The sequence below is a fragment of the Pseudonocardia aurantiaca genome (genome assembly GCF_039526725.1).
Taxonomy (GTDB): domain Bacteria; phylum Actinomycetota; class Actinomycetes; order Mycobacteriales; family Pseudonocardiaceae; genus Pseudonocardia; species Pseudonocardia aurantiaca.
The window spans coordinates 505,130-957,254 of record NZ_BAAAJG010000008.1 but is presented as its reverse complement, the minus strand read 5'-3'; the positions used below and the strand labels follow the sequence as shown (position 1 = coordinate 957,254).

The 452,125-nt window shown below is 72.6% G+C and carries 439 protein-coding genes, 1 tRNA gene and 5 pseudogenes (1 of these 445 only partly in view); 250 read left to right on the top strand and 195 right to left on the bottom strand.

Annotated features, from left to right (window positions below; translation table 11 throughout):
• Positions 1 to 471, bottom strand: partial view of an acyl-CoA dehydrogenase family protein gene (locus ABD143_RS14500; protein WP_343977083.1) — the beginning only. The gene continues 711 nt to the left of window position 1, outside the view; the window shows 471 of its 1,182 coding nt (coding positions 1–471); it begins with the start codon at positions 469 to 471; its stop codon lies off the left edge, out of view.
• A 36-nt stretch (positions 472 to 507) separates the two neighbouring features.
• Between ABD143_RS14500 and ABD143_RS14495 the strand changes: the two genes are divergently transcribed.
• The gene (locus ABD143_RS14495; protein ID WP_343977080.1) at positions 508 to 1,386 is read left to right on the top strand and encodes a proline dehydrogenase family protein; all 879 of its coding nucleotides are present in this window, start codon (positions 508 to 510) and stop codon (positions 1,384 to 1,386) included.
• On the opposite strand, the gene ABD143_RS14490 is transcribed toward ABD143_RS14495, so the two are convergent.
• The 5 genes from ABD143_RS14490 to ABD143_RS14470 form a co-directional block, all read right to left on the bottom strand.
• Entirely contained in the window at positions 1,347 to 2,762 is a 1,416-nt protein-coding gene (locus ABD143_RS14490) for a dihydrolipoyl dehydrogenase family protein (RefSeq protein WP_343977078.1), read from the bottom strand. The two genes, ABD143_RS14495 and ABD143_RS14490, sit on opposite strands and share 40 nt — an antisense overlap.
• Complete coding sequence (locus ABD143_RS14485; RefSeq protein ID WP_343977076.1) at positions 2,762 to 3,919, bottom strand: dihydrolipoamide acetyltransferase family protein; 1,158 nt, start codon at positions 3,917 to 3,919, stop codon at positions 2,762 to 2,764. Before ABD143_RS14485 ends, ABD143_RS14490 begins: the two co-directional genes overlap by 1 nt.
• Positions 3,920 to 4,003: 84 nt before the next feature.
• Entirely contained in the window at positions 4,004 to 4,975 is a 972-nt protein-coding gene (locus ABD143_RS14480) for an alpha-ketoacid dehydrogenase subunit beta (protein ID WP_343977073.1), read from the bottom strand.
• A 17-nt stretch (positions 4,976 to 4,992) separates the two neighbouring features.
• The gene (locus ABD143_RS14475; protein WP_343977071.1) at positions 4,993 to 6,084 is read right to left on the bottom strand and encodes a thiamine pyrophosphate-dependent enzyme; all 1,092 of its coding nucleotides are present in this window, start codon (positions 6,082 to 6,084) and stop codon (positions 4,993 to 4,995) included.
• Between the two features lie 58 nt (positions 6,085 to 6,142).
• Positions 6,143 to 6,919 (bottom strand): SDR family NAD(P)-dependent oxidoreductase, encoded by a 777-nt coding sequence (locus tag ABD143_RS14470; protein WP_343977068.1) that lies wholly within the window; start codon positions 6,917 to 6,919, stop codon positions 6,143 to 6,145.
• Positions 6,920 to 7,113: 194 nt separating this feature from the next.
• Here ABD143_RS14470 and ABD143_RS14465 point away from each other — a divergent pair, with 194 nt between their 5' ends.
• The gene (locus ABD143_RS14465) at positions 7,114 to 7,650 is read left to right on the top strand and encodes a sigma-70 family RNA polymerase sigma factor (RefSeq protein ID WP_343977065.1); all 537 of its coding nucleotides are present in this window, start codon (positions 7,114 to 7,116) and stop codon (positions 7,648 to 7,650) included.
• Positions 7,647 to 8,321 carry an anti-sigma factor family protein gene (locus tag ABD143_RS14460; RefSeq protein WP_343977062.1) on the top strand — a complete coding sequence of 225 codons (675 nt, stop codon included), beginning with the start codon at positions 7,647 to 7,649 and terminating at the stop codon, positions 8,319 to 8,321. The genes ABD143_RS14465 and ABD143_RS14460 overlap by 4 nt, the downstream gene beginning before the upstream one ends.
• Positions 8,322 to 8,325: 4 nt before the next feature.
• On the opposite strand, the gene ABD143_RS14455 is transcribed toward ABD143_RS14460, so the two are convergent.
• Positions 8,326 to 8,757 carry an STAS domain-containing protein gene (locus tag ABD143_RS14455; RefSeq protein WP_343977059.1) on the bottom strand — a complete coding sequence of 144 codons (432 nt, stop codon included), beginning with the start codon at positions 8,755 to 8,757 and terminating at the stop codon, positions 8,326 to 8,328.
• A 111-nt stretch (positions 8,758 to 8,868) separates the two neighbouring features.
• Between ABD143_RS14455 and ABD143_RS14450 the strand changes: the two genes are divergently transcribed.
• Positions 8,869 to 10,323, top strand: coding sequence for an amidase (locus tag ABD143_RS14450; protein WP_343977055.1), 1,455 nt, complete (start codon positions 8,869 to 8,871; stop codon positions 10,321 to 10,323).
• On the top strand, positions 10,317 to 11,597 hold the full coding sequence (locus ABD143_RS14445; protein WP_343977052.1) for an amidohydrolase family protein: 1,281 nt from the start codon (positions 10,317 to 10,319) through the stop codon (positions 11,595 to 11,597). Before ABD143_RS14450 ends, ABD143_RS14445 begins: the two co-directional genes overlap by 7 nt.
• A gap of 37 nt (positions 11,598 to 11,634) precedes the next feature.
• Here ABD143_RS14445 and ABD143_RS14440 read toward each other — a convergent pair whose 3' ends face one another.
• Together ABD143_RS14440 and ABD143_RS14435 are read right to left on the bottom strand one after the other, a co-directional pair.
• On the bottom strand, positions 11,635 to 12,459 hold the full coding sequence (locus ABD143_RS14440) for an N-acyl homoserine lactonase family protein (protein ID WP_343977049.1): 825 nt from the start codon (positions 12,457 to 12,459) through the stop codon (positions 11,635 to 11,637).
• A gap of 308 nt (positions 12,460 to 12,767) precedes the next feature.
• The gene (locus ABD143_RS14435; RefSeq protein ID WP_343977046.1) at positions 12,768 to 13,259 is read right to left on the bottom strand and encodes a MarR family winged helix-turn-helix transcriptional regulator; all 492 of its coding nucleotides are present in this window, start codon (positions 13,257 to 13,259) and stop codon (positions 12,768 to 12,770) included.
• Positions 13,260 to 13,389: 130 nt separating this feature from the next.
• On the opposite strand from ABD143_RS14435, the gene ABD143_RS14430 reads away from it, so the two are divergent.
• From ABD143_RS14430 to ABD143_RS14385, 10 genes are all read left to right on the top strand, one after another.
• On the top strand, positions 13,390 to 14,511 hold the full coding sequence (locus ABD143_RS14430; RefSeq protein ID WP_343977043.1) for a substrate-binding domain-containing protein: 1,122 nt from the start codon (positions 13,390 to 13,392) through the stop codon (positions 14,509 to 14,511).
• A gap of 495 nt (positions 14,512 to 15,006) precedes the next feature.
• Positions 15,007 to 16,593: an ABC transporter substrate-binding protein gene (locus tag ABD143_RS14425; protein WP_343977040.1), complete on the top strand. Its 1,587-nt coding sequence runs from the start codon at positions 15,007 to 15,009 to the stop codon at positions 16,591 to 16,593.
• On the top strand, positions 16,590 to 17,543 hold the full coding sequence (locus ABD143_RS14420) for an ABC transporter permease (protein ID WP_343977037.1): 954 nt from the start codon (positions 16,590 to 16,592) through the stop codon (positions 17,541 to 17,543). Before ABD143_RS14425 ends, ABD143_RS14420 begins: the two co-directional genes overlap by 4 nt.
• Positions 17,544 to 17,547: 4 nt before the next feature.
• Complete coding sequence (locus tag ABD143_RS14415; protein ID WP_343977034.1) at positions 17,548 to 18,465, top strand: ABC transporter permease; 918 nt, start codon at positions 17,548 to 17,550, stop codon at positions 18,463 to 18,465.
• Positions 18,462 to 19,520 (top strand): ABC transporter ATP-binding protein, encoded by a 1,059-nt coding sequence (locus ABD143_RS14410; protein WP_343977031.1) that lies wholly within the window; start codon positions 18,462 to 18,464, stop codon positions 19,518 to 19,520. Before ABD143_RS14415 ends, ABD143_RS14410 begins: the two co-directional genes overlap by 4 nt.
• Entirely contained in the window at positions 19,507 to 20,310 is an 804-nt protein-coding gene (locus ABD143_RS14405; RefSeq protein WP_343977028.1) for an ATP-binding cassette domain-containing protein, read from the top strand. The genes ABD143_RS14410 and ABD143_RS14405 overlap by 14 nt, the downstream gene beginning before the upstream one ends.
• Positions 20,311 to 20,339: 29 nt before the next feature.
• Positions 20,340 to 20,525 (top strand): hypothetical protein, encoded by a 186-nt coding sequence (locus tag ABD143_RS14400; protein WP_343977025.1) that lies wholly within the window; start codon positions 20,340 to 20,342, stop codon positions 20,523 to 20,525.
• On the top strand, positions 20,522 to 21,970 hold the full coding sequence (locus tag ABD143_RS14395; protein WP_343977022.1) for an amidase: 1,449 nt from the start codon (positions 20,522 to 20,524) through the stop codon (positions 21,968 to 21,970). The genes ABD143_RS14400 and ABD143_RS14395 overlap by 4 nt, the downstream gene beginning before the upstream one ends.
• Positions 21,971 to 21,981: 11 nt before the next feature.
• Positions 21,982 to 22,164 carry a hypothetical protein gene (locus tag ABD143_RS14390; RefSeq protein ID WP_343977020.1) on the top strand — a complete coding sequence of 61 codons (183 nt, stop codon included), beginning with the start codon at positions 21,982 to 21,984 and terminating at the stop codon, positions 22,162 to 22,164.
• Between the two features lie 5 nt (positions 22,165 to 22,169).
• On the top strand, positions 22,170 to 23,561 hold the full coding sequence (locus ABD143_RS14385) for an amidase (protein WP_343977017.1): 1,392 nt from the start codon (positions 22,170 to 22,172) through the stop codon (positions 23,559 to 23,561).
• A gap of 8 nt (positions 23,562 to 23,569) precedes the next feature.
• Here the strand turns inward: ABD143_RS14385 and ABD143_RS14380 are convergent, their stop codons facing one another.
• Together ABD143_RS14380 and ABD143_RS14375 are read right to left on the bottom strand one after the other, a co-directional pair.
• Positions 23,570 to 23,983: a MarR family winged helix-turn-helix transcriptional regulator gene (locus ABD143_RS14380; RefSeq protein ID WP_343977448.1), complete on the bottom strand. Its 414-nt coding sequence runs from the start codon at positions 23,981 to 23,983 to the stop codon at positions 23,570 to 23,572.
• A gap of 54 nt (positions 23,984 to 24,037) precedes the next feature.
• Positions 24,038 to 24,871, bottom strand: a complete 834-nt coding sequence (locus ABD143_RS14375; protein ID WP_343977014.1) for a nitroreductase/quinone reductase family protein — start codon at positions 24,869 to 24,871, stop codon at positions 24,038 to 24,040.
• 125 nt (positions 24,872 to 24,996) lie between these two features.
• Between ABD143_RS14375 and ABD143_RS14370 the strand changes: the two genes are divergently transcribed.
• Complete coding sequence (locus tag ABD143_RS14370) at positions 24,997 to 26,280, top strand: HNH endonuclease signature motif containing protein (protein WP_343977011.1); 1,284 nt, start codon at positions 24,997 to 24,999, stop codon at positions 26,278 to 26,280.
• 13 nt (positions 26,281 to 26,293) lie between these two features.
• On the opposite strand, the gene ABD143_RS14365 is transcribed toward ABD143_RS14370, so the two are convergent.
• Entirely contained in the window at positions 26,294 to 26,497 is a 204-nt protein-coding gene (locus ABD143_RS14365) for a MerR family DNA-binding transcriptional regulator (protein WP_343977008.1), read from the bottom strand.
• 51 nt (positions 26,498 to 26,548) lie between these two features.
• The gene (locus ABD143_RS14360; protein ID WP_343977005.1) at positions 26,549 to 26,752 is read right to left on the bottom strand and encodes a MerR family DNA-binding transcriptional regulator; all 204 of its coding nucleotides are present in this window, start codon (positions 26,750 to 26,752) and stop codon (positions 26,549 to 26,551) included.
• Positions 26,753 to 27,066: 314 nt separating this feature from the next.
• Between ABD143_RS14360 and ABD143_RS14355 the strand changes: the two genes are divergently transcribed.
• Positions 27,067 to 27,270: a hypothetical protein gene (locus tag ABD143_RS14355; protein WP_343977002.1), complete on the top strand. Its 204-nt coding sequence runs from the start codon at positions 27,067 to 27,069 to the stop codon at positions 27,268 to 27,270.
• Between the two features lie 180 nt (positions 27,271 to 27,450).
• On the opposite strand, the gene ABD143_RS14350 is transcribed toward ABD143_RS14355, so the two are convergent.
• Positions 27,451 to 28,074 carry a pyridoxine/pyridoxamine 5'-phosphate oxidase gene (locus ABD143_RS14350; RefSeq protein WP_343976999.1) on the bottom strand — a complete coding sequence of 208 codons (624 nt, stop codon included), beginning with the start codon at positions 28,072 to 28,074 and terminating at the stop codon, positions 27,451 to 27,453.
• A 4-nt stretch (positions 28,075 to 28,078) separates the two neighbouring features.
• On the bottom strand, positions 28,079 to 28,651 hold the full coding sequence (locus ABD143_RS14345) for a helix-turn-helix domain-containing protein (RefSeq protein WP_343977444.1): 573 nt from the start codon (positions 28,649 to 28,651) through the stop codon (positions 28,079 to 28,081).
• A 106-nt stretch (positions 28,652 to 28,757) separates the two neighbouring features.
• On the opposite strand from ABD143_RS14345, the gene ABD143_RS14340 reads away from it, so the two are divergent.
• From ABD143_RS14340 to ABD143_RS14305, 8 genes are all read left to right on the top strand, one after another.
• Positions 28,758 to 30,110, top strand: a complete 1,353-nt coding sequence (locus tag ABD143_RS14340; protein ID WP_343976995.1) for an amidohydrolase family protein — start codon at positions 28,758 to 28,760, stop codon at positions 30,108 to 30,110.
• Positions 30,111 to 30,117: 7 nt separating this feature from the next.
• Positions 30,118 to 30,885 (top strand): ABC transporter ATP-binding protein, encoded by a 768-nt coding sequence (locus tag ABD143_RS14335; protein ID WP_343976992.1) that lies wholly within the window; start codon positions 30,118 to 30,120, stop codon positions 30,883 to 30,885.
• Positions 30,882 to 31,751 (top strand): ABC transporter permease, encoded by an 870-nt coding sequence (locus tag ABD143_RS14330; RefSeq protein ID WP_343976989.1) that lies wholly within the window; start codon positions 30,882 to 30,884, stop codon positions 31,749 to 31,751. Before ABD143_RS14335 ends, ABD143_RS14330 begins: the two co-directional genes overlap by 4 nt.
• Before the next feature lie 24 nt (positions 31,752 to 31,775).
• Entirely contained in the window at positions 31,776 to 32,948 is a 1,173-nt protein-coding gene (locus tag ABD143_RS14325; RefSeq protein WP_343976986.1) for an ABC transporter substrate-binding protein, read from the top strand.
• Between the two features lie 2 nt (positions 32,949 to 32,950).
• Complete coding sequence (locus tag ABD143_RS14320; protein WP_343976983.1) at positions 32,951 to 34,294, top strand: FAD-binding oxidoreductase; 1,344 nt, start codon at positions 32,951 to 32,953, stop codon at positions 34,292 to 34,294.
• A complete protein-coding gene (locus tag ABD143_RS14315) occupies positions 34,294 to 35,076 on the top strand; it encodes a creatininase family protein (RefSeq protein WP_343976980.1) in 783 nt (260 codons plus the stop codon). The genes ABD143_RS14320 and ABD143_RS14315 overlap by 1 nt, the downstream gene beginning before the upstream one ends.
• A 163-nt stretch (positions 35,077 to 35,239) precedes the next feature.
• Positions 35,240 to 35,431 carry a hypothetical protein gene (locus ABD143_RS14310; protein WP_343976977.1) on the top strand — a complete coding sequence of 64 codons (192 nt, stop codon included), beginning with the start codon at positions 35,240 to 35,242 and terminating at the stop codon, positions 35,429 to 35,431.
• Positions 35,432 to 35,684: 253 nt separating this feature from the next.
• Positions 35,685 to 36,134, top strand: coding sequence for a DUF5709 domain-containing protein (locus ABD143_RS14305; protein ID WP_343976974.1), 450 nt, complete (start codon positions 35,685 to 35,687; stop codon positions 36,132 to 36,134).
• Positions 36,135 to 36,209: 75 nt separating this feature from the next.
• Here ABD143_RS14305 and bla read toward each other — a convergent pair whose 3' ends face one another.
• Positions 36,210 to 37,121, bottom strand: a complete 912-nt coding sequence (bla, locus tag ABD143_RS14300; protein ID WP_343976971.1) for a class A beta-lactamase — start codon at positions 37,119 to 37,121, stop codon at positions 36,210 to 36,212.
• A gap of 87 nt (positions 37,122 to 37,208) precedes the next feature.
• Here bla and ABD143_RS14295 point away from each other — a divergent pair, with 87 nt between their 5' ends.
• Together ABD143_RS14295 and ABD143_RS14290 are read left to right on the top strand one after the other, a co-directional pair.
• Positions 37,209 to 37,625, top strand: a complete 417-nt coding sequence (locus tag ABD143_RS14295) for a hypothetical protein (RefSeq protein ID WP_343976968.1) — start codon at positions 37,209 to 37,211, stop codon at positions 37,623 to 37,625.
• A 178-nt stretch (positions 37,626 to 37,803) separates the two neighbouring features.
• On the top strand, positions 37,804 to 37,998 hold the full coding sequence (locus ABD143_RS14290) for a hypothetical protein (protein ID WP_343976965.1): 195 nt from the start codon (positions 37,804 to 37,806) through the stop codon (positions 37,996 to 37,998).
• Here ABD143_RS14290 and ABD143_RS14285 read toward each other — a convergent pair.
• Positions 37,968 to 38,726 (bottom strand): class I SAM-dependent methyltransferase, encoded by a 759-nt coding sequence (locus ABD143_RS14285; protein ID WP_343976962.1) that lies wholly within the window; start codon positions 38,724 to 38,726, stop codon positions 37,968 to 37,970. The two genes, ABD143_RS14290 and ABD143_RS14285, sit on opposite strands and share 31 nt — an antisense overlap.
• A 76-nt stretch (positions 38,727 to 38,802) precedes the next feature.
• On the opposite strand from ABD143_RS14285, the gene ABD143_RS14280 reads away from it, so the two are divergent.
• Entirely contained in the window at positions 38,803 to 39,306 is a 504-nt protein-coding gene (locus tag ABD143_RS14280) for a winged helix-turn-helix transcriptional regulator (protein ID WP_343976959.1), read from the top strand.
• Positions 39,307 to 39,502: 196 nt separating this feature from the next.
• On the opposite strand, the gene ABD143_RS14275 is transcribed toward ABD143_RS14280, so the two are convergent.
• The 4 genes from ABD143_RS14275 to ABD143_RS14260 all read right to left on the bottom strand — a co-directional run bounded on the left by ABD143_RS14275 (position 39,503) and on the right by ABD143_RS14260 (position 41,839).
• Positions 39,503 to 40,345, bottom strand: a complete 843-nt coding sequence (locus ABD143_RS14275; protein ID WP_343976956.1) for an alpha/beta fold hydrolase — start codon at positions 40,343 to 40,345, stop codon at positions 39,503 to 39,505.
• An 85-nt stretch (positions 40,346 to 40,430) separates the two neighbouring features.
• Positions 40,431 to 40,601, bottom strand: coding sequence for a hypothetical protein (locus tag ABD143_RS14270; RefSeq protein WP_343976953.1), 171 nt, complete (start codon positions 40,599 to 40,601; stop codon positions 40,431 to 40,433).
• Positions 40,601 to 40,747: a hypothetical protein gene (locus tag ABD143_RS14265; RefSeq protein ID WP_343976950.1), complete on the bottom strand. Its 147-nt coding sequence runs from the start codon at positions 40,745 to 40,747 to the stop codon at positions 40,601 to 40,603. Before ABD143_RS14265 ends, ABD143_RS14270 begins: the two co-directional genes overlap by 1 nt.
• A gap of 54 nt (positions 40,748 to 40,801) precedes the next feature.
• Positions 40,802 to 41,839, bottom strand: coding sequence for a zinc-dependent alcohol dehydrogenase (locus ABD143_RS14260; RefSeq protein WP_343976947.1), 1,038 nt, complete (start codon positions 41,837 to 41,839; stop codon positions 40,802 to 40,804).
• A 212-nt stretch (positions 41,840 to 42,051) separates the two neighbouring features.
• Here ABD143_RS14260 and ABD143_RS14255 point away from each other — a divergent pair, with 212 nt between their 5' ends.
• Positions 42,052 to 43,569, top strand: coding sequence for an MDR family MFS transporter (locus ABD143_RS14255; RefSeq protein ID WP_343976944.1), 1,518 nt, complete (start codon positions 42,052 to 42,054; stop codon positions 43,567 to 43,569).
• 85 nt (positions 43,570 to 43,654) lie between these two features.
• On the opposite strand, the gene ABD143_RS14250 is transcribed toward ABD143_RS14255, so the two are convergent.
• The 9 genes from ABD143_RS14250 to ABD143_RS14210 form a co-directional block, all read right to left on the bottom strand.
• A complete protein-coding gene (locus ABD143_RS14250; protein ID WP_343976941.1) occupies positions 43,655 to 44,290 on the bottom strand; it encodes a DUF1707 SHOCT-like domain-containing protein in 636 nt (211 codons plus the stop codon).
• Between the two features lie 184 nt (positions 44,291 to 44,474).
• Complete coding sequence (locus ABD143_RS14245) at positions 44,475 to 45,674, bottom strand: M20 family metallopeptidase (protein WP_343976937.1); 1,200 nt, start codon at positions 45,672 to 45,674, stop codon at positions 44,475 to 44,477.
• 15 nt (positions 45,675 to 45,689) lie between these two features.
• Positions 45,690 to 46,562 carry an ATP-binding cassette domain-containing protein gene (locus ABD143_RS14240; protein ID WP_343976934.1) on the bottom strand — a complete coding sequence of 291 codons (873 nt, stop codon included), beginning with the start codon at positions 46,560 to 46,562 and terminating at the stop codon, positions 45,690 to 45,692.
• Positions 46,555 to 47,541, bottom strand: coding sequence for an ABC transporter ATP-binding protein (locus tag ABD143_RS14235; protein WP_343976931.1), 987 nt, complete (start codon positions 47,539 to 47,541; stop codon positions 46,555 to 46,557). Before ABD143_RS14235 ends, ABD143_RS14240 begins: the two co-directional genes overlap by 8 nt.
• On the bottom strand, positions 47,538 to 48,356 hold the full coding sequence (locus ABD143_RS14230; RefSeq protein ID WP_343976927.1) for an ABC transporter permease: 819 nt from the start codon (positions 48,354 to 48,356) through the stop codon (positions 47,538 to 47,540). The genes ABD143_RS14235 and ABD143_RS14230 overlap by 4 nt, the downstream gene beginning before the upstream one ends.
• Entirely contained in the window at positions 48,353 to 49,300 is a 948-nt protein-coding gene (locus ABD143_RS14225) for an ABC transporter permease (RefSeq protein ID WP_343976924.1), read from the bottom strand. Before ABD143_RS14225 ends, ABD143_RS14230 begins: the two co-directional genes overlap by 4 nt.
• A gap of 28 nt (positions 49,301 to 49,328) precedes the next feature.
• Positions 49,329 to 50,861 (bottom strand): ABC transporter substrate-binding protein, encoded by a 1,533-nt coding sequence (locus ABD143_RS14220; RefSeq protein WP_343976921.1) that lies wholly within the window; start codon positions 50,859 to 50,861, stop codon positions 49,329 to 49,331.
• Positions 50,862 to 50,924: 63 nt separating this feature from the next.
• Positions 50,925 to 51,323, bottom strand: coding sequence for a hypothetical protein (locus tag ABD143_RS14215; RefSeq protein WP_343976918.1), 399 nt, complete (start codon positions 51,321 to 51,323; stop codon positions 50,925 to 50,927).
• Between the two features lie 55 nt (positions 51,324 to 51,378).
• Positions 51,379 to 52,098: an SDR family oxidoreductase gene (locus tag ABD143_RS14210; protein ID WP_343976915.1), complete on the bottom strand. Its 720-nt coding sequence runs from the start codon at positions 52,096 to 52,098 to the stop codon at positions 51,379 to 51,381.
• 131 nt (positions 52,099 to 52,229) lie between these two features.
• Here ABD143_RS14210 and ABD143_RS14205 point away from each other — a divergent pair, with 131 nt between their 5' ends.
• Positions 52,230 to 53,126 (top strand): LysR family transcriptional regulator, encoded by an 897-nt coding sequence (locus ABD143_RS14205; RefSeq protein WP_343977442.1) that lies wholly within the window; start codon positions 52,230 to 52,232, stop codon positions 53,124 to 53,126.
• Here the strand turns inward: ABD143_RS14205 and ABD143_RS14200 are convergent.
• From ABD143_RS14200 to ABD143_RS14185, 4 genes and pseudogenes are all read right to left on the bottom strand, one after another.
• The gene (locus ABD143_RS14200; protein ID WP_343976912.1) at positions 53,090 to 54,166 is read right to left on the bottom strand and encodes a class I SAM-dependent methyltransferase; all 1,077 of its coding nucleotides are present in this window, start codon (positions 54,164 to 54,166) and stop codon (positions 53,090 to 53,092) included. The two genes, ABD143_RS14205 and ABD143_RS14200, sit on opposite strands and share 37 nt — an antisense overlap.
• Positions 54,167 to 54,263: 97 nt before the next feature.
• The gene (locus ABD143_RS14195) at positions 54,264 to 55,298 is read right to left on the bottom strand and encodes a metallophosphoesterase (protein WP_343976909.1); all 1,035 of its coding nucleotides are present in this window, start codon (positions 55,296 to 55,298) and stop codon (positions 54,264 to 54,266) included.
• Positions 55,299 to 55,625: 327 nt separating this feature from the next.
• Positions 55,626 to 56,555: a dihydrodipicolinate synthase family protein gene (locus tag ABD143_RS14190; protein WP_343976906.1), complete on the bottom strand. Its 930-nt coding sequence runs from the start codon at positions 56,553 to 56,555 to the stop codon at positions 55,626 to 55,628.
• A pseudogene (locus ABD143_RS14185) lies at positions 56,548 to 57,973 on the bottom strand (sialate:H+ symport family MFS transporter). The gene ABD143_RS14190 and the pseudogene ABD143_RS14185 overlap by 8 nt, the downstream one beginning before the upstream one ends.
• A 121-nt stretch (positions 57,974 to 58,094) precedes the next feature.
• On the opposite strand from ABD143_RS14185, the gene ABD143_RS14180 reads away from it, so the two are divergent.
• The 3 genes from ABD143_RS14180 to ABD143_RS14170 are packed head-to-tail and all read left to right on the top strand — an operon-like array spanning position 58,095 to position 59,317.
• Positions 58,095 to 58,319, top strand: a complete 225-nt coding sequence (locus ABD143_RS14180) for a hypothetical protein (RefSeq protein WP_343976904.1) — start codon at positions 58,095 to 58,097, stop codon at positions 58,317 to 58,319.
• 9 nt (positions 58,320 to 58,328) lie between these two features.
• Complete coding sequence (locus ABD143_RS14175; protein ID WP_343976902.1) at positions 58,329 to 58,598, top strand: hypothetical protein; 270 nt, start codon at positions 58,329 to 58,331, stop codon at positions 58,596 to 58,598.
• An 11-nt stretch (positions 58,599 to 58,609) separates the two neighbouring features.
• Positions 58,610 to 59,317: a FadR/GntR family transcriptional regulator gene (locus ABD143_RS14170; protein WP_343976898.1), complete on the top strand. Its 708-nt coding sequence runs from the start codon at positions 58,610 to 58,612 to the stop codon at positions 59,315 to 59,317.
• A 456-nt stretch (positions 59,318 to 59,773) separates the two neighbouring features.
• On the opposite strand, the gene ABD143_RS14165 is transcribed toward ABD143_RS14170, so the two are convergent.
• Together ABD143_RS14165 and ABD143_RS14160 are read right to left on the bottom strand one after the other, a co-directional pair.
• Complete coding sequence (locus ABD143_RS14165) at positions 59,774 to 60,049, bottom strand: AAA family ATPase (protein WP_379659743.1); 276 nt, start codon at positions 60,047 to 60,049, stop codon at positions 59,774 to 59,776.
• Positions 60,050 to 60,136: 87 nt separating this feature from the next.
• On the bottom strand, positions 60,137 to 60,355 hold the full coding sequence (locus ABD143_RS14160; RefSeq protein WP_343976895.1) for a hypothetical protein: 219 nt from the start codon (positions 60,353 to 60,355) through the stop codon (positions 60,137 to 60,139).
• 208 nt (positions 60,356 to 60,563) lie between these two features.
• Here ABD143_RS14160 and ABD143_RS14155 point away from each other — a divergent pair, with 208 nt between their 5' ends.
• Positions 60,564 to 61,256 (top strand): response regulator transcription factor, encoded by a 693-nt coding sequence (locus ABD143_RS14155; RefSeq protein ID WP_343976893.1) that lies wholly within the window; start codon positions 60,564 to 60,566, stop codon positions 61,254 to 61,256.
• Positions 61,253 to 62,509 carry a sensor histidine kinase gene (locus ABD143_RS14150; RefSeq protein WP_343976890.1) on the top strand — a complete coding sequence of 419 codons (1,257 nt, stop codon included), beginning with the start codon at positions 61,253 to 61,255 and terminating at the stop codon, positions 62,507 to 62,509. Before ABD143_RS14155 ends, ABD143_RS14150 begins: the two co-directional genes overlap by 4 nt.
• Here the strand turns inward: ABD143_RS14150 and ABD143_RS14145 are convergent.
• Positions 62,472 to 63,005, bottom strand: coding sequence for an Lrp/AsnC family transcriptional regulator (locus ABD143_RS14145; protein WP_343976887.1), 534 nt, complete (start codon positions 63,003 to 63,005; stop codon positions 62,472 to 62,474). The genes ABD143_RS14150 and ABD143_RS14145 overlap by 38 nt on opposite strands.
• A gap of 74 nt (positions 63,006 to 63,079) precedes the next feature.
• On the opposite strand from ABD143_RS14145, the gene ABD143_RS14140 reads away from it, so the two are divergent.
• The gene (locus ABD143_RS14140; RefSeq protein ID WP_343976884.1) at positions 63,080 to 63,967 is read left to right on the top strand and encodes an EamA family transporter; all 888 of its coding nucleotides are present in this window, start codon (positions 63,080 to 63,082) and stop codon (positions 63,965 to 63,967) included.
• Between the two features lies 1 nt (position 63,968).
• Here ABD143_RS14140 and ABD143_RS14135 read toward each other — a convergent pair whose 3' ends face one another.
• Positions 63,969 to 64,532 carry a CGNR zinc finger domain-containing protein gene (locus ABD143_RS14135; RefSeq protein WP_343976882.1) on the bottom strand — a complete coding sequence of 188 codons (564 nt, stop codon included), beginning with the start codon at positions 64,530 to 64,532 and terminating at the stop codon, positions 63,969 to 63,971.
• A gap of 30 nt (positions 64,533 to 64,562) precedes the next feature.
• Here ABD143_RS14135 and ABD143_RS14130 point away from each other — a divergent pair, with 30 nt between their 5' ends.
• The gene (locus ABD143_RS14130; protein ID WP_343976880.1) at positions 64,563 to 65,807 is read left to right on the top strand and encodes an MFS transporter; all 1,245 of its coding nucleotides are present in this window, start codon (positions 64,563 to 64,565) and stop codon (positions 65,805 to 65,807) included.
• 38 nt (positions 65,808 to 65,845) lie between these two features.
• On the opposite strand, the gene ABD143_RS14125 is transcribed toward ABD143_RS14130, so the two are convergent.
• Positions 65,846 to 67,012: a uroporphyrinogen decarboxylase/cobalamine-independent methonine synthase family protein gene (locus tag ABD143_RS14125; RefSeq protein WP_343976879.1), complete on the bottom strand. Its 1,167-nt coding sequence runs from the start codon at positions 67,010 to 67,012 to the stop codon at positions 65,846 to 65,848.
• A gap of 306 nt (positions 67,013 to 67,318) precedes the next feature.
• Between ABD143_RS14125 and ABD143_RS14120 the strand changes: the two genes are divergently transcribed.
• From ABD143_RS14120 to hypF, 5 genes are read left to right on the top strand one after another with little or no spacing between them, the layout of a single operon-like run.
• Entirely contained in the window at positions 67,319 to 67,822 is a 504-nt protein-coding gene (locus ABD143_RS14120) for a PadR family transcriptional regulator (protein ID WP_343976877.1), read from the top strand.
• A gap of 31 nt (positions 67,823 to 67,853) precedes the next feature.
• Complete coding sequence (locus ABD143_RS14115; protein ID WP_343976875.1) at positions 67,854 to 68,306, top strand: phosphoheptose isomerase; 453 nt, start codon at positions 67,854 to 67,856, stop codon at positions 68,304 to 68,306.
• Positions 68,303 to 68,518, top strand: coding sequence for a HypC/HybG/HupF family hydrogenase formation chaperone (locus ABD143_RS14110; protein ID WP_343976873.1), 216 nt, complete (start codon positions 68,303 to 68,305; stop codon positions 68,516 to 68,518). Before ABD143_RS14115 ends, ABD143_RS14110 begins: the two co-directional genes overlap by 4 nt.
• Positions 68,515 to 69,168: a D-sedoheptulose-7-phosphate isomerase gene (locus ABD143_RS14105; protein WP_343976871.1), complete on the top strand. Its 654-nt coding sequence runs from the start codon at positions 68,515 to 68,517 to the stop codon at positions 69,166 to 69,168. Before ABD143_RS14110 ends, ABD143_RS14105 begins: the two co-directional genes overlap by 4 nt.
• Positions 69,165 to 71,423 (top strand): carbamoyltransferase HypF, encoded by a 2,259-nt coding sequence (hypF, locus tag ABD143_RS14100; protein WP_343976869.1) that lies wholly within the window; start codon positions 69,165 to 69,167, stop codon positions 71,421 to 71,423. The genes ABD143_RS14105 and hypF overlap by 4 nt, the downstream gene beginning before the upstream one ends.
• Here the strand turns inward: hypF and ABD143_RS14095 are convergent.
• The 18 genes from ABD143_RS14095 to ABD143_RS14010 all read right to left on the bottom strand — a co-directional run bounded on the left by ABD143_RS14095 (position 71,416) and on the right by ABD143_RS14010 (position 85,427).
• Positions 71,416 to 71,820, bottom strand: coding sequence for a type II toxin-antitoxin system VapC family toxin (locus ABD143_RS14095; RefSeq protein ID WP_343976867.1), 405 nt, complete (start codon positions 71,818 to 71,820; stop codon positions 71,416 to 71,418). The genes hypF and ABD143_RS14095 overlap by 8 nt on opposite strands.
• Complete coding sequence (locus tag ABD143_RS14090) at positions 71,817 to 72,116, bottom strand: type II toxin-antitoxin system Phd/YefM family antitoxin (RefSeq protein ID WP_343976864.1); 300 nt, start codon at positions 72,114 to 72,116, stop codon at positions 71,817 to 71,819. Before ABD143_RS14090 ends, ABD143_RS14095 begins: the two co-directional genes overlap by 4 nt.
• Positions 72,117 to 72,189: 73 nt before the next feature.
• Complete coding sequence (locus ABD143_RS14085; RefSeq protein WP_343976861.1) at positions 72,190 to 72,822, bottom strand: SRPBCC family protein; 633 nt, start codon at positions 72,820 to 72,822, stop codon at positions 72,190 to 72,192.
• Positions 72,819 to 73,205, bottom strand: a complete 387-nt coding sequence (locus tag ABD143_RS14080) for an ArsR/SmtB family transcription factor (RefSeq protein ID WP_343976858.1) — start codon at positions 73,203 to 73,205, stop codon at positions 72,819 to 72,821. Before ABD143_RS14080 ends, ABD143_RS14085 begins: the two co-directional genes overlap by 4 nt.
• 32 nt (positions 73,206 to 73,237) lie before the next feature.
• Positions 73,238 to 74,020, bottom strand: a complete 783-nt coding sequence (hypB, locus tag ABD143_RS14075; protein WP_343976855.1) for a hydrogenase nickel incorporation protein HypB — start codon at positions 74,018 to 74,020, stop codon at positions 73,238 to 73,240.
• Complete coding sequence (locus ABD143_RS14070; RefSeq protein WP_343976852.1) at positions 74,021 to 74,350, bottom strand: hydrogenase maturation nickel metallochaperone HypA/HybF; 330 nt, start codon at positions 74,348 to 74,350, stop codon at positions 74,021 to 74,023.
• Positions 74,351 to 74,352: 2 nt separating this feature from the next.
• Positions 74,353 to 75,426 (bottom strand): hydrogenase expression/formation protein HypE, encoded by a 1,074-nt coding sequence (hypE, locus tag ABD143_RS14065; RefSeq protein ID WP_343977440.1) that lies wholly within the window; start codon positions 75,424 to 75,426, stop codon positions 74,353 to 74,355.
• A 116-nt stretch (positions 75,427 to 75,542) separates the two neighbouring features.
• Positions 75,543 to 76,670 (bottom strand): hydrogenase formation protein HypD, encoded by a 1,128-nt coding sequence (gene hypD, locus ABD143_RS14060; RefSeq protein ID WP_343976849.1) that lies wholly within the window; start codon positions 76,668 to 76,670, stop codon positions 75,543 to 75,545.
• On the bottom strand, positions 76,667 to 76,948 hold the full coding sequence (locus ABD143_RS14055) for a HypC/HybG/HupF family hydrogenase formation chaperone (protein WP_343976846.1): 282 nt from the start codon (positions 76,946 to 76,948) through the stop codon (positions 76,667 to 76,669). The genes hypD and ABD143_RS14055 overlap by 4 nt, the downstream gene beginning before the upstream one ends.
• 131 nt (positions 76,949 to 77,079) lie before the next feature.
• Complete coding sequence (locus ABD143_RS14050; RefSeq protein ID WP_343976844.1) at positions 77,080 to 77,622, bottom strand: hydrogenase maturation protease; 543 nt, start codon at positions 77,620 to 77,622, stop codon at positions 77,080 to 77,082.
• Positions 77,619 to 78,965, bottom strand: coding sequence for a hypothetical protein (locus ABD143_RS14045; protein ID WP_343976841.1), 1,347 nt, complete (start codon positions 78,963 to 78,965; stop codon positions 77,619 to 77,621). The genes ABD143_RS14050 and ABD143_RS14045 overlap by 4 nt, the downstream gene beginning before the upstream one ends.
• Positions 78,962 to 79,615 (bottom strand): DUF6084 family protein, encoded by a 654-nt coding sequence (locus tag ABD143_RS14040; protein WP_343976838.1) that lies wholly within the window; start codon positions 79,613 to 79,615, stop codon positions 78,962 to 78,964. The genes ABD143_RS14045 and ABD143_RS14040 overlap by 4 nt, the downstream gene beginning before the upstream one ends.
• A gap of 1 nt (position 79,616) precedes the next feature.
• A complete protein-coding gene (locus tag ABD143_RS14035; protein ID WP_343976835.1) occupies positions 79,617 to 80,270 on the bottom strand; it encodes a DUF5947 family protein in 654 nt (217 codons plus the stop codon).
• The gene (locus tag ABD143_RS14030; protein WP_343976832.1) at positions 80,267 to 80,800 is read right to left on the bottom strand and encodes a NifU family protein; all 534 of its coding nucleotides are present in this window, start codon (positions 80,798 to 80,800) and stop codon (positions 80,267 to 80,269) included. Before ABD143_RS14030 ends, ABD143_RS14035 begins: the two co-directional genes overlap by 4 nt.
• A gap of 1 nt (position 80,801) precedes the next feature.
• A complete protein-coding gene (locus ABD143_RS14025; RefSeq protein ID WP_343976829.1) occupies positions 80,802 to 82,610 on the bottom strand; it encodes a nickel-dependent hydrogenase large subunit in 1,809 nt (602 codons plus the stop codon).
• A gap of 9 nt (positions 82,611 to 82,619) precedes the next feature.
• Positions 82,620 to 83,666, bottom strand: a complete 1,047-nt coding sequence (locus tag ABD143_RS14020; RefSeq protein WP_343976826.1) for an NADH-quinone oxidoreductase subunit B family protein — start codon at positions 83,664 to 83,666, stop codon at positions 82,620 to 82,622.
• 148 nt (positions 83,667 to 83,814) lie between these two features.
• Entirely contained in the window at positions 83,815 to 84,891 is a 1,077-nt protein-coding gene (locus ABD143_RS14015; RefSeq protein WP_343976823.1) for an acyltransferase family protein, read from the bottom strand.
• A gap of 341 nt (positions 84,892 to 85,232) precedes the next feature.
• A complete protein-coding gene (locus ABD143_RS14010) occupies positions 85,233 to 85,427 on the bottom strand; it encodes a hypothetical protein (RefSeq protein WP_343976820.1) in 195 nt (64 codons plus the stop codon).
• Between the two features lie 402 nt (positions 85,428 to 85,829).
• On the opposite strand from ABD143_RS14010, the gene ABD143_RS14005 reads away from it, so the two are divergent.
• From ABD143_RS14005 to pucL, 6 genes are all read left to right on the top strand, one after another.
• Positions 85,830 to 86,219: a MerR family transcriptional regulator gene (locus ABD143_RS14005; protein ID WP_343977437.1), complete on the top strand. Its 390-nt coding sequence runs from the start codon at positions 85,830 to 85,832 to the stop codon at positions 86,217 to 86,219.
• Between the two features lie 26 nt (positions 86,220 to 86,245).
• Complete coding sequence (locus tag ABD143_RS14000; protein ID WP_343976817.1) at positions 86,246 to 87,904, top strand: peptide chain release factor 3; 1,659 nt, start codon at positions 86,246 to 86,248, stop codon at positions 87,902 to 87,904.
• A gap of 139 nt (positions 87,905 to 88,043) precedes the next feature.
• Complete coding sequence (uraD, locus tag ABD143_RS13995; protein WP_343976814.1) at positions 88,044 to 89,957, top strand: 2-oxo-4-hydroxy-4-carboxy-5-ureidoimidazoline decarboxylase; 1,914 nt, start codon at positions 88,044 to 88,046, stop codon at positions 89,955 to 89,957.
• Complete coding sequence (gene uraD / locus ABD143_RS13990) at positions 89,954 to 90,433, top strand: 2-oxo-4-hydroxy-4-carboxy-5-ureidoimidazoline decarboxylase (protein WP_343976811.1); 480 nt, start codon at positions 89,954 to 89,956, stop codon at positions 90,431 to 90,433. The genes uraD (ABD143_RS13995) and uraD (ABD143_RS13990) overlap by 4 nt, the downstream gene beginning before the upstream one ends.
• Entirely contained in the window at positions 90,430 to 90,750 is a 321-nt protein-coding gene (gene uraH / locus ABD143_RS13985) for a hydroxyisourate hydrolase (protein WP_343976808.1), read from the top strand. Before uraD (ABD143_RS13990) ends, uraH begins: the two co-directional genes overlap by 4 nt.
• Positions 90,751 to 90,753: 3 nt before the next feature.
• Positions 90,754 to 91,599, top strand: coding sequence for a factor-independent urate hydroxylase (gene pucL / locus ABD143_RS13980; RefSeq protein ID WP_343976805.1), 846 nt, complete (start codon positions 90,754 to 90,756; stop codon positions 91,597 to 91,599).
• Between the two features lie 238 nt (positions 91,600 to 91,837).
• Here pucL and ABD143_RS13975 read toward each other — a convergent pair whose 3' ends face one another.
• The 3 genes from ABD143_RS13975 to ABD143_RS13965 all read right to left on the bottom strand — a co-directional run bounded on the left by ABD143_RS13975 (position 91,838) and on the right by ABD143_RS13965 (position 94,604).
• Positions 91,838 to 92,356 carry a GNAT family N-acetyltransferase gene (locus ABD143_RS13975; protein WP_343976802.1) on the bottom strand — a complete coding sequence of 173 codons (519 nt, stop codon included), beginning with the start codon at positions 92,354 to 92,356 and terminating at the stop codon, positions 91,838 to 91,840.
• Positions 92,357 to 92,440: 84 nt separating this feature from the next.
• Positions 92,441 to 93,022, bottom strand: coding sequence for a TetR/AcrR family transcriptional regulator (locus ABD143_RS13970; RefSeq protein WP_343976799.1), 582 nt, complete (start codon positions 93,020 to 93,022; stop codon positions 92,441 to 92,443).
• Between the two features lie 40 nt (positions 93,023 to 93,062).
• Complete coding sequence (locus tag ABD143_RS13965; protein ID WP_343976796.1) at positions 93,063 to 94,604, bottom strand: PucR family transcriptional regulator; 1,542 nt, start codon at positions 94,602 to 94,604, stop codon at positions 93,063 to 93,065.
• A gap of 94 nt (positions 94,605 to 94,698) precedes the next feature.
• Between ABD143_RS13965 and ABD143_RS13960 the strand changes: the two genes are divergently transcribed.
• The 10 genes from ABD143_RS13960 (at position 94,699) to gcl (ending at position 106,042) form a co-directional block, all read left to right on the top strand.
• Positions 94,699 to 95,568 (top strand): FAD binding domain-containing protein, encoded by an 870-nt coding sequence (locus tag ABD143_RS13960; RefSeq protein WP_343977434.1) that lies wholly within the window; start codon positions 94,699 to 94,701, stop codon positions 95,566 to 95,568.
• Position 95,569: 1 nt separating this feature from the next.
• A complete protein-coding gene (locus tag ABD143_RS13955; protein ID WP_343976793.1) occupies positions 95,570 to 96,034 on the top strand; it encodes a (2Fe-2S)-binding protein in 465 nt (154 codons plus the stop codon).
• Entirely contained in the window at positions 96,031 to 97,371 is a 1,341-nt protein-coding gene (locus ABD143_RS13950) for an 8-oxoguanine deaminase (protein ID WP_343976791.1), read from the top strand. Before ABD143_RS13955 ends, ABD143_RS13950 begins: the two co-directional genes overlap by 4 nt.
• Before the next feature lies 1 nt (position 97,372).
• Entirely contained in the window at positions 97,373 to 99,661 is a 2,289-nt protein-coding gene (gene pucD, locus ABD143_RS13945; protein ID WP_343976788.1) for a xanthine dehydrogenase subunit D, read from the top strand.
• A gap of 224 nt (positions 99,662 to 99,885) precedes the next feature.
• The gene (locus tag ABD143_RS13940) at positions 99,886 to 100,254 is read left to right on the top strand and encodes an allophanate hydrolase-related protein (RefSeq protein ID WP_343977431.1); all 369 of its coding nucleotides are present in this window, start codon (positions 99,886 to 99,888) and stop codon (positions 100,252 to 100,254) included.
• Positions 100,251 to 101,561, top strand: coding sequence for an allantoinase AllB (allB, locus tag ABD143_RS13935; protein WP_343976785.1), 1,311 nt, complete (start codon positions 100,251 to 100,253; stop codon positions 101,559 to 101,561). The genes ABD143_RS13940 and allB overlap by 4 nt, the downstream gene beginning before the upstream one ends.
• Positions 101,562 to 101,563: 2 nt before the next feature.
• Entirely contained in the window at positions 101,564 to 102,595 is a 1,032-nt protein-coding gene (alc, locus tag ABD143_RS13930; protein ID WP_343977428.1) for an allantoicase, read from the top strand.
• Positions 102,592 to 103,395, top strand: a complete 804-nt coding sequence (locus tag ABD143_RS13925; protein ID WP_343976782.1) for a hydroxypyruvate isomerase family protein — start codon at positions 102,592 to 102,594, stop codon at positions 103,393 to 103,395. Before alc ends, ABD143_RS13925 begins: the two co-directional genes overlap by 4 nt.
• Positions 103,392 to 104,273 carry a 2-hydroxy-3-oxopropionate reductase gene (locus ABD143_RS13920; RefSeq protein ID WP_343976779.1) on the top strand — a complete coding sequence of 294 codons (882 nt, stop codon included), beginning with the start codon at positions 103,392 to 103,394 and terminating at the stop codon, positions 104,271 to 104,273. Before ABD143_RS13925 ends, ABD143_RS13920 begins: the two co-directional genes overlap by 4 nt.
• 2 nt (positions 104,274 to 104,275) lie before the next feature.
• Entirely contained in the window at positions 104,276 to 106,042 is a 1,767-nt protein-coding gene (gcl, locus tag ABD143_RS13915) for a glyoxylate carboligase (protein WP_343976776.1), read from the top strand.
• A 217-nt stretch (positions 106,043 to 106,259) separates the two neighbouring features.
• Here gcl and ABD143_RS13910 read toward each other — a convergent pair whose 3' ends face one another.
• Both ABD143_RS13910 and ABD143_RS13905 read right to left on the bottom strand, forming a co-directional pair.
• The gene (locus tag ABD143_RS13910) at positions 106,260 to 106,922 is read right to left on the bottom strand and encodes a lysyl oxidase family protein (protein WP_343976773.1); all 663 of its coding nucleotides are present in this window, start codon (positions 106,920 to 106,922) and stop codon (positions 106,260 to 106,262) included.
• 493 nt (positions 106,923 to 107,415) lie between these two features.
• Positions 107,416 to 108,669, bottom strand: a complete 1,254-nt coding sequence (locus ABD143_RS13905; protein ID WP_343976770.1) for an ROK family protein — start codon at positions 108,667 to 108,669, stop codon at positions 107,416 to 107,418.
• A 113-nt stretch (positions 108,670 to 108,782) separates the two neighbouring features.
• Between ABD143_RS13905 and ABD143_RS13900 the strand changes: the two genes are divergently transcribed.
• From ABD143_RS13900 to ABD143_RS13850, 11 genes are all read left to right on the top strand, one after another.
• Positions 108,783 to 110,339 carry a sugar ABC transporter ATP-binding protein gene (locus ABD143_RS13900; protein WP_343976767.1) on the top strand — a complete coding sequence of 519 codons (1,557 nt, stop codon included), beginning with the start codon at positions 108,783 to 108,785 and terminating at the stop codon, positions 110,337 to 110,339.
• A gap of 83 nt (positions 110,340 to 110,422) precedes the next feature.
• Positions 110,423 to 111,415: an ABC transporter permease gene (locus tag ABD143_RS13895; protein WP_379659753.1), complete on the top strand. Its 993-nt coding sequence runs from the start codon at positions 110,423 to 110,425 to the stop codon at positions 111,413 to 111,415.
• Positions 111,416 to 111,435: 20 nt separating this feature from the next.
• Positions 111,436 to 112,503 carry a substrate-binding domain-containing protein gene (locus tag ABD143_RS13890; RefSeq protein ID WP_343976764.1) on the top strand — a complete coding sequence of 356 codons (1,068 nt, stop codon included), beginning with the start codon at positions 111,436 to 111,438 and terminating at the stop codon, positions 112,501 to 112,503.
• Positions 112,500 to 113,687 (top strand): Gfo/Idh/MocA family protein, encoded by a 1,188-nt coding sequence (locus ABD143_RS13885; protein ID WP_343976762.1) that lies wholly within the window; start codon positions 112,500 to 112,502, stop codon positions 113,685 to 113,687. The genes ABD143_RS13890 and ABD143_RS13885 overlap by 4 nt, the downstream gene beginning before the upstream one ends.
• The gene (locus ABD143_RS13880) at positions 113,687 to 114,694 is read left to right on the top strand and encodes a sugar phosphate isomerase/epimerase family protein (protein WP_343976759.1); all 1,008 of its coding nucleotides are present in this window, start codon (positions 113,687 to 113,689) and stop codon (positions 114,692 to 114,694) included. The genes ABD143_RS13885 and ABD143_RS13880 overlap by 1 nt, the downstream gene beginning before the upstream one ends.
• Positions 114,695 to 114,842: 148 nt before the next feature.
• Positions 114,843 to 115,928 (top strand): sensor histidine kinase, encoded by a 1,086-nt coding sequence (locus ABD143_RS13875; protein ID WP_343976756.1) that lies wholly within the window; start codon positions 114,843 to 114,845, stop codon positions 115,926 to 115,928.
• Positions 115,925 to 116,734 carry a LytR/AlgR family response regulator transcription factor gene (locus tag ABD143_RS13870; protein ID WP_379659741.1) on the top strand — a complete coding sequence of 270 codons (810 nt, stop codon included), beginning with the start codon at positions 115,925 to 115,927 and terminating at the stop codon, positions 116,732 to 116,734. Before ABD143_RS13875 ends, ABD143_RS13870 begins: the two co-directional genes overlap by 4 nt.
• Positions 116,731 to 117,102 carry a hypothetical protein gene (locus ABD143_RS13865; protein WP_343976750.1) on the top strand — a complete coding sequence of 124 codons (372 nt, stop codon included), beginning with the start codon at positions 116,731 to 116,733 and terminating at the stop codon, positions 117,100 to 117,102. The genes ABD143_RS13870 and ABD143_RS13865 overlap by 4 nt, the downstream gene beginning before the upstream one ends.
• A complete protein-coding gene (locus tag ABD143_RS13860) occupies positions 117,099 to 118,784 on the top strand; it encodes a sodium/solute symporter (RefSeq protein ID WP_343976747.1) in 1,686 nt (561 codons plus the stop codon). Before ABD143_RS13865 ends, ABD143_RS13860 begins: the two co-directional genes overlap by 4 nt.
• A gap of 42 nt (positions 118,785 to 118,826) precedes the next feature.
• Positions 118,827 to 119,819 (top strand): sigma-70 family RNA polymerase sigma factor, encoded by a 993-nt coding sequence (locus ABD143_RS13855; RefSeq protein WP_343976744.1) that lies wholly within the window; start codon positions 118,827 to 118,829, stop codon positions 119,817 to 119,819.
• A 14-nt stretch (positions 119,820 to 119,833) separates the two neighbouring features.
• On the top strand, positions 119,834 to 120,142 hold the full coding sequence (locus ABD143_RS13850; RefSeq protein WP_343976741.1) for a cupin domain-containing protein: 309 nt from the start codon (positions 119,834 to 119,836) through the stop codon (positions 120,140 to 120,142).
• 14 nt (positions 120,143 to 120,156) lie between these two features.
• Here the strand turns inward: ABD143_RS13850 and ABD143_RS13845 are convergent, their stop codons facing one another.
• From ABD143_RS13845 to ABD143_RS13820, 6 genes are all read right to left on the bottom strand, one after another.
• Complete coding sequence (locus ABD143_RS13845; RefSeq protein WP_343976738.1) at positions 120,157 to 121,860, bottom strand: hypothetical protein; 1,704 nt, start codon at positions 121,858 to 121,860, stop codon at positions 120,157 to 120,159.
• Positions 121,861 to 121,997: 137 nt separating this feature from the next.
• Entirely contained in the window at positions 121,998 to 123,437 is a 1,440-nt protein-coding gene (locus ABD143_RS13840) for a GH1 family beta-glucosidase (protein WP_343976735.1), read from the bottom strand.
• Positions 123,438 to 123,617: 180 nt separating this feature from the next.
• Positions 123,618 to 124,643, bottom strand: a complete 1,026-nt coding sequence (locus ABD143_RS13835) for a LacI family DNA-binding transcriptional regulator (protein WP_343976732.1) — start codon at positions 124,641 to 124,643, stop codon at positions 123,618 to 123,620.
• A gap of 41 nt (positions 124,644 to 124,684) precedes the next feature.
• Positions 124,685 to 125,629: a pseudouridine synthase gene (locus tag ABD143_RS13830; protein WP_343976730.1), complete on the bottom strand. Its 945-nt coding sequence runs from the start codon at positions 125,627 to 125,629 to the stop codon at positions 124,685 to 124,687.
• 20 nt (positions 125,630 to 125,649) lie between these two features.
• Positions 125,650 to 126,546: a helix-turn-helix domain-containing protein gene (locus tag ABD143_RS13825; protein ID WP_343976727.1), complete on the bottom strand. Its 897-nt coding sequence runs from the start codon at positions 126,544 to 126,546 to the stop codon at positions 125,650 to 125,652.
• A 216-nt stretch (positions 126,547 to 126,762) separates the two neighbouring features.
• Entirely contained in the window at positions 126,763 to 126,975 is a 213-nt protein-coding gene (locus ABD143_RS13820; RefSeq protein ID WP_343976724.1) for a DUF397 domain-containing protein, read from the bottom strand.
• 113 nt (positions 126,976 to 127,088) lie between these two features.
• Between ABD143_RS13820 and ABD143_RS13815 the strand changes: the two genes are divergently transcribed.
• A complete protein-coding gene (locus ABD143_RS13815) occupies positions 127,089 to 127,439 on the top strand; it encodes a hypothetical protein (RefSeq protein WP_343976721.1) in 351 nt (116 codons plus the stop codon).
• 3 nt (positions 127,440 to 127,442) lie between these two features.
• Here ABD143_RS13815 and ABD143_RS13810 read toward each other — a convergent pair whose 3' ends face one another.
• On the bottom strand, positions 127,443 to 127,961 hold the full coding sequence (locus ABD143_RS13810; protein ID WP_343976718.1) for a hypothetical protein: 519 nt from the start codon (positions 127,959 to 127,961) through the stop codon (positions 127,443 to 127,445).
• Positions 127,962 to 128,036: 75 nt separating this feature from the next.
• On the opposite strand from ABD143_RS13810, the gene ABD143_RS13805 reads away from it, so the two are divergent.
• Positions 128,037 to 128,495 (top strand): MarR family winged helix-turn-helix transcriptional regulator, encoded by a 459-nt coding sequence (locus ABD143_RS13805; RefSeq protein WP_343976715.1) that lies wholly within the window; start codon positions 128,037 to 128,039, stop codon positions 128,493 to 128,495.
• Positions 128,496 to 128,769: 274 nt separating this feature from the next.
• On the opposite strand, the pseudogene ABD143_RS13800 reads toward ABD143_RS13805, so the two are convergent.
• Positions 128,770 to 129,537: pseudogene (locus ABD143_RS13800) on the bottom strand (sugar phosphate nucleotidyltransferase); the annotation flags it as partial.
• A gap of 151 nt (positions 129,538 to 129,688) precedes the next feature.
• Here ABD143_RS13800 and ABD143_RS13795 point away from each other — a divergent pair.
• The 3 genes from ABD143_RS13795 to ABD143_RS13785 all read left to right on the top strand — a co-directional run bounded on the left by ABD143_RS13795 (position 129,689) and on the right by ABD143_RS13785 (position 133,982).
• Positions 129,689 to 129,895 (top strand): hypothetical protein, encoded by a 207-nt coding sequence (locus ABD143_RS13795; protein ID WP_343976713.1) that lies wholly within the window; start codon positions 129,689 to 129,691, stop codon positions 129,893 to 129,895.
• A gap of 90 nt (positions 129,896 to 129,985) precedes the next feature.
• A complete protein-coding gene (locus ABD143_RS13790) occupies positions 129,986 to 131,635 on the top strand; it encodes a peroxidase family protein (protein ID WP_343976711.1) in 1,650 nt (549 codons plus the stop codon).
• Between the two features lie 79 nt (positions 131,636 to 131,714).
• Positions 131,715 to 133,982 (top strand): helix-turn-helix transcriptional regulator, encoded by a 2,268-nt coding sequence (locus tag ABD143_RS13785; RefSeq protein WP_343977422.1) that lies wholly within the window; start codon positions 131,715 to 131,717, stop codon positions 133,980 to 133,982.
• On the opposite strand, the gene ABD143_RS13780 is transcribed toward ABD143_RS13785, so the two are convergent.
• The 12 genes from ABD143_RS13780 to ABD143_RS13725 form a co-directional block, all read right to left on the bottom strand.
• Positions 133,979 to 135,661 carry a substrate-binding domain-containing protein gene (locus ABD143_RS13780; RefSeq protein ID WP_343976708.1) on the bottom strand — a complete coding sequence of 561 codons (1,683 nt, stop codon included), beginning with the start codon at positions 135,659 to 135,661 and terminating at the stop codon, positions 133,979 to 133,981. The two genes, ABD143_RS13785 and ABD143_RS13780, sit on opposite strands and share 4 nt — an antisense overlap.
• 76 nt (positions 135,662 to 135,737) lie before the next feature.
• Positions 135,738 to 135,968, bottom strand: coding sequence for a hypothetical protein (locus ABD143_RS13775; protein ID WP_343976705.1), 231 nt, complete (start codon positions 135,966 to 135,968; stop codon positions 135,738 to 135,740).
• Positions 135,969 to 136,179: 211 nt separating this feature from the next.
• Positions 136,180 to 136,962, bottom strand: coding sequence for a 5-formyltetrahydrofolate cyclo-ligase (locus ABD143_RS13770; protein WP_343976702.1), 783 nt, complete (start codon positions 136,960 to 136,962; stop codon positions 136,180 to 136,182).
• Positions 136,959 to 137,750, bottom strand: a complete 792-nt coding sequence (locus ABD143_RS13765; protein ID WP_343977419.1) for an SDR family oxidoreductase — start codon at positions 137,748 to 137,750, stop codon at positions 136,959 to 136,961. The genes ABD143_RS13770 and ABD143_RS13765 overlap by 4 nt, the downstream gene beginning before the upstream one ends.
• A 46-nt stretch (positions 137,751 to 137,796) precedes the next feature.
• Complete coding sequence (locus ABD143_RS13760) at positions 137,797 to 138,690, bottom strand: phosphotransferase family protein (protein ID WP_343976699.1); 894 nt, start codon at positions 138,688 to 138,690, stop codon at positions 137,797 to 137,799.
• Between the two features lie 53 nt (positions 138,691 to 138,743).
• The gene (locus ABD143_RS13755) at positions 138,744 to 140,327 is read right to left on the bottom strand and encodes an alpha-amylase family protein (protein WP_343976696.1); all 1,584 of its coding nucleotides are present in this window, start codon (positions 140,325 to 140,327) and stop codon (positions 138,744 to 138,746) included.
• Positions 140,324 to 141,304 carry a TIGR03885 family FMN-dependent LLM class oxidoreductase gene (locus tag ABD143_RS13750; RefSeq protein ID WP_343976693.1) on the bottom strand — a complete coding sequence of 327 codons (981 nt, stop codon included), beginning with the start codon at positions 141,302 to 141,304 and terminating at the stop codon, positions 140,324 to 140,326. The genes ABD143_RS13755 and ABD143_RS13750 overlap by 4 nt, the downstream gene beginning before the upstream one ends.
• Positions 141,305 to 141,358: 54 nt before the next feature.
• Complete coding sequence (locus tag ABD143_RS13745) at positions 141,359 to 141,505, bottom strand: hypothetical protein (RefSeq protein WP_343976691.1); 147 nt, start codon at positions 141,503 to 141,505, stop codon at positions 141,359 to 141,361.
• 214 nt (positions 141,506 to 141,719) lie between these two features.
• On the bottom strand, positions 141,720 to 142,163 hold the full coding sequence (locus ABD143_RS13740) for a DUF2795 domain-containing protein (protein ID WP_343976688.1): 444 nt from the start codon (positions 142,161 to 142,163) through the stop codon (positions 141,720 to 141,722).
• A 28-nt stretch (positions 142,164 to 142,191) separates the two neighbouring features.
• Entirely contained in the window at positions 142,192 to 143,484 is a 1,293-nt protein-coding gene (locus ABD143_RS13735; protein WP_343976685.1) for a hemolysin family protein, read from the bottom strand.
• Positions 143,485 to 143,550: 66 nt separating this feature from the next.
• Positions 143,551 to 144,795, bottom strand: coding sequence for a GNAT family N-acetyltransferase (locus tag ABD143_RS13730; protein WP_343976682.1), 1,245 nt, complete (start codon positions 144,793 to 144,795; stop codon positions 143,551 to 143,553).
• Positions 144,796 to 144,836: 41 nt separating this feature from the next.
• A complete protein-coding gene (locus ABD143_RS13725; protein ID WP_343976679.1) occupies positions 144,837 to 145,940 on the bottom strand; it encodes a glycosyltransferase in 1,104 nt (367 codons plus the stop codon).
• Between the two features lie 151 nt (positions 145,941 to 146,091).
• Between ABD143_RS13725 and ABD143_RS13720 the strand changes: the two genes are divergently transcribed.
• Positions 146,092 to 147,243 carry a CaiB/BaiF CoA transferase family protein gene (locus ABD143_RS13720; RefSeq protein WP_343976676.1) on the top strand — a complete coding sequence of 384 codons (1,152 nt, stop codon included), beginning with the start codon at positions 146,092 to 146,094 and terminating at the stop codon, positions 147,241 to 147,243.
• 6 nt (positions 147,244 to 147,249) lie between these two features.
• On the opposite strand, the gene ABD143_RS13715 is transcribed toward ABD143_RS13720, so the two are convergent.
• From ABD143_RS13715 to ABD143_RS13705, 3 genes are read right to left on the bottom strand one after another with little or no spacing between them, the layout of a single operon-like run.
• Entirely contained in the window at positions 147,250 to 148,110 is an 861-nt protein-coding gene (locus ABD143_RS13715) for a metallophosphoesterase (protein ID WP_343976673.1), read from the bottom strand.
• Between the two features lie 15 nt (positions 148,111 to 148,125).
• Positions 148,126 to 149,550 (bottom strand): SDR family NAD(P)-dependent oxidoreductase, encoded by a 1,425-nt coding sequence (locus ABD143_RS13710; RefSeq protein WP_343976670.1) that lies wholly within the window; start codon positions 149,548 to 149,550, stop codon positions 148,126 to 148,128.
• 20 nt (positions 149,551 to 149,570) lie between these two features.
• Positions 149,571 to 150,041: a DUF6319 family protein gene (locus tag ABD143_RS13705; protein ID WP_343976667.1), complete on the bottom strand. Its 471-nt coding sequence runs from the start codon at positions 150,039 to 150,041 to the stop codon at positions 149,571 to 149,573.
• 139 nt (positions 150,042 to 150,180) lie between these two features.
• Between ABD143_RS13705 and ABD143_RS13700 the strand changes: the two genes are divergently transcribed.
• Positions 150,181 to 150,630: a universal stress protein gene (locus tag ABD143_RS13700; RefSeq protein WP_343976664.1), complete on the top strand. Its 450-nt coding sequence runs from the start codon at positions 150,181 to 150,183 to the stop codon at positions 150,628 to 150,630.
• Positions 150,631 to 150,633: 3 nt separating this feature from the next.
• On the opposite strand, the gene ABD143_RS13695 is transcribed toward ABD143_RS13700, so the two are convergent.
• Entirely contained in the window at positions 150,634 to 152,094 is a 1,461-nt protein-coding gene (locus ABD143_RS13695; RefSeq protein WP_343976663.1) for a hypothetical protein, read from the bottom strand.
• A 386-nt stretch (positions 152,095 to 152,480) separates the two neighbouring features.
• Between ABD143_RS13695 and ABD143_RS13690 the strand changes: the two genes are divergently transcribed.
• Together ABD143_RS13690 and ABD143_RS13685 are read left to right on the top strand one after the other, a co-directional pair.
• A complete protein-coding gene (locus tag ABD143_RS13690) occupies positions 152,481 to 152,786 on the top strand; it encodes a hypothetical protein (RefSeq protein WP_343976660.1) in 306 nt (101 codons plus the stop codon).
• 38 nt (positions 152,787 to 152,824) lie between these two features.
• Positions 152,825 to 153,786 (top strand): annotated as a pseudogene (locus ABD143_RS13685) (D-2-hydroxyacid dehydrogenase family protein).
• 83 nt (positions 153,787 to 153,869) lie between these two features.
• Here the strand turns inward: ABD143_RS13685 and ABD143_RS13680 are convergent.
• Both ABD143_RS13680 and ABD143_RS13675 read right to left on the bottom strand, forming a co-directional pair.
• Positions 153,870 to 154,871 carry an arabinan endo-1,5-alpha-L-arabinosidase gene (locus ABD143_RS13680; RefSeq protein WP_343976657.1) on the bottom strand — a complete coding sequence of 334 codons (1,002 nt, stop codon included), beginning with the start codon at positions 154,869 to 154,871 and terminating at the stop codon, positions 153,870 to 153,872.
• 354 nt (positions 154,872 to 155,225) lie between these two features.
• Positions 155,226 to 156,500 (bottom strand): YibE/F family protein, encoded by a 1,275-nt coding sequence (locus ABD143_RS13675; protein WP_343976654.1) that lies wholly within the window; start codon positions 156,498 to 156,500, stop codon positions 155,226 to 155,228.
• Positions 156,501 to 156,765: 265 nt separating this feature from the next.
• Between ABD143_RS13675 and ABD143_RS13670 the strand changes: the two genes are divergently transcribed.
• From ABD143_RS13670 to ABD143_RS13650, 5 genes are all read left to right on the top strand, one after another.
• Entirely contained in the window at positions 156,766 to 157,419 is a 654-nt protein-coding gene (locus ABD143_RS13670) for an RICIN domain-containing protein (RefSeq protein WP_343976651.1), read from the top strand.
• Positions 157,420 to 157,614: 195 nt separating this feature from the next.
• Positions 157,615 to 159,045 (top strand): form I ribulose bisphosphate carboxylase large subunit, encoded by a 1,431-nt coding sequence (locus ABD143_RS13665; RefSeq protein ID WP_343976648.1) that lies wholly within the window; start codon positions 157,615 to 157,617, stop codon positions 159,043 to 159,045.
• Between the two features lie 10 nt (positions 159,046 to 159,055).
• Entirely contained in the window at positions 159,056 to 159,481 is a 426-nt protein-coding gene (locus ABD143_RS13660; RefSeq protein WP_343976645.1) for a ribulose bisphosphate carboxylase small subunit, read from the top strand.
• An 85-nt stretch (positions 159,482 to 159,566) separates the two neighbouring features.
• Complete coding sequence (cbbX, locus tag ABD143_RS13655; protein WP_343976642.1) at positions 159,567 to 160,613, top strand: CbbX protein; 1,047 nt, start codon at positions 159,567 to 159,569, stop codon at positions 160,611 to 160,613.
• Complete coding sequence (locus ABD143_RS13650; RefSeq protein WP_343976639.1) at positions 160,610 to 161,488, top strand: LysR family transcriptional regulator; 879 nt, start codon at positions 160,610 to 160,612, stop codon at positions 161,486 to 161,488. Before cbbX ends, ABD143_RS13650 begins: the two co-directional genes overlap by 4 nt.
• Before the next feature lie 28 nt (positions 161,489 to 161,516).
• Here ABD143_RS13650 and ABD143_RS13645 read toward each other — a convergent pair whose 3' ends face one another.
• Entirely contained in the window at positions 161,517 to 162,719 is a 1,203-nt protein-coding gene (locus ABD143_RS13645) for a GAF domain-containing sensor histidine kinase (protein ID WP_343976636.1), read from the bottom strand.
• Between the two features lie 28 nt (positions 162,720 to 162,747).
• Positions 162,748 to 163,404: a response regulator gene (locus ABD143_RS13640; protein WP_343976633.1), complete on the bottom strand. Its 657-nt coding sequence runs from the start codon at positions 163,402 to 163,404 to the stop codon at positions 162,748 to 162,750.
• Positions 163,405 to 163,525: 121 nt separating this feature from the next.
• Between ABD143_RS13640 and ABD143_RS13635 the strand changes: the two genes are divergently transcribed.
• The 3 genes from ABD143_RS13635 to ABD143_RS13625 all read left to right on the top strand — a co-directional run bounded on the left by ABD143_RS13635 (position 163,526) and on the right by ABD143_RS13625 (position 165,157).
• Complete coding sequence (locus tag ABD143_RS13635) at positions 163,526 to 164,452, top strand: phosphoribulokinase (protein ID WP_343976630.1); 927 nt, start codon at positions 163,526 to 163,528, stop codon at positions 164,450 to 164,452.
• A gap of 38 nt (positions 164,453 to 164,490) precedes the next feature.
• Complete coding sequence (locus tag ABD143_RS13630) at positions 164,491 to 164,643, top strand: hypothetical protein (RefSeq protein ID WP_343976628.1); 153 nt, start codon at positions 164,491 to 164,493, stop codon at positions 164,641 to 164,643.
• 109 nt (positions 164,644 to 164,752) lie between these two features.
• Positions 164,753 to 165,157, top strand: coding sequence for a hypothetical protein (locus tag ABD143_RS13625; RefSeq protein WP_343976625.1), 405 nt, complete (start codon positions 164,753 to 164,755; stop codon positions 165,155 to 165,157).
• Positions 165,158 to 165,194: 37 nt separating this feature from the next.
• Here ABD143_RS13625 and ABD143_RS13620 read toward each other — a convergent pair whose 3' ends face one another.
• From ABD143_RS13620 to ABD143_RS13610, 3 genes are all read right to left on the bottom strand, one after another.
• Positions 165,195 to 165,815 (bottom strand): DUF2231 domain-containing protein, encoded by a 621-nt coding sequence (locus ABD143_RS13620; RefSeq protein WP_343976622.1) that lies wholly within the window; start codon positions 165,813 to 165,815, stop codon positions 165,195 to 165,197.
• A 122-nt stretch (positions 165,816 to 165,937) separates the two neighbouring features.
• Positions 165,938 to 167,176 (bottom strand): sensor histidine kinase, encoded by a 1,239-nt coding sequence (locus ABD143_RS13615; protein WP_343976619.1) that lies wholly within the window; start codon positions 167,174 to 167,176, stop codon positions 165,938 to 165,940.
• Positions 167,173 to 167,919, bottom strand: a complete 747-nt coding sequence (locus ABD143_RS13610) for a response regulator transcription factor (RefSeq protein ID WP_425563741.1) — start codon at positions 167,917 to 167,919, stop codon at positions 167,173 to 167,175. Before ABD143_RS13610 ends, ABD143_RS13615 begins: the two co-directional genes overlap by 4 nt.
• Positions 167,920 to 168,279: 360 nt before the next feature.
• Here ABD143_RS13610 and ABD143_RS13605 point away from each other — a divergent pair, with 360 nt between their 5' ends.
• From ABD143_RS13605 to ABD143_RS13590, 4 genes are read left to right on the top strand one after another with little or no spacing between them, the layout of a single operon-like run.
• Positions 168,280 to 169,215 (top strand): FAD:protein FMN transferase, encoded by a 936-nt coding sequence (locus ABD143_RS13605; RefSeq protein ID WP_343976616.1) that lies wholly within the window; start codon positions 168,280 to 168,282, stop codon positions 169,213 to 169,215.
• A complete protein-coding gene (locus ABD143_RS13600) occupies positions 169,215 to 169,769 on the top strand; it encodes a ferric reductase-like transmembrane domain-containing protein (RefSeq protein ID WP_343976613.1) in 555 nt (184 codons plus the stop codon). The genes ABD143_RS13605 and ABD143_RS13600 overlap by 1 nt, the downstream gene beginning before the upstream one ends.
• Positions 169,766 to 170,962 carry an NADH-ubiquinone oxidoreductase-F iron-sulfur binding region domain-containing protein gene (locus tag ABD143_RS13595; RefSeq protein WP_343976610.1) on the top strand — a complete coding sequence of 399 codons (1,197 nt, stop codon included), beginning with the start codon at positions 169,766 to 169,768 and terminating at the stop codon, positions 170,960 to 170,962. Before ABD143_RS13600 ends, ABD143_RS13595 begins: the two co-directional genes overlap by 4 nt.
• Positions 170,959 to 171,192 carry a ferredoxin gene (locus tag ABD143_RS13590; RefSeq protein WP_343976607.1) on the top strand — a complete coding sequence of 78 codons (234 nt, stop codon included), beginning with the start codon at positions 170,959 to 170,961 and terminating at the stop codon, positions 171,190 to 171,192. The genes ABD143_RS13595 and ABD143_RS13590 overlap by 4 nt, the downstream gene beginning before the upstream one ends.
• A 166-nt stretch (positions 171,193 to 171,358) precedes the next feature.
• On the opposite strand, the gene ABD143_RS13585 is transcribed toward ABD143_RS13590, so the two are convergent.
• The 3 genes from ABD143_RS13585 to ABD143_RS13575 all read right to left on the bottom strand — a co-directional run bounded on the left by ABD143_RS13585 (position 171,359) and on the right by ABD143_RS13575 (position 175,555).
• A complete protein-coding gene (locus ABD143_RS13585; protein WP_343976604.1) occupies positions 171,359 to 172,333 on the bottom strand; it encodes a pirin family protein in 975 nt (324 codons plus the stop codon).
• A gap of 40 nt (positions 172,334 to 172,373) precedes the next feature.
• The gene (gene asnB, locus ABD143_RS13580) at positions 172,374 to 174,296 is read right to left on the bottom strand and encodes an asparagine synthase (glutamine-hydrolyzing) (RefSeq protein ID WP_343976601.1); all 1,923 of its coding nucleotides are present in this window, start codon (positions 174,294 to 174,296) and stop codon (positions 172,374 to 172,376) included.
• 791 nt (positions 174,297 to 175,087) lie between these two features.
• Complete coding sequence (locus tag ABD143_RS13575) at positions 175,088 to 175,555, bottom strand: PAS domain-containing protein (protein ID WP_343976599.1); 468 nt, start codon at positions 175,553 to 175,555, stop codon at positions 175,088 to 175,090.
• A gap of 376 nt (positions 175,556 to 175,931) precedes the next feature.
• On the opposite strand from ABD143_RS13575, the gene ABD143_RS13570 reads away from it, so the two are divergent.
• Entirely contained in the window at positions 175,932 to 177,974 is a 2,043-nt protein-coding gene (locus tag ABD143_RS13570; protein ID WP_343976596.1) for a sensor histidine kinase, read from the top strand.
• Between the two features lie 25 nt (positions 177,975 to 177,999).
• Here ABD143_RS13570 and ABD143_RS13565 read toward each other — a convergent pair whose 3' ends face one another.
• From ABD143_RS13565 to ABD143_RS13530, 8 genes are all read right to left on the bottom strand, one after another.
• Entirely contained in the window at positions 178,000 to 178,686 is a 687-nt protein-coding gene (locus ABD143_RS13565; RefSeq protein WP_343976593.1) for a cyclase family protein, read from the bottom strand.
• A 31-nt stretch (positions 178,687 to 178,717) separates the two neighbouring features.
• On the bottom strand, positions 178,718 to 179,488 hold the full coding sequence (locus ABD143_RS13560; protein WP_343976590.1) for an SDR family NAD(P)-dependent oxidoreductase: 771 nt from the start codon (positions 179,486 to 179,488) through the stop codon (positions 178,718 to 178,720).
• The gene (locus ABD143_RS13555) at positions 179,485 to 181,938 is read right to left on the bottom strand and encodes a xanthine dehydrogenase family protein molybdopterin-binding subunit (RefSeq protein WP_343976587.1); all 2,454 of its coding nucleotides are present in this window, start codon (positions 181,936 to 181,938) and stop codon (positions 179,485 to 179,487) included. The genes ABD143_RS13560 and ABD143_RS13555 overlap by 4 nt, the downstream gene beginning before the upstream one ends.
• Positions 181,935 to 182,435: a (2Fe-2S)-binding protein gene (locus ABD143_RS13550; protein WP_343976585.1), complete on the bottom strand. Its 501-nt coding sequence runs from the start codon at positions 182,433 to 182,435 to the stop codon at positions 181,935 to 181,937. Before ABD143_RS13550 ends, ABD143_RS13555 begins: the two co-directional genes overlap by 4 nt.
• A gap of 8 nt (positions 182,436 to 182,443) precedes the next feature.
• Positions 182,444 to 183,313 (bottom strand): FAD binding domain-containing protein, encoded by an 870-nt coding sequence (locus ABD143_RS13545; protein ID WP_343976582.1) that lies wholly within the window; start codon positions 183,311 to 183,313, stop codon positions 182,444 to 182,446.
• 191 nt (positions 183,314 to 183,504) lie between these two features.
• Positions 183,505 to 185,385 (bottom strand): helix-turn-helix domain-containing protein, encoded by a 1,881-nt coding sequence (locus ABD143_RS13540; protein WP_343976579.1) that lies wholly within the window; start codon positions 185,383 to 185,385, stop codon positions 183,505 to 183,507.
• 50 nt (positions 185,386 to 185,435) lie between these two features.
• Positions 185,436 to 186,662: an FAD binding domain-containing protein gene (locus ABD143_RS13535; RefSeq protein ID WP_343976576.1), complete on the bottom strand. Its 1,227-nt coding sequence runs from the start codon at positions 186,660 to 186,662 to the stop codon at positions 185,436 to 185,438.
• 28 nt (positions 186,663 to 186,690) lie between these two features.
• On the bottom strand, positions 186,691 to 186,882 hold the full coding sequence (locus ABD143_RS13530) for a hypothetical protein (RefSeq protein WP_343976573.1): 192 nt from the start codon (positions 186,880 to 186,882) through the stop codon (positions 186,691 to 186,693).
• Between the two features lie 492 nt (positions 186,883 to 187,374).
• Between ABD143_RS13530 and fdh the strand changes: the two genes are divergently transcribed.
• The 3 genes from fdh (at position 187,375) to nrfD (ending at position 192,676) form a co-directional block, all read left to right on the top strand.
• Positions 187,375 to 190,572, top strand: a complete 3,198-nt coding sequence (gene fdh / locus ABD143_RS13525) for a formate dehydrogenase (protein ID WP_343976570.1) — start codon at positions 187,375 to 187,377, stop codon at positions 190,570 to 190,572.
• Positions 190,573 to 190,682: 110 nt separating this feature from the next.
• Positions 190,683 to 191,591, top strand: coding sequence for a 4Fe-4S dicluster domain-containing protein (locus tag ABD143_RS13520; protein ID WP_343977413.1), 909 nt, complete (start codon positions 190,683 to 190,685; stop codon positions 191,589 to 191,591).
• The gene (gene nrfD, locus ABD143_RS13515) at positions 191,591 to 192,676 is read left to right on the top strand and encodes an NrfD/PsrC family molybdoenzyme membrane anchor subunit (protein WP_343976567.1); all 1,086 of its coding nucleotides are present in this window, start codon (positions 191,591 to 191,593) and stop codon (positions 192,674 to 192,676) included. Before ABD143_RS13520 ends, nrfD begins: the two co-directional genes overlap by 1 nt.
• 48 nt (positions 192,677 to 192,724) lie before the next feature.
• On the opposite strand, the gene ABD143_RS13510 is transcribed toward nrfD, so the two are convergent.
• Positions 192,725 to 193,570, bottom strand: a complete 846-nt coding sequence (locus tag ABD143_RS13510; RefSeq protein ID WP_343976564.1) for a YoaK family protein — start codon at positions 193,568 to 193,570, stop codon at positions 192,725 to 192,727.
• A 657-nt stretch (positions 193,571 to 194,227) separates the two neighbouring features.
• On the opposite strand from ABD143_RS13510, the gene ABD143_RS13505 reads away from it, so the two are divergent.
• The gene (locus ABD143_RS13505) at positions 194,228 to 195,160 is read left to right on the top strand and encodes a LysR family transcriptional regulator (RefSeq protein ID WP_343976561.1); all 933 of its coding nucleotides are present in this window, start codon (positions 194,228 to 194,230) and stop codon (positions 195,158 to 195,160) included.
• Positions 195,161 to 195,192: 32 nt separating this feature from the next.
• Here the strand turns inward: ABD143_RS13505 and ABD143_RS13500 are convergent, their stop codons facing one another.
• Positions 195,193 to 196,785, bottom strand: a complete 1,593-nt coding sequence (locus ABD143_RS13500) for a FadD7 family fatty acid--CoA ligase (RefSeq protein ID WP_343976558.1) — start codon at positions 196,783 to 196,785, stop codon at positions 195,193 to 195,195.
• A 277-nt stretch (positions 196,786 to 197,062) separates the two neighbouring features.
• Between ABD143_RS13500 and oxc the strand changes: the two genes are divergently transcribed.
• Positions 197,063 to 198,811 (top strand): oxalyl-CoA decarboxylase, encoded by a 1,749-nt coding sequence (oxc, locus tag ABD143_RS13495; protein ID WP_343976555.1) that lies wholly within the window; start codon positions 197,063 to 197,065, stop codon positions 198,809 to 198,811.
• Positions 198,812 to 198,869: 58 nt separating this feature from the next.
• Complete coding sequence (gene frc / locus ABD143_RS13490; protein WP_343976552.1) at positions 198,870 to 200,126, top strand: formyl-CoA transferase; 1,257 nt, start codon at positions 198,870 to 198,872, stop codon at positions 200,124 to 200,126.
• Between the two features lie 83 nt (positions 200,127 to 200,209).
• Here frc and ABD143_RS13485 read toward each other — a convergent pair whose 3' ends face one another.
• The 5 genes from ABD143_RS13485 to ABD143_RS13465 all read right to left on the bottom strand — a co-directional run bounded on the left by ABD143_RS13485 (position 200,210) and on the right by ABD143_RS13465 (position 206,999).
• The gene (locus tag ABD143_RS13485) at positions 200,210 to 202,003 is read right to left on the bottom strand and encodes a S53 family peptidase (protein WP_343976549.1); all 1,794 of its coding nucleotides are present in this window, start codon (positions 202,001 to 202,003) and stop codon (positions 200,210 to 200,212) included.
• Positions 202,004 to 202,246: 243 nt separating this feature from the next.
• Positions 202,247 to 204,382, bottom strand: coding sequence for a heavy metal translocating P-type ATPase (locus ABD143_RS13480; RefSeq protein ID WP_343976546.1), 2,136 nt, complete (start codon positions 204,380 to 204,382; stop codon positions 202,247 to 202,249).
• An 88-nt stretch (positions 204,383 to 204,470) separates the two neighbouring features.
• Positions 204,471 to 204,746 carry a DUF1490 family protein gene (locus ABD143_RS13475; protein WP_343976543.1) on the bottom strand — a complete coding sequence of 92 codons (276 nt, stop codon included), beginning with the start codon at positions 204,744 to 204,746 and terminating at the stop codon, positions 204,471 to 204,473.
• Positions 204,747 to 204,862: 116 nt separating this feature from the next.
• Positions 204,863 to 206,785 carry a bifunctional copper resistance protein CopD/cytochrome c oxidase assembly protein gene (locus ABD143_RS13470; RefSeq protein ID WP_343976540.1) on the bottom strand — a complete coding sequence of 641 codons (1,923 nt, stop codon included), beginning with the start codon at positions 206,783 to 206,785 and terminating at the stop codon, positions 204,863 to 204,865.
• A gap of 34 nt (positions 206,786 to 206,819) precedes the next feature.
• On the bottom strand, positions 206,820 to 206,999 hold the full coding sequence (locus tag ABD143_RS13465; RefSeq protein ID WP_343976537.1) for a hypothetical protein: 180 nt from the start codon (positions 206,997 to 206,999) through the stop codon (positions 206,820 to 206,822).
• Positions 207,000 to 207,639: 640 nt separating this feature from the next.
• Between ABD143_RS13465 and ABD143_RS13460 the strand changes: the two genes are divergently transcribed.
• On the top strand, positions 207,640 to 209,103 hold the full coding sequence (locus ABD143_RS13460) for a multicopper oxidase family protein (RefSeq protein WP_343976534.1): 1,464 nt from the start codon (positions 207,640 to 207,642) through the stop codon (positions 209,101 to 209,103).
• A gap of 119 nt (positions 209,104 to 209,222) precedes the next feature.
• Complete coding sequence (locus tag ABD143_RS13455) at positions 209,223 to 209,603, top strand: hypothetical protein (RefSeq protein WP_343976531.1); 381 nt, start codon at positions 209,223 to 209,225, stop codon at positions 209,601 to 209,603.
• Between the two features lie 500 nt (positions 209,604 to 210,103).
• On the opposite strand, the gene couO is transcribed toward ABD143_RS13455, so the two are convergent.
• Genes couO through ABD143_RS13415 form a run of 8 tightly spaced genes read right to left on the bottom strand, consistent with a single transcriptional unit; the run spans position 210,104 to position 220,216 of the window.
• Positions 210,104 to 210,970, bottom strand: coding sequence for a 4-hydroxyphenyl-beta-ketoacyl-CoA hydrolase (gene couO / locus ABD143_RS13450; protein WP_343977410.1), 867 nt, complete (start codon positions 210,968 to 210,970; stop codon positions 210,104 to 210,106).
• Positions 210,971 to 210,984: 14 nt separating this feature from the next.
• Positions 210,985 to 212,934, bottom strand: a complete 1,950-nt coding sequence (locus ABD143_RS13445; RefSeq protein ID WP_343976529.1) for an acetoacetate--CoA ligase — start codon at positions 212,932 to 212,934, stop codon at positions 210,985 to 210,987.
• Positions 212,935 to 212,948: 14 nt separating this feature from the next.
• Complete coding sequence (locus tag ABD143_RS13440; protein ID WP_343976526.1) at positions 212,949 to 213,824, bottom strand: HAD-IIA family hydrolase; 876 nt, start codon at positions 213,822 to 213,824, stop codon at positions 212,949 to 212,951.
• On the bottom strand, positions 213,811 to 215,292 hold the full coding sequence (locus tag ABD143_RS13435) for a biotin carboxyl carrier protein (protein WP_343976523.1): 1,482 nt from the start codon (positions 215,290 to 215,292) through the stop codon (positions 213,811 to 213,813). The genes ABD143_RS13440 and ABD143_RS13435 overlap by 14 nt, the downstream gene beginning before the upstream one ends.
• Positions 215,292 to 216,824, bottom strand: coding sequence for an acetyl-CoA carboxylase biotin carboxylase subunit (locus ABD143_RS13430; protein WP_343976520.1), 1,533 nt, complete (start codon positions 216,822 to 216,824; stop codon positions 215,292 to 215,294). The genes ABD143_RS13435 and ABD143_RS13430 overlap by 1 nt, the downstream gene beginning before the upstream one ends.
• Positions 216,821 to 217,306: an acetyl-CoA carboxylase biotin carboxyl carrier protein gene (locus tag ABD143_RS13425; RefSeq protein ID WP_343976518.1), complete on the bottom strand. Its 486-nt coding sequence runs from the start codon at positions 217,304 to 217,306 to the stop codon at positions 216,821 to 216,823. The genes ABD143_RS13430 and ABD143_RS13425 overlap by 4 nt, the downstream gene beginning before the upstream one ends.
• Position 217,307: 1 nt before the next feature.
• Complete coding sequence (locus tag ABD143_RS13420) at positions 217,308 to 218,399, bottom strand: PEP/pyruvate-binding domain-containing protein (RefSeq protein WP_343976516.1); 1,092 nt, start codon at positions 218,397 to 218,399, stop codon at positions 217,308 to 217,310.
• The gene (locus ABD143_RS13415) at positions 218,396 to 220,216 is read right to left on the bottom strand and encodes a PEP-utilizing enzyme (protein ID WP_343976514.1); all 1,821 of its coding nucleotides are present in this window, start codon (positions 220,214 to 220,216) and stop codon (positions 218,396 to 218,398) included. The genes ABD143_RS13420 and ABD143_RS13415 overlap by 4 nt, the downstream gene beginning before the upstream one ends.
• Positions 220,217 to 220,340: 124 nt before the next feature.
• Here ABD143_RS13415 and ABD143_RS13410 point away from each other — a divergent pair, with 124 nt between their 5' ends.
• Positions 220,341 to 221,159 (top strand): IclR family transcriptional regulator, encoded by an 819-nt coding sequence (locus tag ABD143_RS13410; RefSeq protein ID WP_343976511.1) that lies wholly within the window; start codon positions 220,341 to 220,343, stop codon positions 221,157 to 221,159.
• An 18-nt stretch (positions 221,160 to 221,177) separates the two neighbouring features.
• A complete protein-coding gene (locus ABD143_RS13405) occupies positions 221,178 to 222,158 on the top strand; it encodes an NAD(P)/FAD-dependent oxidoreductase (protein ID WP_343976508.1) in 981 nt (326 codons plus the stop codon).
• On the opposite strand, the gene ABD143_RS13400 is transcribed toward ABD143_RS13405, so the two are convergent.
• Complete coding sequence (locus ABD143_RS13400) at positions 222,155 to 222,466, bottom strand: hypothetical protein (protein WP_343976505.1); 312 nt, start codon at positions 222,464 to 222,466, stop codon at positions 222,155 to 222,157. The genes ABD143_RS13405 and ABD143_RS13400 overlap by 4 nt on opposite strands.
• Positions 222,467 to 222,591: 125 nt before the next feature.
• Here ABD143_RS13400 and ABD143_RS13395 point away from each other — a divergent pair, with 125 nt between their 5' ends.
• Positions 222,592 to 222,831 carry a hypothetical protein gene (locus ABD143_RS13395; protein ID WP_343976502.1) on the top strand — a complete coding sequence of 80 codons (240 nt, stop codon included), beginning with the start codon at positions 222,592 to 222,594 and terminating at the stop codon, positions 222,829 to 222,831.
• Positions 222,832 to 223,696: 865 nt separating this feature from the next.
• Here the strand turns inward: ABD143_RS13395 and ABD143_RS13390 are convergent.
• Positions 223,697 to 225,124: an RNA polymerase sigma factor gene (locus ABD143_RS13390; RefSeq protein ID WP_379659739.1), complete on the bottom strand. Its 1,428-nt coding sequence runs from the start codon at positions 225,122 to 225,124 to the stop codon at positions 223,697 to 223,699.
• A gap of 271 nt (positions 225,125 to 225,395) precedes the next feature.
• Here ABD143_RS13390 and ABD143_RS13385 point away from each other — a divergent pair, with 271 nt between their 5' ends.
• Complete coding sequence (locus ABD143_RS13385; protein ID WP_343976500.1) at positions 225,396 to 226,289, top strand: inositol monophosphatase family protein; 894 nt, start codon at positions 225,396 to 225,398, stop codon at positions 226,287 to 226,289.
• A 9-nt stretch (positions 226,290 to 226,298) separates the two neighbouring features.
• On the opposite strand, the gene cei is transcribed toward ABD143_RS13385, so the two are convergent.
• Complete coding sequence (gene cei, locus ABD143_RS13380) at positions 226,299 to 227,009, bottom strand: envelope integrity protein Cei (RefSeq protein WP_343976498.1); 711 nt, start codon at positions 227,007 to 227,009, stop codon at positions 226,299 to 226,301.
• 3 nt (positions 227,010 to 227,012) lie between these two features.
• Positions 227,013 to 228,140, bottom strand: coding sequence for a phosphotransferase family protein (locus ABD143_RS13375; RefSeq protein WP_343976495.1), 1,128 nt, complete (start codon positions 228,138 to 228,140; stop codon positions 227,013 to 227,015).
• 230 nt (positions 228,141 to 228,370) lie between these two features.
• On the opposite strand from ABD143_RS13375, the gene ABD143_RS13370 reads away from it, so the two are divergent.
• Entirely contained in the window at positions 228,371 to 228,673 is a 303-nt protein-coding gene (locus ABD143_RS13370; protein ID WP_343976492.1) for a DUF4193 domain-containing protein, read from the top strand.
• Positions 228,674 to 228,800: 127 nt separating this feature from the next.
• On the opposite strand, the gene ABD143_RS13365 is transcribed toward ABD143_RS13370, so the two are convergent.
• Complete coding sequence (locus tag ABD143_RS13365) at positions 228,801 to 229,280, bottom strand: DUF3093 domain-containing protein (RefSeq protein ID WP_343976489.1); 480 nt, start codon at positions 229,278 to 229,280, stop codon at positions 228,801 to 228,803.
• A 50-nt stretch (positions 229,281 to 229,330) separates the two neighbouring features.
• On the opposite strand from ABD143_RS13365, the gene dut reads away from it, so the two are divergent.
• A complete protein-coding gene (gene dut, locus ABD143_RS13360; protein WP_379659752.1) occupies positions 229,331 to 229,849 on the top strand; it encodes a dUTP diphosphatase in 519 nt (172 codons plus the stop codon).
• A 160-nt stretch (positions 229,850 to 230,009) separates the two neighbouring features.
• Positions 230,010 to 232,985, top strand: a complete 2,976-nt coding sequence (locus tag ABD143_RS13355) for a DUF3710 domain-containing protein (RefSeq protein WP_343976483.1) — start codon at positions 230,010 to 230,012, stop codon at positions 232,983 to 232,985.
• Here the strand turns inward: ABD143_RS13355 and ABD143_RS13350 are convergent.
• Complete coding sequence (locus ABD143_RS13350; protein ID WP_343976480.1) at positions 232,927 to 233,811, bottom strand: alpha/beta hydrolase; 885 nt, start codon at positions 233,809 to 233,811, stop codon at positions 232,927 to 232,929. The two genes, ABD143_RS13355 and ABD143_RS13350, sit on opposite strands and share 59 nt — an antisense overlap.
• 60 nt (positions 233,812 to 233,871) lie before the next feature.
• On the opposite strand from ABD143_RS13350, the gene ABD143_RS13345 reads away from it, so the two are divergent.
• On the top strand, positions 233,872 to 234,255 hold the full coding sequence (locus ABD143_RS13345) for an OB-fold nucleic acid binding domain-containing protein (protein WP_343976478.1): 384 nt from the start codon (positions 233,872 to 233,874) through the stop codon (positions 234,253 to 234,255).
• A 7-nt stretch (positions 234,256 to 234,262) separates the two neighbouring features.
• Positions 234,263 to 234,937, top strand: coding sequence for a DUF3159 domain-containing protein (locus ABD143_RS13340; protein WP_343976477.1), 675 nt, complete (start codon positions 234,263 to 234,265; stop codon positions 234,935 to 234,937).
• Positions 234,938 to 234,959: 22 nt separating this feature from the next.
• Here ABD143_RS13340 and ABD143_RS13335 read toward each other — a convergent pair whose 3' ends face one another.
• Together ABD143_RS13335 and ABD143_RS13330 are read right to left on the bottom strand one after the other, a co-directional pair.
• Positions 234,960 to 235,619: a potassium channel family protein gene (locus ABD143_RS13335; protein ID WP_343976476.1), complete on the bottom strand. Its 660-nt coding sequence runs from the start codon at positions 235,617 to 235,619 to the stop codon at positions 234,960 to 234,962.
• Positions 235,620 to 235,624: 5 nt separating this feature from the next.
• The gene (locus tag ABD143_RS13330) at positions 235,625 to 236,287 is read right to left on the bottom strand and encodes a potassium channel family protein (protein ID WP_343976474.1); all 663 of its coding nucleotides are present in this window, start codon (positions 236,285 to 236,287) and stop codon (positions 235,625 to 235,627) included.
• A 68-nt stretch (positions 236,288 to 236,355) separates the two neighbouring features.
• Here ABD143_RS13330 and ABD143_RS13325 point away from each other — a divergent pair, with 68 nt between their 5' ends.
• The 3 genes from ABD143_RS13325 (at position 236,356) to ABD143_RS13315 (ending at position 240,753) form a co-directional block, all read left to right on the top strand.
• Positions 236,356 to 238,416 carry an APC family permease gene (locus tag ABD143_RS13325; RefSeq protein ID WP_343976470.1) on the top strand — a complete coding sequence of 687 codons (2,061 nt, stop codon included), beginning with the start codon at positions 236,356 to 236,358 and terminating at the stop codon, positions 238,414 to 238,416.
• A complete protein-coding gene (locus tag ABD143_RS13320) occupies positions 238,413 to 239,648 on the top strand; it encodes a class I SAM-dependent RNA methyltransferase (RefSeq protein WP_343976467.1) in 1,236 nt (411 codons plus the stop codon). The genes ABD143_RS13325 and ABD143_RS13320 overlap by 4 nt, the downstream gene beginning before the upstream one ends.
• A 241-nt stretch (positions 239,649 to 239,889) precedes the next feature.
• Complete coding sequence (locus tag ABD143_RS13315; protein ID WP_343976464.1) at positions 239,890 to 240,753, top strand: HTD2 family dehydratase; 864 nt, start codon at positions 239,890 to 239,892, stop codon at positions 240,751 to 240,753.
• Positions 240,754 to 240,789: 36 nt separating this feature from the next.
• Here ABD143_RS13315 and ABD143_RS13310 read toward each other — a convergent pair whose 3' ends face one another.
• Together ABD143_RS13310 and ABD143_RS13305 are read right to left on the bottom strand one after the other, a co-directional pair.
• Complete coding sequence (locus tag ABD143_RS13310) at positions 240,790 to 242,745, bottom strand: primary-amine oxidase (protein ID WP_343976461.1); 1,956 nt, start codon at positions 242,743 to 242,745, stop codon at positions 240,790 to 240,792.
• Positions 242,742 to 244,310, bottom strand: coding sequence for an APC family permease (locus ABD143_RS13305; protein ID WP_343976458.1), 1,569 nt, complete (start codon positions 244,308 to 244,310; stop codon positions 242,742 to 242,744). The genes ABD143_RS13310 and ABD143_RS13305 overlap by 4 nt, the downstream gene beginning before the upstream one ends.
• Before the next feature lie 243 nt (positions 244,311 to 244,553).
• Between ABD143_RS13305 and ABD143_RS13300 the strand changes: the two genes are divergently transcribed.
• From ABD143_RS13300 to ABD143_RS13275, 6 genes are all read left to right on the top strand, one after another.
• Positions 244,554 to 247,007 carry a Tex family protein gene (locus ABD143_RS13300; RefSeq protein ID WP_343976455.1) on the top strand — a complete coding sequence of 818 codons (2,454 nt, stop codon included), beginning with the start codon at positions 244,554 to 244,556 and terminating at the stop codon, positions 247,005 to 247,007.
• 57 nt (positions 247,008 to 247,064) lie between these two features.
• Positions 247,065 to 247,358: a hypothetical protein gene (locus ABD143_RS13295; RefSeq protein WP_343976452.1), complete on the top strand. Its 294-nt coding sequence runs from the start codon at positions 247,065 to 247,067 to the stop codon at positions 247,356 to 247,358.
• 54 nt (positions 247,359 to 247,412) lie between these two features.
• A complete protein-coding gene (locus ABD143_RS13290; protein WP_343976450.1) occupies positions 247,413 to 248,138 on the top strand; it encodes a hypothetical protein in 726 nt (241 codons plus the stop codon).
• 156 nt (positions 248,139 to 248,294) lie between these two features.
• Entirely contained in the window at positions 248,295 to 248,480 is a 186-nt protein-coding gene (locus ABD143_RS13285; RefSeq protein ID WP_343976448.1) for a hypothetical protein, read from the top strand.
• Positions 248,444 to 248,752 carry a hypothetical protein gene (locus ABD143_RS13280; protein WP_343976445.1) on the top strand — a complete coding sequence of 103 codons (309 nt, stop codon included), beginning with the start codon at positions 248,444 to 248,446 and terminating at the stop codon, positions 248,750 to 248,752. The genes ABD143_RS13285 and ABD143_RS13280 overlap by 37 nt, the downstream gene beginning before the upstream one ends.
• Positions 248,753 to 249,080: 328 nt before the next feature.
• The gene (locus ABD143_RS13275; RefSeq protein WP_343976442.1) at positions 249,081 to 250,844 is read left to right on the top strand and encodes a DEAD/DEAH box helicase; all 1,764 of its coding nucleotides are present in this window, start codon (positions 249,081 to 249,083) and stop codon (positions 250,842 to 250,844) included.
• Between the two features lie 41 nt (positions 250,845 to 250,885).
• Here the strand turns inward: ABD143_RS13275 and ABD143_RS13270 are convergent, their stop codons facing one another.
• On the bottom strand, positions 250,886 to 251,206 hold the full coding sequence (locus ABD143_RS13270) for a hypothetical protein (RefSeq protein WP_343976440.1): 321 nt from the start codon (positions 251,204 to 251,206) through the stop codon (positions 250,886 to 250,888).
• A 97-nt stretch (positions 251,207 to 251,303) separates the two neighbouring features.
• On the opposite strand from ABD143_RS13270, the gene ABD143_RS13265 reads away from it, so the two are divergent.
• Positions 251,304 to 252,674 carry an MFS transporter gene (locus tag ABD143_RS13265; protein WP_343976437.1) on the top strand — a complete coding sequence of 457 codons (1,371 nt, stop codon included), beginning with the start codon at positions 251,304 to 251,306 and terminating at the stop codon, positions 252,672 to 252,674.
• Positions 252,671 to 254,344, top strand: a complete 1,674-nt coding sequence (gene ilvD / locus ABD143_RS13260; protein ID WP_343976434.1) for a dihydroxy-acid dehydratase — start codon at positions 252,671 to 252,673, stop codon at positions 254,342 to 254,344. Before ABD143_RS13265 ends, ilvD begins: the two co-directional genes overlap by 4 nt.
• Positions 254,345 to 254,429: 85 nt before the next feature.
• On the opposite strand, the gene ABD143_RS13255 is transcribed toward ilvD, so the two are convergent.
• The 3 genes from ABD143_RS13255 to ABD143_RS13245 are packed head-to-tail and all read right to left on the bottom strand — an operon-like array spanning position 254,430 to position 257,033.
• Complete coding sequence (locus ABD143_RS13255; protein ID WP_343976431.1) at positions 254,430 to 254,747, bottom strand: putative quinol monooxygenase; 318 nt, start codon at positions 254,745 to 254,747, stop codon at positions 254,430 to 254,432.
• A gap of 34 nt (positions 254,748 to 254,781) precedes the next feature.
• Positions 254,782 to 255,489: a DsbA family oxidoreductase gene (locus ABD143_RS13250; protein ID WP_343976428.1), complete on the bottom strand. Its 708-nt coding sequence runs from the start codon at positions 255,487 to 255,489 to the stop codon at positions 254,782 to 254,784.
• Positions 255,490 to 255,548: 59 nt separating this feature from the next.
• Entirely contained in the window at positions 255,549 to 257,033 is a 1,485-nt protein-coding gene (locus tag ABD143_RS13245) for an ABC transporter substrate-binding protein (protein ID WP_343976425.1), read from the bottom strand.
• A gap of 229 nt (positions 257,034 to 257,262) precedes the next feature.
• Here ABD143_RS13245 and ABD143_RS13240 point away from each other — a divergent pair, with 229 nt between their 5' ends.
• On the top strand, positions 257,263 to 260,136 hold the full coding sequence (locus ABD143_RS13240; RefSeq protein WP_343976422.1) for a GAF domain-containing protein: 2,874 nt from the start codon (positions 257,263 to 257,265) through the stop codon (positions 260,134 to 260,136).
• A 56-nt stretch (positions 260,137 to 260,192) separates the two neighbouring features.
• A complete protein-coding gene (locus ABD143_RS13235) occupies positions 260,193 to 260,780 on the top strand; it encodes a class I SAM-dependent methyltransferase (RefSeq protein WP_343976420.1) in 588 nt (195 codons plus the stop codon).
• A gap of 177 nt (positions 260,781 to 260,957) precedes the next feature.
• Here the strand turns inward: ABD143_RS13235 and ABD143_RS13230 are convergent, their stop codons facing one another.
• Positions 260,958 to 261,779, bottom strand: coding sequence for a shikimate dehydrogenase (locus ABD143_RS13230; protein WP_343976418.1), 822 nt, complete (start codon positions 261,777 to 261,779; stop codon positions 260,958 to 260,960).
• 27 nt (positions 261,780 to 261,806) lie between these two features.
• On the bottom strand, positions 261,807 to 261,950 hold the full coding sequence (locus ABD143_RS13225; protein ID WP_343976415.1) for a hypothetical protein: 144 nt from the start codon (positions 261,948 to 261,950) through the stop codon (positions 261,807 to 261,809).
• 49 nt (positions 261,951 to 261,999) lie between these two features.
• Here ABD143_RS13225 and dprE2 point away from each other — a divergent pair, with 49 nt between their 5' ends.
• The 5 genes from dprE2 to ABD143_RS13200 all read left to right on the top strand — a co-directional run bounded on the left by dprE2 (position 262,000) and on the right by ABD143_RS13200 (position 266,544).
• A complete protein-coding gene (gene dprE2, locus ABD143_RS13220) occupies positions 262,000 to 262,737 on the top strand; it encodes a decaprenylphospho-beta-D-erythro-pentofuranosid-2-ulose 2-reductase (protein WP_343976412.1) in 738 nt (245 codons plus the stop codon).
• A gap of 112 nt (positions 262,738 to 262,849) precedes the next feature.
• Positions 262,850 to 263,719 carry an ABC transporter permease gene (locus ABD143_RS13215; RefSeq protein WP_343976409.1) on the top strand — a complete coding sequence of 290 codons (870 nt, stop codon included), beginning with the start codon at positions 262,850 to 262,852 and terminating at the stop codon, positions 263,717 to 263,719.
• Complete coding sequence (locus ABD143_RS13210) at positions 263,716 to 264,561, top strand: ABC transporter ATP-binding protein (protein WP_343976406.1); 846 nt, start codon at positions 263,716 to 263,718, stop codon at positions 264,559 to 264,561. The genes ABD143_RS13215 and ABD143_RS13210 overlap by 4 nt, the downstream gene beginning before the upstream one ends.
• Entirely contained in the window at positions 264,558 to 265,373 is an 816-nt protein-coding gene (locus tag ABD143_RS13205; RefSeq protein WP_343976403.1) for an ABC transporter permease, read from the top strand. The genes ABD143_RS13210 and ABD143_RS13205 overlap by 4 nt, the downstream gene beginning before the upstream one ends.
• Before the next feature lie 16 nt (positions 265,374 to 265,389).
• Entirely contained in the window at positions 265,390 to 266,544 is a 1,155-nt protein-coding gene (locus ABD143_RS13200) for an ABC transporter substrate-binding protein (protein ID WP_343976401.1), read from the top strand.
• Positions 266,545 to 266,568: 24 nt separating this feature from the next.
• On the opposite strand, the gene ABD143_RS13195 is transcribed toward ABD143_RS13200, so the two are convergent.
• Positions 266,569 to 267,687, bottom strand: a complete 1,119-nt coding sequence (locus ABD143_RS13195) for a GNAT family N-acetyltransferase (protein ID WP_343976398.1) — start codon at positions 267,685 to 267,687, stop codon at positions 266,569 to 266,571.
• Between the two features lie 57 nt (positions 267,688 to 267,744).
• Between ABD143_RS13195 and ABD143_RS13190 the strand changes: the two genes are divergently transcribed.
• A complete protein-coding gene (locus ABD143_RS13190; protein ID WP_343976395.1) occupies positions 267,745 to 268,518 on the top strand; it encodes a crotonase/enoyl-CoA hydratase family protein in 774 nt (257 codons plus the stop codon).
• Positions 268,519 to 268,554: 36 nt separating this feature from the next.
• Here ABD143_RS13190 and ABD143_RS13185 read toward each other — a convergent pair whose 3' ends face one another.
• Positions 268,555 to 269,094, bottom strand: coding sequence for a DUF309 domain-containing protein (locus tag ABD143_RS13185; RefSeq protein WP_343976392.1), 540 nt, complete (start codon positions 269,092 to 269,094; stop codon positions 268,555 to 268,557).
• Positions 269,095 to 269,138: 44 nt separating this feature from the next.
• On the opposite strand from ABD143_RS13185, the gene ABD143_RS13180 reads away from it, so the two are divergent.
• The gene (locus ABD143_RS13180; protein ID WP_343976389.1) at positions 269,139 to 270,275 is read left to right on the top strand and encodes a dipeptidase; all 1,137 of its coding nucleotides are present in this window, start codon (positions 269,139 to 269,141) and stop codon (positions 270,273 to 270,275) included.
• Positions 270,276 to 270,279: 4 nt separating this feature from the next.
• On the opposite strand, the gene ABD143_RS13175 is transcribed toward ABD143_RS13180, so the two are convergent.
• The gene (locus tag ABD143_RS13175) at positions 270,280 to 271,032 is read right to left on the bottom strand and encodes a hypothetical protein (protein ID WP_343976386.1); all 753 of its coding nucleotides are present in this window, start codon (positions 271,030 to 271,032) and stop codon (positions 270,280 to 270,282) included.
• A gap of 44 nt (positions 271,033 to 271,076) precedes the next feature.
• Positions 271,077 to 271,150, bottom strand: a tRNA-Leu gene (locus ABD143_RS13170).
• A gap of 121 nt (positions 271,151 to 271,271) precedes the next feature.
• Here ABD143_RS13170 and ABD143_RS13165 point away from each other — a divergent pair.
• The 6 genes from ABD143_RS13165 (at position 271,272) to ABD143_RS13140 (ending at position 277,856) form a co-directional block, all read left to right on the top strand.
• Positions 271,272 to 271,907: an ANTAR domain-containing response regulator gene (locus tag ABD143_RS13165; RefSeq protein ID WP_379659736.1), complete on the top strand. Its 636-nt coding sequence runs from the start codon at positions 271,272 to 271,274 to the stop codon at positions 271,905 to 271,907.
• Positions 271,908 to 272,122: 215 nt separating this feature from the next.
• Positions 272,123 to 273,361: a branched-chain amino acid ABC transporter substrate-binding protein gene (locus ABD143_RS13160; protein ID WP_343976383.1), complete on the top strand. Its 1,239-nt coding sequence runs from the start codon at positions 272,123 to 272,125 to the stop codon at positions 273,359 to 273,361.
• Positions 273,362 to 273,440: 79 nt separating this feature from the next.
• Positions 273,441 to 274,370, top strand: coding sequence for a branched-chain amino acid ABC transporter permease (locus ABD143_RS13155; protein ID WP_343976380.1), 930 nt, complete (start codon positions 273,441 to 273,443; stop codon positions 274,368 to 274,370).
• Positions 274,367 to 276,142: a branched-chain amino acid ABC transporter permease gene (locus tag ABD143_RS13150; protein ID WP_343976377.1), complete on the top strand. Its 1,776-nt coding sequence runs from the start codon at positions 274,367 to 274,369 to the stop codon at positions 276,140 to 276,142. The genes ABD143_RS13155 and ABD143_RS13150 overlap by 4 nt, the downstream gene beginning before the upstream one ends.
• Entirely contained in the window at positions 276,139 to 277,137 is a 999-nt protein-coding gene (locus tag ABD143_RS13145; RefSeq protein ID WP_343976374.1) for an ABC transporter ATP-binding protein, read from the top strand. Before ABD143_RS13150 ends, ABD143_RS13145 begins: the two co-directional genes overlap by 4 nt.
• The gene (locus ABD143_RS13140; protein WP_343976371.1) at positions 277,134 to 277,856 is read left to right on the top strand and encodes an ABC transporter ATP-binding protein; all 723 of its coding nucleotides are present in this window, start codon (positions 277,134 to 277,136) and stop codon (positions 277,854 to 277,856) included. The genes ABD143_RS13145 and ABD143_RS13140 overlap by 4 nt, the downstream gene beginning before the upstream one ends.
• A 24-nt stretch (positions 277,857 to 277,880) precedes the next feature.
• On the opposite strand, the gene ABD143_RS13135 is transcribed toward ABD143_RS13140, so the two are convergent.
• Both ABD143_RS13135 and ABD143_RS13130 read right to left on the bottom strand, forming a co-directional pair.
• Complete coding sequence (locus ABD143_RS13135) at positions 277,881 to 278,303, bottom strand: PaaI family thioesterase (protein WP_343976368.1); 423 nt, start codon at positions 278,301 to 278,303, stop codon at positions 277,881 to 277,883.
• A 42-nt stretch (positions 278,304 to 278,345) separates the two neighbouring features.
• Positions 278,346 to 278,618, bottom strand: a pseudogene (locus ABD143_RS13130) (DNA glycosylase AlkZ-like family protein); the annotation flags it as partial.
• Between the two features lie 154 nt (positions 278,619 to 278,772).
• On the opposite strand from ABD143_RS13130, the gene ABD143_RS13125 reads away from it, so the two are divergent.
• The gene (locus ABD143_RS13125; protein WP_343976365.1) at positions 278,773 to 279,141 is read left to right on the top strand and encodes a hypothetical protein; all 369 of its coding nucleotides are present in this window, start codon (positions 278,773 to 278,775) and stop codon (positions 279,139 to 279,141) included.
• Between the two features lie 173 nt (positions 279,142 to 279,314).
• Here the strand turns inward: ABD143_RS13125 and ABD143_RS13120 are convergent, their stop codons facing one another.
• The gene (locus ABD143_RS13120) at positions 279,315 to 280,169 is read right to left on the bottom strand and encodes a class I SAM-dependent methyltransferase (RefSeq protein WP_343976362.1); all 855 of its coding nucleotides are present in this window, start codon (positions 280,167 to 280,169) and stop codon (positions 279,315 to 279,317) included.
• A 231-nt stretch (positions 280,170 to 280,400) separates the two neighbouring features.
• Here ABD143_RS13120 and rpsA point away from each other — a divergent pair, with 231 nt between their 5' ends.
• From rpsA to ABD143_RS13095, 5 genes are all read left to right on the top strand, one after another.
• Positions 280,401 to 281,867, top strand: coding sequence for a 30S ribosomal protein S1 (rpsA, locus tag ABD143_RS13115; protein ID WP_343976359.1), 1,467 nt, complete (start codon positions 280,401 to 280,403; stop codon positions 281,865 to 281,867).
• Between the two features lie 149 nt (positions 281,868 to 282,016).
• The gene (locus ABD143_RS13110; RefSeq protein WP_343976356.1) at positions 282,017 to 282,736 is read left to right on the top strand and encodes a hypothetical protein; all 720 of its coding nucleotides are present in this window, start codon (positions 282,017 to 282,019) and stop codon (positions 282,734 to 282,736) included.
• Between the two features lie 54 nt (positions 282,737 to 282,790).
• Entirely contained in the window at positions 282,791 to 283,987 is a 1,197-nt protein-coding gene (gene coaE, locus ABD143_RS13105) for a dephospho-CoA kinase (RefSeq protein WP_343976353.1), read from the top strand.
• Positions 283,988 to 284,093: 106 nt separating this feature from the next.
• Positions 284,094 to 284,984, top strand: a complete 891-nt coding sequence (locus ABD143_RS13100) for an RNA polymerase sigma factor (protein WP_343976350.1) — start codon at positions 284,094 to 284,096, stop codon at positions 284,982 to 284,984.
• On the top strand, positions 284,981 to 285,688 hold the full coding sequence (locus ABD143_RS13095) for a hypothetical protein (RefSeq protein WP_343976347.1): 708 nt from the start codon (positions 284,981 to 284,983) through the stop codon (positions 285,686 to 285,688). Before ABD143_RS13100 ends, ABD143_RS13095 begins: the two co-directional genes overlap by 4 nt.
• 10 nt (positions 285,689 to 285,698) lie before the next feature.
• Here ABD143_RS13095 and ABD143_RS13090 read toward each other — a convergent pair whose 3' ends face one another.
• A complete protein-coding gene (locus ABD143_RS13090; RefSeq protein ID WP_343977403.1) occupies positions 285,699 to 286,229 on the bottom strand; it encodes a ribonuclease FAU-1 family protein in 531 nt (176 codons plus the stop codon).
• A 79-nt stretch (positions 286,230 to 286,308) separates the two neighbouring features.
• Here ABD143_RS13090 and uvrB point away from each other — a divergent pair, with 79 nt between their 5' ends.
• The gene (gene uvrB, locus ABD143_RS13085) at positions 286,309 to 288,492 is read left to right on the top strand and encodes an excinuclease ABC subunit UvrB (protein WP_379659735.1); all 2,184 of its coding nucleotides are present in this window, start codon (positions 286,309 to 286,311) and stop codon (positions 288,490 to 288,492) included.
• 27 nt (positions 288,493 to 288,519) lie between these two features.
• Here uvrB and ABD143_RS13080 read toward each other — a convergent pair whose 3' ends face one another.
• Positions 288,520 to 289,557 (bottom strand): DUF418 domain-containing protein, encoded by a 1,038-nt coding sequence (locus tag ABD143_RS13080; protein WP_343976341.1) that lies wholly within the window; start codon positions 289,555 to 289,557, stop codon positions 288,520 to 288,522.
• Positions 289,558 to 289,731: 174 nt separating this feature from the next.
• On the opposite strand from ABD143_RS13080, the gene ABD143_RS13075 reads away from it, so the two are divergent.
• From ABD143_RS13075 to ABD143_RS13065, 3 genes are read left to right on the top strand one after another with little or no spacing between them, the layout of a single operon-like run.
• Positions 289,732 to 291,021: a glycosyltransferase 87 family protein gene (locus ABD143_RS13075; RefSeq protein WP_343976338.1), complete on the top strand. Its 1,290-nt coding sequence runs from the start codon at positions 289,732 to 289,734 to the stop codon at positions 291,019 to 291,021.
• Positions 290,976 to 291,362, top strand: coding sequence for an MmcQ/YjbR family DNA-binding protein (locus ABD143_RS13070; protein ID WP_343976336.1), 387 nt, complete (start codon positions 290,976 to 290,978; stop codon positions 291,360 to 291,362). Before ABD143_RS13075 ends, ABD143_RS13070 begins: the two co-directional genes overlap by 46 nt.
• 32 nt (positions 291,363 to 291,394) lie before the next feature.
• Positions 291,395 to 291,799, top strand: coding sequence for a VOC family protein (locus ABD143_RS13065; protein ID WP_343976333.1), 405 nt, complete (start codon positions 291,395 to 291,397; stop codon positions 291,797 to 291,799).
• A gap of 11 nt (positions 291,800 to 291,810) precedes the next feature.
• Here ABD143_RS13065 and ABD143_RS13060 read toward each other — a convergent pair whose 3' ends face one another.
• Positions 291,811 to 292,716, bottom strand: a complete 906-nt coding sequence (locus ABD143_RS13060) for a LysR family transcriptional regulator (RefSeq protein WP_343976330.1) — start codon at positions 292,714 to 292,716, stop codon at positions 291,811 to 291,813.
• A 71-nt stretch (positions 292,717 to 292,787) separates the two neighbouring features.
• On the opposite strand from ABD143_RS13060, the gene ABD143_RS13055 reads away from it, so the two are divergent.
• Both ABD143_RS13055 and ABD143_RS13050 read left to right on the top strand, forming a co-directional pair.
• Complete coding sequence (locus tag ABD143_RS13055; protein ID WP_343976328.1) at positions 292,788 to 293,678, top strand: EamA family transporter; 891 nt, start codon at positions 292,788 to 292,790, stop codon at positions 293,676 to 293,678.
• A 40-nt stretch (positions 293,679 to 293,718) separates the two neighbouring features.
• A complete protein-coding gene (locus ABD143_RS13050; RefSeq protein ID WP_343976325.1) occupies positions 293,719 to 293,895 on the top strand; it encodes a hypothetical protein in 177 nt (58 codons plus the stop codon).
• A gap of 1 nt (position 293,896) precedes the next feature.
• On the opposite strand, the gene ABD143_RS13045 is transcribed toward ABD143_RS13050, so the two are convergent.
• From ABD143_RS13045 to ABD143_RS13035, 3 genes are all read right to left on the bottom strand, one after another.
• Positions 293,897 to 294,772: an ABC transporter permease gene (locus tag ABD143_RS13045; RefSeq protein WP_343976322.1), complete on the bottom strand. Its 876-nt coding sequence runs from the start codon at positions 294,770 to 294,772 to the stop codon at positions 293,897 to 293,899.
• Entirely contained in the window at positions 294,769 to 297,558 is a 2,790-nt protein-coding gene (locus ABD143_RS13040; RefSeq protein ID WP_343976319.1) for an alpha/beta fold hydrolase, read from the bottom strand. The genes ABD143_RS13045 and ABD143_RS13040 overlap by 4 nt, the downstream gene beginning before the upstream one ends.
• Positions 297,559 to 297,636: 78 nt before the next feature.
• The gene (locus ABD143_RS13035) at positions 297,637 to 297,948 is read right to left on the bottom strand and encodes an antibiotic biosynthesis monooxygenase family protein (RefSeq protein WP_343976316.1); all 312 of its coding nucleotides are present in this window, start codon (positions 297,946 to 297,948) and stop codon (positions 297,637 to 297,639) included.
• A 27-nt stretch (positions 297,949 to 297,975) separates the two neighbouring features.
• On the opposite strand from ABD143_RS13035, the gene ABD143_RS13030 reads away from it, so the two are divergent.
• The gene (locus ABD143_RS13030) at positions 297,976 to 298,416 is read left to right on the top strand and encodes a cupin domain-containing protein (protein ID WP_343976313.1); all 441 of its coding nucleotides are present in this window, start codon (positions 297,976 to 297,978) and stop codon (positions 298,414 to 298,416) included.
• A gap of 184 nt (positions 298,417 to 298,600) precedes the next feature.
• Here ABD143_RS13030 and ligD read toward each other — a convergent pair whose 3' ends face one another.
• The 3 genes from ligD to ABD143_RS13015 are packed head-to-tail and all read right to left on the bottom strand — an operon-like array spanning position 298,601 to position 300,471.
• On the bottom strand, positions 298,601 to 299,557 hold the full coding sequence (gene ligD / locus ABD143_RS13025) for a non-homologous end-joining DNA ligase (RefSeq protein WP_343976311.1): 957 nt from the start codon (positions 299,555 to 299,557) through the stop codon (positions 298,601 to 298,603).
• 12 nt (positions 299,558 to 299,569) lie between these two features.
• The gene (locus tag ABD143_RS13020; RefSeq protein ID WP_343976308.1) at positions 299,570 to 300,070 is read right to left on the bottom strand and encodes a metallophosphoesterase family protein; all 501 of its coding nucleotides are present in this window, start codon (positions 300,068 to 300,070) and stop codon (positions 299,570 to 299,572) included.
• Positions 300,071 to 300,090: 20 nt separating this feature from the next.
• On the bottom strand, positions 300,091 to 300,471 hold the full coding sequence (locus ABD143_RS13015; RefSeq protein WP_379659734.1) for an FKBP-type peptidyl-prolyl cis-trans isomerase: 381 nt from the start codon (positions 300,469 to 300,471) through the stop codon (positions 300,091 to 300,093).
• A gap of 74 nt (positions 300,472 to 300,545) precedes the next feature.
• Here ABD143_RS13015 and ABD143_RS13010 point away from each other — a divergent pair, with 74 nt between their 5' ends.
• On the top strand, positions 300,546 to 302,051 hold the full coding sequence (locus ABD143_RS13010; protein WP_343976305.1) for an MFS transporter: 1,506 nt from the start codon (positions 300,546 to 300,548) through the stop codon (positions 302,049 to 302,051).
• A gap of 15 nt (positions 302,052 to 302,066) precedes the next feature.
• Here the strand turns inward: ABD143_RS13010 and ABD143_RS13005 are convergent, their stop codons facing one another.
• Complete coding sequence (locus tag ABD143_RS13005) at positions 302,067 to 304,142, bottom strand: S9 family peptidase (RefSeq protein ID WP_343976301.1); 2,076 nt, start codon at positions 304,140 to 304,142, stop codon at positions 302,067 to 302,069.
• A gap of 35 nt (positions 304,143 to 304,177) precedes the next feature.
• Between ABD143_RS13005 and ABD143_RS13000 the strand changes: the two genes are divergently transcribed.
• Positions 304,178 to 305,095 carry a hypothetical protein gene (locus ABD143_RS13000; RefSeq protein ID WP_343976299.1) on the top strand — a complete coding sequence of 306 codons (918 nt, stop codon included), beginning with the start codon at positions 304,178 to 304,180 and terminating at the stop codon, positions 305,093 to 305,095.
• Between the two features lie 55 nt (positions 305,096 to 305,150).
• A complete protein-coding gene (locus ABD143_RS12995) occupies positions 305,151 to 305,693 on the top strand; it encodes an FKBP-type peptidyl-prolyl cis-trans isomerase (protein ID WP_343976297.1) in 543 nt (180 codons plus the stop codon).
• Positions 305,694 to 305,704: 11 nt separating this feature from the next.
• Here the strand turns inward: ABD143_RS12995 and ABD143_RS12990 are convergent, their stop codons facing one another.
• Positions 305,705 to 306,919, bottom strand: a complete 1,215-nt coding sequence (locus tag ABD143_RS12990; RefSeq protein WP_343976296.1) for an LCP family protein — start codon at positions 306,917 to 306,919, stop codon at positions 305,705 to 305,707.
• A 138-nt stretch (positions 306,920 to 307,057) separates the two neighbouring features.
• Between ABD143_RS12990 and ABD143_RS12985 the strand changes: the two genes are divergently transcribed.
• Positions 307,058 to 307,906, top strand: coding sequence for a metalloregulator ArsR/SmtB family transcription factor (locus tag ABD143_RS12985; RefSeq protein WP_343976295.1), 849 nt, complete (start codon positions 307,058 to 307,060; stop codon positions 307,904 to 307,906).
• A gap of 37 nt (positions 307,907 to 307,943) precedes the next feature.
• On the opposite strand, the gene ABD143_RS12980 is transcribed toward ABD143_RS12985, so the two are convergent.
• Complete coding sequence (locus ABD143_RS12980) at positions 307,944 to 308,741, bottom strand: helix-turn-helix domain-containing protein (protein ID WP_343976292.1); 798 nt, start codon at positions 308,739 to 308,741, stop codon at positions 307,944 to 307,946.
• Positions 308,742 to 308,788: 47 nt separating this feature from the next.
• On the opposite strand from ABD143_RS12980, the gene ABD143_RS12975 reads away from it, so the two are divergent.
• Both ABD143_RS12975 and ABD143_RS12970 read left to right on the top strand, forming a co-directional pair.
• Complete coding sequence (locus ABD143_RS12975) at positions 308,789 to 311,209, top strand: SpoIIE family protein phosphatase (protein WP_343976289.1); 2,421 nt, start codon at positions 308,789 to 308,791, stop codon at positions 311,207 to 311,209.
• A complete protein-coding gene (locus ABD143_RS12970; protein ID WP_343976286.1) occupies positions 311,206 to 311,883 on the top strand; it encodes a nucleoside/nucleotide kinase family protein in 678 nt (225 codons plus the stop codon). Before ABD143_RS12975 ends, ABD143_RS12970 begins: the two co-directional genes overlap by 4 nt.
• Here ABD143_RS12970 and ABD143_RS12965 read toward each other — a convergent pair.
• The 6 genes from ABD143_RS12965 to ABD143_RS12940 all read right to left on the bottom strand — a co-directional run bounded on the left by ABD143_RS12965 (position 311,876) and on the right by ABD143_RS12940 (position 319,006).
• Positions 311,876 to 312,616: a MerR family transcriptional regulator gene (locus ABD143_RS12965; protein WP_343976283.1), complete on the bottom strand. Its 741-nt coding sequence runs from the start codon at positions 312,614 to 312,616 to the stop codon at positions 311,876 to 311,878. The genes ABD143_RS12970 and ABD143_RS12965 overlap by 8 nt on opposite strands.
• A gap of 172 nt (positions 312,617 to 312,788) precedes the next feature.
• Entirely contained in the window at positions 312,789 to 313,943 is a 1,155-nt protein-coding gene (locus ABD143_RS12960) for a DUF3500 domain-containing protein (protein WP_343976280.1), read from the bottom strand.
• Between the two features lie 83 nt (positions 313,944 to 314,026).
• Positions 314,027 to 314,266, bottom strand: coding sequence for a hypothetical protein (locus ABD143_RS12955; RefSeq protein ID WP_343976277.1), 240 nt, complete (start codon positions 314,264 to 314,266; stop codon positions 314,027 to 314,029).
• Between the two features lie 61 nt (positions 314,267 to 314,327).
• Positions 314,328 to 316,739: a transglycosylase domain-containing protein gene (locus ABD143_RS12950; protein ID WP_343976274.1), complete on the bottom strand. Its 2,412-nt coding sequence runs from the start codon at positions 316,737 to 316,739 to the stop codon at positions 314,328 to 314,330.
• Positions 316,740 to 316,944: 205 nt separating this feature from the next.
• Positions 316,945 to 318,003 (bottom strand): threonine aldolase family protein, encoded by a 1,059-nt coding sequence (locus ABD143_RS12945; protein ID WP_343976271.1) that lies wholly within the window; start codon positions 318,001 to 318,003, stop codon positions 316,945 to 316,947.
• Positions 318,004 to 318,019: 16 nt separating this feature from the next.
• On the bottom strand, positions 318,020 to 319,006 hold the full coding sequence (locus ABD143_RS12940; protein WP_343976268.1) for an LLM class flavin-dependent oxidoreductase: 987 nt from the start codon (positions 319,004 to 319,006) through the stop codon (positions 318,020 to 318,022).
• Positions 319,007 to 319,133: 127 nt separating this feature from the next.
• Here ABD143_RS12940 and ABD143_RS12935 point away from each other — a divergent pair, with 127 nt between their 5' ends.
• From ABD143_RS12935 to ABD143_RS12910, 6 genes are all read left to right on the top strand, one after another.
• Positions 319,134 to 320,318, top strand: a complete 1,185-nt coding sequence (locus ABD143_RS12935) for a hypothetical protein (RefSeq protein ID WP_343976265.1) — start codon at positions 319,134 to 319,136, stop codon at positions 320,316 to 320,318.
• 150 nt (positions 320,319 to 320,468) lie between these two features.
• Entirely contained in the window at positions 320,469 to 321,122 is a 654-nt protein-coding gene (locus ABD143_RS12930) for a hypothetical protein (protein ID WP_343976262.1), read from the top strand.
• Positions 321,123 to 321,270: 148 nt separating this feature from the next.
• Positions 321,271 to 321,708 (top strand): hypothetical protein, encoded by a 438-nt coding sequence (locus ABD143_RS12925; protein WP_343976259.1) that lies wholly within the window; start codon positions 321,271 to 321,273, stop codon positions 321,706 to 321,708.
• Between the two features lie 27 nt (positions 321,709 to 321,735).
• A complete protein-coding gene (locus ABD143_RS12920) occupies positions 321,736 to 322,680 on the top strand; it encodes a hypothetical protein (RefSeq protein WP_343976257.1) in 945 nt (314 codons plus the stop codon).
• A gap of 61 nt (positions 322,681 to 322,741) precedes the next feature.
• Positions 322,742 to 324,817, top strand: a complete 2,076-nt coding sequence (thrS, locus tag ABD143_RS12915) for a threonine--tRNA ligase (RefSeq protein ID WP_343976255.1) — start codon at positions 322,742 to 322,744, stop codon at positions 324,815 to 324,817.
• Positions 324,818 to 324,849: 32 nt separating this feature from the next.
• The gene (locus ABD143_RS12910) at positions 324,850 to 325,386 is read left to right on the top strand and encodes an HIT family protein (RefSeq protein ID WP_343976252.1); all 537 of its coding nucleotides are present in this window, start codon (positions 324,850 to 324,852) and stop codon (positions 325,384 to 325,386) included.
• Positions 325,387 to 325,405: 19 nt separating this feature from the next.
• Here ABD143_RS12910 and ABD143_RS12905 read toward each other — a convergent pair whose 3' ends face one another.
• Positions 325,406 to 325,687, bottom strand: coding sequence for a VOC family protein (locus ABD143_RS12905; RefSeq protein ID WP_343976249.1), 282 nt, complete (start codon positions 325,685 to 325,687; stop codon positions 325,406 to 325,408).
• Between the two features lie 318 nt (positions 325,688 to 326,005).
• On the opposite strand from ABD143_RS12905, the gene pgsA reads away from it, so the two are divergent.
• The 5 genes from pgsA (at position 326,006) to pdxS (ending at position 330,308) form a co-directional block, all read left to right on the top strand.
• Positions 326,006 to 326,665, top strand: a complete 660-nt coding sequence (gene pgsA / locus ABD143_RS12900) for a phosphatidylinositol phosphate synthase (RefSeq protein ID WP_343977397.1) — start codon at positions 326,006 to 326,008, stop codon at positions 326,663 to 326,665.
• Positions 326,662 to 327,573, top strand: coding sequence for a phosphatidylinositol mannoside acyltransferase (locus tag ABD143_RS12895; protein ID WP_343976246.1), 912 nt, complete (start codon positions 326,662 to 326,664; stop codon positions 327,571 to 327,573). Before pgsA ends, ABD143_RS12895 begins: the two co-directional genes overlap by 4 nt.
• Before the next feature lie 11 nt (positions 327,574 to 327,584).
• Entirely contained in the window at positions 327,585 to 328,715 is a 1,131-nt protein-coding gene (locus ABD143_RS12890; protein ID WP_343977394.1) for a glycosyltransferase family 4 protein, read from the top strand.
• A complete protein-coding gene (locus ABD143_RS12885) occupies positions 328,712 to 329,275 on the top strand; it encodes an NUDIX hydrolase (RefSeq protein ID WP_343976243.1) in 564 nt (187 codons plus the stop codon). Before ABD143_RS12890 ends, ABD143_RS12885 begins: the two co-directional genes overlap by 4 nt.
• A gap of 106 nt (positions 329,276 to 329,381) precedes the next feature.
• Positions 329,382 to 330,308 carry a pyridoxal 5'-phosphate synthase lyase subunit PdxS gene (gene pdxS / locus ABD143_RS12880; protein ID WP_379660050.1) on the top strand — a complete coding sequence of 309 codons (927 nt, stop codon included), beginning with the start codon at positions 329,382 to 329,384 and terminating at the stop codon, positions 330,306 to 330,308.
• 11 nt (positions 330,309 to 330,319) lie between these two features.
• On the opposite strand, the gene ABD143_RS12875 is transcribed toward pdxS, so the two are convergent.
• A complete protein-coding gene (locus ABD143_RS12875; protein ID WP_343976240.1) occupies positions 330,320 to 330,877 on the bottom strand; it encodes a helix-turn-helix domain-containing protein in 558 nt (185 codons plus the stop codon).
• Positions 330,878 to 330,931: 54 nt separating this feature from the next.
• Between ABD143_RS12875 and ABD143_RS12870 the strand changes: the two genes are divergently transcribed.
• From ABD143_RS12870 to ABD143_RS12860, 3 genes are all read left to right on the top strand, one after another.
• The gene (locus tag ABD143_RS12870; protein WP_343976237.1) at positions 330,932 to 331,606 is read left to right on the top strand and encodes an AzlC family ABC transporter permease; all 675 of its coding nucleotides are present in this window, start codon (positions 330,932 to 330,934) and stop codon (positions 331,604 to 331,606) included.
• Positions 331,603 to 331,911, top strand: a complete 309-nt coding sequence (locus tag ABD143_RS12865; protein ID WP_343976234.1) for an AzlD domain-containing protein — start codon at positions 331,603 to 331,605, stop codon at positions 331,909 to 331,911. Before ABD143_RS12870 ends, ABD143_RS12865 begins: the two co-directional genes overlap by 4 nt.
• Before the next feature lie 63 nt (positions 331,912 to 331,974).
• On the top strand, positions 331,975 to 333,366 hold the full coding sequence (locus ABD143_RS12860) for an SDR family oxidoreductase (RefSeq protein ID WP_343976231.1): 1,392 nt from the start codon (positions 331,975 to 331,977) through the stop codon (positions 333,364 to 333,366).
• On the opposite strand, the gene ABD143_RS12855 is transcribed toward ABD143_RS12860, so the two are convergent.
• Entirely contained in the window at positions 333,333 to 335,480 is a 2,148-nt protein-coding gene (locus tag ABD143_RS12855) for an elongation factor G-like protein EF-G2 (RefSeq protein WP_379660049.1), read from the bottom strand. The genes ABD143_RS12860 and ABD143_RS12855 overlap by 34 nt on opposite strands.
• A gap of 249 nt (positions 335,481 to 335,729) precedes the next feature.
• On the opposite strand from ABD143_RS12855, the gene ABD143_RS12850 reads away from it, so the two are divergent.
• From ABD143_RS12850 to ABD143_RS12840, 3 genes are all read left to right on the top strand, one after another.
• Positions 335,730 to 337,124 (top strand): NAD-dependent malic enzyme, encoded by a 1,395-nt coding sequence (locus ABD143_RS12850; protein WP_343976228.1) that lies wholly within the window; start codon positions 335,730 to 335,732, stop codon positions 337,122 to 337,124.
• Between the two features lie 286 nt (positions 337,125 to 337,410).
• Positions 337,411 to 338,049, top strand: coding sequence for a pyridoxal 5'-phosphate synthase glutaminase subunit PdxT (pdxT, locus tag ABD143_RS12845; protein WP_343976225.1), 639 nt, complete (start codon positions 337,411 to 337,413; stop codon positions 338,047 to 338,049).
• Positions 338,050 to 338,226: 177 nt separating this feature from the next.
• Positions 338,227 to 338,979 (top strand): YebC/PmpR family DNA-binding transcriptional regulator, encoded by a 753-nt coding sequence (locus ABD143_RS12840; protein ID WP_343976222.1) that lies wholly within the window; start codon positions 338,227 to 338,229, stop codon positions 338,977 to 338,979.
• Positions 338,980 to 338,982: 3 nt separating this feature from the next.
• On the opposite strand, the gene ABD143_RS12835 is transcribed toward ABD143_RS12840, so the two are convergent.
• Entirely contained in the window at positions 338,983 to 339,744 is a 762-nt protein-coding gene (locus ABD143_RS12835) for a hypothetical protein (RefSeq protein ID WP_343976219.1), read from the bottom strand.
• Positions 339,745 to 339,793: 49 nt separating this feature from the next.
• Between ABD143_RS12835 and ABD143_RS12830 the strand changes: the two genes are divergently transcribed.
• From ABD143_RS12830 to polA, 3 genes are all read left to right on the top strand, one after another.
• Positions 339,794 to 340,135 carry a hypothetical protein gene (locus tag ABD143_RS12830; RefSeq protein ID WP_343976216.1) on the top strand — a complete coding sequence of 114 codons (342 nt, stop codon included), beginning with the start codon at positions 339,794 to 339,796 and terminating at the stop codon, positions 340,133 to 340,135.
• A 28-nt stretch (positions 340,136 to 340,163) separates the two neighbouring features.
• Entirely contained in the window at positions 340,164 to 341,651 is a 1,488-nt protein-coding gene (locus ABD143_RS12825) for an SPFH domain-containing protein (protein ID WP_343976213.1), read from the top strand.
• A 118-nt stretch (positions 341,652 to 341,769) separates the two neighbouring features.
• Positions 341,770 to 344,571 carry a DNA polymerase I gene (polA, locus tag ABD143_RS12820; protein ID WP_343976210.1) on the top strand — a complete coding sequence of 934 codons (2,802 nt, stop codon included), beginning with the start codon at positions 341,770 to 341,772 and terminating at the stop codon, positions 344,569 to 344,571.
• 78 nt (positions 344,572 to 344,649) lie between these two features.
• On the opposite strand, the gene ABD143_RS12815 is transcribed toward polA, so the two are convergent.
• The gene (locus ABD143_RS12815) at positions 344,650 to 345,225 is read right to left on the bottom strand and encodes a class I SAM-dependent methyltransferase (protein ID WP_343976206.1); all 576 of its coding nucleotides are present in this window, start codon (positions 345,223 to 345,225) and stop codon (positions 344,650 to 344,652) included.
• Between the two features lie 102 nt (positions 345,226 to 345,327).
• Between ABD143_RS12815 and ABD143_RS12810 the strand changes: the two genes are divergently transcribed.
• The 11 genes from ABD143_RS12810 to ABD143_RS12760 all read left to right on the top strand — a co-directional run bounded on the left by ABD143_RS12810 (position 345,328) and on the right by ABD143_RS12760 (position 355,058).
• Positions 345,328 to 345,603 (top strand): AraC family transcriptional regulator, encoded by a 276-nt coding sequence (locus tag ABD143_RS12810; protein ID WP_343976203.1) that lies wholly within the window; start codon positions 345,328 to 345,330, stop codon positions 345,601 to 345,603.
• A 32-nt stretch (positions 345,604 to 345,635) separates the two neighbouring features.
• Positions 345,636 to 345,875 (top strand): VOC family protein, encoded by a 240-nt coding sequence (locus ABD143_RS12805; protein ID WP_343976200.1) that lies wholly within the window; start codon positions 345,636 to 345,638, stop codon positions 345,873 to 345,875.
• Positions 345,872 to 346,246 carry a VOC family protein gene (locus ABD143_RS12800; protein ID WP_343976197.1) on the top strand — a complete coding sequence of 125 codons (375 nt, stop codon included), beginning with the start codon at positions 345,872 to 345,874 and terminating at the stop codon, positions 346,244 to 346,246. The genes ABD143_RS12805 and ABD143_RS12800 overlap by 4 nt, the downstream gene beginning before the upstream one ends.
• 167 nt (positions 346,247 to 346,413) lie before the next feature.
• Positions 346,414 to 346,983: a crossover junction endodeoxyribonuclease RuvC gene (ruvC, locus tag ABD143_RS12795; RefSeq protein ID WP_343976194.1), complete on the top strand. Its 570-nt coding sequence runs from the start codon at positions 346,414 to 346,416 to the stop codon at positions 346,981 to 346,983.
• Positions 346,980 to 347,582, top strand: coding sequence for a Holliday junction branch migration protein RuvA (ruvA, locus tag ABD143_RS12790; protein WP_343976191.1), 603 nt, complete (start codon positions 346,980 to 346,982; stop codon positions 347,580 to 347,582). The genes ruvC and ruvA overlap by 4 nt, the downstream gene beginning before the upstream one ends.
• A gap of 40 nt (positions 347,583 to 347,622) precedes the next feature.
• Entirely contained in the window at positions 347,623 to 348,645 is a 1,023-nt protein-coding gene (gene ruvB / locus ABD143_RS12785) for a Holliday junction branch migration DNA helicase RuvB (RefSeq protein WP_343977387.1), read from the top strand.
• A 52-nt stretch (positions 348,646 to 348,697) separates the two neighbouring features.
• The gene (gene yajC / locus ABD143_RS12780) at positions 348,698 to 349,054 is read left to right on the top strand and encodes a preprotein translocase subunit YajC (protein WP_343976187.1); all 357 of its coding nucleotides are present in this window, start codon (positions 348,698 to 348,700) and stop codon (positions 349,052 to 349,054) included.
• A gap of 64 nt (positions 349,055 to 349,118) precedes the next feature.
• A complete protein-coding gene (secD, locus tag ABD143_RS12775; RefSeq protein ID WP_343976184.1) occupies positions 349,119 to 350,945 on the top strand; it encodes a protein translocase subunit SecD in 1,827 nt (608 codons plus the stop codon).
• Position 350,946: 1 nt separating this feature from the next.
• Complete coding sequence (gene secF / locus ABD143_RS12770; protein WP_379660047.1) at positions 350,947 to 352,143, top strand: protein translocase subunit SecF; 1,197 nt, start codon at positions 350,947 to 350,949, stop codon at positions 352,141 to 352,143.
• Positions 352,140 to 352,688: an adenine phosphoribosyltransferase gene (locus ABD143_RS12765; protein ID WP_343976182.1), complete on the top strand. Its 549-nt coding sequence runs from the start codon at positions 352,140 to 352,142 to the stop codon at positions 352,686 to 352,688. The genes secF and ABD143_RS12765 overlap by 4 nt, the downstream gene beginning before the upstream one ends.
• A gap of 36 nt (positions 352,689 to 352,724) precedes the next feature.
• Complete coding sequence (locus ABD143_RS12760; protein ID WP_343976179.1) at positions 352,725 to 355,058, top strand: RelA/SpoT family protein; 2,334 nt, start codon at positions 352,725 to 352,727, stop codon at positions 355,056 to 355,058.
• Between the two features lie 42 nt (positions 355,059 to 355,100).
• On the opposite strand, the gene ABD143_RS12755 is transcribed toward ABD143_RS12760, so the two are convergent.
• Together ABD143_RS12755 and ABD143_RS12750 are read right to left on the bottom strand one after the other, a co-directional pair.
• The gene (locus ABD143_RS12755) at positions 355,101 to 356,747 is read right to left on the bottom strand and encodes a carboxylesterase/lipase family protein (protein ID WP_343976176.1); all 1,647 of its coding nucleotides are present in this window, start codon (positions 356,745 to 356,747) and stop codon (positions 355,101 to 355,103) included.
• A 51-nt stretch (positions 356,748 to 356,798) separates the two neighbouring features.
• Positions 356,799 to 357,641, bottom strand: a complete 843-nt coding sequence (locus tag ABD143_RS12750; protein WP_343976173.1) for a peptidylprolyl isomerase — start codon at positions 357,639 to 357,641, stop codon at positions 356,799 to 356,801.
• Positions 357,642 to 357,846: 205 nt separating this feature from the next.
• Between ABD143_RS12750 and ABD143_RS12745 the strand changes: the two genes are divergently transcribed.
• The 3 genes from ABD143_RS12745 to ABD143_RS12735 are packed head-to-tail and all read left to right on the top strand — an operon-like array spanning position 357,847 to position 360,384.
• A complete protein-coding gene (locus ABD143_RS12745) occupies positions 357,847 to 358,536 on the top strand; it encodes an MBL fold metallo-hydrolase (RefSeq protein ID WP_343976170.1) in 690 nt (229 codons plus the stop codon).
• Positions 358,537 to 358,541: 5 nt separating this feature from the next.
• Positions 358,542 to 359,813: a histidine--tRNA ligase gene (hisS, locus tag ABD143_RS12740; RefSeq protein ID WP_343977383.1), complete on the top strand. Its 1,272-nt coding sequence runs from the start codon at positions 358,542 to 358,544 to the stop codon at positions 359,811 to 359,813.
• A 1-nt stretch (position 359,814) separates the two neighbouring features.
• On the top strand, positions 359,815 to 360,384 hold the full coding sequence (locus ABD143_RS12735) for a class I SAM-dependent methyltransferase (protein ID WP_343976167.1): 570 nt from the start codon (positions 359,815 to 359,817) through the stop codon (positions 360,382 to 360,384).
• Here ABD143_RS12735 and ABD143_RS12730 read toward each other — a convergent pair.
• Together ABD143_RS12730 and ABD143_RS12725 are read right to left on the bottom strand one after the other, a co-directional pair.
• Positions 360,374 to 361,816: a YibE/F family protein gene (locus tag ABD143_RS12730; protein WP_343976162.1), complete on the bottom strand. Its 1,443-nt coding sequence runs from the start codon at positions 361,814 to 361,816 to the stop codon at positions 360,374 to 360,376. The genes ABD143_RS12735 and ABD143_RS12730 overlap by 11 nt on opposite strands.
• A gap of 395 nt (positions 361,817 to 362,211) precedes the next feature.
• Positions 362,212 to 362,736, bottom strand: a complete 525-nt coding sequence (locus ABD143_RS12725; RefSeq protein ID WP_343976159.1) for a gluconokinase — start codon at positions 362,734 to 362,736, stop codon at positions 362,212 to 362,214.
• A 69-nt stretch (positions 362,737 to 362,805) separates the two neighbouring features.
• Between ABD143_RS12725 and ABD143_RS12720 the strand changes: the two genes are divergently transcribed.
• From ABD143_RS12720 to ABD143_RS12700, 5 genes are all read left to right on the top strand, one after another.
• Positions 362,806 to 364,851: an intein-containing Rv2578c family radical SAM protein gene (locus tag ABD143_RS12720; protein ID WP_343976156.1), complete on the top strand. Its 2,046-nt coding sequence runs from the start codon at positions 362,806 to 362,808 to the stop codon at positions 364,849 to 364,851.
• A gap of 100 nt (positions 364,852 to 364,951) precedes the next feature.
• Positions 364,952 to 366,775 carry an aspartate--tRNA ligase gene (gene aspS / locus ABD143_RS12715; RefSeq protein WP_343976153.1) on the top strand — a complete coding sequence of 608 codons (1,824 nt, stop codon included), beginning with the start codon at positions 364,952 to 364,954 and terminating at the stop codon, positions 366,773 to 366,775.
• Between the two features lie 60 nt (positions 366,776 to 366,835).
• Entirely contained in the window at positions 366,836 to 367,777 is a 942-nt protein-coding gene (locus ABD143_RS12710; protein WP_343976151.1) for a DUF389 domain-containing protein, read from the top strand.
• A gap of 11 nt (positions 367,778 to 367,788) precedes the next feature.
• On the top strand, positions 367,789 to 368,982 hold the full coding sequence (locus tag ABD143_RS12705) for a hypothetical protein (protein WP_343976148.1): 1,194 nt from the start codon (positions 367,789 to 367,791) through the stop codon (positions 368,980 to 368,982).
• 114 nt (positions 368,983 to 369,096) lie between these two features.
• Positions 369,097 to 369,945 (top strand): SGNH/GDSL hydrolase family protein, encoded by an 849-nt coding sequence (locus ABD143_RS12700; RefSeq protein ID WP_343976145.1) that lies wholly within the window; start codon positions 369,097 to 369,099, stop codon positions 369,943 to 369,945.
• 416 nt (positions 369,946 to 370,361) lie between these two features.
• Here ABD143_RS12700 and ABD143_RS12695 read toward each other — a convergent pair whose 3' ends face one another.
• From ABD143_RS12695 to ABD143_RS12685, 3 genes are read right to left on the bottom strand one after another with little or no spacing between them, the layout of a single operon-like run.
• Positions 370,362 to 371,516, bottom strand: coding sequence for an aminotransferase class I/II-fold pyridoxal phosphate-dependent enzyme (locus ABD143_RS12695; RefSeq protein WP_343976142.1), 1,155 nt, complete (start codon positions 371,514 to 371,516; stop codon positions 370,362 to 370,364).
• Positions 371,513 to 372,007 (bottom strand): Lrp/AsnC family transcriptional regulator, encoded by a 495-nt coding sequence (locus ABD143_RS12690; protein ID WP_343976139.1) that lies wholly within the window; start codon positions 372,005 to 372,007, stop codon positions 371,513 to 371,515. The genes ABD143_RS12695 and ABD143_RS12690 overlap by 4 nt, the downstream gene beginning before the upstream one ends.
• 6 nt (positions 372,008 to 372,013) lie before the next feature.
• Complete coding sequence (locus tag ABD143_RS12685) at positions 372,014 to 373,249, bottom strand: aminotransferase-like domain-containing protein (RefSeq protein ID WP_343976136.1); 1,236 nt, start codon at positions 373,247 to 373,249, stop codon at positions 372,014 to 372,016.
• A gap of 297 nt (positions 373,250 to 373,546) precedes the next feature.
• Between ABD143_RS12685 and ABD143_RS12680 the strand changes: the two genes are divergently transcribed.
• The gene (locus tag ABD143_RS12680; RefSeq protein WP_343976132.1) at positions 373,547 to 373,933 is read left to right on the top strand and encodes an SCO5389 family protein; all 387 of its coding nucleotides are present in this window, start codon (positions 373,547 to 373,549) and stop codon (positions 373,931 to 373,933) included.
• Positions 373,934 to 374,121: 188 nt separating this feature from the next.
• Positions 374,122 to 374,739, top strand: a complete 618-nt coding sequence (locus ABD143_RS12675; protein ID WP_343976129.1) for an AAA family ATPase — start codon at positions 374,122 to 374,124, stop codon at positions 374,737 to 374,739.
• 328 nt (positions 374,740 to 375,067) lie between these two features.
• Here ABD143_RS12675 and ABD143_RS38470 read toward each other — a convergent pair.
• A pseudogene (locus tag ABD143_RS38470) lies at positions 375,068 to 375,256 on the bottom strand (hypothetical protein); the annotation flags it as partial.
• 174 nt (positions 375,257 to 375,430) lie between these two features.
• Here ABD143_RS38470 and ABD143_RS12665 point away from each other — a divergent pair.
• Positions 375,431 to 376,807 (top strand): replication-associated recombination protein A, encoded by a 1,377-nt coding sequence (locus ABD143_RS12665; RefSeq protein ID WP_343976123.1) that lies wholly within the window; start codon positions 375,431 to 375,433, stop codon positions 376,805 to 376,807.
• 4 nt (positions 376,808 to 376,811) lie between these two features.
• On the opposite strand, the gene ABD143_RS12660 is transcribed toward ABD143_RS12665, so the two are convergent.
• Entirely contained in the window at positions 376,812 to 377,429 is a 618-nt protein-coding gene (locus ABD143_RS12660) for a TIGR03086 family metal-binding protein (RefSeq protein WP_343976120.1), read from the bottom strand.
• Positions 377,430 to 377,482: 53 nt separating this feature from the next.
• Here ABD143_RS12660 and ABD143_RS12655 point away from each other — a divergent pair, with 53 nt between their 5' ends.
• The 6 genes from ABD143_RS12655 to ABD143_RS12630 all read left to right on the top strand — a co-directional run bounded on the left by ABD143_RS12655 (position 377,483) and on the right by ABD143_RS12630 (position 383,725).
• Positions 377,483 to 377,938 (top strand): MarR family winged helix-turn-helix transcriptional regulator, encoded by a 456-nt coding sequence (locus ABD143_RS12655; protein ID WP_343976117.1) that lies wholly within the window; start codon positions 377,483 to 377,485, stop codon positions 377,936 to 377,938.
• Between the two features lie 8 nt (positions 377,939 to 377,946).
• On the top strand, positions 377,947 to 378,099 hold the full coding sequence (locus ABD143_RS12650; protein WP_343976114.1) for a hypothetical protein: 153 nt from the start codon (positions 377,947 to 377,949) through the stop codon (positions 378,097 to 378,099).
• 174 nt (positions 378,100 to 378,273) lie between these two features.
• Complete coding sequence (locus ABD143_RS12645; RefSeq protein ID WP_343976111.1) at positions 378,274 to 380,466, top strand: alpha-galactosidase; 2,193 nt, start codon at positions 378,274 to 378,276, stop codon at positions 380,464 to 380,466.
• On the top strand, positions 380,463 to 381,389 hold the full coding sequence (locus ABD143_RS12640) for a carbohydrate ABC transporter permease (protein ID WP_343976108.1): 927 nt from the start codon (positions 380,463 to 380,465) through the stop codon (positions 381,387 to 381,389). Before ABD143_RS12645 ends, ABD143_RS12640 begins: the two co-directional genes overlap by 4 nt.
• 18 nt (positions 381,390 to 381,407) lie before the next feature.
• Positions 381,408 to 382,358 carry a carbohydrate ABC transporter permease gene (locus tag ABD143_RS12635; RefSeq protein WP_343976104.1) on the top strand — a complete coding sequence of 317 codons (951 nt, stop codon included), beginning with the start codon at positions 381,408 to 381,410 and terminating at the stop codon, positions 382,356 to 382,358.
• 11 nt (positions 382,359 to 382,369) lie between these two features.
• Positions 382,370 to 383,725 (top strand): ABC transporter substrate-binding protein, encoded by a 1,356-nt coding sequence (locus tag ABD143_RS12630; protein WP_343976101.1) that lies wholly within the window; start codon positions 382,370 to 382,372, stop codon positions 383,723 to 383,725.
• Positions 383,726 to 383,731: 6 nt separating this feature from the next.
• On the opposite strand, the gene ABD143_RS12625 is transcribed toward ABD143_RS12630, so the two are convergent.
• From ABD143_RS12625 to ABD143_RS12615, 3 genes are all read right to left on the bottom strand, one after another.
• The gene (locus ABD143_RS12625) at positions 383,732 to 384,910 is read right to left on the bottom strand and encodes an ROK family protein (protein WP_343976098.1); all 1,179 of its coding nucleotides are present in this window, start codon (positions 384,908 to 384,910) and stop codon (positions 383,732 to 383,734) included.
• A 61-nt stretch (positions 384,911 to 384,971) separates the two neighbouring features.
• Positions 384,972 to 386,192, bottom strand: coding sequence for an arginine deiminase (locus ABD143_RS12620; RefSeq protein WP_343976095.1), 1,221 nt, complete (start codon positions 386,190 to 386,192; stop codon positions 384,972 to 384,974).
• A gap of 485 nt (positions 386,193 to 386,677) precedes the next feature.
• Positions 386,678 to 387,370, bottom strand: a complete 693-nt coding sequence (locus ABD143_RS12615; RefSeq protein WP_343976092.1) for a TetR/AcrR family transcriptional regulator — start codon at positions 387,368 to 387,370, stop codon at positions 386,678 to 386,680.
• 342 nt (positions 387,371 to 387,712) lie between these two features.
• On the opposite strand from ABD143_RS12615, the gene shbA reads away from it, so the two are divergent.
• The 6 genes from shbA (at position 387,713) to ABD143_RS12585 (ending at position 394,096) form a co-directional block, all read left to right on the top strand.
• Positions 387,713 to 388,441: an RNA polymerase sigma factor ShbA gene (shbA, locus tag ABD143_RS12610; RefSeq protein ID WP_343976089.1), complete on the top strand. Its 729-nt coding sequence runs from the start codon at positions 387,713 to 387,715 to the stop codon at positions 388,439 to 388,441.
• A 140-nt stretch (positions 388,442 to 388,581) separates the two neighbouring features.
• Positions 388,582 to 388,998 (top strand): DUF948 domain-containing protein, encoded by a 417-nt coding sequence (locus ABD143_RS12605; RefSeq protein ID WP_343976086.1) that lies wholly within the window; start codon positions 388,582 to 388,584, stop codon positions 388,996 to 388,998.
• Positions 388,995 to 389,324 carry a hypothetical protein gene (locus ABD143_RS12600; RefSeq protein ID WP_343976083.1) on the top strand — a complete coding sequence of 110 codons (330 nt, stop codon included), beginning with the start codon at positions 388,995 to 388,997 and terminating at the stop codon, positions 389,322 to 389,324. Before ABD143_RS12605 ends, ABD143_RS12600 begins: the two co-directional genes overlap by 4 nt.
• 123 nt (positions 389,325 to 389,447) lie before the next feature.
• On the top strand, positions 389,448 to 392,111 hold the full coding sequence (gene alaS, locus ABD143_RS12595; RefSeq protein ID WP_343976080.1) for an alanine--tRNA ligase: 2,664 nt from the start codon (positions 389,448 to 389,450) through the stop codon (positions 392,109 to 392,111).
• Positions 392,108 to 392,551 carry a Holliday junction resolvase RuvX gene (gene ruvX / locus ABD143_RS12590; protein WP_343976077.1) on the top strand — a complete coding sequence of 148 codons (444 nt, stop codon included), beginning with the start codon at positions 392,108 to 392,110 and terminating at the stop codon, positions 392,549 to 392,551. The genes alaS and ruvX overlap by 4 nt, the downstream gene beginning before the upstream one ends.
• 324 nt (positions 392,552 to 392,875) lie before the next feature.
• Positions 392,876 to 394,096, top strand: a complete 1,221-nt coding sequence (locus ABD143_RS12585) for an endolytic transglycosylase MltG (protein WP_343976074.1) — start codon at positions 392,876 to 392,878, stop codon at positions 394,094 to 394,096.
• A 48-nt stretch (positions 394,097 to 394,144) separates the two neighbouring features.
• Here ABD143_RS12585 and ABD143_RS12580 read toward each other — a convergent pair whose 3' ends face one another.
• On the bottom strand, positions 394,145 to 395,029 hold the full coding sequence (locus tag ABD143_RS12580; RefSeq protein WP_343976071.1) for a spermidine synthase: 885 nt from the start codon (positions 395,027 to 395,029) through the stop codon (positions 394,145 to 394,147).
• Positions 395,030 to 395,075: 46 nt separating this feature from the next.
• Entirely contained in the window at positions 395,076 to 395,522 is a 447-nt protein-coding gene (locus ABD143_RS12575) for a PPOX class F420-dependent oxidoreductase (protein ID WP_343976068.1), read from the bottom strand.
• Positions 395,523 to 395,779: 257 nt separating this feature from the next.
• Here ABD143_RS12575 and ABD143_RS12570 point away from each other — a divergent pair, with 257 nt between their 5' ends.
• Together ABD143_RS12570 and aroC are read left to right on the top strand one after the other, a co-directional pair.
• Entirely contained in the window at positions 395,780 to 396,475 is a 696-nt protein-coding gene (locus tag ABD143_RS12570; protein WP_343976066.1) for a prepilin peptidase, read from the top strand.
• Positions 396,476 to 396,488: 13 nt separating this feature from the next.
• The gene (gene aroC / locus ABD143_RS12565; protein ID WP_343977379.1) at positions 396,489 to 397,661 is read left to right on the top strand and encodes a chorismate synthase; all 1,173 of its coding nucleotides are present in this window, start codon (positions 396,489 to 396,491) and stop codon (positions 397,659 to 397,661) included.
• A 104-nt stretch (positions 397,662 to 397,765) separates the two neighbouring features.
• Here aroC and ABD143_RS12560 read toward each other — a convergent pair whose 3' ends face one another.
• Positions 397,766 to 398,143 carry a hypothetical protein gene (locus ABD143_RS12560; protein ID WP_343976063.1) on the bottom strand — a complete coding sequence of 126 codons (378 nt, stop codon included), beginning with the start codon at positions 398,141 to 398,143 and terminating at the stop codon, positions 397,766 to 397,768.
• Positions 398,144 to 398,392: 249 nt separating this feature from the next.
• Between ABD143_RS12560 and ABD143_RS12555 the strand changes: the two genes are divergently transcribed.
• From ABD143_RS12555 to aroQ, 3 genes are read left to right on the top strand one after another with little or no spacing between them, the layout of a single operon-like run.
• On the top strand, positions 398,393 to 399,013 hold the full coding sequence (locus ABD143_RS12555) for a shikimate kinase (protein ID WP_343976060.1): 621 nt from the start codon (positions 398,393 to 398,395) through the stop codon (positions 399,011 to 399,013).
• Positions 399,014 to 399,060: 47 nt separating this feature from the next.
• Entirely contained in the window at positions 399,061 to 400,143 is a 1,083-nt protein-coding gene (gene aroB, locus ABD143_RS12550; RefSeq protein ID WP_343976057.1) for a 3-dehydroquinate synthase, read from the top strand.
• Between the two features lie 20 nt (positions 400,144 to 400,163).
• Complete coding sequence (gene aroQ, locus ABD143_RS12545) at positions 400,164 to 400,601, top strand: type II 3-dehydroquinate dehydratase (protein ID WP_343977376.1); 438 nt, start codon at positions 400,164 to 400,166, stop codon at positions 400,599 to 400,601.
• Here the strand turns inward: aroQ and ABD143_RS12540 are convergent.
• Positions 400,595 to 400,822, bottom strand: a complete 228-nt coding sequence (locus tag ABD143_RS12540; RefSeq protein WP_343976054.1) for a DUF6458 family protein — start codon at positions 400,820 to 400,822, stop codon at positions 400,595 to 400,597. The two genes, aroQ and ABD143_RS12540, sit on opposite strands and share 7 nt — an antisense overlap.
• 56 nt (positions 400,823 to 400,878) lie before the next feature.
• Here ABD143_RS12540 and ABD143_RS12535 point away from each other — a divergent pair, with 56 nt between their 5' ends.
• The 4 genes from ABD143_RS12535 to ABD143_RS12520 all read left to right on the top strand — a co-directional run bounded on the left by ABD143_RS12535 (position 400,879) and on the right by ABD143_RS12520 (position 404,011).
• Entirely contained in the window at positions 400,879 to 401,988 is a 1,110-nt protein-coding gene (locus ABD143_RS12535) for a M24 family metallopeptidase (protein WP_343976051.1), read from the top strand.
• A 113-nt stretch (positions 401,989 to 402,101) separates the two neighbouring features.
• Positions 402,102 to 402,665, top strand: coding sequence for an elongation factor P (gene efp, locus ABD143_RS12530; protein WP_343976048.1), 564 nt, complete (start codon positions 402,102 to 402,104; stop codon positions 402,663 to 402,665).
• The gene (gene nusB / locus ABD143_RS12525) at positions 402,665 to 403,099 is read left to right on the top strand and encodes a transcription antitermination factor NusB (protein ID WP_343976045.1); all 435 of its coding nucleotides are present in this window, start codon (positions 402,665 to 402,667) and stop codon (positions 403,097 to 403,099) included. The genes efp and nusB overlap by 1 nt, the downstream gene beginning before the upstream one ends.
• A 660-nt stretch (positions 403,100 to 403,759) precedes the next feature.
• Positions 403,760 to 404,011, top strand: a complete 252-nt coding sequence (locus tag ABD143_RS12520; protein ID WP_343976042.1) for a hemerythrin domain-containing protein — start codon at positions 403,760 to 403,762, stop codon at positions 404,009 to 404,011.
• Positions 404,012 to 404,115: 104 nt separating this feature from the next.
• On the opposite strand, the gene bldD is transcribed toward ABD143_RS12520, so the two are convergent.
• Positions 404,116 to 404,598, bottom strand: a complete 483-nt coding sequence (gene bldD, locus ABD143_RS12515) for a transcriptional regulator BldD (protein ID WP_075940047.1) — start codon at positions 404,596 to 404,598, stop codon at positions 404,116 to 404,118.
• Positions 404,599 to 405,078: 480 nt separating this feature from the next.
• On the opposite strand from bldD, the gene pyrR reads away from it, so the two are divergent.
• The 11 genes from pyrR to coaBC all read left to right on the top strand — a co-directional run bounded on the left by pyrR (position 405,079) and on the right by coaBC (position 416,726).
• Positions 405,079 to 405,702 carry a bifunctional pyr operon transcriptional regulator/uracil phosphoribosyltransferase PyrR gene (pyrR, locus tag ABD143_RS12510; protein WP_379659723.1) on the top strand — a complete coding sequence of 208 codons (624 nt, stop codon included), beginning with the start codon at positions 405,079 to 405,081 and terminating at the stop codon, positions 405,700 to 405,702.
• The gene (locus ABD143_RS12505; protein WP_343976034.1) at positions 405,699 to 406,643 is read left to right on the top strand and encodes an aspartate carbamoyltransferase catalytic subunit; all 945 of its coding nucleotides are present in this window, start codon (positions 405,699 to 405,701) and stop codon (positions 406,641 to 406,643) included. Before pyrR ends, ABD143_RS12505 begins: the two co-directional genes overlap by 4 nt.
• A gap of 11 nt (positions 406,644 to 406,654) precedes the next feature.
• The gene (locus ABD143_RS12500; protein WP_343976031.1) at positions 406,655 to 407,989 is read left to right on the top strand and encodes a dihydroorotase; all 1,335 of its coding nucleotides are present in this window, start codon (positions 406,655 to 406,657) and stop codon (positions 407,987 to 407,989) included.
• Positions 407,986 to 409,158 carry a glutamine-hydrolyzing carbamoyl-phosphate synthase small subunit gene (carA, locus tag ABD143_RS12495; protein ID WP_343976028.1) on the top strand — a complete coding sequence of 391 codons (1,173 nt, stop codon included), beginning with the start codon at positions 407,986 to 407,988 and terminating at the stop codon, positions 409,156 to 409,158. The genes ABD143_RS12500 and carA overlap by 4 nt, the downstream gene beginning before the upstream one ends.
• Complete coding sequence (gene carB / locus ABD143_RS12490) at positions 409,158 to 412,445, top strand: carbamoyl-phosphate synthase large subunit (protein WP_343976026.1); 3,288 nt, start codon at positions 409,158 to 409,160, stop codon at positions 412,443 to 412,445. Before carA ends, carB begins: the two co-directional genes overlap by 1 nt.
• 73 nt (positions 412,446 to 412,518) lie before the next feature.
• On the top strand, positions 412,519 to 413,352 hold the full coding sequence (pyrF, locus tag ABD143_RS12485) for an orotidine-5'-phosphate decarboxylase (RefSeq protein WP_343976023.1): 834 nt from the start codon (positions 412,519 to 412,521) through the stop codon (positions 413,350 to 413,352).
• Positions 413,353 to 413,554: 202 nt separating this feature from the next.
• Entirely contained in the window at positions 413,555 to 413,935 is a 381-nt protein-coding gene (locus tag ABD143_RS12480; RefSeq protein WP_343976020.1) for a response regulator transcription factor, read from the top strand.
• Between the two features lie 361 nt (positions 413,936 to 414,296).
• The gene (gene mihF, locus ABD143_RS12475) at positions 414,297 to 414,611 is read left to right on the top strand and encodes an integration host factor, actinobacterial type (RefSeq protein WP_343977370.1); all 315 of its coding nucleotides are present in this window, start codon (positions 414,297 to 414,299) and stop codon (positions 414,609 to 414,611) included.
• Entirely contained in the window at positions 414,608 to 415,231 is a 624-nt protein-coding gene (gene gmk / locus ABD143_RS12470) for a guanylate kinase (protein ID WP_343976018.1), read from the top strand. Before mihF ends, gmk begins: the two co-directional genes overlap by 4 nt.
• Positions 415,232 to 415,233: 2 nt before the next feature.
• Complete coding sequence (gene rpoZ / locus ABD143_RS12465; RefSeq protein WP_343977367.1) at positions 415,234 to 415,509, top strand: DNA-directed RNA polymerase subunit omega; 276 nt, start codon at positions 415,234 to 415,236, stop codon at positions 415,507 to 415,509.
• Positions 415,510 to 415,511: 2 nt separating this feature from the next.
• The gene (coaBC, locus tag ABD143_RS12460) at positions 415,512 to 416,726 is read left to right on the top strand and encodes a bifunctional phosphopantothenoylcysteine decarboxylase/phosphopantothenate--cysteine ligase CoaBC (protein WP_343976016.1); all 1,215 of its coding nucleotides are present in this window, start codon (positions 415,512 to 415,514) and stop codon (positions 416,724 to 416,726) included.
• A 117-nt stretch (positions 416,727 to 416,843) separates the two neighbouring features.
• Here coaBC and ABD143_RS12455 read toward each other — a convergent pair whose 3' ends face one another.
• On the bottom strand, positions 416,844 to 417,338 hold the full coding sequence (locus tag ABD143_RS12455) for an SH3 domain-containing protein (RefSeq protein ID WP_343976013.1): 495 nt from the start codon (positions 417,336 to 417,338) through the stop codon (positions 416,844 to 416,846).
• A 252-nt stretch (positions 417,339 to 417,590) separates the two neighbouring features.
• Between ABD143_RS12455 and metK the strand changes: the two genes are divergently transcribed.
• The 6 genes from metK (at position 417,591) to ABD143_RS12425 (ending at position 424,580) form a co-directional block, all read left to right on the top strand.
• A complete protein-coding gene (metK, locus tag ABD143_RS12450) occupies positions 417,591 to 418,793 on the top strand; it encodes a methionine adenosyltransferase (protein ID WP_343977364.1) in 1,203 nt (400 codons plus the stop codon).
• Between the two features lie 10 nt (positions 418,794 to 418,803).
• On the top strand, positions 418,804 to 419,262 hold the full coding sequence (locus ABD143_RS12445; RefSeq protein WP_343976010.1) for a cupin domain-containing protein: 459 nt from the start codon (positions 418,804 to 418,806) through the stop codon (positions 419,260 to 419,262).
• 52 nt (positions 419,263 to 419,314) lie between these two features.
• Positions 419,315 to 421,396: a primosomal protein N' gene (locus ABD143_RS12440; protein ID WP_343976007.1), complete on the top strand. Its 2,082-nt coding sequence runs from the start codon at positions 419,315 to 419,317 to the stop codon at positions 421,394 to 421,396.
• Between the two features lie 159 nt (positions 421,397 to 421,555).
• Complete coding sequence (gene def, locus ABD143_RS12435; RefSeq protein ID WP_343976004.1) at positions 421,556 to 422,104, top strand: peptide deformylase; 549 nt, start codon at positions 421,556 to 421,558, stop codon at positions 422,102 to 422,104.
• Positions 422,105 to 422,116: 12 nt separating this feature from the next.
• Positions 422,117 to 423,055, top strand: a complete 939-nt coding sequence (gene fmt, locus ABD143_RS12430; protein WP_343976001.1) for a methionyl-tRNA formyltransferase — start codon at positions 422,117 to 422,119, stop codon at positions 423,053 to 423,055.
• Between the two features lie 55 nt (positions 423,056 to 423,110).
• Entirely contained in the window at positions 423,111 to 424,580 is a 1,470-nt protein-coding gene (locus ABD143_RS12425; protein WP_343977361.1) for an RsmB/NOP family class I SAM-dependent RNA methyltransferase, read from the top strand.
• Positions 424,581 to 424,629: 49 nt separating this feature from the next.
• On the opposite strand, the gene ABD143_RS12420 is transcribed toward ABD143_RS12425, so the two are convergent.
• Entirely contained in the window at positions 424,630 to 425,055 is a 426-nt protein-coding gene (locus ABD143_RS12420) for a DUF1801 domain-containing protein (RefSeq protein ID WP_343975998.1), read from the bottom strand.
• Positions 425,056 to 425,150: 95 nt separating this feature from the next.
• Between ABD143_RS12420 and rpe the strand changes: the two genes are divergently transcribed.
• The 7 genes from rpe (at position 425,151) to ABD143_RS12385 (ending at position 430,895) form a co-directional block, all read left to right on the top strand.
• Positions 425,151 to 425,837, top strand: a complete 687-nt coding sequence (gene rpe, locus ABD143_RS12415) for a ribulose-phosphate 3-epimerase (RefSeq protein WP_343975995.1) — start codon at positions 425,151 to 425,153, stop codon at positions 425,835 to 425,837.
• A gap of 94 nt (positions 425,838 to 425,931) precedes the next feature.
• Entirely contained in the window at positions 425,932 to 426,570 is a 639-nt protein-coding gene (locus ABD143_RS12410) for a riboflavin synthase (RefSeq protein WP_343975992.1), read from the top strand.
• Between the two features lie 11 nt (positions 426,571 to 426,581).
• Positions 426,582 to 427,940, top strand: a complete 1,359-nt coding sequence (locus ABD143_RS12405; protein ID WP_343975989.1) for a bifunctional 3,4-dihydroxy-2-butanone-4-phosphate synthase/GTP cyclohydrolase II — start codon at positions 426,582 to 426,584, stop codon at positions 427,938 to 427,940.
• A gap of 76 nt (positions 427,941 to 428,016) precedes the next feature.
• The gene (gene ribH / locus ABD143_RS12400) at positions 428,017 to 428,496 is read left to right on the top strand and encodes a 6,7-dimethyl-8-ribityllumazine synthase (protein ID WP_343975986.1); all 480 of its coding nucleotides are present in this window, start codon (positions 428,017 to 428,019) and stop codon (positions 428,494 to 428,496) included.
• Positions 428,493 to 428,957, top strand: a complete 465-nt coding sequence (locus tag ABD143_RS12395; RefSeq protein ID WP_343975983.1) for a PH domain-containing protein — start codon at positions 428,493 to 428,495, stop codon at positions 428,955 to 428,957. The genes ribH and ABD143_RS12395 overlap by 4 nt, the downstream gene beginning before the upstream one ends.
• 114 nt (positions 428,958 to 429,071) lie before the next feature.
• Positions 429,072 to 430,103, top strand: coding sequence for a beta/alpha barrel domain-containing protein (locus ABD143_RS12390; RefSeq protein WP_343975980.1), 1,032 nt, complete (start codon positions 429,072 to 429,074; stop codon positions 430,101 to 430,103).
• Between the two features lie 69 nt (positions 430,104 to 430,172).
• Positions 430,173 to 430,895 (top strand): HAD-IA family hydrolase, encoded by a 723-nt coding sequence (locus ABD143_RS12385; protein ID WP_343975977.1) that lies wholly within the window; start codon positions 430,173 to 430,175, stop codon positions 430,893 to 430,895.
• Between the two features lie 82 nt (positions 430,896 to 430,977).
• On the opposite strand, the gene ABD143_RS12380 is transcribed toward ABD143_RS12385, so the two are convergent.
• Positions 430,978 to 431,724, bottom strand: a complete 747-nt coding sequence (locus tag ABD143_RS12380) for a DUF2786 domain-containing protein (RefSeq protein WP_343975974.1) — start codon at positions 431,722 to 431,724, stop codon at positions 430,978 to 430,980.
• A 369-nt stretch (positions 431,725 to 432,093) separates the two neighbouring features.
• Here ABD143_RS12380 and uvrC point away from each other — a divergent pair, with 369 nt between their 5' ends.
• From uvrC to ABD143_RS12335, 9 genes are all read left to right on the top strand, one after another.
• Positions 432,094 to 434,208 (top strand): excinuclease ABC subunit UvrC, encoded by a 2,115-nt coding sequence (uvrC, locus tag ABD143_RS12375; RefSeq protein WP_343975971.1) that lies wholly within the window; start codon positions 432,094 to 432,096, stop codon positions 434,206 to 434,208.
• On the top strand, positions 434,205 to 435,110 hold the full coding sequence (rapZ, locus tag ABD143_RS12370; RefSeq protein ID WP_343975968.1) for an RNase adapter RapZ: 906 nt from the start codon (positions 434,205 to 434,207) through the stop codon (positions 435,108 to 435,110). The genes uvrC and rapZ overlap by 4 nt, the downstream gene beginning before the upstream one ends.
• On the top strand, positions 435,107 to 436,219 hold the full coding sequence (locus tag ABD143_RS12365) for a gluconeogenesis factor YvcK family protein (protein WP_343975966.1): 1,113 nt from the start codon (positions 435,107 to 435,109) through the stop codon (positions 436,217 to 436,219). The genes rapZ and ABD143_RS12365 overlap by 4 nt, the downstream gene beginning before the upstream one ends.
• Positions 436,210 to 437,193 carry a DNA-binding protein WhiA gene (gene whiA / locus ABD143_RS12360; RefSeq protein ID WP_343975963.1) on the top strand — a complete coding sequence of 328 codons (984 nt, stop codon included), beginning with the start codon at positions 436,210 to 436,212 and terminating at the stop codon, positions 437,191 to 437,193. The genes ABD143_RS12365 and whiA overlap by 10 nt, the downstream gene beginning before the upstream one ends.
• 204 nt (positions 437,194 to 437,397) lie before the next feature.
• Complete coding sequence (gene gap, locus ABD143_RS12355) at positions 437,398 to 438,414, top strand: type I glyceraldehyde-3-phosphate dehydrogenase (protein ID WP_343975961.1); 1,017 nt, start codon at positions 437,398 to 437,400, stop codon at positions 438,412 to 438,414.
• Between the two features lie 7 nt (positions 438,415 to 438,421).
• Positions 438,422 to 439,609, top strand: coding sequence for a phosphoglycerate kinase (locus tag ABD143_RS12350; protein ID WP_343975958.1), 1,188 nt, complete (start codon positions 438,422 to 438,424; stop codon positions 439,607 to 439,609).
• Positions 439,609 to 440,397, top strand: coding sequence for a triose-phosphate isomerase (gene tpiA, locus ABD143_RS12345; RefSeq protein WP_343975955.1), 789 nt, complete (start codon positions 439,609 to 439,611; stop codon positions 440,395 to 440,397). Before ABD143_RS12350 ends, tpiA begins: the two co-directional genes overlap by 1 nt.
• 227 nt (positions 440,398 to 440,624) lie before the next feature.
• A complete protein-coding gene (secG, locus tag ABD143_RS12340) occupies positions 440,625 to 440,861 on the top strand; it encodes a preprotein translocase subunit SecG (protein ID WP_343977358.1) in 237 nt (78 codons plus the stop codon).
• Between the two features lie 13 nt (positions 440,862 to 440,874).
• Positions 440,875 to 441,216 carry an RNA polymerase-binding protein RbpA gene (locus ABD143_RS12335; RefSeq protein ID WP_343975953.1) on the top strand — a complete coding sequence of 114 codons (342 nt, stop codon included), beginning with the start codon at positions 440,875 to 440,877 and terminating at the stop codon, positions 441,214 to 441,216.
• An 84-nt stretch (positions 441,217 to 441,300) separates the two neighbouring features.
• Here ABD143_RS12335 and ABD143_RS12330 read toward each other — a convergent pair whose 3' ends face one another.
• From ABD143_RS12330 to ABD143_RS12320, 3 genes are read right to left on the bottom strand one after another with little or no spacing between them, the layout of a single operon-like run.
• Complete coding sequence (locus ABD143_RS12330) at positions 441,301 to 441,813, bottom strand: hypothetical protein (protein WP_343975950.1); 513 nt, start codon at positions 441,811 to 441,813, stop codon at positions 441,301 to 441,303.
• Positions 441,810 to 442,277, bottom strand: a complete 468-nt coding sequence (locus ABD143_RS12325; RefSeq protein WP_343977355.1) for a glutathione peroxidase — start codon at positions 442,275 to 442,277, stop codon at positions 441,810 to 441,812. Before ABD143_RS12325 ends, ABD143_RS12330 begins: the two co-directional genes overlap by 4 nt.
• 59 nt (positions 442,278 to 442,336) lie before the next feature.
• Positions 442,337 to 442,750, bottom strand: coding sequence for a rhodanese-like domain-containing protein (locus tag ABD143_RS12320; protein ID WP_343975947.1), 414 nt, complete (start codon positions 442,748 to 442,750; stop codon positions 442,337 to 442,339).
• Positions 442,751 to 442,812: 62 nt separating this feature from the next.
• On the opposite strand from ABD143_RS12320, the gene ABD143_RS12315 reads away from it, so the two are divergent.
• Complete coding sequence (locus ABD143_RS12315) at positions 442,813 to 443,313, top strand: Lrp/AsnC family transcriptional regulator (RefSeq protein ID WP_343975944.1); 501 nt, start codon at positions 442,813 to 442,815, stop codon at positions 443,311 to 443,313.
• Between the two features lie 29 nt (positions 443,314 to 443,342).
• Here the strand turns inward: ABD143_RS12315 and ABD143_RS12310 are convergent, their stop codons facing one another.
• The 7 genes from ABD143_RS12310 to tkt all read right to left on the bottom strand — a co-directional run bounded on the left by ABD143_RS12310 (position 443,343) and on the right by tkt (position 452,018).
• Positions 443,343 to 443,786, bottom strand: a complete 444-nt coding sequence (locus ABD143_RS12310; protein ID WP_343975941.1) for a hypothetical protein — start codon at positions 443,784 to 443,786, stop codon at positions 443,343 to 443,345.
• A 68-nt stretch (positions 443,787 to 443,854) separates the two neighbouring features.
• On the bottom strand, positions 443,855 to 444,637 hold the full coding sequence (pgl, locus tag ABD143_RS12305) for a 6-phosphogluconolactonase (protein ID WP_343977352.1): 783 nt from the start codon (positions 444,635 to 444,637) through the stop codon (positions 443,855 to 443,857).
• A 2-nt stretch (positions 444,638 to 444,639) separates the two neighbouring features.
• The gene (gene opcA, locus ABD143_RS12300) at positions 444,640 to 445,605 is read right to left on the bottom strand and encodes a glucose-6-phosphate dehydrogenase assembly protein OpcA (protein WP_343975938.1); all 966 of its coding nucleotides are present in this window, start codon (positions 445,603 to 445,605) and stop codon (positions 444,640 to 444,642) included.
• 61 nt (positions 445,606 to 445,666) lie between these two features.
• Complete coding sequence (gene zwf, locus ABD143_RS12295) at positions 445,667 to 447,217, bottom strand: glucose-6-phosphate dehydrogenase (RefSeq protein WP_343975935.1); 1,551 nt, start codon at positions 447,215 to 447,217, stop codon at positions 445,667 to 445,669.
• A gap of 58 nt (positions 447,218 to 447,275) precedes the next feature.
• A complete protein-coding gene (locus tag ABD143_RS12290) occupies positions 447,276 to 448,796 on the bottom strand; it encodes a glucose-6-phosphate isomerase (protein ID WP_343975932.1) in 1,521 nt (506 codons plus the stop codon).
• A 16-nt stretch (positions 448,797 to 448,812) separates the two neighbouring features.
• Positions 448,813 to 449,922 (bottom strand): transaldolase, encoded by a 1,110-nt coding sequence (gene tal, locus ABD143_RS12285; protein ID WP_343975930.1) that lies wholly within the window; start codon positions 449,920 to 449,922, stop codon positions 448,813 to 448,815.
• An 8-nt stretch (positions 449,923 to 449,930) separates the two neighbouring features.
• Positions 449,931 to 452,018 carry a transketolase gene (tkt, locus tag ABD143_RS12280; RefSeq protein WP_343975928.1) on the bottom strand — a complete coding sequence of 696 codons (2,088 nt, stop codon included), beginning with the start codon at positions 452,016 to 452,018 and terminating at the stop codon, positions 449,931 to 449,933.
• Positions 452,019 to 452,125 lie beyond the last annotated feature (107 nt).

Sequence of the window (452,125 nt, the reverse complement as noted above, 5' to 3'; positions counted from 1 at the left end):
GAAGATCTTCCGGCCGTTGATGACGAACCCGCCGTCGACGCGCGTCGCGGTGGTGCGGGAGTCGGTCATCGTGTTGCGGACGCCCGCCTCGGCCGTGAGCGCTGCCCACACCAGTGAGCCGTCGGCCGCGCGGCGGAGCATCTCGGCGAGGCGCTCGTCGCCGGTGCGCCGCCACACCGCCGCCCACTGCCCGACGGGCGAGATGTGCATCGTCACGGCCAGGGTGGTGGCACCGTCGCCGCTCGCGAGCCGCTCCAGCACGGCGAGCACGTCGCCCAGACCGGCGCCGAGCCCACCCAGCTCCTCGGGCACGGTGAGGCCCAGGAGCCCGGCCTCGCGGAGGTCGGCGTAGTTGTCGTAGGGGAACGTGGAGTCCCGGTCGTGGTCGGCTGCGCGGTCGGCGAAGCGCCGCGCCAGCCCGGTGGCGATCTCGACGAGCTCGTCCCTACTGCTGCGCTGAGCGGTGGCCATGTCCCGATCCTGCACGGCGTGCGTGAGGATGGGGCGGTGAATCTCGATCGGGCGGTCCTGTTCCGGCTGGCGACGAGCGCGAGGTTCGAACGCACGCTCCGCGCGGTGCCCGGCGGGGAGCAGTCTGCGTGGCGGGCCGCCTCCCGGTACGTCGCCGGTACCGGCGCGACCGACGCGGTCCGGGTGGCGCAGGGCCTGGCCGCGCGTGGTGTGGGCACCAGCCTCGATCAGTTCGGCGAGATGGTGCGCGACCGCGCCACCGCCGACGCCGTCGCGGCCGACTACGTCCGGCTGGGGGAGGGCCTCGCCGGGCAGCCCGAGTCGGTGTGGCTCTCGGCGGACCTATCGCACCTCGGCCTCGACGTCGACGCGGCCCGGTGCGCCGACCACCTCGCGGCGATCGCCGCGGCACTCCCGCTCGGACGGCGGATCCAGGTCGGTGCCGAGGACCACACCCGCACCGACGCCGTGCTCGGGTGCGTGCTCGCCGCCGCCGGTCGCGGGCACGCCGACCGGCTGGGGGCCACCGTGCAGGCCAACCTCCACCGCTCGCCCGCCGATGCCGACCGCCTCGTCGCGGCCGGGGTGCAGGTGCGGCTGGTCAAGGGCGCCTACCTCGAGCCCGCCGGCCTTGCGCATCCGCACGGTGAGCCCACCGACGTCGCCTACCTCCGGCTCGCGCACCGTCTCGCCGCGGCAGGCGCGGACTTCTCGCTCGCCACCCACGACGGGGTGCTGCGGGAGGCGTTGCTCGCGGCGCTGGGCCCGCGGCCGGTGGAGCAGCTGCTGGGGGTGCGGCCCGACGTCCCCGGCGAGCTGGTGGAGCGCGGGGTGCCGGTGCGGGTGTACGTGCCGTTCGGGGCGAACTGGTTCCGCTACTGGATGCGGCGGGTGGCGGAGTCGCGCGGCGCCTGAGCCCGGCGCACGGCGACCTTCGCCGCCTCCTGCACCTGCTCCGACACCGTGGGGTGGACGTGGATCGTGTCGGCGAGGTCGAGGGCGGTGGCGCCCATCTCGATCGCCACCGTGCCCGCCGCGACCAGCTCGGACGCATGCGGCCCCGCGACGTGCAGCCCGAGCACCACCCCGGTGCCGGCCTCGGTCACGAGCTGCACGGTGCCGTGCGGCGCACCGAGGGTGAGCGCCCGGCCGTTCGCCGCCATCGGGACTGTCGTGACCACCGGGTCGAGCCCCTCGGCGCGAGCGGCTGCAGCGGTGAGGCCGACCGTCGCGATCTCGGGGTCCCCGAACACCACCGCGGGAACCGCGGCAGGCTGGAACGCCACGCGCTCCCCGCACAGCGCGTCGACCGCCACCGGTGCCTCGGCGTAGCCCTTATGCGCCAGGGCCGGGCCAGGGCTGACGTCGCCGATCGCGGCGACGTGCGGTCGCACCGTCCGATCGGGCGCCACCGGGATGCGACCGTCGGGTCCGGGGGTGACGCCGAGCCGGTCCAGGCCCAGCTGGTCGGTATTCGGAACCCGTCCGGCGGCGACGATCACCACGTCGGCTTTCACCGCGGTCTCCTGCTCGCCCTGCCGGACGTGCAGCAGCCCGTCGCGGTGCTCGCCCGCCGCCGCCCCCGTCAGGACCGCAACCCCGAGCTGGGCGAGCCGGCGCGCCACGGGCCGGACGAGCGCGGCGTCGATCTCGGGCAGCACCCGCCCGGCCGCCTCCACCAGCGTGACGGCCGCGCCGAGCTTGGCCAGCGCCGTGCCCAGCTCGACACCGATGTACCCGGCACCCACCACGGCGACGGCGGCTGGCAACTCGGCGAGGTCGAGCGCGCCCGTGCTGTCGAGCACCCGCTGCCCGTCGGGGACGAGGCCCGGCAGGACCGTCGGCCGCGACCCGGTGGCGAGCACGACGTCCCGGAACTCGACGAACGCCGCGCGCCCGTCCGGCGTGCGGACGACGGCCTGATCGGGCCGCGTGAACCGCAGCTCCCCGCCGAGCACCCGCACGTCCGCGCCGCCGAGCATCGACCGGATCCCGTCGGTCAGCTCGGCGACGATCGCCCGCTTGCGGGCCTGGAACGCGCCGAGATCGGGGGCGGCGAGGCCCAGGCCTGCGGCGGCCGCCCGCGCGCCGAGGTCGGCCAGCTCGATCAACGCCTTCGACGGGATGCAGCCCACCCGCAGGCACACCCCGCCCACCCCGTCGGTGCCGTCACGGTCGACGAGTGTGACGTCGCGGCCGCGGCGCGCGGCGTGCAGCGCCGCCGTGTAGCCGGCCGGGCCCGCGCCGACCACCAGCAGGTCGACGGCCTCGGCGATCTCCCCGACGACCATCAGCCGTCCTCGCCGAGCAGCAGTAGTGGCTGGGTGACCAACCGCTCCAGCGTGGCGACGAACGCGCCGAGGTCGGCGCCGTCCAGCACCCGGTGGTCGGCGGCGACCGCGAGCGGCAGCACCCGGCGCACGGCCGGAGCCCCGTCGACGGGCACCACCGCGTCCCGGACGCGGCCGAACCCGGCGATCGCCACCTGCGGCGGGCTGATCAGCGGCGTACCGAGCCAGGTGCCGTAGCTGCCGAAGTTGCTCACCGTGAACGTGGCGCCGGTGGTGTCCCGCGGCGTCAGGGTGCGCTCGCGGGCCGCTTCCACCAGGCGGGCGATCTCGCGGCCGAGGCCGGGCACCCCGCGAGGGCCGGCGTCGCGCAGCACGGGCACGACGAGCCCGTCCCGGGTGGCGGTGGCGATCCCGACGTGCAGGCGGCGGTGGACCGTCAGCTCCGCGCGGTCCGGGTCGAAGGTGGCGTTCAGCTCGGGATGGCGGCGCAGCGCGGCCACGAGCACCCGGACCAGCAGCGGGAGCAGGGTGAGCCGCGCGCCGCGCGCCGCGGCGTCCCCGCGCAGCAGGGCGTGGGCCCGTTCCAGCTCGGTGGCGTCGACCTCGCGGAACTCGGTGATGTGCGGGACGGCCAGCGCCGCGGTCATCGCCTTCGCGGTCTGGCGGCGCAGCCCACGCAGCGGGCGCACCTCAGTGTCGGGTGTGTCCACGGGCGCCTGCTGGACCACCGGTTCGGGTTCGGGTTCTGGTTCTGGCTTGAGCGGTGCCGCCACCGCGGCCATGACGTCGTCCGGCACGATCCGGCCGTTCGGGCCGCTGCCGGTGAGCGTGGTGAGGTCGACGCCGTGCTCGACGGCCAGCCGGCGGGTGCTCGGTGCGGCCAGCACCCGGTTGCGGGTCGCAGGCACGGTGGCGGCCGCTGTCTCCAGCACGAAGAGTGGCTCCCCGACCGGCACCATGTCACCGACGGCTCGGGCCAGCTCCCGGATCGTCCCGTCGGCCGGGGCCGGCAGCTCCACCTGCGCCTTCGCCGTCTCGACGGTCACAACGGGCTGGTCGGCGCGTACGGCGGCGCCGGGGGAGACGAGCCACTCGACGACCTCCGCCTCGGCGAGCCCCTCTCCGACATCCGGAAGCCGGAAGACGATCTCAGCCACGGCAAGCCCCCGACACGTCAGGAAGGTGACATTGCAGACGTTCAACGTCAGCGGGGCCACCCCGCTGACGTCCGGGCGGTGCAGTCATGCCGCCTTCACCGTCTCGCGTGCCGCCGCCACCACCCGCTCCACACCCGGCACGAACAAGTCCTCCACCCGCCCCGGCGGGTAGGGCGTATCCGGCGCCCCGACCCGCGCGATCGGGGCCTCCAGCGAGTAGAACGCCCCCTGCGCCACCGTCGCCACGACCTCGGCGCCGAACCCGGCCGACAGCGGCGCCTCGTGCACCACGACACACCGCCCGGTCGACGCCACGGCGTCCACCAGGCCGGCCTCGTCGAGCGGCACGAGCGTGCGCAGGTCGAGCACCGTCGCCGCGATGCCTTCCTCGGCCAGCAGGTCCGCCGCCTTCTCCGCCACCTGCACCGCGGCGCTCCAGGCCACGATCGTGACGTCGGCGCCCGCACGCGCCACCCGCAGCTTCCCGAACGGCACAGGTGCGTCCCCGTCCGGCACCTCGCCGCTGACCAGCCGGTACCCGCGCAGCGGTTCGCAGAACAGCACCGGGTCCGGCGACCGGACGGCGGTCTGGAGCAGCCCCTTCGCGTCGGCCGCGGTCGCGGGCATCACCACGTCGAGCCCGGGCGACTGCACGAACTGCGCCTCGAGCGCCTCGGAGTGCAGCTCCGGGGTGCGCACCCCGCCCCCGAACGGTGCCCGCACCACTACCGGCATCGGGAACCGTCCCTGCGACCGGTAGCGCATCCGCGCGAGCTGCGCGCCGACCTGGTGGAAGGCCTGGTGGGCGAACCCGAGGAACTGCAGCTCCGCGATCGGCACCAGGCCGGCGGCCGCGAGCCCGATCGACGCCCCCACGATCGACGCCTCGGCGAGCGGCATGTCGACCACCCGCTCCGGCCCGAACTCGTCGAGCAGCCCGTCGGTGGCGCGGAAGACACCCCCGAGCCGCCCCACGTCCTGGCCGAGCACCATCGTGCGCTCGTCGCGGGCGAGCTCGCCGCGCAGCGTCGTGTTGATCGCCTCGAGCATGGTCATCCGGGTCATCCGCCGGGTCATCGGGCGCCGCCGTGCGCCTGCAGCTCGGCGAGCTGGGCCTGCAGTCGTGGTGAGGGCGTCTCGGTGACGTGCGCGAACACGTGCTCGACGCCGGGCGGGGCGACCGCCTCGACGGTGCGCACGGCCTCCTCGATGCGCTGCGCGATGCGTTCGCGCACCGCGGCGTCGTGCGGGTCGTCCCACAGCCCGCGCGACCGCAGGTACGTGTGCACGCGGTCGAGCGGATCTCGCGGCTCCCACGCCGCGAGGTCGTCGGTGGGGCGGTAGCGGGTCGCGTCGTCGGCGGTGTTGTGGTCGCCGAGCCGGTAGGTGAGCGTCTCGACGAGCGTCGGCCCGCCTCCTGAGCGGGCCCGCTCCACGGCGTTGCTCGCCACCTCGTGCACGGCGAGGAGGTCGTTGCCGTCCACGAGCGCGCCCGCCATCCCGTACCCCGGCGCCCGGGCGGCGAGGCTGGCGGCGGCCGACTGCCGGGCTCGCGGCGTGGAGATGGCCCAGCCGTTGTTCTGCACGAGGAACACCACGGGAGCCCGGACGACCCCGGCGAGGTTGCAGGCCTCGTGGAAGTCGCCCTCGGAGGTGGCGCCGTCCCCACAGAACACCATCACGACGGCGTCGCGCCGCTGCCGCGCCAGGCCCCACGCCAGCCCGACGGCCTGCGGGAGCTGCGCGGCCAGCCCGATCTGGATAGGCAGCACGTTCACCTCGTCGGGGGCGCGGCCGCCGCGCGGGTCGCCGAGGAAGGTCAGCATGAACTGCTCCAGCGGCAGCCCCTGGTTCAGCAGCGCGGGCAGCTCCCGGTACTGCGGCACCACCCAGTCGCGCGCCGGGTCGAGCGCGAACGCCGCCCCCACCACCGACGCCTCCTGTCCGCGGACCGGCGAGAACGTGCCGAACCGGCCCTGGCGCTGGAGGCTGAACGCCTTCTCGTCGAACGCGCGGGAGAAGAGCATGAGCTCGTACGCCGCGCGCAGCCGCTCGCCGTCCAGGGTGGGCGAGCGGCCGGGTTCGAGGTCGCCGCCCGGACGCAGCACGGTCCACGGCGTCGCGGCGCCGTGCTCGGGACGGAACTGGGGGACGAATCCGGACACGGGTTCCTCTCCGTTGGTTACCACGCTCAGTCGATTACCACGCTGCTGGTTCCCACGCTCACCAGCCGCCGTAGGCGAGCCAGCCGCCGTCGATGGGCACCTGCGCCCCGGTGACGTAGGAGGCGGCGGGCGAGACGAGGAAGGCGACGACCTCGGCCACCTCCGCCGGGTCGGCGAGCCGGCCCAGCGGGGTGCGGCGCTCGATGTCGGCCGCGGAGAAGCGGCCCGACCTCATCGTGTGCTCGACGAACGGAGTGGCCACGTATCCGGGGTTCACCGACACCACCCGGACGCCCCGGTCGGCCCACTCCACGGCGAGTGACTTCGTCAGCCCGTCGAGCCCGTGTTTGGCGGTGGCGTACGCGGTGCGACCCGGGATCGCGACGGCGCCGAGCACCGATGAGATGTTGAGGATCGTGCCGCCGCCGCCCGCCAGCATCACCCGCGCGGCGGCCTGCGCGCAGAGGAACGGCCCGGTGAGGTTGGTGGCGATCACGCGTGTCCACTCGTCGGCCGTGATCTCCTCGGCCGGGCGTACCAGCGGGATGCCCGCGTTGTTGACCAGCACGTCCAGCGTCCCGAAGCCCTCGACCGCGGCGTCGACGAGCGCCTGCGCGCCCGCCGCGTCGCTCACGTCCGCGGCCACAGGAACGGCGCCGTGGCCGATCGCGGCCGCCGCCTCCGCGGCGCGGCCCGCGTCCCGCGAGTTCACGACGACACGCGCCCCGCCTTCCGCGAGCCGCTGTGCGATGGCCCGGCCGATGCCGGAGCTGGAGCCCGTGACGACGGCGGCGAGCCCGTCGACGGACCGGGTGGGGGTCTCTGGTGGGGGCACGGGTCGCCTTCCTGCTCGACGCCCGCGACCGCCGGCGTCACCGTTGCCGGCCGACGTCCTCAGCTTCGATCCGCCGCACCAACCGGTCAAGGGTGTCTTCCGGCCCCGGCATCATCCGGAATCCGGATGATGCCGGGGCCGGAGTTGAACCGGGCGGCCCTGCCATGCGTTGTCGGGGTGTGAGAGTGGGGCCTGTGGCAGGTGGGACCCAGCCGCCCGGACCGGACGACGCCGAGACGTTCGTCCGTGCGCTGTACGAGGACGCGGCCGGACCGCTGTTCGGGTACGTGCTGCGCCTGACCGGCGACCGAGCGCGGGCCGAGGAGGTCGTGCAGGAGACGCTGGTCCGAGCGTGGCGCCGCGCCGAGCACCTCGACGCCACCTCCGACACGCTCCGGGCGTGGCTGTTCACGACCGCGCGCCATCTGGTGACCGACCTCTGGCGCCGCGACGCCGCCCGCCCGTCCACTGTGGCCGACGAGCGCGCCCTCGCGGCCGCACCCGCCGCGGACGAGCTGGACCGGGCCGTGGAGCGCTGGACGGTGGCTGACGCGCTCGCGCGGCTCACCCCCGAGCACCGTGCGGTGCTGGTGGAGACCTACTACGAGGGGCGGTCGGTGGCACAGGCGGCGCAGCGGCTCGGGGTGCCGCCGGGCACGGTCAAGAGCCGCACCTACTACGCGCTGCGGGCGCTGCGGCTGGTGCTGGAAGAGATGGGGGTGGCGCAATGACCGATGGGTCTCGCGCGCCCGAGCACGCCGCTCGGATCGACCTCGGCGCCTACCTGATCGGGAGCCTCGCTCCCGCCGAACGGGCTGTAGTGGAACGGCATCTCGCGACGTGCGAGCGGTGCCGCGCCGAACTGGCGGACCTGGCGCCCCTGCCAGGGCTCCTCGGCCGGCTCGACGCCGACGAGGCCCGCAACCAGACGCTGACCCCGAGCCCCGACCTCCTGCCCCGCGCCCTCGAGGCCGTGCGCCGCGAGCGGGCCGCCGACCGGCACACGCTGCGCCGCTGGCGGATCGGAACTGCCGTGGCAGCGGCCGCCGCCGTGGTCGCGGTCGCGATAGCGATGGCGCCCGCGGTTCTTCCCGGCCCGACCGCCGCCCCCGCGGTCCCGTTCACCGTGGCGGCGGGGGTGACGGCGGCGGGCAGCGGCAGCATGGAGTCCCGCGGCTGGGGCACCGCGCTGCAGCTCGACCTGACCGGGCTCCCGCCCGCATCGGGGTATCAGGCCTACGTCACCGCCCGCGACGGGCACGGCGAGGTGGCCGCGAGCTGGGGACCCACACCGAGCGGGCGGGCCGTCGTCAGCGGGGCCACCGCCATCCCGCGCGCGGACCTCACCTCGATCCAGGTGCGCACGATGGACGGCCGGGAGCTGCTCAACCTCCCCTGCTAGGCGCTTAGAGCGACTCCAGCGCGCCCCCGACGTCGGGGTGCAGCGGGAGGATCTGCTGCAGGTTCATGGTCTCCCACGGCCGGATCACCGCCCGGTTGTCCGCCGGCGCCACCACCCGCAGGGGCACCGGCCGGGCCCCGGGTTCGTCGTAGGGTGCCGACCCGGCCGGTGTGGTGGTGCGCGTGGCCAGCTCGGCGAAGGTGCCCAGGCCGGAGGAGCCGAGGAAGCTCACGGCGGTCAGGTCGACCACGACGCCGCTGAGGTCCGGCCACTTCAGGGTGTCGTCCACCACCGCCATCAGCTCTCGGGCGGTCTGCAGGTCAAGTTCTCCCGCCACCGTCACCACGGCCGCCGATCCCACGCGGGCGGTGGTCAGCGTCATGACGTCGGCTGGCGCTCCGGGGGCGTCCCAGGCGCTGCGGTCGCTGTCGCTCACCCCGGAACCGTATCGTCCCCGGCTCCGCCGTCCTCCGACCTGTCCGATCACGCGCCCTGAAGGCGGCCACCTGGTGCCGGCCTCACACCCCGCCGGGTGATGATGACCGGTATGACGTCGACGGCAACGGGATCCGATCTGGTCGAGCGGGACGCACGGGAGCTTTCGGGCCTGGTCGAGCGCCGCGAGGTGTCGTGCGTCGAGGTCGTGACGGCGCACCTCGAGCAGATCGAGCGGCTCAACCCGCAGGTCAACGCGATCATCGCCCGGCGCGACCCGGACGTGGTGCTCGCCGAGGCCGCCGAGCGGGACGCGCAGCTCGCGCGGGGCGAGCGGGCCGGGTGGCTGCACGGGCTCCCGGTGGCGGTGAAGGACCTGGCCGAGGTGGCCGGGCTGCCCTGGACGGCAGGCTCACTCGTGCACCGCGACCGGATCGGCGCCGTCGACGAGCTGTTCGTGCGTCGCATGAAGGACGCAGGCGCCGTCGTCGTGGGGAAGACGAACACACCTGAGCTGGGTTTCGGCTCGCAGACCTACAACCCGGTCTCGGGTGCGACGCGCAACCCGTACGACCTCTCGCGCACCCCCGGCGGCAGCAGCGGCGGGGCCGCGGCGGCGCTCGCGCTGCGGATGCTGCCCGTGGCCGACGGCAGCGACTACATGGGCTCGCTGCGCAACCCGGCCGCGTTCTGCAACGTGTGGGGCATGCGCCCGTCGACGGGCCGGGTGCCGAAGCCGGGGTTCGTCGCGCAACTCGGCGAGGCCGGGCCGATGGGCCGCAGCGTCACCGACGTCGCCGCGCTGCTGTCCGTGCTCGCCGGCCCCGACCCGGACCACCTGCTGGGCCGGGGGGAGGACCCGGCCGTGTTCGCGGGCCCGCTTGACGGCGACGTGGCCGGTGCCCGGGTGGCGTGGGTCGGCGACCTCGCCGGCCGCCTCGCCTTCGAGCCCGGCGTCCTGGACCTGGGCCGGGCCGCCGCGGAGGTGCTCGCGTCGCTGGGCTGCGTGGTCGAGGAGGCGCTCCCCGACCAGGACTTCGACGAGCTCTGGTCGACGGCGCTGGTCTGGCGCTGGTGGAACGCGCTGGAGCTGGAGCCGCTGCACGCCGACCCGGCAACGCGCGCGCTGCTCAAGCCGGAGATCGTCTACGAGATCGAAGGTGGCCTGCGGCTCTCCGCGCTCGACGTCACCCGCGCGCTCGAGGGCCGCCGGCGGTGGCTCGACGCGCTGGCAGGCTTCTTCACCCGCTACGACTTCGTGCTCGCCCCGAGCGCGCAGGTCTTCCCGTTCGACGTCGGCACGCCGTGGCCCGCGGAGGTCGGCGGGCGGCCGATGGACACCTATCACCGCTGGATGGAGACCGTCGCGCCGTGGTCGCTCGCCGGCACGCCGGTGCTCGGGATGCCGGCGGGCTTCGACCCGCGCGGGCTCCCCACCGGTGTGCAACTGATCGGCAGGCCGGGCGCCGACCTGGACGTCCTGCGCCTCGGCCGGGCCTACGAGAAGGCGACCCGGTGGGTGAGCCGGGTCCGTCCCGCGCTACTCGACGCGAACCGCCCGTGCTGACCGTCCGCGGCGCCGACCTCGTCTGGACCGGGTCCGCGGAGGTGCCAGGCGGCTCGGTCGCCGTCGGCCCGGACGGGCTGGTCGCGGCGGCGCCGGTCGGCGGGGAGGTGCTCGACGCGTCCGGGTGCGTCGTGACACCGGGCCTGGTCAACGCCCACCACCACCTCCTGCAGACCGCGTTCCGCACCCTGCCCGCCACCCGGGGCGTGCCGATGCGGGACTGGTTGCCGCGGATGTCGGCCGCCTACGACGCCGTCGGCCTCGACGACGAGGTGGCGCACGCGGCGGCGGCCGCCGGCCTGGCCGAGGCCCTGCTGTGCGGCGTGACGACGGTGGCCGACCACCACCTCACCTGGCCCGCCGCCACGGGCGACGGAACGGGGATCGCCCGGGCGGTGGCCACAGCGGCGGGGGAGCTGGGCGCCCGGCTGGTGTTCGTGCGGGGGAGCGCGCGCGACGACCCGCAGACCGCCGCCGCCTCGGCGGACGCGATCGCCGGGATGCTCGCAGGCGACCCGACCGGGATGGTGCAGGTCGCCGTGGGACCGGCTGGTGTGCACAGCGACGCGCCGGAGACGTTCGCGCTGCTCGGCGAGGTGGCCGCCAAGCACGGGCTGCGGCGGCGGACCCAGTCGAACGAGCAGGTCGACGTCGAGGTGGCGGCGGAGCGCTTCGGGCGCAGGCCGCTCGACCTGCTGGACGAGTGGGGCTGGCTCGCCCCCGACGTCACTCTCGCCCACCTGTGCGGGGTGACCGCGGCCGAGATCGAGCGGGTGGCCGCGGCAGGTGTGAGCGCCACGCACGCCCCCGGCTGCGACCTCCCGATGGGCTGGGGTGTTGCGCCGATGGCCGCCCTCGCCGACGCGGGGGTCGCCGTCGGTCTCGGCACGAGCGGCGGTGGCAGCAACGACGCCGGGCACCTACTCGCGGACGCGCGGCTCGCGCTGCAGGTGGCGCCGCTGGCCGGACGACCGGTCTCCGCCCGCGAGGTGCTGAGCTGGGCGACCGCGGGTTCGGCGGCCGGGCTGGGCCGCCCCGAGCTTGGGCGGCTGCTCCCCGGCTGTGCCGCCGACCTAGCCTGCTGGGACGTCACCGGCGTCGCGGACGCCGGCGTGGCTGACCCCTTGGCGGGGCTGCTGTGGGCCGCGCCGGGACGACGGCCACGCCACGTCGTCGTGGCGGGCCGGGTGGTGGTGCGCGACGGCGAGCTGGTGGGCCGTCCGGAGCGGGAGGTGGCCGGTGACCTGAGGGCGCTGCTGAACCGCCGGGCCTAGGAGCCCCGGACGGCGTGCGCCGCTGACGGGAGCCCGGTCAGCGGGCCGGCGTGCGCCCGAACCGCTCGGCCAGCTCCCCGGTCAGCGCCGGCCAGACGACGGGGTCGTGCCCCGGCACCAGCGGGTAGCCGCGTTCGGCCGCGATCGCCTTGAGCCTGCGCACCTGCTCGATGCACTCCTCCGGGGTGGCGTCGACGCGGCCACCGACCGAGACCTCCTGCTCGATGTTCTCGGTGAGGTCGGCGGCGTCGAAGGCGAAGACGAACCCGCCGCCCCCGACGCTCTCGTCGAGGTCCACGACGAAGCTCTGGTGGCCGGGCGTGTGCCCAGGCGTCGAGACCGCGGTGACGCCGGGGGCGATCTCGGCGTCGCCGTCGGCGAGCCGCCAGTCGTGGGCCGGGTCGTCGAAGTCGATCCGGAAGATGCCGTCCTGCTCGGCCTCGGGCGTGAGGCCGTACTCGAGCTCGCGGCGCTGGCAGTGCACGGGAACCCCGGTGAAGTGGCGCAGCCCGCCCGCATGGTCCAGGTGCAGGTGGCTGAGCCCGACGGCGTGCACGTCCGACATCTCGATCCCGGCGTGGGCGAGCGCCTCCTCCAGAGGCTCGCCCGGGCCGGGGAGGATCGCCCGGTGCATCGGGTTGCCGTGGAACCGGGCCCGCAACGCGGTGTCGTGCAGGAGTGCGGAGTTGAAGCCCGTGTCGAGCAGCAGCCAGCCGCCGTCGGCGTGCAGCAGGATGCCCGGGACGGGCTCGCGCATGCGCTCCTCGCGGGACGCTCCCTCGATCGAGACGGACCGGGGCAGGTCCTCCCACCCGAGAGTGAGCAGGACGATCTCGCGGATCCCTGATCCACGTCGTGACATGAAGGCGCTCCCGTGCTGCTCAGCGGAAGGGTCGGCGGCGCACCCGCCACCCGACCCCCGGATGAGGTGTCAGGCTGACAGGTGGGCGATGCGCAGCGTCGTCGGGGCCGCGACCTAGGGAGCGCCCTGAACAACTCTGCCCTACTGCGCGCCGCCCAGGCGGGCACCTCGCGGCGTTGGACGATCGGGCCGATACACAGCGGCGGTATCGGCCCTCTCGCGTCAGGTGACCCGATGCGATGCACCCACCTGGACGCCGCTCGCAACGGGCGGAGTTGTTCAGGCCCCTCCCAGTGCGACTCCTCGTCTCAGCGGCGGGCCGTGGGCAGCAGGCGCGGGTCGGCCGGGCCGTCCGCCGGCCCCGGCAGCGCTGCGCCGCGGTCCAGGGCGTGGTCGAGTCGGCGCAGCAGGTCCTGGAGGAGCTGGGCCTCCTCGGACGAGGTGAACAGCTCGGCCTGGCTCCGCTCGACGAGTACGGTGAGGCGGCGGTGGACGCTCTTGCCCCGCGGAGTGAGGAAGAGCCGCACGCGCCTGCGGTCCTCCGGATCGATCCTGCGGTACACGAGGTTGTTGGCCACCAGCCGGTCTACCAGGCGGGTCAGCGCAGCCGGGCGCACCCCGACGCAGTCGGCGACCTCGGTCATCGGGTACCCGGAACCCTCCGAGAGGATGTTCAGCACCCGCCACTGGTCCACGTCGCAGCCCTCAGGCCCGAGGGCCGATCGCAGCCGTTCGGTGACCCGCCGCTCCACGTGACTGATCAGGTGGGAGAATTCACGGGACGAGTTCTGGGGAAACATTGCCTGCCCGTCCTCCCGGCGCCTACGGTGCTTCCCACCGTAGACGATCTCGGGGGGGATCGGCCCCAGTACGGCAGCGTCGCCGCTCCCCGCTCAGCGGGGATCCGAGACGCCTCCGTGGGAGATGCCCGTGCTCCAGTCGCCGGTTGCCCCTGAACGGTTCGGCGGTGATCTGCGCGGGGGGCGGGACGACTCGGCCCTCACCGTCGCGCTCGTCGTTCCCCACCAGGGCCCGCTCGGCCTCATCGGCCCCTCCAGCGAGCTGTGCGCCGAGCTGGCCGCCGAGGAGATCAACGAGGCGGGTGGCGTCCTCGGCCGGGAGCTGCGGCTGCTGCCCGTCGACGGTGGAGCCGCTCCACACGTCGTCGCGAACGAGGTCGGCGCGCTCGTGTCACACGGCGTGGTCGACGCCGTGATCGGCACGCACACCTCCGCCGTGCGGCACGAGCTCGCGCCGCGGGTCGCGCACGGCGTGCCCTACGTCTACACGTCGATCTACGAGGGCGGCGAGCGCAACCCGGGCGTTTTCCTGATCGGCGAGACGCCGGGCAACCAGCTGCGGCCGGGTATGCGGCTGCTCGCCGACGAGTTCCGGGTGCGGCGGTGGTGCGTGGTGGGCAACGACTACGTCTGGCCGAGGAAGTCCGCGGCTGCGGCCCGGCACTTCGCGCGGGAGTCGGGCGGGCGGATTTACGAGGAGATGTACGTCCCCCAGGGCACGATCGAGTTCTCGGACGTGGTCGAACGCGTGGAACGGGCCGACGTCGACGCCGTGCTCGTGCTGCTCGTGGGGCAGGACGCGGTGCAGTTCCACCAGGCGTTCGCCAGGCGCGAGCTGCACCGCCGGTGCCTGCGGCTCACCACCCTCATGGACGAGAACATGCTGCTGGCCGCCGGGCCGGAGGCGACGGTCGGTCTGTACGCGGCCGCTGGGTACTTCGAGTCGCTGACCACACCCGAACGCCTCGACTTCGCCGCCCGCTACGCCCGCCGGTTCGGCGTCGACGCGCCGCACGTCGGCAACCTGGGCCAGTCCTGCTACGAGGGCGTCCGCCTGCTGCACGCGCTGCTCGATCAGGCACGGTCCCTCGACGTCCAGGCCATCAGCGCCGTCGCGGACACCGTCTCCTATGCGGGCGCGCGTGGACGGCGGCAGTTGCGCGACCGCCACGCCGCACAGCGCGTCTACCTGGCCGAGGCCGACGCGATGGAGTTCTCCGTGGTGGCGGAGCTGGCCGAACCGGAGCGCTGAGCCGACCGGAGGCGCCGAGTGGCCGGGAGCGCTGGCTGGATCGCATTCGCGGTCCCCGTCGGCGCCCTTTCCGGTTGGCCTCGGAATGCGAATGCGGTGACCATCCGGGATACCACGGGATTGGCCCTTCGCCAGTGGTGAGCGGCTCCGTCCGGTGGTTTCGGGCGGCTCCGGGAATTCGTTCTCCGGCTTAGCGGGCCAGATCGGGGAAACGACCCGGGCGGCCGATCGTGGAGGAAGGTCTTGGACGGGAAAGTTACGTTCACCAGAAAGTCGCAGGTCAGCCGAGCATCGGCAACACCTGCGTAACATGATCTCCGCAGATGTAACAGAAATCGTCCTTGTGGTGCACCATCCGCAACATCGCGTCCTTAGGGTACCGGCCAATCAGTGGTCGGTACGGAGGAACGGCGGTCGAGGGTGGAGATGTCGGGCAGGAGTTCCAGACGGCCCACGGTGTTCCGGCGTTCCCGGGTCCGGGCTCTGGTCGCCGTTGTGGCGTTGTCCGTGCTCGCGGGATGTGGCGGGCCCGGAAATGCGGCGTCGGGCGCGGTCGGCGCACCCAAGAGCGGCGGCACGCTCGCGATCGGGATCGAGTCGGAGGTCGACGTCCTCGACCCGCAGCGGGCAGGCGGCTGGGTGTCGTGGCGGGTGAACCGGCAGATCTTCGAGCCGCTGGTCGACGAGGACCTGTCCAAGCCGTCGTCGGAGGCGGCGGTCCCGCCGCTCCGGCCGGGCCTTGCCACGTCCTGGGAGATCTCCCCGGACGGGACGGTCTACACCTTCCACCTCCGGCCGAACGTCACGTTCCACGACGGCACCCCGTTCGACGCCGCCGCGGTCGAGTTCAACATCCGGCGGATGTGGGACAAGAGCTTCGAGTTCTACGACGCCAAGGCCGCCGGTCAGACGACGTTCGTCTGGCAGAAGCTGGCTTCCGTCACCACCCCGGACCCGATGACCGTCCAGCTGACGATGTCGCAGCCCTTCGAGCCGTTCCTGCGGCTGCTGCCCCAGGGCGGCAGCGGGTCGAGCGCCATCATCAGCCCCACCGCGGTCCGGACCTACGGCAACGACAACGTGGCCGAGCACCCGGTCGGCACCGGGCCCTTCAAGTTCGCCGATCGCGTTCGGGGGCAGCGGATCACGCTGGAGCGCAACGACGCCTACTGGGGCGAGAAGCCCTACCTGGACAAGGTCGTGTTCCGGCCCCTCCCCGACCCCTCCGCCCGGGTGGCCGCGCTGCGGGCCAACGAGGTGGACATGATCGCGGTGCCGCCGCCGGACAGCGTGCAGGGCCTCGCGGACTCCGGCTTCCAGATCTCGGACGGCGCCCCGCCGCACGTCTGGTACCTGTCGTTCAACATGAACGACCCCATCACGAGCAACAAGCTCGTGCGTCAGGCGATCAACCTCGCGATCGACCGGCAGGGTCTCGCCACCACGCTGCTGCGCGACACGGTCAAGCCGGCCTACGACGTACAGGCCCCGGCCAACGCCGCGTACGTCGAGAACACCGCCGCGTACGGGTACGACCCGGACAAGGCCAAGCAGCTGCTGGCCGAGGCCGGCTACCCCGACGGGTTCGAGACCACGATGATGACCTCGGTCGACGGCTCAGGGCAGATCATCCCCGTCCCGATGGCGGAGTACATCCAGCAGGACCTGGCGAAGGTCGGCATCAAGATCAAGCTCGATACCACGGAATGGATCTCCTACCTCACCAAGTGGGCGCAGGGCACGTCGCCAGGCGTCGGCTGGGCACAGCAGTCCTGGGGCATGACCACGCCGTACTGGCTCTACATCGCGACGTCGTCGAGCCTGCGCGCCCCGAACGGCCCGAACGTCGGCGGGTACTCCAACCCCGAGCTGGACCGGGTGATGGGCGAGGCGATCAGCGCGACGTCCGAGGACCAGGCGGTCGAGCTCTGGAAGCAGGCGAACCGGATCGTCACCGATGACGCGGCGATCGCTCCGATCGTGAACGACAAGGCCCCGTACGTGCTGAGCCGGAACGTCCAGGGGTTCGTGTCGCCCAGCGAGGAGTGGTACGACCTCAACCGGGTCTGGCTGTCGTCGTGATCGGGTTCGTGCTCCGGCGCCTGGCCTGGACGGTGCTGATCCTGCTCGGCGTCTCGGTGCTGGTGTTCCTCCTCATGCAGCTCGTCCCCGGTGATCCGGTCCGGACGATGCTGGGGATGAGCGCCACGGCCGAGCACGTCGAGGAGGTCCGCCACGAGCTCGGCCTGGACCGCTCGCTTCCCGTGCAGTACCTGAGCTACCTGTCGGGTGTGCTGCACGGGGAGCTGGGGCAGTCGCTGATCCTGAGCCAGCCGGTCTCGGCGATCCTGTTCCCGAAACTGCTCAACACGGTGATCCTCTCGGTCGGCAGCCTGCTGATCTGCCTGCTGGTCGGGATCCCGCTCGGCGTCATCGCCGGGGCGCGGCAGTACTCGTTGTTCGACCGCGGCTCGATGTTCCTGTCCCTCGCCGGTGCCAGCGTCCCCGTCTACTGGGCGGCGCTGGTCGTGATCAGCATCTTCGCCCTGCAGCTTGGCTGGTTCCCGACCTCGGGCATGTACGACACCCGTGATCCGGGTGGGTTCGGCGACGTGCTGTACCACCTGGTGCTGCCGGCCACCGCGGCGGCGCTGGTGCCCACAGCGGTGATCGCCCGGATGGCGCGCGGCTCGATGGTCGAGGCGCTGCACGGCGACCACGTGCGGATGCTGCGGGCCAGCGGCGTCCCGGAGCGCCTGGTGATCTGGCGGCACGCGCTGCGGGGCGTGATGCCGCCGGTGGTCAACATCGTCGGGCTGCAGATCGGCTACCTGCTCGGCGGGATCATCTTCGTCGAGGTCGTCTTCAACTGGCCCGGGCTCGGGGGCCAGCTCTACACGTCGATCACCGCGGGCGACATGCCCATGATCCAGTCCGGCGTGCTGTTCATCGCACTGGTCTTCGTCCTGGTCAACCTGATCACCGATATCGCGGTCGCGCTGCTCGACCCGCGCACCCGGAAGGCGGCGTAGAGGCGTGAGCTCGGACACCATCACCGCGACCGGGACGGCGGGCCCGCCCGTCCTGGCGACCACCTGGCAGCGCCGCTCCCAGTTCAAACTGGCGATGCGCGCGCTGCGGCGGGACAGGGTCGCGGTCGGGGCACTCGTCGTCCTCGTTCTCGTCACTCTCGCCGCGGTTCTGGCTCCGTGGATCAGCCCGTACGACCCGCTGGCGGGCGACCCACAGCTGCGGCTGCTGCCGCCGTTCAGCGAGGGGCACCTGCTCGGGCTGGACGGTCAGGGGCGCGACATCCTGTCCCGGCTCATCTGGGGCGGGCGGTACTCGCTGTCCGTCGCCGTCGTCCCCGTGCTCTGCGCGGGCCTGGTCTCGTTGGTGATCGGGATGGTCGGCGGCTACCTCGGCGGGCGCTGGGGCGACTCCGTCATGCGGCTGCTGGACATCGTGTTCGCCTTCCCGATCGTGCTGTTCGCCATCGCGCTGGCCGCCGTGCTCGGGGCCGGGCTGGTGAACACCATGGTGGCGGTCGGCGTCACGCTGGTGCCCTACATGTCGAGGGTGGTCTACACCGCGACCGTCCAGGAATCGGCCAAGGAGTACGTCGAGGCGGCGCGGGCGGCCGGGGCCGGTCACCTGGAGATCCTGCGCAAGCAGTTGCTGCCGAACGTGCTGTCCCCGCTGGTCGTCTACGGCACCACGCTCGCAGGCCTGGTGATCGTGCTGGCGGCGGGCCTGAGCTTCCTCGGCGTCGGCATCACGCCCCCGGCGCCCGACTGGGGCGTCATGACCTCGGACGGGCGGCAGGTGCTGCTCGAGGGCTACGCACACGTGGCCACCGTGCCCGGCCTGGTGATCCTGGTCGTCGCGCTGGCGTTCAACCTGCTCGGCGACGGCATCCGCGACGCCCTCGACCCGCACAAGCAGACCGCATGAGTTCCCGGACGGGGGAGGACGGCAGCGTGACCCAGCCACCACGGGCAGAGCAACCACTGCTGCAGGTCGAAGGACTGCGCACCCACTTCTCGACCGAGCACGGCGTGGTAAAGGCCGTGGACGGCGTCGACTTCACCATCGAGCGCGGCGGGATCCTCGGGATGGTCGGCGAGTCCGGGTCCGGCAAGAGCGTGACGGGGCTGTCCATCCTCCGGCTGCTCGACCCGCGCAACTCCACGATCGCGGGCGACCGGGTGCTGTTCGACGGCGAGGACCTGCTGACGAAGTCCGACAAGGAGATGCGCGCCATCCGTGGGCGGCGCATCAGCATGGTCTTCCAGAACGCGATGACGGCGCTGGACCCGTTCTTCCGGGTCGGCGACCAGCTCGTGGAGATCATCCAGTTGCACCAGCGCCTGGGCAGGCGGGAGGCGCGCGCCAAGGCGCTGGAGGCACTGGAGCTCGTGCGCATCCCGGAGGCGGGGCGGCGGCTGTCGAGCTACCCGCACCAGCTGTCGGGCGGGCAGCGGCAGCGCGTGATGATCGCGCTGGCGCTGGCCTGCGGTCCCGACCTCCTCATCGCCGACGAGCCGACGACCGCTCTCGACGCCACCGTGCAGAAGCAGATCATCGACCTGCTGCTCGACGTCAACCGCGAGCTGGGCACCGCGATCCTGATGGTGACGCACGACTTCGGCGTCGTGGCGCGGATGTGCCGCACGGTCGCCGTGATGTACGCGGGGCGCATCGTCGAGGCGGGCGACGTCCGCACGGTCCTGGAGCGGCCGGAGCACCCCTACACGCTCGGGCTGATGCGCGCGGTGCCACGGGTCCGCAGTGGCGTGCGGCGCAAGTCCGACCGGCTGTACCAGATCATGGGCGCCCCGCCAGTGCGCGCGGCGGACGCCGAGGGATGCGCGTTCGCCCCGCGCTGCCCCGAGGCGGCGCCGCACTGCTCGACGGAGGAGCCGCCACGGGTCGAGTTCGGCAACGGCCACGCCGTGCTGTGCCACGAGCGGGTGGCGAGCGAGGAGGCCGGCCGTGTCAGCGCGTGACGTGATCCTGGATGTGCGGGACCTGCGCAAGGTGTACCGCACGCCCTCCCTGTTGGGCCGCGGCACGGAGTTCGTGGCCGTGGAGGGCGCGAGCTTCCAGGTCGAGCGGGGCGAGACGTTCGGGCTGATCGGTGAGTCCGGCTCGGGCAAGACCACGGTCGGCCGGATGCTGCTGCGCCTGCTCGAGGCGACGAGCGGCTACGTCGAGTTCGACGGGTACGAGGTGCTGGGGCTTTCCGGACCGCGGCTGCGCGAGCTGCGGCAGCGGATGCAGATCGTGTTCCAGGACTCCGGCTCGGCGTTCAACCCCCGGCTGCCGGTCGGCGAGCAGGTCGCCTTCCCGATGCGGAAGTTCCGGCTCCACCCCGAGAAGGAGATCCGGGGCAGGGTCGTGGAGCTGCTGGAGCACGTCGGGCTGCAGGGAGACCAGGCCCAACGCTATCCGCACGAGTTCTCCGGCGGGCAGCGCCAGCGGCTCGGGATCGCCCGGGCACTCGCGGTGCAGCCGGACTTCGTGGTCCTGGACGAACCGACGTCCGCGCTCGACGTGTCCGTGCAGGGCCAGATCCTCAACCTGCTCTGCGACCTGCAGGAGGAGCGCGGCCTCACCCTGATCCTGATCAGCCACAACCTGGCCGTCATCCAGCACATGTGCGACCACGCCGCGGTGATGCACCAGGGCCACGTCGTGGAGAGCGGCGCCGTCGACGAGCTCTTCGGCGCGCCCCGGTCCGACATCACCCGCCAGCTGCTCGAGGCCGTGCTGGAGCCGACGGCGCCGCAGGCCTGACCGTCCCCCGACGAACGGAGATCCAAGAAGTGACTGACCCCGACGTGCAACAGGCCGTGCGGCGGCTCGCCGCGGCCGGGCTCGACGTCGACGAGCAGCAGGCCCGCGAGGCGCTGTCGGTCTCCCGGGAGCCGGACGCGTCCAAGCTGTACCGGACCCTGCCGATCGACGGCATCGAGCCGATGATCGCCTTCGACCCCAGGTGGCGGGCGTGACCGCTCTGCAGGAGACCCGCCTGCAGGAAGCGTCGGTGCTCGCCGCCGGCCTGCCGACCGTCACCGAGGCGATCGAGGCGATCGGCGCCGGGGCGCTGTCGCCGGTGGAGCTCACCGAGCATGTGCTCGCACGCATCGAGCGCCTGGACCCGCTGCTCGACTCCTACGTCGACGTGTTCACCGAGTCCGCGCTCGCGAAGGCGCGGTCGGTGCAGGACGCGATCGCGCGGGGCGAGTCGCTGGGGCCGCTGCAGGGGATCCCGGTGGGGCTGAAGGACCTCTACGACGTGGCCGGCACCCCGACGCTGGCGGGGTCGGCGGTCCGCGCGGGTCACGTCGCCGACACCGACTCGACCGTCACCCGCAAGCTGCGCGCCGCCGGCGCGGTGATCACGGGCAAGACCGTGACCCACGAGTTCGCCTACGGTGTCGTCTCTGCGCCTGCCCGCAACCCGTGGGACCGCGAGACCATCCCCGGCGGGTCCAGCGGCGGGTCCGCGTCGGCCGTTGCCGCCCAGCTCTGCCTCGCGGCGATGGGCAGCGACACCGGCGGCAGCATCCGCATCCCCGCGGGGCTGTGCGGGCTGGTCGGGCTCAAGCCGACGTTCGGACGGGTGAGCAAGCGAGGCGTGGCGGAGCTGTCCTGGTCGCTCGACCACGCCGGGCCGATCACCCGCACGGTTGCCGACGCGGCGGTGCTGCTCCAGGCCATCGCGGGCCACGACCCCGGCGACCGGTGCTCGATCGACGAACCGGTGCCGGACTACCTGACGGGCCTCGGCGCGGGGATCGAGGGCCTGCGGGTCGGGGTGCCCACGAACTTCTTCTTCGACGCGGTGGACCCCGAGGTCGCCGACGCCGTGCACGCCGCGCTCGCGGTGCTCGTGGAGGCCGGTGCGGTGCTCGTCGACGTCACGGTGCCGCACGTGGAGCTGACCGCCGACCTCGTGTCGACGATCGTCGGGGTGGAGGCCGCAGCCATCCACCAGGAGCACATCCGGACCGTCCCCGAGGCCTACACCGCGGACACCCGGATGCGGCTGCTGGCAGGCGAGCTGATCAGCGGGACGTCCTACGTCAACGCCCAGCGGGCCCGCCGGCTCGTCGTGGACGGGTTCCGGTCCGTCCTGTCCGGCCTGTCCGGCGTGGACGTCATCGCGACGCCCACCCTGCCGGTCACCGCGCCCGCGTTCGGCGCGAAGACGGCGCAGCTCGGCGGGGCCGACGTGCCGGTGATGGCGGCGCTCAACCCGCTGACCGCCCCGGCGAACGCCGCCGGGCTGCCCGCACTGGCCGTCCCGTGCGGGTTCTCGGCCGCGGGCCTGCCGCTGAGCCTGCAGCTGATGGGCAGGCCGTTCGACGAGGCGACGCTGCTGGTGGCCGGGCACGCCTACCAGCGCCGCACCGACTGGCACACCCGGCGACCCCCGCTGGGTGAGAACTGATGGGAGACCTCGTGGCTCGATCCTTCCCCCCGCTGGACGTGGCGGCGCTGACCGCGCGGCTGGAGATCCCCGAGGACCGGGCCGAGGTGGTGCTCGGTTCGCTGACGTCGGCCTACGAGGTGATCGACGTGCTGGACTCGCTCCCCCTGGGGGAGACCCCGCCCGCCACCGCCTTCGACGCCCGCTGGGAGTGAGCACCGTGGACGCCTACGAACTGACGATCGCGGACGCCGCCGCGATGATCCGCGCGAAGGAGCTCTCCCCGGTCGAGCTGACCGAGTCGGTGCTGTCGCGCATCGACGCGGTGGAGGGCAAGATCACCGCGTTTGCAACCGTCACCGCGGACGTCGCCCGCGCGGCGGCCGCCGCTGCCGAGGCGGAGATCGCCGCGGGGGCCTACCGCGGTCCGCTGCACGGTATCCCCGTGGGGATCAAGGACCTCTACGAGACCGCCGGGATCCCCACGACGTCCAGCTCCGCGGTCCGCGCCGACTACGTGCCCGAGCAGGACTGCGCGGTCGTCGAGAAGCTGACCGCCGCCGGCACGGTGATGGTCGGCAAGACCCACACGCACGAGTTCGCGTTCGGCGCCGTCACCCCGACCACGCGCAACCCGTGGGACCTGGAGAAGATCCCCGGCGGGTCCAGCGGCGGCTCCGGCGCGGCGGTGGCGGCGGGGGAGTGCATGGTCGGGATGGGCAGCGACACCGGAGGGTCGATCCGGATCCCCGCTTCGGTCTGCGGCACCGTCGGGCTCAAACCCACCTACGGGCGGGTGTCCCGGCGTGGGGTGGCGTCGCTGTCCTGGTCACTGGACCACGTCGGCCCGCTCACCCGCACGGTGCGCGACACCGCGCTGGTGATGAACGCGATCGCCGGCTACGACCGGTCCGACCCGGCCTGCGTCGACGTGCCCGTGCCGGACTTCGCCGCCGGGCTGTTGGCGGGCGTGGCGGGGCTGACCATCGGGGTGCCGACCAACTTCTTCACCGAGCGGGTGGACCCCGAGGTGGCGGCGGCGGTCGCGGCCGCGGTCGGCGTGCTGGTCGGCCTGGGCGCCGAGGTCCGCGAGGTGGCGATCCCGCTGCCCGAGTACATCCTGCCCACCGAGTGGGGCCTGATGCTGCCCGAGGCGAGTGCGTATCACCAGGAGATGCTGCGGGAGAAGGGCGACCTCTACACGGCCGACGTGCGGCTGTTCCTGGAGGTCGGTGAGTTCGTGCTCGCCACCGACTACATCAAGGCCCTGCGCGCGCGGACCCTGCTGCAGCACGCGTGGCGGGAGTTGTTCGAGGGCATCGACGTGCTCGTCGCGCCGACCCTCGCCGCGCCGGCGGTGAGCGCCGACGACCTGACGCTGCACTGGCCGGACGGGACCACGGAGGCCGCCACCGACGCCTACGTGCGGTTCTCCGCCCCGGCGAACGTCACGGGCCTGCCGTCGCTGTCGGTGCCGTGTGGGTTCACCGAGGGCGGGCTGCCGATCGGCATGCAGATCGTGGGCAAGCCCTTCGCGGAGACGACGCTGCTCGCCGTGGGGCAGGTGTACGAGTCGGCCACCACGTGGCTCGACCGAAGGCCTGCCCTGTAGCGCTGCTCCTAGGCGCCTGAGGACTCTTCGTACGTCCGGATCGTGCGGACGAACGTGGCCCGCTCCTCCCCCGAGAGCGGTTCGAACGCGTCCCGCCACGCTGTGGCGCCGTTCGCGAGCCAGCCCTCGATCGCCGCGCGGGTCTCCGCGTCGTCGGTGATGGCGACGATCGTGCGCCTGCGGTCGTCCGGGTCGTCGTGGCGCTGCAGCACGCCCTGGCGCGTGAGGTCGGAGACCATCAGGCTCACGGTGGTGGGGGCGACCTCGAGCCGCGCGGCGAGCTGGTTGACCGGCATCGGCCCGTCGAACAGGAGGTAGGCGAGCAGCGAGAGGTGCCGCGGAGCGAGTGAGAGCGACTGGAGCTGCTCCGGGATGGGGATCTGCTTGATCCGCGCGGCCACCCGCGGCATCAGCAGCAGCATGGCGCGGATCGCCTCGTCCGTGCTGAGCCCCACGGCACCGAACGCTACCGGAGGTCACCCCCGCAGAGCGGGAAGCAGGTGCTCCTCCTCGTAGGCGAAATGCTCCTCAAGCCCCGTGACCACCCGCTCGACCTCGGCGCGCACCTCGGCCGCGTCCCGTGACCGTCCCGGTTGCAACAGCGCCTCCAGTTCGGCGAGGCCGCGCTCGACCACGCGGTGCTCGGCGCGCAGCCGCTCCACGACGGGAGCGAGCTCGGGGAACTGCGCTTCGAGCGCGGTGAACGCCCCGTCCTCGCGGGTGTGGTGGAGCTGGAGCCCGTAGCAGTACGTCAGGCAGCGAGTGCGCAGCTGTTCCCCGAGATCCGCCGTGCCTCCCAGCCCGTCCCGGACCCGCTCCAGCTGGGCGCGCAGGTCGGCGTGGTGGCGCAGCAGCTGCTCGCCGACCGCGCGCCTGCGCTCCGTTGCGCTCAGCTCCAACGGGATCAGCGCGACGACCGGGATGACCCGTCCGGTCTGCTCCTCGTAGGCGCGGAAGGCCGGGTCGATGGCGCACTGCTGCTCCCAGTACTTGTCGCGCTCGGCGCCCTCCAGCGGCACGGCCAGCGTCGCCAGGATGCGAACGGTCCCGTCCGCGCCGGCGACCTCCATCGTCACCTGCGGACTCGCCAGGATGTTCCGGTACCAGGACGGGTGCTCCGGCCCACCGGCGTTAGAGGCGAAGACGAGGTAGCGGTCGCCGTCGCGCAGGTACACGGCAGGGGTGGTGTGCGGGCGGCCGGTCCGCCGCCCCGCGGTGGTGAGCAGCACCAGCGGGGCGCCGGTGAGCCACCCGCCGACCTGCCCGCCGTTCGCCCGGAACTCCTCGATCACGTCCGCGTTGCCCGCCATGCCGCACCTCCGATTGTATTTGCTTTGCAACCAAAGATAACACGGCCGGTCGCGTCTGCGCTCAATGGCTCTGACCTGCGGTAAATGGCTCATGCTCGAACATATGTTCGAGTAGAATCGAGGTCGTGTCCACCGACCGGGTTGCTGCCGCGCACCGCCTCCTCCTCGAGGCGGTGGACGCGCTGGTCGCGGCTGCGGGGCCGGGCGCAGGCGACGGTGAGCTGCTGTCGGTGCTGACCGTCTCCGAGGGTGTGGCCCGGCGGTTGGACCGGGTGGTCGTGGGTGTGGTGGCCGATTTGGAGCGGCGGGGCACGTTCGCCGAACGCGGCTACAAGTCGGCGACGGGGGCGTTGGGGGATCTGCTGGGGTGGGAGCGGTTCGAGGCCCGCCGCCGGGTCGTGGCCGCCGATCAGGTGTGCTCGAGGACCGGTCTGGACGGCACACCTCTGCCGGCGCGGTTGCCCGCGACGGCGGCCGAGTTCGCGGCCGGTCGGGCGAGCGTGCGGCATGTCGAGGTGGTCGCGCGGGTGCTGGGCACCGCGGCGGCCGAGCGGCTCGCGCCGCAGGTGTGGGCGGGGGCGGAGTTGCAGCTCGCGGCGAAGGCCGGTGAGTACACGCCCTCGGAGCTGCACGCCTGGGGCACCGCGCTGGTGGAGGCGCTGGATCAGGACGGGGCCGAGCCGGATGACCGGCCGCCCCCGCAGATCAACGAGCTGCACCTGACCCGGCACCGCGGCCGCCCGGGCGGGACGCTCAAGGGCCGGTTCGATGACGCGGCGATGTTCGATGCGGTCGCGGCGGTGGTGGATGCGAAGGCCAAGCCGCTGACCGGTGAGGACGAGCGGAGTGCGGCGCAGCGGCAGGCCGAAGCCCTGGCCGAGGTGTGCGGGTTCGTCCTCGACCACGGCGACCTGCCGCACGCCGGTGGTGGCCGCCCGCACCTCAACGTGCTGGTGCGGTTGGAGGACCTGGAGAACCGCTGCAGGGCCGCGGTGCTCGACTTCGGCGGTACCGTCACCCCGGAGTCCTTGCGGATGCTCGCCTGCGACGCCGCGGTCGTCCCGATCGTGATGGGCGGGAAGGGCCAGCCACTCGATGTGGGCCGGTTGACCCGCACGATCCCGGACGGGCTGCGGCGGGCGGTGGTCGCGCGGGGCGGGGGGTGTGAGTTCCCGGGTTGCGGGCGGCCGCCGTCGTGGTGCGAGGTGCACCACGTCGTCGGGTGGCAGGAGGGCGGGCCGACGGCGCTGCACAACTTGGCGATGTTGTGCCGGGTGCATCACCGGTTGCTGCACCACTCGGACTGGATCGTGCGCATCCGAGACGGGCTCCCGGAGTTCATCCCACCCGCGTGGATCGACCCGCAGCGAAGACCCCGCGCCGCACCGCGACCTCACGCCGTCGCCTAGACATCGGGCGTCGCTACCCGTCCACGTCGTCCCGCGCGCGCTGCTCACGGAGCTGGGCCGTGACCTCGGACCATCGGAACCGGTAGCGCCCGCCCGGTGTGGTCACGGCCGGGGTGAGCATCCCGCGTGCCACCCACCGGCCGACCGCGCGAGGCGTCACGCCCAGACGACGCGCCACCTCACCGGAGGTGATCAGTTGCTCCTCGTCATCCGGCATACGGCGACGTTAGAGAGGTGCCATGCGTGCCGGCCTGCCAGCCTGTGCCTGCTACTCGTCCACATCGTCCCGCGCGCGCTGCTCACGTAGCTGGGCCGTGACCTCCGACCATCGGAACCGGTAGCGCCCGCCCGGTGTGGTCACGGCCGGGGTGAGCATCCCGCGCGCCACCCACCGGCCGACCGCGTGTGTCGTCACGCCCAACCGGCGCGCCACCTCCCCGGACGGGATCAGCGGGTCCTCGGCATCGGACATGCAACGACGTTAGAGCGTGCGCGCGGCACATCGGGCGCTTAAACAGCATCGATAGCAACCGTAGGATCAACAGCATAAGTAGCATCTGTAGCATTGGTGGCGTTTGAGCCTGCTTGCAACGCAGACGGCCCCGACCAGGTGCGGTAACACCCGGCCGGGGCCTTGATCCACACTGACTAGGAGTGCGGACCCGTGGCACACCCTCTCACCCCCCTACCTCAGCGCGCCTTCGTGAGCTTCACCGAGGTGGCTGCTCTCGGCAGCACCTGCGCGATCGCCGGCAAGCGCGGTCCCCGGTGAACCACGCCCATCCGGTGACCCCGTTCGAGAGCCTGGCGGGCGCACTCGCCGAATGGCCATCGCTCACCCGCAGCCTGCTCATGCACCACCCCGCCACCGGCGGGGTCTGTCCCGCGTGCAGCACCCCTGGCGGGCGGATCGTCGTCGTGGCGCCCTGCTCCCCGCGGGCGCTCGCGGAGACGGCGCAGAAGATCCGCGCCCAGCGCGGCGGGCGATGAATCGGATGCCCAGCCGCCGGACCCGCGGCCGTCACCGGCTCCTGTGGCCGATGACCACGCGGGTCTGCTCGGTGCGCGGGTGTGCCCGCTGTGCGGCGCGCTGATCGTCACGGACGGCGCCGAGCAGCATGAAGCGGTCCACCGTGCCGGCCTCCGGAGCCCGGACCTGCCCTGCGGTCGTTAGGGGAGCACCGGGAAGCTCCGCCAGCCGTCGGCGTCGCGGGTGAAGCGGGTCTTCGCCGGGGGTGTGGTCGTGGTGCCGGCCTGCCAGAAGTCGACGCGGTGCGGCACCAGGCGGACGGTCGTCCAGCTCGGCGGGGCCGTCGCCGAACGCGGGTCGTCGTCGGCGGCGGCGAACTCGCGCTCGACGGCCCCTGACGGCACCTCGAAGTCTGGGGCGGTGAGCCCAGGAGCGAGGGCCTCGTACGCCCAGGCCACGAGCTGGAGCTGGCGCGGCCGAGTCGGGTAGGCCGCGCGGGACGTGGTGCGGTCCAGCTCGGCGGCCTCGCCCTGCAGCACCACCTGCCGCCCGAGCGCCGGCCAATGAAAGACCGCCGAGACCCGCGCGTTGGCCGCGAGGTCGCGGGTCTTCGTCGTGGGGGTGGAGGATTGGAAGCGCAACGATTCCGCATCCACCGCCGTGACCAGCACGGTCCGCGCGTGCGGCACCCCGTCCGCGTCGGCGGTGGCGAGGGTCATCGTGCTCGGCAGGGGCAGGTCCGCCGTCTGCGCCTCGGCGACCCACCGCCCGACGATGTCGAGCGGGTTGCCGCGCAGTTCGTCCCGCATCAGTTCGTCCCGCATCGGCTCATCCCGCATCAGAAGCCCCGGAGTGGACGAGGAGAACCACGCACGTCACCGGTCCGACCTGCCGGAACCGGTGTTCCACGGCGCCCGGGTAGTTGATCGTCCCGCGGGCCTCGAGAGTGGTGAGCGTGCTGATCCCCTGCTCGCGGACCTCGACCTCGATCGCCCCGCGCACCACGTAGAGCAGCTCGTGGCGGTCGTGGCGGAAGAAGTCGTGGAACTCGCCCGGCGCACCCACGAACTCGGTGACGTCAGCGCGGTCGGGATCGTGCATCAGGAGCCGGGCGTGGCCGGTGTCGGCGGCGACCGCGAGATCCACGCCCTCGTCGTTCGCGGCCGCGAGGAGGGCCTGCTGGGTGGTGCCGAGCGCCCCGGCGATCCGGAAGAGCGAGCGCATCGACGGGCGTGTGCGACCGAGCTCGAGCTGTGAGAGGAACGGCTGCGAGAGCTCCGCGGCCCCGGCCACCTGCGCCAGCGTCAGGCCGCGCTCGCGCCGAACGGCCCGGATGGCGCGGCCGAGACGTGCGTCTGCGGCCCGCTCCGGGTTCTGCCCACGTCCGGCCCGCCCGTCCATGATCGGCACGGTTCACACGTCCGGGAATGATCGTTCACACGGCGGAAACATGCGGTCCCTAGCGTTCGTCGATGTTGCTCACATCAATAACGTGCAGGTAGGAGCCGTGGCAATAGGTCAGCTCACGATCGGGTCCCCGGATGCGCCCCCGCATCTCACGGGTTCCGTGCTGCGCTCGGTGCGCCGGGTGCGGCTGCTCGACGGCACCGTGGCCGACCTGCACGTCGCCGACGGCCGGATCGTGCCGGCCGGGCACGAGGGGCCCGGCGCCGACCTCGACGGCTCCGGTTGGAGGGTGCTCCCCGCCGCGAGCGAGCCACACGCTCACCTCGACAAGGCGCTCACCGCGCCCCGCACCGACCCCGGCGCCGGCAACGACCTCGTGGCCGCGATCGAGCAGTGGCGCGCCATCCTCCCCACGATCGACGCGGCCGACATCGCGGTTCGGGCGCTCGCGGCCGTCCGCCGTTACGTGGCGCGCGGCATCACCACCATCCGCACGCACGTGGACGTCCCGCTCACCGGCGACCCGATGCGCGGGGTCGACGCGCTGGTCGCCCTGCGCGAGCAACTGCGCGGCCGCGTGACATTGCAGGTCTGCGTGCTCGCGGGCAGCGAGGCGCCGGACTCCGCGGTGGCCGAGGCCGTCGCCCGCGGCGTCGACGTGATCGGCGGGTGCCCGCACCTGGCGCCCGACCCGCGCCGCGAGGTCACCCGCATGCTCGACGTCGCCGAGCGGCACGGGCTTCCCGTGGACCTGCACGCCGACGAGCAGACCGACGTGTCGCTGCCGGACGGCTCGCTGGACATCGTGGAGATCGCCGAGCAGGTGATCGCCCGCGGGCTCCCGCAGCGGGTCACCGCGAGCCACAGCGTGCGGCTCGGCTCGCTCCCACCCGAGCGGCTGGAGCCGGTGCTGGAGCTGGTGGCCAGGGCCGGGCTCGGGATCGTGACGCTCCCGATCACGAACCTCTACCTGCAGGGCCGCGGCGACACGCATTCCGCGCCGCGCGGGCTGACGGCGGTGCGCCGGATCCTCGACCACGGGATCCCGCTCGCCGCAGGCGCGGACAACCTGCGCGATCCGTTCAACCCCGCGGGGCGCGCCGACCCGTTCGAGACGACGTCGCTGCTCATGACGGCCGGGCACCTGCGGCCGCTGGAGGCCCTGGCTGCCGTCACGACCGGGGCCCGCGCGGTGCTCGGCATCTCGCCGGCAGGCACGGTGCCCGGCGACGCCGCCGACCTCGTGCTCGTGCCCGACGGTGACCTCGGTGACGTGCTCGCGGGCGCGGAGGACGCGCGGATCGTCGTCTCGGGCGGCCGGGTGCTCGCCGACACGCGGGTGGCGCACCTGATCGACCTGCCGGCCGACGCACCACCGCTGCTCCCGGCGCCCAATTCCCCAACGCCCAGCTCCCCGGCTTTCAGCTCCCTGGCGGGAGACCGACTCACGTGAGAACGAGGTGAGCACCCTGACGAGCACCCAGACCGCGGGCCCCCGGACCCGCACCCTGGCCATGGACCGGGTGACCAAGCGCTTCCCCACCGGCACGGTCGCGCTCACGGACGTGAGCCTGACGGTCGGGGCGGGCGACTTCGTCTCGGTCGTCGGTCCGTCCGGCTGCGGCAAGTCGACACTCCTGCGGCTCGCATCCGGGCTGGAGGAGGTCACGGGTGGTGCCATCGAGGTGTCCGCGGCCGCGACCAGCTACGTCTTCCAGGACGCCACGCTCCTGGAGTGGCGCAGCGCCCTGCGCAACGTCGAGCTGGTGGGCGAGCTGCGAGGCGTGCCCCGCGAGGAGCGGCGCGCGCGGGCGAAGGACACACTCGACCTGGTCGGGCTCACCGGGTTCGAGCAGCAGCACCCGCGCGAGCTCTCGGGCGGCATGCGGATGCGGGTGTCGCTGGCCAGGGCGCTCGTGGCCGAGCCCGATCTCGCCCTGTTCGACGAGCCGTTCGGCGCGCTCGACGAGATCACCCGGCTGCAGATGCAGACGGAGCTGCAGAAGCTCTTCCGGCTGAAGCAGTTCGCGGGCCTGTTCATCACCCACTCGGTGTCGGAGGCGGTGTACCTGTCCACGCGGGTGCTGGTGATGAGCGGGCGACCGGGCCGGATCGTCGCCGAGATCCCGATCCCGTGGGAGTACCCGCGGCCACCTGAGCTGCGATACGCACCGGAGTTCGCCGCGATCACCGGACGCGTCTCCGCGGCGCTCGGGGAGCACTCATGAGCCGAGCAGTGGACGTCGAGACGCTCCCGGTGACCGACACCCCGGAGCCTGCCGCGAGCCCGGCTGAACGTCCATCCCCGATCCGGACGGCCCTGTGGCGCTCCGCGCCGATCGTCGGGGCGCTCGTCGGCATCGCGGTGGTCTGGTACGGGGTGTCGTACCTGGTGCTGCCGGCTCGCCAGCGGTTCCTGCTGCCGCCGCCGCACGAGGTGTACGGCGGGGCGCTCTCCAACCCCCAGCTGATGGGCCCGATGCTGGACGCGCTCAGCCGCAGCTTCGCGGTCGCCCTCGTCGGGCTCGCGATCGCGGTGGTGCTCGGCATCTCCTACGCCGTGGTGATGTCGCAGTGGTCGTGGGCGGAGAAGATCTTCTACCCGTACGCCGTGATCCTGCAGACGATCCCGATCCTCGCGCTGGTGCCGCTGATCGGGATCTGGCTCGGGTACGCCTTCCCGGCCCGCGTCGCCGTCTGCGTGATCATCGCGCTGTTCCCGATGATCGCCAACACGTTGTTCGGGCTCCAGTCGGCGAGCGCCGCAGCACACGACCTCTTCACCCTGAACAGAGCCACGAGATGGCAGCGGCTGGTGAAGCTGCAGTTCCCGGCAGCGGTGCCGGCGATCTTCACCGGGCTGCGCAACGCGGCAGGCCTCTCGGTGATCGGCGCGATCGTCGGTGACTACTTCTTCCAGCAGGGCGCTCCCGGCATCGGCGGCCTGCTGCGGGTCTACACCCAGCGGCTCCAGATGGAGGCGCTGCTCACCGCCGTGACGCTCACCGCGCTGTTCGGCGTCGCCGTCTTCACCGTGTTCGCCGTGCTCGACCGAGCCGTCGTCGGCCGCTGGTTCGGCCGCACCTCCCGCTGACCCCGTGCACCCCAGGAGCTCCCCATGATCCGCAGATCCGGCCCACTCGTCGCGACGGCCGTCGCCGCGGCGCTCGTCCTGTCCGCGTGCGGCGGCGCAGCACAGGACGCCTCCGATGCCGCGGCCGCGCCCGCCGCCCCCGCCGCTCCGGCCGGCGGCCCGCTCGACCTGAGCGGCGTGTGCCCCGAGACCGTCGTCCTGCAGCAGGACTGGCAGCCCGAGGCCGAGCACGGCGCCATGTACTCGCTGGTCGGCTCGGACTACACGGTGGACGCCGGTGCGAAGTCGGTGACCGGTTCGCTCGTGGCCCAGGGCGTCGACACCGGCGTGAAGGTGGAGGTGCGCCCCGGCGGCCCGAACGTCGGTTTCCAGCCGGTGCCCGCCCTCATGTACCTGGACGACTCGATCACGCTGGGCGCGGTCAACACGGACGCGGCCATCGTCGCGTCGGCCGACCAGCCGACCGTGGCGGTCGCCTCCCAGATGACGGTGAGCCCGCAGATCCTCATGTGGGACCCCGCGAGCCACCCCGGCATGACGACCATCCGGCAGGTCGCCGCGAGCGGTTCGCCCGTGGTGACCGCCGGCGACGTCATCCCGGCGCTGCTGGAGAGCCAGGGCATCATCAAGAAGGCTCAGTCCGACACCAGCTACGAGGGCACGCCCGCGCGGTTCGTGTCCGACCCGGCGATCATGCAGCAGGGCTTCGCCACGGCCGAGCCGTACGTCTACCAGAACGAGATCGCGGAGTGGAGCCGCCCAGTGGGCTCCGAACCGCTGGCGAACTACGGCTACTCGATCTACCCCGAGCCGCTCGCCGTGCGCGCCGACAAGCTGGAGCAGCTGCGGCCGTGCCTGGAGAAGCTGGTACCGATCATGCAGCAGGCGCAGATCGACTACCTCGCCGAACCCGGCCCGACCAACCGCCTGATCGTCCAGCTGGTGGACGCCTACCAGACCGGGTGGACCTACTCCGAGGGCGTCGCGAACTTCTCGGCGCAGGCCCAGGTGTCGGAAGGCTTCGTGAAGAACGACCCCGCCTCGGGTGTGTTCGGGCAGTTCGACCCGGCGCGGATGCAGCAGATCGTCTCGACGTTCGGGCCGATCCTGCAGTCCCAGGGCACGATCACCGCGGTCCCGGACCCGGCGAGCCTCTACACCAACGAGTTCATCGACCCCGACATCAAGATGGGCTGACGGTGAGGACGACGATCGCCGAACGGACGGCCCGCGCCGCGGCCGAGATCACCCGCATCGGCGCGGGGACGGTGTCCACCGACCCCGCGCTGATCATGAAGGTCTCATCGGACTGGTCACGGATGTCGCCGGTGCTGCAGGAGAAGGTGCCGCCAGGGCGCTACCTCGCCGACGCGGTAGTGCGGCCGACGGAGCCCGGGCAGGTCCCGGCGCTGCTACAGGTGGCGTTCGACCACGACGTCCCCGTCACGCCCCGCGGGGCGGGCACCGGCAACTACGGGCAGGCCACCCCGTTCGACGGCGGGATCCTGCTCGACCTGCGCGGGCTCGACTCGGTCACGGTGAACGACGGCGGCACGATCACCGCGGGCGCGGGCGCCCGGATCACCGCGATCGACCGGGTCGCCCGCGCGGCGGGCCGTGACATCTGGATCTACCCGTCCACCAAGAGCTCGACGATCGGCGGGTTCGTCGGCGGCGGCAGCGCGGGGACGGGGTCGATCGAGCGGGGCACCACGAGCGACGGCTACGTCGTCTCCGCCCTCGTCGCGCCGATGGACGGCAGCGGCACCATGCGGCGCGTCACCGGCGACGAGCTGACGCCCTACGTCCACACCTACGGGGTGACGGGCATCCTCGTCGACGTCGAGTTCCGCACCGACCCCGCGCGCGAGTGGGTGGCCGTCTACGGCGCTTTCACGTCCTACGCGGACGTGGTCGCTGTGCACCGCTCGCTGCTCGACCTGCCGCAGCTGCCCCGGCTGGCGTCGGCCGACGAGCCGGCGCTGGTCCCGACGCTGCCCGCGCCGGTCGCGCTGGACCCGGAGCGGCACAGCCTCCGGGTGATCGCCGAGGCGTCGACGGCCGACGAGGTCGCGGCGCGGATGGCTTCCGGTGGCGAGCATGTCGCCACGCTGGCCGACTACACCGAGACCGACCGGCTCTCGGGCATGTCCTACAACCACCCCGTCTGGTTCCTCCAGCGCGGCAACCCGCACCGCTCCTGGTTCCACATGGAGTCCGGGGGGACACCGCTGTGGGACGCACCCGATGCCGTTCGCGACGTGTACGACGGCCCGGTGCACATCCACCTGGAGCTGTTCCGACACGGGCCGGGCGCGATGATCGTTGCCGGGTACCAGGGCGAGGCGGCCATGCTCGCCGGCATCCCACGGCTGGAGGCGCTCGGCGTCGGGATCCACTCGCCACACCAGTGGTACGTCGACCGCAACGTGGGGCTGGCCATCGAGACCGCGCGGCTGACCGACCCGAAAGGCCTGCTCAACCCGGGCAAGCTGACGGCCGCCCCGCCGGTCGACACCCGCGTCAACATCGGGGTGCGCTGATGACGACGGTGCCGCGGTTCATCGATCTCACCGCGCCGCAGGTCGCGGCGCTGCCAGCCGACACCCTGGCCGTGCTCCCGCTCGGGGCGATCGAGCAGCACGGCCCGCACCTTCCGGTCTCCACCGACTTCGTCACGGCGAGCGATGCGGCCGAGGCCGCGGTGCGGGCGGTGGCGCACGCCGGCACGGCGTCGGTGGTGCTGCTCCCGGGCCTGGCCTACACGAAGTCCGACGAGCACCACTGGTCGCCGGGGACGATCTGGCTCTCCTGGGACACCCTCATGCGCACGCTCGTCGACATCGGCCGGTCGCTGCAGACCTCGGGGATCACGCGGCTGCTGTTCGTCAACGGGCACGGCGGCAACTCCGCGCTCGGGCAGGTGGCGTGCCGGGAGATCAGGATCCGGTTCGGGCTGCGGACGTTCTTCGCTCACCTCTCTGTCCCCGCCGACCAGGGCGGACGGACGTCGGCCGCCGCCGAGCTCGGGATGGGTGTGCACGGCGGGCACGGCGAGACGTCGTTGATGCTGCACCTGCGACCCGACCTGGTGCACATGGAGCACGCGCAGCGCCGGGTGCCGGAGGGGCTGCTGAACTACGAGCACATCGGGTTCGGCAAGCCCGTCTCGTTCGGCTGGACGAGCGACGACTTCGGGCCGGACGGCTACATCGGTGACCCCACCGGCGCGACCGCCGAGCACGGCAAGGCGATCTTCGACGCCGCCGTGGGGCGGCTGGCCGAGGTGATCGTCGAGGCGTCCCGCTTCGTGACACCGAAGTAGGGGCGCATGGCGTTCACGGTCGTCAACGCGCTGCCGGGCTCCGTCCCGCGTTCACCGACGCTCCGTGAACGGGCCGCGACGCCCCGGACCGCCGGTTCGCCCAACCGGGCGGCGTATCCAGGATTCCGTGTGCTGCGCCCGGCGGGTCGGGTAGCCGACGAACGTGTGGATCGCACTCCTCGTCCCGCCCGCGCTGCTGCTGCTCGCAGTGCTGCTGCAGCGGCTGGAGGACGCAGTACTGGCCGGCAGGTCCGCTCCGCCGCATCTCGACGCGGTCGACGTCCCCAGCGCCACGGTTCTCAATCCGACCGGCGACGAGCCGTCTGCTGGGGCCGCGACGGCGGCGCTGGGCTGAGGGAGTGCTGAGGGAGTGCTCAGGGAGTTCAGCCCCGTTCCCCCCGGAGCTTCAGATGGCGGGCCCGAGCGCGCCCGTGGGGCAGCGACCGATACCACGCGACGATCAGGCGCAGCTCGTTCAACAGACCGGCCATGCCGGGGAGCGTCCCACCCGGTCGGTCCTGAACGTGGCGCCGACACCCATCTGCGCTGGAAAACCGCCCGCAGGAGCGGTTCGGGCGCGGCGCCGCGGCGCGTGCGAGGCTGACTGCATGGATCCGGAGAACAGAATCGACGAGGACGACTCCGGGCTGCTGGAGCCCGAGGACAGCCTCGACGACCGCGGGGTGGGCGACGTCCTCGACGAGGGCTACTCCCCGCGGGAGCGGCCGCTGGCCGTGGACGACTGGGGCACCACAGCGGACGAGGAGGCCGCGGGCGAGCCCCTCGACGCCCGGCTCGCCCGCGAGCAGCGTGAGGACGGCGACTACGACGGCGACTACGACGGCCTCGGCGACTCCTCCGACACCGATGGCGAGCTGTTCGACGACGAGGTGGGCGACGTGCGCGCCGGCCGGCTCGTGGCGAGTGACCAGGGCGGCACGTTCGACACTGACGGCGAGCTCTACGCGACCGACGTCGGGATCGACGGGGCGGCCTCCTCGGCCGAGGAGGCGGCTGTGCACCTGGTGGCGGAGGAGTCGCCGCTCGAGGACGACTGAGCCGCCGCGCCGGCGGCACCGGCCGGCTCCAGCACATTCGGTGAGCGAAAGATGCTGGGGCGGACTGTGGTTCCACTAACGCGGCCTGGTCAGCTCCTCGACCACCACGGCCGCCGCCTGCGCGATGGCGGCGTTGGGGTAGGGCGCGTCGGGCCCTGCGGTGGGACGGGTGGTGAGTACGGCGATGACCACCGGGGCGGCACCGGGCGGCCAGGCGACGGCGACGTCGTTGGCGGTGCCGTAGGAGCCCGAGCCGGTCTTGTCCCCGACCCGCCAGTCCGGTGGGAGGCCGGCGCGGATGCGGGCGGCGCCGGTGGTGTTGGCGAGGAGCCAGCCGGTGAGCACGTCCCTGGCCTGCGGGGTGAGCCGCTCGCCGAGGACGAGCTCGCGGTAGAGGCCTGCGATGGCGCGCGGGCTCGTGGTGTCACGCTCATCGCCCGGCACGGCACTGTTCAGCTCGGTCTCCCGCCGGTCGAGCCGGGTCACGTCGTCGCCGAGCGACCTGGCGAGCCGCGTGACCGCCTGCGGGCCGCCGAGGTCGTCCAGCAGCAGGTTGCCTGCCGTGTTGTCGCTGTAGCGGATGGCGGCGTCGCACAGCTCGCGGATCGTCAGACCGGTGCCGACGTGCTGCTCCGTGATCGGCGAGTTCTCGACCAGGTCCGCCTGGCCGTACCGGACGCGGACGTCGAGGTGCTCGAGCGGGTTCGTGTCGAGCACGGCGCCGGCGGCGAGCGTCTTGAACGTCGAGCACATCGCGAAGCGGTCGTCGGCGCGGTGCGCGAGCGCGCGGCCGGTGCCGGTATCGAGGGCGTGGACGCCGATGCGGGTGTCGAACTGCTGTTCCAGCGCGGCGAACCGGTCCGTGGCGGCGTCCTCGGGGACCGCGGGCGCCGTGGTCGGCGGGGGAGTGGCCGGCGCCTGCCGGCCGCAGGCGGCCAGTGGCAGGAGTAGCGCCGCTCCCAGCATCGCTCGTCGGCTCGCTCGCATCGTGTCGTCCCCCCGCATGTGCGTCCCTTGCTGTCACGCCGGCCGCGGCTGCCCCGTCCGAGGGGTAGGCGACGATGAGGAGCATCGATGATCGGGGAGAACGTGCGGGCACCGGGGCGGCGGCAGGGTGGGGTGGTGGCTGCCGTCCTCGTGGTGGCGCTGGTGATGCTGGTGACGGGGGCGTGGTGCTGGCTGGACCCCGCGTCGTTCGCGGCCGCCACGAACTGGCCGGAGCACGAGCACTTCCTGCACGACGCAGGCGCGTTCCAGATGGGAATCGGGATCACGCTGGTGGGTGCGCTGTGGTGGCGGGACGTGCTCGCCGTCGTGCTGGCGGGCGCGGTGTTCACGAACGCGCTGCACGCGGTGAACCACGTCGTGGACAGTGGCCTGGGCGGCCGTCCGACCGACCCGTGGGCGATCGGCCTGGTTGCGCTCATCGCGCTCGCGGGGCTCGTCGTGCGCGTCCGCGCGCTGCGGCGGATCGCGGCGGAGAGGTCGTGACACCTGTGCTTGTGACGGGCGGCACGGGCGGGCTCGGCCCGGCGCTCGTCGACCGGCTCGTGGGCAGCGGCCGCCCGGTGCGTGTGGTGGCAGGCGCCCCGGGCCGCCGCGGCCCGGGGTCGAGTACGCGCAGGCCGACCTGCGCGCCCGCGGGGGTGCGGACGCCGCCGTCGCGGGTGTGGAGGTCGTCGTGCATTGCGCCACGACCTACGGCCTGCGCCGGGCGGTGTTGCCGGTGCCGCTGCCCAGGGCGGCCGCCCGCGGCTACCGCGACGGCGGGAACCTGGCGCCGGAGCAGGCGGACGGGCCCACCACCTTCGCCGAGTACCTCCTGGCGCGGGGCTACTCCGGCTTGCGGGCCGAGCCGAGATAAGTGACGACCGGCCGGTGGCCCGGGTCGAGCACGAACTCCACGGCCGAGGGGAGGTCGTCGTCGCCGATCCGGCCGCCGCGGCGGGCGAGCACGGCGCCGACGAGGGCGCCGATGCTGCGGGGCTTGAACCCGGTGACGTCCTCGCTGCGCAGCCCGGCCCGGGAGAGGGCGGCCGCGACCTCCGCGGGCGGGCGAAGGCGCTCGGCGCGGTAACGGCCAGGCGGCATGATCCGCGTGGCCGGGAACGCCTGGAAGGCGCCGAGGTAGATGAGCCGGGAGACCGGCGTGCGGGCCACGGTGTCGTAGACGAGTACGCCGCCGGGGCGCAGCACCCGGGCCGCGTGGGCGAGTACGGCGTCGAGGTCGGCGGTGATCTCGAAGGTGTCGGCGTAGTAAGCGAGGTCGAAGGCCGCGGCCGGGAGCTCGTCCAGGCTCTCCGCGGCGGCCGTCCCGTACTCGACGGACGCCCCGCCGTTGCGGTTCCTGGCCAGCTCCGTGGCCGCGGGCGACGGGTCGAGCGCGGTGACGTCCATGCCGAGGTCGGCCAGCCCGCAAGCGAGGTCGCCGCGGACGCTGCCGACCACCAGTGCCTGTGCACCGGCGGCGGAGCGGCCGCTCCTCTCCAGCGTCCGGCGCACGTACTCCAGCCGGATTCGTTGGAACGTGACGGCGCGGATGTGCCGGCCGTCGATCGCGTCGGGCGAGTCGAGCTGGATGCGCGCGGTCACGGCCACTCCTCGGTCAGGTTCCTTCAAGGAACCTAGCGTGATTGGTTCCCTGAGGGAACCCGATTATGCTGCTTCCGTGACAAGGACCCCGCTCACGGGCGTCGCCTGCTCGATCGCCCGCGCGACGGATCTCTTCGGCGACGCCTGGACCGCGCTGATCATGCGCGACGTCCTGCTCGGCGTGACGCGGTTCGACGACATCGCCGAAGACCTCGGGATCTCCCGCAAGGTGCTGGCCGCCCGGCTCGCCCGCCTCGTGGCGGAGGGGGTGCTCACCCGCGAGCGGTACCAGGACCGGCCGCCCCGCGAGCACTACCGCGCCACGGAGAAGGGTGCGGAGCTCTACCCCGTGCTACTGGCCCTCATGGACTGGGGCGACCGGTGGTGCGCCGGTGAGTCCGGTCCACCCGCGCTCGTGCACCACCACGACTGCGGCCGGGACACCGCGCCCGTGACGGTGTGCGCGCATTGCCGCGAGCCGCTGACCGTGGAGAACACGACCCAGATCCCCGGCCCGGGCGGCCGGGCGGGGCCTGGCACCCGGGTGCTGGCGCCGCTCCTGGTCGCGCGGGGGCGTTGAGCCGAAACCCGGCCGGGAACGGGTGGACGCCGCTAGGGCGTGTCCGGCGGATCTTCGTCCGCGATAGCCGCGCCCAGGCGGCCCCTGTCGACACCGCCGGATCGCCCGGATACGCCCGGTATGAGGGCGATCCGGCGGCGCCGCCAGGAACCACCTGCATCACGGCTCTCATCGAACAAGATCCACCGGACACGCCCTAGTCCGCGCCGGCCGTGTGCTGCATGATCGCCGGCACGACGACGTCCCACAGCTCCGGCGGCGGGATCTGGTGCCCCATCCCGTCGAGCTTCACCAGCTTCGCCCCGGGGATCTCCGCCGCGAGCGCCTCGCCGTGCGCGAACGGGAAGAGCGGGTCCTCGGTGCCGTGCAACACCAGCGCCGGGACGCGGATGTCGGCGAGCGCGAACTCGAACGCCGAGTTCCCGGCCGCCCCGTGGTTGGCCGCCGCGGCGACGTCGCGGCTGCGGCCGGCCACGGCACGGGCGACCGCGCGCATCCGGTCCTCGTCGAACCCGAGCGCACCTGCGTAGAGGCGCTCGGCATCGACGAGGTACTCGACGACGGCGGCGCGGTCGCCCCACGCGGGCTCGGGAGCGGGCGCCTCGAACGTCGCGGCGACCCGCGGCTCCGGCGGGGGCAGCTTCGATGTGCCAGTGCGGGTGCCCGCCGCGGTGGTCGAGATCAACGTGATCGAGAGCAGCCGATCAGGATGCCGCGCCGCGAGCAGTTGGGCGATCCCGCCGCCCATGGAGATGCCGGCCAGGTGCGCGCGGGCGACCCCGAGCGAGTCGAGCACGCGCAGCGCGTCGGTCGCCAGGTCGTCGCCGGTGTAGGACGGCTCGCCCACCGGCGAGGTCTCTGACCGGCCCGTGTCGCGGTGGTCATACCTGATCACGTACCTGCCCGGGGCGGCGAGCCGCTCGCACAGGTCGACGTCCCACCAGTCCATCGACGCGGACATTCCGCTGACCAGCAGCAGCGCGGGGTGCTCCCGGTCGCCGAACGTCTCCAGGCACAGTTGGACGCCGTCGGTCGTCACGATTCGTTCCGCCATGTACGTGAGACGGGTCCGCGGCGCGGAACTCATCGCTCAGGCCAATGCTCGAGGCCGCCGGTCGCCACCGTCACGCTGCCGCGACGGGCGCCGGGCCGGACATAGCGGGCGGGCGCGGGTCGTGCCCGGAGACCCGCATCCGGTACTGCGCGAGCGGCTGCGCCGGCACCGCGCCGTCCGCGGCCAGCTCTCCCAGCAGGCCGGGGAAGACCCGCTCCAGCATCCGGGCGCCGCCGGGCATCAACGCGTGCGGACAGGGTCGGCGGGGGCGAGCAGCGCGGAGCGGAACACCTCGACCTCACCGGTGCGGCCAACGAGCTGCTGCCGTCGCGCCCCACGCAGCCGCTCGCCGAGGGACGACGGGTGGTTCCCCGGGGCGCAGGTCACGGCCTCGACGGTAGCGGTCCCCGGCGTGTCCGGAAGATCGCGGGACGACCCTGGTCAGTCCTGCGTGACCATGACCTTCACCGAACTGGCGGCGTCGGCCTGGAGACGGAACGCTTGCTCGACCTCCGCCAGCGGCAGCCGATGGGTGATCAGCGGCGGCATCCGCACCCGGCGCTGGTCGAGGAGCGTGATGGCCTCGCGGAAGTCCGGGGGCGTGACGTTCACGCTGCCGCGGAGGGTGACCTCGCGCTGCACGGCCGCCATCGCGTCGAACTCCGAGAGGCGGCGGTAGAGCGCGACGAGCACAACGGTGCCACGGGGCCGGACCAGCTCGATCGCCTGCGGCACCAGCCGCGCGTCCCCGCTGGCCTCGATGACGACCGCGACCTCGCGCTCGCCGATGGCGGCGTGCAGCCCGGCTCGGATGCCGTCGAGACCGCCTGCGCCGTCGATGGTGATCATGCCGAGCCGGGCGCCGGCCTCGCGGCGCAGCGGGGAGAGGTCAACCCCGATCACGGGTCCGGCGCCCGCGGCCAGCAGCACCTGCCCCGCCTGGATCCCGATCGGGCCGAGGCCGAGCACCACGGCGGGCTCGCCGACCGGCGGCTGCGCCTGGGCGACGGCGTGCACGGCCACGGCGGTGGGCTCGACCATGGCGCCGTCGGTGAACGCGGCATGGTCGGGCAGGCGGTGGACGTTGCCGCCGAGCACGGCGTCCGGGATGCGCAGGCGCTCGGCGAACGCGCCGGGCAGGCCGAAGGCGATGCTGCGGGTCGCCCAGACCTCGCACAGGTGCACCGCCCCGCCGAGGCAGCGGCGGCACCGGCCGCACGGCTGGATCGGGAGCCCGGTGAGCCGGTCGCCGACGGCGATCCCGTCCACCTCGCGTCCGACGTACAGCGCGGCGCCGGAGAACTCGTGGCCCATGATCTGACCCAGCAGTGTGTCGTCACCGGCGTTGAAGGCGTGCAGGTCCACTCCGCACACCCCGCAGGCGCGCACGTCGAGGATGATGTCGCGGGGACCCGCTACCGGCTCGGGCACCTCTTCTACCGGCATCCGCCCGGCGCCCCTGTACACCCCCGCACGCATCCCGTCCCCCCTCCTGCGCCCGCGATCATGGTGGACGCTACCTGCGGTGGAGCGCGCACGCTCGACTACTTGGACGAATCGACTCGAACCTCTGCACGTGCACCCGAACGATCATCCGGCCCCCGCGCAGGAATAGGGGGAACGCCGGAGCGTAGGTTCGTAGCGTTGCGAAGTAGTCGGGGGCCACCCGGCCGGTTGCGAGGAGTTGCGCTGTGACTGGAGCGGCCACGACCGCAGTTGGGCTGCGCTCCGAACGCGGGCCCGTGCTCGGTGCGGTGATGCTGAGCACCGGGCTCGTCGCCTTGGACAGCACGATCATCGCCACCGCCGTGCCGTCCATCGTCAGCGACCTCGGCGGGTTCTCGCAGTTCCCGTGGCTGTTCTCGGTGTACCTGCTCACGCAGGCCGTCACCGTGCCGCTGTACGGCAAGCTCGCCGACGTCCTCGGCCGCAAGCCGGTGATGTTCTTCGGAATCGCGGTGTTCCTGCTCGGCTCGGTGTTGTGCGGCGCCGCGTGGAGCATGCCGGTGCTGATCGCGGCCAGGGCGATCCAGGGCATCGGGGCCGGAGCCGTGCAGCCGATCAGCCTGACGATGGTCGGCGACATGTACACCGTTGCCGAACGGGCGCGGGTGCAGGGCTACCTGGCCAGCGTCTGGGCGATCGCCTCGGTCGTGGGCCCGACCCTCGGCGGCGTGTTCGCGGAGTACCTGTCGTGGCGCTGGATCTTCTTCGTCAACCTGCCCCTTGGCGCGATCGCCGCGCTGATGCTGGCGCGCGGGTTCCGTGAGCAGGTGGTGCGCCGGCGCCACCACATCGACTACTGGGGCGCCGCCCTACTCACCCTCGGCTGCTCCCTGGTGATCCTCGGGCTCCTCGAGGGCGGGGTGGCGTGGGCGTGGTCCTCGCCGATCGGCGTGCTGATCTTCGTTGCCGGCGCAGCGTCGCTCCTGGCGTTCGTCCTCGTCGAGCGCCGCGCCACGGAACCCGTGCTGCCGCTGTGGGTGTTCCGCCGCCGCACGCTCGTGGGCGGGAACCTCGTCTCGCTGATCGTCGGCACGGTGCTGATCGGGCTGACCTCGTTCCTGCCTACCTTCGTGGAGGGTGTGATCGGCACCGGAGCGCTCGTCGCGGGCTTCGCGCTGGCCGCCCTGACCATCGGGTGGCCGATCGCGGCGTCGATGGCCGGACGCATCTACATGCGGATCGGATTCCGTGACACCGCGCTGATCGGCAGCGTCTTCGCGATCGTCGGCGCGGTGCTGACCACCCTGCTCACCGTCGACGCGAGCGTCTGGCAGGCGGCCGCGGCGGCGTTCGTGCTCGGTATCGGTCTCGGGTTCGCCGCGAGCCCCACGATGGTGGCCGTGCAGGCCAGCGTCGGCTGGGAGCAGCGCGGGATGGCGACCGGCTCCAACATGTTCAGCCGCTCCCTGGGGAGCGCGGTCGGCGCGGCCGTCTTCGGCGCCATCGCCAACGGCACGCTGGCCGAGCACTTCGCCCACCCGCCCGCCGGGCTGGCCGGGCAACTGCCCGCGAACGCCGACGCCACCACACTCGTGCTCGGCGGGCACAGCGACCCGGCCTCGCCGGTGTCGGCGTTCGTCCGCGCGGCACTGTTCGACGCCACGCACAACGTGTTCCTCGGGATGGTGGTGATGGCGGTTCTGACCGTCGGCGCCATCCTGCTCATGCCGCGCCGGACGCCGGAGCTCACGCAGGCGGACTGACCGCCCCTCGCCACGCCCCACGATGCGCTGGAGCGCGCGCAGTTGCGGCGGTAAGACCGGCAGGCCGGCCGCCGGGCGCCTGCGCTCAGCCCCGCTGCCACCAGCGCTGGCGCTTCGGGGGCTTGATCTCTACCGAGCCCGCGCGAACGGCACCGGTCAGCCGGAACAGCACCCCCGCCGGGCCGGGGCGGCTTTTGTCCTCGATGCTGCCGAGCGTCACCTGCAGGCCGCTCCGGTCGATGCGCGCCCCGTCGGGCACCCGCATCTCCACCGAGCCGGCGACGACGTCCATCTCGATCTCGACGACGTCGTGCGGGATCCGGGCGGAGGTGAAGTCCAGCTCGGTCGACCCGAGCGCAGTCCGCACGACGAGATGGGCGGGCACATCCCACTCGCCCGTGCGGCTGACCGAGCCGAGCATGCTGCGCACCTCGGATCCGCTGCCTGTGTCGGCGACGGCGCGCGGTGCGACCGGTCGCGAGGGCGCGCGGTGCGCCGGGACCTGCGCGGGGCGCTCCGGATGGGTCATCCCCGGCAGGTCGAGGAGCACCACGTTGAGCTCGGCGCGCGTGCGGGCGGCGAGCGCGGTGTCGACCCGCTGGGTGAACTCGTCGAGGTCCAGCAGCCCCGCCCCGGTGGCCCTCTGAAGCAGGCCGACCACGTGCTCGCGCTCGGCGTCGGACACTCGCAGGTTGCGGGCACTGCCGGGATCTTCGGGCACGAGGCGAACAGTACCGCTGGTCAACCGGCCGATGGCTCGTAGCGTCCGTCGACGGCGGTCCAGCCGCCGCCACTCCAGATGCGACTCGCGCACTCTTTTCCAGCGACTCGCGGGGGAGTGGCGCGCCTGGCCCCGCGAGTCGCTGGATTCGGGTGCGCGAGTCGCTGGATTCGTGCGTCCTACCTCACCGCTGGCCCCGCAGGAACCGGTGCGCCGCCTCCGCGTAGACGTGGGCGCATCGCACGATGTCGGCCACCTCGACGAACTCGTCGGCCTGGTGGGCGATCCACTTCCCACCAGGCCCGTAGACGACCGTGGGGATCCCCGCGTCCCGGGTGAGGATCGTGCCGTCGGTGGCGCCCGGCACGCCGCCGTAGCAGGCGGGCTCCCCGAGCACGGACTCGTGCGCGCCCGCGAGCGCGACGACGACCGGGTGGTCCCGCGCCACCTCGACGCACGGGCGGTCGTCGACGACGGTCACCTGGGCCGACACCCCGCCCGGCGCGCCCGCCTCGGTGGCCAGCGCGCTGACCTCGGCGATCACCGCGGCGTGGTCGACGCCGGGGATCGTGCGCACGTCCACGCACACCGTCGCCCGCGCCGGGATCACGTTGATCTGGTCCACCGAGCCCGCGGCCGTGACGGTCGGCGTCAGGTACACCTCGCCGAGGTGCTCGTGCGCCGGGTGCTCGGCCTGCAGCCGGTCCTGCAGCCCGGCGAGCGCCACGAGCAGCAGCCCCAACGGCGCCACCGGATTGCGCCCGTGCTGGGGCATGGCCCCGTGGGCCATCACGCCGAGTAGGTCCACCCGGATCCGCACGGCGCCCTTCGCCGACGTGCAGATCTCGCCCTCCTCGGGTTCGCAGATGATCGCCCCGTCCACCGCCGCCGCGAGCCCGGTGCCTGCGAAGTGCTTCGCGCCGAGCATCAGCCCTTCCTCGTCGACGAGCGCGCACACGAGTACCCGGCCGGGGAACGGACCCGCGAGCTGCAGCGCCCGCACGGCGTGCAGCATCGCCGCCACTCCGGCCTTCATGTCCGCGGAGCCGCGCCCGTAGAGCCGCCCGTCGCGGATCTCGCCGCCGTAAGGATCGACGCTCCAGCGGTCGAGTTCCCCCTCGGTGACGACGTCCGTGTGGCCCTCGAACGCGAGCGTCGGCCCCGGTCCGCCGCGGCCCTCCACCACCGCGACGACGTTCGGGCGGCCCGGCGCCACCTCCGTGACCTGCGGCTCCCAGCCGAACCCGCGCATCGTGGCGGCCACCAGCTCGGCCGCGGCGGCCTCGCCGCTGCCGGGTTCGTGCACGGTGCGCAGCCGCACCAGGTCGCGGGTCAGTGCGACCACGGCGGCCTCGTCGACCGGGAACGTGCTCGTGCTGGTCATTTGGCCTCCTCGACGTCACCGGCCGCGGGCGAGGTCGGCGGCCGTCCGGCCGGCCAGCGCACCGCGGATCGTGGGGACCGCGGCGACGAGCCGTTTCGTGTACGGGTGCTCGGGGGAGTCGGCGACCTGCTCGGCCGGCCCCAGCTCCACGAGCTCGCCGTCGTGCAGCACGGCGATCGTGTCGCACACGTGCCGCACCACCGAGAGGTCGTGCGAGACGAATACGAGGGTCAGCGCGAACGACTCCACCAGGTCGGAGAGGAGGTTCAGGATCTGCGCCCGCACCGAGACGTCGAGCGCGCTCACCGGCTCGTCCGCCACGAGCACGGACGGGCGCGGTGCAAGCGCGCGGGCGATGGAGATGCGCTGGCGCTGGCCGCCGGAGAACTGATGGGGGTAGCGCTGCGCGGCGTCCGGCGGGAGCCCGACGGCGTCGAGCAGCTCGCGCACCCGGGCGGGTGCGTCCACGTCCCGCTTTCCGGCGAGCGGCTCGGCGACGATGTCCCGCACCCGCATCCGGGGGTCGAGCGAGCCCATCGGGTCCTGGAACACGACCTGCAGCTCGTCGCGCAGGAAGCGCAGCTTCCGTTCCGGCTGCCCGCCGACGTCCCGCCCGGCGAACGTGACCGTGCCCGACGTGGGGGAGTCGAGCCCGGCGAGCAGCCGGATGAGCGTCGACTTGCCCGAGCCCGACTCGCCGACCAGCCCGAACCGCTGCCCGGCCGCCACGTCGAAGGAGACGCCGCGCAGCGCGTGCACAACCGGCGCGGGCCGCAGCAGCGACGTGCGTGGCCTGCGGTGGACGCGGTGGACGTCCCGCACCCGGATGAGCGGATCAGGCCCCCTCGGATCAGGCCCCCTCGGATCAAGCCCCCTCGGATCAAGCATGGGCACCGACCGGGTGCCAGCAGGCGTAGCCGCCGCCCGCGCGTTCCATCCAGCGCGGGCGCTCGTCGCACTCGTCGCTCGCGCTGGGGCAGCGGTTGCGGAACACGCACCCCGCGGGGAAGCGGCCGGCCGCCGGCACGGTGCCGGGGATCGTCCGGAGCCGCCCATCGGCGCTCGCGAGGTCCGACGCGTCGAGAAGACCCCGGGTGTAAGGGTGCTGGGGCCGCGTGAACACCTCGTGCACCGGGCCCGCCTCCACCACCCGCCCGCCATACATCACCATCACCCGCTCGCACACCGTTGCCACAACCGCGAGGTCGTGGGTGATGAAGAGCAGTGCCGAGCCGCGCTCGGCCACCCCGGTGAGGATCAGCTCCAGCACCTGCGCCTGCACGGTGACGTCCAGGGCCGTCGTGGGCTCGTCCGCGAGCAGCACCGACGGGCCGTTCGCCAGGGCGATCGCGATCATCACGCGCTGTCGCTGCCCGCCGGAGAGCTGGTGGGGGTAGGCACGGGCGAGCTGCCCCGGGTCGGGCAGGCGCACCTGCGCGAGCAGCTCGACGCCGGCGGCACGGGCGGCGCGGCGGTCGGGCCGGGCGCCGTGCAGGAGCATCACCTCAGCGACCTGGTCGCCCACCCGCATCGCCGGGTTGAGCGCCGTCATCGGCTCCTGGAACACCATTGTCATCGCCGCCCCGTGCACCGCCGCGAGCTGCCGCACCGACGCACCGACGAGGTCGTGCCCCACACCCGCCAGGCGCACGGAGCCGCTCGCGTGCACGCCCTCGGGCAGCAGCCCCATGATCGCCGCCGCCGTGAGCGACTTGCCCGAGCCCGACTCCCCGATGAGCCCGACCCGCTCGCCCGCCGAGAGCGTGAACGACACATCGGAGACGAGTCGCAGATTCTGGGTTCCCACGTGCAGGCCGTCCACGCGGAGCACCTCGTCGCGCGCCGTCACCGGATCCACGAGGGTCATCGGTGGTCCACCAGCCGCGGGTCGAAGCGGTCGCGCAGTCCGTCGCCGAGCAGGTTGAAACCCAGCACGGCGAGCGCGATCGCCAGGCCGGGCCAGAGCGCCAGCTCGGGTGTGGAGTAGATGAGCTGCTGGGCCTCCTGCAGCATCCGCCCCCACGACGGCGTCGGCGGGCGGGTGCCGAAGCCGAGGAACGACAGTGCGGCCTCGGCCAGCACCGCGATCGCGAACGACACCGACGCCTGCACGAGCAGCAGCCCGGCGATGTTCGGCAGCACGTGCCGTGTCGCGATGGCGGTACGGGTGCGGCCGGCGGCGCGGGCGGCGAGAACGTACTCGGTGGCGAGGACCTGCATCGTGCCGCTGCGGGCGAGCCGGGCGAACGACGGGATCGTGGCGATCCCGATCGCGACCATCGCCGTGAGCGTGCTGGGCCCGAAGACGGCCCCGAACATCACCGCGAGCAGCAGCGCGGGGAACGCCAGGACCAGGTCGTTGGTGCGCATCACGAGCTCGCCGAGCCACTGCGGCCCCATGGCGGCGAGCACCCCGATCGGCGTGCCGGCGACGGCCGCGACCCCGACGGCGACCACCCCGACGAAGAGCGTGGTCCGAGCCCCGACGAGCAGCATGCTCACGACGTCGCGGCCGAACGTGTCGGTGCCCAGCCAGTGCGCGGCGCTCGGCGGGGCGATCCGCGTGGCCGGGTCGACCTGCACGGCGTCGTAGGGCGTCCAGACGAACGACAGCAACGCGGACGCCACGACCAGCCCGACGAGCACCCCGCCGACCACCAGGCTCACGTTCACGCGGCTCATCCGGCTCTCCGCAGCCGCGGGTCGAGCACCGTGTAGGCCACGTCCACGAGGAAGTTGACCACCAGCACCGCGAGCACCAGCACGATCACCACACCCTGCACGAGCAGCAGGTCGCGGTTGGCCACCCCGTCGAGCAGCAGGCTGCCCAGCCCCGGGATCACGAACACCCGCTCGACGACCACGGCGCCGATCAGCAGGGTCGCGAGCTGCAGCCCCAGCACCGTGACCACCGGGATCGCCGCGTTGCGCAGTCCGTGACGCACCAGCGCGCGCGTCGGCGTGAGGCCCTTGGCGCGTGCGGTGCGCAGGAAGTCCTCGCGCAGCACGTCGAGCACCGCCGAGCGCACGTAACGGGTGAGCACGGCGCCCTGCACGAGCCCGAGCGCGAGCGCCGGGAGCGCGAGCTGGCGCAGGAACTGCACGGGATCCTGCGCGGGCGGCGTCCACCCACCGGACGGGAGCCAGCCCAGCCGCACCGCGAACACCGTGACGAGCAGGATGCCCGCGATGAAGCTCGGCACGGCTACCCCGACCTGGCTGAGCCCCGAGATCAGCGCCCCGCTCGGCGTGCGGTGCCGCACGGCCGCCGCGATCCCCAGCGGGAGGGCCACAATGAGCGCGACGACCATCCCGGAGAGCACCAGCCACGTCGTGACGAGCAGGCGGTCGACGATCTGCGGGCCGATGTCGGCGTCGGTGACGTAGGACCGGCCGAACTCGCCGCGCGGCAGGCCCGACACCCAGTCCGCGTACTGCACGACGAGCGGGCGGTCGGTGCCGAACTCCGCTCTCGTCGCCGCCACCGCCTCCTCCGTGGCGTTGACGCCGAGCGCGACGCGGGCCGGGTCGCCGGGCAGCACCGTCATGAACGCGAACACCGCGACGGAGGCGACGACCAGGCTCACGACGAACACGGTCGTCCGGCGGAGCAGGTGCAGGACCATGTCGGTCGCCTCGCGCCGCGCGGACCGGTCAGGCCCGCGAGATCGTGGTCAGGTCGAGCGACTCGCCGATGCGGTTCTGCGGCAGCCCCTGCACGTCGGCGTCCACGACCATGAGGTTGGGGATCAGGAAGAGCCAGTCGGCGGCGGCGTCCTCGGCGATGATCCGCCCGACCTGCTTCAGGTCGGCCACCTGCTGGTCGGCCGAGCCGGAGTCGGCTTCCGCGAGCAGCCGCGCCACATCCGGGTTGTCGTAGCGCCAGTAGTACTGGGGGCTGCCGAAGGTGGCGATGTCGCGCGGCTCGACGTGGGCGACGATCGACAGGTCGTAGTCCGCGTTCGTGAAGGCCTGCTCGAGCCAGCGGGCCGGGAACTCCAGCGGCTCGATCTGCGCGTCGATCCCGACGGCGGCGAGCTGGCTCTGCACCACCTGTGCCGCCGCCACGGCGTAGGGCAGGTTCGCGATGCGGAAGCGCAGCGTGAGGTTGGGCGTGCCGGCCTCGGCGAGCAGGGCCCGCGCGGCGGCCGGGTCGTACGGCGTCACGTCGGGCAGCGGCTCGTACCAGGGGTCGGTGGGCGGCACCATCGTGTCGATCAATGCGCCGCGGCCCGCCCAGGCCGTGTCGAGCACGGCCTTGTGGTCGATCGCCATGGCGATCGCGCGGCGCACCCGGACATCGCCGGTGGGCCCGCTCGCGTTGTTCATCGCGAGCGTGACCTCGCCGTTCGTGGTGCCTTCGATCACGCGGAAGCGGCTGTCGCCCTCGAACTGGGCGAGCGACTCCGGCGCCTGCACGGTTGCGACGACGTCGATCCCGTCGGTGAGCAGCGCGTTCGTCATCGCTGTCGGGTCCTTGAAGTACCGGAGCGTGACCTCACGGATCGGGGGCCGCTGCCCCCAGTAGCCGTCGCGTTCACGCAGAACGAGCGCGTCCCCGCGGCGGAACTCGGCCACGCTGTAGGGGCCCGTACCCACCGGCGTGTTCGCGAGGTCCCCCACCCCGGACGGGTCGAACATCGCGCCGATCCGGGTCGTCATGCGGAAGAGCCAGCTGTTGCTCGGCTCCGAGAGCACCACCCGCGCCTGCGTCGGCGAGACCACCTCGACCGACTGCACGACGTTCATCCCGCTCTTGAGCGAGACCGTCCAGTCGGCGGACTTGACCCGCTCGATGCTGAACTTCACGTCGTCGGCGGTGAACGCCTCGCCGCTCGAGAAGGTCACGCCCTTCCGCAGCGTGAAGTCGTACGTGCGCCCGTCCGGGCTGACCGTCCAGGACTCCGCGAGCAGCGGCTCGATCTCACCCGTCTCCTGGTTCACCTTCACCAGGCCCTCGTAGACGTTGACGAGGAGCGCCTCGGGGATCGCGGCGCCGTCGGTTCGGGTGAAGTCGAGGTTGGCCGGCTCCGCGGCGAGGCCGACCCGCAGTGTCGTGGCCCCGCCACCCTGGCCGGCGGAGCCACCCGGCGATGCGGTGGAGCCCGCCGAGCAACCGGCCGCCAGCAGGAGGGCACCGGCCAGGAGCAACGCGGCGCGGCGGGGACGGAGGAACGATCGCGTCACGTGGAAGATCCTCTCGCAGCCGGAACACGCCGGACAGCGACACGCCGGATAGGGAAACGCCAATCAGGTCGGACGAGCCGTTCGAGCTGTACGCGTACTACGCGGAACACGTGCCAGAACCCGAACGTCCCCTCCTGAAGGCCCTTCTGGACTGATCCCACCCATCGCGAGGTCGGGGTTCAGGAGTGGAGGAGCTCGGAGCTCTACCACCGGTTCGAAGGCCTCCTGGTACGGCTCGTGCACCGTGATGGACGTGAAGCCGTACCGCTCGCGGCGCTCCCGCAGCTGCTCGGCCATCTGCGCCGCCGTGCAGATCAGCAGGTAGGGCGTCTCCAGCGCCTCCTCCGCCGACATCTGGTCGGGGTAGCGCGTCACCAGGTCCTCCGCGGCCGCGCGCCGGTCCGGCGTCGGCACCACGGCCTGCACCAAGACGTTCGTGGAGAACCGGAAGTCGCGGGCCACCCGGACACCTTCGCCAGCGGTCCGCTGGTGCGCAACACTGTTTGCCCCGGGCGGATCAGGCGACGAGCGCGCCGCCGTCGAGGGTGAGGATCGTGCCGGTGGCGAACGGCTGCGTGATCAGCGACAGGTAGCCCTCGGCGACCTCCTCGACCTCGCCGACCCGGCCGGCGGGCAGCGACGCTCCCATCTCCCGGAACATCCGCTCGCGGTCGTCGTCGGACATACCGGCCCACAGCGGCGAGCGGACGAAGCCGGGCTGCACCGCGTTGACCCGGATCGGGGCCAGCTCCACAGCCAACGTGCGGGTCAAGGCCTCCACCGCCCCGCAGATGCTCGCAGCAACCGCCCAGCCCGGTCCGGGGCGCTGCGATGCCGTTCCCGTGGTCAGCGTGATCGACCCGCCCTCGCGGATGTGCGGAGCCGCCGCGCGGACGGCAGCGAGCGCGCTGAAGTAGCGCAGGCCGAAGAAGGCCCGCGCGCGGTCGACGTCCAGGTCGGCGATCGGTATGAGCGCGAGCGGCTCACCGGCGGTGTACACGAGGTGGTCGAGCTCGCCGAGCTCGTCGAAGAGGGCCCGGATACGGGCCGGATCGCTCAGGTCGACGGCCTGCCCGCGCGCCCCGTCGGGCAATGTGGAAAGTGCCCGCTCCACGCTCGCTGGGTTGCTCGACACGACGGTCACGTCGGCGCCGCGACCGGCCGCCGCCGCAGCCGTCGCGAAGCCGATGCCGGAGGTGCCGCCGAGCAGCACGACATGCGCGCCCTTGAGGTCCATCGTGGACGCTCCTTTCCGTTCGTACGGGGATGCGTCCACGGTGCGCGCGCTCCGGGCAACGGTCCAAGACCTACTGCTCGCGCTGTCATACCCTGGAGGTCTCACGGCTGGTGGGAGGCCACGTGCGGGACATGGACCTGCGGAAACTGCGCTACTTCGTGGCGGTCGCGGAGCACCTGCACTTCGGCCGGGCGGCCGCCGCGCTGCACATCGCGCAGCCGGTGCTCTCGCGCCAGATCCGGGCGCTCGAGGGCGAGCTCAAGGCCACGCTGTTCGAGCGCGACCGGCGCTCCACGTCTCTCACCCCGGCAGGGGAGCAGCTCCTCGCCGACGCCCGGCCCCTCCTGGCCGGTGCCGAGGCGCTCCGCCGGCGGGTGGCCGAGGCGGAGCGCGGCAGCCGAACGTTCACCGTCGGCTTCATGCCCGGGCTGATCGTCACCGGGGCGGTGCGGGCCCTGCGTGCCCGCCACCCGCAGCTCGACGTGACGGTGCTGCGCACCAGCTGGGACGACCAGACCGCCGTGCTCCACGACGGGCGCGCCGACGTCAGCTACCTGCGGCTGCCCGCCGATCAGCGCGGGCTGGCGGTGCGGCCGCTGCTCACCGAACCGCGGGTCGTGGTGATGCCGGCCGATCACCGGCTGGCGGGCAAGGAGGCCGTCACGCTGGCCGACCTCGCCGACGAGCACCTGCTGCAGGATCCCGAGGCCGTGCCGGAGTGGCGCGACATCGCCACCGAGCTGCGCACGGGCGCGCGCGAGCCGGAGCCGCTCGTCCGCACGGTCGAGGAGAAGCTGGAGCACGTCGCTGCGGGGCGCGGGGTGGTGGTGCTGCCGCTCTCCACGGCCACCTTCTACACGCGGCCGGACGTCGTGGCCGTGCCGGTGCGCGACCTCGGCCCCAACCACGTGTGCCTGGCCTGGGACGCGGCGCGCCGCAGCCGGCTGGTGCAGGAGTTCGTCGCCATCGCCGAGGAGCACGCGGCGACCGCTCAGCCCGGTGCGTCCGCGGGGTTGGCGCACACGTAGATGCAGTTCTGGGGCCGCGGCGAGTCCAGCACCGCCTCGACGGTGAACCCGGCGTCGGTGAGCATCGCGGTCGCCCGCTCCTGCCCCCACATCGCGCCGAGCCCGGCACCGCCGCCGGCGAGCGAGGTGGGCACACAGAACAGCAGGCTGATCCCGTAGCACATCGGGGCGTACGGGTTGGCGATGTTCTCTTCGAGATTGCTGGAGAACTTCGCGTCCACCATCACGAACACGCCGCCCGGAGCCAGCGCGTCGCGCACGCGACGCAGGACGGTCTCCGGGTCCGCCTGGTCGTGGATCGCGTCGAACGCCGTGATCACGTCGAAGGTCGGCTCCGGAGCGAGCCGGGCCGCGTCGGCCACAAGGAACTTCGCGTTCAGCGCCCCCATCGCGGCACGTTCCGTCTCGGCCTGCGCGATGGCGTCGGCCGCGACGTCGAGTCCGGTGAACGTCGATCGTGGGAACGCGCGCGCCATGAGGTTGATCGCGTGCCCGGTGCCGCAGCCCAGGTCGAGCACGTGCGCTCCGGCGCGCAGCCGGTCGAGGAGTCCTGGCACGCGGCCGAGGAAGCCGTCGACCAGGTGCTCGTCGTAGACGTGCCGCCAGGACTCGCCGAGCCCGTCGCCCGCCGCGGCGGCGAACTCCGCGATCGGGACGCCGCCGCCGTCGACGAAGCAGCGCTCCACCTGCGGGAGCACGGCGGCGAGCGTTCGCATGCTCCCGGTGGCCGGCCCGATGTTGCTCGCGGTGGCGCCGGTGAGCAGCGGCGCGTGCTCGGGTGGCAGCTCGTACCGCTCGCTCGTCGGGTCGTATTCCATGATCCCGCCCGTGACCATGGCGCCGAGCCACTCACGGACGTAGCGCTCCGCCAGCCCCGCGCGCACGGCCAGTTCCCCGCTGGTGACTGGGCCGCGGGCGGCGGCCTCGAACAGGCCGGTGCGGTGGCCGATGCCGATCAGCATCGTCAGCACATTGCCCGTGAGAAGCTCCAGCAACCGCGCCCCGAAGGCGCGAGTCCGGTCGGCATCGGCGATCTCCACCGGCGTGAGTCTGGCAGCCGCCCACGATCTCGAACCGAAGCGGCGCCTTCGTCCGGATCGGCTGGACGAAGGCGCCGCTCGTTCGGTTCCGGCGGGCTTACGAGGAGGCGGTCGCCGTCGCGAACGGCACCCTCTCCCACGTCAGCACCCGCGGGTCCTGCGGCTTGACGGTGACGCGCAGGTAGTCGTTCACGCCGTTGGAACCGTCGACCGTGACCCTGGTGAGGTTCGGCGCCGGCGTCGTGACCCCGTAGAAGCTCAGCCAGGACGACCCCGCCGCGAGGGGGGTGTCGGAGTTGAAGACGTGGCTGTCGCCGTTGAAGAGGTACACCGGGCCGTCGAAGGCGGCGGAGCGGCGGGCGATCGTCCGGACGATCTCCTGGAAGGCGGAGTAGTTCGCGAGGCTCGGGTTGAGCACGGTCGGGTCGAACATGTCAGCCTGCGTGAGCAGGACGACGGCGCGCTGGCCGTTGGCGCGGTCGAACGCCCCGTTGATCATGTCGAGCGCCGCGGTCGTGCGCTTCTGGACCTCGGCGGTCTGCTCCGGGGTCGGCGCCGTCTTGCCCGTCCACGGGGCGAGGCTGTTGTTGCTGCCGACGATGTGCACTGCGGCGAACGAGACCCCGGAACGCTGGTAGCTGACGTTCTCCGGGATCCCCCGGTCCGCCTGGCTCTGCACGGCGACGCTGTGCTGGCCGAGGGTCTTACCGGGGTTCGGGAAGAACTCGTCACGGACGGCCTGCAGCCGCTCGAGGGGGTTGTAGGCGCCGTTGTTGGTGCGGTGGCAGTCGGTCCACTCGTTGTCGCCGGGCGTGTAGACCAGCGGGTCGACGAATCGGTCGAACTGGGTCCGGACCATCGCGAAGTAGTCGTCGCTGCAGACCGACGAGCCGTCCTTGATGTCGCCGACGTGGTCGACGAACTGGACGGCGGGGTCGGCGTTGATCTGGTCGACCACACTCGGGAAACGGGCGATCTGGGCGGCGCCGTAGGGGATGTCGCCGATGACGGCGAACCCGAAGCCGGCCTGGTCGGGGGGCGCGGCCTGCGCCGTGCCGGCGGTGACGGCGGCCGCGGCGAGGGCGGCTGCAGCGAGGGGGGCTGCGGCCGTGAGGGCGAACCTGAAACGCACGGGGTCTCTTCTCATGCGGGGCGCGGCTTCCCGTATCGGGGGAGCGGAAGCCGCGGTCGAGGAAATGCGGTAGGTGGAAACGGAGGGCAGTCGTGGAACGGGTGTGCCCGCCGCGCCGCCTCCAGCGGCTCAGCAGATCGTGGTGCTGGTCGGCCGCGGTTGCGCACAACGTGATCGCACGAATCGGGACCGTATCCACGTGAGTTGAACGGAGGATGACGGCAAGTCAATCTATTTCACGCTTCCGGGTGGCGTCCCGATATGCCAGAAAGCCACATTCAGGCCGTTAACGGTCCTGAATGTGGCTTTCCCGGCAATTGGGGATCGCTACCGGCTGATCTCGCCGAGGCCTGCCTCCTCCAGAATCGCCGCGATCGCCTTCGTCTCGGTGTCGTCGAGCGGGAGCAGCGGGGGGTTGGTGGCCGGGTTCGCGATGATCCCGCGCAGCGCCATCGCTGCCTTGAACGCGCCGAGCGCCCCGGCCGTGAAGCCGATGCGGCCAGGGTCGGCCACCGAGACGATCGTGAACAGCCGCGCGAGCCGGTCCTGCTCGCCCGCCGCCGCGGCGTCGTCGCCTGCCACGGCCGCCCGGTACAGCCGCACGTAGCCGTGCGGGTCGACGTTGCCCAGCCCCGGCACGATCCCGGAGGCGCCGAGCTGCATCGCCGTGTCGGCCAGCAGTTCGGAACCCGTGAGCAGCGGGAAGTCGGCAGGCACCCGGCGGCGGATCTCGCGGAAGGAGGCGAGGTCGCCGCTCGAGTCCTTGAGCGCGACGGCCACCCGCTCCGCGGCCAGCCCGGTGACCACCTCCGGGGTGAGCCGGGTGCCCACCGCACTCGGGATGTCGTAGGCCACCACCGGCACATCGACGGCCGCGTGCACGGCCCGGAAGTGCGCGACCACCTCGTCGGGGTGGGGCTGCACGTAGAACGGCGCGGTGACGACCACCGCGTCGGCGCCCAGTTCGGCGGCCTGGCGGGCGTGCTCGATCACCCGCCGCGTACCCGTGTCGACCGCGCCGACCAGCACGGGAACCGCGCCGGCGGCCGCGCCGACCGCAATCTCGGTGATCGCCCGCCGCTGCGCGGTGTCGAGGAGCGCCACCTCGCCGGAGGAGCCGCCGAGGAAGAGTCCGTCGACGCCCGCGTCGAGCAGGAACGCGATCAGCCGTTCCAGCGAGGCCCGATCGACCTCGCCGCTCTCGTCGAGGGGTGTGACCAGCGGGGGGACGACTCCATGGAGGCGGAGGTCAGGCACGTGCTGTCCGATCGTCGGCGGGGTCGGTGGGCAGGCCGGCGCCGAGCGCGCGGCCGATGCGGGCGGGCACGTCGAACCCGATGATCAGGGCGACGACCACGGTGAGGCTGACGGCGAGGGTGGTGAGGGCCGGGCCGAGGCCCATGCTCTCGGCGATCACGGCGCCCGCCAGCGGCGCGACCGCGCCGCCCAGCGCGCCCACGTTGTAGCTGAACCCGAGGCCCGCTGCGCGCAGCCGGGTGGGGAAGTGGTCGCCGATGTACTTGGGGAGCAGCCCGGAGATGCCCTGGCTGGTGGCCTGCATCGCGAACAGCAGCACCCACAGGGCGACGACGTTGCCAGCCGGCAGCGCGAACACCGGGAACACGAACGCGAGCGAGATGAACAGCCCCAGAACGTAGGTGCGCCGCGTCCCCAGCCGGTCGGCGACGATTCCGGCGACGCACGAACCGGCCGCGTAGCCCAGGCCCGCCCAGGTCAGCGCGGTGGACACGCGCAGGGTCGTAGCCCAGCTCGCCCCGCAGGTAGGTGGGAAGCAGGGACTGGATCGGCCACGAGTAGAGGAACGCACAGAAGACGGTGACCATGATCGCGATCATCACGGGCCACAGCCGCCCGGCGAGCTGCACCGCGTACGCGACGAACCCGGCGACGACCACGGCGACGAGGAGGATGCCGAAACCGCCCGCGTTCTGGCTGAAGATCAGCACCAGCGCCGCGGCGAGCACGACGGCGAGCACCGTGTTGGGCACCCGCCTGCCGGGGCCGAAGAGCATCGACGACGTCGTGACGTCCTGCCTGCCGCCCACCTCGGCCTGCCACTCGGCGGCCTCCGGGAGCGAACGGCGCAGGTAGAGGGCGAGTGCGATCGGCACGATCCCGACGTAGAACAGCCACCGCCAGCCCCCGAGCGGGACGATCACCTGGTAGCTCAGGGCGGCGAGCACGGTGCCGATCGGGTAGGCCGAGAGCAGGAAGCCGGTGGCGCGGTTGCGCATCGACTTCGGCCACGACTCCATCACGTACGTGGCGCTGGAGCCGTACTCGCCCGCCATGCCGATGCCGACGATCGCCCGGAAGGCGAACAGCGACCAGTAGCTCCACGCGAAGCCGCAGAGCGCGCTGCCGACCGAGAACGCGAGGATCGCCAGGATCATCGCGGGCTTGCGCCCGTAGCGGTCGCCGATCGCGCCGAGGACGAGCCCGCCGAGCCAGCGCGAGACGAACGCGGCGGAAACGAGGGTGGCCGCCTGGGGGAGTGTCAGCTCGAACTCGTGGGCGATCTCGGTGAGGACCAGTGTGATCAGGATGAAGTCGAAGCCGTCGAGAAGGTAGCCCAGCCAGGCGGCGAAGAACGCCTTGCGCTGGGGCCGGCTCAGCTGCCGGAACGACTGGGGAACGGCGGGCGGCGTCGCCATGCCTGAACCTCCGGGTACGGGATGGACATAGGATGTCCTATGTCTGCGAGAACGGTAGAGAACGGAGTGCGCCGATGCAACCGATGACTGCCGCAGAGCTGCGTGGGGTGTGGGCCACGGTGTGGCGCCCGAGCTCTTCGGTCGCCTCGCCGCCGAGGTGCCTGCGCTCATCGGCGTGAAGGTGCCCGGTGGGGACGACAGCTGGTACGCGCGCATGGCCGCGGCCGTCGGCGGCCGGCTCGCCGTGTTCGTCGCGGGCCACACGCTCGCCACGGGCCGGGCCCGCGGAGCCGCGGGCGCCTACTCGAACATCGCCTGCCTGCGCCCGGAAGGTGCAGTTCGCTGATACGACCAGATGCACGCCGACCCCGCCGCGGCGCTCGCGTTCGAGGCCAGGCTGCGCGCCTTCCTCGACGCGCACGTCGCCCCGCTCGGCCGCGCGGGCTACGCCGACCCCGCGCTGGACAAGACATTGGCCGCGATCGGGGGCTGGGCGCCGGTCGGCACCCGGGTCCGCTGGCCGCACCGGTCCGTGCCCGAGGAGGCCGTGCCCGCACTGCGTGCCGCGGCGGAGGCCGCCGTGCCGGAGCTGTTCGCGGCGGGGTCTGTGTCGGGCCCGGCATAGACTCGACCGTCGTGACGACCTCGGCACGCGGCAGGCGCACCGGCGCCCGCGCCAACCAGCGGGCCCTGCAGGAGGCCATCACCCAGCTGATCGTCGAGCGCGGCCTCGGGCCGGGAGCGCCGCTGCCCACCGAGCTGGAGCTCATGCAGGAGCTCGACGTGAGCCGCCACCCGCTCCGGGAGGCGATGAAGGCGCTCGAGGCGCTCGGGATCGTCGACATCCGCCACGGTTACGGCACCTACGTCGGGTCCGCCGTGCTCTCGGGGTTGGAGACGGGGCTCGCGTTCCGCGGGGCGTTGTCCGTGCAGGGCGACTACACCGACATCCGCAACCTCCTGGAGCTGCGGGAGGTCCTCGAAGCGGGGCTCGTCGGGCGGGTGCTGGCCGCGGCGGGCGAGATCGACCTCGACGCGCTCGAGTCGGCCGTCGCGGAGATGGAGCGTGCGGCAGCGGACGGCCGGTACGCGCCGGCCGCCGACTGGGCGTTCCACGAGACCCTTTACCGCCCGCTCGGCAACGCGCTGGTGCTCGACCTGCTGAAGGTGTTCTGGCGGGTCTTCAACGCCCTCGACGCGCAGCTTCCGCGCGCGGGCGACACCCCGGCCGTCACGGCCGGCTGGCACCGGCGCATTCTCGACGCCCTCCGCGCGGGCGACGCGGACGCCATGCGGGCCGCGGTCGTCGAGCACTTCCAGGGGATCCGGGCGCGGGTGAGCTAGGACCCACTGGGCGGGCGCCCCCCGAAGGCTCCGGCGTGCGTCTTGGCCTACTCGGCGAACGTCCGCGGCCCGGGGCGGCGCCGTTCCCTGTGCAGCCGGTCGATCCCGGCGGGCAGGTCGGTTGCGGCGCTCGGCCCCGGGGCGGTCCGGGGAGCGGAGAGTAGGGCCCGCAGCAGCAGGCGGGCGGCCTGGCGGCGGGGGGCGGCGGGAATGTCCGGGGCGCGGGGCCGAGTAGTCGGCCGCCTAGCCGGTTGCACGGCCGGTCGGTGAGCGCGTGCACGGCCGCGACGACCGCCAGCGCGAGGTCGCGCTTCTCGATCACGGTCGTGCCGAAGTGGCTGTCGTCCTCGCCGGACCGGTAGGTCAGTACCCCGTCCAGCCTGCGCCGCACCGAGAGGTCCAGTACGCGCAGTGCCCGATCTGCCGCGGTGAGCCCGGGTAGCGGGCCGGGCGCCGTCACGCGGCGTCCGCGTGCGTGTCGCCCGGCGCCTCCTCGGCGGGCCCGGCGGGGGCGAACACCGGCCCGATATCGACGTCGAACGTCTCGGACGGCCGCCAGACCAGGGTGCCGACGGTGTCGCCGGGCATGAGGTTGGGGGTGAGCTGGAGCCGGGCGAACGAGCTTCCGGTCACAGTGGCGAGCGTGCGTACCGCGAGGGTCTTGGTGTTCTTGGTGACGTCCGGCACCCCTTCGGGGAGGCAGTGCCCGCGCGCGAGCAGCGCGACGAACATCCGCTCGATGCCCCACGACCACCCGCTTCACCTCGAACAGGGCCCGTTCGAGTAGCGCAGTGGCGTCCGCCTCCGGGTCGCCCGCGGTCACAGCTGCGTTGGCGTGGCTTCGGGCGTCTGGCCACCCTCCCACGGGCAGCCGGGCTCGGAGCCACGCTGGGCGTGGATGACCCCGGATCCGCCGCAGGCGCCGCCCTGGTCGACGACCACGGCGTCGACCAGGACGACACCGCCAAGCGCGGCCGCCCGCACGCTGCGGGAGCGGCCGCCACCCGGCGTGGTCGATACCTCCACCGGTGCGTCCATGGTTGCGCCTCTCACTGTGAGGGGGCCGACCCGCCCGCCGCGGGGGGGCGCCGGCGGGCAGACCGGCCCTGTCGCCGGCGACGGAAGGGGGTACGTCGCCGACCGGAGCCCCAGCACAGCAGCCGGGTGCGAAAACCCCGGGAAGCCGGACCGAAAGCGAACCGAAAGACTGCGCCGGGCCGCACGCGGTCCTCGCTACCTTCGATGTATGCGGCTGCTGGTGATCGAGGACGCGCATGACCTAGCGAGCGCCCTGCGTGCAGGGCTGGGCCGGGCGGGCTACGCGGTCGACATCGCGCTCACGGGCGCCGATGCCACGGCGAAGCTCGGGGTACACACCTACGACCTGCTCGTGCTCGACCTGAACCTCCCCGACATCGACGGGTTCACGCTCTGCCGGGGCGTGCGTGACGGCAGCATCGCCTGCCCCAACGGCCAGGATCTGCGCATCCTCATGCTCACGGCCCGGGGTGAGCTGGCCGACCGAGTGCGCGGCCTCGACGAGGGCGCCGACGACTACCTCGTGAAACCGTTCGCCCTGGCCGAGCTCCTGGCCAGGGCTCGGGCCCTGCTGCGGCGCGACAACAGCGGCGGCACCGCCGTGCTGACTGTCGGCGAGCTGTGCCTCGACGACGGGCGGAACACCGCGAGCCGCGGTGAGCGGGAGCTGCCGCTCACCCGCAAGGAGTTCGCCGTGCTCCGCTACCTCATGCACCGGCCGGGGCACGTGGTCTCCGCCGAGGAGTTGCTCGACCACGTCTGGGACGAGCACACGGACCCGTTCACCCAGACCGTGCGGGTGACGGTCGGCACGCTGCGCCGCAAGCTCAGCCAGGACGGCGAGGCGCCGGTGATCGAGACCGTGATCGGGCGCGGCTACCGGTTACGGGAGTCGGTGTGAGCGGCGTGCTTCTCCACCGGCCCGCCTGGACGCAGACGATCCGCTTCCGCCTCGCCGCCACCTACTCGCTGGTGATGTTCGGCCTTGTCTCGCTCGTGATGGTGGCGGTGTACCTGGTGGTGTCGCAGAGCGTGGACGCCGCGCCGATGAACCCGATCACCGTCGCGAAGGTCAATGAGGTGGGCGGCGAGATGGTGTTGCGGGAGGGCGAGCAGTTCGAGAGCGCCGACCTCGCAAGCGTGCAGAAGGCGGTCAACTTCAAGACGCTGAAGATCCTGCGCGACGCGTCGGCGATGATGCTCGGCGGGCTGCTCGTTGCGAGCTTCGGGGTGGGGTGGTGGCTCGCGGGCCGGGTGCTACGCCCGATCAAGCAGGTGACTGCCGCGGCGCGTGAGATCGGCGCCACCGACCTGTCCCGTCGCATCGGTCTCGACGGCCCGCGCGACGAGCTGCGAGACCTCGCCGACACCGTCGACGACATGCTCGGGAGGCTGGACCGGGCCTTCGTCGCGCAGCGGCAGATGATCGACGACGCCTCGCACGAGCTGCGCAACCCGCTCGCGATCATCCAGATCAACCTGGACGCGGTGCTCTCACGTGACGACGTGGACGCGGCCGAGCGCGCGCGGGCGAGCGTCGTGACGGGGCGGGCCACCCAGCGCATGGGAAGCCTGATCGAGGACCTGCTCGCCGCCGCCCGGCGGGCCGCGCCCGCGTTCACCGACACCGACCTGGACCTCACTCAGGTGGCGACCGAGGCGGCCGATGGGTACGCGCTGCTGCTCGACAGCGACGGGCACCGGCTGGTGCGCCGGCTGGAGCCGGGCCTCGGCCTGATCGGCGACGCAGAGTCGCTGCGCCGCGCGGTGGACAACCTCCTGTCCAACGCGCGGCGCGTCTCCCCGCCCGGCGGTGAGATCACGATCGCGACGGGGAACAGGCTCGGTTGGGCGTGGCTGGCGATCCGCGACCAGGGTCCGGGCATCACGCCGGAGCATCAGGAGCGGGTGTTCGACCGGTTCTGGCGCGGCGCCGACGGGGGTCACGGGCGCGACCGGGGCACCGGTCTCGGGCTCGCGATCGTCCGGCAGGTGGTGGAGAGCCACGGCGGCACGGTCGCGCTGCACAGCGTGCCGGGCGCTGGTGCGACCTTCGTGCTGTGGCTTCCACTAAGGGCGCGGGCGCACGGGCAGCGTGAGCCCCGCCCGCCCGAGCTCAACCCGCTGGAGCCGAGGGCTGTCCTGGGGTCCTGAGCAGCAGGTCAGCGGGTCCGCCCGGCGCCGGGATCCGCGGCGGCACGGGCGTCGACACCACGAACGAGGTGGTGGTCTGCCCGTGCAGCAGCAACCGGTCGAGGACGGGTGCGAGGTCCTCGACGGCCGGGACATGCACCTTGAGCAGGAAGCAGTCCTCACCGGAGATCCGGTGGCACTCGCTCACCTCGGGCACCCGGACGGCCAACTCGACGAGCTTCGGCAGCTGTCCGGGGCCGGGCCGCAGGCGCACCCACGCCGTGACGGGGAGCCCGAGCGCGGCAGGATCGACGTCCAGCCGGTAGCCGCGGATGACCCCGGTCTCCTCGAGCCGCGTCACGCGCTCGCGCACGGCGGGGGCGGACATCCCGACCCGCCTGGCCAGCTCGGCCGTGCTCTGCCGCGGGTCCTCGGCGAGCAGCGCGAGGAGCCGCCGGTTGACCTCGTCGAGGGTGGGTCTGCTGTCCGGAAGGCCGGTAGGGCCTTTCGCTGTCATCTTCGCAGGCAAGTCGCCACCTCCGCCGTCGAACGCGCATGGCCACAGGAGCTGTGTCCTACGACCATATGGCCATGGACGGAACCCGGCTCCCGCCGCACGCCTACTTCCTGGTGAGCGCGGTGTTCCATTACCTCGGACCGGCGTTCGCCGTGCTGCTCTTCGCGCGGGTCGATGTGCTCGGCGTGGCCTGGCTGCGGATCGCCGCGGCGGGCCTGGTGTTCGCGCTCTGGCGCCGGCCGTGGCGGGTCTGGTCGCGGCTCGACGCGCGCGGCCGGCGGCTCGTCGTCGGCTGGGGCGCGGTGCTGGCGCTGATGAACAGCGCCTTCTACCTCGCGATCGACCGGCTGCCGCTGGGGACGGTCGCCGCGATCGAGTTCCTCCCGGTGATCGTGCTGGCCGCTGTCGCCGCCCGGACGGCCCGCAACGCGGCGGCGCTCGCCCTCGCGGTGGTGGGCGTCTGGCTGCTCACCGACGTGCGGTTGGTCGCCGAGCCGTGGGGGTTCGCGTTCGCTGGAGCGAACGCCGTGCTGTTCGCGCTCTACATCGTGCTGGGCCACCGGGTGGCGCGGAACCCGGCGGTGAGCGGCGTGGACGGCCTGGCCCTGGCGATGCTCGTGGCCTGCGCCGTGGCGGCGCCGATCGGGCTGCTCGACGCCGTGCCGGCCTTCACCGACCCGGTGGGGATCGCGGCGGGGATCGGCGTGGGGATCTCGTCGTCGGTGATCCCTTACGTCTGCGACCAGCTCGCGATGGCCCGGTTGCCCCGCGCCACCTACGCCCTGATGGTGTCGCTGCTCCCGGCCACCGCGACCGTGATCGGGATCCTCGTGCTGGCCCAGATGCCCGCCGCGGCGGAGGTGGCGGGTGTGGTGCTCGTGGTGGCGGCGGTGGCGGTGCACCGGGAGCGGCGACGAGTCGAGCTGGATGTCGCGCCTGGCTCCGGGCGTGGTGCCTCCTAGGTCACGAGGCCGCCCGGCGCCGGGCCCGGTGGTTCGCCACGTTGACGCGGTTGCCGCAGACCTCGGGCACGCAGTAGCGGCGCTTCCCGGAGCGGCTGGTGTCGACGAACATCCCGGCACAGGCCGGGGAGGCGCAGTGGCGGAACCGGCCTGGTCCGAGTGTGCGGAGGACGGACAGCAGCGCCGTGGCGGTGAGCAGCGCGAGCGCGTCCGCGGGGCCCGTTCCCGGTCGGGGGCGGACGGTCCACAGCCATCGCCCGTCGTCGTCCTGCTCCAGGGTCGGGCCCGTGCCCGTGGCCATCGCGAGTGCACCTGCCCGCTCCGCCGTCACGGCCGCGTCCGGCTCCGCGAACAGCTCACGCAGTGTGCGGCGCAGTTCGTGCACGGCCCGCACGTCGTGCGTCGTCGGGTCCCCGGGCGGCAGGTGCCGTGCGGCCAGGAACCTCCGTAGCGCCGCCGGGTCGGGCAGCGCCTCCCCGGTGCTGGTCATGACCTCGGGACCGGTGTTGACCAGGTCGGTGGCCACGGCCGCGCCTGCGGCGTAGGCGTCCAGCCGGATTTGCACGCGGGTTACCCCCAACCTATCGTGTAATGGGTGAATCGAGGCTACACCTCTGTACAGCCAGTCGGGCCACTGGTGGTTCTGGTGGGCCTTCTCGCGCTCTCGCTCAACCTCAGGGCGGCGCTGGCGGGCTACCCGCCCCTGCTGGAGACCGTCCGTGACGACCTGGGGCTCTCCGCAGGGGCGGCCGGGTTCGTCCAGACCGGGGCCGTGCTGATGATGGCGGCAGGCTCGTTCGCCGGGCCGGCCGCAGGCGGCCGGGCCGGGCCGGAGCGGGCGCTCGTCGCGGCGGTCGGGCTCGTCGCGGCCGGTAGCCTCCTGCGCGGTATCGCGGCGCCGGTGCCGCTGGTCGCGGGCAGCCTGCTGGTCGGGTTCGGGATCGGTGTGGCCGGGGTGCTGCTCACCGGCGTGGTCAAGGAGCATCTCGCGGACCGGGCGGGCGCGGTCACAGGCGGATACGTCGTCGCGATGACGGCCGGGGCCTCCGTGGCGAGCGCGGTGGCCGTGCCGATGGCGGTCGCACTCGGCGGCTGGTCGCTCGCGCTGGCCGCATGGGCCGTCCCTGCTGTGCTCGCGGCCGGGACGTGGGCCGTGGTGGCGCGCCGGGTGCCGCGCCCCGCGGCGTCGGCGGGACGGCCGCGTCTCCCGTGGCGCGACGGGTTCTCCCGGCTCGCGGCCGCCCACCAGGCGGCGGCGTCGCTGCTGGTCTACGGCTGGATGACCTGGCTCGCCCCCTACGTCACGAGCTACGGGTGGAGCCCGGCGCGCGCGGGGCTGCTGCTCGCGGTCTGGGCGCTCGCGCAGGTGCCGGGAGCGCTGGTGCTTCCCGCGCTGGCCGAGCGCACGGGCCGGTGGCGCATGTGCTCCTGGGTCGGGCTGGGCTGCATCGCCGCGGGCACGCTCGGCATGGTGCTGGCGCCGGTGCCGCCGGTGGTGGGGCCGTGGCCGTGGGTCGTGCTCATCGGCATCGGGTCGGGGGCCGGGTTCCCGCTCGGGCTCACCGTGGTCGCGTGGCGGACCCGCAACGCCGCGGCCAGCGCCGCCACCAGCGGGATGGCACTCGGGGTCGGCTACACCGTCGCGGGGATCGGCCCGTTCCTGATGGGTGTGCTCGTCGACGTCACCGGCGGTTTCGCCGCGGCCATCGCCGTGCTGCTGGCCGCCACGGCCGTGCAGGCGGCGGTGATCACCGGGATCGGGGACGCACCTGCGAGGGATACCCCCGATGTCCCGTCGCCCCGAGCCACGGCAGGGCGAGGTGACGGCGACGAGCGGTAGCGGCGTGAGCAGCTGTGGACCGAGGCCGCCGCGGCCTCTCAGAGGCCGAGTTTCTCCGCCGCGAGGCGGCTGCCTTCGACCCGTGACCTGATCTTCTGGAATGCGACGTCGCGGGCGTAGTCCGGCGAACCGTGGTTGGGCTTCTCGTCAATTGAGAAGGGGGAGAAGCCGCAATCGTCGGTGGACCCGATCCGCTCCTTCGGGATGAAGTTGGCCGCGCGGATGAGCTGGTCGGCGATCTCCTGCGGGGACTCGACCCGCGGGCTCTGCGTGACAGTGGTGCCGATGTAGGCCATCTGCGCCACGCCGTCGGCGTCGTCGCGCAGGTTCTTGCCGATCGTCTCGTACACCGGGTCCCGGTCGCGTTCCGACGCCAGCTGGATGAGGAAGTAACCGGCGTTGATGTCGAACATCGAGCCGAGCAGATTGTTGTACGGGACGTCGGCGGAGTGCACGGAGTCGCGGTCGCCGCCGGGGCAGGTGTGCAGCCCGATGTTCTTGCGCTCGTCGGCGGTGAAGCGGGCCATCACGCGGTTGTTCAGCTCGATGAAATGCGGTAGCAGCCCGGCGCCCGTCCACGGGTTGCGTGGGTCCGCCCGCGTCGCGAGCCTGCCCTCGGTGAAGTCGACCGACACCCGGTCGGCGCCCGCGGCGAAGGCCTCCCGGATGTCCTTCTCGCACTCGTCGATCAGCGTGGCCTCGAAGTCCTCGCGGGAGTAGCCCTCCACCGGGTCCTTGAGCGGGTACAGCAGGGCGAGCATCGACGGCGCGATCACGGCTTGCTTCATCGGCTTGCTCGCGTACGGCTTGGACTTCTTCAGGGAGTCGGCGGCGTGCTGGTTGTAGCGGAACGGCCCGGAGACGAGTTTGGGCAGCTGACGCCCGTGGCCGTCGGCGAAGATCGCGAAGAACTGCCCGCCGGGGGCAAGCCCCGGGGCGAGCCCGGTGCCGCCGAGGGTGTCTGTGATCGGGTAGGTCGCAAAGGATGACCAGCGCTGCTCGCCGTCGGAGATGATCGGTGAACCAGTGGCCTCGAAGCGTTCGATCGAGTCCTTGACACTGGCGTCCTGCAACTTCTCCAGGTCCGACTTGTCGATCTCGCCTGCGTCGTACTTGGCGTAGGCGTCCTGGAGCTTGGCCGGCCGGGGGAGTGATCCAACCGGTTCGGTCGGGACACCGGTGGCCGTGCGCGGGTCGTAACCCATGGGACGATCTCCTCCTCGAGATTCCCGGGCAGGCGGACGTCGATGCGATTCTCGTCCGCAGTGCGTAATGGATGATGCGGAACGGATCGATCACGGCGGAGAGAGACAGTTCTGTCGCAGGGGAGAAACGCTAGACCCGTCCCTCTCGGGGGTCAACGCGCACTTCACGGGCATTTTTCGGGCGGCGTGGCAGCAACTGCACCCGGTGGTGTCCGGCAGTGCGACCGAGTTGTCTTGTGGTTTCTGTCACATGCTGGCAACCTCAGCTCCGAGGCGTCCACCACCGCCGACGGAGGGCCCGCCCCCATGGCCGAGCTCGAGCCGCGCAACTTCCTGCAGCCGTGCCTGTTGCTGCTCCTGCGAGAGCGGCCCGACCACGGCTACGAGCTGGCTGCGCGGCTGCGGCCGATGCACGACGGGGAGGGCGACGCCGGCGGGGTGTACCGGGCGCTGCGCGGGATGGAGCGCCAGGGGCTCGTCCGTTCCGAATGGCACACCTCCGACGTCGGGCCGGCCAAGCGCACCTACTTCGTCACTCCCGACGGCGTGTCGTTCCTCGACGAGCTGGCCGTCACCTTGTCCCGCACCCACGAGGCGCTGCACGTGTTCCTCGACCGCTACGCCCGGGTGGTCGCCGCCGCGACGCGCGGCACCGCTGAGGGGAGCAACAATGGCCACCGAACCGATCAACGGCCCGAGCAACGGGTCGACACCAACGGCAACAACGGCAGCAACAACAACGCTGACCGCTGCGGACGCAACGGAGGCGTTCAGCCGGCGCGCCGGCCCGATCGAACTGCTGGCCGCTGACGCCCCGGCGCTCGCCGCGGCGTGCCACGCGATGGCACACCGGTTCCACCGCGGTGGAAGGCTGCTCGTGTTCGGCACCGGGTTGTCGGCGGCCGACGCGGCCCACGTCGTCGTCGAGTTCGTGCATCCGGTGATCATCGGCAAGCGCGCGCTGCCGGCGCTCGCGCTGCCCGGAGCCGCCGCCGGGTTCGCCGCCGAGCTCGAGCTCTTCGGCGGGCACCGCGACATCGCGCTCGCGATCGCGGCCGACGGCGGTGACGACGGGCTCGCCGACGCACTCACCGTCGCCCGCGACCGCGGGATGCTCACCGTCGCGCTGCTCGGCCAGACCGACGGGCCGGTGTCCCGCCTGAGCGGCCTCGACCACGTGCTCACGGTCCGCTCGCCCGACCCGCGGGTGGTCCGCGAGGGCCACGTCACCACCTACCACGTGCTCTGGGAGTTGGTGCACGTGTTCCTGGACGCCCCGGAGGTTTTCCAGTGATACCGGACGAGAACCCGGGCGAGGTCTGCATCACGTGCTCCGATGCCGCTGTCCGCGTGACCGTCACCGCGCTGCTCGCGGACGGGCTCGCGATGGTCGACACCGGCGCCGGTACCGAGGAGGAGGTCAGCGTGGCGCTCGTCGATGCCACGGTCGGGGACACCGTGCTCGTGCACGCAGGCGAGGCGATCGCGAAGGTGGCGCCGGCATGAGTACCGAGTCCCTCTACCCGTTCCTGCACACCGGAGCGGCCGACCGCGACGTCCTGCTGCGGGACGTCGCCCGTTCCACCGCGGAGAAGGTCGCCGAGATCGGACGGCTGCGTGCGCAGGTCGTCGAGGCCGACGGCGACCGGATCGCCGCCTGCGCCTCGGCGATGGCCGCGCGGTTCGCCCGCGGCGGCCGGCTCCTCGTGTTCGGCAACGGCGGCTCCAGCACGGACGCCGCCGCGATGGCCGCGCTCTGCGTCGGCGGCGGGGCCGGTGCGCGGCGGCTCCCGGCGTTCGCGCTCGCCAGCGATGTCGCCACCCTCACTGCGCTCGCCAACGACGTCGGGTTCGAGAACGTGTTCGCCCGTCCCGTGGCCGCCGCAGGCCGGCCCGACGACATCGCGATGGGCCTGTCCACGAGCGGCGGGTCGGCCAACGTGCTGCGTGGGCTCGCAGCCGCCCACGAGCGCGGGCTGCTCACCGTCGGGCTCGCCGGGTACGCGGGCGGTGCGATGGCCGAGGCGGCGGCGCGCGGGGAGATCGACCACCTGTTCGTGATGCCGTCGTCGTCGGTCCACCGCATCCAGGAGGCCCAGACCACCACCTACCACGTGCTCTGGGAGCTGGTGCAGCGAGCGCTGGGCCCGGCGTGACCGTCCGTTCGCGGATCCGGGTCACGGGGATCGTGCAGGGCGTGGGGTTCCGCCCGTTCGTGCACGGGGTTGCCGCCGAGCTGGGGCTCGCGGGGTTCGTCGGCAACGACGAGTCAGGGGTGGTCATCGAGGCCGAAGGCCCGGCCCCGGCGGTCGAGGCGCTGGTCACGGCGTTGCGTGAGCGCCCACCGCCGCTGGCGTGCGTCACCGGCGTGACGGCCGCGGGTGTGCCGGTGCAGGGCGGCACAGGGTTCGGGATCGTGCCGAGCACCGCAAACGGGCACCGGGTCGCACTAGTCGCCGCCGACACCGCCACCTGCGCCGACTGCCTCGCCGAGCTGCGCGACCCGGCCGACCGTCGCTACCGCCACCCGTTCATCACGTGCACGAACTGCGGGCCCCGGTTCACCATCGTGACCGGGGTCCCCTACGACCGCGCGGCCACCACGATGGCAGGTTTCCCGATGTGCGCGGCGTGCGCCGCCGAGTACCACGACCCCGCGGACCGGCGGTTCCACGCGCAGCCCGTCTGCTGCCCCGACTGCGGCCCCACCCTGCGGTTCACCGGAGGACCGGGGGACCCCGTCGTGGCCGCGGCCGACGCCCTGCGCGCCGGAGCCGTGATCGCCGTGAAGGGGATCGGCGGCTACCACCTCGCGGCGCTCGCCGGCGACGAGTCGGCCGTCGCGGCGCTGCGGGCTCGCAAGCACCGGGAGGACAAGCCGTTCGCCGTGCTCGCGACGGGGCTCGACGGGGCGCGGGAGCTGGGCGAGGTGAGCGCGGCCGAGGCCGTCGAGCTGACGTCCCGCCGGGCGCCGATCGTGCTGCTACGCAGGCGGCCGGACGCCCCGCTGGCCGTTGCCGTCGCTCCCGGCAACGACCGCGTCGGGGTGCTGCTGCCCTACACGCCGATCCACCACCTGCTCCTGGACGAGCTGGCCGCTCCCATCGTGCTGACCAGCGGGAACGTCTCCGACGAGCCGATCGCCCACCACGACGACGACGCTTCGCAGCGGCTCGGCGGCGTCGCGGACGCGTTCCTGACGCACGACCGGCCCATCCGCACCCGCGCGGACGACTCGGTGCTGCGGGTCGTACGCGGGCGGGTGTACCCGGTGCGCCGGTCGCGCGGGTACGCGCCGGAACCGCTGGCGCTCGCCGTCGCCGCCGCCGGGCCGGTGCTCGGCTGCGGCGCCGAGCTCAAGAACACCTTCTGCGTGCTGCGGGGATCGGAGGCGTTCCCGTCGCACCACGTGGGCGACCTGGAGAACGCCGAGACGCTCGCCGCCTACACCGACGGGATCTCCCACCTCCAGCGGCTCCTCGACGTCGAGCCGCGGGTGCTCGCGCACGACCTGCACCCGGAGTACCTCTCCACGAAGTACGCGCTCGCGAGGGCCGAGGCCGACCCGGAGCTGGAAGTGGTCGGCGTGCAGCACCACCACGCGCACCTGGCGGCGTGTCTCGCGGAGAACGGCGAGGCGGGGCCGGTGATCGGGATCGCGTGCGACGGGCTCGGCTACGGCAGCGACGGTGTGCTCTGGGGCGGCGAGGTGCTCGACGTCTCGCTCAGCGGGTTCCGCAGGCTCGCCCACCTGGAACCGGTTCCGCTCCCAGGCGGGGCCACTGCCATCCGCCAGCCGTGGCGGATGGCGGTGCCCTGGCTGCGGGCCGCCGGCGCCGAAGCGGACGGGCTCGCCGTCGCCACCGGCAACGCCGAGCGGTGGCGGCAGGTGGAACGGCTCTTGGACTCCGGGGTCGACGTCCCCGTCACCACCAGCGCCGGACGGCTCTTCGACGCGGTCGCGGCGCTCGTCGGCTTGCGCGACGCGGTGAACTACGAGGGCCAGGCGGCGATCGAGCTGGAGCAGTGCGCGGCGGCGGTCGGGGAGTGCGACGGCTACCCCGCCCGGCTCGACGCCGGTGTGATCCGGGCAGGCGACCTGGTCAGCGCGGTGGTAGCCGACGTGCGCCGGGGCGTCGCCGCGCCGGTGGTGGCGGCGCGGTTCCACGAGGGCCTCGCCGACGTCCTGGCCTGCGCGGCGGTGGACGCCGCGGCCACGGCGGGGCGGGACGCGGTGGCCCTGTCCGGCGGGGTCTTCCAGAACCTCCGCCTGCTCGACGGGCTGACCCGGCGGCTGGAAGCCGCCGGGCTGCGCGTGCTCGTGCACTCCCGGGTGCCGTGCAACGACGGCGGCATCAGCCTCGGGCAGGTGGCGGTCGCCGCGGCGGGCTCCGCGGCCGCCGTCAGCTGACCCCGATTACGTGTAGCACTCGATCGAGCAGTCGGAAGTCATCAACGTTGCGGGTGGCGAGGCTAAGCCCGTGCCACTCGGCGGTGGCCGCGATCAGCAGATCCAGCCTGCGCGGCCGAGGATCGCGGCCACCTGCCCTGATCACGTTGGCGAGCATCCCGTACGACTCGGCCACGGCGGCGTCGAAGGGGATCACCTCCATCGTTCCCGTGACGATCTGCAGCCGGCGGCGTCGCCGCTGCCGTTCGACCGGATCTTTCGCCGCGCCAACCCCGTATTCGAGTTCCGCGACGGACACCGCGCTGACGGCGACCTCGTCGGCGATCGAAGCGAACCCGGCCGGCGGCGGACTGATGATCACCGACGTGTCGAGCAGAACCTGACGTGCGCCAGTCACCGCTGCTCGCCGCGCTCCCATGGGTCCGCCGGACTGTCGTCGTCGAAGACAGCGTCCGATTCGGCCATGTCCTCGGCCCACGACTCCGGATCCGGACCCTGCCCTGCGCCGGCGAAGATCTGGTCCAGATCTTCCGCCGGAACCAGCCGCCTTCGCGGGGGTGTTCGCTGGTGCGGCACCAGATCAGCCACCGGCCGGCCGTGCACCGTCACGGTGAAAGACTCGCCGTCGGCGACCCGGCGCATGATCTCGGCGTTGTTGTTCCGGAGTTCGGACTGGCGGATCGGCTCGGCCATGGCGCAAGGATAGCTTCCGATAGCGGAATCGCTATCGGGTGCGCGCCTGAAAGCGCGGCCTCTGCCGCTCAGCTCAGCCCTCGCCACCTGCGGTGCCCGGCGCGAACTGCGCCATCGACACCTCGAGCGCCGCGGCGATCTCGTCCGGCGTGGCCGTGCCCGACTCCTCCACGACGACCCGCCACGCCAGCACCGACTGCCGCGCCAGCTCGATCCCCTCCGGCGAGTTGCCGGCCTCCACCGGGTTGTCGGCCACAACGCCGACGCAGTACTGGCCGATGGCGAAGAGCGCCAGGTCCCACCCGGGCCCCACGTACAGCGCGCCCGCGCCGCTCCTGGCCATCTCGATCGGCACCGTGTGCTCCAGCTCAAGGGCGGTCCGCTCGTCGTCCAGTGGCGTGAGCCGCACCTCGACGACGCTCGTCTCGTCGCCGAACGTCACGCGCAGCAGCCGCGGCGCCTGGCACGCGAGGATCTCCCCGCCCGCGTTGCCCTCCAGCTGGAACTGGCCTCCGACCTGCAGGTCCCCGCTGACCGGTAGGAACCAGCGCCGGAGGCGCTCAGGGTCGGTGATCGCGTCCCAGACGTCGGCGACGCCGGCCTCGCACGTGCGTTCCACCAGGACGGAGACGGTCTCCCCGCTCGTGGTGGTGCTGCGCCCGACCTTGCGGCCGATCGCCTTGAGCTGGTCTGCGATGTCGATCATGGTTCGTCCTCTCCCCGGTGTTCCCGGGTGGTGTCGGTGGGCTCGTGCTGTTCACGTGCACGGCGGTCCCGCTTGCCGCGGGCCAGCTCGGTGGCGAGGGCGTCGAGGTGCTGGTTCCAGAATCGCCGGAAGCGTTCCAGCCACATGTCGACCTCCTCCAGCGGTCGCGCGTCGACCGAGTAGAGGCGGCGGGTGCCTTCGGCCCGCACGGTCGCGAAGCCGTTCTCCCGCAGCACCCGCAGGTGCTGCGACACGGCGGGCTGCGAGATCCCGAACTCGCGCTGGATCACCGTGACGACGGCACCCGAGGTCAGCTCGCCCTCGGCGAGCAGCTCGAGGATCCGGCGGCGCACCGGGTCGCCCAGGACGTCGAACGCGTGCACGGGCGAACTATGTCAGTGAGAGATTATATAAGTCAAGCCTGGTGCTTGAGCCAGGTGTACCAGTCGGCCAGCCCGTCGCCGCGGGTGGCGGAGACCTCGAGCACCTCCACCTGCGGGTTGGCCCGCCGGGCGGAGGCGACGCAGTCGGCGACGTCGAAGTCGACGTAGGGGAGCAGGTCGACCTTGTTCACGAGCATCAGGTCGGCAGTGCGGAACATGTGCGGGTACTTGAGTGGCTTGTCGGCCCCCTCCGTCACCGACATGATCACGACCCGCGCGGACTCGCCGAGGTCGAACAGCGCAGGGCACACGAGGTTGCCCACGTTCTCGACGAAGAGCAGCGTCCCCCGTGGCGGGTCGAGCCGTTCCAGGCCCGCCGCCACCATGTCGGCGTCGAGGTGGCAACCCGCGCCGGTGTTGATCTGGAGGACCCGAGCCCCCGCCGCGCTGATCCGGGCCGCGTCGAGCTGGGTCTCCTGGTCGCCCTCCAGCACCGCGCACGGCAGGTCGGCACCGAGGTCGCGGATCGTGCGTTCGAGCAGGGTGGTCTTGCCCGAGCCCGGGCTGCTCATGAGGTTGAGCGCCATGATCCCGCGCTCGGCGAGCACGCGACGGTTGCGGGCGGCGAGGTCGTCGTTCTTCGCGAGCAGGTCCACCTCCAGCGCCACCGTCCGCCCGGGCTGGTGGTCGTGGGGGTGCTCATGGCCGTGGGGGTGCTCATGGGCGTATCCGTGGTCGTGGGTGTGTCCCGGGTCGAGGCACGGTTCGACGATCCGGATGCCGGCGTCGTCGGAGCAGCCGCAGGTCGCGCACATCTAGACCACCTCCACCTCTCGGATGCGCAGCTCCTGCCCGCCGCGCACCTCCACGTCCGCGCTGCCGCACTCGCACAGGGGCAACACCTCGCCGGTCTCGAAGTCTGCGCCGCAGGTCCGGCACCGGGCGAGCCCCGGCGGCTCGTCGATCTCCAGGGCGGCGCCTTCGCACGTCGTGCCGGTCGCCACCATCTCGAAGCAGAACCGCACGGCGTCAGGCACCAGCCCGGAGAGCTGTCCGACCTCCAGGCGGATGCGCCGGACCTGGGCGTCGTGCAGCCGCTGCGTCACCGCTGTGACGACGCTCTGCGTGATCGACAGCTCGTGCACGGTCAGCAGATCCGGGGGAGCGGATCGCCCACCAGCAGGTCCACGATCCGCGTGCCGCCGAACGCGGTACGCAGCAGCACCAGCCCCGGCGGGTCGTCCGCGACGGTGCCGATCACGGCGGCGCCGTCGCCGAGCGGGTGGGAGCGCAGCGCGGCCAGCGCGGCGTCCGCATGCTCGGCCGCGACCAGCGCGACGAGCCTGCCCTCGCACGCCACGTACAGCGGGTCGATCCCCAGCAGCTCGGCGGCGCCGTTGACGACCGGGCGCACCGGCAGCGCGGCCTCGTCGAGCACCACGGCCACCTGCGACGCGACGGCAACCTCGTTGCAGATCGTCGCCACACCGCCGCGGGTGGCGTCGCGCAGCAGCCGCACGCCGTCACCGGTCGCGTCGAGCAGGGCGGCGGTGATCTCGTGCAGCGGGGCGGTGTCGGAGACGATGTCGGCCTCGATGTCCAGCTCGCCGCGGGCCAGCATCACGGTGATGCCGTGGTCGCCGATCGGCCCCGACACGAGCACCTTGTCCCCGGGCCGGGCCGCTGCGGCCGAGAGCACGACCTCACGTTCCAGCAGGCCGACTCCCGCCGTGTTCACGTAGCAGCCGTCGGCCTTGCCGCGCTCCACCACCTTGGTGTCGCCGGTGACGATCTGCACGCCCGCCCGCTGCGCGGCCGCCGCCATCGAGGCCACGATCCGCTGCAGGTCGGCGACGGGGAACCCCTCTTCGAGGATGAAGCCGCAGGACAGGTAGAGCGGCCGGGCCCCGCACATCGCGAGGTCGTTGACCGTGCCGTTGACGGCCAGGTCGCCGATGTCGCCGCCGGGGAAGAACAGCGGCGAGACCACGTAGGAGTCGGTGGTGAACGCCAGCCGGCCGGCCGCGGTGGCGAGCTGCGCCCCGTCCTCCAGCAGCTCCAGCACCGGGTTGCGGAAGGCGTCGAGGAACACCGCCTCGATGAGTGTCTGGGACGCCTTGCCGCCCGCGCCGTGGGAGAGCGTGATCCGCTCCTCCTTGATCCGCGCCTTGCGGGCGCGGGCCTTCGCGATGCGGGCCAGCACCTGCTCCTCGCGGGTCAGGTGTTCGGCTCCGGCGTGGGCGGCGACCGCCTCCTCGGCCCAGTTCGCCTGGGTCGGGCTTGGTTCGATGGCGGCCTCGCGAGCTCGGCCGACGTCCGAACCGAGGTCGTGCGTGGTCATGCGCGGGTCGCCTCCCTGACGCGTTCCCGGCTGAACCGGCCGAAGTTGTAGTACGCGGCGCAGGCGCCTTCGGACGAGACCATGCACGTGCCGATCGGCGTCTCGGGTGTGCACGCGGTCCCGAAGACCTTGCACTCCCATGGCTTGAGCACGCCCTTGAGCACCTCGCCGCACTGGCACGCCTTCGGGTCGGCCACGCGCACCCCGGGTACCTTGAAGATCCGCTCGGCGTCGAAGGCCGCGTACTTGTCCCGTACCTGCAGGGCGGAGTGCGAGATGAACCCGAGCCCGCGCCACTCGAAGTGCGGCCGCAGCTGCATCACCTCACCGATCACCTGCAGCGCCTTGGTGTTGCCGTCCCACGGCACCACGCGCGCGTACTGGTTCTCGATCTCGCAGCGGCCCTCCTTGAGCTGCAGCAGCAGCTGGTAGACCGACTGCAGGATGTCGAGCGGCTCGAACCCGGCGCACACCAGCGGCTTCCCGGCATCCCGGGCGATCCATTCGTACGGACGGCAGCCGATCACCGTGGAGACGTGACCGGGGCCGATGAATCCGTCGAGGCGCAGGTCCGGCGAGTCGAGGATGGCCTTGATCGCCGGGATGATCGTGACGTGGTTGCAGAAGATCGAGAAGTTGTCCAGCTTCTCGGCGGCGGCCCGCAGCACCGTCATCGCCGTGGACGGGGCCGTGGTCTCGAACCCGATCGCCATGAACACCACGCGCTTGTCCGGGTTCTTCCGGGCGATCTTGAGCGCGTCCAGCGGGGAGTAGACCATCCGGATGTCGGCGCCCGCGGCCTTCGAGTCGAAGAACGAGCCCCGCCCGCCGGGGACCCGCATCATGTCGCCGAACGAGGTGAGGATGACGTCCTCGCGCTCGGCGATCGCGATGGCGTCGTCGACCCGGCCCATCGGGATCACGCACACGGGGCAGCCGGGGCCGTGCACGAGCGAGACGGTCTCGGGCAGGTAGTCCTCGAGGCCGTGCTTGTAGATCGTGTGCGTGTGCCCGCCGCAGACCTCCATGAACTTGTACCGGCGGCCCGGCTCGCACAGCTCGGCGATCTTCGCGGCCAGCACGCGGGCCAGCTCGGCGTCACGGAACTCGTCGACGAACCTCATGTGATATCACTCGCCGCGAGCGCCTCCAGCTCGTCGGTGTAGGCATCACCGAGGCCGGTCAGGAAGTCCAGCGACGCTTTGGCCTCCTGTTCGTCGATCTTCGACAGCGCGAATCCGACGTGAATGAGGATCCACTCACCGGGTTCCAGGTCCAGGTGGCCGTCCTCGCGCAGCAGCCCGATGTTCACCGCGCGCTTGACGCCCTCCACGCTGACCATCGCGAGGTCCTCGTGATCGGCCATCAGCTCGATCACCTCCCCCGGGATGCCGAGGCACATGGCGCTCTCCTCTCCGCCGGACTACATCCGGCGCATGTCGCGGTAGCGGGCGATCTCCCCGCGGGACTGCACAGCGAGCACCGCGGCGACCACTGCGAGCGTCATCAGGACGACGAGCAGCAACGTGCGGATCATGGTCTGGCTCCTTCGACTTTCGTGACCTCGGCGAGCAGCGCGACGACCGCGTCGGCGGCAGGCTCCACCGCCGCGGCCACCGGCTCGCTCAACCCGATCCCCTCGACCAGCTGCGCGGGCTCGCAGCCGACGACGAGCACTCTCCCGACCGGGCGGGCGATGCCCATGGACGCGGCGAGTGTGTCCAGCTGGGCCAGCACCGCCGCGGGGTCCATCCCGTGCGGGTCCCACGCGGCAGGCCCAGAGCCCGACGCCGAGTCCGGCGCCGGGTCCGGCGCGTCGAGGTCGTGCTCCAGCCTGTAGAGGGTGCCGGGCGGGTCCCCGCGCTGCACGGTGTCGACCAGCACGAGGGCCGCGTAGCCGTCGAGGAGCTGGTAGGCCAGGTGCATCCCGCGGATGCCCGTGTCCATCAGCTCCACACCGGGCGGCAGCTCGCGCTCCCGCAGCGCGCGCACAACCTCCACCCCGAACCCGTCGTCGGAGAGGAGCAGGTTGCCGATCCCCGCCACGAGCACCCGACGGTCCGCAGGCGCGGTCATGTGACCGCCTCCAGCTCGTCGGGCCGGAAATAGCGGAACCGGCCGTGCGCTAGCTGCATCTCCGCGGCCGGGTCACCGTCCACCGACACGGCGACGTGCACGCCGCCGTCGACGTCGTGGACGACGGCCTGGACGGTGGCGCGCATGCCGGTGAGGAACAGGTCCTGCACGTCCCCGCCGCTCCCGGGCCGCAGCACGACGTGGCTGCCCTTCGCCACGGGGACGCCGCCGACCAGCACCGAGTCGGTGTCGGGATCGACGGAGGCGTCCGCGCCGGGGTTCCACCACGGCACCTGGTCGGGTGGCTGCTCGACCGGGCTGTCGGCGCCCGCGGTGCGCATCGAGCGGATCGCGCCGTGCAGCCGTTCGAGGATCTCCGGCGGCATGGCGTCGACCGCGTCGATGATCCCGGCGGCTCGCGGGTCGGTGGCGCGGGCCTCGGCCTTCTCGTCGTCGGTGAGCACCAGCGTCCGCAGGGTGAGGATCTCGTCGTTCTCCAGCCCGTCGAAGAGGTTCACGGTGCTCTCGGGGGCGAGCTGCGGGTGGTCGGCCAGGATGATCGGGGAGGAGAGCACGAGGTCGTCGCGGTCGGCCGGGCCGGCGAGTACCGGCCAGGTGTGCTCGTTGACGCAGTCCGCCGCGAAGGGCGTGGCCCACTGCGGTGGTTCGGTGAGCGAGAGGAACGCGCCGGGCCGGGCCGCGAGCAGCGTGTGGGCGGCGATGAGCGAGGTCCGCAGCACATCCTCGCGTGGTGCGCCAGGTTCGCAGACCCCGTCGTTGACGACGTCGAGGCGCAGCCGGTACACGAGGTACGGACCGGGCAGGTCGGTGACCGACACGACGATGCGCCCGGTCACCGTCCAGGACTTGCGCACGACGAGGCCCGCGAGCGTGCCCGCGCTGTCGCGCACCTCCTCGACCTCGCGGCCCCCCGGCAGGTGCACCGGCACCGTGACCTCGCCGTCGAGCAGGTCGGCCATGGCGATCGCGGCGTCGACCTGGCGTGGCACGCCCTCCTCGAACCGCAGATGCCGGTGGCCGTCGACGACCAGCCCGTCGACGGGGTCGCCGTCCACTGTGTGCGGCAACCTGGCCTGGAGCTGGAGGCAGCGCAGCCGGACGTGCAGTATCCCGCCGTCCCGGCCCGGCTCCAGCAGGGTCTCCGTGCGGTTGCGCGTCGGCTCGGTGCCGTCGGCTTCGGGGGTGAGCACGCCGAACTGCCAGCGCAGCCGGTTCTTCTGCGCGGACGCCCGGTACGGGTAGAGCAGGTAACCCTCGAACAGCACGGCGTCGGCGACGGCGCCCACCTCGTCGAGCACGGTGCCGAGCTCCGGCGCAGTCACGACCCCGCCTCCTTCAGCAGCCGCTCGAACGTCTCGTCCCAGCTGGGGATGACCCGCTCGGAGCGGTACGCGGCCAGTGCGTCGAGCGTCTCGCGGCGCACCCGCACCCAGGCCCCGCCGGGGAAGTGCTCGTTCATCGCGGCCCGCCAGACCGAGACGGGCAGCCGCAGGGTGGCCTCCTCGTGCCACGCGACGGGCCCGACCTGCACGCCCGTCGGACCGGCGTAGAACACCGAGCCGGAGAACAACAGCAGCAACGGGATCCCGCGGTCCGCGGCAGAGTCGTCAGCAGCGGCGTCGGAGAGGCCGTGGAAGTACTTGGTGGCGGCGATGTCGAGGTCGTAGGTCAGCGGCACGGGCAGCGCCACGGTCGTCGATCCGGTGAAGCCCTGGACGGTGCTTGCGACCATCGTGAGCTGGAGCGGGTTGAGCGTCTCCCCCCACCGGGACGGCTCGCCGAACAGGTCGGTGAGCTTGGCCTCCTCCTCCGGTGTGTAGGTGCGGCCGCGCGGTTCGATCCGGATCTGCGTGCGCAGGGCGACGGCGTGCACCCGCTGCCCGCTGTCCTCGTCGATGCGCAGGTCGAGCAGCAGCGACGGCCCGGCCGCGTACGGTTCCGGACGGGCGCCGGTGCAGGTGAACCGCAGCACGTCAGCCCCCCTGCGGCAGGGGGCGGGCCAGCTCGTGCAGCTCGGCGAAGAAGGCGTCGATCTCCCGCCACGCGACCGCACCGCCGTCGAAGCCCTTCCAGTGCAGCCGCACCAGCCCCACCAGCCGGTAGCAGGCGTCGATCGGCACGAGCAGGCACCCGCCCGGCCCGCTGCGCTCGTCCGTGCCGCCCTTCTCCTGGCGCCGCACGAGCAGCGCCTCGACGTCGGGGGCCAGTTCGGCGGCGAGCCTGCCCGCCCCGACCCCGGAGGCCCACGCCGTGAGGCTCAGCTCGCTCTCCGTCGCACCCGCCGGGCCGGGATAACACGCGACGATCTCGTCCCGCGCGGAGTTGCGCAGGAAGAACGCGAGGCCGACCGGGATCTGCAGCGCCTCCCACTGCGCCGCCGTGAGATCGAACCCGGGGTCGGACAGGTAGCGGTCCGGCACCCGGCGGTACTCGCCCCCGCCCGCGCCCGGGTTGTCGAACAGGAACGCGCACGGCCCGCACGCGCACAGCATCCGGCGGTCGACCACCTGCACCAGGTGCGGATGCTGTTCCGGGACGGGCGTGGCGCACAGCTCGCACACCTCCGGGGCCGGCGCCCGCGCCTCGGGCTCGGCCAGCAACCGGCGGAGCGACCCGAGTCCCGTCACGAGCGGACGCCCTCTGGTGGGCGCAACCCGATCTGCAGAAGCGCGGGCCCGGCGGGGACGGCGTCGAAGACGACGCCGGCCACCTCCGGGGCCAGCTCCTCGATCGCGGAGGCCACCACGTCCTTCATCGTGTCGGTCCCACAGCCCCCGCCGCTGATCTCGACGTGGACCTGTCCCGCGGCGTCGAGCCCGGCGAGCCGCAGGCCCGTGCCGTGCGACCCGAGCCGGCGCCGCGCCGCGTCGAGGGCGTGACCCAGCCGCTGCTCCACCGGCACCGGGTGCAGGTCGTGCAGCGCGAGCAGGGCTGCGACCAGCGGGTCCGCCGCCATCCGGTGCACGATCGTCTCGCCCGCCCCGGCGCGGACGATCGAGACCATCTGCTCGAGGCCGGTGCCGTAGAACCGCATGAGTACACGCACCAGCTCCTCGGCGGCGTGCCCGACGCGGGGCCCGCCGTCCGCGGTGATGCCCTCCAACAGCTCCTCGACGCGCGTCGCGAGCCCTTGCGGGTCCAGGTCCGACGACGCCATCTCAGATGTTGTTGAGCATCGACGGCGACGTCATGCGGTGCAGCGGCTTCCCGTCGCCCTTGTACATGTGCACACCACAGGGCAGGCACGGGTCGAAGCTGCGGACCGCCCGCATGATGTCGATGCCCTTGAAGTCCGCCCCCCGGCTCTCCTCGAAGATCGGCGTGTTCTGGACGGCGTCCTCGTACGGGCCCGGTGTGCCGAAGGAGTCGCGGACGCTGCCGTTCCACGGGGTCGGCGGGTACGGATGGTAGTTCGCGATCTTCCCGCCGCGGATCACCATGTGGTGGCTGAGCACGCCGCGCACGGCCTCGGTGAAGCCGACCGACAGCGCCTCGTCCGGCACGGTGAACTTCTCCCACGTCTTCGTGTTGCCCGCCCGGACCTCCGCCAGTGCCTTCTCGACGAAGTGGATGGCGCACGCGGCCGCGTAGGCCTGGAAGTAGGTGCGGGCGCGGTTACGCTCGATCGCATTGGACAGGGGCTGGCCCTCCCGGTCGTGCGGGATCTTCCACTCGAAGCTGACCTCGGGCTTCAGGGCGGTGCGCGGCAGGTTGATCTGCACGCTGTGCCCGGTGGCCTTCACGAGCTCGATGTCCACGAGGCCGGCCAGCGCCGTGGCCCACAGGCGGGCCAGCGGGCCGCCGCCGGTGTCGAGGGCGAGGTGGTCCTTGCCGTCGAACCAGCGCGGCGACATCGTCCAGCTGTACTTGTCGTCGAAGTCGCGCTTCTGCGGCGCCGGGATCGTGTGCTGGTTCCAGGGGTGGCGCCGGTCCACCGGGTTGCCCAGCGGGTCGTGCGTCGCGAACATCTCCTGGTCTTCCCAGTCCCGGTAGAACGAGCTGCCGAGCAGGATGCGGATGCCGAGCCCGATCTCGACCAGGTCGTTCGTCACGAGCCGCCCGTCGACGACGATGCCGGGCGTCACGAACATATTCCGGCCCCAGTTGGTCATCGTCCGGTAGCGGAAGTCGCAGTGGTCGGGGTCGTTGAACGCCCCCCAGCAGCCCAGCAGCACCCGCCGGCGTCCGACGTCCTCATAGCCGGGGAGGGCCTCGTACATGAAGTCGAAGAGGTCGTCGTGCATCGGCACGACCCGCTTCATGAACTCCACGTACCGCATGAGGCGGGTGTAGTAGTCGGTGAACAGCTGGACCGTCGCCACCGTGCCGACGCCGCCCGGATACAGCGTGGAGGGGTGCACGTGGCGGCCCTCCATCAGGCAGAACATCTCCCGCGTGTAGCGGCTGACCTGCAGCGCCTCCCGGTAGAAGTCGCCGGTGAACGGGTTGAGGGCCCGCATGATGTCGCCGATGGTGCGGTAGCCGTGTACCGCCGCGTTGGGCGAGTCGGTGCGGTTGGCCAGCTCGAGGACGCCGGGGTTGGTCTCCGCGACCATCTTCTCGCAGTAGTCCACCCCGACCAGGTTCTCCTGGAAGATGTTGTGGTCGAACATGAACTCGGCGGCCTCGCCGAGGTTGATGATCCACTCACCGAGGTGTGGCGGGCGCACCCCGTAGGCCATGTTCTGGTTGTAGACCGAGCAGGTGGCGTGGTTGTCGCCGCAGATCCCGCAGATCCGGCTCGTGATGAAATGCGCGTCCCGCGGGTCCTTGCCCTTCATGAAGATCGAGTAGCCGCGGAAGATCGACGACGTCGAGTGGCACTCGGCAACGCGCTGCTGCGAGAAGTCGATCTTCGTGTAGATCCCGAGGCTCCCGACGATGCGGGTGATCGGGTCCCACGCCATCTCCGTGAGGCCCTGCTTCTCGGTGTCGACGCTCGCAGGCTTCGGCTGTGTGGTGGTCATGGTCGCCCCTCACCAGGACTTTCGGAAGCCAGTGGTCAGCTCGCGGCCGCTGTGCCGCCAGACCGGTTCCTTGTCGAGCTTGCGTTCGGTGATCGCGCGCAGCCGGCGGATGATGCCGCCGTAGATGCCGCTCGCGGTGCCGGAGACCTTGCTGCCGGGCGGGGCGTCCATGAACGGCATGAACTTGTCCGGGAAACCGGGCATCGTGCATCCGATGCAGATCCCGCCGACGTTCGGGCAGCCGCCCACGCCGTTGATCCAGCCGCGCTTGGGCACGTTGCACTTGACGACAGGGCCCCAGCAGCCCAGCTTCACAAGGCACTGGGGCTGGCCGTACTCGGTGGCGAAGAGGCCTTCCTCGTAGTAGCCGCCGCGGTCGCAGCCCTCGTGCACCGTCTTGCCGAAGAGCCACGTGGGCCGCCCGGCGTTGTCCAGCGGGATCATCGGAGCCGCGCCCGTGGCCTGGTACAGCAGGTAGAGAATCGTCTCCGACAGGTTGTCGGGTTGCACGGGGCAGCCGGGCACGTTGACGATCGGGATGCCGGCGGGGGTCTTGAAGTCCCAGCCGAGGTAGTCCGCCACGCCCATCGCGCCGGTCGGGTTGCCGGCCATCGCATGGATGCCGCCGTAGGTTGCGCACGTGCCGACGGCGAGGACGACCAGGGCCTTGGGCGCGAGCCGGTCGAGCCACTCGCTCGTTGTCATCGGCTGCCCGGTCTCCGGGTTGTTGCCGAACCCGCACCAGTAGCCCTCTGGCTTGATCTTCTCGTTCGGGATGGATCCTTCCACCACGAGCACGAAGGGCTCCAGCTCACCCCGGTCGGCCTTGAAGAACCACTCGATGAAGTCGTTGTTGCTGCCCACCGGCCCGTTGTCGAAGTCGATCAGCGGCCAGTGCACGGCGATCTTCGGAAGGCCCGGGAGTGCGCCCAGCGCGATCTCCTCGATGCTGGGCTGGGTCGCGGCGGTGAGGGCGACTGAGTCTCCGTCACAGCTCAGCCCCGCGTTGATCCAGAGAATGTGGACGGTTGGTGCCTCGACCTCGGTGGTGGACATCGGCGTCCCCTCGGGGGGCGCCCGTCCGCGCAGAGGCGCCCGTCGGTGTGGTGGTGGGACCGTTGTAACGGGGGCGACCGGGCGGGGTAAGTGGACGCGCGCACTAGGTGCGCTGCCCACTCACCGTCGAGTGCCGGATCGGTGGGCGTCAGCGCCCGCCGGCCCACGCCGGAGTCAGCCGGCGGGCGATCCGGTCGGGCAGCTCGCTGTGCTTGCGGCTCAGGGCGGGCTTCTCGACGAGGTACCAGGAGAGCGCAGCGGGCAGGAGCGTGATCGCGAGGCCCGCGGGAAGGAACACGGCGGTGGGCAGGTCGCCCAGTGCGGTCAGGGCGAGCAGTTGCAGCATCGGCCAGTGGTAGATGTAGAGGCCGTAGGAGAGGTCGGCGCGCATCGACCAGGGCCACGGGAACACCACGCCGAACCAGAGGAACAGGTAGGCGAGCGGCACGGCCCCGAGCACGCGGTAGTCGTCGAAGAGCGCCACGCTCACGAGGAAGATCGCGGCACAGGCAGCGGCGATGCCACCGTGCACGGGGATGCGGTGGGCGTAGAGGTACGCCGCGGCGCCGAGCAGGAACACGAGCACCAGCCGCAGCAGCCGGTCGTTGACCAGCACGGGAAGCCCGGCCTCCTGCATCGCCGTGAGTAGGAGCAGCACGGCCAGCGCCGCAGGCACGAGCACCGGCCTGCGGCGCAGCAGCCCCGCCACGCCGAGCGCGGCGACCAGCGCGTAGCAGAGCGCCTCGAACGCGAGCGTCCAGAGCGCGCCGTTGAAGCTGTACTCCCGCGGACGGTCGACGAGGATCCCCGCGATGTCGTACTGGACGATCAGGAGCCCGGCGTTGCCGAGCACGTACTGCAGCGCGGACGGTTCGCCGGTGAACGCCGCCGCGGGGGACATGCCTCGGAGGGCGGCCACGATCGGCGCGACGACCAGGGCGACGAGGGCCAGACACACCCAGAACCCCGGCATGATCCGCAGGAACCGGTGCCAGGCGAAGCGGGGGAACGACTCCAGCGTGAACCAGCTGCGGGTGATCAGGAAGCCACTCAGGATGAAGAACCCGTCGAGCCCGAAGTCACCGAGCGTGGAGTTCCCGAAGCGGGGCTGGCTGCCGGTGTGGATGGCGAGGCCGTGCGAGCACGCGACGAGCAGGGCGAACGACAGGCGCAGCACGTCGAAGCTGTTGCGCCGAGGGTCGAAGGTGTCCAGGAGCGTCGGCATGAGTCCTTCCCGGTCGTGACGTACCCCCACTCGATCGGGATCTACTATGCGTCGGCGCACCTGTGCGCGCGCTGAGATGAACTCTTCCGCATGTGCAGAGTGCAGCCGCCACGGCTCGCGGTTCTGCGTGCCGCTTATGCCCGCAGAGCCCGCGCCTCGTCCCTCACATAGGCGTAGGGTTCCTCCCGCCGCGCCGACCACGCGTGCCGGCCCGTCAGGACAGCCGGGTGGAGTGCTCCTGCATCTGCAGCGCGTCCCGGACGGCCTCCCGCAGGCCGGTCGGCGGCCTGCCGAGCATGTTCTCGACCGTGACGACGATCATGATCTGGTTCTCGCGTGTTCTAGTCCTCGGGCCGCAGCTCGGGCCGCGGGGGTCCGTCCAGCCCCAGCTCCTCGATCTCGTCGTCCTGAGGGAGCTCCGGTTCGCGCCACAGCTCGGCGCGCGTGGGCCCCACGCCTCGCAGCTCGTTCTCGATCTCGCGCTGGAGCTCCTCGTCCTTGGCGGCGCCGTGCTTCGCACTTCCGCGTTCGACCACCGTGTCCTCCAAGGCTGGGCGGCGGATGGCGGGGTAGGGGTTCCCAGGATGGGATCGGTCGAACCACCTCGCCACCTCGGATGGATCCGGACGGGCCGGGTACCGGACCGAGGTGAACCGTCGCCCGCCACGTCCGTTCCGCGAGCCGCGCCCGCCCGGGAGGCGCCGCGGCCGGTTCGGCATGTGGGGCCCGATCCCGTACTACTCGACGCGCACCCGGCGCGGGTCGGAGGTGTCCGTCGGCGGGTGCGGGTGCTGCCTGCCGATACCGCTGCTCGCCGCGCTCGGCCTGTGCGCGTTCGTGTCGCTGGTGGCCCGGGTGGTGCGCCGGCGTCCACGTGTGAGACACAGCCGCAACACCCGGTGCGGCCTTCGGGCGGCAGGTGGGAGGATCAGGCGGTGATGCAGATCGGCGAGGTCGCCGCTCGGGTCGGGCTCTCGCTGCGGACCATCCGGCACTGGGACGAGGTGGGTCTCGTCGTGCCGTCCGAGCGATCGGCGGGCGGCTTCCGCCTCTACAACGAGGCAGACATCGAACGGCTCGCCCTGGTGAAGACCCTCAAGCCCCTCGACTTCAGCGTGGAGCAGATGCGCGACCTGCTCGACACGATCGACGGTGTCGAAGCCGACACCGGCGAGGACGCCGAGCACACGGCCGAACTGATGCGCCGCCTCGCGGTGTACCGCGCGGTGGCCGACGGCCGGGTGGAGGCGCTGCGCGCACAGGTGCAAGGCCTGGAGACGCTGTCGAAGAAGCTCCGCCGCCTGACCAAGGCCACAACCCGCGGCTGACGGCACCACGTAGAGTTAGTGGCCTGATGTCAGAAGCAAGGTCGCAGCTCCCCACCTCAGGGGGCCCCACGTCGAACGGCCCCACCTCGAACGGTACAGCGGAGGCCCGGATCACGGCCGAGGCCGCGAGGCGCCGCACGTTCGCCGTGATCAGCCACCCGGACGCGGGCAAGTCCACGCTCACCGAGGCGCTCGCGCTCTACGCGGAGGTCATCGACGAGGCGGGTGCCGTGCACGGCAAATCCGGGCGGCGGGGCGTCACGTCCGACTGGATGGAGATGGAGCGCAAGCGCGGCATCTCGATCACGTCGGCGGTGCTGCAGTTCGCCTACCGCGACTGCGTGATCAACCTGCTCGACACCCCGGGCCACGGTGACTTCTCCGAGGACACCTACCGGGTACTCGCGGCCGTCGACGCCGCGGTGATGCTGCTCGACGCCGCGAAGGGCCTCGAGCCGCAGACGCTCAAGCTCTTCGACGTCTGCCGCACCCGCGGCATCCCGGTGCTCACGTTCGTGAACAAGTGGGACCGGCCGGGCCGCGAGGCCCTGGAGCTGCTCGACGAGGTGGAGCAGACGATCGGGCTGCGGCCGATGCCGCTCACCTGGCCGGTCGGCGTCGCAGGCGAGCTGCGTGGGCTCGTCGAGGTGGAGACCGGCGAGTTCCGCCGCTACACGCGCACGGCCGGGGGCGCCACGCGGGCCACCGCGGAGCTGGTGCCCGCGGACGTGATCGGGGCGGAGGAACCGCAGTACTGGGAGGCGGCACAGGACGAGCTCGCTCTGCTGCAGGAGATCGGCGCCGCGTACGACGAGAAGGACTTCCTGACCGGCGCCGCCACCCCCGTCCTCTTCGGCGCCGCGCTGAACGGGGTGGGTGTGGCGCGGCTGCTCGACGCGCTTGTCGAGCTGGCCCCGGCGCCGGAGCCCCGCGAGGACGCCGGCGGCGACCCGCGCCCGCTGGAGGCGTCCACGTCCGGACTGGTGTTCAAGGTGCAGGCCGGGATGGACCGGGCGCACCGCGACCGCATGGCGTTCGTGCGGATCTGCTCGGGCCGGTTCGAGCGCGGGATGGTGCTCACGCACGCGGCCACCGGGCGCCCGTTCGCCACGAAGTACGCGCAGGCGGTGTTCGGCCAGCAGCGCACCACGGTGGAGGAGGCGTTCCCCGGCGACATCGTGGGCCTGGTCAACGCCGGCGCCCTGCGTCCCGGCGACACCCTGTACTCGACCGACCTGGTCGAGTTCCCGTCGATCCCGAGCTTCGCGCCGGAGCACTTCGCGGTGGTCCGCGGCGCGGACGCCGGCACGTACAAGCAGTTCCGGCGGGGCATCGAGCAGCTCGACAGCGAGGGCGTGATCCAGGTGCTCACGTCCGACCTGCGTGGCGACCAGGCGCCGGTGCTCGCCGCCGTCGGCCCGCTGCAGTTCGAAGTGGTCACCGCGCGGCTGGAGTCGGAGTTCCGCGCGCCCGTCACGCTGGAGCACCTGGGCTACTCGATCACCCGCCGCACCGACGCCGCGGGCGCGCAACTGCTTTCGGGGCAGAGCGAGGTGGAGGTGCTCACCCGCCGCGCCGACGGCGCGCTGCTCGCGGTGTTCAGCAACAAGTGGCGGATGGAGACGGTGCGCCGCAAGTTCGAGGACCTGGTGCTGGAGCCGCTGCCGGCGGGCAGCGAACGCTAGCGCTGCCGGCGTCGGTTGGCGGATCCTCCTAAGCCTGCCCGCGTGCGCGTCCACCGGTTCGTCGGGTCCGTGGGTGTCCGCCGCCACAACCGCGCGCGATCGTTGAGCCGTCCCGCCGCCCAGCTCAGCGAGGTGCTCAGTGCGCGCGAAACGACGTCCCCATCCCGTCGACGAGATGCTGCCGGTCGGCAAGCTGGCCGTGTACGGGTTCCAGCACGTGCTCGCCTTCTACGCGGGCGCGGTGATCGTGCCGATCCTGCTGGCCGGTGCGATCGGGCTGTCCGAGCGCGAGCTGATCCACCTGATCAACGCCGACCTGTTCACCTGCGGGATCGCCTCGATCATCCAGGCCGCCGGGTTCTGGAAGGTCGGCGTGCGGCTGCCGCTCCTGCAGGGGGTGACGTTCACGGCGGTGTCGCCGATGATCGCGATCGGGCTGGCGGCCGGCGGGGGCACGGACGGCCTCCTGGTGATCTACGGGGCGGTGATCGTCGCCGGGCTGGCCACGTTCCTCGTCGCCCCGTTCTTCGGCAGGCTGATCCGCTTCTTCCCGCCGGTCGTCACGGGGTCGGTGATCCTGATCATCGGGCTCGCGCTGCTCCCGGTGGCCGCCCTCGACGCGGTCGGGGGCGGCTCCGACCCGCAACCCGGCAACCCACGCCACCTGGCCTACGCGCTCGGCACGCTCGCCGTCATCGTGCTCATCCAGCGGCTCTTCCGCGGGTTCATGGCGACGGTCGCGGTGCTCGTCGGGCTCGTGCTGGGCACGCTCGTGGCGTGGCTGCTCGGCGATGCGCATTTCGACGCCGTCGGCGACTCCGCCTGGCTCGGCGTCACCACGCCGTTCCATTTCGGGTGGCCGCAGTTCAGCATCGCCGCGATCGTGTCCATGATCGTGGTCATGCTCATCACCGCCGTCGAGACCACGGGGGACGTCTTCGCGACCGGCGAGATCGTGGACAAGCGGGTCGGGCGCGAGGACGTGGCCCGTGCGCTCCGCGCCGACGGGCTCGCCACCACCATCGGCGGCGTGTTCAACTCCTTCCCCTACACGTGCTTCGCCGAGAACGTCGGGCTCGTGCGGCTGACCCAGGTCAAGAGCCGGTGGGTGGTCGTCGCGGCGGGCGCGATCATGATCCTCATCGGGCTGGTGCCGAAGGCGGGCGCGATCGTCGCCGGCATCCCGCACCCGGTGCTGGGCGGCGCTGCGCTCGCCATGTTCGCCACGGTCGCCGTCGTCGGCATCCAGACGCTCGCGCGCGTGGACTTCCACGACCACCGCAACATCGTGATCGTCGGGTCGAGCGTCGGGCTGGCGATGTTCGTGACGGCCCAGCCGGACATCGCGACGGCCGTGCCCGGCTGGGCGCAGATCATCCTGGGTTCGGGCATCACGCTGGGCAGCATCACCGCGATCGGGCTGAACGTCGTGTTCCACGACGTCGGCAGGGGTCGCGGTCCCGCTGTCGCGGGCACGCCGAGCGCCGGGAGCGTGCGGCTGGAGCAGGTGAACGGGATGAGCCGCGAGGAGTTCGTGGCGACGTTCCGACGCCTCTTCCAGGGCCCCACCGACGTCGTGGGCCGGGCTCACGACCGCAGGCCCTTCGCCGACACCGCGAACCTGCGCGCGGCGTTCCAGGAGGCTCTGTTCTCCGCGCCGGCCGACGAGCAGCGCGCGCTGATGGCCGCGTACCCCGACCTCGGCGCCGACCGCGTCGCTGACGGCGAGGAGGGCGAGGACTCCGTGCGCGACCAGTCCGCCGCCGGCCTGACCCGCCTCGCCGACGAGGACCGGGAGGAGTTCGCGGCGCTGGCCGCGGCGTACCGGGAGAAGTTCGGTGTGCCGCTGATCATCTGCGTGCGCGACGCCGCATCGCGGGACCGGATACTGGTCGAGGGGCGGCAGCGGCTCGACAACTCCCCCGCACAGGAGCACGCCGCCGCGCTGATCGAGATCGCCAAGGTCGCCAACCACCGCCTCGCCGACCTCGTGGCCGGCGCGAACCCCATCGCCTCCGCCCGGGCGAGGGCGTTCGGGAGAGGAGTCGAGTGAACATCGCCGAGTTCGACGGCCTGCAGGCCGCCGAGGCCGAACGGGAGCTGCTCACCGTGTGCAGGTCCCCCCGCTGGGCGCGGGACGTGGCCGCCCGGCGCCCCTACGGATCGGCCGACGCTCTGCAGGCCGCCGCCGCGGCCGCCCTCGTCGATGACGACCTCGACGACGCCATGGCCGGCCACCCCCGCATCGGCGACCGCAGCGCGGGCGGGCAGTCCCGCCGCGAGCAGAGCGCCGTCGCCACGGCCGAGGCGGACGTGCTCACCGCGCTCGCGGAGGGCAACCGCGAGTACGAGAAGCGGTTCGGGCACGTCTACCTGGTCTCCGCCACCGGCCGCAGCGCCGACGAGCTGCTCGCCACGCTGCGGGCCCGGTTGGGCAACGACCCGGCCACCGAGCGCACGGTCGCGCTCGCGGAGCTGGCGGCGATCAACCGCCTCCGCCTGAACCGGCTCGTCAGGGAGGGGGCGTGAGCCTCTCGACGCACGTGCTCGACGCGGCGCACGGGCGCCCGGCCCCTGGAGTGTCCGTCCGGCTCACCACCATGGGCGGGGACCACCTCGTCACCGCCGTCACCGACGACGACGGGCGCATCCGGGAGCTCGCCGCCGAGCTCGCCGCCGGGAACTACCGGATCACGTTCGACACGGCCGCCTACTTCGCGGCCACCGGCCAGCAGGGGTTCTACCCCGAGGTGGCCGTCACCTTCACCGTCACCGATGCGGGGCAGCACCACCACGTACCGCTGCTGCTGTCCCCGTTCGCCTACTCGACCTATCGCGGGAGCTGACAGATGGGGATCACCCTCGGCGCAGACCAGTACGGCAAGGCGGAGAACCGCCTCGTCCGCATCTACCGGGACACCCCGCGCCACGAGATCCGGGACGTCACCGTGTCGACGGCGCTGCGCGGCGACTTCGCCGCCGCCTACCTGCACGGCGACCAGGCGCAGGTGCTGCCGACCGATACGCAGAAGAACACCGCCTACGCGTTCGCGAAGGAACACGGGCTGCACGCGATCGAGGAGTACGCCCTGACGCTCGCCCGGCACTTCGTCGACGACGTCGAGCCGGTGCACGGCGCCCGGATCGCCGTGGACGAGTTCGCGTGGGACCGCGTGCCGGTCGGCCCGGAGGGCCACGACCACACCTGGGTGCGCCGCGGCCAGGACGTCCGGACGACGGTGGTGGACGTGTCCGACACCGGGACCGAGGTGGTGTCCGGGCTGCGGGACCTGGTGCTGCTCAAGTCGACCGGCTCGGAGTTCGCGGGCTTCCTGAAGGACGGCTACACCACCCTCGCCGAGACGAACGACCGGATCATGTCGACCGCCCTCGTCGCGCAATGGCGTTACACCCAGACGGACGTGGACTGGGACAAGGTGTGGGCCGACGTCCGGCGCATCATGCTGGAGCAGTTCGCGACCGTGCACTCCCTCGCCCTGCAGCAGACGCTGTGGGAGATGGGGAAGGCGGTGCTGGAGGCGCACCCGGAGATCGGTGAGATCAACCTGCAGGCCCCGAACAAGCACCACTTCGTCGTGGACCTCTCCCCGTTCGGGCTGGAGAACCCCAACGAGGTCTTCTACGCCGCCGACCGCCCATACGGCCTGATCGAGGCGACGGTAACCCGCACCTAATCCCGCGAGTCGGGCCCTGAGTGCGCGCGAGTCGGGCCTGAGTGCACGCGAGTCGCCGTAAAAGTGCGAGCGAGTCGCGGTGAAAGTGAGCGCGAGTTGCTATGAAAGTGAGCGCGAGTTGCGGTGTGCGGGCGCGCTCACCCTGCGACTCGCACGCACTTTCCCAGCGACTCGCGCGCCTGAATTCAGCGACTCGCGCTCTCTTTTTCGGCGACTCGCGGGCTTTGGCGCGTTCGTGTCAATGGCCCAGGAGGTCTGCCACCAGGTCCTCGTGCGTCAGGGTCCACGCCCTCTCGCCCAGCGGGACCGTGAGCTGCACGACCTCGCCGTCGTAGTGCGCCCGCAGCCACGGGGCCACCTTCTTCGCCAGCCCCTGCATCGCCACGTTCTCCGGCAGCACCGCGCCGCGCAGCTCGGGGTAGCCGAGCCGCTCGGCCAGGGACGTCAAGGCGGTCAGGAGGCGGGTCCCGACGCCGCGACGCTGCCAGGCGTCGATGACGGACACCGCGAGCTCGGCGCCCGCTCCCGGATCGCCGCTGCCGATCACCCGCGCGATCCCGACGGGCACGCCGCACGCCCGCGCAACCACGGCGGCGTGACGCCGGCCGTCGATGTCCGCGAGGCGGGCGCGGACCGGCGGCGGGAGCCGCGGGACGGGGGAGTGGAACCGCAGGTAGCGGCTGTGTGGCGATAGCCCGGCGAACACGGCATCGATCGCAGGTCCGGCGTTCGCCCGGTCCAGGGGCTCCACGACCACGGTCGAGCATTCAGTAAGAGCACGAACGATCGTGCTATTTTGTGCCGACAGAACCATGGTGCTCCTCCGTGAGGGGGCGAAAGATCAGGCGGCGGCTGCGGCCAGGAGCCTGTCGAGGGTGGTGCGCGCCCTTGCGCCCGCCTCCGGGTCCGACAGCAGCCGGCTGGTGAGGTGGAAGGCCAGCATCACGCCCTCCAGGTCCTGGGCGAACTGGCGCGGATCGGCGTCGGGCCGGAACTGGCCCTCGGTGATGCCGCCGGTGAAGATCATCGCGATGGTGTCGGTCCAGTCCCGCTGGTTGCTCACCAGTCGGTCCCGCAGCGGGCCGGGCTGGTCGTCCAGTTCGAAGGCGGCGGCGACGAGGGGGCATCCGCCCTCGGCGGAATCCCACTCGAGCCAGTTCGCGAACAACGCGCGCACCCGCGGCTCCCCACGCGGTGCCTTGAGCGCAGGGCGGATGACCTCGAGGGTGAACCGCTCGGTGTTGTGCTCCACCACCTGCAGTTGCAGGGATTCCTTGGAACCGAAGTGGGCGAAGAGGCCGCTCTTGGACATTCCCGTCTGGGTGGCGAGCGAGCCGATCGTCAGCCCGCCGAGCCCGACGCGACGCATCAGCCGTCCGGCCTCGTCCAGGATGACCCCGCGGGTCGCCTCACCTTTGGCCATGTGTCCGTTCTAGCACGATCGTTCGTATCGGAGCAACGGTCTACAGGGAACGTAGTGCGAGGAACACGTCCACGCGGTCCGCGAGCTCGCCGAGGTCGCGCCCGGTGAGCTCCTCCACCCGCCCGATCCGGTACCGGACGGTGTTGACGTGCAGGTGCAGCTGGGCGGCCGTGCGGCTCCAGGAGCCGGAGCAGTCGAGGAACGCCTCCAGGGTCTCGCGCAGCCCGGCGCCGGTGCGGGCGTCGTAGTCGAGCACCGGGTCGAGTACGCGTGCGGCGAAGGCGCGGCGCACGTCGTCGGGCACGGTGGCGAGCAGCGCGACGTGCGAGACGACCTCGGCGCCGGTGACGACGTGCAGCGGGCCCGGCCGCAGCGCGGCGACGTCCCGGGCGTGCCTGGCCTCCTGCAGCGCACCGGAGAGCGCATCCGGCCCGGACGGCCTGCTGACGCCGACGACGAGCCGGTCGGTCCCCAGCCCGGGCGTCAGCCGCCCGAGCGCCCGGCCGAGCACCGCGCCCGCCGGCTCGCCGGCGGGGTCGTGCGCGGGCAGCAGCGCCACCGCAGCGCCCTCGTGCACTCCGACCGCGGGCGGGCCGAGGTGCGCCGCGGCGTCGGCGAGCACGGCGCGCGCGGTCTCGACCCGCTCGCCGTACCCGGCGACGGCGACGACCAGCGGGCCCGCCGGGTCCAGCCCCGCCTGCTTGAGCCGAACCGCCGTCTCGGGCCGGTTCCCGGCGCCACCCGCGATGAGGGCGATGGCGTCGTCGGCGATGTCGCGGGCCACCCGCAGGCCCTCCTCGCGCCGCGCGCGATCGAGGGCGGCGATGGCCACCAGCTCACCGATCGTGTCGGTTGTCTCGGTGTCCCGGTCGGCGAGGTCGCCCTCGGCGGCGACGAACCACGAGGTCAGCCGCTGCTCCGCGGATGGCCCGACCGGGAAGACCGATTGCGCGCCGCCTGCGACGGCCGCGGGGAGCCGCCCGGCCGTCAGGAACGTGGCGACGACCCTGTCCAGCTCCTCGCCGTCGAGCGGGCGCGGCCCGGGGACGACGGCGCGCCCGGTGGCGCTGAGCACCCGGCACACCGTGCCGGTGGCAGCGGAGACCTGGCCGGCCAGCTCGTCCAGCCCGAGCCCGCCCGCCACCGCGGACAGCAACTGCCGCTGGCGGCCGAGCTTGTGCGCGAGCCGGTTGCCCCTGGCCGCGGTCAGTGAACCGATCACGATCTCGGTGACCGTGGCGAAGGACACCTCCTCCGGCACCTCGAGCAGCGGGAGGTCGTAACGGCGGCAGGCTTCGACGACGTCGTCGGGCACGCCGTGGAAGACCGCGGCCCCGGCCGCGAGCGCCGCGGCGCCCGCGCGAGCGACGGCGCCGACGAACCGCTCGCTGTCAGCCGGTTTCCCACGCCACACGAGCCCGCTGATGACGAGCTCACCACCCGAGAGGTAGCGGGCCGGGTCGATCAGGTCGGTCGTGTACACCCAGCGCACCGGCCGCTCCAGCGCCACCGACGCGCTCCCGCCGTCGTGCAGCAGCCGGAGCCCGAGCCCGGGGTGGGCGACCAGGTCACGCAGCAGCATTGGAGGAACGTACAACCCGTTCGTGTCGCTGAAGCTACTGTTTCGTCACGGCGGCGACTTCTTCGTGGGCGCCGGCCGCGTTCTACTGGCTCCCATGGACTTCCTCGCGCCGTCGACGTGGGCCGAGGCCCTCGCGGCCAAGGCGGAGCATCCGGACGCGCTGCCCGTAGCGGGCGGCACGGACGTGATGGTCGAGATCAACTTCGATCACCGGCGGCCGGGCGCGCTGCTCGACCTCACGCGTGTGCCCGAGCTGCGGGAATGGCACGCCGACGGCGGAACCGTCCGGCTCGGCGCCGGCGTCACGTACGCCCGGGTCATCGACGAGCTGGGGGCGACGCTGCCCGGCCTCGCGATGGCCGCCCGCACGGTCGGCTCGCCCCAGATCCGCAACCGCGGCACGGTCGGCGGCAACCTCGGCGCGGCGTCGCCCGCAGGCGACAGCCACCCGCCCCTGCTCGCCGCGGACGCGGTGGTGGAGGTCGAGTCGGTGCGCGGAGTGCGGCGGATCCCGGCGGGCGAGTTCTACACCGGTGTGAAGCGCAACGCCCTGGAGCCGGACGAGCTGATCGCCGCGGTGCTGATCGCCCCGCCGAGCGGGCCGCAGCAGTTCTGCAAGATCGGAACGCGCAACGCGATGGTGATCGCGGTGTCGGCGTTCGGGCTGGCGCTGCACCCGGACCGGCGCGCCGTCGGCACCGGGATCGGTTCGGCCGCGCCCACCCCGCGCCGGGCCGCCGCCGCCGCCGAGTTCCTCGCCGGGGAGCTGGACGCGGCCGGGCTGTGGGAGTCGCGAGGCGAGCTGCCCGAGGGCCTGGCCCGCGAGTTCGGCCACCGGGTGCGCGACGCCGCGGCCCCCATTGACGACGTGCGCGGCAGCGCCGCGTACCGCCTGCACTCGCTCTCGGTGATGGCGCGCCGCGCCGCGACCTGGGCATGGGACGACTACCGGAGGGCCTCCTGACATGCGGATCGAGCTGACCGTGAACGGCACCCGCCGCGAGGTCGACGACGTGTGGGAGGGCGAGAGCCTCCTGTACGCGCTGCGCGAGCGGATGGGCCTCCCTGGCTCCAAGAACGCCTGCGAGCAGGGCGAGTGCGGCTCCTGCACCGTGTACCTCGACGGGCTGCCCGTCTGCTCCTGCCTCGTGGCGGCGGGTCAGGCACAGGGGCGCGAGGTGACGACGGTCGAGGGCCTCGCCGACGGGGAGGAACTGCATCCGGTGCAGCAGGCGTTCATCGAGCGGGGGGCCGTGCAGTGCGGGTTCTGCACACCCGGCCTCATCGTCTCCACGCACGACCTGCTCGAACGCAACCCGCACCCGTCCGACCCGGAGATCCGGGAGGCGCTGGCCGGCAACCTCTGCCGGTGCACGGGCTACGAGAAGATCCTGGACGCCGTCCGGAGCGCTGCGGAGAGCAAGCGATGATCATCGAGGGTGCGCACGTCGTCACCGTCACCGGAGAGGAGTACGCCGGCGGGCACGTGGTCGTCGACGGCAACCGCATCACGGCGGTCGGCCCGGGACCCGCGCCGGACCGGGAGGGCCACCAGGTGGTCGACGCCCGCGGCTGCCTGCTCACGCCCGGCTTCGTCAACGCGCACAACCACCTCTACCAATGGGTGACCCGCGGCCTCGCGGTCGACTCGACGCTCTTCGAGTGGCTCACGACGCTCTACCCGGTGTGGGCCGGGATCGACGAGCACGCGGTGCACGTCGGCGCGCGGGGCGCTCTGGCCCAGCTCGCCCGCACCGGCTGCACCACCAGCACCGACCACCACTACGTCTTCCCGCGGGAGGGCGGGGACGTGCTCGGTGCGGAGATCCGCGCGGCGCAGGAGGTGGGCCTGCGGTTCCATCCGACCCGCGGTTCCATGGACCTCGGGCAGCGCGACGGTGGCCTCCCGCCCGACCACGTCGTCGAGGACCGGGACGAGATCCTGGTCGCGTCGGAGGCCGCGATCGACCGCTGGCACGACCCGGCGCCCGGGGCGATGCTGCGGATCGGCCTTGCGCCCTGCTCGCCGTTCTCCGTGACGGGCGAGCTGATGCGCGAGTCGGCCGAGCTGGCCCGCCGCCGCGGCGTCCGGTTGCACACCCACCTCTCCGAGACCGTGGACGAGGACGACTACTGCCGGGAGCGGTTCGGCTGCTCCCCGCTGGAGTACGTCGGGAGCCTGGGCTGGACCGGCGAGGACGTCTGGTTCGCCCACGCGATCCACCTCGACGACTCCGCGGTCAAGAAGATCGGCGACACCGGCACCGGCGTGGCGCACTGCCCGTCGTCCAACGGGCGGCTCGGCGCGGGGATCGCCCGGACCCGGGACCTGCTGGACGCCGGGGCGCGCGTCGGCCTCGGCGTGGACGGCGCGGCCAGCAACGAGGCCGGGAGCCTGCTGGAGGAGGTGCGGCACGCGCTGCTGTTCGCCCGCGCAGTCGGCGGCCCCACCGCACTCGGCGTGCGGGACGCGCTGGCGCTGGCCACGATCGGCGGCGCCGCGGTGCTGGGCCGGGCCGACGAGATCGGCTCCGTGGAGGCCGGCAAGCTCGCCGACCTCGCGCTCTGGCGGCTCGACGGCTTCGCCCACGCCGACGTCGCCGACCCGGTGGCCGCGCTCGTGCTGGGCGCCCCGCCGCCCCTCGAACTGCTGCTCGTGAACGGGCGCCCGGTGGTCGAACGCGACCGGGTGCTCACCGTCGACGAGGACGCGCTGGCCCATGAGGCCACCGCCGTCCATCGGGCCCTGCTGCGGAAAGCCGGATGAGATGACCACCACCACCGAGGCCACAACCGCCAGCCACGGCCGCGTCGGCGACAGCCCGCTGCGCCCGGACGGGACGCTCAAGGTCACCGGCGAGTTCGCCTACGCGAGCGACCTCTGGCACGACGACATGGTGTGGGGCGTGACGCTGCGCAGCCCGCACCCGCACGCGCGGATCGTCGGGATCGACATCGCGGCGGCGCTGGCCGTGCCGGGCGTCTCGGCGGTGCTGACCGCCGCGGACGTGCCGGGTGCGAACGCCGTGGGGCTGGAGCACCTCGACCAGCCCGCGCTCGCCGACGGCGTGGTGCGCTACCAGGGCGAGCCGGTGGCGCTCGTCGCGGCCGACCATCCCGAGACGGCCCGGCGCGCCGCGAAGCGGATCGTCGTCGAGTACGAGGAGCTGCCCGCGGTCACCGACCCACGCCACGCGCTGGACGAGGACGCGCCGCTGGTGCACGCGAACGGCAACCTCGTGCGCAAGATGCAGATCCGCCGCGGCGACGCGGACCCGACGGCCCCGGTCGTGGTGGCGCTCGACTTCGAGGTCGGGATGCAGGACCAGGCCTTCCTCGGCCCCGAGTCCGGCCTCGCGGTGCCGGCCGAGGACGGCGGCATCGACCTCTACGTCGCCACGCAGTGGCTCCACGTGGACCAGACGCAGGTCTGCCGCGTGCTCGGCATGCCGCCGGAGCGGGTGCGGTTGCACCTGGCGGGCGTGGGCGGGGCGTTCGGCGGGCGCGAGGACCTCTCGATGCACGTCCACGCCTGCCTGCTCGCGATGCGCACCGGCAAGCCCGTGAAGATGAGCTACTCCCGTGAGGAGTCGTTCTTCGGGCACGTGCACCGGCACCCGGCGTGGCTGCGCTACGAGTTCGGCGCCGAGGAGGACGGCACGCTCGTCTACGCGAAGGCCGACATCCTGTTCGACGGCGGCGCCTACGCCTCCTCGACGGGCGCGGTGGTCGGCAACGGCGGCACCCTCGGGCTCGGCCCGTACCGGATCCCGAACGTGCACGTCGACGCGCGCGGCGTCTACTCGAACAACCCGCCGTGCGGCGCGATGCGCGGGTTCGGGTGCGTGCAGGCCGCGTTCGCGCACGAGGCGCTGATGGACGAGTTGGCCGACCAGGTCGGGATCGACCGCGTCGAGATCCGCGCGCTCAACGGGATGCGTGAGGGCGATGAGAACATCACCGGGCAGCTCATCGACTCGGCCGCACCGGTCGCGGAGCTGATCCGGATCGTCCGGGACATGCCGCTCCCGGCGGAGCGGCCTGCCGACCCGGACATCCGGGAGCTGCCCGGCGGGGTCTCGAACACCACCCACGGCGAGGGCGTCGTGCGTGGTGTCGGCTACGCGGTGACCTACAAGAACGTCGGCTTCTCCGAGGGCTTCGACGACTACTCGACCGCGCGGGTGCGGCTCGACGTCACAGGCGGCGAGCCGGTGGCGACGGTCCACACCGCGGCCGCGGAGGTCGGCCAGGGCCTGATCACCGTCGAGCAGCAGATCGCCCGCACCGAGCTGGGCGTCGAGGCGGTCGTGGTGCACCCCAAGGACACCAGCGTCGGCTCCGGTGGCTCCACCTCCGCGTCGCGGCAGACGTACGTGACGGGCGGCGCGGTCAAGGCGGCCTGCGAGGCCGTGCGGGACGCCGTGGTGGCGCGGGCGGCCGGGATGCTCCAGCGCGACGCCGCGGACCTTCACCTGTCCGGCGGCAAGATCGTCGACGCCACCGGCGAGGTGCTCGCAGGCCTCGCGGACGTGGTGGGTGACGAGGGGGTGGAGGAGACCGTCGAGTGGCGCCACCGCCCCACCGAGGCCATCGACCCCGTGACCGGCCAGGGCAACGCCCACGTCCAGTACGCCTTCTCCGCCCATCGGGCCGTCGTGGACGTCGACGTGGAGCTGGGCCTGGTCAAGGTCGTCGCGCTCGACACGGCGCAGGACGTCGGAAAGGCGATCAACCCGGACGCCGTGGTCGGCCAGATCCAGGGTGGCAGCGCGCAGGGCATGGGCCTGGCGCTGATGGAGGAGATCGTCGTGACCGACGGGAAGATCCGCAACCCGTCGTTCACCGACTACCTCATCCCGACGATCCTCGACATGCCGCCGATGAAGATCGAGGTTCTCGAGTACGCCGACCCGCACGCCCCGTACGGGGTGCGCGGGGTGGGAGAGCCCCCGACGATCAGCTCGGGCCCCGCGGTGGCCGCGGCGATCCGCGCCGCCACCGGACGCGCGCTGCGGCGCGTCCCGGTCAGACCGGAGCACATCACAGGAGTCTGACGCTCCCGTGAGCCCGACTCGCGCGCACCCAGACCCCGACTCGCGCGCACCCAGACCCCGACTCGCGGGGGGTTGCGCGCCACACCCGCGAGTCGGGGTGCGAGTGCGCACGAGTCGGGGTGTGAGTGCACGTGAGTCGCAGAACTCAGGGCGGGCGGCGCGCACGGGATGGTGCCAACCGGCCGCAGGGTGTATACCGTATGCAAGGAGGACGTGTGCCGCTGATGTTTCTGAACGGGACGGCAATGGCCGGAGGGGCTGATCACCACCTCGTCGGTGGTGCGCCCCTCGTTGCCCGTACGACGACCGCGCCGCGGTACCGCTTCCACGCCGTCGACGGCCGTTACCCCGCCCTGGAGGACGTGGGTGAGGGCGGCGCGGCGGTCGAGGGCGAGGTCTACGACCTGTCCTACGAGCAGCTGCGCGAGGTGCTGCTCCCCGGTGAGCCCGAGGGGCTGGAGCTGGGGGTCGTCGAGCTGGCCGACGGCACGGGGTCGCTCGCGATGATCCTCCGTCGCGAACATTCCAAGGTCCCGCCGCTCACAGACATCTCCGAGCTGGCGAGCTGGCGCGCGTACCGGGAGCAGTCGTGATCGCGGTGCGCGCGCAGCGCGCTGTGGTCGACGGGGCCGAGCGCCCCGCCACCGTGCTGGTGGACGGCGAGCGGATCGGGGCGGTCCTGCCCCTCGACGCGGCCGTCGACGTGCGCGAGGTCGTGCTGGCCGCCGACGAGGTGCTGCTCCCCGGCCTTGTCGACACCCACGTGCACGTCAACGAGCCGGGCCGCACCGAGTGGGAGGGCTTCGCCTCGGCGACGAGAGCGGCCGCCGCGGGCGGCGTCACGACGATCGTGGACATGCCGCTCAACTCACTCCCGCCGACGGTCGACGTGGCCGCGCTCGACGTCAAACGCAAGGCCGCCGACGGGCAGGTCAGCGTCGACGTCGGGTTCTGGGGCGGCGCGGTCCCGGGCAACGCGGGCGAGCTGGCGGCGCTGCACGAGGCCGGCGTGTTCGGCGTGAAGTGCTTCCTGCTCGACAGCGGCGTGGAGGAGTTCCCGCCGCTGGTGGGGGAGGACCTGGCCGCGGCCCTGCGCGCCGTGGCCGCCCACGACGGGCTGATGATCGTCCACGCCGAGGACGGCGACCTGATCGGCCAGGTCGCCGGGCGCCGCTACGCCGACTTCGTGGCATCCCGCCCGCGGGCGGCCGAGGACCGCGCGATCGCCACGCTCCTTGCGCTCGCGCGGGAGACCGGGGCGCGGGTGCACGTCGTGCACCTGTCGTCGTCGGACGCGCTGCCGCTGCTCGCGCAGGCCAGGGCCGACGGCGTGCGCGTCACGGTGGAGACCTGCCCGCACTACCTCGCGCTCACCGCCGAGGAGGTGCCCGACGGTGACACCCGGTTCAAGTGCTGCCCACCCGTGCGAGAGGCGGGCAACCGTGACGCGCTCTGGCAGGGCCTCGCCGACGGCACGATCGACATGGTCGTCAGCGACCACTCGCCGTGTACTGCCGACCTCAAGCGCCTCGAGACGGGCGACTTCGGGCAGGCATGGGGCGGGATCGCGTCGCTGCAGCTCGGGCTGCCCATCGTCTGGTCGCAGGCGCGGGAGCGCGGGCACGGGCTCCCCGACGTCGTCCGGTGGATGGCGGAGCGCCCGGCCGGGCTCGTCGGGCTGGAGCGCAAGGGCCGGATCGCCCCCGGAGCCGACGCCGACCTCACGGTGTTCGCGCCCGACGCCACGTTCACCGTCGGGGAGCTGCACCACCGCAACCCGGTCACCCCCTACGCCGGGCGGGAGCTCTCCGGCGTGGTCCGCGCGACCTGGCTGCGTGGCCGGCCGGTGGACCTCGACGGCCCGCCGCGAGGCCGCCTGCTCGTGCGGGGGGCGGCGTGACGATGGACTTCCGGCAGCTTCCCGACCTCGCCGCGCGCAACGTCGGCGGGGCCGTGGTGTACGCCAACGACGAGGCGTTCGCGGCAAAGGAGAACCTGGTCACGCCGCGTCCGGCGGTCTTCGACGCCGCCGACTTCGGCCACAAGGGCAAGGTCTACGACGGCTGGGAGACCCGCCGCCGCCGCGAGCAGGGGCACGATGAAGCGATCGTGCGGCTCGGCGCCCCGGGCGTCGTCCGCGGCGTGGTGGTGGACACCGCGTTCTTCACCGGCAACTTCCCGCCCGAGGTCTCGGTCGAGGGTCTCGCCGCCGACGGCCACCCGTCCATCGCGGAGCTGCTTGCCGCCGACGGCTGGACCGAGCTGGTGCCGCGGAGCCCGGTGAAGGGCGACACCGAGAACGCCTTCACCGTCGCAGTCGACCGGCGCGTCACGCACGTGCGGCTGCGCATCCACCCTGACGGCGGCGTGGCCCGGCTGCGCGTGCACGGGGAGGCGCTGCCCGACCCCGCGCTGCTCGACGCGCTCGGCACCGTCGACCTCGCCGCGATCGAGAACGGCGGCCGGGTGGTCGCGTGCTCGAACATCTTCTACAGCTCGCCGAACAACCTGCTGCTGCCCGGGCCGCCGCGCAACATGGGCGAGGGCTGGGAGACCGCCCGCCGCCGCGACGACGGCAACGACTGGGTCGAGGTTGCGCTCGGCGGGGAGTCGGTGATCGCGGTCGCCGAGATCGACACCACCTACTTCCTGCACAACGCGCCGGGCTGGGCCACTCTGCGCGGCCGTAAAACTGATGGGGGATGGGTCGAGCTGCTGCCCCGCACGGCGCTGCTCCCCGACACCCGCCATCGCTTCCCGCTGGGCGCGGCCCCGCCCACCACACACGTCCGGCTGGACATCCATCCGGACGGCGGCACGGCACGGCTCCGAATGCACGGCCGCCTGACCGACAGGGGACGGGCGGAATTGGGCCAACGCTGGCGTGCCGGGGTTACCCCGACCACCCGCGACCATGGCGAGGACTCTCCATGACCCGCTACACCGTCAACTGTTCGATCCTCTTCACCGAGCAACCGCTGCTCGAGCGGCCGGCTGCGGCGAAGGCCGCGGGCTTCGACGCCGTCGAGTTCTGGTGGCCGTTCCCCACCGCCACCCCGTCCGAGGCCGAGGTGGACGCGTTCGTGCGTTCCATCGAGGACGCGGGCGTGCGGCTGACCGGGCTGAACTTCGCTGCGGGCGACATGCCCGGCGGCGACCGCGGCCTGGTGTCCTGGGTCGGGCGCGAGGGCGAGTTCCGCGCGAGCGTCGACATCGCCGTCAAGATCGGCGAGCGGCTGGGCACCGAGGTCTTCAACGCCCTCTACGGGAACCGTCTCGACGGCGTCGACCCGGCCGAGCAGGACGCGCTGGCACTCGAGAACCTCGCCTATGCGGCGGGCCGCACGAGCGCCGCGGTGCTGCTGGAGCCGGTCAGCGGCGCCGAGCGCTACCCGCTGCTCACCGCCGCCGACGCGATCGCGGTGATCGACAAGGTGGGCGCGCCGAACGTGCGGCTGCTCGCCGACCTGTACCACCTCACCGTCAACGGTGACGACGTCGACGCCGTGCTCGCCGAGCACATCGACCGGATCTCGCACGTCCAGATCGCCGACGCGCCCGGCCGCAACGAGCCCGGCACCGGCGAGATCGACTTCCCGCGGCACTTCGCGGCCCTCGAGCGCGGCGGCTACACCGGCTGGATCGGGCTGGAGTACAAGGCCTCCACCACCAGCGACCGGGCGTTCGACTGGATCAGCGCCGACTCGGCAGGCAGTGGGAGTGGTGGTTCATGACGACCATCGCCTTCATCGGGCTCGGGATCATGGGCGCGCCGATGGCGGGCCACCTGATCGACGCCGGGCACGACGTGGTGGGCTTCAACCGCTCCCGGCCGGCCGTCGACGCGCTCGTGGAGCGCGGCGGGCGCGCCGCGTCGTGTGTGGCTGACGCCGTGCACGAGGCCGAGGTCGTCATCACGATGGTGCCCGACAGCCCCGACGTCGAGGAGGTCGTGCTCTCCCCGGAGGGCGTCTACGCCTCCGCGAAACCGGGTGCGCTGCACATCGACTGCTCCACGATCCGCCCCGACGTCGCCCGCAAGGTGGCCGCGGCCGGCGTCAAGCTCGGCGTCCGGGTCGTCGACGCCCCCGTCAGCGGCGGCGAGGCGGGCGCCAAGGAAGCCACGCTCTCGATCATGGTGGGCGGCGAGGCCGAGGACGTCGAGGCGGCCCGGCCCTACCTGGACGTCGTCGGCGCCACCGTCGTGCACGTCGGCCCTGCCGGGGCGGGGCAGACGGTCAAGGCGGCCAACCAGTTGGTCGTCGCCGGCAACATCCAGCTGCTCGCCGAGGCGCTGGTGTTCCTGGAGGCGCACGGCGTCGACACCGAAGCCGCCCTCGCCGTGCTCGGCGGCGGGCTCGCGGGCAGCACCGTGCTGAACCGCAAGGCCGCCGCGATGCGGGCCCGGGAGTTCACACCGGGCTTCCGCGTCGATCTGCACCACAAGGACCTCGGCATCGCGACGGACGCCGCACGCGAGGCGGGCGTCGCGATCCCGATCGGCGCGCACGTCGCGCAGCTGATGGAGGCGCTGCGGGCCACGGGCCACGGCGAGCTCGACCACAGCGCATTGCTCCTGCTCGTCGAACAGCTCTCCGGAAGGGATCTCTGACCATGGCCCGTATGCGCACTGTCGATGCCGCCGTCGCGATCCTGCACAAGGAGGGCATCTCGCAGCTGTTCGGCCTCCCCGGGGCCGCGATCAACCCGTTCTACGACGCCGTCCGCGCCGACGGCGGCCTGAAGCACGTGCTCGCCAGGCACGTCGAGGGCGCCTCGCACATGGCCGAGGGCTACACCCGCACCGAGCCCGGCAACATCGGCGTCTGTGTGGGCACCTCCGGCCCCGCGGGCACCGACATGATCACCGGGCTCTACTCGGCGTCGGCCGACTCGATCCCGATCCTGGCGATCACCGGGCAGGCGCCCGTCGCGCGGCTGCACAAGGAGGACTTCCAGGCCGTCGACATCGCCGCGATCGCCGCGCCGGTCACGAAGTGGGCGGCGACGATCCTGGAGCCCGGCCAGGTGCCGGGCGCCTTCCAGAAGGCGTTCCAGCTGATGCGGTCGGGCCGGCCGGGCCCGGTGCTGATCGACCTGCCCATCGACGTCCAGCTGGCCGAGATCGAGTTCGACGTCGAGACCTACGAGCCGCTGCCGGTGACCCCGCCCGCGGCCACGCGGGCGCAGGCGGAGAAGGTGCTCGACATGCTCGCCGCCGCCGAGCGGCCGCTGATCGTGGCAGGCGGCGGGATCATCAACGCCGACGCCTCCGACGAGTTGGTGGAGCTCGCCGAGCTGCTGAACGTGCCCGTCGTGCCGACCCTGATGGGCTGGGGCACCATCCCCGACGCCCACCCGCTGATGGCGGGCATGGCGGGACTGCAGACCTCGCACCGCTACGGCAACGCCACGATGCTCGCGTCGGACTTCGTGCTCGGCATCGGCAACCGCTGGGCCAACCGGCACACCGGCGGGCTGGAGGTCTATCGGGCCGGCCGCAAGTTCGTGCACGTCGACATCGAGCCCACGCAGATCGGTCGGGTCTTCGCGCCCGACTTCGGCATCACCTCAGATGCAGGCGAGTTCCTGCGGGTGATGCTGGAGGCGGCGCGCGAGCGGACGCTGCCCGACCGCAGCGAGTGGGTGGCCGACTGTGCCCACCGCAAGGGCACGATGCACCGCAAGACCCACTTCGACGACATCCCGATCAAGCCGCAGCGGGTGTACGAGGAGATGAACAAGGCGTTCGGGCCCGACACCCGCTACGTCTCGACGATCGGGCTCTCGCAGATCGCCGGCGCGCAGTTCCTGCACGTCCAGAAGCCGCGGCACTGGATCAACTGCGGGCAGGCCGGCCCGCTGGGCTGGACGGTCCCGGCCGCCATCGGCGTGGCCGTCGCCGACCCGGACGCGCTCGTCGTGGCGCTGTCGGGCGACTACGACTTCCAGTTCATGATCGAGGAGCTGGCGGTCGGGGCGCAGTTCAACATCCCGTACCTGCACGTGGTGGTGAACAACTCCTACCTGGGCCTCATCCGGCAGGCGCAGCGGGCGTTCGACATGGACTTCTGCGTGCAGCTCGGCTTTGACAACGTCAACTCGCCGGAGCTGGGCAAGTACGGCGTCGACCACGTCAAGGTGTCCGAGGGCCTCGGCTGCAAGGCGCTGCGGGTGACCGACCCGCGGGAGCTGGAGTCCACCTTCGCCGCAGCCCAGAAGCTCATGGCCGTGCACCGGGTTCCGGTTGTGGTCGAGGTGGTGCTGGAGCGCGTCACGAACATCTCCATGGGCCTGGAGATCAACGCGGTCAACGAGTTCGAGGAGCTGGCGCAGACCGGGGCGGACGCCCCGACGGAGACGATCCCGTTGCCCAGCTGAGCGTGTGCTCCCTGAGCGCGTGGTGAAGCGATCATGCGCTCAGGGAGCCTGCTTACGGCTCCTGCGGGCTGCCGTCCAGGGCCGATGTGCAATCCCGAGCCAGCTTCTCCTCGGCGCTATCGCCGATATCGTCGGCGGCATCCTTACAGCGTCCTGGACCCCGGGCAGATGAGAAGCTATGGAATTGACCTTCATTGGCGGTTCCAAGCAGTCCCCGTCAGCAGCCTTTCTTGATCACGTCTACGCCCATCTTCGAGATTCGGACCGAAGCCGACGTAGTATTGTTGTCCCGCGTCTTCTCCGTGAAAAAGCTCCTCGGATCGGCGGTTGCGGAGACGCAGAATTCGCCCGGAAGAGTCAGGTCGTCGAGGTAGATGAATTGACGATCCAGATTCCACGCGTAGCGATCCACCCAGCCGACTGAGAGGCCCTGTTGTACGGTCAGGAGCTCCGGATGATCCTCCCCGCAGTCGCCGTAGGCCTTCGGCACCTGCCCGTCCTGCCGGAGATCCTCCTCGATGCAGAAGCCTTCCTTGTTTCCGCGACCCGCATCGGCAGTACTGACCGGGGCGAGCCAGTACTCCTCGAAGTCCTGGACGTGGAAGTGATCGTGTTTGTCGAAGGCGGAGAAGCGCATCACCGCATCCGTGGGGATGGTCTTCTTTCCTCCGTCGGCGTGATGCACCGTCTGGATGACGTCCATGTCAGCCGTACCGGTGCCGGGGCGGGAACCCGTCAACTCGAACGGACCTGCACCTATGTTCTTGGCAAGCGCGGAGAACCTGAGTATCGGCCGGCCATTGTACCGATGGAGGTGGAATTCGGTGAGCGGCAGCATCACAAGGTCGGGAAGCAGGGCGTTCGCCGCGACCGTGTTCACGGCAGGATCTACCGGTACCGCAGCCGACCAGCCCGGCGTCGGATCTGTGGGACTCGTTCCGCCCGCACAAGCCGTTGTCGCGGCAAGCACGACCCCGGACATCATCGAGAGAGCAAGATAGTCCAGTCGGACTCGATGGATTCCCATCCGATCACCTTCATCAACCGTGGGGCACGACCGAGTGGCAAGGTACGCCGGACCGCGTTACTTCGCAGGGTTGGAGGTGCCTGCCGTTTCCCCTGGGCACTGGATATCTACAGCGCTCCTCTCGGAGCGTGTTGAGAATCGTCGCCCTGGCCTTCTCCTGGTAGTCATGGAACATCGAGCCCAGCTGCGGCCCGCTGTTCTCCAACAGTGTGCTGACGTCCCTGGCCACCTGGGACTCGACGTACTGGCCCAACGGCGCAGGCGCTGCATGAGCCGTGCTCCGGCCGGGCGCAGCCGGTGCGCCCGGGGAGATGCCGCCGGGCGGTGATCCACCCGAAGGGCGCCCTCAGCGCCGGGCCGGCGCCGGGCGTTCGCTCAGCAGGGCGCCGATCGAGTCGGGGGACAGCACCCGTTCGATGCCCAGCACGATCGCGCCCGCCAGGCCGGCGTGCTCGCCGAGCACGCTGTTGGTGAGCACCAGGTTGCGGGTGGCCAGGGGCAGCGCTCGCTGGTAGACGACGCTGCGCACCCCGGCGAGCAGCTCGTCGCTCGCGGCGGTGAGCGCGCCGCCGATGGTCACGCGGGCGGGGTTGTAGAAGTGGACGAGCGTGGCCACGAGCTCGCCGATCAGGTTCGCCGCCTCGCGCACCGCCCCGACCGCTACCGGGTCCCCGCGGGCGACCAGGGTGCCGACGTCGGCGATCGTCACCGAGCCGGTCCCGCCGGGGCCGCGCGCTCCCAGCCGGCGCGCTATCGCGCCGCCGGACGCCACCGCCTCGATGCAGCCGACGTTGCCGCACACGCAGGTGTCGTCGGGGGCGCCGCGCACGCGGACGTGCCCGATGTCGCCCGCCGCGCCGTCCGCGCCATGGTGCAGCACGCCGTCGCGGCTGATCAGCCCGCCGCCGATACCGGTGCCGACCTTGACGAACAGCAGTGGCACCTGGTCGGCCGGGAGGGCCCGCGCCTCGCCGAGCGCGCGCAGGTTCACGTCGTTCTCCAGCACCGCCGGGCACTGAAAGGTCTGCTGGAGCCGTGCGGACACGGGGTAGGCGTGCCAGCCCGGCATGATCGGCGGCCGGACCGGGATGCCGAGGCTGCCGTCCACCGGGCCCGGCAGCCCGATGACGACGGCGCGCACCGGCACGCCGGAGGTCTGTCCACGCAGGGCGGCGAGCTGGGTCTCGACCGTCCGGAGCACCACCTCCGGCCCGTCGCGCACGTCCACGTCCACGTGGGTGTGGGCGAGCACCTGCTGGCTGAGGTCGGCGACGGCGAGATGGGCGTTGGTGGCGCCGACGTCCGCGAGCAGCACGTGCCCGCCGCGCGGCGACAGGGCGAGCCGGTCGGCGGGGCGGCCGCGTCCGGCCGTCGGCCGCGTGCCGTCGAGCCGGAGAACGCCCCTGGCCAGCAGCTCGTCCACGGCCGTGCTGACGGTCGTGCGGGCGAGCCCGGCGGCGGGCACCAGGTCGGCCTTGCTCACTGCGGCGCCGGAGGCAACCAGCCGGGCGACCGTGCTGAGTGTGACGGCGGGCTCGACGCGGCCGGACAGCGGCGGCGCGGTCAGTCGCAGCGGCGGGAGCGGGGAGGAGGGGAGCATCACGGTCCGATATCGACGGAAATATGACGGGAAGACGCATTATTCCGTCGTTGTACGGCACTGGTCAATTCTCCTACGGTTCCCCCCGCCGGTCCCGGCCACAGCGAGGTGAGATGACAACAGAGCCACTGCTCGCGATGCGCGGCATCGTCAAGCAGTTCCCCGGCGTCCGGGCGCTCGACGGGGTCGACCTCGACGTCGCCGCGGGTGAGGTGCACTGCCTGCTCGGTCAGAACGGCGCAGGCAAGTCGACGCTGATCAAGGTGCTGGCCGGCGCGCACACGCCGGACGCAGGCGAGATCACGTGGGCCGGCCGGCCGGTGGCGTTCCCGTCGCCGCAGGCCGCCGACGCCGCCGGGATCGCCACGATCTACCAGGAGCTCGACCTCGTGCCCGGCCTGACGGTCGCCGAGAACGTCGTGCTCGGCCACGAGCCGTCGCGCCTGGGCTTCAGCCGGCTGCGCGAGGCCGACGAGATCGCCCGGAAGCTGCTGCAACGGCTGGGCCACCCCGAGATCCCGGCGCGCCGCGAGCTGGGCCGGCTGTCGGCGGCCGGGCAGCAGATCGTGAGCATGGCGCGGGCGCTGGCCAAGGACGCGCGCCTGATCGTCATGGACGAGCCGTCGGCCGTGCTCGACCCCGAAGAGGTGCACAACCTGTTCCGGGTGATCCGCGAGCTCACGGCCGAGGGAGTCGCGGTCGTCTACATCTCCCACCGGCTGGAGGAGATCCGCGAGATCGGCGACCGCGTCACGGTGCTCAAGGACGGCCGCACCGTCGCCCGCAACCTGCCTGCCCGCACCACCCCGACCGCCGATGTCATCCGCCTGATGACCGGCCGGGCGATCGAGTACGTCTTCCCGGAGCGCACCGCGCCGATCTCGGACGAGGTGGTGTTGGAGGTCGAGGGGCTGTCGCGGACCGGGGAGTTCCGCGACGTCTCCTTCGCGGTGCGCGCCGGGGAGGTCGTGGGTCTCGCCGGGCTGGTCGGCTCGGGCCGCTCCGAGATCGTCGAGACGGTCTACGGTGCGCGGAAGGCCGCCGGGGGCACGGTGCGGGTCCGGGGCAAGGCGCTGCGCGCCGGCTCGGTGCCGGCCGCGGTGCGGGCGGGTATGGGCCTCGCTCCCGAGGAGCGCAAGAGCCAGGGCCTGCTGCTGGCCGAGCCCGTCTTCCGCAACGTGTCGCTGCCCTCGATGGGCCGGTTCGCCCGCGGCGGGTTCCTCGGCCCGGACGCCGACCTCGCCGCCGCCTCGGAGATCACGAACCAGCTGGACGTCCGCCCGGCCGACGCGACCCGCGCGGTGCGCACGCTCTCCGGCGGGAACCAGCAGAAGGTCGTGCTGGCCCGCTGGCTGCTGCAGGGCTGCTCGGTGCTGCTGCTCGACGAGCCCACCCGTGGCGTGGACGTCGGCGCGCGCAGCGAGATCTACGCACTGATCCGGCAGCTCGCCGCACAGGGCGCGGCGATCGTGATGGTGTCCAGCGAGGTTCCTGAGGTGCTGGGCCTCGCCGACCGGGTGCTGGTCGTGCGCGAGGGCCGCGTGGTGCACGAGGCACCCAGCGGCGAACTGGACGAGGGCCGGGTTCTGGACCTGGTGATGGAGGCGGCCGCGCCGGTCGGAGGCGCGCCCGTCCCGACCGGCGTGGCGAGCGAGGGGAGAGCGACGTGACGGAGCAGGGCGCACCGCCGGCGGACCCCGCCGTGCAGACCAGCGAGACCAGCGCGGCACCTGCCGCCGACGAGCGGGGCCGCGTGGAACGCGCGGCACGGGAGGCGGAGCCCCGCCCGTCCTCCTTCTCCCGGGTGCTCGACAGCGGCGCCGGGCGCAACTTCGGCCTCGTCGCCGTACTGGTGCTCCTCGGGGTCGTGGGCGTGGTAACCACCGACACCTTCCTGACCACGGCGAACCTGCTGACGATCCTGACCTCGGCGTCGATCATCGGCGTCCTGACGGTCGGCGTGACGTTCGTGATCATCGGCGGCGGCATCGACCTGTCGGTCGGCAAGGTGATGGCGTTGGCGTCGGTGTGGAGCACGACCGTCGCGACGCAGTCTTTCGGGCCGGCAGTGATGATCTTCTGTGCCGTCGCGGTCGGCGTCGGCGCGGGCCTGGTGAACGGGCTGCTGATCACCTACGGGCGCATCGTCCCGTTCATCGTCACGCTCGCCATGCTGATCTCGGCGCAGGGCCTCGCCGAGCAGATCTCCGGGCGGCGCAGCCAGATCGTCACGGACTCGGTGATCGCGGGCATCGCCAACACCCGGCTGCTCGGGATCCCGCTGCTGGTCTACATCTTCGCGGCCGTGGTGGCCGTCGGCTGGGTGGTGCTCAACCGAACGACGTTCGGCAGGCGGACTTTCGCCATCGGCGGCAACCCCGAAGCAGCCCGCCTGGCCGGCCTCGACGTGCGGCGGCACACGATCCTGCTCTACGTCGTGTCCGGCCTGTGCTGCGGCATCGCGGCGGTCATGATCACGTCGCTCACCACGACCGGGTCGAGCACCCACGGCACGCTCTATGAGCTGGACGCCATCGCCGCGGTGATCATCGGCGGCACGCTCCTGACGGGCGGGCGGGGCACACTCATCGGCTCGATCCTCGGCGTGCTCGTGTTCACGACGATCACGAACCTCTTCATCCTCAACAACCTGGCGACCGAGGTCCAGAACATCGCCAAGGGCGTGATCATCGTCGTCGCGGTGCTGATCCAGACCCGGGCGCAGCGGTCGCCCGCATCAGGCTGACCCCAACGAAGGAGTCCACCATGTCCGAACCCCTTCTCCCGGCCCGCCTGCGGCGGCGGGGCTTCCTAGCCGGTGCCCTCGGCGTCGGCGCCACCGCGGCGCTGACGGCCTGCACCAGCAACGAGGCCCCGTCGTCCGGTGCGAACGTGGCCGCCGCCCCCGCGGCGGGCAACAACGCGGAGTCCGGCACCCCGGTGACCATCGGCTTCTCGGCGCCGGCCGCCGACCACGGCTGGATCGCCGCGATCGCGAACAACGCCAAGGCGCAGGCCGACCAGTACCCGGACGTGACGTTCAAGCCGGTCAACCCGACCAACGACGTCACGCAGCAGATCGCGGCGGTGCAGACGCTGATCAACGACCGCGTGAACGCGCTCGTGATCCTGCCGAACGACGGCAGCCAGCTCACCTCGGTGGGCCGCCAGGCGATGGACGCCGGCATCCCGGTGATCAACCTCGACCGGATCTTCGACTCGCCGCTCGCCTACCGGGCCTGGATCGGCGGCGACAACTACGGCATGGGCGCGAGCGCCGGGCACTACATCGGCGAGCGCCTGCGCACGGCTGGGGTGGCGAACCCGATCATCGCGGAGGTCGCGGGCATCGACAACCTGCCGCTCACCGAGCAGCGCAGCGCCGGGTTCCGCGACGCCCTGCAGACCTACGGGTTCGCCGTCGGGCCGCGCCAGGCCGCTGACTTCACCGCGCAGGGCGGTCAGCGCGTCACGGCCAACCTGCTGCAGGCGGCGCCGCGCCTCGACGCCATGTGGAACCACGACGACGACCAGGGCATCGGCGTGCTCGCCGCGATCAACCAGGCCGGGCGAAACGAGTTCTTCATGGTCGGCGGCGCGGGCTCGGCCAACGCGATGCGGGAGATCCAGGCCGACTCCAGCGTGCTCAAGGCCACCGTCACCTACAGTCCCTCGATGGCCTCCTCCGCCATCGCGCTCGCGCGGCTCGTCGCGCAGGGCCGGGGCATGAACGATCTCGCGGAGCGGGAGGTGCCGGCCTCGATCACGCTGGCCTCGGCGACGATCACCCGCGAGAACGTAGCGGACTACCTGCCCCTCGGTTTCGAGTCATGACAGCAGGCACGGCGGAAAGACTCGGCGTAGGCCTCGTCGGCTACGCGTTCATGGGCGCCGCGCACTCCCAGGCCTGGCGCACGGCGGGGCGCTTCTTCGACCTCCCGCTGACGCCGGACATGGCGGTGCTGTGCGGCCGGGACGCCGCCGCCACCGCGGCGGCGGCCGAGAAGATGGGCTGGCGGACCACCGAGACCGACTGGAAGGCGCTGCTGCGCCGCGACGACGTGCAGCTGGTCGACATCTGCACGCCGGGCGACACGCATGCCGAGATCGCGGTGGCCGCGCTCGAGGCGGGCAAGCACGTGCTCTGTGAGAAGCCGCTCGCCAACACTGTCGACGAGGCCAGGGCGATGGTCGCCGCGGCGGAGAAGGCGCAGACCAAGGGCGTGCGCAGCATGGTCGGCTTCAACTACCGGCGAGTGCCCGCGGTGGCGCTGGCCAGGCGGCTGGTCGAGCAGGGCCGTATCGGACAGGTGCGGCACGTGCGGGCGGTCTACCTGCAGGACTGGATCGTCGACCCGGAGTTCCCGCTGGTCTGGCGGCTGCAGGCGGAACGGGCCGGATCGGGCGCGCTCGGGGACATCGGCGCCCACATCGTCGACATGGCGCAGTTCGTGACCGGCGACCGGCTGACCGGCGTCTCCGCGCTCTCCGAGACGTTCGTCAAGGAGCGGCCGCTGCCCCAGGCCTCCAGCGGGCTGTCGGCGTCCGGGTCGAGCGAGCGCGGGCCCGTCACCGTGGACGATGCCGCGCTCTTCATCGGGCGGTTCGGTGGCGGGGCGGTGGCGAGCTTCGAGGCCACCCGGTTCGCGACCGGACGCAAGAACGCGCTGCGGCTGGAGGTCAACGGCAGCGCGGGCTCACTAGCGTTCGACTTCGAGTCCATGAACGAGCTGTCCTTCTACGACGGCACGGAGGACCCGGACACGGCCGGGTTCCGGCGCATCCTCACCACCGAGCCGACACACCCGTACGCGGGCGCGTGGTGGCCGCCGGGGCACCTGCTGGGCTACGAGCACTCATTCACCCACGAGGTCGTGGACCTGGTGCGCGACCTGGCGGCGGGCACCGACCCCACGCCGTCGTTCGCGGACGGGCTGCAGGTCCAGGAGGTACTCGACGCCGTGGTGCGGTCCGCTGCGGCGGGCAGCGGGTGGCAGACGATTTCCGAGGAGAGCTGATGGCACGACCGATCACGCTGTTCACGGGCCAGTGGGCCGACCTCCCATTCGAGGAGGTCGCGCGGCTGGCGGGGGAGTGGGGCTACGACGGACTCGAGATCGCCTGCTGGGGCGACCACTTCGACCCGTGGGCCGCCGTGGAGGACGACGGGTACGTCGAGGGCCGCCGCGAGATCCTCGCCAAGCACGGGCTGGAGGTCTACGCGATCTCCAACCACCTCACCGGCCAGGCCGTCTGCGACGACCCGATCGACGAACGTCACCAGGGGATCGTGCCCGCACGGGTGTGGGGCGACGGCGAGCCCGAGGGCGTGCGGCAGCGTGCCGCCGAGGCGATGAAGGTGACTGCGCGTGCCGCCGCCAAGCTCGGCGTGAACACCGTCATCGGGTTCACCGGGTCGAAGATCTGGAAGACCGTGGCGATGTTCCCGCCGGTGCCGCAGTCGATGGTGGACGACGGCTACCGCGACTTCGCCGAGCGCTGGAACCCGATCCTCGACGTGTTCGACGAGGTCGGCGTGCGGTTCGCGCACGAGGTGCACCCGTCCGAGATCGCCTACGACTACTGGACGACCGTGGCGGCACTCGAGGCCGTCGGGCACCGGGAGGCGTTCGGGCTCAACTGGGACCCGAGCCACTTCGTGTGGCAGGACCTCGACCCGGTCGGGTTCCTGTGGGACTTCAAGGACCGCATCTACCACGTGGACTGCAAGGACGCGAAGCGTCAGGTGGGCAACGGCCGCAACGGCCGGATGGGCTCGCACCTGGCGTGGGCGGACCCGCGGCGCGGGTGGGACTTCGTCTCCACCGGCCACGGCGACGTCCCGTGGGAGGCGTGCTTCCGGATGCTCAACACGATCGGCTACGACGGGCCGATCTCCGTGGAGTGGGAGGACGCCGGCATGGACCGCCTCGTCGGTGCGCCGGACGCGCTCGCCTTCGTGAAGCGGACCGCGTTCGACCCGCCGTCGGCGGCGTTCGACTCGGCGTTCAGCAGCAGCGACTGACGGGAGCGGGCGGCGCCCCCGTCCGAAGTTCAGGAAAGCCACATTCAGACCCCGAGGGTTCCTGAATGTGGCTTTCCTGAACACTAGGGAGTGTGGCCTGGTTCGGCACCGTGGCTTAACGTCACATCGTCCGGACGGAGGGCCAGCGATGGACGTCGACGCGGTTCCTGCGCCCGAGCGTGCCCGGCGCCGCTGGCGGCGGGCGCAGCGGGGACTTGGGGGCGCCGAGGCGATGGCCTCGCTCGCCGCGGGCAGGCGCGTCGCGGCCCAGCTCCGCGGCGGCGCCGGCGGAACGGGCGCGGCCGTTCGAGGGCTGCGCAGGCTGCTCGACGCCGAGGCCGTGGCGTTCGGCGGGCTTCACGGCGAGCTCGTGTGGGCGGGGCACCCCGCCGACGATCCACGGGCCGAGCGGCTCGCGGGCACCGTGCTCGCCACCGACTCGAAGGCCACGGCTGACGGCATGGTGGCCCTGCCCGTGCACGTCCGCGAGGAGCTGGCCGGGGTGCTGGTCGTGACCGGGCCAGTCGCGCCGGCCGCGGTCCGGGAGGCCGCGCTCTGGGTGGGTGAGGCCCTCGAACGCGCCCGGCTGGAGGAGTCGGCCGCCGTCGCCGAGCAGGCGGAGCTGCGGGCGCTGCGCGCGGAGATCTCGCCGCACTTCGTCTACAACAGCCTCACGACGATCGCGTCGTTCGTGAAGTCCGACCCGGAACGGGCCCGCGACCTCATGCTCGACTTCGCCGAGTACACCCGCCACAGCCTCGCCCGCCACGGCGACTACACCACGGTGGCGGGGGAGTTCCGGGCGATCGAGGCGTACTTGGCGCTCGCGAGGGCCGTGCTCGGCGAGCGGCTGCGCGTGCAGATCCGGATCGCGCCGGAGATCCTGCCCGTCGCGCTGCCCTACCTCGCATTGCAGCCGGTGGTGGAGAACGCGGTGCGGCACGGCGTGGAGCTGCCGGGCGGCAGCGGGTTCGTGCAGGTCAGCGGCGAGGCTGACGGCACGGAGTGCGTGATCACCGTGGAGGACGACGGGCCGGGTATGGATCCGGAGTACGCTGCTGCGGTCTTGGCGGGGCGCGGGACACCCGGCAGTCTGGGGCTGGTCAACGTCGACCGCAGGCTGCGCACCGTCTTCGGGGCCGGCTACGGCCTGGTCGTCGAGACCGCCGTCGGCGCGGGCACCCGGGTGGTGCTGCGCCTGCCGCGTTTCCAGCCGGGGGTGGTTGTCTCGTGACGTTGAACGCGCCGGATCCTGTGGCGGGACGCGGACTACGGATCCTCGCGGTGGACGACGTCGCGCCGGCCCTTGAGGAGCTGCGGAGGCTGCTGCTGGAGTCGCCCGGTGTCGCGGACGTCGCGGTAGCGGGCGACCCGATCACCGCGCTGCGGCTGATCCAGGCCGGCCCGCTCGATGCCGTGTTCCTCGACATCTCGATGCCCGGCATGAACGGGCTGGAGCTGGCCGCGCTGCTGGCCCGCATGACCGACCCGCCGGTGGTCGTGTTCGTCACCGCCTACGAGGAGCACGCCGCGTCGGCGTACGGCATCGGCGCGCTGGACTACCTGCTCAAACCGGTCAGCGCGGAACGGCTCGCCGCGTCGCTGGTGCGCGTGCGCCGCTTCGCAGGGGCGACCGGCTCCACCCCGGCGCCCAGCCCCGTCGACGCGCTCGCCGCCGTGCCCGTCGAGCTCGCCGGGCGCACCCGCTATGTCCGCCGCGACGACGTACGGTTCGTCGAGGCGCACGGCGACTACGTCCGGCTGCACACCCCCACCGGCGCGCACCTCGTGCGGATCCCGATCTCGCGGTTGGAGGAGCACTGGCAGCACGCCGGGTTCAGCCGCGTGCACCGCAGCTACCTGCTCGCCGTGCCGGCCGTCCGCGAGCTGCGCAGCGACCTGTCCGGCGGGCTGCTCGCCCACACCGACGTCGGTGACGTCCCGGTGAGCCGCCGCCACGCCCGCGAGCTGCGGGAGCACCTGCTGGAGGCGGCCACCCGCGGCGCGTTCGAGCCGACGGACCGCGGACAGTCGAGGTGAGCAGGCCGAGGCGGGTGGCGGTGACGAGCCCGCAGACCCGGCTCGCGCTCGCCGGTAGGCGCTCGGGCGCCGCGGTGGCGCATCCGCACCTGGCGCCCGCCGACGCCGAACGGGCAAGGCGAATCCATCGGCGGCAGCTGCGGTACGCGGTCGTCGTGCTCGCGCTGCTGGCTACGCTGCTGTTCGGGCTGCCGCTGTTGCTCGCGGCCGCTCCGGTTCTCGATCAGTCGCGGTTCCTCGGTGTCCCGGTCTCGTGGCTCGCGGTGGCGGTGCTCCCGTACCCGGTGCTCGCGCTGCTCGCCCGCTGGCAGCTGCGCCGGGCCGAGCGGGTCGAGCAGATGGGGCGCTCCGGGCGGGAGGACGTTTGATCCTCGCGATCGTCCCGGTGCTGCTGATCACCTTGCTCATCGGCGCGCGCGGGGTCGCCGCGATGCGTACCACGTCGGACTTCCTCGTCGCATCGCGCCGGATCTCCCCGACCGTCAACGCGGCCGCCGTCTCGGGCGAATACCTGTCGGCGGCCTCTTTTCTGGGGATCGCCGGTCTAGTCGTGAAGGACGGCGTCGGCTCGCTCTGGTACGCGGTGGGCTTCGCGGCCGGGTACGTCGCGATGCTCGCGCTCGTGGCGGCGCCGATGCGCCGGACGGGTGCGCTCACCGTGCCCGACTTCGCGGAGGCCCGCCTGGGCTCGCCAGGGCTGCGGCGGCTCTCGGCGGTGGTCGTGCTCGTAATCGGGGTCCTCTACCTCGTGCCACAGTTCACCGCGGCCGGGCAGGTGCTCGGGGTGGTCAGCGGCAGCCCTTACTGGGTGGGCGTGGTGATCGCGGGGGCGGCCGTGAGCATCACACTCGCCCTCGGCGGGATGCGCGCTGCCACGTACGTGCAGGCGTTCCAGTTCGTGCTCAAGCTGGTGCTGTTCATCGTGCCGGCGATCTGGCTGCTGCTGCAGGTCAGCCCGGAGGTCCGGCGCGACGCGCTCACCCCGGTGGAGTTCACCCAGTTCGCCGCGACCACGCCAGTGCAGTTCCGCCTGGACACCGTGCTCACGATCACCGCGCCCACCCGCGTCGTCGTGGAGGGCGGGGCGGAGCAGGAGCTCGCCCCGGGCCGGCACGCGGCGGACGCCGGGAGCACCTGGGTCTTCCCGGCGGGGGCTGCCGTGCCGCAGGTCGGCGTGGGTCCACCGGGTGGTGGGGACTGGGCCCGCCCGCTGCTCGACCCCGGCGGGTACCCGCTGCTCGCCACGTGGTCGGTGCTCGTGGCCACCGTGCTCGGCACGATGGGGCTCCCACACATCCTGATCCGCTTCCACACCAGCGCGGACGGCCGCGGCGCCCGGCGCACCGCCGCGATCACCGTCGGGATGTTGGGGGTGTTCTACCTCTTCCCGGCGGTTTACGGGCTGCTCGGCGCGGTGCTCCTGCCCGAGCTGTACCTCGCCGGGGGCACCGACACCGTGGTGGTGGCACTGCCGGCCCGCGTCGACGGGGGCTGGGCGGGTGTGCTGTTCACAGCCCTGCTCACGGCCGGCGCCTTCGCGGCGTTCCTCGCGACCTCGCTCGGGCTGCTGCTCGCGGTCTCCGGCGCCCTGTCCCACGACCTGGTGCCCGGCACCCTGCGCCGGCTGCGCTTCACGCCGATCGTCGCGGCGATCGTCGTGGTGGTGCTCGCGCTCCCTGCGGCGCGGCTGGACGTGGGTGTGCTGGTGACGTCGGCGTTCGCGGTGGCGGCGTCGACGTTCTGCCCGCTGCTGGTGCTCGGCATCTGGTGGCCGCGGCTCACCGCGCAGGGGGCGATCGTGGGCATGGTCGTCGGGCTGCTCGCCTCGGCCGGGGTGATCGGCGTCGATCTGGTGCTCGGCGCCCCGCCGGGGCTCGCGGCGATCCTGCTGGGGCAGCCGGCGCTGTGGTCGGTGCCGCTCGCGTTCGCGACGATGGTGCTGGTCTCGTTGCAGGGACGGCCGCCGTCGTGGGCGTCGGCGGCGATGCTGCGGCTGCACCTGAACGAGGCAGAACTTCCCGGACGGGATGAAAGCCGCAGCGGCCGATGAGTTCCGGGACCCGCCGGCGTCATAACTGTCATGGAAGGTTTCATGGACGGTGCCACGGTCAGAGTGGTCGCAGCGGCGCAGGCGGGGGACGAGGCAGCCTTCGTGTCGCTCGTGGAGCGGCACCGCCGTGAGCTGCAGGTGCATTGCTATCGGATGCTCGGCTCGTTCGACGAGGCCGAGGACATGGTGCAGGAGGCGTTCCTGCGGGCGTGGCGGCGCCGCGAGACCTACGCGGGGCGCTCGACGTTCCGCGCCTGGCTCTACCGCATCGCGACCAACGCCTGCCTCGACCACCTCGAACGCAACCCGCGGCGCCCGATGCCGGTGGCCGGGGCCCCCGGCCACAGCGAGGTGCCGTGGCTGCAGCCCTTCCCGGACCAGATGCTCGACCAGGTCGCGCCCGTGGCCGACGAACCCGACGCCGTGGTCGTCGCACGCGAGACGATCGAACTCGCGTTCCTCGTCGCCGTGCAGCACCTGCCGCCGCGGCAGCGGGCGGTGCTGATGCTGCGCGACGTGCTCGGCTGGCGAGCGGCGGAGACGGCCGAACTGCTGGAGTCGAGCGTTGCGTCGGTCAACAGCGCGCTGCAGCGGGCGAGGGCCACGCTGCGCGACCACCTGCCCGAGCGGCGGGCCGAGTGGACGTCGGCGGACCCGACCGAGGCGGAGCGCTCGGTCCTGCAGCGGTTCGTCGAGGCCTCCGAGAAGGCCGACATGGCGGCGCTCGGTGCACTGCTGCGTGAGGACGCGATCTTCTCGATGCCGCCCGAGCCCGGGTGGTTCCAGGGCCGCGACGTGCTCATGGCGGCCTGGGGCCCCGCCATGGTAGGGCCGACATCGCTCGGCGAGTTCCGGCTCGTGCCCACGGCGGCGAACCGGCAGCCCGCGGCCGCCAGCTACATCCGCAAACCGGGCGGGCAGCAGTTCGAGGCGCTGTCGCTCGACGTGCTGCGGATCGAGGACGGCGAGATCGCGGAGGTCACGACCTTCGGGGCGGACAAGTTCCCGTTCTTCGGCCTGCCGGCCACCCTCTGAGGGCGGCGACTTCCGTGGACGCCGAGCCGATCACGTTCCTCGGCCGGCCGCTGGGCCCGTCGTTCCGGGCCAAGGTGGTGACGATCGCGCCGGGTGCCGAGCTGCCCTACGTCGAGGCCGACTGGCGGGACGCGCTGGTCGTCGTCGAGCAGGGGGAGGTCGAACTGGAGTGCCGGGCGGGCTCGAGGCGCCGGTTCGCGACCGGGGACGTGCTGTGGATGACGGGGCTGGGGCTGCGGACGCTGCGCAACCAGGGTGAGGCGACCGCCGTTCTGGTGGCGGTGTCGCGGCAGACGGAGACCGTCGAGTCCGAGCCTGGGTAAGGGGCCGGAGAGGGTCAGTCCTTCTTGGTGAGCGAGCCCACGAGGTCCTTCACCGAGGAGATCAGCGACTTGGCGCCGCCGCCGTCCTTGGAGGAGCTGCTGTTGTCGTTGTTGGAGCTGCCGCGGTCCTTGGAGGAGCTGCTGTTGTCGTCGTTGGAGCTGCCGCGGTCCTTGGAGGAGCTGCTGTTGTCGTTGTTGGAGCCGCCGCGGTCCTTGGACGAACTGCCGCTGTCGTCATTGGAGCTGCCACTGCCGGAGCTGCGGCCGGAGTCGGAGCCGCTGCCCGTGCCGCTGCCGCCGTTGTCGGTGCTCCCGGCGCCGGCCGGTTGGTCGTTGGTGCTCTCGGCGGGGCCGCCCGGGTCGCCGTTGGCTGGGGGCTGGTTCGCGGGCTCGTCGGGGAGGAAGTTCTGGGAGTCGGCGGCGGGTGGGCTCTGGTCCTGCTGTTGCTGCTCCGGGCGGCCGCCCGTGCTGGGCGTGCTGGGTTCGTTCGCGGCGGCGGGAGGCGGGGAACCCTCAGCGGGCGGCTGTTCCTGCGGCTCCGACTGGGTCTCACTCGGCGGGTTGTCGGGGGACTGCTGTGAGTTGGGCTCCCCGCTCGGCGGCGGCTGGCTCGAGTCGGGGCTCGCCGGGTCCGACGCGCCTGGCTGATCCGGCTCGGTCTGGCCGCCGGGCGTCTGCCCGTCCGATGTACCGCTGGGGGACTCGCTGCTGGGTGTGTCGCTGCGTGTGCTGGGGGTCCCGCTGCTGGGTGTGTCGTCGGTGGGCGACGAAACGGGAGCTTCGGTGCTCGGTGCGCCGCCCGTGGACGGCTGGTCGGCCGGGGCGCCGCTGGACTCGGCCGCGGCCGGCGCGCTCGGCGCGAGATGATCGGCCGACCCAGGTGCCGCCGGCTGCGCTGCGGTCGCACTGCCTGTCTCGGGCGAGGCGTACACCGACTCGTCGGGGGTGCGTGCGCCCTCGCCGGGGCTGTGGATCCCGCCAGGGACGACCAGGTCAGGGACGTGAGCTTCGGGGGACGTCGGTGTGCCTGTGCCCGGTGCGGGGTCGCCAGTCACGTTGTCGGGGGTGCCCAGTGCGTCGAGGAGGAGTTGCTGCGCGCGGGCCAGCTCGGCGTGGCCCTCGGCGGGACGCACCTGAGGGAGGTGGGCGGCGGCGTTGGCGATGGCTTGCGCGGCGTCGGCCGAGCGGCCCTCGCGCAGCGCGGTGCGGGCGTGCTCCAGGTTGGAGTTGACCTCGTGCGCGGCCTCCACGGACCGCGCGCGCTCGGCGTAGAAGACGCGTGACACCGGCCAGAGGACCTCACCCGGCTGAGCGTTGGACGCCCCGATCGCGAGGCCGGAGGTGCCGAGCACCACGAGCGCCGCGGCGACGGCGAGTCTGCGTCCGTACGGATATGGATTAGGAGCGCGGTGCTTGGGTACACCGCGAGGCGTGACTGAGGCAGGTGCCGGCTCGCGGTGCTCCGTGCTGGGGAGGACGGCACCCGGGGAAGCGGGGGCGTCGGGCAGGGGATGCGCAGCCGCCGCAGGCCGGACGTCGGCGACCCAGGCGGCGAGCATCGCGACGAGCTCGTCCTCGGTGCCGCGCGCGGGAGCCCCGACGCGTGCCATACGCCCCGCGGCGAGCTCCTCGACCAGCGCGTCATCGGCCCGGAGTGCCGCGAGATCGACGGGCCGTTCGGTGTCGCTGAGCAGGGGCTCGCGGACCTTGGGACCCACTCCCTCAGGGAGATCGTCCTCGTCTCCGAGCCGCAACCCGACCTCCGTTCGATGTGGGTAGTGCCGGCCGGCGGGCAACCGGGTACAAGATTACCCCGGCCGCTGATCCGGCCGGGGCGTCCCGTAAGAAAGTCGTTCTAGACGCGCACGGTGTTTCGCCGGATCACGTCCGCGTAGAACAGAGCACTGTTCTTGAGAGTACGAACCTGAGTGTCGTAGTCGACGTGGACGATCCCGAAGCGCTTCCCGTAGCCCCATGCCCATTCGAAGTTGTCGAGTAGCGACCAGACGTAGTAGCCGCTCACGGGCGCGCCCGCCGCGACCGCCCTGTGCACCGCGGCGAGGTGCATCCGCAGGTACTCGACGCGGTCCGGGTCGGCCACCCGCCCGTCAGCACCGACGACGTCCGGAAAGGCGGCACCGCTCTCGGTGACCATGATCTCGAGCCCCGGCGCCTCCCGCGCCACGCGCAGCAGCACCTCGGTCATGCCGCGCGCGTCGATGCTCCAGCCCATGTCGGTCTTCGGGCCGTGCTGGATCGGGAACTCGACGTCGTCGCACGCGATCCACGGGCTCGCCCGGGTATCGCCGTGGCCGTCGGCATTCTCCTTGGGCCGCTCGCGCGTCCAGTGCCGCACCTGTGTGGGGGTGTAGTAGTTGACGCCCAGGACATCCAGCGGTGCGCGGATGATCTCCAGGTCGCCCGCTTCCACGAACGACCAGTCGGTGACGTGGGCGGTGTCGGCGAGCACGTCGGCGGGGTAGTGGCCGTGCAGGACGGGGTCGAGGAACACGCGGTTCTGCAGCCCGTCGACGCGCCACGCGGCGTCGGCGTCCAGCGCGGAGTCGGTCTCCGGCACCACCCACGCCAGGTTCAGCGTCAATGCGACGCGCGCGGCGGGCGCGGCCCGGCGGACCGCGGCAGTGGCGAGGCCGTGCGCGAGGTTGAGGTGGTGCACGGCGGACAGCGCGGCGGCGTCGTCCGTGCGGCCCGGGGCGTGGACGCCGCTGGCGTAGCCGAGGTAGGCGCTGCACCACGGCTCGTTCAGCGTGATGAAGAGCGGCACGCGGTCGCCCAGCGCCGCCGCCACGATCTCCGCGTACTCGCCGAAGAGCTCGGCCGTGCGCCGCGAGGTCCAGCCGCCTGCGTCCTCGAGCGCCTGGGGGAGGTCCCAGTGGTACAGCGTGACCGACGGCGTGATGCCCGCGGCGATCAGCTCGTCGACCAGCGCTGAGTAGAACGCGAGGCCCTCCGGGTTCACAGGTCCGAGCCCGTCCGCCGTGACCTGGGGGGTGATCCGCGGCCAGGACACCGAGAACCGGTAGGACGTGAGGCCGAGCCGGGCCATGAGCGCGACGTCGTCGCGGTACCGGTGGTAGTGGTCGTCGGCGACGTCGCCGGTGTCCCCGTTCACGATCTTGCCGGGGGTGTGCGAGAAGGTGTCCCAGATCGACGGGGTGCGCCCGCCCTCGGCGGCCGCACCCTCGACCTGGTACGCCGCGGTGGCGGAGCCCCACAGGAACCCCCGCGGGAAGCTCAGCTCGGCGGTGGCCGCACTTGCCTGTGTGGTGGTCAAGTCGTCCTCTCACGTCGGGATGCACGCCCCGCGCACCTCTGCCGGCATCGATCATTCTCAGCGGAGAGCGCTCTCACGGCGTTCCTGGAGCGTCTCGGCCGGGTGGCAATATGTCAAGCGAGCCTGGGTGCGCGCGAGTCGCTGGATTTGTGTGTGCGAGTTGCGGGACGCGGCGCGGGATCACGCCGTGCCGCGCAGCACCAGTTCCGTCGGCATGATCAGCGGGACGGGGTCGCCCGGACCCTCCCCGAACACCGTCATCAGCCGGGCGGCCATCGCCGCACCCATCGCGACGACGGGCTGCCGCACGGTGGTGAGTGCGGGATGCACGGACGCGGCCAGCGGGGAGTCGTCGAACCCGACGAGCGCGACGTCGTCGGGCACGCGGCGGCCGTGTTCGGCGAGCACCTGCATCGCGCCGAACGCCATCAGGTCGTTGGCGGCGAACACCGCGTCGATCCCCGGATCGGCCGCGATCAGCTCCTCCATCGCGCGCCTGCCTCCTGCCACCGAGAAGTCGCCGTCCGCGGTGCCGTGCGGGCGCATGCCGCTCGCGTCGAGCCCGGCGTGGAAGCCGTCGCGCCGGTCGAGGGCCGCGGGCATGTCGAGCGGCCCGGTGATCGTCGCGATCCGCTTCCGGCCGCGGTCCAGGAGCAGTTCGACGGCCGAACGGGCGCCGCCGGCGTTGTCGGCGTCGACGTACGCGAGCCCGTCGACCGGCCGGTATGGGCGCCCGGACAGGACGACGGGCACCGCGGCGTCCAACAGCCGCCGGGGGAGCGGGTCGTCGCCGTGCAGCGACACCAGGATGACGCCGTCGAGGTGGCCGCCGCGAGCGAAGTGCTCGAAGCGCTGCCGCTCGGCGTCGCCCGCCAGGATGCTGAACACGAGCTGCACGTCCTGGCCGGCGAGGGCGGCGTGCGCGCCGCGCAGCAACAGCGCGAAATGCGGGTCGGCGAGGAACCGCTCCTCTGACTCGCCGACGACGAACGCGACGGAGTCGCTGCGCCGCGTCATGAGCGAGCGCGCGGCCCGGTTCGTGACGTAGGACAGCTCCGTGGCCGCGCGCAGCACCGCCTCCCGCGACTGTTCGCCGACGGTGGTGGAGCCCGCGAGCACCCGGCCGGCGGTCGCCCGGGAGACCCCGGCGAGTGCGGCCACCGACTCCAGGGTGGGGGCGGGCCGCCCCGCGGGTCTCGCCGTCACGGGAGAAGCATCGCAGGACCCACCCGCAGGCCGGGAGACGGTCAGGCGGCCCACGCGGCGTGGTCGCTCCACGCCTGCAATGTGGTGCGGGAGTGGAAGTGGCGCTCCTCGCCCGTCACGGGGTCGCGGAACTCGAGGGTCTTCGCGAGCAGCTGCAGGGGGCGGCTGTAGTCGTCGAGGGGCTTCTCGGTGAGCACGGGGTAGAGGTCGTCGCCGAGGATCGGCACGCCGAGCCGGGCCATGTGCACGCGGAGCTGGTGGGTGCGGCCGGTCTCGGGGGTGAGGCGGTAGCGCGCCAGCGCGCCGGTCCCCGGCTCGTCGCGGTGCTCCAGCACCTCCACGCGCGTCTCGGCGTTGACCGGGCCGGGCACCTCGGCCGCGCAGATCACACCGCGTTCCTTGACGATCCGGCTGCGTACCGTGCGCGGCAGTTCCAGCTCCGGGTCGTGCCGCGCGATCGCCTCGTAGGTCTTGCGAACCCGTCGGTCACGGAAGAGCGTCTGGTAGGCGCCGCGCATCTCGGGCCGGACGACGAACATGAGCACCCCGGCCGTCGCGCGGTCGAGCCGGTGCGCCGGGCTCAGGGCGGGCAGGTCGAGCACCCGGCGCAACCGCACGAGCGCGGTCTCGACGATGTGCCTGCCCCGCGGGATCGTGGCGAGGAAATGCGGCTTGTCGACCACGAGCAGGGTGTCGTCGCGGTGTATGACGGTGATCCCGAACGGCACCGGCGCCTCGTCGGGCAGGTCCCGGTGGAACCACAGGAACGACTCCGGGACGTACGGGGCGTCGTGGGCGATAGGCCCGTCGAGGCCGACGATCCGCTCTTCGCGCAGCATCGCGTCGATGCGGGCCGGGTCGACACGGGGGAGCCGCTCGACGAGGTGGTCGCGCATGGTCGCCCATGACGCCTCCGCGGGCGTGCGGAGGCGCACAGCGTCGAGCCCGTGCCGGGGTGGCAGAGGTGACCGGAGCTTGCGCCTCACGGCCCAAGCCTATGCCGCTCCTAGACCTCGTCCCTGATCGCCATGAGGATTCCGGCGGTGCGGTCGGGCGGGTCGATCTGGGCGCACAGGCGGTCCATGACGGCGGCGTAGTGGTCGACGTCGGATCGCTTGTCGAGGTACAGCGAGCTGGTGAGCTGCTCCAGGTACACGATGTCGGGCAGGTCCGGCTCGGCGAACCGGAGGATCGCGAACGGGCCGCCCGCCGCCGCGTGACCGCCGTAGGTGAACGGGGCGATCTGCAGCGAGACGTTGGGCCGCTCGTTCATCTCGATCAGGTGGGTGAGCTGCTCGCGGGTCTGCTCGGGCCCGACCAGCGGGCGACGCAGCGCCGCCTCGTCGATCACCGCCCACAGCGTGGGCGCCTCCGGCGAGGTGAGCAGCTCCTGCCGGCGCATCCGCAGCTCGACGCGCCGCTCGACCTGCACGGCGTCGGTGTGGCCGAGGCGGGTGACCGCCCGTGCGTAGTCGCGCGTCTGCAGCAGGCCGGGGATGAACTGCAGCTCGTAGGTCCGGATCACCGACGCGGCCTGCTCCAGGCCGATGTAGGTCTCGAACCAGGTGGGCAGCAGGTCGGCGTAGCGGTGCCACCAGCCCGGGGCGTTGGCCTGCCGGGCGAGCCCGAGGAACTGCTCCCGCTCGACAGGGTCGACGATCCCGTAGAGCGTGAGCAGGTCGGCGACGTCACGCTCCTTGAACCCGACGCGGCCGAGCTCGAGCCGGCTGATCTTGGCGGGCGAGGCGCGGATCGCGTCGCCCGCGCGTTCCCGGCTCACGTGGGCGGCTTCACGCCTGCGGCGGAGCTCGCCACCGAGGCCGATGCGCAGCACAGTGGGGCCGGTTGCCGTCGTCGCTCGGGCACGTGCGTCCTGGTCGACGTCGTCGGGCACGGCGCTCACAGCCGGACCCAGGATGTGGCGGCCCCGGATCGGGCACGGTGTCCGGTTCGCGGACGTGCGCTGCACGTCGTCGTGCCGCTCATGGTTGCACCGTGTTCATGGCTGCACCGCTCTCCCCCAGAGGTGTTGTGACCATGGAGTGTTGCATGCGAACCGTAGTGAGTAGCGTCACTCGTCCGGGGATCGCCCAGGTGGGTCAACCGCGGCCCAGGCCTTCTAGCAGCCGAGATCGTCGAACTCGCCGCTCCGGATGCTCCGGATGAAGGCGGCGATCTCCTCGCGGGTGCTGACGAGGACGGGTCCGGCGGGATGGCGGGAGTTCCGCAGACCGATGGCCCCGCCGCCGAGTTCGGCCAGCTCAACGCAGTTGCCGCTCGGGTTGCTCGCGCTGCTCTTGCGCCAACGTATCTCGACAGGCGGTGATTGCACGTGCAGATGCTCATGCACTGGCACTTGCGAGTGCAAGACCGGCACGACACGATCGGGGTGCGAGAAAGGCCACCCAACTGGGTGAGCACGCAAGCACTGGACGGGGGAGAGCGATGAGTTACTCCTGGGGGGCGAGCCGCAACCCGGCACGGCCTGACGGTGCCCGATCGGGCGGGCTGGCGCTCGACGCGTCCCCGGTGGTGCTGAACGCCCGGGACGGGGCCGGGCAGTCCCGCACCGACGTCGACGGGCCTGGCCCGGTCACCGAGCAGCACCGGGTGGCGGCCGAGCTCGCTCCGATGGTCGAGGTCTGGCAGCGCCTGCTGGCGCAGCACGTGCCCGACCGGGCGGGTCGCTGTCGCACCTGCACCAAGGGCGGCACCGGTCTCCCGTCCACGCCGTGGCCGTGCGTGATCCACGGCATCGCCGACCTGGCCCGCCGCCAGTACGCCGAGCGCCGCTGAGCGTCAGCGAGCGGGCGACGCCGCCTCGGGATCCGGGGCGAGCAGGGCCTGGCGAACCGCGCCGATCAGCCAGATCATCGTGAACGGGATGACGGTCAGGTTCTTCACTGCGAGCAGCGTCGCCCAGTAGAGCGGGCCGACCGGGGTCAGCGCGGGCACCAGCCGTTCCGGCACCAGGTCCGCGAGCACGAACAGCCCGACGAGCAACGTGGTCTGCAGGGCGATCGCGCGCCCGTGCCGCTGTGTGAACTGCTGCAGCCGCCCGCCGGCCGTTGTGCCCTGGAGTCTCCCGATCAAGGGCTCCTGGATGATCGCGATCCGGACGACGAACGCCACGAGCAGTAGTCGGACTGCCAGCGTCGTCACCTCGAAGGCGATACCAAGCGCAGGGCCCCGCTCTGTCAACTGGCCCGTGAACCGTTCGAGGGCCGGCACCAGTGAGAGCCCGAACACCATCACCGGATGGCGCCGGACGAACCCGAGTGCCCAGCGGGGCGGGCCGAGGGCGGTGCTGAGCGTCATCTGCTGCCTCCAATGCTTCAGTTGGCTGAACTGTACAGCGAACTAAAGTAATCTGGCGGAGTGGAGGATGGCGGCGTGAGTGCGGGAGAGCGCGAGGGGTCGGCGGCCGACTGGGGCCGCAGGCTCAGTACCGCCGTGGTCCTCTTCCACGAGGCCGTGGGCGCCCGGATGGGGCTCAGCGCGGTGGACCAGCGGGCGCTGGCGCTCATCACACGGGAAGCGCCCGTGACCGCGAGCAGGCTCGCCCGGCTGACCGGCCTCACGCCGGGTGCGATCACCGGCCTGGTCGACCGGCTGGAGCGGGCGGGCCACGTGCGGCGGTCCCCCGACCCCGGCGACCGTCGCCGCGTCCTGATCTCCCCGGCACCCCGCCCGCCGTCAGCCACCCGGGACGCCTTCGAGGCGCTGGGCAGAGACATGGCCGCCGTCATGGCGCGCTACGACGAGCGCGAGCTCGCGGTGATCGCCGACTACGTGCGCAACACGGTGGAGGTGCTGGAGCGTCAGACGCGGCGCCTCAACGATCAACCCTGATGCGGCCAGGCTCCGTCCCTCGCCGCGCTCCGCACGAAGTTGGTGAAGTCGCGGGGCCGAGGCGTGTGCCACGCCGTCGCGTACCGCGCCGCGCGGGACCGGCAGGCCAGGAGCGCTCCCCGGCCTGCCGGTCGGGTGGTTCAGCCGGCGGCCATGCGGTCGCGCCCGCTGCGGGCCTCCCGCCTCGCGCGCACGGTCGGGAGCGGGCCGGTGGGCACGTCGAACTGGCGATGGTCGCCTGCAGCGGGTCGCGGTCCCGCTCGCCGCCGGGCTGGCGCTCCCAGAGCATCCACGGCCGGGTGCCGCCCTGGTAGGCGGCCTCCAGCGCCGTGCGCTCCTTGACCGTGTCGGCCGGCTGCCAGAACCCCCGGTGCCGGAACGCCAGCATCCGGCCTTCCTTGGCCAAGAGCTGACACGCGTCCGCGATGAGGTCCCCGTTCACCGGCAGGTAGTCGAAGATCTCGGGACGCAGCGCGAAGTAGCCGCCGTTCTCCCACAACGGCATCCCCTGCAACGTCGTGATCGACGCGATCCGCCCGTCGTCGCCCACGTCCACGCAGTGGAACGCCGACTGCGGCGGCACTGCCAGCAACTGCCCCACCGAGTCCGAGTCCCGGAACCGCGCCACCATCCGATCCAGCGGTGCATCGGTCAGCACGTCGGCGTAGTTCGCGAGGAACATCTCCTCGCCCTCCACGTGCCCGCGCACCCGCCGCAACCGCTCCCCGATCGACGAGTCCAGCCCGGTATGGACGAACGTGATCGTCCAGTCCTGGATGTCGGACCCCAACAGCTGCACGTCGCCGCCGTGCAGCACGAAGTCGTTCGAGGCCGTCTCCGAGTAGTTCAGGAAGAAGTCCTTGATGTGGTGCGCCCCGTACCCCAGACACAACACGAAGTCGCGGTGCCCGAAATGCGCGTAATAGCGCATCACGTGCCAGATCAACGGCCGCGGCCCCACCGGGTGCATCGGCTTCGGCAGGTCGGACACGCCATCACGCATCCGCATCCCATAACCGCCGCAGAACAGTACAACCTTCACGAATCGTCCCCTTGTCGGCGTCGCACTTTCCGCAGGCCCCCTAGCCCGCCCGTTCATTGGATCATTCTGCGCTCTTGGCGTAGTGCTTTGCGGCTTGTCTTCGCCGGGCCCTCATCGAGCGCATCGGGGGCGAAAGTGACACATTGGACGTATGAGCGACGAGGAGTGGTACTACTGCCTCAGACACGGCACGGTCGAGCCGCCGGAGGGCTGCCGGGCCGCCGAAAGGTTGGGGCCGTACCCGGACCGGGAGACTGCCGCCCGCGCGCTGGAGATCGCACGCGAGCGCACGGAGGCCGCCGACCGCGCCGACCGTGAGTGGGCGGACAAGGGCTCGGACCGTGATCCGGACGGCTGAGCTCCGCCCGGCGCTGATGTAGGGAGTTCCCGGAAGCCGCGCACCGCCGCGTGGCGGGACGCTCATCCCCTCACGACCGAGGGGACGGCGATGAGCGAGACCCGGAAGCTGCGGCGAGTGATCACGAACCTGAGGCACGGCGGCCACGCCCTGTCCCAGGACGTCTACAAGGCCGATCCACACGCGAACGCGATCGAGACGCTGACCACGGTGGAGGCGGTGATCGACGACGCGCAGCCTGCTGACCTGACACTGATCTCGACGCCGTTCGGCTACCTGTTCGACGACCTCGAGGACCACTACCCCGGCGCGCACCTGCCGGTCGAACCGGCCGCCGCCGTCGCAGCCGGGCTGAAGGCGCTCGGCTCCGCGATGGTCGAGCAGGACCTGGGCGACGCCGACACGAACTCGACAGTGCCCCCCGTCTACACCTACTGGGGCCAGTTCGTCGACCACGACCTCACGGCCAACACCGACCGCGAGGACGACATCGGCATCACCGCCGCCACGCTCGAACCACTCCCGCCGGAGCGGGTACGCCGGGACCTGCGGAATCTGCGCGACCCCGCCCTCAACCTCGACTCCCTCTACGGGAACGGTCCGGCGGCCTCCGGCGGGGACGGTGAGGTGCCCTACGACGGCGACCGGTTCGTGATCGGGAAGCTGAGCGAGATCAACGCCGGGCCGGTGCCCGGCGCCGACCTGCCCCGCAAGCCGGACCGCAAGGCGCTCGTCGGGGACGCGCGCAACGACGAGAACCTGATCGTCGCGCAGCTGCACCTCGCGTTCCTGAAGTTCCACAACGCCGTCGTCGACCAGATCGGCGAAGGCGACTTCGAGCGCGCCCGCGGGCTCGTCCGCCGGCACTACCAGTGGCTCTGCGTGCACGACTTCCTGAAGACCATCGCCGATCCCGCCGTGGTGGACGGCCTGCTCGACGGCACGATCACCCCGCTCTACGAGCCGCGGGACGGCAAGGCGTACATGCCGTTGGAGTTCTCGGTGGCCGCGTTCCGGTTCGGGCACAGCATGGTGCGCGGCGCCTACGACTGGAACCGGAACTTCGGCGCTCCCGGCACGTTCGAGCAGGTCGCGACGTTCGAGCAGCTCTTCCTGTTCACCGGAGGCGGCGGCCTGGCCGGGTTGCCGACTCTTCCCGACAACTGGCCGTGTGAGTACGAGCGCCTGACCGATTTCGAGGCTGAGGTGCCCGGTTTCCCCGCGCGGGCAGCGCGCAAGATCGACACGCTGCTGTCGCCACCGCTGGCCGACCTGGCCAACGACGGCAACGGCGACCTGCCCCCGCGCATCGCGCGGCTGCTCAAGCGGCTCGCGGTGCGCAACCTGATCCGCGGCTACCGGCTCGCCATCCCCACCGGGCAGTCGGTCGCGGGCGCGCTCGGCATACCGCCGCTGACCAGCGCGGAGCTACTGGGCAGAGACCAGCGCGTGTCGGACGCCCTCATCGACGGCGGGTTCGTCAAGGAGACCCCGCTGTGGTTCTACGTGCTGCGGGAGGCCGAGGTCGGCGGGGGCAACCGGCTCGGCGCCGTCGGCAGCCGCATCGTCTGCGAGACGATCATCGGGCAGTTGCGGGCCGACCCGGACTCCTACCTCAACGAGGAGGGGGGTGTCTGGTCGCCGGCCGACGGGGTGCGGCTCGACCTGAACGGGGAGCAGGTGGAGATCGACTCGATCGTCCGGTTCCTGCAGTTCGCCGGGGTGCACCGACTCGTCTGATCGGCGTCCGACACACCCCGATCGGTACTGCCTGCGCGTATCACGGGCGCAGTGCCCCGCTCGTCCATGTGTGGCGCACATGCTGGCGGGGGACGGCGTCCTGGTCGGGCGGGGCGCGGAGCTGCACCGGCTGGCGCCGCTCGTGGACGCCGCGTCGAGTGGGGGGAGAGGTCCGGCCGTCGCGGTCGTCCGCGGCGAGCCGGGCATCGGGCGCACGGCGTTGCTGGCGGGCGTCGCGGCGGAGGCCGAGGCGGCCGGGATGCGCGTACTGCCCCTCAGCGGGGCGGTGGCCGAGCACGGGCTGGAGCACGCCGCACTCGCCGACCTGCTCCTGCCGCTGCGGCCTTTCGTCGACGACCTGGCGCCGGTGCAGCGGTCGATGCTGCTCGCCTGCCTCGCGCTGCGCCCGCCGCTGCGGCCGGGGCCTGCCGACGAGCTGATGGTCTGCAGGTCGGCGCACACGGTGCTCGCCGCCGCCGGGGCGCACACGCCCCTGCTCGTGCTGGTCGACGACCTCCAGTGGGTGGATCCCGCGTCCCGCCGCGTGCTGCTGTACGTGGCGCGGCGGCTCGCGGGAGAGCGGGTGGCGGTGCTGCTCGCACACCGCGACGCCCCCGGTGGCGCCGGTCCGGCTACCGGGCTCGACGGCATCCCCGAGCTGTCGCTCGGCGGTCTCGACGACGACGCCTGCCGCGAGCTGGTTCGGCGCGCGGGCGGGCACGTGCCGGACGGGCTCGACCCTGCCAAGGTCACCGGGGGCAACCCGCAGGCGCTGCACGACGGGCTGGCCGCCGGGCGCTGGGATCCGCTGGAGCTGGGGCCGGCGCTGCGCCGCCCGTGGACGGCGGCGTTGCGCGCGCTCCCGTCACGGACGCGCACGGCGCTGGCCGCGCTGACCGCTACCCCGTCGGCCACGGCGGCGGAGCTGGCCCCGGCGCTCGGGGCGCTCGGGCTGCGGGACGGCGATCTCGAACCGGCCCGGCGCGCCGGACTGCTGCGGCGCGGCCCGGCGGCGCGCGGGGCGGCGGACGTCGCGCACCCGCTTCTCGGTGCCGCCGTGCGGGCGGCCGTTCCGGTCGCCGTGAGGGCGCGGGTGCTGCGGGTGCTCACCGCGCACGCCGACGGCGATCTGCACACCGCACCGGCCACCGGGGACGGGCTGCGTGCCACCGCCGTCCGGGTCGCCGCTCTGGTGCTCGCGGGCCGGGAGCGCGAGGCACGGGCGGCGATCCCGGCCACGGTGCCGACGGGGCAGGCCGATCCCTGGGCGCTGCTGGCCGCGGTGCTCCTCGCGCAGAGCCTGGTGTGGATCGAGGACGCCGACGCGGCGCGGCGGGTGCTCGGCCCGGTGCTGGAGGGCGCCAGGGCCGCGGCGGGCCCCGTGCTCGCCCACGCCCTCGTCGTGCGGGCGGAGCTGGACTGGCAGCGGGGCGCCTGGCCGTCCGCGCACGCGGCGGCGGCCGAGGCGATGCTGCGGGCCGGGGCTGACGGGGCTGCAGTCGGCCCGGCGCTGGCCGCGCTGGCGCGAGTGGACGCGGCCCGCGGCGACTTCGAGCGGTGCCGGGAGCGGCTGGAACGGGCCGTCCGGGCGGCGCGGCCGGGCCCTGTGCTGCCGATCCGGGTACCTGCTGTGCACGGCCTCGCCGCGCTCGGGGCGGGCGAGGTCGACAGCGCGGTGGCGCACCTCGAGCAGGCGTGGGGGCGCGCAGGGCAGGACGGGCTGCGCGGTGCCGACGCCGTCGCGGTGGCGGCGGACCTCGCCGAAGCCCTCGTGCGCTCCGGTCGTCCGGACCGGGCGGCGCCGGTCGTCGCGTGGCTCCGAGCGCGGGCCGAGGGGTCGGGGCTGGTCGGCCCGGCCGCGGCCGCTGCTCGTTGTGAGGGTCTGCTGGCAGCCGACCCGGAGAGCGCAGCCGGGTGCTTCGCAGCCGCGCACCGGGCGCTCGGGCGCGCGGACCTGCCGTTCGAGCAGGCCCGCACCCTGCTGCTGGAGGGCGAGACGCTGCGCCGGCTGCGCCGGCCAACGCTCGCCAGGGTGCCGCTGCGTGCGGCCGCCGCCCGGTTCACCGGCCTCGGGGCGCACCCGTGGAGGGAGCGAGCGGAGCGGGAGCTGGGGGCCACCGGGGCTCGTGCGCCGTCCGCAGCGGACCCCGAGCCGGTGGCCGCGGACGTGACGAGCCTCAGCCCTCAGGAGCTGCGGATCGCTCGCACGGTGGCCGAGGGGCTGAACAACGCCGAGGCGGCCGCGGCGCTCTACCTCTCCCGGAAGACGGTGGAGGCGCACCTGACGCGCATATACCGGAAGCTGGGTGTGCGCTCGCGCACCGACCTCGTCCGGCTGCTCGGTTAGCCGGGGCAGGTGGGACGGCAGGCGCGCTGGGAGAGCGCGTCGAGGAACACACCGCGGATGTCCTGCGGGTCCTGGGCATGGTAAGACCGGCCGCCGGTCGCCTCGGCGAGCTGGCGCAGGGCCTCGGTGTCGACGTCTGGCCCGAGCCCGATGGCGATCAAGGGGGCCGGTCGCGTCGGGTCGGCCTCGGCCCGGAGCGTCTGCACAGCGGTGGGCAGGTCGGTGCCGCCCGGCACCTCGTTGCGGCCGTCGGTGATGAGCACGACGGAGTTCGAGGCTGCCGGCTCGAACCCGGCGCGGACGGCCCTGGTCGCCGCCACCGCGGTGTCGTAGAGGGCCGTTCTGCCGCCGAGATGCTCCCGCAGTCCTGCGACCTGCGCGGCGAGCGCCTCCCGGCGGGTCGACGCCCCGAGAGCGGGTTCGGTGAGCGGACCGACCGGCACCAACTCCTGCCATGGTGGGTCCGGCGGCGGCTGGGAGGAGAACGCCCACAGCCCCACCGAAGACGTGTCCGGGAACAGCCCGAGCCCCGCCTGCGCGGCGCCCGCGGCCAGCCCGATGCGGTCGCTGTCGCCTGCCTGCGCTGCCATCGAGCCGGACACGTCGATCACGGCGAGCATCCGGCTGTGGAGAGTCAGCGAGCTCCAGATCCGCAATGTGTCGAGCGCGAACGGGCGGGGCGGCGGCGCGGCGGACGGCACCTGCTCGCCGAGCCAGCCCGGCGGCGATCCGGTTGCGTCGGCCGGTGCGCCCGGCAGCCGGACGCCGTCGGGGGCACGCAGGCCGGCGGCCCCGAACGCCGCCCGGCCGACCGGCCCGCGCAGCAACGCTTCCAGCGCGTCGGCGGCCCGGTCGAGCCCGCGCGGCTGGTTCGCGTGGACCCGGACGAACGGGAAGTCGAGCGCGGCGGTCGCGTCCCGCAGCGCGACGGCCGTGACCGGGACGCCTGCCCCGCCCGCTGCCTCCCCGTTGTGCCGCACGGCGGTCTGCTCCGACGCGAGGAGGGCGCGCCCGGCGGCCCCCTCGCGCGCCACCGCGGCGTAGCCGTCGGCGGGGGAGGCCAGCACGGCCCGCGACAGCGTGAGCACCGCGGCGACGAACGCCGGCCGGGGGCGCCCGGCCTCGTCGCCGATCGCGGTGTGCAGGGCCGAGAGCGCGGCGAGCCCGGCGCGGTCGACGGCCGGGTCGGGCAGGGCGGGTGGCTGCGGGTGCGTCAGCAGCGCGTCCCATGTCACCGGCTGGGCCGGGTCGCCGTACCGGGCCGCGTCGGCCTGCGGGACGACGAGCACCACCGGAGACGAGGCCAGCGACGGGCGCTGGTCGACGAGCACTCCGGATGTCGTGTCGAGCGAACCGAGGGCCAGCGACGAGTCGGGGATCCAGACCGCCGGCAGCCCTTCCGCGCGGTCGCGGATGTCTGTCGCCAGCGTGGCTGCAGCGTCCACGACCTGGTAGCGAGCGCATCCGCCGGCCACGTCCGGCTGGTCGTCCAGCGCCTGGCGGACCGGCGCCACCACCGCGGGGTCGGCCGCGACGAGCAGGTCCACCGGCTCGCATGCGGTGAGCGCCCGGTAGCCGAGGTACCCACCGGCCCCGAGTGCAGCGAGCAGAACGGTGAGGACGACGAACGGCCCGCGTGCCCGGCGGCGGATCCCGTTCCGGCGATGCCGTCCGGTCACGCGCCCTCCCATCGGCTCGTTGTGACGCGGGGTAGCTTTCCTTGATCACGGTGAGGGGGGCTACGGCCATCCGGGGCTACTGCGCCTCGACCCCATTCGGCAACGGCATAGCCATGGCGATCAGCGTCGTCGTCGAGGGGTCCGCCGTCCGGCCTGGCGAGCGATCCACCAGCACCACCGCCGGCTGCTCGTCGCGGGCGGGTGGCTCTCGCTGCTGGCCGGAACACTGCGCGTCGACCTGAAGCACCAGAGCGCGGGGCTCGCCCGGATCAGCACGGCGGCTGCGCTCGCCCGCGAGTGTGGTCACGACGAGATCAGGGCGTGGGCGCTGGAGACCGAGGCGTGGCAGCACCTGACCGTCGGCGACTACCGGCAGGCGGTCCGGCTCTCGCAGGCCGCCCAGGTGATGTGGCGCGCCCATGAGGTCGTCAGGGCCGCGGAGGCCACCGGGACGCGGGTCGGCGCGGTCACTGCGCGAGGCGTACGAGGAGCTGCTCGTCCCCCGGTGACCGGCCGCGTCAGCCGTCCGGAGCGCTCCGCATCGCCTGGAGCAGTGGGATGGCGGCGATCTTCTGCGCGGTCAGCTCGCTCCAGCGGATGCCGCCGTCCGGGCGGGGGCCGCGGCGGGCCCGGCAGTCGATCACGCGCTCCGGGGTGACCACCAGGTCGACCGGGGCGTCGTGCTCGGCCGTCGGCACGTCCCCGGCCGGGCGCACCTGCAGTTCGTGCACGGTCGTGACGACGAGCGTGTCCGAGCCGATCAGGCCGGCGGCGGTGGCGAGCGCGAACTCCAGGTCGGCGAACCCGCCGCCCTTGCCGAGCCGCGCCCCGTCCTCGCCGACCGCGACGCAGCCGCTCACCACGAGGTCGACGGGGCAGAGGTCGGCCACCGCGACCCGCCGGGCGGAGCGGGTGGCGCCCGCGATCGACGCGGCCTTGCGGGGCGGGTCGGCCAGGTGCGCGGGGTCGAGGAGGAAGAACGGTTCCGGCTCGGCGAGGCGCGGCACCGCCATGAAGACCGTCTTGCCGTCCTCCAGCGCGCGCTGGCGCACCGGGAGCTGCGCCGAGTCCGGGTTGGCCTTCACCGCCTCGGCGGACCGCCACACGTCGGTGTCGCGCAGCCGCTGCGCCGCGGCCTCCGCTCCGGTGAAGTTGGAGATCCGGTTGCGGGCTCCCGGGAAGCGCGCCACGCGGGCCTCGGTGAGCGCCGACCACACCTCGTCCCGCAGCGCCGCCTTGGCCGCCAGCAGCTCCGGGTCGCCGCCCGCGTCGTGGTCGTGGCGGCGGGACCGGGGAGTCACCGTCCAGCCGTGCGGCGCCGGTCGCCACGCGCCCGCATCATCGCGAGCACGGGCAGGGCGAGGCGGGGGAGCAGCGCGCCCGTCCGCATGAGCCCGGCGCGGTGGGTGGGCAGCGACCGCACGACCCGCCGTCCGTCGAGCAGCGCGACGGCGGCGTCGGCCACCGAGTCCGGTGTGAGCAGCGTGCGCTGGGAGAACAGCAGGGCGGTGTCGGGGCTCTCCTGCTCGTCGCGGACCAGCGCCGTGTCGGCCGCGTCGGGGCAGAGGGCGTGCGCGCGGATCGGCAGCCGGGCGAGGTCGAGCTCCCCCTGCAGGCTCGTGGTGAAGGCCAGCACCGCCGCCTTGGACGCCGCGTACACGGCGAGCCCCGGCACCGGCCCGTGCGCCGAGATCGAGGCGATGTTGAGCAGGTGCCCGCCCCGCTCCCGCATCACGTCCACGGCTGCGCGCGAACCGTGGACGACGCCCAGGAAGTTCGCCTCCACCATCAGCGCGATGTCCGCCTCCGGCTGCTCCCACACCCGGCCGGCGCGCAGCACCCCCGCGTTGTTGACCCACACAGTCACCGGGCCCAGCTCCGCGGCGGCCGTCGCGACCCGCCGGTGCTCCGTGGCCTGCCGGGCATCGGCGACGATCGCGGTGGCACCCAGCTCCTCGGCCGCCACGGTGACCGCGTCGGCATTCACGTCGGTGATGACCACCCGGTGCCCTCTTGCGACGAGACGGCGCGCGATCTCGCGCCCGAACCCGCGGGCGGCGCCCGTCACGACCGCAACCCCGTTGTTCATCGCGTTCACGGCCGCCACCTTGTCATGACCGTTCCGCGGATGCCCGTCAGCCCAGCCGCGTCGCCGCGACCGTGAGCCATCGGTCGACGTCGTCGGGGCCGTGGTGGCGGATCGACCAGTCCACGAGCCGCAGGCTCATGTGCGCCCAGTACGCGCGAAGCAGCGCGGGCTCGAGTACGTCGTCGAGCCGCGCGTCCAGCCACTGGGCCGCCGCCCGCCGCGCGGACCGTTCCCTCTGGTCGGTGCCCGGGAGCGCCATGTCGAAGCGGAGCGTCACCAGGTCGAAGCGGCGGTCGCCGCGCCCCACGCCGTCCCAGTCGACCACGCCCGTGATCGCGCCCGTCCGATCGACGAGGACGTTGCCCGGGTGGAAGTCGGTGTGCACCAGGTCGTCGCCGGCGAGCGTGGTCGGGTGCTCGGTGCCGATCCGGCGGACGAGGTCGAGCAGCATCCGCGTGCGCCCGTCGTACTGCGCGAGCGGCTGGTGCAGGCAGAAGCCGGGGCCGCTGCGCAGCAGGTAGAGCGGGACGGCCGGGACGTCCGGGCAAGCGGAGAGGAGCCCGGCGGCGCGTTCGGTCAGGCCGGTCATCTCCTCGACCAGCGGCACCTCGACCTGCGCGGGCGGGGCCCCGGGCAGGAGCTCCTGGACCACGGCTATCCGGTCGGGCAGGCGGGCGACGAGCGCGTACTCCGGTGCGGGGATGCCTCGCCCCCTCGCCAGAGCGAGCAACCCGGCCGTGCGCTCGACCTGTTGCCATGCCTCGGGCGAGGCGCCGCCCGCCTTCAGCACGCCTCGCCGCCCGTCGGGCCACGCCACGAGCGCCGCCCCCACCTGCCCGCCGGGCAGCGGCCCGAGCAGTTGGAGGTCGGCGCCGAGGTGTTCGCGTAGCTGCGCGAGCACCTCGGCGGGTTCGAGCCGGGGGACGGGAGCGAGATCCACACCCAGGACGTTAGCGGCCCGACGCGGAGGCCACCCCAGGTAGTTGGGGAGGGTCAGCCGACGCGGAGCCAGCGGCAGCCGTAGGGCGGGAGCACCACCTCCGCCGTGCCGTCGTCGGCCACCCCGACCGGCTCGGCGCGCGGGTCGAGCACGTCCGTCAGCTGCGCCCCCGAGAGCCCCTGGAGTACGGGCGCCGCGCGGACCTCGGCGTCGGCGAAGTTGTGCAGCGCCACCACCGTCGCCCCGTCGGCGTCGCAGCGGTGGCCGAGCACCGGGCTTGCGTGCGGGCCGGGGTCGAGCACCGTGTACGTCCCCCAGGCCAGCTCGGGGCAGGCCCGGTAGCGCTCGGCGAGCAGCCGCATCCACGACAGCAGCGAGTCGGGGTCGGGGTACTGCTCGCGCACGGCGGCCCAGTCCATGTCCGAGCGCACGGCGAACCGGCCGGGGAGGCTCAGGTCCTCGGCCATCCCGATCTCCTCGCCGTAGTACAGCACCGGCGTGCCGGGCAGGGAGAACAGCAGGCTGTAGACCATGCGGATGCGCCGCTGGTCGCCGCCGAGCATCGGGGGCAGCCGCCTGCGCAGGCCGCGCCCGTAGAGCTGCATGTCCTCGTCCGGCCCGAAGGCGTCGAAGACCTCCTTGCGCTGGGAGTCGGTGAGCTTGTCGAGTGTCAGCTCGTCGTGGTTGCGTACGAACGTTGCCCAGTGCCCGTCCTCGGGCGGGTCGGGTCGCTGCCGAAGGGTCTCGGCGAACGGCTCGGCGTCGCCGCGGGCGAGCGACAGGTACATCTGCTGCATGCCGATGAAGTCGAAGCACATCGTCAGCTCGTCGGTGGAGCCGCCGCCGTCCTTCGCCCCGAAGAACGGCATGGTGTCCGGGTAGGGGAGGTTCACCTCGCCGAGCAGTACTGCTTCGCCGTTTCGCCTCCGCAGGAACGCGCTCAGGTCGGCCAGGTAGTCGTGCGGGTCCGGCAGCTCCATGGCGTCGTCCTGGCCCGCCGTCTCGATGAGGAACGGCACGGCGTCCACGCGGAAGCCCGAGAGCCCCATCTGCATCCAGAACCCCATGATCCGCGCGATCTCGTCGCGGACCTCCGGGTTGGCGACGTTGAGGTCCGGCTGGTGCTTGTAGAACCGGTGCAGGTAGTACTGGCCGGCCTCCTCGTCGTACTCCCAGAGGCTCGTCTCCTGGTCGGGGAACACCACGCCCTGCGGGCCGTCGGCAGGGGGTTCGTCCTGCCACACGTACCAGTCGCGGTAGTGCGAGTCCCGGCTGCGGCGCGCCTCCTGGAACCAGGGGTGCTGCGCCGACGTGTGGTTGACGACGAGGTCGGCGATCACCCGCATCCCGCGGTCGCGGGCGGTGCGGACCAGCTCGACCAGGTCACCGAGCGAGCCGAGGCGGGAGTCGACGCCGTAGAAGTCGACGATGTCGTAGCCGTCGTCGCGGTCGGGCGTAGGGAAGAACGGCATCAGCCACAGGCACGTGACGCCGAGCCGGTCGAGGTGGTCGATCTGCTGGATGAGCCCGCGGATGTCGCCGCACCCGTCTCCGTCGCCGTCGGCGAAGGTCTCGATGTCGAGGCAGTAGATGACTGCGGTCTTCCACCAGAGGTCGGAGGTCTTGGTGAGCCTCACGCCGCCACGTCCGCCCGCAGCTGCGGGAGCACCTTCGCACCGAACGCGTCGACGAACGACTCCAGGTCGGCGAGCTCGTTCCCGACGTGGTGCAGGGCGATCTCGTCGAACCCGAGTGCGGCGTACTCGGCGAGCCGCGCGGTGTGGCGGCCGAGGTCGCTGGAGATCACCACGGACCTGCGCACGGCGTCGAGGGGGACGTGCTCGGACACGGCGTCGAAGGTGGCGGCCGAGTCGATGTCCCAGCACGCGGGCGGCGGGAAGACGTTGCTGCGCCACTGGTCGTGGGCGATCGCCTCGGCCCGCTGCTCGTCGGGGTCGTAGGACAGGTGCACCTGCAGGTGCAGGCGCCCGCGCCCGCCGGCGTCCCGGTAGGCGCCGACGATCTCCCGCAGGGTCTCCACGCGCTGGTTGATCGTGATCAGCCCGTCGGCCCACTCGGCGCACCAGGCGGCCGTCTCCGGGCTCACCGCCGCGCCGACCAGCGGGGGTGGCTCGGCGGGCAGGGTCCAGACCTTCGCCCGGTCGACGCGCACGAGGCCGTCGTGGCTCACTTCCTCACCGCGCAGGAGTGCCCTGATCACGTCGACGCACTCGCGCAGCCGCGCCTTGCGGACGTCCTTGCGCGGCCACGGGTCGCCGGTGATGTGCTCGTTGCCGGCCTCGCCGGTGCCCAGCGCCGCCCAGAACCGGCCCGGGTACATCGCCGCGAGCGTGCCGATCGCCTGCGCGACGACCGCCGGGTGGTAGCGCTGGCCGGGGGCGTTGACCACCCCGAACGGGAGCGAGGTGGCCTGCAGGGCAGCGCCGAGCCACGACCACGCGAACGCCGACTGGCCCTGTCGGGCGCTCCACGGCGAGATGTGGTCCGACGACATGGCGGCATCGAACCCCGCGTCCTCGGCGCGGCGCACCGCCGCCAGCAGCGCGCTCGGATGGACTTGCTCATGGGAAGCGTGGAAGCCGAAGAGCGTCATAACGGACTTCTACCCACACGGGCATGATCGGAAATCCAGGTTCCGACCCGCTTCTCACCGCCTCCGGTTCGCCGCGGCGGCCACCGGGCTCGCCATGAGCTTCTCCAGCAGCCCGGTGAGCTGGTCGACCTCAGGGTCCGACAGGGCGGACGCCCAGGTCCGTTCGCGGCTGTTGTGCTCGGTGAACGCCTCCGCGAACACGTCGGCCCCCGCCTCGGTGAGCGACAGCTCAACGGCCCGCCGGTCCTCGGACCCGCCGCACGTCCAGCGCGGGGGAAGGGTGCCTAGTACGGTTCCGAGGATGATCGCGCTGTACTCCCGACGGCTGGGCTGCCTCGGGTCGATCGTGCTCTCCGTGGTGCTGACGGGCCTGCTGATCCTGCTGTTCGTGCTGATCTGAGCGCCGCCCGCGGTCTCAGCCCGGCGGCCCGCCGAGGTGGGCCTTGAGTTGCTTCATCACTGCGTTCGGGCCGTCGACCTTTGGGAGGTTCTTCAGGGCGTCCACGAGGTCGTCGCCTGCGCCGTTCTTCTTGGCCAGCTCGGCGAGGGCCTTGCCGTCCATGGGGTAGTCGGCGCCCTTGAGGTACCGCTGCACCTCGTTGACCTGGAACGCCGGCCGTTCGACCTCCTTGTAGTGCCGTTCCTTCGACGGCGCCCCGCCCGGAGTCGGACCGCCCAGCTCGCCCTTGAGGTACTTCATCACGGCGTTCGGGCCGTCGACCTCTGGGAGGTTCTTCAGGGCCTCGACGAGGTCGTCGCCTGCGCCGTTCTTCTTGGCCAGCTCGGCGAGGGCCTTGCCGTCCATCGGGTAGTCCGCGCCCTTCAGGAAGCGCTGCACCTCGGTCACCTGGAATGCCATGCGGGGTGTTTACCCCGAGGCCGATCGGTTATGCCGTTCCGCTCTGCGGGGCGGTCTCGTCGACCCGTACCCGCGCCACCCGCATCCCGTCCATCTCCGTGACCGTGAACCGGTTTCCGCCGTAGCGCACCGCGTCGCCGGGCTGGGGGATGCGCCCGAGCCGGGTCTGGACGAAGCCGCCCAGCGTCTCGTACGGGCCTGACGGGAGCTGGATGCCGGAGCGCTCGGCCAGCTCCTCCCGGTGCATCAGCCCGTCGTACTCCGCGTCGTCGGACGCCGGCCGCGCCTGCGGGTCGTACTCGTCCTCGATGTCGCCGACGAGCTCCTCGAGGATGTCCTCCATCGTGACGATGCCGTCGGTGCCGCCGTACTCATCGACGACGACCGCCAGATGGGCCCGCTCCGCCCGCATCTCCGACAGCGCGTCCAGCAGGGGCTTGCCGCTGGGCAGCAGCGGAACGGGCCGCGCGATCCGGCGCACCGGTTGCTTCTCGCTCTCCGGGTCGGTCAGAAGGGCGGTGAGCAGGTCGCGGACGTGGACCACGCCGATCACGTCGTCGACGTCGCTGGCGATCACCGGGTAGCGCGAGTGCGCGCGCTGCATCACGTACCGGGCGGCGTCGCCGATGGTCATGTCGGCGTCGAGGAAGCCGACCTCGGTGCGGGGGACCATCGCCGAGCTGACCGACCGGTCCGCGGCACCGAACACGTCGCCGAGCAACCGCCGCTGCTCCGTGCCGAGCCCCCGGTGTGTGCGGACCATGTCGCGCAGCTCCTCGGGACTGACGTCGTCGTCACTCGCCCGCGGGTCCAGCCCCAGCAGCCGCACGACGGCGTTGGTGGAGCGGCCCAGCAGCCAGATGAGCGGCCGGAAGAGCACAACGACCCGGTCGAGCATCGGCGCGGCGGCCTGCGCCACGGCCTCCGGGCGTTGCAGCGCGAGGCGCTTGGGCACCAGCTCACCCAGCACGAGCGAGAGATAGGAGATCGCGATCGTGACCAGCACGAACGCCAGCGTCGTCGCGACCCCCGGCGGGAGCCCCCAGCTGGTGAGCACGGCGGCGAGCGGCTCCGACAGTGTCGCCCCGCCGTACGCGGCCGAGAAGAACCCCGAGAGGGTCACGCCGATCTGCACGGCCGACAGGAACCGGTTCGAGTCCGCCCGCAGCCGCGCCACCCGCTGACCGCGCTTGCCGGTCTCGGCCATGCGGCGGACCTGCGCGTCGCGCAGCGACACCAGGGCCAGCTCGGCCGCCGAGAACACTCCCCCGATCAGCACGAACAGGAGCACGAGCCCGAGGCTGAGCAGGACGTCGTTCACGGCACGATTCTCCCAGGCGGTGGGATCCGCGCTGGATGAGCGGGGGGTCGGGTTCGGAGCGCCTGCTCAGAACTGCGTGCCGTGCTGGGGGCCCCGTTCGGAGCGGAAGGCGGTGTCGAGGCGGCGGACGGCGGCCGGGTCGGCTTCGACGAGCCCGGCCATGGCGAACGACTCGGCGCGGCCGCCTCCGAAGACCAGCGATCCGAGCGCGGCGACTCCTAGTGACACCACCCCGAACGACCCGGCCGGGCCGGCGCCCGCGGTCACCGGCGCGCACTCGGCGCCGTCCGGGCCGCCGCGCAGCCGGAACCGCCCGCCGCGGTCCAGGAAGGGGTCGTGCACGTCGAGCACGACGTCGATCTCCGTCGCGTAGCGCCGCGTGGACAGGACCGCCGGGACGTCGAGGACGCGGGCCCACATCCCGTCGTCGAGCTCTGTGGTGCGCACCTGGCGGCGGTCGGCGAGCAGGTGCTGCAGCGGCTCGTCCGTGGCGGCGTTCCACCACGAGACCGTCTCCACGAGGTCGAGCGCCAGCAGCGTGCGCCAGAGCGCGATGTACGCCGTGGCCGTGGCCGCGGTGAAGTCGGTGACCCGGCAGGTCTGCGACGAGCTGTCGATCCGATAGGAGACGTACCCGTCCGCGTGCAGGAAGTGGAAGAGCGCGGTCGCGCCGCCGCGCCTGTGCTCCCGGTCGAGCAGCAGGCTGTCCCACCACGCGGCGCTGCGCGAGAGCGCCCCCGGTGTGCGCGCCGCCCACCGGCGGTGCAGCTCCGGGCCGACCTCGCGCAGCTCGGCTGTCTCGACCTGGCGGACCCCTCCCGGGTCGGGCACCCCCGGCCGGAACGTCGCCCGGCGCCTGGTGATCTCGATCGAGCGGTGCTCGGTGGCGACGCCGTAGCCGAAGCGGCCGTAGATGCCACCCTCGCTCGCCGTCAGCAGGGACACCGGCACGCCGTCGGCGACGAACGCGCGGTGCTGTTCGGCCAGTAGTGCCCGGAGGATCCCCCGCCGCCGGTGCGTCACCGCCACCGACACCCACGTGACGCCCGTCGCCGGAAGCCGCCCGCCGCCGGGCAGCGTCACATCGAACGGGAAGTCGCCCGTGATGCCGAGGATGGTGCCGTCGTCGTCGCACGCGAGCAGGAACCGGTCCGGGTCGAAGAGCGGCCGGAAGTCCTGAAGGTCGTCGTCGGAGTAGTTGATTCCGAACGCGCGCCCGTCGGCGAGGCCGATCGCCGGCAGGTCGGCCGCGGTCGCCCGGCGCAGGCCGACCGTCGAGGACCTGACGCGAAGTGGGTCGCTGTGCAGCACGATGATGAAGTGTGGCGGCCCCGGCAGCCACCGTCGACCGGTTAACCCAGCAGATCCTCGTACACCGCGCGCAGCCGCCGCGCCCATCCGACGGCCTCGAACTCCGCGAGGAAGCGGGCGCGCGCCGCGGTGCCGAGCCGCTCGCGGCGGGCGCCGTCCTCGGTGAGGGCGACGATCGCGTCGGCGATCGGCTGCGCCCCGAGCGGGACCAGCACGCCTGTGGCCGCGGTGACGATCTCCGGCACGTTCCCGACCCTGGTGGCCACGATCGGCAGCCCGGCGGCCATGGCGCGCAGCAGCGTTGTCGGCGCCGCGCCGGCGCGGCCGGTGTGCAGCACGAGGTCGGCTGCCCCGAGCAGGGTGCTGGGCTCCTGGTGGCGGTGGACGAACCGGACGCGGTCGACCAGGTCGGGGCTCGTGTCGACGCGCGACTCCAGCCACGGCCGCAGCGGTCCGTCGCCCGCCAGCGCGACCGCGAGCGGCAGCCCGTCGGGCAGGGCCTCCAGCGCGTCGAGAAGCAGCTCGTGGCCCTGGTCGCGGCGCATCGGGGCGATCATGACCGCGAGCACCTCCCGCGGACCCACCTCCAGCGCGGAACGCCGGTCGGCGCGCACGTCCGGGTCGGCGGGCCCGGGGTCGACCACACCGTTCGGGATGATCACCACATCGCTTCCCGCGCCGAGCCCGCGGTACCACTCCCGCTGCACCTGCGAGATCGCGATCGTCCTGGCGGTGAAGCGCTGCCGGGCCACGATCTTCGCGCTGCGCTTGAGCCGGTTGCCGCGGTCGGCGGGCTGGTCGTGGATGCGGTGGAGCGTCGAGACCACCGGGATCCGCAGGCGCGCCGCGGCCGCCGAGCCGACGACGTCCGCGGCGGGCAGGTGGGTGTGCAGGAGCTGCACGCGGCGCCCGCGCAGCAGCGCGGCCGTGCGCGGCGCTGCCCGTGGGTCCCAGCGGGCGAGCCCCAGCTCGGTGACCGGCACGCCGAGCCGCTGGAGCGCGCTCACCTGGCTCGTCTCGGACGTGGCCGCGAGCGCGATCACCTCCAGCTCCAGCCCTGCCTCGCGCGCCGCGCCCGCCAGGTCGACCAGCCCGGTCTCGGTACCGCCGGGGTGAAGCGTGGGGACGAGGTGCGCGATCTTCACGGGCCCTCCGAGAGGTGCGGGTTACCCGGCGGGCCGGGCTCCTGACGGCGGCCGACCCTACCGGCGGCCGGATCCGCCCCGAGTCGGGTCAGGCCTCGCGCGAGGATCCAGGCAGTCTGGAGGGCGGCAGCCGGGGAGGCATGATGCCTGTGTGCAGCCGCTGCCCCTGGACGGGATCGTCGTCGTCTCCTGCGAGCAGGCGGTCGCCGCCCCGTTCGCCACCCGCCAGCTCGCCGAGCTGGGGGCGCGGGTGATCAAGATCGAGCGCCCGGGCGACGGCGACTTCGCCAGGGCGTACGACTCCACCGTCAACGGCCTGTCGAGCCACTTCGTCTGGCTCAACCGATCGAAGGAGAGCCTCGCGCTCGACCTCAAGGCCGACGCGGGCGCCGGCGCGGACGCCGTGATGCCCCGCCTGCTCGCCCGCGCCGACGTTTTCGTCCAGAACTTCGCGCCGGGGGCGGCGGAACGGCTGGGGCTGGGTCACGAAGCCCTGCGGGCACAGTTCCCGCGGCTGATCACGTGCTCGGTCTCCGGCTACGGCCCGTCCGGCCCCTACCGTGACGCGAAGGCCTACGACCTGCTGATCCAGTCCGAGGCCGGGCTCGTGTCCGTCACGGGGACGGCCGACGAGCCCGCCAAGAGTGGCATCCCGGCCGCGGACATCGGCGCCGGGATGTACGCCTTCTCCGGCATCCTGGCGGCGCTCTACGACCGCGAGCGGACCGGCGCGGGGACACACCTGGAGATCAGCCTTTTCGACGCGCTGGTCGAGTGGATGGGCTTCCCGCTGCAGTACACGGCGGGCAGCGGCAGCCCACCCCGGCGCACCGGCACCAGCCACGCGGCGATCGCGCCCTATGGCACGTTCGCGGCGGGAGACGGCACCGAGGTCGTGCTGGGCGTCCAGAACGAGCGGGAGTGGGAGGCGTTCTGCGCCACGGTGCTCGGGCGCCCGGAGCTCGCCGGCGACGAGCGGTTCCGGACCGGGGCGCTGCGGGTGGAGCATCGCCCGGATCTGCATGCGGAGATCGACGCCGTGTTCGGCGAGCTGACCGGCGAGCAGGTGAGCGCCCGGCTCGCCGCGGCCCGGATCGCCCACGCGCGCCGCCGTGAGGTGGCCGAGGTGCTCGAGCACCCGCAGCTCGCGGCGCGCGAGCGCTGGACCGAGGTCGGGTCTCCCGCAGGCCCGCTGCGCACGCTGCTCCCGCCGATCACCCTGGAGGGCCGCCCGCCGCGCATCGACCCGATCCCGGCCGTCGGCGAGCACACGGACGCGATCCTGCGCTGGCTGTCGGAGTGACCACGCTCAGGCGAAACTGGCGGCCACGCGGAAGCGGGCGAGGGCGGGCTCCATCCGGTCCTCCGGCACCTCGCCCATGACCGCCGCCCCCACAGGCACGGACGTCGTGATCAGATCCTCGGCGAACAGGTCGATGCGGCTCACCGACGGCGCGGCGAGGGTGCGGAGCACCGAACCTCGGGCCAGCGCGTCGACGGTGGTGGCCAGCGGGCCGCTCGTCCAGACCGGGATGCCGCCGAGCGTGCCCGCGCTTGCCACGTGCGTGTGCCCGGCGAGCACGAGCCGGACGTCGGAGCCGGCGAGAGCCGCCGCCAGCTCGGGCCGGTTCACGAGCGGGATCGAGGCGGCGAGCGGCACCGCGCTCGGGAGCGGCGGGTGGTGCAGTGCGAGCACGGTGCCGGCCGGGGCCGGTTCGGACAGCTCGGTACGCAGCCACGCCAGCTGCTCCGGCTCCAGGGTGCCGTGCGGATGGCCGGGCACGGTGCTGTCGAGCACGATGATCCGCAGGTCGCCGACCCGGACGGTGTGGTCTAGCGGCGCCGCCGACCCGGGCAACCCGAGCAGGTGCTCCCGCAGCGCCGCCCGGTCGTCGTGGTTGCCTGCGGCGTAGACCAGGGGCGCGCCGAGCCGCACCGCCGCGGGCTCGACGATCGCGCGCAGGCGCCGGTACTCCTCGGGCCGCCCGTGCTCGGTGAGGTCGCCGGTGAGCACGAGGGCGGCCGGGACGATCCCGGCCCCGGCGATCGTCTGCAGCGCGCTTTCGAGCACGGCCGCGGTGTCGACGCCGCCGGGAAGGTCGTCGCCTTCCGCGACGAGGTGCAGGTCGGTGAGCTGGACGAGGGTGTGCGCGGGCGTTGGAATCGTCACCCCGCCATCATCGGCTCACCAGTTCGTGGGCGCGTAGTCCTTGAGGAAGCAGCCGTGGAGGTCCTCGCCTGCCTCGCCGCGCACGATCGGGTCGTAAACCCGGGCCGCGCCGTCGACCAGGTCGAGCGGGGCGTGGAAGCCCTCGTCAGCCAGCCGAAGCTTGGTGGGGTGCGGCCGCTCGTCGGTGATCCAGCCGGTGTCGACGGCCGTCATCAGGATCCGGTCGGTCTCGAGCATCTCGCCCGCGCTGGTACGGGTGAGCATGTTCAGTGCGGCCTTCGCCATGTTCGTGTGCGGGTGGCCGGGGCCCTTGTAGGCGCGGCTGAACTGGCCCTCCATCGCACTGACGTTCACCACGTACTTCCGCCGGGCAGGCGAGGCCGCCATCGCCGCGCGCAGGGAGCTCACCAGGATGAACGGCGCGGTCTGGTTGCACAGCTGCACTTCCAGCAGCTCCAGCGGGTCGACCTGGTCGACGTGCTGCGTCCAGCTGTTCACCGGCGCCGTGTCCGGCAGCAGGCCACCCGCGTCGATCGCGGTGCCGGCGCTCATGCGCTCGGGCGAGGCGCTGCGCGCCGTCATCGCGAGCGCGGTGAGGGCCGGCGCGTCGAGCGCGGGCACCGTGGCGCCGGCGATCGCGGCGGGCTGCGCGTCGCGCACGTGACCGAACGTGATCACCTCCACCGGCGATCCCGACGGCAGCGGCTCCCGCTCGGCCGCCACGAGGGGTGCGTAGGCGCCAGGGGAGCGGCGGACCGTCTGCGCGGCGTTGTTGATCAGGATGTCCAGCGGGCCCTGTGCCGCCACCGACTCGGCGAGCGCGACGACCTGGGCCGGGTCACGCAGGTCGACGCCGACCACCCGCAGCCGGTGCAGCCAGTCGGCGCTGTCGGGGAGCGCCGAGAAGCGGCGGACGGCGTCGTTCGGGAACCGGGTGGTGATCGTGGTGTTGGCGCCGTCGCGCAGCAGCCGCAGCGCGATGTACATCCCGATCTTCGCGCGGCCCCCGGTCAGGAGCGCGCGGCGGCCGGCGAGGTCGGTGCGGGCGTCGCGCTTGCTGCGGTTGAGCGCCGCACACGGCGGGCAGAGCTGATGGTAGAAGGCGTCGACGACGTGGAAGCGGTTCTTGCACGTGTAGCACGCTCGTGAGCGCAGCAGGGTGCCGGCCGTGGCCCCGGAGACGGTGGAGACCAGCGGCAGGCCCTGCGTCTCGTCGTCGATCCGGCCGGGTGCGCCGGTGGCCGTGGCCGCCGTGACGGCATCGTCGTTCGCCGCCACCGCGGCCTGCTTCTCCGCCCGGCGGCGCAGCTTCACCGACTTGTAGATCCCGGCCGTGGCCCGGCGGATGCGCACGGCGTCCGGGTGCTCGGGAGGCAGCTCGTCGACCTCGGCGAGCACCCGGAGGCACGTCTGCAGGTCGTCGGGGTCGATACCGGACACTCGGGCAGCGTACGTGCGAGCTACGCGCCGATCTCCGCCAGCGCCTTGCGCGCCTGCTCCAGCTCGGCCTCGAGCGCAGCCACGCGGGCCGCGCGCTGCTCTCTCGCCGCGTCGATCACGGCGTCGATGGGCTCGGCGAGCTCGGCGTGCAGCTCCTGCGCCGCCCGCGAGACGGCGGCCGCCGACACCGGCAGCCCCCTGCTCAGCCAGGTGCTGCCCTGCTTGAGCTCCGCCTCCCACTCGCCGTCGGCCGTGCCGGTGACGGTGAGCGTCAGCTCGATGGTGCGGGTGGTGCGCGCGGCGGAGCCCTTGGGGCGGCCGCGGCGGCGCTTGCCCGACTCCGGGGTCGCGGCGCTCGCGGCGCCGTCCTCGATGCTCTCCGCGGCGCTCTCCTCGGTGCTCTCCGCGGCGCTGCCCGTGGTGGCGACGCTGACCGGGGCCTCGGTGTCCGCAGGGGCCTCGGCGGGGTTCGGGTCCTTCGGCGGGGTCATGGTGTGGGTGCTCCTCGTGCTGGGGGCGGATGCGGGCGATCATAGAACACATGTTCGACGTGCGCGTTTCGGGATCGCCGCGAATCGCTTAGCAAAGCTATATACTTGGCGGCAGCGCAATGCGGCGGGAGGAACGGCCATGGCGACGTTCGAGATGGGGGACGACGGGCCGTCGGCCCTGGTGGTCGGCGTGGACGGCTCGGACACCGGTTGGCGGGCGTTCCACTACGCGGTCGGTCAGGCCCGCCGGCAGGGCTCGCGGGTGGTGGCGGTGTACGCGGAGACCCTTCCCGCGGCGGCCTACGCAGGCAGCGGGGCGCTCGCGCTCCCGCTGATCGACACGTCGGCGGAGGAGCTCCGCGAAGAGCTGCGCAGCGCTGTCGAGACGCTCGGCGCCGAGCACGGCGTGAACACGCAGCTCGTCGTGTGCGCGGCCGACCCCGTGCTGGCTCTGACGCGGGTGGCCGAGCAGGTGCGGGCCGACGCGATCCTCGTGGGCGCCAGCACCCAGGCCGCGCACCGGCTCTTCGGGTCGGTCGCCGTGCGTGCGGTGCGGGCCGGCCGGTGGCCGGTCACTGTGGTCCCGTGACGGTCAGTCCTGGTCGAGCGCGGCGGCGGCCGCCTCGCCCAGCGAACGGACGGTCGAGGTGATGCTCTCCGTCGTCTCGCGCACCGTCTCGTCCACTGTCTCGACGGTTTCCTCCACGGCGTCGTCCGTTTCCTCCGCGGTGTCGTCCGTCTCCTCCGCAGTCTCGTCTGTGGCCTCGTCCGTCTCCTCGGCGGTCTCGCCCGTGTCGGCTCCGGAGTGGTCCCCGCCGAGGCGCACTGCGGGCACCTCGACGTCGGGCAGCTTCACGTCGGGCAGCTTTACCTTGACGTCGCCGAGCTCCACGTCCGGCGTGGCGAGCTCGGCGCCCGAGACCTTCACACTTGGAAGGGCGACCTCCGGCGGGGAGCCGGCCGATGCCGTGACCCGTGCGGCGGACACCTCCACATCGGGCACGGCCACCTCGGCGCGCGAAACCCTCAGGGGGCCGGCCTCGGCCTCTGATAGCCGCAGGTCCGGGGTTCCCACCGCCGCAGGGGAGCTCGCCACCTCGGCCTTGCCCGCGCCCGCGGTGAGCGCCACCTGAGGTGGCGCCACCCGCGCCTCGGAGATCGTGGCGACGGGCGTGCGCACCCGGCCGACGACCGGGACGTCGGCCGTGCCGCCCGGGATCTCGACGGGGGGCGTCGAGACCTCCGGCAGCGGGAGCACGACGGTGGGCGCCCGGGCTGGGGTGTCGGGACCGCCGCCCCCCGGACCACCTGCTTCGCCGCCGGGAGTCCCGCCGCTTGGAGGGGTGCCGCCGGGCGGTGTTCCGTCCGCTGGAGCAACGGGTCCCGCCGAGTCTGGCGGCTTGCCGATCGGGAACACGTTCGCGCGGTACGTCGGCCCCGCCCCTGTGCCCTGCCCGTCTGCCCACACGACCCGGTGCCGGTCGATCGCCCCGCCGAACGGGTCCGCGCCCTCCAGCGCCCCCGTCGCCGAGCCCGGGATCGCATCGGCGAAGAGGAGGGTGGCGAGCGTGCCTCCGCTGACCAGCGTGCCTGCGTCGGGCTCGGCGATGAACGCCCGCAGCGCTTCCCCGGCCCCGCCCTGCTCGCCGGCGGGCGTGTTCGTCACGCTGTCGGGAGGGTGAGTGGGCCGGCGCAGCGTGTTGTCGACGAGGGCAGTGCCGAAGACGGCGCCGGCGGCGAACAGCACCCCGGCGGCTGCGGTCACCGTCCCCAGGTTCCGCCGGGACCGTCCGGGGGGCGGCGTGACCGGACGGGAGTGGCCCCTGGGCAGCAGCGGCCGGTCGGCCGTGTGCGGCCCGCACCCCTCGCGGCGCAGCAGGGCCGCCACCGAGATGGGCTCTGTCGGGACGTCGTCGGCGTCGAGCGGGTCGCCCTCCGGTGCACCGACGGCTTCCGGTCCCGTCCCGGCGTCCTGGCGGGCGAGGAGCTCGGCGACGGTAACCGTGGCCGGAGTTCGGGGACTGCTGGGGTGCGCGCGGACAAAAGGGGCCACGGTCGGGCCTTCCTAAGGAGGATCGGCGTTTGTTCCCAGGTGTTGTTGCAGGTGGGAGCTCGTTTCGTACTCCTGGTCCGTATCGGCTGGCCAGATATTCTTTGCCCGCTCGTCGAGTATCACCTGAACAGCCCCGATCGCCGTCCGGCGTGGCTGAAGCACCGCTTGCCGAACGGGTGGAGCGGACGTTCCGCCGTTCGTCGGATTGGATCGCGGCGAACGGACTAGCAGACCCTGGGGATCGGGCCCATGACGGTCGGGGAAGGTGGCAGCCGGAAAAAGCCGCAAATCACGGTCCGTGAACTGTGTGTTGGGCCGTCTGGGGCCACGTTCAGGCGAGGTAGCGTTCACTGCTCGTATACCGGCTTATGGGCACCATCCCCTTCATGGCACGCGAGCAAGCACGCTGGGACGGTGGCCGGCGCTCGTCCCGGCGCGAGTTCGGCTGGGACGGGGTGGGGCTGGAGCTCGCCCGCTGGCATCCAGGCCCCGACTCCGACGGTCTGGTCTGCGTCGACGAGCACATGGTGTTCGTGACGCTTGCTGGGAGGACCCTGCGTACCGAGACGGAGATCGACGGGGGCGACCGCTACCGCGGGGCGGTTCGGGCAGGCGTTCAAGAAGGTGACCACCCTGTTCCGCACCATGCGCGGCACCACCCCGAACGCCTACCGCCGCGCGCACGCACCTGAGCCCCCACATGGCAGGGTGATCTCGTGAAGGACACGTGATGCGCAGGTGCGCGGTGCTCGACGACTACCAGGGGGTGGCGCTGACCGCCGCCGACTGGTCGCCAGTGTGGGACGTCGTCGAGGTCGACGTGTTCCGCGAGCACATCGACGACGAGGACGCGCTCGTCGCGGCTCTGCACGAACACGAGATCGTCGTGATCATGCGCGAACGCACGCCGTTCCCGCGGGCGGTGCTGGAACGGCTGCCGAACCTCCGGCTGCTGGTCACCACGGGTATGCGCAACGCCTCGGTGGACGTCGCCGCGGCCGCAGAGCGCGGTGTCGTCGTGTGCGGCACAGGCTCACTCGTCACCCCGACCGTGGAGCTCACGTGGGCGCTGATCCTCGGCCTGGTGCGCGCGGTCACCCCCGAGAACACCGGGCTGCGTACCGGAGCCGGGCCGTGGCAGCGCACGGTCGGCACCGACCTCGCAGGCTCCGTCCTCGGCGTCGTCGGGCTCGGCCGGATCGGCTCGCAGGTGGCGCAGATCGGGCGGGCGTTCGGGATGGACGTCGTGGCCTGGAGCCAGAACCTGACGACCGAGGCCGCGGAGGCGGGCGGGGTGCGCCTCGCCGGGTCCAAGGGGGAACTGCTCGCGGCGGCCGACGTCGTGACGATCCACCTGGTGCTTTCGGACGCACACGTGGCCTCATCGGCGCTGACGACCTGGAGCGGATGCGGCCGGACGCGTACTTGGTGAACACCTCAAGGGCGCCGATCGTCGACCAGGACGCGCTGGTGGAGGCGCTGCGGGCCGGCCGGATCGCCGGTTCAGGCCTCGACGTGTACGACGTGGAGCCGCTGCCGTCCGACCACCCGTTCCGCACGCTGCCGAACGTGCTCGCGACCCCGCACCTCGGATACGTCACGAAGCGGAACTACGCGGTCTTCCACCGCGAGGTGGTCGAGGACATCGCGGCGTACCTCCAGGGCGCCCCGGTCCGCACCATCACGCCCTGATACCGCGACTCGCGCACCCGAATCCAGCGACTCGCGGCGTTTCCCGCGAGTCGCTGCAGAAATGCGCGCGAGTCGCTAACCCGTCAGACCTCGGGGACGAGCTCGGGCCAGCCGTCGGTGTTGCTCCAGGACAGCTGCTGCAGGCCGAGTCGTGGCGCTCCGCCCGCGCTCGCGTCGTAGTAGTGGTAGGCGAGCACCCCGTCGGAGACGGACTGGCCGCCCGGGCCGACGCGGTCGCCCGACGTCGAGAGAAGGGTCGTCCCGCCGCCCTTCAGGAGGCTGCGCCCGTCCCGGTCCAGGTAGGGCCCGGTGACCGCGCGGGAGCGCCCGACGACGATCCGGTAGTCGCTGTCCACACCCTTGCAGCATTGGCCCCACGACGTGAAGAGGTAGTACCAGCCGTCGTGGAGCGAGATGAAGGGCGCCTCGATGGCGTTCGGCGACTCCTGTCGGTCCGCGAGGTGCAGCAGCTCATCCCCGGAGGACGCGGTGAGGCCGGACGGCCACTGCAGCTGCACCATCCTGATCCCGCTCAAGTACGACCCGAACGCCATCCACGGGATGCCCCGGGCGTCCTCGATGATCGCCGGGTCGATCGAGTTGTAGTCGCTGCCGGGCGACGAGCGCAGCACCTCGCCGCGGTCCACCCAGTTGTAGCGCGGGTCTTTGAGGTCGAGGGTGGTGTTGGTGGCCAGGGCGATCACCGAGTTGTTGGTGCCGAACACCGAGGCGACGTAGTAGAGGTAGTAGGTGTCGCCGTAGCGGTGGAGCTCGGGGGCCCACAGGTTGTTCGCGCCCGGCACGGCCGCCGTGACCCACGCCGGCATCGCGTCCCACACCGTGCCTGCGAACCTCCAGTTCTGCCCGTCCGGCGACGTGCGGATCTGGATCGTGCCCCCGCCGATCGCGGGGTCACCGGTCGAGAAGACGTACCAGTCCTGCCCAACGCCCCCTCTGACCAGCGCGGGGTCGTGCGCGGCGAGGTCACCCGTGAGCCGCGCAGGCGCAGCCGAGGCGGGGGTGGGTACCAGCAGTGTCACGGCGGTGAATAGCGCGGCGAGTGCCACGCACGGGGCGAGTCGCACCTCGTCCTCCATCATCGGATCCGGCCGGATGGAGATGCCACGGTAGGACGGCGGTGCTCCACGGGCAGTCCGACGCTCGCGCCGCGCCCCGCACAACCACCCGAAGGGAGGCGCGTGCGGGAGCCTCAGGCCTCAGGCGCTGGGCCGAGTGGCCGCTCTCTCTAGCCCATCGAGGATCAGATCCAGCCCGAACTCGAACTCGTCGCCGTAGTCGTGACCGGGGCTGAGCGTGCCCTTGGCCTGCTCCATGTACCGGGCGTACTCGGGCCGTGCGCCGGTGCGTCCAGCGGGGAGCTGGGCCGTCGAGATATGTGGCGGACTTGCGGCGCGGGGACACTAGCGCTCGGGAACCGCTCACCGGCTGTAGTGGGAGCGACCGTGGCGTACGACCGCCACGGCGAGCGCGGTCGTGAGGGGAACGGCGGCGACGAGGCCGATGCTGCCGACGAGAGTGCGCACGACCTCCGTGGCGATCACCTGGACGCTCAGAGTGTCGAGCAGTCCGCGCTCGGCCACGGAGAACAGCAGCAGCAGCGGCAGGGTGGTGCCGGCGTAGGCGAGCACGAGGGTGTTGACGGCGGAGGCGACGTGGTCGCGGCCGATCCGCATCGCGGAGGAGAACAGTGCGCGGGGCCGTGACCCGCGATCGGCGGCGTCCAGTTCCCACACGGCGCTGGTCTGGGTGACGGTGACGTCGTCCAGGGCGCCGAGTGCGCCGATCACCAGCCCGGCGAGCACGAGTCCGCGCCCGTCGACCGGTGAGCCAAGCGTTGCGGCGAGGGCCGCGGTGTCCTCGGTGACGCCGGTCAGGCGGGCCAGGGCGGCGAAGGCGACCCCGAGCGCGCCGATGAGCAGCAGGCTCGCCATCGTGCCGATCAGGGCAACGGACGTGCGGGCGGACACGCCGTGGGTGATGTACAGGGCGCCGAACATGATGACACCGCTACCGACCACTGCGACGGCGAGCGGGTTCTGGCCGGCGAGGATCGCAGGCAGGACGAACAGCACCAGCACCGCTCCGGTCAGGCCCAGCGCGCCGAGGGCGGCCACGCCGCGCCACCGGCCGAGGGCGACGACGGCCGCGGCGAAGAGGACGGTGAGCGCGAGCAGCGGAGTGCCGCGCTGGAAGTCGCTCACCTGGTAGGTCCCCGGGTCGGACGTGCTGCCTCCCGCCGAGACGAGCACGACGTCGTCGCCGGGCCCGAACGGGGCGACGCCGTGGGGTGCGGACTCGACGACCACGATCGCGGTGCCGGCCAGCGGACCGTCGGACACCTCGACGGTGAGCGCAACACAGCCCGTGTCGGTGGGGTCCTCGCTGCAGGGAGCTTCCGTGGCGGTGGTGACATGACCGTCGAACCGTGCCGCTGCGTCAGCGGCTGGGGGCGCCGACCCGGCGGCCGGGTGCAGCAGGATCAGCCCGGCCAGGGTCGCGACTGCCAGGGGAACGAGCAGCGCCGTGATCAGGATCCGGACCCGCCGGTCGGCCGGCCTCGGTGGGCCGTGATCATGCCCGTGGCCGTGCCCGTCCGAGCCCTCGGGTAGGTGCGGGTCGGGGCCAGGCCTGCGGTGCCGCGCTCCGGTCCGGTGGGGCGCGGGCTGAGGCGGCGAGGTGTTCGGCGGGCGCACGCGGGAGATCCTGCCGTCCCGGAGTTCGATCAGCTCGCTGGCCTTTCCGTCACCGCTGGCGGCCTCGTCGCGCTTCCCCGCATCAAGAGTTGCCGGACGACCCTCAACCGGCGGGCTGATCTCCGCGCACACCACCCCGAAATGCCTCGACAGTCACATAATGGGTGGGCACAACCGACATGACCCGACGTCGGCCGACTGGCGGGTGTCAGCGTCGCCCGCGCTCGTCTTCCCGGTGACGTCCACGTCACAGTGAGGAGACACTGTGCGCAGCGAACACCCCGGCCGGCCCCGGGCACTGCGCCTCAGTGGCCTGGCAGCGCTCATCGCGGCCCTGGCCATGGCGTTGAGCGCGGCATCGGCCCGGCCCGAGCACTACCACATCGTCAACCCCCGGACCGGGATGATGGTCGAGATCCAGGCGAACAGCCGCGCTCCCGGGGCGCCGGCGATCCTCTGGCCGCACAACGGCGGCGCGAGCCAGCAGTTCACCGTCGAGCGCATCATGATCGGCACCCTTCCCGACCCGCGCCCGGCGTGGTTCCTGCTGCGGGCCGTGCACTCCGGGCTGTGCCTGCGGACCGACGGTTACCGCTCGGGTGCCGCAGTGCGGCAGGCCGAGTGCAGCGCCGACGCCCGGCAGATGTGGCGCGTCCGCAGGATCCCGAAGACCCCTTCGGAGTGCTCGAACCGGAGCCAGTGTCTCCCGGGGACCCGCACCGTGATGGAGAACTACTTCAACCGCGGCACGCGGTGCCTGGATGCGGGGAACGCCAACTTTCCCGCGCCGCCGAGGCAGGGCACGGGGCTGATGGCGTGGGACTGCATCACCAGGTTCAGCGCGCCCAACGCGGTCAACCAGGAATGGGAACTGGTGCGGACGCAGGACTGGGGGCGGCCCGGACCGGTCGTCAACTGAGATCGGGCGGCCCGCTCGGTGGCGGCCCGCCACCCCAGCCACGTCACGGGATCAGCGTGCCGCCACGCGACGGCCGCGACCCGCGCCATGTGCCGACAATCAAGCAAAAGGTGAAGTGTTTGCCCCGAAGACTTGATTGATTGTCCATACGTCCGGCTGTCAAACTCGGGCGTCGCCAACAGGACGGAGCGGCCGGTGACCGATCGGTGGAGCGCAGGCGTCATCCCGTACGCGGAGATGGGCTATTGGCAGCCGGACTACGTGCCGAAGGACAGGGACATCCTGTGTGCCTTCCGGATCACGCCGCAGGACGGGGTGCCCCCCGAGGAGGCGGGCGCCGCGGTGGCGGGGGAGTCCAGCACCGCCACCTGGACCGTCGTGTGGACCGACCGGCTCACCGCGCACGAGCACTACCAGGCCAAGTGCTACGACGTGCAGGCCGTGCCCGGCGCACCGGGCCAGTACATCGCGTGGATCGCCTACGACCTCGACCTGTTCGAGGAGGGCTCGATCGCCAACCTCACCAGCTCGATCATCGGCAACGTCTTCGGCTTCAAGGCGCTCAAGGCGCTGCGCCTGGAGGACATGCGGATCCCGGTGCACTACGTGAAGACGTTTCCGGGGGCCCCGCACGGGATCGTGATGGAGCGCGAGTACCTGGGGAAGTACGGGCGCCCGCTGCTCGGTGCCACCACCAAACCGAAGCTCGGGCTCTCGGCCCGCAACTACGGGCGGGTCGTGTACGAGGCGCTGCGCGGCGGGCTCGACTTCACCAAGGACGACGAGAACATCAACTCCCAGCCGTTCATGCGCTGGCGCGATCGGTACCTCTTCTGCATGGAGGCGGTCAACCGGGCCCAGGCCTCAACCGGTGAGATCAAGGGCCACTATCTCAACGTCACCGCCGCGACGATGGAGCAGATGTACGAGCGCGCGGAGTTCGCCCGCGAGCTCGGGACCGTCATCGTCATGATCGACCTGACGGTCGGCTACACGGCGATCCAGTCGATGAGCAACTGGGCGCGCGCGAGCGGGGTGCTGCTGCACCTGCACCGGGCCGGGCACGGCACATACACCCGGCAGAAGACCCACGGCGTGAGCTTCCGGGTGATCGCCAAGTGGATGCGCCTCGCCGGGGTTGACCACATCCACGCCGGCACGGTCGTCGGCAAGCTCGAGGGCGACCCCAACATCGTCTCGGGCTTCTACGACACCCTGCGGCTCGACCACGTGCCGGCCGACCCGGTGAAGGGCCTGTACTTCGACCAGGACTGGGCGTCGCTGCCGGGCGTGATGCCGGTGGCGTCCGGCGGGATCCACGCCGGACAGATGCACCAGCTGCTGCACCACCTCGGAGAGGACGCCGTGCTGCAGTTCGGCGGCGGCACCATCGGGCACCCGATGGGCATCGCCGCTGGCGCCACCGCCAACCGTGTGGCCGTCGAGGCGATGATCAAGGCGCGCAACGAGGGGCGGGACTTCCTCGCCGAGGGCGAGGAGATCCTGAAGACGGCCGCGCAACGCTGCCGCGAGCTCGACGTCGCACTCGCCACCTGGGGCGACATCACGTTCGACTACGCCTCCACCGACACCCCGGACGTGGTCGCCACGCCCACCGGGAACTGAAGGAGCAGCCGTGCGCATCACGCAGGGAACCTTCTCCCACCTCCCCGACCTCACCGACCACGAGATCACGGCTCAGATCCGGTACTGCCTCGACCACGGCTGGCCGCTCTCGGTGGAGTTCACCGACGACCCGCACCCCCGCAACACCTACTGGGAGATGTGGGGCCTGCCGATGTTCGACCTCGCCGATCCGGCCGGCGTGATGCTGGAGGTCGACGCCTGCCGCACGGCCCACCCCGACTGCTACGTGAAGGTCAACGCGTACGACGCCCGGCTCGGCAGGCAGACCACCGCGCTGTCCTTCGTCGTGCAGCGCCCGACCCCGGAGCCCGGGTTCCGGATCGACCGCCACGAGGGCGCCGACCGGCGGATCACCTACACCACGACGTCCTACGCGACGGGCCGCCCCCAGGGCGACCGGTACTCGGCGACGTGAGCAGCCCCAGCCCCCGTGGCAGCAACGTCACTTGCACGCCACGTGGCTGCCGGAAAGTGGCATCGCTGCAACCGGGCAGCGCGTCGTGAGCGCCACGCGTGACGGGGCCCGTCCGGGGTTCGCCATGTCGGGCGCCGGGGTGGGCCCGCCACCCGAACCCGAACCCGTCGCTGCCGCGGTGGCGGCGTCGTTGCCCCCGGGCGCGGTCGTCGACCTCGCGGCCGAGCGCCGTGCCGCCGGCGTCGACGACGTGCTGGCCGCGCTCGACGCCGATTTGGTCGGGCTGGCTCCGGTCAAGGCCAGGATCGCCGAGATCGCCGCGCTCCTGCTCGTCGACCGGACCAGGGCCCAGTTCGGGATCACCACGGCCCCGCCGAACCTGCACATGTGCTTCACCGGCGAGCCCGGCACCGGCAAGACCACGGTGGCGATGCGGATGGCAGGGTTGCTGCACCGCCTGGGCTACCTGCGGCGCGGCCACCTGGTCACCGCCACCCGCGACGACCTCGTCGGGCAGTACGTCGGCCACACCGCCCCCAAGACCCGGGACGTGCTCAAGCGCGCGATGGGCGGGGTGCTGTTCATCGACGAGGCCTACTACCTGCACAAGGCGGAGAACGAGCGGGACTACGGGAGCGAGTCGATCGAGATCCTCCTGCAGGTGATGGAGAACAACCGCGACGACGTCGTCGTCATCCTGGCCGGGTATGCGGCCGAGATGGACACCTTCTTCCGCAGCAACCCAGGGATGAGCTCGCGGATCGCCCACCACATCTCGTTCCCCGACTACACCGCTGACGAGCTGGAGGGGATCGCCCACCGGATGGCGGACCAGCTCGGGTACACCTTCGCCCCGGACGCGGTGCCCACGCTGCGTGAGTACCTGCGCCGCCGCATGGCCCGACCCCGGTTCGCCAACGCGCGCAGCGTCCGCAACGCGGTGGAACGGGCCCGGCTGCGCCAGGCGCGGCGGCTCGTCGACGGGCCGGACCCGCGGGTGGACCGCAGTGCGGTCACCACGATCGAGGCCGCCGACCTCCTGGCCAGCCGGGTCTTCGACGCCGATCCCCCGGCGGAGGAGGGTGGCGGGACTACCGCGACCCCCGCCGGGTCCGCGACCATGCAGGGGTGACCACCAACGCCCGCCTGCGGGCCTTCGTCGAGCTGGCCGATACCGGCTCGGTGCGGGCCGCCGCGCAGCGCCTGGTGGTCACCGAGTCCTCCGTCTCGGCCGCGATCAGCGCCCTCGCGGCCGACGTCGGGGTGCCCCTGCTCCAGCGCAACGGACGCGGCGTGCTGCTCACCCCTGCGGGCGAGCGCTACGCGGGGTACGCGCGGCGCATCCTCGGCCTGCACGACGAGGCCGTCGCCGCGGCGCGCGGCGAGGCCGACCCCGAGCGTGGGCTGCTCCGGCTGGCCGCGGTGATGGCGGCGGGGGAGCACGTCGTTCCCAGTCTGCTCGCGTCGTTCCGCGCGCAGCACCCGCACGTGACGCTGCGGCTCGAGGTGGTGCACCGGGCCAAGGTGTGGGCCCTGCTCACCCACCACGACGTCGACCTCGTGCTCGCCGGGCGTCCGCCCGACGAGCTGGTGGCCGGGATCCGCGCGGTCAGTCCCAACACCCTCGTGGTCGTCGGGCAGCCGGACCTTGCGCCGGACTTCGCGCCCGCCCGGGCCACGTGGTTGATGCGCGAGGCGGGCTCGGGAACGCGTGACACGTGCCAGGCGCTGCTCGCGGCCCTCGACGCGGAGCCACGGTGGCTCACCCTCGGGTCCCAGGGAGCGGTGATCGCCGCGGCCGAGGCGGGGCTCGGGGTCACACTCGTGTCGCGTCAGGCCGTCGCCAGGCAGCTCGCTGACGGCCGGCTGGCGGAGCTGCCGGTCCCCGGCACGCCGCTTCGCCGCCCGTGGCACGCGGTGAGCAACCCGCACGCCACGGCGGGCACTCACCTGTTCGTCGCGCACCTGCTGGGATGCCCGGAGCTGGACTGGCACCTGCCCCGATGAAGCTCTGCTTCTGAGTCAAGCTGCTGGGTCAACCGGTAGGCACGCTCACGCTGATCCGGGTTCCCGACCCCATCTTCGAACGCACGGTGAACGTGCCGCCTACCAGTTCGGCCCGCTCGGCCATGCTGCGTATGCCGTAGCCGATGCGGTCCCCGACAGGCAGCTCGCCTGCGCTCGCGAGATCGAAGCCGCCGCCGTCATCGGTGATGTCGAGCCGGGCGCTGCCCGCCCGCGTCGCGAACCGTACGTGGACGCTGGTGGCCCGGGCATGCTTCTGCACGTTCTGCAGGGCCTCCTGGGCGATCCGGTAGAGCGCGATCTCGACGTGCTCGGGGAGCCGGTCCTCGCCGAGGTCCAGCTCGCAATGCAGGTCGGGCACCGTGCGGCAGAGGCTGGCGAGGCCACCGGCGAGCCCGAGGTCGTCCAGGACGGGCGGCCGGAGCCCGCCGATCGCGATCCGGGCCTCGTCGACGGTGATGTCGGCCAGCTCACGGGCGAGCGCGAGCTGCTGCGCGGCGTACGCCGGGTCGTTGTGCAGGGTGCGCGCCGCGGCGTCCAGGTGGTACCCGAGGCTGACGAGCCGTTGCGAGATGCCGTCGTGGATGTCGCCCGCGAGCCGCCGACGCTCGGTCTCCTGAGCGGCGATCACCTGCTCGGTGAACTGCTCGTGGGCGCGCTCGCGGGCCACCAGCCTCCGGTGCAGCCGCGCGGAGTGCAGTGCGCCGGCCACGAGCCTGCCGATCGTCGTGAGCAGCCTGATGTCGTGCGCGGTGAACTCGCGCCGGGCCACGGTGTGCACGTTGAGCACGCCGACCAGACCGGCACCGTGGCTCGTCATCGGTACCGAGGCCATCGAGGTGTAGTCGGTGCCGCGCAGCGCCGGGATCGGCACGTACCGGTCGTCGGCCTGCTTGTCGTCGACGATCACGACGGGCTGTCCGTGCTCGGCGACCCACCCGGTGACTCCCGTCCCGATCGGCAGCCGGACCAGACCGACCTCGCTGTCGAACGGGGGCGTGGCACCGGCGAGGGTGAGCGCGCTGCCCTCGTCGTCGAGCAGGTGCACGAAGCAGACGTCGGTGGCGGTGGCCTCGACGATCAACCCGGCGACCGCTGCCGACAGCGGTCCCACGTCCGGCCCGGACGACGTTGCCTCCACGATGGCCAGCAGCAGGGCGTTCTCCCGCTCCAGGTCGGCGAACCCGTCGAGTCCGGCCCGCCACAGCCTCATGGCTGGGCCTTCATCATGACCGGCGGCCTCATTGGAAGATGCCTTCGCGCAGTGCGGCGGCCACGGCGCCGGCCCGGTCGTTCACGGCCAGCTTGCGGTACACCGAGCGCAGGTGGCTCTTGACGGTCTCATCGCCCACGACGAGGCGGGCTGCGATCGCCCGGTTGGACAGGCCGCTGACGATCAGCGAGAGCACCTCGCTCTCGCGATGCGTGAGCCCGTGACGCGCGCCGGGCCAGAACTCGCCGCTCTGCAGCCGTGCGGCGGAGGCGACGGCGCGACCCGCCATGGTGGGGTCGATGACGGTCTCGCCCGCGTGCACCAGTTCGAGGTGGCGCACGAGGTCCTCGCCGGTGATGCGCTTGAGCAGGTAGCCGGCCGCGCCCGCCCGCATCGCCTGGAACAGGTACTGCTCGTCGTCGTACACGCTGAGCAGCACGACGCGGCTCGCGGCCGCGGAGTCGCGCAGCCGCCTGCACAGGTCGAGGCCGCTCGCTCCGTGCAGGCGGACGTCGGAGAGCACGATGTCCGGCTTGAGGCCGTCGACGAGCGGCAGCGCGTCCTCCACGCCGTCGGCCTCGCCGACCACCCGGACCCGCTGCCGGAACGGCGCCAGCATCGCCTTCAGGCCGTGGCGCACCATCTCGTGATCGTCGACGAGGACGATCCGAACTGGGCCAGGCATGTCACGAACGATAGGACGGGCGTGACAGCGCGCCCAGGATTATCCCCCACGAGACCCCCGTAGCGGGGGACTCCGCCGCGGCGCGACCGCCCTACTGTCGGGAGCGGCGAAGGGCGGTGTGATGGCGGACAAGGCGGTACGGATGGTGCGGGCAGGGGCAGGGGAACGCCCGGTGATGCTGGCTATCGCGGGAGACAGCGCGGCGGGAAAGACCACCTTGACAAGTGGGCTGGTGGAGGCGCTGGGTCCGGAGGACTGCGTCTCGCTCTGCGTGGACGACTACCACCGCTTCGACCGGGCCGAGCGGCGCGGGCTGCCTTTCACCGCGCTGCACCCCGACTGCAACTACATCGACATCATGGAGCAGCACCTCCAGCTGCTCGCGAGTGGCCAGCCCATACTCAAGCCCGTCTACGACCACTCGACGGGCGAGCTGACCCGGCCGGTGCGCGTCGAGCCCAACCGGTTCGTGATCGTCGAGGGGCTGCTCCCGCTGCACAGCAAGCTCGCCCGCGCCTGCTTCGACGTCACGGTGTACCTCGACCCGCCGGAGGACATCCGCCGCGGGTGGAAGCTCTCCCGCGACACCACAGCCCGGGGCTACTCGCCCGCGCAGGTGCTCGCGGAGCTCGACCGGCGGGCCCCCGAGTCGGAGGCGTTCATCCGCCCACAGCGCAGCCACGCCGACATCGTTGTCCGATTCGGGCCGATCGCCGTCCGTGACGACCCGCCGGGCACACCGCTCTCTGCGGAGCTCCTCCTGCGCCCGACGATCCGCCACCCCGACCTGGGCGCCGTGCTCGGCACCGGCCGCACGATGCACCTGAAGCTCTGCCGCGACGACGACCGCAGGCCGGTCGAGACCCTGCACGTGCACGGGTACGTCCCGGTTGAGGAGAGCCGCACCCTCCAGAAGGCGATCTGGGGGTTGCTCAACCAGCCGGGTGACGTGCCGGCGAGCCTGGGGGTGCTCGGCTCGGGACAGCGGAGCGAGCCCCTGGCGATCACCCAGCTCCTCCTGCTGTACCAGCTCCTGGAGGGTTCCTGAATCGCTCCGGGAGGACATCCAGAGCCGACGGAGGCGCAATGACCAGCACTGACCACGCCACCCACGCTGAGCACACCCACACCCACGGCGAGGGCTGCGGTCACGTCGCGGTGCCGCACGACGACCACGTCGACTACGTCCACGACGGGCACCGGCACGCGGCGCACGACGACCACTACGACGAGCACTGATGCGGCGCTGCCTGATCGACTGGTCGGGCCCGGCCGATGAACCGTTCGGCCGCGGAATGCGTCTCGCCGGGTAGCGCTGCGGGCGGGCCGCGCAGGGGGGAGACATGAGATGGCGACGCAACCTCGGACGGGCTCAGTCGAGTTAACGCTCGGGCGGGTGCTGAGCGCCCTGTTTCTCCTGGCGATGGGCGCGATCCACCTCTATCTCGTCTTCCAGGGCGCCGGCGGCTTGATCGGCGTCCTGTTCGTGCTCAACGCTATCGGCGGGCTCGTACTGGCGATCGCGATGGTCACGGCGCCACGGCGGTTCCTCCCCACGGCGAGCGTCCTGAGCCTGCTGTGCCTGGCGGGCACCCTGCTCGCGCTGGTGCTTGCGCTCACCGTCGGGCTATTCGGGATACGCCAGCAGATCGGCGGCGAGCTGGTGGTGACGACGCTCGTCGTCGAGTCCATCGGCACCCTCGTGCTCGCGGTGACCACCGCCCTCGTGCTCCGGACGCGGCGCGGCGCCTGAGCGCAACGCCCGATCCGCCGAACGGGCCGCGGGCCGGTCAGCCGGCGCCCGTACCGGGCGCCTGATGCTGCACGTACTGGGTGTCGCTCCAGGCCGCGCGGGCGCCGGAGTCGCCGATGCGCACGACCTGGGCCGCGGTGACGACACCGAGGACGACGGTGAGCACGGAGAGCACCAGCGCGACGGGCCGCACCCACGTCCGGTCGGGCACGACCGCCGTGGCCGTGCCCATTCTCTCCGGTGTTCCCTGCCGGTCCGGTGTTCCCTGCCAGTCCGGTGTGGTCTGCCTCTCCGGTGTGCTGTGTCTCCCCGCCGTGCCGGACCCGGTCGGTGTCGCCACTCGGTCCACGGCCACCAGCCCGGCCACGACCAGGAGCAGCGCGGCGGCGAACGGGAGCAGTTGGTCGCCGAGTTGGGTGTGGGCCGAGATGAGCGCCGACCTGGGGAGGCTGTGCTCCAGCCCGTCGCCGGTCTCCGTCGCGACCGGGACGAAGATCGTCCCGACGGCGGTGAGCCCGAGCACCGGCCAGCGGTACCGGTGCCGGGCGGCGGGCCAGACCGCGATGACGACGGCGCCGAGCACCGCGAGCGGGATGAGGACGACAACCGCGTGCACGACGAGCACGTGGACGGGGAGTCCGGATACGAACGTGGGCACGGTGCGCCTTTCGCGGGAATCAGAATCCGCGTAATCGTGTCGGTGCCACCTCAGAGAATCCTTGGACCGGGTCCTAGAGGAACACCGCGCGCCCGCGCAGGCACTGCGTTGACGCAGGAGGCTCAGACGATCTTCGGACCCTCGGCGGATGCGGGGAGCCGGAGCCGCAACGCGGCGCCCGGCCCCTCCTGATCGAGCAACTCGACACGCCCGTGGTGCCCGGCCGCGATCTCGCTCACGAGCGCGAGGCCCAGGCCGTAGCGGCGGCGGCGTTCGCTGGGCCGGGACTGCCCGCTCGCGAACCGCTCGAACAGCCGCGGAGCCACCTCAGGATCGATGCCGGGCCCGTCGTCGGAGACGTCGAGCAGTATCTCTCTGTCTCGCGTCTCGGCGCTGATCGTGACCGACCGCGTGGCGTGCCGCACTGCGTTGTCGACCAGCGCCATGACTGCCCGGCGCAGCGCCACCGGCGAGCCGTGGACGTACTGGGGAGCGGCGGCCGGGTCCGGGCCCGTCAGCCGGACCCCCCGATCCGTCGCCTCCGGACCCACCGCGGTCAGGACGTCGCGAGCGATCGCCGCGACGTCGACCCGCTCCCGGGGCCGTTCGGCGACGGGATCAGACACGATCAGGAGGTCCTCCAGGATCTCGCCGAGCCGTGCGGTGTCCGCGATGATCCGATCGAGATCGTCGACAGCCGGATCGGTGCCGGTCCCGGCGCACATCCGCCGGCGCAGCAGTTGCGCCCGGGTGTTGAGCAAAGTCACGGGGGTGCGCAGCTCGTGGCCGGCGTCGGTGACGAACCGGCGTTGCAGCGTCAGGGCCGCGGAGAGCGGGCGCAGCGCGCGGTGCCCGAGCCAGGTCCCGGCGACGGCGGCGAGCAGCAGCCCGATCGCTCCGGCGCCGAGCAGTACGGCGAGGAGCATGTTCCGCGCGGCGTGGTTCGCGGTGAGGTCGAGCACGCCCTGCACGACGGTGCCGTCCGGTTGGCGAATGGTGTCGATCCGGTACTCGACGCCCGCGGCCCGGTAGTCCTGCGACTCCCCCATCCCACTGGTGGCCGCGCGCTCGATGGCCGCCATGTCGGGCAGGCCGACCGGCATGCCGGGGGTGACAAGGATCCCGCCCGCGTTCTGCCGCGCGAGCCAGATCTCGGCCGGCGGGTCGTTGACGTCGTCGGCGTGTGTCAACGCGGAGTCGAGCAGCGTGGCCACGGCCTCATGCTGGCTGCTGATCACCACCGTGACCGCCGCAGCCGAGAGCAGCACGACGATCGCCGAGGCGAGCCCGGCGGCCTGTAGCCCGAGCCGCCGCGCGGCACGCTGGGCGAGCACCGACTCGCCGGTCTCCCGTCGGATCACCGCCCGGCCTCCTGGCCGCCGAGCCGGTAGCCGCGCCCGCGGACCGTCCGGACGACGTCCCGGCCGAGCTTCCGGCGCAGGTAGTGCACGTACGTGTCCACGACGATAGGGCTCTCGGCCTCGGTGAAGACGGTCAGGAGGAGGTCCTCGCGGCTGAACACCCGCCCGGGGCGGGCGGCGAGCGTCGCGAGCAGCTCGCACTCGCGCTCGGAGAGCGGGACCGGTGACCCTGCGGCGGCGCCCGGCCGGAACTCCCGTGCGTCGAGGTCGAGCCGGCCGCTCCCGACGGGGAGCTGCCGGGCCGTGTCCAGGTGCCGCCTGCGCAGCGCGCGCAGCCGGGCCAGCAGCTCGTCGACGTCGAAGGGCTTGGTGAGGTAGTCCTCCGCGCCCGCGTCGAGGCCGGCGACGCGCTCTGTCGGGGTGCCGAGTGCCGACAGCACCAGGACGGGAGCGGTGCGGCCGCTCCGCCGCCAGCGGCCCACCACGTCCAGCCCCTCGATGCCCGGCAACATCCGGTCCAGAAGGATCACGTCGTAGAGGCGCACGAGCCCGAGATGCAGCGCGCGCTGCCCGTCGGCCGCGCAGTCGACCTGGTAGCCCTCCTCCACCAGCAACATCTCCAGCATCTCCCTGAGCTCGGGCGCGTCCTCGACGAGCAGGAGCCGAGCCTCGACGGCGGGCTGGGGCGCGATGGACTGCATGTCGTCATAGTCGTCGACCTGCGTGCCTCGCGGCCGCCACACACCGAGCACCTACGAAGGTCACAGGAAACTCCAAGGAGCAGGGGGGAGGTTCGCGGTGGTGGATCACATCGGGACGAACCGGCTGAGCGCGCGCGACAGCGGGCTGCGGCAGGTGGGGCAGCTCACGCGCTTGGCCGCCGTCGGCAGCAGCGCCGCAGTGGTGGCGGTCGCGGCGGTACTGGCCGGGGGACAAGCCGCCGCGGCCCCGGATGCGCATGTCGCCGCGGGGCCGGCTACGACCGGGACACTGGCGCCGAGCACTGCGCCCGGCACTGCGCCGAGCACCCGGGGCCTGCAACCCCCTGCCACAGCGCCGCAGCCGAGCCACGGCCGCAGCTCGCACACCTCGTCCGGATCGTCATGACGATCGCCGAGAGCCGGGTCGGCGTGGCCCGGTTCCGGGCCATCGGGACCACCGCGGTGGTACTGGTGACGGAGCCGGCGGCGGCGGAGGCGGCCGCGGCGCTGCTGCAGAGCGACCTCGCCGCGCTCGACCTGGCCTGCAGCCGCTTCCGGCCCGACTCCGAGATCCGCGAGGTGGAGCTCCGCGCGGGATCCCCGGTTCAGGTCGGGCCGGTCCTCGCCCGGGTGCTCGACGCGGCGCTGCGGGCCGCGGCCCTCACCGACGGTCTCGTCGACCCGACGGTCGGCCGGGCGATGGCCGCCATCGGCTACGACCGGGATCTCGCCGACGTGGCCCCGGACGGGCCGGCAGTGGCGCCCGAACCCGCGTCAGGCTGGTGGCGGATCACGTGGGATCCGGCCACCCGGCAGGTGCTGCTGCCGCGCGGCACCGCACTCGACGTCGGCGCCACCGCGAAGGCGCTCGCCGCCGACCGTGCCGCCGCCCGGATCGCGGCCGCGCTGGCCTGCGGGGTGCTGGTCAGCATCGGAGGCGACCTCGCCGTCGCCGGGCAGCTACCTCCCGATGGCTGGCGTGTGCTCGTCACCGACGACCACACCGACACCGACCCGGCGACGGGGCAGGGCGTCGTCGTCAGCTCCGGTGGGCTCGCGACCTCCGGGACGGCCCGGCGCCGGTGGCGCCGCGGCGGCCGCCTCGTGCACCACATCGTGGATCCGCGCACCGGCGTCCCCGCCACCGGCTGGCGGACGGTGAGCGTCGCCGCCGGCACCTGTGTGGACGCCAACACGGCGAGCACCGCGGCCGTCGTGCTCGGACCTGCGGCGCCGGCGTGGCTGGCCGAACGCGGGCTGCCCGCCCGGCTCGTCGCCGACGACGGCACGGTCCACGCGGTCGCGGGCTGGCCCGCTGAGGGCGGGGGTGCGGGATGATGGCGTTCTGGTTCGCGAGCCGCGCCGCGGGCGTCCTGGCGCTGGTGCTCCTGACCGGGACGGTGGTGATCGGCGTCAGCGGTGCGGTGCGGTACGCGTCACCGCGCTGGCCGCGGTTCGTGCTGGCCCTCCTGCACCGCAACCTCGCGCTGCTCACGGTCGCGTTCCTGGTGCTGCACGTGTCGACGGCGGTGCTGGACGGTTATGCGGGCATCCGGTGGATCGACACCGTGGTGCCGTTCGTCTCGGGCTACGAGCCGTTCTGGCTGGGGCTGGGCGTCGTCGCCGCGGAGCTGTTCCTGGCCATGGTCGTCACCAGCCTGCTGCGGCCGTGGGTCGGGCTGCGCACGTGGCGGGCGGTGCACTGGGCCGCGTACGTGAGCTGGCCGGTCGCCGTGATCCACGGGCTGGGCATCGGCGGGCAGGACACCCGGACCCCGTGGATCCTGGCGCTGACCCTGGGGTGTGTCGCGCTCCTCCTCGGCGCAGCCGGATGGCGCCTGCGTGCCGTGATGCACCCGCGTGCCGTGAACCGTGCGGGTGCGGTCCGATGACGACTGCGCTCGGGGTGCCGCGGCTGCTCGCCGGGTGGCGCGAGACCGGTGCCCCCGCCGACCTCAGGGCGCACCTGCGCCGGTACGGCCCGAACCCGGCGATGCGGGGAGCCGACCTGATCGACGCGGTCACCCGAGCCGGCCTGCTCGGCCGCGGCGGCGGGGGCTTCCCGACGGGCCGCAAGCTGGCCGCCGTGAGGTCGGGCGGCCGCCGTCCGGTGGTCGTCGTCAACGCGTGCGAGGGCGAACCGGCGAGTGCGAAGGACGCGGCCCTGCTGGACCTCGCCCCGCACCTCGTGCTCGACGGTGCCGTGCTCGCCGCCACCGCCCTCGGCGCCGTGCAGGTGGTCGTCGCGGTACACGAGGGATCCGTGGGCGAGATGCACGTCGGCACGGCGATCGCCGAACGCGACGATCCGGTGCGGGTGACCATCGTGACGGTGCCTGCCCGGTACGTCGCCAGCGAGGAGTCGGCGCTCGTCCATTTCGTCGACGCCGAGGACCCCCGCCCGACCACCGGACCCCGTCCGTTCCAGCGCGGCGTGGACGGTCGGCCGACGCTCGTCGACAACGCGGAGACTCTCGCCCACCTGGCGCTCATCGCACGCTTCGGAGCCGACTGGTTCCGGGAGGTGGGAACGCCTGACCGGCCCGGGACCTACCTCGTGACGGTGGGCGGCGCCGTTCGCGACCCCGGGGTGTACGAGGTGGCGGGCGGAGCACCCGCCGACGCGGTCCTGAACACGGCGGGCGGACCGGCGTGGCCACTGCAGGCGGTGCTCGTCGGGGGCTACGGCGGTGTCTGGGCGGTCCCGGGCAGCGCCCCCGCGGCGGGTGTCGCGCTCCTGCTGGCGCTCCCGGTCGGAAATTGCGGGCTCGCCCAGACCGCGCACCTGCTGCGTTACCTGGCCGGCCAGTCCGCCCGGCAGTGCGGGCCCTGCACCTTCGGCCTGCCTGCAATCGCGGCGGACGTCGCCGACCTGGTCCGTGGCCGCGGCGGCGCGGCGCTCGACCGGCTGCGGCGCCGGCTCGACGTGATCCCCGGGCGCGGGGCCTGCGCGCACCCGGACGGGGCCGTCCGGCTGGCGTCGAGCGCCCTGGAGGTCTTCGCGGGCGACGTCGCCGCGCACGTACGAGGCCGGCCCTGTCGGGACGCGGGCGCCCCGCCCTTCTTCCCGGTGGGGCGGACGTGACCGGCGACCGCCCCAATCTCGAGGGCCCCAGGCTCACCGTCGATCCGATCGCCTGCGACGGGCACGGGTTGTGCGCCGACCTGCTCCCTGAGGCCGTCACGCTCGACGAGTGGGGCTACCCGCTGATCGATCCCGGTCCGCTGCCTGCCGAGCTGCTGGCGCACGCAAAGCGTGCGGTGGCGGCCTGCCCGACCCTCGCGCTGCGGCTGGGGCCGGCCGGGGCTGGGTGACCTCAGGGATGGAAGTGCACCGAATCTTAATGGGCAATCACACCATCGCCGAACGGATGTTCCGGCACGACCCCGTCAGTAATGCTCTACGCGCCGTTGCGGGTCGTGATTCACGCCGACTGCGACCGAACCTCGCCGGGCCTTGTGCAGGGTTGTGCAGGTTGGTTCAGGACCGCGGCTTCAGGTGCGCGTTCGGCATTTCCGGAGCCGGTAGAACTGTGTTCCATTCCTCGGGGAACCGGCCGTACGGCCCTTCTTCGCGGTGGTCGGCGAGTGCCTGCGCCTGCCAGTCCGATCGGAACTTGACGATCTCGTCGTGGCTTCGGCCGATGAAGTTCCACCACATGACAATGCGTTCGTCGAGTGGCTCCCCGCCCAGCAGCACCGCGCGAACCGGCCGATCGCCCGCCCCGATCGTCAAAGCTCTCGACCCGGCCGGGATGTAGAGCAGTTCCCCGTCGGTCCCCGGCACACCCTCGACCCGCACGTCGCCGGTATCGAGCAGGATCCCGTGCTCGAACGTGGGATCGACGTCCAGACCCAGCGTGGAACCGGGCACGAGGTTCAGCTCGGCGCCCAGTAGCGGCGTGCTCGTCCGAACGGGTGAAGACGAACCCATCAGGGAGCCGAGGAAGACGCTGATGCGAGCGTCGCCGACAGTGAACGGTGGTGGGACGTAGTGCTCGAACCGTGGCTCGATGAACCTGTCGCGCTCCGGCAGGGCGACCCAGAGCTGCACGCCGTGCAGGACGCTGGTGTTCGGAGTCGCGAACTCGGAGTGGGCAATGCCCCGGCCACCGGTCATGAGATTCAGCTCGCCTGCGCGGACCAGTGATCTCGTGCCGATCGTGTCCATGTGCTCGAGCTCACCGGCGAACAGCCACGAGACTGTCTGCAGCCCCGTGTGCGGGTGCCCCGGCAGGTTCATGGTGTCGCTCGCGGAGGTGTCGGTGGGGCCGTAGTGGTCGGCGAAGCACCACGCGCCGATCAGCGACCGGGATCGCTGCGGCAGCGTGCGCCGCACCGGCGCGGCGCGGGGGCCGCCGAGCGGGACCATCCGGGGCCGCAGGACCTCGGGCGCCGACGTGGACGCCGTGGGTTGACAGGCGACGACGTCCGGCCGTGCCTCAGTGTTGCTCACAGTCTCGCCCCTGCCTTCCCGTGATGGGTCGCGGAGCCCCTCACGTGCGGACAGGGTACGAGGGCTGCGGGATCTCCGGCCGGATGCGGTTCTCGACGAAGATGCCGTGCCAGATCAGGAACACCAGCAGGGTCCAGATGCGGCGGCTGTGGTCGACGGGGCCGTCGCGGTGGGCGTCGAGCATGCGTTGCACGGCGGCGAGGTCGACGAGGTGGTCGGCCTGGGAGTCGCGGATGACGGCGCGGGCCCACTGGTAGATCTCGTCGCGCAGCCAGTGCCGGATGGGGACCGGGAAGCCGAGTTTGGGCCGGTGCAGCACGTGGTCGGGGACGACGCCGCGCAACGCCTGGCGGAGGGCGTACTTGGTGGTGTGGTCGGTGAGCTTCTGTTCGAGCGGGAGCCGGGAGGCCACGGCGAACACCTCGGGGTCGAGGAACGGCACCCGCAGTTCGAGGGAGTTGGCCATGGTCATCTTGTCGGCCTTGACGAGGATGTCGCCGCGCAGCCAGGTGAACAGGTCGACGTGCTGCATGCGGGACACCGGGTCCCAGCCGGCCGACTGCGCGTAGAAGGGGGCGGTGACGTCGGTGTGGGACTGCTGCGGGCAGTGTGCGCGCAGGACGCGGGCGAGCTGGTCGTCGCGGAAGATGCGGGCGTTGCCGTAGTAGCGCTGTTCGAGGGGGAGTGCGCCGCGGCGCAGCAGGTCCTTGCCGCGCAGGCCTTCCGGCAGGTGGGTCGAGGCGCGTCCGAGCAGGCCGCGCAGGGCGCCCGGGACCCGTTCGAACGGGGCGAGCGAGAGGGGTTCGCGGTAGATGGTGTAGCCGCCGAACAGCTCGTCGGCGCCTTCGCCGGAGAGCACGACCTTGACGTGCTTGCGGGCCTCGCGGGCGATGAACCAGAGCGGCACGAGGGCGGGGTCGGCGACGGGGTCGTCGAGGTACCAGACGATGAGCGGCAGCGCGGCGGTCATCTCGTCGGGGGTGACGGTGCGCACGACGTGGTGGACGCCGATGGCTTCGGCTGTCGCGGCGGCGACGTCCGCCTCGCTGTAGCCCTCGCGTTCGAAGGCGGCTGTGAAGGTGACCAGCCCGGGGTTGTGTTGCTTGGCGATCGCGGCGATCGCGGTGGAGTCGATGCCACCGGACAGGAACGCCCCGACAGGGACGTCGGCGCGCATGTGTACGGCGACGGAGTCGTGCAGCACCTCGCAGATCCGGCGGTGGATCTGCGGCGGGGATTCGGGGGACGCGCGGAAGCGCGGCTTGAAGTACCGCTCCTGCTCGATCCCCTTGCCGGGGCGTGCGGTGAACCTCGTCCCCGACTCCACCCGCTCGATGGTCCGATGCAGCGTGATCGGTTCCGGGACGTACTGGAGTTGCAGGTAGTGCTGCAGCGCCACCGGATCGACCGGCCGGTGCGGGTTCGGCAGTCCGAGGGCGGTGGCGAGCCGCAGCAGGCTCTTCTTCTCGCTGGCGAACGCCATCCCGGCCGGGCCGGTCGCGACGTAGAGCGGTTTGATCCCGAACGGGTCCCGAGCGCCGAACAGCACCCGCTCCTGGGCATCCCAGATCAGGAACGCGAACATTCCCCGGAGCCGCTCGACGGCTTTGGGGCCCCACTGGTGGTACGCGGCGACCACCGCCTCGGTGTCGCCCGCCGTGGCGAATCGGGCGCCGTGCCGGTGCGCGAGCTCGTGGCGTAGTTCGAGGTAGTTGTAGATCTCGCCGTTGAAGACGATCGTGTAGCGGTCCTCGTGGCCCGCCGGCCCGTACCGCATCGGTTGGTGGGACCCCTCCAGGTCGATGATCGACAGGCGGTTGAAGCCGAAGGCGACGTCGTCGTCGTGCCAGGTGGCGCTCTCGTCGGGGCCGCGGTGGCGGCTACAGCGCAGCGCAGCCGCGAGCGGCCCGGTCCGGGACCCTGCGTCCGCCCCCGAACTCAGTAGCCCGAGAAGCCCGCACATGATCTCTCCTCTGGTGCAGGTAGCCGCCTTCGGCCGCCGTCGACATCCGTCGGAATCCGGCTCGACCTGAGCAAAATACTCGCGAGCTGCCCAGATCGTCAGGACTTGTTTCTGTTGGGAGAATTTGGAGCATACCCGCGGCTCCTTTAGGCGCAAATGATCGTACGCCAGACTGACGAGCGCTCGGGTGAATGATCGCTACTTTACGTCGCTGCGGGTGACGCGCAGCAACTTTCGGGTTACGTGATTCCGGCCGGCGAGGTCGGTCAATCGGTAGCCGGCGGAGATCGGCATAATTCCGGTGAGCGGCGAGAAACCGATCATCAACTGGGGCCGGACGTTTGCGATCAATCAGGAGACACGGTTCGAACGCGGGATGATCGCTCCCGCGAGCCGGGCGAGGGACGCGCCGGGGGAGGAGGAGCCCTGGCGTAGCCCGGCGCTCGCGGCAGGCCCAGAGGATGGCGACGGGCCCGGCTCTCGTGCCGGGAGCGTGCGTGTCCGGGGTGCGGCTCTGCGGTGATCGGCCACGGCGGGGGTGGGGCGGGCCTGGCGCACCAGACAGCTCAGCGGCGGCACCCGGTGGTCCGGTCGGTCATCAACGATCCGGACTCCAGTAGCGGGACCCGGCGCGCCGAGTTCCTCGCCTGTCGGGGCGATGTGGCCGGCGCGCCGCTCGTGGCCCTCGTCTGGGCGACGGAGGCGAATACACGATCGAGCGGCCGGGTGCGAGAAGCTCGCCCGGCCGCCGTCAACGGCACGGGGTGGAAGGGGCAGGGACTGCCCCGGCATCAGGTGGCGGGCGTCTGCTCCAGTTCACGGAGCCGCCGGCGCAGACCCTTCAGCTCCTCGAACCGTGCGGTGACGTCCCGCATGATGGCAGCCATGCCCACGATGCTGCCGTCGGCGCCGTTGAGCATGACGATGGTGAAGTCGAGGGAGATGCGCTCGCCGTCGCGCCGGATGCCCGGCACACTCAGCACCTCTCCCGTGCCATAGCGGCTCTCGCCGGTGCGGATCACATCGGAGAAACCCTTCCAATGCGCCGCGCGCAGCCGCTCCGGAATGATGATGTCCAGCGACTGTCCGACCGCTTCGGCGGCCGGGTGCCCGAAGATTCGTTCCGCTCCCGGGTTCCAGAACGTGATCAGGCCGTCCTGGTCGGTCGCAATTATGGCCTCGGAGGGGGTCTCCATAATTGCGCGGGCGAGTTCTGCGGAAGCACCGTTGGAACCAAACTGCATCGCGTTCGACACCATTCTTCATCGAGGGTGTGGTGCGGACTCGGTGAGCGACACACGGCCCGCATGCTGATCGTGGTCGACATCAGCGAGAACGCACTCCGTCCTGTGAGCAACAACTCACCAATTGTCGCGCCCGCCGATGAGTGTAGCTGGCCTTACGATCCACTTGTCGGTCCACCAGCAGCTGTCAGGGCGTCCGGCGCCCACAGCGGCCGCTGCCCGGTGCAGCCGGGCCCTACCATGTTGTGGTCGGCGACATGGTCCCGCCGCGCGCCCGGCCGTCGCAGTCGGTCGGCCCAGCCGCCGATGGGACCGGGCTCGGCGTAACCGCCACCCGCCCGACGGGAAGGGCGACCTCGACGTGCATACAACGCCATCCAGGAAGCCCGCCGTGACTCGACGGCTGCCGGCCATGAGCCCGGTGCTGTCCCCGCGGCGTCGGTTCGCCGGTGCGCTGACCGCGCTGGTTGTTCTTCCCCTGCTGACCCTGGGTCTGGCCCAGCTTCGCGACATCTTGAACCTGCCTAGCCAAATGCTCCTCTACCTCATCGCCGTAGGGGTCGTGGCGCTGGTCGGTGGGCTGCTCCCGGCGCTGGCCGCCGCAGTCGCGGCAGCGGGGCTGCTGTCCTACTACTTCATCCCGCCACTGCACAACCTCGCCATTTCCGACCCCAACAATCAGGTGGCTTTGGTCGCGTTCCTCCTCGTTGCCTGCGCGGCCAGCTCGGTTGTCGGATTGGCCGCCCGCCGCCGTGCCATCGCGCGCGCGAACGCGCAGAGCCGCGAGGAGCTGCGCAGGCTTGCCGAAGAGCAGGCCGCGCTGCGCCGGGTCGCCACGCTGGTCGCGCGCGGCGCGCAACCGGCGGAGGTATTCGCGGCCGTCGCGGAGGAGGTCGGCAGCGTCCTGGGGGCCGACGGCACGAACATCGTTCGACTCGATCCCGACGGCGCGGCGACCGTCGTGGCCCGCGTCGGTGCGTACCCCGCCGAGTTCCCGATGGGGAGCCGCTGGAGGCCCGAGCCGCCGTTGGCCTTGGCGGCCGTCTTGGATACGGGCCGCCCGGCTCGCATCGACGATTTCAGCGACACTACCGACGCGTACGCCGACGCAATCCGCCGGCTTGGACTCCGGTCGGGGGTCGCGGCTCCGATCGTCGTCGAGGGGCGGCTGTGGGGCGCGGTCGCGGTCGGGACGCGGCGCGAGCGTTTTCCGGCCGACACCGAAGAGCGCATGGCCGGTTTCACCGAGCTGATCGGCACCGCGATCGCGAACGCCGAGGGGCGTGCCCAGCTCGAGGCGAGCCGCGACCAACTGCGCAGGCTCGCCGAGGAACAGGCGGCGCTGCGCCGGGTCGCGACACTGGTGGCCCGCGGGGCGTCACCGGCCGAGGTGCTCGCGGCCGTCGCGGAGCAGGTCGGGAGCGTCCTCGACGCCGACTCCACGACCATCCTCCGCCTCGATCCCGACGGCGCGGCGACCATCCTCACCCGCGTCGGCGACCGGCCCGACGTGTTCCCGGTGGGGAGCCGCTGGAATCCTGAGCCGCCGCTGCCTTTGGCGGTCGCTCTGCGCACGGGCCGCGTGGCCCGCGTCGACGACTTGAGCGAGGCCTCCGACGATTACGGCGACAACCTCCGTCGGATGGGAATCCGGTCGGGGGTCGCGGCGCCCATCATCGTCGAGGGACGGTTGTGGGGCGCGATCGGCACCGGGACGAGGCGCGAGCACCTCCCGGCCGACGCCGAACAGCGCGTTGCGGACTTCACGGAGCTCATCGGCACCGCGATCGCGAACGCCGACAGTCGCGCGCAGCTCGACGCCTCCCGCGCCCGGATCATCACGGCCACCGACGATGCCCGGCGCCGGATCGAGCGCGACCTGCACGACGGCACCCAGCAGCGACTGGTCTCGCTCAGCCTCGGGCTGCGCCTGGCCCGGTCCACCGAGCCGTCGGACCGCTCCACCCTTCAGGCGGAGCTCGGTCGAGCCGCCGACGAGCTCGACGAGGTGCTCGACGAACTGCGCGAGCTCGCCCGCGGCATCCACCCGGCGATCCTCGCCGAGGGCGGGCTCAGCTCGGCCCTGCGTACGCTCGCCCGCCGCACCGCGATTCCGGTGGAACTCGACGTCCGGACCGAAACCCGCGTCGAGGACCGGATCGAGGTAGCGGCCTACTACATCGTGTCCGAGGCACTGACCAACACCACCAAACACGCCCGCGCCTCCTGCATGCGCGTCGCGGTCGACCAGACTGATACCTGTCTGCGCCTCTCGATCCGCGACGACGGCATCGGCGGCGCCGATCCCGCGCGCGGCTCCGGCCTGATCGGGCTGCGCGACCGGGTGCATGCCCTGGGCGGATCGATCGAGGTCAGCAGCCCGTCCGGGGACGGGACGGCGATCCTCGTCGAGCTCCCCCTGAACCCCGCCTGAACGCGGAAGTCCGCGCGCCCAGGGATCAGCCGACCAGGGCCACGGCCCGCGTGGGGCCGCCGTGCGCCCCCTGCAGCTTGAGCGGGAACCCGACGAACGTGAAACGGGAGTTCACCACGCGGTCGAGGTTGGCGAGGTTCTCGTAGTGGGTGATGTGCTCCCTGCGGCACATCATGTGACACGGGTAGCGGGTGCTCACCGGGTTGTCCGGGGTCGGGCTGTCCACGCCGAAGGTCTTGACCCCGCGGCGCACGATCCACTCGCTCGCCGACTCACCGAGGCCGGCGAAGTCGGTGAGGTAGCGCTTGTCGCCCGCGTACCTGTTCCAGGTGCCGGTGTGGAACAGCACGATGTCGCCAGGGCGGACGTCGACGGGGGAGTCCGACTCGACCCGGTCCAGGTCCTCTGCGGTGATGTCGGTCTGCGGCTTGAACTCGGTGACGTCCAGACAGACCGCGCTGCCGTAGAAGAGCTCCAGCGGCATCCTGTCGATCGTGTCCGCGGTCGGGTCGGGGTCGAGGTGGGAGAACGAGTCGACGTGCGTCGGGCCGTTGTCGTTGAGCATGATGCCGGTGGTCTGGAACGAGAACCCGCCCTCGAATCGGGGCGCGGTCTCCTCGTGGGTGGTGTGCTCGAACTGCACGGTCTTGAGATGGCCCGGATAGACCTTCATGCCCTCGTAGATGTCCTGCGACAGGTCGATGATCTCCACGGCGGATCCTCCTGGTACATGACGACGCCGGCTAATACATGACCACGCCGGCGGTGACGTTCAGGTCCTCGCCCGTCACGGCCGCCGCGCCGGCGGAGGCGAGATAGGCACAGGCGCGGGCGACCTCCCCGGCCTCCACGAGCCGCCCGAGCGGCGATGATCCCGTGAAGGCGGCGAGCGCCTCGTCCTCGCTGATGCCGCGGGCCGCGGCCTGCGCGCGGACCACGTCCTCGATCCGCGGGCCGGCGACCGCTCCCGGGCAGACGGCGTTCACCCGGACCCCGTGCGGGCCCAGTTCCAGCGCGAGGGTGCGCACGAGGCCGATCACGCCCATCTTCGCCGCGGCGTAGGGCGTGCGCCCGTGCAGCGGGCGTTTGCCCGTCATCGAGGAGATCGCGATGAGGCAGCCCTCTCCGGCCTGGATCAACGCAGGCACGAACGCGCGGAAGGTGAGGAAAACCCCGTCGAGATCGGTGACCAGGCAGTCGCGCCATTGGGCGAGGGTCAGCTCGTGCAGCGGTGCCGTCGGGCCGGCTACTCCCGCGTTCGCGACGACGGTGTGTACCGGCCCGAGCCCGGCCGCCGCCGCGGCCATCGCCGCGACCGACTCCTCGTCGCGGACGTCGCAGGCCAGCGGCAGCGCCATGGCACCGGCCTTCTCGACGTCCACGACGGTGTTGGCGAGCGTCGCCGGGTCGCGCGCGGTGATGGCGACGTCGAAGCCGTCGGCGGCCAGGGCAGCGGCGACAGCCCGCCCGATCCCCCGGTTGGCCCCCGTGACGACGGCCACGCGAGGCGTCACAGCGCGCGACCCGGCGACGCCCGCAGAGCGGTCAGGATGCGCTCCGGGGTCATCGGCAGCTCGGTCAGGCGGACGCCCAGCGGCGCGAGCGCGTCGTTGACGGCCGCGTTGACCGCCGCCGGCGCCATCATCCGGCCGCCCTCGCCGCCGCCCTTGATGCCGTGCGGGGTGTAGGGCGACGGTGTCTCGGCGTGCCCGATCGCCAGTGCGGGCACCTCCATCGCGGTCGGGATCTGGTAGTCCAGGAAGCTGGACGAAAGCAACTGCCCGTCCGCGTCGTAGACGAACTCCTCGTGCAACGCCGTGCCGATGCCCTGCGCCGTGCCCCCGACGATGTGGCCGGCGAGCGATCGCGGATTGACGAGCGTGCCGCAGTCGTGCACGGCGGCGTAGGCGAGGAAGGTGACCGCCCCGGTCTCGACGTCCACCTCCACGACGGGAACGTGGCAGGCGTGCCCCATGAACGGGTAGAAGACGCCGAGGTCCTTGCGGTCGGACGAGGGCATCGTCGTGTACGGGTGGTCGTAGACCTTGCACTCCTCCAGCCCCGACTCCACGTCCTCGGGGAGGCTGTGCTTGAACAGGTGCAGCACCACCGCGATGTCGGCCAGGCTCTTGCGCTGCTCAGGCACCCCCTTGACCTGGAACCCGCCGTCGACCCACTTGAGGTCGTCCGGGTCGGCCTCCAGCAGGTGCGCGGCCGTGCGCAACGCCTTGGCCTTGATCTTGGCCGTGGCCCCCTCGACGGCCCCGGCGAGCATCACGGTGGTGCGCGAGCCGCCCGGGCCGGTCGCGGGGAGGCCGTTCTTGCTGCCCTGGTAGACCACCGACACAGCGTGCGGGTCGCAGTCGAACTCCTCGGCCACGAGCTGGGCGACCATGGTCTCGGGGCTGTTGCCCCAGAAGGCGCAGGAGTACAGCGTGGCGGTGATGCCGCCGGTCGCGTCGACCTTGAGCGTGACGCTCTCCGGCATGCTCGTGACCGGCGCGCCCGGCTCGTCGAACCAGAACCAGAACTCGGTCGCGGAGAACACGCTGCGCTCCTGGGCGCTGATCAGCCCGACGCCGATGTAGCGGCCCTCGTCGCGGGCCTTCGCCTGCTCGGCGCGCCACCGGTCGTAGTCCGCGAGCTTGAGCGCCTCGTCGAGCACAGCGCCGTAGTTGCCCGAGTCGTAGACGTTGCCGGTGGGGACGAAATACGGGAAGTCCGACGGCTGGATGAAGTTCCGGCGCCGGATCTGCACCGGGTCCATTCCCAGCTCGCGCGCGGCCTTGTCGACCATCTGCTCGAGCATCCAGTTGTTCACCTCGGAACCGAACCCGCGGTAGGCGCCCTGCTGGTTCTTGTTCGTCAGCACCGCCCGGACGCGATAGCGCACGCTGCCGATCTTGTACGGGCCGGTGACCTGCGCCAGCGCATTACCGTGATGGCCGACGCCGAACTGGATGTAGGCGCCGTAGTCGTCGATGGTGTCGATCTTGATGCCGCGCAGCGTGCCGTCGCGCATCACCGCGAGCTCGACCTCGTAGATCCGGTCGGAGCCGTGGTGGTCGCAGTTCGACATGTTGTCGATCCGGTCCTCCAGGTACACGACCGGCCGGCCGGCCACGCGGGAACACATCGCCGCGATCACGGCAGGCTTCGTCGCGAAGAGCTTCGAGCCGAAGCTCCCGCCCGCGGGGACGGGGCGGATGTCGAGTTTGTTCGCCGGGATCCTCAGCGTGCCGGCCACCATGAACAGGTAGCTGGTGAAGCTGAGCGAGTTGGTGTCGATCGTGACCTGGCCGGTGGCGTGGTCGAAGTCGGCGATCGCGCCGACGGTCTCCAGCGGCTGCCCGCCAGAACGGTGCCAGCGCAGCCTGTCGCGGACCACCAGGTCCGCCTCGGCGAAGTCCCGGTCGACCTCGCCGAAGTCGAACGTGCGCTCGTAGGCGCAGTTCGACCCCAACGTCTCGTGCACCAGCGCGGACCCGTCGGCCAACGCGGCCTCCGGGTCGACGACCGCCGGGAGCGGCTCGTACTCGACCTCGATGAGGCCCAGCGCGTCCTCGGCGAGGTAGCGGCTGTCGGCGACCGCGATCGCGACGCCCTCGCCGACGTAGCGCACCTTGTCCACAGCGAGGCAGCGCCACGTGTGGTTGGCGGGGTCCGGCCCGAAGTCGGGCATGGGATCGGTCAATTCGGCCGCCTGCGCGCCGGTGATCACCGCGTGCACCCCGTCGAGCGCCTCGGCCGCGGTCGTGTCGATCGCGACGATCCGCGCGTGCGCGTACGGACTGCGCAGTACCGCGGCGTGCAGCGTCCAGGGGGTGACGAGATCGGCGATGTAGCCGCCGCGCCCGCGCAGGAACTTCGGGTCCTCCACGCGACGGATGGACTTGCCGACCCAGTTCCGCTCCTCCTTGTGGGTGCGGACCGGTGGGGCTCCGGAACGGTCGCGGCCGGTCATGCCTGCGCCCCCGTCTGCTCGCCTGCGCGCATCCGCGCCGCCGCGGCCAGGACGGCCTCGGTGATGAACTGGTAGCCGGTGCAGCGGCACAGGTTGCCGGAGACGGCCTCGCGGACCTGCGCGGGCGTCGGGTCCGGGTTCCTCTCGAGCAGCTCGCTCGCGGTCAGCAACATCGCCGGGGTGCAGAAGCCGCACTGCAAGGCCTGCTTGTCCCAGAACTCGTCCTGCAGCGGGTGCAGGTCCGGGCCGTCGGCAAGACCCTCGACCGTGCCCACGTGCGCACCCTCGGCCTGCACGGCGAACGTCGTGCAGGATCGGATCGTGCGCCCGTCGAGCAGCACCGTGCAGGCCCCGCAGACGCCGTGCTCGCAGCCGATGTGCGTGCCCTTGAGGCCCAGTTCGTCCCGGAGGAAGTCGACGAGCAGCGTGCGCGGCTCCACCTCGGCGGTGTGCCTCCGGCCGTTGACCACCAGTTCGATGCGGTGCTTCTCGGTCATATCGGGGCTCACCTCTCGTCCTGAGCGCGGGACAGGCTGAGCTCGAGCGCGCGCCGGACGTGCACACGCGCGAGATCGGTACGGATCACCGCACTGGCGTGCACGTCGCCGGCCGGGGTGAGACCGGCCACGGCGGCCTCGGCGACGGCCGCGATGTCGACCGCGGCGACGGCCGCGCCGGTCAGTAGCTCCTCGGCGGCCGTCGCCCGCACCGCAGTGGGGCCGACGCCCCCGAGCGTGATCGACGCGCTGGCGACCCGGCCGTCGGCGACCTCTACGACCGCGGCGACGGCGACGATCGCGAAGTTGCCGTACCCGCGCGCGAACTCGACGAACGCGTGTCCGCCGCCGCGGCGCCGCAGCCGGACCTCCGTGAGGATCTCGTCGGGCTGGAGCGAGGTGGTGAAGGGGCCGAGGAAGAACTCGGCGGCGGGGATCCGGTGGGTCCCGCCCGGGCCGGCCGCGACCATCTGGGCGTCGAGGGCGAGCGCGACGACTGGCAGCTCGGCGGCAGGGTCGGCGTGCGCGATGTTGCCGCCGACGGTGCCGCTGTTGCGGATCGGCCGGTGCGCCACGAGCCCGATCGCCTCGGCCAGCAGCGGCGCGGCCACGGCGACCTCCGGCGAGTCCTCCACCGCGGCCTGCCGCGTCATCGCCCCCAGCACGACCGCGTCGTCCTCGACGCGGATCCCGGCCAGCTCGCCGACCCGGCGCAGGTCGACCAGGTGGCCGGGTTGGGCGAGCCGGAGGTTCATCAGCGGGACCAGGCTCTGCCCGCCGGCGAGCAGGCGGGGCTCGTCGTCGGCGTGCTCGACGAGCAGCCCGACGGCCTCGGCCACAGTGATCGGTGCGCTGTAGCGGAACGGCGGGGGCTTCACGACGACATCCCGGGCACGGAGGCCTCCTCGATGCGGCTCGGCGGCAGAACGCGATGCTTGCTTGTGACCGCCGTCACGCGCACTCACCGATCCTGGCCGGGCCGTCGCGGGGCGGCCATGTGTGCGGCCCCAGGAACTCGGGCCGTTTGCTGGCAACCACCACAGGAACTTCCCCGCCGAAGAAGCGCTCCTTAGGACTCGTCCAGCCGCACGATGTCACGCACGGTCAGCGCGAGCTGCAGTTCCAGGCGCGCGTCGATGCCGCGCAGGCTGCGACCAGTCAGCTGCTCGATGCGGCCCAGCCGGTAGCCGACCGTGTTGGGGTGCACCACAAGCTCCGCGGCAGTGGCGGACGTGGAGCACCCCGTGCGCAGCCACACGCGCAGCGTCGAGACGAGGTCGCCGCCGCGCCGCTCGTCGTGCAGCACGAGCGGGCGCAGCCCCGAGCTCGCGAAGCGCCGCAGCGCGTCCGGGGCGCCGGTCTCCAGCAGCAGCGCCGACAACCCGAGCTGTCGCGCGTCCACGAAGCCCCCCGGCCGGGCTGCGCGCCGCAGCCGGGCTGCCCCGCGGGCCACCCGGTAGGCAGGTGCGTACTCCTCAGGCGTGCGCGCCGTCGGACCCGCGACGAGTGTGACCGGACAACTGGGCCCCGCCAGCTGCGCGACCTGAGCCCGCACCCGGCGCAGGACGTCCACTGGCTCCGGCTCGTCCGGTACGAGCAAGACGTAGCCGTCCTCGTGGGCGCCGACCAGCGGAGTGGCGTCCGGACCCGCCGCCGCCCTGGCCACTTCGGCAACCCGCACACCCGCCGGAAGTTGCCCGTCGACCGCCAGCACCGCGACCGTCCGCGGCACCGCCAGGTCGTGGCCGAGCGCCGCGGCCCGGTCCAGCAGCGACTGCGGGTGCAGCGGCCCCTCCTGGCGCAGGAGGTCGGCGACCAAGTCCCCGGAGAGCCGCCCTTCCACGGCCACGAGGTGGCGTGCCTTCAGCAACTCCAGCGCGACCACGAGCGCGAACCGCTCGATCACGCGCAGCTGCACGGGCGCCGGGACGGCGGGCGGCGCGGTGACCCAGAGGCGTCCCACCAGCTCGTGGCCGAGCACGACCGGGGCGACCCAGGCCTTCTCCCGGCGCGCGTCGTTCGGGGCGCCCGGCAGCACCGGGCCCGCAGGCGCCACAACCGGGATCCGCACGACCTCGTAGCGGCGGGCCAGGTCCTCCAGCGCCTGCCGGGCGGGTGCGCGCCGCCGCGCCGCCGCGTCCGGCGGGGGCCGGTAGCCCTCGTCCGGGGCCCGGGCCAGCAGCCTGCCGTCGGCGTCCTCGACCGTCACCGATGCGCCGAGCGTCCGCGCGAGCGCGGCGACGAGGCCCGCGAGCCCCACCTCGTCGAGCACCAGCTGCATCAGCTCGCGGTGCCGTTGTTCGGCCCATTCCAGCTCGGCCCGTCCGCGGCGCAGCTCGTCGTTGGTGCGGGAGAGCTCCCCGATCACCTCCTGCTGACCGGCGCGCAGCCGCGAGGTCTCCAGCGCCAGCGCGGCCTGCCCGGCGAGTAGCTCGACCAGCTCGATCTCCGCCGGCGCGAAGTCGCGGGCGGTGACCGAGTACCCGACGAGCACACCCGTCGCCGCCGCCGGGCCGCCGTCGTCCTCCGCTGCCGGGAGCGGCACCGCCACCAGACCGCGGTAACCCTGCGCCGAGGCGAGGTCGGGCAGCCTGCCGTAGTCCGTGGCCACCCGGACATCCGGCACGGCCACCGTGCGGCCTTCCCGGAAGGCCCGGGCGGCGGGGGTGTCGAGCGGCGGCCCCGACGGGTGCACGAGGAGCGAGCCGCCGTCGCCGAGCAGGGCGATGTAGTCCGGGGTCAGGCCGCGCCATCCTTCGACGTGCAGGTGCTCCCCGGTGGCGTCGGCCAGCATCACGGCGCAGAACTCGAAGCCGATCAGGTCGCAGGCCAGCTCCGCGACCCTGGCCAGCACCGCGTCGAGCGACTCGGCGGCGTTCACGGCACGGGCGATCTCGCTGACGGCGGACATCCACGACCGCAGCGATGCCGGCACCCCGGGCGCCACCATCCCTGCACTGTCGCGGGCAGGTCCCGCGGTCGCAAGACCCCGCGCCGAGCTCAGGAATCCCGCATGTCGGCGGAGTCACCGGGGCGGCGTAGCCCGAAGGCGACGGACGGGTCTCCGGGCACCCAGTCCCCGCGGAACTGCACGCCGTCGCCCAGCTCACGCGTGCGCTCCAGCAGCGCCCGGCCGAGCTGCAGCTGTGCCGGTTCCCACGCACGCAGGGCGGCCCTGACGTCGCCCTCGCACTGGGTGAGGGCGGCTGCCAGCGACCACACGTCGTCCGCGCCCTTCGCCGTCGCGGCCCCGGCGTGCGGGCGCACGGAGAAGGCGGCGTCGCCCACCAGACAGACCCGGCCGAACGCCATGCGCGGCACTCCCACGTCCACCATCACCTGGAGGAACGGTTCGGCGACGCGCCGGGCGACCTCCGCGAGCGGCCGCGGAAGCACGGCCGCGGCGGTGGCCCGCAGCTCGGCCACCTGCTCGTCGCGCACCGACCCGGGCGGCAGCGACACGTCCCGGCGCGTCCCCCACCGGTCGGTCAGCAGGTCGGCGAGCGGCCGGCCCGCCGCCACGTTGCGGTACCAGACCAGGTTCATCAGCCGCCTGCCCGGCTCCGCCTTGCCGTCGTAGTTCGGGATCGGGTAGGTGAGTGCGAGCATCCCCGGCCCCAGGTGGTAGGTCAGGGCGTCGTCGAGCGCAGCCGCCGTCCCCGGCTCCAGCTCGCGCTCGTCGACGAGACCTCGCCAGGCGACGTAGCCGGCGTAGAGCTGCTGCACGTCGGGAAGCACGGTCCGCCGCACGAAGGACGACACACCATCGGCGGCCACGACCAGGTCGCACCGGGCCGTGTTGCCGTCGCTGAACGCCAGCTCGACGCCATCCGCGTCCTGTGCCAGCCCCGTCACGTCGTGCCCGATGTGGTAGCGCTCGCGACCGAAGGCCCGCAGGAGAGGGCCGTAGAGCGCGTTGTAGCTCGTGAACCGATACCGGCGGACGGACTCGTCCAGCACGGTGCCGTCGGCCGCGAGGTAGCGGTGGAACGTCGCCGACGTGCTCACGGTGCGCAGGTCGAGCAGCGTGTTCTCGCGCAGGTACCGGACGGTCACCGGATGGAGCACGATGCCTCCGCCGCGGCCGTCGAGCGGCGCGGCCGAGCGCTCGTGCACGTCGACCTGGCAGCCGAGGTCCCGCAGGACGAGCGCAGCCGTCAGGCCGGTGAGCGAGCCGCCGACGACGGCGACCCGCGGCAGGCAGGCAACACACCCCGACCAGGACATCCTCGTCATGCTCCAGGTGAGGACCCGCTCACCGGTGGGCGCGCCATTCGGTGAACACGACGATCACCGGAAGCGTGAGCCCGAAGTAGACGAAGATGATGTGCCAGCCCAGCGACACCGCCATCTGCATTCGGGCGGGCAGGAGGTTTTCGGCCGCATCGGCGAGCACGAGCTCGATCTGATCCACATCGGCCTCCGAATCCCTGCCGGGGCGCGTCATGATGCCGGGAGTTCTCCGAGGAAGGCAGCGTATCCCGCGCTGAATCGGCCCTTTGCCACCATCGTGGGGGCCGGCCCGAGCGCCTTTTACCCGCTGCCCCCACCGGGCTAGATGCTGTGTGTCTCCACCGGATGGCGTATCGCGCCCGGGACGTTCGAATCGGCGCCCCGGACCGCCGACCTGCGGATGCCGTCCGCGAGCCGCCCGTGCACCGGGCGCTACGTGGCACCCGCCTCGCGGGCCCCGGTGCGAGGGACGCGGTCGGGCCGCTCGATATGCCGATGGCGGCTCGCGGTCCGAACGCCCCTGGTCACCGGCGCGTTTCCGGTCTAGCCTCGAAGGCCGGGAGGCGCCTGGGGTCCCTGATCGATATCGGGATCTTCAAACCGAATAGCCGAGTACTTCGGCCAGGCGGGCTTCGTTGCCGTCCGCCATTTCCACCTGATTTGCGCCTACGCCGGATTGTGCATCCGCGCTGAGGAGGGACGGCCAGTGGGAGTGCGGCAGTGGATCGAGAGTTGGCCGGCGGTACGGCAGGTCACAGGAGCGGACCGGACCGCGCGCGGCGATGCTGCCCGGTCCTCGCGCAGCGACCATCTCCGACCTCGGACCGCGGAGGCCGACCGCGTCGTCCAGTCGGTCTGCCCGTACTGCGCGGTGGGCTGCGGGCAGCGGGTCTTCGTGAAGGACGAGCAGGTCATCCAAATCGAGGGTGATCCGGACTCGCCGATCTCGCGGGGGAAGCTCTGCCCGAAAGGCGGCGCCAGCCTCCAGCTCGTGACGCTCCCCCAACGCGTCACCACGGTCCGCTACCGGCGCCCCGGCGGTACCGAATGGGAGGACCTCGACCTCGACACGGCGATGCACATGATCGCCGACCGCGTGCTCGACACCCGGCACCGGACGTGGGAGGACACCGACGCGGACGGGCACCCGCTGCGCCGCACGATGGGCATCGCCCACCTCGGCGGGGCCACACTGGACGACGAGGAGAACTACCTGATCAAAAAGCTGTACACGGCGCTCGGCGCGATACAGGTGGAGAACCAGGCCCGCCTTTGACACTCCTCCACGGTCCCCGGTCTGGGGGTCTCGTTCGGTCGCGGCGGCGCCACGTCGTTCATGCAGGACCTCTCGAAGAGCGACTGCATCGTGATCCAGGGGTCGAACTTCGCCGAGTGCCATCCCGTCGGCTACCAGTTCGTGACGGACGCCAAGCTGCGCGGGGCGAAGGTCATCCACATCGACCCGCGATTCACGCGCACCAGCGCCGTCGCCGACCTGCACGTCCCGATCCGGGCGGGCACGGATATCGCGCTACTGGGCGGGTTGATCAACTACGTGCTGAGCGAGGGGAAGGAGTTCCGCGAGTACGTCGTCGCGTACACCAACGCCCCGGCGATCATCAACGAGGACTTCCGCGACACCGAGGACCTGGACGGGCTCTTCAGCGGCTGGGACCCGGAACAGGCCTGCTACGACGTCTCCACCTGGGCGTACGAGAACGCCGACGCGCCGAGCAGATCGGTCCAGCAGCAAGGCGGTCACCAGCACAAGCTGTTCGCGGGCGGCGACAAGTACGGGAGCCGCGGCGTTGCCGTGAGCAAGAAGCCGCCGCGCGACGAGACGCTGCAGCACCCGCGCTGCGTGTTCCAGATCCTCAAGCGCCACTACGCCCGCTACACGCCGGAGTTCGTCGAGGAGGTCTGCGGCATCCCGCAGGACTCGTTCCGCGCGGTGGCTGAGGCGATCACCGAGAACGGCGGGCGTGAGCGCACCACGAACTGGTCCTATGCCGTGGGCTGGACCCAGCACAGCGTCGGGGTGCAGTACATCCGGGCCGCGTCGATCCTGCAGTCACTGCTGGGCAACATGGGCCGTCCCGGCGGCGGGATCCTCGCGCTGCGCGGCCACGCCAGCATCCAGGGCTCCACCGACATCCCCACGCTGTTCAACATCCTTCCCGGCTACCTGCCGATGCCGGCGGGATCCATCGGCGATTCCCTGGCGAGCTACGTCGCCCCCGACGTCGGAGTCGCCGGCTACTGGGGCGACATGTCCCACTACATCGTGAGCCTGCTCAAGGCCTGGTTCGGGGACGCCGCCACCGCGGAGAACGACTTCGGGTTCGACTGGCTGCCACGCCTTACCGGCGACCACAACAACTACCGGACCGTGCTCGAGATGGTCGACGGGAAGGTGCCCGGCTACATCGTCGCCGGGGAGAACCCGGCCGTCGGCAGCGCCAACGCCAGAATGCAGCGGCTGGGCCTGGCCAAGACGGAATGGCTGGTCGTGCGCGACTTCGTCGCCGTCGAGACCGCGACGTTCTGGAAGAACTCCCCGGAGATCGAGTCCGGGGAGCTGCGTACCGAGGACATCGGCACCGAGGTGTTCCTCATGCCGGCGGCCAACCACGTGGAGAAGGAAGGCACGTTCACGAACACCCAGCGGCTGTTGCAGTGGCGGCACAAGGCCGTCGAGCCGCCGGACGACGCCCGCAGCGAGCTGTGGTTCTTCTACCACCTCGGGCGGATCATCAAGGAGAAGCTGGCCGATTCCGACGATCCCAAGGACGCCCCGATCCAGGCCCTGACCTGGGATTACCCCGTGCACGGCCCCATGGCCGACCCGAGTGCCGAGGCCGTGCTGCAGGAGATCAACGGCTACGGCCCCGCCGGCGAGCTGCTCGACGCCTACACCCAGCTCCGCGACGACGGCTCCACGCGCTGCGGCTGCTGGATCTACACCGGGGTGTACGCCGACGGCGTGAACCAGGCCGCGCGGCGCAAGCCGGCCCGCGAGCAGGACTGGGTGGCGGCGGAGTGGGGCTGGGCGTGGCCCGCGAACCGGCGCCAGCTGTACAACCGCGCTTCGGCCGACCCGGCAGGGAAGCCGTGGAGCGAGCAGAAGGCTCTGGTCTGGTGGGACGGGGAGAAATGGACGGGCCACGACGTGCCGGACTTCCCCGTCCGGACGCCGCCGGACTACGTCCCGCCGCCCGGCGCCACGGCCGTGGCCGCGCTGGCAGGCGACGATCCGTTCATCATGCAGACGGACGGCAAGGCGTGGCTCTTCGCGCCCGCGGGGCTGGTCGACGGACCGATGCCCACGCACTACGAGCCGGCTGAGACGCCATACGTCAACATGCTGCACCCCGCGCAGCCGCGCAATCCGGCGGCGATGCTGTACGACCAGCCGGGCAACCGCCACCACCCGGTGGGGTCCGAGGTCTTCCCGTACGTGCTCACCACCTACCGCCTCACCGAGCATCAGACCGCGGGTGGCATGAGCCGCCACCTTCCCTACCTCGCCGAGCTGCAGCCCGAGGCGTTCTGCGAGATCTCGCCCGAGCTGGCCCAGGAGCGGGGGATCGCCCACCTCGGGTGGGCGACCGTCGTCACGGCTCGCAACGCGATCGAGCTGAGGGTGCTCGTGACGAGGCGGATGACACCGCTGCGCATCGAGGGCCGCGCGACCCACCAGATCGGCATCCCGTGGCACTTCGGCCACAACGGCCTCGCGACGGGCGACAGCGCCAACGACCTGCTGTCGATTACGCTCGATCCCAACGTCCACATCCAGGAGTCCAAGGTGCTGACCTGTGATATCCGCCCGGGACGGCGCCCGCACGGACCTGAGCTGCTGGCATTCGTCGACGACTACCGGCGAAGGGCGGGACTCGCATGAGTGATTACCCCGGCAGCCCGGTCGAGCGGGCCGGCAGCAGGCCGGCAGGCGGTACCACCGACCCGACGGCCGCGTTCGGCAGCAACGTCGGTACCGCCTACACCACACCGATGACGGGGCAGACCGAGCGGGCGTCCTATCTGGGCATGCCCGGCGAGCGGCCGCCGCGGCTGGGCTTCTTCACCGACACCTCGGTCTGTATCGGGTGCAAGGCCTGCGAGGTGGCGTGCAAGGAGTGGAACGCCGTCCCGCCCGACGTCGACCCGACGGGCGACACGCCGTCGGACCTCGAGGGGCTGCGGGACATGGACCTGCTCGGCATGTCCTACGACAACACCGGCGCGCTTGGAGCCTCCACCTGGCGGCACGTGGCGTTCATCGAGAGCCACCGCGACCATGCCCACGCCGGGGAGTCCCCATCCCAGCCAGGGGACGACGTCCGGTGGCTCATGTCCTCGGACGTGTGCAAGCACTGCACGCACGCGGCCTGCCTGGACGTCTGCCCGACCGGGGCGCTGATCCGCACCGAGTTCGACACCGTCTTCGTGCAGCCCGACGTCTGCAACGGCTGTGGGTACTGCGTGTCGGCCTGCCCGTACGGGGTGATCGACGTCCGGCCCGGCGACGGGCGGGCCTTCAAGTGCACGCTCTGCTACGACCGCACCAGGGACGGGCTGACGCCGGCATGCGCTCAGGCGTGCCCGACCGAGTCGATCCAGTTCGGCCCGCTGGACGAGCTGCGGGAACGGGCCGACCGGCGGCTGGAGCAGCTGCACGCCGGCGGGGTGGCCGAAGCGCGGCTCTACGGCCGCGACCCCGACGACGGCGTCGGTGGTGACGGGGCGTTCTTCCTGCTGCTCGACGAGCCCGAGGTCTACGGGCTGCCGCCGGACCCGGTGGTGACCACGCGGGACCTCCCGCAGATGTGGAAGCGGGCCGCGCTCGCCGCGGTCGGCCTGACGGCCGCGATCGTGGGCTCGTTCTTCGGTGGGCAGTCCCGGTCGAAGGAGGCGCGCTGATGCCAGGAGGCGGCGACAACCCGGTCGATGTGCTGGGCGACGGCCACGCGGGTCGGCGGGAGCGGCGGGGTCACCAGCGCGTCAAGGGCTCGATGGTGCCGGAGGCGGAGTTCGCCTCCTACTACGGGCGGCCGATCCTCAAGAAGCCGACGTGGAAGAACCCCGACGTGCCGCTGTACCTGTGGGGCGGCGGTATGGCGGGGACGTCCGCGGTGGCCGCGGCGCTCGGCGACGTGACCGGCAGGCCGATGCTGCGGCGCGGGGGCAGGCTCGTCGCCATCGGCGGCGCGGTGGCGGGCACGGTGGCCCTCATCCACGACCTCGGCCGCCCCACCCGCTTCGTCAACATGCTGCGGGTGATCAAGCCGACCTCGCCGCTGTCGATCGGCTCGTGGATCCTCAGCCCGTTCGCCGGGCTGGCCGCGGCCTCCGCAGCTTCGGAGCTCACCGGCATCGCCCCGCGGCTGGGGCGGCTGGCCGGCTTCGGTGCCGCGCTCCTCGGCCCGCCCCTGGCCAGCTACACGGGGGTCCTGCTGGCTGACACCGCCGTACCGGCCTGGCACGAGGCCCGCAACGAGCTGCCGCTGCTGTTCGCGGCCAGCGGCGCGGCCGCCGGCGCGGGGGCGCAGCTGGTCGTCACCGGGCTCACCCGCGCCGAACGGCGGGAGCGCATGCCGATGGTGCGACTCGCCGTTGCCGGGGCCGCAGCCGAGATCGCCGTGGGTGAGGTGCTGGAGCGGCGGCTCGAGCGCCTTCCGGGCGACATCGCGGGGGCGTACCGCACAGGGAAGGCGGGGCGATGGAACCGGGCCGCCCGGATTCTCACGGCCGCCGGCGGGCTGGGGGCCCTTCTCGCTGGGCCGGCCGACCGGCGCGGCCGGATCGCCGTTGTCGCCTCCGGTGTCGCCCTCGCTGCGGGCTCGATGGCCACCCGGTTCGGCGCGTTCGAGGCGGGCGTGGCGTCGGCCGCGGACCCGCAGCACGTGGTCGTCCCGCAGCGGGCCCGGCTCACCGCGCAGGACGGGCCGTCGCGATCCGAGGGCTCGTGGCTCGCCGATGCGACATCCCCGGTCCCGCACAACTGAACCGCGGTCGGCACGCTGGCCCGGCGGGCCGACCGCGGACCACACGGGCTATCGCGCCGGGGGCTCGTTCGCGGGCTGCGGGGTGACGGGCTGCGCGGCGGGGCGATTCTGACCATCGGTGTCCTGCTCGCCAAGAAGGAAGGCCGAGATGACGGGCTGCGCGGGGGCGGGCTCCTGCTTCAGGACTATCCAGGCGACCACGATCACGAACGCGATCACGACAACCGGCACGAGCGGGGCGTAGGGGTGCGCGTGGCTGAGCATCCAGTCTGCGACGAGGGCACCGACGACCATGCTCACGAGGACCCCGGCCATGCGGCGCGCCGCGGGCCCCGTGTGCGTCCAGGGAGCGAGACCGCTCGCGAAGCTGATGAAGGTGGCGGTCGCCGCCGTGGTGGAGATGGCCGGCACGTGGAGCGACCGGATGGTGTTCATCTGCAGACCCATCCCGAACGCGTTCAGGCCGAGCATGATGTAGGTCACCACGTTGGACGGCGAGGTCGTCACCCACACGGCGAAGAAGGCCACCTGGATGAGGAGCACAACCCCGAGCGCGACGGACACGCGGCGCGGCCACACCAGGAAGACATTGTCATCGTCCACCTCCTCGTCGCCGTCGAACGCCTTCAGGATCTGCACCGCGAGCACGGCACCCGCCGCGAACGTGACGAGAGAGACGACCACGGAGATCGGGTCCGGTCCGGCGGGCGGGCGAGTGCCGGCGGCGCCGACTCCGAGGAACACGATGTTCCCGGTCTGGAATGCCGTGAAGACCTTCCCGAACGAGAGGAAACAGATCGCCTCGTACATTCCGGACGAGAACGCCAGCAGCACGAGTAGTCGGTCGCGAACGGCCAGGAGCGCAGGTGTCGCGTGCGTGGCAGCCGGGTCCACGGTGCGCACCATATTTACTCTGTCTGGCATTTGCTCCTCCTGATGCATCTCGATCCACCAGGGGGATACGTACCGGTTCGTTCGCGCTCGGATACCGCCGGCGGACCAGCCATGACCCATCACCTCGTCGGAGGTCGCTGGTGAAGTCGTTACGTTCAGCGTGCGCCGATTTGGCTGTGCGTTCAATAGCTGCTGGCGAACAGCTAGTAGTGCGGGGTTATGATTACCCTCACCCGGCCAGACATTTTACCGGTTGGCCGGGTACGCCATCCAGATGGCCCGCCGTGCGCTTTGTCGCATTGCAGCCAGGCGGGCCACCGGTCAACCGGAAGCGAAGATGGCTGCTGGCCTTGATGGCGCAGGTCAGAGTTGGCCCGACACAGAACACACACCAGGCGAGTCGCCGCGACCGGCAGGCCGGCTGCTGCCCGGTCCCGGAGGGGAGGCGCACGAGAATTCGGTCTCCGGTCCGCTCCGGGCCACCGCCCGTCGGCTGGGCTGCGCGCGGGCCGTTGGCCCGAGATCGCCGCTGCGGCGTATCTTGTATGCGGTCCCCTCGCGGATCTCAGTGGCCGGTGAGCGCACACCTGACACGGCCGTGAGCCTGGGCGCTGCTCGGCGCGGTGGGGCCGACCATGATCTCAAAGAGGAGTTCCTGTGCAGTTCCGTCAGCTGGAGTACTTCGTGGCGGTGGCAAGGGAGAGACACTTCGCGCGCGCGGCGGAAGCCTGCTACGTGTCGCAGCCCGCGCTCTCCGCCTCGATCGCCAAGCTCGAGCGGGAACTGAACGTCACATTGATCAACCGTGGGCACAACTTCGAGGGCCTCACCCCGGCAGGCGAACGGCTCGTCGTGTGGGCCAAGCGGATCCTCGCCGAGCAGGACGCGTTCAAGGCCGAGGTGGCCGCCGTGCAGTCCGGTATCACCGGCACGCTGCGTCTCGGCACGGAACCGACGGCGTCGACGATCCTGGCGCTTCCCGTGGCCGCGTTCTGCGCGGCCCACCCGCTGGCCAAGGTGCAGGTGGCCTCGCGGTCGTCGGCCACGGAGCTGCACCGCCAGCTGCGCGAGTTCGAACTGGACGCTGCGATCGCTCATTTCGCCCCGGCGGACCGGGAGAGCTTGCAGGTGGTGCCGCTGTACGAGGAGCGGTACATGGTGCTGGCGTCCGGCGACCAGCTGATGCCCCACGGTGACACCATGACGTGGAACGAGGCGGCCCACCTGCCGCTCGCGCTGCTGACCCCGGACATGAGGATCCGCCAGGTCATCGACAAGGCGTTCGCGGACAACGGGGTGGTGGTGACCCCGCAGATGGAGACGGACTCGGTCGCGTCCCTGTACGCGCTCGTGGGCCTCGGATCGTGGGCGAGCATCGTGCCGCACACGTGGTTGCGCGCGATGCCGGTGATCGGCAAGACGCGCGCCGTCGCCTTGGTCGACCCGATCGTGCGGACGCAGGTCTCGGTGGCGACCCACGCGGCCACCCCTGGCTCCGTGGCGGCCAGGGCCTTCGTGGCGGCGGCAAAGAGCCTGCCGCTGGCAGAGGCCTTCGACCAGCCGATGCCGACCGAGCACCACGTCCGGTGAACCGGGACCCGTCGCGTGGCGGACCGGCGCGGTCAGCGTGCGTACAGGGCTTCCACCGCTCGCCGGTCGAGCGCGCCCTTGGCGGTGTGCGGCAGCGAAGCGACGACGTCGAGCCGGTCGGGCACCTCGAAGGCGGACAGCCTGCTCCGGGAGTACTCCAGGATCTGCTCGGACCCGACGCTCTCGCCGTCGCCCAGCACCACGGCGGCGCCGACTCGTTGCCCGTAGGTCGGGTCGGGGATGGCGAACACGGCTGCCTCAGCGACACCGGGGCACCCGGCGATGATGTCCTCGACGTGCTCGGGCGAGATCTTCTCGCCTCCGCGGTTGATGAGGCTCTTGATGCGCCCGGTGAGGAACAGGTACCCGTCGTCGTCCAGCGAGCCCAGGTCGCCCGTGCGGAACCACCCGTCGGCGAAGCTGCGCTCCGTCTCGGCCGGGTCGCCGAGGTAGCCGCGGGTGACGATCGGACCGCGCACCCACACCTCGCCCGCAGAGCCGACCGGGCAGGTGTGCCCGTTCTGGTCGACGACACGAACGTCCACCGCGGTCGGCCGGCCGACCGACCCGTGCTTCAGCGGCCCGTGCTGCGGCAGTGGTTCACTGGCGGCCTGGTGCGCGGACTCCGTCATCCCGTACGCGCACAGCAGCGGCGCGCCGAGCGTGCGCTCGAGCGCCCGTTGCGTGGCGGCGTTGAGGGGAGCACTGCAGCTTCGCATGAACCTCAAGGGCACGACCTGGGGCCCCGGGTACTCGCTCGCCGACCGTTCCAGGAGGATCTCGTGGATGGTCGGGACAGCGGTGAACCACGTGGCGGACACGGCCCGCACGTCGTCCCAGAACGTGTGCGCCGAGAACCGTCCCCGCTCCGGCAGCAGCACGGATCCGCCGCTGGCCAGGGAGGCCAGGAGTGCGGCGAACAGGCCGTGACCGTGGAAGAGCGGCATCGCCGCGACCGTCGCGTCGTCCGGTCCCAGTTCGTAGCCGGCGCAGATGCTCTGCACGGAGGCGGCCACGTTGGCGTGCGTCAGCGGGACCATCTTGGCCCGGTCGGTGGTGCCCGCGGTGAACAGGACGAGGGCGTCCTCGCTCGTGAGGTCATGTGCCGCGCCCCGCGTGTGTCGCAGCGGAGGTGTGCCGGTCTCGAGCGTGGCCGTTGCCGTGCCGGCGCGGGTGACGTCCACGCGCAGGCTCCAGGTCGGGACGTTCACCTGCGCGATCGGTGTGGTGCCTGCCGCGAGCGGGCCGAGGAGCACGGCTTTCGCCCCCAGCGCTTCGAGCCGGGCGCGCATCTGTGGCTCGGGCAGCGCGGGGTCCATCGGAGCGACCACCAGCCCGGCCCGTGCCGCACCGAGGAGCGCGACGACGAACTCGGCGGTGTTGGCGGAGACGAGGGCGACCGGGTCTCGGCGGCGCAGCCCCGTGCTGCGGAGCCGGGCGGCCACGTCATCGACGACGGCGGCGAGGGCGCCGTAGGACAGGGTCATCCGGTCCCCGGTGACGACGAGCGCTCTGGCCCCGGGACGTTCGCGCACCTGCCCGTCGAGGAGATCGGCGAGCCCCGTGATCGCCGGGGACGGGTGCCGATTCGCGTCGCGCACGGACTCCGCGGTCGGAACGGTCATGACCAACACCTCCTCGCCGTGCTCTGACAATTGCTCAGCTGACACTCTGCGCCAATTCCGTGGCTCCGTCTAATACGCGCTGCCGAACATTCGATAGCGGGCATCTATTAACGCGGCCGTGGGGCCGTGGGACGGGCCTGACAGGCGTTGATAGACACTGCTTATCAGCTGGTCATCGGAAGGTCTTGAACGCAACGATGCGCACTGCGGACAATGGTCAAGAGAAAGCCAACAGGCATAAAACCGGGCAGGACCACACAGCAGGGACCTTGAGACGATGACCATCGCTTCCACAGGGGAAACCACGGCGTCCGCCGCCGATACTACGGCCGAACTCACCGACGGCTACCACTTGGTCGTCGACGCGCTCAAGCTGAACGACGTCGAGACGATCTACGGTCTGGTCGGTATCCCGATCACCGACCTTGCCCGCCTCGCGCAGGCCCGGGGCATCCGCTACATCGGCTTCCGCCACGAGAGCAACGCGGGACACGCCGCGGCAGCGGCCGGGTACCTCACGAAGAAGCCCGGCGTGTGTCTGACGGTGTCCGCCCCGGGCTTCCTCAACGGGCTGGTCGCGCTGGCCAACGCCACCACGAACTGCTTCCCGATGGTGCAGATCTCCGGCTCCAGCGAGCGCCACATCGTCGACCTCCAGCAGGGCGACTACGAGGAGATGGACCAGCTCGCCGCCGCGAAGCCGTTCGTCAAGGCCGCGTACCGCGTGAGCCGGGTGGAGGACATCGGCCGTGGTATCGCCCGCGCGCTGCGCACCGCGATCTCCGGCCGTCCGGGCGGTGTCTACCTCGACATCCCGGCCGCGGTGCTCGGCTCCATCATGGACGCCGAGGAGGGCGCCAAGACTCTGAGCCGGCTCGTCGACCCGGCGCCGCGCCAGCTGCCGGCGCCCGAGGCGGTGGACCGCGCGATCGACCTCCTCGCGGGTGCCGAGCGGCCGCTGGTGGTGCTCGGCAAGGGCGCCGCGTACGCGCAGGCCGACGACCGGATCCGCGAGTTCATCGAGACCACCGGCATCCCGTATGTGCCGATGTCGATGGCGAAGGGCCTGCTGCCCGACGACCACCCCCAGTCGGCGGCCACCGCCCGTTCGCTCGCGCTGAAGAAGGCCGACGTCGTGATGCTCGTCGGCGCCCGCCTCAACTGGCTGCTCAACCACGGCGAGGCTCCGCAGTGGAACCCCGACGCGAAGTTCATCCAGGTGGACATCGAGCCGAAGGAGATGGACAGCAACCAGCCCATCGCCGCACCGCTCGTCGGAGACATCGATTCGGTGCTCGAGGTGCTCGCCGAGCGCACCAAGCCCGGCCAGATCGCCGTCCCCGCCACCTGGCGCGAGGAGCTGGCTGCCCGCTCGGCGCAGAACGTCGCCAAGATGGCGGAGCGCCTCAAGGCCAACCCGCACCCGATGCAGTTCATGGGTGCCCTGAAGGCCGTCCGTGACGTCGTGCACGAGCGCCCCGAGACCTACATCGTCAACGAGGGTGCCAACGCGCTCGACATCGCGCGCAACGTGATCGACATGCAGGTGCCGCGCCACCGCCTCGACAGCGGTACGTGGGGCGTCATGGGCATCGGCATGGGCTACGCGATCGCCGCCGCCGTCGAGACGGGCGACCCGGTCGTGGCGATCGAGGGCGACAGCGCCTTCGGGTTCAGCGGCATGGAGCTGGAGACGATCTGCCGCTACAAACTGCCCGTCATCACCGTCATCATGAACAACGGTGGTGTCTACCGCGGCGACGACGTCAACCCCCTCGACGACGCCCCGTCGCCGACGACGCTGATGCTCGAGGCGCGCCACGACCAGATGATCGAGGCGTTCGGTGGCAAGGGCTACCGTGCTACGACGCCCGCGGAGGTCAGCGCCGCCCTCACCGAGGCGCTCGCCTCGGGCGGCCCGGCCCTCATCGACTGTGTGATCGACCCGTCGGCCGGCACCGAGAGCGGGCACATCGCCCACCTCAACCCGAAGGGCATCACCGTCGGCAACATCACAGTGAAGTAGTCAGCGCCTCGCGCTCGAACACCCACCGCGAACGACAGTTCAAGAGAAGGAATCCGTAATGAGTGAAAAGCCGCTCGCCGGAATCAAGGTGATTGACTTCACCGGGGTCCAGGCCGGTCCCGCATGCACGCAGATGCTCGCCTGGTTCGGCGCCGACGTCATCAAGGTGGAGCGCCCCAACGGCGGCGACGTGACGCGAGGTCAGCTCCGCGACATCCCCGACCTCGACGCGCTCTACTTCACCATGCTCAACAGCAACAAGCGCTCCCTGGCCATCAACACCAAGACCGCCGAGGGCAAGGAGGTCATGGAGAAGCTGATCCGCGAGGCCGACATCCTCGTGGAGAACTTCGCGCCGGGCGCGATGGACCGCATGGGCCTCGGGTGGGACCACATCCACGAGCTCAACCCGCGCCTGATCTTCGGTTCGGTCAAGGGCTTCAACGACGACTCGTCGTGGAACGACCTGAAGGTGTACGAGAACGTCGCTCAGGCCGCCGGCGGCGCCGCGTCGACCACGGGCTTCTGGGACGGACCGCCCACCATCAGCGGCTCGGCCCTCGGCGACAGCAACACCGGCATGCACCTGCTGATCGGCCTCCTCACCGCGATCATTCAGCGCAACGCGACCGGACTGGGCCAGAAGGTGTCGGTGTCGATGCAGGACGCCGTGCTCAACCTGACCCGGGTGAAGCTGCGTGACCAGCAGCGCCTGGAGAAGATCGGCTACCTGGAGGAGTACCCGCAGTACCCGAACGGCGAGTTCGGCGACGCGGTGCCGCGTGGCGGCAACGCCGGCGGCGGTGGCCAGCCGGGCTGGATCCTGAAGTGCAAGGGCTGGGAGACCGACCCGAACGCCTACATCTACTTCACGATCCAGGAGCAGAACTGGAAGCGCACCGCCGAGGCCATCGGCCGGCCGGAGTGGGTCGAGGACCCGGAGTACACCACCGCCCGGGCGCGCCAGTCGCACATCTTCGAGATCTTCGCCGAGATCGAGAAGTGGCTGGCCGACAAGACCAAGTACGAGGCGGTCGACATCCTGCGCAAGTGGGAGGTGCCCTGCGCGCCGGTGCTCAGCATGAAGGAGCTCGCTGCGGACCCCGACATGCGCAAGAGCGGCACCATCGTCGAGGTCGAGCAGAAGGAGCGCGGCACGTTCCTGACCGTGGGCAGCCCCATCAAGTTCTCCTCCTTCAAGCCGGAGATCATCGGTGCGCCGCTGCTCGGCGAGCACACCGACGAGGTCCTCGCCGACCTCGGCTACGACGCGGACGACATCCGCAAGCTGCACGAGGGCCAGGTCGTCGCCTGACCTGATCGCTCCCGAAGCCCTGCGCGCGAACCCTGCGCGCAGGGCTTCGGCCTGTTTGCGGGTATTTCACCGAACCGAGTGCATCAGCCGGGTCCGGTGAGGGTGGCCGGTAAGGCGGCCCAGTTGGGCACCCCCAGCCCGCTCGCGGGGTCGTAGCCGGCGGTGGCGGCGCAGCAGCCGACCGCGGCGAGGTCATTGTTGCCTTCCGTGACGTCGAAGAACGCCGCGGAGTTCGGCGACGGGTTCGACGCCGACTTCGACCCCGCCGCCGCGTAGAACCACCCGTTGACCAGGCCGAGCGGGGGTCGCCCGGCCTGGCGCTCGGAGGCGGCGACGAGAGCGGTGCTCGCGGCGGTCAATGGTGTGGAGCCACTGGTGCCACCCACGGTCTGCAGCGTCGAGTTTATGACGACCGGCCAGCCGGGCACGATGTCGGCGACCGCGCTGACGTCGGGAACGGCGCGGAACTGCGCGCTGGTCGCGCCGCTCTGGTACGCCGGGCGAGGTGTCATGCCCCCCACGGCGCCACCGCCTGCCGCCTTCTCTCCGTACGCCGAGTCGTTCCACACCGTTTCGGATGTCCGGGTGTTGGCCGGGCTGAGCGCGAGCCGGGTACCACCGACTGCTGTGACGAACGGCGACACCGCGGGATAGGACAGCGAGGTCCCGGGGGATTTGGCGCAGGTGGTGGATCCGGTGTCGCCGGCGGCGACGAAGGCGGACACACCCGTCAGCGCCGTCATGGCCAGTACGGCGTCCGTGGTGGCGAGAAAGGCGGGAGCGACCTCGTTCTCGGCCACCAGACACCGACCGTAGGACAGGGTGACGACGTCCGGAGGCCCTGCGGTGTCGCCGAGCGCGCGGCTGAAGGCGTCCAGCATGCCGCCGTTGTCTGCCGTGGTCTGCACCAGGCGCAGGTGTGCGCCGGGAGCGACCGCCGCGACGGTCTGCACGTCGAGAGAGGTCTCTGCGGAGGCCTTCGCTATCGCCTCCGCGACGCCGTCGCCCTGAGCCTGCACAACCGTCGGCGCGGTGTATCCGAAGCACTGGGCCGCCCGGTCCAGGTCACCTTGTAGCCAGCCCCCGCCCATGTCGAGCACGGTGATCACCGGAGTGCCGGACGCCGCGGCGCGGAGCCGGTCGATGCCGTAGGCGGTCTGGATCTGCTGCGGTGCGTAGACCCGGCGTTGCTGCACGAGCGGGGCCTGACAGGTGGTGGCGGGCGGAGTGCCGGTGTTGCGCGGCCACGGCGATCCCCCCGGCGTCGGGCTGGGTGTGCGGGGTGCCTGGCTTCCATGGGCGATGGGGTCGTACACCTGCGCGTTCGACAGCAGCAGCGCGGTACCCGGGGGTTGGAGTGCGGCTGGCACCTGGGTGGGAAGGCTGTAGGTGATGAACGGACTCGATGCATCCCCCGGGCGCTGGGCAAGTGGAGCTCCCAACGCCGTATTCCATTGCGCGATCGATCCGCTCACGCGGGCGAACAGTTTCGTGGGATCTGCCGCAAAGTTCAGGCCGAGGCCATGCACCGCGTCGGCCGCTGCGCTTATCTGCGCGTCGGCGGCCCCGAACTGACCGGCCGCGGCATCCAGAGAGAGGAAGCGCCGATAGGTGGGGGAGCCGGGTGTCGACACGTTGACCGCGGCGGCGGCGAGCGCGGCCGGTGAGCTGGGCAGCGACAGGTAGAAGGTGACATCGCCGCTCCTGGCGGCCGGAATGAAGACGCCGGCGCTCGGCGGCACCTGCGGGGAGGACGCGCACGCGGAGGCGAACAGGACCGACGTGAGGAGAGCAGCGAGAACGGACCTCCTGGCCGGGCGCATCCGCGGCCGGGCATCGCCACCGCGGCGGATGCGCGGGCCTCCGATCGTGGTCACCGACGATCCTCAGGATCTCGCGCGCGACGTCGGCCATCGGTGGGAATCCGTGATCGTCATATTCGCGGCCTCGTCTCGGAACTCGGGCGGAAACTCCTGGGGGCCGATCTCGTATTGATCAATATCTGCTCCGGATCGGATTTTCGGGTATCAGGAGCGGGCCTATCGTACGAGCGCCGAGCCGGATGTGCAGCACGATCGCTAGGGATCCTGAACAACGCCGCTCGCTACGGGCGGAGTCGTTCAGGACCCTCCTGGGCGGTAGCGGATGAGCCGGGAACTGTTGGCGACGACGGCGACCGAGGAGGCGTTGTGCAGGATTGCCGCGGCCACGGGGCTCAGCGCGCCGCCCGCCGAGACCAGTAGCCCGGCCGCGTTGACCGCGATGGACATCCCGTAGTTCTGTCGGATCAGCCCGATCGCGCGCCTGCCCAGGTCGCGCAGCTCCAGCAGCCGGCTCAGGTCGTCGCCCGCCAGCGCCACGTCGGCGGTCTCCACCGCGACGTCGGTACCGCCGACGCCCATCGCGATGCCGATGTCGGCCAGCGCGAGCGCGGGCGCGTCGTTCGTGCCGTCGCCGACCATCGCCACCGTGTATCCGGCGGCCTGCAGGCCCCGGACCAGGTCCTGCTTGTCCTCCGGCGTGACCTGCGCCCGGAACTCGTCGATGCCCAGCTCGACCGCGACCGCGGCCGCGGTCTCCGGGTGGTCACCGGTGAGCAGCACGATGCGCCGGACCCCGTCGGCACGCAGCGTGTCGAGCACCGCCCGCGACCCCGGACGCACCGTGTCGCGCAGCGACACCAGCCCGACCAGGGTGTTGTCGACCGCGAGCAGCAATGGGGTCTCGGCTGCCTTCTGCAGCCGGCGCACCCACGTCTGTGCATTGCGGCTGACGGAGACCCCCTCCCGGCGCAGCAGCTCACGGCTGCCGATGAGCAGGATCCGCCCGTCGGACTGCACCCGCATCCCTTGTCCGAGCAGCACCTCGCACTCCTCGTGCGGGGGGATGGCGATGTGCCGCTCCTCGGTCGAGCGGATCACCGCCTGCGCCAGCGGATGCCGCGAGTGGATCTCCGAGCTGGCTGCGTAGGCGAGCACCTGCTCGGGCGCCCAGTCGTCGTGGAACGACACGACGTTGGTGACCACCGGTCGCCCCAGCGTCAGCGTGCCGGTCTTGTCGAACACGATCGCGTCGACCCGGCCCGCCGCCTCCAAGTGCGCACCGCCCTTGATGAGGATGCCGCGGCGCGCGCCGTTGCCGATGGCCGCGCTGATCGCCGTCGGCGTCGACAGTCCCACCGCGCACGGGCACGCGACGAGCAACATGGTCATCGCCCGCCGCAGGTCGCGGGTGGCGAGCAGCGTCAGCGCCGACAGCGCGAACGACGCCGGGACGAACCGGCGCGAGAACGTTTCGCCCACCGTCTGGATCGGTGCCCGGTCGTGCTGGGCCTGCTCGACCCGGGAGATGATCCGTCCGATCGCGGTGTCCTGCCCGACGGCCGAGGCCCGCACCACGATCCGGCCGCGCAGCAGCACCGACCCCGCGGGCAGCACCCTCCCGATCGACACCGACACCGGGAGCTGCTCACCGGTGATCGCCGCCAGGTCCGCCACACCCTCGCCCTCGACGACGACGCCATCGACCGGGAGGACCACCCGCTCGTGCACCACCACCTCGTCGCCGATGCCGAGCTGGCTGATGTCGACCTCGATCTCGGTCCCGTCCGCCAGCCGCGTCCAGGCCCGCGTGCGGGAGCCGGCGAGCAGCTCGGAGATGGCACGACGGCTCCTGCGCAGGGTCAGGTCTTGCATGTACTCGCCGATGTTGAGCAGCCACAGCACGGTCAGTGCGACCACGTTCTCGCGGAGAACAAGGCTCGCCACCGTCGCCGCCGACACCAGGGCGTCGGTTCCCGCCCCGCGCCCGCCAACCAGCGCACGCAGCGCACCGCGCAGGAACGGGTAGCCGGTGAAGATCGTCACGGCGGTGGCGGCGGTCCGGCTGGTCGGCCCGAGCACCGGGGGCCGGCGCAGTCCGTAGCGGCGCATCCCGAGTGCCGCGAGCGCGACGCCGCCGACTACGAGCCGAACCAGGTCGCCGTTGCGCACGTCGGCCGAGCGGGGCGTGCGCTCCGCGGTCGCCTCAGGGTCCGCGCCGAGGCCCTTGCCGATCGCCTCGACCAGCTCGACGCGATCGCAGCGTTGCGGGTCGAACCAGACCACCACGCTCCCCGTGCGCGGGTACGCATGCACCTGACGCACGTACTCCACGTCGTCGACGGCGTCCTCGACAGCGACCGCCAGGGCCCGGCAGCCGATGAGCCCGGGCACCGTGAACCGGACCCGGCCTGCGGCGTCGGATACCACCGCCACCGCTGCTTCGGTCGCGACCGTTGTTTCGCGCGCTACTGCTGTTTCGGTCGGAACTACGGTGCCGGCCAGGGCGGCGGGGCGCACCCGCTCAGTGCTCGTGGCCGGGGGCGCCGGCGCCCGGGGGTGGCGTCTGCTCGCCGATCCGCTCCCGGGCCTCGCTCACGATGTCGGCTGTCGCCAGCCGCGCCCGCTCCGCACCCGTCTCGGCGGCACGCGCGCCGCGCAGCCCCCACGACGTGACCGTCACCGCCGCGCCGTGCAACGCGTCGCTGCGCACGACCCGCTTGACGCTGTCGTAGGCCGCCGCGCCCACGAGCCCGCTGGCCACCAGTCCTGCAGCCTTGCCCACGAACCCGCCGAGCATGTGCCCACCTCCGTCCGTCCGAAGGCTCAAGGGTAAACGCGGCCGCGCTCGAGGGTCGAATTCACGTGTTCGATTCAATACGACCTGCCGCCAGGCGGCGACTCGTCCACATTTCCTCACGAGCTCGTATCCATGCCGGCCGTACTCGGGGCGTCCATGATCGCCCCGGCGTTAGAGACGTCGGATCTGCGGGTTGAAGGCAGCGTCGGGTCGGCGCGGAGCCAGCTGATCAATGGCACAATCAGGGCGAGCTGCCCGAGAAGCCAGATGATGGCGGCGAGGCGTTGCTCGGCGAGCAGGTCGGGCACCCAGGGCAGCGCGAGCCGCCGGTAGAAATCCTCCCCGACCGGTGTACTACGGACCAACAGGGCCGCACCGATCCCGGTCTGCGCGCCAAGCAGCAGAGCCGTGAGACCCAATCTCGTTCCTCGCGACGGTAGGCGCTGGGGAAGCCGCGTGAGCAGCACACCGGCAAGCATCCATCCCGTGATGAGCCGAAACAGATCGAGAGCGAGCCGGCCTGTCTGCGACTGCAGCAGCACCGCGAACAGCCCTGAGCTGTACAACAGGACCTGGCTACCGACGAACAGCCCGATGCCGGTAACCGGCTCGGCCAGCCGCCGTACGAGCGGGCGGCGCAGGACCCACAGGACACTGCCTCGTGGGCTCGGGGCGCCGCCCACGCCTCGCGCCGGCAATGCCCGACGGGCCAGCTCTAGCGGCGCCCCGAGCACCAGCAGGAACGGCGCGACGAGCGACAGCAGGACCTGCGATGCGACGCCGATGCTGAGCATCGCCGCCCCGTATCGCCCGACTCCCCACGACGTCGCGAGCAGGATGATGATGCACCCGGAGCTCCACGCGGCGATCCTGAGTGGCGACCACAGGTCGGCGCGGTGCAGCACGCGGCGGACGCCGGCCAGATATGTGACGAACAGGATCGTGACCAGCACAGTGAACACGAGGTCGAGCCGAGAACCGAGCAGGAGACGAATGGCATCGGGCGCCTTGGTCAACTCGTAGCCCAGCAGCTCAGCCGTTGGCGAACGGGAAGCCGGCGCGCTGCGAGGTGGCGGGGTACGACCCAGCCCGACCGCCAGCCCGAACGTGGCGAACATGACCAGCACTTCAACCCCACCCAGCCGCAACAATGCGGTGCGGTCGCCGCGGGCGGCCAGCGGCAAGGACCGGCGCCGGTGCGCGTAGCCCAGCCCGCCGAGCAGCAGCAGCGCGGCGACCTTGCCGACTGCGAGCCACCCGTACCTGGAGGCCAGCAACTGCTCGGCCCCAGGGGCTCGAACGATCAGGTTGACGACCCCGGACACGGCCACCAGCGCCCAGCACCACCCCGCGACCATGGAGTACCGGGGCAGGGCAATCGCCACGCGGCCGTCCGACGAGACGGCCAGCGCCAAGACAGCGACAAGTCCGCCTACCCATAGCGCTGCAGCGACCACGTGCAGCATCAGGCTGTCGGTTGCGATGTCGTGGGAACCACCGACCGCGGAATGCCCGGTTGCGGCGACGGGCAGCAGAGCGAGCACGGCTACACCGAGCAGCACGCTCGTCCAACCCCAGCTCAGCGTCGTGCAGCATCCGATGAGCACGACCACGGCCAGCGCGGCGGTCAGCAACCACCCCATCGCGGTCGGCAGCAGCGGTACGACGGCCATCAGCGTCGCCGGGTCGAGCACGTCCTGCAGCGGACGTCCTAGCGACTCCGCCGCTGTCAGCGCCATCATGAGTAGCGCGGCCACCGCCCAGATTGCCGCCGACGCCGTCGCAGCGCGAACAGACCGGTAACCACTGACGTCGAGGTACCCCGAGAGCTGGGGCGGCACGATGGCCGTGGCGAGCAGCAGGGCTCCGACGGTGAGCGCACCTGCGATCTCTGCCACGACACGCACCACGGGTAGGCCGTAGATGGCGGCTACCCCGGCGTCCGGAAGCCCGAGGCCCACGCCCGGGAACGTCCCAGACCCAGGGGTGACCGCCACCACGACGACGATCGCCAGCGCGGCACCGATCCACAGCACCACCAGCAGCGCACCACGATCCGCGCGGGCCCTTCGGCTAACCCTCACCCGGGGTCTCAGCCTCAAGAGACACCTCCGCAGCCACCGCGGTGGCCCCCTCGCGGCGCCACCGCGGTGCGTTGATGGCCAGGAGCCGGACGTTCGCGCGCGTCCGCTCTTCCATCTTCGCGACCATGATCGTCCCACCACCGCGGGCGAACGCCGGCCGGGTCGCCATCAAGTCGAATGTAAGCGACCACTCATCAGGACACGTCCTGTCGGGATCGTATCATCGGGATTCGCGGCGCCACGCCCACCGACGTGCAAGCAGGTACTCCACCGAATGGCCGCAGTCCGACTCTCCGCGTCCGGTCGCGCGCGACACGACTAACCTAAACGGCGGGGCGTGCTCGGACGAGGGTCGCAATCAGATGCGGCCGAATAGAATACGCCCGCCCCTGCACCCGCACAGTCGAGCCGGGCACCGCTGCGCGGTAGGCCGACGATTTCTGGCGCATGCGACGGCAGTTCGGTAGCATCATCGCCGATCATTGTAGATCAATAGTGGCAGTTGGTAATCCGACAGCGGATTGTGCAGATCGTTGATTAGATCGCACACACTGCCGAACGGCAAGCGTTCTTGGATGTGGCGAGGGCGCGGGTGGCGGGTCGGTTCGCTCGGGTCGAGCCCGGTAGCAGGCCCGGGCGTTCATGATGGGGTTGCCGGCTGGATTGCCGCGCGTGGACTGCCGGAACCTCGCCCAGCGGAGGTGATCAGAATCGGATCGAATGCAGCGGTTGAACACCGATCGCGAAGACCGGCCCCGGAATCTCCAGAGCGCGGCGCCTGACGTACGGCACCCACATCTGGAGACCTGATGCGTTCTCAACTCAAGCTCAATCTGCTGAAACTGTCCTACCTCGCTGCCGCCACGATCCTTGTCACCGCCACCACGGCCACCGTCGCCACCGTCGCCACCGTCGCCTTCGACGGTGACCCGTCGTCGTCAGCGTCCGCGCAAGAGGGGCCCCCGCTGCGGGACCCACCGGAGCTGGTGAGCAACGACGGGCTCTTACGGGTGCAGCTGGTCGTGGAGAGGCGGCAGGTGGACCTGGCCGGCCGCAAGCTGTGGGCCCTCACCTACAACGGCCAGTACATGCCACCCACGCTGCGGTTCCGGCCGGGAGACAGGCTGGAGATGGCGTTGGTGAACCGGTTGGGCATGGACACCAAGCTGCACATGAGCACCAACATGCACACACACGGGCTCCACGTGTCACCGAGCGGCAATTCCGACAACGTCTTCCTCGACATTCGCCCGGGCGAGACATTTGACTACGTTTATCAATTCCCGGAAAATGAGCCGTCCGGCACCTACTGGTACCACCCGCACCATGATCCGATAGATGGAGATCAGGTCGCCGGGGGAATGTCGGGCATCATCGTCGTCGACGGGCTGAAGCAGTATCTGCCGCCCGACCTGCGCAACATCACTGAGCACGTCATCGCCCTCAAGGACTTCCAGATCGAGGGCGACGCGATCAAGACCCACAACGTTTCGATCAGCGCCCCGACCAACCGCACGGTCAACGGCCAGCTCAACCCGACCATCCGGATCCGGCCGGGCGAGGTCCAACTGTGGCGGCTGGCCAACATCAGTACCAACATCTACTACGACGTCCAGCTGCAGGGCCAGCAGCTCACGGTGATCGGGCACGACGGCAATCCCGTTGGCACGACCTTCGCGGCGGACCACCTCCTCCTCGCGGCCGCCAACCGGTTCGACGTGCTAGTGCGAGGCGGCCCGCCCGGCACCACGCAGTTGCAGACCCTCGCGTACAACACCGGGCCGGTCGGCAACCAGTTCCCGCAGGTCAACCTGGCCACCGTCGTCTCAGAAGGGCCGCCGATGCCCCCGGTGGCGCTGCCCAGAACTGTCAGGCCATTCGAGGACCTGAGCGACGCCACCCTCGCCGCGCAGCGCACCATCGTGTTCTCCGAGAACGCAACCCAGACCGTGTACTACGTCGACGGCAAAGTGTTCGATCCGAACCGGGTGGACATTCAAGTCAAACTGAACACAGTGGAGGAGTGGACCATCCTCAACACCAGCGACGAGGAACACTCATTCCATGTCCATACCAACCATTACCAGCTGATGAGCATCAACGGTCAACCTCACGACTACCACGGCTGGCAGGACACCGCGACCTTGCCCGCCAAGGGGCAGATCGTCCTCCGGACCTATTTCATCAACTACACCGGCAAGACCGTCCTGCACTGCCACATCCTCAAGCACCAGGATCTGGGCATGATGGCGGTAGTGGAGATCTTCCCGTGAGCAATGGTTCAACCACCGCTGGTGGCTGGGTCCATGGCTGATGACCGACGCGCCGGCGCCACCGGCACTGCGCGTAACATCTTCCAGCGATCAGGACTAAGCACGTAGGAGTGTGCCAGATGACCAGGCTCACCTTCACCATCGGCGGGATCCTCACTGTGTTGGGAATCGTCGCCTACGTCGCGACTGGTGCTGTCAGCGTCACGGCGCTCATTCCGGCGTTCGTCGGCGTGCTCCTGCTCGTCTGTGCCGCCCTTGCACGCAGGCCTGCGCTGCACCGCTACAGCATCCACGGCGCACTGGTAATCGCCCTGCTCGGCGCAGCCGGCTCGCTGATGAACGTGGTCAAGCTCGGCGATCTATTCGCCGGCACCGCGCAGCGACCGTCGGCGATTGTCCTCAGCACGATCATGTTCGTGCTGCTGGTGTTCTACATCGCCATGGGAGTGCGGTCAATCATCGTGGCACGCCGCTCTCCGGCGCCCACACAGCGCTTCTGATCTGACGCAGGTCGGTCTGGAGCTGCACTCGGACAAGACAGTGTCGTCTACTGCAAGGACGCCGACCGACGTGACGATCATCAGTGCACGTCGTTCACGTTCCTGGGGTACGAGTTCCGTCCGCGGCGGGCCACAAGTTCGGTAAACACGTCGTGTCGTTCTTGCCCGCCGTCAGTTCGGACGCGATGAAGGCGATGGGCCGGGAGATCCGTTCCTGGCACCTGGCCGGCGTAGTGACAAGTCCGTTGATGAGCTTGCGCGCATTTTCAACACAGTCCTGCGACGCCTAGCGATTCCGTGTCGCGGCAGCACTACGTGAATGGGGTAGCACTTTGTCCGTGCCCTGTGGGGGAACTCCATGGCAATGACCTCGCCGACGCGCATGCCGGCTTCTGCCATCACAGCCTGTCGATTCAGCTCGGGACTTTAGCAACCCGCGGATGATGACGCAGCAGGCCACCTCGAACGCGCGTCCCCAGACGCCTGTGGGCGGTTGTCGATCAGGCGAGGCCGAGCACCCGGGCGGCGTTGTCCTTGAGGATCAGTGGCCGGACGTCGTCTTTGATCTCCAGCTTCGCGAAGTCGGCGAGCCACCGGTCAGGGGTGATCACGGGGAAGTCCGAGCCGAACAGCACCTTGCGCTTGAGCAGGCCGTTCGCGGCGCGGACCAGCTGCGGCGGGAAGTACTTCGGTGACCAGCCGGACAGGTCGACGTAGACGTTCGCCTTGTGGGTGGCGATGGAGATGGCCTCGTCCTGCCACGGCACCGAGGGGTGGGCCATGACGATCGTCAGGTTGGGGAAGTCGGCGGCGACGTCGTCGAGCAGCATCGGGGCGGAGTAGCGCAGCTTGATGCCACGTCCGCCTGGCAGGCCGGCGCCGATACCGGTCTGCCCGGTGTGGAACAGGGCGGGCACGCCGAGCTCCTGCAGCGCTGCGTACAGCGGGTAGAACCGCGCGTCGTTCGGCTCGAACGCCTGCAGGCTGGGATGGAACTTGAACCCGCGGACGCCGTGGTCGGTCACGAGCCGGCGGGCGCGGGCGACAGCGGCCTTGCCCGCGTGCGGGTCGACCGAGCCGAACGGGATGAGGACGTCGGTGTGCTCGGCGGCCTGGTCGGCGATCTCCTCGCTGGACAGCGGCGGGTGCCCGGTGCCGGCGGGGGCGTCGATGGTGAACACCACGGCCGCGGTGCGACGGGCGCGGTAGTGCTCGGCGATGCTCGCCAGGGTGGGGGTGCGGTCCTGGTCGGCACGGAAGTACTTCGCCGAGGCGTCGAGGAGCTCCTGATCGAGGGCGTAGCAGCCGTGGCCGTCCTGCTCGACGTGGACGTGGACGTCGATCGCGTCCAGCGTGGTGAGATCCATGCGTTGCCTTCCGGTCATCGGGATCCTCGCAGGGCGACGAAGGCGTCCAGCGCGGTCGGGTCGGTCAGCACGTCGCGGCTGGAGACCTCGTCCGGCGCGGCGCCGAGCAGGATCCGTTTCACCGGGAGTTCCAGCTTCTTGCCCGCCCGGTTGCGGGGAACCACCGGGACCGCGGTGATCGCGTCGGGGACGTGCCGTGGCGACAGCTCGGTGCGCAGCGCGGTCGAGATTCGTCGCTGTAGGGCGTCGTCGAGCTCCACCTCGTCGCGCAGGTGGACGTAGAGCAGCAATTGGCCGTTTCCGCCCGCAGGGTCTTCCAGGTGCACCACGAGACTGTCGAGGACCTCGGGCAGCTCCTCGACCACCCGGTAGAACTCGGCGGTGCCCAGCCGGACTCCGCCGCGGTTCAGGGTGGCGTCTGAGCGGCCGGCGATGATCGCGCTGCCGGTCTCGGAGAACCGCACCCAGTCACCGTGCCGCCACACCCCGGGCCATATGTCGAAGTAGGTGTCGCGGTAGCGGGTGCCGTCGGGGTCACCCCAGAAGCCGACCGGCATGGACGGCATCGGCGCGGTGATCACCAGCTCGCCCAGCTCGCCGACGACCTCCTTCCCGTCCGCGTCGAACGCCTTGGCGTCCACGCCCAGGCACGCCCCGGAGATCTCCCCCGTCCACAGCGGCTGCAGCGGGCTGCCCTGCACGATCCCGGAGCAGACGTCGGTGCCCCCGCTGCCCACGTTGAGCAGCACATGAGGGCCGAACTGCTCGGCCACCCACCGGTAGCCCTCGGGCGGCAACGGGCTGCCCGCGGCGCCGATCTGCCGCAGCCGCGACAGGTCGAACTCCCGAGTCGGTTCCAGACCGCCCCTCCGGCAGGCCATGAGGTAACCAGGGCTGGCTCCCATCAGCGTCGTCCTGGTCTCGGCGGCCAGCTCCCATTGCCAGCGCAGGTCGGGGTGCACCGGATTCCCGTCGATCATGACGATCGACGCCCGCACCAGCAGTGCCGACACCAGCGCGTTCCACATCATCCAGGCGGTGGTCGAGAACCACAGGATTCGGTCACCCGGCCCCAGGTCCCAGCTCAGTGCATGGTTCTTGTAGTGCTCCAGCAGGATCCCGCCGTGCCCGTGGACGATCGCCTTCGGCTTGCCGGTGGTCCCGGAGGAGAACAACACGCACAATGGGTGCGCGAACGGGACAGGGTCGAACGCGAGCTCTCCTGGCTCGGCGAGCAGGTCCGCCCACGCCACCGCGTCGGGCACCGCGTCGCCGCCGTACGGGACGTGGACGACGTAACGCACGGTCGGCAGGCCGGCGCGGATCTCCGCGACCTGCTCACGGCGGTCGACGTCCTTCGTGCCGTAGCCGTACCCGGCGACCGCGAGCAGGACCGTCGGCTCCACCTGGCCGAACCGGTCGACCACGCTGCGTGCACCGAACTCCGGCGCGCAGCTCGCCCAGATCGCGCCGAGGCTGGCGGTGGCGAGGAAGGCGACGAGAGTCTCGGGGATGTTCGGCAGGTAGGCCACCACCCGGTCGCCCCGGCCGACCCCGAGCCGCACCAGGCCGGCGCGCGCCCGCGCGACCTGCTCGCGCAGTCGCCCCCACGTCAGCTCCACCCGGTCCCGTGTCTGCGAGTAGGCGAGCACCGCGACCTCGTCACCGTCCTCGGGCCGCCCGACGGCGTGCTCCGCGTAGTTCAGGGTCGCGCCCGGGAACCACTCCGCGCCGGGCATCTCCCGGTTGCCCAGCACCCTCGTGTGCAGCGTGTGCGCTCGCACCCCGAAGTGCTCCCAGACCGCCGACCAGAACCCGTCCGGATCGTCGACCGACCACCGGTGCAGCTCGTCGTAGCCGACGAACCGCAGCCCGCGCTCGCGCTCCAGCCGGTCGAGGAACTGTCCGATCTGCGTGGTGCCCCGCACGTCGGGGGCGACGGGCCGCAGCAGCTCGGGCTGCACTGATCCAGGCTGGGTCACCGCCGTACCGTTCCCGTGTTGCGCCGCAGGAGCTCGGCGAGGACACCGACGTCCGGGAGGTCGAGGTGCGGGCGTACCTCTTCGGGCAGCTCGACGAACGACCGGGCGTGTCCGATCCCCGTGTGGACGGCGACGGCCAGCGCGCCGTCCGTGTGTGCCATCGGTACTTCGAGCTCGGGATCATCGCCGACCACGGCGATGTCCGCCGCGGGCATGCCGAGGTGATGGGCCGCGGTGCGCAGCGCGTGCCGCGACGGCTTGCCGACGATGGTCGCCTCGCGGCCGGTGATGTCGCGGACGACGGCCGAGATGGCCCGCGAGGTGCCGAGCTGGCGGCCTTCGGCGGTGGGGAAGAACAGGGACTGGGAGGCGCTGTAGAACGACGCTCCGGCGAAGACGGCGTCGCAGGCGGCCTCCAGCGCGTCGAAGGTCAGCTCCTGACGGAACCAGCCCACGAAGACGGCGTCGGCCTGGGTTCCGCGCTGCGGAGGAAGGGCTTTGAGCCCGGCGGCCTCGAGCGGTTCGGTGATGCCTGTGCCGCCGAGCACCATCACGCCGTGGTGCCCGTGACGTTGGAAGACGTCCAGGGCCGAGGATGTCGGGGTGAGCACTCCGTCGTCGGGGACAGGGAAGCCGATGGCCTGCAGCGCGCGGGCGTACTGCTGAGGGGTTCGGGTGGTGCCGTTGGTGAAAACGCGGAAGGGCAGGCCGAGCTCGGTCAGCGCGGCGAACAGCGGTTCGGCGCCGGGCAGCGGGCGCAGGCCCCTGTTGTTGCGGTCGCCGAGCACGAGCGTGCCGTCCATGTCCAGCACGAACCCGCGTACCCGACGCAGTCGTTCGAGGACGGCGGGGTCGACGTCAAGCACGGTCACCGTCTCCTCCGTGGCGGTGCGCGGACAGGCGTAGGTCGGGCTTGGCCACGGCCAGGTCGTGCACGGTCTTCCGTTCTCCCAGCTCGCGGAGCAGATCGAGCACCGGGGCGAGGTCGGGGTTGTAGTGGTCACGGGCCGGTCCGGCGGCGAGCATGGCGTCGACCTGCTCGGCGGGCATGTGAGCGCGCAGCAGCAGCTCCTCGTCGCCGATCCCGCGACCGAACTGGCGGCGCAGCTCCGCGGGCGTCGGCGGCTCCGGCTCCGCGGCGAGCTCCCGGGCACGCGGCCGGTCGAGGATGCGGTCGTGCACGTCGGGATCGATCGGCGCGGTGGGTCGGCCGAAGCCGCCGAGCACGTAGCGGATGACCTGGTCGGGCACGTTGAGGTAGCGCTCGCCGATCACGTTGAACAACGCCTGCGAGACGATCATCTGCGGGAACGGCGTGACCATGATCGGGTGGCCCAGATCGGCCCGGACGCGGCCGACCTCGTCGACGACGCTGTCGAACCGGTCCTCCATGCCGATCTCCCGCAGCTGCCGGCGGGTCGTGGTCATCACGCCGCCGGCGATCTGGTGGTGGAGGAACGCGACGTCGAAGTCCTGCGGCCTACCCCGCGGGAGCTCCTCGGCGTCGGTCAGCCGGTCTATGAAGTCGCAGGCCAGACCGAGCACTCGATCGTCGACGTCGACGCGGTGCCCCATCCCACGCAGGTTGGCCACTGTCCGCCGCACCTCGGGCAGCGACGTGCCGTTGCCGAGCGCGCCGCAGCCGGTCTGCACCACCTCGACGCCGAGTTCTGGCGCGATCGCGTAGGTCTGCGGCGACAGCCCGATCGTGGCGTGCGAGTGCAGCTCGAGCGGTGTGCTGCTGAGCGCGGCCTTGATTGCCGGGAGGAGCGTGCGGGCGCGCTCGGCGGAGAGGATGCCCGACGGGTCCTTGACGTAGACCCGGTCGAAGTCGGGGCACTCGCGCATCTGCCGGGCGAGGTCGGCGTAGAAGATGTCGTCGTGCACTGCGCTGATCGTGTAGGTCAGGGCGCCGATCACCTCGTCGACGCCCGCCTGCTTGAGCCGCCGAGCGGTGGCGCGGGCGGCGTCCATGTCGTGCATCGGGTCGAGCACGACGACCCGGTCGATACCGTTGGCTACCAGGCGGTCGTAGACCAGCTGCATGGTCTCCGGGTGCGAGTTCTGCCAGGAGATGAATCGGAAGCCGGTGCCGATGAACTGCAGCTTCGTCGTCGGCACCAGTCGGCGGGTGTGCCGGATCAGGGCCCACGGGTCCTCCCGATGGGTGCGGACGAGCATGCCCATCGCCGTACTCGAGGTGAAGTCCAGCGCGCGGAAGCCAACTCGCTCCAGCAGTGGCGCGACCTGCAGCACGTGCGCGGTCCGCAGCCCGGTGGCCCCCCACAGGCTCTGGTTGCCGTCGCGCAGGGACACGTCGACCAACCCGACGTCGGCCATCAGGACACCTCCACGAGGCTCGGCCGGTGGCTGGTCAGGAACCGCTCGAAGAACGCGGTGTCCACACCGCCAGCGGCGAACTCGGGATCTGCCAGCAGCAGCTGATGCACCGGCACGGTCGTCGTCACGCCCTCGATGCGCAGCAGTTGCAGCGCGGCCCGGGCGCGGGCGAGGGCGTCGTCGCGGTCCCGTCCGTGCACGACGAGCTTGGCCAGCAGGGAGTCGTAGTACGGCGGGACGACCGACCCGCCCTGCACGTGCGTGTCGACGCGGATGCCGTCGCCGACGGGCAGGACCACGCGGTCGATGCGGCCCGGTGACGGCCGGAAGTCGTGCGCCCAGTCCTCGGCGTTGATCCGGCACTCCACGGCGTGCCCGGACAGGACGATCTCCTCCTGGCGCAGCCGCAGCGGCATTCCTTCGGCGACGGCGAGCTGCTCGGCCACCAGGTCCAGCCCGGTGACCATCTCCGTGACCGGGTGCTCGACCTGGATGCGGGCGTTCATCTCGAGGAAGTAGAAGCTGTCGCGCTCGCGGTCGTGGAGCAGTTCGACGGTGCCTAGTCCCCGGTATCGCAGGTGCTCGGCGAGCGCGAGCGCGGCCTGCGCCATCCCCGCGCGGGCTCCTTCGGACAGCTGCGGCGCCGGCGCCTCCTCGAACAGCTTCTGGTAGCGGCGCTGCACCGAGCAGTCGCGGTCGCCCAGCGCCACGGCTCGCGTGCCGTCGCCCAGCACCTGCACCTCGACGTGCCGGCCGGACTCCACGAACCGCTCCAGGTACACCCGGGGGTCGCCGAACGCGGCGGCCGCCTCGGACATGGCGAGGTCGAGGGTGTGCGACAGCTCGTCGGGGGACGCGACGAGCTTCATCCCGCGGCCGCCTCCGCCGCTGACCGCCTTGACCAGCAGCGGGTAGCCGACCTCGGCGGCCACGGCGCGCGCCCCGGCGAGATCAGCTGCCTCACCACCCGGCACCACGGGCAGGCCCGCGGCCACGGCGTGCGCACGGGCGCGCAGCTTGTCGCCCACCGCCTCCAGCGACTCGGCGGACGGCCCGACGAAGACGATCTCCGCGTCGGCGCAGGCCCGCGCCAGCACGGGGTTCTCGGAGAGGAATCCGTAGCCGGGATGCACTGCGTCGGCGGCGATCGCCTGCGCCGCCCGCACCACCGCGGTCGCGTCCAGGTAGGACGCCGTCGCCGGGGCCGGACCGAGCCGCACGACCCGGTCGGCGAGCCGGGCCGGGAGCGCGTCGAGGTCCGCGTCCGAGGCGGCGAGGACGGACTCGATGCCGAGCCGGGCGCAGGTGCGGATCACGCGGGCCGCGATCTCGCCCCGGTTGGCGATCAGCAGGCGGCGGATCCTGGGCGCGCCGACCCGCACTGCGCCGGTCTGCACTGCGCCGGTCTGCACTGCGCCGGTCTGCACTGCGCCGGTCTGCACTGCGCCGGTCTGCACTGCGCCGGTCTGCACTGCGCCGGTCTGCACTGCGCCGGTCTGCACTGCGCCGGTCTGCACAGCGCCGGGCGTCACCGCGTCCCCCCGCCCGGCGTCGGTTCCACCAGGAGCAGGATCGCGCCGGTGTCGGCGAACTCGCCGTTCGCGACGCGGAACTCGACCACCGTCCCCCGGACGCCAGCCTGGATTGGGGTCATCATCTTCATCGTCTCGACGATGCCGACGACGGACTCCTCGTCCACCAGGTCGCCGACGTCCACGAACGGTGGCGCGCCCGGCTTCGGCGCCCGGTAGAACGCGCCGGGCAGCGGCGGGTGCACCGCGGCCAGCCCCTCCGCGACGTCGGCACGCGGCGCCTCGGGCTCGGCGGTGGCGACGGTCTCGGCGTCGCCCTCCACCTGTGGCCGCCGGAGCACCCGCTGCTCGGCCGTCCAGCCGGCCGCGCCCTCGCGGCGCACGGTCAGGGTGAGGTCCGTCAGCTCCAAGTGCAGCTCGTCGAGGCCGCTTGAGTCGAGCACCCGCACCACGTCGCGGACGTCGGCGGGCGTCAGCTCCACCTCAACCCCCCGACGGCCGCCGGCCGCCCAGCATCGAGAAGACGTGGTCGAACGGGCGGGCCGCGGGCGCGGTCTGGTGGCGTGCGGCGTCCTTCTCCGCCCACACGGTCTCCGGTCGGCTCTGCAGCAGGAACACGTTCTCCCCCCTGGGTGCGGTCCGCGACACGGCCCACTCGATGTCCTGCGGACAGCCGTAGTGGGCCTCGACCCTGCGCGCGATCGCCACCAGTTCGGCGATCTCCTCGTCGTCGACCGACGGGACGTCGCGCAGCTGCGTCGGTACCTCGGCCTCGACGATGCCGTGTCCGCTCGGGTCGGGCTGGTGCCAGCAGGTCTTCGTCGCCACCGTGCGCCGGACGATCTCGCCGGTGACCTTGTTGACGACGAAGGAGTCCGGGGTCACGTCGCCGCCGACCACGGCCGAGCCGAGGCCCCAGCTCGCGTCGAGGGCGATCACCGAGCGGTCGCCGGTCTGCGGGCTGCGGGTGAACATAACCCCGGAGCTGCGCGCACCGACCATCTGCTGGACGACGACCGCCATGGCCAGATCGGTCTCCGGGATGCCACGGCGCAGGCGGTAGGTCACCGACTCGACGCTGTAGAGGCTGGCCCAGCAGCGGCGGACGTGGTCGAGCACGGACTGCCCGCCGTGCACCCACAGATAGGTGTCCTGCAGGCCGGCGAAGCTCGCCTCGGCGCTGTCCTCGCTGGTGGCACTTGACCGCACGGCGACCGGGAGGTCCGGCTGGCCGGCCTCGGCGGACAGCCGCGCGTACCCGGCCAGGACGGCGTCGGCCACCGGGGTCGGTGGCGGGGCCGACTCGACTAGCTGCCGGATCTCGGCGGTCTCGGCCGCGAGCCGGTCGGCGTCACCCGGGTCCAAACCGGCCACGCGGCGGCCGACCTCGTCGGCGAGGACGCCCATCGCGTCGCGGAACGCCGCGGTCGTCACCACGAACCCGTCGGGCACCCGGACACCGGCCCGCAGGAGCTCGCCGAGGCTGGCGCCCTTGCCGCCTGCGGACGGGACGTCGTCGCGGCCGATGCGGGCGAACTCGAGCACGGGCTGCACACTGGTCACGGGGGCGCTCATCCGAGGATGGTGACGATGCCGCGGTCACCGTCGACGCGGACGCGGTCGCCGGTCCTGATACGGGTGGTGGCCTGCCCGGTCCCGACGACGGCGGGCATGCCGTACTCGCGGGCGACGATCGCGGCGTGCGACATGGTGCCGCCGATGTCGGAGACGGCGGCGGCGATCTTGCCGAAGACCGGGCCCCAGCTCGGGGCGGTCACCGCGCAGACGAGGACCTCGCCCTCGCGGATCTGCCCGATCTCGTTGACGCTTTCCAGCACCCGCGCGACCCCCTCCACGACCCCAGGGGAGGCGGCGTAGCCGCGGACGACCTTCTCGTCGAGCTCGTTACCACCCAGCCAGGTCTGCACCGTCTCGTCGGTGACACCCCACAGCATCTGCACCGCCGGGTCGTTCAGTGCCTCCGGCACCGGCCCCAGCGCCGGAGGCGGTGACCATCCGGTCAGCGCCGCCACGATCCGCTTCCGCTCGTCGACGATCGGTTGCCAGTGCCGGGCGCCGAGCTCGGTGCCGCCGGAGGCCCAGGCGAGCTGGACATCGGCAAGGGCGTCCTCGACCTCGGTGTGCCGCAGGTGGAACACGTCCTCGGCCTCGGCTAGGACGCCGCGGTCGGCGAGCAGGCCGCCGAACGCGCGGATCTTCTGGAAGAACCGCGTGGTGAACCAGTGCTCGCAGTAGAACTTGTGGGACTCGATGTAGGGGAAGACCTGCCGGCACAGGCCCAGCATCTGGTCGAACGCGGCCTTCTCCTCGTCGCCGCCGAGCAGTGCCCGGTACTCCTGCGCGATCCGCTCACGCTCCTCGGCCAGTCGCTTGGTGGGTCGGGTCAGGTCCGCACCCCCGCGGATCTGCTCGACGTAGCGGGGCAGCGCGGCGAACGGGACCGTCAGGTCGTCGGACCACGACAGGTGGTGGTGGTAAAAGCCGTCGCCGACCGAGACGTGGAACCACGGGTCTTTGGCCTCCTCGAGCGCCGCCAGCCACCGAGCTCCGGCGTCGCCCCGCTCGCCGAGCGCCGCCAGCACCTTGGCCGGCTCGCCGCCCTCCACGAACAGGTCGGCCAGGTCGAGCTCGACCGCCAGCGCGGCCAGTTTCTTCAGCTCCTCGTCCGGCTGGTACATCGTGACGTCCATACCGGCGACCATGCGGGCGACCATCTGGTCACCGATCTCCGGGAACGCGTTCCGGCAGAACTCGAAGAACACGACGTACGCGCCGTAGCCGAGCATGAGGAACTCGGTGTGGTGGTGCCACATCTTCGAGTACAGGTCGACGCACCGGTGGAAGTTCTCCCGCAGCAGGTGGTTCGTCGCGTAGCCGCGGGCGCCGGTCACCACCGACAGGTCGTCGAGCTCCTGCAGCCGGGGCACCTCGACCGCCTCGATCTCGGCGATCAGGGCCTCGATCCGCTGCTGCCAGCCGATGTAGAGCTCGTCCCAGTTTGCGTAGTAGTGCCCGGCCCGCTCCTGGAAGTCGGTAAGCCGCTCCTGGATCCGGGCGGGGTCGGTGACCGCGTTGGCCGTGATGTATACCCGCCCGTTGAGGATCCGGTACTCGATCCCCATCGTAGTGGGAAAGGAGAACAGGCGGGCGGTGTTCGCCCCGATGGCGGTGTACGGGATCTCCGACGTGATGCCGTCGAAAGCGGGGATGACCTCGGGGAAGTGCATGGCGTTGTAGAACCAGAAGCGCTGGTCGTCCTCCGGCTGGAAACGGGTGAAGTAGGGGTACATCGACTCCCACCCCTCCGCGCCCGCCGCGGCGGCGATCTGGGACGGCAGCGGGAACGACCGCTCGCCGGCGGACTGGAACATGGCTATCTCCTCTTCCTCGAGGGTCAGGCGACGGGCTGGGCGGTGTGCGGCCATGGTTGACGAGATCGGGCCGGCAGCGGCACCACCCCTTTCCATCAGATGGAAAGCCGCTTACGCTGACGCCGTGCCGCGCACCGCTTCACGACCTCCCGTACGCACTGCTCCGGGCCGGTCGGCGACGTCACGAGCGCTCTCGGTGCTCGACGCGTTCGACGGCGGGCACCAGGCCCTCACTCTCTCCCAGATCGCGAGGCGCGCGGGGCTGCCCGTGGCGACGGCCCACCGGCACGTCGCCGACCTGTGTGCGGCGCGGCTGCTGGCCCGCCGGCCGGAGGCCACCTACGAGATCGGCGCCCGGATGTGGCGGCTGGGCCTGCTGGCCCCACCCACCCGGCTGCGCGAGACGGCCCTTCCGTACCTACAGGACCTCGTCATCGCGACCGGGCACACGGCGCACCTCGCCGTCCTCGACGGCCAGCACGCCCTCGTCGTGGAGCGGCTCGCCGGCTCGCGCACGCAGCCGACGCGACACAGCCCGGGGGCCCGGCTGCCTCTCCACTGCACGGCAGTGGGCAAGGTACTGCTGGCATACGCGCCCATCGCGCTGAGCGACGAGGTCCTCCGCCAGCCCGCTCGGTACACGAAGTGGACGGTCACCGACGTCGTGGCGCTACGCCGCCAGCTCGCGACCATCCTGCGGGTCGGGGTGGCGACGAGCGCCCAGGAGCACCGCGAGGGAGTCTCCTCTCTCGCGGTGCCGGTGCACGGCTCGTCCGGGGTGGTCGCCGCCCTGGGGATCCTGGCCCCCCTCACGAGTCCTCGCCTCGGGGGGACCGTCGGCCCGCTGCAGGCCGCAGCCGCCGCCGTCGGCGCGGCGCTCATCGGCGGGGACCTCGAACATGTGGTGGATTCCGAGCGGGACATCGGCGACGAAGGGCCGTGACCGCCGCCCCTGGACGGGATGTCCGCCGTTTCCATTGCATGGAAAGCAGACGGAGAGGTACTGGCGTTCGTCGTCGTCGTCGCCACCGGTGCGTCGACCCGGCCGTCCCCGTGGGCCGTCCCCTCGGGCGCCCACGTGCTGCGAACGCTCAACGACTGCGTGGCCCTGCACGGGGATCTCCGGGCCGAGTGGCCTGGGGGCGGAGCGGTGGTCATCGTGGGAGGAGGCTTCATCGGCGCCGAGGTCGCCGCCGCGGCCCGCGCGCTCGGCCACCGGGTATCCGTCGTCGACCCGCTCCCCGCACCGATCGGCCGCGCGGTTGGCCCGGAGGTCGGGGCGCATCTCGCCGCGCTGCACCACCGGCACGGCGTCGCCACCCACTTTGGGGTCGGGGTGCAAGCGGTGGAGGGCTCGGCCGGTGACCTCACCGTGCGGTTGACCGACGGGGCCGAACTGCCAGCGACGACCGTCGTGGTCGGCATCGGCGCGAATCCCAATACCGGCTGGCTGGCCGGTTCCGGGCTCCTCCTCGACGACGGCGTGGTCTGCGACGCGCAGGGTCGAGCGCAGGACACGCCCGGGGTGTACGCGGTCGGGGACGTGGCACGCTGGCTCGACCCGGACAGCGGTGAGCACCGCAGGGTCGAGCACTGGACCAGTGCCGTCGATCAGGCCCGGTGCGTCGCGCGGACCATCTGCCGGCCGGACAGCCCACCGCTTCGCCAGGTCGACTATGTGTGGACCGACCAGCACGACTGCAAGATCCAGATCCTCGGACGGCCCCTGCTCGGCACCCGCACCGAGGTTCTCGGGCGGTTCACCGACAGTTCCGCCAAGGCCGCCGCCCTCTACGCCGACGACGAGGGCCGCCTGGTCGGCGCGGTGACCATGAACTGGCCGAAGGCGATGGTCACGTGCCGCCGACTGATCGGCCTGAGGGCGAACCTCAGCGACGCACAGGAACAGATCCAGCTGCCGTCCCACTGCCGTCCCACCTAGCCGCGGCCGCACCCGAGCGGGCCCGGACCGCGATCTGACGGCGGCACAGGTAGCTGCGGTGAGCCACCGCAGTCGACCATCCAGTCCGGCCGCTCGTTGACCGACAGGAGGTACACGCGGCGAGCCGCCGTCATCGCGACCCGCCGGCTCCGCGAGCTGACCACCTGCGCCGTGCACACGCCGTTGTCAACGACGAACAGCTGCCCGATCGAAGCGAATGCAGGCAGACTGTTTTGCGCGGCCTCGACGTCTTCGGTGCGCAGAAGGGCCCAGCCCAGTACCCCAAGGGCGGCGATCATCCAGACCACGAGATTGTCGAAGGTAGACCACGGGGGAGCGCGGGCGGGTATCTAGTCTAGTGCCGCGTCAAGAAGGGTTGGCGCTGTAACGGTGTCGGCTTGATCCGCCACGTTCGGCCCCGGGAGGCTGTCCGGTGGAGGTGGTGATGGCACGGCAGCCCGAGGTGTTCGTCCGCGCGTTGGAGCCGGAAGAAGCGCAGCGTCTGGTCAAGATCACCAGGACGGCCAGGGATCGGGTGCGGTTGCGGCGGGCCGGGATCGTGCTCGCCTCGGTGCAGGGGCGCAGCGCGGCGGACGCGGCCGCGATGTTCGCCGCGACAGCCCAGTACGCGCGGGCTTTCGAACGCCGAGGTCATCGATGCGATCCAAGCTGACATTCTTCACGCCATTCGTGCCCGGGCGTTCCCAAGGCATCGTCCCGGGATCGGCCACGTCAGGCGGCCGGCCCCGGCGCCGTCTCCACCCTGCCAGGTGCGCGCGAGCACGTACAACGCCATGGATCCGGCACCTGCCGGCGTCGGCGGTTCCGTGGAGCGGAAGCGCGGTCCGGACGGTCTGGACGTTGTCTCCCGGGATCTGCTTATCGGGCTTGAACGAACCCGACTCGACGTAACTTTTCTCGGTGCACTCATCGACGACACCGCCGATGCATACACAGCGGGGACCATCGCAGGTATCCTCGGTCGCCTCGACGGAATCATCGCGGGTGGAATCCGACGAGGCCTGCGGCGAGATCGGCGCGGTACTTGAGTGCTGAGTGCAGTCCGTAGTAGGTGAAGCCTTTGCCCGCGGTCTCCAAGCCACAGCGCCGGGATCTCCGCGAGCCGGTGGGTACGGCGAAGACGGATGTCGCGATCCATGGACCGCCCCGTCCCCGGGCCGGACGGAACGGTGCGTCCCTTCCCGCCTTTCCCGCGCCGGACGACCGCTGCTCCAGTCTTGAGGTCGACGTCGGCAACCTCCATGACAGAGACCGGCCTGCGCGCAGGCCGGTCTCTGTCATCAGCTCGGGCGTGTGGCCAGTCGCATCGCACCAGACCAGAAACCGGCGCACGCCGTCGCCGTAGACCTTGATCGTGGCCGGGCTCTTCCGCTCCGCACGGAGGCTCAACTCCCAGGACGGCAGAAGCGCGGCGAGGTCCGGTGGAGGCCTCCGTTATCTTGACTGAGAGCGCTGTGCGCGCAGAAGGCCCTCCGAGCAAACTTTCCGCAGCTCAGAGGGCCTTCCCGTGATCGTTGTCAGTCCAGGTAGTCGCGCAGCACCTGCGACCGCGATGGGTGGCGCAGCTTCGACATCGTCTTGGACTCGATCTGCCGGATCCGCTCCCGGGTGACCCCGTAGACCTGGCCGATCTCGTCGAGGGTGCGGGGCTGGCCGTCGGTCAGGCCGAACCGCAGCCGTACGACACCCGCCTCGCGCTCGGACAGGGTGGCCAGCACCGACTGGAGCTGGTCCTGCAGCAGCGTGAAGCTCACCGCGTCGACCGCGACGACCGCCTCGGAGTCCTCGATGAAGTCGCCGAGCTGGGAGTCGCCCTCGTCGCCGATGGTCTGGTCGAGCGAGATGGGCTCCCGGGCGTACTGCTGGATCTCCAGCACCTTCTCCGGGGTGATGTCCATCTCCTTGGCCAGCTCCTCCGGCGTGGGCTCACGGCCCAGGTCCTGGAGCAGCTCGCGCTGGATGCGGCCGAGCTTGTTGATGACCTCGACCATGTGCACGGGGATGCGGATGGTGCGGGCCTGGTCGGCCATGGCGCGGGTGATGGCCTGCCGGATCCACCAGGTGGCGTAGGTGGAGAACTTGTAGCCCTTGGTGTAGTCGAACTTCTCGACCGCGCGGATCAGGCCGAGGTTGCCCTCCTGGATGAGGTCCAGGAACGCCATGCCGCGGCCGGTGTAGCGCTTGGCCAGCGAGACGACCAGGCGGAGGTTGGCCTCCAGCAGGTGGTTCTTGGCGCGCTCGCCGTCGCGGACGATCCAGCGCAGGTCGCGGCGCAGCTGCGGCGACACCTTCTCGCCTGCGTCGATCGAGCGGCGCATGCGTTCGGCGGCGTAGAGGCCGGCCTCGATCCGTTTGGCGAGCTCGACCTCCTCCTCCGCGTTGAGCAGCGCGACCTTGCCGATCTGCTTGAGGTAGGCGCGGACCGAGTCGGCCGAGGCGGTGAGCTCGGCGTCCTTGCGGGCCTGCCGCAGCGCCTCCGACTCCTCCTCGTCCCACACGAAGTCGCCGGACTTCTGGGGGGTGGAGGAGCGCTCCCGCGTGGCCGGGCTGCGCCGGTTGGCGCCGGTGTTGGCCGGCTCCTCGTCGTCGTCATCGTCGTCATCGTCGTCGACCGCAACCTCGGCGTCGGCGACGTCGTCGCCCGCGAGGTCGGCGTCGAGCTCGACGTCGACGTCCTCGAGCTCACCCGCTTCGGGCGCGCCGTCGAGCTCGACGTCGCCGTCGAGATCGGTGGGCTCGCCGTCGACGGGCTGGCCCGACTTCTTCGCCGGAGCGCTCTTCTTCGCCGGCCCACCAGAGCGCGTCTTGGTGGCGCTCTTCGCTGCGGGCTTGGCCGCGGTCTTGGCGGACGCGCCCGAACGCGTGCCGGACCGGCGTGCGGGTGCTGGACTCGTCGGTGTGTCGATCGACGGGTCGATGCGGGTTGCGGAGTCTGCGGCTGCCACTAGGCCCTCTCGCTACGGTGCGCTCTGCGGTGCGCCGGGACGCGTATGAGATCCGGCTGCAGGTCGAGATGTTGTCGGTTACCTCGCCGGATTGCCGCCCGATGGTGCTGTCGGAGGCCATCCCGCTTCGGGGTACTGCGCCATTGTAACTGCGTGTGCTCCGGTAGTCCGCGCTCTGCCCGCCCGCCCGCCGACTTCGTTCGGCTATCCGTCCCCCGAAGCCACGCCGTTGGCCGACACGCCGGGGCCCGGCCGGTCGCAATGTGGTCGGATGGTCTTCGTGACCGACGCCCGTCCGACCGAACCGACAGGCCGTCAATCGGCCGATCCCGATCACCCGCAGGAGTTGCGGCGGATCGCCGAGCGCATCGTCACCGAGGCCGCTGAACACCTGCGTGGCCTGCCGAGGCCGTGGGACGACGCAGGCGCCGGACCGGCAGGCGGCGTGGCGACGAAGAGCACGCCGACCGACGTCGTCACCGAGTCGGACCACACCCTGGAGAACCTCGTGCGCGAGCGGCTCGCGCAGCTGCGCCCCGGTGACTCCGTGGTGGGGGAGGAGCACGGCGGTTCGGCGGGCAGCTCGCGCACGCTGTGGGTGGTCGACCCGATCGACGGCACCGTCAACTTCCTCTACGGGTTGCCCTGGTATGCCGTGTCGCTCGCGGCCGTGCGGGACGGGGAGTCGGTGGCCGGGGCGGTGGCGGAGCCCGCCACCGGCAGGCTCTGGAGCGCGGCCGTCGGCGCCGGGGCGACGTGCGACGGGAGGCCGCTGCGGGTGTCCGGGGCGAGCGAGCTGTCGCTGTCGCTGCTCGGCACCGGTTTCTCCTACCGCGCCGAGCGGCGGGTCCGGCAGGCCGCGATGGTCGCCGGGATGCTGCCGGAGGTGCGGGACGTGCGGCGCACCGGCTCGGCCGCGCTGGACCTGTGCGCGGTGGCCGCCGGCTGGCTCGACGCGTACCTGGAGCACGGGTGCAGCTGGTGGGACTGGGCTGCCGCCGCGCTCATCGCCACCGAGGCCGGGGCCGTCGTGCGCACGCCGGGGCCCACCGGCAGCGTGCCGCCCGACGACGGGCTCGGCGCCGACGCACTCCTCGCGGCGACGCCTGCGATCGCCGCCGACCTCATGGCGCTGGCGAGGGAGCACGGCGCCGCGAACGTATAACGCGCCCCGTCAGCAGGAGGCGCTGCGCGACTCCTGCAGCAGCGCCGGATCGACGGCAGGCTGAGCGGGTGCGGTCGGGGCGTCGGCCGCGTTGGGGTCGGCGTTGGCCGCGCCGTCGCTGCTGCCGCCGCTTGGGCGGCCCAGCTGGTCGAGGGCGTCGCGCTGGGCGCGGCCGGGGTTGAGGTCGCCGAACGCGGTGCCCACCGCGACGTCGACGCTGTCGTCGGGGCGCACGTCGCGCACCAGCTCGGCGCACGGCATCGCAAGGCCGAGGGTGCTCGCCGCCGCCTCGCCCGCCTGGCCGAAGCGGATTTGGCCGAAGCACTTCATGTCCTGGGCCGGGTAGAACGGGTCGTTGTCGGGAGGGGCCGCCTCGGCGAATCCGAGGTCTCCGAGCTGCGCGGCCACGAGGTTGGCCTGGCCGCGCTGGCCCCCCGCGTTGAGCACCCGCACCCGCACCGACGCGGGCGGGATCGGCGCCACGCCGTCCAGCGAGCCCGCCTCCAGCACCTCCCCGGGCGCCGGATCCACGATGGGGCAGGACGCCGCCCCGGCGGCCCCCGAGGCATTCACGAGCACCGTGACCCAGGTGGTGATCGCGACGATCGCGAGGAGCGACACCAGCACCAGCACCGGGCCGCGCCTGCGGCGCTGGTAGGGCCGGGTCCGGCGGCCGGAGCTTGGTTCGCGGGAGTGGACGGGTGAGGTCGAGGCCGCCATCGTTCAGTCGAGCCCTTCGGTGCGGACGTGGTGGCCGAGCGCCACGAGCGGGGCGAGGCTGCCTTCCAGCCCCGTGGCCATGGATGCCGGCACCATGCCGGCGCGGACCCTCGCGAGGATCCCGGCGAGCACGACCCCCAGCTTGAACGCGCCGAAGGCCATGTACCAGGGGAGTGGCTCCAGGTCGAGCCCCGAGGCGGCCGCGTAGGCGCGCGCCACATCGGCCCGCGTGTGGAAGCCGGGCAGGCGCGTCGGGGTGGGCAGGTGGCCCGCGGCCTGCCAGACTGGGTGCTCGACGGCCTCGTGCCAGTAGACGAGCAGGAGCCCGAGGTCGGCGAGCGGGTCGCCGAGCGTCGAGAGCTCCCAGTCAAGCACCGCGCGGATCCGTCCGGGATCGGCGGCGTCGAAGAGGCAGTTGTCGATGCGGTAGTCCCCGTGCACGATCGTGTACCGCTGGGTGGTGGGCAGCGAGCCGGTGAGCGCCTCGGCCAGCGCGGTCAGCTCCGCCACGGTCCGCGCGTCCGTCGGGACGCCGTCGCGGGCCTGCTCCCACTGCGTCACCCAGCGCCGCACCTGGCGGCCCAGGTACCCCTCGGGGCGCCCGAAGTCGCCGAGGCCGACCCCGGCCGGGTTGACGCTATGCAGGGTGGCGAGGACCTCGACCAGCGCCGCGCTCGCCCGGCGGCGCTCCTGCGCGGTGGTCGCCCAGCCGGGCGGGAGGTCGCCCACCGGGACGACCCCCTCCACGAGCTCCATGACGAAGCAGGGCGCGTCGACGGGCGGGCCGCCATCCGACGCGGCCAGCACCCGCGGCACGGGCACACCGGTGCCGCCCAATGCGCTGATCACCCGGCGCTCGCGCCCCATGTCGTGCGCCGTGGCCGCGACCTCGCCGACCGGCGGGCGGCGCAGCACCACGGCACCGGCGGGGCTGTCGACGCGGTAGGTGAGGTTCGAGCGGCCCGCCCCGATCGGCCGGAGGGTGCAGCCCTCGGCCCAGGCCGGGTCGCCGAGCACGTCGGCGAGCCACGCGCCGACGGCAGCAGGCTCTGCGCCCCGCACCGCGTCTCCCGTCGCGTTGGAGGCGTCCACGCGGTCGGACGAGACGGTGCGATCGGGAGAGACAGCCACGGGCGCACCCTAACGGCCATATCCATCCGGCGCGGGGTGCCGGGCACTCCCCCGGAGGCTGAGTTACCCTCTCGGCCCCGGGGGACTCCGCGCAGGACCGCGATACCGCATCGCGGCCGCAGCCGGGACTGGGTTGAGACGTGCGTCACTCAGATGCCGGGCACAAACACCGGTCCTGTGGCGTTGTCCAGCCGCACGACGACGACATGTGTGTTAAGAGGGTGGGAACGATGGCGACCGACTATGATGCGCCGCGGCGCAACGAGACCGACGACCTGGCTGAGGACTCGCTCGACGAGCTGAAGGCCCGGCGGAACGAGGCCCAGTCGTCGGTCGTGGACGTCGACGAGTCGGACACGGCCGAGAGCTTCGAGCTGCCGGGAGCCGATCTCTCGGGCGAGGAGCTCACCGTGAAGGTGCTCCCGAAGCAGGCGGACGAGTTCACCTGTGCGAGCTGCTTCCTGGTGCACCACCGCAGCCGTCTCGCCGAGAGCAACGGCACGCAGTACATCTGCCGCGACTGCGCCGCCTGATCCAGGCAGCGTGATCGGGGGCCGCACGGCAGTGCGGCCACCGAGAGTGCGGCCACCGAGAACGACGATTCCGCCCCGGAGCCGGTGCCGGTCCGGGGCTTTCGGCGTGTCTCGGGGCGTCTCCGGGTCAGCGGCGGAGCGCGGCCGCGAGCCCTTCGGCGTCGCGGACGCTGAAAATCCAGTACGGCGTCGGGTCGTCCGGGTCGGTGACCTCGATGCGGACGACCTGGCCGACCCACGCGCGGTGCAGCAGGTAGGCCGTCGGGTCGAGCTCCGGGCCCAGCGCCTCCTGCTTGCGCTCCTTCGGCACAGTCTCCACGCGGCCCACGTACCGCAGCGGGAGCCGGGCCGCGCCGACCTGCAGCTCGCCGCCCGCCACCCGCACCCGGCTGCGCCCGAGCCAGAACAGCGCCACCACGAACACCGGAATCGTGATCGCGTACCCGATCCAGGAACGGATGCCGGGGTAGCCCATGTGCACTTCGGCGCCCAGAAGCGTCGCTACGCCGATTGCCGGCAGGTACCACCAGAAGGGCACCGACAACCGCTCGTCGAACCGAGGGGTGCCGGACGTCGCAGGTGGGCTGGCCGACGGGTGCTCGCTCACGGTTCCCGAGGGTAACGTCGCCCGTCGTGTCCGGCCCCGTCGACGCTCCGCTGCAGGAGCCGCTCACCGCAGCGCCCACCGTTCCGCCGGTCGACGTGCTGCTCACGCGGCTCGACGCCGGGCTTCCCGTGCCTTCCTACGCGAGGGCCGGGGACGCCGGCGTCGACCTGCGGTGCACCGCCGACGTCGTGCTGGGCCCCGGTGAGCGGGCCGTCGTGGGCACCGGCATCGCGATCGCGCTTCCGCCGGGTCACGCGGGGTTCGTGCACCCCCGGTCCGGGCTCGCGGCGCGCGCCGGGCTCTCGGTCGTGAACACACCAGGCACGGTTGACTCCGGCTACCGCGGGGAGATCCAGGTCTGCCTCATCAACCACGACCCGCGCGAGGAGCTGCGGTTGCGCCGCGGCGACCGGATCGCGCAGCTCGTGGTGCAGAAGGTCGAGCACGTGCGGTTCGTCGAGGTCGCCGAGCTGCCCGAGTCCGAGCGCGGGGCCGGCGGGCACGGCTCAACCGGCGGACACGAGCGACTCGGCACCGCCGGCCCGACCCCGGGAGCGACGACCCAGTGACCCCCACCGAAAATCCACCACATATCTCGGCGGCCCAGCATCCCGCTGACCGCGCCGGCATGCCGGCCGAGTACTCCCGGTACGAGGCCGGCACGCCGGCGCACCCAGCGGAACCCTGGATCCACCGACCTACGCACCGGATTTCCGGCGGGGGCCACTAGTGTCCCGACGCAATCGAGCGGCCGCCGCCAACGCAGGCACGGGCGCCGGCAGCGCCACCGCGGACGATCCTGGGGCGAGCGGCGCGCTCGCGCTGGATCCGCTGTCCGGCCCGCTGCCCATCACCGGCCCGCACGACGGCGAGACCCTCGACCCCGAGGTCACCAACGCCGCCGGCGTGGTCGACTTCGGCGCGATCCAGGTTCCCGTGCCGCTGACCGGCACCGTCACCGTGGAGCCCACGGCCAATGGGCGCATGCAGGCCGTCCACATCGCACTCGCCGGTGGCCGGCTGTCGGTGAGCGCGCTCGCCGCGCCGAAGTCCTCGAAGCTCTGGCCCGACCTGGCCAGGGAGATCGACAAGTCGCTGCGCGACGGTGGCGCGCGCGTGCGGTCGTACGCCGGCGAGTGGGGCCGGGAGCTGCACGCCACGTCGGGCAAGGCGAAGTCGGTGTTCGTCGGGGTCGACGGCCCGCGGTGGATGCTCTACGGGGTCGCCACCGGCCCGGAGGCCCAGGCCGACGCCCTCGAGGCCGAGCTGCGCCGCATGCTGCGGGGCACGGTGGTGGTGCGGGGCAAGAACCCGTACCCGGTGCGCACCGTGCTGCCGCTCGTCGTGCCGGAGTACCTCATGGAGCAGGCGGCCGCGGCGAAGGAGAAGAAGGCTGCCGAGGAGCCCGCTGCCCAGCAGGCGGCGGCTCAGCAGGCGGCGGCTCAGCAGGCGGCGGCCCAGCAGGCGGCGGCCCAGCAGGCGGCGGCCCAGCCCGCCGCAGGACAGCCCGGCACCCAGCGCATCGCGGTCCCGCCCAGGCCGGCTGCGCAGCACACCGGTGCCCACGCGCCGGTGGCGCCTGTCGCGGCGGAGGAAGAGCCGCCGCCCACCACGCCGCTGCGGGAACTGGCGCCCTCGGCCCGGCGCGCGGCGGCGGCCGCGTGGCGGAACCGGCCGTCCATCGCCGCGGCTCCCGATCGCGACGGGACCGCAGGCGCACCGCCCTCATGGGCGGACCCGGTTCGCCGCATCGAGCAGGGGGATCCCGACGACCCCACCGAAGTGTGGGACGAGCTGCCGCCCGATCCGGCCGCGACCGGCGCACCGGAGCACGCTCCGCCCGGCCCGGCGGCGACAGGTGGCAGGCGCGGGCTCCCCGAGCGCCCTGCCGAGCCCGCCGTCGAGGCGTCCGGACGGCGGCACCTGGCCGAGCAGCCGCCCGCACCGGCCCCCCGCCCGACGCCGTGGCCGACCGGGGCCCACCCGGCCCGGCCCGCCGCGGAAGCCGGTGGGCTGCCGCCCGTCGGGGGGCCCGGAACCAACGGCCGGCCGCATCGCGTGGAGTCGGGCCCGCATCCGGCGCCGCGTTCGACCGGCGCGTACCCCGCCCAGCCCGCGGCGGAGGCCGGCGGGCAGGGTGCCGGGACCAATGGCTGGGTTCATCGGGCGGAGCCTGCGCCGCGGTCGACCGGCGCGTACCCGGCGCAGCCCGCAGCAGCGACCAACGGTCGTCCGCCCCTGGCCGAGCCGCCCGTCCAACCGTCGCCCCGGCCGACCCCCCGGTCGACCGGCGCCTACCCGGTCCAGCCCGCAGGGGAGGAGACCGGACTGCTGCCCACCACCGGGCGGTGGGCAGCGACGAACGGCAGGCGGCACCCCGCCGAGGCTGCCGGGCAACCGACCGGCGCGTACCCCGTCGAGCCCGCCGCCGGCCTCCCGGCCGAGCCTGCGCCGTCGAGCGGGTCCTACCCGGTCGAGCCCGGCCCGGAGACGACGGGCCGCCGCCGGCTGATCGACCCGGCCGCCGCCCAGGCGACGGGATGGCTCGCGGCCGAGGCTGGTCCTGGCGCCACGGGCCGGCGGCGGCGCGTGGCGCCGACCGGGGCGTACCCGCCGGAGCAGCAGGCCGAGCCGGGTTCGGAGAGTTCGTCCCCGTCGTGGCGGACCGGGGCGCATCCCGTCGAACCGGGTGTCGCGGGCACCGGGCGGCGTCACCTGGCCGGGCCGCTCGGGCAGCCCACCCGATCGAATCCGCTCCAACCCGCCGGGGCCGAGACATCCGGGTGGCTGCCGGGTGTGGAGGCCACGGGCAGGCGCCGGGCACAGGAGCCGGCGGCTGAGCGGTCGCCGCTGGCGGAGCCTGCGTCAGCGGCGGACGAACGGCACCCGCTCGCGCCCCCGTCGGAAGCGACCGGCAGCAGGTCAGCGGTGGAGCCGGCCGCGGACTTCGGCGGCGAGCAGACGGGGCGCGCGCGCCTCGGCGACTCCGCGTTCCAGTCCACGGGGTGGTTCCCCGTCGCGTCCACGGACGCTCCCGCGGAGCCGGGTGGCCGGCGCAGGCGCCGCGAACCCGACGCCGCGGACACCGCGGCCTGGCAGCCGTTGTCCGCCGCGGAGCGGTTGAGCGAGGCGACGGGCCGCAGGCGCCTCGCGGACGCCGACTCCACCGACACCGGCAGGCGTCGCCTGCGCGAGCCGGAGGACACGGGGACCGGATCGTGGCGGCGGGACGCCCTCGCCGAGCCGATGGTGGAGTCCACCGGCAGGCGGCACCGCACCGAGCCGTCCGCGGCGTCGTCCAGAGCGGAGTCGGTCACTGCGCCGCCCGAGCCGCGCTCGAGCAGGCCCCAGGCCGCGAAGCCGGCTCCGCAGGGCAGCCGCCGGACCCTCGGCGCGGAGTACCTGATCGACACCGGCGAGCAGGCCGTCTGGACCGGCGGCGCCCGGCGGTACGCGCCCGAGCCCGAGCCGCCGACCGAGCCGTTCACGCCGGAACCGGAGCCGTCCCGGGCCCCACCGGCGGGGGACGGGCTGCCGGGGGACGGGCCGTCTGGGGACGAGCTGTCGGCGGAGGCGCGCCGCCGCGGGCGGCATTACGTACCCGAGGACAGCGAGAGCGTGACCGCGACGGTGCCGCTGCGAGCGCTTATCGGCGACCTGGACCCTGAGCGCCCGAGCGGCCGCCACCGCCGCCCGGCGCGGTAGCCGGTGCGCTCCCGGTGAACCGCCCGCCCTCCGGCCGCGTCCGCTCGACGTGGGCCGCCCGTAGCCAGGCGAGCACCGCGGCGCGGCCCAGCACCGCGGGGTCGGCGCCGAAGGCCGCGAGCGTGGCCGTGCAGCGCTCGGCGCGGGGCAGGAGGCGCCGCCAGTGCTCGGCCACCGCGAGCGGGTGCACCGGGTCGTCCACCAGCGCGGCGATCCCGGCCGGCACCGTCAACGACCGGAGCGCAGGCGCGTCCGGGGCGGGTTCGCGGGCCGCGGCGTCGAGGGCGTCTGCGAGCCCGGCCCCGTACCCGGCCCAGGCTCTTGCCAGCTCCGCGGCCAGCCACGGCGGCGAACCGGCCCGGGCCGCCGTCACGGCCGCGTCGACGCCGCCCGCCCGCACCAGCGCGGCCGTCGCGCGGGCGGCGAGCGCGGCAGGCGCGTCCCCGGGCGGCCCGGTCCATGCGGGCAGCGCGAGCAGCAGTCCGGCCAGCCGCGCTCCCGCGACGGGCAGACGCTCGGCCGCCCACGCCGCGGCCACCTGCGCCCCGAGGGAGACCCCGCCGACGAGTAGCTGCCTGCCCTCGTCGAGCGCCCGGTCCAGAGCGCTGTCGAGGTCCGCCCGGTACCCGGACACGACGTCGGCTCCGCGCTGCGGCTCGACGGCGTGCAGGGTCACTCCGACGGCCCGCAACGGTTCCGCGAACGCCGCTCTGACAAGAAATTCGTCGGATCCCGACCCGGGCAGCACGACGGCCACCGACCGTTCGGCGCTCGGTGGGTGGCATGCTCGATTCGTGATCGGCACGCGCTGCGGTCGAGGTTTCATGGGAGTTACGCTGGTGACGGTACGGGTCCATCGATGGGCACCGAACGGACTGGGAGAGTGATGGGCGGCACCGATGGCGGTGCGTTCCGCCGCATGTTGCGCAGGCTGACCAGTGACGTCGAGGTGCTCGACGCCGACGACCTGTCGGAGGGCGCTCAACTCTCCGGCGCCCGGCGCGCCGTGGAGTGCGCCTCCGGGCAGGAGGTCACGATGCTCGGTAGGCTGCGCAGCGTAGAGTTCTGCCCGCACGACGCGGAGGCCTCTCTGGAGGCCGAGCTGTTCGACGGCACCGATGCTGTGACGCTGATCTGGTTGGGGCGTAGGCGCATCCCCGGCATCGAGCCGGGGCGCACGATGCGCGTGCACGGCCGGATCGCCGTGCGCGAGGGGCGCAAGGTGCTCTACAACCCGTACTACGAGATCTGCCAGGCCCACACCCCGTAGGAGCGCAGTGACCGCTGGTCCACCGCCGGAGTCCGAGGCCGGCGACGGCCGGCACCGTCAGTCGGCCGGAGTCGGCAGGCAGCGCGAGGTCCCCACGCTCATGGAGCAGATGGGGGGCGTGCAGGGAGTCGTCGCGTCCACAATCCCGGTCGCCGTGTTCGTCGTGGCCAACGTGATCGCCGGCCTGCAGCCCGCGTTGATCTCCGCGATCGCGGCGGGTGTGCTCGTGGCGATCTGGCGGATCGCACGCAAGCAGCCGCTGCAGCCCGCCGTGTCGGGTCTCTTCGGGGTGGGCATCGCGGCGTTCATCGCCTACCGCACCGGTGAGGCGCGCGGCTTCTACCTACCGGGCCTGCTGCTGAGCGCAGTGGGCCTGCTCGCGTTCCTGGTGTCGGTGCTGGTGCGCTGGCCGCTCGCGGGCGTGATCTGGCACGGCATCAACGGCGACGGCCAGTCGTGGCGCAAGGACCCGCGGATGCTGCGCGCGTACACACTCGCCAGCCTGCTGTGGGCCGCCGTATTCGCGGCGCGGGTGGTCGTGCAGGGCTGGCTCTACAACGCCGACCAGGAGACCTTGCTCGGCATCGCCCGGCTGGCCATGGGCTACCCGCTGTTCGGCGTGGCGCTGCTGGGCACGATCTGGGCGGTCCGGCGGGCCCGCCGCAGCCCGTCACCGGCCTGACCGGCCGCGGTCGGTACCCGACTCAGTACTGCGCGAGGGCCGCGCGGATCTCCTCTTCGACGGCCGACGTCGCCACGAACAGCAGCTCGTCACCGGGCTCCAGTGCGTCGTCGGCCTGCGGGACGATCACCCGGCCACCGCGCAGGATCACCACGAGCGCAGAGTCGGCAGGTAGCCGCAGCGAGCGCACGGGCTTCCCCGCAAGCGGTGTGTCGGCGGGGAGGGTGACCTCGACGAGGTTGGCCTGGCCCTGCCGGAACGTCAGCAGCCGGACGAGGTCGCCGACGGCCACTGCCTCCTCCACGAGCGCCGCCAGGAGGCGCGGGGTGGACACCGCGACGTCGACGCCCCAGTTCTCCCCGAAGAGCCACTCGTTGCGCGGGTCGTTGACGCGGGCCACGACCCTGCGCACCGCGAACTCGGTCTTGGCCAACAGCGAGACCACGAGGTTGACCTTGTCGTCCCCGGTGGCCGCGATGACGACGTCGCAGCTCTCCAGGCCGGCCTCCTCGAGCGAGGCCAGCTCACAGGCGTCGGCGTGCACCCACTCGGCGCGCTCGACCGACTCCGGGTCGATGTTCGCGATTTCGCGCTCGATGAGCATCACCTGGTGCTTGTTCTCCACCAGCTCCAGCGCGATGGAGCGCCCGACGGCACCAGCCCCCGCGATCGCGACCCGCATCGTGCTCAACCCTCCTGGGGCGGGGCCGCAGCCGCCGCCGTGACATCACTCACTGTTCCGGAGACCGCCGCCACGTAGACAGTGTCCTCCGCCTGGACCGCGGTGTCGGCTTTCGGGAGCACCCCGGTGCCGAATCGCACGATGAACGCCACGCGGCACCCCGCAACCTCCTCGAGCTCCCGGATCGGGCGCCCGACCCAGTCCTCGTGCACGGGCAGCGGCAGGATCGCCACCGTGCCTGTCGGCTCGCGCCACGCCGAGGCCACGCCGTCGGGCAGCAGCATCCGCATCAGCCGGTCCGTGCTCCAGGGCACCGTGGCGACCGTCGGGATGCCCAGCCGCTCGTAGACGGCGGCGCGCTTGGCGTCGTAGATGCGCGCGACGACCCGCTCGACGCCGAACGTCTCGCGCGCCACCCGCGCGGAGATGATGTTGGAGTTGTCGCCGCTCGACACCGCCGCGAACGCCTGCGCGTGGTCGACCCCCGCCTCGACGAGGACGTCGCGGTGGTAGCCCTCGCCGACCACCTGCGCCCCCCGGAAATCCGGGCTCAACCTACGGAAGGCCTGCGGGTCGTGGTCGACGACCGCGACGTCGTGCCCCAGCCGCTCGAGCCCGCCGGCGAGCGCGGACCCTACCCGTCCGCAGCCCATGATGACGACGTACACAGCGCATCCTCCCAGCGTCGGGGGCACGCTATCGCGTCGGACAGTCGGATACCGCATAGGCTCTCGCCGTGCCCAAGCTCGGCGTCGCGCTCAAGCGCGTCCTCGTCGGGCGGCCGCAGCGAAGCGACCGTCTCTCCCACACCCTGCTCCCCAAGCGGATCGCGCTGCCTGTCTTCGCGTCCGATGCGATGTCCTCGGTGGCCTACGCCCCCGAGGAGATCTTCCTGACCCTGTCGGCGGCCGGGCTCGCCTCCTACGCGTTCTCGCCGTGGATCGGGCTCGCGGTGGTCGTCGTCCTGCTCACCGTGGTCACCAGCTACCGGCAGAACGTGCACGCCTATCCGTCGGGCGGCGGGGACTACGAGGTCGCCACGGTGAACCTCGGCCGCCGCGCCGGACTGACCGTGGCGAGCGCGCTGCTGGTGGACTACACGCTGACGGTCGCGGTGTCGATCTCGGCGGCAGCCGCCAACGTCGGAGCGCTCGTGCCGTTCGTCGCGCAGCACAAGGTGATCTTCGCTGTGTCCGCGATCGTCGTGCTCACGGCCGTGAACCTGCGCGGCGTGCGTGAGTCGGGTGCCGCGTTCGCGGTCCCCACCTACGCGTTCATGTTCGGCATCGGCACGATGATCATCTGGGGCCTCACCCGCATCCTGATCTTCGGCGAGGACGTGCGGGCGCCCAGCGCGGACCTGCACCTGCTGGCCGAGGGCGACGCGTTCACGGGGCTCGCCCTCGTGCTGCTGATCCTGCGGTCGTTCACGCAGGGGTGTGCCGCGCTCACCGGTGTCGAGGCGATCAGCAACGGCGTGCCGGCGTTCCGCAAGCCCAAGTCCCGCAACGCCGCCACCACTCTCACGCTGCTCGGCGTGATCTCCGTGTCGATGTTCATGGGGCTGATCTGGCTCGCGCAGCTCACCGGGGCGAAGATCGCCGAGTACCCCGAGACGCAGTTCCCCGACGCGCCGCCCGGGTACATCCAGCAGACCCTCGTGGCCCAGCTCGCCCAGGCCGTGTTCGACGACTTCCGCCCCGGCTTCTACTTCGTCGTCGTGGTGACCGCGCTGATCCTCGTGCTCGCCGCGAACACCGCCTACAACGGCTTCCCGGTCCTCGGTTCGATCCTGTCGCAGGACCGCTACCTGCCGCGCCAGCTGCACACCCGTGGCGACCGCCTCGCCTACTCCAACGGCATCCTGGTGCTCGCCGCCGTCGCGATCGTGCTGGTGATCGGGTTCCAGGCCGAGGTCACGCGGCTCATCGCGCTCTACACGGTCGGCGTCTTCACCTCGTTCACCCTCAGCCAGCTGGGGATGCTGCGGCACTGGAACCGGCTGCTCGCCACCGAGACCGACCCGGCGGCCCGCAGGCGCATGAAACGCGCCCGCATGATCAACGGGTTCGGGGCGGCGATGACGGGCATCGTGCTCATCGTCGTGCTGATCACCAAGTTCACCAGGGGCGCGTGGATCGCGATCGCCGCGATGGCGGTGTTCTACGTGATGATGCAGGCCATCCGGCGGCACTACGACCGGGTCTCCGCCGAGCTCGTGGCCGGTGAGACCGATGCGGTACTGCCCTCGCGCAACCACGCGATCGTGCTCGTCTCCACGCTGCACAAGCCCACCCTGCGGGCCGTCGCGTACGCCAGGGCCACTCGGCCGGACGTGCTGGAGGCCGTCACCGTCAACGTCGACGAGGCCGACACCAAACGGCTCGTGCGCGACTGGGAGCGGCGCAAGATCCCGGTCCCGCTCAAGGTGGTCGAGTCGCCCTACCGCGAGATCACGAAGCCGGTGCTCGACTACGTGAAGCGGATCCGGTCCACCAACCCGCGCGACGTCGTCACCGTGTTCATCCCCGAGTACGTGGTGGGGCACTGGTGGGAGCAGATCCTGCACAACCAGAGCGCGCTGCGGCTCAAGGGCAGGCTGCTGTTCCAGCCGGGTGTCATGGTCACGAGCGTGCCGTGGCAGCTGCGCTCGTCCGAGCGGGTGGTGGCGCGGCGTCCGGAGACCCCGCCGGGAGCCTCCCGGCGCGGGTACGAGTCGGCGCCGCAGGATGACGGCAAGCCTCCTGCCACTCCGCCGATGCCGCCGCCCGCCACCACGTCGGGACGGCGGACGTGACTAGCCGCTCCGACCGCCCGGGCCTCGACTGGACCGACCGCGTCCTCGAGCTGGAGGTCGGCCCGATCGCCCACGGCGGGCACTGCGTCGCCCGCTCGGAGGGGCGGGTGGTGTTCGTGCGGCACGCCCTGCCGGGGGAGCGGGTGCTCGCCGTCGTCGACGAGGACGCCGGGGGCTCGTTCTGCCGGGCCGACGCGGTGTCGGTGCTGGAGGCGTCCCCGCACCGAGTGCCGGCGCCGTGCCCGTGGGCGCGGGCGGGTGGTTGCGGCGGCTGCGACCTGCAGCACGTCGACCCGGCCGCCCAGCGGGCGCTGAAGGCGGACGTGCTGGCCGAGCAGCTGCGCAGGCTCGCCGGGATCGAGCGGGTCGTGGAGGTCGAGGAGCTGCCGGGCGGGCCGCTGGGCTGGCGGCACCGCGTGCGACTCGCCGTCGACGAGGACGGCCGGGCCGGGCTGCGCGCGCACCGCAGCCACGACGTGCTGCCCATCGACGACTGCCCGCTGGCGCCGGCGGGGGCGCTGCCGCCGGTGCTCGCCGTGGGGCACAGGCCCGGAACCGTGGTCGAGGTGACCGTCGACGCCGACGGCGGCGTGCACGCGGGCGAGGGCGAGTCGGGCGGGGGCGAGTCGGGCGGGGGCGAGTCGGGCGGGGCTGCGTCGGGTGGGGGCGAGCCGCTTGTCCAGCGCGCCGGCGGCCGCGAATGGCGCCTCTCGCCCGGGGTGTTCTGGCAGGTCCACCCCGCCCTGCCGGACGCGCTGGCCGACGTCGTCGGCAAGTGGGCGGACGCGCCGGTCGGCGGCACCGCGTGGGACCTGTTCGGGGGCGTGGGACTCTTCGCCGCCGTGCTCGCGGGGCAGGTGGGGCCCGGCGGTTCCGTCACCGTCGTCGAGGCGTCGCGGCATGCCATCGCGGACGGGCGTGCCGCGCTCGCGGACCTGCCTCAGGTGCAGTGGCGGGCCGGGCGCGTCGAGCACGTGCTCGGCGGCCTGCGGGGGCGTCCGGACGTGGTGGTCGCCGACCCGCCCCGCCGCGGCCTCGGCAAGGAACTGGTGGACGCGCTGTGCGAGCGCGCCCCCGGCCGGGTGGTGCACGTCGCGTGCGACCCCGCGGCCCTGGCCCGCGACATCGCGCTCTTCGCCGCCCGCGGCTACCGGCTGGCGGAGCTGCGGGCGTTCGACGCCTTCCCGATGACCCACCACTTCGAGTCGGTCGCGCTGCTGGAACGCGCCTGACCGCACCGGCTCCTGCCGCGCGGCAGCAACTCGCGCGCACTCACGCCCCGACTCGCGCGCACTCACGCCCCGACTCGCGGACGTTGGGCGCTTGTCTTCCGCGAGTCGGGGTCTGGGCGCGCGCGAGTCGGGGTTTGGATGCGCGCGAGTCGGGGTCTGGGTGTACGCGAGTCGCTGCGAAAGGGTGTGCCAGTCGCGGGGCTGACGGGTGGCCGGGCGTGCTGGAGGGCATGATCCCGGCGTGGACAGTTCCGTACTCGCCGCGCACCTGGAGGGCTGGGCGCCCGAGCCCGTCGAGGTGACCGGCCGGCTCGACGCCTGGCCGGTGCTCGCCTTCGCCGGGCTGCTTGACCAGCCGGCCCCACCGCACGCGCCCGGCGACCCGCTGCCACCGCTCTGGCACGGCTTCCACCTGCTCGACCACCCGGCCCAGGCCGAGGTGGGGGAGGACGGCCACCCCGCGCACGGCCGGTTCCTGCCGCCGCTGCCCGACCGCAGGCGGATGTTCGCGGGCGGGCGGCTGGAGGTGCGCGACCCGCTGCGCGTCGAGGACGTCGTGACGCGGCGGTCGTCGCTGGTCTCGGCCACCCCGAAGAGCGGGCGCAGCGGCGCGATGGTGCTTGTGACCCTGCGCCACGAGTTCGACCGCGACGGCGCGATCGCGGTCGTGGAGGAGCAGGACTTCGTCTACCGGAGCCAGCCGGCGGGCACCGCGCGCGGCCTTGCGCAGGCCGGGCCGCAGCGGCAGGTCCCGGGGGCGCCGCAGGGGGAGTGGCACCTGCGGCTGGACCCCGGCGCGGCGTTGCTGTTCCGCTTCAGCGCGCTGACCTACAACACCCACCGCATCCACTACGACCACCCGTACGTGACGGGCGTGGAGGGCTACCCCGGTCTCGTGGTGCACGGGCCGCTGCTCGCGCTGCTCCTGCTCGAACTGCCGCGGCGGTTCGCCCCGCGGCGGCGGGTCACGGCGTTCTCCTACCGGCTGCTGCGTCCGGCGTTCGCGGGCGCACCGGTGGTGGCGAACGGGCATGCCGCCGGGGAGCTGACGGCCGGGGTGCCTGGCGCGGAGCCGTCGGTGGCGGGCACGGTCACCCTGATCTGATCCGTGATTCCCTATCGGGGCACGTGGTAGTGCGGCTCAGCCGTGGCAGTGCGCCGCCGACGGCGGGAGGTCGAGCGCCGGGTTGCCGTCGAAGAAGCCGCTGGGCTTGAGCATGAAGCCCACCGTGCTGACCGGCATCACCGGCCAGTCCTCCGGCCGCACCACGTGGTGGGCGCCGAACGTGTACCAGACCACGACGTCGGCGCCTTCCAGCGGACGGTCGCCCGCAACGTAGGCCGGGAGGCCCTGGCCGCCCGGGTGCTGGTTGGGATAGTCGCCCGCCGCGAACCGCTGGGTCTCGTCGGCGGCGGTGACCCACAGCTGGTGCTCGGTGAAGCCCGGGCGCGGCGCGAACACCGCGTCGGGGGAGTACATCGGCGGCACGGTCGAGCCCGGCATCAGGGCGTACGCCGTGGGCGCCCCGAGCGCGGACGTCTTCTCGGCGCTCTCGATCTTCCAGTACCGGGCGCGTGCGGCGTCGGTGTCGCGCTGCGCCTCGCGCTCGCTCGCGAGCACCGTGCGGTGCACCTGCCAGGCGTTGCCGTGCGGGTTGTCCGGCCCGGGTGCGCTCGGGGCCGAGTCGAGCTCCACCACGGTGTTGGCCGTGCCGTCCACGGCCATGTCGAGCCGCACGCAGAAGAAGTGCTGGTGGTTCGGCCCGTACAGGCCGGGGGCGACGAGGGTGCCGTGGGTGGGGGTCTCGCCAGGCGCGATCGCCCCCGTGGAGATGACCCCGGAGAGCTTGACCTCGTACTCGATCGTGCCGTCGTTGTAGAGGTACCAGAAGTAGCCGTACTCATAGTTCCCGACGGTGACGATGGTGGAGATCACCAGCCGCCGCCTGCGCCGCACCTGCACGGCGCCGGTGCGGAAGTCGGTGTGCTTCCAGGCGATCCCCGCGTCCTCCTCGTGCATGCAGACGGCGTTGGGGATGATCACCGCGTTGCCGTCGTTGTCGTTGACGACGCCGTCGAAGTACTGGATGTGCCCCACGCAGTCGCAGCCCAGCGTGAGGGAGTTCGCGAGCCACCCGACGCCGTACTCGCCCTGGTCGAAGACGTTCTTGAAGCGGTGCGTCGGCGCCGGGTCGCCGTAGGGCACGTACATCTCGGCGAGCGAGGCCCGGTAGATCACCGGCCGCAGCGTGCCGCGGTCGTCGTAGCCGACCTCGTGCAGCACGAGCCCCTCGCGGGGGGTGAACCCGATGCGCAGGTGCCACTTCTGCCACGTCACCGCGTGCCCGTCCACCGTGAAGCTCGGGCCCTCTGGCTGGGTGATGGCGATCGGCCGCACGTCGTCGCGGTAGGCCTCGAACGCGGGCACGTTGCCCGGCTCGAAGATCCACGGCTCCTCGTAGTTCCCCGGCTGGGTCGGCAGCGGGACGACGCCGTGGTCGGTCACCTCGACGACCTCACGGGCGTCCAGGTCCACGACGACGATGAGGCCCTCGACGGGCCGGGCGTAGCCGTGCTCGCCGGGTGCGGAGCGCACCCACGTCAGCGGGCGGGCGATTCGCCGGGCCGCCGGGTCGTCCTGCGGACCGGTCCAGCTCGACGCCCACGGGTCCACCATCGTGAGCGAGAAGTCCTCGACCCCCCGCTTGCGCATGGCGTCCTGCCAGCGCGGATCGGCCTGGACGATGGCCTCGCACGCCTCGAACTCCTCCGCCATGATCGGCGCCTGCACACCTGCACGAGGCGTCCACGACACGACCGCGCGGTCGGTCAGCGACACCACCGCCTCGTACGTCAGGTGCGTGCCGCGGTCGTAGACCACGACGTGCGCTTCGCGGGGCAGCGGGTCGTCGCCGGGCGTCCAGGCGCGCACCGCGGCCTTCGGCGGTTCGTGCAGCGTGACGAACACGAACCGGGCACTGTCCGTCAGGCCCCGGCCGGCGCGCAGCACCTGGGTCGCGGTTCCGATCTCGATGGCCGTCAACGGCTCGAGCGGGTGCGTGGCGGTCGCGACGGTGGCGTCCTCGACGGCGGTCATGCTGTGGCTACCTGCCTTTCCTCGGCTGAGCTGATCTCGGAGGTGCTGACCTCGAACTGTCCGATCCGGGCGTACCGCTGCGGGGCACGGCTGCGCAAGAACAGCGCCAATACCACCCCGGCGACGAACACGGCGAGCACCACCCACGGCAGCACGACGATGTAGGTGACGTCGGCGGCGCCTGCCAGGTCGTAGCGGTTGACGACGAGCAGCACGCACGCCCCGGTCATGGCGGCGAACCCGATCACCGGGGCCACGAGAGTGGACCACCAGCGGAACCCGTCGCGGGCCGTCGTCAGGAAGAAGCGAATGATCGCGACGGAGACCAGTGCCTGCACCGCGAGGATGCCCAGCACGCCGAGCAGCGGCGACCAGGTGCCCAGCTTGAGCAGCGCCCCCTCGGTGCTGGGGTCGTAGAGCACGAAGCCGAGGCAGTAGAGCCCTACGAGCGTCGTCACAGTCATCGCAGCAGGTACGGGGCTGCGCCGATTCGAGGTGCGGGCGAGCGCCGCCGGTAGTACGCCCTCCCGGCTGAGCGCGAACAGATAGCGGGCGCTCGTGTTGTAGAAGGCCATCGCGCAGGCGAACGAGCCGGTGACGATGAGCACCTGCATGAGCGCCGTCGCCCACGAGCCGATGAAGCGGTCGGTGAGCGGGTAGAACGCCGAGGCGATCTCGCCCGCGTACTGCGCCTGCACGGCCCGCGCCGAGCCGGTGAGCCCCCATCCACCGACGAACACGTACGAGATCAGCACGTAGAAGGCGCCGAGACCGATCACTGAGCCGTAGATGGCGGTCCTCGCGATCCTGTGTGGGTCGCGGGTCTCCTCGGCGTAGTTCGGGGCCATCTCGAAGCCCACCCACGACCAGAACGCGGCGAACAGCGCGATCCCGGCCGCACCCGCGCCGAACACCTCGATCGCGGCGGAGTTGCCGAAAATGTTCACCGGGTTGAGCGGCGCGAGGGAGAAGCCCTCGGCGCCGCCGGCGGCGAACACCCCGACGGCCAGCACGAGGAGCACCAGCACCTCGCCGATCAGCAGCACCCCGAGGATCTTGGCGGTCAGCTCGATGTGGAAGACCGCGAACACGCTCATCAGCGCCAGCCCGATGATCATGTACGCCCAGGCGGGCAGCTCCACGCCCGTGAAGCTCGCGACGGTGGTGGAGGCGAAGTACCCCATCGTCCCGGTCACCGCGGCCGCGAACACGATGTAGCAGAGGGCGATGAGCAACCCGGAGCCGAGCCCGGCCACCCGTCCGAGACCGCGGGTGACGAACGTGTAGAAGCCGCCCGCCGACGTCACGCGCCGGCACATGGCGATGTAGCCGACGGAGAAGATCGTGAGGGCGACGGTGGCGACGATGAACGCGGCGGGGGAGGCGTAGCCGGCGCCGAGCGTCGCGACGGGCACGTTGAACAGCATTGCGGCGAGCGGGGCGGCCCCGGTCACGATGCAGAACAGCACCGACGGGAGACGGAGAACGCCTTCGGCGAGCCGGCCCGGTCCGGCCCCGGGGATCGGGGCGCCGGCTGCCGGGCCGGCGGTGGGTGTCGCGGTCATGGCAGCTCCCAGATGAGAGGAGGGTGCAATCGAGAGTCGTGCGCACTGCCCGGACGAGCGTCGGGAGCACTCGTGTCATCTGTGTCACGTCAGAGTGACATGTCAGGTCGGCCGGGGAAACCTTGTCGGCCACATCGGGCAAGCACGCCTCTCAGCGCCACGAAGCTGGCCCGTGCTCGACTGCTCGGTGCGATGGGTGACCCCCGCGCGCCATGCGTGGGGTTCGCCCGCGACGATGGACCCGTGACAGGTACGCACGTTCCGTCGACGACCCCGGTCCATTCGATCCAGCAGCGCATCGCCGACGAGCTCGGCGTACGGCCGAACCAGGTGGCCGCCGCCGTCGACCTGCTCGACGGCGGATCCACAGTGCCGTTTGTCGCCCGGTACCGCAAGGAGGCCACCGGGGCCCTCGACGACGCGCAGCTGCGCACCCTGGAGGAGCGCCTGCGCTACCTGCGCGAGCTCGAGGAGCGCCGCACGGTGGTGCTCGACGAGATCCGCAAACAGGGCAAGCTCGACGAGGCGCTCGAGGCGCGGATCATGGCGGCCGAGTCGAAGGCCCGCCTGGAGGACATCTACCTCCCGTACAAGCCGAAGCGCCGCACCAAGGCGATGATCGCGCGCGAGGCCGGGCTGGAGCCGCTCGCCGACACGCTGCTCGCCGACCCGTCGCAGGACCCCGCCACCGTCGCGGCCGGCTACGTCAACGAGCAGGTCGCCGACGCGACCACGGCGCTGGAGGGCGCCCGCTCGATCCTCGTGGAGCGCTTCGCCGAGGACGCGGACCTGATCGGCGGGCTGCGCGAGCGGATGTGGACGCGCGGGCGGCTGGTCACGAAGGTTCGTGAGGGCAAGGAGACCGAGGGCGCGAAGTTCGCCGACTACTTCGACTTCTCCGAGCCGTTCACCAAGCTCCCGAGCCACCGGATTCTCGCCGCGTTCCGGGGGGAGAAGGAGGAGGTCCTCGACGTCGCGCTGGAGCCCGACGCCGAGCCGGCCGAGCCGGGTGTCGTCACCGACTACGAGCGCACGATCGCCGCGGCGTTCGGCATCTCGGACAAGGGCCGGCTGGCGGACAAGTGGCTGGGCGACTGCGTGCGGTGGGCCTGGCGTACCCGGATCCTGCTGCACCTGGGCATCGACATCCGGGTGCGGCTGCGCACCGTCGCCGAGGAGGGGGCGATCGGCGTCTTCGCGTCGAACCTGCGCGACCTCCTGCTCGCCGCCCCCGCCGGGAGCCGCTCGACGATGGGCCTCGACCCCGGCCTGCGCACCGGTGTGAAGGTGGCCGTGGTCGACGCCACCGGCAAGGTCGTCGCCACCGATACGATCTACCCGCACGAGCCACGCCGCGACTGGAACGGCGCTCTCGCCACCCTCACGAAGCTCGCGGCCGCCCACGACGTCGAGCTGGTCGCGGTGGGCAACGGCACGGCGTCCCGGGAGACCGACAAGCTGGCCCGCGAGCTGGCCGCGAAGAACCCCGGCCTCAAGCTGACGCCGGTGATGGTCAGCGAGGCAGGGGCATCGGTGTACTCCGCCTCGGCGTACGCGTCGGCCGAGCTGCCCGACCTCGACGTCACGCTGCGCGGGGCCGTGTCGATCGCCCGGCGGCTGCAGGACCCGCTGGCGGAGCTGGTGAAGATCGACCCGAAGTCGATCGGCGTGGGCCAGTACCAGCACGACCTGGCCGAGTCGGCGCTCTCCCGTTCGCTCGACGCGGTGGTGGAGGACTGCGTAAACGCGGTGGGGGTCGACGTCAACACCGCGTCGGCGCCGCTGCTGCGCCGGGTCTCCGGGATCACCGAGGGGCTCGCGGCCCAGATCGTGCAGCACCGCGACGCCAACGGCCCGTTCCGCACCCGCCGCGCGCTCGCCGACGTCCCGCGGCTTGGCCCGAAGGCGTTCGAGCAGTGCGCGGGCTTCCTGCGCATCCGCGGCGGCGACGACCCGCTCGACGTCTCGGGCGTGCACCCCGAGTCCTACCCGGTCGTGCACCGGATCCTGGAGCGGGCGAAGACCGACATCGCGGCGCTCATCGGCAACACCCAGAAGATCAAGTCTCTGCGGCCGCACGACTTCGTGGACGCCCAGTTCGGGCTGCCGACCGTCACCGACATCCTCGCGGAGCTGGAGAAGCCGGGCCGCGACCCCCGTCCCGCCTTCCGCACGGCCACGTTCGCCGAGGGTGTGCACAAGATCGCCGACCTGCGGCCGGGCATGCTGCTGGAGGGCCAGGTCACCAACGTCGCCGCGTTCGGCGCGTTCGTCGACGTCGGGGTGCACCAGGACGGGCTCGTCCATGTCTCGGCGATGTCGAAGCAGTTCGTCAGCGACCCGCGTGAGGTGGTCAAGTCCGGCGACGTCGTGCGCGTCAAGGTGCTCGAGGTGGACGAGGCCCGCAAGCGCATCTCGCTGACCCTGCGGCTGGACGACGAGGTCGGCGCGAAGCCCCAGCGGGAGCAGCGTGACCGGGAGCCGCGTGGCGGGGACCGCGGTCCGCGCGATCAGAAAGGCCGTGGAGACCAGCGGGGCCGGGGTGGCGACAAGAGCGGCGGCGACCGCCGCGGTGGCGGCCAGGGCGGCGCTGGCGGGCGCGGTGGCTCTGGCGGCGGTTCCGGCGGGGGCCTCGGCAACAGCGCGATGGCCGACGCCCTCCGCCGCGCGGGCCTGACGGGAGACCGGAAGAAGTAGCAAGATCGCCGGTCCCGGCCATCCAGAGGCCACGCCGAGCGCGCAGGAAGGGGGGAGATGCTGCGCTGGCTCAAGGTCGTGATCGCGGCGGTGCTGCCCTCGATGGCCGGGGTCGTGGCCTGGTGGATCTGTGTGGCGAACGGGCTCGGACTGGACGCCACGAGCATCGTCGTGGGCCTGGTCGTCCTCCTCCCGGCAACCCCGCTTGCGATCTGGGCCGGGCAGGCGGAGTCGCGCACCGGTTCGCCGCCTGCGCCGAAGGGTGACGCACCCCAGGTGCCGGCGGTGATCGGTGAAGTGCCCCGCGAGCCGAAGGCCTTCCAGCCGCGCTCGGATCTAGGAGCGCCCTGAACAACTCGGCCCTACTGCGCGCCGCCCAGGCGGGCACCTCGCGGCGTTGGACGATTGTCGGTCGGGGAGGCCGGCCCCGCATCCGCGCATCTGCTCGGCGAGCTGTCGGTGCTGTCGTCGTCCGGTGTCGGGCTCGACCTGCTCGACCCGGAGGCGGAGACGGCCTTGGCCGAGTTGGGGGCTCGATCGCTGGTCGCTTTCAGCCGCGACGACACCACCGCATTCGTCCACCGCCTGGTCCGGCGTGCAGTACGAGACCAGGCTGAACGTGACCGGACCCTGGCCGCGATGATCGAGACTGCGGCCCGGCGGCTGCTCGTGGCCGCCGAGGTTGTTACCGACGAGGACACTTGGCGGAAGTTCCCCACGATCATGGCGGTGGCCGATCATGCGACGGCCCTGTGGGAGGCCGTGGAGCAGTTTCCCGACGACGAATCCGCGCAGATCAGGGCGGCGGCCGAGGTCGTGCTGCGGGTCCGTCAGGTCGTGGCCAACCATCTCATCTATCTCAATGACCAAGTTCGGGCATTCCCGATCGCCGAAGCCGTCGTCACCGGACGTGAGAAGTTCCTTGGCGCGGAGCATCCGGACACGCTCACCGCCCTGCACAACCTGGCCCACGCCGCGGCGTACGAGGCGGCGGGACGGACCGCGGACGCGGTCGCCGAATACGAATGGGTCGCGAACAGGTTCGAGGCCGTTATGGGTCCCGAACAGACGCTGACAAAGACCGCGAGAGACAACCTGGAGCGCGCCCGCCGGAGTCTCCAACGCCGTTGAAAGACGGTAGTCGCGTCCCGTTCGGGCGAGCGTGGTCACGACGGGGGCCGCGATCGGCACTTATCGGGTGGAGTGGCGCCGGTTAACTTGTCGGCTTCGTGGGTCGACGCCATGGTCGGATCACACCTTTCCCCGACCTCCGCAGGAGCCGCCGTCATGCCGTCCGAAGCGTCCGACCCCGTCCTCGACCACGAGCTCGGTGAGGTGCTGCGAGACCTCGAGACCGCCGAGCCTCCGGTCCCGTCCACGCCACGCGGCATCGACTACGGCGCCGCACCGGGACGGGGCGCGTCGCCATGGCAGCTGTGGGAGATCTCCACGCCTGCTGCGGGGGAGCGCTGACCGCCCAGGTCGACCAGGCGTGGCGCGGCGCACCGCCCGGCGACGCCGAGTCCGCGGCCCGGTGGCGCGGCGCCGCGATGCTGGTCGACCAGTACCTCGGCATCACCGGTGACGAGCACGTCGTCGTCGCCTACACGCCCGACTGCCGGGAGTTCGCTGCGTACGTGCAGGTCACGCTGCGCAGGCGCGGGGTGGCCGCACGCGCCAGGGTGGCGCGGAGGTGCGGACGTACATGCTGGGCTGCGCCCGTCCCGCGACGCGCTGATCGGTGACTGGACGGCCCGATCGTGGGTAGCCGAGCGGGATGGTGAGCATCGGCCGACTTCCTGTCCTGCGAGCAGTTCGTCCCCAAGCAGCTCATCGACCATGCCCGTCTCTGCCAGTCCTGCCCGCGTTCGCCTGAGACCTGTATGAGACCTGCATGAGACCCGGGTGGGGCCGGTGCTGCCGTGTTGCTCATCACCTGGGATGATATGAGACCGGTGGTTTGTTCAACCATCAGAGACCGCACCGGCCAGGTAGTACTCGTGCCGAAGGCCCCGCGGGCTCGCCCGCGGGAGCGCCGTCCGTGCTCCCGTTTACTGCGACGGAAGACGATTCTTGATCGACAACGAGCTCCAGCTCGACATCCCCCGATTCACCGACCTCCCTCTCCGCGCCGAGCTGCTCCACGAGATCGACGAGCTCGGCTACACCCACCCGAGCCCCATCCAGGCCGAGGCCATCGGCCCCCTGGTGGAGGGCCGGGACCTGCTCGGCCAGGCGGCGACCGGCACCGGCAAGACGGCGGCGTTCGCGCTGCCCATGCTGGAGCGCCTCGCGGAGCAGCGGCCGGAACACGCCCGCGGCGACTCGCCGTTCGGGCTGGTTCTCGCGCCCACCCGCGAGCTCGCGCTGCAGGTCTCCGAGGCCATCACGCGCTACGGCCGCGGCCTCGGCGCCCGCGTCCTCACCGTGTACGGCGGCGCCCCCGTCGGCCCGCAGTGGAAGGCGCTGCAGCAGGGTGTGGACATCGTCGTGGCCACGCCCGGGCGGGCCATCGACCTCATGAACCGCGGCGCGCTGCGCCTCGACTTGCTCGAGACGATCGTGCTCGACGAGGCCGACGAGATGCTCGACATGGGCTTCGTCGAGGACATCGAGACGCTGCTCGACGCCACCCCCGACACCCGCCAGGCCGTGCTGTTCTCGGCCACGATGCCCCGGCGCATCGAGACGCTCGCGCAGAAGTATCTGCGGGAGCCGATCACGGTGCGGATCCGGCGCGAGGCCGTGCCCGAGGGCGAGGCCCCGAAGGTGCGCCAGACCGCCTACCTGGTGCCCCGCACCCACACGACCGCCGCGCTCGGGCGCGTGCTGGAGGCCGAGCGGCCCACCGCCGCCATCGTCTTCTGCCGCACCCGCGTGGACGTCGACGCCGTCACCGAGACCCTCACCGCGCGCGGCCTGCGCGCCGAGGCGCTGCACGGCGGGATGGACCAGGAGCACCGCACCCGCGTGGTCGAGCGGCTGCGCAGCGGGCGCACCGAGCTGCTCGTCGCCACCGACGTCGCGGCCCGCGGCCTCGACATCGACCTGCTCACGCACGTGGTGAACCATGACGTGCCGCAGTCGGCCGAGGCCTACGTCCACCGCATCGGGCGCGTGGGCCGGGCCGGTCGCGAAGGTGTCGCGATCACCCTGGTGCCGCCGTCGAAGGTGTACGCGCTGCGTGCCGTCGAGCGGCTCACCGGCCAGCCCATCGAGTTCGCGCCCGTGCCCACGGCCGCCGACCTGCGGTCCGCGCGCCTGGAGCGCACGGCCGCGTCGCTGCGCGAGCGGCTGGTCGCCGACCTGCTCGACGACGGCACCGGCACCGGCGCTCCGAACGACGACGACGGCGTGCGGGCGATGCTCGCCGGGCTCGTCGGCGAGTTCGACGGCGTGGACGTCGCCGCAACAGCCGTCCGGCTGATGCAGGCCGCCGCCGGCTCACCCGACGACGGCGACGACATCCCCGTGGTGAGCGCACCGCGCGGCGGGGCACGCGACCGCGAGCCGCGCAGCCGCGGCGGAGCCGCCGGCATGCGCGCGCCGAAGGCCGGCACCACGCGGCTCTTCGTCAACGCGGGCCGCGCGAGCGGCGTGCGTCCGCAGGACATCGTGGGCGCACTCGCCAACGAGTCCAACCTCTCCGGCCGCGACATCGGGGCGATCCAGATCCACGAGCGCCACGCGCTGGTGGAGATCCCGGAGCACGCCGCCGACGAGGTGCTGCGCAGCCTGCGCGGCTCCACCACCCTCAAGGGCCGGCGGGCCAACGTCCGGCGGGACCGCGGCTTCGCGGGCGCCGGTGCGGGCGGCGGCCGGGGGCGGCGAGACTGACCCGGCCCGACTGACCCGGCGCGACTGACCGGCCGTGGGCGTCAGGGTTTCCTGGCGCCCACGAAGGCCAGCGCCTCTTTGGCGAGTCCTTCCCAGTCGGCGTCGGCGGCCACGGTGAGCCACTCGCGCATCGGCAGGTCCTTGCCGGCGGTGAACGGACCGCCCACTCCGTCGGCGATCAGCTCCGCCACGCGGGGCGCCGGAAGCTTCACCACGAGCGCGCCGTGGCTCAGCATCGCGAAGATCGAGCCGCCGACCCTGAGCGCATCGGCCCCGAACCTGCGCCCGCCCGTGGGTGGCTGAACGCCCGTTTCGCCGCTGAGCTCGTCCACGAGGGCGTCGAACCTCTCCTCTGGTTGCACGACGCCATCGAAGCACCGGCCCCCGACAGTGCCTCCGTTTGATCGCGGCCGCCCCCGCGGGTAGGAGTGAACCTTCACAAGGCTCGAGGGGGAGCACATGGCGGAGATTGCGGGCGTCACCGGGCAGCAGGACCGGTTGGTGGACGGTGCGGTGCGCCGGGCGATGTGGCGGCTGCTGCCGTTCCTCGGGCTCTGCTACCTGCTCAACTACGTCGACCGCGTCAACGTCGGCTTCGCTGCGCTGACGATGAACCCCGATCTCGGGCTGTCCGCCGCCGCCTACGGGTTCGGGGCCGGGCTCTTCTTCATCGGCTACTTCTTCTTCGAGGTGCCGAGCAACGTCATCCTGCACCGCGTGGGCGCGCGGCTGTGGATCGCCCGGATCATGGTGACCTGGGGCATCATCGCCTCGGCCACCGCCTTCGTGCAGGGCGAGATCAGCTTCTACGTGGTGCGGTTCCTGCTCGGCGTCGCCGAGGCCGGGTTCTTCCCTGGCATCATCCTGTACCTGACCTACTGGTTTCCCCGCGCGCAGCGGGCGAAGGTGGTCGCGCTGTTCTTCCTGGCCGTGCCGCTGTCGTCGGTGATCGGGGCGCCGACCTCCACGCTCCTCATCCAGAACGGCGACGGGGCGCTCGGCTTCGCCGACGGCTGGCGCTTCATGTTCTTCGTCGAGGGGATCCCCGCTGTCATCGTCGGGCTGCTGGTGCTGATGCTCCTGCCCGACCGGCCCAGCCGCGCCCGGTGGCTCTCCGCCGCCGAGCAGCAGGCGCTGGAGCAGCGGATCGCCGCCGAGGACAGCGCGCACGTCCCGCACGAGACCGGGATCCGTGCCGGCCTGCGCGACCGTCGGGTCGTGGCCCTCTCCGTCGTCTACTTCGGCGTGGTCTTCGGGCTCTACGTGCTGGCCTTCTTCCTCCCACAGGTGGTCTCCGACCTCCAGGAGCAGTTCGGCGTGAAGTTCTCGCTCGTGCAGATCGGGCTGATCACCGCAATCCCGTACGCGGTCGCGTCCGTGGCGATGGTGTTGAACGCCCGGCACTCCGACCGCACCGGCGAGCGCCGCCTGCACGTCGCCGTGCCGGCGTTCCTCGGCGCGGCAGGGGTGGCGGTCGCGCTCTACCTGGACTCGCCCTACCTCGTGATCGCCGCGATGACCGTCTGCGCGATGGGCGTCTACTCTGCGATCCCGGTGATCTGGCAGCTGCCCAGCGCGTTCCTGACCGGCTTCGGCGCGGCGGCGGGCATCGCCCTGATCAACTCCTTCGGCAACCTCAGCGGGTTCGTCGGCCCTTACCTGACGGGCTGGCTGCAGGACCTCACCGGCAGCTTCCGGCCAGGCATGTTCGCGGTCGCCGCGTTCATGGTGCTGTCCGGGGTGATCGTCCTGCTGCTGAACCGCGGGACGCGGGAGACTGCAGCACCGGCACCCCACGAAACGCCGGCAGCCCACGAGGGAGAGCGATGACCGATCTTCAACCACGCAGCCACGAGGTCACCCGAGGCCTCGAGCGCGCCGCTGCCCGCGGGATGCTCCGCGCGGTCGGGATGCGTGACGAGGACTTCACGAAACCGCAGATCGGGATCGCGTCGAGCTGGAACGAGATCACCCCGTGCAACTTGTCGCTGCAGCGCCTCGGCATCGCTGCGAAGGAGGGGGTGCACCGGGCGGGCGGGTTCCCGATGGAGTTCGGCACGATCTCCGTGTCGGACGGGATCTCGATGGGCCACGTCGGCATGCACTGGTCGCTGGTGAGCCGCGAGGTGATCGCCGACTCCGTCGAGACGGTGGTGCAGGCGGAGCGCCTCGACGGCACCGTCCTGCTCGCCGGGTGTGACAAGAGCCTGCCCGGCATGCTGATGGCCGCCGCGCGCCTCGACCTCGCCGCGGTGTTCCTCTACGCGGGCTCGATCCTGCCCGGGAACGTCGAGGGGCGTGAGGTCAACATCGCCGACGCGTTCGAGGCCGTCGGCGCCTGTGCCCGCGGGTTGATGACCCGCGAGGAGGTCGACGCCATCGAGCGCGCGATCTGCCCCGGCGAGGGCGCCTGCGGAGGCATGTACACGGCCAACACCATGGCGAGCGCGGCCGAGGCGCTCGGGATGGCGCTGCCCGGGTCCGCGAGTCCGCCGGCGGTCGACCGGCGCCGTGACGGGATCGCCCGAGCGTCCGGAGAGGCTGTCGTCGGCATGATCGAGAAGGGGATCACCGCCCGGCAGATCCTCACGCGGGAGGCGTTCGAGAACGCGATCGCCGTGGTGATGGCGTTCGGCGGCTCCACGAACGCCGTGCTGCACTTGCTCGCCATCGCGTGGGAGGCGGGAGTGCCGCTGGAGCTCGACGACTTCAACCGAATCGGCGACCGCGTGCCGCACCTGGCCGACGTCAAGCCGTTCGGGGCGCACGTGATGCCGACTGTCGACCGTGTCGGTGGTGTGCCGGTCGTGATGAAGGCGCTGCTGGATGCCGGGCTGCTGCACGGCGACGCGCTCACCGTCACCGGCGCCACGGTCGCCGAGAACCTCGCGGCGATCGACCCACCGGACCTCGACGGAGCGGTGCTGCGGCGGCTGGACGACCCGATCCACCCGACGGGGGGCATCACGATCCTGCGCGGCTCGCTCGCCCCGGACGGCGCGGTGGTGAAGAGCGCCGGGTTCGACTCCGCCCGGTTCGAGGGCACCGCCCGCGTGTTCGACGGGGAGCAGGGCGCGATGACGGCCGTCGAGGACGGCACGCTCGTGCCGGGGGACGTCGTGGTGATCCGCTACGAGGGCCCGCGCGGCGGGCCGGGGATGCGGGAGATGCTGGCCGTGACGGGCGCGATCAAGGGCGCCGGCCTCGGCAAGGACGTGCTGCTGCTCACCGACGGCCGGTTCTCCGGCGCCACGACCGGGCTGTGCGTGGGGCACGTGGCCCCGGAGGCCACCGACGGCGGGCCGATCGCGCTGGTGCGCGACGGCGACCGGATCGCGCTCGACATGTCCGGCCGCACCCTCGACCTGATGGTCGACGATGCCGAGTTGGCCCGCCGCCGGGCGGAGTGGGCGCCACCGGCACCGACGCTGCGCACGGGCGTGCTGGGGAAGTACGCGAAGCTGGTTGGCTCGGCGGCGTTAGGCGCGGTCTGCGGCTGAGCGAGTCCGGCGGCCGGACACGTACTGCCTGGAATGCCACATTCAGGACGGCTACCGCCCTGAATGTGGCGGGGTCAGGTCCTCGTCAGCCGGCTCGGCGGAGCGTCTGGATGTCGGCCGTGCCGTCGAGCAGCGCCGACAGCCCGGCGAGCCCGTTGGCGATGTGCCCGCTCGCGAGGTGCTTGTCGAGGTGGTCCTTGCTGGTCCAGTTCTCGTAGAAGACGAACACGGTGGGGTCCGCGACGCCTTGGTGCAGGGCGTAGGTGTGGCAGCCTGCCTCGGCGAGGGTGGGCTCGATGACGTCGGTCAGCATCGCCAGGACCTCGTCCTCCTTGCCAGGCTTGGCACGCATGGTTGCGACGACGGTGAGCAGCTCGCGATTCGCGTCAGTGGGGATCGACATGTCGGGAGTCTGACGCACTCCCGAGGAGCAGCGGTCAGATGGTGCAGGAGCCGTCGACGCAGCCCTCAGCCCCGTCCCCGCCTCCGGGTGTGAGCATCTGGAGCGGGTGGGCGTCGGCCCACGCGGTGTCGAGCACGTGGAGAATTGCGTCCGGCGGCTGGGCGCCGGACACCCCGTACTTGCGGTCCACCACGAAGAACGGCACTCCGGTGATCCCGTACGCCTGGGCCTGGCGCTCGTCGGCGCGCACGTCGTCGGCGTAGCGGTCGGAGGCGAGCACGGCGCGGGCCTCGTCGGCGTCGAGCCCGGCGTCTGCAGCGAGGCGCACGAGGGTCTCGGGGTCGCCGATCCGCTCACCCTCCTCCAGATAACCGCGGAAGAGGCGCTCCTTGAGGGTGTCCTGCACCCCGCGCTCGGCGGCGAGGTGCAGCAGCCGGTGCGCGTCGAACGTGTTGCCGCCGCGGGCGCGCTCGAAGTGGAAGTCCCAGCCGTCCGAAGCGGCCGTCTCGGTCATCTGGCGGTGCATGCCGTCGGCCTGCTCCCGGCTCACGCCGTACTTGCCGGCGAGGTGCTCGGCGAGGTCGCCTTCCCGCTCACGCGGTGCCGACGGGTCGAGCTCGAAGCTGTGCCAGCTCACCTCGACCTCCTCGCGGTGCGCGAACTGCGCCAGCGCCTTCTCGAACCGGTGCTTGCCGATGGCGCACCACGGACAGACGATGTCCGACCAGATCTCCACCTTCATGTGAAACATCAACCAAACTGCGGGGGCGCTTGTTCCTCAGCCACCTCCACGTCTGGTGATCAGCTCACATAGCCGACCCTGCTCCAGTCGACCCCCTCGCCGGCGTACCAGTTGATCCCGGTCACGTCCCGACGCGTGCTCATCTGGAAGCCGGGCTGGGCGATCCAGAGCCAGGGGGCATCGTTCGCGACGATCTCGGCACAGCGCTTGTGCTCCTCGACCCGCTGGCCCCAAGTGAGTCGCGGCTGCCCGGCACCGGCCAAGCAGGCGTCGGTTCCTGCGTTCTTGTACCCGCTCCAGTTGTTGGAGCTGTCGGACTGGTAGAAGACCCCCAGGGCGTAGGCCGGGTCCGGGGAATCAGCTCCGAAGCTCTGGAAGAACATCGGCCGTTCGCCGTTGAAGAGCGCGACCGTGTACGTCGAGGCCGGGAGCGCCTCGAGGTCGAGTGACACGCCGACGTCAGAGAAGGCGCTCCGCAGCTGCGTGCCCACGACTTCTCCGAGGGGCTCGGCAGTGCTGTAGGCCAACCTGGTCGTGAACCCGTTCGCATGGCCGGCCTCACGCAGCAGCTCGCGCGCCCGTTCGGGGTCGTAGGTGAACGGGCTCTGGTATGGGTCGAACCCGGCGGCGTGGTCCGAGAGCGGACCGAATGCCGGACCGGCGAAGCCTTGGTAGACCTCATCGATGATCCGCCGATACGGCGTTGCGTACGACAGGGCCTGCCGAACGCGCACGTCGTCGAATGGCGGGTACTTCGTGTTCATCGGGCACGAGTGGATCACGTAGCCCTGGAAGTTCCACAGCCGCAGCTTGTCGCTCGCCTGCACCCGTTTCATGTCCGCGGGCAGCAAGTACTGAGCGACCTGCGCGTCTCCGCTCATCAGCATGGCGAGCCGGTCGGACGATTCCGGCGCCTGCCGGAAGGTGATCTGGTCGAGCACAGGCGGGAAGGGATGCTCCTTATGGGCCTCCCACACGACCTGGCGCCCAGGGCTGAGCTCGGCGAGCTTGTACGGGCCGAAACCGACGTCATTGCTCTCCATCCAGGTCTTCGCCCAGGGGTCGGCGGCGGTGGCATGGCTTTTGGCCGGCTTCGAGTCGACGATCGCACGCCAGAACCCGCTCATCGTGAGCAGCAGGTCCGGCCCAGGCTCCCCCAGCTCGATGCGGACCGTGTACCGGTCGAGGACCTTGACGTCCTCCGGCCGCTCGATCTTGGCCAGCTCGTTGTAGTAGCTCGTGATGCCGCGAAGCGCGAAGCTCCGGTCGAATGTCCACTTCACGTCTGCGGCGCTGAACTCGTTACCCGCGTGGCTCGGCCAGCCTCTGCGTAGCGAAAATGTGTAGGTCCGTCCACCGTTGGTGACCTCCCACCCCTCGGCCATGCGCGGTTCGGTGATCTCCTCGAAGTTGGCGGCCTGCCAAGCGAGGTCGAAACCGCCCGGCTCGTCGGGAGCGGGGACCTGCTTCCAGCGGGTCAGCCGATCATTCAGGTTGAAGACGTGGTCGTATACCTCCTTGCCGAACACGAGCTCCCAGTCCAAACTCGGCGGGGTCGTAGCTGCCGCGACGACAAGCTGACCAGAGCGTCGCACGGGCTCACCGCAGCCCACGATCAACGATCCCGCGAACGGCGCCGAAAGCGTCACCGCTGCTGCGGATCTCAGAAACGACCGACGAGACATCGGGATCGTCATCTTGCGACGCTAGTCCCCGCGCTTCGACGTTCCAACTGTGCTTTCCCCGGCGATTACGACGGAGCAGACTGGGCCGGTGGCTCCGAGGCGTTGGCGTTTTCCGCCGCGGCGCGTCGCACTGCTCGCGCTTGTCGTCGGGCTGACCATGGCCGGCTTCCTGGGGGCGCGCCTGCTCGGCGAGCGCGACGCGCGCCGCAACTCCGAGCATCAGGCCGAGGTCGCGGCCGCGCAGATCCACGCGCGTCTTGCGGACGCTGCGTCCCTCGCCGCGAGTCTCGGCCGGTACATGGCGAGCGTCGGCCGGACCGGCGTGACGAACGAGGAGTTCGCCAGCAACGCAGCCAAATGGCTCGGCCCGGCAGGCTTTCCCGCCGCTGGGTGGGTTGAGGAGGTCGGGGCGGCGGACCGGGCGGCCTACGAGCAACGGACCGGCCATCCCATTGTGACGCGCGACCAGCGCCGAAGGATCGTAGGCGTCGAATCCCGGTCCTCCTACCTGCCCGCCTCGCTGGCCTCCGGGATCCCTCCGATCACCGTGCCCGGGCTCGATCTCGGCGGTGAGCCGGGGATGGCCGGCGCGCTCTTTCGTGCGCGTGCACTTCATCAGCCGAGCGCAACCCCGCTCTCGACCGTGAGAGACGGGACGGAGGGGCTCTTCCTCATCAGCCTGGCCCAGCGCGGGGGAGTCGTCGAACCGGGGTTCGCGGTCGTGTTCGTCTCCGGCGAGACGCTGCGTGCCGCGGCCACGGACACGCCGGCGGTGCAGCTCGCCGCCGGTGGCGCTCCGACAGCCGGTCCTGCGGGAGCGGCGACCGTCCGTCAGTCGTTCACCGAGGCGGGTCAGCGATTCGACGTCGTCGTGCCGCTGGAATCGGTCCGCGGTGCCGCGGCCGTGCTGCCGTGGATCGTCCTCGCCGCCGGCGTCGTCCTCGCCGGTCTCACGGCGGCGCTCGGCGTCAGCGCGGCGCGGCGAGCCAGGGCACAGGAGGAACTCGACCGCATCTTCACGCTCTCCTCCGACCTGATCGCCGTCGCCGACTTCGACGGGTACTTCACCCGCGTCAATCCTTCCGTCGAGCGGATTCTGGGCTATACGGAGGAAGAGCTCCTCGCCCGGCCGTACCTCGACCTCGTCCACCCCGACGATCGGGAGCGCACCGCGGCGCAGGCGGCCGCACTCGGTGAGGGCAAGACGACGCTGTCGTTCGAGAACCGTTACGTGCGCAAGGACGGCTCGCAGCGGGTCCTCGAGTGGACATCGACGCCTGCCGTCGAGGACAGGGTCATTTACGCGGTGGCGCGCGACGTGACGGACCGCCACCAGGCTGAGGCCGAGCTCGCACGTCTCGCAGGCGAGCAGGCGGCCCTGCGGCGGGTGGCGACGGTCGTCGCGCGCGAAGGGCCCCAAGCAGAGGTGTTCAGCGCCATCGCGGAAGAGATCGGGCAGCTGCTCGGCACGGATGAGATCCGGATGCTGCGCTACGAGGACGGCAGGGCGGTCGTGGTGAGCAGCTGGGGCAAGGCTGAAGAGTCCTTCCCGACAGGCTCGCGGCTGGAAAGCGATAGCGCTGCCTCGCGAGTGTTGCGGACAGGGCAGCCGGCGCGGATCGACGACTACGCGACGACGAGCGGCCGGTTGGCGGAAGCCGTTCGCTCGATCGGTATCCGCTCCGCCGTCGCCGTGCCGATCCGGGTGGAAGGCCGGTTGTGGGGCGCCGTGACGGCGTCTCGGGACGAGCCGCTGCCGCTGGACACCGAGTCGCGCCTGGGCCAGTTCACGGAGCTGATGGCCACGGCGGTTGCGAACGCCGAGGCGCGCGCGGAGGTGGAGCGGCTGGCCGAGGAGCAGGCCGCGCTGCGGCGGGTGGCCACTCTGGTCGCCCGCGGGATGCCGTCGGCCGAGGTGTTCTCGGCCGTCGCGGAGGAGGTCGGCAGCGTCCTCGGTGCCGACGGTACGGTCATCGTCCGCCTCGTCGAGCCCGACGGCGAGGTGACCGTCGCCGCCAGCACCGGCGCATACGCCGCCGAGCTCCGGGTGGGGAGCCGCTGGAAGCCTGAGCCACCGGCGGCCGTGGCGGTCGTTCTGCGCACGGCCCGCCCGGCTCGCATCGACGACTTCAGCCAAGCTTCCGACGCCTGGAGTCTCGCCATCCGCCTGGTGGGAGTCCGGTCAGGGGTCGCGGCGCCGATCGTCGTCGAGGGACGCCTGTGGGGCGCGATCGCCGTCGGGACACGGCGCGAGCGTTTCCCGGCTGACACCGAACAGCGCATGGCCGGCTTCACCGAACTCATCGGCACCGCAATCGCGAACGCCGACAACCGCGCCGAGCTGTTCGCCTCGCGCGCGCGCCTGGTCGCCGCGTCGGACGAGGTGCGCCGGCGCTTCGAGCGTGACCTGCACGACGGCGTTCAGCAGCGCCTGGTATCGCTTGCGCTGGAGCTGCAAGGCGCGGAGGCGATCGCGCCGCATGAGGACGTGGAGCTCATCGCAGAGCTGGCACACGCCCGCCAGGGCCTCGCGGGGGCACTCGACGACCTGCGGGAGCTGTCGCGGGGCATCCACCCGGCGGTCCTCTCCGAAGGCGGCCTGCGGCCCGCGGTGAGGACGCTCGCGCGGCGCTCGGCGGTCCCCGTCGAGCTGAACCTTTCGGTCAACGAGCGGCTGGCCGACCACGTCGAGGTCGGGGCGTACTACGTCATCTCCGAGGCGCTCACCAACGCGGCAAAGCACGCGCAGGCATCGAAGGTCGAGGTCACGGCCCACGTGCACGATGGCACGCTGCAGCTGAGGATCGACGACGACGGCATTGGCGGCGCGGACTCCGCGCGGGGGTCCGGGCTGACCGGGCTGACGGACCGCGTCGCGGCGCTCCGCGGCACGATCGCGATCGCGAGCCCGCCGGGCAGGGGCACCTCGGTGCGCGTCGAGCTCCCGGTCGTCCGTAAATAGCTGCTGGACCGGCTCGGCCGAGGCGTTGGGCAGCGAGGTCGCACTAACCTGTCGCCGTGACCGGGCTCCCCGACGATTGGCAGCGCTGGCGCGAGCAGGTGGACCTCGACCGCTACGACGAGCGCTGGCGACGCATGGCGGAGGCGGGGCATAACCCGCACGGCGAGGCCGACCTCGTGACCTCCTACCGGCCCGCAACGGTGCTGGACGGCGGCTGTGGCACGGGCCGGGTGGGGATCGAGCTCGCCCGCCGCGGGGTCACGGTGCTCGGCGTCGATGCCGACCCCGACATGATCGCAGCGGCGCAGGCGAAGGCGCCCGAGTTGACGTGGCTGGCCTGCGACCTCGCCGACCTCGACCGCCCGGAGCGCTTCGACCTGGCGGTGCTCGCGGGCAACGTCGTGCCGTACGTGGCGGCGGACCGCCGGGCGGCCGCCGTGACCGCTTGCGCCCGCAACCTGGCCTCAGGCGGGCGGCTGGTGGCCGGGTTCCAGCTACGGCGTGACTGGCCGACGCTCGCCGACTACGACGGCTGGTGCGCGGCCGCGGGCCTCACGCTCGAGGACCGGTTCGCCACGTGGGACCGGGAGCCGTACACAGGCGGGGACTACGCGGTCTCGGTCCACCGCCGCCTCTTGTCGTAGCCGTCCGGCGCCGTCCGGCCCAAGCTCTGCACACACATACGCGTCCACCTGCGCGGCCGGGGGCGGTGAGGGACAACAGGGCTGTTTGAGCCCTTCTCTGCTGTCCGTCTCACGGGGAACACACGCCGTGGCCGGTGCGTATTTGTGTGCAGAGCCTGGAGAAGTACCTCATCCCGCTCAGGCGCGGGCGGCCACCGCCGCGTCCAGGGCCGCTCGCATCTCCGCCACTGGCCCCGGCAGGCCCGTCATCAGCTCCACCTGCGCCACCGCCTGGTGCAGCAGCATCTCCAGCCCGCTCACCACCCGCGCCCCGGCGGCGTGCGCGGCGCCCGCGAACGGGGTGGGCCACGGCGCGTAGATCACGTCGAGCAGCACAGTGCCCGCGCCGGGGCCGGCGAGGTGGTCGGCCGCGCCCTTCGGCAGCGTCGACACCACCACGTCGGCCCTCGCGATCGCCGTGTTCGCGCGGTCGGGGTCGGTGAGGGCGTCGCTCACCGACGGCGCCACGCCGAGGCGGTCGGCGGCGGCGCGCAGCTCACCGGCCCGCGCGGTGCTGCGGACCAGCACGTCGACGTCGCCGATCCCGAGGTCGCGCAGCGCGGCGAGCGCGGCCTGCGCGGTGCCCCCGGCGCCGAGCACCACGGCCCGCCCGCCGCCGATGACACCCGCGCCCCGCAGAGCGGCGACGATCCCGGCCACGTCGGTGTTGTCGGCGAACCGGCGCCCGCCGGTCAGCACCAGGGTGTTGGCGGCCCCGGTCGCCGCCGCCAGCGGCGACACCTCCGACGCGACCTCCAGCGCCACCCGTTTGAGCGGCATGGTCAGCGAGAGGCCCGCCCACTCCGGGCCGAGCCCGGCGACGAACCCCGGCAGCCCCGCCTCGTCGCACTCGTGCCTGCCGTAGCGCCAGCCGTCCAGGCCGAGTGCGGCGTAGGCGGCGGTGTGCAGGGCCGGGGAGAGCGAGTGGGCGACCGGCGAGCCGAGGACGGCGGCGTGCATCCGGTCAGTATCCCCGGCCCTTTCCCGTCAGCGCCGCAGTGCCTCGACCTCCACATCTCCGTCGCGCTCGACCGACGCCGCGGCGCGGGAGCAGGAGAAGCCGTACTTCTCGTTCACCCGGTCGCTCGCCATCCCGAGGGCTTCCCGGCTGCGCCGCACGAACTCCGGCACACGGCCACGTGAGGACGCCCACGTTGCGGCGGTGTGTCAGGCTGCGCGGATGGGGGACACAGTCCTGGTGCTCGGGGGCCGCAGCGAGATCGGGCTGGCCGTGGCACAGCGGCTCGCGCCGGGCGCGACGATCGTGCTGGCTGCACGCCGCAGCGCCGACCTGGCCGCCGAGGAGCAGTCGCTGCGCACGGCCGGGGCGGCGGCCGTCGACCGCGTCGAGTTCGACGCCGACGACCTCGCGTCCCACAGCGCCGTGCTGCTCGACGTGGTGCGCAGGCACCACCGTCTCGACGTCGTCGTGGTGGCCTTCGGAATCCTCGGCGACCAGCGCCGCGCCGAGCGCGACCCGGACCACGCGGTGCAGATCGTGCACACCGACTACGTCGCGCACGTCGCGCTGCTCACGCAGCTGGCGGCGATCCTGCGCACGCAGGGCCACGGCACGATCGTCGTCTACTCCTCCGTGGCAGGCGCGCGGGTGCGGCGGGCCAACTACGTCTACGGGTCGGCGAAGGCCGGCCTCGACGGCTTCGCGAGCGGCCTCGCGGACGCCCTCCACGGCAGCGGCGTGCGGCTGTTGCTGGTGCGGCCCGGGTTCGTGGTGGGCCGGATGACCGACGGGATGACTCCCGCGCCGTTCTCGTCCACTCCGGGCCGGGTCGCCGACGCCACCGTGGCGGCCCTGCGTGCCGGGCGCGGCGAGGTGTGGGTGCCGTGGGTGCTGCGCCCGGTGTTCGCGGTTCTCCGGCACGCGCCGCGGGCGCTCTGGCGGCGAATGCCCCGCTGAGCTTGCGTCCCTACTGGGAACGCGCCGGTAACGCTACGGTCATCCCCGGCTCGCAGGATCGCCTTCCGCTCGGAGATCACCCGGGCGCCCCGTCGAGGGTGAGGAGCAGCTCATGGCTGGCCGGACGCGTGCGCTGCTGACGGCGGTCGCCGCGTTCGTCCTGCTCGTCGCGGTATGGGAGCTCGTCAAGCTCGTCGTCCCCGACGAGGGTGTGCTGCTCGGCGACACGCGTGTGCTGCCCCGCACCGACGACGCCGCGATGCCCCACGTCTGGACCGTGCTGGCCCGGCTCGCGGAGCCGGAGGTCGCAGGCGCCGCGGCCGGGCGCACGGTCGGCGCCGCCGTCGCGTCCGGTGCGCTCTTCACCCTCGGCCTCGCGATGGGCGGGCTGCTCCTCGGAGGTGTGCTCGGCGTGCTGCTGGCGCTGGCGATGCAGCGCTCCGGTCTCCTGGAACGCGCCGCCCTGCCCTACGTCGTGGCCTCGCAGACCGTGCCGCTCATCGCGATCGCGCCGCTCGTGGCCGGCTGGGGCGGCCGGATCGCGATCCTCGGCTGGTCGTGGCAGCCCTGGGCGAGCGTCATGGTCATCTCGTCGTACCTCGCGTTCTTCCCGATCGCCGTGGGCATGCTGCGGGGCCTCACCTCACCTGCGCGCGCCGACGTCGAGCTCTTCACGGCGCTGGCCGCGGGCTGGTGGACCACGTTGCTGCGGCTGCGGCTGCCCGCGTCGGTGCCCCACCTGGTGCCCGCCGTCCGGCTGGCCGCCGCGGCGGCGGTCGTGGGCGCGATCGTCGCGGAGATCTCCACCGGCACCCGCGGCGGGATCGGCCGCTTGATCATCGAGTACGCGCAGTCCGCCACCGGCGACCCGTCCCGCATGTACACCGCGATCCTCGGAGCCGCGGTGCTCGGGCTGGTCGCGGCGGGCGCGGTCGGGCTGCTCGACGTCGTCCTGCGCCGCTACCGGGGGAGTGTGTCGTGACCGAGGCTGGGGCAGTTGAGCTGACAGGGGTGCACAAGCGGTTCGGCGACGTCCACGCGCTCGACGGCATCGACCTGGAGGTCGGCGGGGGCGAGTTCGTATCGCTGATCGGGCCGTCGGGCTGCGGAAAGTCGACGCTGCTGCGGATCGTCGCCGACCTGGAGCAGCCCACCGACGGCGAGGTGCTCGTCGGCGGCAAGCCGCCCCGGCGGGCCCGCCTCGACCAGGACTACGGCATCGCGTTCCAGCAGGCCGGGCTGCTGGAGTGGCGCACGGTCGCCGAGAACGTCGAGCTGCCCCTGCACGTGCACGGCATCGGCAGGGCCGAGCGCCGGGCCCGGGCCACGGAGCTGCTGGAGCTGGTCGGGCTCGCCGAGTTCGCCGGCTCCCGGCCGAGCGAGCTCTCCGGTGGCATGCAGCAGCGCGTGGCGATCGCCCGGGCCCTCGCGCCGAGCCCGAAACTCCTGCTCATGGACGAGCCGTTCGGCGCGCTCGACGAGATGACCCGCGAGCGCATGCAGGCCGAGTTGCTGCGGATCGCCCGCGAGACCGGCGCCGGCGTGCTGTTCGTGACGCACTCGATCCCCGAGGCAGTCGTGCTCTCCGACCGGGTGGTCGTCATGTCCCCGCGCCCCGGGCGCATCACCGAGATCGTCGACGGCTGCAGGCTTGGCCGGGGGATGGCAGCCGGCGGAGCTGGCGGAGCCGGCGGGGTGGGTAAGGACAGCGCGGGAGAGGCGGCCGAGCTCGGCCCCGCCGACGTCGAGGACGTGCGGGAGTCCGGGACGTTCTTCGCCGCGATCACCGCCGTGCGCGAAGCCCTCCGCAAGGGGCACGAATGACCCGCCCGGGTCCGGCCGCGGTGCCCGGCGCCGTAAGCGTCGAGGCACCCCGGCGGGCGTGGCGGGTTACGCGCGTCTGGCCTGCCGTCGCCTTCGGGATCGCGGTGCTCCTGCTGTGGGAACTGGTCGTCGTCATCGGGCGGGTGCCCGCGTTCCTGCTGCCGGCGCCGAGCGCGATCGCGGGGCAGATCGGCGCGCAGTTCGACGTGATCGTCCCGACCGCAGCCGTGACCGGCGGCAACGCCCTCGCCGGGCTCGCCGCCGGATTCGTGCTGGGCATGGTGCTCGCCGTCCTTGCGGCGTCCTCCCGGGTGTTCGGCGAGCTCGTGACGCCGGTGGTGCTCGCCGCGAGCGCCGTGCCGATCGTCGCGCTCGCGCCCGTGTTCACAACGATGTTCGGCTCCACCACCGAGATCCCGCGGCGGCTCGTCGTGGCCGTCGTCGTCACGGTGCCGGTGTTCGTCGCGACAGCACGCGGCCTGCGCCAGGTGCAGCCCGTGCACGCCGAGCTCATGACGGCGCTCGCGGCAACGCCGTGGCAGCGCGCGCGGTTCGTCCGGCTGCCGGGGGCGGTACCGCACGTCATGACGGGGCTGCGGCTCGCCGCTCCGGCCGCCGTGATTGCCGCGATCGTCGCCGAGTACTTCGGCGGGCTGCAGAACGGGCTGGGCAGCCGCATCTCCGCGGCAGCCGCCAACACCGCCTACGCGCGCGCGTGGGCCTTCGTCGCCGCCTCGATCGCACTGGGGCTGCTGTTCCACCTGGCCGGGCTGCTCGTCGAGCGCCTGGTGACGCGCGGTCGCACCGCCTGACATCCGGAGGTCCCCCATGCCTCGACCAGCACGACCCCGACGATCGCTACGCGCCCTCGCCGTCGCCGCCGCATTGCTGGCCCTGGCCGCCTGCACCACGACGGGGCAGGGCGGCGGCAGCACCACACCCTCCGCGGGAGGGACGCAGCCGGTGCGGCTGCAGCTCCAGTGGTTCACCCAGGGCCAGTTCGCCGGCTACATCGCCGCCGTCAAGCAGGGCTTCTACACCAAGCGCGGGCTCGACGTGCAGATCCTGGAGGGCGGGGTCGACATCGTCCCGCAGACGGTGCTCGCCCAAGGCCAGGCCGACTACGCGATCGCGTGGGTGCCCAAGGCGCTCGCGTCGCGGGAGCAGGGCGCGGCGATCACCGACGTCGCGCAGATCTTCCAGCGCTCCGGCACCTACCAGGTGTCCTTCGCCGACAAGGGCATCCGCGCGCCCGCCGACCTGGCCGGCAAGCGGGTGGGCAACTGGGGTTTCGGCAACGAGTTCGAGCTGTTCGCCGGCATGACCAGCGCGGGGCTCACCCCCGCTTCCGACGTGACGCTCGTGCAGCAGCAGTTCGACATGCAGGCCCTGCTCTCGCGTGAGATCGACGCTGCGCAGGCGATGTCGTACAACGAGTACGCGCAGGTGCTGGAGGCGACCAACCCGGCGACGGGCCGGCTCTACCAGCCGAGCGACTTCAACGTGATCAACTGGAACGACGCGGGCACCGCGATGCTGCAGGACGCGATCTGGGCCAGCTCCGAACGCCTGTCCGACCCCGCCTACAAGGACATGACCACCCGGTTCATCGCCGGCTCGCTCGAGGGCTGGGCGTACTGCCGCGACAACGTCGCGTCCTGCCGTGACATGGTCGTCGAGGCCGGGTCGACCCTCGGCGCGAGCCACCAGCTGTGGCAGGTCAACGAGGTCAACAAGCTGATCTGGCCGGCCCCGGCCGGGGCGGGCATGGTGGACCAGGCCGCGTGGGATCAGACGGTGAAGGTGGCGCGCACCGCCGTGAACGCCGACGGCCAGACCGTGCTCACCCGTGACCCGGACCCGGAGGCGTACACCAACACCTACGTCCAGCAGGCGCTGGAGCAGCTCCGTTCGGAGGGCGTGGACGTGACCGGCTCAGGCTTCACACCGACGGCGGTGGCGCTCAACGCGGGCGGCTCCTGACCTCCTCTGGTGCGGGCGGCTCGCTCAGGCGAGCCGCTCGTACCCGGCGCCGTCGTCGAGGGCCTGCTCCGAGCCGACCCCGACGATTCCCGCCATCCGGCGGCGGCCGGTGAGCGTGAAGCCGGCCCGCTCCGCGACCTTCCGGCTCGCGACGTTCGACCACGCCGCCCCGATCTCGAGCCGGTGCCTGCCGAGCCCGCCCACAGGCTCCGGCGTGAACGCGTGCGTGACGACGAGGCCGACCGCCTCGCTGACCACTCCGCGGCCCCGCGCGTCGGGATGAGCCCAGTAGCCGATCTCGCCGCCGGTGGGGGCGAAGACGTCGTCGAGGTCGAACACGGCCACGTTCGCGAGCATCCGGTCGTCGTCGCGATCGGCGACGGCCCACGTCACGCGCTGGCCCAGCGACTCGCCCAGGCGAGCGCCGAGCACGAACGCCCGAGCGTCCGCCTCGGTGTACGGGTGCGGCAGCCCGGGCAGGAAGTGCCGCGCCTGCGGGTCGGAGCAGGACTCGACGATCCGCGGGAGGTCGGCCTCGGTGTGCGGGCGCAGGCGCACCCGTTCGCCGTCCAGCACGGGCACCGGCCACCACCTCGTGCGTGGCGTGAGCGGGCCGTTCGCCACCAGCGAGGCGAACCAGCCGTCAGACAGGTCGCCGTCCCCACGCCGTACCGACAGCCGCCGGATCCCCTCGAACCGGAACCCGCAGGCGTGCGCCACGCGCCAGGACGCGAGGTTGCCGGCCTGCGCCCACCAGTGCAGCACCGGCAGCCCCGCCTCCTCGAACGACCACCGGGCGGCGAGCCGGAGCGCGCGGGACATCAGGCCGGCACCGCGTGCCCACGGCGCCAGCCCGAAGCCGACCGAGGGTGCCCGCGGCCCGGGGTGGACGTCGAGGTTCCCGGCGAACCGGCCGTCCGCGCCCGCCACCGCCCACCGGAACGCGGTGCCGTCGGCCCACCCGGCCGGGGCGGTCTCGTGGATCCACCGCTGCGCGTCAGCGCGCTCGTACGGCCTCGGCGTCGACGTCCACCGCATCGTCTCGGGGTCGGTCGCCATCGCGAGCACGTCGTCGACGTCGGCGGCGGTGTGGCCGCGCAGGGTCACGACGCCGTCGCTGAGCACGGTGGGGGAGCCAGGCACACCACATGATCACCGTCGGCGTCGCCGGGCCGGCGTTGGGGGTGGCAGGGTGGCCCGGTGACGACATCGCAGCCGGCCGTGCGGGTGGAACGCTCCGGCCCGGTCACCACCGTGTTCCTCTCGCGGCCGGCGCGGCGCAACGCCGTGGACGGCGCGACGGCCGAGGCGCTCGCGGCGGCCTTCCGCGCGTTCGACGCCGACGACACCGCCTTCGTCGCCGTGCTCCACGGCGAGGGCGGGGTGTTCTGCGCGGGCGCCGACCTGACCGCCGTGGGCACGGAGCGCGGCAACCGCGTCGCCCCCGACGGCGACGGGCCGATGGGCCCCACCCGGATTCGCCTGTCCAAACCGGTGGTGGCGGCGGTCGCCGGGCCGGCGGTCGCCGGCGGGCTGGAGCTCGCGCTGTGGTGCGACCTGCGCGTCGCCGACGAGACCGCGGTCTTCGGCGTCTTCTGCCGGCGTTGGGGCGTGCCGCTGATCGACGGCGGCACGGTGCGGCTGCCGCGCCTGATCGGCACCAGCCGGGCGATGGACATGATCCTCACCGGCCGGGCCGTCGACGCGGCCGAGGCTCTGGCGATGGGGCTGGCGAACCGGGTCGTCCCGGCGGGGGAGTCGCTGGCCGCGGCGCAGGCGCTGGCCGCCGAACTGGCAGCCCTCCCGCAGACCTGCCTGCGCCACGACCGGCTCTCGGTGCTGGAGCAGGAGGGCCTCGACAAGGACGCGGCGCTGCGGGCCGAGTTCGCGCACGGGCAGGTGTCGCTGGCCGCTGACGCGATGGCGGGCGCCGCCCGCTTCGCGGCGGGCGCGGGCCGCCACGGCGCGCCCTGACCAACCCGGGAACGGCCGGCCCAGGATACGGCCGGCTCAGCCCCGCAGGTGCGGGCGCAGGTCCGCCTCCGTGACGCCGTCGAGCCCGTCCCGCTCGATCCGCCGTGCCAGGTCGTCGGCGTAGGCGCGCAGCCCGGCGATGTCGACGCCAGCGGGGGCCGGTGCGGCCCACGAGCCGATGCGGTCACCGGCTCGCTCCAGCAGCGCAGCTGCGCCCCTGGCGTTGCCCCGCTGGGCGTGGGTCAACCCGACCGCGAGTTGGGCGAGGCCGCGCCACAGCTCCCGCTCGCCGTCCGGAGCGGCCTTCCAGGCCGCCTCCAGCACCTCGTGCGCGGGGAACGGGAGCCCGGCGTCGAGGAGGCGCTGCGCCTCGGTGACGGCCTCGTCGGGCGAGAGCGCGAGGTCCTCCGGCACACGCTCGACGCCTGCGGCCCCGCGCTGGAGCGGGCGGCCCGTGGCGTCGCGCGGCCGGGCGTTGCGGGCGCGGCCGGCCGGGTCCCTGTCGCGGGAGCGACGAGTGTCGTCACCGTCGCGGGAGCGACCGGGCTCGGCACCGTCGCGGGCGGGGGTGCTCATCACGTCCACGGTGCCACGCCGGCGCGGAGGGCGATACTCAGCCGGTGGATCAGCGCGCCCGGGCCGAGGCCCTGCTCACCGCCAGCCCTCTCCTCGACGGCCACAACGACCTGCCGTGGGCGTTGCGCCGCCTCGCGGGTCCCGAACCGGGAGCCGCCGTGGCGGGCACCGACCTCACGGCGGGGGTTCCCGCCCTGCAGACCGACCTGCCCCGGCTGCGGGCGGGACGGGTCGGCGCGCAGTTCTGGTCGGTGTACGTGCCGTGCTCGTTCACCGGAGCCGACGCGACGGCCGCCGTGCTGGAGCAGGTGGAGCTCGTGCACCGGCTCACCGAGCGTTACCCCGCCGACCTCGGCCTCGCCACCTCCGCGGACGAGGCCGAGGCCGCGTTCGCGAGCGGGCGGGTGGCGTCCCTGCTCGGGGCGGAGGGTGGGCACTGCATCGCGGGCTCGCTCGGTGTGCTGCAGGCGTTGCGCCGCCTCGGCGTCCGGTACCTGACACTCACCCACAACCTGAACACCGAGTGGGCCGACTCGGCCACCGACGAGCCCGTGCACGGCGGCCTGACCCCGTTCGGCCGGGACGTGGTGCGGGAGATGAACCGCATCGGCATGATCGTCGACCTCTCCCACGTCGCGCCCACGACCATGCGCGACGCCCTCGCCACCACCGCCGCCCCCGTGCTGTTCACGCACTCCTCCAGCCGCGCGGTGACCGACCACCCCCGCAACGTGCCCGACGAGGTCCTCGCGGCCCTCCCCGGGAATGGCGGCGTCTGCATGGTGGCGTTCGTGCCGCGGTTCGTCTCCACGGCGGTGACGGAATGGGACGGGCTGCTGCAGGACGCCATGACCGCGGCCGGCGTCGACCACCGCGACCTGCGTGCCCGCGAGGCGTTCGCCGCCACGTGGGACGGCCCGCCGTGCCCCCGCGCCACGCTCGCCGACGTGGTGGCGCACGTGGAGCACGCCCGCGAGGTGGCCGGCATCGACCACATCGGCATCGGCGGCGACTTCGACGGCACGGCCGACCTCCCCGTCGGGCTGGAGGACGTGTCGACCTACCCCGCCCTCTTCGCCGCGCTGCTGGAGCGGGGCTGGAGCGAGGACGACTGCGCCAAGCTCGCCGGCCGCAACGCGCTGCGGGTGCTGCGGGCGGTGGACGACGTGGCCACGGTCTGAGCCGTCAGGTCTTCGGGCCCACGACCTCGTCGAGCGCCGCGACGGCCTCCCGGCGGGCCACCGAGATCGTGTTCCACCGGGGGAAGCGGTGGGCGACACCCATCCGGTGCAGCGCGGCGCTGCAGAGCCCGAGGATGTCGGTGGACTCGTTGGAGAAGAAGTAGCGCGGGTACTCGTAGCGCCTGCGCTCGCCGCGGACCTCGTGTGTGGTCCAGTTGGTGATCCGGCAACCGTCGGAGTGGAAGAGGCCGCGCAGGAACGGGCCGGGGCGCGCGTCGACGATCTCCTGCTGCCACGGTTCGAGCACGATCGGGCGGGTGTGTTTCTTGCCGGGACCGTGTTGGGGGAACAGGCACGGCCAGTGCTTCCAGCGAGCGGTGACGATCGTGCAGCCCTGACGGCGCAGCAGACTGACGCTGTTGTGGGGCCGGATTGCTCGGACGGATCTCACACATTCGGTCATGACACCTGGCCAGTCGTCGGCGCACGCGATGCGCAGCAGCCAGACCTCGCGGGGCCCGCGGCTGATGGTGCCGTCGCCGAGGTACTGGCCGAGAAGGTAGGAGTAGGGGGCAGGCGGTATGGGGGGCCGATCGGCGGCGCAGCGCGGGCAGTCCGGGGACCGAACTGCAGCCGAGCCGTCGCGCCAGCATCGCAGGGCCGCGCGGCTCACGCCGGTCGAACGGCTGACCTCGGACAAGCTGCGTTTTCGCAGCAACTCCTCGATCGCCGCCCGCCGCACCTCCCCCGAGTACACGCCACGATGATGCCGAAGACCACCGACAATCCGTGCGCGAGAGGTGCCCCCGGTGGGATTCGAACCCACACTGGACGTTGTTTGAGAACGCTACCTCTGCCGGTTGGGTTACGGGGGCGGACCGCGCTGATCGTGCATAGCTTAGCGGCTCCCCATCACCGGGATCACAACCGGCCGAACCGGTCCTCCCGGTATTCTGAATCCTTCCGGTCCGAACTCCGGTGAAGGAGAGCAGCGCTGTGACCCAGCAGGTTTCGGAGCAGAACACAGCCGCGGACGAGGCCGAACCGGCCCTCGGTCTGCGCGTGCTCGTCGTGGAGGACGAGGCCCTCATCCGCCTCGACCTCACCGAGATGCTCACCGAGGAGGGCTACGTGATCGCCGGCGAGGCAGGCGACGGCGAGCAGGCCGTCGTGCTCGCGCGCGAGCTGCGGCCCGACCTCGTGATCATGGACGTCAAGATGCCCAAGGTCGACGGGATCGCCGCGGCCGCCTCGATCGTCGAGGAGCGGATCGCCCCGGTGGTCATGCTCACGGCGTTCAGCCAGCGCGACCTGATCGAGCAGGCCCGCGACGCGGGCGCGATGGCGTACCTGGTCAAGCCGTTCGCGCGCCACGAGCTGGTGCCCGCCATCGAACTCGCCGTCTCCCGGTTCGCGGAGAAGCGCGCGCTCGAGGACGAGGTCGCCACGCTGACCGAGCGCCTGGAGACGCGCAAGGTCGTCGACCGGGCCAAGGGTCTGCTCATGACGCGGCAGAACATGAGCGAGCCCGAGGCGTTCCGCTGGATCCAGCGCACCGCGATGGACCGCCGCACCACGATGAAGGCCGTGGCCGAGGCGGTCGTCGACGGTCTCGCGGCGCCCAAGTCCTGACGCTGTCCGACTCCGTTTCGTAGTTGTTCCGTAGTTGCGTACAGGTGACCGGCTGATCACGCTCCGCAGCCCGAGAGGTTGCGGTCCGGTAAAGGAGATCGGCCTGGTGGTGACTCGCTACCGGTCGGTCGCTAACGTCCGCTCCGCTCTCGGCAGGCGAGAGTGTTGGGCGTGATCGGGCAGCCCCGAGAGACGCAGTACGGAAGGACAAGAGCATGACTCGGAGGCGGACGATCGTCGTCGCGGCGATCCTCGCCGGAGCCCTAGGGCTCACGGCATGCGGGACCAACCGCCAGGAGGCACCCGCCGGTGGTGGCGCCGCCAGCACATGTGACACCAGCAAGGGCACGCTGATCGTCGGCATGATCGCGCCGCTCTCGGGTGGTCTCTCGGCCCTGGGCCTCGGCATGCGGAACTCCGCGCAGCTCGCGGTGGACCAGGCGAACGCGGCCTGCACGGTCCCCGGCTACGCGCTCCGCTTCCAGCCTGAAGACGACCAGGCCACCCCGCAGGTGGCGGGCCAGGCGGCCACGCTGCTCTCGTCCGACCCCAACGTCGTCGGTGTGGTCGGCACGCTGAACTCCTCGACGTCGCAGACGGTGCAGCCGATCCTCGCAGGGCGGGACATCGCCCAGATCTCGCCGGCGAACACCAACCCGTCGCTGACCCTCGGTCAGAACTTCGCCACCGCTCCGGCGCGGCCGTTCGCCAACTACTTCCGCGTCGCCACCACCGACCTGATCCAGGGCCCGTTCGCGGCGAACTACCTCGTGCAGCAGTCGGGTAAGCAGCGGATCGCCGTGATCGACGACGGCAAGACCTACGGCGCCGGCCTCGCCGACCAGTTCGCCCAGCAGGCCACCAAGCTGGGTGCGCAGGTCGTCGCCCGGGAGCGGGTGGGCGAGCGCGACACCGACTTCTCGGGTGTCATCACCACGATTCGCTCCCAGAACCCGGACGCGGTCTACTACGGCGGTGAGTACCCGGTGGCCGGTCCGCTGTCCGCCCAGCTGGCCGCCGCCGGTCTCAACATCCCGCTGATGGGTGGGGACGGCATCGTCGACGGGCAGTTCGTGGCTCTTGGCGGGCGTCCCGGTGACCTCGCCACCAACGTCGGCGCGCCGCCGGAGCTGCTGCCCAGCGCCACCCAGTTCATCGCGGACTACCGGGCGGCCGGGTTCGCCGAGGGTTACAGCGCCTACGGCGCACTGACCTACGACGCCGCCAACGTGATCATCAAGGGGCTGGCCACCGCACTTGCGGGTGGTGACTACTCCCAGGCCAAGCGGGCGGACATCGTCGCGGCGGTGCAGAACACGAAGCTCGAGGGCGCGAGCGGCCCTGTCGCCTTCGACCAGTACGGCGACACCACCAACCGAGTGCTGACGGTCTACTCCGTCGAGGGCGACAACTTCGCCCCGATCCAGGGTTCTACCGGCAGCTTCGCGGGCTGACGCCCCCCGATCGAGGCACGACAGCGCCGGGGGGCGGGGCGACACCCTGCCCCCCGGCGCACGTGGAAGGACCACCTGCTTGCTGTCCACGCTGTTGTCCCAGATCGTCAACGGCCTCGTGCTCGGCTCCTTGATCGGGCTGATCGCACTCGGCTACACGATGGTCTACGGCATCATCCAACTGATCAACTTCGCGCACGGCGAGATCTTCATGATCGGGTCGTACGGCGGGTTGGCGATGTTCACGTTCCTGCTGCCGACGTTCGTGCAGCAGCAGTGGTACTTCGCGCTGCCGCTGCTGCTCATCGGAGGCGCGGCGGTCTCCGTCGCGGTCGCCGTGGCGATGGAGCGTTTCGCCTACCGGCCGCTGCGGAACGCCCCGCGGCTCGCGCCGCTGATCACGGCGCTCGGCGTCTCGGTGGCCCTACAGGAGGCGGTCCGGGTGTTCTACCCGGGCGCCACGTCGGCGCTGCCGTTCCCCCGGATCTTCATCCAGGGCAGCTACATCGTCCCGATCGGGGACGGCGTGCCGATCCGCTACACGGGCGTCCTGATCATCGTCGTCTCGCTGGTGCTGGCCGTGGGGCTGCAGCAGTTCATCGAGCGCTCACGAATGGGTCGTGCGATGCGCGCGACCGCGCAGGACCGCGACATCGCGCGGCTGATGGGCATCAACCCGGACCGGGTCATCGTGCTGACCTTCGTGCTGGGTGGGGCGCTGGCCGGCGTCGCGGGGGTGCTCTACGGGGCCGACCTCGGCTTCATCAACATCGACATCGGTTTCCAGACCGGCATCTTCGCGTTCACCGCCGCCGTGCTGGGCGGGATCGGTAACATCCGCGGCGCGGTCGTCGGCGGGCTGGTGATCGGGCTGGTCAAGTCGCTCGGCGGGCAGTACCTGCCCGGTGGCACGGCCTACGACTACGTGTGGATCTTCGTGGTACTGATCGTGGTGCTGGTCTTCCGGCCGCAAGGCTTCTTCGGCGAGACGGAGAGGGTGCGGGCATGACCGCGACCACGGAGCGCAAGCCCAGGCACGCCGCGCCGCCCCGCGCCAGTCACGGGCTGGCCGCGGCGGCCGGGATCGCCACCCCCTTGCGCGTGGCGGGTGGCCTGCTGACGGTCGTCGGCGCCTACCTGCCGTGGGCGACGTTCGTGCTGAACCAGGGACCGTACCCGGCGCAGGCCACACTCGAGTTCTTCACAGTGCCGTTCGGGGTCGTCGAGTACCGGCTGCACCTGCTGCTCTTCGGCGTCGCCGCCGTCGTGCTGGCGCTCGCCCCCGTGCCGGCCAAGGGGCGGATCCTGCGCGCCATCGGCTGGGGTGTGGTGGCGGTCAGCGTCATCAACGGCATCTGGATCACCGCCGAGGGCGGCGGGCTCGGCGCCATCACCGCCTCCGACGGAGCCGTTGCGTTCGGTGCCGTCGTGGCCCTCATCGGTGGCGTGCTGCTGGTCGTCGGTGCCAACGCTCCAGGCCTCGACCCGGTGCCCAGCTGGAACTGGCGCTTCAGCTGGTGGCTGGAGTGGCTGGTCCTGCTCGTCGTGTACGCCCTGCTGCTGTTGCTGGTCGCGGCCGTGCTGACCAGCGGCGGGCAGGGCAGCGCCGCGAACGTCTACTCGGGCGCGGTGTTCGTGTCCTTCCTGGGGGCGGTCGGCGGCCTGCTCGGCGCGCTGCACGCTTCCGGCCTGCTGGGCTGGGTGGGAGCGCTCTCCGAGCGGCACCGCGTGTTCAGCGTCGTCGTGCTGCTGGCCTGTGCGCTGCTGCTGCCGTTGACCCAGGCGGGCACCGAGTACTGGATGACCGTGGCGGCCAACATCGGCGTGTACGCGGCCACGGCGATCGGGCTCAACATCGTCGTCGGGCTGGCCGGCCTGCTGGACCTCGGCTACGTCGCGTTCCTCGGGATCGGGGCCTTCGTCGCGGCGAACTTCTCCGGGGCAGCAGCCGCCCGGATCGGGATCGAACTGCCGTTCCCGCTGGTGATGGTGATCTCTGCCGTGGTGGCGGGCATCTTCGGAGCGATCGTCGGGTCGCCGACGCTGCGGGTGCGCGGTGACTACCTGGCGATCGTCACGCTCGCGTTCGGCGAGATCTTCGTGCGCACAGCGCAGAACAACATCGGTGGGCTCACGGGTGGCTCGAACGCGATCCCGGGCATCCCGCCGGTGTCGCTCTTCGGCAACGACTTCAACGACGCGCTGACGATCGGCGGGCTGGAGCTGCCGCCGGGCGTCCTCTACTACGTGCTGATCGTGCTCATCGTCGCCGCGGTGATGCTGGTCTTCGCGAACCTGAAGAACTCGCGGTTGGGCCGGGCGTGGATCGCGATCCGCGAGGACGAGGACGCCGCACGCGCGATGGGTGTGCGGACCGGCCCGATCAAGATCCTCGCGTTCCTCATCGGCGCGATGCTCGCGGGTCTAGCAGGCGCGTTCTTCGCCCACAAGACGGCCACGGTGTCGTACGAGAGCTTCCGGTTCCTGGAGTCGGTCACGCTGCTCGCGGCGGTGATCCTCGGCGGGATGGGGACGATCCCCGGGGCCGTGCTCGGGGCGTCGATCCTGTTCGTGCTGCCGGAGAAGCTGCGGGAGTTCTCCGACTACCGGCTCCTGCTGTTCGGCATCGCCCTGATCCTGATCATGCGGTTCCGGCCCCAGGGACTTGTTCCCGACGCCCACCGCCGGGCCGAGCTCGCGCCGGAGACCGCGGACGAACCACCGCCGCCGACATCGGTCCCGGCCGTGGCGGGTAGCGCTGAGAAGGCGGGGCAGGCATGAGCGAGCCGACCACCACCGGGGGTACCGGCGGGGCGGCCGTGGCGCGGCCGACGATCCTCGAGGCCTCCGGTGTCACGATGCAGTTCGGCGGGCTCACCGCGCTGAACGACGTGTCGTTCGGTCTGTCCGAGGGCGAGATCATCGGGCTGATCGGGCCGAACGGGGCCGGGAAGACCACCCTGTTCAACTGCCTGACCGGGCTGTACTCGCCCACGTCGGGCACGGTCGCGCTGCGCGGGACGCCACTGCCGCAGGACCCGGCACGGGTCACCGAGCAGGGGGTGGCCCGCACGTTCCAGAACATCCGCCTCTTCCCCAGCATGACGGCGGAGGAGAACGTGCTGGTGGGCCGGCACGTGCGGATGAAGCAGAACCCGCTCTCGTCGCTGCTGCACGGGCCGGGGTTCCGGCGCAGCGAGGCCGAGGCGGCCGAGCGCACGGAGAAGCTGCTGGCGTTCGTCGGGCTCACCCGGTTCTCCGACGAACTGGCGCGCAACCTGCCCTACGGCGACCAGCGCAGGCTGGAGATCGCGCGGGCGCTGGCCACCGACCCGTCGGTGCTCCTGCTCGACGAGCCGACGGCCGGGATGAACGCCCAGGAGACCGAGGCGACCCGGCAGCTGATCTTCGCGATCCGCGACCTCGGGATCTCCGTCGTCGTCATCGAGCACGACACGAAGTTCATCTTTACCCTGTGCGACCGGGTGCTCGTGCTGGTGCAGGGTGAGGTGCTCGTCGAGGGCACCCCCGACGAGGTGCGGGGCGACCCGCGGGTCGTCGAGGCCTACCTCGGCGCCCCACCGGAGGAGATCGAGGCCCAGGTCAACAGGGTCCAGGTACCCGGCGTCCAGGACAACGGGGCCCAGGACAACGGGGCCCAGGACAACGGGGCCCATGACAACGGGGCCGAGGACAACGGGACCCAGGACAACAGGGCCCAGGACAACCGGGCACAGCGCAACGGGGCACCGGCCGAGGGTGGGGAGCAGGCATGAGTTTCCTGGAGGTCCGCGACCTGACCGTCGCCTACGGGGCCATCCAGGCCGTGCGCGGTGTGACGTTCTCGGTCGAGCGCGGCCAGATCGTCAGCCTCATCGGCAGCAACGGCGCGGGCAAGACCACGACGCTGCGGACGATCTCCGGACTGCTGCGGCCGGTGACCGGGGAGGTGCTGCTCGACGGGGAGCCGCTCCACACGCTCCCCGCCCACGAGATCCTCGCCCGCGGTGTGGCCCACAGCCCGGAGGGCAGGCGGCTGTTCGCCCGCATGACGGTGGAGGAGAACCTGCGGCTGGGCGCCTACACGCGCAAGGACGAGCCGGGCATCGTGGCGGACCTGGAGCGGATCTACGCGCTGTTCCCGGTGCTCGGTGAGCGGCGGCGCAACAAGGCGGGCCTGTTCTCCGGCGGTGAGCAGCAGATGCTGGCTATCGGGCGGGCGCTCATGTCGCGGCCCAAGCTGCTGATGCTCGACGAGCCCTCGATGGGCCTCTCGCCGATCATGACGCAGAAGATCCTCTCGACGGTCCGGGAGCTGCAGGCCGAGGGCACCACGGTGCTGCTCGTGGAGCAGAACGCGCTCGCCGCGCTCGCCCTGTCCGACCACGCCTACGTGATCGACCTGGGGCGTACCACGCTGTCGGGCACCGGGGCCGAGCTGCTCGCCGACCCGCGCGTGCAGGAGGCCTACCTCGGCGAGGGTGTCGCGAGCTGACCGCCCGGCCCCGTCACGTCTTTCTCAGAGGCGCGTCTGGGGCTCGGTGTCGCGGTGCAGGCAGGTCAGCCTCGCGGTGCAGGTGCGCCTGCCCTCGGCGTCGGTGATGACGATCTCGGTCGTGGACGTGCTGCGTCCGATGTGGATCGGCCGGGCGACACCTGTGACCAGGCCCTCCGTGGCGGAGCGGTGATGGGTGCAGGACAGCTCGAGCCCGACGGGGAACCGCTCGGGCAGGGCGTGCAGTGCGGAGAGCGTGGACCCGAGGGTCTCGGCGAGCACGGCGCTGGCCCCGCCGTGGAGCAGGCCGAACGGCTGGCGGTTGCCGGTGACGGGGAGGGTTCCGATCACCTCGTCGAGGCTCAGCTTGAGCAACTCGATGCCCATCCGCTCGGGGAGCTGTTCGGGACGGTCGATGGCGGGGAGGTCGGCAGGGTTGATGGGCACGCCCGGCACCCTAAGACAGGCTCCGCGCCACGGCGGGCCGGGTCAGCGCCAGTCCATCTGCACTTTCGCGGCGTCGAGCAGCTCCCCGTAGCGCTGGGCGTGTGCCTCGGCCGCCGCGCGGACGGCCGGGGTGAGCGGCGCGAACTCCCGCGCCACCACGGTGAGGGTGCCGTCGCGCAGTTCGTGCTCCCAGACGCCCGCCACCTCCCCGTCCACCACGAGCACCGGCGAGATCCAGCCCGCCGTGCGGGACACCTCGGACCCGCGGCCGGGCGGGATGGCGTGGTCGCGGTGGGAGCGCGGACTGATCACCCAGGGGTCGAAGCCGCGTCACCTGCCGCCGCGTCACCTGCCGCCACGTCACCTGCCGCCACGTCACCTGCACCGGATGATCTCAGCACAGCGGTCCGACAGTCCATTACCTCGCGCGTAGTCGACGGCCGGCGCGGCGCTGCCCATGATCATGAGCATGTCCATCGCCGTCTCGGTCCTCCTGCTCGTCGCCGGTGTCGTCAACGGCCTTCCGGTGGCCGGCCTGGCCGGGGCCGCGGCGCTGCGCCGGCTCTACGGCGTCGAGGTCGCGGACCCGGACCTGCTCGTGCTGATGCGGCACCGGGCCGTGTTGCTTGGCCTGCTCGGCGCCGCGCTGATCGTGGCAGCCGTCGTGCCGCAGTGGCGCCTGCCCGCCGCCGTGGCGGGGCTTGTCAGCATGCTCGCGTTCGTCGGGCTGGCCGCTGTGGAGCCCGCGCGGGGGCGGGCGACGGTGACGACCATGCGGATCGACGCCGTGCTCGGCGCGGCCCTCGCCGTCGCGGTGGGGCTCGAACTGGCCGCGTGACGCGTGGCTCTAGGAGCGCCCTGAACAACTCGGCCTACTGCGCGACGCCCAGGCGGGCACCTCGCGGCGTTGGACGATCGGGCCGATACAACAGCGGTATCGGCCCGATCGTCCGCCTTGCGATGCACCCACCTGGACGCCGCTCGCTACGGGCGGAGTGGTTCAGGACCCTCCTAGGGCCGGTGGCACACGAAGATCGCGGTGCCCGGGAACAGCGCTCCGCGCAGCGGGGACCACTGCCCCCATACCGTCTCGCGGCCCTCCGGCCACTCCGGCTCGACGAGCCCGTCCAACACCAGGCCCGCCGCGACGATGTCGCGGATCCGGTCGCTGAGCGTGCGGTGGTGCTCGACGTAGGTGGCCCGGCCGTCGGCGTCCACCTCCACGTAGGGAGTGCGGTCGAAGTAGGACTGCCGGACGGTGAGCCCGTCGGGGCCGGGGTCGTCGGAGAACATCCAGCGCATGGGGTGGTTGACCGCGAAGACCCACCGCCCGCCGGGGCGCAGTACGCGCGCCACCTCGCGCATCACGCGCTCGGGCTCGGCCACGAACGGGACGGCCCCGAACGCCGAGCACGCGATGTCGAAGGACGCGTCGGCGAACGGCAGCCGTTCCGCGCCCGCCTGCACGAGCGGGACGCTGATGCCGGTGCCTGCGCCCAGCGCGGCGGCGTGCCGGAGCATCGCGCCGGAGAGGTCGAGGGCCACCGGATGCGCCCCCTGCGCGGCGAGCCACCGGGCGCACGGCGCCGACCCGCACCCCACCTCCAGGACGCGCCGGCCACGCACGTCGCCGAGGAGTCCGGCGTCGGCCTCGCGCAGGCCCTCCGGGCACCACACGAACTCGGACTCGCCGATGTCGCGGCCGTGTTCGGCCAGGTAGTCGTCGGCGTCGGCGTCCCACCACAGCCGGCTCGCGCGCTCCGACTCCGGTGCGCCCGCCGCCCGCCGGGCCACCCCGACGGTGCCGAGCCGTTCCTCTGCGCTCACATCTGCGCTCACATCAGGAATCTTCGCGGTATCGGTCATGTTGAAAGGTGGGCACCCGGATTGCTCTGCTGATCGGGTGCCGCGTAGCATGATGAAGGCGCTGTGGTCAACGTCGCGGGTACTGCGTCGCGCGCTTCGCCAGACCGCAGCTTGCAGCGTTCTTCATGATCCACAAGTTCTTTCACGAGCAAGGGTGACAGCACCACGTCACAAGACGTACCCACCTCAGAGCGCACCACAAATCCATCCACCACCGGAGCACCCCACTACATGTCCACCGACACCACCGCCGCCCCGACCACGCCACAGGTCGCAATCAACGACATCGGGTCGGAGGAGGACTTCCTCGCCGCCATCGACCAGACCATCAAGTATTTCAATGATGGCGACATCGTCGAGGGCACCATCGTCAAGGTCGACCGTGACGAGGTCCTGCTCGACATCGGCTACAAGACCGAGGGCGTCATCCCCTCGCGCGAGCTGTCCATCAAGCACGACGTGGACCCCGCCGAGGTTGTGTCGGTCGGTGAGTACGTCGAGGCCCTCGTCCTCCAGAAGGAGGACAAGGAAGGCCGGCTGATCCTCTCCAAGAAGCGCGCGCAGTACGAGCGCGCCTGGGGCACGATCGAGGCCCTCAAGGAGGCCGACGAGCCGGTCGAGGGCACGGTCATCGAGGTCGTCAAGGGCGGCCTGATCCTCGACATCGGGCTCCGGGGCTTCCTCCCCGCCTCGCTGGTCGAGATGCGCCGGGTCCGCGACCTGCAGCCCTACGTGGGCCGCAAGATCGAGGCCAAGATCATCGAGCTGGACAAGAACCGCAACAACGTGGTCCTGTCCCGCCGGGCGTGGCTGGAGCAGACCCAGTCCGAGGTGCGCAGCGAGTTCCTCAACCAGCTGGCCCGCGGCCAGGTGCGCAAGGGTGTCGTCTCCTCGGTCGTCAACTTCGGTGCGTTCGTCGACCTCGGCGGGGTCGACGGCCTGGTGCACGTCTCCGAGCTGTCCTGGAAGCACATCGACCACCCGAGCGAGGTCGTCGAGGTCGGCCAGGAGGTCACCGTCGAGGTCCTCGACGTCGACCTGGACCGCGAGCGCGTCTCCCTGTCGCTCAAGGCCACGCAGGAAGACCCGTGGCGCCTGTACGCCCGCACCCACGCGATCGGTCAGATCGTGCCGGGTAAGGTCACCAAGCTGGTCCCCTTCGGTGCGTTCGTCCGCGTCGAGGAGGGCATCGAGGGCCTGGTCCACATCTCCGAGCTGGCCGAGCGCCACGTGGAGATCCCGGAGCAGGTCGTCCAGGTGGGCGACGACGCCATGGTCAAGGTCATCGACATCGACCTCGACCGGCGCCGCATCTCGCTCTCGCTCAAGCAGGCCAACGAGGGTATGACGGTCGACACCGAGTTCGACCCCACCCGCTACGGCATGGCCGCCGAGTACGACGACCAGGGGAACTACATCTACCCCGAGGGCTTCGACGTCGACAGCGGCGACTGGCAGGAGGGCTTCGAGGCCCAGCGCGAGGCCTGGGAGAAGGAGTACGCGGAGGCGCACGCTCGCTACGAGCAGCACATCTCGCAGATCCGCAAGTCCGCAGAGGCGGAGGCCGAGGCGGCCGCCGACGGTGGCGGCACCAACTACTCCTCGCAGGGCACGGCCGCCCCGGCCGAGTCCGGTGGCTCCCTCGCCAGCGACGAGCAGCTCGCCGCGCTGCGGGAGAAGCTGTCCGGCGGCGCCTGAGCCGGTAGCAGAAGCACGCACGGGACGGCCCCGGCGACCCACACGGTCGCCGGGGCCGTCCCCGTTCCGGGGTCGCCGGTTCGAGTGCGGTGTGCGACGATCCGGGCGCGTCGGGTGATCGACTTGCTTTTTGCCACTACCGTGGAGGCATGCGCGGGGTCGACGGGGGACGAACAACCCTGCGCGCCGCGGTGGCCGGCACTCTGGTCGTGCTGACCGCGCTCCTCGCCCTCCTCGCCCTCCTCACCGGGTGCTCGTCGGGCCCGGAACCGACCGCCGTGCCCACCTTCCCAGGCCCCGGGCAGCAGGAGGGCGGCTCGACGACCGGGCCGGGGAGCGCGGACGGCGCGATACCCGACGACTGCACCCGCGTCCTCGCAGGCGACGAGCTCGAGGCGGTACTGGGGCTGCCGCTCGGCTCGGTCCGGGTGCGCACAATCCTCGGGGTTGCGGAGCCCTCGGTCCGCCGCACCGAGCGCACGTCGTGCGACTACACCAGCGGGCCGGGCCGAGGCGTTGCGCTGCTCGACATCAACGTCTCCGGCTTCGTCGACGACGCCGCTGCCGCCGCGCAGTGGCACATCAACTCCGCCGCCGAGTCGGGCGAGCGGCGGGAGGTGCCGCTCGGGAGCGCCTCGGCGGTGCTGGTCGAGCGCCGCGGCGAGTCGGTGTTGCTGGTCGCCCACGCCGCCTCCAACGTGACCCTCGTGCTGCCCGAGCAGCCGCTCCCGGGCGGCCGCAGCCCCGGCGAGGTGCTCGTCGACATCGCGCTCCGGGTGCTGCCCTCGGTGTCGGCGACGCCCGCGTCCGCTCCGCGGGCCGGCCCGGCGAGCGCGGCGGAGCCGCAGGTTGCGAGGGGAGTCTCCTGAGGTGCCGGAATACGCCGTGCCGGGCGGTCGGACCGGCCGCGTAGCGTGACCTCCGTGCTGCGGATTGGGCTGACTGGGGGAATCGGTTCGGGCAAGACGACGGTCGCGCGCCGGCTCGTCGAACGGGGAGCGTTGCTCGTCGACTCCGACGTGCTCGCCCGGGAGGCGGTGGCGCTGGGCACCGACGGCCTCACGGAGATCGTGGACACGTTCGGCGACGGCGTGCTCGACGCCGACGGGGCCCTCGACCGCGCCGCGCTCGCGGGCGTCGTGTTCGGCGACGCCGAGGCGCGCGGCAAGCTCAACGCCATCGTGCACCCCCGGGTCCGGCGGCGCTCCGACGAGCTGATCGCCGCGGCCCCGGCCGATGCGGTGGTGGTGCAGGACGTGCCGCTGCTCGTCGAGGGCGGGATGGCGCCGTACTTCCCGCTGGTCGTGGTGGTGCACGCCGACGCGGAGGAACGCGTGCGGCGGCTCGTCGAGCAGCGCGGGATGCCGGAGACCGACGCGCGCGCCCGGATCGCGGCGCAGGCCGGAGACGGTGCGCGGCGGGCCGCCGCCGACGTCTGGCTCGACAACGCCGGCTCGCCGGGCGACCTCGAGGCGACCGTTGACGAGTTGTGGGAACGCAGGCTCGTGCCGTTCGAGGCGAACCTGCGCGAGCGCCGCGCCGTCAAGGGTGGCCCGCCGCGGCTCGCCGACCCGAACACGCAGTGGAGTGCCGACGGGGTGCGCCTGGCCGCCCGCGTGGCGGCTGCCGCCGGGTTCCGGGGGCGCGGCGTCGAACACATCGGGTCAACGTCGGTCCCCGACCTCCCGGCGAAGGACGTGATCGACCTGCAGCTCGGCGTCGAGTCGCTGGCTGACGCCGACGCGATCCGCGACGCGCTGCAGGACGCCGGCTTCCCCTGGCGCGCCGACATCGACCACGACAACCCCAAGCCGCCGGGGTCAGCGCCCTGGCCCAAGCGCTACCACGGCACGGCCGACCCCGGCCGCCCGGTGCACCTGCACGTCAGGGAAGTCGGTTCACCCGGATGGCGGTATGCGCTGCTCTTTCGGGACTGGCTGCGGGCCGTCCCGGAGGCCCGGGAGGAGTACCTCGCGGTGAAGCGGAAGGCCGAGTCGCTCTACGGCGACGACCCCGACGCGGCCCGGTACGTCGAGGTGAAGGAGCCGTGGTTCGACGAAGCACTGCCCCGGGCCGACGCATGGGCCGCATCCTTCGCGTGGTCACCGTCGTTGCACTGAACGGAGCAACTCGACGGTAACGGAGCGCAGTAATTCCACGATGGAGGTGGAGGCGATCCACGATCGAGTGAGGGACGAACAGGCCGCGGATCAGGGGGGCGAACGGGTGGGCGCACCGGTCGACGAGCGCGAGGACGCCGACGACGTTCTCGCCGACGTCCCGGGCCGCGAGGTATCCGATCGTCTGCTTGTGGCACAGCCGGAGTTCCGCGAGGAGGCCGGCGACCCGGCCTCGGCGGGAACACAGGTCGTGCAGGAGCCGCGGCGGTCGGCGGCCGACACAGTCGGGCTGCGTGCCGACTTCGGTGCCCACCTCGAGGCCAACTACCAGCGCCTCGTCGCCCAGCTCTATGCGATCACACTCGATCCAGGTGAGGCCCACGACGTCGTGCAGGACGCCTACTCGCGTGCATGGCGCAACTGGAGCACGATCGGGCGCTCGCCCGACCCCAGCGCCTGGGTGCGCCGGGTCGCCGTCCGGTCCACGGTGCGGAGCTGGCCCCGCACGCTCGCTCGCATCGGCATCGGCCGCCCGCGCGGCGTCGGACATGGTGTCGACGAGCGCACCCGCGCGATGCTCGCCGCCCTCGGCCGGCTGTCGCCGGGGGAGCGCCGGGCCGTGGTGCTGTTCCACATGGCCGGGGCGTCGATGCAGGAGATCGCCGCTCTCGAGCGGGCCTCCGTCGGCACCGTGCAGGCGCGCCTGGCGCGCGCCCGGCACGTCGTCACCGAGGGCATGGCCGACGTGCTGCCCGCAGTGCTCGGCGAGGCGATCGGCGGCGGCTACGAGTCGGGCGAGGGCTCCGGTTACGGACCCGACCACGACCCCGGTGCCTACGTCGACGGGTACGGCACCGGCGGGTACAGCACTGGCGGGTATTCCGTCGACCGGTACGGGACCGGGGGATACGCCACAGGGGGAAATCCCACGGGGGGATACGCCGACGGCTACGGCTACGAGCCGGGCGCCGGTGACAACGAGGGGGAGCGCCGATGACGGCGACGGATGGGTTCAGCGGTTTCGGCCGGGTCACGGACGAGTTCCGCAGGCTCGACGACGAACTGGCCGCGGCGGTCACCCTGCCCGCGGTCGACGCGGTGATACGCCGGGCCGGCACGCTCAACCGCGCCAGCACCGCCGCCGCGGCCGCGGTGCTCACCGTGGGCGCGCTCGGCGCCACCACAGCGATCGCGCAGGTCACGATGCCGGTCGCCACCGCCGAGGCTGCGGGCACCACCATCGCGCCAGGTGCTGCGCAGACCGGAACGATCTCGGACCCGTCGGTCCCCGCGGCGGCCGCGCCCGTCGCAGGTGCAGCCGCCCCGGCTCCCGCGGGCGCCCAGGACGCCGGGGGCGCGCCGGTGCAGCAGGGCCCCGCTCCGGTGGGTCCGCCGCCACCGCCCGGAGCACCTCCCGCGGCTCCGCCGCCAGTCGTTCCGCCGCCCACCACGACAGCGCCGCCGACTTCGATCAACGAGGCCCCGCCGGAGCCGACAACGACCCGGCCCCGTCCAACCACGACCCGGCCGCCGACATCACGGCCGACCACGCCGCGGCCACCTGTGACGACGACCCAGCAGCCGGAGCCGGACCCCACCACCCGGCCGACGCCGGACCCGGACCCCACCACGACGAGCGCGTCCGCCCCGACCTCGTCCTCGGGCGGGACGTCTCCGGCCACGGAGAGCCCGGTCACCTGATCGGGCGTGGTCAGGCGCTCCCAGCGGGGCGCTCCTTCCACGTGAGCGCGATGCCCATGCCGGCGAGCCAGGCGTCCAGGTCGTGCCCGTGCGACGCCAGGCCGTCCACCGCGCGGTACGCGGTGTGCATCGCCTGCTCGGCCGCGGCGGGCGGGAGCAGCCCAGCCGCGACGGCTGCCACGAACTCGTCGACGTCGATCACGCGCGCGCCGCGCCGGTTCTGCACGACGATGTCGAGGTAGTGGTCGGTGAGCACCCACCGGCCGCCGTCGCGCACGATCTCGCAGACGTCGAGGTAGAAGTCCTGGTGGCGGACATGGCCGGGGTTCCACCACCAGTCGGTGACACACAGCCCCAGCTCGGGGAGCAGCCACGACTCCACCCAGTACGCGGTCGGCCGGTTCACCATCGCGCGGCTCATGTAGAGGCCGAACGGCGTCTCGCGGTACTCGTCCACCTCGCGGACGGTGCCCTTGGTGTCGATGTTGACGCGGCCGGGGACGTCGAAGGTCACGATCTTCGGCGGGTGCACCGGCCCGATCCTGGCAGAACCCGGCGGGTGCGCACGGTGTGAAGTCGTCGGTGCGAACTTGTCGGTGGGGGCTCGTACCCTGGAGTACGTGGCATTCGCGACAGAGGTTCCCGGCAGCGCCGCGATGCAGGACGTGCCGGTTGCGCACTCGGAGTTCCGCCCGGTCGGGGAGATCCCCCGCACCGGAGGGCGCTTCGAGGTGGTCAGCGAGTTCAAGCCGGCGGGCGACCAGCCGGCCGCGATCGAGGAGCTGGAGAAGCGCATCCGGGCCGGTGAGCCGGACGTCGTGCTGCTCGGCGCCACGGGCACCGGCAAGTCGGCCACCACTGCGTGGCTCATCGAGCGGGTGCAGCGGCCCACGCTCGTGATGGCGCCGAACAAGACCCTTGCGGCGCAGCTGGCCAACGAGCTGCGCGAGATGCTGCCCAACAACGCCGTCGAGTACTTCGTCTCGTACTACGACTACTACCAGCCAGAGGCGTACATCGCGCAGACCGACACCTACATCGAGAAGGACTCCTCGATCAACGAGGATGTCGAGCGGCTGCGCCACTCCGCCACGATGAACCTGCTGTCCCGGCGCGACGTCGTCGTGGTCGCGTCCGTGTCCTGCATCTACGGCCTCGGCACGCCGCAGTCCTACCTCGACCGGTCGGTCAAGCTGAAGGTCGGCGGCAGCGTCGAGCGCGACACGCTGCTGCGGGCGCTCGTCGACGTGCAGTACACCCGCAACGACCTGGCGTTCAACCGAGGCACCTTCCGCGTCCGCGGCGACACGGTGGAGATCATCCCGGCCTACGAGGAGCTCGCCGTCCGCATCGAGTTCTTCGGCGACGAGATCGAGGCGCTGTACTACCTGCACCCGCTCACCGGCGACGTCATCAGGCAGGTCGACGAGGTCCGCATCTTCCCGGCCACCCACTACGTCGCGGGGCCGGAGCGGATGGAACGGGCCGTGCGCGCCATCGAGGAGGAGTTGGAGGAGCGGCTCGCCGAGCTGGAGCGGCAGGGCAAGATGCTCGAGGCCCAGCGGCTGCGGATGCGCACCCAGTACGACGTCGAGATGATCCGGCAGGTCGGCTTCTGCTCGGGCATCGAGAACTACTCGCGCCACATCGACGGCCGTGGCCCCGGCTCCGCGCCCGCCACGCTCATCGACTACTTCCCCGACGACTTCCTGCTCGTCATCGACGAGTCGCACCAGACGGTCCCGCAGATCGGCGGGATGTACGAGGGCGACATGTCGCGCAAGCGCAACCTCGTCGAGTTCGGGTTCCGCCTCCCGTCCGCTGTCGACAACCGGCCGCTGACCTGGGAGGAGTTCGCCGACCGCATCGGCCAGACGGTCTACCTCTCGGCCACCCCCGGTCCGTACGAGCTCTCCCGCACGGGCGGCGAGTTCGTGGAGCAGGTCATCCGGCCAACCGGGCTGGTCGACCCGAAGGTCGTGGTCAAGCCGACCAAGGGCCAGATCGACGATCTCGTGCACGAGATCAGGGAGCGCACCGAGCGCGACGAGCGGGTGCTGGTCACCACGCTCACGAAGAAGATGGCCGAGGACCTCACCGACTACCTGCTGGAGCTGGGCATCCGCGTGCGGTACCTGCACTCGGAGGTCGACACACTCCGGCGGGTGGAGCTGCTGCGGCAGCTGCGGCTCGGCGAGTTCGACGTGCTCGTCGGCATCAACCTGCTGCGTGAGGGCCTCGACCTGCCAGAGGTCTCGCTGGTGGCGATCCTCGACGCCGACAAGGAGGGCTTCCTGCGGTCGGGCACGTCGCTGATCCAGACGATCGGGCGCGCGGCGCGCAACGTGTCCGGCGAGGTGCACATGTACGCCGACAAGGTCACCGACTCGATGCAGTTCGCCATCGACGAGACCGACCGCCGCCGGGCCAAGCAGGTCGCCTACAACGAGGCGCACGGCCTCGACCCGCAGCCGCTGCGCAAGAAGATCGCCGACATCCTCGACCAGGTGTACCGGGAGGCCGAGGAGGTCCCGGTGGGCGGCTCGGGCCGCAACCAGTCCCGGGGCAAGCGCGCGGCGGGCGAGCCCGGCCGGGCGCCGGCCGCTGCCAGCTCCGGGGTGATCACCGGACGCGACACCGCCAACATGCCGCGGGCCGAGCTGGCCGACCTCGTGCAGCAGCTGTCCGACCAGATGCTCGCAGCCGCCCGCGACCTGCAGTTCGAGCTGGCCGCCCGGCTGCGCGACGAGATCGCCGACCTGAAGAAGGAACTGCGCGGCATGGACGCCGCCGGCGTGCGCTGACCGCGACAGGCGAGGCGTCGCGGGCGGTCAGTCCGCGGGGCGGCGCAGGGGTGGCCTGCGCCCCCACGTGGCCCAGCGCCAGAGCCACTCGAGCGGCCCCTGAGTGCACCGGCGCAGCCACAGCGTCGACCACAGCCACTGGGCGGTGAGGATGGCCGCGGCGATCCCCATCACCGTCGCCGCGGACCAACTCTCCGCTTGCCCGTCGATGCGGGCGACCGCGAGCACGAGGAGCGTGGCCGTCAGATAGTTGGTCAGCGCCATCCGCCCCAGCGGGGCGAACACGGCCTGCAGCACCGGGCGCAGCGGTGTCCTGAGCAGCACCAGCAGCACGCAGATGTACAGGCCCGCGAGCAGGAGCCCGGCCGCGGCCATGGAGCGGCCGAAATGCGGGTTGCCCGGGTCGGTGCGCGACCCGATCTGCCACCAGAGCGCCGGCGCCGCCGCGGCGGCGAACACCAGGCCGAGTGCGGCGGGGACGCGGGTGGACCGCTCGATGCGGTCGACCACGCCGTAGCGCACCAGCGCCGATCCCAGCAGGAACAGCCCGGGCACCAGGGAGGGGCCGCCCTGGCCGATGACGAGTGCCGCCGCGAGGAGCATGGCAGCGAGTCCGGCCACGACGCAGCGCGGCAGCCACGTCGAGGGCAGCAGCACCAGGAGCCCGACCAGGGCGTAGATGGTGAGGATGTCCCCGAACCACAGCAGGAGCATGTGCGCCAGCCCGAGCGCGAGGAGCACCAGGAGCCGGCGCAGCAGGAGCAGCCGAGGGCGGGCGACACGATGCGCTGCGGAGTCCAGCAGCAGCGCGAAGCCGATGCCGAACAGCAGCGAGAAGATCGGGAAGAAGCGCTGGTCGAGCAGCAGCGAGAGCCACCCGAACCCGTCCAGCGGAGCGCCCGGGGAACGGGGCTCGAAGCCGCCGGAGTAGGCGATCGGCCCGACGTTCACCAGCAGGATCCCGCACAGCGCGAAGCCGCGCAGCACATCGAGCGCCGCGATGCGGGGCCGGGTGGCGGCCGGCGGCGGAGCCGCCCCGGTTTGGGTGGTGCGGGAAGCGGGCACCGGCGCAGTGTGGTGTCGTCCCGGTGCCTCGCGGATCGGTCGAAAGGCCGATCCGGCCCATCACGACCTCGACCAGAAGACCGAGGCGCCGCGCCCGCAGGGGTGGGCACCGGGCGGAGCCGGGGCCGGGTTACCGTGAAGGATGATCCGAGCGGCGGAGGAGAGGGCACCAGCGTGACGGTTGTCGGCGCGTCGGCTGCGCGCACGCCCGTCGAACAACGGCTACTCGGCCTGCTCCGCTCGCCCCGTCGGGTGCTGCTGGTGACGGGCCCGCTGCTGGTGCTTGTGCTCGCCGGGCTCGTCGTCCACACCGGTGGCCGGCACATCGACCTCGAGGTCTACCGGTTCGGCGTGCAGGCGTGGCTGGCCGGTGGGGACATGTACGGCCCGCTGCCCGAGACCTCCGGCCACATCGCGCTCCCGTTCATCTACCCGCCGTTCGCCGCAATGGTGATGGTGCCGATCGCGGTGGTGCCGTGGCTGGTGGCGTGGGTGGCGGTGCTGCTGCTCTCGACGCTCGCTCTGGGCGCCACCCTGTTCGCCGTCGCGCGGAGGCTGTGGCCGTCCGGTGGCCGGGGCGGCGCGCTGTCGGTGGCCTCCATCGCGCTGCCGCTCGCGATGGCCGTCGAGCCGGGTCAGCCGATCAACTTCGACGTGCCGGCGGACGGCCACGCGCTCGGCCTGGAGCCAGTGCTGCAGACCATCGAGTTCGGTCAGATCAACCTCGTGCTCATGGCGCTGGTGGCGCTCGACTGCCTCGTGTCACGCCCGAGGTGGCCCCGGGGGATGCTCGTCGGGATCGCCGCGGCGATCAAGTTGACGCCGGCCGCGTTCGTGCTGTTCTTCCTGCTGCGCAGGGACTACCGGTCGGCGGCGGTCGCCGCGGTGACCGGGGCCGTCGCCACGCTCATCGGTTTCGCCGTCGCGCCGTCGGCGTCACTCGCGTTCTGGTCCGACCCGGCGGGAGGGGTCAGCGGCTCGCCCTTCTTCACCAACCAGACCTTCGAGGCCGTGCTGGTCCGGGCCGGGGTCGATGGCCCGGCGCGGACGATCGGCTGGCTGCTCCTGTCCGTCGGGCTGCTCGCGCTCGCCGCACCTGCGATCCGGCGGGCCCCGGCACCGGTGGCGCTGGCGGCGACCGCGGGCGTCGCGCTGCTCGTCTCGCCCACCTCGTGGTCGCACCACTGGGTCTGGGTGGCACCCGCGCTCCTGGTGATGGCCGGCACGGCGTGGCAACGGAAGTCCTGGGCCTGGGCGGGCGTCACACTCGCCACGGCCACCGTGTTCGTGGCCGCCCCGCACCAGTACGTGCAGCCGCGCGCGGGCGACCAGGAGCTGACCTGGACCCCGCTGCAGCAGGTCATCGGCAGCACCTACGTCTGGTTCACGGCGCTGCTGTTCGTGTTGCTGTGGGCGGCATGGCGGTCGCGGCCGGCCGAGGAGCCGGCGGCAACGCCACAGTGACCCACCACGAGCTCGTCGCCTACTGCATGGCCAAGCCGGGGGCGACACCCGATGAGCCCTGGGAGGGCGACCTCGTGGCGAAGGTGGGCGGGAAGATCTTCGCCTTCCTCGGGGGTGGCGGGTTCGGCGTCAAATGCGGGCGCGACGCCGAGGAGTCCGCCGAGCTGCGCCACCGCTACCCCGACCACGCATCCGTGATGGCCTATATCGGCCGGCACGGGTGGAACGCGGTGGTCGTCGACGGCACGATCCCGGGAGAGGAGCTGCGCGAGCTCGTCGACGATTCGTACGCAGCGGTCGTCGCGAAGCTCCCGAAGCGGCTGCGCCCCCTTCCGAGCTGAAGTCAGCTGATCGGTTCGGCAGACTGCTGCGCATGGCGATTCCCCTCCAGATCACCGTGGACGCCCGCGATCCGAGGAGGCTCGCCGCGTTCTGGGCGGTCGCTCTCGGTTACGTCTTGCAACCGCCGCAGCCCGGCTACCTGATCAGGACGGGGAACAGCGCCGAAGCGTACGAGCAGTACACCGCGATCATCGACCCCACCGGCGCAGGCCCGCGGTTGCTGTTCCAGCGGGTCCCGGAGCCGAAGACGATCAAGAACCGCGTGCACCTCGACGTGAACGCGGGGCACGGCGCGGGCGACCGGCAGGCCGCGGTCCGCCGGCACGTCGCCCACCTGAAGGCGGCAGGCGCCACCGTGCTGCACGAGCGGAACGAGCCGACCGGATGGTGGATCGTGATGGCGGACCCCGAAGGCAACGAATTCTGCCTGCAGTAACCGCGGCGGAGTCACTCGGCCGTCAGTGCTGCCGCCTCGGCGCGCAGCGCCTCCAGCACCGCCGATACCGCGGGGCGCTCCGCCACGCTGGTGCGCAGCACCGCTTCCACCAGGCGGGCCGCGCGCACCCCGGCGATCGGCTTGCGCACGGTCCGCCCGCCCCGGTCGTGGGTGGAGTAGCGGGGGAGCAGCGCGATGCCGTGCCCGGCGGCGACCAGCTCGGCGGTCACCGAGAAGTCGTTGAACCGCTGCACGACCCGCGGTGTGTGGCCGGTGCGGACGGCGATCGTGCGGAGCACGTCGTCGACGGGCCACCCGACCTCGACGCTGATCCACGCCTCGTCCGCCAGCTCGTCCAGCCGCAACCGGGGACGGTCGGCAAGCGGGTGGCCAGGCGGGAGCACGACGTCCAGCGGTTCGCGCAGCAGCGGCACGACGAGCCAGCGTTCGGTGGCGGGTGGCGGGCCAGTCTCGTCGCGGTGGCTGACCACGATGTCGAAGTCGGCGGTGAGGGCCGGGACGTCAGCTGGTGTGAGATCCACGTCGCGGCAGTGCAGGCCGACTTCCGGCAGGGCGTCGAGCCTGCGCAGGAGCCCGGGCAGGATCATCCGGGCGCCGGAGGGGAACAGCGCCATGCGGACGAGCCCGCGCGGGGTGGTGCGCAGCCGCTCGACGGTGGCCTCGGCGCGGGCGAGCGCGGTGAGGACGGCCTCCGCCTCGGCCACCAGCGCGTGCCCGGCGTCGGTGAGCCGCAGCCCCCGCCCTGCCGGCTCGGTGAGCGGCACCCCGACCTCCCGCGACAGCGCCTTGAGCTGCTGCGAAACCGCGGACGGCGTGAACGACAGCGCGGCGGCGACCGCGGTGACCGAGCCGCGGTCGGCGAGCTCCCGCAGCACCCGGAGCCGTTGCACGTCCATGTAGCGATTCTAAAGAGATCCTTCAGATCTATTCGCTGGTCTTCGTGGTCGACGCAGCGGAAAGTGAGAGCGTGACCGTCCGGGACCGCCTGCTCGCCGGCGTCGTCGCCGTCCTCTGGGGCGGCAACTTTCTCGCCATCCACATCGGCCTGGAGCACTTCCCGCCGCTGTTCCTCGCCGCGCTGCGGTTCACGGTGATCGCGATCCCCACGCTGCTGCTGGTGCCCCGCCCGCAGGTGCCACTGCGCTGGCTGCTCGGGTACGGGATCGGGTTCGGGACCGTGCAGTTCATCTTCCTGTTCATCGCGATGGACATCGGGATGCCGACGGGCCTCGCGTCACTCGTGCTGCAGGCCTCGGCCCCGTTCACGGTGCTGCTCGGGGCGCTGCTGCTGCGCGAGCGGATCTCCCCGCGGCAGGGGATCGGGATCGGGCTCGCGGTGCTCGGGATGGCCGCGATCGCGGTCTCGCGGGCGCAGGTGGCCGCCGCGCTGCCGGTGCTGCTCACCCTGCTGGGAGCGCTGGGCTGGGCGTTCGGCAACCTCGCGGGCCGCAAGGCCGCACCGCCGAACCCGCTGCACCTGACGCTGTGGATGTCGGTGGTGCCGCCGCTCCCGCTGCTCGCCATGTCGTTCGTGTGGGAGGGACCCGCCGCCGGCTGGGCCGCGCTGCAGGCGGCCGTCGCACCCGCCGGGCTGCCCGGCGTGCTAGCGCTCGCCTACCTCGCCGTGCTCGCCACCGTGGTCGGGTCGGGGATCTGGACGGCGCTGATGCGCCGCTATCCGGCCGGGGTGGTGGCGCCGTACTCGCTGCTCGTGCCGGTGGTCGGGATGGGGCTGGCCGCCGCAGCGCTGGGTGAGCGCCCGACTCCGCTGGAGCTGGTGGCAGCGCTGGTGATCATCGGCGGGGTGCTGCTCGGCACCCCGCGGCCGGTGACCGTGATGCGCCCGGCCTCCGCCTGATCACGGACCGGCGTGGACGTAGCAGGCCCACGCCGACGGTGTGAGTGGCTGCTCGGCCCGCAGTTCCCGGACGCCGACCTACGCCGCGCCGGTGGAGGCGGCCGTCGACGTCCACACGGCGGAGCTCGCCCGGCGCGTCGGCCTGCTGGGCGCCGAGGAGGGCTTCAGCAGCGCGGTGGGCCAGCGCGTCACCGGCACCTTCCGGAAGGGAAGCTGAGTCAGCTCGTCACGTCCTTGCGCCCGAAGCGCCACACCGCCGCGGTGAAGAACACCAGCGCGTAGGCCAGCGCCGAGAACGCGCCACGGGTCATGTCGCCCCAGTCCACCTCGGAGGCGAGCAGGCCCGCCCAGGCGTCGCCGAAGTGTGTCGGCAGGTAGTCGCGCAGGCCTTCCAGTGCGGTGATCTGGTCGAGGATCTGCGAGACGATCGACGCCATCACGGCCCCGCCGACGGCGCCGAGCGGCGCGTCCGTTGACACCGAGAGCAGCATCGCGAGCCCGGCGACCCAGCTCAGGTGCAGCGCCACGTACAGCGCGCCGAGCAGCACACGCCCGACGGCCGTCGCGAAGCCGAGCGACTCGCCGGTGGGGCTGACCAGGTCGCCCGCGCCGTAGGCGAGCGTCCCGACGATGAGCGCCGTGGTGGGCAGCAGGAGCAGCGCCGCCACCGAGAGCGCGGCTGCGACAAGCGCCTTCTGCCGCAGTAGCCGCGCCCGTGGGATCGGGGCGGCGAGCAGGTACCGCAGGCTCGACCAGGACGCCTCGGCGGCCACGGTGTCGCCGAAGAACAGCGCCACGACCACGACCAGCAGGAACGACGCCGAGGCGAACAGCGCGAACACAGCGAAGTTCGGCCCGCTGCCACGGGCCAGGTCGACGAGGTTCAACGAGCCGGTCGGCGTGCCGTCCGCGGCCAGCTCGAAGGCCGCCCAGAGGATCACCGGCAGCAGCACCACAAGCGCGAACGTCACCTGGGTGCGCCTGCGGTGCAGCTGGCGTACCAGCTCGACGCGCAGCGGGAGCGTCCGCCCCGGCCGGTACGCGGTGCCGGAGCCGGAGCCGGAGCCGGAGCCGATGGTGGCGGTGGTGGTCACGGTGCCCTGTCCTCTCCCACGAGCTGCAGGAACGCATCCTCCAGGCGCCGCCGCGGCCCGGCCGCCGCCACGTCGACGCCCGCGGTGACGAGCGCACGCACGGCCTCGGCTCTCGGCGTGCCGTTCAGCTCGGCGTGCACGGTGTTGGCCACGCCCGCGTCGACCTGCACCGACAGCACCCCGGCGAGCCCGCCGAGCACGGTGGCCGCGCGCTCCGGCTCGTCGACCGCGAACGTGGCCGCGCCGCCGCCCGCGATGATCTCGGCGACCGTCCCGTCCGCGACGACCTTCCCGCGGTGCATGACGACCACGTGTGTGCAGGTCTGCTCCACCTCGGCGAGCAGGTGGCTGGAGACCAGCACCGTGCGCCCGGCCGCCGCGTAGCGGCGCAGGACCTCGCGCATCGCGGAGATCTGGGGCGGGTCGAGCCCGTTGGTCGGTTCGTCGAGCACCAGCAGCTCCGGGAGGCCCAGCATCGCTTGCGCGATGGCCAGCCGTTGCCGCATGCCCTGGCTGTAGGTGCCGACGCGGCGCTTGACGGAGTCGCCGAGCCCGGCGATCTCGAGGGCTTCCGCTACGTGCGCCTCGGCCTCAGGGCGGCCGGTGGCGGCCCAGTACAGCCGCAGGTTGTCGGCGCCGGACAGGTGGGGCAGGAACCCCGGACCCTCGACGAAGGCCCCGATCCGCGCCAGCACCGGTGCGCCCGGGCCGACCGGCCGTCCGAACGCGGTGATCGTCCCGGCCGTCGGGCGGATCAAGCCCATGAGCATCCGCAGCACGGTTGTCTTGCCTGCGCCGTTGGGCCCGAGTAGGCCGAGGACCATGCCCTTCTCGACGTCGAACGAGACGCTCTGCACAGCGCTGAAGCCGCCCTTGTAGGTCTTCGCGAGGTCGCGGATCTCCAGCGGGCGGTCGTTGCCGGTCGCGGCAGGCGGGATGCGGCGGCGGGCGCGGGCCCGGGCACCGAGCCACACCAGCAGCGCGGCCGCGAGCACCCCGCCGATCCCGACGAGCGGCCAGAACGGCACCGTGCCGGCGCTGATGCTCTGGCCGGGCACCACGGGCACGCTGAGCCCGTCGCCGGTGACGCCCACGCGCCAGACGGCGGGGTCCGTGCCGCCCGCGAAGCCCTGGTCGGTGGTGGCGACCGAGACCACCAGGCTGTGGCCTGACTCGATCGGTGCCACGACGCCGGGCAGCGCCACGGTGACGGTGGTGGGCGAGCCGTCGGCGGGCACCGGCACCCGGAACGGCGCGACCGCCCCGCCCAGCAGGCTCCGCAGCCCGTCGGGGGAGACCTCGAAGACCCGCGCGAACAGTGCCGCCTCGGCAGGCGCCGGCTGCCCCGGCACCCGGGAGACGGTGACCTGCACCCGCGGCGCACCCGTCACCGTCAGCGGGGACTGCATCGGCGGGGTCGTGAACTGCGCGGACTGGCCCGGCAGGTCGGCCGTGAACGCCGAGAGCCTGCCACTCAGTGTTCCGAGCGCCCCGCCGAGACCGGGGAGCGAGGTGATCGCGGCAGGGTTGCCGCCCGCCGGATTGACGACCACCTGCGGGTCGCCGCCCAGCGCGAGCGGGGCTGTCGTCAGCGGAGCGGTGCCGGGCTGGCCAGGGTAGGCGGGGGCGGCCACCGTGCGGCTGGTCGGGGTGCCGCTCCCGGCGCGGACGCCGCTCGCCACCGTGTAGGAGAAGCCGGTGCCCGGGTCGGCGCCGGTGCCGGCCAGGTGGAAGTCGAACCAGTTGCCGATCGCGTCCCGGACGGCCTGGTCCGGCGCGGCCCCGTCGTGCCCGCCGCCGTACCAGAGCACCTTGACGGTGCCCCCCGCCGCGGCGATCTCTCGGGCGTTGGCGTCGGCCTGGTCGAGCCCGAACAGCGTGTCCTGCTCGCCCTGTACCAGCAGGGTGGGGGCGGTGATCCGGTCGGTGACGGAGGCGGGTGAGGACCGGCGCAACAGGTCCACCATGGCCGGTGAAGGCCGCCCGGTGGTGGCTGCCTCGGTGTAGGCGGCGCATACCTCGGCGGTGAACCGGCCGCAGGTCACGGGGCCGTCGGTGGCGGTGGGTGGCTCCTCCTGCGAGGGGCGGAGACCTGCCGAGAAGAACAGCCCGGACCACGCCCTCTTGAACACCCCGTCCGGCGCGAAGACGCCCTCGGCGGGCGTCCGGGCCGGAGGCGGCGCGGCCGTCGCGGCGTTCGGGAAGAGCGCCTGCCCGAGGTCGTTCCAGGTGATCACCGGCGCGATCGCGTCGACGCGCCGGTCGTAACCGGCGAGCAGCAGGGCGAGCGCCCCGCCGTACGAGCCGCCCGTGACGCCGACCCGCGGGTCGCCGGGACCGTCCTGCTGCACCTCGGGGCGGGCGGCGAGCCAGTCGACGAGCGCGCGGGCGTCGGCCACCTCGTAATCGGGGGAGTCGAGCGCGATCTGGCCGGTGCTCGCGCCGAACCCGCGCGCCGACCACGTCAGCACCGCGAACCCGCGCGCCGCCAGATCGCGGGCGTCCGCGTCGACGTCGGCCTTGCTCCCGCCGAACCCGTGCGCGACGAGGACGGCGGGCGCCGGGGTGGTGGCCGGGAGGTAGAAGCTCGTGTCCAGGTCGACCGGCGCCGTGCTGCCGGGCCCACCAGGGACCGTGATCCGTTGTTCCTGCACCCGCTGCTCGCCGGCCGCGGGCGCGGCCGTCGCGAACCGGGGGAGGGCGGCGCCGGTGAGGAGCGCCGTGCTCACCAGGGCGAGCACGACGGTGAGCGCGAGGGAGGGCCGGCCGCGCGGCGGGAGGGGCACGAGATGACGTTAGGGGAAGCCCCCCTCGCGGCCGCCGGCCAGCCCTCAGCGCCTTCTCAGCGGCGTTTCACTGCGCTTCTACGCGCCGGCCGGGTTAGTGATGTTGATCTCGTTGAAGTGCTCCACGCGGGGTGCCCCGTCGAAGAACGGGGTGATGAGCGCCCTCCAGCGGGTGTAGTTCTCCGACTCGCGGAACCCGACGGTGTGGGCCTCGAGGCTGTCCCACTCGATCAGCAGCACGAACCGGCTCGGCGACTCGACGCCCCGGGTGAGGCGCGCGTTCCGGAAGCCGGGTGTGTCGGACACGTAGCGCACGCCCTCCCGGACGGCGGCGGCGAACTCCTCCTCGGATCCGGGGAGCACGGCGAAGTCGGCGATTTCGAGCACCATGGATCGCATCCTCGCACGGGGCGATCTGTGAGCCGGGACGAGTGGAACGAGCCCGATCTGGGCACAGGGGACGGCATGGAGCACTTCACGATCGCCACCGTCGCCGAACAGAGCGCCGACTTCCGCCGCGTCCTGTGGACCGGCAAGAACTCCCAGCTGGTCATCATGACGATCCCGCCGGACGGGGAGATCGGCGAGGAGGTCCACGACGGGATCGACCAGATCCTCACGTTCGTGAGCGGCACCGGCGAGGCACGGGTGAGCGGGGAGACGCGGAAGGTGGCGGCGGGCGACCTGGTGGTCGTGCCGGCGGGCAGGAAGCACAACTTCGTGAACACAGGCCCGAACCCGCTGGTCCTCTACACGGTCTACGCGCCGCCGGAGCACGCGGACGGCGTGGTGCACCGCACCAAGGAGGAGGCGGACGCCGCCGAGGAGGCCGGCGAGGACGAGCCGCCCGAGTCCTGAGGGCCCCCCACCCGCGAGTCGCGGGAAAACTGCGAGCGAGTCGCTGCAGAAGGGTGCGCGAGACGCTGAGAAAGTGGGCGCGAGTTGCAGCCTCCGTACCTGGCTGCCTCGCGACTCGCGCGCACGAATCCAGCGACTCGCTCGCACCAATGCAGCGACTCGCGGGTGGTTGGGGCGGGCGGGGTTACTGGCGGCGGGCTCGGGCTCGGCGTTTGCCCTCGTGCATCGCCGCCACCCTTGCGATCGGGATCGCGTGCCCCTCCTCCAGCAGGTCGGCAGGGAGTGACTGTGTGGGCGGCATCCGTTCCTGCCACGGGTCGGTGTCGCCCAGCAGCCCGGCGGCCGTGCGGATGGTGAAGTCGCGCGGCGTGATGTTGTCGAGGTCGTCCCAGGCCACCGGGAACGAGACCGGCACGCCGGGGCGGGCCCGGGGGCTGTAGGCCGCCACGACGGTCGCGCCGCCCGCGCGCGTGGAGTCGAGGAAGACCTTTCCCCCGCGGTCCTCCTTGATGTACGCGGTGGTCGCCACGTCCGGGTCGACGCGCTCGGCCCGTGCCGCGAGCGCCCGGGTGGCCGCCGCGGCGTCCTCGAAACCGACGCTCTCGGCGAGCGGCACGAACACGTGCAGCCCCTTCGCGCCGCTGGTCTTGACGGCCCCTTCCAGCCCGGTGTCGGCGAGCGCCTGCCGGACGAGCGCGGCCGCGCGCACGACGTGCGGGAACGCGTCGCCTTCCGGCGGGTCGAGGTCGAGGATCAGGTGCGTCGGGTGGGGCTCGCCGACGCGCATCAGCGTGGGGTGGTACTCGATCGCGCGCTGGTTGGCGAACCACAGCAACGTGCGGCGGTCGTTGGCCAGCGCGTAGCGCACCTCCCGGCGGGAGGCCTCCGCCCACACGGTGGTCGTCTTGATCCACTCGGGCGTGTACTTGGGCACGTTCTTCTGCATGAACGGGTCCTGCCCGGGCCGCACCCGGATCACCGACAGCGGCCGGTCGCGCAGGCCGGGCAGGATCCGCTCGCGGATGGCGTCGAGGTAGTCGACGAGGTCACGCTTGGTGGCGTCGGCGCCGTCGAACAGCGGCTGGTCGAGGTTGGTCAGCTCGACGCCGTCGCGCGTCTCGACCGTGCCTTTGGGACTCACGTCACAGCTTTATCACACCCGCGGCGAGAGGTGATGGAGCTCGACCTGCCCGAGCCGCCCGTCGGCCACATCCGCCGTCATCCAGGTGAACGTCGGCTGGCGCCGCCGGTCGGTGGGCGAGCCGGGGTTGAGCAGGCGCAGCTCGCCGCCGTCCGGGCGGGTGGCCGTGGTGTCCCACGGGATGTGGCTGTGGCCGAACACCAGAACGTCCGCGTCCGGGTAGGCCGCCGCGCAGCGGCGCTCGCGCCCCGTGGCCGCGCCCGTCTCGTGCACCACCGCGAACCGGACGCCGGCCAGTTCGACGCGGGCCACCTCGGGCAGCCGGGCGCGCAGCGCGGAACCGTCGTTGTTGCCGTGGACGCCGACGAGCCGCTGGGCCCTGGCCTCGAGGGCGTCGAGGAGGTCCATCGACACCCAGTCACCCGCGTGCACCACGACGTCGGCCGCGTCGACGGCCGCCCACACCGATGCGGGCAGGTCCTTCGCCCGCACCGGGATGTGGGTGTCGGACATCAGCAGCAGGCGCTGCCGGCTCAGCTCACGCCCACCAGATCGACGACGAAGATCAGGGTCTCGCCGGGCTTGATCGTGCCGCCCGCGCCTCGGTCGCCGTAGCCCAGGTGCGGCGGGATCACCAGGCGTCTGCGGCCGCCGACCTTCATACCCGCGACGCCGCGGTCCCAGCCCCCGATGACGCGACCCGCGCCGAGCGGGAAACGGAACGTGGAGCCGCGGTTCCAGGACGCGTCGAACTCTTCGCCGGTGGAGTGCGCCACGCCGACGTAGTGCACCTCGACGGTGTTGCCGGGCGTCGCCTCGGCACCGTCACCGGGCTGGATGTCCTCCACCACCAGGTCGCTCGGGGCGGGGCCGTCGATGGGGTCGACCTCGGGTCGCTGCAGTGCCACGTTCATTCTCCCAGATGATGGGCGCCGAAAGGACACGCCCTACAGTGCCAGACCGGGTCGTGCGGGGTAGACAAGGCGTCGTGAAGCCTCTGGCGCCTCCCGGAGCGACCGAGACGCCGGACCCGAACCGCTGGCGCGCGCTGTCGGTGACCCTCGTCGCGGGGTTCATGAGCCTGCTCGACGTCAGCATCGTGTCGGTCGCGCTGCCGTCGATCCAGCAGAGCCTCGGCGCGGGCCCGGCGGCGGTGCAGTGGGTCGTGTCGGGCTACGCGCTGACCTTCGGCCTCGCCCTCGTCCCGGCCGGGCGGCTCGGCGACGCGTACGGCCGCCGCCGGATGTTCCTGATCGGGCTCGCCGCCTTCGTGCTGTGCAGCGCGCTGGCCGGGGCGGCGCCCACGGTGGAGATGCTGATCGTGGCGCGGCTCGCCCAGGGCCTCGCAGCCGGCATGCTCGCCCCGCAGAACTCGGGGCTCATCCAGCAGATGTTCAGCGGCGCGGAACGTGGGCGGGCGTTCGGGCTCTTCGGCGCCACCGTCGGCATTTCGACGGCCGTCGGGCCTGTCGTCGGAGGCCTGATCCTGGCGCTCGCGGGCGGCCCGGACGGCTGGCGGTGGATCTTCTACGTGAACGTCCCGATCGGCGTGGTCGCCCTCGTCCTCGCCGCCCGGCTGCTGCCCCGTGGCGGGGGTGGTGGGCGGCGCGGGCGCATCGACGTCCTGGGGGCCGTCCTGCTCGGCGGTGGTGTGTTCTGCGTACTGCTGCCGCTCGCGCAGGCCGAGTCGGGCGGGCTCGCCCGGCTGTGGTGGCTGTTCCTCGTTGGCGCCGCACTCGTGACGGCGTTCGTGTTCTGGGAGCGGCGGGTCGTCGCACGCGGCGGTGAGCCGCTGGTCGACCCGCGGCTCGTCACCAGCACCCCCGGCTACGCGACGGGCCTGGCCCTCGGCGCCGTCTACTTCCTCGGCTTCTCCGGGGTCTGGCTGGTGTTCGCGCTGTTCCTGCAGAACGGGTTGGGCTACTCGCCTCTGCAGTCGGGGCTGTCGGTCACGGCGTTCGCGCTGGGCTCAGCGGTGTCGGCGGTGGTCGGCGGAAGGCTGGTCGAGCGTTTCGGACGCCGCCTGACGGTGACCGGCCTGGTCGCGGTGATCATCGGCCTTTCCGTGACGACCGCCGTCGTGCTGCTCGCCCCGCCCGGATCGCTGGTCTGGGCGATGGCGCCGCCGCTGCTGCTGGCAGGCGTCGGTGGCGGACTGGTGATCGCCCCGAACATCACGCTGACGCTGCGCGAGGTACCGGTGCGCATGGCCGGCTCGGCCGGGGGCGCGCTGCAGACCGGGCAGCGGATCGGCGCGGCGATCGGCACGGCGGCTCTCCCCGGCGTCTTCTACCTGGTGCTCGACGCCACGGGCGGTGAGTTCCCGGTGGCCGCGGCGGTGGCGCTGGGCGTCGCGCTCCTCTCGGTGTCGGCGGCCCTGGTGATCGCGGTGCTGGACCTGCGCCATGAGCGCCGGGCGGCGCAGCGGAAGGCGGCCAAGCGCCGCTGCACGGACCAGGAGTTGCACAGCCACGACCATGCGGCGCACGTCTGAGCGCGGGTCAGCAGGTCAGGCTCTCAGAGCGTCCTTGAGGAACTGCACCTGCAGCAGGAGCAGGTTCTCCGCCACGACCTCCTGCGGCGTCATGTGTGTGACCCCCGACAGTGGCAGCACGTTGTGCGGGCGCCCGGCCGCGAGCAGCGCCGAGCTCAGGCGCAGCGTGTGCGCGGCCACGACGTTGTCGTCGGCGAGCCCGTGTACGAGCAGCAGCGGGCGGGTGAGCGTCGCCGCGTCCGGGATCAGCGACGAGCGGGCGTACGCGTCCGGGTCCTCGTCGGGGCGGCCGAGGTAGCGCTCGGTGTAGTGGGTGTCGTAGAGCGCCCAGTCCGTCACCGGCGCACCGGCGACGGCCGCGTGGAAGACGTCCGGGCGGCGCAGCACCGCAAGCGCGGCCAGGTAGCCGCCGAAGGACCAGCCGCGGATGCCGACCCGGGACAGGTCGAGGTCCGGGTACTGCTCGGCGACCGCGTGCAGCGCGTCGACCTGGTCCTCCAGTACCGGCCCCGCGAGGTCGCCGTGGACGGCCCGCTCGAACTCCGGCCCGCGGCCCGGCGTGCCCCGCCCGTCGACGACGACGACGGCGAACCCCTGGTCGGCGAACCACTGGCTGGTGAGGTGCGCCGCCCTGGCGGCGAGCACCCGCTGGGCGTGCGGGCCACCGTAGGGGTCCAGGAGCACGGGCAGCTTCGTGCCCGGCTCGTGGCCGGATGGGAACAGCACGGCCGTGCTCAGCTCGCGCTTGCCTGCGGTGAGCAGCGTGACCCGCGGCGTCAGGCCGGGCAGGTCGGCGAACGAGGGGATCGTGCGCTCGGAGCCGCCACGGCGGACGGTGGTGGTGGTGCCGTCGGTGTCGAGGTCCTGCCGGGTGACGACCAGCGTGCCGCCCGCGAGCCGCCCGCCGTGTACGCCGGGCTCGGGGGTGACCTCGCTGAGCCCGTCCGGGCCCCACGTCCAGAGCCCGATCGAGGTCGGGTCGGTGCTCGCGCGGAACAGCACGACGTCCCCTTCGACATCGGCCACGTCGCGGACCTGCAGCGACGGCGGTGTGACCGGCTCGCCGTCCACGACAAGCCTGCGCGCGCCGTCGGCGTCCACGGTGGTGACCAGCGCACCGGCGGCCGTGTGGGTGGGCACGCCGGGGACGATGTCCACCCACACCGGGTCGGTCTGCTCGGTGACCAGGGTCGTCGCTCCCGTGGCCACGTCCACGCGCAGCGTCCGCAGGGCCTTCTGGTCCCGCGGCTGCACGACGACCATCAGCCCGCGCTCGTTCCAGACGGCCTCGGCGACGTACTCGTCGCGGGCGGCGTCCCACCGGACGGGCGTGCTCGTGCCGTCGAGCGCGAGGATCTCCAGCGTCACCCGGGCGTTGGGTGTGCCCGCGGCGGGGTAGGCGACGACGGCGGGCGTGCGGTCCGGGTTGGCGGGGTCGGCGATGTGCCAGCGCCGCACCGGGCCGTCGTCCACCCGCGCCACGAGCAGCGACTCCCCGTCCGGGGCCCACCAGTACCCGCGCATCCGGCCCATCTCCTCGGCCGCGACGAAGTCGGCGAGCCCGTAGGTGACGTGCGGGGCGTCCGGCTCGGCGATCGTGGTGGTGGTGCGCGCGGTGATGTCGTGGACATGCAGCGCGCCGCCGCTCACGTACGCGACCCGGCGGCCACGCGGGTCGGGCCGCGGGTCGATCACGCCGCCGGGCGTCTCCACCAGCCGCGGGGTGAGACCCGCGGCGAAGTCGGTGACGTAGAGCTGCCCGGACAGCGTGAACGCCGCCATCGTGACCGGCCGGTCCGTCGCGTACGCGACGACACCGCCGGCCTGCTCCCGGCTGCGCTCCCGGCGCGCCCGCTCCTCCGGCGGGAGATCCTCGGCGTCCGCGCTCCCGTCCAGCTCATGCGGGTCGGCCACCAGCCGCTCCTCGCCGCTCGCGAGGTCGAGCGTCCACAAGCACGTCACCGGGTCGGTGCCGCCGCGGCTCCGCAGGAACACCACACGCTCTCCCTCGGGGGAGATCGTGACACCGCGCGGGGCGCCGAGGGTGAACCGCCGGGTCCTGGCCTGCCTGCGCGGGAAGCTGTCCGTCACGGTCGACCAGTCTGCCTGCGCTAGCGTCTGCCGCCGTGCGCAGGGTACGGGCGTCGTCAGGGGTCGCGGTGCTGTTCGCGCTGGCCGTCATCGGGGGATGCGCCCCGGCGGCCGCGCCGGAGGGCACGCCGTTCGAACGGGCCCTCGCCCGCGTCGACGGCCCGTTCGGCGGGCGAATCGAGTTCATCGACTCCCGCGGCCTCACCGCCGCGGCCGCCGGGGGTGGGCCGTGGGCCGGGCTGGTCGGCGGGACCGGTGGAGCGCTGGACACCTACCGCGGAGCGCTCGCCGACGTGCTCGACATCGACCTGGGCCGCGCCGACGCGGTGCTCGCGGCCGGGAACCCACCGCAGCAGGTGACCCTCGTGGCCGGGGGCCAGGACGAGGCAGGCGTGCGGGCCGCGGCGACCGCCGCCGGCTGGACCGGCGACGACGTGCTGCGCTTGGGGCTCTCGGCGGAGCAGCCGCTCAGCCTCGTGGCCGGGACGCTCCGCCCGCTCGGCGCCGACGTCGCCGTCGGCGGGCCGGATGCTCCCGTGGATGCCGTGGACGGCCCCGGCCCGAGGCTGGCCGAGGACGCGTCGGTGGCGGCGATGGCGCGCTGCCTCGGCGACGCGCTGATCGCGGTGGTGTCCAGCGGCGTGACGCCGCAGGAGCCGCTTCGGGGAGTTGGGCTGCGGCGCGACCCGGCAGCCCCGGACGCACCGCCGCTGAACGTCCTGTGCGTGGCGGGGGACGGGGCCACGGCGGTCGGGATCAGTGAGGCGATGTGGTCGGGTCGCTCGGCCAGCACCGGGCAGCCGTACTCGCAGTACCTCTCGGACCCGCAGGTCGAGGAGCTGGGCGGGGACGTCCCTACCGTCCGGATGGTGGCCCGCACCGCCCCCGGCGGCCCGCAGACGTTCCTGCTCCAGGCGCTGGAGATCGGGGACCTGCCAGGTCTCCCCGAGTGAGGGCTTCCGGCCCCCGTCGGCCCGGCTGGTGACGGCCCGTGGTCGACTGGGCGCCATGAAGCGCTCCATCGTCGCGGCCGCTGCCGTCGTGCTCGCCACCGCAGCGGGCTGCGGCTCCGGCACGGGCTCCGGCGCGCCGCCCGCGCCTCCCGCTGCCGGGTCGTCCGCCCCCGCGCCCGCGGCCGCCCCGGCGCCGGTCGCGGGCGTGCCGCCACTCACCGGAAACCCGACCGACCTGACGCAGCCCAGCCAGGCGGAAGCCGGCTCCGGGCAGCCGCCCGCCGGGCTCGTGACGCAGGACATCGTGGTCGGCACCGGCCCCGCGGCTGCGGCAGCGGACACCGTCGACGTCCAGTACTCCGGCACGCTCTACTCCGACGGCACGCTGTTCGACAGCTCGTGGTCCCGCGGTGCGCCCGCCACCTTCCCGCTCAACGGCGTGGTGCCCGGCTTCGCGCAGGGCATCGAGGGCATGCAGGTCGGCGGCCGGCGCGTGATCGTGATCCCGCCGGACCTCGGCTACGGGGCCCAGACGCGCGGCCCGATCCCGGGCGGCTCAACACTCGTCTTCGTGGTGGACCTGGTCGGCATCCAGTAGGTCGCCCGACCTCAGTCCACGCAGGGCACGCCGTCGGCGGTGATCACCGCCGGGCTCGTCGTCGGCGCGACAACCGTGGTGGGCGGTGTCCGCGCGGGCTCGACCGACGCCGTGGCTCCCGGCCCGTCCGCCTTTTGCACGGCCGTGGTGCGCGGGCTGCCGGTGGGTGTGGCGCTCGCCGGCGACCCGGTGAGCGTCCCGTGCACGAACTCGCGCACGGCGTCCTCGTCGATCTCGACCGCGATCCCGTCCACCGGAGTGCGAAGATCGGGTCGGCCGGTGGGAATGGTGTGAAAGTGCAGGTCGCCGCCGGAGAGCTGGCGGACCTGGCTCAGGGCCTGGTGGAGGTTCCACCCGGCGTCGATGACGACGTGTCGGGTGACGACGCCGACGAGCCGGCGCATCGCGGCCGGGTCGGCAAGGGTGCCCGCCGCCATCACGCGCTGTGCCAGCCCGGCGGCGAAGGCCTGCTGGCGGCCGATGCGATCGAGGTCTCCGTCGGCGAGGCCGTGGCGCTGGCGGACGAACGCGAGCGCCCCGGCGCCGCTGACGACCTGCGGCCCCGCGGGCAGGTCGACTCCGGAGTAGGAGTCGCGCACGGGCCGGTTGAGGCAGACGGGCACGCCGCCGAGGGCTTCGGTCAGCTCGACGAAGCCGGCCATGTTGATCTCGGCGTAGTGGTCGATGACCGCGCCGGTCAGCTCCTCGACGGTGGAGACCAGGGTGCGCCGGCCGGCCTCACGGGCTCGGCGATCCAGCTCGGTACCGGTGACGCCCTGGCCGCGCAGCTCCTCCTCGGCGCCCCGCACGCCGTACCCGTAGGCACTGTTGATCTTGTGAGTGCCGCGGTCGCCCGCGATCGGCACGAACGAGTCGCGCGGGATCGAGATGGCGACGGCCGGCTCCCCCGCCGTGGCCGGGACGTGCAGCAGGATGATCGTGTCGGTCTGCAGCTGGCCCTCGTCGGGGCCGGCGTGCAGGGCGTCGAGGAGCGCGGGCGGGAGCGGATTGCCGCCCGCGTCGGTCCGGGCGTCGAGGCCGACGAGCAGCGCGGTGAACTCGGTGCCCACCGGGATCGGGCGGGGCATGGGAATCGCGGCGCGGCTGGTGACCATCTGCGAGTCGAGCTGCTGCTGCAGCGACCACACCTGGCCGGCGCCGGCCAGCACCGCCGCCGAGGCCAGCGCCGTCATGCTGCGAACGGCCGTGCGCACGCTCCGCCTCACGTCATCACGCTCCGGTACTCACCGCCGGGACCGCGCCCCGCTGCGACCGTCCGGACTCCCTCGACCGCCTCTGCGGCCCGGCGTCCACTGTAGCCAGGAGCCTTGACTCCTGGACAAATGGTGACTAGTAAGTCACATATGAGCCCGCGGGTGGTGCCCGACGCCGAACCGGTGTGGCGCGCCCTCGCCGACCCCACCAGGCGAGCGATCCTCGACGCGCTGCGGGCGGGTCCGCGCACCACCGGCGCACTCGCCGAGGACTTCCCGACCACCCGGTTCGCAGTGATGAAGCACCTGGCCGTGCTCGTGGACGCCGGTCTGGTCACCGTCGAGCGGCGCGGGCGCGAGCGGCTCAACCACCTCAACCCGGTTCCGCTGCGGCAGACCTACGAGCGCTGGGTACGGCCCGCTGCCGCCCCGGCGGCGGAGGTCGCGATGCGGCTCGCCGAACGAGCGGAGAGCGATATGACGACTGGGATGACGACTGGGATGACGACTGGGATCACGACTGGGATCACGACTGGGTACGGGCTGGATGTCCGCGCCGAGCACACCGTGGAGGCCGACCCGGGGCGGACCTGGGCGGCGCTGCTCGACCTGGCGGACTGGTGGCCCCCGTGCTGGCCCGAAGGCGCCCGGCTGGTGTTCGAGCCGTACGTCGGCGGCCGGCTGGGCACCACCTTCGGCGAGGCTCTCGACGACGGCGGCCGTGGTGCGCTCTGGGGTGTGGTCACCGGGCTGCACCCGGGCCGGGAGCTGCGGGTGGACGGAACGATGGACATCCCCGGGCCGGTTGCGGGGCAATGGCGGATGCTGCTCGAACCGGGCGCCACGGCGGCGACCACGCTCGTGACGGTGGAGCATCGGGTGCTCGGCCCCATCGACGACGACGTCGCGGCCGGCTTCACGCGTGGGTGGCCCGGCACCCTCACGCGGCTCGCCGGGCGGGCCGAGTCGGTGGAGCCGGGCTCTAGGGCGCTCCAATGACTTGGGCGCGATGGTCCTGCGTTGACCGCTGACCGGGTCAGCTCTGCTCCGCGCGGTACTGCGTCGGTGTGCATCCGGCCAGGGCCCGGAACTCCCGCGCCAGATGCGCGTGGTCGGCGTATCCGCACGCGGCCGCCACGTCCGTGATCGCGCCTTCGCCCGCAGGCGACACCAGCAGCTCCGCCGCCCGCTCGAACCGCAGCACCCGTGCCGCCTGCTTCGGTGCAAGGCCGACCTGGTGCTGGAACCTCGTGAGCAGGTGGCGCCTGCTCCACCCCGTCTCGTCCGCGAGCTGCCGCACCCCGACCGCGCCCGACGTGGCGCGGAGGCGGTGCCACGCGTGGGTGATCTCCGGGTCCGGGCGGACCCGGGACTCGTCGAGCCGCCGCAGCAGCACTGCGTCGAGCCGGGCGAACCGCTGCGACCAGCCGGGGTCGTCGGTGAGCCGGGCGGCGAGCCGGGCCAGGGCGGGCTCCTCCAGCTCGTCGAGTGTGGGCACGGCGTTCGTCAGGTCCCGCATGGGGCGGCCGAGGAGCGCAAAGACCCCGAGCGGGCTGAGGTCGACCTGCACGCCGTGCTGCGCGCCGGTGAACTCGGTGATCACGGGCGCGTCGTGCATCCCGGCGAGGAACGAGACCGGGACTGACGGCCCGGCCGGCCCGAACAGCCGCAGCGAGGGCCCGAGCCCGAGGATGAGCGTGCAGGAGCCCACCGGCGCCTGCCGCCGCCGTACCGGCACCGCGCTGTGCTCCCGGTAGCCGACGTAACGCAGCACGTAACGGGCGAGCGCGGGGTGCGGCCGCCCCGGGACGTACTCGGCACGCAGCCCGTCCACGCGACCAGCATGGCAGCCGGGGCTGCCGCGCACCTACGCTGCACCGCGTGGAACCGCCTGACGACCTCGCGCGTGGGGCCGTCCCCGGGACCGTCTCCGCGCTCGTCCCGGAGCTCATCGAGGCGTTGCCGGTCGCCGTCGTCGTGCTCGACGGGGACGGCCGGGTGCTGGTCTGGAACGCGGCCGCCGAGCGGCTGACGGGCTGGCAGCGCTCCGAGGTGCTCGGCAGCACCGTGGCGGGATCCACGCTGGACCGGCACACCGCCGCGCGGATCGTCGACGAGCTGCGGGCCGGGCGCCCGTTCAACGGCCGGCTGCCCCTCGGTCCCGAGCACGGGCGCGGCCTCTACTTCCGGGCCGCGCCCGGACCCGGCGCGACCATCGTCGGCGTGCTGCGCGACGTGGCCGACACCAGCGCCGAGGACGAGGCGTTCGCGCTGCTGGATGCGCTGTGGGAGACGGCGCCCGTCGGGCTCTGCTACGTCGACAGGGATCTGCGGTATCGGCGTGTGAACAGCGCGGTCCTCGCCATGGACGGCGGCTCGGCCGACGAGCGCATCGGCCGCACGGTCGAGGAGGTGCACGGGCCGGTCGGCGCGGCGATCGCCGAGACCCTCGCCGCGGTGCTCGCCGACGGGACGCCGCGGCTGGACGTGCCCCTGCGCGGCAGGCTCTGGCACGGGCGCGGGCCGTTCCAGGAGTGGCGGCTCTACTACTACCCGGTCCGCGGGACGGACGAGACGATCATCGGGGTCGGCGTGGTGCTCGTCGACGTCACGGCGGCGGAGCGGACCCGCCAGGAGCTCGCCGCCGTGGCTGCGGAGCGGGAGCACGCCCTCAACCGGTACCAGTCGCTGGTGGAGGCCACGAGCGCCGCGGTGTGGACACGGGAGGCCGACGGCAGCGCACGCCGGGACGCGCCGGGGCTGCGGGCGATCACCGGCCAGAGCGCGGCCGAGCAGCAGGACTGGGGCTTCCTCGACGCCGTGCACCCGGCGCACCGGCAGGCCCTGAAGACGGCGTGGCGGGCCGCGGCCACCGCGGACCCTGCCGAGGTGTTCGTCCGGGAGTACCGGCTGCGCACGGCCTCGGGCAGCTACCGCTGGTTCCGCACCCGGGCGGTGCCCGTGCACTCGGGCGGGCGGGTCGTCGAGTGGGTGGGCACGGAGACCGACATCGACGACGCACGGCGCGCAGGCGACCGGCTCGACGTGCTCGCCCAGGTGACGCTCGCGATGAACGCGGCGCTCGAGCCGGAGGGTGAGCTCGCGGCGCTCGCCGACGCGGTCGTGCCGAAGTTCGCCGACCTGTGCCGGGTGTACCTGCTCGACCCCGCCCCGCTGCGCCACGGGCCGGGCGACGTGACCGGACGGCGGTCGATCACGCGGGCCGCGCAAGGGCTCCCGCCGTCGCCGTCGACGGACGAGCGGTTCACCTTCCCCGCCGACCACCCGATCGCCCGCTGCGCCCGCACCGGGGCGCCCGTGCTCGTCGAGGTCCCGTCGGAGCCCACCCCGATGTGGCGCGCGCCCGACTCGCAGCAGAAGTGGGGCCTGGCGATCGGCGTGCACTCGATGCTGGTGGCGCCGGTGGTGGCGAAGGGCTCCGTGGTGGCCGCCCTTCTGTTCATCGGCCGCGGCGACCGGGCCCCGTACACGCAGGACGACCTGGCCCTGGTGGCCGAGCTGGGCACGCGCGCGTCAGCGGCCGTGGAGAATGCGGTGGCGTTCCAGCAGAGCCGCGAGGTGTCGGTGGCGCTGCAGAGCGCCATGCTCTCGACCCCGCCGAGCCCTCCCGGTGTGGAGATCGAGGCGCGGTATCTCCCGGCCGCGGCGGAGCTGCAGGTCGGCGGTGACTGGTACGACGCCTTCGCCCTGCCCGGCGGCGACCTCGCGGTCGGCGTCGGCGACGTCGAGGGGCACGACCTGATGGCTGCCGTCACGATGGGGCAGCTGCGCAGCATGCTGCGTGGGCTCGCGCACGACAGCGACGGCTCGCCGTCGGAGGTGCTCGCCCGCCTCGACCGGGTGGCCTGCGGGCTCGGCGTCACGAACTTCACGACGCTGCTCTACGGGCGGCTCTCCCGTGGCGAGCGCACCCTCTTCCGGTGGTCGAGCGCGGGGCACCCTGCGCCGATACTCGTCCCTGGGGACGGGCAGGCGCCCCGGCAGCTCGCCGGCGACGTGGACGTGGTGCTGGGCGTCGACCCCTCGTCGACCCGCCACGACCACGAGGTAGAGCTGAGCCCCGGGTGCACGCTCGTGCTCTACACCGACGGGCTGTTCGAGAGCCGCCACGACCCCGACGACGCGGCGGGCGCACGGCTGCTCGACCTCGTGCGCCGCGGCGCCGACCTGCCCCTCCCGGAGTTCTGCGACCACCTCCTCCGCGGCTCCACCGCCGACACCGGCGACGACATCGCCGTCCTGGCGCTGCGCATCCCCCGATCGGCGGGGGCCGCCGAGTGACCCTGGACGACCTGGTCGCCCGGGCCGCCGCGCTCGCCGCCGGCCCGCGCCGGGCCCTGCTCGGGATCACCGGGAGCCCCGGCGCCGGGAAGTCGACGCTGACGTCGGCCCTGCTGGCGCGGCTCTCGGCGATCCTGCCTGCGGGGGCCGTCGCGCACGTCCCGATGGACGGGTTCCACCTCGCCGACGTGGCCCTCACCCGGCTCGGGCGGCTCGCCGCCAAGGGTGCGCCCGACACGTTCGACGCCGGCGGTTACGTGGCACTGCTACGCAGGCTGCGCGCCGACCCGGCCGAGGACGTGGTCTACGCCCCGATGTTCGAGCGCGACCTGGAGCAGCCGATCGCCGGGGCGATCCCGGTGCCGCCGGCGGCCCGGCTCGTGCTGACCGAGGGCAACTACCTGCTGCTGGACCAGGGGCGCTGGGCGGAGGTCCGGCCGCTGCTGGACGAGGTCTGGTTCTGCGACCCGGACCCCGATGCCCGGCTCACCCAGCTCACCGCGCGGCACGTGGCGTTCGGCAAGGAGCCCGACCACGCGGCCGCGTGGGTCGCCGCCGTCGACGAGCAGAACGCCACGCTCGTCGAGGCGACACGCGGCCGGGCCGACCTCCTCGTCCCGGCCGCGCTGCTGGCCGGTCTTCCAGCCGCCCCTACGGACGGCGCCGTCAGCTGAGCCGGGCGTTCGCGTATACGGCGATCGCGTCGCGCAGGTACGCGGCGAGACCGGGGGCGGCGGCGTCGACGTTCGCGGTGAAGCGCTCGTCGTCGACGTAGAGCTGCCCCAGCCCGATGTAGGCGTCCCGGCCGGGCGTCCAGAAATGCGAGACCCATGCGTGGTGGCGGCCCACCACGTCCTGCACGCGGGGCTCGTCGACCGGGACGCCCGCCCGCATCAGGGCGGCGGCGTCGCGGTTGACGGCCTCGCCCTCGTCCTTGATTCCGCGGGCCGTGTCGTCATCCCATGACGCGGCGCGCCGCTGGGCCTCCACGGCCGTGTCGCCGTAGCGCTCGCGCGCCTCGGCCGCGTAGGGGTCGTTGCGGAAACCCTCGAACAGTGCTTCGGCGCCCATCTCGGGACCGTCCTCCCTCTCGGCGATCGTGCGGGCCACTGTTGCGGCCAGCGTGCGCAGGCGGTCGGCCTCGGCGATCAGCCGGACGTGGTGCCGGCGAAGGGCCGCCACCTCGTCGGTCTCGCCGTCGAGCACCGCCTCGATGTCGTCCAGGCCGAGCCCGAGCTCGCGCAGCACGAGGATGTGCTGCAGGCGCAGCAGTTGCGGCCGTTCGTAGTACCGCAGCCCGCCGTGCCCGGTGCGGGCCGGCCGGAGCAGCCCCACGTGGTCGTAGTGCCTCAACGTGCGTGAGCTGACCCGGGACATCCGGGCGACCTCGGCGGTGGACCAGCGCATGCCGATGACGGTAGGAGTTGACGCCGCGTCAACCGCCAGATCATTCCGCGGGGCGCCCGTGCGCGCCCCCGGATGGAGCGACTCGCGCACCCGAATCCAGCGACTCGCGGGGTGGGGCCGAGTCTTCCCGCGCGTCGCTGAAAGGGTGTGCTACTCGCGCCGACCGGGCGCGTCAGCTGTGGTGCGCGGCCCGGTGCGCTGCGAGCACGTCGAGCCCGAAGTCGGCCTCCGGGTCGCGCCAGACGGAATGGGCGTGGTTCACCTGGCGCTGGGTGTTGTCCCACTCGGCGAGCAGGTGCGGGCCCTGCAGCCGGTAGTAGTGCGGCTCACCCGGTGCCGTTGAACCCGCCCACGCGAAGTGCACCGCGTCGAGCGCGGCCGCGTCGTCGTAGCGGGGGAGCGGCGAGATGCCGTGCGGGACCCGGCCGAGGTAGGTGCCCAGCAGGGCCAGCAGTATTTCCCGCTGCCCGGCGGACAGCTCCGCGGCCGGCACACCCTTGGGCGAGCCGGTGAGCGCGACGGCCCGGTGGTCGGCGCCGTCGAGCCCGCTGGCGGCGTCGATCTCGTCGCTGCGCCGCTCCAGGTCGGCCTGCTCGGCCGGGTCGGCGAACCGGCCCCGCCAGACCCCGCTGAGCGGAATGACCCGGTCGCCCTCGGCGACCCGGGTGCGGTTGCCCCCGACGATGTCCGACGGCGCCCGGGGTAGCAGCAGAGCGCGTTCGGCCAGCGCAGGCGGCAGCGAGCCCACGAGCTCCCTCGCCAGGTCCTCGGGGGCCGCGAGAGGCCGCAGTACCTGCCCGCCCAGCAGCGGCGAGGACGCCGGGTCGGCGCCGAGGAAACACGGGGTGGTGGCGGCGACGCGGCCGTCGACGACGAGGTTGTTGAGGGAGACGTGGTGGCCGCCGAACCGCCAGCCCCACGGCTCCGCGCTCCCGGGTACCCCGAAGACGCGCAGGTAGTAGAGGCCGGGGTCGCGGCCGCGCTCGCGCCCGAACGAGGCGGTGAACCCCTCGGTGCGGTCGAGCACGTTCTCCAGGCCCATCACGGTCGCCACGGTGACGTACGCGGGCTCCGACAGCCCCGCCGCCACCAGTGCCATCGCGAGCCGCTGCTGCGCGGGGCGCTGCTGGTGGAGTGTCAGGCCGCCGTGGTCGGTGGGTGTGTAGAACCAGCGCCGGCGTTCGGCGTCGGCTGCGTCCGCACCGGCCGGTCCGGGCCCGCTTCCCACGACACGCTGCCCGTCGTCGAGCGTCCCGAGCCACGCCGTGGCGGCCTCGGCCATCCGGTCCGCCACCTCGCGGGGCGCGTCCCTCACCGTCTGCACCATCCATCGACCCTACGACCCGGACACCGGCCCGGGAACGGATCAGGCCCAGGGGGATCAGGCCCAGGGGGATCAGGCCCAGGGGATCAGGCCAGGGGAGCGGGGCCGCTCCACCCGCCGCGCGCCCGGCCGAACCGGATCTCGCAGCGGATTGCGGCGGCGTCGATGCCGGTGAGGTCGGCGATCAGCGAGCGAGCGGCGGCGTCGGCGTCGGGCATGGCGCGCGCGGTGGTGGCCGCCTCGATCTCGGGCACGTACAGCACGAGGTGCCGCTCGGATGGCCAGGCGACCACCTCGAACATGCGATTGCCACCGCGCGCAGGCACGCTCCCACGGTAGACCGTTGTGTCGTTCGACACACCAGCCGTTCGCGGGTCAGGGGCCTCGTCAACCGCAGGGCGTAATCGAACAGTCCAGTTGGGGCGTGGGTTCGGGCGCCTGTAACACCCGCGGCTCGTTGCCGACCTCCTCGCCGGGAGCGGAGGCGCGTGGGTCGCCCGGCAGCGCGGTCTCGTTCGCGCCGGGTGTGCGGCCCCTCGGCACGCCCGGGTTCGGCATGCCTGGCGGCCCGGCGTCGGGCCGCGGCCCGGGCACCGGAGGGGTAGTCGCAATCGGCGCTGCGGTCGGCGCGGGGGTTGGCGTGGGGGTTGGCTTGGAGCTGGGCTCCCGGTTCGCGGGTGGCTCGCCGATCGCGCGGAACGGCGCGAACTGCTCCACCGGCTCGTCCGCAAGCGCATCCGCCATGAACTCCTGCCAGACGTCCCCTGGGAGGCTGCTGCCCTGGATCGGGGTGCCGCGCGCGGTGCGGATCGGCGAGTTCATGTCCGTGCCCATCCAGACCGCCGAGGTGACCGACGGGGTGAAGCCGGCCATCCACGCGTCGTTGTTCTGGCCCTCGAACCGCGACTGGACCGTGCCGGTCTTCGCGGCGACCGGCCGCCCGCCGGGGAGCGCGAGCCCGTCGTGTTCGGCGACGTCGAGCATCGCCTCGGCGACGTTGCGGGCGACCCGCTCGGGGAACCGGCGCTCGCCCTCGGTGGCGGCCTCGTAGAGCACGCGGTCGTCGGCGGTGACGACGGACCGGACGAGGTGGGGCTGGTGCCAGACGCCGCCCGCGGCGATCGTGGCGTACGCCGACGCCAGGTCGAGGACCGAGACCTCCTTGTTGCCGAGCGCGATGCCCTCGTTGGGGTCGTCGAGCGGGGCGGTGATCCCCGCCGCCTGGGCCGCCGCCGCGACGGCGGCCGGCCCGACCTGCCTGGCCAGCGTGTGGAACACGACGTTGTTCGAGACGGTCATCGCCTGCTTGAGGTCGCACTCGTCGCAGTCGGCGCCCTCGGCGTTGCGCAGGCCGGGCAGCTCCTCGCCGTCGTAGACCTCGCCGAGCCCGACCGGCGGGTCGTGCTGGAGCGCGGCGAGCACCACGAACGGCTTGAACGTCGACCCGGCGAGCCGCCGGACGCGGGCGTAGTCGAGGCCGAGGCCGTTGTCGCCGCCGTAGTAGGCGAGCACGCCGCCCGTCGCCGGGTCGATCGCGACCATCGCACTGCGCAGGTTCACCGGCTGGCCGTCGAGCGCCACGTGAGCGGCGGCGACGGCCTGCTCCTGGCGCTCCGGGTCGACGGTGGTGGTGATTCGCAGGCCCTCGTGGGCGAGGTCCTCGCCGGTGATCCCCAGCGACTCCAGCTCGGCGGTCACGGCCGAGACGATGTGGCCCCGGCTGTCGCCCGGCACGCCCCCGGCCAGCGCCTTACGCGGGGCGGTGCGGGGGAACTCGGCGCCGGCGCCGACGGTGGGGTCGAGCCAGCCCTGCGCGGCCATGCCGTCGAGCACGAACCTCCAGCGCTCGGCGGCCCGGTCCGGGTTCACCGCCGGGTCCCACCGCGACGGCGACTGGATGAGCCCGGCGAGAAGCGCCGCCTCCGACGGGGTGAGGTCGCCGACGTTCTTGCCGAAGTAGGCGTGCGCCGCGGACTGGATGCCGTAGGCGCCGCGGCCGAAGTAGATCGTGTTGAGGTAGTCGGCGAGGATCTGGTCCTTGCTGCGCGCCTGGGAGATCTTGACCGCGAGGATGACCTCCTTGTACTTGCGCCACAGCGTCTGCTCGTCGCCGACCAGCGCCTTCTTGACGAACTGCTGGGTGATCGTGGAGCCGCCGCCCACACTTCCGCGCACCTGGTTCCACGCCGCGCGCAGGATGCCGGTGAGGTCGAAACCGGGGTTGGAGTAGAAGGACCGGTCCTCCGCCGCCAGCACCGCGTGCCGGACGTGCGGCGGGACCTGCTCGATCGCCACCTTGGTGCGGTTGCCCTCCTCGGGCACCAGCCGGGTCAGGTGGGTGCCGTCGCCGAACGACACCACCGCCACCTGGTTGTTCACCGCGTCGTCCGGGCTGGGCACGGCGAAGACCACATACCCGACGGCGAACGCGAGCACCGGGCCGAGCACGACGGCGGCGGCCGTCCCGAGCAGGGTCCTGCGGAGCAGCCGCAGCCGTCGCGCGCGCTGCTCGTCAGCGGAGACCGGGCGCCCGTGCTGGGACCGGCGCCGCACCGCGCGTCGCCCGACCGGCCGTTGCCGGGCGGGCGCGAGCACAGCGGGTAGGACGTCCGTGATCTCCGCGACGCGGTGGCGCGCGGAGTCCTCGGACGCGGGCGGGCGACCCTTCGGCGGCTGCCACCACCCGACGGCGTTCGTCGTCTGGTGGGCGTGGCGGCGGGACCTCTGGACCGGGAGCGCGGGGTGCCGATCGCCGGGACCGCTGGGGCGGCCCGTCCGGGAAGGGAGAGGTCCGGGCACCCGTCCACCTCCTCGCCGGCTCCGTCGTCGCGCCCGCTTGCGGGCGGACACGCGGTCCAACGGGACCTCCTGGACGGCGGTGTGGGCCGGGCAGGCCAATCACCCGATGGGGCGGGAGCATCGGCGCGCCGGGCTGGCGGGGCCAGGGAAGCGGAGCACTCTCGGTGGCCGGCGGTCCTTCATCTGGCCGTATACCAGCCACGATTCACACGTGCTTGGCCGCGCGAGCCAGCAGTTCGTCGATCAGCTCGGCCACTTCCGCAGGTGAGAAGCCCGTTGCCTCGTCACCCACCGTGATCTCGAAGCTGCACCGGGCGGGGTCGGGAGACGTGCGCAGATAGCCGAACAACCGGACGTCGCGATCGGCGAGCAGCTCCTCGCCCGCCCGCTCGACGGCGGCGGGCGGTGCGGGGAGGTGGACGTGGAAGAGCGGGGTGAGCGGCGGGTCCGGGACCGTGCTCGCCGCGGTCGCCGCGTTCACGGCCGCCGCGATCGCCACCGCGTGGTCGCGGAACTCGGCCATCCGCGGGAGCCACCGGTCGAGGCCGTCGAGCCCAGCGAGCGCGAGAGGCCACGCGTCCGGGATGCGGCCGCCGAGCCGCTGCCGCCAGACGCCGACCTCTTCGATCGTGGCGGTGTCGGCCGCCAGCACCGCGCCGCGGACGCCCAGCAGGCCCTTGTACAGCGACACGTAGACCGAGTCGAACAGGCCCGCGATCTCGGCGTGCGGGCGCCTGTAGAAGGGCTGGGCCTCCCAGAGCCGGGCGCCGTCGAGATGGGCGGCGGCGCCGCGCGCCTTCGCCCCGGCCACCTGGGCCACGAGGTCGTCCCACGTGGGCAGCAGTCCGCCGAGGTCGCGCTGCGGCAGCTCCCACACGACCGCCGCGACCGGCTCGTGCACGGCGTCGAGCGCGGCGGCCGAGAGCAGCGCGTTGCGGTCGCCTGCGCGCTGGAACCGCAGTCCGTGGACAGCGCTGTAGCCCTGCGCCTCCCAGTTGTCCAGGTGCGTGTACGGGTGGGCGGCGAACGCCCTGCGCCCGCTCCGCTCGGCGTAAGTCCGCAGGACGGCCTGCTGGGCCATCGTGCCGCTGGGGAAGAAGAGCGCGGACTGCGTGCCGAGCAGCTCCGCGATCCGGCGCTCCAGCTCGGCGACCGGGTCCTCCGGCCGCGTGTCGTGGTGGACGAGTTCGAGCATGCGCTGCAGCGCGGCCCGGGGCGAACGGGCGGCGCCCCGGTGGAGCACAAGTGATCGGTGGCCGGTCATCCGGCCATCACATCAGTCAGACGGTGGCCGGAGCCACCGCCTTCGCGAGCAGCTCGTAGGAGCGCAGCCGGTCGGCCCCGTCGTGCGCGCTCGTGACGACCATCAGCTCGTCCACGCCGGTGCGGTCGACCAGTTCCTGCACGCCGTCGCGCACCGTGCCGGGCGAGCCGATGATCTGGGACCCCAGCCGGTCCTCGACGAAGAACCGCTCCTCGTCCGTGTACGGGTACGCCGCTGCCTCGTCCGGGGTGGGCACGAGCCCGGGATTGCCCTGGCGCAGGCGCAGGAACTGCAGCGCGTTCGGGAGGGCGAGGCGGCCGGCCTCCTCGTCGGTGTCGGCGGCGAGCACGGACGCGGCGATCATGGAGTAGGGCTTGTCGAGCACCGGCGACGGCCGGAACGTCTCGCGGTAGAGCGCGAGGGCAGGGAGCGTGTTCTCGCTGCTGAAGTGGTGCGCGAACGCGAACGGCAACCCGAGCAGGCCCGCGACCTGCGCGCTGTACCCGCTCGACCCGAGCAGCCACAGCGCAGGCCGCTGGCCCTTCGCGGGCACGGCGAGCACCGGCCCCTCGCCGCGGAAGTACGCCGAGAGCTCCGTGAGCTGCTCGGGAAAGTCGTCGGCACCGAGCGACGCCGTGCCCCGTCGCAGCGCCCTGGCGGTGCGCTGGTCGGTGCCGGGCGCGCGGCCGATGCCCAGGTCGATGCGGCCGGGATGCAGGGCGTCGAGCGTGCCGAACTGCTCGGCGACGATCAGCGGCTGGTGGTTGGGCAGCATCACACCGCCCGACCCGACACGGATCGTGGACGTCGCCGCGGCCAGGTGCGCGATCAGCACGGCGGGGGAGGAGCTGCCGACGCCGGGCATCCCGTGGTGCTCGGCCACCCAGTAGCGGCGGAAGCCCAGCTCCTCGGCCCGCCGTACCAGCGCGGTGCTCTGCCGGAGCGATTCGGTGGCAGTCTGGCCGGAGCCGATGGGGACGAGGTCGAGCACGGAGAGTGGCACCACGCCTCGTGCAACCGAGCCGGCTTCGAGGATCTTCCCGGACCGGTCAGCGCCGCTGAACGGCCGAGCGCCGCAGCGCCGGGTGGGTGCAGTGTCGCTGCTCCGTGCCGTCGCGAGAACCTGCAGCATGCCCGAACGGCCCGCTCCCCGCGATCCCGTTCCGTACGAGGTCGCCCCGCTGGACGCCCAGCTGACCGGTGTGCTGCGCACCGCCGGCGCGCACGCCGCCCGTGCGGTGGACGGCAGACGGGCCGTGGTGCTGGCCGAGGTCGGGCTCGCCGCGGGGGACGACGTGGCGGCGCTCGTGCAGCTCGCTCAGGCTGCCGGGGTGCTCACGGCGGCCCGCGGGGAGGACCTCGACGACCTCGTCGTGTCCACCGGGCGCACCGTGCACGTCTTGCGGGGGTGCGACCAGCAGCCGGGTGTGGTGCTGCACGTGCGCATGGACCGCGACAGCGGGGACGTCGGTGCAGCGCGGCGGGCGCTCGCCTCGCGGTCGATCGTGCAGGCGGTCCGAGCGGCGCTGACCGAGCCCGCTCCCGCGCCGGCCCCGCTGGTGGCGGTCCCGCTCCAGCGGGTATCGCCGTCGCCGGTGCAGCGCCCGGTGCCCCCGGTGTCCCTGCCCCCGGTATCCCTGCCGCCGGTGTCGCTCCCCCCGGTGCCCTTCAAGCCCGTGCCCCGGCCGCGGGTTTCGGAGCCGTCGGTGCAGCAGCCTTCGGGGTCGCAGCAGCCGGCGGCGTCGCGGTCAACTGTGTCGCAGCCGGCCGTGTCGCCACAGCAGGAGCCGCCGGATTCACCGCCGGTGTCCCCAGCGGCGGGGTCCCCCGCGCCGACTGCGCCGCCGCAGCCTGTCTCGCAGCCGGCCGTGCCGCCCGTCCCGGTCCAGCGGCCGTCCGAGGCGGGGGAGCGGCAGCCCGCGCTCGTCACGCTCACCGGCAAGCAGCGGGTGGCGCGCACCGGTGCGCTGGCGGTGCTCGCGCTCCCGCCCGTGCCGGACCCCGCTGCGGAAGCAGAGCCGGAACCCGCGCCGGTGGCCGAGGCGCCAACGGCGAAGCGGGTGGTCTCGCTGTTCGACGCGGGGCCTCCCGATACGGGGACTGCCGATGCGGGCGCCCCGCTCGACTCCCTCGCCACCGGGCCGCTGCCGTTGTCGCTGCTCCCGACGCTGCCCCGCCGCCGCCGCGCGCCGATTCCGGTGCCCGCCGCCCCAGCGGCCGTGGCCGCATCGCGCCCCGCGGTGCTCCAGCAGTCGTTCGCCTCGGACATCGGCACCATGCGGCGGCTGCTCGACGGGCTGCGCCAGCTCGCGTGAGCGGCTCGGCCCGCCGCGGCTGACGGCCGCAGACTCGTCCGAAAAGCCCACAACTCGCCCGGCATTCGTCCGATAGGACACGCCTCAAAGGGTGAGAAATCGTTGCGCCGGAGCGCCGTGGCATGATTCACGCGAGCGAGAGGAATGGGCTTGGTCGGGCTCCGCGAGGCGCTCCGGGAACTGCTTCGCCTGCCCGGTTCGCACTATTCTTGTGTCGCGGATCCGGCGACCGGCCGGGTGCTCGAGGAAATGGGCGCGGAAACCGGCTCAGGGGCCAGCGGCGCAGTTCTGGGGTGGGGTGCGGACGCTGCCCGCTACCTCACGTCGGCGGCGGCCGACGATCTCGAGGACCTGATGATCACCTCGCGGCGGGCGTACCACCTGGTGCGTCAGATCGAGTCGGCATCCGGGGAGCGGCTGCTCGTCTATCTCTGCCTCGACCGTGCCCGCGGCAACCTCGCCGTGGCGCGGCGCGAACTCGCCGCGGCTCGGCTCGACGAACAGCCGAGCGGCGCGTCGCGGCTACCGATACCGGTACCGGTGCAAGCCGCCTCACCTGCGGCGGAGCGGGTCGCTGGCACCCTGTTCGGCCCTTCGCCTGCCCGAGCGGCGGCCGTCGTCCCCGCGCCGCCAGTGCCGCGTCCGCGGCCTGCCGAGCCGATCGCGGCGCTCCCGCGGCGCGCTCCCGCCGCGCTCCCGCCACCGCCCCTGCCCGCGGCGGCCGCCCCGGCAGCGGGCCGGCAGTGGGCGAACGACGTCGGCACGATGCGCCGTCTCCTCGCGGGCCTGCGCAAGTTGGCATAGCAAGTCGATGAATTCAGACGGATTCCCGGGGCATCGGCCCCGTGGTATTGCAGGGGTGCTCCCGCGGGTTATCCTCGGGCCGCCGATCGAACGGCCGGCGGACGCATCCCCCCGAGTGTCCGTGCGAACTGCGCTGGAGGCGTTGAGAATGGCTAACATCGACCACTCGCTGGACATGGCGGCGAACATCAAGGGCGCGTTCGCCGTCGCCATCGTGGACTACGACAGCGGGATGACCCTCGGCTCCCGCGGCGGCAGCCCGGAGTTCGACCTCGATGTCGCCGCGCCGGGCAACAGCGACGTGGTCCGCACGAAGCTCGAGGTCATGCAGAAGCTGGGCCTGCGCGAGTCGATCGAGGACATCCTGATCACGCTCGACACCCAGTACCACCTGATCCGGATCATCCGCGGCAACGTCGACGAGCGGCTGTTCTTCTACCTCGTCCTCAACCGGGCGCAGGCCAACCTGGCCATGGCGCGGCGGGACCTGCGGGTCATCGAGCAGCAGTTCTACATGAGCGCCCCTGGCCCGAACGTCCGCCCGCAGGACGGCCAGGCGTTCTTCCCGGCCAACACCGGGCGCTGAGGCCGGAGCACGAAGGGACCGACCGGGATGGGGCGCCACCGCCACGCCGTCAACGTGCGTGCTGACGGGCTCGCGACCGTTCTCGGCCCGCTCCTGCGCGACCCGCGGGTGCGGGCGGCGACGCTGGTCGACGTCGACAGCGGGATGGTGCTCGACGCCTGCGCGGGCGACGGCGCAGGGGGCGACCTCGAGATGCTCGGCGCGGGCCACGCGGAGCTGGTCCGGGTCGTGCTCGCGCTGCTCGCCGGCCCCGAGTGCGAGATCGTGGTCGGCGCGGGCGGCAGCAGGCACCACGTGGCCCGCGTCGTGCCGGACCCGCACGGCGACCGGCTGGCCCTGTCGGTCGTGGTGGACGGGCCGCGGCGCGCCGTGGAACGCGCGCGGAAGCGGCTGCGGCAGGTCTCGGCGGCCGCGATCACCGCCGGGCCGACCACGACCCGCAGGCCCGTCCCCGGAGGGTGGCCGCTTCCGCCGCAGCAGCAGCCTCGCGCCCTGCCGTCGACGGCCGGGATGCCCCCGCCCCCGATGTCCCCGCCCTCGATGTCCCCGCCCCCGATGTCCCTGCCCGTGGCGCCGGAGCGCTGGTCGCCGACGGTCGTGCCGTCACCGGGTCCGCGGGAGCCGCTTCCGGTGCGTGTCCCGGCAGCCCGCCGGCCGGAGCCGACCCCCGCACCCGGCGGGGCGGGGCAGAGCGACGCCGCGATCACCCTGTTCACGTCGCCGTCGGCGGCCCGGCGCCGGCAGGGTGAGCAGGCTGCGGCCGCAGTGTTCGGCGCCGCCCTGCCCGACCGCCCGCCGCCGGTGCCTGCCCGCGCGCCGGGCGGAGCCGCCCCTCGGCCGCCTGCTCCGCCGTCCGCGCTCCCGCCCGGGCGGGCGGCAGAAGCCACAGGGGCAACCGGGGCCGCGGTCCCGCGGCCGGTGGACAGAGCAGCCGGGGGCGCTGCCCGAAATCACGTCGAGCCCCGGCACTAACATCGGGTGGGTACCCGCGGTGATCCGGCGGATCCCGCACCTACCCTCCTGGAGGCATCTCGTGTCCGCGCCAGCACCCCGTACCGCGTCCGCTCCCGTCCGGGTGCCGGCCGGGACGACGGCCGGCGCCGCGGTGCGCGAGGCGGGCCTCCCGACCAACGGTCCGAGCGCAGTGGTCGTCGTGCGCGACGCGGGCGGCCGGCTGCGTGACCTCGCCTGGGCGCCCGAGTCCGACGTCGAGGTCGAGGCGGTCGGCGCCGACACCGAGGACGGGCGCAATGTCATCCGGCACTCGGCCGCGCACGTGCTCGCCCAGGCCGTCCAGAAGGTGCGGCCCGAGGCGAAGCTGGGCATCGGCCCGTACATCACCGACGGCTTCTACTACGACTTCGACGTCGACACCCCGTTCAACCCGGATGACCTGCGCAAGCTCGAGTCCGAGATGCGCAAGATCATCAAGGCGGGGCAGAGGTTCTCCCGCCGGCGCTACGACTCCCTGGACGACGCCCGCAAGGAGTTGGCCGACGAGCCGTACAAGCTGGAGCTGATCGACCTCAAGGGCGGCAGCGCGGCCGACGACAGCGCGGCAGCCGACTCCGAGGTCATGGAGGTCGACGCCTCCGGCGAGCTCACCGCGTACGACAACATCCACGCCCACACCGGCGAGACCGTCTGGTCGGACCTGTGCCGCGGCCCGCACGTGCCCACCACCCGCTACATCCCGGCGTTCACCCTCACCCGCTCGGCCGCCGCCTACTGGCGGGGCAGTGAGAAGAACCCGCAGCTGCAGCGCATCTACGGCACCGCGTGGGAGAGCCAGGAGGCGCTCGACGCCCACCTGGACCGGGTCGCGGAGGCCGAGCGGCGCGACCACCGCCGCCTCGGCGCGGAGCTGGACCTCTTCTCGTTCCCCGACGAGATCGGCTCGGGGCTCCCGGTCTTCCACCCCAAGGGCGGCGTGATCCGCAAGGAGATGGAGGACTACTCGCGCCGGCGCCACGAGGAGGCCGGGTACGAGTTCGTCAACACCCCGCACATCACCAAGGCGCAGCTGTTCCAGACCTCCGGGCACCTCGCCTGGTACGCCGACGGCATGTACCCGCCCATGCACCTCGACGAGGAGCGCAACCCCGACGGGTCGGTGCGCAAGCCCGGGCAGGACTACTACCTCAAGCCGATGAACTGCCCGATGCACAACCTGATCTACCGGTCGCGCGGGCGCAGCTACCGCGAGCTGCCGCTGCGGCTGTTCGAGTTCGGCAGCGTGTACCGGTACGAGAAGTCGGGTGTGGTCCACGGCCTGACCAGGGCGCGCGGCTTCACCCAGGACGACGCCCACATCTACTGCAGCCAGGAGCAGATGCAGGGCGAGATCCGCTCGCTGCTCCAGTTCGTACTCGACCTGCTGCGCGACTACGGCCTCGACGACTTCTACCTGGAGCTGTCCACCCGCGACCCGGAGAAGTCGATCGGGTCCGACGAGGACTGGGAGCGGGCCACCGAGGCGCTCCGCGAGGCGGCCGAGGCCAGCGGGCTGGAGCTCGTGCTCGACCCGGGCGGCGCGGCGTTCTACGCGCCGAAGATCAGCGTGCAGGTCAAGGACGCGATCGGGCGCACCTGGCAGATGTCGACGATCCAGGTCGACCTCATGGAGCCAGGGCTCTTCGGCCTGGAGTACACGGCGGCGGACGGGTTGCGCCAGCAGCCCGTCATGATCCACCGGGCGCTGTTCGGGTCGATCGAGCGCTTCTTCGGCGTGCTCACCGAGCACTACGCGGGCGCGTTCCCGGCGTGGCTCGCGCCGGTCCAGGTCGTCGCGATCCCCGTCACCGACGAGCAGGTCGGCTACGTCGAGGACGTGGCGGCGCAGCTGCGGGCGCGCGGCATCCGGGTCGAGGTCGACGCGGGCGACGACCGGATGCAGAAGAAGATCCGCACCCACACCATGCAGAAGGTGCCGTTCCTGATGCTCGTGGGCGCCCGCGACGTCGAGGCGGGCGCGGTGAGCTTCCGGTTCCGCGACGGCACGCAGCTCAACGGGCTGCCGGTGGCGGACGCCGTGGCGACCGTCGCGGACTGGATCGCGAGCCGCAACAACAACTCGCCCACGGCTGCGGTCTTCGCGGCTGCACCGTAACCCGGGCAGGCCCCGATCACTAGGATCGGGCCATGAGCGACCCCGCCGAGCCGGCATTGGAGCCGCACGACGGCGTCGGCACGCCCGACGGCTTCCGCCGGCTGTGGACGCCGCACCGGCTGGCCTACATCAAGGACGCGGGGGCCGACGGCTGCCCGTTCTGCCGGATCCCGAGCCTGCCGGACGAGGACGGGCTGGTCGTCGCCCGGGGTGACGTCGTGTACGCGGTGCTGAACCTGCACCCGTACAACCCGGGGCACCTGATGGTGCTGCCCTACCGGCACGTGGCCGAGCTGGAGGACCTGACCGCCGCCGAGTCGGCCGAGCTGATGGCGTTCACACAGTCCGCCGTGCGCACGATGAAGAATGTGGCGGCGCCGCACGCGTTCAACGTGGGGATCAACCTCGGCACGGCCGCAGGCGGGTCCCTGGCCGACCACCTGCACCAGCACGTCGTGCCGCGGTGGGGCGGCGACGCCAACTTCATCGCCGTGGTCGGCCAGACGAAGGTGATCCCGCAGCTGCTGTCGGAGACCCGAGCACTGCTGGCCGACGCCTGGGCGGACTGACCTGATTCCCAGCGAGTAGTCAGTACCGCGCGATGATCGACAACTCGGTGCCGAACGGGTCGGTCAGCGTCGCGGACCGGCCGTAGGGGCTGTCCTCCACGGCGCCCGCCGTGCAGCCCGCGCGCACGGCACGCTCGGCCACCGCCGGGGTGTCGGCCACCTCGAACGTGGTTGCCCACGCGGACGAGGCCGCCTCGGGCGAGCCGAGGATCCCGCCGATCTCCTTGCTGTCCGGGCGGCGCAGGAACGTGAAGTCCCTGCCCGGCAGGTCGTCGTTGCCGTCCAGGGAGAACCCGAACACGGCGGCCTAAGGAGCGCCCTGGACAACTCGGCCCTACTGCGCGCCGCCCAGGCGGGCACCTCGCGGCGTTGGACGATCGGGCCGATACAACAGCGGTATCGGCCCTCCGCGTCAGGTGACCCGATGCGATGCACCCACGAGGCCAGATCCTGACCTAGATCCGTATCGCCGCGGAACCCTCGTAGCCCGTGCGCCGTTCCCCGAGTACCGGACGCGGCGCGTGTCGCCCCTGCCAGCGCCGCCGCTCGCAGGACAACTAGGGTGGGGCCCACACTCGGCGCCCGGCGGGCCCGGAAGCCGGTCGGCAAGCAGGAGCCCATGCTCAACGTCCTCGCCCGCGTGCACGTCAACCGCGTGACCGAGCCCATCGGCCGCTGGCTCGTCACGCACGGCATCGCGCCCGACGTCGTCACGGTTGCGGGCACCGTCGGGGCGAGCGCCGCCGCGATGTGGTTCCTGCCGCGCGGCGAGCTGCTCGTCGGTACGGTCGTGATCACGCTGTTCGTGCTGTTCGACCTGGTCGACGGCGCCATGGCCCGCGCCCGCGGCTACAGCACGCCGTTCGGTGCCGTGCTCGACTCCACATGCGATCGCGTGGCCGACGGTGCCCTGTTCGCCGCGCTCACGTGGTGGTGCCTCGGGGTGGGGGAGGAGCGCACGCTCGGCGTGGCCGCCCTGATCTGCCTGGTGGCAGGGCAGCTCGTCTCCTACATCAAGGCCCGCGCCGAAGGGGCCGGGCTGTCCGCCGACGGCGGGCTCGTCGAGCGGGCCGAGCGACTGATCATCGCGCTCGTCGGCACCGGGCTGCACGGGCTCGGAGTGCCGTACGCGCTGGACGTGGCACTGTGGCTGCTCGCCGCGGCGTCGGTCTGGACGGTGGGGCAGCGGATCGTCGCGGTGTACCGGAGCGCTCAGGACGCCGAACCGGCTGAACCGGCCGAACCGGCTGAACCGGTCGATCCGGCCTCGAGCCCGTGAGCACGCTCGCCGAGCGCTTCGCCGACGCCGAGTACGCGGCGGCGTGGCGGCTGGTGCGCGGGCTGCCTGCCCCGCTGGCCCGCGGCGCGTTCGGGCTCGGGGCCGACCTCGGCGCCCGCCGCGGCGGCCAGGGGGTGCGGCGGCTGCGCGCCAACCTCGCGCGGGTCGTTCCTGACGCCGTCCCGGCCGAGCTGGACGCGCTCGTCCGCGCCGGGATGCGCAGCTACGCGCGGTACTGGTGCGAGATGTTCCGGCTGCGCGCCGGCGATGGCCCCCGCGTCCGCGCGTACATGGACCGGCACATGACCGGCACCGGCCCGTTCTTCGAGGCGCTGGCCGCCGGGCGCGGGGTGGTGTTCGCCGTGCCGCACAGTGGCAACTGGGACGCGGCCGGCCTCTGGGTCACCGAGACCCTGCGCGAGATGGGCCGCGAGCCCGCCTTCACAACCGTGGTGCAGCGGCTGCGGCCCGACTCCCTGTACCGGCGGTTCGTCGCATTCCGGGAGGCCCTGGGGTTCGAGGTCGTGGCGGCTGAGGACGGCTCGGCCGGATACCGCGCGCTGACCCGCCGCCTGCGGGCGGGCGGAGTCGTGTGCCTGGTCGCCGACCGGGACGTCACGTCCACCGGAGTCGACGTCTCCTTCTTCGGGGAGCGGGCCTCGTTCCCGACGGGACCCGCCCGGCTGGCCGCGCTCACCGGCGCCGTGCTGATGCCCGCCTACCCGCACTTCACCCCCGACGGGTGGACGGCGCCCATCGCCGACCCGGTGCCCGTCGCCGACCGGGCCTCCGTGCCGAAGGCCACGCAGGCCGTGGCCGACGCGTTCGCCCGGCTCATCGCCTCTGCCCCGGCGGACTGGCACGCGCTGCAGCCGATCTGGACAGCGGACCGGCCGGGGCCGCCATGACCCGGCGGCCGCTGCGGGTGGGGATCGTCTGCCCGTACTCGCTCGACGTGCCCGGTGGCGTGCAGGCGCACGTCGTGGGGCTGGCGGGCGCGCTGGAGCGGCTCGGGCACACGGTGAGCGTGCTCGCGCCCGCCGCCGAGACCACCCCGGTTCCCGGGTTCGTCACGCCCGCCGGGCGCGCGCTCGGCGTGCCCTACAACGGGTCCGTCGCGCGCGTCGCGTTCGGCCCGGTCACGTACGCGCGGGCGCGCCGATGGCTCGCGGCACAGCACTTCGACGTCCTGCACCTGCACGAGCCGACCACGATCAGCGTGTCTGTGCTGGCGCTGCTGGCCGCCGAAGGCCCGATCGTGGCGACCTTCCACACCTCGACCGAGCGGTCCAGGGCGCTGGTGACCTTCGGCGGGATGCTGCGGCCGCTGATGGAAAAGGTCACCGCCCGCATAGCCGTGTCGCCGCTGGCCCGCCGCGTGCAGGTGGAACACCTGGGCGGCGACGCGGTGGAGATCCCCAACGGCGTCGACGTCGACCTGTTCGCCGCCGCCCAGCCGCTGCCCGGCTACCCGCGGCCGGAGACGGTCGGGTTCCTCGGCCGGTTCGACGAGCCGCGCAAGGGCATGCCGGTGCTGCTCGACGCCGTGCGCAGGCTCGGGCCCATCCGGCCGGACCTGCGGGTGCTCGTCGTCGGCCGCGGGGACGAGGCCGCGCTCCGGCGGGCGGCCGGGCCGGTGGCAGGCCGGCTCGACGTGCTCGGCGCCGTCGACGAGGACACGAAGGCGGCGGCCCTGCGGTCGGTCGACGTGTTCTGCGCCCCCAACCTCGGGGGCGAGAGTTTCGGCATGGTGCTCACCGAGGCGATGGCGGCCGGGGCGCCCGTGCTGGCCAGCGACCTCGACGCGTTCCGGGCCGTCCTGGGCGACCCGGCCGCGGGGGTGCCGTTCCCGACCGGTGACTCCGCCGGGCTCGCCGACCGGCTCGCGGCCCTGCTGGACGACCCCGCCCGTCGCGCCGCCCTGTCGGCCGCAGGCCGGGCGCGTGCCGCCGACTTCGGGTGGCCCGCCGTCGCCGCCGCGGTCGAGCGGGTCTACCGGGCCGCCGTCGCCGCCGACCCCCGCCGCGCCACCGCCCGGGGTGCGTCGTGACCGCGCTGCTCTGGCTGCTCGGCGCCGCCGGGTTGCTCGCGGTCGTGTGGGTCGGGCTGCTCAGCTCCGGGCGGGTCCGCCGGCTGCACCGCCTGCACATCCGCTCCGACGCGGCCGCCGCCGGGCTGGAGTCGGCGCTCCGCCGCCGAGCTGCGGCCGCGCTCGCCGTCGCGGCGGACGCCGGGACGCCGTCCACTCGGGCGGAGGCGCTGCGGGCCGCCGTCGCCCGCACCCGGACGGCCCGGTCGCTGGACGGCGACCGGGAGAGCGCCGAGAACCTGCTGGGCCGGGCCCTCGCCGCGGCCGGCCGGGAAGCGCTGCCGCCTGCGGTGCTCGAGGAGCTGGTCGACGCCGAGCAGCTCGTGATCCTCGCAAGGCGCGTCCACAACGACGCCGTGCGCGACACATTCGCCCTACGCTCGCGGCGGCTGGTGCGCTGGCTGCAGCTCGCGGGCACCGCGCCCATGCCGGCGTACTTCGAGATCGCCGACGCCGACGCGGGTGTGACCATGGCCGCCCCGGCGCACCTGCCCGAGCGGCCGGTGGCGCCTCCGCGCTGACGTACTATCAGACAGTTCCTGAGGAGCGCGCTGAACAACTCTGCCCTACTGCGCTACGGGCGGAGTTGCTTAGCACCCTTCTGGCCGTTGACCGAGAGGTACCGCCTTGTCCCCCGAAACGTCGTCCACCCAGGCGGCCAGCACCGACGACGCCGCAGTGGGCACAGCCCGCGTCAAGCGCGGGATGGCGGAGATGCTCAAGGGCGGCGTGATCATGGACGTCGTCACCCCCGAGCAGGCGAAGATCGCCGAGGACGCCGGCGCCGTAGCCGTCATGGCGCTGGAGCGGGTGCCTGCCGACATCCGCGCCCAGGGCGGCGTGGCGCGCATGAGCGACCCGGACATGATCCAGGGCATCATCGAGGCCGTCTCGATCCCGGTGATGGCGAAGGCCCGCATCGGGCACTTCGTCGAGGCGCAGGTGCTGCAGTCGCTCGGCGTCGACTACGTCGACGAGTCCGAGGTGCTCACCCCCGCCGACGAGGCCCACCACATCGACAAGTGGACGTTCACCGTGCCGTTCGTGTGCGGCGCCACCAACCTCGGCGAGGCGCTGCGCCGCATCTCCGAGGGCGCCGCGATGATCCGCTCGAAGGGCGAGGCCGGCACCGGCAACGTCGTCGAGGCCACCCGGCACATGCGCTCGATCCGCTCCGAGATCCGCAAGCTCGCCGCTCTCGACGAGGCCGAGCTGTTCGTCGCGGCCAAGGAGCTGCGGGCGCCGGTCGATCTGGTCACGGAGGTCGCGAAGGCAGGCAAGCTCCCCGTGGTGCTGTTCACCGCGGGCGGCATCGCCACCCCTGCCGACGCCGCGATGATGATGCAGCTGGGCGCCGAGGGTGTGTTCGTCGGCTCCGGCATCTTCAAGTCCGGCGACCCCGCGCAGCGCGCCGAGGCCATCGTGAAGGCCACCACCTTCCACGACGACCCGGACGTCATCGCGAAGGTCTCCCGCGGCCTCGGCGAGGCGATGGTCGGCATCAACGTCGCCGAGCTCCCGGCCGAGCAGCGGTACGCCACGCGCGGCTGGTAACTCGCCCCGCACTATATGTACTCCATGACCAGCACCGCGGCCGATCCCGCCTCCAGGGCCTCGTAGGTGTGCGGGCGGTCGCCGGGGAAGCGGGCGTAGTCGCCAAGCGCGAGTTCGACGGGCGCGTCGACCGGTCCGGCGCGCCAGCGGCCCGAGGTCACGAGCATGTGCTCGGTGGTGCCGTTGATGTGGGCGTGCGCCGCGCGGGACGGGCCGGGTTCGCCGGTGATGACGTGCAGGTCGCGGCGCGCGCCCGGCGGGCAGGCGGCGATCAGGGTGCCGGTGAACGGGGCGGTGTCCGACGGGATCACGACACGGTCCTCCGCGCGGATCACGTGCACGGGGGCGGCTGCGGGTGGGTCGACCAGCCTGCTGAATGGGACGTCGAGCGCCACCGCGAGCGCCCACAGCGTCTCGACGCTCGGGTTGCCTGCCCCGGACTCGAGCTGCGAGAGCGTCGACTTCGCGACCCCGGCCCGGCGGGCCAGCTCGGTGAGCGAGAGGCCGAGTCGTTCGCGCTCGCGGCGGAGCGAGGCGGCGATGGTTGCCAGCGGACCCGTTCGATCCATCGGTCTCCTTGTTCGGCTTGACGAACAGCAACGGCGGCGTTCACTCTATCGGACATGCGTTCGCTGTACCGGACCGTCAACCGGGACGACCTCCGGGACGCGCTGGCTCTCGCCGCTGCCATCGCGGTGGTCGGCGTGTCGTTCGGCGCCCTGGCCGCCGCCGCGGACGTTCCGCCCGCGCTCACCGTCGCGCTCTCGCTGTTGGTGTTCGCCGGCGGGGCGCAGTTCCTCGTGGTTGCGGTGGTCGCGGCAGGCGGTGGTGTGGTGGCAGCGGTGGCGGCCGGGTTGCTGCTCAACCTTCGCCACGTGCCGTTCGGGCTGGCGGTCGCCAGGACGGTGGGGGACGGCTGGCCGGCGCGCCTCCTCGGCGCGCACGTCATGACGGACGAGGCCGTCGCCTTCTCGCGGGCGCGGGGGAGCGGCCAGCGGGCCCGGAGCGCCTACTGGCTCTGTGGCGTGCTGCTCTTCACGTTCTGGAACGCGGGCACGGTCCTGGGGATGGCCGCGGGCTCGGCCGTGCCCGACCCCGAGACGTTCGGGATCGACGCCGCGTTCCCCGCCGCGCTGCTGGCGCTGCTGCTGCCGTCGCTCCGCAAGACGGACGCGCGGCGCGTCGGGCTCGTGGCGGCAGCGGTCGCGCTGCTGGCGACGCCGTTCCTCCCGCCGGGGCTCCCGGTGATCGTGGGGCTGCTCGGCCTGCTGGCTGCGGGGAAGGAGTCCGGCCGATGAACTGGCCGGCCGTCCTCGCCCTGGCCGCCGGGACGTACCTGCTGCGTCTCAGCGGGATCGTGCTGCGCGACCGGTTGCATGTCCCCGCGAAGGTCGAGCGCTACCTCGATCTCGGCGCGACCGCGCTGCTCGTGGCCCTGGTCGCCACGGCAGCGCTGACCGACGGCACCGGGTTCGCGGGCTGGGCCCGCCCGGCCGGGGTGGCCGTCGGCGCGCTGGCGGCGTGGCGGAAGGTGCCGTTCGTGCTGGTCGTGGTGCTGGCGGCGGGTGCGACCGCGGGGTTGCGGCTGCTGGGAGCGTCCTGAACAGGACCCTCCCAGAAGTGCCGTGACGCGCGGGCGGCGGCGGGATGCGGGAGGCTCGGTGTCGTGCGCTGTCTGGTGATCGGAGCCACCGGCTACATCGGCTCGCTGCTCGTGCCTCGCCTGCTCGCCGCCGGGCACGACGTCCGCTGCCTCGTGCGGGATCCCCCGAAGCTGGCCCGGCGCGAGTGGGCGGGCCGGGTCGAGGCCGTGCCGGGCGACGTTGCCGACCCGGACGCCGTCGCCCGCGCCTGCCGGGGCGCCGAGGCCGCCTTCTACCTCGTCCACTCCATGGACGGGCCCGGTTACGCCGCCCGCGACCGGCACGCGGCCGCCGTGGTCGCCGCCGCGGCCCGGGCGGCCGGGCTGCGCCGGATCGCCTATCTGGGTGGGCTGCAGCCGGAGAGCGGCCGGGTCTCGCCGCACCTGGCATCCCGGAAGGAGGTCGGCGACCTGCTGCTGGCCTCGGGTGTGCCGACCGCGGTGCTGCAGGCCGGGATCGTCGTGGGGGCCGGCTCGGCGAGCTTCGAGATGATCCGGCACCTGGCTGTGGCCGGTCCGGTGCTGCCGCTGCCCGACCGGGCGTGGAACGCGGTGCAGCCGATCGCCGTCGACGACGTGCTGCATCACCTCGTGGCGTGCCTCGATCTCCCGCCGGAGGTCAGCGGGACGTTCGACATCGGCGGGCCGGACGTCCTGACCTACGTCGGGCTGGTGCACTCCTATGCCGCGGCGGCCGGGCTGCCGCGCCCGCTCACCGTGCCTGTCCCCGGGGCGGCGCCGCGCCTCACCGCGCGTGCCGTGGCCGCGCTGGCCCCGGTCGACCGGCACCTGGTCGGCCCGCTGTTCGAGTCGATGGCCCACGACCTCGTGTGCCTCGCCGGCCCGCCCACCGGCCCGCCGCCCGGCGGCCCCACGCCGTACGCGGAGGCGGTGCGCCGGGCGGTCGCCGACGAGCGCGCGACGCCGGTGCCCGGCGACCTGGTGAGCGAGCACGTCGAGCACGTCGCCGCGCCACCCGATGCGGTCTGGGACGTCGTCAGCGGACTCGGCGGCGCCACCGGCTGGTACACGGTGCCCGGCGTGTGGGAGCTGCGCGGCGTGATCGACCGTTTGCTGGGCGGGGTGGGTGCCCGGCGGGGGCGCCCGCGGCGGCTGGTGCCCGGCGTCGCGCTCGACTGGTGGCGCGTCGAGGATGTCGAGCCGGGGCAGGCGCTTCTGCTGCGCGCCGAGATGCGGCTTCCCGGCACAGCCCGCCTCGAGCTGCGTGTCGAACCCGACGGCGAGGGCACCCGCTACCGCCAGCGTGTGACGTTCCGCCCGCACGGCCCCCTCGGGACGGCCTATTGGTACGGGCAGCTCCCCGCGCACCGTTTCGTGTTCGCGGTGACGGCCCGCACGATCGCGGGCGTCGCGGCCCGGAACTATTGGGTCACGCCTGCCGGAGCCAGGTCGTAGCGGCTGAACCGCCGCGTGAACGTGGCCGCCCCGCTCGTCATCGCCCGCAGGTCGACGGCGTAGCGGAGCAGTTCGGTGCTCGGCACCTCCGCCCGCACGAGCGTGCGGCCCTGGCCCGCGACGTCGGTGCCCTGCACCCGGCCACGCCGTCCGGACAGGTCGCCGAGCACCGCGCCGAGGTGCTCGTCGGGCACCCGCACGGTCACCTCGTCGTAGGGCTCCAGGACGCGGACCCCGCACGCCTCCGCGGCCTCGCGCAGCGCGAGCGCGCCCGCGGTCTGGAACGCGGCGTCGGACGAGTCGACGCTGTGGGCCTTGCCGTCCACGAGTGTCGCGCGGAAGTCGACGACCGGATCGTGGTCCTCGGTGACCCCGCGGGCGGCCTGCGCCCGGATCCCCTTCTCGACGCTCGGGATGAACTGGTGCGGCACCGAGCCGCCGAAGATCTTGTCCACGAACTCGACGCCCGCCCCGCGGGGCAGCGGCTCGAACTCCACGTGGCACACGGCGTACTGGCCGTGGCCGCCGGACTGCTTGACGTGCCTCCCCGTCACCCGCGCCGGACCGCCGAGCGTGGCTCGCAGCGGCACGCGCACCGGCTCCGCGTCGACCTCGGCCCCGCCGGCCCGCAGCCGTGACAGGACGACGTCGGCGTGGGCCTCGCCCATGCACCACAGGATCGTCTGGTGGGTCTCCTGGTTGCGCTCCAGGCGCAGCGCCGGATCCGCGGCGACGATCTTCGCGAGCGTCTTGACCAGCGCGTCCTCGTCCACGCGGGTGCGGGCCACGATCGCGACGGGCAGGAGCGGCTCGGGCAGGTCCCAGCACGAGAGCAGCAGCGGGTGCTCGGCGGCCGACACGGTGTCGCCGGTCTCGGCGGTGCCGAGCTTCGTCAGGGCGCAGATGTCGCCCGCGATGCACTCGTCGACCTCGCGCAGCGCCGCACCGAGGGGTGCGTAGATGTGCGCGAGCCGCTCGTCGGTGTCGTGGCCACCGTTCGGGGACACGTCCTCCGGGACCGTGCGCTGCTCGGGGATTCCCGAGTGGTGCCCGCTCACGTGCACCGTTGACTCCGGGCGCAGCGTGCCGGAGAACACCCGCACCAGCGAGACCCGGCCCACGTACGCGTCCGCGGAGGTGCGCACGATCTCGGCGGCCAGCGGGCCGTCCGGGTCGGCGGTGAGTGGCGCGTGCTCGGCACCGTCGACCCCCGAGACCCGGGGGACAGGGTGCTCCAGCGGCGACGGGAACCCGCCGACGAGCACCTCCAGCAGGGCGTCCAGCCCCACTCCGGAGGTGGCGCAGACCGGGATCACCGGGTGGAACGTGCCACGCGCAACGGCCGTCTCCAGATCGTCGATCAGGGTGTTGACCTCGATGTCCTCGCCGCCGAGGTAGCGCTCCATGAGCGTCTCGTCCTCGGACTGCTCGATGATGCCCTCGATCAGCTCGCCGCGGGCGGCCTCCGCACCGGGCGGCGCCTGCCCCACGGGGGTCTCGGAGAGCAGCCCGTAGAGCCCGGTGAGCCGCTCGCCGTCGCGGATGGGCAGGTAGAGCGGGGCCACACCGCTGCCGAACGTGTCCTGGCAGGCGGCGATGGTGGCCTCCAGGTCGGCGCGGGCGTGGTCGCAGCGGGCCACCACCACGGCGCGCGGCATGCCGACGGCCGCGCACTCCTCCCATTGCGCCAGGGTGGGCGAGTCGATCGCTCCTTCGCGCCCCTCGTTGGCGGGGACGACGAACAGGGCGGCGTCAGCGGCTCGGAGCCCGGCCCGCAGCTCGCCCACGAAGTCGCCGTAGCCGGGCGTGTCGATCAGGTTGATCTTGGTGTCGTCGTGTACGAGCGGCGCGACGGACAGGCCCACCGAACGCTGCTGGCGGACGGCGGCCGGGTCGTGGTCGCACACCGTGGTGCCGTCGGTGACCGTCCCCTGGCGGGGGATGGCTGCGGAGTGCGCGAGCAGCGCTTCCACCAGCGTCGTCTTGCCCGATCCCGACGGCCCGACGAGCACGACGTTGCGCACCCTGGACGGATCGGAGACGGCGGGGACCGCGCGCTGCGCGCTGTCTGCCCTGCCCGTCGCTGCTGCCCTACCGACTGCTCTGACGGCCACTGGGGACCACCTCCGCGCCACTACATCGATGCCGGAACGTTACATGTGCGTCATCTCACACCCGCCTCGCTGCGGCCACAACCCCCTGTACCTCACACAATCACCGCACGCCCCGACCCATCCGTCGACACGATGCTCCGCTGATCAACGGGCGGTCCGGATAGCCGCAGGTTCGTTCTCGACGGGGGTTTGCGTCCTGCACCACGGTGGGGCGACGGCGCTTCGACGCGACGCGGATAAGGTGCGTACGTGCCAGTTCCCGGTCCCGGATACGCCATCACCGCTCGGGTCGAGGTGCCCGCTTCCGCGAGCGCCGCGGGTGAGCTCGCGATGGCCGTCGGCCACGTCGGCGGAGTCGTCACGGCGTTCGACGTCGTCGAGGCCCACACCCACACGCTCGTCGTCGACATCAGCTGCAACGCCCTGAACGAGGCACACGCGGGGGAGATCACCGCTGCCCTGGAGGCGCTGCCCGGCGTGCGGGTCCGCAAGGTCTCCGACCGCACCTTCCTGGTGCACCTGGGCGGCAAGCTCGAGGTCCAGTCGAAGGTCAGCCTGCGCAACCGCGACGACCTCTCCCGCGCCTACACACCCGGCGTCGCCCGCATCTGCCAGGCGATCGCCGCGAACCCGGCCGACGCCCGCCGCCTCACGATCAAGCGCAACACCGTCGCCGTCGTGACCGACGGGTCCGCGGTGCTCGGCCTGGGCAACCTCGGCGCCGCCGCCGCCATGCCGGTGATGGAGGGCAAGGCCGCACTGTTCAAACGGTTCGCGGGCGTCGACGCCTGGCCGGTGTGCCTCGACACCCAGGACACCGAGGAGATCATCCGTACGGTCCAGATCCTCGCCCCGGCCTACGGCGGCATCAACCTCGAGGACATCGCCGCGCCGCGGTGCTTCGAGATCGAGGCACGGCTGCGCGAGATGCTCGACATCCCGGTCTTCCACGACGACCAGCACGGCACCGCGGTGGTGGTGCTCGGGGCGCTGCGCAACGCGCTGCGTGTGGTCGGCAAGAAGCTGTCGGACTGCAAGATCGTCATCTGCGGCGTCGGCGCCGCGGGCTCGGCGATCATTCGCCTGCTCGCCTCGGACAAGCCGGGCGAGGTGCTGGCCGTCGACATCGACGGCATAGTGCACCCCAGCCGCCAGGGCATGGACGCCAACCTCGTCTCGATCGCCGGGCTCACGAACGCCTCCGGCGTCACCGGCTCCCTGGCCGACGCCCTCGTCGACGCGGACGTGTTCATCGGGGTGTCGGCCCCCAACCTGTTCGGCGCCGAGGAGCTCCGCACGATGGCGAGCGACGCCGTCGTCTTCGCGCTGGCCAACCCCGACCCGGAGGTCGACCCGGCGATCGCCACCGCCCACGCCGCCGTGGTGGCCACCGGCCGGTCGGACTACCCGAACCAGATCAACAATGTGCTCGCGTTCCCGGGCGTGTTCCGCGGCCTGCTCGACGCCCAGGCCCGCGACATCACCGACGCGATGCTGCTCGCCGCGGCGGCCGCCATCGCCGACGTCGTGGCGGAGCCCAACCCGTCGTTCATCGTGCCGAGTGTGTTCGACGCCGCCGTGGCGCCCGCGGTGGCCGAAGCCGTGCGGCAGGCGAGCACGGTGATGGATACCGCGCAGGTCTGACGCCGTCGGGGGTGTTTTCGAAAGCCGGTCCGATCGGGGACACGGGGCTCGCGGTCAGGCGCGATCGTACGAGCCAGGGCGGCGTCGAAAGCGCTGATGGCCGGTTCCCGATCGACGAAAGGCCGACGCGCCGCACCGGGCCTGACGCTGCGGAACAGCTGGTGCGATCGATGGTCACCAAGCTGGGCGCCGCGCGGCGTGTGTGGGGTCTGGCCTGCGATGCCGCTCCCGACGGCGTGCGGGCGGCCCTGCGCGGCCGCTGATACCGGCGATTACGCTGGTAGGCGTGGTTGCGACGATCGGTGTGCTGGCCCTGCAGGGTGACGTCCGCGAGCATCTGGCGGCCGTCACGGCCTGTGGTGATGTCCGCGCGGTGCCCGTGCGTCGGTCATCCGAGCTGGACGCCGTCGACGCGCTGGTGATCCCCGGCGGGGAGTCCACCACCATGAGCCGGCTGCTGCAGACGTTCGAGCTGCTCGACCCGCTGCGCAAGCGGATCGTCGACGGGATGCCGGCCTACGGCTCGTGCGCCGGGATGATCCTGCTGGCCGCCGAGGTGCTCGACGGGCGGCCCGACCAGCAGCAGCTCGGCGGCCTCGACGTCGTCGTCCGGCGCAACGCCTTCGGCCGCCAGGTCGACTCGTTCGAGACCGACCTCCAGTTCACCGGGCTTCCGGAGGGCCCGGTCCGCGCGGTGTTCATCCGGGCGCCGTGGGTGGAGTCGGTCGGCCCCGGCGTCGAGGTGCTCGCCACGGTCCCGCAGCACACCCGCAGCGGCGCCGACGCGGGCGCGGCTGCCGGGCGCCCGGTGGCTGTCCGGCAGGGTTCGGTGCTCGCCACGGCCTTCCACCCCGAGCTCACCGGAGACCTCCGCGTTCACGCGCTGTTCTGCGCGCAGGTGAAGCAGGCCGTCGCGGAGTCCTGAGCCGCGGCGTCGCCCCCACCGTCCGTCGGTCCTCCCGAGGTCCGGGCCGGTAGGATCGGCCCGATCAGGCAGGCGCCGGTGGCAACCGGTCCGCGTGGCCCGCAGCACACCCGGGCCCAGTGCGCAGCGGACGTCCGGGGCGGTGCTGCACGAAGCTGGGAAAGGACGGCGGTACTGATGAGCGGCCACTCCAAATGGGCCACCACCAAGCACAAGAAGGCCGTCATCGACGCCCGTCGCGGCAAGATGTTCGCGAAGCTGATCAAGAACATCGAGGTCGCCGCGCGCACGGGCGGTGGTGACCCCGACGGCAACCCCACGCTCTACGACGCCATCCAGAAGGCCAAGAAGAGCTCGGTCCCCAACGACAACATCGACCGCGCGGTCAAGCGCGGCTCCGGGGCCGACGCCGGCGGTGCCGAGTATCAAACGATCACGTACGAGGGTTACGGCCCCAACGGCGTCGCGGTGCTCATCGAGTGCCTCACCGACAACCGCAACCGCGCTGCGACCGAGGTGCGTACCGCGATGACGCGCAACGGCGGGGCGATGGCAGATCCCGGCTCGGTCTCCTACCTGTTCACCCGCAAGGGTGTGGTGATCGTCCCGAAGGAGGGCCTCACCGAGGACGACGTGCTGCTCGCCGTGCTCGACGCGGGCGCCGAGGAGGTCAACGACCTCGGCGAGAGCTTCGAGGTCGTCTCCGAGGCAACCGACCTCATCCCGGTGCGCACCGCGCTCCGGGAGGCCGGCATCGAGTACGACTCGGCCGACCCGACGTTCCTGCCGTCCATGTCGGTGCCGCTCGACGCCGAGGCGGCCAAGAAGGTGTTCCGGCTGATCGAGGCCCTCGAGGACAGCGACGACGTGCAGAACGTCTACGCCAACTTCGACGTCTCCGACGAGGTTCTCGAAGAGGTCAACGCCTAAGCGTCAGGCCGATCCGGGATTCCGGGCGGGTGGCTTGCGGGCGGCCCGCTTCGCCGGGGCCCGTGTCTCCGGGTCGCTGGCTGCGGACTCCGGTTCGGGCTGGGTGGGGCTCGGCTGCTTGGCGCGCCGGGCCGGCCGGGCCTTCCGCTCGGCCCCCGGCCCGGGCTCCGGCTCCGCCGAAGCGGCGGCCGGACGCCTGGCCCGGCTCACCTTCCGGCCGTTCGTCACGGGCCCATGGCCGTTCCGCTCGGGAGCGGGGGGCTCCGGGGTGTCCTCGGGCTGGGGTTCCGGGGTGTCCTCGGGCGCGGGGTCGGTCGCCACGGGCTGCGCCACGTAGCGGTGCACGGCCACGCGCGCCGGGCGGACCGTGCGCCCGTCGGCCTCCAGTCCCGGCGCGAGCAGCGTGGCCACCGTGCGGTCGAGCGAGGCGTCGGAGCACGCCACCTCCTCGGTGGCCTCCATCGTCGCCGCGCTGAACGGGTGCCCCGCCCGTGGCACGACCAGCACTCCACCGCGTCCGGCGAGCAGCCGCTCCAGGCCGGTGGCGATCGCCTCGAACGCGCCGCGCTCTTTCCCTGAGCGGGTGGTGCTCGCCGCGGCCAGCGCGTCGCCGCGGAGCGCATGCAGGTCCACGAGCAGCGCGACGTCCGATCCGGGGCGTCTCCTCGGGTCAGCGATCTGGCCGAGTGCCCCGGACTGCCGGGCGACGAGGCGCGACAGGTCGTCGACCTTGTCCGCGAGATCTCGGATCGAGAGGTCCGCCACCCGGCGTAACTTATCGTCACCGCCCGGCCGTGGACCTCGCGGTGTGCGGATGCCGTCCCCCGGGATGATCGACACCCGGCCGTGGCACATCGGCGGGAGCCCGATCATGGGCGAACACGCCGAGCGGCTCCTGCCTGCCGGCATTCAGACTAGGCTGCTGCCGCTCGACGAGGTGGGGGGACGGTTGATCGGCAAGCTGGGGCGAGTGAGCGGGCGCATCGGGCCGGGGCTCGTCGGCGAGATCATGGTCGCCGTGCGTGGCGGGGTCGAGGCGTTCTACGCCCACCCGCAGCGGGCCGATGAGGTGATCGAGCCCGGCGTCCAGGTGCTGATCGTTGACTTCCAGCCGCCCCGCACCGCCTACGTGGAGCGGTGGGACACGGGCGGCTGAGAGCCCGCCCGGGCACACAGGGGGAAACATGGAACTGATCATCATCATCGGCGCGGTGATCGTGGGCATCGCCGTGCTGGCGCTCGTGCTCAAGGGGCTGTGGCGGGTGGCCGAGCCGAACGAGGCGCTGATCATCTCGGGCTTCCGGGCGCGCACGAGCCCGGGGGAGGCGGCCGACAGCCTCGGCTTCAAGATCGTCACCGGCAAGGGGACGGTTGTCATCCCAGGCTTCCAGGCCGCGAGAAGGCTGTCGCTGGACACGAGGGGCGCGAACCTGCAGGTCTCCTGCGTCACCAAGCAGGGCATCCCGGTGGCGGTGCGCGGCGTGGTGATCTACAAGGTCGGCGACGACTTCGTCTCGATCGCGAACGCGGCGCGCCGGTTCCTCGACCAGCAGAACACCATGAACGACACGATCCACGAGCTCTTCGCCGGCCACCTGCGCTCCATCTGCGGTGGTCTCACGATCGAGGACATGATCCACAACCGCGAGGCGCTCACCGGCGAGGTGCGCCGCTCGTCGGCCGACGAGATGAGCAAGCTCGGCCTGGTGATCGACTCGCTGCAGATCCAGGAGATCGACGACGCGTCGGGCTACATCGTCAACCTGGGCAAGCCGCACGCCGCCGCCATCGCCGCCGCGGCTCGCATCGCGGAGGCCCAGCGCGACCAGGAGGCCACCGAGGCCGAGCAGGTGGCCGAGGCCAAGAAGGCGGCGGCGATCCGCGCGAGCCGCATCCAGCAGGCCGGCTACCAGGCCGAGATGGACCAGGCCTCGGCGCGGGCCAGGCAGGCCGGGCCGCTGTCGGACGCCACCGCCCGGCAGGAGGTCGTCGTGCAGGAGACGAGGGCCGCGCAGCTCGAGGCCGACCTGGCCGAGCAGCGGCTGCAGTCGCAGGTGCGCAAGCCCGCCGACGCGAAGGCCTACGAGCTGCGCACGCTCGCGGACGCCGACCGCGACGCCCAGATCGCCAGGGCGCAGGCGCACGCGCGCGAGACCGAGCTGAGCGCGGGCGCTGACGCCACCCGGGTGAAGACGGCGGCGCAGGCGCAGGCGGAGGCCACGAGGGCCCGCGGTGAGGCGGAGGCGTCCGCAACGCGCGCCACCGGTGAGGCGGAGGCCGATGCCGCCCGCGCCCGGGGCCTGGCCGAGGCGGAGGCGGCGAAGGCGAAGGGGCTCGCCGACGCCGAGGCGATGCAGGCGCGCTCCGACGCGCTGGCGCAGAACCAGGAGGCGGTCATCGCCCAGCAGCTCGCCGAGAACTGGCCGGAGATCGTCAGGGCCGGTGCCGGTGCGCTCGGCAACGTCGACCACATGGTCGTGCTCAACGGCGCGGACGGGGTGGCGGACCTCCTCACGAAGGCGCTCGCCATGGGCGGCACCGGGCTGGGGCTCGCCCGCCAGCTGCTCGGGGCGATGAGTGAGCCCCCCGGGGCACCGGGCAAGGACGGTTCGACCAACTCGCGTCCGGCCGTGCCGCCGTCCCCGGCTTCGTACGACGCCGCCGCGAACTGATGCGCGCGGCCGCCTCGCACGTGATCACGGACGGTGCGCGGACCGTACCGTGACGTGCGGGGCGGCCCGGTGGCCGCGCCGTCGGGACTGTCGGGGTCCGGTTCTAGACTCGCCTGTGATGAGCCCCGCAACCCGTGCCCCCCAGAAGTCGGCCGCACCGTCGCAGCCGGCACCGTCGTCGACCGGGTCGTCGACGGGCAAGCGGCTGATGCTGCTCGACGGCCACTCGCTCGCGTACCGCGCGTTCTTCGCGCTTCCCGCGGAGAACTTCCGCACGGGCACGGGCCAGACCACCAACGCGGTCTACGGCTTCACGTCGATGCTGATCAACCTGCTGCGCGACGAGCAGCCCACCCACCTCGCGGTGTGCTTCGACGTATCCCGCAGCACGTTCCGATCGGAGCGCTACACCGAGTACAAGGCCAACCGCACCACCACACCCGACGACTTCCGGGGCCAGGTCGACCTCATCAAGGAGGTCCTGCGGGCGCTCAACATCCCCGAGTTCGGGGTGCCGGGCTTCGAGGCCGACGACCTCATCGCCACGCTCGCCACCCAGGCGGAGGCCGACGGCTTCCAGGTGTTCATCACCACGGGCGACCGCGACGCGTTCCAGCTGGTCAGCGACGACGTCATGGTGCTGTACCCCAAGCGCGGCGTCTCGGATCTGGCCCGCATCGACCCGGCCGAGGTGATGAACCGCTACGGCCTCAGCCCGACGCAGTACCCGGACTTCGCGGCCCTGCGCGGCGACCCCAGCGACAACCTGCCGAGCATCCCGGGCGTCGGCGAGAAGACGGCGGCCAAGTGGGTGCGCGAGTTCGGCTCCCTCGCCGAGCTCACCGACCGCGTCGACGAGGTCAAGGGCAAGGCGGGCGACGCGCTCCGCGCCCACCTCGCCGGTGTGCTGCTCAACCGGCAGCTCACCGAGCTCGTCCGCGACGTCCCGCTCGACGCCACTCCCGCAGATCTCGAGGTGCGGCCGTGGGACCGCGACGCGGTCCACCGACTGTTCGACGAACTGGAGTTCCGGGTCCTGCGCGAGCGGCTTTTCGCCACGCTGCAGAGCGCCGAGCCGGAGGCCGAGGGCGGCATCGAGGTGCAGGGCGGCGCCATCGCACCTGGTGAGGTGCGGGCATGGCTGGCCGAGTACGCGCGCGACGGGCGCCGCGTCGGGCTCGCGTTCCACGGTGTGCGGGGCGGCGCCGCGGCAGGCGACCTGGCCGGCATCGGCCTCGCGGCGGGCGAGCCCACCGTCGAGGCCCGTGCGGAAGGTGCTACGGCCGACGTCCCGCAGGCCGGCTACGTCGACGTCACCACGCTCACCCCCGACGACGAGGCGGCGCTGGGCGAGTGGCTCGCCGACGCGTCGATACCGAAGGCGGCCCACGACGCCAAGGCCGCGCTGCACGCGCTGCGCGGGCGCGGCTGGACCCTCGCGGGGCTCACGAGCGACACGGCGCTGGCGGCGTACCTGGCCCGGCCCGGGCAGCGCAGCTTCGACCTGGCCGACCTCGCGCTGCGCTACCTGCGTCGCGAGCTGCGTGCCGACGGCGAGGCCGAGGACGGCCAGCTGTCGCTGCTGGGTGGTGAGGAGGAGGCCGACGCGGCCCGCGCGCAGACGCAGATGGTGGCGGCGTCCGCGGTCGGCGAGCTCGCCGACGCGCTCGACGCCGAGCTGGCCGAGCGCGGCGGCACCGAGCTGCTCGCCGAGCTGGAGCTGCCGCTCGAGTACGTGCTGGCCGACCTGGAGCAGGCGGGCATCGCCGTCGACGGCGAGGCGCTCGCGGCGCTGGAGGCGGAGTTTGCCGCGCAGGTCAAGCAGGCGGCACAGGACGCCTACGCGGTGATCGGCAAGGAGATCAACCTCGGTTCGCCCAAGCAGCTGCAGGTGGTGCTGTTCGACGAGCTGAACATGCCGAAGACCAAGCGCACCAAGACCGGCTACACCACCGACGCCGACGCGCTCCAGACGCTCTACGAGCAGACCGGCCACGAGTTCCTCAACCACCTGCTGGTGCACCGCGACGCCACCCGGCTCAAGATCACGGTGGAGGGCCTGCTCAAGTCGGTGGCCGACGACGGCCGCATCCACACCACCTACAGCCAGACGATCGCGGCCACCGGTCGTCTGTCCTCCACCGAGCCCAACCTGCAGAACGTGCCGATCCGCACGGCAGCGGGCAGGCGCATCCGCGAGACGTTCGTCGTCGGCCCGGAGTACGCCGAGCTGATGACGGCCGACTACAGCCAGATCGAGATGCGGATCATGGCGCACCTGTCGGAGGACGCCGCGCTCATCGAGGCGTTCCGCTCGCGCCACGACTTCCACGCCGAGACCGCCGCGCGGGTGTTCGGCTGCGAACCCACCGACGTCTCCGTCGAGCAGCGCGCCAAGATCAAGGCGATGAACTACGGCCTGGCGTACGGGCTGTCGGCCTTCGGCCTCTCGGGGCAGCTGCGGATCTCCACCGAGGAGGCCCGCAGCCTGATGGACGGCTACTTCGAGGGTTTCGGCGGCGTGCGCGACTACCTGCGCAGCATCGTCGACATCGCGCGCAAGGACGGCTACACGGGCACGATCATGGGCCGCCGCCGCTACCTGCCCGACCTCACCAGCGACAACCGGCAGCGCCGCGAGATGGCGGAGCGCATGGCGCTCAACGCGCCCATCCAGGGCAGCGCGGCCGACATCATCAAGGTCGCGATGCTCGGCGTGCACCGGGCGCTCACCGCGGAGGGGCTGCGCAGCCGCATGCTCCTGCAGGTGCACGACGAGCTGGTGCTGGAAGTCGCCGAGGGCGAGCGGGAGCGCGTCGAGGAGCTCGTGCGCCGGGAGATGGGCGCGGCGGCGCAGCTCTCGGTGCCCCTCGAGGTCTCGGTCGGCTACGGCCGCAGCTGGGACGACGCCGCCCACTGACCCGTCCCGCGCCTGCGCACACGCCGGGAGGTCGGACGCTGGCTCGTGGCGCGTTGAGTGCGGGCGGCGGGCGCCCCGTCAATGGTTGGTGCGGCCGACGAGCACCCGAGCCGGGGGCAGGTTGCCCCACACCGGCCCGACGACCGTGACCTCGGCGAACGCCGAACGCATGTCTCGCACCAGCCGCTGCGCGGGCGGGAACAGGTGCAACCCCAGCAGCGACGCCTGCGTGAACACGCCCCCCGGCGCGAGCACACCAGCCGCGAGTGCGGATACCGGGGCCGCGGCGTGCGCCGCCCACGGCAGCAGGCTCGCGACGCCGTCCACCCGCTCGACGCCGTGCCCGGCCAGTAGGTCGGGCAGCTGCCCGGCGTCGCCACTGATGACGGTCACGCCGGGGTGGCGGGCGGCGAGCCGGTCCGCCAGAACAGGGTTGAGCTCGACGGCGATCTGCCGGCCGCGGCCCGCGAGCCGCCGCTGCAGCGCGTCGGTGACGCGGCCGGTGCCGGCGCCGAGCTCGACGACCACCGGGTCGCCGTCGAGCGGGAGCGGCGCGATCATCGCGGCCACCAGGGCGTCTGAGCTGGCCGTGAGGGTGGCCGTCCGCGTGGGGGAGCGCAGGAACTCGCGGAACAGGACCCGCCCGTCGGTCATTTTCGCAGGTTAGGGCGGGTGGTGGCGGGTTCGCCGTTGCCGGCGGGCGGCCGGTGGGTGAACATCGGGGGCTCGCGCGCGACGGTGCGGGAGGATGACCACATGACCGGTCCCGCCGCGGAGCCGGCGGGAGTCAAAGGAGCCAATCTCTCCGTCACCGAGATCTGCCACCTCGTGGGGTTCTCCAGCCTCGGCTCGTTCAGCGCGCGGTTCACCGAGCTCGTGGAGGTCTCGCCCATCGAGTACCGGCGGCTGCACGCCGAGCGGGCCGCCCCCCAGGTGCCCGGGTGCTTCCTCATGGCGTGGAGCCGGCCGAAGGGGGCTCCGTCCGCCGGGAGCGCAATCTCGGAGAAGACCGGGCCCGGCGGGTCGCCCTAGCGTCGGCCCAGCACTCGAGAACCGGAGGAAACATGATGGGCCACGACCCGGACAGCGCCGACCAGATCCGCGAGCTGGTCGCCAAGGGCGCCATGGGCACCGGGGTGATGGCGACCGACGACGTCCAGAAGACCTACGAGGAGCTCTCCGCACGCGGTGTGGTGTTCACCCAGGAACCCGCGAAGCGCCCGTACGGGATCGAGGCCGTGTTCCGCGACGATTCCGGCAACTGGTTCAGCCTGACCCAGCACATCGGCGGGGGCGGGGCGTGATCGCCCGGGTCGCGACGGCCGTCGTGGCGGTGGCCGATCAGGACGTGATGCTGGAGTTCTTCGTCGGCAAGCTCGGCTTCACCACGGTGATGGACCGCGAGATGTGGCCGGGCGCCCGCTGGGTGGAGGTCGCCCCGTCCGACGGCTCTGGTCCCCGGACGAGCGTGGTGCTCAGCGCGGCCAAGGACTTCGACCGCGAGCCGGACGCGGCGTACCCGATGACGTTCGACGCCGCCGACCTCGCCGCGACCGTCGCCGAGCTGCGCGCCGCCGGCGTCGAGGTGAGTGACGTGGTCACCGAGCCGTGGGGGAGCTACATCCGCGTCACCGACCCCGAGGTCCGCCAGTTGCTCGTGAACGACAGGGGCTGATCGCGCCGGGCCTGATCGCGCCGGGCCTGATCGCGCCGGGTCTGATCGCGCCGGGTCTGATCGCGTCGGGTCTGATCGCGTCGGGGTTGTCGGCGCGCCCGCGCGAGCGCCCGCGACGGCGCCGGTAGCCTCCCCGTCGAACGACTGTTCGCGCGGGAGGAGACGGTGTGCGGGTGCTCGGCGTCGACCCGGGGCTGACCCGGTGCGGGCTCGGGGTCGTCGACGGGTCGGGTGGGCGCACGGTGCGGTTCGTCGCCGTCGACGTCGTGCGGACCCCTGCCGATGCGCCCCTCGCCGAGCGGCTGCTGGCCGTGGGCGACACCGTGGAGCGCTGGATCGAGCGGCATCGGCCAGACGTCGTCGCCGTCGAGCGGGTGTTCAGCCAGCACAACGTGCGCACGGTGATGGGCACTGCGCAGGCCAGCGGGGTGGTGGCGTTGCTCGCCGCCCGCGCCGGGCTGCCCGTCGCGTTCCACACCCCGAGCGAGGTGAAGGCTGCCGTCACCGGCGAAGGCCGGGCGGACAAGCAGCAGGTCACGACCATGGTCACGCGCCTGTTGAAGCTGGCGGAGGCGCCCCGCCCGGCCGACGCGGCCGACGCGCTGGCCCTGGCGATCTGCCACTGCTGGCGAGGCCCGATGCTCGACCGGATGGCGCAGGCGAAGGCGCGTTCCGCGGAGCTGGCGCGCGCCCACCGGGCCCGCCTGGCGGCCGCGGCGAAGGGAGTCTCCCCATGATCAGCTCCGTGCGCGGTGAGGTGCTCGACATCGCGCTGGACCACGCCGTCGTCGAGGTCGGCGGGGTCGGACTCGCTGTTCATGCCACCCCGACGACGCTGGCCGGCCTGCGCCGGGGGGAGCGCAGCAGGCTCGCCACCGCGCTCGTCGTGCGGGAGGACTCGCTCACGCTGTTCGGCTTCGCCGACGACGAGGAGCGCGAGCTGTTCGGGCTGTTGCAGACAGTCAGCGGGATCGGGCCGCGGATCGCACTGGCGACGCTCGCCGTGCTCAGCCCGGACGTGCTCCGCCGCGCCCTGGCCGAGGGCGACATCACCACGATCACGCGGGTCCCGGGCATCGGGCGCAAGGGCGCGGAGCGGCTCGTGCTGGAGCTGCGGGACAAGGTCGTGGCGCCGCCGGCGGCCGCCGCGACCATCCCGGTCGCGGTGAACGGGAGCAACCCGCGCCGCGAGCAGGTGCTGGAGGCCCTGGTCGGCCTCGGTTTCACCGCGAAGCCCGCCGAGCAGGCCGTCGACACCGTGCTGGCGGCCGACGCGGGCGCAGACGCGAGCACCCTGCTCCGCGCGGCGCTGAACCGCCTGGGCCGGTCCCGGTGACGCGCCCGTGAACGACCCCCTCGACGACCCCGTCGACGATGTGGCCCTCACTCCTGATCCGGAGCCGGAGGACCTGGAGGTCGACGCGAGCCTCCGCCCGCGCACGCTCGCCGAGTTCGTCGGTCAGCCGCGCGTGCGGGAGCAGCTCGAACTCGTGCTTGAGGGGGCGCGGCGCCGCGGCGACCCGCCCGACCACATCCTGCTCTCGGGCCCGCCGGGGCTGGGTAAGACGAGCCTCGCCCTGATCGTGGCCGCCGAGATGGGCGCGGCCATCCGCCTGACGTCCGGGCCCGCGCTGGAACGTGCGGGCGACCTCGCCGCGATGCTCTCCAACCTCGAACACGGCGACGTCCTGTTCATCGACGAGATCCACCGCATGGCCCGCCCCGCCGAGGAGATGCTCTACCTCGCGATGGAGGACTTCCGGGTCGACGTCGTCGTCGGGAAGGGGCCGGGCGCCACGAGCATCCCGCTCGACATCGCCCCGTTCACGCTGGTCGGCGCGACCACGCGCGCGGGCGCGCTCACCGGCCCGCTGCGCGACCGGTTCGGCTTCACCGCGCACATGGAGTTCTACGAGCCGTCCGACCTGGAGCGCGTGCTGCGCCGGGCGGCCACGATCCTTGGTGTCGACCTGCGCGCCGACGGGGCGTCCGAGATCGCGTTCCGTTCCCGTGGCACCCCCCGCATCGCCAACCGGCTGCTGCGCCGGGTGCGCGACTTCGCCCAGGTCCGCGCCGACGGCGCCGTGAGCCGCGATGTGGCACGGGCCGCGCTGGCCGTCTACGACGTGGACGAGCTCGGCCTCGACCGGCTCGACCGCGCGGTGCTCAGGGCGCTCGTGAAGTCGTTCGGCGGGGGCCCCGTAGGGGTGTCCACGCTGGCAGTGGCGGTGGGCGAGGAACCAGGTACCGTCGAGGAGGTCTGCGAGCCGTACCTCGTGCGGGCCGGGATGCTGGCCCGCACCCCGCGCGGCCGGGTGGCTACCGCCGCCGCCTGGACACATCTGGGCATCGCTTCGCCGCCGGACGTCACCCCGGGCGGACCTCCCGCGTTGTTCTGAAGCGGGGGCTGGCAGACTCAGGTGGCTCTCGACGTGCGGAGATACGGAGACCATGGACATCTCGCTGCTATTCCCCCTGCTCATCCTGCTTCTATTCATCCCGATCTTCCTGTCCGGCCGGCGCCAGCGCCGCCAGGTGGCAGACATGCAAAAGCTCCAGCAGTCCCTGGAGCCGGGTGACACCGTCGTGACAACGTCGGGAATGCGCGGCACGGTGGTCGACGCCTCTTATGAGGACACCATCGACCTCGAAATCGCGGACGGTGTCGTCACCACATGGGTGCGCGCTGCGGTCCGCGAGAAGGTCAACCCCGCTCCCGCCGATGAGCCCGCCTCCGACGAGACGGAGGTGCTGGAATCCGAGCCGGTAGAGAAGCCCGACTCGGCGAACGGCACCCCGCGCACCTGACAGCGCACCTCGCAGCGCACGGCGCGCCGGACGGGGCGCACACGGACAGGAAGTGAAGTAGGCAGTGGCATCAACCCCGGGGCGGATCCGCCCCTGGCGCTACCTGACGGCCTTCGCAGGCATCGTCGTGGTCCTCTACGCACTGGTGTTCTTCACCGGCGACGGCCAGGCCACACCGAGGCTGGGCATCGACCTGCAGGGCGGCACGCGCGTCACCCTGCAACCCCGCACCGAGACCGGCGCGGTCCCGCCGCGTGAACAGCTCCTGCAGGCGCAGCAGATCATCCAGGAGCGCGTCAACGGCCTCGGCGTGACCGGCGCCGAGGTCGTGCTGGACGGCAACAACCTCACGATCACCGTTCCGGGCAGCGCAGGCGAACAGGCCCGCTCACTCGGCCAGACCGCGCAGCTGCGCATCCGTGAGGTGATCGGCGGTCCGGTGCCGGCCGCGCCACCCGCCGCCCCGGCGAACCCGGCGGCACCCCCGCCGGCGGCCACACCCGGTGGACCGCCTGCCGACGCTCCGCCCGCTACCGCCCCTCCCGCGAACCCGCCCGCAAACGCCCCGCCCGCGAACCCGCCGCCTCCGGCGGGTACACCGCAGGGCATGGGCCACCCGGCCGCGGTCGAGCGCCCCGTCGCCCCGGTCGCGTACACGTCTCCGCTGCAGGACCCCTCGCCGCCGCCCGTCCCGCCGCCACCGGGCGCGCAGACGACGGCGCCCCCGGCTCCGGCCACGCCCGCCCCGGGCTCGGCGGCCCCGGCCGCTCCGGCCGACCCCCAGCTGGCCGCCGAGATCGACGCGGCACGGGCCACCCGGCAGAGCACCGACCCCAACGTGCAGGCCATGGCGCTGCAGGCGCTCGACTGCAACGCCAACGACCCGCTCCGCGGCTACGACGACCCGACGCTGCCGCTGGTCGCCTGCAGCGACAACGGCACGGAGAAGTACGTCCTCGGGCCGGTCATCATCGAGGGCACCGAGATCGACACGGCCCAGGCCGTGCCTGCCCAGCAGGGAGTCGGTTGGGTCATCAGCCTCACGTTCAAGCCGGCAGGCGCGTCGGCGTGGGGCGAGTACACCACCGCCAACGTCGGTAAGCAGGCTGCGTTCGTGCTCGACGGCGCGGTCGTCTCGGCGCCCGTCGTCAACCAGCCCATCTACGGGCCCACCGAGATCTCCGGCCAGTTCAACCAGCAATCGGCCCAGCAGCTTGCCGGCGTGCTGCGCTACGGCTCGTTGCCGCTGTCGTTCGTGTCGTCGGAAGCGCAGACCGTCTCCGCGACCCTCGGGCTCGCCTCGCTCGAGGCCGGCCTGCTGGCCGGCGCCATCGGCCTGGCACTCGTGTTCGTCTACTGCCTCATCTACTACCGGGTGCTCGGGCTCCTGCTGATCCTGTCGCTGGCGCTGTCCGGCGTGGTGGTCTACGCGGTGCTCGTGCTGCTCGGCCGCTGGATCGGGTTCACCCTGGACCTAGCGGGCGTCGCCGGGTTCATCCTCGCGATCGGTATCACGGCGGACTCGTTCGTGATCTTCTTCGAGGGGTTGAAGGACGAGGTGCGCCAAGGCCGCACGTTCCGCTCCTCCGTGCCGCGCGCGTGGGTGCGGGTGCGGCGCACGATCCTGTCCGCCGACGCGGTCAGTTTCCTCGCTGCCGCGGTGCTCTACATTCTGGCTCTGGGCCAGGTCAGGGGCTTCGCGTTCACCCTCGGCCTGTCCACGGTGCTCGACCTGCTCGTCGTGTTCCTGGTGACCCACCCGCTGGTCGCGCTCGCGTCCAACTCGCGGGTGTTCGGCAGCCCCGGGTTCTCGGGGCTGGGGGCAATGGCGCGACTGGCGGCGGAGCGCAAACGAACCGCCACGCCGACCGGCGCGACGAAGGGAGCCTGAGATGGGCGTGCTCTCCCGCCTCTACACGGGCACCGGTGCGTTCGACATCGTCGGGCGCAAGCGCACCTGGTACATCGCGTTCTCGGTGCTCGTGCTCATCTGCGTGGCGTCGATCGTGTTCCGCGGGTTCAACCTCGGCATCGACTTCACCGGCGGCACCCAGATCCAGTTCCCCGCCACGACGGCCGCCGCACCGGCCGACGTCGACGCCGTGCGCCACGTCTTCGAGCAGGCGGTCGGTACGGCACCTGCCGCGGTGCAGTCGGTGGGCACCGGCAACTCGGCGTCGGTGATCATCCGCTCCGAGGCGCTGAACCCGGGACAGCTGGTGGCGCTGAAGCAGGCGCTGTTCGACACGTTCCAGCCGATCGGCGCGGGCGGCACCCCCACGCCGGACGTGATCAGCGACAGCGCGGTGAGCGGCAGCTGGGGTGGCCAGATCACCCAGCAGGCGCTGGTCGCCCTCGCCGTGTTCCTCGTGCTGGTCACGATCTTCCTGACGTTCTACTTCGAGCGCGCCATGGCGATAGCGGCGCTGGTGGCGCTGCTGCACGACGTCGTGGTCACGGCGGGCGTCTACTCGATCATCGGGTTCGAGGTCACGCCGGCCACGGTGATCGGCCTGCTCACCATCCTCGGGTTCTCGCTCTACGACACAGTCGTCGTGTTCGACAAGGTCAGGGAGAACACCCGCGGGCTGCTCGGGCTCACCCGCCGCACGTACCCCGAAGCGGCCAACCTCGCACTGAACCAGACCCTCATGCGTTCGATCAACACCTCGCTCATCGCGGTGCTGCCGGTCATCGGCCTGCTGGTGATCGGGGTCGGGCTGCTCGGCGTGGGCACGCTCGCCGACCTCGCGCTGGTGCAGGCGGTCGGGATCGTGTCCGGGGCGCTTTCGTCGTTGCTGCTGGCCACGCCGATTCTGGTGGACCTGAAGATGCGTGACCCGCGGTTCCGGGATCAGGCCGCAAGGGTCGCCGCGCGGCGCAAGCGGGCGGCCGACGCGCTGGCCGGGATCGAGCCCGACCTGACCGACGACTCCGAGCTCGACAACGCGCTCCGCAAGGAGCAGGCGATGGCCGCGGCGGCGACCGCCCCGGCCCGGCCCGGCAAGGTCGCCGAGCGCGGGCAGGCGCCGCGCGCCAAGCGTCCGGCAGGCCGGGCGGCACGCCCGAGCGGGAAGCGGAGCCGGTGACCGAGCCCGTGGCGCAGCCGCTGGCCGAGCCGGCCCTCGCGCGGGTTGTCGGGCTGGTCAGGGACGTGCCCGACTACCCGGCGCCCGGCATCCTGTTCCGCGACATCACGCCGGTGCTCGCCGACGCCGAGGCGTTCGCGATCGTCACCACCGAGCTGGCCTCGCTGGTCGGCGCGGCCGACGTGGTGGTCGGCGTCGAGGCACGGGGGTTCCTCCTCGGCGCCGCCGTCGCCATCGTCGCGGGCACTGGCGTGGTGCCCGTGCGCAAGGCGGGCAAGCTGCCGCTGGTGGCCGGGTCGCGCACCTACGACCTGGAGTACGGCACGGCCACCCTGGAGCTGCCGGCCGACACGGTGGCGCCGGGAGCGCGGGTGTTCGTCGTGGACGACGTGCTCGCCACCGGCGGCACGGCGGCCGCCGCGTGCGGCCTGCTGACCGACGCGGGCGCGGAGGTGATCGGCTTCGGCGCCCTGCTCGAGCTGAGCGCGCTCGGCGGCCGGGAACGGCTCGGAGACGTGCCGGTACACGCACTGCTGAGCGCGTGATCCGGGGACTATCCTCATGTCCGTGGAGCGCAACGTATGACGGACGTGCAGGAGGGCGCGCCTCCCGTCGCGGAGGCGGGTGAGGCGCCCGCGAGGCCGTCCGCCACCCGCCGCGTACGCGCCCGCATCGCACGGCGGATGACTCCGCAGCGCGTCGCGGTGGTCGCGCCGGTCCTCGAACCGCTGGCCAGCGTCCACCGGGCGCTGCACCCGAAGGCGGACCTCGCGCTGCTGCAGCGCGCCTACGACGTTGCCGATTCCAAGCACGACGGGCAGAAGCGCAAGTCCGGCGACCCGTACATCACGCACCCCCTCGCCGTCGCCACGATCCTCGCCGAGCTGGGCATGGACACCACCACGCTCGTCGCGGCGCTGCTGCACGACACGGTGGAGGACACCGACTACTCGCTCGACCGGCTGCGCAAGGACTTCGGCGAGGAGGTGGCGCACCTTGTCGACGGCGTCACCAAGCTCGACAAGGTCGAGCTGGGCACGGCCGCCGAGGCCGAGACGATCCGCAAGATGATCGTCGCGATGGCCCGCGACCCGCGAGTGCTGGTCATCAAGCTGTCCGACCGGCTGCACAACATGCGCACCATGCGCTTCCTGCCGCCGGAGAAGCAGGCGAAGAAGGCCCGCGAGACCCTCGAGGTGCTGGCCCCGCTCGCGCACCGGCTCGGGATGGCCACGGTCAAGTGGGAGCTGGAGGACCTGTCCTTCGCGATCCTGCACCCGAAGAAGTACTCCGAGATCGTCCGGCTCGTCGCCACCAGGGCGCCCTCCCGCGACACCTACCTCAAGCAGGTGATCGACGAGGTGATGCAGCAGCTGGAGTCGGCGCGCATCAACGCCACCGTCGAGGGCCGGCCCAAGCACTACTACTCGATCTACCGCAAGATGATCGTCAAGGGCCGCGACTTCGACGACATTCACGACCTCGTGGGCGTCCGCGTGCTCGTGGACGACGTGCGCGACTGCTACGCAGCGATGGGCATGGTGCACGCGCTCTGGCAGCCGATGCCGGGCCGGTTCAAGGACTACATCGCCCAGCCCCGTTTCGGGGTGTACCAGTCGTTGCACACCACAGTGATCGGGCCGGACGGCAAGCCGCTCGAGGTGCAGATCCGCACGCAGGACATGCACCGCACAGCGGAGTACGGCATCGCGGCGCACTGGCGGTACAAGGAGACCCGCGGCACCCATACCGGGCAGGCCGTCGAGGTCGACGAGATGGCGTGGATGCGCCAACTGCTCGACTGGCAGCGTGAGGCCGCCGACCCCGGCGACTTCCTCGAGTCGCTGCGATTCGACCTCGCGTCGCAGGAGATCTTCGTCTTCACGCCCAAGGGCGACGTGATCACGCTCCCGTCCGGGTCCACCCCGGTCGACCTGGCGTACGCGGTGCACACCGAGGTGGGTAACCGCTGCATCGGCTCGCGCGTGAACGGCAGGCTCGTCGCGCTGGAGCGCAAGCTGGAGTCCGGCGACGTCGTCGAGATCTTCACGTCCAAGGCCGAGGGCGCGGGCCCGAGCCGCGACTGGCAGTCGTTCGTGGCGTCCCCGCGAGCCAAGACGAAGATCAAGCAATGGTTCGCCAAGGAGCGCCGCGAGGAGGCCATCGAGGCGGGCAAGGAGGCGATCGCCCGCGAGGCCCGGCGCACGTCGATGCCGCTGCAGCGGCTCGTCTCGGCCGACGCGATGGCCGCGCTCTCGCGCGAGCTGCACTTCCCCGACCTCTCCGGTCTGTATGCCGCCGTCGGCGAGGGGCATGCCAGCGCGCGGCACGTCGTGCAGCGGCTCGTCGCGCTGCTCGGTGGTGTGGAGCAGGCCGAGGAAGACCTCGCCGAGCGCGCCACCCCGTCCACCGTCCGGCTGCGGCGCTCAGGTGGGGACGCCGGTGTGGTCGTGCGCAGCGACAACGGCGTCAACGGAGGCGGCGACCTCGGCGACCTCTACACGAAGCTCGCCCGCTGCTGCACGCCCGTGCCCGGCGACGACATCCTCGGTTTCGTCACCCGCGGCGGCGGCATCAGCGTGCACCGCACCGACTGCACGAACGCCGGCGACCTCAAGGCGCGCTCGGAGCGGCTCGTCGACGTCGCCTGGTCGGTGTCGCCTGGCTCGGTGTTCCTCGTGGCCATCCAGGTGGAGGCGCTCGACCGGCACCGGCTGCTCTCCGACATCACGAAGGTGCTGGCCGACGAGAAGGTCAACATCCTGTCGGCGTCGGTCACGACGTCCCGTGACCGGGTGGCGGTGTCGCGGTTCAGCTTCGAGATGGGCGACCCGAAGCACCTGGGGCACGTGCTGCGCGCCGTGCGCAACGTCGAGGGCGTATACGACGTCTACCGGGTGACGAGCGCCAGCTGACCGCCTCCGGCGGGGTTCCGGCGACGGAGAGACCGCAGCGGTTCAGCCGGCTCCCCAGAGCGCGCAGCGGTGCGCCGCTGCGAACTCCGCACCCGGCTGGAGCTGCGTGCCGTCCCCGGCGCCGCCGACGGCCAGGAGCTGGCCGTCACCCGCCCAGGGCAGCCACGCGGTCGCGCTGACAATGCCGTCGTCGCCGTTCGGGTTGCCGCTCGTGACGAAGTGAGCCCACCGCTGCACCATCTCCGCGGCCAGCGCCTGCTGCGGGGCCGTCAGCGTGGGCTGGCCGGGCACGAGGTCGAACAGGTAGGGCATCTCGGCGCCGTGCGCGACGCCGTCGGCGAGGTCGGGCGGCAGGCCCGCGTACGGGGACGGGGCGGTGGGGTCGGCGAACTCGTACGCGAAGAGCGGGGCGCGGGTGCTGACCGACTGGTAGGTGGCGACGCTCGTGCAGGCGTAGGCGCGGTCGGTGATGACGTCCGACCACGCCCGCCCGGGAGACCGGTCTCTCACCCGGTAGGCCCGCCCGGCCGCGTTGCGCTGCGACCCTGCGGCCGCTGCGAGCACCGTGCGGAACCCGGTCTCGGTGAGTGGGGTTCCCGCACGGTCGTAGAACGCGTTGGTGAAGAGAGTGCCTTCGTCGCGGGTGGTGCCGGCGAGCACGGGGACCGGGCGCAGGTCGCGGTCCACCACCAGGTCGGACGGGCGCCGGGGTAGCGTGTCGGTGCCCGTGGCCGGGCTCCAGTAGAACCCGGCGTCCGGGACGAGCTGGGCCGCGGGCACGGCCCGCATGCAGGCGAGGATGCCGTCGGTGCCGGGGTCCTCGCCCGGGTCGGCGCACCCGAAGGTCGCCGACACGCTCATCCCTGCGGCCTCCACGAGGGGCAGCGGCTTCCACGTGTCGCCGCTCGGACCCGTGCCCGGACGGATGATGTCGATGATGTTGGCCGTGCTGCAGCCACCGCTCTGCATGATCGCGCGCTGGAACAGCCCGACAGACCCGGGAGAGGCAAGCTGCCCGCAGACACTGTCCGCCCCGGCGGACTCGCCGGCGATCGTGACGTTGCCGGGGTCGCCACCGAACGCGGCGATGTTGCGGTGTACCCAGCCGAGCGCGGCCTGCTGGTCCATCAGCCCGAACGTGCCGGCACCCGGCAGCCCGGGGAGGCCGAAGAACCCGAAGATCCCCAGCCGGTAGTTGATGGTGACGACGATGAGCGGGCCGGCCGCGGCGAGCCTTTGCGGGTCGACGTCGCTGCCCGCGCCTGCGTTGAACCCGCCGCCGTGAATCCAGACGAGCACCGGCAGGCCGGACGCCGCACTGGTGCCGGCCGGCACGGTGACGTCGAGGGTGAGGCAGTCCTCCGTCTCGCTCGCGGCGGTGGCGTGCGGGGTGCCGGGCGCGGCGGCGAGCTGGGGGCAGCGCGCGCCCGGCGCCGTCGCGGGCCGGGTCTCGCTCCACGGGGCGGGCGGCTGCGGAGGGCTCCAGCGCAGGTCCCCGACCGGCGGGGCCGCGTACGGGACGCCCTGGAAGCGCAGCATCGACCCGTCCAGCCGGCCGAGCAGCTCGCCCTGCTCTACCGCGACCCGCTCACCAAGGGGCGGAGCCCCGTTGCCCGCACCCGGCGAGCAGGCGGCGAGGAGCACGGCGCCGACGAGGGCGGCGGCCCAGGCTGGGGGTCGTCGGCGCACGCCCGGATCGTGCCATGCCGGGGCGTGCGCCGACATAGTGATCGTCAGCGGTCAGCCGACGGTGGCGGTCTGGATGGTCACCGGGCTGTTGGGCGCGCCGTCACCCGTGCCGTTGGCGTCGTTCTGGCCGGCCCTGGCGATGGCGTCGAGCACCTGGAGCCCGTCCGGGCTGATCGAGCCGAAGACCGTGTAGTTGGGCGGGAGCTGGGCGTTGCCGTAGACCATGAAGAACTGGCTGCCGTTCGTGTTCGCGCCGGCATTCGCCATCGCGAGGATCCCGCGCCCGTAGGTCAGCTCCGGGAAGACCTCGTCGTTGAAGGTGTACCCCGGCCCGCCGCTGCCCGTGCCGCTCGGATCCCCGCACTGCAGGACCTGCAGGCCGTCGCTGGTGGTGAGGCGGTGGCAGCCGGTGTCGTTGAAGTACCCCTGCTGGGCCAGGCTCACGAAGCTGTTGACGGCACAGGGCGCGAGGGCGCGGTCCAGCGTGAGGGGCACCGTCCCGGCGCTGGTCTGGAGGGTGACAGGCACCGTTCCGGTGGCGCTGATGTCGGCGCCTGCCGGCGGCTGAACCGGCTTCGAAGCCTGTTCGCCTGCGGGGTAGTCACAGGTGACGGTCGCGGGCAGGGCGGTCGGCCGCGTCGGGAGCGGAACGATGTCGGTCGGGATCGACGCCGGAGCGCCGGTCGCCGGAGCCGGAGCGGCTGCCGGCTGCGCGCCGCCACCGCCGGTGCCGATGGTGGACAGGACCACCACGCCCACGACGACCACCACCACGACGGCGGCCGAGGTGATGATGGCGACGCGCTGGCGCCGCCGCGCCCGCTCGGCCCGCCGCTGCTGCTGGCTCGCGAGCTTCCGCTTGGCCGCCTCTCGCCGCATCTGGTTGGTCGCCACCGGCACTCCTCTTCCTACCTGTCGCGGTACCGCGAGGTCGTCCGGCGACGTCCCGCGACATGGGCCCGTTCGCGCCGCAGGATAACGAGCCAACCTGAGAAGTCCCGGTGGGGTGGGCTGCTACTCAGCCCGCGGTGTGCGTCTGCGGCTCGCGGCACCGGGCGTCCCCCGGTGGGCGGCCACAGTCACGGCCTACCCTGGTGAGGTGCTCGTCGCTGGTTTTCCCGCCGGTTCCTTCCAGACCAACTGCTACGTCGTGGCGTCCGGTCCGGGGGAGGCGTGTGTGGTGGTCGACCCCGGCCAGGACGCCGTCGAACCCCTGGACGCTCTGCTCGCGGAGCACCGCCTCACACCGGTGGCGGTGCTGCTGACCCACGGCCATTTCGACCACACCTTCAGCGTCTCGCCGGTGTGTGACGGCCACGACGTCCCGGCCTGGATCCATCCCGAGGACCGGGAGATGCTCGCCGACCCGCTCAAGGGCCTCTCGGCGGACGCGGCCACGTTCTTCGGCGGGCGGCTGGAGGTGCGTGAGCCCCGCGAGGTGCGCGAGCTCGCCGACGGCGCCGCTCTCGACCTGGCCGGTCTCACGCTGCGCGTCGACCACACCCCGGGCCATACACGCGGGTCGGTGGTCTTCACGACACCTACCGAGGAGGGCGTCGAGGTGATCCTCGCCGGCGACACACTGTTCGCCGGCTCGATCGGGCGCACCGACCTGCCCGGGGGCAACCACGCGCAGATGCTCGCGAGCCTGCGCGACAAGCTGCTGACCCACGACGACTCGGCCGTGGTGCTGCCGGGCCACGGGCCCACGACCACGGTGGGGCGGGAGCGGGTGTCCAACCCGTTCCTGCAGGGTCTCGACGTACCGGCGAGAGGGAGAGGGCTGTGACGGCCCTGGAGAACAGACTTGCGACGTTCGCGGCGCCGAAGGGCGTCCCGGAGTACTACCCGCCGGAGGGGGCCGGGTTCGAGCACGTCCGCAACACGCTCGTCGCCGCGGCCGACCGTGCCGGGTACGGGTTGATCGAGCTGCCGATCTTCGAGGACACGGGGCTCTACGCCCGCGGCGTCGGCGAGTCCACCGACGTCGTGAGCAAGGAGATGTACACGTTCGCCGACCGGGGCGAGCGGTCGGTCACGCTCCGGCCGGAGGGCACCGCCGGGGTGGTCCGCTCGGTCATCGAGCACGGCCTCGACCGGCAGGGCCTGCCGGTGAAGCTGCGCTATGCGGGCCCGTTCTTCCGCTACGAGCGTCCGCAGGCGGGCCGGTACCGGCAGCTGCAGCAGGTGGGCATCGAGGCGATCGGCGTGGACGACCCCGCGCTGGACGCCGAGGTCATCGCGGTCGCCGACGAGGGCTTCCGGGCGCTCGGGCTCACGGGCTACCGGCTGGAGATCACCTCGCTCGGCGACGCGGAGATCCGCCCGGCGTACGGGGCGCTGCTGCGCGAGTTCCTCGCCGGCCTCCCGCTCGACGAGCCGACGCGGGCCCGCGCGCAGCTCAACCCGCTGCGGGTGTTCGACGACAAGCGACCCGAGGTGCGGGCCCTGCTCGCCGACGCGCCGCTGCTGCTCGACCACCTCTCCCCGGCGGCAGCCGAGCACCACGCGGCCGTCAAGCAGCACCTGGACGACCTCGGCGTCGCGTACGTGGAGAACCCGCGGATGGTGCGTGGGCTCGACTACTACACGAAGACCACGTTCGAGTTCGTGCACGACGGCCTCGGCGCGCAGTCCGGGATCGGCGGCGGCGGGCGCTACGACGGGTTGATGGCCACGCTGGGCGGGCAGCCGCTCTCGGGTGTCGGCTTCGGCATCGGCGTCGACCGCACGCTGCTGGCCTGCCGGGCCGAGGGTGTGGCGCCCTGGTCGGAGGCGCGGTGCGAGGTGTTCGGCGTGCCGCTGGGCGAGGCCGCGAAGCGACGGCTCGTGGTGCTGGCCGCGCAGCTGCGCCGGGCGGGCATCCGGGTGGACCTCGCCTACGGCGGGCGCGGGCTCAAGGGTGCGATGAAGGCGGCCGACCGCTCCGGTGCGCGGCTCGCGCTCGTGCTGGGCGACCGCGACCTCGAGGCGGGCACCGTGGGCGTCAAGGACCTGCTCACGGGCGAGCAGCACGCGGTGGCGCTGCACGCCGTGCTCGACGAGCTGCGCTCCCGCCTCACCTGACGTGGCAGGCGGCGACCGCGAGCGTTGGGACGCGCGGCACCGCGCTGTCGAGCAGGCCGGGCCGGCAGCCGGTCCGATGCCGCCGGACGCCTTGCGCGGCCGCGAGCACCTGGTGCCCGGCGGCGGCCGCGCGCTCGACGTGGCGTGCGGGCGCGGGTCCGTGGCGGTGTGGCTGGCCGCGCGCGGCTTCACGGTGGACGCGGTCGACGTCTCCGAGGTCGCGCTGGCCGGTGGCGCCGACCTCGCCGAACGCCGCGGAGTCGGCGACCGGGTGCGCTGGTGGGCGCACGACCTCGACGCGGGACTGCCTGCCGCCTGCACCGGGCCCTACGACGCGGTGGTGTGTCAGCGGTTCCGGGACCCGGCGCTCTACCCTGTGCTCGCCGGGCTGCTCGCGCCGAGCGGGCTCCTGGTGCTGACCGTGCTCTCGGAGGTCGACGATGCTCCGGGCGTGTTCCGGGCCCGCCCCGGCGAGCTCGCGGACGCGTTCGGCGGGCTCAGCGTGCTCGACCACCGCGAGCGCGACGGCGAGGCCAATCTCGTCGCCCGGGCCGCTGAGGTCAGGCGCTGACCTTCTCCCGGCTCGCCACGACCGCGGCGATCGCGGTGGTGATCGGCACCGACGCCACGAGCCCGATGCTGCCCACCAGCGTCCTGACGATCTCCGTGGCGACGTCCTGCGTGGTCACGACGTCGCCGAGGCTGCGGCCGGACAACGAGAAGAGCAGCAGCAGCGGCAGCGACGCGCCCGCGTATGCGAGCACGAGCGTGTTCACCGCGGAGGCGACGTGGTCGCGGCCGATCCGCATGGCCGACGCGAACAGCCCGCGCGTGCCCAGCTCCGGGTCGGCGCGGTGCAGCTCCCACACGGCGCTGGTCTGGGTGACGGTGACGTCGTCGAGCACGCCGAGGGCGCCGATCACCACACCGGCGAGCAGCAGGCCCCGTGCGTCGACCGCGGTGCCGAGGGTGGCGATGAGGTTCGCGGCCTGGTCGTCGAGGCCGGTGAGCTTGGCGAACGCCGAGAAGGCGGCGGCGAGCGCGCCGATGAGGGCAAGCGACAGCAGGGTGCCGATCACCGCTGTGGACGTGCGCGCCGACAGGCCGTGGGTGAGATACAGGACCGCGAACATGATCAGGCACGAGCCGACGATCGCGACGGCCAGCGGGTTGTGCCCGGCCAGGATCGCGGGCACCACGAACCACAGCAGCACCACGAAGCTCAGCACCAGGGCGCCGAGCGCGGCGAGGCCCCGCCAGCGCCCGAGCAGGATCACCGCACCCGCGAAGAGCACAGCGAGCCAGATCAGCGGCGGGCCGCGCTGGAAATCGACGATCTGGTACGAGCCCGGGTCGTCGGGATCGGCTCCCGACCAGCTGAGCACCACCTGGTCGCCCACGGCGAACTGCGGTGACCCGGGCTCGACCGGAACGACCTGCACGAGGTCGCGGCCGGTCCGCGGCCCGTCGGACATGTGGACGATGACCGCGACGCACCCGGTGCCGGAGGCGTCAGCGTTGCAGCCGGTGGCCCGGGTTGCGGTGACCTCCGCCCGCACCGGCGTCTGCGTGACCGGGTCGGCCGTGGCCGGCCGCCCGCCGGAGGGCCACATCACCACGAGGCCCACAAGCGCGGCGAGCGCGCACGGCACCAGCAGGGCGGCGATGAGGATCCGCACCCGCCGGCCTGCCGGCGGGGCGGGGGAGTGCCCGTGGCCGTGCCCGTGACCCGCTGCCGCTGCATTCGCCGTGCGCTTCGGCTTGACCCGCCGACGGCGGCCGGACCGCTGGTCGCTGTCCGGTTCGGGCTCAGGTTCGGGCCGTGCGGGCTGCTCCCGCCTCCGGTCGACGAGCGGCTCGTCGCGGCGGAGGGCGGGCGTCTCGGCCGTGGTCTCGACGAACAGCTCCGCGGGAGCGCCGGGCCGGTCACCGGGACGGCGCACGGAGCGGCCGGGCGCACCGTCCGCCGGCGGGAACACGCGGCTGCGCGGGGGGCGGGGCATGGCGCCCTGGCTCCCTCTGGACTGGCCGCCTCTGGACTCGCCGCCTCTGGACTGGCCGCCCGCGGAGTGGGGGCCGGCGGAGTGGGGACCGGTGTCGGGGCCGCGGGGCGGGCCCTGCCGGGGGCTCCCGGGTCCCGTGTCCCACGGGTCGGGGTGCCGCCGGACCTGCGCGGGCGGGTTCTGCGGCGGGCCGTAGCGATCGTCGGGCGCGTGCCGTTGCGGTCGGCGCCTGCCGGGTTCGGACCACAGGGCGGGCGGGTCCGCCTCGGGTGACCCGTCGTGGTCGTCAGCTGGCACGTGCCCATCCTGCCAATGCGGTGACGACGGCAGCCGCGTCGTCCGCCGGATCGGTGTCACACAACAGGGTGAGTGCGCCTGGCGCGCGCACGGGCGGTTCACCCTCCACGGTCGGTGCGCTCCTCCCCGCCGAGCGCGTCCAACGCCCGCTCGGCCACATCGGCCGCGGGGCCGGTGGTGTCGACGCGGACGCCCGGTTCGTCGGGATCGAGCGGTTCGAGAGAGTCGAGCTGGCTCTTCAGCAGTGACGGCGGCATGTAGTGGCCCTGCCGGGCGTCGACGCGGGTCTGGATGAGCTCGGGAGCCGCGAGCAGGTGCACGAAGCGCACGGACGGGTGGCCCTCGCGGAGCAGGTCGCGGTAGCTGCGCTTGAGGGCGGAGCACGTGACGACCGCGCTGCGGCCCTCGGCCTCCTGCTCCCCGATCCAGCCGGCGATCCGGCGCAGCCACGGCCAGCGGTCCTCGTCGTCGAGGGGGGTGCCCGCGCTCATCTTGGCGCGGTTGGCCTCCGTGTGCAGGTCGTCGCCCTCGACGAACGCCCAGCCCGTGCGGGCCACGAGCTCCTCGGCCACGGAGCTCTTGCCCACCCCGGACACGCCCATCACCACCAACGTGAGAGTCATAAGAGCAGCCTTACCCATCCTCCGGATGGGCACTTGCGGCGGGTGTCGAACGCATGTTCGAATAGTGGCATGCGGTGGGACGGGCAGCAGGTTCTGGACGACGGTGTGGGCGGTGCCGAGGCGCTGCCCGGCCTGCGCGGGCTCCTGCGCACGGTGCGCACGCCCGAGTTCGCGGGCACCGTCTTCCACGAGGTCGAGGCGAAGTCCGCGCTCAACCGGGTGCCCGGCAGCTCGCCCATGCCGTTCCGCTGGACCGTCAACCCCTACCGCGGCTGCTCGCACGCGTGCGTCTACTGCCTCGCGGGCCACACCCGGGTGCTGCTGGCCGACGGCCGCACGCTGCCCATCGCCGAACTGCGCGTCGGCGACGCGGTGGTCGGCACCGAGATGGTCGATGGGCGGCGGCGGTACGTGCGCACCACCGTGCTCGCCCACTGGTCCACCGCCAAGCCGGCCCACCGGGTGCGGCTCACCGGTGGCACCGAGCTGGTCACGAGCGGGGAGCACCGGTTCCTCACCGACCGGGGCTGGCGGCATGTCGCGCCCGGGTGGTGCCGGACGGGCCGGCGTCCGCATCTGCGCCACGGCAGTGCACTGCTCGGGCCGGGCGCGGCGGGTGGGTTCGGCTCGGCTGCCCACGACCGGGCCCATCCGCCGGCCTACCGGCAGGGCTACCTCTGCGGCCTGGTTCGCGGCGACACCGGGTCCGGCATCTCGCCGGCCCGCACGTTCCCGTCGGAGCAGTTGGAGCTCGAGGCGCTCGGGCGGGCCCACCACTTCCTCGCCGAGGCCGCCCACCTCCCCGCGCTGGCCGCCGTCGGCGCGGCCGGCCCATGGGAGCCCGGCCGCATCCCACCTCCGCCGGGGTCCGGCGGGATCGCCCCGATCGCCCACGTCACGCGCTGGCCCGAGCACGCGGGCGACGACTGGTGCGCGGGTTTCCTGGCGGGTCTGGTCGACGCGTCCGGGCAGGTGACCGACGGCGAGCTGAGCGTGGCCCACGCCGACGAGCAAGTGATCGGGAAGGCGGCGGGGGCGCTGCACCGGCTCGGGTTCCGCTTCACGGTCGACGCGGCAGCGGCGGGGTCGGCGCGCGCCGTGCGGCTGCGGGGCGGCCCGGAGCAGCTGCTGCGGTTCCTGCGGGAGACCGATCCGGCGGTGAGCGCGCGACGCAGCGTCGCCGGGGCGCCGGTGGCCGGCGGGGCGGACCTGCGGGTCGAGTCGGTGGAGCCGCTCGGCGTCACCGCGGCGATGTACGACATCACCACGGGCACCGGCGACTTCGTCGCGGAGGGCGTGGTCAGCCATAACTGCTTCGCCCGCAACACCCACACCTACCTCGACCTCGACGCCGGCGCCGACTTCGACAGCCAGATCATCGTCAAGGTCAACGTCGCCCGGGTGCTCGAACGCGAGCTGCGTTCCCCGCGCTGGGAGCGGGAGTCCGTTGCGATGGGCACCAACACCGACCCCTACCAGCGCGCCGAGGGCCGCTACCGGCTCATGCCGGGCATCATCGAGGCGCTCGCCCGCTGGGGCACGCCGTTCTCGGTGCTCACGAAGGGCACGGTGCTGTCGAGGGACCTTCCGCTGCTCACGGCCGCGGCTGCCGACGTCCCCGTGTCCCTCGGGGTGTCGGTGGCGCTGGTCGACCGAGAGCTGCAGTCCCGGCTCGAACCCGGCACCCCGTCCCCGGCCGCCCGGCTCGACATGGTGCGGCGCATCACCGACGCGGGGCTGCGGTGCGGGGTGATGGTGGCGCCCGTGCTACCGCTGCTCACCGACTCACCCGAGGCGCTCGACGCGCTGCTCGGGCGCATCAGGGCGGCGGGCGCCAGTCGCGCCACGGTGCTCGCGCTCCACCTGCGTCGCGGCACTCGGGAGTGGTTCATGGAGTGGCTCGCAAGGGAGCACCCGGGCCTGGTCGAGCCCTACGAGCGGCTCTACCGGCGCGGCGCGTACGTCGACCCGGAATACCGCCGGGCGCTGGGGGAGCGGGTGGCCCCGCTGCTGCGTCGTCACGGCCTCGGGGGCGCCGCCGACACGGTTCGCGCGCCCCAGCCGCCCGCGCCCCAACCGGCGCTTCCCACGGCCGAGCAGCTCACGCTGCTCTAGTCTCCCCGTCCCGCGCGGATTCGACGAGAGGCGCGGTCACGGCCGGGGCTGCGGAAACCTGCTGGATTGCCTGGCCGGGGGGCCGGATAGCCTTGGGTGTGTGATGCGCACCCACCCCAGCGGCACGCTCCGTGCCGACAACGCCGGACAGACCGTGACCCTCGCCGGGTGGGTGGCGCGCCGGCGGGATCACGGGGGCGTGATCTTCATCGATCTCCGCGACGCCTCCGGCACCGCGCAGGTGGTGTTCCGCGAGGGTGAGATGGCCGAGCGCGCGCACCGGCTGCGTTCGGAGTTCGCCGTCCAGGTCACGGGCGAGGTCGTGCGCCGCCCGGAGGGCAACGAGAACCCCGATCTGCCGACCGGCCAGATCGAGGTCACCGCCACGGATCTGACCGTGCTGTCGGAGTCGGCCCCGCTGCCGTTCCCGCTCGACGAGCACACCGACGTCGGTGAGGAGATCCGGCTCAAGTACCGCTACCTGGACCTGCGCCGCAGTGGCCCCGCCGCGGCGCTGCGGCTGCGCAGCGCTGCCAACCGGATCGCGCGTGACGTGCTGGAGGAGCGCGAGTTCGTCGAGGTCGAGACGCCCACGCTCACCCGGTCCACACCCGAGGGCGCCCGCGACTTCCTCGTGCCTGCCCGCCTGCGCCCCGGTTCCTGGTACGCCCTTCCGCAGAGCCCGCAGTTGTTCAAGCAGCTCCTGATGGTGGCCGGGCTCGAGCGCTACTACCAGATCGCCCGGTGCTACCGGGACGAGGACTTCCGCGCCGACCGGCAGCCGGAGTTCACCCAGCTCGACATCGAGATGAGCTTCGTCGAGCAGGACGACGTCATCGAGCTGGGCGAGGAGATCGTCTCCGCGCTGTGGTCGGAGCTCGCGGACTACCAGATCCCGCTCCCGATCCCGCGCCTCACCTACGCCGAGGCGATGGCCCGGTACGGCTCCGACAAGCCCGACCTGCGGTTCGGCGTCGAGCTGGTCGACCTGACCGAGTTCTTCGCCGACACCCCGTTCCGGGTGTTCCAGGCGCCCTACGTGGGCGCGGTCGTGATGCCGGGCGGGGCGAGCCAGCCGCGCAAGCAGCTCGACGCGTGGCAGGAGTGGGCCAAGCAGCGCGGCGCCCGTGGCCTCGCGTACGTGCTGGTCGACGAGGACGGCTCGGCGAGCGAGCGCGGCCCGGTGGTCAAGAACCTGTCCGACGCCGAGCGGGAGGGCCTGGCCAAGGCGGCAGGCGCCGAGCCGGGCGACGCGATCTTCTTCGCGGCCGGCCACCCGTCCGACGCGCGTGACCTCCTCGGGGCGGCCCGCGGCGAGATCGCCCGCCGCGTCGGCCTCATCGACGAGGACGCGTGGTCGTTCGTGTGGGTCGTCGACGCCCCGATGTTCGAGCCCATCAGGGATGAGAACAGTCGTGACGATGACGGCAACGAGGTGGGCTGGACGGCGGTGCACCACCCGTTCACCGCGCCCAACCAGGACTGGGCGGACCGCTTCGAGGAGGCGCCCGACCAGGCGCTCGCCTACGCCTACGACATCGTCTGCAACGGCAACGAGATCGGCGGCGGCTCCATCCGTATCCACCGCTCCGACGTGCAGCAGCGGGTGTTCGCCCTGCTCGGCATGGACGAGGCGGAGCAGCGGGAGAAGTTCGGCTTCCTGCTCGACGCGTTCCAGTACGGGCCGCCCCCGCACGGCGGCATCGCTTTCGGGTGGGACCGCGCCTGCATGCTGCTGGCGGGCAGCGACTCGATCCGCGACGTGATCGCGTTCCCGAAGTCGGGTGGCGGGTACGACCCTCTGACGGCTGCGCCCGCCCCGATCACCCCGGAGCAGCGCAAGGAGGCGGGGGTGGACGCGGTGCCGCCGAAGGCGCCTGCGGCTGCGTCCCCGGCCGCCGACGAGCCGCCCACGAAGGTCTGAGCGGGCCCGTCCCGCCGTCCCCTGCAGCCGGGGATCCCCGTACCGCGGACTGGAGTCGCTGTGCTGCACATGAGGGTCATCGCGCCCGCTGAGCGGTCGGCCGAGGTGCGCGAGCTGCTGCTCGCCGAGCCTGGCGCCACGCACGTCGTCGTGCTGCCGGGCGCGGCGCTGCAGCCGCCCGGTGACGTCATCGCGGCCGACGTCGCCCGCGAGTCGGTTGACGGGGTGCTCACCGGGCTCTGCGAGCTCGGCGTCGACCGGGCAGGCGGCGTCACCCTGGAGGCGCTCGACACGACCCTCTCCGACGCGGCCGACGCCGCCGAGGAGGCCGCGCCCGGCGAGGGATCGGACGCGGTGATCTGGGACGAGGTCGTGGCGCGCACGGGGGAGGAGTCGCGCTTCTCGGTGAGCTACCAGGCGTTCCTGACGATCGCGTGCCTGCTGGCCGCGGTCGGGGCCATCACCGACTCGCCCGTGACGGTGGTGGGCGCGATGGTGCTGGGCCCGGAGTTCGGGCCGCTGGCCGCGGTGGCCGTCGGAATCGTGCTGCGCCGTGGCGACCTCGTCCGGCGCGGGGCTTTCGCGCTTGCGGCGGGGTTTCCGTTGGCGATGGCGGTCACGGCGGTCGGCGCGCTGATCCTCGACGTCACCGGGCTGCTGACCACCGCCGGCCTCGACCAGCTCAACCAGGTCGACTTCATCTACGACGTCGGGCCGTTCTCGCTGATCGTCGCGTTGCTGGCCGGTGCGGCCGGGATGCTCTCGCTGACCTCGGCGAAGTCGGCGGCCCTCGTCGGCGTGTTCATCTCGGTCACCACCGTGCCCGCGGCCGCGTTCGCCTCCGTCGCGTTCGTGGAGGGGCGCTACGACCAGGCGCTCCGGTCCGCCGCGCAACTGGTGATCAACCTCGTGGGCATCGTGGTCGCCGCCGCGGCGGTGCTCCTGGTGTCGCGGTGGAACCAGCGCCGCGGACGGGGCCTGCGGCCGTTGTCCGCGGGGTAAGGTCCTTAGCGATGGTTCACGACCTGGGCAGCTTCCCCAGGCCGGTGCTCGCTGCGCTGGCTGCCGCCGAGCGGTTGCTCACCCGCCGCGCTGGTGCCACGGTGGTCCTCGCCGATCCGGAGGACCTCGGCGGGAGCGACCGCTCCGTTGTCGCGCGCGCCCGTGTCGCCCGCAACCCGTTCTCGCTGCCGCGCACCCTGGTCGTCAAGCACTACCTGGCGGAGCCCGATCCGGAACAGCCCGACCCGTTCCACTACGAGGTGGCCAGCTGTCAGCTGTTCACCGCGCTGCCGGCAGAGGCCCGCCCGAGCCCGGTGCTGATCGCACACGACCCGCAGGCGCGGCTGCTCGTGCTGGAGGACCTCGGGCGCAGCTCCACCCTCGCCGACAAGCTCTTCGGCCCCGACCCTGCCGACGCCCAGCGCTGCCTGCTGAGCTGGGCCAGGGCGCTGGGCCGAATGCAGGCGGCCACGGCGGGGCGGGAGAACGACTTCGGCGCCCTGTTGCGCCGGCTGGGGGCGCGGGCGTGGCGCGACCCGATGGCCGAAGAGGCCCGCGTCGCCCTGGCGAAGGCGCCGGAGCTGCTCGCCGACGAGCTCGGCGTGCGCGTCCCGGCCGCGGCCACGTTGGAAGCCCACGAGACGGCCCGGCTCCTCGGCGGCACCCGCTACCGCGCATTCAGCCCGTCCGACACCTGCCCCGACAACAACCTTGTGACGAGCCGCGGCGTGCGGTTCGTCGACTTCGAGTGGGGCTGCTTCCGCGACGTCGCCCTCGACGCCGCCTACTTCCGCGTGCCCTTCCCTGGCTGCGAGGCGAGTTTCGCGCTGCCGCCCGGCATCGGCGACACGATGCTCGACTCGTGGCGCGACGAGGTCTCCGCCGTCTGGCCCGACCTCGACGACGGCGCCAAGCTCGACCGCAGGCTCCTGCACGCCCAGCTGCTGTGGGTGTGGTTGTGCACGTGGTGGTTGCTGCCGAGGGTCCGCGTCCGCGACCGCACGGTCGGACTCGACGCCGCCCGCTCACCCCGGATCAGCACGGCGCTCGGGCACTACTGGCGGCAGATGGCGCGTTCGGCCGAACGCGGCGACCTGCCCGCCACCGCGGAGCTCGGCGACACAGTGGCCGACGCGCTCGCGAAGCGCTTCCCGGACGCCCCCGGCACACTCCCCGTCTACCCGGCGTTCCGCTCGGTGGCCTGATCCGCTTCCCGGGCCGAAACGCGGCTGGTCAGCTCACCGATCGTTCCGCCATCCGCCCACAACAGGTCATCCGGCGCACACCGCAGGTGAGTCGTCGTCAGTCACGGTGTCGCCGTGACCCTGCAGATCACACCTGAGCAGATCACCGTCCCGGTCGCCTCCTCGATCCCGGCGCCGCTCCGCCCGGTCCGCACCCTCGTGACGTTGGGCGACTCCACCTGCGTCGGGCTCGGCGATCCCGTGCCCGGCGGCGGGTGGCGCGGCTTCTCCGTACTGCTGCGCGACGCTCTCGGCGCCGCGGAGCTGGTGAACCCGTCGTTCACCGGCGCCCGGATGGCCGACGTGCGCCACCGGCAGCTGGAGCCGGCACTCGCGGCGCGACCGGACGTCGCCGTCGTGTTCGTCGGCATGAACGACACGCTGCGCTCCGACTTCGACCCCGGCGGCCTGCGGGCGGACTGCGCGTCGGTGGTGGCGGCGCTCCGGGCGACAGGTGCGCACGTGGTGCTGCTGCGCTACCACGACCACACGCGGGTGTTCCGCCTCCCGGCGCCGCTGCGCCGGGCGCTGCAGCGGCGGATCCTGGCGCTCAACGGGGCGACCGGCGCCGTCGCGGCGGAGGACCCTGCCGGGGTCGGCGTGCTGGACCTCGACCTCCTGCCCGGCGGCTACGAACGGGACGCGTGGGCGGTCGACCGGCTGCATCCTTCCGAGCTGGGGCACCGGATGCTCGCCTCGGCGCTCACGGAACTGATCGCCGCGGCCGGTTTCGCCGTGCCGCACCCGGTCAGCCTGGATTGCGCCGGCGGGCGTGAGGTGACCGCTGTGCACCGGGTGGCGTGGCTGGTGCTGAAGGGCGTGCCGTGGCTCGTGCGCCGCGGTCGCGACTTCGGCCCGGTGATCGTGCAGAGCCTGGTCAACGAGATGGTGCGGCGGCAGGCGCCCGTACCGGACCGGACCTGAGCATCGGCCCTGCTTGTGGGGCCTGATGGAGGTGTAGCTCGGCACGTGCGGGCGCCGCGGTCTTCGCTGGGTGTGCGGGTGGCTGTCAATGTCAGTGGCCGCGTGGTCAGGCGGCGCGGCGCACGGGCGTCGGCGGCGCAGGGGCGGTTGGTGAGGCCACCGCGAGCTGCGCCTCGATCCGCCACAGCTGCGCCCGCGTGCAGGTGGGGCAGATGTAGGTGATGGAACCGTCGGGTTCGTGCTGGCTGCTCCAGGCGAGGCCGGCGACGTCCTCAGGTGTTCGCGTAAGGGCGCAAAGCGGACATGCTCGTGTCTCCATGCTCTCCGAGGCTGCCCCACGCACTTTGCCGCCCTGTGAACCCCGCGCAAACCTCACGCTGCGTGGACGTCCGACTAACGGGCCTGAAAGGATCGATTCAGAGCGACCGCAGGAACCGGTCGATCCGCATGAGCGCCTCTTCCAGGAGTGGCAGCGCGGTGGCGTACGAGCACCGCACGTGTCCCTCGCCGGACGGCCCGAACACGCTCCCCGGGACCACGGCCACGTGCTCGGCGTAGAGCAGCCGCTCGGCGAACGTCTCCGAGTCGAGCCCCGAGGAGCGGATCGACGGGAAGGCGTAGAAGGCGCCCTCCGGCTCCGGGCACTCCAGCCCGGTCTCGCGCAGGCCCTTGACGAACACCCGCCTGCGCCGGTCGTAGTCGGCCACCATCGCGTCGACGTCGTCGCCCGGCGAGGAGAGCGCCTCCACCGCCGCCAGCTGTGAGACGTGCGGGGCGCACAGCATCGTGTACTGGTGCACACGCACGGCGAGCTCCGCGACGGCGGCGGGCGCGCAGACCCAGCCGACCCGCCATCCCGTCATCGCGTGGGACTTGGAGAAGCCGCCGAGGATCACGGTGCGCTCGCGGGCGCCGGGCAGCGCGCCGAGGCAGGTGTGGCCGCCGCTGTAGGTGAGCCGTCCGTAGATCTCGTCGGAGACGAGGTACAGGTCGTGCTGCTCCGCGAGCCGGACGAGCCCTTCGAGCGCGGCGCGCGGCTGCACGGCGCCCGTCGGGTTGGCGGGCGAGCCGATCACGATCGCCTTGGTGCGCGGGGTGATGGCGGCCGCGACCACGTCGGGGTCCACCGCGAAGCCGTCCTCCCAGCGAGTCGGCACCCGCACCGGCGTGCCGCCGGCAAACGCAACACACGGTTCGTAGGCCACGTAGCAGGGCTCCGGCACGATCACCTCGTCACCGGGGTTGAGCAGCACCCGCAGGACGAGGTCGAGGCCCTCGGACACCCCGGTGGTGATGAGGCACTCGGTGCCCGGGTCGTAGCCGGCCCCGTAACGGGCGGCGAGGTCGGCACAGATCAGCTCGCGCAGGCGGGGGAGCCCGGCATTGGACGTGTAGGTCGTGTAGCCGTGCTCGAGGGCGTAGATCCCGGCCTCGGTGACGCGCCACGGGGTGGCGAAGTCCGGCTCCCCGACGCCGAGCGAGATCACGTCCTCCATCTCCGAGGCGATGTCGAAGAACCTGCGGATGCCCGACGGCGGGCACGCGGCGACGACGGAGTTGAGCGGCTTCACGGGGTCACCGGCAGCCGGTGGTCGCGATCCGGCTGCGTGAACGCGTCGCCGTCGCGCTTGTAGGTCTTGAGCACGAAGTGGGTGGCCGTGCCCTGCACCCGGTCGATCGTCGAGAGCTTCTGCGAGACGAAGTCGGACACGGCCCGGATCGTGCGGCCCATCACCGTGCAGCGCAGGTCGTGGCTCCCGGAGACGAGGTACACGCTGCGCACCTCGTCGAATCGGGCGATGCGGGTGGCCACGTCGTCGAACCCGACGCCGCGTGCCGGGGCGATCGACACGTCGATGAACGCCGTGACGGTCTCGCTGGTGGGGTCCCCGTCCACCGCGTCCCAGTCGACGACCGCCTTGTAGCGCCGGATCGCGCCCGACGCCTCCCACGTGGCGATCGCCTCGCTCACTTCGGCGACCGGGAGCCCGGTCATGGTCGCGATGGTCTCGTGGGAGAGCTGGGCGTCGCGCTCCAGCAGTTCGAGGATCTGGCGCACCATTCGACCCTACGTCGCGGAAACGGCGCTCCGGCGCCAGGCGGCACTGAGCCGCCCGACCGCGGTACGCAGCGCCGGAACGGGGTTCGACGCGAAGCAGAGCCGGGCCGCCCTGTCGTGCGCGGCGCCGGGCTTGCTGTTCGCCGCGAACGCGGCACCGGGTACGAACCCGACGCCGTGCTCCAGCGCCACGGGCAGGAGGTCGGCGGGCCGGGTGCCGTCGGTGAACTCGACCCAGCAGAACATCCCGCCCGTCGGCGTCGAGTACGTCACGGCGTCGGCGAAGGTCTCACGGACGGCGCCCGTGAGCGCGGCGGCCCGTTCCCGCAGCGCGCCGCGCAGCCGGTCGAGGTGCGCGTCGAACCACGGGCGGTCGGCGAGCAACTCGGCCGCGACGGCCTGCGTGAGCGTGGAGCCGCAGAGGTCCGTGCACTGCTTGAGCCGCTCGACGGCGGCGAGCAGCGGCGTAGGCCCGGTCAGCCAGCCGACGCGCAGGGCTGGCGCGAGCACCTTCGAGGCGCTGCCCAGCCGCACCACGCGGTCGCCGAGCGCGGCCACGGGCACCGGCGGCGGGCCGTCGAACGCCAGGAGCCCGTACGGGTCGTCCTCGACCACGAGGAAGCCGTAGCGGTCGGCCAGCGCGGCGAGCGCGGCCCGGCGCTCGGCCGCGAGGGTTGCCCCGCGCGGGTTGTGGAAGCTGCTGACGGTGTGCACGAGCTTCGGGCGCAGGCCTGCGGCGAGCCGGGCGGCGAGGGTGTCGACATCCATGCCGTCCGCGTCCACCGGCACGGGGTGCAGTGCGGCGCCCACAGCCTGGAACACCTGCAGTGCGCCGACGTAGCAGGGGTCCTCGACGACCACCGGGTCGCCGGGGTCGAGCATCGCGCGAGCCACGAGGTCGAGGGCCTGCTGCGAGCCGCTCGTGACGACGACGTCGGTGGGGGCGAGGCGGCGCCCCAGCCGCTCGCCCTCGGTCGTGGCGAGGACATCGCGCAGCCGTCGTAGGCCGCTGGTCTCGCCGTACTGGACGGCGGCGGGGTCCGCGACGGCCGTCGCGAGGGCCGCTCCGATCCGGTCGCGGGGGAGCAGGTCGGTGCCCGGGAGCCCGCCTGCGAGGGAGATGACGTCGTTGCGGGCGGTGAGCGCGAGGAGGTCGCGGATGGCCGACCCGCGCACCTCGCGCACCCGGGCGGAGAGCAGGACGGCAGGGGAACGGGGGACGGCAGGGGAGCGGGGGATGGTCACGAGGTTCGCCTTCGCGTCTGTCGGTCCAGGAGCGGTGAGGTCGTCCTGGGTCGGCAGGGCGAGACGGCGGCCGGCCCCGGTTGCGGGCGCGGCCGTGCTCCAGCGTGCCCGAGTTTCCTGCGATACGGCACCGACGTCCCATATTGTGGGACGCGTTTTGCTGTCAATGGTGTGGCACTAATATTAGGATATTCGCAGCCGGGCATTGGAGTTCACCAATTCGGGGGGTTCTGGAGAGCGGGCCCACGGGTACTGTTCACCGTTACCGGTTCCGAACAACTCGCTCGGAGGATTGCGTTGTCTCTCACCGTGCCCAATACCCTGCTCGAACAGGCGCAGCACGGCCCTGTGTCCGACGCTGACTTCATCGAATGCATCCAGAATTCGCTCCCCTATGCATGGGGGCTGATCGAGGAGCTCGCCGCTGAACTGGAGAAGGGTGGGCAGCCGGCGGTGCAGAGCACCACCGTCCCGCCGGACGATGGGTCGTGGGGTCAGCTGTTCAGGCTGGTCAGCAGCGACTCGATGCGCGGCGCAGTGCAGCGCCGGTTCGGTGTGCGACTCGCGTTCCAGAACTGCTGCAAGGTCGGTCTGTTCAAGCCGGAGGCCGAGGCGGAGTACCGCGAGTTCATCACTCCGCGGGCTCAGATCCTCAATCAGAACCCGCTCCTGCTGAACTGCTAGCCGTTTCTCGCACGACTTCTCGCACGACGACGGGTCCGACGCGATCCGAGCGCCGGGCCCGTCGTCTTTTCCCGGGTCGGATGGCGGGTCGCCCTGAATTAGCTGCGTCGACTCGTACTGGTTGGCCGCGAGCATCGGCGGCGGGAGCCGGCGGCGAACCCCGACGCCTCGGCGATATGGTCCCCCGCATGCTGCTGTGGATCAACGGCCCGTTCGGCGGTGGCAAGACCCAGACTGCGTACGAGCTGCACCGGCGGCTGCCCGGCAGCGTCGTGTGCGATCCCGAGCACGTCGGGTTCGGCCTGCGCCGCATGCAGCCGGCCGCGCTGCGCGCCGACTTCCAGGACATCCCGGCGTGGCGGCAGGGGGTGCGCGAGGTCCTGGACATGGCGCTGCGCGACATGACAATGCGCGGGCATCCCGGCCCGGTGATCGCGCCGATGACGCTCGTGCACCCTCGCTACTTCGCCGAGATCGTCGGCAGGCTGCGCGACGAGGGCCACGAGGTGCATCACTTCGCCCTGCTCGCCGAGCGCTCGACCGTGCTGCGGCGGCTGCGGGAGCGGGGCGCGATCCGGTGCCGCAGCGGCGATAGCTTCGCGGTGGCGCGGCTCGACGAGTGCCTCGAGCGGCTGCGGGAGCCGGAGTTCGCCGAGCACATCCACACCGACCACGTGCCGGTGCCGCAGGTCGCCGAGCGGGTCGCACGCTCGGCGGGGCTGTCGATCGCCCCGGCCACGGACGGCCCGCTGCGCGCGCGGCTGCGCCGGTTCGCCACGAGCGTGCGGCACATCCGTTTCGAATGACCCCCGCGACCGGGGCGCCCTCGTCGTGGGCCGGCCGTAGGTCAAGCCGTGACGAGCCCGCGCAGCCCCGGCAGGACGTCGAGCGCCGCCTCGAGGTGGCCCGCGACCTGCAGGACGAGGTGGCCCACCCCGAGCTGGGCCACCCGCTCCACGTCCTCCGCCCTCTGGGCGCGCGTGCCCCGGAACAGGGGGCGGCCCGGACCGGCGTCCGGATCGACCCGGCCGCGGGAGAGCTGGTCGACCGTCGCGAGCCGCCGGGCCAGCAGCCCGGCGGCTGTAGGAGCGCCTGCAGCGCGCTCGTGCCGAGCCGCACCCGCGTGGTGAGCGCGGCGAGGTGGGCGAGGACGTCGAGCGGGTCGAACACGCAGGCGTACCCCTCGGCCGGCAGCTCTACCGGAACCGGCACCCCGGGCATCACCACGCCGCGCCGTGGCCGCAGCCAGCGGTCCATCACCCACACCGAGTCCAGGCCTGCGGCCTCGGCGCCGGTCGCCAGCCGGACGAGGTCCTCCGTCATCACCGTGCGGCCGCCGTTGGGCAGGCCCACTCCGATCTCCATGCCCTGACGACGAACGGGCCATGCGGATATCGAATGGGCGGTGCGGCCGAGGGTGAGGGCATTGGCATACGGCGCTGCCCGGAATCATGGGCGATTCGCCCGCTGTCGGTGCCCGGTGGCAGGCTGGAGCGGATGAGTACGGAGGCGGACGGGCTGTTCGAGCTCGACGAGCCGGCCCAGGCCGACGCGGGGGGTCACCACGACGCGGTCGGTGACGGCGCGCGTGCCACCGCGCCGCTGGCCGTCCGGATGCGGCCACGCGCGCTCGACGAGGTGGTCGGGCAGGCCCACCTACTGCGGCCCGGCGCCCCGTTGCGGCGGCTTGTCGAGGGCGGTGCGGCGGCGTCCGTGCTGCTCTACGGGCCGCCCGGCACCGGCAAGACCACGATCGCCCGGCTGCTGGCCGGCGTGGGCAGCAGGCACTTCGTCGCACTGTCCGCGCTTTCCTCGGGCGTGAAGGAGCTGCGCGCCGTGATCGACGACGCCCGGCGCCGCCGCGACCGGTTGGACCAGCAGACGGTGCTGTTCATCGACGAGGTGCACCGCTTCTCCAAGACCCAGCAGGACGCGCTGCTCGGCGCGGTGGAGGACCGGCTGGTGCTGCTGGTCGCAGCCACCACGGAGAACCCGTCGTTCTCGGTTGTGTCGCCGCTGCTGTCGCGGTCTCTGGTGCTGCAGCTGCAGTCGCTCACCGACGATGACGTGCGGGCGCTGCTGCGCCGCGCCGTCGCCGACCCGCGCGGGCTGCACGGCGGCGTCGAGCTGAGCATCGAAGCCGAGGACGCGCTGGTCCGGCTCGCTGCCGGAGACGCGCGCCGGGCACTCACCGCGCTGGAGGCCGCGGCCGACGGCGTCCAGGGCACGGGCGCCACCGTGATCGACGTGCCCGCTGTGGAGCGCGCCGTCACCGAGGCCACCGTGCGCTACGACCGGCAGGGCGACCAGCACTACGACGTGATCAGCGCGTTCATCAAGTCGATCCGGGGCTCGGACGCGGACGCCGCGTTGCATTACCTGGCTCGGATGCTGGTGGCGGGGGAGGACCCGCGGTTCATCGCGCGGCGGCTGATGGTGCACGCCAGCGAGGACGTCGGGCTGGCCGACCCCACGGCGCTGCAGGCTGCGGTGGCCGCCGCGCAGGTCGTGCAGCTGGTGGGGCTGCCCGAGTGCCGGCTTGCGCTCGCGCAGGCCACGCTGCACCTGGCGACGGCCCCCAAGTCGAACGCGGTGATCACGGGCATCGACGAGGCGATGGCGGACGTGCGAGCAGGGGCGGTGGGCGCAGTGCCACCGCATCTGCGCGACGGGCACTACGCGGGCGCGCAGAAGCTGGGCAACGCGGTCGGCTACCGGTACCCGCACAACTCGGCCGACGGGGTACTGGAACAGCAGTACCCGCCCGACGCGCTGGTCGGCCGCGACTACTACCGTCCGACGGGCCGCGGGGCGGAGCGGGTGCTCGGCGAGCGCCTGCCAAAGCTGCGACGGGCCGTCCGCGGCGACGGCTGATCGCCTACAGGGCTCCGCTCGCGCGGTACGGCGACCACGTCGGGTCCCGCCCGAGCAGGGCGAGCGTGCGTTCCCAGGGGTCGCTACCGCCCGTGTCTGCCAGAGCCCGGGCGAACGGGGAGCCCGGCTGTTCGCGGAACTCTCCGTCCGGCACCCGCTCGGCCTGCTCCAGACCCGCCGCGACCAGGTCGTCGTCGTAGTCGAGCGCGATCCCGAGGGTCACGGCGACGTCCCAGCCGTGCACGAGGGTGTCGATCAGGTGGAATCCCGCTACCTGCTCGAGCGGGAACCGGCGGCCGAACTCCGGCAGCCACACGGAGCGGCCTGGGTCGGCGGCGGCCTCGGCGAAGGCCGCGACGAGGTCGTCGGCGGCCGCGGCGGACGTTCTGGCCGGGTCGGGGCCGAGCGGAAGCGCGGCGAACGCGCCGGCGTCGACGTCCGCCGTGCTCCCGGCCCGGACGGCCGCCGCAAACCCGTGGTCCTGCCCTGTCATGTGTTCGAGCAGGTCCCGCAAATCCCAGCCGGCGCACGGCGTGGGCAGGCCGAGGTCGACGGGCCGCAGCCGGGCGAGGGCGATGCGGGCCGCAGCCGTCGCCCGCCGATGACGGTCGATAATCTCCATTCGCTTACTATCTACCGTGGTAGACGATTGGTCAAGCGCTATCGTCTTGCGGTGTGAGCGAGCAGCGCCACGACCTTGGAGCGGCCTTCGCCTGGCTGGCCAGGGCGATGATCGACGCCGAGGCTCCGGTGCTGCGCGCGCACGACGTCGAGATGTGGGACTACGCCGTGCTGGGCGCCCTCGAGGACGGGCCTGCCCCGACCCAGTCCGAACTGGCGGAAACCGTCGGGAGGGACAAGACGCGGCTGATCCCGATCCTCGACCGCCTGGAGGCCCGCGGGCTCCTGCGGCGCACCCCGGATCCGGCCGACCGTCGCAACCGTGTCGTCGCGCTCACCGCGGGAGGCCGGGACCTCGTGCGGTCCTGCCGGGCAGGGGTGCGCGCGGTGGAGGCCGACCTGCTCTCCGAGCTCGAGCCGGCCGAGCGGGCGGTGTTCGTCGGCGCCCTCGAACGCCTGGCGGATGCCGTTCATCCCCGTCGGGGTCACGCTTCGGGCGGCGGCCGCTGATCGACGAGTTGCGCTCCAGTCACCCGCACCTCGAGATCGAGTCCTGCTCCTCGGGTGGGCTGCGCGTCTACCTGGAGATTCTGGAGCGCACCGACCGCCGGGCGGGGCAGGTGCCACCGACGACGGCCCCCCGGCGCCGCCCCCTCGCCGCCCTCGGCTGATCGGCCGCCGGGGTTCACCCGTGGCGGTGAACGGCGTTCCACGATGGAACCGACTCCGGCGACAGGCGTTTCCGCAACCGCCCGTTGACGCCCACTAAGTTCTACCGTAGAAGTTATCCGCGAACGGTGACGAGACCTGCGTCACTGCACGACGACGTGAAGAGCGGAGCGCCGATGCCCGATACCGCCGCGACCCCGACCACCCCCGTCCACCTGCGCGCGGCCGGGGTGAGCGTCGTGCTGGTGTGCGACGGGGCGCGCCTGCCCGCGGTGCTGTACTGGGGCACCGACCTCGGTGAGCTGGGCGCCGCCGACATCGTGGCGCTCGCGGCGGCCTCCGTGCCCGGCACCGTGTCGAACGACCTCGACGACGTCACCCGCGTCGGTGTGCTCCCCGAGCACTCGGCGGGCTGGGTCGGCAGGCCGGGGCTCGCCGGGCATCGGGCGGGCCGGGCCTGGTCACCGCTGTTCACGCGCACGGCCTTCCACGTACAGCCCGATCCCGCGGGCGGCGGGACCGTGCGCGCCACCGGCCGCGACGACGACGCCGGGCTGGAGCTGCGGCTGGAGATCGAGTTGCTCGCCTCTGGCGTGCTGCGCCAGCGGGCGACGGTCGCCGTACCGGCGGGCGCTGCGGGCGGTGGGGGCGGTGGGGGCGAGCCCTTCGTCGTCGGCGGCCTCGCGCTCGCGCTCCCGGTGCCGCCGGTCGCCACCGAACTGTTCGACCTCGCGGGCCGCTGGGGCCGCGAGCGGGCGCCGCAGCGTGCGCCGTTCGTCGTCGGCGTGCACTCGCGGGAGAACCGCCGCGGCCGCACCGGCCCGGACGCGCCGCTGGTGCTCGCCGCGGGCACCGCGGGCTTCGGCTTCCGTGAGGGCGAGGTGTGGGCGGTGCACGTGGCCTGGAGCGGCAACCACGTCAGCTACGCGGAGCGGCTCGCGAACGGGGCCGCCGTGCTCGGTGGCGGTGAGCTGTTGCTGCCCGGCGAGGTCCGGCTGGCGCAGGGGGAGGAGTACACCGGTCCCTGGGTCTACGCCGCGCACGCCATCGGCCTGGACGGGATCGCCGCCCGCTTCCACACACACCTGCGGTCGCGCCCGCAGCACCCGCGCTCCCCGCGCCCGGTCGTGCTGAACACGTGGGAGGCCGTCTACTTCGACCACGACCTCGACCGGCTCGTCGACCTGGCCAGGGTGGGCGCGGACGTCGGCGTGGAGCGGTACGTGCTGGACGACGGCTGGTTCCGCCACCGGCGCACCGACAAGGCGGGCCTCGGCGACTGGTACGTCGACGAGGACGTGTGGCCGCGCGGGCTGCACCCGCTCGTCGACGAGGTGCGCCGGCTGGGCATGCAGTTCGGGCTGTGGGTGGAGCCGGAGATGGTCAACCCGGACTCCGACCTCGCCCGCGCGCACCCGGAGTGGATCCTCGCGACGGGCGGTCGGACGCCGCCGCTCTCGCGGTCGCAGCAGGTGCTCGACCTCGCCCATCCCGGCGCCTACGGCTACGTGCTGGAGCGGCTCGACGCGCTGCTGCGCGAGTACCCGATCTCCTACCTGAAGTGGGACCACAACCGCGACCTGGTGGACGCGGGGCACAGCCCGTTCGGCACCCCGGGGGTGCACGCCCAGACCCGCGCGGTCTACCGGCTGATCGACGAGTTGCGTTCCCGCCATCCGCACCTCGAGATCGAGTCCTGCTCCTCGGGCGGGCTGCGCGTCGACCTGGAGATCCTGGAGCGCACCGACCGCGTCTGGGGCAGCGACAACATCGACCCGCTGGAACGCCAGCAGATCCAGCGCTACACCGTGCAACTGCTCCCGCCCGAGCTGATCGGCGCGCACGTCGGGTCGCCCCGCTCGCACTCCACCGCGCGCACCCACGACCTCTCCTTCCGCGCCGGCACCGCGCTCTTCGGCTCGTTCGGGATCGAGTGGGACGTCACCACCGCGAGCGCGGAGGAGCGCAAGGAACTGGCGGCGTGGGTGCAGCTCTACAAGGACGTGCGCGGCCTGCTGCACAGCGGCACGGTGGTGCGCGCCGACCAGCACGACCCCGCCGCGGCGCTGCACGGGGTGGTGGCGTCCGACCGCAGTTCCGCCCTGTTCGCGCTGGTCCAGCTCGCGACGCCGCTGACCGCGGTGCCGGGCGCGCTGCGGCTGCCCGGGCTCGACCCGGAGCGCCGCTACCGCGTGACGGTGCAACCGCCCGGGGACACGCCCGCGGTACGGCAGCGCAGGCTGCCCGCGTGGCTCGCCACGGGCGTCGAGCTGCCGGGCCGGGTGCTCGCCGAGGCGGGGCTGCGAACGCCGGCACTCAACCCCGAACAGCTCCTGCTGCTGCGGGCCGAGGCGGTGGGGGAGCGATGACCGCGCTCGCGCCCGCCCGGGTCGGCGCCGGGCCCGCCGCCGCGCCGCCGCGGAGGTCCCGGCGCGAGACGTGGACGGCGCTGGCCTTCCTCGTCCCGTCGCTCCTCGGCTTCGTGCTCTTCTACTTCTGGCCGACGTTGCAGGGGTTCTGGCTGAGCCTCACCGACTACAGCTTCTTCGCCGACACCTCGTTCGTCGGGCTGGACAACTACCGCCGCATGCTCGGGGACGAGACGTTCTGGAACGCCCTCCTCGTCACGGTCGAGTACGTGGCGCTCAACATCGGCTTCCAGACCGTGCTCGCGCTCGGGCTCGCGGTGCTGCTGCACCGGCTCACGCAGTCGGTGGTGATCCGAGGGCTCGTGCTGCTGCCGTACCTGGTGGCCAACGTCGTCGTCGCGCTGCTGTGGTTCTGGATGCTCGACGCGCAGATCGGCGTCGTGAACCAGGTGCTCGGCGCGCTCGGGGTCGATGCGGTGGCGTTCTTCGGCAGCGAGGACTGGGCGATCCCGACCGTCGCGTTCGTCAACACCTGGCGCCACCTCGGCTACACCGCGCTGCTGATCTTCGCCGGGCTCCAGACGATCCCGCGGATCCTCTACGAGGCCGCTCGCGTGGACGGTGCCACGGAGTGGCAGATGTTCCGGCGCATCACCCTGCCCATGCTCCGGCCGGTGCTCGCGCTCGTACTCGTCGTGACGATGGTCGGTTCGTTCCAGGTCTTCGACACGGTGGCCGTCACCACCGCGGGCGGGCCGGCCGAGGCGTCGAACGTGATCCAGTACTACATCTTCGACCTGGCCTTCCAGCGGCTCGACTACGGCTACGCCGCGGCGGTGTCGGTCGTCCTGCTCGTCATCCTCGCCGTCATCGCGTTCGTCCAGCTGCGGCTGGCGCGGGCGAACGAATCGGACCTCGCCTGACACCCTGAGGAGCCCCGGATGGTCCACACCGACGTGACCACGGCCCCGCCGAACCCCGCGCCCACGACCGCGCCCGCCGCCACCCCGACGACCCTGCGGTTCGCGCCCGGCCGGATCCTCGCCTGGGCGGCGCTGATCGGGGTCGTCGCGATCACGCTGTTCCCGTTCTACTGGATGCTGCGCACGGCCCTGTCCAACGGCACGACGCTCGCCACCGGCGGCAGTTCGCTGCTCCCGGTGGACTTCACCTGGGGCGCGTTCCGCCGGGTGCTCGGCCTCGCCACGACGGAGGAGGCGCAGGCCGAAGGGGGCAGCGGGACGTCCGTCGAGTTCTGGGTCTACCTGCGCAACTCGGTGGTCGTGGCCACGCTGATCACCGCCGGGCAGGTGTTCTTCGGCGCCCTCGCCGCCTACGCGTTCGCCCGCCTACGCTGGCCCGGCCGGGACGCGGTGTTCTTCCTGTTCCTGACCGCGCTGATGGTGCCGCCGATCTTCACGCAGCTGCCGAACTTCCTGCTGATGCGCGACCTGGGCATCCTCAACACCTACTCCGCGGTCGTCCTCCCGTTCTTCTTCATGACGCCCTTCGCCATCTTCTTCCTCCGCCAGTTCTTCCTCGGCATCTCGAGCGAGATCGAGGAGGCGGCTCGGCTGGACGGGGCCGGGCACGTCCGCACGTTCTTCCGGATCATCGTGCCGATGAGCTGGGGCCCCGTCATCACCCTGGCCCTGCTGCAGTACGTCCAGGCGTGGAACGAGTACTTCTGGCCGCTGCTCGTGGCCAGCGAACGGGAGGTCCGGACGCTCACCGTCGCGCTCGGCGTGTTCCGCGCGCAGGAGCCGCAGGGCAACCCGGACTGGCCCGGCCTGATGGCCGCCACGCTCATCGCCGCCGTCCCGGTGCTCCTGCTGTTCCTCGCGTTCGGGCGCCGGATCGTCGACTCCATCGGCTTCTCGGGGATCAAGTGAGGGATCGACGCATGCGAAACCGTGTCCCGGCCGTCGCGGCCGCTCTCGTCGTCGCCCTCGTCGCCTGCGCGTGCGGCGCCCGCGGCCCGTCGGGCGGCGGGTACGGCGACACCGGCGAGATCACCTACTGGATGTGGGACTCGGGCCAGCTGCCCGCCTACCAGCAGTGCGCGAACGACTTCGAGGCCACGCACCCCGACATCGACGTCACGATCGAGCAGATGGGCTGGGACAACTACTGGGGCCGGCTGCTCACGGCCTTCGTGTCGGACGCGGCGCCGGACGTGTTCGTCGACCACACGTCCAAGTACGGCGACTACGTCTCGCGGGGGCTCATCGAGCCGCTCGACGGGCTCGTCGAGGAGTCGGGGATCGACCTGGGCCAGTACGTCGACGGCACGGCGCGGCTGTGGGTCGGGCCGGACGGGCGCCGCTACGGGCTGCCGAAGGACTTCGACGCGGTCGGCCTCTTCTACAACACCGAGATGGCCGCGGCCGCCGGCGTCACGCCTGCGCAGATGCAGGAGCTCACCTGGAACCCGGCCGACGGCGGGACGTACGAGGACGTGATCGCCCGGCTGACCGTCGACCGCAACGGCGTGCGCGGCGACGAGCCGGGGTTCGACAGGAACGCCGTAGCCACCTACGGGATCGGCCTGTCCGACGACCTCGGTGCGGGCGCCGGACAGACGCAGTGGTCGATGTACGCCGCCGCCACGGGCTGGAGCCACACCGACCGCGAGCTCTGGGGAACCCGCTTCAACTACGACGACCCGCGGTTCCAGGACACCATCAGCTGGTGGCGCGGCCTGATCGAGAAGGGTTTCATGCCGCCGCTGGAACAGACCATCGGCGGGTCGCTCTCCCAACAGCTGCAGGCGGGCCGCTACGCGATGGTCACCGAGGGCTCGTGGAACATCAACACGTTCGCGCAGCTCGGCGGGATCTCCCTCGCCACCGCGCCGACACCGATCGGCCCATCGGGGGAGCGGGCGACCATGTCCAACTCCCTCGCCGACTCGATCTCGACGGGCTCGCCGAACAAGGGCGCGGCCTGGGAGTGGGTGCGCTACCTCGCGTCGCCAGAGTGCCAGTCGGTGGTGGGGCAGGGCGGGGTGGTCCTCCCCGCCATCGCCAGCGAGGTGCCTGCGGCCGAAGCGCGCCTGGCCGAGCACGGGTACGACATCACGGCGTTCACCCGGCAGGTCCGGGACGGCACGACGGTGCTCTACCCGGTGGCCGAGAACGCCGCGGACGTCGACTCGGTCATGAAGAACGCGATGGAGCGGGTGATGTCCTTCGCGGCGGACCCGTCGTCGCTCACGGAGGTCAACGCCGAGGTGAACGCCCTGTTCACGAGCGGCTGACCGGGCTCAGGCGGCGGCGCCCGCGGTGCCCAGCACGTGGGTCTGGATCGCGACGGCGGCGCCGCCCCGCGCCCACTCGGTGAACGGGAACGGCCGGACCTCCACAGGGGTGGGCCCGGCGTCCTGGTTGCGGTTCTCCAGCACCGCGGCGTCGAGCTCGGCGCCGGCCAGGTCGACGAGGCCGATGCCGTCGCCGGTGAGGATGACCAGCTCGGGGTCGACGAGGTTGGCGATGTCGGCGACGAGCAGGCCGAGCGCCCGGCCGCCGTCCCGCACCACGCGCAGGGCGGCGGGCTGCCCGGCCCTGGCGAGCGCCAGCGCCTCGGCGTGGTCCACGGGGTGCCCGACGGCCTGGGCGACGGCGCCCGCGATCGCGTCGGAGGCGAGCAGCGCGTGCGCGCAGCCCCGGTGGCCGTCGGCGCACACGCCCCACCCGAAGAGCGGGCGGTGCCCGATCGAGCCGCCGCCGCCGTGTGCGCCCTCCACGAGCCGGTCGTGCACCACGATCCCGCAGCCGACGCCGACGCCGATCGTGATGACGACGAGCGAGTGCATGCCCCGCCCCGGGCCGAACCAGTGCTCGGCGACGGTGAGCGCCCGCACGTCGTTCTCCACCACCGAGGGGAGCCCTGCGGCCTCCTCCAGCAGGTCCGCGAGTGGGACGGTGTGGTCCCACCGCAGGTAGTGGGCCCGGGCGACCTCCCGGCGCTCGCGCACGAAACCGCCGATGCCCACCCCGAGGCCCGCCACATCCCCGCCGGCGGCGGAGCGGAGGTGCTCGACTGCGGCCGCGGCGGTCGCGACGACCGCGGCGGGATCCCGCGCCGGGAGGGGCACGGTGTGCTCGGCGAGCACGGTCGCCCGCATGTCGGTGACGACGCCGAAAAGGGTGTCGCCGGTGATCTTCATGCCGAGGAACCGGCGGGCCGAGGGCGCCACGTCGAGCGGGAGCGAGGGCCTGCCGGTGCGCGTGTGCACGTCGGTGCTGCCCTCGACCAGCAGCCCGGAGTCGACCAGCGGGCGGGTGAGCCGGGTCAGCGACCCGGCCGAGAGGCCGAGCCGGCGGGCCAGCTCGGCGCGGGGAAGCGGCCCGTGCCGCAGCACCTCCACGGCGACGCGCTGCTGGCTCCCGTCGAGCGCCGGCCAGTCGGCGGCGACGGGAGTTTCTTGCGCGACGGAACTCACGGGGGAACAGTACCGGGCGCAGCCGGCGAGATCCCGGATCTCACCGGTCCGCGCGCAGGCGTCAGGCGGGGTCGCGCACGATCGGGCAGCTCATGCACCGTGGCCCGCCGCGCCCGCGGCCCAGCTCGCCGCCGGGGATGTCGAGCACCTCGATGCCGTGCCTGCGCAGGTGCGTATTGGTCGTGACGTTGCGCTCGTAGGTCACCACCACGCCGGGTGCCACGGCGAGGGCGTTGCACCCGTCGTCCCACTGCTCGCGCTCCGCCGCGTGGACGTCCTGCTCGGCGGTGAGCACCCGCACCGACGGCAGGCGCATCGCGGCGGCGATTGCGAGGTGCATCTGCTCGGGCGGGTGGTCGGTGACGTCCAGCTCCTTCTCCGAGGCGCCCGGGCGAACGGTGTAGGCCGGCAGGAGGCCGAGCCCCGCGTACTCCACGAACGTCTCCGGGTCGACCATCGTCATCACGGTGTCGAGGTGCATGAAAGCCCGGGCCTGCGGCATCCGGAGCGCGACGATGCGGTCCACCTCGCCGCCCGCGAAGAGCCTGCGCGCCAGCCGCTCGACGCCCTGAGGCGTGGTGCGCTCGCTGAGCCCGACGACCAGCGCGCCGCCCCCGAGCACGAGCATGTCCCCACCCTCGGTGGTGGCGGGCCCGTTGATCGAGCCCTCGGACCAGATGGCGTAGTCGGCCCCCACGAACAGCGGGTGCCAGCGGTAGACGGCCTCGTAGTGCACAGTCTCGCGCATCCGGGCCTTCTTGCGCATGCTGTTGATCGCCACCCCGCCGTAGATCCACGCGGATGTGTCACGCGTGTAGAGGTGGTTGGGCAGCGGCTCGAGCACGAAGTCGTCCGGGTCGAGCACATGGAAGGCGATCGAGCGCGGCTCCGGGATGCGGTCGAGCACCTCGCGCTTGGTGATCCCGCCGATCAGGTGCTCGGTGAGGGTGCTGGTGTCCATCGCGTCGAAGCAGTTGCGCAGCGCGTCGATGGCGAGCGGGCCGTAGACGCGGTCGTCGAAGATGCGGTCGAGGACGTACTTGCGCGCCTCCGGGATGTCGACGGCCGTGCGCAGCAGGTCACCGAACAGGTGCACGACGACGCCGAGCTCGCGCAGTAGGCCGGCGAACCGATCGTGCTCCTCCTGGGCCCGCGACACCCACAGCACGTCGTCGAACAGCAGGCGCTCCTTGTTGCCGGGCGTCAGACGCTTCAGCTCGATGCCGGGCCGGTGCACGATGACCTGCCGCAGCACGCCGACCTCGGAATCCACGCGGTACATGTCCACATCCTCTCGCCGCGGCCCGCCCGCCGCCCGCAACGTGTGAGTCGGGGTCAGCCGAGAGTGATCTCGAGTTGCGGCGGTGCCCTCCGCAGACCCGATGCGCTTCCAGCCCAGCGGGTCGCCCTCGTCCGAGCAGGACGTGGGGTGCGCGGCCTGACGACCGACGTGCCGCGCGTGCGGCGGGCGGCCCGGGAGGGCTACGGCGCGGTGACTGCAGCGCTGCGCCGGGTGCGTGCCGAGCCCTGATCAACGCGCGCCGCGGTGCAGTGGGCAGGGCGCGCCCGCGCATTTGCAGGCTCTGCACACACATACGCACCGAGTGGCACCGTGAGATGGACATCAGCGCGAATCCGCCAACCAAAAGCAGCTCCGCTGTCCATCTCACGACCCGCCGGGAAGTGGGTGGACGCGTATGTGTGTGCAGAGCCTGGGGGCCGCCCGCAGGTGTCGGGGTCGGGTCTGCGGACAAGATCGGCGCGCGTTCAGCCGGTTGCTCCGAACGGCCTGCCGTGGGTTCCGGCGTCCGTCAGCATCTCCGGGCGGAGCATCCCGAACATCACTGTCTGCAACAGCTCGGCAGTGACCTCGGCCGGCTCCTCCGCGCGGTTGATGCTGCGGAGCAGGAGCAGGTTGATGATCATCCCGCTCACCTCGAGGGCGCTCGGGAAGTCGCGCAGCTCGCCGGTGCGCTGCCCCTGCTCGATGAGGAAGCGGATCGTGTCGGGGAGCGGGGCCACGATGCGCGGGTCCAGTTCGTCGCCGGGTTCCGGCGGGCCGGCCACCCTGATCGTGTACTCCTGCACGGCCGACCAGAACGCCGCGGTGAGCCTGCGGTTGCGGTAGCTGATCCGCGAGAGCGCTCTGATCTGGTCAGACAGGGCGTCGATGACCGAGCGCCCGGACTCGAGGTCGCGGTCGGCCTGCACCAGCAGGGGGCGGACCATCGGCCCATAGATGTGCCCGACGAGGGCGTGCTTCGAGGGGAAATGGTTGTACGCTGTGGCGGCGCTCACCCCGGCTGCGGCAGCCACGTCCTCCATACGTGTGTTACTCCAGCCGCGCGCGCTGAACGTTGCTTCGGCTGCATCGAGCAACGCTCGCCGTGTGCGGTCGCGCTTGGTCTGGGCTGCGCGCACGCGGGGATCGTCGGCCCTGGCCCGATCGGTGGGAGGCATTGAGCGCAGAGTAACCAACTTTTGGTCGAACTTCTCTTGACTCCAAGTTGGGCGTCACTCAAACTGCGTACTTGAACGTCGAACGACTTCGATCACCGTTGGGCACGGCGGCGAGCGGAGGCACGGAGGGGAAACCGGGGAGCGGGCCCGCGGTCGGGGGACTGGCGGGTATCTGCGAGCGACTCACGGGTCTCCTGTGTACGACCGCATGACATGTCCCGCATCGGGCAACCGGTCCAGGGCATCCGCGTTCACACCCGTGGCACTGCTGCGGGCAGGGGAGGGGACCCGAACGATGTACCGATCTGTGGATCGACGCGCCGCGGGCGCGCCGACGCAACTATGAGCGCGCCGGCCGGGGTCGAGCCCCCTGTCGAAGCGCAGCGCTTCCGCCAACTTCGCGATGGCGCGGCCCCGATCGACGAGCCTTGGGTCGACGGCCTCGCGGCCGTCCCGTCGGTCGAGCCGGCAGCCGAGAACCCGCAGCCGCTGCTCGAGCGCCTGGTCGCGGCCGCGGTGGAAGGCGACCTGGAGGCCAAGGAACAGCTGCTGGGGGAGATCCACCGGCTGGTTCTGCGTTACTGCAGGGGCCGGCTGGGCCGGCAGGAGACCGTGATCGGGTCGGCCGACGACGTGGCGCAGGAGGTGTGTCTCGCCGTCGTGAACGCGCTGCCGGGTTACACCCTGCGCGGGCTGTCGTTCCGGGCGTTCGTCTACGGGATCGCGGCCCACAAGGTGACCGACGCCTTCCGCGCGATCGGGCGCAACCGCGCGGAGCCGATGGCGGACCTGCCGGACACCCCGCTCGTGCACGACGGTCCGGAGCAGCGGCTGCTCATCGGCGAGATGACCGAGCGACTGGGCGAGTTGCTGCTGCGGCTGACCCCGCGCCAGCGCGAGGTGCTCGTACTGCGCATCGCGGTCGGGCTGAGCGCGGAGGAGACCGCCGGCGTGGTCGGCTCCACGCCCGGCGCCGTGCGCGTCACGCAGCACCGAGCGCTCAACCGGCTCCGCCGGATCGTGATGGCCGTCGACGTCGATGTCCCCGACGCGGACCTGGACGAGGAGTAGGTCGCGGGCCTGAGGTAGCAAGTCGCGCAGGCGTCGCCCGTCCGGGGCACCGGACGGGCCCGCCCACGTGCTGCGGAGCTGATGAGGGGTAGTCTGGAAGCGATCAACACCGGCAGGCGTGCGGAAACCGAGGAGGCTTCGTGTCGGCTGGCCAGATCGCGGCGCTCATCGCTGCGGGGGCCTTCGTGGTCCTGGTGCTGCTGCTGGCCGTCCCGCTCCTGAAGCTCGGCCGCACGCTCGACGAGGCCACCGTCGCCATCCGCAAGGCGCACGAGGGCAGCGCCCCGCTGCTGGACAACGCGCAGACCACGTTGCACCAGGTCAACACGCAGCTTGAGCGGGTGGACGGCATCACGTCGAGCGCGCGCACGGTCACGAGCAACGTCTCGGTCCTCACCTCACTGTTCACCGCCACCCTCGGCGGCCCGCTCGTGCGGGCCGCGGCGTTCACCTACGGGCTGAACAGGGCCGTCAAGGCGCGCCGCGCCGGGCGGGACGCCGGCGCCCATTCCCTGCGCACCCGTCCGGGCCGCGGCCGCCGCAGGGGGAGCAGGTGAAGAGGCTCTTCTGGCTCGGCGTCGGGGTCGCCGTCGGCGCGTACGTCACGAGGCGGGCCACCGAGGCCGCCCACAGTCTCACCCCGGCAGGCGTGGGGGCGAACATCGCCGACGGGCTGCGTGAGCTGGGCGCCGGTCTCGGGGCCTTCGGCGCCGAGGTGCGCGCCGGCATGACGGAGCGGGAGCGGGAGCTCGCCGCGCTGGTGGAGCGGCAGACGGGCGCATCCCTGCCGACCTACTCCGACGCGCTGGCTGAGCCGCAGCCCACGGTGTCGCCCGCACCACGTCCCGGCGCGCGAGCGCGCCGGGCAGGGGCGCCGCGCTAGCGCAGGCACGCGTTCGCGCCGTCCCCTGCCGTTCCGCCTCCCCGTCCGTGCGGGAGACTAGGAGGACAGACGCGCCTCCCGTTCCGCTCCTGCTCCCAGCAGGCACCCCAAGGAAGCCCAGCCGTGCAGACCCACGAGATCGCCCGCCGGTTCAGCCAGTACTTCGCCGACCACGGCCACACGCGTGTGCCGAGCGCGTCGCTGATCCTCGACGACCCGACGCTGTTGTTCGTCAACGCCGGGATGGTGCAGTTCAAGCCCTACTTCCTCGGCCAGGCCCCGCCGCCGTACCCGCGCGCGACGTCGATCCAGAAATGCGTGCGCACGGGCGATATCGATGAGGTCGGCCGCACGACCCGGCACAACACGTTCTTCCAGATGGCCGGGAACTTCTCCTTCGGCGACTACTTCAAGGCCGGGGCGATCGAGCACGCCTGGAACCTGGTGACGGGCAGCCAGGACGCCGGCGGCTATGGCTTCGACCCCGACCGCATCTGGGTCACCGTCTACGACGACGACGACGAGGCCATCGGCCTCTGGCGCAAGATCGCCGGGCTGCCGACGGAGCGCATCCAGCGCCGCGGCGGCGAGGACAACTACTGGGACATGGGTGTGCCGGGTCCCGGCGGCCCGTGCTCGGAGATCTACTTCGACCGAGGCCCTCAGCACGGTCGCGACGGCGGGCCGGAGGCCGACGAGGACCGCTACCTCGAGATCTGGAACCTCGTCTTCATGCAGGACGAGCGCGGGGAGCTCTCGCCAAAGAAGGGCTACCCGCCGGTCGGCACGCTGCCGAAGAAGAACATCGACACGGGCATGGGCGTCGAGCGGGTCGCCTACCTGCTGCAGGGCGTCGACAACGTCTACGAGACCGACCTCGTGCGCCCTGTCATCGCGCGCGCCGAGGAGTTCTCCGGCCGCCGGTACGGATCCTCCCCCGAGGACGACGTGCGGTTCCGGGTGATCGCCGACCATGCCCGGTCCGGCGTGATGATCATCGGCGACGGTGTGACGCCGTCGAACGAGGGCCGCGGGTACGTGCTGCGCAGGCTGCTGCGCCGGATCGTGCGCTCGTCGCGGCTGCTGGGTGTGCACGAGCCGGTCCTGCCGGCGTTCGCCGAGGTCGTCCGCGACGCGATGGCCCCGTCCTACCCCGAGCTGGCCACCGACTTCGAGCGGATCTCCGCCGTCGTGCGCGCGGAGGAGGAGGCGTTCCTCTCCACGCTCACCGCTGGGTCGAAGATCTTCGACACCGCCGTCGCGGCCACGAAGGAGTCGGGCGGCACGCAGCTGGCGGGCGACAAGGCGTTCCAGCTGCACGACACCTACGGCTTCCCGATCGACCTGACGCTGGAGATGGCCTCGGAGGCCGGCCTCACCGTCGACGAGCAGGGCTTCCGCTCGCTGATGGAGGAGCAGCGCTCCAGGGCCAAGGCCGACGCCGCGGCCCGGAAGACCGGCCACCTCGGTGTGCAGGCCTATCGCACGGTGCTGGACAACGCCGGGACCAGCGACTTCCTCGGTTACGACGAGCTCGTCGCGGACGCGGCGATCGTCGGGCTCATCGTCGACGGCGTGGGCGTCCCGGCGGTGGGTCAGGGCACCGCGGTGGAGGTCGTGCTCGACCGCACCCCGTTCTACGCCGAGGGCGGCGGCCAGCAGGCCGACATGGGTGTGATCGTGGGGGCGGACTTCACGATCACCGTCTCCGACGTGCAGGCGCCGGTCCCCGGGCTGATCGTGCACCGGGGCGTCGTCACCGCGGGCGAGGCCCGCATCGACGTCCAGGTGCACGCCGAGGTCGACACCGAACGGCGGGCCGCCGTCTCGCGGGCGCACTCGGCCACGCACCTCGTGCACGCGGGGATGCGCCGGGCCCTCGGCGACGCCGCGGCCCAGGCCGGCTCGCTCAACGCCCCCGGCAGGCTCCGCTTCGACTTCACCTCGCCCGCGGGCGCGGTCCCGCCGTCGGTGCTCGCCGACGTCGAGGACGAGGTCAACGCCGTGCTGATCGCCGACCACGACGTGCGTGCCTTCGTCACCTCGCAGGAGGAGGCCCGCAAGCTCGGGGCGCTGGCGCTCTTCGGGGAGAAGTACGGCGACGAGGTGCGCATCATCGAGATCGGCGAGTACTCCCGTGAGCTGTGCGGCGGCACCCACGTGCTCCGCTCCGGGCAACTCGGGCTGGTCAAGCTGCTGGGGGAGGCCTCGATCGGCTCCGGTGTCCGCCGCGTGGAGGCCCTCGTCGGGCTCGACGCGTTCCGCTACCTCGCGAAGGAGCACGTGCTCGTCTCCCAGCTCGCCGAGCAGTTCAAGGCGAAGCCGGAGGAGCTGCCGGAGCGGATCAACGGGATCGTCGAGCGGCTGCGGCAGGCCGAGCGGGAGCTGGAGAAGGTGCGCGCCGACGCCGTGCTGTCGTCGGCGGGGGCGCTCGCCGAGGGTGCCGAGGACGTCGACGGCGTGGCGCTGGTCGCTGTTGCGGCCCCGGACGGGGTGGGCGGCAACGACCTGCGTGCGCTCGCCTCCGACGTGCGCGGGCGGCTGGGCGCCCGCCCGGGTGTGGTCGCGTTGTTCTCGGCCGACGGGGAGAAGGTGTCGTTCGTCGTCGCCACCACCTCCGCGGCCCGGGACCGCGGCCTCGCGGCGGGCAAACTCGTGCCCGCGTTCGCCCCGGCGGTGAGCGGGCGCGGCGGCGGCAAGCCCGACCTCGCCCAGGGCGGCGGCACGAACCCCGCAGGCGTCGCGGAGGCCGTGGCGGCGCTCCGCGCCGCGCTCCGGGCGGCGTGACCGCAGGCGGGTCACCCCGCGGTCGGCGCCTCGGGATCGACGTCGGCGCGGTCCGGGTCGGGGTGGCGCTCTCCGACCCGGACGGCGTGCTCGCCACGCCCCTCGTCACCGTGCCGCGTGACGTGGATGGTGGTTCCGACGTGCGCTCGATCGCAGGCCTCGTCGCCGAGCACGAGGCCGTCGGCGTGGTGGTCGGGCTCCCGCGCACGCTCGCCGGGCGCGAGGGGCCGGCCGCGGAGGCCGCGCGCGGGTTCGCCGTCGCCCTGGAGGGTGCGCTCGACGTGCCGGTGGAGCTGTCGGACGAGCGGCTGACCACCGTGGTGGCGACCCGGCAGCTGCGGGAACGGGGCGTGAAAGGCCGCAGGCAGCGGGCCGTTGTTGATCAAGCCGCGGCCGTCGCGATCCTCCAGAGCTGGCTCGATGCGGCCCGACGGCGCTGACCCGGGGATGCGGCCCGGCACGCGCAATGGTTACGCTCCGGTCTCGTGAACCCGGACGGATGGGACCCGCCACGGCCGCGCCACCACGCCCCGGTCGGCGCCCGGCCTGGTCACCGCCGAGGCCCCGGGTTCGCTCCGGGTCCCGGTCAGGGTCCTGGGCGCGGACCCGTCCCCGGCTACGGACCGGCGGGATCGCCCCGTCCACCGGCTCCACCTGCGGGCCCGCACCAGTCCGGATCGCGAAACCAGTCCGGCTTCCGCGGGCAGGTGCCACCCCCGATCGGCCCGGCCGGCCCGGGCGGCCCTGAGGAACAGACGGGACCCGTGCGTCAAGTGGCCCCGGCGGCGGCCACAGCCGGTGACGAGCCGCCGGACGGGCCGGTAGAGCCCCCGCGGCACCGGGCGGGCGGGCGCGAGCCGTCCCGCGGCCGCGGGCGGCGCACGGGCGTGTTCGTGCTGGCGGTGCTCGTGCTCCTCGGCGCGGTCGTCGGGGGAGGCGCCTATGTCTACAACGCCTACTTCGTCACGCCCGACTTCGAGGGCGAGGGCCACGGCGAGGTCACCATCCAGGTCGAGCAGGGCGACTCGGGCACCAAGATCGGCAACGAGCTGGTCCAGCGCGGGGTCATCGCGAGCGTCGAGGCGTTCGTCAAGGCCTCGGAGAACGACAGCCGGGTCCGTTCGGTCCAGCCGGGCTACTACCAGCTTCGCCAGGAGATGTCCGCCGCCTCGGCCGTCGCGCTCCTCCTCGATCCGGCGGCCCGGGTGGGGCAGCTGGAGATCCGCGGCGGGGTGCAGCTGGACGACACGCGAGCCCCGGACGGCACGGTGGCGCCCGGCGTGCTCACCCTCATCTCCCAGGCCACGTGCGGCAAGCACGACGGCGTGGAGCAGTGCCTGTCGGCCGACGAGCTGCGCACGGCCATGACCGACACCGACCCGGCGGCGCTCGGCGTGCCGGAGTGGGCGCTGGACGCGGTGAACGCCGCTGACCCCAAGCGCCGCCTCGAGGGACTGCTGGTCCCCGGCCGCTACGACGTGCCGCCGAACACACCCGCCGTGGACGTGCTGCGGGGCCTGCTCACCACGTCGGCGGCGCGGCTGGCGGCGTCCGGGCTGGTGACGGGCGCCCAGCAGATCGGCTCCTCGCCCTACGAGGTGCTGACGCTCGCGTCGCTCGTGGAGAAGGAGGGCATCACACCGGACATGCCCAAGGTGTCCCGGGTGATCTACAACCGGCTCGGCGCTGGGCGGCGCCTCGAACTGGACTCGATGGTCAACTACCCCCTCGACCTACAGGCACTGCGCACCACTCCCGAAGACCGGGCGCGTCCCGGCCCGTACAACAGCTACGCGGTGACGGGCCTGCCGCCCACCCCGATCTCGGCGCCGGGCCAGGCAGCGATCGAGGCGGCGCTGGCCCCCGAGCCGGGGCCGTGGTTCTACTTCGTGCGGTGCCAGGCCGACGGCACGTCCTGCTTCGCCGAGACGTACGCCCAGCACACGGAGAACGTGCGTGCGGCGCAGGCCAGCGGGGCCTTCTAAAGGTCTTCCGGAGATCCTTCTAGAGGTCTTCCGGAGATAAGGGCCCGGCTAGAGTTCGTTCTGGTCGGGCGGACGGCCGAAGAAGCCGGGTGGCGGCTCCGGTGACGGTCTTGCCGTGCGGTCGGCCGGGGCGGTCGCGGCGCCGGCGAGACGACGCACGTCGGTACCGGTCAGCACCCTCGCGGGGAACGGGTCGGCCGCGGCGCGGCGGGTGAGCTCGTCGACGGGGAGGTGCTGCGCGCTGCCGAGCAGCACGAGGTTGCCGAACCCACGCCCGTGCAGGATGGCGGGCGCCGCGACCACGGCCACGTCCGCGAAGCGCGCCAGGGCCGCAGCCACCTGCGTGCGCGCGAAGCGCAGCTCGCCGCCGTCGGCCACGTTGGCCGCGTACACCCCGCCCGGGGCGAGCACCGCCGCCGCGGCGGACAGGAACTCCGCGGACGTCAGGTGCGCCGGCGTGCGGGCGCCGGCGAAGACGTCGAGCACGAGCAGGTCGGCCGTGCCGGGCGGGATCCGGGTGAGCGCGGCGCGCGCGTCGCCGATGGTGACGTCGATGCCGAGCCCGTCGGCGGGGAGCCGGGAGGCGACGAGGTCGACCAGCCCGGCGTCGACCTCGACGACGAGCTGGGAGGCGCCGGGTCGGGTCGCCGCGACGTAGCGGGCGAGCGTCCAGGCGCCGCCGCCGAGGTGGAGCACGCGGGGCCGAGCCGCCGGGAGCAGGTCGACGACGTGCCCGAGTCGGCGGACGTACTCGAACTCGAGGTGGGTGGGGTCGTCGAGGTCGACGTGGGACTGCGCGGTGCCGTTGAGCAGGAGCGTCCAGCCCTGTGGGCGGTCGGGGTCGCCGACGAGCTCGGCGAGACCGTGGTCGACCTCGGCCCGCACGAGAGCGCGCGCCACCCGGCCGATCTGCTTGTTGCGGTCTGGCGTCACGGGGCCGGCTCCTGCGTCGGGCGGGGAGCGGCCCGCGGTGGCGAGTTCAGCGGGGACCTGCCCAGCCGTAGACGTGGCCGAGGCGCAACGTCAGCAGTAGCCGGCGGTCGGCGACCATCGCGGCGCGGTACTCGTCCCAGTCGGGGTGTTCGCCCCGTGCGTCGCGGTAGTACGCGACGAGTGCCTCGACGGTTGCGTCGTGCTGGTCCTGCGCGACGGGCGTCAGCTCGGCGGTGCCCTCGCCGACGGCGTAGGCGTACTGGTCGGGGCGGGTGACGTGGTAGCTGGCGCGGGGGTCGCGGCGCAGGTTGCGGGTCTTCGCGCGGTCGTCGGTGACCGAGATCCGCAGGGTGCGGGTCACGGGGTCGAACGCGTGGCCGACGACCGATGACTGTGGGCGCCCGTCCTCCTTGAGCGTGATGAGGATGCCCCGCGGCACCTGCGCGAACAGGTCGAGCAGACCGGACTGGTCTGCCGTCGTGCTCTCCGTCATGGGCGCTCCTCGGGTGCGTGGCGGGTCGGGCCGGCGGCCGACTCCCCCTACCAGGGTCCTGAACAACTCCGCCCGTAGCGCCCGCCTGGGCGTCGCGCAGTAGGGCCGAGTTGTTCGGGGCGCTCCTAGCACAGCACACCGACACCCTTGGGCCCTTCGGCCGCTCCCCATAGCCCACCTGTCCACCTCGCCACTCCTCCATCCACAGTTTCCCGCTCGCTCCTCCCAGAACCCCGATCCCGGCCACGATCACTCTCATGACCGATCGCGCGGCTCTCGCCGCGGCGGGAGTGGCAGCGGGAATCGCAGCGGGAATCGCAGCGGGAGGAGTGGCGGGATGGGTACTGGGCTGGGGTGCGCGGGTGCTCCTGGGGCGGTTGCGGCGGGGCGCGCGAGTGCCGGGGTTCTGGTGCGAGGCCGGGGTCGCGGTGGTGTGGGCGGCGGTCGTCGCGGGCTGGGTGGCCGGGCTCCTGCCGGCGCAGTGGGTTCCGGCGCTGCTGGGCCTGGGCTGGCTGGCCGTGGCGGCGGGCGCGGTCGACGTGGTCCACCGGCGGCTCCCCGATGCCCTGACGCTCCCCGCGCTGCCCGTGGCACTTCTGCTCCTGCTGCCGGTTGGGCCGGGCGGGGTGCTCACCGGCGCCGCCGGCGCGCTGGTCGCCGCGGCGTGCCATGCCGGGCTGCACCTGCTCGACCGGCGGGCGATCGGGGCAGGCGACGTCAAGTTGGCGGCGCCGCTCGGGGCGGTGCTCGCGGCGGTGAGCTGGCCTGCGCTGGTGCTCGCCGCGGTGCTGGCGGCGCTGCTCACCGGGCTGGCGGCGGTCGCCGGGTTCGCCACGGGCCGGCTGGCGCGCGGAGCGGCGCTGCCGCACGGGCCGTCGATGCTCGCGGCCACGTGGCTGGTCACCGCGTGGCTGGCCGCCGCGGGGGCGGCGGGGAGCGGTGGTGCGGGGTGAGAGAATCGGGGGCGTGCTGCGCTGGATCACCGCCGGGGAGTCCCACGGTCCTGCCCTGGTGGCCGTGCTGGAAGGCATGGTCGCCGGGGTCGAGATCACCACCAAGGAGCTCGCCGCCGAGCTTGCCCGTCGCCGCCTCGGCCACGGCCGCGGGGCGCGGATGAAGTTCGAGGCCGACGAGCTGGAGGTGATCGGTGGCGTCCGGCACGGTGTCACGCAGGGTGGACCGGTGGCCGTGCGGATCGGCAACTCGGAGTGGCCGAAGTGGGAGACGGTCATGGCGGCCGACCCGGTCGACCCGGAGCTGATTGCGGGCCGGGCCCGCAACGCGCCACTCACCCGGCCCCGTCCGGGGCACGCCGACCTGGCGGGTATGACGAAGTACGGGTTCGACGACGCCCGGCCGGTCCTGGAGCGGGCCAGTGCGCGGGAGACTGCGGCCCGCGTGGTGCTGGGCACGGTGGCGAAGGCGTTCCTCGAGCAGGCGCTGGACGTCTCGATCGTGTCGCACGTGGTCGCGCTCGGTGCCGCCGAGGCGCCCGAGGACGAGCGGCCCGGTCCCGGCGATCTGGAGCGCGTCGACGCCAGCCCCGTGCGGGCGTACTCGGATGCGGCCACCGAGGCGATGGTTGCGGAGGTGGACGCGGCGCAGCGCGACGGCGACACGCTCGGCGGCGTGGTCGAGGTGATCGCCTACGGGCTTCCCGTGGGGCTCGGCTCGTATGTGCAGAGCGACCGGCGGCTCGACGCCCGCCTCGCCGGGGTGCTGATGGGCATCCAGGCGATGAAGGGCGTGGAGATCGGCGACGGCTTCCGCACCGCTGCGCGGCGGGGGAGCGTCGCGCACGACGAGATGATCCCGGGCGACCCCGTGAAGCGCCTGTCCAACCGCGCGGGGGGCATCGAGGGCGGCATGACCAACGGCGAGCCGGTGAGGGTCCGTGTGGCGATGAAGCCGATCTCCACGGTCCCGCGGGCGCTCCAGACGGTGGACATGGCCACCGGAGAGCCCGCGCAGGCCATCCACCAGCGTTCGGACGTGTGCGCGGTGCCGGCCGCCGGGGTGGTGGCCGAGGCGATGGTCGCGCTGGTGCTGGCCGACGCGGCGCTGGAGAAGTTCGGCGGCGACTCGCTGGCCGAGACCCGCCGCAACCTCCGCGCCTACCGGGACGCCGCGGAGGGCTGAGCCGCGCGCCGCGGTGACGCAGCGGCAGGTGGGGCGGTCCCCGGCCCCGACCGGCGCGGGGCGTGCCTGCGCCCGTTCGGGGTCAGGCGCGACGAACGGCCGGGTCAGTACTCCGTGGGCCGGGCCTGCGGTGGCCCCTGCTCGGGGCGTCGCGCGGCGCGGCGAGTGCGCCCGGTGCCGCGGCCGCGGCGGGTGCCGGCGTGGAAGGCGGCCGCGCGGTCCGGCCGGTCGATGCGTTCGATCCGGTCGGTGCGCTCGGCCCGATCAGCACTCTCAGGGGGTGGGGCGGGGGCGGGGGGGTGGGGCGATTGCGCGTCGAACGCCGCGAACGGGGTGCCGGTTCCTGCGCTGTGCTGCGTGCGCAGTTGCGGTTCCAGATGGGCCTGCCGCCGGCGCCGGGGGAGCGGGAGCTGCTCGCGGGCCGGGGTCGGGCCATCCGGGGTGCGGGGCGCAGCGTCCCCGCCGCTCTCGCCGTGCTCCACGAATGCTCCGATCGTGCGAATCGGCTGGTGCTTTCGCCACACTCCGGCGTCGCGGCCGGGTGGTTCGCACATTAACCGACCAGTGGAACGGCGAGAGGCAGGCTGCGGTGTGACGCGGCGCGCGGCGACTTCCCCGCGGTGACTTCTCGTTCCGGCCGCCGGGCGGTCGGCGGTGCCGGACGGACGGTCGGGCGCTGGAGGTCGGGCGCTGGAGGTCGGGCGCTGCGGGGCGGTCACTACCCTGAGGTCGTGAGTTCGGAGAGACGTCCGTCCCTGGTCCTCGTCGGCCCGCCGGGGTCCGGCAAGACCACGGTCGGCCAGGTGCTGGCGCGCCGGCTCGGTGTGGGGTTCACCGATGTCGACGAGCTGATCGTCGACCGCGCCGGGAAGGCGATCTCGGACATCTTCCTGCAGGACGGCGAGGACGTGTTCCGCGCGCTGGAGCGGGAGGTCGTGGCCGAGGCGCTGGCGGGCGTCAACGGCGTGCTGGCGCTGGGTGGCGGGTCGGTGCTGGCGGCCGAGACGCGGGAGCGGCTGCGCGGGCACCGCGTGGTGCATCTGACCGTCGGGCTGGCGGACGGACTGCGCCGCACAGGGATGTCCACGGCCCGGCCGCTGCTCGCCGGCGTCAACCCGCGGGCCACGTTCAAGGCGCTGCTGGACGCGCGGGCCCCGCTGTACCGGGAGGTCGCCACCGTCGAGATCGACACCGCCCGGCGCAGCGCGAACCAGGTGGCGCGGGCGGTGCTGGAGGCGCTGGGCGAGCTCCCTGCGTCCGCGCCGCCGGACCCGGTGGACCCCGACGACCCGCTCGACCAGGCCACCCCGCACCACGGCGCGGTGCTGCCGGACCCGTCGATCCGTTCCTGAGCCGGTGCGCGGCCGAGGGGTGTCGTGGCGTCAGTAGGGTGCTTCTCGTGAGCGAGACCGTGCGGATCGACGTCGCCTCCGAGCGGCCGTACCCCGTGCTCGTGGGCCGGGGTGTCCGCGAAGAGCTGGCCGGTGTGGTCAGTGGCCTCGGCGCGACGGTTGCGCTGATCGTCCACCAGCGGGCGCTCGCGGACGTCGCCGAGCAGGTGCGCGCCGATCTCGACGCCGCGGGCGTCGACGCCCACCGGGTCGAGGTGCCGGATGCCGAGGAGGGCAAGACGCTCCTGACGGCCGGTTACTGCTGGGACGTGTGCGGGCAGATCGGCCTGACGCGCGGCGACGTGGTCGTCTCCCTCGGGGGCGGGGCGGCCACCGACCTCGCCGGGTTCGTGGCGGCTACCTGGATGCGCGGGGTGCGTGTCGTGCACGTGCCCACGACGCTCCTGGCGATGGTCGACGCTGCCGTGGGCGGGAAGACGGGCATCAACACCGGCGCGGGCAAGAACCTGGTGGGCGCCTTCCACGAACCGTCGGCGGTGTTCGCGGACCTGAGCGTGCTGGACACACTCCCGCTCGCCGAGCTGGTGGCGGGCAGCGCGGAGATCATCAAGGCCGGGTTCATCGCGGACCCGGTGATCCTCGACCTGGTGGAGGCGGGGCCTGCGGCCGCGCTCGACCCTGCGGGCTCGGTGCTGCCGGAGCTGGTGCGCCGCTCCATCCAGGTGAAGGCCGACGTCGTCGCCGCCGACCTGCGCGAGTCGCATCTGCGGGAGATCCTGAACTACGGCCACACGCTGGGCCACGCCATCGAGCGCCGCGAGGACTACCGCTGGCGGCACGGGGCGGCGGTGAGCGTCGGGCTGGTGTTCGCCGCCGAGCTGGCCCGCCAGGCAGGGCGCCTCGACGACGTCACCGCCGACCGGCACCGCGCGGTGCTGGCGGCGGTCGGGCTGCCGGTGAGCTACGAACCCGGCGCGCTGCCGGAGCTGGTGGAGAGCATGCGCGGGGACAAGAAGGCCCGGGCGGGCACGCTGCGGTTCGTCGTGCTGGACGGGCTCGCGAAGCCCGGCCGGCTGGAGGCCCCGGCGCCGGAGCTGCTGGAGCGCGCGTACGCGGCGGTGGCCCGATGACGACGAGCGCGACGAACGCGATGAGCAAGGTCCTCGTCCTCAACGGGCCCAACCTGGGCCGGCTCGGCACACGCGAGCCGTCGGTGTACGGGCGCACCACGTACGCCGACCTCGTCGCGCTCTGCGAGCGCACCGGCAAGGACCTGGGCCTGGACGTGGAGGTCCGCCAGACCGACCACGAGGGCGAGCTGCTCGGCTGGCTGCACGAGGCCGCGGACGCCGGATGGCCCGTGGTGCTCAACGCCGGGGCGTGGACGCACACGTCCGTGGCGGTGCGGGACGCGTGCGCTCAGCTCACGGCGCCGCTGGTGGAGGTACACATCACGAACGTGCACAAGCGCGAGGAGTTCCGCCATCACTCCTACATCTCCGGGGTCGCCACCGGCGTGATCGTCGGGCTCGGCGTCGACGGGTATGCGCTCGCGCTTCGGTGGGTCGCTACCGGCGGGGGTCAGTAGCGCGGGTCGCGCGGGGTCTGCGGCGGGTAGACCTCGTCGCGGGTGGCCACCACCGGGCGGCTCTGGCGGGCCAGCAGGAGGCTCGCCACCAGCCCGACGATGCCGACCACGGTGAGGATCCAGCCCACGAGTTCGAGGTCGATGCCGCCGAGGTCGACGCGCACGGCGAGCGCCAGGATCAGGCCGATTGCGATGAGGCCGATGCTCGATCCAATTCTCATGGTCAGCACTACCCGCTCGGGCGACGCCGGACACATGCCGTCGTAGGGTGATCGGCATGTCCGTTGCCTCCGGCACCGTCCCCCGCGCGGCCGCCCGCCGCGCTGCCCTGCGGGCGCTGCTGCCCGGCGCCGGAGTCGACGCGCTGCTCGTCACCGACCTCGTGAACATCCGCTACCTGACGGGCTTCACCGGTTCGAACGCTGCGCTCGTCGTGCACGCGGACGGCGACGCGGCGAGCCGGCTCTGCACCGACGGGCGCTACCGCACCCAGGCCGCCGACGAGGTGCCGGACCTGGAGACGGTGATCGATCGGGCGAGCGGCCTGGCGCTGGCCGGGCAGGTGGGCGCACTGGGTGTGGGGCGGCTGGGTTTCGAGTCCGACTCCGTCACGGTGGACGCCCACACCGCGCTCGAAGCGGCCGCCGAGGGCGTCGAGCTGCGCCGCGCCCCCGGTCTCGTGCAGCTGCTACGCCTGGTGAAGGACGAGGGGGAGGTGGCAGCGCTGCGGGCGGCCTGCGCTGCTGCGGACGCGGCGCTCGCCGACCTGCTGGCCGCGGGCGGGCTGGCGCCGGGCCGCACGGAGCGGGAGGTGGCGCTGGATCTGGAGACGCGGATGCGCGAGCACGGCGCCGCGGGCCCGGCGTTCGAGACGATCGTGGCGGCCGGAGCGCACTCGGCGATCCCGCACCACCGCCCCACGGGTGCCGCGCTCGCGGCCGGCGATTTCGTGAAGATGGACTTCGGGGCGCTCGTCGACGGCTATCACTCCGACATGACCCGCACCGTCGTGCTCGGCCGGGCCGCGGCATGGCAGCGGGAGCTCTACGAGCTCGTCGCGGCGGCGCAGGCCGCGGGCCGGGCGGGGCTCGCGCCGGGCACGGCGGTGTCCGACGTGGACGCCGCGGCCCGGCAGGTCGTGGCGGACGCCGGGCGCGGCGCGGAGTTCGTCCACGGCCTCGGCCACGGCGTCGGCCTGCAGATCCACGAGGCGCCCGCGTTGGCGAAGACCGGCACGGGAACCCTCGCGGCCGGCATGGTGGTCACGGTCGAACCGGGGGTGTACCTGGAGGGCCGCGGGGGGGTGCGGATCGAGGACACGCTCGTGGTGCGTGACGGCGCGCCCGAGCTGTTGACATGCACCACCAAGGAGCTCGTCGAGCTCTAGTGGGTATCCTGGTCAACGGACGACGGCGCCGCAGCGGGCGCCGCTCACTCAGCAGGCCCCCCGGCGCGTGACGGCACCCTCCGCGCCAGTAGAGACGCAGGAGATACCCGCACGTGGCCACCACCAACGACCTCAAGAACGGCTTGGTGCTCAACCTCGACGGCCAGCTCTGGTCCGTCACCGCGTTCCAGCACGTCAAGCCCGGCAAGGGTGGGGCGTTCGTGCGCACCACGCTCAAGAACGTGATGACCGGCAAGGTCGTCGACAAGACCTTCAACGCGGGCACGAAGGTCGACACGGCCACCGTCGACCGCCGGGACATGACCTTCCTGTACCGAGACGGCGCCGACTTCGTGTTCATGGACGGCGACACGTTCGAGCAGATCCCGATTCCCGAGGTCACCGTCGGCGACGCGGCCAACTACATGCTCGAGAACCAGACCGCGATGGTGGCGCTGCATGACAACGTGCCGCTCTACGTCGAGCTGCCGACGTCGGTGGAGCTCGTCATCTCGCACGCCGACCCTGGCCTGCAGGGAGACCGCTCCACGGGTGGCACCAAGCCGGCCACCTTGGAGACGGGCGCCGAGATCCAGGTGCCGCTGTTCGTCACCACCGGCGAGAAGGTCAAGGTGGACACCCGTGACGGGCGCTACCTCGGCCGCGTATCCGGCTGATGCCGGAGCGGCTGCAACGGGCTCGCACCAGGGCGCGCAAGCGCGCCCTCGACATCCTGTTCGAGTCGGAGGCCCGCGGGGACGACCCGCTCAAGGTGCTGACCCAGCGGCAGGAGACCGACGACGCGCCTCCGGTCTCCGAGTACGCCGCGATGCTCGTGCAAGGTGTGGTGGAGCACGGGGAGCGCATCGACCAGCTGCTCGCTGAGCACGCCGAGGGCTGGACCGTTGCGCGGATGCCGGCCGTCGACCGCGCGCTGCTGCGGATCGGGGTGTTCGAGCTGCTGTGGGTCGACGAGATCGACGACCCGGTGGCCATCACCGAGGCCGTCGAGCTGGCCCGCAACCTGTCCACGGACGACAGCCCGCGGTTCCTCAACGGCGTGCTCGGGCGTATTGCCGACATCGCCGAGCACCTACGCGCCACGCGCTGACGCCTCGCCGAATCGTCTGTTGTGCAGACGATCTGTGTAGCATCTCGTTGACGGATCACGGTGGACGCCTGATGGACGAGCTGCGCTGGGTGCATGCCGCGATCCGCCAGGAGCTGGCGGCGTGTGTCGCGCTAGAGGAGCGCCCTGAACAACTCGGTCCTACTGCGCGTCGCCCAGGCGGGCACCTCGCGGCGTTGGACGATCGGGCCGATACAACAGCGGTATCGGCCCGATCGTCCGCCTTGCGATGCACCCACCTGGACGCCGCTCGCTACGGGCGGAGTTGTTCAGGACCCTCCTAGCCGGCGAGGTGCGGGCGGGCACGGCCGCGGACGTCGTGCGCGATGGCGTCCGCGTCCTGCACAGCGACGGGCTGCTGTGGCAGCTGCGTATGAAGTGCCTGCACCAATGCGCGTTCGTGCACATGCACCACGGGGTCGAGGACGCAACGCTGTTCCCGCAGGTGCAAGTGCGGTGGCCACAAACGTCCGCCGGGTCCTCGCGGGCCAGAACGACGCCTCCTGGGGGACGGTAGGCCGGCGGAGCCGGCCGGGGTGGGTCGGCATTGCGTTGCCCCCGCACCCGAGTACGCCCGGTACGAGGGTGCGGGGGCGCCTTGCGAGGCGCCGTTCTGATCCCGCGATCACCCCGGCAACGTTCGTGGCCACCGCCCTAGCGATCGAGCCGTCGCTCGGGCCGACCATCGATCGGCTGGAAGCCGACCATGTCGTGGTCTCCGGCCTTCTCGACCGGGTCGAGGCGGCGGCGCGGGGGCTCGGCGGGCCGGACGACCCCGGCGCGCGCACTGAGCTGGCCGGGGCGCTCGACGAGCTGTCGGCGCATCTGCTCACGCACCTCGACGTAGAGGAAGCCGCACTCGAGCCGGTGCTCTCCCGGCTCGAGCGCATCTGAATGAGCGGCGCGCGGAGTGCGGTCCGCGCGTCCCTGGCCCGTATCGGGTGAGTGCCGCGGCGCCGTCCTCCCCGTGGACGGCGACCCGCGTCAGGCGGTGGGAGTCAGGCGGTGGGCCTGGCTTCTGGAGGCAGCACGCCCCAGTCGATGAGCTGGTCGGTGAGCTCGCCGGGAGTCATGTCGTAGATGATCGACAGCGATCGAAGGTCCTCGGCCCGGATCGAGAGCACCTTGCCGTTGTAGTCGCCGCGCTGGCTCTGGATCGCAGCTGCGTAGCGCGCGAGCGGGCCCACCTTGTCGGCCGGGAGCTGCTGGAGCCGCTCCAGGTTGATCACGATCTTCGTTGCCGGCTCGGATCCGGACGGCACGCGGCCCTCCGGGAGCAGCTCGGCGACGGGCACGCCGTAGAAGTCGGCCAGCTCGGCCAGCTTCTGCACGGTGACCGCACGGTCGCCGCGCTCGTAGGAGCCCACCACGACCGCCTTCCAGCGGCCACCCGACTTCTGCTCGACGCCGTGCAGCGACAACCCCTGCTGCTGTCTGATGGCGCGGAGCTTTCCGCCGAGCGCCTTGGCGTAGTCGCCCATGTGGCGACCTCCTCACTTGCTGGTAGCTCGGCCGCGGGACCGAACTGTTACCGGTGTTGCGGGTGCGGTCCAGCGCTCAGGTTGCGCAGGCTCCCGTCCCCGGGTGGTGCCCCCCGCTGCCGCGGCCACCCTGGGAGCAATCGATCAATACGGAGAGTAATCCTGCGCGTGTGCCGCCCGTCGGTCAAGCTGACGTACCCCTCCTGGTGTCGCACAGCTGCCGAGACCACTCGAACGGCTGATCGGGCGTCCCCCGCCAGGCGTTACGTCGTGCGCGACGCACACATGCAGGCCCAGATGGTGGCAGTCGTGCATTCCGGGTGTGACGGCTGGGGTAGGCGAGAGGGTGAGGGGACCGTACGCGGTGTGACACTGGTGATGCCCCGGCGCCGTGAACGGGGTTCGGACGCACCCCGCTGGTAGCGTCGATGCGACCGGTTCCTTTAAGGCCCGTCCGGTGAGGCGGGGAAGGAGTTACTCGTGGCGGAGCACCGCCGCGGGGACCCGGCAAGCGCAAGCCCTCCCGCTCGGGAGCTGCCTGACGAGCAGCCCGGGGACCAGCCCAGGGAGCTGCTCAGCGCTGCCGACGTCACCCGCACCATCGCGCGCATCGCGCATCAGATCATCGAGAAGACGGCCGACGCGAGCGACGTCGTCCTCATCGGCATCCCCACCCGCGGCGCGGTGCTCGCCCGCAGGCTCGCCGCCGCCGTCGCCGAGTTCTCCGGCACCGCTCCCGCCGTCGGCTCGGTCGACCCGACGCTCTACCGCGACGACCTGCGCCGTCGCCCCGCACGCGCGCTCGAGGACACCGCGGTGCCCGAGGGTGGACTCGACGACGCCTTGGTCGTGCTCGTCGACGACGTGCTCATGTCCGGACGCACGGTGAAGGCCGCGCTCGACGCGCTGTCCGAGCACGGCCGACCGCGCGCGGTGCAGCTCGCCGTGCTCGTCGACCGCGGCCACCGCGAGCTGCCGATCCGCGCCGACTACGTGGGCAAGAACGTGCCCACCGCCCGCGGCGAGCAGATCCTCGTGCTGCTCGACGAGACCGACGGCGTCGACGGCGTGCGGCTGCGTCGCTCGCCGGGAGGGAGCTCATGAAGCACCTGCTGTCCGTCGGCGACCTGGACGCCGCGACCGCCACCGCCCTCCTCGACACCGCGGACCGGCTCAAGCAGGCCCTGCTGGGCCGCGAGGTGCGCAAGCTCCCCACGCTCCGCGGCCGAACCGTGATCACGATGTTCTACGAGAACTCGACCCGTACGCGGGTGTCGTTCGAGATCGCGGGCAAATGGATGAGCGCCGACACGGTGAACGTCAGCGCGTCGGGCTCCTCGGTCTCGAAGGGGGAGTCGCTGCGCGACACCTCGCTCACCCTCTCGGCGATGGGCGCCGACTGCGTGGTCGTCCGGCACCCGGCCTCGGGCGCCGCCCATCGGCTCGCGGGATGGATCGACCGCGACCAGGACGTCACCGGCACGCACACCTCGATCATCAACGCGGGCGACGGCACCCACGAACACCCCACGCAGGCCCTCCTGGACGCGGCGACGTTGCGCGACCGGCTCGGTGGCATCGCCGGGCGTCGGATCGCGATCGTCGGCGACGTGCTGCACAGCCGGGTGGCCCGCTCCAACGTGTTCCTGCTGGCCACGCTCGGCGCGGAGGTCGTAATTGTCGCGCCGCCCACGCTGCTGCCCGTCGGCATCGAGCAGTGGCCGTGCCGCGTCTCGCCGGACCTGGACGCCGAGCTCCCCGCGCTGGACGCGGTGATGATGCTGCGGGTGCAGGCCGAGCGCATGCACGGCGGGTTCTTCCCGTCGGCCCGCGAGTACGCGATCGGCTACGGCCTGTCCGCCGACCGGGCGGCGCTGCTGCCCGAGCACGCCGTGGTGCTGCACCCGGGCCCGATGGTCCGTGGCATGGAGATCGCCCCCAGCGTGGCCGACTCGCCGTCGTCGGCGGTGCTCGCGCAGGTGTCGAACGGCGTGCATGTCCGCATGGCGGTCCTCTACCACCTCCTGGCGGGAGCCCCCGAGTGAATGAGCGCAGCATGACAGACCTGTTCATCCGCAACGCCCGCCCGTACGGCGAGGACGCGGTCGACCTGCTCGTGCGCGACGGGGTCGTGACCGAGATGGGCGCTGGGCTGCGGGCGCCCGACGGCGTCGAGGTGCTGGACGCCGGCGGGCACGTGCTGCTGCCGGGCTTCGTCGACCTGCACACGCATCTGCGTGAGCCGGGCGGCGAGGAGTCCGAGGACATCACGTCCGGCTCTGCGGCCGCGGCCCGAGGCGGTTTCACGGCCGTCTTCGCGATGGCCAACACCGACCCCGTGGCCGACACCGCCGTCGTCGTCGAGCATGTCCGGCGCCGCGGCGAGGAGGTCGGGCTCGTCGACGTGCACCCCGTCGGCGCGGTCACCGTGGGCCTCGAGGGCGTCAAGATGGCTGAGCTGGGCACGATGGCCCGATCCCGCGCGCAGGTCCGGATGTTCTCCGACGACGGCCATTGCGTGCAGGACCCCGTGATCATGCGCAGGGCACTGGAGTACGCCTCCGCGCTCGGGGTGGTGATCGCTCAGCACGCCGAGGACCACCGGCTCACCGCGGGCGCGCAGGCGCATGAAGGGGTGGTGGCGTCGCGGCTCGGGCTGGCCGGCTGGCCCGCCACCGCGGAGGAGACGATCGTCGCCCGCGACTGCGCGCTCGCCCGCGAGGCGGGTGCCGCGCTGCACGTCTGCCACGTCTCCTCGGCCCGGACCATCGACGTGCTGCGCGCGGCGAAGGCGCAGGGTGTGCGGGTCTCGGCCGAGGTCACGCCCCACCACCTGCTGCTCACCGACGCCGCGCTGAGCAGCTACGACCCGGTCAACAAGGTCAACCCGCCGCTGCGCACCGGCGAGGACACGAAGGCGATGCGCGCCGCGCTCGCGGAGGGCGTGATCGACGTGGTCGCCACCGACCACGCCCCACACGCCGCCCAGTACAAGGACACGGAGTGGGCTGCCGCACGCCCCGGGATGCTCGGCCTGGAGACGGCCCTCTCGGTTGTTGTACACACAATGGTGGAGCCGAGCCTGCTGGACTGGCGCGGCGTCGCGCGCGTCCTGTCGGAGCGGCCCGCCGAGATCGGCGGCCTGCCGGACCACGGCAGGCCGATCGCGGTCGGGGAGCCCGCCACGTTCGCGCTCGTCGACCCGGACGGCGTGTGGACGGTGCGCGGTGCCGCGCTCGCCAGCAGGGCGTCCAACACCCCCTACGAGGGCATGCGGCTGCCGGCGACGGTGGCGGCGACGGTGCTGCGCGGTCGGATCACGGCGCGGAGCGGACGCATCGCGCCCTTCGGCGCAGGGCGCGACGGAGAGGTAGCAGAGGTGGGGTCATGAGCAACACAGCGGCAGCACTCGTGCTGGAGGACGGGCGGATCTTCCGCGGCGAGGCCTATGGCGCCGTCGGCGAGGCGCTCGGCGAGGCCGTGTTCACCACCGGCATGACCGGGTACCAGGAGACCCTCACCGACCCCTCCTACCACGGTCAGATCGTTGTGCAGACCGCCCCGCAGATCGGCAACACCGGCTGGAACGACGAGGACGACGAGTCGCACCGCATCCAGGTGGCGGGGTACGCCGTCCGCGACCCTGCGCGCGCGCCGTCGAACTGGCGCTCGCGCCGCACCCTCGGCGACGCGCTCACCGAGCACGGAATCGTGGGCCTCGCCGGCATCGACACCCGCGCGCTGGTGCGCCACCTGCGCGAGCGGGGCGCGATGCGCGCGGGCGTCTTCTCCGGCCCGGCGCTCGCGTCGGCCGAGGAGATGGTGGCGCGGGTGCTCGCAAGCCCGCCGATGGAGGGTGCCGACCTCTACGGGGCCGTCACCACCCGCGAGCCCTACGTCGTGGCGGCCGACGGCGAGCGCCGGTTCCGCGTGGCCGCGCTCGACGTCGGGATCAAGTTCAACACCCCGCGTTTGATGGCCGCGCGCGGCATCGAGGTGCACGTCCTGCCCGCGAACACGCCGATCGAGGCGATCGAGGAGCTGGGCCCGGACGGGTTCTTCATCGCCAACGGCCCCGGCGACCCCGCGACCGCCGACGTGCCAGTCGAGCTGACCCGCCAGGTGCTGGAGCGGCGGATCCCGACGTTCGGCATCTGCTTCGGCAACCAGATCCTGGCCCGCGCACTCGGCCGCGGCACGTACAAGCTGCGCTACGGCCACCGCGGTATCAACATCCCTGTGGTCGAGCACGGCACCGGCCGGGTGGCGATCACGTCGCAGAACCACGGGTTCGCCGTCGAGGGCGAGGCGGGGGAGCGGTTCGACACCCCGTTCGGCGCCGCCGAGATCACCCACACCTGCCCCAACGACGGCTGCGTCGAAGGGCTGCAGGCCCTCGAGGTCCCGGCGTTCAGCGTGCAGTACCACCCGGAGGCGGCCGCAGGCCCGCACGACGCCGCCGACCTGTTCGACCGGTTCGTCGACCTGATGGCGGCCGACGACGCACCCGGCCGCCACCGTCTGCGCTCCGCTGACGCTCCGCACGAGGAAGGCGCCTGATGCCCAAGCGCGACGACATCCGCCACGTGATGGTGATCGGCTCCGGGCCGATCGTCATCGGGCAGGCCGCCGAGTTCGACTACTCCGGCACGCAGGCGTGCCGCGTGCTGCAGGCGGAGGGCCTGCGCGTTTCGCTGGTGAACTCCAACCCGGCGACCATCATGACCGACCCCGAGTTCGCCGACGCCACCTACGTGGAGCCGGTAACGCCGGAGTTCCTGGAGCAGGTGATCGCGGCCGAGCGGCCCGACGCGCTGCTCGCGACCCTCGGCGGGCAGACCGCGCTCAACGCCGCCGTCGCCCTGCACGAGAACGGCGTGCTGGAGCGCTACGGCGTGGAGCTGATCGGCGCCGACATCGACGCCATCCAGCGCGGCGAGGACCGGCTGAAGTTCAAGGAGATCGTGCAGGCCATCGGCGGAGACGTGCCGCGATCGGCCGTCTGCCACTCGATGAACGAGGTGCGGGCCGCCGTCGCGGAGCTCGGCCTGCCGGTGGTGATCCGGCCGTCGTTCACGATGGGCGGGCTCGGCTCGGGGGTGGCGCACACCCCCGAGGATCTCGAGCGGCTCGCCGGCGGCGGGCTCGACGCCTCGCCCGTCACCGAGGTGCTCATCGAGGAGTCCGTGCTCGGCTGGAAGGAGTACGAGCTCGAGCTGATGCGCGACCGCCACGACAACGTCGTGGTCGTCTGCTCCATCGAGAACCTCGACCCGATGGGCGTGCACACCGGTGACTCGATCACCGTCGCGCCCGCGATGACGCTCACCGACCGCGAGTACCAGCACATGCGCGACGTCGGCATCGCTGTGCTGCGCGCGGTCGGCGTCGACACCGGCGGCTGCAACATCCAGTTCGCCGTGCACCCCGACACCGGGCGCCTCGTCGTGATCGAGATGAACCCCCGGGTCTCGCGGTCGTCGGCGCTGGCGTCGAAGGCCACCGGCTTCCCGATCGCGAAGATCGCGGCGCGCCTGGCCATCGGATACACGCTCGACGAGATCCGCAACGACATCACTGGCGAGACGCCCGCCGCGTTCGAGCCCACGCTCGACTACGTGGTCGTCAAGATCCCGCGGTTCGCGTTCGAGAAGTTCCCCGGCGCCGACCCCGAGCTCACCACCACGATGAAGAGTGTCGGCGAGGCCATGGCGCTCGGGCGGTCCTTCCCGGAGGCGCTGGGTAAGGCGCTGCGGTCGATGGAGACCACCCGTGCGGGCTTCTGGACCACCCCGGACCCGGACGGCGAGCCGGACGTCACGACTGCCCTCGACGGGCGGATCTACGCCGTCGAGCGTGCCCTGCGCGGCGGGGCGAGTGTGGCCGAGGTAGCGCAGCGGTCGGGTATCGACCCGTGGTTCCTCGACCAGATCCTCGCCCTCACCGAGCTGCGTCAGGAGATCGAGGACGTGGCCGTGCTCGACGCGCCGCTGCTGCGGCGGGCCAAGCGCGCTGGGTTCTCGGACCGGCAGATCGCGGTTCTGCGCCCGGAGTTCGCCGGCGAGGACGGCGTGCGCGTGCTGCGCCACCGGCTGGGGATCCGCCCGGTCTACAAGACGGTGGACACGTGCGCGGCCGAGTTCGCCGCGAGGACGCCGTACCACTACAGCGCCTACGAGACCGACCCGGCGGCCGAGTCGGAGATCGCCCGGCAGACCGAGAAGCCCAAGGTGCTGATCCTCGGATCCGGGCCCAACCGGATCGGGCAGGGCATCGAGTTCGACTACTCCTGCGTGCACGCCGTGATGGCGCTGCGGGAGGCCGGGTTCGAGACCGTGATGGTCAACTGCAACCCCGAGACCGTCTCCACCGACTACGACACGGCCGACCGGCTCTACTTCGAGCCGCTCACGTTCGAGGACGTGCTGGAGGTCGTTCACGCCGAGCGGCAGTCCGGCACGGTCGCGGGCGTGATCGTGCAGCTGGGCGGCCAGACGCCGCTCGGACTCGCGCAGCGCCTCACCGACGCCGGTGTGCCGGTCGTCGGCACGAGCGCCGCCGCGATCGACCTGGCGGAGGACCGCGGCGCGTTCGGCGAGGTGCTCCGGAAGGCAGGACTCCCGGCGCCGGCGTTCGGCATGGCCACCTCGTTCGAGGAGGCCCGCGACATCGCCGACCGCATCGGCTACCCGGTGCTCGTCCGGCCGTCCTACGTGCTGGGTGGGCGGGGCATGGAGATCGTCTACGACGACGAGACGCTCGCCGGTTACATCTCCCGCGCCACCACGATCAGCGAGGACCGGCCGGTGCTCGTCGACCGGTTCCTCGACGACGCGGTCGAGATCGACGTCGACGCGCTCTGCGACGGCACCGAGGTCTTCATCGGCGGCGTCATGGAGCACATCGAGGAGGCCGGGGTGCACTCCGGCGACTCCTCCTGCACACTCCCGCCGATCACCCTCGGCCGTTCGGTGCTCGAGCAGGTGCGCCGCTCCACCGAGGCGATCGCGCACGGGGTGGGCGTGCGCGGGCTGCTCAACGTCCAGTACGCGCTGCACGGCGACATGCTCTACGTGCTGGAGGCCAACCCGCGTGCCTCGCGCACGGTGCCGTTCGTCTCGAAGGCCACGGCCGTGCCGCTCGCGAAAGCTGCGGCGCGGATCATGCTCGGTACCTCCATCGCGCAGCTGCGCGAGGATGGCCTGCTGCCCGCGAACGGGGACGGTGGCGAGCTGCCGCCCGACGCGCCGATCGCGGTCAAGGAGGCGGTGCTGCCGTTCCACCGCTTCCGCACGGTGGACGGGCACGGCGTCGACCCGCTGCTCGGCCCGGAGATGAAGTCCACGGGTGAGGTGATGGGCTTCGACAGCTCGTTCGGCGCGGCGTTCGCCAAGTCCCAGGCCGGAGCCTACGGGTCGCTGCCGCGCTCGGGACGGGTGTTCGTGTCGATGGCCGACCGCGACAAGCGCGCGATGGTGTTCCCTGTGCTGCGCCTCGCGGACCTGGGCTTCGAGGTGCTCGCCACCGCGGGCACGGCCGACGTCCTTCGGCGCCACGGCGTCGCGGCCACGGTGGTGCGCAAGCACTACGAGGGGGGCGAGACGATCATCGAGCGGATCCTCGCCGGTGACGTCGACATGATCATCAACACCCCGTACGGCAACTCCGGGCCCCGGATCGACGGCTACGAAATCCGGTCGGCAGCCGTGGCGCGCGGCGTCCCGTGCATCACGACGGTCCAGGGCGCCGCGGCGGCCGTGCAGGGGATCGAGGCGATGATCGCCGGGAAGATAGGCGTGCGCTCCCTGCAGGACGCGCACGCGGCGCTGCGGAAGGCGCGGGCGTGAGCGAGCTTGCGAGGTCACCATTGGGCACAGCACGCTGCGGAGCGGGACCGACGAGCGCCCGCGAGGAGGTCTCGTGACTGCGCCGGCGGCTCCGTTCGGGACGCGGCTCGCCGCCGCAGTCGCCGCGCAGGGGCCGCTCTGCGTGGGCATCGACCCGCACCCGGCGCTGCTCGCGCAATGGGGGCTCACCGACGACCACGAGGGGATCGCCCGGTTCGCCGACGCCTGCGTCGCCGCGTTCGCCGGGCACGTGGCCGTGGTGAAGCCGCAGTCGGCGTTCTTCGAGCGGCACGGGTACAGCGGGATCGCCGTGCTGGAGCGGCTGCTCGGCGCCTTCACCGGCACCGGCACCCTCACGATCCTCGACGCCAAGCGCGGCGACGTCGGCTCCACCATGGACGGCTACGCCGACGCCTACCTGGCCGTCGGGGCGCCGCTTGGCGCCGACGCCGTGACGCTGTCGCCGTACCTGGGCTTCGGCTCCCTCGCCCCGGCGCTGGACGCCGCCGCCGACGCCGGGCGGGGCGTCTTCGTCCTGGCCAGGACCTCCAACCTGGAGGGCGCGGAGGTGCAGCTGGCGGAGATCGGCGGGCGGACCGTCGCCCAGCGCGTGGTCGACGCGGCAGCGGCCCGCAACGCGGGCGCTGAGCCGTTCGGCGACGTCGGCGTGGTGATCGGTGCGACCCACGACCACGGGCTCGACCTCACGAAGCTCAGCGGCCCGGTACTGGCCCCGGGAATCGGCGCGCAGGGTGCGGGGCCCGCGGACGTCGCGGCCCGGTTCTGCGGGCTGCAGGGGGTCGTGCTTCCGGCGGCGGCCCGGTCGCTGCTCGCAGCCGGCCCCGACCCGGCGGCGCTCCGGGCCGCCGCTGCGGCCCTGCGGGACGAGCTCGCCGCCGTCGACTGACTCCCAACTCGCACACCCGAATCCAGCGACTCGCGGGGGACAGGACCGTCCCCCCGCGAGTCGCTGCAAAAGTGCCTGCGAGTCGCTGTGTGGGGCGCGCGGGTTGGGGTGGGTGTCGCGCTGGTATCGGCCGGGATCCGGCATCTCTGCAGGGGTGGTAGCACCCTGTCGACCGCCGCTCGTGGCGAGGCACGATCGACCGATGTCGGGGTCTGTGGTGGAGGTGCTGATCGTGGACGATCAGCGGCCGTTCCGGTCGGTGGCGCGGGCCGTCGTCGGCCTCGTCGGGGGGTGGCGTGTCACCGCGGAGGCGGCGAGCGGCGAGGACGCGCTCGCCGAGGCCGCCCGGGTGCACCCCGCCGTCGTGCTGATGGACATCAACCTCCCGGGCATGAGTGGGATCGAGGCGACCCGGCTCCTCCTGGACGCCGAGCCCGCCACCACCGTCGTGCTGATGAGCACCTACGCCCCCGACGACCTGCCGGCAGGGGCGGGGGACTGCGGCGCCGTCGCGTATCTGCGCAAGGAGGATCTGACGCCCGCGGCGCTGCGCGCCCTCTGCGCCTCCCGAGGAGCCTCCTGAGGCTCCGGCTCACCGCGCCGGGACGATGTCGGGAGTTGCGTTCGCCACACCCCGCGCGCCGTCCGACCGGGCTCCGGGCCGCGCCCCCGCCGCGCCCGGCGTCTACGTGCCCGAATCGGCACCGCTGTCCGGGGGGACGGTCCCATTCGTGCGCTGAACGGGCGGGTCGTAACTGCGACTGTCGGCCCCGCCGTGGTATCACTCGGACGGGTGGACGGTTTCGGAGAACCACCAGGTGGACCCCCCGTTCCCCCTGTGGCGGCCCGGATGAGTACGTTCGGTGGAAGCCGCGGCTCAGGCCCGCGACAGCGATAAGGATGCGCCCTGGTTGCAGGCCGCACGGAGAAAGACGGAGGACACCGTGCCCCTTCCCCAGCTGACCGAGGAACAGCGTGCTGCCGCCCTGGAGAAGGCAGCTGCGGCGCGCCGGGCCCGGGCCGAGCTGAAGGACCGGCTCAAGCGCGGCGGTACCACCATCGGTGAGGTGCTCAAGCAGTCCGACACCGACGAGGTGCTGGGCAAGATGAAAGTCTCGGCCCTGCTCGAGGCGATGCCGGGCGTCGGCAAGGTCCGCGCCGCGCAGATCATGGAGCGGCTCGAGATCGCGCCGTCCCGGCGGCTGCGCGGGCTCGGCGACCGGCAGCGCAAAGCGCTGCTGGCCGACTTCGAGGGGTGAGTCACACCGCTCGCGACGCCCGGAGGGGCCGGCTGGTAGTTCTTGCCGGCCCCTCCGGCGTCGGCAAGACCAGTGTGGTCACGCGGCTGCGGGTGCGGCTTCCCGAGCTGTACTTCAGCGTGTCGGCCACTACCCGCGACGCGCGGCCCGGCGAGGTCGACGGGGTGCACTACCGGTTCGTCGGCAGTGAAGGCTTCGACCGGCTCGTCGAACGCGGTGACCTGCTGGAGTGGGCCGAGATCCACGGCGGGCTCCAGCGCTCCGGCACACCCCGGGAGCCGGTGGAGCGGGCACTCGACGCCGGCCGCCCGGTGCTCGTCGAGGTGGACCTGCAGGGCGCGCGGGCGATCAAGGCCGTGCTCCCCGAGGCGATCACCGTGTTCCTCGAGCCACCCTCGTTCGACGAGCTGGCCCGGCGGCTGCGCGAGCGGGGCACCGAGTCGGAGGCCCAGTTCCAGCGGCGGCTCGAGACCGCGCGTGAGGAGATGGCCGCCCGCGACGAGTTCGACGTGGCCGTGGTCAACGACGACGTGCAGGTCGTGGTCGCGCGGTTGGTAGAGTTGCTGGTCGGCGCGGACAACCCCGCCTTCCGTTCGTCCCCGCAGGAGTTCTCTTCGTGAGCATGCCGCTGACCGGTACCGTCGCTGGTGCCGCCCCCGAGGGCATCACCAACCCGCCCATCGACGACCTGCTCGGCCAGGTCAGCTCGAAGTACGCCCTAGTGATCTACGCCGCCAAGCGCGCCCGCCAGATCAACGACTACTACTCCCAGCTCGGCGAGGGCCTGCTCGAGTACGTCGGCCCGCTCGTCGAGCCGGGCCCGCGCGAGAAGCCGCTGTCGATCGCTATGCGTGAGATCCAGGCCGGGCTGCTGGAGCACACCGAGGGCGAGCACTGAGCATGAACTCACCCAGCGTCCTGCTGGGTGTGGCCGGAGGAATCGCGGCCTACAAGAGCGCGGAGCTGCTGCGACGGCTCACCGAGACCGGCCACTCCGTGCGGGTGCTGCCTACGGCCTCAGCGCTTGAGTTCGTCGGAGCGGCCACGTTCGAGGCGCTCTCCGGCAAGCCGGTGCACACCGGCGTCTTCGCCGACGTCCCGTCGGTACCGCACGTGAAGCTAGGCCAGGAGGCCGACCTCGTCGTCGTCGCGCCCGCCACCGCCGACCTGATGGCCCGTGCGGCGAGCGGCCGCGCCGACGACCTGCTCACCGCGTCGCTGCTCACCGCCCGTTGCCCGGTGCTGTTCGCGCCGGCCATGCACACCGAGATGTGGGAGCACCCGGCCACCCGGGCCAACGTCGCGTTGCTGCGTTCGCGCGGCGTGGTCGTCATGGAGCCCGCGTCGGGGCGGCTGACCGGCAAGGACACCGGCCCGGGACGGCTGCCCGACCCTGCCGAGATCGCCGAGGTCGCCCGCCTCCTGCTGGAACGCGCCGACGCGCTGCCGCAGGACCTCGCCGGCCGCCGCGTTGTGGTGTCGGCGGGTGGCACCCGCGAGGCGCTCGACCCGGTGCGTTTCCTCGGCAACCGCTCGTCGGGCCGTCAGGGCTACGCACTGGCGAGGGTGGCGGCCCAGCGGTGTGCTGCCGTGACGCTCGTGGCGGCGCACACTGCCGACCTGGGCGACCCGGCTGCCGTCGACGTCGTGCGGGTCGGTTCGGCACTGGAGATGCGCGACGCGATGCGCGCGGCGGGCAAGGGCGCCGACGCCGTGGTGATGGCGGCCGCCGTCGCCGACTTCCGGCCGGTGGCGGCCGCCGGGCACAAGATCAAGAAGGACGGCTCGGAGCCGGCCCCGCTGGCCCTGGCCCTCAACCCGGACATCCTCGCCGAACTCGTCGCGGCGCGGGAGCCGGGACAGGTGGTCGTCGGTTTCGCCGCGGAGACGGGCGACAGCTCGGGCGGCCCGCTCCACCACGGCCGGGCGAAGCTCGCGCGCAAGGGGTGCGACCTGCTCGTCGTCAACGCCGTCGGGGACGGGCAGGCGTTCGAGGTGGCCGACAACGCGGGATGGCTGCTGGGCGCCGACGGCAGCGAGACGGAACTCGCGATCGGCTCGAAGGCGCTGCTGGCGTCGCGGGTGTGGGACGCGGTCGCATCCCGGCTGGCCTGATCGACGGGGGAAATCACCATCGGGAACCCGTAGTGCCCCCGCGGAGCGGGCGCTGCTGCGGGTCCGGGGAAACCCGGCGCAGCCCGCCCCGCGGGGAAGTGCTGGCGGTGCGGCAGGTCAGCCGAGCAGGCCGCCGAGTCCGCCGAGGCCGCCGCCGGTCTCGCTGCCACCGCCGCTACTGTCGCTTCCGCTCTCGCTGCCGGCGTCGCCGGACTCCCCGGACTGGGACCTGTTCGCCGGGCCGTCCATTTCCTCGGTGCCCGGGGTGATGTCGGAGTTGCTGTCGCGCTCGGTAGCTGCGGGCGCCGCCGGGGGGCGACCGTTCACCGTCACGTACTGCTGGGCGGACCAGCCGCCAAGGTTCGTCAGCTGCACGAAGCCGTCGCGGGTCTCGCCGACCTGCACCTCGGTTCCGGCCTCGCAGAGCGCCACGATGCGGGAGTTCATGTCCGGCTTCTCACGAACGTTCACATTCGCGATGCACCGGCCGGGCTCGTCCGCGGACGCGGTCGCGACGAACGCCACGGTGGTTGCCGCGCTGGCGGCGAGCACCGCACCGACCACCGCAGCCACGCGGCCTGGTCGGTTCAGCAGCGAGGTGGGGGTCGTCATTTCAGGTTCCTCCGTGGGGATGGGGTCCTCGCGGGAGCCAACGAGCGTCTCCGTTGCCGATTCGCTATCAGCGCCCAACATCACCGGAACGGTTGACGAGCCGGAGTCGGGGTCACCCGCGACATGACGGAGAGTCATCCGCTCCGGCGCCGTCCGGCCTTCGGGCCAGGTCGACTACGCTCGCCGGTCGAGCATTCGGAAGATGACGGTCGCGGAGGATCCGCGGCGGTGAGAAGACGGACGGAGTACGGCGTGGCGAACGCAGGCCGGCGGTTGTTCACGAGCGAGTCGGTGACCGAGGGTCACCCCGACAAGATGTGCGACGCCATCAGCGACACCGTGCTCGACGCGCTGCTGGCCCAGGACCCGCGCAGCCGCGTCGCGGTGGAGACCCTGGTCACCACCGGCCAGGTGCACGTCGCAGGTGAGGTCACCACGAGCGCCTACGCGGATATCCCCACGCTCGTGCGCGACAAGGTCCTGGATATCGGCTACGACTCCTCGGCCAAGGGATTCGACGGCGCGTCCTGCGGCGTCAACGTGGCGATCGGCGCGCAGTCCGCCGACATCGCGCAAGGTGTCGACACCGCATACGAGGCGCGGGTCGAGAGCGACGAGGACGAGATCGCCAGGCAGGGCGCCGGCGACCAGGGCCTCATGTTCGGCTACGCCAACACCGACACCCCCGAGCTGCTGCCGCTGCCCATCGCGCTGGCGCACCGCCTGGCCCGCCGTCTGACCGCCGTACGCAAGAGCGGCGCGCTGCCCTACCTGCGCCCGGACGGCAAGACCCAGGTCACCATCGAGTACGACGGCGACAAGGCCGTCCGGCTCGACACCGTCGTCGTCTCGAGCCAGCACGCTGCCGACATCGACATCGACGGTCTGCTCGCCCCCGACATCCGCGAGCAGGTCGTCAACCCGGAGATCGCGGAGCTCGGCCTCGACATCGGCGACCTGCGGCTGCTGGTCAACCCGACCGGACGGTTCGTGGTCGGTGGCCCGATGGGCGACGCCGGTCTCACCGGCCGCAAGATCATCGTCGACACCTACGGCGGCTTCGCCCGCCACGGCGGCGGCGCGTTCTCCGGCAAGGATCCGTCGAAGGTGGACCGGTCGGCTGCCTACGCGATGCGCTGGGTCGCCAAGAACGTCGTAGCCTCGGGGCTGGCCGAGCGCATCGAGGTGCAGGTGGCGTACGCGATCGGCAAGGCGGCGCCCGTCGGCCTGTTCGTCGAGACGTTCGGCACCGAGCGCGTCGACCCCCTGAAGATCCAGTCCGCGATCACCGAGGTCTTCGACCTGCGACCGGCCGCGATCATCCGCGACCTCGACCTCCTGCGCCCGATCTACGCGCCCACCGCGGCGTACGGGCACTTCGGCCGCACCGACATCGACCTTCCGTGGGAGAGCGTCGCGCGCGCCGACGCCCTCCGCTCCGCGGCCGGAGCCTGAGAACGCACCCGTGAGCCTCCCCGAGCCGTCCGTGGCCGTTCACCGCGCGGCCGACCCGCCCGACCTGCCGGGCCCGCCCACGATGAGGTTCGTGGCGCCCGGCTCGGTCACGGACGGCCGGTACGGCCTGTTCGAGTACCAGATCGGCCCCCGGAGCCCCGGCGCGCGGCCGCACTACCACCGCACGTTCTCCGAGTCGTTCTACGTGCTCTCCGGGGAGCTGACGATCTACGACGGCGCGAGCTGGACCCCGTTCCGCGTCGGCGACTACGCGCACGTCCAGGACGGCGGGGTGCACGCGTTCCGCAACGACGGCGACGAGACGTCGAGGTTCCTCATCCTGTTCGCGCCGGGCATCCCGCGGGAGCGGTTCTTCACCGAGCTGGCTGAGATCCGCGACACCGGGCGCGTGCTCAGCCAGGACGAGTGGGTGGAGTTCTACGCCCGGCACGACCAGGTCAACCTCTGAACGTCGGTCCCGGCTGGTAGACCGGGCGGGCGCCGGCAGCGAGGAGGGCTCCGTGACGCGTTCCCCCACGCGTTCTGGGGCGCGCCCCGGCCGCAACCGCGGTGAGTGGCGTCCGGCCGCGGACCTGCCGGTGGCTCGGGTCGCCGTCGACGTGCCACTCGCGCATCTGGACCGCCCCTTCGACTACCGCGTGCCCGAACACCTCGACGCGCAGGCCGTGGCCGGGGTGCGGCTGCGCGTGCGGTTCGCCGGGCGGCTCGTCGACGGGTTCCTGCTGGAGCGGGTGGCCGAGTCGGCGCACCCGGGGAAGCTCGCGTGGGTCGAGAAGGTCGTCTCGCCCGAACCTGTCCTCACCGCCGAGGTGGCCGCGCTCTGCCGCGCCGTCGCCGACCGGTACGCCGGGGTGATGGCCGACGTTCTGCGGCTGGCGGTCCCGCCGCGGCACGCGAAGGCAGAGGCAGAGGCCCCAGCGACACGCACAGCGCACCCTGCGGAGAGAACCACCACCGACGAACCGGCCGCCAGGGATGCGTGGCGTCGCTACCCCCGGGGCGCGGCCTACCTCGACGCGCTCACCGGCGGGAAGGCCGCGCACGCCGTCTGGCAGGCGCTGCCGGGGGAGCAGTGGCCGCAGCGGCTCGCCGAGGCCGCCGCGGCCACCGTCGCGGCGGGGCGCGGGGCCCTGCTCGTCGCCCCCGACCAGCGCGACGTCGATGCGCTCCACGCCGCCTGCGCCGCCCGCCTCGGGGCCGACGCCGTCGTCGCGCTCACCGCCGAACTGGGTCCGGCGGAGCGGTACCGGCGGTGGCTGGCCGTGCGTCGCGGGCACGTCCGGGTGGTGGTGGGCACGCGGTCGGCCGCGTTCGCGCCGGTCGACCGGCTGGGGCTGCTGGCCGTGTGGGACGACGGCGACGATCTCCACGCCGAGCCGCGCGCGCCCTACCCGCACGTCCGCGACGTCCTCGTGCTGCGCGCCCACGCGGCCGGAGCCGCGCTGCTCGTGGCCGGCTTCGCGCGCACGGCCGAGGCGCACCTGCTCGTGTCGTCGGGGTGGGCCAGCGAGGTCGTGGCCGACCGTGCCACCGTGCGTTCCGCGATGCCCCGCGTCGCGGCGCTCGGCGAGTCCGACGCCCAGCTCGCGCGCGACCCGGACTCGCGTGCCGCGCGCATCCCGCACGTCGCGTTCGAGGCTGCCCGCGCCGCGCTCGGCGCAGGCCGGCCCGTGCTCGTCCAGGTGCCCCGCGCCGGCTACCTGCCGTGGCTGGCCTGCGGCTCGTGCCGGGAGACCGCCCGTTGCCGGCACTGCGCGGGCCCGCTCGGGCTCCCTCCGCACCGGACGGGCGGCGACCGGACCGGCGGCGACGGTGCCGGCGGGCTGCCGCAATGCCGGTGGTGCGGCCGCACTGACAGCGCGTTCCGCTGCCCGGCGTGCGGGTCGCGGCGGCTGCGCGCCGGTGTGGTGGGCGCCGGGCGCACGGCCGAGGAGCTGGGTCGGGCCTTCTCTGGCGTGACCGTGCGGTCCTCCGGGGGCGGGTCACCCGTACTGGCCGAGGTGCGGCACCGCCCGGAGCTGGTGGTCGCCACTCCCGGCGCCGAGCCGCGGGCAGTCGAGGGGTACGGCGCGGCGCTGCTGCTCGACGGCTGGGCGCTGCTCTCCCGGCCGGACCTGCGCGTCGCGGAGGAGACGCTGCGGCGCTGGCTCGCCGCCGCCGCGCTCGTGGTGCCGCACGGCGACGGCGGGCGGGTGGTGGTCGTCGCCGACTCGGGCCTGCCCGTCGTGCAGGCGCTCGTGCGGTGGGACCCCGGCGGCCACGCCGCTGCCGAGTACGCCGCCCGCGCCGAGGTCGGTTTCCCGCCCGCCGTGCGGATGGCTGCGGTGGAGGGCGGCCCGGCCGCGGTGGCGGAGGTGCTGGCCGAGATCCCGGACGCGGAGGTGCTCGGCCCGGTGGAGATCGACCCGCCTGGCGGGGCCCCCGGAGCCCCCGCCGAGCTGCGCGAACGGGCTCTGCTGCGGGTGCCGCGCGCCGAGGGCAAGGGCCTCGCCGCCGCCCTGCACGCGGCGCAGGCCGCGCGCTCCGCCCGCAAGGCGCCCGACCCGGTGCGGGTGCGGCTGGACCCGCCGGAGATCGGCTGACGTCTCCTCGCCCCCGACGCGCGCCGGCGGGACGGCGATCGTCGAGCGGGAGGCGGCGGTCCGGGCTGCGGGGCACGGGGCGCGTGGCAGAATTGAGGGTCGCCGGTGCGCGAGACGCACCTCTGCCCCCAGCTGCACGTCCCGTCCGTGAGGAGATCCGTGTCCGTCCAGCCCGTCCGGCTCTTCGGCGACCCGGTGCTGCGCACCCCCGCCGTCGAGGTCACGACCTTCGACGCGGAGCTGCGCAAGCTGGTGGCCGACCTCACCGACACCATGCACGACGAGGGCGGCGCCGGTCTCGCGGCGCCCCAGATCGGCGTCGGCGTGCGGGTCTTCACCTACGACTGCGACGGGTTCGCCGGGCATCTCGTGAACCCGACGTTCGACCTGGTCGGCGACGAGGAGCAGGTCGGGCCGGAGGGCTGCTTGTCGATCCCGGGTCTGCGCTGGGACTGCCGCCGCCACCTCCACGTTGTGGCGCACGGGTGGAACGAGCACGGCGATCCGCTCACCGTGGAGGGCAGTGAGATGCTCGCCCGCTGCATCCAGCACGAGACCGATCACCTCGACGGCGTGCTGTTCGTCGACCGTCTTGACGCCGAGACCCGCAAGCTCGCCATGGCCGAGATCCGCGCGGCCGAGTGGTTCGGTGAACCCGCCCCGCAGGTCAAGGTCAGCCCGCACCCCATCTTCGGGAAGGCCAGGTAGCCGGTGCCCCATATGAGGCTCGTGTTCGCCGGCACGCCGGAGCCCGCAGTGCCGTCGCTGCGGGCGCTGCTCGACTCGTCGCGTCACGAGGTGGTCGCCGTGGTCACCCGCCCGGACGCGCCCGCCGGGCGCGGCCGCAAGGTCCTGCGCTCCCCGGTCGGGCAGCTCGCCGACGAGGCCGGGGTGCCTGTGCTCACGCCCGCCAAGCCATCCGAGCCCGGGTTCCTCGCCGCGCTCGCCGAGCTGGCCCCGGACTGCTGCCCCGTGGTCGCCTACGGCGCGCTCGTGCCCCGGGCTGCCCTCGACGTGCCCGCGCACGGCTGGGTGAACCTGCACTTCTCCCTGCTCCCGGCGTGGCGGGGCGCCGCGCCCGTGCAGGCCGCCGTGCGGCACGGCGACGAGGTCACCGGCGCCAGCACGTTCCTCCTGGAGGAGGGGCTCGACACGGGCCCCGTGTACGGCGTGGTGACCGAGAGTGTGGCCCCCACGGACACGGCGGGCGACCTGCTCGGCAGGCTCGCCGAGTCCGGTGCCCGGCTGCTGGTCGCGACGATGGACGGGATCGCAGACGGCACTCTGGAGCCCCGGCCGCAGCCGGGCGAGGGGGTGACACACGCCCCGAAGGTGACCACCGCGGACGCCCGCGTGGACTGGAGCGCCCCGCCCGTGGCGATCGACCGGCTCGTCCGCTCGGTCACACCCGAGCCGGGTGCGTGGACCACGTTCCGCGGCGACCGCCTCGGCCTCGGCGCGGTGACCCTGCTTCCCACCGACACCGAGGTGCCTGTGCTCAAGCCCGGGGAGCTGCACGTGGAGAAGCGTCGGGTACTCGCGGGCACCGTGGGGGTGCCCGTGCAGCTCGGCGAGGTGCGGCCCGTGGGCAAGCGCGCCATGTCCGCACCCGACTGGGCGCGTGGGGTGCGCATCGACGCAGGGGAGCATCTGACGTGAGCACTTGCGTGTCCATACGGCGGGCGGCGCCGCCCCGGTCGAGCGGCGGCGGCCGATGAACGCGCCGCGCGGCGACGGGCCCCGGCGTCACGGCCCGCGTCGCGACCGCGAGGGCAGACCCCGCAATGCCGGGCCACCCCGCGGACGCAGCGGTCCGGCGCGCCCCCCGGCGCTCGACCCGGCGCGAGCGGCGGCGCTCGATCTCCTCACCGCCGTGCGGGTGCGCGACGCCTACGCCAACCTCGCGATGCCGTCGATCCTGCGCCGACACCGGCTGCACGACCGCGACGCCGCATTGGCCACCGAGCTGGGATACGGCACCCTGCGGGCCCGCGGCCTGCTCGACGCCGTGATCGAGGAGTGCACCGACCGGCCCCTCGCGAAGGTGGAGCACCCCCTGCTCGACGCACTGCGGCTCGGCGCGTACCAGCTCCTGCGCACGCGGGTGCCCGCGCACGCCGCCGTGGACACCACGGTGGAGTTGGTGCGCGCCGACGCGGGCAGCCGCTCCGCCGGCTTCGTCAACGCGATCCTGCGCCGGGTGGGCGAGCACGACGAGCAGGCCTGGGTGGCCAAGCTGGCCCCTGACGCCGCCGAGGACCCCGTAGGCCATGCGGCGTTCGCGCACGCGCACCCCCGGTGGATCGCGCAGGCGTTCGCCGATGCACTGGGACCCGGCGGCGCCGACGAGCTGGACGCGGCCCTCGCCGCCGACGACGCCCGCCCGGTCGTGCACCTGCTGGCCCGCCCCGGGGAGATCACCGCCACCGAGCTGGCGCTCGTGACCGGCGGGGTGGAGGCGCCCTACTCGCCCTACGGGGTGCACCTCGAACCGGGCAGCGGCGACATCGGGGACCTCGACGCGGTGGCCGAAGGGCTCGCCGTGGTGCAGGACGAGGGCAGCCAGCTCGTGGCGCTCGCCCTCACGCGGGCCGCGACCACCGGTCCCGACACCGGCCGATGGCTCGACCTCTGTGCGGGCCCCGGCGGCAAAGCGGCCCTCCTCGGCGGGCTCGCAGGCCTCGACGGCGCCGCTCTCGACGCCGTGGAGACGAGCGAGCACCGCGCCGACCTCGTGCGCCGGGCCGTGGACGGCCTCCCGGTCACCGTGCACCAGGCCGACGGGCGCGAGGCGCCGCTGCCCGATGCGGGCTTCGACCGCGTGCTCCTGGACGCCCCCTGCACCGGGCTCGGTGCGCTTCGCAGGCGCCCGGAGGCCAGGTGGCGCCGCCAGCCCGGCGACGTCTCCGGCCTGGCGAAGCTCCAGCGGGAGCTGCTCACCGCCGCGCTGCGGCACGTGCGGTCCGGCGGGGTGGTGGCCTACGTGACCTGCTCCCCGCACCTCGCGGAGACGGCGGGGGTGCTGGCCGGGGTGCTGCGCAAGCACCCCGGCGTGGAGCGCCTGGACGCCCGCGAGTACCTGCCGGGGATGCCCGACCTCGGGCCCGGCCCGGCGGTGCAGCTCTGGCCGCACCGCCACGGGACCGACGCGATGTTCCTCTCGCTGCTGCGCCGCAACAGCTGAATACTCGGGCGCCCAGTACTCCGGCGCCCAGTACTCCAGCGCGGGTCGGTCAGAGCTCGCGCGCGGCGGCCCGCACGGCGGCGGCCTTCCCGGCGGCGCGATCGATCGCATGATCGACGGCGATGTCGAGGTAGTCGACCACGACGTCTTCCTCGTCGGTGCCCGCGCCGACCTCAACCCGGACATCACGGGTGCGGCGCCGCTCCCCGAGCAGCCGGCCGTGCGGATCGGGCAGGTCGGCGCCGTGCTCGAAGCCCACGTTGACCCCGCCGTCGCGCGGGAACAGCCCGACCACGTAGCCGGCGCGCGGGTGGTGGAAACCGATGCCGTGCCAGCCGGTGTTGACCCGCTCCCGCAGGTCGGGATGGGCGCCGAGCACGACCTCCCGCAGGCGCCTGACGAGGGCGGCGACGGCGGGCGGCTCGGAGACGAGCATCTGGTCGAGCTGCTCGTCGGCGGGCGGGGACGCAGACATAGGGACAGTGAACCGCGCGCCACCGACACTTCCGGCGGGCCCCGGTGGGGGGTCGGGCCGAGCCGGCCTTGGCGTACCCTTCCCAGGTGGGTCCGATGATCGCTCCGAGTATCCTCGCGGCCGACTTCGCCCGGCTCGCCGACGAGGCCGACGCGGTGACAGGTGAGCCGGGCCGCGGTGCCGACTGGCTCCACGTCGACGTGATGGACGCCCACTTCGTGCCGAACCTGACGCTCGGCCTCCCGGTGGTGGAGTCGTTGCTCAAGACCACCGAGCTGCCTCTGGACTGCCATCTCATGATCGACAATCCCGACCGGTGGGCCATCGGGTACGCCGAGGCGGGCGTGCACCACGTCACGGTGCACGTGGAGGCGGCGCGGGAGCCGGTGGCGCTGGCCAAGGACCTGCGGGCGGCCGGCGCCCTGGCGGGGCTGTCGCTCAAGCCGGGCACGCCGCTCGAGCCGCACCTCGAGACACTCCGGCATTACGACACGCTGCTCGTGATGAGCGTCGAGCCGGGGTTCGGCGGGCAGCGGTTCATGCCGGAGGTGCTCGACAAGGTGCGCACGGTGCGGCGGCTCGTGGACACCGGCCACCTCAGGGTGCTCGTCGAGATCGACGGCGGAATCAACGACGAGACGATCGAGGCAGCGGCCGAAGCGGGCGTGGACTGCTTCGTGGCCGGCTCGGCCGTGTACGGGGCCGACGACCCCGCCCGCGCCGTGGCCGCCCTCCGGGAGCGGGTGGTGGCGGCCACGCCGCACCGCACGTGGACCGGCTGACCCGGCCGGGTCGAGGACGCGCCGGGAACGATCGACCGGCGGGTGTGGTTGCAGGTGAGCGGGACGGCCGCGCCGACGCGAGGAGATTTCTGACATGTTCACCGGGATCGTCGAGGAGATCGGCGAGGTGCTCGACGTGCGGGAGGACGCCGACGTCGTGGTGTTCACCGTGCGCGGACGTACCGTGACCGCCGACGCCCGCCACGGCGACTCGATCTCGGTGAACGGGGTGTGCCTCACGGTGACCGACCCCGATGGGGGAGCCGGCGGGACGTTCACGGTAGAGCTGATGCCGGAGACGCTGAAGCGGTCGAGCCTCGCCGCGGTGGCCTCCGGAACCCGGGTGAACCTGGAGCGCGCGGTGCCGGTGACCGGGCGCCTCGGCGGCCACATCGTGCAGGGCCACGTGGACGGGGTGGCGACCCTGCTCTCCCGCTCCCCCGGGGAGCGCACCGACGAGCTGCGCTTCAGCCTTGCCCCGGACCTCGCCCGGTACGTGGTGGAGAAAGGTTCCATCACCGTGGACGGGGTGTCGCTCACCGTGGCAGGCGTGACGGAGGACTCCTTCACCGTGGCGCTGATCCCGACGACGTTGTCGCACACCACACTCGGAATCCGGCAGCCGGGGGATACCGTGAACCTCGAGGTCGACGTGGTCGCCAAGTATGTGGAGCGGCTGGTCGTGGGGTACGGAGTCGCCCCGGCCGCAGGCGAGGAGGCCCGAGCGAAGTGAACGGTGGATCGATGGAGAGCCAGCCGCAGCCCGGTGGAATGCCGGGCGTGCAGTCCGGCGCTGCGTCCGGGCCCACGTCCGGGCCAACGCTGCGGCCCGCCCCGCTCGGCGGGTTCGAGGCGATCGAGCGGGCCGTCGCCGACCTCAAGGCCGGCAAGGCCGTGGTGGTGGTGGACGACGAGGACCGCGAGAACGAGGGCGACCTGATCTTCGCCGCCGAGATGGCGACGCCGGAACTGGTGTCGTTCATGGTGCGGTACACCTCCGGCTACATCTGCGTGGCGCTGACCGAGTCGGAGTGCGACCGGCTCGACCTGCCCCCGATGCACCACACGAACGCCGACAGCTTCCGCACAGCGTTCACCGTGACCGTGGACGCCAAGGCCGGCATCACCACCGGCATCTCGGCCGCGGACCGTGCGCACACCATCCGGCTGCTCTCCGACGCCACCACCGGGCCCGGCGACCTCGTGCGCCCCGGGCACGTGCTCCCGCTGCGCGCCCGCGAGGGCGGGGTGCTGCGCAGGCCAGGGCACACCGAGGCGGCCGTGGACCTCGCCCGGCTCGCCGGGCTCGCGCCCGCCGGTGCGCTCTGCGAGATCGTGTCGCAGAAGGACGACGGCGACATGGCCCGCGGCGACGAGCTGCGCGTGTTCGCCGACGACCACGACCTCACGCTGATCACGATCGCCGACCTGATCGCCTACCGCCGCCGCTTCGAGAAGCACGTGGTACGCGTGGCCCAGGCCCGCATCCCGACCGACCACGGCGAGTTCATCGCCTACGGCTACGACTCGCTGCTCGACGGGATCGAGCACATCGCGATGGTGCGCGGCGACGTCGCCACTCCGGAGGGCAGCGGCGAGGACGTGCTGGTGCGCGTGCACTCCGAGTGCCTCACCGGCGACGTGCTGGGCTCGCTCCGGTGCGACTGCGGCCCGCAGCTCGACGCCGCGCTCGCCGCGGTGGCCGCCGAGGGCCGCGGGGTGGTTCTCTACATGCGCGGGCACGAGGGCCGGGGGATCGGCCTGCTGCACAAGCTGCAGGCCTACCAGCTGCAGGAGGCGGGTGCGGACACCGTCGACGCCAACCTCGCGCTCGGACTCCCCGCCGACGCCCGTGACTACGGCATCGGCGCGCAGATCCTCGTGGATCTCGGCGTGAAGTCGATGCGGCTGCTCACCAACAACCCGGACAAGCGCGCGGGTCTCGAGGGCTACGGGCTGACGATCACCGGCCGGGTGCCGCTCCCAGGGCGCGCGAGCCGGGAGAACTTGCGCTACCTGCGCACGAAGCGCGACCGCATGGGCCACGACATCCCGGGTCTGGACGCGGCGGGCTCGGCGCTCGCGGACGGGACGGGGTCGTGATCCCGGCCCGCCCGACGATCCTGCGCTCTGCGATGATTCCGGCCACAGCTGCAGCGGACATCGGAAGGGGTGCGGCGTGAGCGGCGAGGGACGGCCGGAGCCGGAGCTGCCCGACGCGTCCGGGGTGCGCCTGGCGATCGCGGCCACGAGCTGGCACAAGGACGTAGTGGACATGCTGCTGGAACGTGCCCTCGCCACCGCGGGCAAGGCGGGTGTGGAGCGCCCCACCGTGGTGCGGGTGCCGGGCACCGTGGAGCTGCCGGTGGTGTGCCAGGAGCTCGCCACGCGCCACGACGCGGTGGTGGCGCTCGGCGCGGTGATCCGCGGCGGAACCCCGCACTTCGAGTACGTCTGCGACGCGGTGACCGCCGGGCTGACCCGGGTGGCGCTCGACGAGCGCACCCCCGTGGGCAACGGCGTGCTCACCTGCGACACCAAGGCGCAGGCCGTGGAGCGCTCCGGCGCACCCGGCTCCGCCGAGGACAAGGGCGCCGAGGCCTGCCTCGCCGCGCTGCAGGCCGCACTGGTGCTGCGCAGGCTGCGGTCGCCGCGATGACCCGGAGCGAACCGGCCCCGGCCGGACCGGAGCCCGTGGTGACCCGCCCGCGCAAGGTGCTGATCTTCGCATGGGTGGGTGCGGTGGCGACCGTGGTGCTCTTCACGGTGGTCGCTGCGGTGCTGCGCAACACCCAGACCGGCGTGTACTTCCGCTTCGCCGACCAGGTGGCGCTGGTGCTCCTGGGACTCCTCATCGCGGGCGGGTTGCTGCTGCTCGCCCGGCCGCGCGTGCGGGCCGACGGCGACGGCATCGAAGTGCGCAACATCCTCACGACCCACCGCTACCCGTGGGGAGACGTGCAGCGGGTGGCGTTTCCGGACGGGGCCTCTTGGGCGCGCCTCGACCTGCCCGACGACGAGTACGTCTCGGTGCTCGCGATCCAGGCCGTGGACGGCACGCGCGCGGTGGACGCCATCAGCCGGGTGCGCGCCCTGCACGCGGCGGCACACGCACACTGAGCCTTCGCACTGCGTTGGGCCCTCGCACCACATTGGGCCACCGCACCGCATTGGGCCACCGCACCGCATTGGGCCACCGCACCGCATTGGGCCACCGCACGTAGCATCGAGGCCGTGCTGCGCGCTCGTGAACAGGCAGATCAGGTCGAGCCGGACGGCGAGAGCGTCCGGCTCGGCGACATCGTGCTCCGCAACCGGCTGGTGACCTCCTCCAGCCTGCTCGGGTACGGGGTGTCGAACTCCGCGCTCGTGCCGTACGGGATGAGCCCGGTGTCCCTGTTCGTGCCGCTCGCCGAGTTCGGCGCGGTGACGACGAGGACGCTGACCGTGGAGCCCCGCGAGGGCCACTTCACCACCCGCGACGACTGGCCGCTGACCGCGCTGCCCGGCCTCCTCAAGCGCTACGGAACCGTGATGCGCGGCACCGACGGCGGCTGGCTCAACGCCTTCGGCTGGTGCAACGTGGGGATCGGCGCCTACCTGCGCGACTACTATCCGCGCACCCGCGACCAGCGCACGATCATCTCGCTCGGCGGCTTCTCCGCCCAGGAGTTCGTGACGCTCGTGGACCGGGTGAACGCCGATGTGCCCGCGGGTGACATCGCGGCCGTCGAGTTCAACGTGAGCTGCCACAACGTCAACTTCGACTTCTCGACGATCCTGCAGGACGTGCTCGACGAGGCCGTGCCCCGCAGCAACCACCCGGTGATCCTCAAGCTCTCCCCGGACTACGACTACCTGCGCAATGCGCAGCAGGCGGCGAAGGCGGGGGTGTCGGCGCTGACGGCCATCAACACCGTGAAGGCGCTGCGCCTCGACCCGCGCACCGGCGAGCCGTGGCTCGCCAACCGCTACGGCGGGCTCTCGGGGCGCGCGATCAAGCCGATCGGGCTGCGTGTGGTGAGCGAGCTGCGCGAGGCGGGTGTGACGCTCCCGATCATCGCGACCGGCGGCATCCGCACCGTGGACGACTGCCGCGAGTACTTCTGGGCCGGCGCCGACGCCGTGAGCCTGGGGAGCGCGACCTGGCTGGCCAGCCACCCCGGCTACCTGCTCTCTCCGTTGCGCGCCCTGCACGTTCGGCGTGTGCTGAAGGCCGTTCGGCGCTACCGTACGTTGCCGACCCGCTCCGCTGCGTTGCGCTGAGCGAGGATCTCCAGCCGTGCCCTGTAGTTGCGAGCTCACTCTTCCGTGGAGCCGGGTGCGGACCAGCGGATGGGAGTGGTGAGCGTGCCGGAGGCCGGGCATCCGGATCGGCTGCGCGCACCCGGCCGCAGGCCACGTGTGGTGCTCGTGGACGTGTTCGAGACGATTCTGCGGGTGTCGGCGTTGCGCTCGCGGTTCGTGGACGTGGGGCGGCCCGAGCACGAGTGCGAGCTGTTCTTCACCCGCGCGCTGCGGGACGGGATGGCACTGACGCTCGCCGGGGGTGTGCGGCCGTTCGCCGACGTGGCGCGCGCGGCGCTGCGTACCACCACCGGGCACAGCCTCTCCGAGGACGCGCTCGACCACGTGCTGAGCGGCTTCGGCGAGCTGCCGCCCTACCCTGACGTGGAACCGGCGTTGCAGGCCCTCGCGAGGGCGCGCATCCCGGCGTACGCGTTCACCCAAGGCAGCGCCGGCACGGCCCGGGATGCGCTCGACGCGGCCGGGCTGCGCACGTACCTGCGCGGGGTGCTCTCGTGCGAGGAGATCACTTCGTTCAAGCCGCCTGCGCGCGTGTACGACTGGGCCTGCCGGCAGGTGGATGTGCCGGGCGACCGGGTGGCCCTCCTGGCCGCGCACTCGTGGGACGTGCACGGCGCGGTGCGGGCCGGCCTCGTGGGCGGGCTCGCGACGCGCCTGGAGGGCGCGGTGCCGGACACGGTGGTGCGCCCGCACGTGGCGGCGGAGCATCTCGACGAGGTGGTGGCCGGGCTGATCGCCCTGCCAGCCTGACGGCCGGGCAACTGGCGGCAGGGCAACTGGCGGCAGGGCAACTGGCGGCACGGCAACTGGCGCCAGGGCTCGGCGGCGCCCCTCATGCTCGCACCGCACGGCGCCGCTCCCCTCCGACGTGGGCCGGTCGGCCGAGCTCGGCCCGCTCGCCGGCCAGCGCCCCCGCCGCGTAGCCGGAGCCGGTGAGCACCGTGCGCCTGGCGGTGGCCAGCCGGGGGAACGCCGAGGCGAACGCGGACTCGACGCGTTCCGTGCGCCCGGCGAGCACGAGCGCGACGGGCTGCCCGTGTGCCGGCTGCGTGGTGCCGGCCGCCGCCCGCTCGGCGGCCTGTTCCGCTGCCGCCCCTTCCGCCGCCACGAGCCGTCGGTGCACCTCGGCAGCGAACCCGTACAGCCACGAACGGCGGTAGGCGGCCACGGACTCGCCGGGGAGCGGCGGCCGCAGCCGCACAAGCTGGCTCGTGGCCTGCAGCTGAAGGGAGGTGTAGAGCAGTTCGACGCGCTCCCGGTCGGCGGCGTGGCCGAACACCGTGACCGCCGCGACGCGCCCGCCCTGCGCGGGGTGCATCACCCACCGGCAGCCCAGCGCCGCCGCCGTCCAGCCGAGCAGGCGGGCCTTGCCGGCGCTGTAGGGATCGCGAAGGGGGACGCGCAGGGGACCGATCTCGTCGCGGCCGGGCTGGGCGGCGGCCAGCAGCGCGGCGTCGATACCGTGGCGGGCCATCAGCTCGACGGCCTTGGCGGTATAGGACTCCGCCTCGGCGTCGGTAGCGGCTCCCTCGGCCTTGGCTAGCAGCTTGCGGACGGTGGCGAGCTTGTCGACACCCATCGGACCTCCCCCGATTCGAACACCTGTTCGCATTCGGGTGGAGGTCTACCACGCGGTCCCGACAGTTCGGTGCAGCCCCTGGTCGCCGGGCCGGGGGTCGCCCGATGGGGCGGCCCGCGGCCGAGTGGCGTGCGGGCGGCGCGGGGCGCCACCAGAGTGGCGAGCGCCATGACCCACCAGCCCCGATCGCCCCGCTGCCGGATCGCCGCCGCGCTCACCGGGGCCCCCGTCCGCGGCCCCGTGGCCGGCAGGTTCCTTTCCGGGGCGGGCGCTCACGGAGAGCTGCCGCCGCCTACACCACGCCACGACGCGCCGGGGCACTGGTCCCGACCTCGGCGTGTCGGGCACCCGTCCTACCCTTGTGAGGTCATGCCCGATCCCACCACGTACCGCCCGGCCCCCGGGTCCATCCCGGAGGCCCCTGGGGTGTACCGGTTCTCCGACCCGCACGGCCGGGTCATCTACGTCGGCAAGGCCAAGAGCCTGCGCCAACGGCTCAACTCGTACTTCGCCGACCTCGCCGGCCTGCATCCGCGCACCCGGCAGATGGTCACCACCGCCGCCCGCGTCGAGTGGACCGTGGTGGGCACTGAGGTCGAGGCCCTCCAGCTCGAGTACAACTGGATCAAGGAGTTCGACCCGCGGTTCAACGTCCGCTACCGCGACGACAAGACCTACCCGGTGCTGGCCGTCACGATGGACGAGGAGTTCCCGCGGCTGCACGTCTACCGCGGGCCGCGCCGCAAAGGCGTGCGGTACTTCGGCCCGTACGCCCACGCGTGGGCGATCCGCGAGACCCTCGACATGCTGCTGCGCGTCTTCCCGGCCCGCACCTGCAGCGCGGGGGTGTTCAAGCGGCACGGGCAGATCGGCAGGCCCTGCCTGCTCGGCTACATCGACAAGTGCTCGGCGCCGTGTGTGGGTCGCGTGGACGCGGACGAGCACCGCGACATCGTCGACGACTTCTGCGACTTCCTGTCCGGGCGCACCGACCACCTCGTCCGGCAGCTCGAGCGCAAGATGGCGGTGGCCGCCGACGAGCTGGAGTTCGAGCGCGCCGCCCGGCTCCGCGACGACATCGGGGCGCTGCGCCGCGCCATGGAGAAGCAGGCCGTGGTGCTCGGTGACGGCACTGACGCCGACGTCGTCGCGTTCGCCGAGGACGAGCTGGAGGCCGCGGTGCAGGTCTTCCACGTTCGCGGCGGGCGCGTGCGCGGCCAGCGCGGCTGGGTGATCGACAAGGTGGAGCCCACCGACACGGCGCAGCTCGTGGAGCGCTTCCTCACTCAGTTCTACGGCGAGCAGGCGGCGCTCGCCGGTTCCGCCGACGACGCCCAGCAGCCCGTGCCGCGCGAGATCCTGGTGCCCGAGCTGCCGGCCGACACCGCATCGCTGACCGAGTGGCTCTCCGGGCTGCGCGGCTCCCGCGTGCAGATCCGGGTGCCGCAGCGCGGCGACAAGCGGGCCCTCGCCGAGACCGTCGCCCGCAACGCCGCGGAGGCGTTCACCCAGCACAAGCTGCGCCGCGCGGGCGACCTCACCGCGCGCTCGGCGGCGCTGCAGGAGATCCAGGACGCGCTCGAGCTCGACAGCGCGCCACTGCGTATCGAGTGCGTCGACGTCAGCCACGTGCAGGGCAGCAACGTCGTGGCGTCGCTGGTGGTGTTCGAGGACGGTCTCGCGCGCAAGTCGGAGTACAGGCGGTTCGAGGTCAGGGGCGGCGCCGAGGGCGGGGACGTCGCCGCGATCGCCGAGGTCGTGCGGAGGCGGTTCCGCCGTTACCTCGCCGAGACATCCACCACCTCCGGGGAGGACGCCGGTAACGGCACCGAAGATCAGCGCGAACCCTCCGTCATCGCTCCGCCCGAGATCGACCCAACCCACGCAACCACCCATCGTCCCGGAATCGACCCGGAGACCGGGCGGCCGCGCAAGTTCGCCTACCCGCCCAACCTCCTGGTCGTCGACGGTGGCCAGCCGCAGGTCGAGGCGGCCGCGGACGTGCTCGCGGACCTCGGCGTCACGGATGTGGCAGTCTGCGGGCTCGCGAAGCGGCTGGAGGAGGTGTGGCTGCCCGGCGAGCCGGACCCGGTCATCCTCTCGCGCACGAGCGAGGGCCTCTACCTGCTGCAACGTGTCCGCGACGAGGCGCACCGGTTCGCGATCACCTACCACCGGCAGCGCCGCTCCAAGGGCATGATCAGCTCCGAGCTGGACGCCGTGCCCGGTCTGGGGCCGGCGCGCCGCGCCGCCCTGCTGAAGCACTTCGGGTCGCTGCGCAAGCTGCGCGCGGCCGACGCCGACGAGATCGCCGCGTTACCGGGCTTCGGCCCGCGCACCGCCGCGGCGGTGCTCGCCGCGTTGCACGGGGATGCGGCCGTGGGGACGGCCCAGCACGAGGCGGCCCAGCACGAGTCGCCACAGGAGCAGGCCGCGGGGGACCCGGCGGCCGACCGAACAAATCAGGGGGTACCGGCGTCGTGACGGCGGTCGGGGGAGTCGGGGGAGCCGTGCCGGACGGCCCGGGCATCGAGGTCGCGCTGGTCAGCGGCCTGTCCGGGGCGGGACGGAGCACGGCGGCGAAGGTGTTGGAGGATCTCGGCTGGTTCGTGGTCGACAACCTGCCGCCTGAGCTGATCGCCACGATGGTGGAGCTCGGGGCGAAGGCGCGCGGCGAGATCACCCGCATCGCGGTGGTGATGGACGTGCGCAGCCGCGCGTTCACCGCCGACCTCGGCACCGTGATCAAGGACCTGGACGCCCGCGGCTACAAGCCGCGGCTGCTGTTCCTCGAGGCGTCCGACACGGTGCTCGTGCGGCGGTTCGAGCAGGTGCGCCGCAGCCACCCGCTGCAGGGCGACGGGAGGCTCATCGACGGCATCGCCGCCGAGCGGGAGCTGCTCACCCCGCTGCGCGAGGGCGCGGACCTCGTGGTCGACACCTCCACAGTCGCCGTCCCGCAGCTGCGGGCCACCCTGGAGCGGGCGTTCGGGGCGGAGTCGGCGCAGGTCACGCGGGTCACGCTCGTGTCGTTCGGCTACAAGTACGGGCTGCCGATGGACTCCGACCTCGTCGTGGACGTCCGGTTCCTGCCGAACCCGTTCTGGATCCCCGAGCTGCGCGATTTCAACGGCCGTGACGACACCGTGCGCGACTACGTGCTGAGCCAGGACGGCGCCGAGGACTTCATCAGCCGCTACCTGGAGCTGCTGCGGCTGGTCGGGGCGGGCTACCGCAGGGAGGGCAAGCGCTACCTGACCGTCTCCGTGGGGTGCACCGGCGGCAAGCACCGAAGCGTCGCGATCAGCGAGGAGATCGGGCGGAGGCTCGCGGGCGAAGAGGGTGTCACCGTGAACGTCACCCACCGCGACCTGGGGCGCGAATGACGACCGCCGGCTCGGCTGTCGCGCTGGGCGGAGGCCATGGCCTGCACGCCACCCTGTCCGCCCTGCGCCTGCTCGGTGCGCGGGGGCGGGTCGACGAAGCCGTCACGGCGGTCGTCACGGTCGCCGACGACGGCGGCTCGTCAGGCCGGCTGCGACGCGAGCTCGGGCTGCTCCCGCCGGGCGATCTGCGAATGGCGCTGGCCGCGCTCGCGGCCGACGACGCCGGGGGACGCCGGTGGCAGGCGGTCGTGCAGCACCGCTTCGGGGGGAGCGGGGCGCTCGCCGGGCACGCGGTGGGCAATCTGATCCTCGCCGGGCTGATGGACGTCCTGGGCGATCCGGTGGCCGCGCTCGACGAGCTGGCGGCCCTGCTGGGGCTGCGTGGGCGGGTGCTGCCGATGAGCTGCGAGCCGCTCGACATCGAGGCCGAGGTCACGGGCCTGGGTGCCACGGGCGACGCCCCGCACCGCATCCGCGGACAGGTGGCCGTGGCGTCGACGCCGGGCCGCGTCGAGCGGGTGTGGTTGCGTCCCGAGCTGCCGAAGGCGTGCCCGGAGGCGCTGGCCGCGGTGCAGGACGCCGACGTGCTACTGCTCGGCCCGGGGTCGTGGTTCACGAGCGTCCTGCCACACCTGCTGGTGCCCGAACTGCGTGACGCGCTGATCACGAGCCGCGCCCGCCGCATCGTTGTGCTCAACCTGGCGCCGGAGCCGGGGGAGACGGCGGGGTTCTCGCCCGAGCAGCACCTGGCCGTGCTTGCGCAGCACGCCCCCGAGCTGCGGGTGGACGCGGTGCTCGCCGACGTCGCCGCGGTGCCGGTGCCGGAGCGCCTGCACCGCACGGCCGACCCGATGCTCACCCCTGGCGGGCGGGTCCATCTCGCCCCCGTCGCCGCGGCCGACCCGGCAGCGCCGCGCCACGATCCCACTGCGCTGGCCGACGCGCTCGGTACGGTGCTCGCGGAGCTGGACGCCCGCAACGGGGCGGGCGGCCCAACCGGGCCCGCCGGAACCTTCGCCGGATTCGAGACGAGGACCGGCTCGCAGGCCATCGACGCCTCCGGCGCACCGGACGCGGCCGAGACGAGGAGGCCCAAGCCATGGCGATGACCGCTGCGGTCAAGGACGAGCTGAGCAGGCTGGCCGTCACGAAGCCGTGCTGCCGCCGGGCCGAGGTCGCGGCGTTGCTGCGCTTCGCGGGTGGCCTGCACATCGTGGGCGGCCGGGTCGTCGTGGAGGCCGAGGTCGACACCGGCTCGGTCGCGCGCCGGCTGCGCCGCGACATTCATGAGCTGTACGGCCATACGTGTGAGGCGCACGTGATCAGCGCGGGCGGGCTGCGCCGCGGTGCGCGGTACGTCCTGAGGGTCGTGCGTGACGGCGAGGGATTGGCCCGGCAGACCGGCCTGCTCGACGCCCGTGGCCGTCCGGTGCGCGGGCTGCCCCCACCTGTCGTGTCCGGCGGGATCTGCGACGCCGAGGCGGCATGGCGCGGCGCGTTCCTGGCGCACGGCTCCCTTACCGAGCCCGGCCGCAGCTCGGCGCTGGAGATCACGTGCCCGGGGCAGGAGGCCGCGATGGCGCTGGTCGGGGCGGCGCGCCGGCTCAGCGTCACGGCCAAGTGGCGTGAGGTCCGCGGCGCCGACCGCGTGGTGGTGCGTGACGGCGACGCGATCGGCGCGCTGCTCACCCGCATGGGCGCGCACGAGAGCGTGCTCGCGTGGGAGGAGCGGCGCATGCGCCGCGAGGTGCGGGCCACGGCCAACCGCCTCGCCAACTTCGACGACGCCAACCTCCGCCGCTCGGCGCGGGCCGCGGTCGCCGCGGCGGCACGGGTGCAGCGCGCGCTGGAGATCCTCGGTGACGACATTCCGCAGCATCTGTTCGCCGCGGGGAAGCTGCGCGCCGAGCACACACAGGCGTCGCTGGAGGAGCTGGGCCAGCTCGCCGACCCGCCGATGACGAAGGACGCGGTCGCCGGGCGGATCAGGAGGCTCCTGCACATGGCCGACAAGCGGGCCGCCGACCTCGGCATCCCGGACACGGAGTCGGCCGTGACGGCGGAGATGCTGGAGGAAGCCTGACGAGCGCGGGCCAGGGGCGAAGGCCTGGAAGGCCACATCCAGGGCGGTAACCGCCTGGAATGTGGCTTTCCTGACATCTGTCGGGTCCTCGTGCAGCACGCCAGCGCAATGCGTGTGAATCGATCCAGGACAGGGGAGGCTCCAGCGGGAGCCGGACGATAGAGTTGGCCCTGGTCAGCACATGGAGAAGACGAGGAGGCGCACATGACTGTGCGGGTGGGCGTGAACGGTTTCGGTCGAATCGGCCGCAACTTCTGGCGGGCGGTGGACGCCCAGCAGGCGGCAGGCACCACCGACATCGAGATCGTCGCGGTGAACGACATCACGGACAACGCCACGCTGGCACAGCTGCTCAAGTATGACTCGATTCTGGGCAGGCTCCCCCACGAGGTGTCCCACACCGACGACGAGATCATCGTCAACGGCAAGGGCTTCAAGGGCCTCGCCGTGCGCGATCCCGCCGAGCTGCCCTGGAAGGACCTCGGCGTCGACGTCGTGGTCGAATCGACCGGGATCTTCACCAAGCGTGACGCGGCCGCCAAGCACCTGGACGCCGGCGCGAAGAAGGTGATCATCTCAGCCCCGGCCACCGGCGAGGACCTCACCGTGGTCATGGGTGTGAACGACGCCGCCTACGACGGCTCGCAGACCATCATCTCCAACGCGTCCTGCACCACCAACTGCCTCGCCCCGCTGGCCAAGGTGCTCGACGACGCGTTCGGGATCGAGAAGGGTCTGATGACCACGATCCACGCCTACACGCAGGACCAGAACCTGCAGGACGGCCCGCACAAGGACAAGCGCCGCGCCCGGGCCGCCGCGATCAACATCGTGCCGACGTCCACCGGCGCCGCGAAGGCCATCGGTCTCGTCCTGCCACACCTCAAGGGCAAGCTCGACGGCTACTCGCTGCGCGTTCCGGTGCCCACCGGCTCGATCACCGACCTCACCGTCGAGGTCCGCAAGGAGGCATCGGTCGAGGAGATCAACGCGGCCTACAAGGCCGCCGCGGAGAGCGGCCCGCTGAAGGGCTTCCTGCGCTACAGCGAGGACCCGATCGTCTCGTCCGACATCGTCACAGACCCGGCGTCGTGCATCTACGACGCCCCGTTGACCAAGGTGATCGGCAACCAGGTGAAGGTCTTCGGCTGGTACGACAACGAATGGGGTTACTCCAACCGCCTCGTCGACATCACCGCCCTGGTCGCGTCGAAGCTGTAGATCTGCCGTGCGCACTCATTTCGACCTGATCTCCGAGGGCGTGGCCGGCCGGACGGCGCTCGTCCGCTCGGACCTGAACGTTCCTCTCGACGCCGGCAACATCACCGATGACGGCCGCATCCGTGCATCGGTGCCCACGATCTCAGAGCTGTCCGGTGAGGGTGCGCAGGTTGTCGTCGTCGCGCACCTCGGCAGGCCGAAGGGCGGGCCGGATCCGGCGCTCTCGCTCGCACCTGTCGCCGCCCGCCTCGGCGAGCTGCTCGGCGCCCCGGTGCGCCTGGTCGAGCTCTCCAGGGGCGTGCCCGAGATGGCGGCGGGCGATGTCGTGATGCTGGAGAACATCCGGTTCGACCCGCGCGAGACGTCGAAGAACGACGACGAGCGCGCCGCGCTGGCCCATGAGCTCGCGGCGCTGGCGGGCCCGGACGGGGTGTTCGTCTCCGACGGTTTCGGGGTGGTGCACCGCAAGCAGGCGTCGGTGTACGACGTGGCTCTGGACCTCCCGGCCTACGCCGGCGGGCTCGTGCTCGCCGAGGTCGAGGTGCTGCGCAAGCTCACCGAGGCCCCCGAGCGGCCCAACACGGTGGTGCTCGGCGGCTCGAAGGTCTCCGACAAGCTCGCGGTGATCGACGCGCTGCTCCCGAAGGTCGACGCGCTGCTCGTCGGCGGGGGGATGTGCTTCACGTTCCTCGCGGCGCAGGGCTACGAGGTGGGCGACTCGCTCCTCGAGCGCGACCAGATCGACACCTGCCGCAAGCTCCTGGAGTCGGGCAAGATCGTGCTGCCGTCCGACGTCGTGGTCGCCGACGACTTCTCGGCCGAGGCCAACACCCGCACGGTGGCCGTCGAGGACATCCCGGTGGGGTGGAAGGGCCTCGACATCGGGCCGGAGTCGGTCGAGACGTTCGCCGAGGTGCTCGCGCGGGCGGCCACCGTGTTCTGGAACGGCCCGATGGGTGTGTTCGAGCTGGCTCCGTTCGCCGCGGGCACGCGTGGGGTGGCCCAGGCCATCATCGACGCCACGGCCAAGGGCGGGGCGTTCAGCGTCGTTGGCGGGGGAGACTCAGCCGCGGCCGTGCGGGCGCTCGGCCTCCCGGAGGAGGCGTTCTCCCACATCTCCACCGGCGGCGGCGCGTCGCTGGAGTTCCTGGAGGGCAAGTCCCTCCCCGGCCTCGCCGTACTGGAGCACTACTAATGCCATCGAAGACGCCGTTGATCGCCGGCAACTGGAAGATGCACTGCAACCACCTCGAGGCCATCGGGCTGACGCAGAAGATCGCGTTCGCGCTGCCGGAGAAGTACTACGACAAGGTCGAGGTGGCGGTCCTGCCGCCGTTCACGGCCATCCGCTCGGTCCAGACGCTCATCGACGGCGACAAGCTGAAGATGGTGCACGGCGCGCAGGATCTGTCCCCGCACGACTCGGGTCCCTACACCGGCGACGTCTCCGGGCCGATGCTGGCCAAGCTCGGCTGCCGGTACGTCGTCGTGGGCCACTCGGAGCGGCGCGAGATCCACGGTGAGGACGACGCGCTGGTCAACAAGAAGGTCCATGCCGCGATCAGGAACGGGATCGTGCCGATCCTCTGCGCCGGCGAGGGCCTGGAGATCCGCGAGGCGGGCGACCACGTCGCTCATACCACACGGCAGGTGCTCGCCGGGCTCGAGAAGGTGCAGAGCCAGCACGCGCAGACGCTGGTGATCGCCTACGAGCCGGTGTGGGCCATCGGCACCGGCCGGGTGGCGAGCGCAGCCGACGCCCAGGAGGTCTGCGGCGCGATCCGCCAGGCCGTCGCCGGCAAGTACGGCGACGCCATCGCGGCGAGCGTCCGGGTGCTCTACGGCGGCTCGGTGAAGGCCAAGAACGTGGGCGAGATCGTGGCCGAGCCGGACATCGACGGCGCGCTCGTCGGCGGCGCGAGCCTGGACGCCGACGAGTTCGCGCAGCTGTGCGCGATCGCAGCGGGCGGCCCGCTGCCGTAACACTGGCCTGCCGTAACACTGGCCTGCCGTAACATTGGGCGCCTCTCAGGAGAGCCACATCCCGGACGGTCGGGGATGTGGCTCTCCTGCCGTCCGGGGCGGCGCCGTGATCGCCCGGGGTGTCCGCCGTCTGTGCGATCGGCAGGCACGGGTACCCTCGGTGATCCGAGCGGCTGGGCGTGCTCCGCGCCGGTGTGCCGCCCGACGAGAACGAAAACGAGGATGGGATGCAACTCGCCCTGCAGATCGTGCTGATCGTCTCCAGCGTGCTGCTGGTGCTGTTGATCCTGCTGCACCGGGGCCGTGGCGGCGGGCTTTCCAGCCTGTTCGGCGGCGGCGTGCAGTCCAGCCTCTCCGGGTCGAGCGTCGTGGAGAAGAACCTTGACCGGCTGACCCTGTTCGTGGGGGCGATCTGGGTGATCGCCATCATCGGGACCGGTCTGCTCGTGAAGATCGGGGTCTGAAGGAGGCATGGCGATGGCTGGCGGCAACGCGATCCGCGGCACCCGGGTGGGTGCCGGTCCGATGGGCGAGTCCGAGCGCGGCGAGACCGCCCCTCGCTCGCGCATCTCCTACTTCTGCTCGAACGGGCACGTGACCACCCCGTCGTTCGCTTCGGAGGCGGACATCCCCGACTCGTGGGACTGCCCGCGCTGCGGGCTCCCCGCCGGGCGCGACGGTGAGAACCCGCCGGCCCCGCCGCGCACCGAGCCGTACAAGACGCACCTCGCGTACGTGAAGGAGCGCCGCAGCGACGCCGACGGCGCCGCGATCCTCGAGGAGGCGCTCGGCCGCCTCCGCGCCTCCCGCGAGCTCTAGGAGCGTGCCGCCACGGCGCTGGGTCAGGAGCCCAGTGCCGTCAACCCAGTGCCGTCAACCCCAGTGCCGTCAACCCCAGTGCCGTCAACCCAGCGCCGTCAGCTGCTGGTCGAAGGCCACCACGAGCTGTGCGGCCGTGGTTCCCGGCGGCACCGCCGAGGCCGCGAGCGTCACCACCTGGCCGCGCCGCGCCATCGCGGCGAACACACTCCCGCCCTGGAAGCGGCACACGAACCCGCCGTCGCCGGTGGTCACCTCTGCCCGCGAGCCCGCCGCGCACAGCTCGGCCACCGTGGCGAGCTCCGCGGCCGGATCCGTGCCCGGCATCGCGGCCACGTCCACCGTCACGAACGCGGGGCCGTCGGCCGGGATGCTGTGCGTCGTCGGGTCGTAGACGCAGCGAGTGTCGCTCGCCGTGCTGGCGTCCGGAGTCCACGTGAGACCGGTGGTCGCCGCGAAGGTGGGCAGATCGAGCATGCAGGCGGCGGGTGGGGGAGGCGGCGCCGGGGTCACGACCGGGTCCGGCCCGGCGGTGCAGCCCGCGAGCAGCGCCGCCCCCAAGAACACGCCCCCGGCCCGCGCCGAACGGTTGATCAACGTGGCAAGGCTGCCTCGACTGCCGCCACGACCTCAGGCGCAGTGGGCTCGGTGCGGGGCCGGAAGCGTCCGACCACCTGGCCGCCGGGGGCGACGAGGAACTTCTCGAAGTTCCACTGCACGTCGCCTGCGGCCCCGTCCGCGTCGGGTGTGGTGGTCAGGGTGTCGTAGAGGGGGTGCCGCCCCGGCCCGTTGACCTCGACCTTCTCGGTTAGCGGGAACGTGACGCCGTAGGACGCCGAACAGAATGTTGCGATCTCCTCCGCGGAGCCCGGCTCCTGGCCGGCGAACTGGTTGCACGGCACGCCGAGCACGGTGAACCCACGCTCGGCGTAGCGCTCCTGCAGTTCCTCCAGCCCGCGGTACTGGGGCGTGAGCCCACACCGCGACGCCAGGTTGACGACGAGCACGGCCTTGCCGTCCAGCGCCCCGACGTCGAGGGGCGAACCGTCCAGCGCGGAGATCGTGAGGTCGGATATCAAGAGGTCGGGAAGTGCCACAACCGCAGCCTACGTACTCCCCGTCAGCAGCCGCACGGAGCGGTGAGCGGATCGGCGGGCGTGTGTGTGACGCCGGTCGCGGTTGCCACGGGGAAGCCCTCCCGCGTCCAGTACTCGATTCCGCCGAGCATCTCCTTCACCTCGTACCCGAGCCGGGCGAACTCGAGTGCCGCGCGGGTGGCGCCGTCGCAGCCCGGCCCCCAGCAGTACGTGACGACCGGCGTGCCCGGGCCGAGCAGCGCGGAGGCCCGTTCCGGGATCTCGGCGGTCGGCAGGTGCAGCGCTCCCGGGACCCGGCCCTGGTCCCACGCCGCACGGCTGCGCGAGTCGACGAGCACGAACCCCGGGTCCGGCGTCGCCAGCGCGGTGTGGACGTCGGCGACGTCGGTCTGGAAGGCGAGCTTGGCGGAAAAGAACGCGATGGCGGGAGTGTTCATGTCGGCGACGCTAAACGCGCCGGATGCACCGGTACAGGCAGAATCCACGGTAGATTCGCAGAATGGCCGTGGAATCCATGGACGATGTGGACTGGCGCCTGTTGGAAGCACTCCAGCAGGACGGGCGCGCCAGCTACGCCGACCTCGGCCGGCTCGTCGGCCTCTCGCCGAGCGCGGTCACGGAGCGGGTGCGGCGGCTGGAGGAGTCCGGGGTGATCACGGGCTACCGCTGCGAGGTCGACCCCGAGAAGCTCGGCCTGGCGATCATGGCGCTCGTCAGGCTGCGTTACCCGCACGGCAACTACCGGCCGTTCCGCGACCTGCTCGCCACCACGGCCGAAGTCACCGAGGCCCACCACGTCACAGGTGAGGACTGCTTCGTGCTGACCGTGCGCGCCCGCTCGATGCGGCACCTGGAGGAGGTGACGGGCCGGATCGCCGGGCTTGGCGCCGTCACCACGAGCGTCGTCTACTCCAGCCCGCTGCCGCGGCGATCCGTCGTGGGGAGCGCGGTCGCGGCGAGCGCGGCGGCGGCCAACACCTCGCGCCGCCGGATCGGGTGAGACACCGCGCGCGAAGCGTCCGGCGGGCCTCAGCCGGGGAGGGCCTCCAGGAGCGCGCCCGGGCCGATCGTGCTCGCCCCCGTGCCGCGCACCCGCTCGCGCAGGCCCCGGTCGGCCGTGACCACCAACACGGGGTCACCGGACACCGCGAGGTCGGCCGCGATCGCGGCGATCGCGGTGTCGCCGTCGGCAGGCGCGTGCACCACGTGGAGGCGCGGGTGGGTCGGCAGGTCCTCCACCCGCGACGCGGCGCCCTCCAGCACGAGGTCCACCTGCACCTCGTCGCCTGCGTCGGGGTCGACCCGCCTGCCCAGGGTCTCCGCGAGCCGGGCCGGGTCCTCGCTCAGGGCCGCGGCGAGGCGGCCGGCCAAGCGGCGGGCCGCGCCCGGACGGTCCCGCCACCAGCCATCGGGCCGGGAGCCGACGACGTTCGCGCCGTCGACTATCACGTGCAGCACCCGTCCAGGACTCACGGGGCCCAGCCTTCCAGCGGACTCACGGGGCACAGCCTTGCACCCCATGCTGGAAGCGGCGAGGGCGGTCAGGCGATCGGAGGTACGAGGTCCCTCGGGAGTTTCGACGCGGCCCCCCGGTCGAGCAGCCAGAGCGTGCGGCGCCTGCCCCGCGCGCCCGCCACCGGGATCGCGACCTCGCCCGCCCCGCCGAGGGCGAGCGCCACCGCGGCCGCCTTCTCCTCGCCGGTCGTCATGATCCAGACCTCGGCGGCGCGCCGGATGGCCGGCAGCGTCAGCGTGATGCGCGTGGGCGGCGGTTTGGGGCAGCCGTGCACCGCCACGACGGAGCGCTCGCTCTCGTACACCGCGGGGGAGTGCGGGAAGATCGACGCCGTGTGGCCCTCGGCGCCCATGCCGAGCATCAGCACGTCGAACGACGGCACCGGGCCGTGGTCCTCGGGGCGGGCCGCCCGGGCGAGCACCTGGGCGTACTCGTCGGCGGCCGCGTCGGCGCCTGCGGGGCCGGTGCCGGTGTCGGCGCCCATCGGGAACACCTTGGCGGGGCCGACGGGCACGTGGTCGAGCAGCGCCGCCCTGGCCTGGGTCTCGTTGCGCTCCGGGTCGCCGGGCGGGAGGAACCGCTCGTCGCCCCAGTAGAACTCGACCTGGCTCCAGTCGACGGCATCCCTGGCCACGGTGGCGCGGACCTGTTCGAGCACCGCGATGCCGGTGCCGCCCCCGGTGAGCACGATCTTGGGGACGATGCCGGCCGCCTGCAGGTCGACGAGCTTTGTCAGGAGCCGGGCCGCCACGGCGGCGGCGAGCACGTCTGGGTTCGCGTGGACGGCGATATCCGGGGCGGCGGCCACGGTCACGTTCCCGCCAGCACGGGCACCTTCACCGGCGTGCGGCCGCGGGCGACGCGGCTGACGCAGGCGAGTGCGGCGCCGTAGATCTCGTCAGGGTCGAGCCGGCGCAACTCCTCGGCAAGGCAGTCACGCACCTCGCGGCGGGCGAGCGCCACGAGCCGGTCCGGCTGGCCGGGCTGGCGGAGGCTGCCGACCTTGCCGTCGGGACGCACCAGCGACACCGGGCCGGACGCGCGCTCCAGCCGCACCGACACCAGGCCGGGGCCGCTCTCCGCGGGGGACCGCTTGACCTTCGTGTCCGGGAGCCGGCAGGCCAGCCACCCCGCCATGAGGTCCGTGGACGGCGAGATCGTCTCGCCCGCCACCACCGCGCCGGTGATCGGCTCGTGCGGTGGAGCGTCGAGGGCCGTGGCGAGCAGCGCCCGCCACGACGTGAGCCGCGTCCAGGTCAGGTCCGTGTCGCCTGCGACGTGGTTGGCCCGGCGCTGCTCGAACGCCTTCAGCGGGTTCCTCGCCGACAGCGCGTCGGTGATGCGGCGCTGGGCGAGCCTGCCCACCGGGTCCTGGGACGGCACCGCGGGCGCCTCGCTCGGCCACCATGCCACGACGGGCGCGTCCGGCAGCAGGAGCGGCATCACCATGCCGGCGCCCGCCTCCTCGGCGGCGAGCGGGCCGTAGCCGCGCAGCACGACCACCTCGCTCGCGCCGGCGTCTCCGCCCACCCGGATCTGGGCGTCCAGCCGGGGTGCGGCCTTGCGCTGGCCGCGGGCCAGCACGATCACCCGGCACGGGTGCTCGCGGCTCGCCGAGTTCGCCGCCTCGATCGCGTCCTCGATGCCGCTGCCGTCATCGGTGACGATCACGAGCGTGAGCACGCGGCCGAGCGCCAGGACGCCGCCGCTCTCGCGCAGCTCGACGATCTTCTTGTTGACCGCCGACGTGTTGCTCGACGGTAGATCGACAATCATGCGCGCCTCGCAAGCTCGGTCTCGACTGTGGTGATTGCTCGCCTCGCAAGCACGCCTCGGGTCACGGACGCCTCCAGGTCCGGCCCGTGCGCGCCAGCATCGCGTTGGCGGACTCCGGGCCCCAGCTGCCCGCTGGGTACGGGTCGGGCCCCTTCTCCTGCTTCGACCAGAACTCGATCGCCGGGTCGAGGATCTCCCAGGAACGCTCGACCTCCTGGTTCACCGGGAACAGCGATGGCTCGCCGAGCAGCACGTCGAGGATCAGCCGCTCGTACGCCTCGGGAGAGACCTCGGTGAACGCGGTGCCGTAACCGAAGTCCATCGTGACGTCGCGGACCTCCATCTGGCTGCCTGGCACCTTCGACCCGAACCGCATCGTGACGCCCTCGTCGGGCTGCACCCGGATGACGAACGCGTTCTGGCCGAGCTCCTCGGTCATCGTCGCGTCGAACGGGAGGTGCGGGGCCCGCTTGAAGATCACCGCGATCTCGGTGACCCTGCGGCCGAGCCGCTTACCGGTGCGCAGGTAGAACGGCACGCCCGCCCAGCGGCGGGTGTCGATCTCGGTGGTGATCGCGGCAAAGGTCTCGGTCTTGGAGTTCGGGTCGAAGCCCTCCTCCTCCTTGAGCCCCCTTACCAGCTCGCCGCCCTGCCAGCCGCCGGTGTACTGCCCGCGCGCGGTGGTCTCCTCCAGCGGCCCGACCAGCTTCGTGGCGTTGAGCACCTTGATCTTCTCGCTGCGCAGCTCGTCGGAGGAGAACGAGGTGGGCTCCTCCATCGCGGTGAACGCGAGCAGCTGCAGGAGGTGGTTCTGGATGACGTCGCGGGCGGCGCCGATCCCGTCGTAGTAGCCGGCCCGGCCGCCGAGCCCGATGTCCTCGGCCATCGTGATCTGCACATGGTCGACGTAGTGGCTGTTCCAGATCGGCTCGAACAGCTGGTTTGCGAAGCGCAGCGCCAGGATGTTCTGCACCGTCTCCTTGCCGAGATAGTGGTCGATGCGGAACACCGAGTCCTCGGGAAAGACGTCGTTGACGATCTCGTTGAGCTCGATCGCCGACTTGAGGTCGTGGCCGAAGGGCTTCTCGATCACCACGCGGCGCCATTGCTCGCCCTCCTGCTGGGCGAGGCCCGAGCGGGCGAGCTGCTTGAGCACCACAGGGAACGCGCCGGGTGGGATCGACAGGTAGAACGCATGGTTGCCGGTGGTGCCGCGGTCGCGGTCCAGCTCCTGCACCGTCTGCGCGAGCTGGTCGAACGCGTCGTCGTCGTCGAAGCTCCCGGAGACGAACCGGAACCCCTCGGCGAGCCGGTCCCAGACGTTCTGCCGGAACGGCGTGCGGGCGTGCTGCTTGACCGCCTCGTAGACGATCTGCCCGAAGTCCTGGCTGTCCCAGTCGCGGCGGGCGAAACCGGTCAGCGCGAAACCCGGGGGAAGCAGGCCGCGGTTGGCGAGGTCGTAGATGGCAGGCATGAGTTTCTTGCGGGCAAGGTCGCCGGTGACCCCGAAGATCACCAGACTGCAGGGCCCCGCGATGCGCGGGAGGCGCTTGTCGCGGGGGTCCCTGAGCGGGTTGGTCCATCCCCCGTCCCCCATCGTGCGGGTTGCCATCGGTGTCACCCCAGTTCTCGGTGGTGTGCGGTGTGCGCAGGCGATCATCCCAGGTTGGTCACAACTGCTGGACGGCGCGCGCCAGCGTGACGAGCCCGGCCACCCGGTCGGTGAAGTGCAGACGGAGCACGATTGTTCCGCGGGTGGCGAGCGCCACTGCGTCGCCGCGGGCCTGGGCGATCTGGTGCTCGGCGAGCGGGTCGGTGCCGGTGCCCGGGTCGGCACCCGGATCGGCGTCTGTGTCGTCGGCGGCGCCGGTGAGCTGGCAGACGAGGGCGCCCACCGGGCCGCCCTTGTCCCGCTGGCCGCTCCCCGGCAGCCAGCGTGGCGCCCACCCGAACACCGTCGGGAGTCCGGTGCGCCGGGCCAGCTCCGGGCGCAGCACGGCGGCCGAGGCGTCGTCGACCCGGTCGAGGTAGGCGTGCACGGTCAGGTGGGTCCCCACCGACCCGACGAGTGCGCGCAGCGCGCCCGCGACGGTGTCGGTGCCCGCCGGGAGCCACGGCCCGGCGTGCACCTCGATCCCGCCCTCCACGAACGCGGGTTGCTCCCCGCCGGACGCCGGGCGCGCCGCCGCGGCATCGGGGCGATCGGTCGGGTCGACGCCGAGAAGGTGCGCGGCCACCGCCACGGCGTGCTGCCACAGCAGGATCTGGGTGGCGGGCGAGCCGGCGGTGCCGCCGGCGGCGCCCGGCACGTCGCCGATCGACAGGGCCAGCGCGGCACCGCCTGCCCACTCGGGCGCGTCCGGGCCCTCCACGGGCACCACCAGCGGGCCGTGCCCGTCCTTGCCCAGGCCGCCGGCCACGAGCTGCCCGGCCCACTCGGCGAGCGCCGGCGTCCCGTCGTCGGCCAGCGCGACGACCGGGGCACCGGCGAGCAGCGCGCCCAGCTCCAGCGCCGGGTTGTCGTCGCTGTCCGCGGCGAACCCGGGTGCCGCTGCGGCCGCGTCGGCGAGGACGGCGCCGACGTCGGCGCCCGCGAGGCCGGCGGGTACCAGCGCGAACGCTGTGAGCGCGGCCCACGGCCCGTCGACGTCCGCGGGGCCGAGCACCACGACCGCGCCGCCGGCCTCCTGCTGGAGCGGTCCGCCCGGCGGGGTGACGACGACGGTCTGCGCGTCCGGGTCGAGGCCTTCGGCGCGGAACGCCCGGTGCACGGCATCGCGCACGAGCTCCACGCCCGTGGTGTCTTCGCCGGGCGGCGCCGACACCACGAGCACGGTGGCGGCAAGCTCGCCGGCGAGGGCGTCGGCGACCTGGACGGGATCGGTGGAATCGAGCACGACGAGCCGCGGGTCGGCCGCGCAGAGTGCCTCGGCGGCCACCCCGACCCCGCCCGCCGCGGCCAGCACGACGCGGACCTGCCCGGCGAGCCGAAGCTGGTCGCGCAGGCCCTCGATCTCGCCGACGAGGGGCCGAGCGGCCCTGGCGGCGCCGACCCAGCCGGGCCGGGCCGCGTTGGGCCACAAGGAGGTGTCACCCTTGCCGATGCGGGACGGGATGCCCGCGGCCACGAGCCGCGGCACGACCTCGGCGGGCCGCGGCGGCGGCGGGTACGGCGGCGGGCGTCCGGTCACCGGCTCAGCGGGCGGCTCAGCCGGCGGCGCGGAGCTGGCCCGCGACGGTCTCGACCAGCTCGGCCCACGACTTCTCGAACTTGTCGACGCCCTCGTCCTCGAGCACCAGGAAGACGTCGGTGAGGTCGATGCCCACGCGCTCCAGGGCGTCGAACACCTCCTGCGCCTCCTTCGCCTGGCCGGTGACTCGGTCGCCGAGCACCTCGCCGTGGTCGGCGAATGCGAGCAGTGTCTTCTCCGGCATCGTGTTGACGGTGCCGGCGACGACCAGCTCGGTGACGTACATGGTGTCCGGGTACTCGGGGTTCTTCACGCCCGTGGACGCCCACAGCGGCCGCTGCGCCCTGGCGCCGTGGCCTGCGAGGGCCTCCCAGCGCTCGCCGGAGAACACCTCCTGGAACGCCGCGTAGGCCAGGCGCGAGTTCGCGATGCCCGCCTTGCCACGCAGGGCGAGGGCATCGTCCGTGCCGATCTTCTCCAGCCGCTTGTCGATCTCCGTGTCGACGCGGGAGACGAAGAAGCTCGCCACCGACGCGATGCCGGCGAGCGCGTGTCCGTTGGCCGCGGCCTGCTCCAGCCCGTCGAGGTAGGCGCCCATCACGGCGCGGTAGCGCTCGACGGAGAAGATCAGCGTGACGTTGACGCTCACACCCTCGGCGATCGCGCGGGTGATGGCCGGGAGCCCGGCCTCGGTGGCCGGGATCTTGACCAGCAGGTTCGGCCGGTCCACGGCCTTCCACAGGTCGAGGGCCTGCGCGACGGTGGCCTCGGTGTCGCGGGCGAGGCCGGGGTCGACCTCCAGCGACACGCGCCCGTCGACGCCGCCCGTGGCCTCCCATGTGCCGCTGAAGACGTCGCACGCCTCCTGCACGTCGGCCACGGTGATCTCGCGGATGGCGTCCTCGATCGTGGCACCGCGGGCGGCGAGCTGGCGCACCTGCTCGTCGTAGGCAGCGCCGTTGGCCAGCGCAGCCGCGAAGATCGTGGGGTTGGTGGTGACGCCGACGACCGACATCTCCGTGATCAGCTGCTGCAGGTTGCCGCTGCGCAGACGCTCCCGCGACAGGTCGTCGAGCCAGATCGAGACGCCCGCCGCCGCGAGTGCGGCGAGCCGGTCGTTGGGCATGTTTCCTCCTAGGACAGCTTGGCGAGACTGCGCTTCGCGGCGGCGACGACGTTCTCGGTGGTGAAGCCGAACTCGCGGAACAGGGTTTTGTAGTCGGCGCTGGCGCCGAAGTGCTCGATGGACACGTTCTCGCCCGCGTCGCCGGTGAACCGGTGCCACGGCTGGGCGACTCCCGCCTCGACGCTGACGCGCGCCCGCACGCTCGGGGGCAGCACGGAGTTGCGGTAGTCCTCGTCCTGGGCGTCGAACCACTCGACCGACGGCATCGAGACGACGCTGGTGGGGATGCCTTCGCCCTCCAGCACCTCGCGCGCCTCCACGGCGATCTGCAGCTCGGATCCGGTGGCGATGAGCAGCACCTGGGGCTGCCCGCCTGCGGCCTTCGCCAGCACGTAGCCGCCGCGCGCGACGCCTTCGGCCGACGTGCCTTCCAGCACCGGCAGGTTCTGCCGGGTCAGCGCGATGCCCTTCGGGCCCTCGGGGCGCTCCAGCGCGGCCTTCCAGGCGTGCGCGGTCTCGTTCGCGTCGCCGGGGCGGATGACCGTGAGGCCGGGGATGGCCCGCAGCGCGGCGAGGTGCTCGATGGGCTGGTGGGTCGGGCCGTCCTCGCCGAGGCCGATCGAGTCGTGCGTCCACACGTAGATGACGCTGCTCTGCATCAGCGCCGCCAAGCGGACGGCGGGGCGCATGTAGTCGGAGAAGATGAGGAATGTGCCGCCGTATGGGCGGGTGGGCCCGTGGAGGGCGATGCCGTTGAGGATCGCGCCCATCGCGTGCTCACGGACCCCGAAGTGCAGGGTGCGCCCGTACCACTGGGCGTCCCACATCTTGGTGGCGGTGGACGGCGGCCCGAACGAGTCGGCGCCCTCCATCGTGGTGTTGTTGCTCTCCGCGAGGTCGGCCGAGCCGCCCCACAGCTCCGGAAGCACGGGGGCGAGGGCCTTGAGCACCTCGCCGGAGGCCTTGCGGGTGGCGACGCCCTTGGGGTCGGGCTCCCAGCTCGGCAGCGCCTTCTCCCAGCCGACCGGAAGGTCGCGCCCGAGCAGCCGTGCCAGCAGCTCCTTGCGCTCGGGCTCGCGGCGGGCCCAGTCCTCGTAGGCCTTGGCCCACTCCTCGTGGGCCACCCGGCCGCGGTCGACCACCTTGCGAGCGTGTTCGAGAACCTCGGGTTCGACCTGGAAGCTCTTCTCCGGGTCGAAGCCAAGGATCTTCTTGACCTCGGCCACCTCGTCGGCACCCAGGGCCGAACCGTGGGCCTTGCCGGTGTTCATCTTGGTCGGCGCGGGGTAGCCGATGACGGTGCGCAGCACGATGAACGACGGGCGAGAGGTCTCGGCCTTCGCGTTCTCGAGGGCCTGCAGGATGCCGGTGACGTTCTCGCCGCCCTCGACGACCTGAACGTGCCAGCCGTAGGCCTCGTAGCGCTTCGCGGTGTCCTCGGACAGCGCGATCGTCGTGTCGTCCTCGATGGAGATCTTGTTGTCGTCGTAGACCACCGTGAGGTTGCCCAGCTGCTGGTGCCCGGCGATCGACGACGCCTCGGAGGTGACGCCCTCCTCGATGTCGCCGTCGGAGGCGACCACGTAGATGAAGTGGTCGAAGGGGCTCTGCCCGGGCGGGGCGTCGGGGTCGAAGAGGCCGCGCTCGCGGCGGGACGCGATCGCCATGCCGACGGCCGACGAGAGGCCCTGCCCCAGGGGCCCGGTGGTGATCTCGACACCCGGCGTGTGGCGGTGCTCGGGGTGGCCGGGAGTGCGGGAGCCCCAGGTGCGCAGCGCCTCGAGGTCCTCGAGCTCGAGCCCGTAGCCGGAGAGGAACAGCTGGATGTACAGCGTCAGGCTGGAGTGGCCCGCCGACAGCACGAAGCGGTCGCGGCCGATCCAGTCGGCGTCGGTGGGGTCGTGCCGCATCACGCGCTGGAACAGGGTGTACGCCAGCGGCGCGAGGCTCATCGCCGTGCCGGGGTGGCCGTTGCCTACCTTCTGCACGGCGTCGGCGGCCAGCACCCGCACCGTGTCCACCGCCCGCTCGTCCAGATCGGACCAGTCCTCCGGCACGTCGGTTCGGGTCAGGGTCTCGATGTCGATGTCGGCCACAGATCTTCCCTACGTTGCGGGTGGGGGCCGCGGGCGTTGCGCCCCGGCGCGTCCGGCTCTGGCCCCAGCCTAGTCGGCCCGGCCGGGTGCGTCCGGTCTCCGCCCGG

Excerpts from the sequence above, each read along its gene's own strand:
- ABD143_RS14490 (WP_343977078.1), bottom strand. The coding sequence starts at position 2,762 with ATGGTCGTCGGGGAGATCGCCGAGGCCGTCGACCTGCTGGTGGTCGGC.
- ABD143_RS14480 (WP_343977073.1), bottom strand. The coding sequence starts at position 4,975 with ATGACCATGCTCGAGGCGATCAACACGACGCTGCGCGGCGAGCTCGCC.
- ABD143_RS14460 (WP_343977062.1), top strand. The coding sequence starts at position 7,647 with ATGACCGATGGGTCTCGCGCGCCCGAGCACGCCGCTCGGATCGACCTC.
- ABD143_RS14450 (WP_343977055.1), top strand. The coding sequence starts at position 8,869 with ATGACGTCGACGGCAACGGGATCCGATCTGGTCGAGCGGGACGCACGG.
- ABD143_RS14440 (WP_343977049.1), bottom strand. The coding sequence starts at position 12,459 with ATGTCACGACGTGGATCAGGGATCCGCGAGATCGTCCTGCTCACTCTC.
- ABD143_RS14435 (WP_343977046.1), bottom strand. The coding sequence starts at position 13,259 with ATGTTTCCCCAGAACTCGTCCCGTGAATTCTCCCACCTGATCAGTCAC.
- ABD143_RS14410 (WP_343977031.1), top strand. The coding sequence starts at position 18,462 with ATGAGTTCCCGGACGGGGGAGGACGGCAGCGTGACCCAGCCACCACGG.
- ABD143_RS14380 (WP_343977448.1), bottom strand. The coding sequence starts at position 23,983 with ATGCTGCTGCTGATGCCGCGGGTGGCCGCGCGGATCAAGCAGATCCCC.
- ABD143_RS14375 (WP_343977014.1), bottom strand. The coding sequence starts at position 24,871 with ATGGCGGGCAACGCGGACGTGATCGAGGAGTTCCGGGCGAACGGCGGG.
- ABD143_RS14365 (WP_343977008.1), bottom strand. The coding sequence starts at position 26,497 with ATGCCGGATGACGAGGAGCAACTGATCACCTCCGGTGAGGTGGCGCGT.
- ABD143_RS14360 (WP_343977005.1), bottom strand. The coding sequence starts at position 26,752 with ATGTCCGATGCCGAGGACCCGCTGATCCCGTCCGGGGAGGTGGCGCGC.
- ABD143_RS14350 (WP_343976999.1), bottom strand. The coding sequence starts at position 28,074 with ATGCGGGACGAACTGATGCGGGACGAACTGCGCGGCAACCCGCTCGAC.
- ABD143_RS14345 (WP_343977444.1), bottom strand. The coding sequence starts at position 28,651 with ATGGACGGGCGGGCCGGACGTGGGCAGAACCCGGAGCGGGCCGCAGAC.
- ABD143_RS14330 (WP_343976989.1), top strand. The coding sequence starts at position 30,882 with ATGAGCCGAGCAGTGGACGTCGAGACGCTCCCGGTGACCGACACCCCG.
- ABD143_RS14325 (WP_343976986.1), top strand. The coding sequence starts at position 31,776 with ATGATCCGCAGATCCGGCCCACTCGTCGCGACGGCCGTCGCCGCGGCG.
- ABD143_RS14315 (WP_343976980.1), top strand. The coding sequence starts at position 34,294 with ATGACGACGGTGCCGCGGTTCATCGATCTCACCGCGCCGCAGGTCGCG.
- ABD143_RS14305 (WP_343976974.1), top strand. The coding sequence starts at position 35,685 with ATGGATCCGGAGAACAGAATCGACGAGGACGACTCCGGGCTGCTGGAG.
- bla (WP_343976971.1), bottom strand. The coding sequence starts at position 37,121 with ATGCGAGCGAGCCGACGAGCGATGCTGGGAGCGGCGCTACTCCTGCCA.
- ABD143_RS14295 (WP_343976968.1), top strand. The coding sequence starts at position 37,209 with ATGATCGGGGAGAACGTGCGGGCACCGGGGCGGCGGCAGGGTGGGGTG.
- ABD143_RS14270 (WP_343976953.1), bottom strand. The coding sequence starts at position 40,601 with ATGCCCGGCGGCGCCCGGATGCTGGAGCGGGTCTTCCCCGGCCTGCTG.
- ABD143_RS14260 (WP_343976947.1), bottom strand. The coding sequence starts at position 41,839 with ATGCGTGCGGGGGTGTACAGGGGCGCCGGGCGGATGCCGGTAGAAGAG.
- ABD143_RS14245 (WP_343976937.1), bottom strand. The coding sequence starts at position 45,674 with ATGACCAGCACGAGCACGTTCCCGGTCGACGAGGCCGCCGTGGTCGCA.
- ABD143_RS14240 (WP_343976934.1), bottom strand. The coding sequence starts at position 46,562 with ATGCTTGATCCGAGGGGGCTTGATCCGAGGGGGCCTGATCCGAGGGGG.
- ABD143_RS14235 (WP_343976931.1), bottom strand. The coding sequence starts at position 47,541 with ATGACCCTCGTGGATCCGGTGACGGCGCGCGACGAGGTGCTCCGCGTG.
- ABD143_RS14230 (WP_343976927.1), bottom strand. The coding sequence starts at position 48,356 with ATGAGCCGCGTGAACGTGAGCCTGGTGGTCGGCGGGGTGCTCGTCGGG.
- ABD143_RS14225 (WP_343976924.1), bottom strand. The coding sequence starts at position 49,300 with ATGGTCCTGCACCTGCTCCGCCGGACGACCGTGTTCGTCGTGAGCCTG.
- ABD143_RS14210 (WP_343976915.1), bottom strand. The coding sequence starts at position 52,098 with ATGGACCTCAAGGGCGCGCATGTCGTGCTGCTCGGCGGCACCTCCGGC.
- ABD143_RS14205 (WP_343977442.1), top strand. The coding sequence starts at position 52,230 with ATGGACCTGCGGAAACTGCGCTACTTCGTGGCGGTCGCGGAGCACCTG.
- ABD143_RS14175 (WP_343976902.1), top strand. The coding sequence starts at position 58,329 with ATGCACGCCGACCCCGCCGCGGCGCTCGCGTTCGAGGCCAGGCTGCGC.
- ABD143_RS14165 (WP_379659743.1), bottom strand. The coding sequence starts at position 60,049 with ATGTTCGTCGCGCTGCTCGCGCGCGGGCACTGCCTCCCCGAAGGGGTG.
- ABD143_RS14160 (WP_343976895.1), bottom strand. The coding sequence starts at position 60,355 with ATGGACGCACCGGTGGAGGTATCGACCACGCCGGGTGGCGGCCGCTCC.
- ABD143_RS14155 (WP_343976893.1), top strand. The coding sequence starts at position 60,564 with ATGCGGCTGCTGGTGATCGAGGACGCGCATGACCTAGCGAGCGCCCTG.
- ABD143_RS14145 (WP_343976887.1), bottom strand. The coding sequence starts at position 63,005 with ATGACAGCGAAAGGCCCTACCGGCCTTCCGGACAGCAGACCCACCCTC.
- ABD143_RS14140 (WP_343976884.1), top strand. The coding sequence starts at position 63,080 with ATGGACGGAACCCGGCTCCCGCCGCACGCCTACTTCCTGGTGAGCGCG.
- ABD143_RS14125 (WP_343976879.1), bottom strand. The coding sequence starts at position 67,012 with ATGGGTTACGACCCGCGCACGGCCACCGGTGTCCCGACCGAACCGGTT.
- ABD143_RS14120 (WP_343976877.1), top strand. The coding sequence starts at position 67,319 with ATGGCCGAGCTCGAGCCGCGCAACTTCCTGCAGCCGTGCCTGTTGCTG.
- ABD143_RS14115 (WP_343976875.1), top strand. The coding sequence starts at position 67,854 with ATGGCACACCGGTTCCACCGCGGTGGAAGGCTGCTCGTGTTCGGCACC.
- ABD143_RS14105 (WP_343976871.1), top strand. The coding sequence starts at position 68,515 with ATGAGTACCGAGTCCCTCTACCCGTTCCTGCACACCGGAGCGGCCGAC.
- ABD143_RS14090 (WP_343976864.1), bottom strand. The coding sequence starts at position 72,116 with ATGGCCGAGCCGATCCGCCAGTCCGAACTCCGGAACAACAACGCCGAG.
- ABD143_RS14085 (WP_343976861.1), bottom strand. The coding sequence starts at position 72,822 with ATGATCGACATCGCAGACCAGCTCAAGGCGATCGGCCGCAAGGTCGGG.
- hypB (WP_343976855.1), bottom strand. The coding sequence starts at position 74,020 with ATGTGCGCGACCTGCGGCTGCTCCGACGACGCCGGCATCCGGATCGTC.
- hypD (WP_343976849.1), bottom strand. The coding sequence starts at position 76,670 with ATGAGGTTCGTCGACGAGTTCCGTGACGCCGAGCTGGCCCGCGTGCTG.
- ABD143_RS14055 (WP_343976846.1), bottom strand. The coding sequence starts at position 76,948 with ATGTGCCTCGGCATCCCGGGGGAGGTGATCGAGCTGATGGCCGATCAC.
- ABD143_RS14050 (WP_343976844.1), bottom strand. The coding sequence starts at position 77,622 with ATGACCGCGCCTGCGGACCGTCGGGTGCTCGTGGCGGGGATCGGCAAC.
- ABD143_RS14030 (WP_343976832.1), bottom strand. The coding sequence starts at position 80,800 with ATGGCGTCGTCGGACCTGGACCCGCAAGGGCTCGCGACGCGCGTCGAG.
- ABD143_RS14025 (WP_343976829.1), bottom strand. The coding sequence starts at position 82,610 with ATGACCACCACACAGCCGAAGCCTGCGAGCGTCGACACCGAGAAGCAG.
- ABD143_RS14020 (WP_343976826.1), bottom strand. The coding sequence starts at position 83,666 with ATGTCCACCACCGAGGTCGAGGCACCAACCGTCCACATTCTCTGGATC.
- ABD143_RS14015 (WP_343976823.1), bottom strand. The coding sequence starts at position 84,891 with ATGCCGACGCTCCTGGACACCTTCGACCCTCGGCGCAACAGCTTCGAC.
- ABD143_RS14005 (WP_343977437.1), top strand. The coding sequence starts at position 85,830 with ATGCAGATCGGCGAGGTCGCCGCTCGGGTCGGGCTCTCGCTGCGGACC.
- ABD143_RS14000 (WP_343976817.1), top strand. The coding sequence starts at position 86,246 with ATGTCAGAAGCAAGGTCGCAGCTCCCCACCTCAGGGGGCCCCACGTCG.
- pucL (WP_343976805.1), top strand. The coding sequence starts at position 90,754 with ATGGGGATCACCCTCGGCGCAGACCAGTACGGCAAGGCGGAGAACCGC.
- ABD143_RS13970 (WP_343976799.1), bottom strand. The coding sequence starts at position 93,022 with ATGGCCAAAGGTGAGGCGACCCGCGGGGTCATCCTGGACGAGGCCGGA.
- ABD143_RS13965 (WP_343976796.1), bottom strand. The coding sequence starts at position 94,604 with ATGCTGCTGCGTGACCTGGTCGCCCACCCCGGGCTCGGGCTCCGGCTG.
- ABD143_RS13960 (WP_343977434.1), top strand. The coding sequence starts at position 94,699 with ATGGACTTCCTCGCGCCGTCGACGTGGGCCGAGGCCCTCGCGGCCAAG.
- ABD143_RS13955 (WP_343976793.1), top strand. The coding sequence starts at position 95,570 with ATGCGGATCGAGCTGACCGTGAACGGCACCCGCCGCGAGGTCGACGAC.
- ABD143_RS13950 (WP_343976791.1), top strand. The coding sequence starts at position 96,031 with ATGATCATCGAGGGTGCGCACGTCGTCACCGTCACCGGAGAGGAGTAC.
- pucD (WP_343976788.1), top strand. The coding sequence starts at position 97,373 with ATGACCACCACCACCGAGGCCACAACCGCCAGCCACGGCCGCGTCGGC.
- ABD143_RS13940 (WP_343977431.1), top strand. The coding sequence starts at position 99,886 with ATGTTTCTGAACGGGACGGCAATGGCCGGAGGGGCTGATCACCACCTC.
- alc (WP_343977428.1), top strand. The coding sequence starts at position 101,564 with ATGGACTTCCGGCAGCTTCCCGACCTCGCCGCGCGCAACGTCGGCGGG.
- ABD143_RS13925 (WP_343976782.1), top strand. The coding sequence starts at position 102,592 with ATGACCCGCTACACCGTCAACTGTTCGATCCTCTTCACCGAGCAACCG.
- ABD143_RS13920 (WP_343976779.1), top strand. The coding sequence starts at position 103,392 with ATGACGACCATCGCCTTCATCGGGCTCGGGATCATGGGCGCGCCGATG.
- gcl (WP_343976776.1), top strand. The coding sequence starts at position 104,276 with ATGGCCCGTATGCGCACTGTCGATGCCGCCGTCGCGATCCTGCACAAG.
- ABD143_RS13905 (WP_343976770.1), bottom strand. The coding sequence starts at position 108,669 with ATGCTCCCCTCCTCCCCGCTCCCGCCGCTGCGACTGACCGCGCCGCCG.
- ABD143_RS13900 (WP_343976767.1), top strand. The coding sequence starts at position 108,783 with ATGACAACAGAGCCACTGCTCGCGATGCGCGGCATCGTCAAGCAGTTC.
- ABD143_RS13890 (WP_343976764.1), top strand. The coding sequence starts at position 111,436 with ATGTCCGAACCCCTTCTCCCGGCCCGCCTGCGGCGGCGGGGCTTCCTA.
- ABD143_RS13885 (WP_343976762.1), top strand. The coding sequence starts at position 112,500 with ATGACAGCAGGCACGGCGGAAAGACTCGGCGTAGGCCTCGTCGGCTAC.
- ABD143_RS13880 (WP_343976759.1), top strand. The coding sequence starts at position 113,687 with ATGGCACGACCGATCACGCTGTTCACGGGCCAGTGGGCCGACCTCCCA.
- ABD143_RS13875 (WP_343976756.1), top strand. The coding sequence starts at position 114,843 with ATGGACGTCGACGCGGTTCCTGCGCCCGAGCGTGCCCGGCGCCGCTGG.
- ABD143_RS13855 (WP_343976744.1), top strand. The coding sequence starts at position 118,827 with ATGGACGGTGCCACGGTCAGAGTGGTCGCAGCGGCGCAGGCGGGGGAC.
- ABD143_RS13815 (WP_343976721.1), top strand. The coding sequence starts at position 127,089 with ATGAGTTACTCCTGGGGGGCGAGCCGCAACCCGGCACGGCCTGACGGT.
- ABD143_RS13810 (WP_343976718.1), bottom strand. The coding sequence starts at position 127,961 with ATGACGCTCAGCACCGCCCTCGGCCCGCCCCGCTGGGCACTCGGGTTC.
- ABD143_RS13795 (WP_343976713.1), top strand. The coding sequence starts at position 129,689 with ATGAGCGACGAGGAGTGGTACTACTGCCTCAGACACGGCACGGTCGAG.
- ABD143_RS13790 (WP_343976711.1), top strand. The coding sequence starts at position 129,986 with ATGAGCGAGACCCGGAAGCTGCGGCGAGTGATCACGAACCTGAGGCAC.
- ABD143_RS13785 (WP_343977422.1), top strand. The coding sequence starts at position 131,715 with ATGCTGGCGGGGGACGGCGTCCTGGTCGGGCGGGGCGCGGAGCTGCAC.
- ABD143_RS13765 (WP_343977419.1), bottom strand. The coding sequence starts at position 137,750 with ATGAACAACGGGGTTGCGGTCGTGACGGGCGCCGCCCGCGGGTTCGGG.
- ABD143_RS13750 (WP_343976693.1), bottom strand. The coding sequence starts at position 141,304 with ATGACGCTCTTCGGCTTCCACGCTTCCCATGAGCAAGTCCATCCGAGC.
- ABD143_RS13740 (WP_343976688.1), bottom strand. The coding sequence starts at position 142,163 with ATGGCATTCCAGGTGACCGAGGTGCAGCGCTTCCTGAAGGGCGCGGAC.
- ABD143_RS13705 (WP_343976667.1), bottom strand. The coding sequence starts at position 150,041 with ATGACCCCGCCGAAGGACCCGAACCCCGCCGAGGCCCCTGCGGACACC.
- ABD143_RS13700 (WP_343976664.1), top strand. The coding sequence starts at position 150,181 with ATGGCGACGTTCGAGATGGGGGACGACGGGCCGTCGGCCCTGGTGGTC.
- ABD143_RS13690 (WP_343976660.1), top strand. The coding sequence starts at position 152,481 with ATGGCACGCGAGCAAGCACGCTGGGACGGTGGCCGGCGCTCGTCCCGG.
- ABD143_RS13645 (WP_343976636.1), bottom strand. The coding sequence starts at position 162,719 with ATGAGGCTGTGGCGGGCCGGACTCGACGGGTTCGCCGACCTGGAGCGG.
- ABD143_RS13640 (WP_343976633.1), bottom strand. The coding sequence starts at position 163,404 with ATGCCTGGCCCAGTTCGGATCGTCCTCGTCGACGATCACGAGATGGTG.
- ABD143_RS13635 (WP_343976630.1), top strand. The coding sequence starts at position 163,526 with ATGGCGGACAAGGCGGTACGGATGGTGCGGGCAGGGGCAGGGGAACGC.
- ABD143_RS13630 (WP_343976628.1), top strand. The coding sequence starts at position 164,491 with ATGACCAGCACTGACCACGCCACCCACGCTGAGCACACCCACACCCAC.
- ABD143_RS13625 (WP_343976625.1), top strand. The coding sequence starts at position 164,753 with ATGGCGACGCAACCTCGGACGGGCTCAGTCGAGTTAACGCTCGGGCGG.
- ABD143_RS13605 (WP_343976616.1), top strand. The coding sequence starts at position 168,280 with ATGACGATCGCCGAGAGCCGGGTCGGCGTGGCCCGGTTCCGGGCCATC.
- ABD143_RS13600 (WP_343976613.1), top strand. The coding sequence starts at position 169,215 with ATGGCGTTCTGGTTCGCGAGCCGCGCCGCGGGCGTCCTGGCGCTGGTG.
- ABD143_RS13595 (WP_343976610.1), top strand. The coding sequence starts at position 169,766 with ATGACGACTGCGCTCGGGGTGCCGCGGCTGCTCGCCGGGTGGCGCGAG.
- asnB (WP_343976601.1), bottom strand. The coding sequence starts at position 174,296 with ATGTGCGGGCTTCTCGGGCTACTGAGTTCGGGGGCGGACGCAGGGTCC.
- ABD143_RS13575 (WP_343976599.1), bottom strand. The coding sequence starts at position 175,555 with ATGGTGTCGAACGCGATGCAGTTTGGTTCCAACGGTGCTTCCGCAGAA.
- ABD143_RS13555 (WP_343976587.1), bottom strand. The coding sequence starts at position 181,938 with ATGACCGGCCGCGACCGTTCCGGAGCCCCACCGGTCCGCACCCACAAG.
- ABD143_RS13550 (WP_343976585.1), bottom strand. The coding sequence starts at position 182,435 with ATGACCGAGAAGCACCGCATCGAACTGGTGGTCAACGGCCGGAGGCAC.
- ABD143_RS13540 (WP_343976579.1), bottom strand. The coding sequence starts at position 185,385 with ATGGTGGCGCCCGGGGTGCCGGCATCGCTGCGGTCGTGGATGTCCGCC.
- ABD143_RS13535 (WP_343976576.1), bottom strand. The coding sequence starts at position 186,662 with ATGTCCTGGTCGGGGTGTGTTGCCTGCCTGCCGCGGGTCGCCGTCGTC.
- ABD143_RS13530 (WP_343976573.1), bottom strand. The coding sequence starts at position 186,882 with ATGACGCGCCCCGGCAGGGATTCGGAGGCCGATGTGGATCAGATCGAG.
- ABD143_RS13520 (WP_343977413.1), top strand. The coding sequence starts at position 190,683 with ATGACGGGGCAGACCGAGCGGGCGTCCTATCTGGGCATGCCCGGCGAG.
- nrfD (WP_343976567.1), top strand. The coding sequence starts at position 191,591 with ATGCCAGGAGGCGGCGACAACCCGGTCGATGTGCTGGGCGACGGCCAC.
- ABD143_RS13500 (WP_343976558.1), bottom strand. The coding sequence starts at position 196,785 with ATGACCGTTCCGACCGCGGAGTCCGTGCGCGACGCGAATCGGCACCCG.
- oxc (WP_343976555.1), top strand. The coding sequence starts at position 197,063 with ATGACCATCGCTTCCACAGGGGAAACCACGGCGTCCGCCGCCGATACT.
- frc (WP_343976552.1), top strand. The coding sequence starts at position 198,870 with ATGAGTGAAAAGCCGCTCGCCGGAATCAAGGTGATTGACTTCACCGGG.
- ABD143_RS13475 (WP_343976543.1), bottom strand. The coding sequence starts at position 204,746 with ATGCTCGGCGGGTTCGTGGGCAAGGCTGCAGGACTGGTGGCCAGCGGG.
- ABD143_RS13465 (WP_343976537.1), bottom strand. The coding sequence starts at position 206,999 with ATGGCGACCCGGCCGGCGTTCGCCCGCGGTGGTGGGACGATCATGGTC.
- ABD143_RS13460 (WP_343976534.1), top strand. The coding sequence starts at position 207,640 with ATGCGTTCTCAACTCAAGCTCAATCTGCTGAAACTGTCCTACCTCGCT.
- ABD143_RS13455 (WP_343976531.1), top strand. The coding sequence starts at position 209,223 with ATGACCAGGCTCACCTTCACCATCGGCGGGATCCTCACTGTGTTGGGA.
- couO (WP_343977410.1), bottom strand. The coding sequence starts at position 210,970 with ATGGATCTCACCACGCTGGACGCGATCGACGTCCACGTCCACGTCGAG.
- ABD143_RS13435 (WP_343976523.1), bottom strand. The coding sequence starts at position 215,292 with ATGGCCGACGTCGGGTTGGTCGACGTGTCCCTGCGCGACGGCAACCAG.
- ABD143_RS13420 (WP_343976516.1), bottom strand. The coding sequence starts at position 218,399 with ATGAGCGCCCCCGTGACCAGTGTGCAGCCCGTGCTCGAGTTCGCCCGC.
- ABD143_RS13415 (WP_343976514.1), bottom strand. The coding sequence starts at position 220,216 with ATGTTCCAGTCCGCCGGCGAGCGGTCGTTCCCGCTGCCGTCCCAGATC.
- ABD143_RS13405 (WP_343976508.1), top strand. The coding sequence starts at position 221,178 with ATGTCCGCCGTTTCCATTGCATGGAAAGCAGACGGAGAGGTACTGGCG.
- ABD143_RS13385 (WP_343976500.1), top strand. The coding sequence starts at position 225,396 with ATGGTCTTCGTGACCGACGCCCGTCCGACCGAACCGACAGGCCGTCAA.
- cei (WP_343976498.1), bottom strand. The coding sequence starts at position 227,009 with ATGGCGGCCTCGACCTCACCCGTCCACTCCCGCGAACCAAGCTCCGGC.
- ABD143_RS13370 (WP_343976492.1), top strand. The coding sequence starts at position 228,371 with ATGGCGACCGACTATGATGCGCCGCGGCGCAACGAGACCGACGACCTG.
- ABD143_RS13350 (WP_343976480.1), bottom strand. The coding sequence starts at position 233,811 with ATGAAACCTCGACCGCAGCGCGTGCCGATCACGAATCGAGCATGCCAC.
- ABD143_RS13345 (WP_343976478.1), top strand. The coding sequence starts at position 233,872 with ATGGGCGGCACCGATGGCGGTGCGTTCCGCCGCATGTTGCGCAGGCTG.
- ABD143_RS13335 (WP_343976476.1), bottom strand. The coding sequence starts at position 235,619 with ATGCGGGTCGCGATCGCGGGGGCTGGTGCCGTCGGGCGCTCCATCGCG.
- ABD143_RS13310 (WP_343976461.1), bottom strand. The coding sequence starts at position 242,745 with ATGACCGCCGTCGAGGACGCCACCGTCGCGACCGCCACGCACCCGCTC.
- ABD143_RS13305 (WP_343976458.1), bottom strand. The coding sequence starts at position 244,310 with ATGACCGCGACACCCACCGCCGGCCCGGCAGCCGGCGCCCCGATCCCC.
- ABD143_RS13295 (WP_343976452.1), top strand. The coding sequence starts at position 247,065 with ATGCTGCGCTGGCTCAAGGTCGTGATCGCGGCGGTGCTGCCCTCGATG.
- ABD143_RS13285 (WP_343976448.1), top strand. The coding sequence starts at position 248,295 with ATGCCGTCCGAAGCGTCCGACCCCGTCCTCGACCACGAGCTCGGTGAG.
- ABD143_RS13265 (WP_343976437.1), top strand. The coding sequence starts at position 251,304 with ATGGCGGAGATTGCGGGCGTCACCGGGCAGCAGGACCGGTTGGTGGAC.
- ilvD (WP_343976434.1), top strand. The coding sequence starts at position 252,671 with ATGACCGATCTTCAACCACGCAGCCACGAGGTCACCCGAGGCCTCGAG.
- ABD143_RS13255 (WP_343976431.1), bottom strand. The coding sequence starts at position 254,747 with ATGTCGATCCCCACTGACGCGAATCGCGAGCTGCTCACCGTCGTCGCA.
- ABD143_RS13250 (WP_343976428.1), bottom strand. The coding sequence starts at position 255,489 with ATGAAGGTGGAGATCTGGTCGGACATCGTCTGTCCGTGGTGCGCCATC.
- ABD143_RS13230 (WP_343976418.1), bottom strand. The coding sequence starts at position 261,779 with ATGCACGCCGCCGTCCTCGGCTCGCCGGTCGCCCACTCGCTCTCCCCG.
- dprE2 (WP_343976412.1), top strand. The coding sequence starts at position 262,000 with ATGGGGGACACAGTCCTGGTGCTCGGGGGCCGCAGCGAGATCGGGCTG.
- ABD143_RS13215 (WP_343976409.1), top strand. The coding sequence starts at position 262,850 with ATGGCTGGCCGGACGCGTGCGCTGCTGACGGCGGTCGCCGCGTTCGTC.
- ABD143_RS13205 (WP_343976403.1), top strand. The coding sequence starts at position 264,558 with ATGACCCGCCCGGGTCCGGCCGCGGTGCCCGGCGCCGTAAGCGTCGAG.
- ABD143_RS13200 (WP_343976401.1), top strand. The coding sequence starts at position 265,390 with ATGCCTCGACCAGCACGACCCCGACGATCGCTACGCGCCCTCGCCGTC.
- ABD143_RS13185 (WP_343976392.1), bottom strand. The coding sequence starts at position 269,094 with ATGAGCACCCCCGCCCGCGACGGTGCCGAGCCCGGTCGCTCCCGCGAC.
- ABD143_RS13160 (WP_343976383.1), top strand. The coding sequence starts at position 272,123 with ATGACTCGGAGGCGGACGATCGTCGTCGCGGCGATCCTCGCCGGAGCC.
- ABD143_RS13150 (WP_343976377.1), top strand. The coding sequence starts at position 274,367 with ATGACCGCGACCACGGAGCGCAAGCCCAGGCACGCCGCGCCGCCCCGC.
- ABD143_RS13145 (WP_343976374.1), top strand. The coding sequence starts at position 276,139 with ATGAGCGAGCCGACCACCACCGGGGGTACCGGCGGGGCGGCCGTGGCG.
- ABD143_RS13140 (WP_343976371.1), top strand. The coding sequence starts at position 277,134 with ATGAGTTTCCTGGAGGTCCGCGACCTGACCGTCGCCTACGGGGCCATC.
- ABD143_RS13125 (WP_343976365.1), top strand. The coding sequence starts at position 278,773 with ATGTCCATCGCCGTCTCGGTCCTCCTGCTCGTCGCCGGTGTCGTCAAC.
- ABD143_RS13120 (WP_343976362.1), bottom strand. The coding sequence starts at position 280,169 with ATGACCGATACCGCGAAGATTCCTGATGTGAGCGCAGATGTGAGCGCA.
- rpsA (WP_343976359.1), top strand. The coding sequence starts at position 280,401 with ATGTCCACCGACACCACCGCCGCCCCGACCACGCCACAGGTCGCAATC.
- ABD143_RS13110 (WP_343976356.1), top strand. The coding sequence starts at position 282,017 with ATGCGCGGGGTCGACGGGGGACGAACAACCCTGCGCGCCGCGGTGGCC.
- ABD143_RS13095 (WP_343976347.1), top strand. The coding sequence starts at position 284,981 with ATGACGGCGACGGATGGGTTCAGCGGTTTCGGCCGGGTCACGGACGAG.
- ABD143_RS13070 (WP_343976336.1), top strand. The coding sequence starts at position 290,976 with ATGGCGGTCGCGGCCGGCCGAGGAGCCGGCGGCAACGCCACAGTGACC.
- ABD143_RS13065 (WP_343976333.1), top strand. The coding sequence starts at position 291,395 with ATGGCGATTCCCCTCCAGATCACCGTGGACGCCCGCGATCCGAGGAGG.
- ABD143_RS13060 (WP_343976330.1), bottom strand. The coding sequence starts at position 292,716 with ATGGACGTGCAACGGCTCCGGGTGCTGCGGGAGCTCGCCGACCGCGGC.
- ABD143_RS13035 (WP_343976316.1), bottom strand. The coding sequence starts at position 297,948 with ATGGTGCTCGAAATCGCCGACTTCGCCGTGCTCCCCGGATCCGAGGAG.
- ABD143_RS13020 (WP_343976308.1), bottom strand. The coding sequence starts at position 300,070 with ATGTCCGACACCCACATCCCGGTGCGGGCGAAGGACCTGCCCGCATCG.
- ABD143_RS13015 (WP_379659734.1), bottom strand. The coding sequence starts at position 300,471 with ATGAACGTGGCACTGCAGCGACCCGAGGTCGACCCCATCGACGGCCCC.
- ABD143_RS12995 (WP_343976297.1), top strand. The coding sequence starts at position 305,151 with ATGAAGCGCTCCATCGTCGCGGCCGCTGCCGTCGTGCTCGCCACCGCA.
- ABD143_RS12985 (WP_343976295.1), top strand. The coding sequence starts at position 307,058 with ATGAGCCCGCGGGTGGTGCCCGACGCCGAACCGGTGTGGCGCGCCCTC.
- ABD143_RS12965 (WP_343976283.1), bottom strand. The coding sequence starts at position 312,616 with ATGCGCTGGTCCACCGCCGAGGTCGCCCGGATGTCCCGGGTCAGCTCA.
- ABD143_RS12960 (WP_343976280.1), bottom strand. The coding sequence starts at position 313,943 with ATGGTGCAGACGGTGAGGGACGCGCCCCGCGAGGTGGCGGACCGGATG.
- ABD143_RS12945 (WP_343976271.1), bottom strand. The coding sequence starts at position 318,003 with ATGACCGGCCACCGATCACTTGTGCTCCACCGGGGCGCCGCCCGTTCG.
- ABD143_RS12935 (WP_343976265.1), top strand. The coding sequence starts at position 319,134 with ATGCCCGAACGGCCCGCTCCCCGCGATCCCGTTCCGTACGAGGTCGCC.
- ABD143_RS12925 (WP_343976259.1), top strand. The coding sequence starts at position 321,271 with ATGGCTAACATCGACCACTCGCTGGACATGGCGGCGAACATCAAGGGC.
- ABD143_RS12920 (WP_343976257.1), top strand. The coding sequence starts at position 321,736 with ATGGGGCGCCACCGCCACGCCGTCAACGTGCGTGCTGACGGGCTCGCG.
- ABD143_RS12910 (WP_343976252.1), top strand. The coding sequence starts at position 324,850 with ATGAGCGACCCCGCCGAGCCGGCATTGGAGCCGCACGACGGCGTCGGC.
- pgsA (WP_343977397.1), top strand. The coding sequence starts at position 326,006 with ATGCTCAACGTCCTCGCCCGCGTGCACGTCAACCGCGTGACCGAGCCC.
- ABD143_RS12875 (WP_343976240.1), bottom strand. The coding sequence starts at position 330,877 with ATGGATCGAACGGGTCCGCTGGCAACCATCGCCGCCTCGCTCCGCCGC.
- ABD143_RS12870 (WP_343976237.1), top strand. The coding sequence starts at position 330,932 with ATGCGTTCGCTGTACCGGACCGTCAACCGGGACGACCTCCGGGACGCG.
- ABD143_RS12865 (WP_343976234.1), top strand. The coding sequence starts at position 331,603 with ATGAACTGGCCGGCCGTCCTCGCCCTGGCCGCCGGGACGTACCTGCTG.
- ABD143_RS12840 (WP_343976222.1), top strand. The coding sequence starts at position 338,227 with ATGAGCGGCCACTCCAAATGGGCCACCACCAAGCACAAGAAGGCCGTC.
- ABD143_RS12830 (WP_343976216.1), top strand. The coding sequence starts at position 339,794 with ATGCCGTCCCCCGGGATGATCGACACCCGGCCGTGGCACATCGGCGGG.
- ABD143_RS12825 (WP_343976213.1), top strand. The coding sequence starts at position 340,164 with ATGGAACTGATCATCATCATCGGCGCGGTGATCGTGGGCATCGCCGTG.
- polA (WP_343976210.1), top strand. The coding sequence starts at position 341,770 with ATGAGCCCCGCAACCCGTGCCCCCCAGAAGTCGGCCGCACCGTCGCAG.
- ABD143_RS12815 (WP_343976206.1), bottom strand. The coding sequence starts at position 345,225 with ATGACCGACGGGCGGGTCCTGTTCCGCGAGTTCCTGCGCTCCCCCACG.
- ABD143_RS12810 (WP_343976203.1), top strand. The coding sequence starts at position 345,328 with ATGACCGGTCCCGCCGCGGAGCCGGCGGGAGTCAAAGGAGCCAATCTC.
- ABD143_RS12805 (WP_343976200.1), top strand. The coding sequence starts at position 345,636 with ATGATGGGCCACGACCCGGACAGCGCCGACCAGATCCGCGAGCTGGTC.
- ruvA (WP_343976191.1), top strand. The coding sequence starts at position 346,980 with ATGATCAGCTCCGTGCGCGGTGAGGTGCTCGACATCGCGCTGGACCAC.
- yajC (WP_343976187.1), top strand. The coding sequence starts at position 348,698 with ATGGACATCTCGCTGCTATTCCCCCTGCTCATCCTGCTTCTATTCATC.
- secF (WP_379660047.1), top strand. The coding sequence starts at position 350,947 with ATGGGCGTGCTCTCCCGCCTCTACACGGGCACCGGTGCGTTCGACATC.
- ABD143_RS12760 (WP_343976179.1), top strand. The coding sequence starts at position 352,725 with ATGACGGACGTGCAGGAGGGCGCGCCTCCCGTCGCGGAGGCGGGTGAG.
- ABD143_RS12730 (WP_343976162.1), bottom strand. The coding sequence starts at position 361,816 with ATGCCCCGCCCCCCGCGCAGCCGCGTGTTCCCGCCGGCGGACGGTGCG.
- ABD143_RS12725 (WP_343976159.1), bottom strand. The coding sequence starts at position 362,736 with ATGACTCTCACGTTGGTGGTGATGGGCGTGTCCGGGGTGGGCAAGAGC.
- ABD143_RS12720 (WP_343976156.1), top strand. The coding sequence starts at position 362,806 with ATGCGGTGGGACGGGCAGCAGGTTCTGGACGACGGTGTGGGCGGTGCC.
- ABD143_RS12705 (WP_343976148.1), top strand. The coding sequence starts at position 367,789 with ATGGTTCACGACCTGGGCAGCTTCCCCAGGCCGGTGCTCGCTGCGCTG.
- ABD143_RS12690 (WP_343976139.1), bottom strand. The coding sequence starts at position 372,007 with ATGGTGCGCCAGATCCTCGAACTGCTGGAGCGCGACGCCCAGCTCTCC.
- ABD143_RS12675 (WP_343976129.1), top strand. The coding sequence starts at position 374,122 with ATGCTGCTGTGGATCAACGGCCCGTTCGGCGGTGGCAAGACCCAGACT.
- ABD143_RS12665 (WP_343976123.1), top strand. The coding sequence starts at position 375,431 with ATGAGTACGGAGGCGGACGGGCTGTTCGAGCTCGACGAGCCGGCCCAG.
- ABD143_RS12660 (WP_343976120.1), bottom strand. The coding sequence starts at position 377,429 with ATGGAGATTATCGACCGTCATCGGCGGGCGACGGCTGCGGCCCGCATC.
- ABD143_RS12645 (WP_343976111.1), top strand. The coding sequence starts at position 378,274 with ATGCCCGATACCGCCGCGACCCCGACCACCCCCGTCCACCTGCGCGCG.
- ABD143_RS12640 (WP_343976108.1), top strand. The coding sequence starts at position 380,463 with ATGACCGCGCTCGCGCCCGCCCGGGTCGGCGCCGGGCCCGCCGCCGCG.
- ABD143_RS12635 (WP_343976104.1), top strand. The coding sequence starts at position 381,408 with ATGGTCCACACCGACGTGACCACGGCCCCGCCGAACCCCGCGCCCACG.
- ABD143_RS12630 (WP_343976101.1), top strand. The coding sequence starts at position 382,370 with ATGCGAAACCGTGTCCCGGCCGTCGCGGCCGCTCTCGTCGTCGCCCTC.
- ABD143_RS12620 (WP_343976095.1), bottom strand. The coding sequence starts at position 386,192 with ATGTACCGCGTGGATTCCGAGGTCGGCGTGCTGCGGCAGGTCATCGTG.
- ABD143_RS12615 (WP_343976092.1), bottom strand. The coding sequence starts at position 387,370 with ATGCCTCCCACCGATCGGGCCAGGGCCGACGATCCCCGCGTGCGCGCA.
- shbA (WP_343976089.1), top strand. The coding sequence starts at position 387,713 with ATGAGCGCGCCGGCCGGGGTCGAGCCCCCTGTCGAAGCGCAGCGCTTC.
- ABD143_RS12575 (WP_343976068.1), bottom strand. The coding sequence starts at position 395,522 with ATGACGGAGAGCACGACGGCAGACCAGTCCGGTCTGCTCGACCTGTTC.
- ABD143_RS12570 (WP_343976066.1), top strand. The coding sequence starts at position 395,780 with ATGACCGATCGCGCGGCTCTCGCCGCGGCGGGAGTGGCAGCGGGAATC.
- aroQ (WP_343977376.1), top strand. The coding sequence starts at position 400,164 with ATGAGCAAGGTCCTCGTCCTCAACGGGCCCAACCTGGGCCGGCTCGGC.
- ABD143_RS12540 (WP_343976054.1), bottom strand. The coding sequence starts at position 400,822 with ATGAGAATTGGATCGAGCATCGGCCTCATCGCAATCGGCCTGATCCTG.
- ABD143_RS12535 (WP_343976051.1), top strand. The coding sequence starts at position 400,879 with ATGTCCGTTGCCTCCGGCACCGTCCCCCGCGCGGCCGCCCGCCGCGCT.
- nusB (WP_343976045.1), top strand. The coding sequence starts at position 402,665 with ATGCCGGAGCGGCTGCAACGGGCTCGCACCAGGGCGCGCAAGCGCGCC.
- bldD (WP_075940047.1), bottom strand. The coding sequence starts at position 404,598 with ATGGGCGACTACGCCAAGGCGCTCGGCGGAAAGCTCCGCGCCATCAGA.
- ABD143_RS12505 (WP_343976034.1), top strand. The coding sequence starts at position 405,699 with ATGAAGCACCTGCTGTCCGTCGGCGACCTGGACGCCGCGACCGCCACC.
- ABD143_RS12500 (WP_343976031.1), top strand. The coding sequence starts at position 406,655 with ATGACAGACCTGTTCATCCGCAACGCCCGCCCGTACGGCGAGGACGCG.
- carA (WP_343976028.1), top strand. The coding sequence starts at position 407,986 with ATGAGCAACACAGCGGCAGCACTCGTGCTGGAGGACGGGCGGATCTTC.
- carB (WP_343976026.1), top strand. The coding sequence starts at position 409,158 with ATGCCCAAGCGCGACGACATCCGCCACGTGATGGTGATCGGCTCCGGG.
- ABD143_RS12480 (WP_343976020.1), top strand. The coding sequence starts at position 413,555 with ATGTCGGGGTCTGTGGTGGAGGTGCTGATCGTGGACGATCAGCGGCCG.
- rpoZ (WP_343977367.1), top strand. The coding sequence starts at position 415,234 with ATGCCGCTGACCGGTACCGTCGCTGGTGCCGCCCCCGAGGGCATCACC.
- coaBC (WP_343976016.1), top strand. The coding sequence starts at position 415,512 with ATGAACTCACCCAGCGTCCTGCTGGGTGTGGCCGGAGGAATCGCGGCC.
- ABD143_RS12455 (WP_343976013.1), bottom strand. The coding sequence starts at position 417,338 with ATGACGACCCCCACCTCGCTGCTGAACCGACCAGGCCGCGTGGCTGCG.
- fmt (WP_343976001.1), top strand. The coding sequence starts at position 422,117 with ATGAGGCTCGTGTTCGCCGGCACGCCGGAGCCCGCAGTGCCGTCGCTG.
- ABD143_RS12425 (WP_343977361.1), top strand. The coding sequence starts at position 423,111 with ATGAACGCGCCGCGCGGCGACGGGCCCCGGCGTCACGGCCCGCGTCGC.
- ABD143_RS12420 (WP_343975998.1), bottom strand. The coding sequence starts at position 425,055 with ATGTCTGCGTCCCCGCCCGCCGACGAGCAGCTCGACCAGATGCTCGTC.
- rpe (WP_343975995.1), top strand. The coding sequence starts at position 425,151 with ATGATCGCTCCGAGTATCCTCGCGGCCGACTTCGCCCGGCTCGCCGAC.
- ABD143_RS12410 (WP_343975992.1), top strand. The coding sequence starts at position 425,932 with ATGTTCACCGGGATCGTCGAGGAGATCGGCGAGGTGCTCGACGTGCGG.
- ABD143_RS12405 (WP_343975989.1), top strand. The coding sequence starts at position 426,582 with ATGGAGAGCCAGCCGCAGCCCGGTGGAATGCCGGGCGTGCAGTCCGGC.
- ABD143_RS12395 (WP_343975983.1), top strand. The coding sequence starts at position 428,493 with ATGACCCGGAGCGAACCGGCCCCGGCCGGACCGGAGCCCGTGGTGACC.
- ABD143_RS12385 (WP_343975977.1), top strand. The coding sequence starts at position 430,173 with ATGGGAGTGGTGAGCGTGCCGGAGGCCGGGCATCCGGATCGGCTGCGC.
- ABD143_RS12380 (WP_343975974.1), bottom strand. The coding sequence starts at position 431,724 with ATGGGTGTCGACAAGCTCGCCACCGTCCGCAAGCTGCTAGCCAAGGCC.
- uvrC (WP_343975971.1), top strand. The coding sequence starts at position 432,094 with ATGCCCGATCCCACCACGTACCGCCCGGCCCCCGGGTCCATCCCGGAG.
- ABD143_RS12365 (WP_343975966.1), top strand. The coding sequence starts at position 435,107 with ATGACGACCGCCGGCTCGGCTGTCGCGCTGGGCGGAGGCCATGGCCTG.
- whiA (WP_343975963.1), top strand. The coding sequence starts at position 436,210 with ATGGCGATGACCGCTGCGGTCAAGGACGAGCTGAGCAGGCTGGCCGTC.
- gap (WP_343975961.1), top strand. The coding sequence starts at position 437,398 with ATGACTGTGCGGGTGGGCGTGAACGGTTTCGGTCGAATCGGCCGCAAC.
- tpiA (WP_343975955.1), top strand. The coding sequence starts at position 439,609 with ATGCCATCGAAGACGCCGTTGATCGCCGGCAACTGGAAGATGCACTGC.
- secG (WP_343977358.1), top strand. The coding sequence starts at position 440,625 with ATGCAACTCGCCCTGCAGATCGTGCTGATCGTCTCCAGCGTGCTGCTG.
- ABD143_RS12335 (WP_343975953.1), top strand. The coding sequence starts at position 440,875 with ATGGCTGGCGGCAACGCGATCCGCGGCACCCGGGTGGGTGCCGGTCCG.
- ABD143_RS12320 (WP_343975947.1), bottom strand. The coding sequence starts at position 442,750 with ATGAACACTCCCGCCATCGCGTTCTTTTCCGCCAAGCTCGCCTTCCAG.
- ABD143_RS12315 (WP_343975944.1), top strand. The coding sequence starts at position 442,813 with ATGGCCGTGGAATCCATGGACGATGTGGACTGGCGCCTGTTGGAAGCA.
- opcA (WP_343975938.1), bottom strand. The coding sequence starts at position 445,605 with ATGATTGTCGATCTACCGTCGAGCAACACGTCGGCGGTCAACAAGAAG.
- zwf (WP_343975935.1), bottom strand. The coding sequence starts at position 447,217 with ATGGCAACCCGCACGATGGGGGACGGGGGATGGACCAACCCGCTCAGG.
- tal (WP_343975930.1), bottom strand. The coding sequence starts at position 449,922 with ATGCCCAACGACCGGCTCGCCGCACTCGCGGCGGCGGGCGTCTCGATC.